391 protein-coding genes and 1 pseudogene (2 of these 392 only partly in view) are annotated in these 461,373 nt (G+C 71.2%); 175 read left to right on the top strand and 217 right to left on the bottom strand.

Going from position 1 to position 461,373, the window contains the following annotated elements; all coding sequences use genetic code 11:
- From OG917_RS23100 to OG917_RS23085, 4 genes are all read right to left on the bottom strand, one after another.
- Nucleotides 1-655, bottom strand: the 5' portion of a protein-coding gene (locus OG917_RS23100) for an AIM24 family protein (protein WP_328319524.1). Its footprint begins 101 nt before the window's first position; 655 of the gene's 756 nt are visible here — the first part of the coding sequence; its start codon is at nucleotides 653-655; the stop codon falls past the left edge of the window.
- 16 nt (nucleotides 656-671) lie between these two features.
- A complete protein-coding gene (locus tag OG917_RS23095; RefSeq protein ID WP_328319523.1) occupies nucleotides 672-1,352 on the bottom strand; it encodes an AIM24 family protein in 681 nt (226 codons plus the stop codon).
- An 11-nt stretch (nucleotides 1,353-1,363) separates the two neighbouring features.
- A complete protein-coding gene (locus OG917_RS23090) occupies nucleotides 1,364-3,028 on the bottom strand; it encodes a TerD family protein (protein WP_328319522.1) in 1,665 nt (554 codons plus the stop codon).
- Between the two features lie 203 nt (nucleotides 3,029-3,231).
- Nucleotides 3,232-3,828, bottom strand: a complete 597-nt coding sequence (locus tag OG917_RS23085; protein ID WP_328319521.1) for a M48 metallopeptidase family protein — start codon at nucleotides 3,826-3,828, stop codon at nucleotides 3,232-3,234.
- Nucleotides 3,829-4,025: 197 nt separating this feature from the next.
- On the opposite strand from OG917_RS23085, the gene OG917_RS23080 reads away from it, so the two are divergent.
- Together OG917_RS23080 and OG917_RS23075 are read left to right on the top strand one after the other, a co-directional pair.
- Nucleotides 4,026-5,168, top strand: coding sequence for a TOMM precursor leader peptide-binding protein (locus OG917_RS23080; RefSeq protein ID WP_328319520.1), 1,143 nt, complete (start codon nucleotides 4,026-4,028; stop codon nucleotides 5,166-5,168).
- A gap of 41 nt (nucleotides 5,169-5,209) precedes the next feature.
- A complete protein-coding gene (locus tag OG917_RS23075; RefSeq protein WP_328319519.1) occupies nucleotides 5,210-6,802 on the top strand; it encodes an ABC1 kinase family protein in 1,593 nt (530 codons plus the stop codon).
- 222 nt (nucleotides 6,803-7,024) lie between these two features.
- Here the strand turns inward: OG917_RS23075 and OG917_RS23070 are convergent, their stop codons facing one another.
- The 4 genes from OG917_RS23070 to OG917_RS23055 form a co-directional block, all read right to left on the bottom strand.
- Entirely contained in the window at nucleotides 7,025-7,354 is a 330-nt protein-coding gene (locus tag OG917_RS23070; RefSeq protein WP_328319518.1) for a hypothetical protein, read from the bottom strand.
- Nucleotides 7,351-7,719 carry a WhiB family transcriptional regulator gene (locus OG917_RS23065; protein WP_328319517.1) on the bottom strand — a complete coding sequence of 123 codons (369 nt, stop codon included), beginning with the start codon at nucleotides 7,717-7,719 and terminating at the stop codon, nucleotides 7,351-7,353. Before OG917_RS23065 ends, OG917_RS23070 begins: the two co-directional genes overlap by 4 nt.
- Nucleotides 7,720-7,850: 131 nt before the next feature.
- A complete protein-coding gene (locus OG917_RS23060) occupies nucleotides 7,851-8,129 on the bottom strand; it encodes a hypothetical protein (RefSeq protein ID WP_328322094.1) in 279 nt (92 codons plus the stop codon).
- Between the two features lie 198 nt (nucleotides 8,130-8,327).
- Entirely contained in the window at nucleotides 8,328-10,505 is a 2,178-nt protein-coding gene (locus OG917_RS23055; protein ID WP_328319516.1) for an ATP-dependent DNA helicase UvrD2, read from the bottom strand.
- A gap of 364 nt (nucleotides 10,506-10,869) precedes the next feature.
- On the opposite strand from OG917_RS23055, the gene OG917_RS23050 reads away from it, so the two are divergent.
- Nucleotides 10,870-11,109, top strand: a complete 240-nt coding sequence (locus OG917_RS23050) for a mycoredoxin (protein ID WP_328319515.1) — start codon at nucleotides 10,870-10,872, stop codon at nucleotides 11,107-11,109.
- Nucleotides 11,110-11,350: 241 nt separating this feature from the next.
- Here OG917_RS23050 and nudC read toward each other — a convergent pair whose 3' ends face one another.
- From nudC to OG917_RS23025, 5 genes are all read right to left on the bottom strand, one after another.
- Nucleotides 11,351-12,256 carry an NAD(+) diphosphatase gene (gene nudC, locus OG917_RS23045; RefSeq protein WP_328322092.1) on the bottom strand — a complete coding sequence of 302 codons (906 nt, stop codon included), beginning with the start codon at nucleotides 12,254-12,256 and terminating at the stop codon, nucleotides 11,351-11,353.
- Nucleotides 12,257-12,395: 139 nt separating this feature from the next.
- Complete coding sequence (locus tag OG917_RS23040) at nucleotides 12,396-13,787, bottom strand: dipeptidase (protein WP_328319514.1); 1,392 nt, start codon at nucleotides 13,785-13,787, stop codon at nucleotides 12,396-12,398.
- A gap of 10 nt (nucleotides 13,788-13,797) precedes the next feature.
- The gene (locus OG917_RS23035) at nucleotides 13,798-17,223 is read right to left on the bottom strand and encodes an ATP-dependent DNA helicase (protein ID WP_328319513.1); all 3,426 of its coding nucleotides are present in this window, start codon (nucleotides 17,221-17,223) and stop codon (nucleotides 13,798-13,800) included.
- Nucleotides 17,224-17,402: 179 nt separating this feature from the next.
- Nucleotides 17,403-20,753: an ATP-dependent helicase gene (locus OG917_RS23030; RefSeq protein WP_328319512.1), complete on the bottom strand. Its 3,351-nt coding sequence runs from the start codon at nucleotides 20,751-20,753 to the stop codon at nucleotides 17,403-17,405.
- Nucleotides 20,754-20,948: 195 nt separating this feature from the next.
- A complete protein-coding gene (locus OG917_RS23025; RefSeq protein WP_328319510.1) occupies nucleotides 20,949-21,308 on the bottom strand; it encodes an MGMT family protein in 360 nt (119 codons plus the stop codon).
- A 269-nt stretch (nucleotides 21,309-21,577) separates the two neighbouring features.
- Here OG917_RS23025 and OG917_RS23020 point away from each other — a divergent pair, with 269 nt between their 5' ends.
- Nucleotides 21,578-24,319: a lysylphosphatidylglycerol synthase transmembrane domain-containing protein gene (locus OG917_RS23020; RefSeq protein WP_328319509.1), complete on the top strand. Its 2,742-nt coding sequence runs from the start codon at nucleotides 21,578-21,580 to the stop codon at nucleotides 24,317-24,319.
- Nucleotides 24,320-24,359: 40 nt separating this feature from the next.
- On the opposite strand, the gene OG917_RS23015 is transcribed toward OG917_RS23020, so the two are convergent.
- The 14 genes from OG917_RS23015 to OG917_RS22950 form a co-directional block, all read right to left on the bottom strand.
- Nucleotides 24,360-24,866, bottom strand: coding sequence for a hypothetical protein (locus OG917_RS23015; protein ID WP_328319508.1), 507 nt, complete (start codon nucleotides 24,864-24,866; stop codon nucleotides 24,360-24,362).
- A 193-nt stretch (nucleotides 24,867-25,059) separates the two neighbouring features.
- Nucleotides 25,060-26,184: a PP2C family protein-serine/threonine phosphatase gene (locus tag OG917_RS23010; RefSeq protein WP_328319507.1), complete on the bottom strand. Its 1,125-nt coding sequence runs from the start codon at nucleotides 26,182-26,184 to the stop codon at nucleotides 25,060-25,062.
- A 177-nt stretch (nucleotides 26,185-26,361) separates the two neighbouring features.
- Complete coding sequence (gene moeZ / locus OG917_RS23005; protein WP_328319506.1) at nucleotides 26,362-27,540, bottom strand: adenylyltransferase/sulfurtransferase MoeZ; 1,179 nt, start codon at nucleotides 27,538-27,540, stop codon at nucleotides 26,362-26,364.
- A 62-nt stretch (nucleotides 27,541-27,602) separates the two neighbouring features.
- Nucleotides 27,603-28,367 carry a spherulation-specific family 4 protein gene (locus OG917_RS23000; RefSeq protein ID WP_328319505.1) on the bottom strand — a complete coding sequence of 255 codons (765 nt, stop codon included), beginning with the start codon at nucleotides 28,365-28,367 and terminating at the stop codon, nucleotides 27,603-27,605.
- A complete protein-coding gene (locus tag OG917_RS22995) occupies nucleotides 28,355-29,317 on the bottom strand; it encodes an NAD-dependent epimerase/dehydratase family protein (protein WP_328319504.1) in 963 nt (320 codons plus the stop codon). The genes OG917_RS23000 and OG917_RS22995 overlap by 13 nt, the downstream gene beginning before the upstream one ends.
- A gap of 153 nt (nucleotides 29,318-29,470) precedes the next feature.
- Nucleotides 29,471-30,619 (bottom strand): hypothetical protein, encoded by a 1,149-nt coding sequence (locus OG917_RS22990; protein WP_328319503.1) that lies wholly within the window; start codon nucleotides 30,617-30,619, stop codon nucleotides 29,471-29,473.
- Nucleotides 30,620-31,151: 532 nt separating this feature from the next.
- The gene (locus tag OG917_RS22985) at nucleotides 31,152-32,843 is read right to left on the bottom strand and encodes a DUF3492 domain-containing protein (RefSeq protein ID WP_328319502.1); all 1,692 of its coding nucleotides are present in this window, start codon (nucleotides 32,841-32,843) and stop codon (nucleotides 31,152-31,154) included.
- 199 nt (nucleotides 32,844-33,042) lie between these two features.
- Nucleotides 33,043-34,671 (bottom strand): ABC transporter ATP-binding protein, encoded by a 1,629-nt coding sequence (locus OG917_RS22980; RefSeq protein ID WP_328319501.1) that lies wholly within the window; start codon nucleotides 34,669-34,671, stop codon nucleotides 33,043-33,045.
- Entirely contained in the window at nucleotides 34,668-35,657 is a 990-nt protein-coding gene (locus OG917_RS22975) for an ABC transporter permease (protein WP_328322090.1), read from the bottom strand. The genes OG917_RS22980 and OG917_RS22975 overlap by 4 nt, the downstream gene beginning before the upstream one ends.
- Before the next feature lie 2 nt (nucleotides 35,658-35,659).
- A complete protein-coding gene (locus tag OG917_RS22970; RefSeq protein ID WP_328319500.1) occupies nucleotides 35,660-36,652 on the bottom strand; it encodes an ABC transporter permease in 993 nt (330 codons plus the stop codon).
- Nucleotides 36,653-36,654: 2 nt separating this feature from the next.
- Nucleotides 36,655-38,388 carry an ABC transporter substrate-binding protein gene (locus OG917_RS22965; protein ID WP_328319499.1) on the bottom strand — a complete coding sequence of 578 codons (1,734 nt, stop codon included), beginning with the start codon at nucleotides 38,386-38,388 and terminating at the stop codon, nucleotides 36,655-36,657.
- A gap of 159 nt (nucleotides 38,389-38,547) precedes the next feature.
- Nucleotides 38,548-38,643 carry an Ms4533A family Cys-rich leader peptide gene (locus OG917_RS22960; RefSeq protein WP_328319498.1) on the bottom strand — a complete coding sequence of 32 codons (96 nt, stop codon included), beginning with the start codon at nucleotides 38,641-38,643 and terminating at the stop codon, nucleotides 38,548-38,550.
- Nucleotides 38,644-38,710: 67 nt separating this feature from the next.
- On the bottom strand, nucleotides 38,711-40,117 hold the full coding sequence (locus tag OG917_RS22955) for a DUF3152 domain-containing protein (protein WP_328319497.1): 1,407 nt from the start codon (nucleotides 40,115-40,117) through the stop codon (nucleotides 38,711-38,713).
- Nucleotides 40,118-40,178: 61 nt separating this feature from the next.
- Entirely contained in the window at nucleotides 40,179-41,153 is a 975-nt protein-coding gene (locus tag OG917_RS22950) for an alpha/beta fold hydrolase (RefSeq protein ID WP_328319496.1), read from the bottom strand.
- 111 nt (nucleotides 41,154-41,264) lie between these two features.
- Here OG917_RS22950 and OG917_RS22945 point away from each other — a divergent pair, with 111 nt between their 5' ends.
- From OG917_RS22945 to OG917_RS22930, 4 genes are all read left to right on the top strand, one after another.
- Complete coding sequence (locus tag OG917_RS22945; protein WP_328319495.1) at nucleotides 41,265-41,525, top strand: hypothetical protein; 261 nt, start codon at nucleotides 41,265-41,267, stop codon at nucleotides 41,523-41,525.
- 140 nt (nucleotides 41,526-41,665) lie between these two features.
- Nucleotides 41,666-42,307, top strand: coding sequence for a TetR/AcrR family transcriptional regulator (locus tag OG917_RS22940; RefSeq protein WP_328319494.1), 642 nt, complete (start codon nucleotides 41,666-41,668; stop codon nucleotides 42,305-42,307).
- Nucleotides 42,308-42,434: 127 nt separating this feature from the next.
- Nucleotides 42,435-42,662: a DUF3107 domain-containing protein gene (locus OG917_RS22935; protein ID WP_266853361.1), complete on the top strand. Its 228-nt coding sequence runs from the start codon at nucleotides 42,435-42,437 to the stop codon at nucleotides 42,660-42,662.
- A 195-nt stretch (nucleotides 42,663-42,857) separates the two neighbouring features.
- A complete protein-coding gene (locus OG917_RS22930) occupies nucleotides 42,858-43,124 on the top strand; it encodes a hypothetical protein (protein WP_328319493.1) in 267 nt (88 codons plus the stop codon).
- 90 nt (nucleotides 43,125-43,214) lie between these two features.
- Here OG917_RS22930 and OG917_RS22925 read toward each other — a convergent pair whose 3' ends face one another.
- Nucleotides 43,215-43,940 (bottom strand): ferritin-like fold-containing protein, encoded by a 726-nt coding sequence (locus OG917_RS22925; RefSeq protein ID WP_328319492.1) that lies wholly within the window; start codon nucleotides 43,938-43,940, stop codon nucleotides 43,215-43,217.
- Nucleotides 43,941-44,483: 543 nt separating this feature from the next.
- Between OG917_RS22925 and OG917_RS22920 the strand changes: the two genes are divergently transcribed.
- Nucleotides 44,484-46,226, top strand: coding sequence for a DEAD/DEAH box helicase (locus OG917_RS22920; protein ID WP_328319491.1), 1,743 nt, complete (start codon nucleotides 44,484-44,486; stop codon nucleotides 46,224-46,226).
- Between the two features lie 123 nt (nucleotides 46,227-46,349).
- On the top strand, nucleotides 46,350-47,213 hold the full coding sequence (locus OG917_RS22915) for an alpha/beta fold hydrolase (RefSeq protein WP_328319490.1): 864 nt from the start codon (nucleotides 46,350-46,352) through the stop codon (nucleotides 47,211-47,213).
- A gap of 125 nt (nucleotides 47,214-47,338) precedes the next feature.
- Here OG917_RS22915 and OG917_RS22910 read toward each other — a convergent pair whose 3' ends face one another.
- Complete coding sequence (locus tag OG917_RS22910) at nucleotides 47,339-48,226, bottom strand: NYN domain-containing protein (protein ID WP_328319489.1); 888 nt, start codon at nucleotides 48,224-48,226, stop codon at nucleotides 47,339-47,341.
- A gap of 260 nt (nucleotides 48,227-48,486) precedes the next feature.
- Between OG917_RS22910 and OG917_RS22905 the strand changes: the two genes are divergently transcribed.
- The gene (locus OG917_RS22905; protein ID WP_328319488.1) at nucleotides 48,487-48,639 is read left to right on the top strand and encodes a hypothetical protein; all 153 of its coding nucleotides are present in this window, start codon (nucleotides 48,487-48,489) and stop codon (nucleotides 48,637-48,639) included.
- Nucleotides 48,640-48,721: 82 nt separating this feature from the next.
- On the opposite strand, the gene OG917_RS22900 is transcribed toward OG917_RS22905, so the two are convergent.
- The 3 genes from OG917_RS22900 to OG917_RS22890 all read right to left on the bottom strand — a co-directional run bounded on the left by OG917_RS22900 (nucleotide 48,722) and on the right by OG917_RS22890 (nucleotide 51,177).
- A complete protein-coding gene (locus tag OG917_RS22900) occupies nucleotides 48,722-49,327 on the bottom strand; it encodes a MarC family protein (protein ID WP_328319487.1) in 606 nt (201 codons plus the stop codon).
- A 202-nt stretch (nucleotides 49,328-49,529) separates the two neighbouring features.
- Nucleotides 49,530-50,411: a PHP domain-containing protein gene (locus OG917_RS22895; RefSeq protein ID WP_328319486.1), complete on the bottom strand. Its 882-nt coding sequence runs from the start codon at nucleotides 50,409-50,411 to the stop codon at nucleotides 49,530-49,532.
- A 130-nt stretch (nucleotides 50,412-50,541) separates the two neighbouring features.
- Nucleotides 50,542-51,177 (bottom strand): DUF6758 family protein, encoded by a 636-nt coding sequence (locus OG917_RS22890; protein WP_328319485.1) that lies wholly within the window; start codon nucleotides 51,175-51,177, stop codon nucleotides 50,542-50,544.
- 184 nt (nucleotides 51,178-51,361) lie between these two features.
- Here OG917_RS22890 and OG917_RS22885 point away from each other — a divergent pair, with 184 nt between their 5' ends.
- Entirely contained in the window at nucleotides 51,362-52,594 is a 1,233-nt protein-coding gene (locus OG917_RS22885; RefSeq protein WP_328319484.1) for an MFS transporter, read from the top strand.
- A 36-nt stretch (nucleotides 52,595-52,630) separates the two neighbouring features.
- On the opposite strand, the gene OG917_RS22880 is transcribed toward OG917_RS22885, so the two are convergent.
- A complete protein-coding gene (locus OG917_RS22880) occupies nucleotides 52,631-53,224 on the bottom strand; it encodes a suppressor of fused domain protein (protein ID WP_328319483.1) in 594 nt (197 codons plus the stop codon).
- A 434-nt stretch (nucleotides 53,225-53,658) separates the two neighbouring features.
- On the opposite strand from OG917_RS22880, the gene OG917_RS22875 reads away from it, so the two are divergent.
- On the top strand, nucleotides 53,659-54,774 hold the full coding sequence (locus OG917_RS22875; RefSeq protein WP_328319482.1) for a magnesium and cobalt transport protein CorA: 1,116 nt from the start codon (nucleotides 53,659-53,661) through the stop codon (nucleotides 54,772-54,774).
- A gap of 56 nt (nucleotides 54,775-54,830) precedes the next feature.
- Nucleotides 54,831-55,340: a hypothetical protein gene (locus OG917_RS22870; protein WP_328319481.1), complete on the top strand. Its 510-nt coding sequence runs from the start codon at nucleotides 54,831-54,833 to the stop codon at nucleotides 55,338-55,340.
- Between the two features lie 18 nt (nucleotides 55,341-55,358).
- Here the strand turns inward: OG917_RS22870 and OG917_RS22865 are convergent, their stop codons facing one another.
- Nucleotides 55,359-56,099 (bottom strand): hypothetical protein, encoded by a 741-nt coding sequence (locus OG917_RS22865; RefSeq protein ID WP_328319480.1) that lies wholly within the window; start codon nucleotides 56,097-56,099, stop codon nucleotides 55,359-55,361.
- Nucleotides 56,100-56,295: 196 nt separating this feature from the next.
- Here OG917_RS22865 and OG917_RS22860 point away from each other — a divergent pair, with 196 nt between their 5' ends.
- From OG917_RS22860 to OG917_RS22850, 3 genes are read left to right on the top strand one after another with little or no spacing between them, the layout of a single operon-like run.
- Nucleotides 56,296-57,651 carry a magnesium transporter MgtE N-terminal domain-containing protein gene (locus OG917_RS22860; protein WP_328319479.1) on the top strand — a complete coding sequence of 452 codons (1,356 nt, stop codon included), beginning with the start codon at nucleotides 56,296-56,298 and terminating at the stop codon, nucleotides 57,649-57,651.
- Nucleotides 57,641-58,159, top strand: a complete 519-nt coding sequence (locus OG917_RS22855) for a DUF1003 domain-containing protein (RefSeq protein WP_328319478.1) — start codon at nucleotides 57,641-57,643, stop codon at nucleotides 58,157-58,159. Before OG917_RS22860 ends, OG917_RS22855 begins: the two co-directional genes overlap by 11 nt.
- A 43-nt stretch (nucleotides 58,160-58,202) precedes the next feature.
- Nucleotides 58,203-59,336 (top strand): Mrp/NBP35 family ATP-binding protein, encoded by a 1,134-nt coding sequence (locus tag OG917_RS22850; protein WP_328319477.1) that lies wholly within the window; start codon nucleotides 58,203-58,205, stop codon nucleotides 59,334-59,336.
- Nucleotides 59,337-59,453: 117 nt separating this feature from the next.
- On the opposite strand, the gene OG917_RS22845 is transcribed toward OG917_RS22850, so the two are convergent.
- The 5 genes from OG917_RS22845 to sigE form a co-directional block, all read right to left on the bottom strand.
- Nucleotides 59,454-60,065: a hypothetical protein gene (locus tag OG917_RS22845; RefSeq protein WP_328319476.1), complete on the bottom strand. Its 612-nt coding sequence runs from the start codon at nucleotides 60,063-60,065 to the stop codon at nucleotides 59,454-59,456.
- An 82-nt stretch (nucleotides 60,066-60,147) separates the two neighbouring features.
- Nucleotides 60,148-60,645: a sec-independent translocase gene (locus OG917_RS22840; RefSeq protein ID WP_328319475.1), complete on the bottom strand. Its 498-nt coding sequence runs from the start codon at nucleotides 60,643-60,645 to the stop codon at nucleotides 60,148-60,150.
- 102 nt (nucleotides 60,646-60,747) lie between these two features.
- The gene (locus tag OG917_RS22835; protein WP_443059007.1) at nucleotides 60,748-62,091 is read right to left on the bottom strand and encodes a trypsin-like peptidase domain-containing protein; all 1,344 of its coding nucleotides are present in this window, start codon (nucleotides 62,089-62,091) and stop codon (nucleotides 60,748-60,750) included.
- A gap of 652 nt (nucleotides 62,092-62,743) precedes the next feature.
- Nucleotides 62,744-63,676 carry a zf-HC2 domain-containing protein gene (locus OG917_RS22830; RefSeq protein WP_328319473.1) on the bottom strand — a complete coding sequence of 311 codons (933 nt, stop codon included), beginning with the start codon at nucleotides 63,674-63,676 and terminating at the stop codon, nucleotides 62,744-62,746.
- On the bottom strand, nucleotides 63,673-64,446 hold the full coding sequence (gene sigE, locus OG917_RS22825; protein ID WP_328319472.1) for an RNA polymerase sigma factor SigE: 774 nt from the start codon (nucleotides 64,444-64,446) through the stop codon (nucleotides 63,673-63,675). The genes OG917_RS22830 and sigE overlap by 4 nt, the downstream gene beginning before the upstream one ends.
- Before the next feature lie 127 nt (nucleotides 64,447-64,573).
- Between sigE and OG917_RS22820 the strand changes: the two genes are divergently transcribed.
- Nucleotides 64,574-65,239: an O-methyltransferase gene (locus OG917_RS22820; RefSeq protein WP_328319471.1), complete on the top strand. Its 666-nt coding sequence runs from the start codon at nucleotides 64,574-64,576 to the stop codon at nucleotides 65,237-65,239.
- Nucleotides 65,240-65,306: 67 nt separating this feature from the next.
- On the opposite strand, the gene OG917_RS22815 is transcribed toward OG917_RS22820, so the two are convergent.
- Nucleotides 65,307-65,474 carry a DUF3117 domain-containing protein gene (locus OG917_RS22815; protein ID WP_003966491.1) on the bottom strand — a complete coding sequence of 56 codons (168 nt, stop codon included), beginning with the start codon at nucleotides 65,472-65,474 and terminating at the stop codon, nucleotides 65,307-65,309.
- Nucleotides 65,475-65,791: 317 nt separating this feature from the next.
- On the opposite strand from OG917_RS22815, the gene OG917_RS22810 reads away from it, so the two are divergent.
- A complete protein-coding gene (locus tag OG917_RS22810; RefSeq protein WP_328319470.1) occupies nucleotides 65,792-66,592 on the top strand; it encodes an enoyl-CoA hydratase/isomerase family protein in 801 nt (266 codons plus the stop codon).
- Nucleotides 66,593-66,607: 15 nt separating this feature from the next.
- Here OG917_RS22810 and OG917_RS22805 read toward each other — a convergent pair whose 3' ends face one another.
- Complete coding sequence (locus OG917_RS22805) at nucleotides 66,608-67,201, bottom strand: DNA-3-methyladenine glycosylase I (protein ID WP_328319469.1); 594 nt, start codon at nucleotides 67,199-67,201, stop codon at nucleotides 66,608-66,610.
- Nucleotides 67,198-67,527, bottom strand: a complete 330-nt coding sequence (locus OG917_RS22800; RefSeq protein WP_328319468.1) for a DivIVA domain-containing protein — start codon at nucleotides 67,525-67,527, stop codon at nucleotides 67,198-67,200. Before OG917_RS22800 ends, OG917_RS22805 begins: the two co-directional genes overlap by 4 nt.
- Nucleotides 67,528-67,802: 275 nt before the next feature.
- Between OG917_RS22800 and folP the strand changes: the two genes are divergently transcribed.
- Nucleotides 67,803-68,663 carry a dihydropteroate synthase gene (folP, locus tag OG917_RS22795; protein ID WP_328319467.1) on the top strand — a complete coding sequence of 287 codons (861 nt, stop codon included), beginning with the start codon at nucleotides 67,803-67,805 and terminating at the stop codon, nucleotides 68,661-68,663.
- A 93-nt stretch (nucleotides 68,664-68,756) separates the two neighbouring features.
- Here the strand turns inward: folP and OG917_RS22790 are convergent, their stop codons facing one another.
- Both OG917_RS22790 and dapE read right to left on the bottom strand, forming a co-directional pair.
- Nucleotides 68,757-69,512: a TIGR00730 family Rossman fold protein gene (locus tag OG917_RS22790; protein WP_328319466.1), complete on the bottom strand. Its 756-nt coding sequence runs from the start codon at nucleotides 69,510-69,512 to the stop codon at nucleotides 68,757-68,759.
- Nucleotides 69,513-69,577: 65 nt separating this feature from the next.
- Nucleotides 69,578-70,657 (bottom strand): succinyl-diaminopimelate desuccinylase, encoded by a 1,080-nt coding sequence (gene dapE / locus OG917_RS22785; RefSeq protein WP_328319465.1) that lies wholly within the window; start codon nucleotides 70,655-70,657, stop codon nucleotides 69,578-69,580.
- 39 nt (nucleotides 70,658-70,696) lie between these two features.
- Here dapE and OG917_RS22780 point away from each other — a divergent pair, with 39 nt between their 5' ends.
- Together OG917_RS22780 and OG917_RS22775 are read left to right on the top strand one after the other, a co-directional pair.
- Nucleotides 70,697-71,635 (top strand): heavy metal transporter, encoded by a 939-nt coding sequence (locus OG917_RS22780; RefSeq protein WP_328319464.1) that lies wholly within the window; start codon nucleotides 70,697-70,699, stop codon nucleotides 71,633-71,635.
- 310 nt (nucleotides 71,636-71,945) lie between these two features.
- Complete coding sequence (locus OG917_RS22775) at nucleotides 71,946-72,362, top strand: ATP-binding protein (RefSeq protein WP_328319463.1); 417 nt, start codon at nucleotides 71,946-71,948, stop codon at nucleotides 72,360-72,362.
- A 144-nt stretch (nucleotides 72,363-72,506) separates the two neighbouring features.
- Here OG917_RS22775 and dapC read toward each other — a convergent pair whose 3' ends face one another.
- A complete protein-coding gene (gene dapC, locus OG917_RS22770; protein ID WP_328319462.1) occupies nucleotides 72,507-73,607 on the bottom strand; it encodes a succinyldiaminopimelate transaminase in 1,101 nt (366 codons plus the stop codon).
- 150 nt (nucleotides 73,608-73,757) lie between these two features.
- Nucleotides 73,758-74,078: a ferredoxin gene (gene fdxA / locus OG917_RS22765; RefSeq protein ID WP_164267011.1), complete on the bottom strand. Its 321-nt coding sequence runs from the start codon at nucleotides 74,076-74,078 to the stop codon at nucleotides 73,758-73,760.
- Between the two features lie 113 nt (nucleotides 74,079-74,191).
- Here fdxA and OG917_RS22760 point away from each other — a divergent pair, with 113 nt between their 5' ends.
- Together OG917_RS22760 and OG917_RS22755 are read left to right on the top strand one after the other, a co-directional pair.
- Nucleotides 74,192-75,211, top strand: a complete 1,020-nt coding sequence (locus OG917_RS22760; protein WP_328319461.1) for a GNAT family N-acetyltransferase — start codon at nucleotides 74,192-74,194, stop codon at nucleotides 75,209-75,211.
- A 17-nt stretch (nucleotides 75,212-75,228) separates the two neighbouring features.
- Nucleotides 75,229-76,071 carry a transglutaminase-like domain-containing protein gene (locus OG917_RS22755; RefSeq protein ID WP_328319460.1) on the top strand — a complete coding sequence of 281 codons (843 nt, stop codon included), beginning with the start codon at nucleotides 75,229-75,231 and terminating at the stop codon, nucleotides 76,069-76,071.
- 36 nt (nucleotides 76,072-76,107) lie between these two features.
- Here OG917_RS22755 and OG917_RS22750 read toward each other — a convergent pair whose 3' ends face one another.
- Nucleotides 76,108-76,908: a helix-turn-helix transcriptional regulator gene (locus tag OG917_RS22750; protein WP_328319459.1), complete on the bottom strand. Its 801-nt coding sequence runs from the start codon at nucleotides 76,906-76,908 to the stop codon at nucleotides 76,108-76,110.
- 49 nt (nucleotides 76,909-76,957) lie between these two features.
- Between OG917_RS22750 and OG917_RS22745 the strand changes: the two genes are divergently transcribed.
- Nucleotides 76,958-77,425 (top strand): DUF2000 domain-containing protein, encoded by a 468-nt coding sequence (locus tag OG917_RS22745; RefSeq protein ID WP_328319458.1) that lies wholly within the window; start codon nucleotides 76,958-76,960, stop codon nucleotides 77,423-77,425.
- Between the two features lie 50 nt (nucleotides 77,426-77,475).
- Here OG917_RS22745 and OG917_RS22740 read toward each other — a convergent pair whose 3' ends face one another.
- The 8 genes from OG917_RS22740 to OG917_RS22705 form a co-directional block, all read right to left on the bottom strand.
- A complete protein-coding gene (locus OG917_RS22740) occupies nucleotides 77,476-78,081 on the bottom strand; it encodes a response regulator transcription factor (protein WP_328319457.1) in 606 nt (201 codons plus the stop codon).
- Nucleotides 78,078-79,241 carry a sensor histidine kinase gene (locus OG917_RS22735; RefSeq protein WP_328319456.1) on the bottom strand — a complete coding sequence of 388 codons (1,164 nt, stop codon included), beginning with the start codon at nucleotides 79,239-79,241 and terminating at the stop codon, nucleotides 78,078-78,080. The genes OG917_RS22740 and OG917_RS22735 overlap by 4 nt, the downstream gene beginning before the upstream one ends.
- Nucleotides 79,238-79,978, bottom strand: coding sequence for an ABC transporter permease (locus OG917_RS22730; protein ID WP_328319455.1), 741 nt, complete (start codon nucleotides 79,976-79,978; stop codon nucleotides 79,238-79,240). The genes OG917_RS22735 and OG917_RS22730 overlap by 4 nt, the downstream gene beginning before the upstream one ends.
- Entirely contained in the window at nucleotides 79,975-80,898 is a 924-nt protein-coding gene (locus OG917_RS22725; RefSeq protein ID WP_328319454.1) for an ABC transporter ATP-binding protein, read from the bottom strand. Before OG917_RS22725 ends, OG917_RS22730 begins: the two co-directional genes overlap by 4 nt.
- Before the next feature lie 154 nt (nucleotides 80,899-81,052).
- A complete protein-coding gene (locus OG917_RS22720) occupies nucleotides 81,053-83,023 on the bottom strand; it encodes a hypothetical protein (protein ID WP_328319453.1) in 1,971 nt (656 codons plus the stop codon).
- A 165-nt stretch (nucleotides 83,024-83,188) separates the two neighbouring features.
- Complete coding sequence (locus OG917_RS22715) at nucleotides 83,189-83,596, bottom strand: DUF6113 family protein (protein ID WP_328319452.1); 408 nt, start codon at nucleotides 83,594-83,596, stop codon at nucleotides 83,189-83,191.
- Nucleotides 83,593-84,489, bottom strand: coding sequence for an N-acetyl-1-D-myo-inositol-2-amino-2-deoxy-alpha-D-glucopyranoside deacetylase (mshB, locus tag OG917_RS22710; RefSeq protein ID WP_328319451.1), 897 nt, complete (start codon nucleotides 84,487-84,489; stop codon nucleotides 83,593-83,595). The genes OG917_RS22715 and mshB overlap by 4 nt, the downstream gene beginning before the upstream one ends.
- Before the next feature lie 58 nt (nucleotides 84,490-84,547).
- A complete protein-coding gene (locus OG917_RS22705) occupies nucleotides 84,548-84,742 on the bottom strand; it encodes a hypothetical protein (protein WP_328319450.1) in 195 nt (64 codons plus the stop codon).
- 214 nt (nucleotides 84,743-84,956) lie between these two features.
- On the opposite strand from OG917_RS22705, the gene OG917_RS22700 reads away from it, so the two are divergent.
- Both OG917_RS22700 and OG917_RS22695 read left to right on the top strand, forming a co-directional pair.
- Nucleotides 84,957-87,095, top strand: coding sequence for a S9 family peptidase (locus OG917_RS22700; protein WP_328319449.1), 2,139 nt, complete (start codon nucleotides 84,957-84,959; stop codon nucleotides 87,093-87,095).
- A gap of 448 nt (nucleotides 87,096-87,543) precedes the next feature.
- Entirely contained in the window at nucleotides 87,544-88,695 is a 1,152-nt protein-coding gene (locus OG917_RS22695) for an ABC transporter ATP-binding protein (RefSeq protein ID WP_328319448.1), read from the top strand.
- Between the two features lie 6 nt (nucleotides 88,696-88,701).
- Here the strand turns inward: OG917_RS22695 and OG917_RS22690 are convergent, their stop codons facing one another.
- The 5 genes from OG917_RS22690 to OG917_RS22670 form a co-directional block, all read right to left on the bottom strand.
- The gene (locus tag OG917_RS22690) at nucleotides 88,702-90,009 is read right to left on the bottom strand and encodes an ABC transporter ATP-binding protein (RefSeq protein WP_328319447.1); all 1,308 of its coding nucleotides are present in this window, start codon (nucleotides 90,007-90,009) and stop codon (nucleotides 88,702-88,704) included.
- Complete coding sequence (locus tag OG917_RS22685; protein WP_328319446.1) at nucleotides 89,999-90,976, bottom strand: ABC transporter ATP-binding protein; 978 nt, start codon at nucleotides 90,974-90,976, stop codon at nucleotides 89,999-90,001. Before OG917_RS22685 ends, OG917_RS22690 begins: the two co-directional genes overlap by 11 nt.
- A 12-nt stretch (nucleotides 90,977-90,988) precedes the next feature.
- A complete protein-coding gene (locus OG917_RS22680) occupies nucleotides 90,989-91,963 on the bottom strand; it encodes an ABC transporter permease (RefSeq protein ID WP_328319445.1) in 975 nt (324 codons plus the stop codon).
- On the bottom strand, nucleotides 91,956-92,879 hold the full coding sequence (locus OG917_RS22675) for an ABC transporter permease (protein WP_328319444.1): 924 nt from the start codon (nucleotides 92,877-92,879) through the stop codon (nucleotides 91,956-91,958). Before OG917_RS22675 ends, OG917_RS22680 begins: the two co-directional genes overlap by 8 nt.
- A gap of 76 nt (nucleotides 92,880-92,955) precedes the next feature.
- The gene (locus OG917_RS22670; RefSeq protein ID WP_328319443.1) at nucleotides 92,956-94,587 is read right to left on the bottom strand and encodes a peptide ABC transporter substrate-binding protein; all 1,632 of its coding nucleotides are present in this window, start codon (nucleotides 94,585-94,587) and stop codon (nucleotides 92,956-92,958) included.
- A 368-nt stretch (nucleotides 94,588-94,955) separates the two neighbouring features.
- Between OG917_RS22670 and OG917_RS22665 the strand changes: the two genes are divergently transcribed.
- The 8 genes from OG917_RS22665 to OG917_RS22630 all read left to right on the top strand — a co-directional run bounded on the left by OG917_RS22665 (nucleotide 94,956) and on the right by OG917_RS22630 (nucleotide 106,228).
- Nucleotides 94,956-95,990: an ABC transporter permease gene (locus OG917_RS22665; RefSeq protein ID WP_328319442.1), complete on the top strand. Its 1,035-nt coding sequence runs from the start codon at nucleotides 94,956-94,958 to the stop codon at nucleotides 95,988-95,990.
- Between the two features lie 81 nt (nucleotides 95,991-96,071).
- Nucleotides 96,072-97,841 carry an ABC transporter substrate-binding protein gene (locus OG917_RS22660; RefSeq protein ID WP_328319441.1) on the top strand — a complete coding sequence of 590 codons (1,770 nt, stop codon included), beginning with the start codon at nucleotides 96,072-96,074 and terminating at the stop codon, nucleotides 97,839-97,841.
- Between the two features lie 108 nt (nucleotides 97,842-97,949).
- Nucleotides 97,950-98,930, top strand: coding sequence for an ABC transporter permease (locus OG917_RS22655; protein ID WP_328319440.1), 981 nt, complete (start codon nucleotides 97,950-97,952; stop codon nucleotides 98,928-98,930).
- Between the two features lie 60 nt (nucleotides 98,931-98,990).
- The gene (locus OG917_RS22650) at nucleotides 98,991-100,028 is read left to right on the top strand and encodes an ABC transporter ATP-binding protein (protein ID WP_328319439.1); all 1,038 of its coding nucleotides are present in this window, start codon (nucleotides 98,991-98,993) and stop codon (nucleotides 100,026-100,028) included.
- Nucleotides 100,029-100,054: 26 nt separating this feature from the next.
- On the top strand, nucleotides 100,055-101,074 hold the full coding sequence (locus OG917_RS22645; protein WP_328319438.1) for an ABC transporter ATP-binding protein: 1,020 nt from the start codon (nucleotides 100,055-100,057) through the stop codon (nucleotides 101,072-101,074).
- A 443-nt stretch (nucleotides 101,075-101,517) separates the two neighbouring features.
- Complete coding sequence (locus OG917_RS22640; RefSeq protein ID WP_328319437.1) at nucleotides 101,518-103,353, top strand: M3 family metallopeptidase; 1,836 nt, start codon at nucleotides 101,518-101,520, stop codon at nucleotides 103,351-103,353.
- A gap of 208 nt (nucleotides 103,354-103,561) precedes the next feature.
- Nucleotides 103,562-104,710, top strand: coding sequence for a ThiF family adenylyltransferase (locus tag OG917_RS22635; protein ID WP_328319436.1), 1,149 nt, complete (start codon nucleotides 103,562-103,564; stop codon nucleotides 104,708-104,710).
- A gap of 252 nt (nucleotides 104,711-104,962) precedes the next feature.
- Nucleotides 104,963-106,228 (top strand): MFS transporter, encoded by a 1,266-nt coding sequence (locus tag OG917_RS22630; protein ID WP_328319435.1) that lies wholly within the window; start codon nucleotides 104,963-104,965, stop codon nucleotides 106,226-106,228.
- On the opposite strand, the gene OG917_RS22625 is transcribed toward OG917_RS22630, so the two are convergent.
- Nucleotides 106,126-106,653 carry a phosphotransferase-like protein gene (locus tag OG917_RS22625; RefSeq protein ID WP_328319434.1) on the bottom strand — a complete coding sequence of 176 codons (528 nt, stop codon included), beginning with the start codon at nucleotides 106,651-106,653 and terminating at the stop codon, nucleotides 106,126-106,128. The genes OG917_RS22630 and OG917_RS22625 overlap by 103 nt on opposite strands.
- 28 nt (nucleotides 106,654-106,681) lie before the next feature.
- Here OG917_RS22625 and OG917_RS22620 point away from each other — a divergent pair, with 28 nt between their 5' ends.
- The gene (locus tag OG917_RS22620; RefSeq protein ID WP_328319433.1) at nucleotides 106,682-107,143 is read left to right on the top strand and encodes a GNAT family N-acetyltransferase; all 462 of its coding nucleotides are present in this window, start codon (nucleotides 106,682-106,684) and stop codon (nucleotides 107,141-107,143) included.
- A gap of 69 nt (nucleotides 107,144-107,212) precedes the next feature.
- On the top strand, nucleotides 107,213-107,797 hold the full coding sequence (locus OG917_RS22615; protein WP_328319432.1) for a Uma2 family endonuclease: 585 nt from the start codon (nucleotides 107,213-107,215) through the stop codon (nucleotides 107,795-107,797).
- Between the two features lie 113 nt (nucleotides 107,798-107,910).
- Here the strand turns inward: OG917_RS22615 and typA are convergent, their stop codons facing one another.
- Nucleotides 107,911-109,782, bottom strand: coding sequence for a translational GTPase TypA (gene typA / locus OG917_RS22610; RefSeq protein WP_328319431.1), 1,872 nt, complete (start codon nucleotides 109,780-109,782; stop codon nucleotides 107,911-107,913).
- A gap of 337 nt (nucleotides 109,783-110,119) precedes the next feature.
- A complete protein-coding gene (locus OG917_RS22605) occupies nucleotides 110,120-112,300 on the bottom strand; it encodes an ABC transporter family substrate-binding protein (RefSeq protein ID WP_328319430.1) in 2,181 nt (726 codons plus the stop codon).
- A gap of 319 nt (nucleotides 112,301-112,619) precedes the next feature.
- On the opposite strand from OG917_RS22605, the gene OG917_RS22600 reads away from it, so the two are divergent.
- The 4 genes from OG917_RS22600 to OG917_RS22585 are packed head-to-tail and all read left to right on the top strand — an operon-like array spanning nucleotide 112,620 to nucleotide 116,562.
- Nucleotides 112,620-112,934 carry a hypothetical protein gene (locus OG917_RS22600; RefSeq protein WP_328319429.1) on the top strand — a complete coding sequence of 105 codons (315 nt, stop codon included), beginning with the start codon at nucleotides 112,620-112,622 and terminating at the stop codon, nucleotides 112,932-112,934.
- Between the two features lie 18 nt (nucleotides 112,935-112,952).
- Nucleotides 112,953-113,777: a hypothetical protein gene (locus OG917_RS22595; protein WP_328319428.1), complete on the top strand. Its 825-nt coding sequence runs from the start codon at nucleotides 112,953-112,955 to the stop codon at nucleotides 113,775-113,777.
- A 14-nt stretch (nucleotides 113,778-113,791) separates the two neighbouring features.
- Nucleotides 113,792-115,795, top strand: coding sequence for a fumarate reductase/succinate dehydrogenase flavoprotein subunit (locus OG917_RS22590; protein ID WP_328319427.1), 2,004 nt, complete (start codon nucleotides 113,792-113,794; stop codon nucleotides 115,793-115,795).
- Nucleotides 115,792-116,562, top strand: a complete 771-nt coding sequence (locus tag OG917_RS22585) for a succinate dehydrogenase/fumarate reductase iron-sulfur subunit (protein ID WP_328319426.1) — start codon at nucleotides 115,792-115,794, stop codon at nucleotides 116,560-116,562. Before OG917_RS22590 ends, OG917_RS22585 begins: the two co-directional genes overlap by 4 nt.
- Nucleotides 116,563-116,643: 81 nt before the next feature.
- Here the strand turns inward: OG917_RS22585 and OG917_RS22580 are convergent, their stop codons facing one another.
- Complete coding sequence (locus tag OG917_RS22580) at nucleotides 116,644-117,666, bottom strand: hypothetical protein (protein ID WP_328319425.1); 1,023 nt, start codon at nucleotides 117,664-117,666, stop codon at nucleotides 116,644-116,646.
- 165 nt (nucleotides 117,667-117,831) lie between these two features.
- On the opposite strand from OG917_RS22580, the gene OG917_RS22575 reads away from it, so the two are divergent.
- On the top strand, nucleotides 117,832-119,448 hold the full coding sequence (locus tag OG917_RS22575) for a TPM domain-containing protein (RefSeq protein WP_328319424.1): 1,617 nt from the start codon (nucleotides 117,832-117,834) through the stop codon (nucleotides 119,446-119,448).
- A 42-nt stretch (nucleotides 119,449-119,490) separates the two neighbouring features.
- Here the strand turns inward: OG917_RS22575 and OG917_RS22570 are convergent, their stop codons facing one another.
- From OG917_RS22570 to OG917_RS22535, 8 genes are all read right to left on the bottom strand, one after another.
- Entirely contained in the window at nucleotides 119,491-122,004 is a 2,514-nt protein-coding gene (locus tag OG917_RS22570; protein ID WP_328319423.1) for a SpoIIE family protein phosphatase, read from the bottom strand.
- Nucleotides 122,005-122,159: 155 nt separating this feature from the next.
- A complete protein-coding gene (locus OG917_RS22565; RefSeq protein ID WP_328319422.1) occupies nucleotides 122,160-122,564 on the bottom strand; it encodes an ATP-binding protein in 405 nt (134 codons plus the stop codon).
- A 356-nt stretch (nucleotides 122,565-122,920) separates the two neighbouring features.
- Complete coding sequence (locus tag OG917_RS22560) at nucleotides 122,921-123,325, bottom strand: (deoxy)nucleoside triphosphate pyrophosphohydrolase (RefSeq protein ID WP_328319421.1); 405 nt, start codon at nucleotides 123,323-123,325, stop codon at nucleotides 122,921-122,923.
- Between the two features lie 55 nt (nucleotides 123,326-123,380).
- On the bottom strand, nucleotides 123,381-123,563 hold the full coding sequence (locus tag OG917_RS22555) for an SPOR domain-containing protein (protein ID WP_328319420.1): 183 nt from the start codon (nucleotides 123,561-123,563) through the stop codon (nucleotides 123,381-123,383).
- Nucleotides 123,564-123,916: 353 nt separating this feature from the next.
- Complete coding sequence (locus OG917_RS22550) at nucleotides 123,917-124,669, bottom strand: GntR family transcriptional regulator (protein ID WP_328319419.1); 753 nt, start codon at nucleotides 124,667-124,669, stop codon at nucleotides 123,917-123,919.
- 325 nt (nucleotides 124,670-124,994) lie between these two features.
- Nucleotides 124,995-125,546, bottom strand: a complete 552-nt coding sequence (locus OG917_RS22545) for an isochorismatase family protein (RefSeq protein WP_328319418.1) — start codon at nucleotides 125,544-125,546, stop codon at nucleotides 124,995-124,997.
- Between the two features lie 8 nt (nucleotides 125,547-125,554).
- Nucleotides 125,555-127,027, bottom strand: a complete 1,473-nt coding sequence (locus OG917_RS22540) for an MFS transporter (protein WP_443059006.1) — start codon at nucleotides 127,025-127,027, stop codon at nucleotides 125,555-125,557.
- On the bottom strand, nucleotides 127,024-127,467 hold the full coding sequence (locus OG917_RS22535; protein ID WP_328319416.1) for a MarR family winged helix-turn-helix transcriptional regulator: 444 nt from the start codon (nucleotides 127,465-127,467) through the stop codon (nucleotides 127,024-127,026). Before OG917_RS22535 ends, OG917_RS22540 begins: the two co-directional genes overlap by 4 nt.
- Nucleotides 127,468-127,597: 130 nt before the next feature.
- Between OG917_RS22535 and OG917_RS22530 the strand changes: the two genes are divergently transcribed.
- Both OG917_RS22530 and OG917_RS22525 read left to right on the top strand, forming a co-directional pair.
- Nucleotides 127,598-127,930, top strand: a complete 333-nt coding sequence (locus tag OG917_RS22530; protein WP_328319415.1) for a YkvA family protein — start codon at nucleotides 127,598-127,600, stop codon at nucleotides 127,928-127,930.
- 107 nt (nucleotides 127,931-128,037) lie between these two features.
- A complete protein-coding gene (locus OG917_RS22525; protein WP_328319414.1) occupies nucleotides 128,038-128,610 on the top strand; it encodes a DinB family protein in 573 nt (190 codons plus the stop codon).
- A 72-nt stretch (nucleotides 128,611-128,682) separates the two neighbouring features.
- Here OG917_RS22525 and OG917_RS22520 read toward each other — a convergent pair whose 3' ends face one another.
- Together OG917_RS22520 and OG917_RS22515 are read right to left on the bottom strand one after the other, a co-directional pair.
- Nucleotides 128,683-129,339, bottom strand: a complete 657-nt coding sequence (locus tag OG917_RS22520; protein ID WP_328319413.1) for a response regulator transcription factor — start codon at nucleotides 129,337-129,339, stop codon at nucleotides 128,683-128,685.
- Nucleotides 129,336-130,478 (bottom strand): sensor histidine kinase, encoded by a 1,143-nt coding sequence (locus OG917_RS22515; protein WP_328319412.1) that lies wholly within the window; start codon nucleotides 130,476-130,478, stop codon nucleotides 129,336-129,338. The genes OG917_RS22520 and OG917_RS22515 overlap by 4 nt, the downstream gene beginning before the upstream one ends.
- A 439-nt stretch (nucleotides 130,479-130,917) precedes the next feature.
- On the opposite strand from OG917_RS22515, the gene OG917_RS22510 reads away from it, so the two are divergent.
- The 3 genes from OG917_RS22510 to OG917_RS22500 all read left to right on the top strand — a co-directional run bounded on the left by OG917_RS22510 (nucleotide 130,918) and on the right by OG917_RS22500 (nucleotide 133,736).
- Nucleotides 130,918-131,889, top strand: coding sequence for an ABC transporter ATP-binding protein (locus OG917_RS22510; protein WP_328322088.1), 972 nt, complete (start codon nucleotides 130,918-130,920; stop codon nucleotides 131,887-131,889).
- Nucleotides 131,886-132,914 (top strand): ABC transporter permease subunit, encoded by a 1,029-nt coding sequence (locus OG917_RS22505; protein WP_328319411.1) that lies wholly within the window; start codon nucleotides 131,886-131,888, stop codon nucleotides 132,912-132,914. The genes OG917_RS22510 and OG917_RS22505 overlap by 4 nt, the downstream gene beginning before the upstream one ends.
- A gap of 678 nt (nucleotides 132,915-133,592) precedes the next feature.
- Nucleotides 133,593-133,736: a DUF6408 family protein gene (locus OG917_RS22500; RefSeq protein WP_328319410.1), complete on the top strand. Its 144-nt coding sequence runs from the start codon at nucleotides 133,593-133,595 to the stop codon at nucleotides 133,734-133,736.
- A 75-nt stretch (nucleotides 133,737-133,811) separates the two neighbouring features.
- Here OG917_RS22500 and OG917_RS22495 read toward each other — a convergent pair whose 3' ends face one another.
- From OG917_RS22495 to ychF, 3 genes are all read right to left on the bottom strand, one after another.
- Nucleotides 133,812-135,920: a DUF2075 domain-containing protein gene (locus OG917_RS22495; RefSeq protein WP_328322086.1), complete on the bottom strand. Its 2,109-nt coding sequence runs from the start codon at nucleotides 135,918-135,920 to the stop codon at nucleotides 133,812-133,814.
- 194 nt (nucleotides 135,921-136,114) lie between these two features.
- Entirely contained in the window at nucleotides 136,115-138,001 is a 1,887-nt protein-coding gene (locus OG917_RS22490) for a DUF2075 domain-containing protein (RefSeq protein WP_328319409.1), read from the bottom strand.
- A 500-nt stretch (nucleotides 138,002-138,501) separates the two neighbouring features.
- A complete protein-coding gene (gene ychF / locus OG917_RS22485) occupies nucleotides 138,502-139,590 on the bottom strand; it encodes a redox-regulated ATPase YchF (RefSeq protein WP_328319408.1) in 1,089 nt (362 codons plus the stop codon).
- A gap of 233 nt (nucleotides 139,591-139,823) precedes the next feature.
- On the opposite strand from ychF, the gene OG917_RS22480 reads away from it, so the two are divergent.
- Nucleotides 139,824-140,288 (top strand): DUF6542 domain-containing protein, encoded by a 465-nt coding sequence (locus OG917_RS22480; protein WP_443059097.1) that lies wholly within the window; start codon nucleotides 139,824-139,826, stop codon nucleotides 140,286-140,288.
- A gap of 90 nt (nucleotides 140,289-140,378) precedes the next feature.
- On the opposite strand, the gene ppgK is transcribed toward OG917_RS22480, so the two are convergent.
- Nucleotides 140,379-141,116, bottom strand: coding sequence for a polyphosphate--glucose phosphotransferase (gene ppgK / locus OG917_RS22475; protein ID WP_328319407.1), 738 nt, complete (start codon nucleotides 141,114-141,116; stop codon nucleotides 140,379-140,381).
- A 130-nt stretch (nucleotides 141,117-141,246) separates the two neighbouring features.
- Complete coding sequence (locus tag OG917_RS22470; protein WP_443059005.1) at nucleotides 141,247-142,287, bottom strand: 4-hydroxy-3-methylbut-2-enyl diphosphate reductase; 1,041 nt, start codon at nucleotides 142,285-142,287, stop codon at nucleotides 141,247-141,249.
- Nucleotides 142,288-142,340: 53 nt separating this feature from the next.
- On the opposite strand from OG917_RS22470, the gene OG917_RS22465 reads away from it, so the two are divergent.
- The 4 genes from OG917_RS22465 (at nucleotide 142,341) to OG917_RS22450 (ending at nucleotide 146,221) form a co-directional block, all read left to right on the top strand.
- Nucleotides 142,341-143,717, top strand: coding sequence for an APC family permease (locus tag OG917_RS22465; protein ID WP_328319405.1), 1,377 nt, complete (start codon nucleotides 142,341-142,343; stop codon nucleotides 143,715-143,717).
- 100 nt (nucleotides 143,718-143,817) lie between these two features.
- The gene (gene xseA, locus OG917_RS22460) at nucleotides 143,818-145,047 is read left to right on the top strand and encodes an exodeoxyribonuclease VII large subunit (RefSeq protein ID WP_328319404.1); all 1,230 of its coding nucleotides are present in this window, start codon (nucleotides 143,818-143,820) and stop codon (nucleotides 145,045-145,047) included.
- Nucleotides 145,048-145,177: 130 nt separating this feature from the next.
- Nucleotides 145,178-145,432, top strand: a complete 255-nt coding sequence (locus OG917_RS22455; protein WP_328322082.1) for an exodeoxyribonuclease VII small subunit — start codon at nucleotides 145,178-145,180, stop codon at nucleotides 145,430-145,432.
- A 198-nt stretch (nucleotides 145,433-145,630) separates the two neighbouring features.
- Complete coding sequence (locus OG917_RS22450) at nucleotides 145,631-146,221, top strand: malonic semialdehyde reductase (protein WP_328319403.1); 591 nt, start codon at nucleotides 145,631-145,633, stop codon at nucleotides 146,219-146,221.
- Nucleotides 146,222-146,323: 102 nt separating this feature from the next.
- Here OG917_RS22450 and OG917_RS22445 read toward each other — a convergent pair whose 3' ends face one another.
- A complete protein-coding gene (locus OG917_RS22445) occupies nucleotides 146,324-146,905 on the bottom strand; it encodes a DUF4245 domain-containing protein (protein ID WP_328319402.1) in 582 nt (193 codons plus the stop codon).
- Nucleotides 146,906-147,031: 126 nt separating this feature from the next.
- Here OG917_RS22445 and glpX point away from each other — a divergent pair, with 126 nt between their 5' ends.
- On the top strand, nucleotides 147,032-148,063 hold the full coding sequence (glpX, locus tag OG917_RS22440; RefSeq protein ID WP_328319401.1) for a class II fructose-bisphosphatase: 1,032 nt from the start codon (nucleotides 147,032-147,034) through the stop codon (nucleotides 148,061-148,063).
- A 149-nt stretch (nucleotides 148,064-148,212) separates the two neighbouring features.
- Here glpX and OG917_RS22435 read toward each other — a convergent pair whose 3' ends face one another.
- Nucleotides 148,213-148,581: a WhiB family transcriptional regulator gene (locus OG917_RS22435; protein ID WP_328319400.1), complete on the bottom strand. Its 369-nt coding sequence runs from the start codon at nucleotides 148,579-148,581 to the stop codon at nucleotides 148,213-148,215.
- A 120-nt stretch (nucleotides 148,582-148,701) separates the two neighbouring features.
- Nucleotides 148,702-149,373 (bottom strand): DUF1707 SHOCT-like domain-containing protein, encoded by a 672-nt coding sequence (locus tag OG917_RS22430; protein ID WP_328319399.1) that lies wholly within the window; start codon nucleotides 149,371-149,373, stop codon nucleotides 148,702-148,704.
- 228 nt (nucleotides 149,374-149,601) lie between these two features.
- Here OG917_RS22430 and OG917_RS22425 point away from each other — a divergent pair, with 228 nt between their 5' ends.
- The 4 genes from OG917_RS22425 to OG917_RS22410 all read left to right on the top strand — a co-directional run bounded on the left by OG917_RS22425 (nucleotide 149,602) and on the right by OG917_RS22410 (nucleotide 155,528).
- Nucleotides 149,602-151,266, top strand: a complete 1,665-nt coding sequence (locus OG917_RS22425) for a fumarate hydratase (RefSeq protein WP_328319398.1) — start codon at nucleotides 149,602-149,604, stop codon at nucleotides 151,264-151,266.
- Nucleotides 151,267-151,377: 111 nt separating this feature from the next.
- Complete coding sequence (locus tag OG917_RS22420; RefSeq protein WP_328319397.1) at nucleotides 151,378-152,766, top strand: class II fumarate hydratase; 1,389 nt, start codon at nucleotides 151,378-151,380, stop codon at nucleotides 152,764-152,766.
- Nucleotides 152,767-152,845: 79 nt separating this feature from the next.
- Nucleotides 152,846-153,511 (top strand): cytidylyl-2-hydroxypropylphosphonate hydrolase, encoded by a 666-nt coding sequence (gene fomD / locus OG917_RS22415; protein ID WP_328319396.1) that lies wholly within the window; start codon nucleotides 152,846-152,848, stop codon nucleotides 153,509-153,511.
- Nucleotides 153,512-153,698: 187 nt separating this feature from the next.
- Complete coding sequence (locus OG917_RS22410; protein WP_328319395.1) at nucleotides 153,699-155,528, top strand: SpoIIE family protein phosphatase; 1,830 nt, start codon at nucleotides 153,699-153,701, stop codon at nucleotides 155,526-155,528.
- A gap of 57 nt (nucleotides 155,529-155,585) precedes the next feature.
- Here the strand turns inward: OG917_RS22410 and OG917_RS22405 are convergent, their stop codons facing one another.
- Entirely contained in the window at nucleotides 155,586-157,958 is a 2,373-nt protein-coding gene (locus tag OG917_RS22405) for a transglycosylase domain-containing protein (RefSeq protein WP_328319394.1), read from the bottom strand.
- 278 nt (nucleotides 157,959-158,236) lie between these two features.
- Between OG917_RS22405 and OG917_RS22400 the strand changes: the two genes are divergently transcribed.
- The 5 genes from OG917_RS22400 to OG917_RS22380 are packed head-to-tail and all read left to right on the top strand — an operon-like array spanning nucleotide 158,237 to nucleotide 164,772.
- Nucleotides 158,237-158,929 (top strand): ABC transporter ATP-binding protein, encoded by a 693-nt coding sequence (locus OG917_RS22400; RefSeq protein ID WP_328319393.1) that lies wholly within the window; start codon nucleotides 158,237-158,239, stop codon nucleotides 158,927-158,929.
- Nucleotides 158,926-161,250, top strand: a complete 2,325-nt coding sequence (locus OG917_RS22395; RefSeq protein ID WP_328319392.1) for an FtsX-like permease family protein — start codon at nucleotides 158,926-158,928, stop codon at nucleotides 161,248-161,250. The genes OG917_RS22400 and OG917_RS22395 overlap by 4 nt, the downstream gene beginning before the upstream one ends.
- A 14-nt stretch (nucleotides 161,251-161,264) precedes the next feature.
- Nucleotides 161,265-161,789 carry a PadR family transcriptional regulator gene (locus tag OG917_RS22390; RefSeq protein ID WP_328319391.1) on the top strand — a complete coding sequence of 175 codons (525 nt, stop codon included), beginning with the start codon at nucleotides 161,265-161,267 and terminating at the stop codon, nucleotides 161,787-161,789.
- Nucleotides 161,786-162,472: an ABC transporter ATP-binding protein gene (locus OG917_RS22385; protein WP_328319390.1), complete on the top strand. Its 687-nt coding sequence runs from the start codon at nucleotides 161,786-161,788 to the stop codon at nucleotides 162,470-162,472. Before OG917_RS22390 ends, OG917_RS22385 begins: the two co-directional genes overlap by 4 nt.
- The gene (locus OG917_RS22380) at nucleotides 162,469-164,772 is read left to right on the top strand and encodes an FtsX-like permease family protein (RefSeq protein ID WP_328319389.1); all 2,304 of its coding nucleotides are present in this window, start codon (nucleotides 162,469-162,471) and stop codon (nucleotides 164,770-164,772) included. The genes OG917_RS22385 and OG917_RS22380 overlap by 4 nt, the downstream gene beginning before the upstream one ends.
- Nucleotides 164,773-164,840: 68 nt before the next feature.
- Here the strand turns inward: OG917_RS22380 and OG917_RS22375 are convergent, their stop codons facing one another.
- Nucleotides 164,841-165,749, bottom strand: coding sequence for a hydrogen peroxide-inducible genes activator (locus OG917_RS22375; protein WP_328319388.1), 909 nt, complete (start codon nucleotides 165,747-165,749; stop codon nucleotides 164,841-164,843).
- 180 nt (nucleotides 165,750-165,929) lie between these two features.
- Between OG917_RS22375 and OG917_RS22370 the strand changes: the two genes are divergently transcribed.
- On the top strand, nucleotides 165,930-166,484 hold the full coding sequence (locus tag OG917_RS22370) for a peroxiredoxin (protein WP_328319387.1): 555 nt from the start codon (nucleotides 165,930-165,932) through the stop codon (nucleotides 166,482-166,484).
- A gap of 12 nt (nucleotides 166,485-166,496) precedes the next feature.
- Nucleotides 166,497-167,030, top strand: coding sequence for an alkyl hydroperoxide reductase (locus OG917_RS22365; RefSeq protein WP_328319386.1), 534 nt, complete (start codon nucleotides 166,497-166,499; stop codon nucleotides 167,028-167,030).
- A gap of 193 nt (nucleotides 167,031-167,223) precedes the next feature.
- Here OG917_RS22365 and OG917_RS22360 read toward each other — a convergent pair whose 3' ends face one another.
- The 4 genes from OG917_RS22360 to OG917_RS22345 all read right to left on the bottom strand — a co-directional run bounded on the left by OG917_RS22360 (nucleotide 167,224) and on the right by OG917_RS22345 (nucleotide 172,396).
- Nucleotides 167,224-168,636 carry an AI-2E family transporter gene (locus tag OG917_RS22360; protein WP_328319385.1) on the bottom strand — a complete coding sequence of 471 codons (1,413 nt, stop codon included), beginning with the start codon at nucleotides 168,634-168,636 and terminating at the stop codon, nucleotides 167,224-167,226.
- A 109-nt stretch (nucleotides 168,637-168,745) separates the two neighbouring features.
- A complete protein-coding gene (locus OG917_RS22355; RefSeq protein ID WP_328319384.1) occupies nucleotides 168,746-169,456 on the bottom strand; it encodes a transglycosylase SLT domain-containing protein in 711 nt (236 codons plus the stop codon).
- Between the two features lie 408 nt (nucleotides 169,457-169,864).
- The gene (locus tag OG917_RS22350) at nucleotides 169,865-171,187 is read right to left on the bottom strand and encodes a PhoH family protein (RefSeq protein ID WP_328319383.1); all 1,323 of its coding nucleotides are present in this window, start codon (nucleotides 171,185-171,187) and stop codon (nucleotides 169,865-169,867) included.
- Nucleotides 171,188-171,634: 447 nt separating this feature from the next.
- A complete protein-coding gene (locus OG917_RS22345; protein ID WP_327295574.1) occupies nucleotides 171,635-172,396 on the bottom strand; it encodes an isoprenyl transferase in 762 nt (253 codons plus the stop codon).
- Between the two features lie 202 nt (nucleotides 172,397-172,598).
- Between OG917_RS22345 and mgrA the strand changes: the two genes are divergently transcribed.
- On the top strand, nucleotides 172,599-173,636 hold the full coding sequence (gene mgrA / locus OG917_RS22340) for an L-glyceraldehyde 3-phosphate reductase (protein WP_328319382.1): 1,038 nt from the start codon (nucleotides 172,599-172,601) through the stop codon (nucleotides 173,634-173,636).
- A 135-nt stretch (nucleotides 173,637-173,771) separates the two neighbouring features.
- Here mgrA and OG917_RS22335 read toward each other — a convergent pair whose 3' ends face one another.
- From OG917_RS22335 to OG917_RS22325, 3 genes are all read right to left on the bottom strand, one after another.
- Entirely contained in the window at nucleotides 173,772-174,491 is a 720-nt protein-coding gene (locus OG917_RS22335; RefSeq protein ID WP_328319381.1) for an A24 family peptidase, read from the bottom strand.
- A gap of 62 nt (nucleotides 174,492-174,553) precedes the next feature.
- On the bottom strand, nucleotides 174,554-175,324 hold the full coding sequence (locus OG917_RS22330; protein ID WP_328319380.1) for a class I SAM-dependent methyltransferase: 771 nt from the start codon (nucleotides 175,322-175,324) through the stop codon (nucleotides 174,554-174,556).
- An 85-nt stretch (nucleotides 175,325-175,409) separates the two neighbouring features.
- Nucleotides 175,410-175,799, bottom strand: a complete 390-nt coding sequence (locus tag OG917_RS22325; RefSeq protein WP_328319379.1) for an STAS domain-containing protein — start codon at nucleotides 175,797-175,799, stop codon at nucleotides 175,410-175,412.
- Between the two features lie 498 nt (nucleotides 175,800-176,297).
- Between OG917_RS22325 and OG917_RS22320 the strand changes: the two genes are divergently transcribed.
- Nucleotides 176,298-176,675 carry a VOC family protein gene (locus OG917_RS22320; RefSeq protein WP_328322080.1) on the top strand — a complete coding sequence of 126 codons (378 nt, stop codon included), beginning with the start codon at nucleotides 176,298-176,300 and terminating at the stop codon, nucleotides 176,673-176,675.
- A 72-nt stretch (nucleotides 176,676-176,747) separates the two neighbouring features.
- Here OG917_RS22320 and OG917_RS22315 read toward each other — a convergent pair whose 3' ends face one another.
- On the bottom strand, nucleotides 176,748-177,683 hold the full coding sequence (locus OG917_RS22315; protein ID WP_328319378.1) for an MBL fold metallo-hydrolase: 936 nt from the start codon (nucleotides 177,681-177,683) through the stop codon (nucleotides 176,748-176,750).
- 252 nt (nucleotides 177,684-177,935) lie between these two features.
- On the opposite strand from OG917_RS22315, the gene OG917_RS22310 reads away from it, so the two are divergent.
- Nucleotides 177,936-178,496, top strand: coding sequence for a TetR/AcrR family transcriptional regulator (locus OG917_RS22310; protein ID WP_328319377.1), 561 nt, complete (start codon nucleotides 177,936-177,938; stop codon nucleotides 178,494-178,496).
- Nucleotides 178,497-178,539: 43 nt separating this feature from the next.
- On the opposite strand, the gene OG917_RS22305 is transcribed toward OG917_RS22310, so the two are convergent.
- Nucleotides 178,540-179,118 (bottom strand): TetR/AcrR family transcriptional regulator, encoded by a 579-nt coding sequence (locus OG917_RS22305; RefSeq protein WP_328319376.1) that lies wholly within the window; start codon nucleotides 179,116-179,118, stop codon nucleotides 178,540-178,542.
- Between the two features lie 110 nt (nucleotides 179,119-179,228).
- On the opposite strand from OG917_RS22305, the gene OG917_RS22300 reads away from it, so the two are divergent.
- Nucleotides 179,229-180,239, top strand: a complete 1,011-nt coding sequence (locus OG917_RS22300; protein ID WP_328319375.1) for an NADP-dependent oxidoreductase — start codon at nucleotides 179,229-179,231, stop codon at nucleotides 180,237-180,239.
- Between the two features lie 186 nt (nucleotides 180,240-180,425).
- Here the strand turns inward: OG917_RS22300 and OG917_RS22295 are convergent, their stop codons facing one another.
- Entirely contained in the window at nucleotides 180,426-181,664 is a 1,239-nt protein-coding gene (locus OG917_RS22295) for a cytochrome P450 (RefSeq protein WP_328319374.1), read from the bottom strand.
- 259 nt (nucleotides 181,665-181,923) lie between these two features.
- On the opposite strand from OG917_RS22295, the gene OG917_RS22290 reads away from it, so the two are divergent.
- From OG917_RS22290 to OG917_RS22280, 3 genes are all read left to right on the top strand, one after another.
- On the top strand, nucleotides 181,924-185,220 hold the full coding sequence (locus OG917_RS22290; RefSeq protein WP_328319373.1) for a right-handed parallel beta-helix repeat-containing protein: 3,297 nt from the start codon (nucleotides 181,924-181,926) through the stop codon (nucleotides 185,218-185,220).
- Between the two features lie 151 nt (nucleotides 185,221-185,371).
- Nucleotides 185,372-186,586: a S8 family serine peptidase gene (locus tag OG917_RS22285; RefSeq protein WP_328319372.1), complete on the top strand. Its 1,215-nt coding sequence runs from the start codon at nucleotides 185,372-185,374 to the stop codon at nucleotides 186,584-186,586.
- Nucleotides 186,587-186,830: 244 nt separating this feature from the next.
- Nucleotides 186,831-187,241 (top strand): DUF3592 domain-containing protein, encoded by a 411-nt coding sequence (locus OG917_RS22280; RefSeq protein ID WP_328319371.1) that lies wholly within the window; start codon nucleotides 186,831-186,833, stop codon nucleotides 187,239-187,241.
- 196 nt (nucleotides 187,242-187,437) lie between these two features.
- On the opposite strand, the gene OG917_RS22275 is transcribed toward OG917_RS22280, so the two are convergent.
- Nucleotides 187,438-188,016 carry a dihydrofolate reductase family protein gene (locus OG917_RS22275; RefSeq protein ID WP_328319370.1) on the bottom strand — a complete coding sequence of 193 codons (579 nt, stop codon included), beginning with the start codon at nucleotides 188,014-188,016 and terminating at the stop codon, nucleotides 187,438-187,440.
- A 160-nt stretch (nucleotides 188,017-188,176) separates the two neighbouring features.
- Entirely contained in the window at nucleotides 188,177-192,205 is a 4,029-nt protein-coding gene (gene eccCa, locus OG917_RS22270) for a type VII secretion protein EccCa (RefSeq protein WP_328319369.1), read from the bottom strand.
- 217 nt (nucleotides 192,206-192,422) lie between these two features.
- Between eccCa and eccD the strand changes: the two genes are divergently transcribed.
- The 10 genes from eccD (at nucleotide 192,423) to OG917_RS22220 (ending at nucleotide 224,722) form a co-directional block, all read left to right on the top strand.
- Nucleotides 192,423-193,811, top strand: a complete 1,389-nt coding sequence (eccD, locus tag OG917_RS22265) for a type VII secretion integral membrane protein EccD (RefSeq protein WP_328319368.1) — start codon at nucleotides 192,423-192,425, stop codon at nucleotides 193,809-193,811.
- 52 nt (nucleotides 193,812-193,863) lie between these two features.
- Nucleotides 193,864-195,369 carry a type VII secretion protein EccB gene (eccB, locus tag OG917_RS22260; protein ID WP_328319367.1) on the top strand — a complete coding sequence of 502 codons (1,506 nt, stop codon included), beginning with the start codon at nucleotides 193,864-193,866 and terminating at the stop codon, nucleotides 195,367-195,369.
- A 119-nt stretch (nucleotides 195,370-195,488) separates the two neighbouring features.
- Nucleotides 195,489-195,836, top strand: coding sequence for a hypothetical protein (locus OG917_RS22255; RefSeq protein ID WP_328319366.1), 348 nt, complete (start codon nucleotides 195,489-195,491; stop codon nucleotides 195,834-195,836).
- A gap of 68 nt (nucleotides 195,837-195,904) precedes the next feature.
- Complete coding sequence (locus OG917_RS22250; protein ID WP_266853682.1) at nucleotides 195,905-196,189, top strand: WXG100 family type VII secretion target; 285 nt, start codon at nucleotides 195,905-195,907, stop codon at nucleotides 196,187-196,189.
- A 2-nt stretch (nucleotides 196,190-196,191) separates the two neighbouring features.
- Nucleotides 196,192-196,620, top strand: a complete 429-nt coding sequence (locus OG917_RS22245) for a hypothetical protein (protein ID WP_328319365.1) — start codon at nucleotides 196,192-196,194, stop codon at nucleotides 196,618-196,620.
- Between the two features lie 117 nt (nucleotides 196,621-196,737).
- Nucleotides 196,738-198,780, top strand: a complete 2,043-nt coding sequence (locus tag OG917_RS22240; RefSeq protein ID WP_328319364.1) for a hypothetical protein — start codon at nucleotides 196,738-196,740, stop codon at nucleotides 198,778-198,780.
- Nucleotides 198,780-199,241 (top strand): YbaB/EbfC family nucleoid-associated protein, encoded by a 462-nt coding sequence (locus OG917_RS22235; protein WP_328319363.1) that lies wholly within the window; start codon nucleotides 198,780-198,782, stop codon nucleotides 199,239-199,241. The genes OG917_RS22240 and OG917_RS22235 overlap by 1 nt, the downstream gene beginning before the upstream one ends.
- Nucleotides 199,234-199,560 carry a hypothetical protein gene (locus OG917_RS22230; RefSeq protein ID WP_328319362.1) on the top strand — a complete coding sequence of 109 codons (327 nt, stop codon included), beginning with the start codon at nucleotides 199,234-199,236 and terminating at the stop codon, nucleotides 199,558-199,560. The genes OG917_RS22235 and OG917_RS22230 overlap by 8 nt, the downstream gene beginning before the upstream one ends.
- 13 nt (nucleotides 199,561-199,573) lie before the next feature.
- Nucleotides 199,574-223,081: an EndoU domain-containing protein gene (locus OG917_RS22225; RefSeq protein ID WP_328319361.1), complete on the top strand. Its 23,508-nt coding sequence runs from the start codon at nucleotides 199,574-199,576 to the stop codon at nucleotides 223,079-223,081.
- Between the two features lie 90 nt (nucleotides 223,082-223,171).
- Nucleotides 223,172-224,722: a hypothetical protein gene (locus tag OG917_RS22220; RefSeq protein WP_328319360.1), complete on the top strand. Its 1,551-nt coding sequence runs from the start codon at nucleotides 223,172-223,174 to the stop codon at nucleotides 224,720-224,722.
- 19 nt (nucleotides 224,723-224,741) lie between these two features.
- Here OG917_RS22220 and OG917_RS22215 read toward each other — a convergent pair whose 3' ends face one another.
- The 12 genes from OG917_RS22215 to OG917_RS22160 form a co-directional block, all read right to left on the bottom strand.
- On the bottom strand, nucleotides 224,742-225,614 hold the full coding sequence (locus tag OG917_RS22215; RefSeq protein WP_328319359.1) for a DMT family transporter: 873 nt from the start codon (nucleotides 225,612-225,614) through the stop codon (nucleotides 224,742-224,744).
- Between the two features lie 303 nt (nucleotides 225,615-225,917).
- Nucleotides 225,918-226,556 carry an OmpA family protein gene (locus tag OG917_RS22210; RefSeq protein WP_328319358.1) on the bottom strand — a complete coding sequence of 213 codons (639 nt, stop codon included), beginning with the start codon at nucleotides 226,554-226,556 and terminating at the stop codon, nucleotides 225,918-225,920.
- Nucleotides 226,557-226,559: 3 nt separating this feature from the next.
- Complete coding sequence (locus OG917_RS22205) at nucleotides 226,560-227,105, bottom strand: hypothetical protein (RefSeq protein WP_328319357.1); 546 nt, start codon at nucleotides 227,103-227,105, stop codon at nucleotides 226,560-226,562.
- 58 nt (nucleotides 227,106-227,163) lie between these two features.
- On the bottom strand, nucleotides 227,164-227,769 hold the full coding sequence (locus OG917_RS22200) for a pilus assembly protein TadG-related protein (protein WP_328319356.1): 606 nt from the start codon (nucleotides 227,767-227,769) through the stop codon (nucleotides 227,164-227,166).
- Complete coding sequence (locus OG917_RS22195; RefSeq protein ID WP_328319355.1) at nucleotides 227,766-227,996, bottom strand: hypothetical protein; 231 nt, start codon at nucleotides 227,994-227,996, stop codon at nucleotides 227,766-227,768. Before OG917_RS22195 ends, OG917_RS22200 begins: the two co-directional genes overlap by 4 nt.
- 357 nt (nucleotides 227,997-228,353) lie before the next feature.
- On the bottom strand, nucleotides 228,354-229,244 hold the full coding sequence (locus OG917_RS22190) for a DUF5936 domain-containing protein (RefSeq protein ID WP_328319354.1): 891 nt from the start codon (nucleotides 229,242-229,244) through the stop codon (nucleotides 228,354-228,356).
- Between the two features lie 18 nt (nucleotides 229,245-229,262).
- Nucleotides 229,263-230,201, bottom strand: a complete 939-nt coding sequence (locus OG917_RS22185; protein ID WP_328319353.1) for a type II secretion system F family protein — start codon at nucleotides 230,199-230,201, stop codon at nucleotides 229,263-229,265.
- Between the two features lie 9 nt (nucleotides 230,202-230,210).
- Nucleotides 230,211-231,548 (bottom strand): CpaF family protein, encoded by a 1,338-nt coding sequence (locus OG917_RS22180; RefSeq protein ID WP_328319352.1) that lies wholly within the window; start codon nucleotides 231,546-231,548, stop codon nucleotides 230,211-230,213.
- On the bottom strand, nucleotides 231,545-231,982 hold the full coding sequence (locus OG917_RS22175; protein WP_328319351.1) for a TadE/TadG family type IV pilus assembly protein: 438 nt from the start codon (nucleotides 231,980-231,982) through the stop codon (nucleotides 231,545-231,547). Before OG917_RS22175 ends, OG917_RS22180 begins: the two co-directional genes overlap by 4 nt.
- Nucleotides 231,979-233,589, bottom strand: coding sequence for an AAA family ATPase (locus OG917_RS22170; RefSeq protein WP_328319350.1), 1,611 nt, complete (start codon nucleotides 233,587-233,589; stop codon nucleotides 231,979-231,981). The genes OG917_RS22175 and OG917_RS22170 overlap by 4 nt, the downstream gene beginning before the upstream one ends.
- 7 nt (nucleotides 233,590-233,596) lie before the next feature.
- Entirely contained in the window at nucleotides 233,597-234,310 is a 714-nt protein-coding gene (cpaB, locus tag OG917_RS22165) for a Flp pilus assembly protein CpaB (protein WP_328319349.1), read from the bottom strand.
- Entirely contained in the window at nucleotides 234,307-235,164 is an 858-nt protein-coding gene (locus tag OG917_RS22160; protein ID WP_328319348.1) for a hypothetical protein, read from the bottom strand. Before OG917_RS22160 ends, cpaB begins: the two co-directional genes overlap by 4 nt.
- Before the next feature lie 268 nt (nucleotides 235,165-235,432).
- Between OG917_RS22160 and OG917_RS22155 the strand changes: the two genes are divergently transcribed.
- Nucleotides 235,433-236,470, top strand: coding sequence for a chitinase (locus tag OG917_RS22155; RefSeq protein ID WP_328319347.1), 1,038 nt, complete (start codon nucleotides 235,433-235,435; stop codon nucleotides 236,468-236,470).
- A gap of 132 nt (nucleotides 236,471-236,602) precedes the next feature.
- Here OG917_RS22155 and OG917_RS22150 read toward each other — a convergent pair whose 3' ends face one another.
- The gene (locus tag OG917_RS22150; protein WP_328319346.1) at nucleotides 236,603-237,430 is read right to left on the bottom strand and encodes a S1 family peptidase; all 828 of its coding nucleotides are present in this window, start codon (nucleotides 237,428-237,430) and stop codon (nucleotides 236,603-236,605) included.
- Nucleotides 237,431-237,881: 451 nt separating this feature from the next.
- On the opposite strand from OG917_RS22150, the gene OG917_RS22145 reads away from it, so the two are divergent.
- The 4 genes from OG917_RS22145 to OG917_RS22130 all read left to right on the top strand — a co-directional run bounded on the left by OG917_RS22145 (nucleotide 237,882) and on the right by OG917_RS22130 (nucleotide 244,093).
- Entirely contained in the window at nucleotides 237,882-238,109 is a 228-nt protein-coding gene (locus OG917_RS22145) for a type A2 lantipeptide (RefSeq protein ID WP_328319345.1), read from the top strand.
- An 86-nt stretch (nucleotides 238,110-238,195) separates the two neighbouring features.
- Nucleotides 238,196-239,002, top strand: coding sequence for an HlyD family efflux transporter periplasmic adaptor subunit (locus OG917_RS22140; protein ID WP_328319344.1), 807 nt, complete (start codon nucleotides 238,196-238,198; stop codon nucleotides 239,000-239,002).
- Nucleotides 238,999-241,239: an NHLP family bacteriocin export ABC transporter peptidase/permease/ATPase subunit gene (locus OG917_RS22135; protein WP_328319343.1), complete on the top strand. Its 2,241-nt coding sequence runs from the start codon at nucleotides 238,999-239,001 to the stop codon at nucleotides 241,237-241,239. The genes OG917_RS22140 and OG917_RS22135 overlap by 4 nt, the downstream gene beginning before the upstream one ends.
- A 1-nt stretch (nucleotide 241,240) precedes the next feature.
- Nucleotides 241,241-244,093, top strand: coding sequence for an NHLP bacteriocin export ABC transporter permease/ATPase subunit (locus OG917_RS22130; RefSeq protein ID WP_328319342.1), 2,853 nt, complete (start codon nucleotides 241,241-241,243; stop codon nucleotides 244,091-244,093).
- A 245-nt stretch (nucleotides 244,094-244,338) separates the two neighbouring features.
- Here the strand turns inward: OG917_RS22130 and OG917_RS22125 are convergent, their stop codons facing one another.
- From OG917_RS22125 to OG917_RS22110, 4 genes are all read right to left on the bottom strand, one after another.
- A complete protein-coding gene (locus OG917_RS22125; protein WP_328319341.1) occupies nucleotides 244,339-245,808 on the bottom strand; it encodes a GntP family permease in 1,470 nt (489 codons plus the stop codon).
- A gap of 138 nt (nucleotides 245,809-245,946) precedes the next feature.
- The gene (locus OG917_RS22120; protein WP_266853723.1) at nucleotides 245,947-246,357 is read right to left on the bottom strand and encodes a RidA family protein; all 411 of its coding nucleotides are present in this window, start codon (nucleotides 246,355-246,357) and stop codon (nucleotides 245,947-245,949) included.
- Nucleotides 246,354-247,148 carry an IclR family transcriptional regulator gene (locus OG917_RS22115; protein ID WP_328319340.1) on the bottom strand — a complete coding sequence of 265 codons (795 nt, stop codon included), beginning with the start codon at nucleotides 247,146-247,148 and terminating at the stop codon, nucleotides 246,354-246,356. The genes OG917_RS22120 and OG917_RS22115 overlap by 4 nt, the downstream gene beginning before the upstream one ends.
- Nucleotides 247,145-248,212 (bottom strand): sugar kinase, encoded by a 1,068-nt coding sequence (locus OG917_RS22110; protein ID WP_328319339.1) that lies wholly within the window; start codon nucleotides 248,210-248,212, stop codon nucleotides 247,145-247,147. The genes OG917_RS22115 and OG917_RS22110 overlap by 4 nt, the downstream gene beginning before the upstream one ends.
- A 134-nt stretch (nucleotides 248,213-248,346) precedes the next feature.
- Between OG917_RS22110 and OG917_RS22105 the strand changes: the two genes are divergently transcribed.
- From OG917_RS22105 to OG917_RS22090, 4 genes are all read left to right on the top strand, one after another.
- A complete protein-coding gene (locus OG917_RS22105) occupies nucleotides 248,347-249,642 on the top strand; it encodes an amino acid deaminase (RefSeq protein WP_328319338.1) in 1,296 nt (431 codons plus the stop codon).
- Nucleotides 249,643-249,698: 56 nt separating this feature from the next.
- Nucleotides 249,699-251,303, top strand: a complete 1,605-nt coding sequence (locus OG917_RS22100; RefSeq protein WP_328319337.1) for an N-acyl-D-amino-acid deacylase family protein — start codon at nucleotides 249,699-249,701, stop codon at nucleotides 251,301-251,303.
- 149 nt (nucleotides 251,304-251,452) lie between these two features.
- Nucleotides 251,453-252,664 (top strand): pyridoxal phosphate-dependent aminotransferase, encoded by a 1,212-nt coding sequence (locus OG917_RS22095; RefSeq protein ID WP_328319336.1) that lies wholly within the window; start codon nucleotides 251,453-251,455, stop codon nucleotides 252,662-252,664.
- Nucleotides 252,665-252,802: 138 nt separating this feature from the next.
- Nucleotides 252,803-253,189 (top strand): SCO4983 family protein, encoded by a 387-nt coding sequence (locus tag OG917_RS22090; protein WP_328319335.1) that lies wholly within the window; start codon nucleotides 252,803-252,805, stop codon nucleotides 253,187-253,189.
- Nucleotides 253,190-253,543: 354 nt separating this feature from the next.
- On the opposite strand, the gene OG917_RS22085 is transcribed toward OG917_RS22090, so the two are convergent.
- Nucleotides 253,544-255,376, bottom strand: coding sequence for a phosphoenolpyruvate carboxykinase (GTP) (locus tag OG917_RS22085; RefSeq protein ID WP_328319334.1), 1,833 nt, complete (start codon nucleotides 255,374-255,376; stop codon nucleotides 253,544-253,546).
- Between the two features lie 230 nt (nucleotides 255,377-255,606).
- On the opposite strand from OG917_RS22085, the gene trhA reads away from it, so the two are divergent.
- The gene (trhA, locus tag OG917_RS22080) at nucleotides 255,607-256,275 is read left to right on the top strand and encodes a PAQR family membrane homeostasis protein TrhA (RefSeq protein WP_328319333.1); all 669 of its coding nucleotides are present in this window, start codon (nucleotides 255,607-255,609) and stop codon (nucleotides 256,273-256,275) included.
- A 67-nt stretch (nucleotides 256,276-256,342) separates the two neighbouring features.
- On the opposite strand, the gene OG917_RS22075 is transcribed toward trhA, so the two are convergent.
- Complete coding sequence (locus OG917_RS22075) at nucleotides 256,343-258,367, bottom strand: thioredoxin domain-containing protein (RefSeq protein ID WP_328319332.1); 2,025 nt, start codon at nucleotides 258,365-258,367, stop codon at nucleotides 256,343-256,345.
- Nucleotides 258,368-258,592: 225 nt separating this feature from the next.
- Here OG917_RS22075 and OG917_RS22070 point away from each other — a divergent pair, with 225 nt between their 5' ends.
- Both OG917_RS22070 and OG917_RS22065 read left to right on the top strand, forming a co-directional pair.
- A complete protein-coding gene (locus OG917_RS22070; protein WP_328319331.1) occupies nucleotides 258,593-259,159 on the top strand; it encodes a Uma2 family endonuclease in 567 nt (188 codons plus the stop codon).
- A 272-nt stretch (nucleotides 259,160-259,431) separates the two neighbouring features.
- Nucleotides 259,432-262,641 carry a tetratricopeptide repeat protein gene (locus tag OG917_RS22065; RefSeq protein WP_328319330.1) on the top strand — a complete coding sequence of 1,070 codons (3,210 nt, stop codon included), beginning with the start codon at nucleotides 259,432-259,434 and terminating at the stop codon, nucleotides 262,639-262,641.
- Nucleotides 262,642-262,819: 178 nt separating this feature from the next.
- Here OG917_RS22065 and OG917_RS22060 read toward each other — a convergent pair whose 3' ends face one another.
- Both OG917_RS22060 and mca read right to left on the bottom strand, forming a co-directional pair.
- Entirely contained in the window at nucleotides 262,820-263,047 is a 228-nt protein-coding gene (locus tag OG917_RS22060) for a hypothetical protein (RefSeq protein WP_328319329.1), read from the bottom strand.
- A 2-nt stretch (nucleotides 263,048-263,049) separates the two neighbouring features.
- On the bottom strand, nucleotides 263,050-263,931 hold the full coding sequence (gene mca, locus OG917_RS22055; protein WP_328319328.1) for a mycothiol conjugate amidase Mca: 882 nt from the start codon (nucleotides 263,929-263,931) through the stop codon (nucleotides 263,050-263,052).
- A 97-nt stretch (nucleotides 263,932-264,028) separates the two neighbouring features.
- Between mca and OG917_RS22050 the strand changes: the two genes are divergently transcribed.
- Both OG917_RS22050 and greA read left to right on the top strand, forming a co-directional pair.
- Nucleotides 264,029-264,433: a DUF4307 domain-containing protein gene (locus tag OG917_RS22050; RefSeq protein ID WP_328319327.1), complete on the top strand. Its 405-nt coding sequence runs from the start codon at nucleotides 264,029-264,031 to the stop codon at nucleotides 264,431-264,433.
- 209 nt (nucleotides 264,434-264,642) lie between these two features.
- Nucleotides 264,643-265,140 (top strand): transcription elongation factor GreA, encoded by a 498-nt coding sequence (greA, locus tag OG917_RS22045; RefSeq protein ID WP_328319326.1) that lies wholly within the window; start codon nucleotides 264,643-264,645, stop codon nucleotides 265,138-265,140.
- A 101-nt stretch (nucleotides 265,141-265,241) separates the two neighbouring features.
- Here the strand turns inward: greA and OG917_RS22040 are convergent, their stop codons facing one another.
- From OG917_RS22040 to ilvA, 3 genes are all read right to left on the bottom strand, one after another.
- Nucleotides 265,242-266,096, bottom strand: coding sequence for an ABC transporter permease (locus tag OG917_RS22040; RefSeq protein WP_328319325.1), 855 nt, complete (start codon nucleotides 266,094-266,096; stop codon nucleotides 265,242-265,244).
- Complete coding sequence (locus OG917_RS22035; protein WP_328319324.1) at nucleotides 266,093-267,142, bottom strand: ATP-binding cassette domain-containing protein; 1,050 nt, start codon at nucleotides 267,140-267,142, stop codon at nucleotides 266,093-266,095. Before OG917_RS22035 ends, OG917_RS22040 begins: the two co-directional genes overlap by 4 nt.
- A gap of 224 nt (nucleotides 267,143-267,366) precedes the next feature.
- Entirely contained in the window at nucleotides 267,367-268,596 is a 1,230-nt protein-coding gene (gene ilvA, locus OG917_RS22030; protein WP_328319323.1) for a threonine ammonia-lyase, read from the bottom strand.
- A 168-nt stretch (nucleotides 268,597-268,764) separates the two neighbouring features.
- On the opposite strand from ilvA, the gene OG917_RS22025 reads away from it, so the two are divergent.
- Genes OG917_RS22025 through OG917_RS22015 form a run of 3 tightly spaced genes read left to right on the top strand, consistent with a single transcriptional unit; the run spans nucleotide 268,765 to nucleotide 270,084 of the window.
- Nucleotides 268,765-269,268, top strand: a complete 504-nt coding sequence (locus OG917_RS22025) for a MarR family winged helix-turn-helix transcriptional regulator (protein ID WP_328319322.1) — start codon at nucleotides 268,765-268,767, stop codon at nucleotides 269,266-269,268.
- Between the two features lie 43 nt (nucleotides 269,269-269,311).
- On the top strand, nucleotides 269,312-269,836 hold the full coding sequence (locus OG917_RS22020) for a sigma factor-like helix-turn-helix DNA-binding protein (protein ID WP_328319321.1): 525 nt from the start codon (nucleotides 269,312-269,314) through the stop codon (nucleotides 269,834-269,836).
- The gene (locus OG917_RS22015) at nucleotides 269,833-270,084 is read left to right on the top strand and encodes a hypothetical protein (protein ID WP_328319320.1); all 252 of its coding nucleotides are present in this window, start codon (nucleotides 269,833-269,835) and stop codon (nucleotides 270,082-270,084) included. The genes OG917_RS22020 and OG917_RS22015 overlap by 4 nt, the downstream gene beginning before the upstream one ends.
- 103 nt (nucleotides 270,085-270,187) lie before the next feature.
- Here OG917_RS22015 and OG917_RS22010 read toward each other — a convergent pair whose 3' ends face one another.
- Nucleotides 270,188-271,345: a cystathionine gamma-synthase gene (locus OG917_RS22010; protein ID WP_328319319.1), complete on the bottom strand. Its 1,158-nt coding sequence runs from the start codon at nucleotides 271,343-271,345 to the stop codon at nucleotides 270,188-270,190.
- 51 nt (nucleotides 271,346-271,396) lie between these two features.
- Here OG917_RS22010 and OG917_RS22005 point away from each other — a divergent pair, with 51 nt between their 5' ends.
- The 3 genes from OG917_RS22005 to msrA all read left to right on the top strand — a co-directional run bounded on the left by OG917_RS22005 (nucleotide 271,397) and on the right by msrA (nucleotide 273,542).
- Entirely contained in the window at nucleotides 271,397-272,509 is a 1,113-nt protein-coding gene (locus OG917_RS22005; protein ID WP_328319318.1) for a hypothetical protein, read from the top strand.
- Nucleotides 272,510-272,701: 192 nt separating this feature from the next.
- Complete coding sequence (locus OG917_RS22000) at nucleotides 272,702-272,824, top strand: hypothetical protein (protein ID WP_328319317.1); 123 nt, start codon at nucleotides 272,702-272,704, stop codon at nucleotides 272,822-272,824.
- A gap of 55 nt (nucleotides 272,825-272,879) precedes the next feature.
- The gene (msrA, locus tag OG917_RS21995; RefSeq protein WP_328319316.1) at nucleotides 272,880-273,542 is read left to right on the top strand and encodes a peptide-methionine (S)-S-oxide reductase MsrA; all 663 of its coding nucleotides are present in this window, start codon (nucleotides 272,880-272,882) and stop codon (nucleotides 273,540-273,542) included.
- 46 nt (nucleotides 273,543-273,588) lie between these two features.
- Here the strand turns inward: msrA and dnaN are convergent, their stop codons facing one another.
- The gene (dnaN, locus tag OG917_RS21990) at nucleotides 273,589-274,704 is read right to left on the bottom strand and encodes a DNA polymerase III subunit beta (RefSeq protein WP_328319315.1); all 1,116 of its coding nucleotides are present in this window, start codon (nucleotides 274,702-274,704) and stop codon (nucleotides 273,589-273,591) included.
- 304 nt (nucleotides 274,705-275,008) lie between these two features.
- Between dnaN and OG917_RS21985 the strand changes: the two genes are divergently transcribed.
- Both OG917_RS21985 and OG917_RS21980 read left to right on the top strand, forming a co-directional pair.
- Nucleotides 275,009-276,196 carry a L,D-transpeptidase gene (locus tag OG917_RS21985; protein WP_328319314.1) on the top strand — a complete coding sequence of 396 codons (1,188 nt, stop codon included), beginning with the start codon at nucleotides 275,009-275,011 and terminating at the stop codon, nucleotides 276,194-276,196.
- Nucleotides 276,197-276,393: 197 nt separating this feature from the next.
- Nucleotides 276,394-277,887: a hypothetical protein gene (locus OG917_RS21980; protein WP_443059004.1), complete on the top strand. Its 1,494-nt coding sequence runs from the start codon at nucleotides 276,394-276,396 to the stop codon at nucleotides 277,885-277,887.
- Here OG917_RS21980 and OG917_RS21975 read toward each other — a convergent pair.
- Nucleotides 277,866-278,243, bottom strand: a complete 378-nt coding sequence (locus tag OG917_RS21975) for a DUF1330 domain-containing protein (protein WP_328319313.1) — start codon at nucleotides 278,241-278,243, stop codon at nucleotides 277,866-277,868. The genes OG917_RS21980 and OG917_RS21975 overlap by 22 nt on opposite strands.
- A gap of 163 nt (nucleotides 278,244-278,406) precedes the next feature.
- A complete protein-coding gene (locus OG917_RS21970; RefSeq protein ID WP_328319312.1) occupies nucleotides 278,407-279,453 on the bottom strand; it encodes an NAD(P)-dependent alcohol dehydrogenase in 1,047 nt (348 codons plus the stop codon).
- A gap of 157 nt (nucleotides 279,454-279,610) precedes the next feature.
- Here OG917_RS21970 and OG917_RS21965 point away from each other — a divergent pair, with 157 nt between their 5' ends.
- Nucleotides 279,611-280,471 (top strand): helix-turn-helix domain-containing protein, encoded by an 861-nt coding sequence (locus OG917_RS21965; RefSeq protein ID WP_328319311.1) that lies wholly within the window; start codon nucleotides 279,611-279,613, stop codon nucleotides 280,469-280,471.
- A 123-nt stretch (nucleotides 280,472-280,594) separates the two neighbouring features.
- On the opposite strand, the gene OG917_RS21960 is transcribed toward OG917_RS21965, so the two are convergent.
- The 4 genes from OG917_RS21960 to OG917_RS21945 form a co-directional block, all read right to left on the bottom strand.
- On the bottom strand, nucleotides 280,595-281,278 hold the full coding sequence (locus OG917_RS21960) for an ABC transporter ATP-binding protein (RefSeq protein ID WP_328319310.1): 684 nt from the start codon (nucleotides 281,276-281,278) through the stop codon (nucleotides 280,595-280,597).
- A 77-nt stretch (nucleotides 281,279-281,355) separates the two neighbouring features.
- A complete protein-coding gene (locus OG917_RS21955) occupies nucleotides 281,356-282,834 on the bottom strand; it encodes an ABC transporter permease (protein ID WP_328319309.1) in 1,479 nt (492 codons plus the stop codon).
- Between the two features lie 192 nt (nucleotides 282,835-283,026).
- The gene (locus tag OG917_RS21950) at nucleotides 283,027-284,280 is read right to left on the bottom strand and encodes a L,D-transpeptidase (protein WP_328319308.1); all 1,254 of its coding nucleotides are present in this window, start codon (nucleotides 284,278-284,280) and stop codon (nucleotides 283,027-283,029) included.
- Nucleotides 284,281-284,520: 240 nt separating this feature from the next.
- The gene (locus OG917_RS21945) at nucleotides 284,521-284,877 is read right to left on the bottom strand and encodes a hypothetical protein (RefSeq protein ID WP_328319307.1); all 357 of its coding nucleotides are present in this window, start codon (nucleotides 284,875-284,877) and stop codon (nucleotides 284,521-284,523) included.
- Between the two features lie 112 nt (nucleotides 284,878-284,989).
- On the opposite strand from OG917_RS21945, the gene OG917_RS21940 reads away from it, so the two are divergent.
- Complete coding sequence (locus OG917_RS21940; RefSeq protein WP_328319306.1) at nucleotides 284,990-285,247, top strand: hypothetical protein; 258 nt, start codon at nucleotides 284,990-284,992, stop codon at nucleotides 285,245-285,247.
- A gap of 16 nt (nucleotides 285,248-285,263) precedes the next feature.
- On the opposite strand, the gene hutH is transcribed toward OG917_RS21940, so the two are convergent.
- The 5 genes from hutH to OG917_RS21915 all read right to left on the bottom strand — a co-directional run bounded on the left by hutH (nucleotide 285,264) and on the right by OG917_RS21915 (nucleotide 291,236).
- On the bottom strand, nucleotides 285,264-286,832 hold the full coding sequence (gene hutH, locus OG917_RS21935) for a histidine ammonia-lyase (RefSeq protein ID WP_328322076.1): 1,569 nt from the start codon (nucleotides 286,830-286,832) through the stop codon (nucleotides 285,264-285,266).
- A gap of 64 nt (nucleotides 286,833-286,896) precedes the next feature.
- The gene (locus OG917_RS21930) at nucleotides 286,897-288,039 is read right to left on the bottom strand and encodes a GGDEF domain-containing protein (RefSeq protein WP_328319305.1); all 1,143 of its coding nucleotides are present in this window, start codon (nucleotides 288,037-288,039) and stop codon (nucleotides 286,897-286,899) included.
- 90 nt (nucleotides 288,040-288,129) lie between these two features.
- Nucleotides 288,130-288,954, bottom strand: coding sequence for an enoyl-CoA hydratase/isomerase family protein (locus OG917_RS21925; protein WP_328319304.1), 825 nt, complete (start codon nucleotides 288,952-288,954; stop codon nucleotides 288,130-288,132).
- A gap of 103 nt (nucleotides 288,955-289,057) precedes the next feature.
- Entirely contained in the window at nucleotides 289,058-290,203 is a 1,146-nt protein-coding gene (locus tag OG917_RS21920) for an adenylate/guanylate cyclase domain-containing protein (protein WP_328319303.1), read from the bottom strand.
- A gap of 142 nt (nucleotides 290,204-290,345) precedes the next feature.
- On the bottom strand, nucleotides 290,346-291,236 hold the full coding sequence (locus tag OG917_RS21915) for a biotin--[acetyl-CoA-carboxylase] ligase (RefSeq protein ID WP_328319302.1): 891 nt from the start codon (nucleotides 291,234-291,236) through the stop codon (nucleotides 290,346-290,348).
- A 119-nt stretch (nucleotides 291,237-291,355) separates the two neighbouring features.
- Here OG917_RS21915 and OG917_RS21910 point away from each other — a divergent pair, with 119 nt between their 5' ends.
- The 3 genes from OG917_RS21910 to OG917_RS21900 all read left to right on the top strand — a co-directional run bounded on the left by OG917_RS21910 (nucleotide 291,356) and on the right by OG917_RS21900 (nucleotide 293,648).
- Nucleotides 291,356-292,939, top strand: coding sequence for an acyl-CoA carboxylase subunit beta (locus OG917_RS21910; RefSeq protein WP_328319301.1), 1,584 nt, complete (start codon nucleotides 291,356-291,358; stop codon nucleotides 292,937-292,939).
- A gap of 38 nt (nucleotides 292,940-292,977) precedes the next feature.
- A complete protein-coding gene (locus OG917_RS21905) occupies nucleotides 292,978-293,184 on the top strand; it encodes an acyl-CoA carboxylase subunit epsilon (protein WP_328319300.1) in 207 nt (68 codons plus the stop codon).
- 116 nt (nucleotides 293,185-293,300) lie between these two features.
- A complete protein-coding gene (locus OG917_RS21900; RefSeq protein WP_328319299.1) occupies nucleotides 293,301-293,648 on the top strand; it encodes a VOC family protein in 348 nt (115 codons plus the stop codon).
- 15 nt (nucleotides 293,649-293,663) lie between these two features.
- On the opposite strand, the gene OG917_RS21895 is transcribed toward OG917_RS21900, so the two are convergent.
- Nucleotides 293,664-295,076: an amidohydrolase family protein gene (locus OG917_RS21895; protein ID WP_328319298.1), complete on the bottom strand. Its 1,413-nt coding sequence runs from the start codon at nucleotides 295,074-295,076 to the stop codon at nucleotides 293,664-293,666.
- A 153-nt stretch (nucleotides 295,077-295,229) separates the two neighbouring features.
- On the opposite strand from OG917_RS21895, the gene mmpB reads away from it, so the two are divergent.
- Both mmpB and OG917_RS21885 read left to right on the top strand, forming a co-directional pair.
- Nucleotides 295,230-295,358: a morphogenic membrane protein MmpB gene (mmpB, locus tag OG917_RS21890; RefSeq protein WP_328319297.1), complete on the top strand. Its 129-nt coding sequence runs from the start codon at nucleotides 295,230-295,232 to the stop codon at nucleotides 295,356-295,358.
- A 61-nt stretch (nucleotides 295,359-295,419) separates the two neighbouring features.
- Entirely contained in the window at nucleotides 295,420-296,022 is a 603-nt protein-coding gene (locus OG917_RS21885) for a nucleoside triphosphate pyrophosphatase (protein WP_328319296.1), read from the top strand.
- A gap of 82 nt (nucleotides 296,023-296,104) precedes the next feature.
- Here the strand turns inward: OG917_RS21885 and OG917_RS21880 are convergent, their stop codons facing one another.
- Together OG917_RS21880 and OG917_RS21875 are read right to left on the bottom strand one after the other, a co-directional pair.
- On the bottom strand, nucleotides 296,105-297,355 hold the full coding sequence (locus OG917_RS21880) for a carboxylesterase family protein (protein WP_328319295.1): 1,251 nt from the start codon (nucleotides 297,353-297,355) through the stop codon (nucleotides 296,105-296,107).
- A gap of 84 nt (nucleotides 297,356-297,439) precedes the next feature.
- Entirely contained in the window at nucleotides 297,440-297,874 is a 435-nt protein-coding gene (locus OG917_RS21875) for a hypothetical protein (protein WP_328319294.1), read from the bottom strand.
- 465 nt (nucleotides 297,875-298,339) lie between these two features.
- On the opposite strand from OG917_RS21875, the gene OG917_RS21870 reads away from it, so the two are divergent.
- A complete protein-coding gene (locus tag OG917_RS21870; protein ID WP_328319293.1) occupies nucleotides 298,340-300,091 on the top strand; it encodes an acetyl/propionyl/methylcrotonyl-CoA carboxylase subunit alpha in 1,752 nt (583 codons plus the stop codon).
- A 179-nt stretch (nucleotides 300,092-300,270) separates the two neighbouring features.
- Here the strand turns inward: OG917_RS21870 and OG917_RS21865 are convergent, their stop codons facing one another.
- Complete coding sequence (locus OG917_RS21865; protein WP_328319292.1) at nucleotides 300,271-301,239, bottom strand: DeoR/GlpR family DNA-binding transcription regulator; 969 nt, start codon at nucleotides 301,237-301,239, stop codon at nucleotides 300,271-300,273.
- A gap of 171 nt (nucleotides 301,240-301,410) precedes the next feature.
- Nucleotides 301,411-302,850, bottom strand: a complete 1,440-nt coding sequence (locus OG917_RS21860; RefSeq protein ID WP_328319291.1) for an NAD(P)H-quinone dehydrogenase — start codon at nucleotides 302,848-302,850, stop codon at nucleotides 301,411-301,413.
- A 225-nt stretch (nucleotides 302,851-303,075) separates the two neighbouring features.
- Between OG917_RS21860 and OG917_RS21855 the strand changes: the two genes are divergently transcribed.
- From OG917_RS21855 to OG917_RS21845, 3 genes are all read left to right on the top strand, one after another.
- Nucleotides 303,076-303,513: a gamma-glutamylcyclotransferase gene (locus OG917_RS21855; RefSeq protein WP_266853853.1), complete on the top strand. Its 438-nt coding sequence runs from the start codon at nucleotides 303,076-303,078 to the stop codon at nucleotides 303,511-303,513.
- Nucleotides 303,514-303,648: 135 nt separating this feature from the next.
- Nucleotides 303,649-304,479: a purine-nucleoside phosphorylase gene (locus OG917_RS21850; protein ID WP_328319290.1), complete on the top strand. Its 831-nt coding sequence runs from the start codon at nucleotides 303,649-303,651 to the stop codon at nucleotides 304,477-304,479.
- 165 nt (nucleotides 304,480-304,644) lie between these two features.
- Nucleotides 304,645-306,303, top strand: a complete 1,659-nt coding sequence (locus OG917_RS21845; protein ID WP_328319289.1) for a phospho-sugar mutase — start codon at nucleotides 304,645-304,647, stop codon at nucleotides 306,301-306,303.
- 92 nt (nucleotides 306,304-306,395) lie between these two features.
- On the opposite strand, the gene OG917_RS21840 is transcribed toward OG917_RS21845, so the two are convergent.
- Genes OG917_RS21840 through OG917_RS21830 form a run of 3 tightly spaced genes read right to left on the bottom strand, consistent with a single transcriptional unit; the run spans nucleotide 306,396 to nucleotide 307,701 of the window.
- Nucleotides 306,396-306,605 (bottom strand): DUF397 domain-containing protein, encoded by a 210-nt coding sequence (locus tag OG917_RS21840; RefSeq protein ID WP_328319288.1) that lies wholly within the window; start codon nucleotides 306,603-306,605, stop codon nucleotides 306,396-306,398.
- Nucleotides 306,606-306,664: 59 nt separating this feature from the next.
- A complete protein-coding gene (locus OG917_RS21835) occupies nucleotides 306,665-306,874 on the bottom strand; it encodes a DUF397 domain-containing protein (RefSeq protein WP_328319287.1) in 210 nt (69 codons plus the stop codon).
- Nucleotides 306,871-307,701, bottom strand: coding sequence for a helix-turn-helix domain-containing protein (locus OG917_RS21830; RefSeq protein ID WP_328319286.1), 831 nt, complete (start codon nucleotides 307,699-307,701; stop codon nucleotides 306,871-306,873). The genes OG917_RS21835 and OG917_RS21830 overlap by 4 nt, the downstream gene beginning before the upstream one ends.
- Nucleotides 307,702-307,804: 103 nt before the next feature.
- On the opposite strand from OG917_RS21830, the gene OG917_RS21825 reads away from it, so the two are divergent.
- Together OG917_RS21825 and OG917_RS21820 are read left to right on the top strand one after the other, a co-directional pair.
- Nucleotides 307,805-308,068 (top strand): hypothetical protein, encoded by a 264-nt coding sequence (locus tag OG917_RS21825; protein WP_328319285.1) that lies wholly within the window; start codon nucleotides 307,805-307,807, stop codon nucleotides 308,066-308,068.
- Between the two features lie 169 nt (nucleotides 308,069-308,237).
- Nucleotides 308,238-308,543 carry a hypothetical protein gene (locus OG917_RS21820; RefSeq protein WP_328319284.1) on the top strand — a complete coding sequence of 102 codons (306 nt, stop codon included), beginning with the start codon at nucleotides 308,238-308,240 and terminating at the stop codon, nucleotides 308,541-308,543.
- 207 nt (nucleotides 308,544-308,750) lie between these two features.
- Here OG917_RS21820 and OG917_RS21815 read toward each other — a convergent pair whose 3' ends face one another.
- Nucleotides 308,751-309,656: a carbon-nitrogen hydrolase family protein gene (locus tag OG917_RS21815; protein ID WP_328319283.1), complete on the bottom strand. Its 906-nt coding sequence runs from the start codon at nucleotides 309,654-309,656 to the stop codon at nucleotides 308,751-308,753.
- Between the two features lie 304 nt (nucleotides 309,657-309,960).
- Nucleotides 309,961-310,368, bottom strand: a complete 408-nt coding sequence (locus OG917_RS21810; protein ID WP_328319282.1) for a winged helix-turn-helix transcriptional regulator — start codon at nucleotides 310,366-310,368, stop codon at nucleotides 309,961-309,963.
- A gap of 196 nt (nucleotides 310,369-310,564) precedes the next feature.
- Here OG917_RS21810 and OG917_RS21805 point away from each other — a divergent pair, with 196 nt between their 5' ends.
- Nucleotides 310,565-311,308, top strand: a complete 744-nt coding sequence (locus tag OG917_RS21805) for an alpha/beta hydrolase (protein ID WP_328319281.1) — start codon at nucleotides 310,565-310,567, stop codon at nucleotides 311,306-311,308.
- 125 nt (nucleotides 311,309-311,433) lie between these two features.
- Here OG917_RS21805 and OG917_RS21800 read toward each other — a convergent pair whose 3' ends face one another.
- Both OG917_RS21800 and OG917_RS21795 read right to left on the bottom strand, forming a co-directional pair.
- Complete coding sequence (locus OG917_RS21800; RefSeq protein ID WP_328319280.1) at nucleotides 311,434-312,960, bottom strand: hypothetical protein; 1,527 nt, start codon at nucleotides 312,958-312,960, stop codon at nucleotides 311,434-311,436.
- Between the two features lie 300 nt (nucleotides 312,961-313,260).
- On the bottom strand, nucleotides 313,261-314,544 hold the full coding sequence (locus OG917_RS21795) for a M20 family metallopeptidase (RefSeq protein WP_328319279.1): 1,284 nt from the start codon (nucleotides 314,542-314,544) through the stop codon (nucleotides 313,261-313,263).
- A 205-nt stretch (nucleotides 314,545-314,749) separates the two neighbouring features.
- Here OG917_RS21795 and OG917_RS21790 point away from each other — a divergent pair, with 205 nt between their 5' ends.
- The 4 genes from OG917_RS21790 to OG917_RS21775 all read left to right on the top strand — a co-directional run bounded on the left by OG917_RS21790 (nucleotide 314,750) and on the right by OG917_RS21775 (nucleotide 318,968).
- Entirely contained in the window at nucleotides 314,750-315,397 is a 648-nt protein-coding gene (locus OG917_RS21790) for a PH domain-containing protein (protein ID WP_328319278.1), read from the top strand.
- A 183-nt stretch (nucleotides 315,398-315,580) separates the two neighbouring features.
- Complete coding sequence (gene deoC / locus OG917_RS21785) at nucleotides 315,581-316,603, top strand: deoxyribose-phosphate aldolase (RefSeq protein WP_328322074.1); 1,023 nt, start codon at nucleotides 315,581-315,583, stop codon at nucleotides 316,601-316,603.
- A 5-nt stretch (nucleotides 316,604-316,608) separates the two neighbouring features.
- Complete coding sequence (locus OG917_RS21780; RefSeq protein WP_328319277.1) at nucleotides 316,609-318,072, top strand: aldehyde dehydrogenase family protein; 1,464 nt, start codon at nucleotides 316,609-316,611, stop codon at nucleotides 318,070-318,072.
- Entirely contained in the window at nucleotides 318,072-318,968 is an 897-nt protein-coding gene (locus OG917_RS21775; protein ID WP_328319276.1) for an aldehyde dehydrogenase family protein, read from the top strand. The genes OG917_RS21780 and OG917_RS21775 overlap by 1 nt, the downstream gene beginning before the upstream one ends.
- Nucleotides 318,969-319,103: 135 nt before the next feature.
- Here the strand turns inward: OG917_RS21775 and OG917_RS21770 are convergent, their stop codons facing one another.
- Entirely contained in the window at nucleotides 319,104-319,484 is a 381-nt protein-coding gene (locus tag OG917_RS21770) for a hypothetical protein (protein ID WP_328319275.1), read from the bottom strand.
- A 131-nt stretch (nucleotides 319,485-319,615) separates the two neighbouring features.
- Between OG917_RS21770 and OG917_RS21765 the strand changes: the two genes are divergently transcribed.
- Nucleotides 319,616-320,263, top strand: a complete 648-nt coding sequence (locus OG917_RS21765) for a uridine kinase family protein (RefSeq protein WP_328319274.1) — start codon at nucleotides 319,616-319,618, stop codon at nucleotides 320,261-320,263.
- A gap of 37 nt (nucleotides 320,264-320,300) precedes the next feature.
- On the opposite strand, the gene OG917_RS21760 is transcribed toward OG917_RS21765, so the two are convergent.
- Nucleotides 320,301-321,161 carry an SAM-dependent methyltransferase gene (locus OG917_RS21760; protein ID WP_328319272.1) on the bottom strand — a complete coding sequence of 287 codons (861 nt, stop codon included), beginning with the start codon at nucleotides 321,159-321,161 and terminating at the stop codon, nucleotides 320,301-320,303.
- Between the two features lie 45 nt (nucleotides 321,162-321,206).
- Nucleotides 321,207-321,842: an ATP-binding protein gene (locus tag OG917_RS21755; RefSeq protein WP_328319271.1), complete on the bottom strand. Its 636-nt coding sequence runs from the start codon at nucleotides 321,840-321,842 to the stop codon at nucleotides 321,207-321,209.
- Nucleotides 321,843-322,033: 191 nt separating this feature from the next.
- Here OG917_RS21755 and OG917_RS21750 point away from each other — a divergent pair, with 191 nt between their 5' ends.
- Both OG917_RS21750 and OG917_RS21745 read left to right on the top strand, forming a co-directional pair.
- On the top strand, nucleotides 322,034-322,270 hold the full coding sequence (locus OG917_RS21750) for a DUF397 domain-containing protein (RefSeq protein ID WP_328319270.1): 237 nt from the start codon (nucleotides 322,034-322,036) through the stop codon (nucleotides 322,268-322,270).
- A gap of 101 nt (nucleotides 322,271-322,371) precedes the next feature.
- The gene (locus tag OG917_RS21745; RefSeq protein WP_328319269.1) at nucleotides 322,372-323,292 is read left to right on the top strand and encodes a DUF5753 domain-containing protein; all 921 of its coding nucleotides are present in this window, start codon (nucleotides 322,372-322,374) and stop codon (nucleotides 323,290-323,292) included.
- A 180-nt stretch (nucleotides 323,293-323,472) separates the two neighbouring features.
- On the opposite strand, the gene OG917_RS21740 is transcribed toward OG917_RS21745, so the two are convergent.
- On the bottom strand, nucleotides 323,473-324,231 hold the full coding sequence (locus OG917_RS21740) for a SigE family RNA polymerase sigma factor (protein WP_328319268.1): 759 nt from the start codon (nucleotides 324,229-324,231) through the stop codon (nucleotides 323,473-323,475).
- Between the two features lie 282 nt (nucleotides 324,232-324,513).
- Here OG917_RS21740 and afsQ1 point away from each other — a divergent pair, with 282 nt between their 5' ends.
- Genes afsQ1 through OG917_RS21725 form a run of 3 tightly spaced genes read left to right on the top strand, consistent with a single transcriptional unit; the run spans nucleotide 324,514 to nucleotide 327,286 of the window.
- Nucleotides 324,514-325,191 (top strand): two-component system response regulator AfsQ1, encoded by a 678-nt coding sequence (gene afsQ1 / locus OG917_RS21735; protein WP_266853934.1) that lies wholly within the window; start codon nucleotides 324,514-324,516, stop codon nucleotides 325,189-325,191.
- Complete coding sequence (locus OG917_RS21730) at nucleotides 325,188-326,684, top strand: HAMP domain-containing sensor histidine kinase (protein WP_328319267.1); 1,497 nt, start codon at nucleotides 325,188-325,190, stop codon at nucleotides 326,682-326,684. Before afsQ1 ends, OG917_RS21730 begins: the two co-directional genes overlap by 4 nt.
- On the top strand, nucleotides 326,681-327,286 hold the full coding sequence (locus OG917_RS21725; protein ID WP_328319266.1) for a hypothetical protein: 606 nt from the start codon (nucleotides 326,681-326,683) through the stop codon (nucleotides 327,284-327,286). The genes OG917_RS21730 and OG917_RS21725 overlap by 4 nt, the downstream gene beginning before the upstream one ends.
- Nucleotides 327,287-327,500: 214 nt before the next feature.
- Here the strand turns inward: OG917_RS21725 and OG917_RS21720 are convergent, their stop codons facing one another.
- Nucleotides 327,501-328,604, bottom strand: a complete 1,104-nt coding sequence (locus OG917_RS21720; protein ID WP_328319265.1) for a CU044_5270 family protein — start codon at nucleotides 328,602-328,604, stop codon at nucleotides 327,501-327,503.
- The gene (locus tag OG917_RS21715; RefSeq protein WP_328319264.1) at nucleotides 328,601-329,242 is read right to left on the bottom strand and encodes an RNA polymerase sigma factor; all 642 of its coding nucleotides are present in this window, start codon (nucleotides 329,240-329,242) and stop codon (nucleotides 328,601-328,603) included. Before OG917_RS21715 ends, OG917_RS21720 begins: the two co-directional genes overlap by 4 nt.
- 260 nt (nucleotides 329,243-329,502) lie before the next feature.
- Between OG917_RS21715 and OG917_RS21710 the strand changes: the two genes are divergently transcribed.
- Nucleotides 329,503-330,051, top strand: coding sequence for a VanZ family protein (locus OG917_RS21710; RefSeq protein WP_328319263.1), 549 nt, complete (start codon nucleotides 329,503-329,505; stop codon nucleotides 330,049-330,051).
- A 90-nt stretch (nucleotides 330,052-330,141) separates the two neighbouring features.
- The gene (locus OG917_RS21705; protein ID WP_328319262.1) at nucleotides 330,142-330,342 is read left to right on the top strand and encodes a PspC domain-containing protein; all 201 of its coding nucleotides are present in this window, start codon (nucleotides 330,142-330,144) and stop codon (nucleotides 330,340-330,342) included.
- Nucleotides 330,343-330,477: 135 nt separating this feature from the next.
- Here the strand turns inward: OG917_RS21705 and OG917_RS21700 are convergent, their stop codons facing one another.
- Nucleotides 330,478-330,807 carry an ATP-binding protein gene (locus tag OG917_RS21700; protein ID WP_328319261.1) on the bottom strand — a complete coding sequence of 110 codons (330 nt, stop codon included), beginning with the start codon at nucleotides 330,805-330,807 and terminating at the stop codon, nucleotides 330,478-330,480.
- 128 nt (nucleotides 330,808-330,935) lie between these two features.
- Complete coding sequence (locus OG917_RS21695) at nucleotides 330,936-332,090, bottom strand: adenosine deaminase (protein WP_328319260.1); 1,155 nt, start codon at nucleotides 332,088-332,090, stop codon at nucleotides 330,936-330,938.
- A 103-nt stretch (nucleotides 332,091-332,193) separates the two neighbouring features.
- Between OG917_RS21695 and OG917_RS21690 the strand changes: the two genes are divergently transcribed.
- Nucleotides 332,194-332,955, top strand: a complete 762-nt coding sequence (locus OG917_RS21690) for an alpha/beta hydrolase (RefSeq protein ID WP_328319259.1) — start codon at nucleotides 332,194-332,196, stop codon at nucleotides 332,953-332,955.
- 36 nt (nucleotides 332,956-332,991) lie between these two features.
- On the opposite strand, the gene OG917_RS21685 is transcribed toward OG917_RS21690, so the two are convergent.
- Complete coding sequence (locus OG917_RS21685) at nucleotides 332,992-333,945, bottom strand: LysR family transcriptional regulator (protein WP_328319258.1); 954 nt, start codon at nucleotides 333,943-333,945, stop codon at nucleotides 332,992-332,994.
- Between the two features lie 63 nt (nucleotides 333,946-334,008).
- Between OG917_RS21685 and OG917_RS21680 the strand changes: the two genes are divergently transcribed.
- Complete coding sequence (locus OG917_RS21680) at nucleotides 334,009-335,280, top strand: MFS transporter (protein ID WP_328319257.1); 1,272 nt, start codon at nucleotides 334,009-334,011, stop codon at nucleotides 335,278-335,280.
- 127 nt (nucleotides 335,281-335,407) lie between these two features.
- Complete coding sequence (locus OG917_RS21675) at nucleotides 335,408-336,385, top strand: sigma-70 family RNA polymerase sigma factor (protein ID WP_328319256.1); 978 nt, start codon at nucleotides 335,408-335,410, stop codon at nucleotides 336,383-336,385.
- 51 nt (nucleotides 336,386-336,436) lie between these two features.
- Here the strand turns inward: OG917_RS21675 and OG917_RS21670 are convergent, their stop codons facing one another.
- The 13 genes from OG917_RS21670 to OG917_RS21610 form a co-directional block, all read right to left on the bottom strand.
- Nucleotides 336,437-336,763: an STAS domain-containing protein gene (locus tag OG917_RS21670; protein ID WP_328319255.1), complete on the bottom strand. Its 327-nt coding sequence runs from the start codon at nucleotides 336,761-336,763 to the stop codon at nucleotides 336,437-336,439.
- 80 nt (nucleotides 336,764-336,843) lie between these two features.
- Nucleotides 336,844-338,121: a thymidine phosphorylase gene (locus OG917_RS21665; protein WP_328319254.1), complete on the bottom strand. Its 1,278-nt coding sequence runs from the start codon at nucleotides 338,119-338,121 to the stop codon at nucleotides 336,844-336,846.
- Between the two features lie 119 nt (nucleotides 338,122-338,240).
- Complete coding sequence (locus OG917_RS21660) at nucleotides 338,241-338,630, bottom strand: cytidine deaminase (protein ID WP_328319253.1); 390 nt, start codon at nucleotides 338,628-338,630, stop codon at nucleotides 338,241-338,243.
- Nucleotides 338,627-339,916 (bottom strand): ABC transporter permease, encoded by a 1,290-nt coding sequence (locus OG917_RS21655; protein WP_328319252.1) that lies wholly within the window; start codon nucleotides 339,914-339,916, stop codon nucleotides 338,627-338,629. The genes OG917_RS21660 and OG917_RS21655 overlap by 4 nt, the downstream gene beginning before the upstream one ends.
- Nucleotides 339,913-341,043, bottom strand: coding sequence for an ABC transporter permease (locus tag OG917_RS21650; RefSeq protein WP_328319251.1), 1,131 nt, complete (start codon nucleotides 341,041-341,043; stop codon nucleotides 339,913-339,915). Before OG917_RS21650 ends, OG917_RS21655 begins: the two co-directional genes overlap by 4 nt.
- Nucleotides 341,040-342,683 carry an ABC transporter ATP-binding protein gene (locus OG917_RS21645; protein ID WP_443059096.1) on the bottom strand — a complete coding sequence of 548 codons (1,644 nt, stop codon included), beginning with the start codon at nucleotides 342,681-342,683 and terminating at the stop codon, nucleotides 341,040-341,042. The genes OG917_RS21650 and OG917_RS21645 overlap by 4 nt, the downstream gene beginning before the upstream one ends.
- A 219-nt stretch (nucleotides 342,684-342,902) precedes the next feature.
- On the bottom strand, nucleotides 342,903-343,961 hold the full coding sequence (locus tag OG917_RS21640) for a BMP family lipoprotein (RefSeq protein WP_328319250.1): 1,059 nt from the start codon (nucleotides 343,959-343,961) through the stop codon (nucleotides 342,903-342,905).
- 152 nt (nucleotides 343,962-344,113) lie between these two features.
- Nucleotides 344,114-345,592 carry an amidohydrolase gene (locus OG917_RS21635; RefSeq protein WP_443059003.1) on the bottom strand — a complete coding sequence of 493 codons (1,479 nt, stop codon included), beginning with the start codon at nucleotides 345,590-345,592 and terminating at the stop codon, nucleotides 344,114-344,116.
- A gap of 138 nt (nucleotides 345,593-345,730) precedes the next feature.
- Nucleotides 345,731-347,560, bottom strand: coding sequence for a LamG domain-containing protein (locus OG917_RS21630; protein WP_328319249.1), 1,830 nt, complete (start codon nucleotides 347,558-347,560; stop codon nucleotides 345,731-345,733).
- A 256-nt stretch (nucleotides 347,561-347,816) separates the two neighbouring features.
- Complete coding sequence (locus OG917_RS21625; protein ID WP_328319248.1) at nucleotides 347,817-348,851, bottom strand: hypothetical protein; 1,035 nt, start codon at nucleotides 348,849-348,851, stop codon at nucleotides 347,817-347,819.
- Between the two features lie 31 nt (nucleotides 348,852-348,882).
- Nucleotides 348,883-349,806 (bottom strand): N-acetylneuraminate synthase family protein, encoded by a 924-nt coding sequence (locus tag OG917_RS21620; protein WP_328319247.1) that lies wholly within the window; start codon nucleotides 349,804-349,806, stop codon nucleotides 348,883-348,885.
- 11 nt (nucleotides 349,807-349,817) lie between these two features.
- Nucleotides 349,818-351,110 carry an acylneuraminate cytidylyltransferase gene (locus OG917_RS21615; RefSeq protein ID WP_328319246.1) on the bottom strand — a complete coding sequence of 431 codons (1,293 nt, stop codon included), beginning with the start codon at nucleotides 351,108-351,110 and terminating at the stop codon, nucleotides 349,818-349,820.
- Nucleotides 351,110-352,462, bottom strand: coding sequence for a DUF6716 putative glycosyltransferase (locus OG917_RS21610; protein WP_443059002.1), 1,353 nt, complete (start codon nucleotides 352,460-352,462; stop codon nucleotides 351,110-351,112). The genes OG917_RS21615 and OG917_RS21610 overlap by 1 nt, the downstream gene beginning before the upstream one ends.
- 148 nt (nucleotides 352,463-352,610) lie before the next feature.
- Between OG917_RS21610 and OG917_RS21605 the strand changes: the two genes are divergently transcribed.
- The 3 genes from OG917_RS21605 to OG917_RS21595 are packed head-to-tail and all read left to right on the top strand — an operon-like array spanning nucleotide 352,611 to nucleotide 356,211.
- Complete coding sequence (locus OG917_RS21605) at nucleotides 352,611-353,594, top strand: glycosyltransferase family 2 protein (protein WP_328319244.1); 984 nt, start codon at nucleotides 352,611-352,613, stop codon at nucleotides 353,592-353,594.
- Entirely contained in the window at nucleotides 353,591-354,937 is a 1,347-nt protein-coding gene (locus OG917_RS21600; protein WP_328319243.1) for an alpha-2,8-polysialyltransferase family protein, read from the top strand. The genes OG917_RS21605 and OG917_RS21600 overlap by 4 nt, the downstream gene beginning before the upstream one ends.
- Complete coding sequence (locus OG917_RS21595) at nucleotides 354,934-356,211, top strand: acyltransferase family protein (RefSeq protein ID WP_328319242.1); 1,278 nt, start codon at nucleotides 354,934-354,936, stop codon at nucleotides 356,209-356,211. The genes OG917_RS21600 and OG917_RS21595 overlap by 4 nt, the downstream gene beginning before the upstream one ends.
- A 79-nt stretch (nucleotides 356,212-356,290) precedes the next feature.
- Here OG917_RS21595 and OG917_RS21590 read toward each other — a convergent pair whose 3' ends face one another.
- Entirely contained in the window at nucleotides 356,291-356,938 is a 648-nt protein-coding gene (locus tag OG917_RS21590; protein ID WP_328319241.1) for a TetR/AcrR family transcriptional regulator C-terminal domain-containing protein, read from the bottom strand.
- A gap of 38 nt (nucleotides 356,939-356,976) precedes the next feature.
- Between OG917_RS21590 and OG917_RS21585 the strand changes: the two genes are divergently transcribed.
- Nucleotides 356,977-358,401 carry an FAD-dependent monooxygenase gene (locus OG917_RS21585; RefSeq protein ID WP_328319240.1) on the top strand — a complete coding sequence of 475 codons (1,425 nt, stop codon included), beginning with the start codon at nucleotides 356,977-356,979 and terminating at the stop codon, nucleotides 358,399-358,401.
- On the opposite strand, the gene leuE is transcribed toward OG917_RS21585, so the two are convergent.
- Complete coding sequence (leuE, locus tag OG917_RS21580) at nucleotides 358,388-359,047, bottom strand: leucine efflux protein LeuE (RefSeq protein WP_328319239.1); 660 nt, start codon at nucleotides 359,045-359,047, stop codon at nucleotides 358,388-358,390. The genes OG917_RS21585 and leuE overlap by 14 nt on opposite strands.
- A gap of 197 nt (nucleotides 359,048-359,244) precedes the next feature.
- Between leuE and OG917_RS21575 the strand changes: the two genes are divergently transcribed.
- Entirely contained in the window at nucleotides 359,245-360,135 is an 891-nt protein-coding gene (locus OG917_RS21575) for a L,D-transpeptidase family protein (RefSeq protein WP_328319238.1), read from the top strand.
- 216 nt (nucleotides 360,136-360,351) lie between these two features.
- Here OG917_RS21575 and OG917_RS21570 read toward each other — a convergent pair whose 3' ends face one another.
- The 4 genes from OG917_RS21570 to OG917_RS21555 all read right to left on the bottom strand — a co-directional run bounded on the left by OG917_RS21570 (nucleotide 360,352) and on the right by OG917_RS21555 (nucleotide 364,050).
- Entirely contained in the window at nucleotides 360,352-361,335 is a 984-nt protein-coding gene (locus OG917_RS21570) for a hypothetical protein (RefSeq protein WP_328319237.1), read from the bottom strand.
- Nucleotides 361,335-361,994, bottom strand: a complete 660-nt coding sequence (locus OG917_RS21565; protein ID WP_328319236.1) for an RNA polymerase sigma factor — start codon at nucleotides 361,992-361,994, stop codon at nucleotides 361,335-361,337. Before OG917_RS21565 ends, OG917_RS21570 begins: the two co-directional genes overlap by 1 nt.
- A 505-nt stretch (nucleotides 361,995-362,499) precedes the next feature.
- Nucleotides 362,500-363,408: a PDR/VanB family oxidoreductase gene (locus OG917_RS21560; protein WP_328319235.1), complete on the bottom strand. Its 909-nt coding sequence runs from the start codon at nucleotides 363,406-363,408 to the stop codon at nucleotides 362,500-362,502.
- A 12-nt stretch (nucleotides 363,409-363,420) separates the two neighbouring features.
- Nucleotides 363,421-364,050: an MSMEG_1061 family FMN-dependent PPOX-type flavoprotein gene (locus OG917_RS21555; RefSeq protein ID WP_328319234.1), complete on the bottom strand. Its 630-nt coding sequence runs from the start codon at nucleotides 364,048-364,050 to the stop codon at nucleotides 363,421-363,423.
- Nucleotides 364,051-364,216: 166 nt separating this feature from the next.
- Here OG917_RS21555 and OG917_RS21550 point away from each other — a divergent pair, with 166 nt between their 5' ends.
- Nucleotides 364,217-364,834 (top strand): TetR/AcrR family transcriptional regulator, encoded by a 618-nt coding sequence (locus tag OG917_RS21550; RefSeq protein ID WP_328319233.1) that lies wholly within the window; start codon nucleotides 364,217-364,219, stop codon nucleotides 364,832-364,834.
- Nucleotides 364,835-365,256: 422 nt separating this feature from the next.
- On the opposite strand, the gene OG917_RS21545 is transcribed toward OG917_RS21550, so the two are convergent.
- Together OG917_RS21545 and OG917_RS21540 are read right to left on the bottom strand one after the other, a co-directional pair.
- Complete coding sequence (locus OG917_RS21545; protein WP_328319232.1) at nucleotides 365,257-365,907, bottom strand: hypothetical protein; 651 nt, start codon at nucleotides 365,905-365,907, stop codon at nucleotides 365,257-365,259.
- 381 nt (nucleotides 365,908-366,288) lie between these two features.
- Nucleotides 366,289-366,759: a lamin tail domain-containing protein gene (locus OG917_RS21540; RefSeq protein WP_443059001.1), complete on the bottom strand. Its 471-nt coding sequence runs from the start codon at nucleotides 366,757-366,759 to the stop codon at nucleotides 366,289-366,291.
- A gap of 385 nt (nucleotides 366,760-367,144) precedes the next feature.
- Here OG917_RS21540 and OG917_RS21535 point away from each other — a divergent pair, with 385 nt between their 5' ends.
- Together OG917_RS21535 and OG917_RS21530 are read left to right on the top strand one after the other, a co-directional pair.
- Entirely contained in the window at nucleotides 367,145-367,837 is a 693-nt protein-coding gene (locus OG917_RS21535; protein ID WP_328319230.1) for a TNT domain-containing protein, read from the top strand.
- 7 nt (nucleotides 367,838-367,844) lie between these two features.
- Nucleotides 367,845-368,081, top strand: a complete 237-nt coding sequence (locus OG917_RS21530) for a hypothetical protein (protein WP_328319229.1) — start codon at nucleotides 367,845-367,847, stop codon at nucleotides 368,079-368,081.
- Nucleotides 368,082-368,156: 75 nt separating this feature from the next.
- Here the strand turns inward: OG917_RS21530 and OG917_RS21525 are convergent, their stop codons facing one another.
- From OG917_RS21525 to OG917_RS21515, 3 genes are all read right to left on the bottom strand, one after another.
- The gene (locus tag OG917_RS21525; protein ID WP_328319228.1) at nucleotides 368,157-368,411 is read right to left on the bottom strand and encodes a hypothetical protein; all 255 of its coding nucleotides are present in this window, start codon (nucleotides 368,409-368,411) and stop codon (nucleotides 368,157-368,159) included.
- 174 nt (nucleotides 368,412-368,585) lie between these two features.
- Nucleotides 368,586-369,239 carry a hypothetical protein gene (locus OG917_RS21520; protein ID WP_328319227.1) on the bottom strand — a complete coding sequence of 218 codons (654 nt, stop codon included), beginning with the start codon at nucleotides 369,237-369,239 and terminating at the stop codon, nucleotides 368,586-368,588.
- A gap of 281 nt (nucleotides 369,240-369,520) precedes the next feature.
- Nucleotides 369,521-371,122 (bottom strand): beta-N-acetylhexosaminidase, encoded by a 1,602-nt coding sequence (locus OG917_RS21515; protein ID WP_328319226.1) that lies wholly within the window; start codon nucleotides 371,120-371,122, stop codon nucleotides 369,521-369,523.
- A gap of 231 nt (nucleotides 371,123-371,353) precedes the next feature.
- Between OG917_RS21515 and OG917_RS21510 the strand changes: the two genes are divergently transcribed.
- From OG917_RS21510 to OG917_RS21470, 9 genes are all read left to right on the top strand, one after another.
- Entirely contained in the window at nucleotides 371,354-371,920 is a 567-nt protein-coding gene (locus tag OG917_RS21510; RefSeq protein WP_443059095.1) for a 2-oxo-4-hydroxy-4-carboxy-5-ureidoimidazoline decarboxylase, read from the top strand.
- A 167-nt stretch (nucleotides 371,921-372,087) separates the two neighbouring features.
- Nucleotides 372,088-372,468, top strand: a complete 381-nt coding sequence (sdhC, locus tag OG917_RS21505) for a succinate dehydrogenase, cytochrome b556 subunit (RefSeq protein WP_164258559.1) — start codon at nucleotides 372,088-372,090, stop codon at nucleotides 372,466-372,468.
- Nucleotides 372,469-372,475: 7 nt separating this feature from the next.
- Nucleotides 372,476-372,952 (top strand): succinate dehydrogenase hydrophobic membrane anchor subunit, encoded by a 477-nt coding sequence (locus OG917_RS21500; RefSeq protein WP_328319224.1) that lies wholly within the window; start codon nucleotides 372,476-372,478, stop codon nucleotides 372,950-372,952.
- A 26-nt stretch (nucleotides 372,953-372,978) separates the two neighbouring features.
- Nucleotides 372,979-374,733 carry a succinate dehydrogenase flavoprotein subunit gene (sdhA, locus tag OG917_RS21495; RefSeq protein WP_328319223.1) on the top strand — a complete coding sequence of 585 codons (1,755 nt, stop codon included), beginning with the start codon at nucleotides 372,979-372,981 and terminating at the stop codon, nucleotides 374,731-374,733.
- Nucleotides 374,733-375,509, top strand: a complete 777-nt coding sequence (locus OG917_RS21490) for a succinate dehydrogenase iron-sulfur subunit (protein ID WP_328319222.1) — start codon at nucleotides 374,733-374,735, stop codon at nucleotides 375,507-375,509. The genes sdhA and OG917_RS21490 overlap by 1 nt, the downstream gene beginning before the upstream one ends.
- A 116-nt stretch (nucleotides 375,510-375,625) precedes the next feature.
- Entirely contained in the window at nucleotides 375,626-376,153 is a 528-nt protein-coding gene (locus tag OG917_RS21485; protein WP_328319221.1) for a hypothetical protein, read from the top strand.
- A gap of 217 nt (nucleotides 376,154-376,370) precedes the next feature.
- Entirely contained in the window at nucleotides 376,371-376,778 is a 408-nt protein-coding gene (locus tag OG917_RS21480; protein WP_328319220.1) for a hypothetical protein, read from the top strand.
- A 5-nt stretch (nucleotides 376,779-376,783) separates the two neighbouring features.
- The gene (locus OG917_RS21475; RefSeq protein ID WP_328319219.1) at nucleotides 376,784-377,197 is read left to right on the top strand and encodes a thiol-disulfide oxidoreductase DCC family protein; all 414 of its coding nucleotides are present in this window, start codon (nucleotides 376,784-376,786) and stop codon (nucleotides 377,195-377,197) included.
- Nucleotides 377,198-377,208: 11 nt separating this feature from the next.
- Nucleotides 377,209-377,913, top strand: a complete 705-nt coding sequence (locus tag OG917_RS21470) for a TetR/AcrR family transcriptional regulator (RefSeq protein ID WP_328319218.1) — start codon at nucleotides 377,209-377,211, stop codon at nucleotides 377,911-377,913.
- Nucleotides 377,914-377,940: 27 nt separating this feature from the next.
- On the opposite strand, the gene OG917_RS21465 is transcribed toward OG917_RS21470, so the two are convergent.
- Entirely contained in the window at nucleotides 377,941-379,497 is a 1,557-nt protein-coding gene (locus OG917_RS21465; protein ID WP_328319217.1) for an ABC transporter substrate-binding protein, read from the bottom strand.
- 285 nt (nucleotides 379,498-379,782) lie between these two features.
- Here OG917_RS21465 and OG917_RS21460 point away from each other — a divergent pair, with 285 nt between their 5' ends.
- Nucleotides 379,783-380,079, top strand: a complete 297-nt coding sequence (locus OG917_RS21460) for an SCO4848 family membrane protein (protein WP_328319216.1) — start codon at nucleotides 379,783-379,785, stop codon at nucleotides 380,077-380,079.
- 105 nt (nucleotides 380,080-380,184) lie between these two features.
- Nucleotides 380,185-381,504 (top strand): D-alanyl-D-alanine carboxypeptidase family protein, encoded by a 1,320-nt coding sequence (locus OG917_RS21455; RefSeq protein WP_328319215.1) that lies wholly within the window; start codon nucleotides 380,185-380,187, stop codon nucleotides 381,502-381,504.
- Here OG917_RS21455 and OG917_RS21450 read toward each other — a convergent pair.
- The 5 genes from OG917_RS21450 to OG917_RS21430 form a co-directional block, all read right to left on the bottom strand.
- Nucleotides 381,407-382,366: a YihY/virulence factor BrkB family protein gene (locus tag OG917_RS21450; protein ID WP_328319214.1), complete on the bottom strand. Its 960-nt coding sequence runs from the start codon at nucleotides 382,364-382,366 to the stop codon at nucleotides 381,407-381,409. The two genes, OG917_RS21455 and OG917_RS21450, sit on opposite strands and share 98 nt — an antisense overlap.
- Nucleotides 382,354-382,776, bottom strand: coding sequence for a GtrA family protein (locus OG917_RS21445; RefSeq protein WP_328319213.1), 423 nt, complete (start codon nucleotides 382,774-382,776; stop codon nucleotides 382,354-382,356). Before OG917_RS21445 ends, OG917_RS21450 begins: the two co-directional genes overlap by 13 nt.
- Nucleotides 382,777-382,828: 52 nt before the next feature.
- On the bottom strand, nucleotides 382,829-383,836 hold the full coding sequence (locus OG917_RS21440) for a decaprenyl-phosphate phosphoribosyltransferase (RefSeq protein ID WP_328319212.1): 1,008 nt from the start codon (nucleotides 383,834-383,836) through the stop codon (nucleotides 382,829-382,831).
- Entirely contained in the window at nucleotides 383,820-384,305 is a 486-nt protein-coding gene (locus OG917_RS21435) for a phosphatase PAP2 family protein (protein WP_328322069.1), read from the bottom strand. The genes OG917_RS21440 and OG917_RS21435 overlap by 17 nt, the downstream gene beginning before the upstream one ends.
- 179 nt (nucleotides 384,306-384,484) lie before the next feature.
- Complete coding sequence (locus tag OG917_RS21430) at nucleotides 384,485-384,616, bottom strand: hypothetical protein (protein ID WP_328319211.1); 132 nt, start codon at nucleotides 384,614-384,616, stop codon at nucleotides 384,485-384,487.
- On the opposite strand from OG917_RS21430, the gene OG917_RS21425 reads away from it, so the two are divergent.
- Together OG917_RS21425 and OG917_RS21420 are read left to right on the top strand one after the other, a co-directional pair.
- Entirely contained in the window at nucleotides 384,615-385,961 is a 1,347-nt protein-coding gene (locus OG917_RS21425; RefSeq protein ID WP_328319210.1) for an FAD-binding oxidoreductase, read from the top strand. The two genes, OG917_RS21430 and OG917_RS21425, sit on opposite strands and share 2 nt — an antisense overlap.
- A 151-nt stretch (nucleotides 385,962-386,112) precedes the next feature.
- A complete protein-coding gene (locus tag OG917_RS21420) occupies nucleotides 386,113-386,868 on the top strand; it encodes a decaprenylphospho-beta-D-erythro-pentofuranosid-2-ulose 2-reductase (RefSeq protein WP_328319209.1) in 756 nt (251 codons plus the stop codon).
- Nucleotides 386,869-386,883: 15 nt separating this feature from the next.
- Here OG917_RS21420 and OG917_RS21415 read toward each other — a convergent pair whose 3' ends face one another.
- Nucleotides 386,884-387,471 carry a 2'-5' RNA ligase family protein gene (locus OG917_RS21415; RefSeq protein ID WP_328319208.1) on the bottom strand — a complete coding sequence of 196 codons (588 nt, stop codon included), beginning with the start codon at nucleotides 387,469-387,471 and terminating at the stop codon, nucleotides 386,884-386,886.
- 109 nt (nucleotides 387,472-387,580) lie between these two features.
- On the bottom strand, nucleotides 387,581-388,594 hold the full coding sequence (gene trpS, locus OG917_RS21410) for a tryptophan--tRNA ligase (RefSeq protein ID WP_328319207.1): 1,014 nt from the start codon (nucleotides 388,592-388,594) through the stop codon (nucleotides 387,581-387,583).
- Nucleotides 388,595-388,688: 94 nt separating this feature from the next.
- Here trpS and OG917_RS21405 point away from each other — a divergent pair, with 94 nt between their 5' ends.
- Nucleotides 388,689-389,354, top strand: a complete 666-nt coding sequence (locus tag OG917_RS21405; protein WP_328319206.1) for an RNA polymerase sigma factor — start codon at nucleotides 388,689-388,691, stop codon at nucleotides 389,352-389,354.
- Nucleotides 389,355-390,134: 780 nt separating this feature from the next.
- The gene (rocD, locus tag OG917_RS21400; protein ID WP_328319205.1) at nucleotides 390,135-391,340 is read left to right on the top strand and encodes an ornithine--oxo-acid transaminase; all 1,206 of its coding nucleotides are present in this window, start codon (nucleotides 390,135-390,137) and stop codon (nucleotides 391,338-391,340) included.
- Between the two features lie 125 nt (nucleotides 391,341-391,465).
- Here the strand turns inward: rocD and OG917_RS21395 are convergent, their stop codons facing one another.
- Together OG917_RS21395 and OG917_RS21390 are read right to left on the bottom strand one after the other, a co-directional pair.
- Entirely contained in the window at nucleotides 391,466-392,713 is a 1,248-nt protein-coding gene (locus OG917_RS21395) for a glutathionylspermidine synthase family protein (protein ID WP_328319204.1), read from the bottom strand.
- 46 nt (nucleotides 392,714-392,759) lie between these two features.
- Nucleotides 392,760-393,053, bottom strand: coding sequence for a hypothetical protein (locus tag OG917_RS21390; protein ID WP_328319203.1), 294 nt, complete (start codon nucleotides 393,051-393,053; stop codon nucleotides 392,760-392,762).
- 128 nt (nucleotides 393,054-393,181) lie between these two features.
- On the opposite strand from OG917_RS21390, the gene OG917_RS21385 reads away from it, so the two are divergent.
- Nucleotides 393,182-394,009, top strand: coding sequence for a hypothetical protein (locus OG917_RS21385; protein ID WP_328322067.1), 828 nt, complete (start codon nucleotides 393,182-393,184; stop codon nucleotides 394,007-394,009).
- 105 nt (nucleotides 394,010-394,114) lie between these two features.
- Here OG917_RS21385 and pdxR read toward each other — a convergent pair whose 3' ends face one another.
- A complete protein-coding gene (pdxR, locus tag OG917_RS21380) occupies nucleotides 394,115-395,506 on the bottom strand; it encodes a MocR-like pyridoxine biosynthesis transcription factor PdxR (protein WP_328319202.1) in 1,392 nt (463 codons plus the stop codon).
- Nucleotides 395,507-395,657: 151 nt separating this feature from the next.
- Between pdxR and OG917_RS21375 the strand changes: the two genes are divergently transcribed.
- Entirely contained in the window at nucleotides 395,658-396,197 is a 540-nt protein-coding gene (locus tag OG917_RS21375) for a carboxymuconolactone decarboxylase family protein (RefSeq protein ID WP_328319201.1), read from the top strand.
- A 108-nt stretch (nucleotides 396,198-396,305) separates the two neighbouring features.
- Complete coding sequence (locus OG917_RS21370; protein ID WP_328319200.1) at nucleotides 396,306-397,022, top strand: isocitrate lyase/PEP mutase family protein; 717 nt, start codon at nucleotides 396,306-396,308, stop codon at nucleotides 397,020-397,022.
- A 262-nt stretch (nucleotides 397,023-397,284) separates the two neighbouring features.
- On the opposite strand, the gene OG917_RS21365 is transcribed toward OG917_RS21370, so the two are convergent.
- From OG917_RS21365 to OG917_RS21355, 3 genes are all read right to left on the bottom strand, one after another.
- Nucleotides 397,285-398,274 (bottom strand): malate dehydrogenase, encoded by a 990-nt coding sequence (locus OG917_RS21365; RefSeq protein WP_328319199.1) that lies wholly within the window; start codon nucleotides 398,272-398,274, stop codon nucleotides 397,285-397,287.
- Between the two features lie 578 nt (nucleotides 398,275-398,852).
- Complete coding sequence (locus OG917_RS21360) at nucleotides 398,853-399,779, bottom strand: DUF3017 domain-containing protein (RefSeq protein ID WP_328319198.1); 927 nt, start codon at nucleotides 399,777-399,779, stop codon at nucleotides 398,853-398,855.
- Complete coding sequence (locus OG917_RS21355) at nucleotides 399,769-400,623, bottom strand: bifunctional methylenetetrahydrofolate dehydrogenase/methenyltetrahydrofolate cyclohydrolase (protein ID WP_328319197.1); 855 nt, start codon at nucleotides 400,621-400,623, stop codon at nucleotides 399,769-399,771. Before OG917_RS21355 ends, OG917_RS21360 begins: the two co-directional genes overlap by 11 nt.
- 210 nt (nucleotides 400,624-400,833) lie before the next feature.
- Between OG917_RS21355 and OG917_RS21350 the strand changes: the two genes are divergently transcribed.
- Nucleotides 400,834-401,457 carry an RDD family protein gene (locus OG917_RS21350; protein WP_328319196.1) on the top strand — a complete coding sequence of 208 codons (624 nt, stop codon included), beginning with the start codon at nucleotides 400,834-400,836 and terminating at the stop codon, nucleotides 401,455-401,457.
- A 209-nt stretch (nucleotides 401,458-401,666) separates the two neighbouring features.
- Here the strand turns inward: OG917_RS21350 and purH are convergent, their stop codons facing one another.
- The gene (purH, locus tag OG917_RS21345) at nucleotides 401,667-403,295 is read right to left on the bottom strand and encodes a bifunctional phosphoribosylaminoimidazolecarboxamide formyltransferase/IMP cyclohydrolase (RefSeq protein ID WP_328319195.1); all 1,629 of its coding nucleotides are present in this window, start codon (nucleotides 403,293-403,295) and stop codon (nucleotides 401,667-401,669) included.
- Nucleotides 403,207-403,905, bottom strand: coding sequence for a phosphoribosylglycinamide formyltransferase (gene purN / locus OG917_RS21340; RefSeq protein ID WP_328319194.1), 699 nt, complete (start codon nucleotides 403,903-403,905; stop codon nucleotides 403,207-403,209). The genes purH and purN overlap by 89 nt, the downstream gene beginning before the upstream one ends.
- Before the next feature lie 157 nt (nucleotides 403,906-404,062).
- On the opposite strand from purN, the gene OG917_RS21335 reads away from it, so the two are divergent.
- Complete coding sequence (locus OG917_RS21335; RefSeq protein WP_328319193.1) at nucleotides 404,063-405,025, top strand: hypothetical protein; 963 nt, start codon at nucleotides 404,063-404,065, stop codon at nucleotides 405,023-405,025.
- Nucleotides 405,026-405,035: 10 nt separating this feature from the next.
- Here the strand turns inward: OG917_RS21335 and OG917_RS21330 are convergent, their stop codons facing one another.
- Nucleotides 405,036-407,042 (bottom strand): cell division protein PerM, encoded by a 2,007-nt coding sequence (locus OG917_RS21330; RefSeq protein ID WP_328319192.1) that lies wholly within the window; start codon nucleotides 407,040-407,042, stop codon nucleotides 405,036-405,038.
- Between the two features lie 117 nt (nucleotides 407,043-407,159).
- Here OG917_RS21330 and OG917_RS21325 point away from each other — a divergent pair.
- Nucleotides 407,160-407,318, top strand: a pseudogene (locus tag OG917_RS21325) (helix-turn-helix domain-containing protein); the annotation flags it as partial.
- Between the two features lie 474 nt (nucleotides 407,319-407,792).
- Nucleotides 407,793-408,635 carry a hypothetical protein gene (locus OG917_RS21320; protein ID WP_328322315.1) on the top strand — a complete coding sequence of 281 codons (843 nt, stop codon included), beginning with the start codon at nucleotides 407,793-407,795 and terminating at the stop codon, nucleotides 408,633-408,635.
- A 117-nt stretch (nucleotides 408,636-408,752) separates the two neighbouring features.
- Here OG917_RS21320 and sucD read toward each other — a convergent pair whose 3' ends face one another.
- The 5 genes from sucD to OG917_RS21295 form a co-directional block, all read right to left on the bottom strand.
- Nucleotides 408,753-409,640, bottom strand: a complete 888-nt coding sequence (gene sucD, locus OG917_RS21315; protein WP_328319191.1) for a succinate--CoA ligase subunit alpha — start codon at nucleotides 409,638-409,640, stop codon at nucleotides 408,753-408,755.
- Nucleotides 409,641-409,661: 21 nt separating this feature from the next.
- Nucleotides 409,662-410,843, bottom strand: coding sequence for an ADP-forming succinate--CoA ligase subunit beta (gene sucC / locus OG917_RS21310; RefSeq protein ID WP_328319190.1), 1,182 nt, complete (start codon nucleotides 410,841-410,843; stop codon nucleotides 409,662-409,664).
- Between the two features lie 631 nt (nucleotides 410,844-411,474).
- Nucleotides 411,475-412,662, bottom strand: coding sequence for a VWA domain-containing protein (locus OG917_RS21305; protein WP_328319189.1), 1,188 nt, complete (start codon nucleotides 412,660-412,662; stop codon nucleotides 411,475-411,477).
- Nucleotides 412,659-415,361: a DUF5682 family protein gene (locus OG917_RS21300; protein ID WP_443059000.1), complete on the bottom strand. Its 2,703-nt coding sequence runs from the start codon at nucleotides 415,359-415,361 to the stop codon at nucleotides 412,659-412,661. Before OG917_RS21300 ends, OG917_RS21305 begins: the two co-directional genes overlap by 4 nt.
- Complete coding sequence (locus tag OG917_RS21295; RefSeq protein ID WP_328319188.1) at nucleotides 415,358-416,461, bottom strand: ATP-binding protein; 1,104 nt, start codon at nucleotides 416,459-416,461, stop codon at nucleotides 415,358-415,360. The genes OG917_RS21300 and OG917_RS21295 overlap by 4 nt, the downstream gene beginning before the upstream one ends.
- A 117-nt stretch (nucleotides 416,462-416,578) precedes the next feature.
- Here OG917_RS21295 and OG917_RS21290 point away from each other — a divergent pair, with 117 nt between their 5' ends.
- Both OG917_RS21290 and OG917_RS21285 read left to right on the top strand, forming a co-directional pair.
- A complete protein-coding gene (locus OG917_RS21290) occupies nucleotides 416,579-417,958 on the top strand; it encodes an SWIM zinc finger family protein (protein ID WP_328319187.1) in 1,380 nt (459 codons plus the stop codon).
- 389 nt (nucleotides 417,959-418,347) lie between these two features.
- Nucleotides 418,348-419,967 carry a DUF5691 domain-containing protein gene (locus tag OG917_RS21285; protein WP_328319186.1) on the top strand — a complete coding sequence of 540 codons (1,620 nt, stop codon included), beginning with the start codon at nucleotides 418,348-418,350 and terminating at the stop codon, nucleotides 419,965-419,967.
- A gap of 569 nt (nucleotides 419,968-420,536) precedes the next feature.
- Here OG917_RS21285 and OG917_RS21280 read toward each other — a convergent pair.
- A complete protein-coding gene (locus OG917_RS21280; RefSeq protein WP_328319185.1) occupies nucleotides 420,537-420,950 on the bottom strand; it encodes a cobalamin B12-binding domain-containing protein in 414 nt (137 codons plus the stop codon).
- A 351-nt stretch (nucleotides 420,951-421,301) separates the two neighbouring features.
- Between OG917_RS21280 and OG917_RS21275 the strand changes: the two genes are divergently transcribed.
- Entirely contained in the window at nucleotides 421,302-422,318 is a 1,017-nt protein-coding gene (locus OG917_RS21275) for an esterase/lipase family protein (protein WP_328322063.1), read from the top strand.
- 266 nt (nucleotides 422,319-422,584) lie between these two features.
- Nucleotides 422,585-424,207 carry a M23 family metallopeptidase gene (locus tag OG917_RS21270; protein ID WP_328319184.1) on the top strand — a complete coding sequence of 541 codons (1,623 nt, stop codon included), beginning with the start codon at nucleotides 422,585-422,587 and terminating at the stop codon, nucleotides 424,205-424,207.
- Between the two features lie 236 nt (nucleotides 424,208-424,443).
- Here OG917_RS21270 and pcrA read toward each other — a convergent pair whose 3' ends face one another.
- The gene (pcrA, locus tag OG917_RS21265; RefSeq protein ID WP_328319183.1) at nucleotides 424,444-426,954 is read right to left on the bottom strand and encodes a DNA helicase PcrA; all 2,511 of its coding nucleotides are present in this window, start codon (nucleotides 426,952-426,954) and stop codon (nucleotides 424,444-424,446) included.
- A 464-nt stretch (nucleotides 426,955-427,418) separates the two neighbouring features.
- On the opposite strand from pcrA, the gene OG917_RS21260 reads away from it, so the two are divergent.
- On the top strand, nucleotides 427,419-428,576 hold the full coding sequence (locus OG917_RS21260) for a C40 family peptidase (RefSeq protein WP_328319182.1): 1,158 nt from the start codon (nucleotides 427,419-427,421) through the stop codon (nucleotides 428,574-428,576).
- A gap of 663 nt (nucleotides 428,577-429,239) precedes the next feature.
- Nucleotides 429,240-430,730, top strand: coding sequence for a UDP-N-acetylmuramoyl-L-alanyl-D-glutamate--2,6-diaminopimelate ligase (locus tag OG917_RS21255; RefSeq protein ID WP_328319181.1), 1,491 nt, complete (start codon nucleotides 429,240-429,242; stop codon nucleotides 430,728-430,730).
- 160 nt (nucleotides 430,731-430,890) lie between these two features.
- Here OG917_RS21255 and OG917_RS21250 read toward each other — a convergent pair whose 3' ends face one another.
- The gene (locus OG917_RS21250) at nucleotides 430,891-431,244 is read right to left on the bottom strand and encodes a hypothetical protein (protein WP_328319180.1); all 354 of its coding nucleotides are present in this window, start codon (nucleotides 431,242-431,244) and stop codon (nucleotides 430,891-430,893) included.
- 520 nt (nucleotides 431,245-431,764) lie between these two features.
- Between OG917_RS21250 and OG917_RS21245 the strand changes: the two genes are divergently transcribed.
- Nucleotides 431,765-432,826, top strand: coding sequence for a C40 family peptidase (locus OG917_RS21245; protein WP_328319179.1), 1,062 nt, complete (start codon nucleotides 431,765-431,767; stop codon nucleotides 432,824-432,826).
- Here OG917_RS21245 and OG917_RS21240 read toward each other — a convergent pair.
- Nucleotides 432,781-433,956, bottom strand: coding sequence for an alpha/beta hydrolase (locus tag OG917_RS21240; protein WP_328319178.1), 1,176 nt, complete (start codon nucleotides 433,954-433,956; stop codon nucleotides 432,781-432,783). The genes OG917_RS21245 and OG917_RS21240 overlap by 46 nt on opposite strands.
- Nucleotides 433,957-434,246: 290 nt before the next feature.
- On the opposite strand from OG917_RS21240, the gene OG917_RS21235 reads away from it, so the two are divergent.
- Together OG917_RS21235 and OG917_RS21230 are read left to right on the top strand one after the other, a co-directional pair.
- Nucleotides 434,247-435,224, top strand: coding sequence for an SPFH domain-containing protein (locus tag OG917_RS21235; protein WP_443058999.1), 978 nt, complete (start codon nucleotides 434,247-434,249; stop codon nucleotides 435,222-435,224).
- Between the two features lie 29 nt (nucleotides 435,225-435,253).
- The gene (locus OG917_RS21230; protein ID WP_443058998.1) at nucleotides 435,254-435,523 is read left to right on the top strand and encodes a hypothetical protein; all 270 of its coding nucleotides are present in this window, start codon (nucleotides 435,254-435,256) and stop codon (nucleotides 435,521-435,523) included.
- Between the two features lie 156 nt (nucleotides 435,524-435,679).
- Here the strand turns inward: OG917_RS21230 and OG917_RS21225 are convergent, their stop codons facing one another.
- Together OG917_RS21225 and OG917_RS21220 are read right to left on the bottom strand one after the other, a co-directional pair.
- The gene (locus OG917_RS21225; protein WP_328319177.1) at nucleotides 435,680-436,432 is read right to left on the bottom strand and encodes a response regulator transcription factor; all 753 of its coding nucleotides are present in this window, start codon (nucleotides 436,430-436,432) and stop codon (nucleotides 435,680-435,682) included.
- Nucleotides 436,429-437,715: a PspC domain-containing protein gene (locus OG917_RS21220; protein WP_328319176.1), complete on the bottom strand. Its 1,287-nt coding sequence runs from the start codon at nucleotides 437,713-437,715 to the stop codon at nucleotides 436,429-436,431. The genes OG917_RS21225 and OG917_RS21220 overlap by 4 nt, the downstream gene beginning before the upstream one ends.
- A 130-nt stretch (nucleotides 437,716-437,845) precedes the next feature.
- Here OG917_RS21220 and OG917_RS21215 point away from each other — a divergent pair, with 130 nt between their 5' ends.
- Together OG917_RS21215 and OG917_RS21210 are read left to right on the top strand one after the other, a co-directional pair.
- On the top strand, nucleotides 437,846-439,138 hold the full coding sequence (locus OG917_RS21215; protein ID WP_328319175.1) for a PspC domain-containing protein: 1,293 nt from the start codon (nucleotides 437,846-437,848) through the stop codon (nucleotides 439,136-439,138).
- Nucleotides 439,128-439,514, top strand: a complete 387-nt coding sequence (locus OG917_RS21210) for a hypothetical protein (protein WP_328319174.1) — start codon at nucleotides 439,128-439,130, stop codon at nucleotides 439,512-439,514. The genes OG917_RS21215 and OG917_RS21210 overlap by 11 nt, the downstream gene beginning before the upstream one ends.
- Here OG917_RS21210 and OG917_RS21205 read toward each other — a convergent pair.
- The 4 genes from OG917_RS21205 to guaA form a co-directional block, all read right to left on the bottom strand.
- Nucleotides 439,424-439,951, bottom strand: a complete 528-nt coding sequence (locus OG917_RS21205; protein WP_328319173.1) for a DoxX family protein — start codon at nucleotides 439,949-439,951, stop codon at nucleotides 439,424-439,426. The two genes, OG917_RS21210 and OG917_RS21205, sit on opposite strands and share 91 nt — an antisense overlap.
- A 161-nt stretch (nucleotides 439,952-440,112) precedes the next feature.
- Nucleotides 440,113-441,396 (bottom strand): hypothetical protein, encoded by a 1,284-nt coding sequence (locus tag OG917_RS21200; RefSeq protein ID WP_328319172.1) that lies wholly within the window; start codon nucleotides 441,394-441,396, stop codon nucleotides 440,113-440,115.
- A gap of 190 nt (nucleotides 441,397-441,586) precedes the next feature.
- Nucleotides 441,587-442,327, bottom strand: coding sequence for a class II aldolase/adducin family protein (locus tag OG917_RS21195; protein ID WP_443059094.1), 741 nt, complete (start codon nucleotides 442,325-442,327; stop codon nucleotides 441,587-441,589).
- A 264-nt stretch (nucleotides 442,328-442,591) separates the two neighbouring features.
- Complete coding sequence (gene guaA, locus OG917_RS21190; protein ID WP_328319170.1) at nucleotides 442,592-444,166, bottom strand: glutamine-hydrolyzing GMP synthase; 1,575 nt, start codon at nucleotides 444,164-444,166, stop codon at nucleotides 442,592-442,594.
- 284 nt (nucleotides 444,167-444,450) lie between these two features.
- Here guaA and OG917_RS21185 point away from each other — a divergent pair, with 284 nt between their 5' ends.
- Nucleotides 444,451-444,774, top strand: coding sequence for a chorismate mutase (locus OG917_RS21185; RefSeq protein ID WP_328319169.1), 324 nt, complete (start codon nucleotides 444,451-444,453; stop codon nucleotides 444,772-444,774).
- Between the two features lie 746 nt (nucleotides 444,775-445,520).
- On the opposite strand, the gene OG917_RS21180 is transcribed toward OG917_RS21185, so the two are convergent.
- From OG917_RS21180 to OG917_RS21150, 7 genes are all read right to left on the bottom strand, one after another.
- Complete coding sequence (locus OG917_RS21180; RefSeq protein WP_328319168.1) at nucleotides 445,521-447,461, bottom strand: GMC family oxidoreductase; 1,941 nt, start codon at nucleotides 447,459-447,461, stop codon at nucleotides 445,521-445,523.
- A gap of 40 nt (nucleotides 447,462-447,501) precedes the next feature.
- Nucleotides 447,502-449,124: a succinic semialdehyde dehydrogenase gene (locus tag OG917_RS21175; protein WP_328319166.1), complete on the bottom strand. Its 1,623-nt coding sequence runs from the start codon at nucleotides 449,122-449,124 to the stop codon at nucleotides 447,502-447,504.
- 214 nt (nucleotides 449,125-449,338) lie between these two features.
- On the bottom strand, nucleotides 449,339-451,279 hold the full coding sequence (locus OG917_RS21170) for a protein kinase domain-containing protein (protein WP_328319164.1): 1,941 nt from the start codon (nucleotides 451,277-451,279) through the stop codon (nucleotides 449,339-449,341).
- Between the two features lie 309 nt (nucleotides 451,280-451,588).
- Nucleotides 451,589-453,241 carry a serine/threonine-protein kinase gene (locus OG917_RS21165; protein WP_328319163.1) on the bottom strand — a complete coding sequence of 551 codons (1,653 nt, stop codon included), beginning with the start codon at nucleotides 453,239-453,241 and terminating at the stop codon, nucleotides 451,589-451,591.
- Between the two features lie 106 nt (nucleotides 453,242-453,347).
- On the bottom strand, nucleotides 453,348-456,257 hold the full coding sequence (locus OG917_RS21160; protein WP_328319162.1) for a protein kinase: 2,910 nt from the start codon (nucleotides 456,255-456,257) through the stop codon (nucleotides 453,348-453,350).
- Between the two features lie 123 nt (nucleotides 456,258-456,380).
- Nucleotides 456,381-458,303: a serine/threonine-protein kinase gene (locus OG917_RS21155; RefSeq protein ID WP_328319161.1), complete on the bottom strand. Its 1,923-nt coding sequence runs from the start codon at nucleotides 458,301-458,303 to the stop codon at nucleotides 456,381-456,383.
- Between the two features lie 651 nt (nucleotides 458,304-458,954).
- Nucleotides 458,955-460,664 (bottom strand): glycerol-3-phosphate dehydrogenase/oxidase, encoded by a 1,710-nt coding sequence (locus tag OG917_RS21150; protein WP_328319160.1) that lies wholly within the window; start codon nucleotides 460,662-460,664, stop codon nucleotides 458,955-458,957.
- A gap of 217 nt (nucleotides 460,665-460,881) precedes the next feature.
- Here OG917_RS21150 and OG917_RS21145 point away from each other — a divergent pair, with 217 nt between their 5' ends.
- Nucleotides 460,882-461,373: the 5' end (the start) of a nucleotide sugar dehydrogenase gene (locus OG917_RS21145; protein ID WP_328319159.1), read on the top strand. Its footprint extends 762 nt past the window's final position; the window shows 492 of its 1,254 coding nt (coding positions 1-492); the start codon lies at nucleotides 460,882-460,884; the stop codon falls past the right edge of the window.

Below are 461,373 nucleotides of genomic sequence, written 5' to 3'. Positions count from 1 at the left end.
TGACCTCACTGGGCTGGACGAGCGCGAAGCCCTGTCCGAGGAAGCTGAGCTCCCAGCCCTCACCGGTGCTGCCGCGCCGTCGCCTGACCCCCGACGAGTGGGTCTGCGCCTGCATCTGCACCCGCAGACCCGAGGACCAGGCGACCACCGCGTCCGCGTCGGCGTTGATGTACTTGTCCGGCGTGACCTGCATCATCAGTGGCTGCCCGGAGGTCATCAGCGCGACCCTGCCCCGGCCGGTGATGTTGAGCTGGTACTTGCCCGATCCCGAGATGCCGTACTGGCTGTCGACCGCGACGACCGTGTGGTTCAGGCTGGAGTCCATCGCCAGGACGTAGGCGCTGTCCACCGAAAGCCCGTCCTGGTCGACGTCCACCAGATGCACATGCTGTGCCAGGTTGGCGAAGTAGACCGTGCCCTGCCCGTGGCAGCGCATCAGGTCCAGCCCCTCCCCCGTGTACGCACGGGCGCGCTGCTGCTGGCCGGACCGGTACTCGCCGTCGAACTCGATCAGGCCCTGGTACGCGACCATGGCCCCCTTGCGGGCGAGCACGTCGTCGTGCCCGGTCAGCGCGACCCGCAGCAACTGCGGGTTCTGTACCGTGTACCGGTCCTGGGTCTGCTGTTCCGTATAGCTGAAAAGCGGGCTCTGCATGGTGTTCTGGCTCCCCTCAGTTCCGGATCCGCAGGCGGTCGGTACTGTCCTCACTCGGCTGTACGACGACGATGCCCTGTCCGGAGAAGGCCATCTGGTACGCCTCCCCGCTGCCCCGCCCGATCAGCGAGCCCGCCTTGAAGCTGCGCTTGCCCTTCACCTTGAGGTTCGGGGACCAGGCGACGAGGGCGTCCGGGTCGACGTACGTCTCGTCCTCGCCCCTCCCGCAGTCGACGACGAGCGGAGTGCCGCGCGAGGTGATGGCGACCCAGCCGGTGCCGGACACCTGGATGTTCCACAGCCCCTGGCCGGCGAACTTCGCCATGCCCTTCACCCGCTCGACCCCCCAGGTGAGGCTTGCGTCGAGAGCGAGCAGATTGGTTCCGTTCACCGACAGCGCGTCGTTGTCGAGGTTGATGACCACGACGTCCGCCCCGTAGTCGGCGAGGTAGAGCAGGCCGTCGCCCGAGCACTTCATGAGCGGAGCACCCTCGCCGGTGATCCAGTCGCGGGCGATCTGGCGGACGGCGGGCGGATTGGGCTCGTACTGGACGAATCCCTCGTACGCGACCATCGATCCGGTCCGTGCGAGCAGGTCCTGGCCCGTCTGCATGGCGACCTTCAGCATCTTGCTGCCGTGGTTCTCCATGCGGGCGGTGACGGGGGTCGGGGCGTAGCCCGCGAGCTGCTGGTTCATGACGGGCTCCCTCAGACCTCGTACGGCTGGACGATGATGAAGTTCCCGGGGGCGCCCCGGAACTGGAGGTTGACGCTCTCGCCGCTGTCGCCCGCGTAGGCGTTCTGCCGCAGCCGTACCTGGCTGGAGACGATCACCTGCGAGGCGGACGACCAGGCCACGACCGCGTTGCAGTCCGCGAAGGTGGTCGGGGTGACCGGCAGGACCACCGGCACTCCGTGCGTCTTGACGACGACGGTGCCCGTGCCCTGGAACTGCATGGTGAACAGGGCTCCGCCGGGGATGCCGTGCCCCTCGATCCTGCGGACCTCGTACTGCAGGGTCTCGTCGAAGGCGAGCACGTTCTCCGCGGAGACACAGATGCCGTCGCCCTGGAGCTCGATGGGGTGCAGATGGGCGCTGTTCTCCGCGAAGAAGATCTGACCGCGGCCGGTGCAGCGCATCAGCTGCATCTCCTGGCCGGTCGCGTGGCCCACGATCCGTCCCGCGAAACCGGCTCCCTTGTAGCTGAAGTCGACCTTGCCCTGGTACATCACCATGCTGCCCTGCCGGGCGAGGACCGGGGTGTCACTGACAGTCAGATCGGCCCGCACCAGATACTTGTTCTGCGAGGTCCAGCGCAGGCCGGTGTCCGTTTCGCGGTACTTCTGGAAGGCGGCCTGCAACCCGGGGCCCGCGAGCGTCGGCTGCGGCCCGCCGTGGGGCGCCGGCTGTCCGAACGGGGCAGGCTGCCCCGGGGGCGGCTGCTGTCCGTAGGGCCCCGGCTGTCCCGGCGCGGCGCCGTAGGGGGCCGGAGCCCCCGGCGGCTGGGCCTGGCCCGGGAACTGGCCCGAGTACGGCGGTTGCTGCTGCTGCGGAAGCTGGGGCGGCTGGGCGTACGGAGCGGGGGCGGGCGGCGGGGTGGCGCCTGCCTGCGGATGGATCGGCGCCGCCATGGTGGGCGCGGAGTGCAGGGGCGGCGGAGCGGGCGACGGCAGCGGGGGCGGGGTCGCCCCTGCCGAGGGTGCGGGAGGCGGGGCCTGGGGTGACGGAGACGCGGCGGCAGGCGCGCCGAAGGACGGGGCGGGGCCGGGAGCGGGGGCGGGCGGCGCGAAAGCGGGGGCACCGAAGGCGGGCGGCGCGGACTGCTGCGCCGCTGCGGGCTCCTCCTCCGCGACTTCACCGCCGAAGTTCCTCAGCAGTGCGTCCAGGCCTCCGTCGAAGCCCTGGCCGACGGCGGCGAACCGCCAGACGTCCTTCAGATAGAAGTCGCCCAGCATGACGGCGCGCTCCGTGGTGAACTCGGAGCCGGTGAAGGCATATCTGACGACCTCCTCGCCACCGGCGACGATCCGGATGTAGCCCGGCCCGATCTGCGACATCTGGCCGGCGCCGTCGAGTGTCGCGGTGAACGAGAGCTTCTGGACGGCCGCGGGGATCCGGTCGAGCGTGACCCGGAAGGATTCGGTGTCACCGGCCTGCGCGCCGAGGAGCTGGATCGACTCCTCGGGCGACTTCGGCTGGTTGAAGAAGATGAAATAGCGGTCGTCCGAGAGCTGTTCGCCGGCGTCGAGTCCGAAGCAGCTGATGTCGAAGGTCAGCCCGGCGCCCGCGATCTGCACACCCACGTACAGATCCGTGCCTGCTGTCAGGTCACTGATCCTGGCCTTGTGGCCGCGTTGGAATTGCCTGGCCATACGTAACGACCGTCCCCCATCCCGAATGTGATTCCGTCGCGCCAGGCTAGCGGCTGGGACCGACATCCGGCCAAGCCGGGACGGACCCGGTACGCAGCCGGTACAGAGCAGGCAGGTCCCCCGCCGGCGGACGGGGCTGAGCGGGGGCGCGGCGGAACGGGGCGGGGGGCCCCGCGTGGCGGGTGCCGGGAGCACCGGCGCTCTCACTCACCGCGGGCTGCGGGGAGATGCGGCAGCCGCTCGGCGGCCACTACTCCTTCGAGATACCCACGGGCCCGTTCGGTGCGCGGATACGCGTCCAGGAGCCGCCAGAAGCGCGGCCCGTGCCCGGGCACCAGGAGGTGGGCGAGCTCGTGGAGCAGCACGTAGTCGACGACGTACTCCGGCATGCCCTGGAGGCGGTGCGAGAGGCGGATGGAGCCTTCCGCGGGGGTGCAGGAGCCCCACCGGGTGTTCTGGTTGGTCACCCAGCGCACCGAGTCGGGGCGGGCCCGGCCGGAGAAGTACTGCTCGGACAGGCGCGCCGCCCGGTCGGAAAGCCCGGCGTCACCGAGGACCCGCTTGCTCTCCTGCGCCGCGAGCTTGTCGAGCATCACGGTCACCCAGCGCCGCTCCTCCGCCTCCGACATCCGGGCGGGGATGAGCACGATGGTCCGGTCGCCCTCGCGGTACGCGGAGACCGTCCGGTTCCGCCGGGCACTCCTGCGGACCTCGACCGGGCTCGTCACCGGGGCGCGGGGCGGCTGGCTCTTCGCGCTGCGCGGTGGATTTCCGGCGGTGTGCAGAGGGTCGGCGGACACGTCTCGACGTTACCCGCTGTCAGTGCGGGAAGTCCCGCGCCCAGGGCGGTGGAACCTTGATCACTTCCACAGAGTGCAGCATTCGAAGTATCAGTACACCGGCCCTGTGGATAACTTTCCGCACCCTCCGTGACCTCAGGGCATTCTGGCAACAGAGCCGCCGGGACAGTCCGGCGGACCGTGGACGGGGGCATGCGATGCATCCGATGGTGAAGCCCGCGCTGCGGCGCGCATGGCGGGACCGGCAGTCCGTGCAGTTCGGGGTGACGCCCGCGCAGGCCGTGGTACTCGGCCCGGTGGACCCGGCCACCGGCTGCCTCCTCGGGCTGCTGGACGGCACCCGCGGGATGGAGCTGCTGCGGGAGGAGGCACAGGCCATGCACCTGCCGGAAGGACAGGTGGAGAAGCTGGTCGCCCGGCTGTCGAAAGCGGGCCTGATCGACGATGCGACAGCCGGGGGCGCGGCGGTCGATGCGTTACGGAGCCGGCCCGGCACGCTGGACCGCCTCCGTCCCGACCTGGCCTCTCTCTCACTGCTCCATCCGGAGCCGGGCGGCGGCACGGTCCGCCTCGCCGCCCGGCGGGCCATAAGGGTCCAGGTGCGCGGCGCGGGCCGGGTCGGGGCCACCGTGGCCGCGCTCCTCTCGGCCTCCGGGGTGGGCCTGGTGGAAGTGCTCGACGGCGGCTCCGTCACTCCCTGGGATGTGGCACCGGGCGGCCTTCCGGCCGAGACCATCGGGGAGCGCCGCGACTCAGCCGTGCGTCAGCTGGTCCGGCGCGTGGCGCCCGGCCCGCCGCCGCGTGCCTCCACTGCCGCTCCGGACGGCGGCGTCGGGCCGGGGCTCTCCCTGATCGTCGTCGCACCGCGTGACGGGTTCGATGCCTATGTGCCCGATCCGGTCCTCTCCTCGGAGTGGATCACGTCGGGTACGCCTCATCTCTATACGGGTGTCCTCGAAGGGACTGGGGTGGTCGGGCCGCTCGTCCTGCCGGGCGGGACGGCATGCTCGGGCTGCCTGGCGCTGCGGCGGGCCGAGCGGGATCCGGGCTGGCCCCGGATGGTGGCCCAGTGGCGCTCGGGCAGGCGCGGCTCCGCCCCGGCCTGCGATCTCGGCCTGGCCACAGCGGTGGCCGGGCTGGCAGCCGCACACGCCCTGACTTTTCTCGACGGTGAGCTGCCGGCGTCCACGGGCTCGCGGTGGGAGGCGTCCCTGCCGCTGCTCGACTGGCGTTCGGCCCGGATCACACCCCACCCCGACTGTCCCTGTGGCGCGGGTGGGCACACTGAAGGGGAGCGCGCCTCGGGGGCCGGGGCTCCGCACGACACAATGGCCGGGTAACCGCCGTACGCTCCACGGCAGTCTGGGATTTGGAGGGGCGCATGTCTGATCTTCCCCGGAAAGCGGTCACACGTACCGCCAAGCTGGCGGCACTCCCCATCGGTTTCGCCGGCCGCGCCACCTGGGGCCTGGGCAAGCGGATCGGCGGCAGATCAGCGGAGATCGTGGCGCGCGAGGTGCAGCAGCGGACGGCCGAACAGCTGTTCAAGGTCCTCGGTGAGCTGAAGGGCGGGGCCATGAAGATGGGCCAGGCCCTCTCGGTCTTCGAGTCCGCGCTGCCCGAGGAGGTCGCGGGGCCCTACCGGGCAGCACTGACCAAGCTCCAGGAGTCAGCTCCGCCCATGCCGGTACAGACCGTGCACTCGGTGCTGGAGTCCCAGCTGGGGGCGGAGTGGCGGGAGCTGTTCACCGAGTTCGACGACAAGCCGTCCGCCGCGGCGTCCATCGGCCAGGTGCACCGCGCGGTGTGGCACGACGGGCGCCGGGTGGCGGTGAAGGTCCAGTACCCGGGGGCCGGTGAAGCGCTGCTGTCGGACCTGACACAGCTGAGCCGGTTCGCGCGGCTGCTCGGACCGCTGATCCCCGGCATGGACATCAAGCCGCTCATCGCAGAGCTGCGTGACCGGGTGTCGGAGGAGCTGGACTACGAGCTGGAGGCGGAGGCGCAGCGGGACCACGCGGCGGAGTTCGCCGGGGATCCCGACGTGGTGATCCCCGACGTGGTGCACCAGAGCGACCAGGTCCTGGTGACCGAGTGGATCGACGGCATCCCGCTGGCCGAAGTGATCGCGGACGGCACCGAGGAGCAGCGGGACCGGGCCGGGCAGCTGCTCGCCCGGTTCCTGTTCTCGGGCCCGGCGCGCACGGGGCTGCTGCACGCCGATCCGCATCCGGGTAATTTCCGGCTGCTGCCCGCCGAGGCGCTCGGCGCGCCGGAGGGGGCAGCCGGCGAAGAGGCTGCGGTGGACGGAGCGACCGGGGTGCTGGACGGAGCGACCGCGCAGGACACGACCACCGGAGAGACATGCGGGGAGGGCGACGCGGGAGCACCAGCGGCGCAGTGGCGGCTGGGGGTGCTCGACTTCGGGACGGTGGACCGGCTGCCGGGCGGGTTCCCCGACACCATCGGCCACTCGCTGCGGATGACCATCGAGGGCGAGGCCGGCGCCGTCTACGAGATGCTCTGTGACGAGGGATTCGTCAAGGATTCCATCGACCTCGATCCGGAGGCGGTGCTGGAGTACCTGCTCCCCATCATCGAACCGGTGCAGGCAGATGAGTTCACGTTCAGCCGTCGGTGGATGCGGTCGCAAGCGGCCAGGATCGCCGATCCTCGCTCCCCCGCTCACCAGTTGGGCAAGCAGCTCAATCTGCCGCCGTCCTATCTGCTGATCCACCGGGTGACGCTGAGCACCATCGGGGTGCTCTGCCAGCTGGGCGCGACCGTGCGGCTCCGGGACGAACTCGAAGCGTGGATGCCGGGCTTCCTCCCGGTGGAATCCGCAGAAGCCCTGGCGAGCGTGGAGGGCGAAGCTCCACAGGAATACGCGGAGGACGTGGCCGAAGAGGCCAGGGACGAGTTCGCGGAGGACGCCGTGGAGCCGGAGTTCCCCACCGCCGAGGCGCGCGCCTGACGGGACGGCATCATCTGCTCCGGACATGCCCGGGGGCCGGTCATGCCGACCGGCCCCCGCTGTCGTCCGCGCCTTCAGCGCATCCTCTTCGGTACTGCACTTCTGTACCGCACTTCTGTACCGCACTTCGGTACCGCACTTCGGAACCGCACCTTGGTACTGCTCACTGTTACTGCTTCACAGCTACTGCTCTGTCACTTCATCACCGCTGTGGGCGGGTTGTTACTGCATGACTGCCATGGCCAGTGCGCGGCGGGCTCGCAACGACACGCGCTCGGCGCGGCGTTGCATGCGACGGGCGGTCATCAGGCGCAGAGCCTGACGCTCCACGTCGGCCTCCCTGCGGCGCTCGTGCATATGAGCACGAGCCATGGCTTCTGGGATGAGTTGCATCTCGCGGGTCCTGTTCTGGCGCGAGGCGGTCGCGCCGGTGGTGGTGACGACTGGTGTTGCGGAGCCGGACGGCTCACTGGTGGAAGAGGTCATCGGGTCCTGCTTCTGGGGATCGTGCTTGCGGGGGCGGTCAATCGTTCCGGGGCCGATGAGTTTCATGCCGCGACCGGGTTCTTGCGCGGACGGCCACGCGGCCGCTTGCGGGCGACGACGACGCCCTGCACGAAGAGCTCGCCACCCCAGACGCCCCACGGCTCGCGACGCTCCTTGGCCCCGGCGAGGCAGGCCTCGACCAGGGGGCAGGTGCGGCAGAGCGACTTGGCGTACTCGACATCGGCCGGGGTCTCGGCGAAGAAGACCTCAGGGTCGTAGGCGCGGCAGGGAACCGGTACGCCGAGGTTCTCGATGGCGTCGTCGAGAACGGTCAGTGCGGTGAGCGGGAACACGGTGGGGTCCTCCGGGGCATCAGGGGGCGAAAGCGTCTGTGAGGGCGGTACGGACGGGGCGTGCGCTTCGATTTGCACGGTGATTTCGTTCCTCGTCTGGTCGTTCCGGTCTGTTTGACCGAAGGTCGTCTGGTGGCCCAGTACAAACAAAAGGGCCGCGGATCCCGGGTGGGGTTCCGCGGCCCTGAAGGCGCCTGCCTGATGTCGAATCAGACTGGATCACTCCAGGGTTCGAGCCCACGGAAGGCCCACATCGTGTGATGCTGCGTTGCCTGCGTCCCGAACTCGGCACCGGCTGCCGCAAACGCATAGGACGGCATCCCCGCGATTGCTACTGCTGCTTCCGGTGCCTGGGTCGGTCGCTCATTACGGTCCCGAATGGGAAGGCTCGCCAGGGAGGCAGGGCTGACGGCAGAGATGCCGGACAGACCGGTTCCACGGAGAGAAGAGCCGAGCAGGCAGGTGACGACGACCGAGCGGTCGGTCATTTTGGTCTTCGCGATGGTTGCCACTGGTCTCGCCTCCTCTCGGCGTCTCGGGGAGCGGAAGCCCGGAGGCTTCGTCCCATCCGTATGTGGGTGAAGTACAGCACGGAACCAGGGCTTCAGAGAAGTCGCTGTTCCCGTGGTTAAGAACCTAAGGGGGTTCCAGGGGCGGGCGCAAACTATTTTTTCGACGAGTTTCGGTCAGTCTTCCCCGGCATCGCCCGCAAGCTCCTGGCCTGCACAGATCTTCAGGACATCGGCACCGAACCGGGTGATCTTCCGGGCGGGGACACCGGCGATCCGGGTCAGCTCGGTCTCGCTGGACGGCACGGCCTCCGCGATGGCCATCAGGGTCTTGTCGGTGAACACACAGAAAGCGGGCTGCCCGGTCTCCGCCGCCTGGACCGAGCGCCACTCGTGCAGCCGCTCGTAGAGCGCCTCGTCCATGTCGGACGGACACTCCTCGCAGCGCATCAGCTTCATCTCGCCACCGTCGGTCAGCGTCTTGCCGCAGACCCGGCAGCGCACCGGCCCCCGGTGCTTGCGGCGGGCCGCAGCTCCCCGCTCGATTCCCCCCGCGCCCCCTGCGGCGCCACGCGGTCCGGTCTCCGCAGTTCCCGGGCGCAGCCCGCTGAGGAAGCGGCTGGGGCGCCTGGACGCCCTGCCGCCGGGGGACCGCGACAGCGCCCAGGAGAACGTGAGGTGCAACCGGGCCCTGGTGACACCCACGTAGAGCAGCCGGCGCTCCTCCTCCACCTGCTCATCGGTCTTGGCGTAGGTGATCGGCATCATGCCCTCGGTCAGCCCGACCAGGAACACCGCGTCCCACTCCAGCCCCTTCGCCGAGTGCAGCGAAGCCAGGGTGACGCCCTGGATGGTCGGGGCGTGCTGAGCGGCTGCCCGCTCGTCCAGCTCGGCGACGAGGTCCGAGAGGGTCGCCCCCTCCCTGGCCCCGGCGAAGTCCTCGGCGAGACGCACCAGCGCGGCCAGCGACTCCCACCGGTCCCGGACCGCGCCCGATCCTGCGGGGGCATCCGCCTTCCACCCCTTGGTGCCGAGCACCGCCCGCACCTGGGAGGGCAGATCCACCGCGTCGTCGAGCAGCGAGTCGTTGCCCCCCGCCCGGGCTGCTCCGCGCAGGGCGACTCCGGCCTCCCGCACCTCGGGCCGTTCGAAGAACCGCTCCGCGCCGCGCAGCTGGTAGGGCACCCCCGCGTCGGCGAGCGCCTGTTCATAGACCTCGGACTGGGCGTTGATCCGGTAGAGCACGGCGATCTCCGACGCGGGGACACCCGCGGCGATCAGGTCACGGATCCGGCGGGCGGTGCCCTCCGCCTCGGTGGGCTCGTCGCCGTACTCCCGGTAGACGGGCTCGGGCCCCGGGTCACGCTGCGAGATCAGCTCAAGACGGTGCTCGGCGGCCCGGCCCCGGGCCTGGGCCAGCAGCCCGTTGGCCAGGTGGACGACCTGCGGGGTCGAGCGGTAGTCCCGGACCAGTTTCACCACCGTGGCCTGCGGATGGCGGACCCGGAAGTTGAGCAGATGGTCGGGGGTGGCGCCGGTGAAGGAGTAGATCGTCTGGCTGGCGTCGCCCACCACGCAGAGATCCTCCCGGTCCCCCACCCACAGTTCGAGGAGCCGCTGCTGGAGCGGGCTGACGTCCTGGTACTCGTCGACCACGAAGTGCTGGTACTGGCTGCGGATCCGGTCGGCGATGTCGTGCCGGTCCTGGAGGATGCCGACCGTCAGCAGCAGCACGTCCTCGAAGTCGATCACCCCGCGATCGCGCTTGAGCTGCTCGTACATCGCGTAGATCTGGGAGATCTCGGCCGGGCCCCTGGGGGCCTCGCGGGAGGACTTGGCGATGGCTGCCGGGTAGTCGGCGGGCACGGTCTGGGTGACCTTGGACCACTCGATCTCGCCGGTCACGTCCCGCAGCTCGTTGCGGTCGAGCCGGACACCGCAGCGCGCCGCGGCCTCGGCGACCAGCTGGACCTTCCGCTCGACCAGCCGGGGCACCTCACCGCCGACCGCCTTGGGCCAGAAGAACTGGAGCTGGCGCAGCGCCGCCGAGTGGAACGTACGCGCCTGGACCCCGCCGGCGCCGAGCTGCCGCAGCCTGCCGCGCATCTCGCCGGCCGCGCGGTTGGTGAAGGTGACGGCGAGCACCGTGGAGGGCTGCAGGATCCCGGCGCGCACCCCGTAGGCGATGCGGTGGGTGAGGGCGCGGGTCTTGCCCGTACCGGCGCCGGCCAGCACACACACCGGCCCGTGCAGGGCGGTCGCGACCTCGCGCTGCTCGGGGTCGAGCCCGTCGAGCACCGCGTCGGCGGAGTCCGGAACCTGCGGGAAGAGAGAGGCGTGCGTTGCTGCTGTCACCCCGCCATGCTGCCAGGTCCCACGAGACGGGTGCGCCCGTTGTCCACAGGGACCGCCCCGCGGTCATACCGGCACCGACCTGCCGTGCGCGGATCCGCCGAGCGCGGATCTACGGACGCGGGCCTGCGAGTCCGGCAGGCCCGGCGGCCACCGCGTACCCCCTCGCACGGCAACCCGCACTCCTGCCGCGGGCCCCAGCCCGGGGCCCGGGGCCCGGGCTGGGGCCCGGGACGGGAATGGCCGCCAGGTCACGTACGTTCTACGGCATGTGACTTCCCGGGGCCGGGCCCCGGGGATCCCCATGTATCGGATGAAGCAGCACAGAAGGCTGCGGGCGACGCAGCAGCAGAGGAGCGCGAGAGACATGCCGGGCACTGTGACGATGTACAGCACCACGTGGTGCGGCTACTGCCGTCGGCTGAAGGGCCAGATGGACCGCGAGGGCATCGCGTACACCGAGGTGAACATCGAGCACGACCCCGAGTCCGCCGCCTTCGTGGAGAAGGCGAACGGTGGCAACCAGACCGTTCCCACCGTGCTCTTCCCCGACGGTTCGACGCTGACCAACCCCTCGCTGGCGCAGGTCAAGCAGAAGATCGCCTAGTTCCGCCGGGGCCGGGGCGCCGGGCGCACATTCGTCGCGCCGCAGGCAGCCGGAGGGCCCCGGCCGACGCGGACACCGGACCTCCGGTGCGGTGCAGCCCCCAGAGCTGCACCGCACCGGGGGTCTTCGTGCGCCGGGCGTGCGGCGCGGCGGATTCCGCAGCGCCGCCCCCGGATCGCACGAGGGCCGGTGAGCCCCCGGACGGCGGCCCGGGCGCTGGTCAGGCGGCCCGGGCCGCCGGTCAGGCCAGCGGCTTCGGCAGCGGCTTGCCGTACCAGAGTTCGACCAGCCGGGCCGCGATGGAGATGCCCGCAGGGGGCAGCACCTCCCCGGACTCTATGGCCGAGCGCAGGTCGTCACGCGAGAACCAGCGGGCCTCGCTGATCTCCTCGCCGTCCACGGTGATCTCCGAGGACGTGGCCTGCGCCATGAAGCCGAGCATCAGGCTGGACGGGAAGGGCCAGGGCTGGCTCGCGACGTACTGCACCGTGCCGACCGTGACGCCCGCCTCCTCGAAGACCTCGCGCGCCACAGCGGCCTCGATGGACTCGCCGGGCTCGACGAAACCGGCGAGCGTGGAGAACCGGCCCTCGGGCCAGTGCACCTGCCGGCCGAGCAGCGCCCGGTCGTGCTCGTCGGTGACGAGCATGATCACCGCGGGGTCGGTACGCGGGTAGTGCTCGGCCCCGCACGCCTGGCAGCGCCTGATGTGACCGGCGGCGGCGATGACGGTGCGCTCGCCGCAGCGGGAACAGAAGCGGTGCAGCCGCTGCCAGTTCTCCAGCGCCACCGCGTGCACCAGCAGTCCGGCGTCGAGCGGCGAGAGCAGCAGCCCCGCCTCACGCAGGCCGGCCGGCCGGGCCGACTGGTCCATCCGGCCGGGGAGGGTGTCCTTCTGGAGCGCGAAGTAGCGCACCCCGTCCGTGTCCGTGCCGAGGAAGTAGCGGTGCTCCTCGGTGAGGGGAGCCTCGAACGACGGGGTCTTGACGAGCTCCGTACGGCCGTCGGGCGTCTCGTCGATCAGCGCCTGGCCTCCGGAGACCACGAACACCCGGGTCGTCGGGTGACTCCAGGCCGCCGCGAGCCACGCCTCGTCGAGGCGGTGATGGGCGGCCCTGTCGATGCCGTTCGGGGCCGTCAGGCCGATGGGCCGGTGCGGATCGGTGGACGTCTGGTCCTCGGTGGCCGCGCCGCCGGTGGCGCGGCCTTCGGTGGCATTGCTGAGATTGCTCACAGGTGCTTCCAACTCCCCCTCATGGACTGGGTGGTTCCGTTCAGCGTTCTCGTCACAGGGAGGCGGCCAGGTCGCCCCACAGGTAGGCGGTGGTCTCCACGCCCTTGAACAGCAGGTCCAGCTCGACCTTCTCGTTCGGCGCGTGCCAGCCGTCGGACGGTACCGAGATGCCCAGGAAGAGCACAGGGGCGCCGAGGACGTCCTGGAGATCGGCGGCCGGGCCCGAGCCGCCCTCCCGGGTGAAGCGGATCTTCTCGCCGAACGCCCGGCCCATGGCGCGTACGACCGACTGGAGCGCCGGGTGGTCCAGCGGGGTCAGACACGGCCGGGTCCCGGCGCCGAAGGTGACGACCTGGCGGATCCCGGGCTCCGCCCGCTCGGCGGCCCACTCGGTGACCAGCTTCTCGATGCGGACCGGGTCCTGCCCGGCGACCAGCCGGAACGAGAGCTTCACCATCGCCGACGAGGGCACGACCGTCTTGCCGCCGGCGCCCTGGTAGCCGCCGCCGATGCCGTTGACCTCGGCGGTCGGGCGCGCCCAGATCCGCTCCAGCGTCGTGTGGCCCTGCTCGCCGGCCGCCGCGCGGGACTTGGCGGTACGCAGCCACTCGTCCTCGTCGAAGGGCAGCTCGGCGAAGAGGTCGCGCTCGGCGTCGGTGAGCTCCGCGACCCCGTCGTAGAAACCGGGTACGGCGACACGCCCCCGGTCGTCGTGCAGAGCGGCGACCAGCCGGGCCGCCGCGGTGGCCGGGTTCGGGACCGCGCCGCCGAACGAGCCCGAGTGGATGTCCTGACCGGGGCCCGCGAAGGTGATCTCGCACTCGGCGAGGCCGCGCATCCCGGTGCAGACGGTCGGGGTGGTCTCGGACCACATACCGGTGTCGGAGACGATCACCACATCGGCGGCGAAGCGCCCGGCGTGCTGCTCGACCAGGTCCCTGAAGTGCGGGGAGCCGGACTCCTCCTCGCCCTCGATCAGGAGCTTGAGGTTGACGGCGGGGGCGGTGCGGCCGGTGGCGGCGAGGTGCGCGCGGACACCGAGTGTGTGGAAGAACACCTGGCCCTTGTCGTCGGCTGCGCCCCTGCCGTACATCCGGCCGTCCCTGACGACCGGCTCGAAGGGGTCGGTCCGCCAGCCGTCCTCGACCGCCGCGGGCTGGACGTCGTGGTGCCCGTAGACGAGGACGGTCGGCGCTTGCGGGTCGCCGGACGGCCACTCGGCGAAGACCGCGGGGGCGCCGGGCGTATCGAGGATCTCGGTGACCGGGAAGCCGGTCCCCCTGAGTGTGGCGGCCAGCCAGTCGGCGCTGCGGCGTACATCGGCTGCGTGCTCCGGCTGCGCGGAGACGGAAGGAATGCGCAGCCAGTCGGCGAGGTCTTCGAGGAAGGACTCGCGGTGCTGGTCCATGTACGTGCGGACGGCGCTGTCCGGGGTGTCGCTCATGCCATCGAGCCTAACCGGCCGGTCGCGGTGGCTCGTCCGGTGCGTCCCCCAGCAGGATCCGCTCAAGACCGGTCCGGTCCGGCAGGGGTGTGGGACGGATCACTTCCCCCGTCCGTACGTAGAGGAACGCCGCGGTGACCGAGGTGAGCGGGATGTGGTGCTGCTCTGCCCAGGCCAGCCGGTAGACCGCCAGTTGGAGCGGGTCGGCGGTGTGGGCGCGGTGGGTCTTCCAGTCGACGATGTCGTAGGTGTCGCGGGAGGTGCGGTAGACGGCGTCCATCCGTCCGCGGATCACCCGGCCCGCGAGGGTGAGCGTGAACGGGGCCTCGACCCGGTAGGGCGTGCGCCCCGCGTACGGGGTGCGCTCGAAGGCCGCCTTCAGTTCGGCCAGATCGCGCTCGTCGGCGATCTCAGGTTCGTCGTCGTCACCGCCCGGCAGCTCGTCGGGGCCGAGCATGGGCAGCGGCAGCTCCTCGAAGCGTGACTCGACCCAGGCGTGGAAGCGGGTGCCGCGGCGGGCCGCCGGCTGCGGGGGGCGCGGCATCGGGCGGGCCAGCTCACGCGCGAACGCGTCGGGGTCCTCGGCGAGGCGCAGCAGCTGCGTGGCGGTGAGGGTGAGCGGCACGGGGACGTCGCGCACGGTGCGCCGGGCGCGGAGCAGCTCGGCCGTGAGCGCGTCCAGGTCGCGGTCCCATGAGGTGAGGGTGCGGGCGTCCTCGGGGGTGAGCGGGGTCCGGGCGTGGGGCACGGGGGCGGGAGCGCCGGGCGGCGCGGGGGCGTCGCACGGTGCCGTGGCCGCGGGGTGCTCCTCCGGCCCCGGGTCCGCCGTCGCGGGGCGGGCCTGGCCGCCGGGGCCGTTCAGCTCGGCCAGGACGAGGCCGGCCGCTGCCCTGCGGCGGGCCAGGGAGGTCTCGTCCAGCGGCAGGGGCCAGGCGTGGTCGGCCGCGCCGTCCCGCAGGGCCGGGTTCTCCTCGTCCTCCTCCGGGGCGTCGGCCCAGACCTCCGTCTCGCCGTACCCCGCAGCGCAGTGCTCCTGCAGCGCGAGCAGGAAGCCGGAGGGGCCGCGCGGGCGTTTCTGGCTCGGACCCCACCAGTGGGCCGAGCCGAGCAGCAGGGAGCGCGGGCGGGTGAAGGTGACGTAGCCGAGGCGGAGCTCCTCCGTGTGCTGGTGGGACTTCATCGCCGCCTTGAATCCGGCGAGCCCCTTCGCGTCCCACGCCCCGACCGCGGGGAGCGTCGCCGCGTCGCCGCGCAGCTCGTGCGGCAGGACCTTCGGCTGCGCCGTCCAGGACTCCCGGGACTGCTCGCTCGGGAAGTGCCTGGCCACCAGGCCGGGGACGGCGACCACATCCCATTCGAGCCCCTTGGACTTGTGCGCGGTGAGGACCTTCACGGTGTTCTCACCGCCGGGCAGGGCGTTGTCCAGGCCCTTCTCGTACTGGGCGGCCGTCCGCAGGAAGGCGAGGAAGGCCAGCAGGCTCGCCTCGCCGTCCAGCGAGGCGAAGCCCGCCGCGACGTCCAGGAACTGCGAGAGGGTCTCGCGCCGGCGGGCTGCCAGGGCGTGCGGGGAGGCCGACAGCTCGACCTCCAGGCCCGTCGTGGCGAGCACCCGGTGCAGGACGTCCATGAGGGGGTCGGCCAGCGAGCGCCGCAGATCGCGCAGTTCGGCGGCGAGGCGGGCGAACCTCACCCGGGCATCGGCGGAGAAGGCGAGCCCGTCGTCCGGCCCGTCCCCGGGGCCCGCTCCGGTGCCCCCGCCGCCCGCCAGGAACGTGTCCAGCGCGTCGGCGAGCGAGACCACCTCGGCCGGGTCGACGCCCTCGACGGCCTCGGCGAGCCGCTGGTCCGGGTCGGTGGCCCCCTCGCCCGACGCCCCGCCGTACCGCACCAGCAGCCGCGCCCTGCGGCCCAGCAGCGCCAGGTCACGCGGGCCGATCCGCCAGCGCGGCCCGGTCAGCAGCCGGACCAGCGAGGCGTTGGCCCCCGGGTCCTGGAGCACCTCGCAGACGGCGACCAGATCGGCGACCTCGGGGAGGTGCAGCAGCCCGGAGAGGCCGACCACCTCGACCGGCACGTCCCGCGCCACCAGCGCGCCCTGGATCTCCGCGAAGTCACCGGCGGTGCGGCAGAGCACCGCGATCTCGCCCGGGTCCTTGCCGGTGCGCACCAGATGCGCGATCGAGTCGGCCAGCCAGCCGATCTCCTCCTCGTGCGTACGGAGCAGGGCGCACCGCACCATGCCGTCCCGCTCGGCCCCCGGCGCGGGCCGCAGCGCCTCGACACCGGCGTGCATCGCGCGCAGCGGCTCCGCCAGGCCGTTGGCCAGATCGAGGAGGCGACCGCCGCTGCGCCGGTTCTCGCTCAGCGAGAAACGCGTGGCGGGGCGCCCGTCGGCGTACGGGAAGTGCTCGGGGAAGTCGTCCAGGTTGGCGACGGACGCGCCTCGCCAGCCGTAGATCGCCTGGCAGGGGTCGCCCACTGCGGTCACCGGGTGGCCGCTGCCACCCCCGAAGAGGCCGGAGAGCAGCAGCCGCTGGGCAACGGATGTGTCCTGGTACTCGTCGAGGAGGACCACCCGGAACTCGTCCCGCAGGATGGTGCCCACCTCGGGCCGGGTCAGCGCGAGCTCGGCGGAGAGCGCGATCTGGTCGCCGAAGTCCAGCAGGTCGCGGCTGCGCTTGGCCGCGCGGTAGCGGCTCACCAGGTCGAGCAGTTCACGGCGGGCCCCGGCCGCCTCCGGGACCTTGCGCAGTTCGGCGTTGGAGAGCCTGGCGCCCTCCAGCGTGGCCAGCAGCCCGGTGTCGTAGGCGTGCAGCGCCTCCGGGGTGACCAGATGCTCGGCCAGCTCGCCGTCCAGCGCGAGCAGGTCGCTCACCAGGGAGGAGAAGGACTTCGTCAGGGCCGGATAGGGGCCGGGTGCCTCCTTGAGCACGCGTGCGGCCAGCTGGTAGCGGGTGGCGTCGGCGAGGAGCCTGGAGGTCGGCTCCAGGCCTATCCGCAGTCCGTGGTCGGTCAGCAGCTGCCCGGCGAAGGCGTGGTACGTCGAGATCCGGGGCTCGCCGGGTGAGTAGTAGGGGTCGGCGCTGTCCGCCGGCACCGAGGGGTGGCGGCCGGCCGGGCCCTGCGGACGGTGCGGGGCGCCGACGGCGTCCGGGTCGGTCACCCCGGCGCGCACCAGCGCCTTGCGGACCCGCTCGGCCAGCTCGCCCGCCGCCTTGTTGGTGAAGGTCAGCCCGAGCACCTGCTCCGGCGCGACCTGCCCGGTACCGACCAGCCAGACCACCCGCGCCGCCATCACGGTGGTCTTCCCCGAACCGGCTCCGGCCACGATGACCTGCGGGGCGGGCGGCGCCGTGATGCAGGCCGTCTGCTCCGGGGTGAAGGGGATGCCGAGGAGCTCCTTGAGCTCCTCGGGGCCGGTGATGCGTGGGGTCACCTCAGAAAGGCTAACGGGGCCCTGTGACATTCACGCCGGACATTCCCGCCGGACGTTCCGGCCGGACGTTCCCGCCGGACGTTCCCCGCCGGACGTTCCCGCCGGGAGCGCACGCGTACGGCCGTCGTACCGCCCGTCCTGCGACTGTGCTCCGGCTCCCGCCGGCTCCCGCACGGCCGTCACTCGACGATGTGGCGCCCCTCGGGCAGGGCGCTGCAGGAGGCGCGGAACGCGCAGTGGGTGCAGTGACTGCCGGTCGTCGGGGTGAAGCGCTCGTCCAGCACCTTTCCCGCGGCGGTGGCCAGCAGGTCGCCGACCCACTCCCCCGCGAGCGGTTCCTGTGTCTGGACCTTGGGCAGGGCGTCGCCGCCCTCCTTCACGGCGGCGGCCTGCCGCAGCTGGACCAGTTCGGCGCCGCCCGCCCCGGGGCGCAGGCCGCCGAAGACCTCGTCCACCGCGCCCTCGCGGACCGCGAGCTGGTACACGGCGAGCTGCGGATGGCGGGCCACCTCGTCCCTCGTGGGCGCCTGCTTCCCGGTCTTGAAGTCGACGACGTACGCCCGGCCTTCGGCGTCCCGCTCGACCCGGTCCATGGAACCCCTGATCCGGACCTGGTACTCACCGGCCTCCAGGGTCACGTCGAAGGGGTGCTCGGTGGCGGCCGGGGTCCGGCCTGCCCGGTCCATGACGTGCCAGCGCAGGAAGCGTTCCAGTGCGGCGCGCGCGTTCTCCTTCTCCTGGCCGGACTTCCAGGGGGCGTCGAAGGCCAGTGAGCTCCAGACGGTGTCGAGCCGTTCCATCAGGACGGCCAGATCTGCGGGGGTCCGCCCGGACGCGACCTCGTCCGCGAGGACGTGCACGACATTGCCGAAGCCCTGGGCCGCGGTGGCGGGTGCGTCCGCCTTCACCTCACGGCCCAGGAACCACTGGAGCGAGCAGGTACGGGCGAGCTGGTCCAGCGCGCTCCCGGAGAGCGCGACCGGCCGGCCGGGGTCGCGCACCGGGTCCGCCGCGTGGGTCGGCTCGTACAGCCCCCACCAGCGGTACGGGTGCGCGGCGGGCACCAGGGGCTGGTCCTCCTCGTCCACGAGCGCCGCCAGCCGGGCGAGCCGGTGGGCGGCGGCCTCGCGGAGCTCAGGGGAGGCCTTCGGGTCGACGGTCGTGGCGCGCAGTTCGGCGACCAGCGGGGCGACGGCGAGGGGGCGCCGCGGGCGGCCCGTGACGTCCTTCGGCTCCACACCGAGCTCGGTGAGGAAGCGCGACGGCTGGTCCCCGTCGTCCGCGGGTGCCTTCACCGCAGTCACGACGAGACGGTCGCGGGCGCGGGTGGCCGCGACGTAGAAGAGCCTGCGCTCCTCGGCGAGGAGCGCGCCGGGGGTGAGCGGTTCGGCGAGACCGTCGCGCCCGATCCGGTCCGCCTCCAGCAGGGAGCCGCGCCGTCTGAGGTCGGGCCACAGCCCTTCCTGGACCCCGGCCACGACGACCAGGCCCCACTCCAGGCCCTTGGCACGGTGGGCGGTCATGAGCTGGACCGCCTCGGGGCGCACGGTCCGCCTCGACAGGGTGTCGGCGGCGATGTCCTGGGCGTCGACCTCTTCGAGGAAGTTCAGCGCGCCGCGCCCGCCGGTGCGCTCCTCGGCGCGGGCCGCGGTGTCGAACAGCGCGCAGACGGCGTCGAGATCACGGTCGGCGTTCCGTCCGGCGGCCCCGCCGCGCAGGGTGGCGCGCTCCAGCCGCCGGGGCCAGCCGGTGCCGCTCCAGAGCTCCCAGAGCGCCTGCTCGGCGGTGCCGCCGTTCTCCAGGAGCGCGCGGGTCCGGCTCAGGAGCTTGCCCAGCTGCTGGGCGCCCCTGGCGTATGCGGGGTCGTGCGCGATCAGCCGGCCGGGCTCGGCCAGGGCGCGGGCGAGCAGTTCGCCGGAGGGCGCGGGCAGCCGGTTCCCGCCGGCCCGCTCCTCCTCGCGCAGGGCGCGGCCCAGCCTGCGCAGGTCGGCGGCGTCCATGCCGCCGAGCGGTGAGGCGAGGAGCGCGAGGGCCGTCTCGGTGGGCAGCGCCGCGGGGCTCCCGGCTGCCGCCGCCCCGTCGCCGCCGGGCTCGCCTGCCCCACCGGGCTCCGCCCCCGGTCCTGCCAGCGCCGCCTCCGCCACCGCCCGCAACGCCGTCAGCAGCGGGGTGACCGCGGGTTCGTGGCGCAGCGGCAGGTCGTCGCCCGCGATGTCGAGCGGCACCCCGGCGGAGGTCAGCGCGCGGCGCACCGCCGGGATGGAGCGGCCGCCCGCACGGACCAGGACCGCCATGTCGTTCCACGGCACGCCCTCCTCCAGATGGGCCCGGCGCAGAATGTCCGCGATGTTGTCCAGCTCGGTGCCGGCCGTCGGATAGGTGTACGCCTCGACGCGGCCCCCGGCCCGTACCGCCGAGAGCTCCCGGTGCGCACGGACCTTCGCGGCGGGGAGCCGGGGCAGCGGCATGCGCTGGGTCAGCAGCCGGGTCGCCGTCAGCAGACCCGCGGCGGAGCGGCGTGAGGTGGTCAGCACCTCGACGGGGGCCGGACGTCCGCCGGTACGGGGGAACGCGTCGGGGAACTCCAGGATGCCGTTGACGTCGGCGCCGCGGAACGCGTAGATCGACTGGTCCGGGTCGCCGAACGCGACCAGGGTCCGCCCGCCGCCGGCCAGCGCCTGCAACAGCCGGACCTGTGCCGGGTCGGTGTCCTGGTACTCGTCGACGAAGACCGCGTCGTAGCCGGGACGGCCCCGCTCGGCGAGTGGCACCGCGCGCTGCACGAGTTCCGCGTAGTCGATGACCCCCTGCGCGTCGAGGACGTCCAGGTACTCGGCGAGGAATCCGGCGGCGGCCCGCCAGTCGGGGCGGCCCGTGCGGTCCGCGAAGGCGGCCAGCGTCTCAGGGCCGAGCCCCAGCTCCCGGCTGCGGGCGAGGACCGCGCGCACCTCGTCGGCGAAGCCACGCGTCGTCAGACAGGCCCGCAGCTCGTCGGGCCAGCCGATCCGGCCGAGATCGAGCTGTCCCGCCAGCAGCTCCCGCACCGCGACGTCCTGCTCCGGCCCGGACAGCAGCCGCAGCGGTTCGGCGAAGAGGTCGGCGTCCTGATGGGCGCGGACCAGGGCGTAGCAGAAGGAGTGGAAGGTGGTCGCCTGCGGGCCGTAGGTGCCGGTCATGGATCCGGTGCCCCGCCCGCCGGAGTGGGTGACACGGGCGCCGGGCCCGGCGCCCTGGATCCGTACGGCCATCCTGTCGCGCAGTTCGACGGCGGCCCGGCGGCTGAAGGTGAGGACGAGAATCCGTTCGGGGTCCGTCCCGTCGGCGATGCGCCGGGCCACCGCCTCGACCAGCGTGGTGGATTTGCCCGTACCCGGTCCGGCCAGGACCAGCAGCGGCCCGGCGCGGTGGTCGGCCACGGCGTGCTGCCGTGCGTCCAGTACGGGTGGACCGACCGCGCCCGGCGGGGTGCGCACCAGCCGGTACGCGCCCGGGGCCCGTGGCCGTACCCGGTGGGAAGTGGAGGTGCTCACGTGGATCGCCGGTCCTGGAAGGGTGCGTGGATGTGCGGTCGGGAGGGGCGGTACGGAGTGGGTGCCGCCGCACCCGCGGTGCCCCGACGACGCTACGCCGTCGCGCGGGGTGCCCGGGACGGCAGGGGCCGGGGCCCGGTGTGTACTCCGTACGGGTCCCGGACCACCCGGCAGAGGGCCGAATGGCGGAAGCTGTCAGACATGAGACACCTCGCCGCCGTCCCACCGCGCCCGCCGCATGTCCAGGCGCGGCAGATGGCCGTCCTCCTCCCGGGCGGCCCGCGAGGCGTCGCGCAGGGGGGTGGCCTCCGCGCGGTAGTGCTCCAGCGCCCGCAACTCGTGACCCGCGAGCAGCGCGCCGTCCGAGCGCACCACACGCCACCACGGTGCGCTCCCGCCGTAGAGGGCCATCACCCGGCCCACCTGGCGCGGGCCGCCCTCACCCAGCCATTCGGCGATGTCCCCGTACGTCATGACGCGGCCGGGCGGGATCAGCTCCGCGACGTCCAGCACCCGTTCCGCGTACTCCGGCAGCTCAGCAGTCACCCGGTCCATCCTGCACCACACCGCCGACAGCGCGCCGGGCCCGCCGCAGAACGGGCCATTTTCCGCAAAGGGGCCCTGATGCCCGCCCCCGCCGCCCGGACATGCCACCATCGTCCGGGCGGTGGCCCGGAGGGGCAGCGCCGGGACGCTCCGCCCGCGGGCCCAGCACCCCGAGGTGGAGCGCAGTGATACGAGACCAGAAGGAACCGACGGAGGGGCCAGGCGTGCAGGAGCCACCGGGGGCATCGGACGCCCCCGACTCCGAAGGTCCTTCCGGCGTGCCGGAAACGGACCAGGACCACGGAGCCGGTCCACGGGACGGTGCGCCGGGGCCCGCTCACGCCACGGAGGCCGGAGCGGACAGCGGCGAGCCGGACACCGGCCCGGGGGAGCCTGGCGACGGTACGGCACCCGGCACCGGGGCCCACCCCGAGTGCGCGGGGGCGTCGCCCATCGACCGGGTCTCCGGGGACGAGCCGCTCCTGGCCGCCCGGGTGCACCGCCCGTCCGATCTGCTGCGCCTGCTGACCGGCATCCTGGCCATCGCGCTGGTCCTGGGCATCGCCGCCTTCGCCCACGGCACGACCTCAGGACTCGCCGAGGACATCCACAACGGCACCGTCGAGACACCCGACCTGCTCCTCAAGCTCGCCGGGCTCTTCTCGTCCATCGCCATACTGATCCTGCCGGTCGCCTTCGCGATCGAACGGCTGGTCAAACGGGACGGACTGCGCATCGCGGACGGCGTGCTCGCGGCGGTCCTCGCCCACGGCGCGGCGCTCGCCACGGACCTCTGGGTCGCCAAGGCCGCACCCAAGTCGATCACCGAGGCGCTCACCCAGTCCCTCACCGACGGCACACTCACCGACCCCGTGCACGGCTATCTCGCCCCCGTCATCGCCTATATGACGGCCGTGGGCATGGCCCGCAGGCCCCGCTGGCGGGTGGCGCTCTGGGTGGTACTGCTGGTCAACTCCTTCGCCGTGCTGGTCGGGCGGCAGACCACCCCCTTCTCGATCATCGTGACGATCCTGCTGGGCTGGACCGTCGCCTACGGCACGCTGTACGCGGTCGGCTCGCCCAACGTCCGCCCCACCGGCCGGCAGCTGCTCGCCGGGCTGCGGCACGTCGGCTTCAACCCGGTCAGCGCGATGCGCGCCGAGGACATCCCCGACTCCGCCGAACAGGGCGACCGGGGCCGCCGCTACTTCGTCACACTGGAGGACGGGGCGCCGCTCGATGTCACCGTCGTCGACCGGGAACAGCAGGCACAGGGCTTCTTCTACCGGGTGTGGCGCCGCCTGACCCTGCGCTCCATCTCCACCGGCCGCTCCATCCAGTCGCTGCGCCAGGCCCTGGAGCAGGAGGCCCTCCTGGCGTACGCGGCCATCGCGGCGGGGGCCAACGCGCCGAAGCTGATCGCCACGTCCGAGCTGGGCCCCGACGCCGTGATGCTCGTGTACGAGCACACCGGCGGGCGCTCCCTCGACTCGCTGCCCGACGAGGAGATCACCGACGAACTGATGCGGAGCGCCTGGCGGCAGATGCAGGCCCTGCAGTCCCGGCGCATCGCGCATCGCAGGCTCGTCGGGGACGCGATCCTGATCGACAGGTCGGGCCGGGTGATCCTGACCGATCTGCGCGGCGGCGAGATCGCGGCGAGCGACATCGTGCTGCGCATGGACATCGCCCAGCTGCTCACCACGCTGGGGCTGCGGGCCGGGGCGGAGCGCTCGGTGGCGTCCGCCGTCGCGGTCATCGGCCCCGACAAGGTGGCGGACAGCCTGCCGCTGCTCCAGCCGCTGGCGCTGAGCCGGTCGACCCGCGCGACCCTGCGCCAGCTGGCGCGCGAGCGGGCGCAGCGCGAGCGCGAAGCCGTGATCGAGGCATCGGAGACGGCGAAGCGGGCCAAGTCCGGGGCCGACGCGGCGCCGGGCGACAGCCGCAAGGCGGCCCGCGCCGAGAAGAAGGCCGAGAAGGAGGCCATCGACGACGCACTGGACGGCGCGCGCGAGGAGGACCTGCTCTCGCAGATCCGCCACCAGGTGCTGCTGATCCGGCCGCAGGCGCACGCCGAACCGGTACGGCTGGAACGCGTCAAGCTGCGCACCCTGTTCACGGTCATCGCCGGCTCCATCGCCGCGTACTTCCTGCTGTCGCAGCTCGCGAACATCCCGTACCACCAGCTGCTCACCAGCACACACTGGGGCTGGGTCGCCCTGGCCGTGCTGTTCTCGGCGGTGAGTTACGTGGCGGCGGCGATGAGCCTGCTCGGCTTCGTGCCGGAGAAGGTGCCGTTCCTGCGGGCGGTGTCCGCACAGGTCGCCGGGTCCTTCGTGAAGCTGGTGGCCCCGGCGGCGGTCGGCGGAGTGGCGCTCAACACCCGGTTCCTGCAGCGTGCGGGCGTGCGCCCGGGGCTCGCGGTGGCCAGCGTCGGGGCCTCGCAGCTCTTCGGGCTCGCCAGCCACATCCTGCTGCTGATGGTCTTCGGCTATGTGACGGGCACCGAGCAGACCCCGTCGCTCACACCGTCCCGCACGGTGATCGCCGGACTGCTGACGGCCGCGGTGCTCGCCCTGGTGGTGACGGCGGTCCCGTTCCTGCGCAAGTTCGTCGTCACGCGGGTGCGTTCGCTGTTCGCCGGGGTGGTGCCGCGCATGCTCGACGTACTCCAGCAGCCCCGCAAGCTGCTCACCGGTATCGGCGGGATGCTGCTGCTGACCGGCACGTTCGTGATGTGCCTCGATGCATCGATCCGGGCCTTCGGCGGCGGCTCGACCATCAGCTACGCGAGTATCGCGGTGGTCTTCCTGACCGCGAACGCGGTGGGCTCCGCCGTGCCGACGCCCGGTGGTGTCGGGGCCGTCGAGACGGCCCTGACCGGTGCGCTGATCATCGCGCGCGTCGACCCGGGGACCGCGGCTGCCGCCGTCCTGCTCTTCCGGCTGCTGACGTTCTGGCTTCCGGTGCTGCCCGGCTGGCTCTGCTTCAACTACCTGACGCGCAGGGGGGCGCTCTAGGCGTACCGCGCTGTCCGCGGGGCGCCCCGCGCCCGGAGCCTCAGAGGCCCCGGGCGCGGCTCCGCTCCAGCGTCCGCAGGATCAGCCACTGGTCGCCCCAGGCCATCGCGGTACCCAGTACGGCCATCACCACACCGATCACGACGCTGCCCAGGGCCGCCCCCACCGCGAACCCGGCGAACCCCAGCGCCCCGCGGACCGCGAACCGCAGGGCGACCAGGCCGACCGCCAGCAGCCGGGTGCGCTTGTTCTTCCAGAGCGCCCGCATGAAGCGCATCCGGGTCCGCAGGACCGTGAGCGAGAGCGTCAGGTTCAGCAGGGCGACGACCGGGATCAGCCAGTAGGCGACCGGGTAGGCCCGTGCGATGTCGAAGACCCCCGCGAAGGTGCCGGCGATCGGGAAGTACCAGCCGGGCAGCGGGGTGATCTCCACCGGCCGGCCGGCCGCGGCCGGTACGGCGCCCCGTACCGCGCCGGGTGCTGCGTCCCGCTCCGCGATCTGCTCCGTGGCCTGCGCCGCGATCTGCTCGGTGCTCACTGCGGTCATTTCGGTTCCCCCTGAGGCTTCGTTTCCGACACCAGAACCCTCTCGCGCCGGACACACCCCGCGGCAGAGCGAACCGTCCGCACTCCGGCAGGACAAATGTCCCGCCGATACCGGGCTCCAGGGCCGGACAGCCCCCCGCCCGAGCCCTCCAGACCCGGCCGGGCCGGACCGTCCCCGAACGGGTAAGGCCTGCTCAGCGGGTGGTGATCACCATGATCGCCGCATCGTCCTGGAGCCGCCCGCCGACATGACGGTGGAGGTCCTGCTCGATCTCCCGTACCAGGGCGGCCGGTTCCAGCGCGGTCCAGTTCTCCAGCCGCCGCGCCAGCGGGTAGAACTCCCCGCGCCGGTCGCGGGCCTCCGTGACCCCGTCCGTGAACAGCAACAGCCGGACCCCGTACGGCAGTCCCGTCTCCACCACGGGGCGCGCGCGCTCCTCATCGGGGACCAGGAAGCCCAGCCCCAGCGGCAGTCCGGCCTCGCCCAGCCCGATCTGCCGCGGCCCCGCCCCGGAGACGGCGAAGGGCTCCAGGTGGCCGCAGTTCACCAGCCGCATCCGCTCCCCGGCCGGGTCGAACTCCACGAGCAGCGCGGTGACATGGCGCGGTTCCTGGCCGATGGTCTCGGCGTACTCGTTGTAGCGGTCCAGTATGTTCTCCATGCGGCGGGCCAGGTCCGCGAGGCCTGGTTCCTCGTACCCCGCCACCCGGAAGGCGCTGAGCACAGCAGCGCCCGCGTTGATGGCGTCGAGCCCCTTACCCCGTACATCGGCGACGAGCACCCGGGTCCCGAACGGCGACTCGATCAGCTCGTAGAGATCGCCGCCCACCCGGGCGTACTCATCCGCGGCGAGGTAGACCCCGCACGCCTCGAAGTCCTTGGTGCGCAGCGGGAACGGCCGCAGCAGCGCGAGCTGGACGGCTTCGGCGGCGCTGCGGGTCTGTTCCAGGAGGGACTGCCGCTGGGAGCCGAGCCGCGCGATGAGCAGCGCCAGCATCCCGACCGTCCAGGTCGCGGCCAGGACGACCGCCATCTGGCCCGGGTCCCGCTCGTGGGGTGCGAAGAGCGGGTACGAGACGGCGATGCAGATACCGGCGAGGGTGGCCAGGGCGGCAGTGGTCAGGACGCTCAGCACGAGGGCCCCCACGAGCGGGACCAGGCTCGCGAAGAGCACCACCCGCAGGTCACCGGGGGTGAAGGACTCCACGCCGACGATCACGGCGAGCACGGCCAGCAGGAACGCGAGGAACACGGCGCGCTCCCTGCGCGTGGTGTTCCGCTCCATGAGCACACGCGAGAGGCTGCGGGCGAGCGGCATGGAGAGATCCCATCTGGCGTATATGCGGCTTTTGTCTCCCTCTGCCACAGTAGCGCCGTCCCGGCGACAGCACAGCGGCGTCCCCGCGGTCGCTGTGCGCACCGCAGGAGCGCACAGCGGAGGGGCGGCCCGCACCTTCCGGTGCGGGCCGCCCCTCCGACGCTGTACCGGACCGGTCTAGTAGACCGGCTTCTCGGGCTCGATCTGGTTGACCCAGCCGATCACGCCGCCGCCGACGTGGACGGCGTCCGCGAAGCCCGCGGACTTCAGCACGGCCAGTACCTCGGCCGAGCGGACGCCCGTCTTGCAGTGCAGGACGATCTTCTTGTCCTGCGGGAGGTCCGCCAGGGCGGTGCCCATGATGAACTCGTTCTTCGGGATCAGCTTCGCGCCCGGGATGGAGACGATCTCGTACTCGTTCGGCTCGCGGACGTCGATGATCTCGATCTTCTCGTCGGTGTCGATCCACTCCTTGAGCTGCTTGGGAGTGATCGTCGAGCCGGCCGCCGCCTCCTGGGCCTCCTCGGACACGACGCCGCAGAAGGCCTCGTAGTCGATGAGCTCGGTGACGGTCGGGTTCTCGCCGCAGACCGCGCAGTCGGGGTCCTTGCGGACCTTGACCTGGCGGTACTGCATCTCCAGGGCGTCGTAGATCATCAGACGGCCGACCAGCGGGTCACCGATGCCGGCGAGCAGCTTGATCGCCTCGTTGACCTGGATGGAGCCGATCGACGCGCAGAGCACACCCAGCACGCCGCCCTCGGCGCAGGAGGGGACCATGCCGGGGGGCGGCGGCTCCGGGTAGAGGCAGCGGTAGCAGGGGCCGTGCTCGGACCAGAAGACCGAAGCCTGTCCGTCGAAGCGGTAGATGGAGCCCCACACGTACGGCTTGTTGAGCAGGACGCACGCGTCGTTGACCAGGTAGCGGGTGGCGAAGTTGTCCGTGCCGTCCACGATCAGGTCGTACTGGGCGAAGATGTCCATCACGTTCTCGGCTTCGAGCCGCTCCTCGTGAAGGACCACGTTCACCAGGGGGTTGATCCCGAGGACCGTGTCCTTGGCCGACTGGGCCTTGGAACGGCCGATGTCGGCCTGGCTGTGGATGATCTGGCGCTGCAGATTCGACTCGTCGACCTCGTCGAACTCCACAATGCCCAGCGTGCCCACCCCGGCCGCGGCCAGGTACATGAGGGCGGGCGAACCGAGGCCGCCCGCACCCACGGCGAGCACCTTGGCGTTCTTCAGCCGCTTCTGCCCGTCCATCCCGACATCGGGGATGATCAGGTGGCGGGAGTACCTGCGGACCTCATCGACGGTGAGTTCAGCAGCTGGCTCGACCAGGGGTGGCAGCGACACGGGGACTCCGTTGGTCGGTATCTACGTACGATGGTTCTTCCGTAACACTGCCACGCCCCTCCTCATTCCGAGACACCAGGTCCGATCCGCGAGACGATTTCGTCCCAGTAACCGGGCAGCGCCTCGAACGGCGCGTTCTCGTCGGGCCCTCCGGCGCTCCCGGCGTCGGTGCGTTCGGTCCGGTCGGTGAAGAAGATCGTGCCCGCCCCCTGCCAGCGGGCGATCCGGACGGCCTCCTCCAGATGCGTGCGCGGCACGCCGTGCACGAAGTGGGCGAACCGCGACGGGTCGTGGTCGGCGGTCCACTCCGCCACCTGCGACCAGCGGTAGTCCGTCCAGGGACCGCTGAACGTCACCAACTGGTCGGCGGTCTCGGCGTATCCGGGGTACGGATGGACGCCGTGTCCGAGCACGAGACGGCCGCCCGGTCCCGCCACGGTCCGGAGGGCGCCGGTGATCCGCCGGGTCTCGGGCAGATCGGGGCGGCCCACCGGGGCCCGGTCGAGGAAGAAGCCCTCGGTGCGGTACCAGTCGGTGAAACGGTGGGCCTCCGCGATCAGCTCCCCGAACGGGCGGGTGCCGTGGGCCATGTCGAGGTGGCCGAGCACGCGCGTCCCGGCGTTCCTGAGCCGGCCCGCCGCTGCCAGGCAGTGCGGGTCGGGCCGGGCACCGGGGCCGTTGGCCACATTGAGGACGACCCAGTGCAACGGCGTCCCCGGGCGGGCCAGTTCCGCCCACTCCACCGGCGCGACGAGCGGGTGCGCGTACCCCGGCACGCCGAAGCCCAGCTCGGCCGAGAGGGTCGCGGCCGGGGTCAGATGCGGCATGCCGCCTCCATCCAGATGTCGGCGAGCGACTCCTCCAGATTGATCCGCGGGCGCCAGCCGAGGCGGTCGCGGGCGGTGCGCACGTCCGCCTGCTGCCAGCCGCCGCAGCCGTCGGGGTACGGCGAAGGGGCCGCCAGGTGGTCCATGACCGGCTCGGACGGGCGCGGCGCGACCAGTCCGGAGTGGCGGTGCTGGGGCAGGTCCAGCTCGTGGAGCGTGCCGCCGAACCCGGCGACCCTCGCCAGCACGGCAGCGGCGTCGCGCAGCTTCACCGCGTGCCCCGTGCCGATGTTGACGATGCCCTGGGCCGCCGAGAGCGAGGCCGCGTGGACGGCGCGCGCCACGTCCCGTACGTCGACGAAGTCGCGCTGCACGCCGAGCCCGGAGAGCTTCAGCTCCTTGTCCCCCGCCTGCATCGCCCGGCGCATCGCCTCGGCGAGCCGGCCCAGCGGGGAGCCCGCCGGGGTGCCGGGGCCGACCGGGGAGAAGACCCGCAGGACGATCGCGTCCAGGCCCGAGTTGAGCACCAGTTCGCTGGCGGCCAGTTTGGAGACCCCGTACGGGCCACCGGGGCGCGGGACGGCGTCCTCCGCGGTGGACGAGCCCGGCTGGCTCGGCCCGTACTCGGCGGCGCAGCCCAGCTGCACCATGCGCGCGTTGCAGGTGCTGCGGCGCAGGGCCTCGCAGACGGAGGCGACGGCGACGGTGTTGTGGCGGGTCAGATCACGGGCGCCGCCGCGGGTGGCACCGGCGCAGTTGATGACGACCCCGGGGTGGACGGCGTCCAGGAAGCGGGTGAGCGCTCCCGGGCTGCCGCTGGCGAGGTCGAAGCGGACGTCGGCGTCGTCGCCGCGCCCGAGAGCCGTGAGGTGCACGGCCGGGTCGGCGAGCAGGCGGTCGGCCACATAGCGGCCGAGGTATCCGTTGGCTCCGAGCAGCAGCACCCTCATCGCGCGGCCGCCTCTCGGTACCGACGGGTCGGTGCTGGAGGTTCGGGGCTCATTTTTCGTTCTCCTTCTGCGGTGTTACCGGGTGGTCGGCCCGCGGCGTCGGCTCCGCGGGAGTCTTGGGGGGGGCGGGCCGGCCGGTGGCCGGGCGCCGCGTCAGGTGTGCGCCGACGCGCGGGACAGTGCGGCGGTGGCGTGCACCAGCAGAGCGAGCGCCACCGCCCCGCAGAGGACCGCGGGTACGGCCGTCGCGCCCAGGGCGTCGACGGGCGCGGCGAGGAAGCCGCAGCCGGGGAGCCGGCCCGCGAGGACGGACGCCAGCGCGAGGACCTCTCCCGCGCAGGCCGTGGCGAGCGCGGTGGCCGCACCGTCCGGGAGCCCGTGGGTGGTGAGCAGCCGGGAGAGCAGGAGCAGCACGGCGAGGGCTGCGGCGCCGGGGGTGAAGCCGGGGACGAGCAGCAGAGCGGCGGGCGCGGCCGCGTACAGCAGGGTGACGAGGACGACGAGCGGCCTGGTGTGCGCCGCGAACTCGGCGGTCCCGCGGCTGGTCGCCAGCTTCCGCCCGGTCAGCCCGGCGAAGAGCCGGGCGCACCAGGCCGCCGGGGCCACGGCCGCGGCGAGCCCGGTCAGCGCGGTACCGGAGAGGGGCCACGGGCCGTCGGGGCCGCCCCGCAGTACCTGGTCGAGGAGCCCGTCGCCGCAGAGCGCGTAGCCGATCAGCCAGCACACGTACAGGCGCGCGGCGGGCACGGTGCGCCCCCTGGCGCGCAGCGGGCCGCGTCGCAGAGTGAGGGCGAGAGCCAGCCCGGTGAGGGCGGTCCCGGCCGCCACGGCCGCGAACCGGGCGCCGCCGTGGGTCAGCCCGGCCCCGGCGGCCGTCGCGACGGCGCAGGCGCCGGGCAGGAGTCCGTCGAAGGGCGCGCGCCGCACGGCGGCCGGCGGACCGGCCGCTTCCGTGCCGTCGGCCTCCGCGCCACGCGGGACCCGGGCGTACAGCTCGTCGGCGAGCGAGAAGACGTCCCGGTGCCTGAACCGGGCGGCGGTCCGGTCGGTGATCCCGTGCGCCTCCAGTCCTGCGGCGATCTCCAGCGGGTCGACGGCCCGCCCGCACAGCTCGCGGTGGCGGTGCATCAGCGCGCGTACGGGGTCGGCCGGGCCCCGCGCGCCCTTGCGTACGGGCGTCCCGGCCGGTCCGGCTGCGGCTTCCGTGAGCACGGCTTCGGAGCGGTCGTCCCACGCACCGGCCCCGGCGGGCGGGTGCGGCCCGTCGAGCGGCTGGGGCTCGGTGGTGCGAGGCGTGCTCATACGGCGACCTCTCGGCGCTTGCGGGTGAGTGGGGGCCGCGGACGGCATACGGCGACAGGGGCCGGGCACCGCGGCCGGGTCCGGAAGCGCAGCGGGGCAACGGCACCGGGGGTCCGGCGGGCGCGGGGGCCCGGGACCGGCCTGCGGCAGGGCCGGGCGGCGGGAGCAGGACCGGGGGGCTCGCCTGGTCCCGGACATGTGCCGGAAGCGCGGCCGGGAACAGGAGCGGCGGCCGAACCGGCATCAGGGGGTGGGTCCAGGGCCGGCCGTGAGCCCGGGCGTACGGGGGAGGCCGCTCCGGCGGGGCGCGCTCCGGAAGCCGGGCCGGGGCCGGCCGGTACGTCGCAGGACGGGCCGGGAGCGGGGCGTGCGCCGGGGTGGCGCCCGGGGCGGCCGGCCGGGTGTGCCGGCGGGCGGAGCGGGGCCGTTGCCCTCCGGAGTGCTCCGGCGTACGCCCCTGCGCGGGCCCTGCCGCCCCCCGCACCGTCCGGGCTCCGCCGGGGCGCGGTTATCGACGCCGTCAGGCGGCTGCTCATCGGCTGCCCTCCCCCATCGCGCCCACCGGGCCGGCGGACGGTGCCACCGGGACGGGGACGGGCGAGACCGTGTCCGGCGCGGGCTCCGCCCAGCTCGGGGTGCGGATGGTGCCGCCCCCTGCGGCCCAGTTCCCCGGGACGTGCGACTCCGCCGGGTGGGCGAAGGGACGGGGCACGCCAGTGTCGTGCTCCGGCGCCCGCCGCACCGGACAGTGCGAGATCAGGTCGAGGTAAATGCCGTGAAATGCCGTGAGGTTCTGTTCCACCGTGAACAGTTCGAGCGCCCGCGCACGCGCCGCCGCGCCCAGCCGCTCCCGGCGCACCGGGTCACGCAACAGCACGATGCAGGCGTCGGCCAGGGCCCGGGGATTGCGCGGCGGCACCACGAGTCCGGTCCCGCCGATGACCTCGACGACGGCCCCGACGTCCGTGGAGACGGTCGCCCGGCCGCAGAACATCGCTTCCACCAGGCTCACCGGGAACCCTTCCACCACGCTGGAGAGCACGACGACCGCGCCCCCCGCGTAGGCGTCGGCGAGTCCGGGGGTCTCCGGGCCGCCGATCTCCTCGAAGACCACGGGGTTGGAGCCGACGGCGTGCGCGCCGGCCGCCTCGTCGGGGAAGAGCTGGGCGGCCAGCGCCCGGCAGTGTGCGAGATAGGCGGCCCCGTCGGGGCCTTCGGCCGGGGCTCCGACGATCCGCAGGACCGCGCCCGGTTCCTCCTTGCGCACCTCGGCGAAGGCGTGCAGCAGCGAGATCAGGTCCTTGGCCGGTTCGACGCGCCCGACCCAGACCAGGGTGGCCGGGTCGCCCGCGTCCGCGCCGTCCCCCACTGCGGCGAAGCGCGCGGCCTCCATGCCGGGGTAGACCGTCCGCAGCCGGGCGGGGTCGGCGCCGCACTTCTCCTGCCAGCGGCGGGCGTGCGTGTTGCCGGGGGTGATCACCGCCGCCTGTCCGTACACCTCGGCGGCGAGTGCGCGGTGGAAGCCCGCGAGCAGCGCCCGTACCGGCGCACTCCGGTCGCCGCCCGTGAGGAAGTGCGAGCGGAGCTGGACCCCGTACTCGGTGACCAGCAGCGGCACCCCGAAAAAGTGTTTGGCCAGCAGCCCGGGGAGCGCCGCGGTCCCGCCCGACGTGGCGTGGCAGAGGTCCACGGCGCCCAGGGCGTCCTCGGTGTACCAGTCGAGGGAGAGCGGGCGCAGCTCGCGTTCGAGGAGCTCGGCGAAGGCCAGGTGGTCGGGGACCCCGGCCGCCTGGACGGTGCGGCCGGCGCCGGGTGCGCGGGAGGCGGACTCCAGGACGCGTACGGCGGTCTCGGAGCGGAGCGCCCCGGGCAGGCCGCCGCGCTCGCGGGCCAGCTCGGCGAGGCCGTGGAGGCCGGCCGTGAAGCCGGTGCCCGCGCCGCAGACGGCGGCCGCCAGCTCGCTGAAGTGGGCGGCGAAACGGCGCCGGTCGCGGCGCCCGTAGGACCGGCCGCCCGCCGTCGGGGTCCAGAGCGGCGCCGTGCGCACGCGCCGCACCTGCGCCGGGAGATCCACCCGCCCGGCGGCCTCCTGATGCGCGCTGCGGCTCAGGGCGTAGACATCGAACTCGTGCGGCGCGAGTCCGCGCACCAGCCGGTCGCACCAGAGCCGCGACTCGCCTGTCGCATACGGATAACCACCGTCCGTAAGCAGTCCTGTCCGCATGAGCACACCCCCGGTCTCCCTTCAGGCAGCCGCCGTTGGTGACGGCGACTCGCAGCGGGACGACCGTAAGCGGACAGAGAGGTGGCGCGATGGACGGTTGTCCATCGCGCCACCAGAAGGGGTGAACCGTCGTAACTTTCTCGCACCGGTCGCGTTCCGTGGCGCTACGGTGCCTCTCGGTCACTCGGGGTCAGGGCTGTCAGACCACCGCGAGCTCCGTACGGGCGGCCCTGCGCGCCGCGGCGAGCACCGGGTCGAGCGTGGGGACCGCGGCCAGCAGCTGCTTGGTGTAGGGATCCTGCGGGGCGCCGTAGACGGTGTCCGCGTCGCCCTCCTCGACGATCCGGCCGTGCCGCATCACAGCGACCCGGTCGCTGACCTGCCGTACCACCGCGAGGTCGTGTGCGACGAAGACCAGGGCGAGGCCCAGTTCCCGCTGCAACTCGGCCAGCAGGGCGGTGACCTGGGCCTGGGTCGTCACGTCGAGCGCGGAGACCGCCTCGTCACAGACGATGAGCTCCGGCTCGGCGGCGAGGGCCCGCGCGATCCCGACCCGCTGGCGCTGACCGCCGCTGAACTCGTGCGGATAGCGGTCGTACTGGGCCGCGTCCAGGCCGACCCTGTCCAGCAGGTCGCGGACCCGGTCCCGGATCAGGGACTCGTCCCGGTCGCCGCGCGCCCGCAGCGGGTCGGCGACCGACTCCCCCACGGAGCGGCGGGGGTTGAGCGAGGACACCGGGTCCTGGAAGACCATCTGTACCCGGTCGACGCGGTGCAGCCGCCCCGACGTGGGCTCCAGCAGACCGACGAGCATCCGCCCCAGGGTGGTCTTGCCGCTGCCGCTCTCACCGACGATGCCCAGGGTCTCTCCGGGGCGGACGGCGAGGGACACCCCGTCGACCGCCGCGAGCGCCGAGCGCCCCCGGCCGAACACCCGCCGGACGTCGACGGCTTCGACCAGCGGGGCGGCCTCTCGGGTGGCCGGGCCCCGGCCACCGTTCGCCCGCTGCCCGCCACCGTCCGCCCTGTCGCGTACGGCACCCGGCCGTACCGCCTCCACCCTCGGCACCGCGGCGAGAAGTGCCCGGGTGTACGGCTCGCGCGGTGACGCGAGCACGTCGGCCACCGGTCCGCGCTCCACCGCGCGCCCGTCCTTCATCACCAGCACCTCGTCGACCGACTCGGCGGCCACACCCACGTCATGGGTGACAAGCAGCAGTCCCATCCCGGTCTCGTGCCGCAGCCCGTGCAGCAGGTCGAGGATCTGCGCCTGGACGGTGACGTCCAGCGCCGTCGTCGGCTCGTCCGCGATCAGCAGCCGGGGCTCGCACGCGAGCGCCATCGCGATCAGCGCCCGCTGGCGCATCCCGCCGCTGAACTCGTGCGGCCGGGCCCTGGACCGCCGGGCAGCGTCCGGGATTCCCACCCGGTCGAGCACGTCGACCGCCCGCGCCCGGGCGGCCCGGCGGGATGCCTTCGCATGGACCCGGTACACCTCGGCGATCTGGTCGCCGATCGCGTAGTACGGGTCCAGCGAGGAGAGCGGGTCCTGGAAGACCATCGCGGCCTTCCCGCCGCGCAGCGCGCGCAGTTCCGGATCGGACGCGTTCTGCACGTCCACCCCGGCGACCGTCACGGAGCCGGTGACCCGGGCGCCGCTCCCCCGGTGCAGCCCCAGCAGGGCGTACGCGGACGCGCTCTTGCCCGAGCCGGACTCACCGACGACACCGAGTGCGCCGCCCGCCTCCAGCGTGAACGACAGGCCGTCCACGGCCTGTACGGATCCGTCGAAGGTGACCGCGAGATCCCTGACGTCGACGAGACTCATGACAGGACCACCCGTCGGTCGGCCACCGCGTACAGCACGTCCGCTGCGGCATTGGCGAGCACCACGAAGAAACCGGTCACGAGGACCATGCCGACCACCACCGGCAGGTCGACCACGTCGACCGCATGGACGAGTTCGCGTCCGAGGCCCGGGAGGCCGAAGAGCGACTCGGTCAGCACGGCGCCGCCGAACATCGAGCCGAAGTCATTCGCGTTGAGCGCGATGATGGGGGCCACCGCCCCGCGCAGCGCGTGCCGTCCGATGATCCGGCGCTCGCTGACGCCGTACGCGCGGAAGGTCCGCACATGGTCGTCGGCCAGTGTCTCCAGCATCGAGGCCCTGGTCAGACGGGCGTACTTGGCGGACTCGATCAGCGCGAGCGAGAGCCAGGGCAGCAGCAGGTTCCACGCCCACTGCTGCGGGTCGTCGGAGAACGGTACGTACTCCGGGTACGGCAGCCAGCCCAGCGTCCCGCACACCACGATCATCAGCACCAGGCCGATGACGAAGACGGGTGTCGCGTTCCCGGCCAGGGTGATACCGGTGAGCACCCGCTCGGTGGGGCGTCCGCGCCGCCAGGCGGAGAGGACACCCGTGCCGACCCCGAGGATCAGCCACATCACCATCGCGCCGAGCGCGAGCGAGGCGGTGACCGGCAGCTTGGTGAGGATCAGCTGGGTGACCTGCTGGTCGGTGCGGTACGAGAGGCCGAGGCAGGGGGCCTTGCAGTGCAGCACCGAGGTGCCGGTGGAGAAGTCCCGCCCGGCGAAGATGCCCTGGAGGAAGTGCCCGTACTGCACGTACAGGGGGTCGCCGAGCCGCAGTTGCTCGCTGACCTGGTGCACCTGGACCGGGGAGCAGCGCGGACCGCAGGTGATCTGGGCGACGTTGCCCGGGGCGACGTAGAACACCGCGTAGATGATCATGGAGATCGCGAGGAGGGTGACGGCTGCGCCGACGAGGCGCCGCAACAGGAAGCCGGTCATATTCATGCCGCCGCCCCCTTCTCGCGCCTGCGTCCGGTACCGATGCGCAGCCGGGACGCGGCGCGCGGGTCGAGCGCGGTCCGTACGCCGTCGCCGAACACCGTCAGCGAGAAGACGGTGAGGAAGAGCATCCCGGCGGGGAGCAGCAGGTACTGCGGCGCGGCCTGGTACCAGACATCGGCCGATGTGAGCATCTGCCCCCAGGACGGGGTGGGCGGCTTGACGCCGACGCCGAGGAAGGACAGCGCGGCCTCGGCCGAGATGTTGGACGGGAAGAGCAGTGCGGCATACGTGATGACCGGCGCGGCCAGCGACGGCAGCAGCTCACGGCGGGCGATCTGCCACTGGTTCCAGCCGCTGAGCCGGGCCGCCGCGACATGGTCGAGCGATTTGAGGCTCAGCGTCGCGGCCCGGACGATCTTCGCCGTACCGCCCCAGCCGATGAGGCCGATGACGAGCGCGACCAGCACGGGGCGCGGGAAGGTGTCGGGAACGATGGCCAGCAGGGCCAGCGAGAGCACCATCAGCGGCATCGCCACGACGACGTCGGTGATCCGGCTGAGAACGTTGTCGACGAGCTTGTTGCCGAGCCCGGCTGCGACTCCGAAAGCGACCCCGAGCAGCACCTGTACGAGGGTCGCGGCGAACGCCACGGAGAGCGAGATCCGCGCTCCGTAGACCAGCCGGGCGAAGAGGTCGCGCCCGGTCTGCGGTTCGATGCCCAGCCAGTGATCGGCGCTGATGCCGCCGAGGGAGCCGGTGGGGACGCCGCCGCGCGCCGAGTCGATGAGGCCGGGGTGGTAGACGTTGGGGTCCTGGCCCTCCAGGGCGGTGAGCAGGGGCGCGGCGAGGGCGACCAGGACGAGCAGGGCGACGACGAGCGCCGCGGCGGTGGTGGCGCGCTGTCCGCGCAGCCGCCGCCAGAACTGACGGGCCCCGGAGGCGGGGACCGCGGCTGCGGTCCCCGCTCCATCGGCCGACAAGGCTTCTGACATGGTTACTTGACCGCTACCTGCGAGATGTCGAGCACACCGGTCCAGTCGCTGATCACGACGTTCTTGATGTCCTGGCCGTACAGCCGCTTGTAGACCGGGTGGAAGAGCGGCACGGTCAGCGCCTGCGCGCCGATCTTCTTGTCGAGGGCGCCCCAGCGGCGGGCCGCGGCGTTCAGGTCGGTCAGCTTGTTGATCGCGTCGATCTCCTTGTTGACCGAAGGGTCGTTCAGGAAGCCGGTGTTGAAGTTGGCACCGTCCCTGACGATCTGGCGGCCGTCGAAGATCGGGGCGAGGAAGGGGCCGCCGGAGGGCCAGTCGGCACCCCAGTGGGCGAGGAAGAGACCGGGCTCGGTCTTCGCGTTCTTGGTCTTGTCCTTGTAGTCGTTGTCCTCCAGGCCCCGGAGCTTGACGGTGATGCCCGCCTTCTTCAGGGACTCCTGGAGGGCGGTGGCGATCTCCGGGCTGGTCTCGAAGTCCCTGGCGTTGGAGTGCGTCAGGGTGACGGTCAGACCCTTGGCGTAGCCGGCCTGCTTCAGCAGCGCCTTCGCCTTGGCCGGGTTGCCGGTGGCCCCCGCCGGGAAGTCGTCGTACGGCGTGTAGCCGAAGGACTTCTGGTTGGGCAGGTAGGTGGTGGCGGGCTCGGCGAGCGCGGAACCGCCGGCCGCGTTGATCACCGAGGAGCGGTCCACCGCGTAGGAGACGGCCTGACGCACCTTCGGGTTGTCGAAAGGCTTCACCTTCGGGTTGAAGGCGATGTAGTTCGTGTAGCCGAAGTGGCCGGTGCCGACGCGCGCGGCGAGCTTCTTGTCGCCGGTGACCTTCGCCAGTTCGGCCGGGCCGAGGTTGGTGTCGGTGGTGACGGCGGCGGCGTCCGGGCCCTGGGAACTGGCCAGCCGCTGGTTGATGACCGAGGAGTCGAGTCCGGAGCGGACATCGATGGTGTCGGGGTACGCCTTGCGTTCGCTGTCGGTCTTCGCCGACCAGTGGGGGTTGCGCGCGAGCGTGATCCGCTCACCGTCGTTCTCGTTCTTGACGACCTTGTACGGGCCCGACGAGAGCGGGTGCTCCTCGTACTTGGTGCCGGTGTCCTTGGCCTTCGGCACGGGGGTCGTCTGCGTCTGGGTCGCCAGGTAGGGGAACTCACCCTCGGGCTTGTTCAGATGGAAGACGATCGTGCGGGCGTCGGGCGTCACGATGGAGTCGAGGCCCTTGCCCTTCTTGCCGTCGGCTCCCGCCTTGTACGGGCCCTGGTACTGGGCCCCGCCTATGAGCCAGTCGCGCAGATAGGGCGCCCCGCCGGACAGTTCGGCGGCGAAGGACCGCTCGATGCCGTACTTGATGTCACCGGACGTGATGGGGGTGCCGTCCTCGTACCGCAGGCCCTTCTTCAGGGTGTACGTCCAGACGGTGGCGTTCTTGCTGGGTCTGCCGAGGTCGGTCGCGAGGTCGGGGACGACCTTCGCTCCGGCGGCCCCGTTCGCGCGGTGGCGGGTGGTGAGCGTACGGAAGACCAGCGACGGGACGTTGCCGCCGCCCGACGTGTAGAGCCGCGCGGGGTCGAAGTCCGTCTGGGGCTGGCTGTTGAGGACGGTGAGCCTGCCGCCCTTCGCGGGCTTGCCGTGGGCTCCGGACGTGGCGCTGCCGCTGTCCTTGGGCCCGGCGCAGGCGGCAGCGCCCAGGGCCAGGACCAGACTCGCGGCCGCCACGGACGCTGTGCGTGGGGACAGATGACGCATCGGAAAGGCACCTCTCGGGTGTGCTGAACGCGGAATGTGAACGGATCCGCACAGGCAGCAGCACCGGAGGAGACCGGAGAAAGAGAAATGCCGCGCCCGCGGGAGGAAGAAGCCCGGGCGCGGCAGGGGAAAGGCCGACACACGCCGGGGCAGGCGGTGTCAGCGACAGAGAATGTCGGCGACGCAGTGCTCGGTCACGCCGAACAGCACCAGCTCAAGAGCGGTGCGTTCGGGAGACTCGGAGCAGTGCGGCATGCCGAGAAATATGAACGACCCACCGGGCGATGTCAACGCAGATGGACGAGAGGACGAGACGGCGGTCTCAGCTGGTGGGATACACCCAGGGGTTGGCCCTGCACTTGATCCCGTCGATGTCCAGCGACTTGGTCTGCTGCTGCATGACCGGCGCGAGCGCGCCGGGGGTACGGCAGCTCACGTGGTTGTGCCCGAGCCGGTGGCCGACTTCGTGGTTGATCAGCATCTGCCGGTACGGATAGATCTTGCTGTCCCCGTAGGTCTTCGAGCCCTGGGCCCAGCGATAGGCATTGATCATCACGCGGTCGGTCGCCGCCGAATCGCAGGAGACATTCTCTTCGAGGGTTTCAAGACCGGATTTGGCGCACCATTTCGCGGTGGTGACAGGACTTGCCAGCGTAATCACGAAATCAGGGTGCCCGGTCGAAACGCGCTCGAATGTCCTGGCCCCGTTGTGGGCCCAACTCCGCTTGTCGTTCAGGGTCTTCTGGACGGCATCGGCGAACAGCGTGCCGTCGAGCCCCATTCCCTTCTCGATATCCACCCGGTAGCGGTATTTACGTCCCTGGCCCGGCGCCTTCGCCGATCCCGGGACCACCGAGAAATCACCCGACGCGGCGAGTTTCGGGGCGAGCGGATACAGCGTGGACATCTTCTTCGCGTACGTCAGGGGGACCGGGGCGGCCTTCGGGGTCACCCGGGTGTTGCCGCGCGAGGCGGGTCCTTCGCCGGTCTCGCGCTTGAGTGCCTCCGCCGTCCGGGATTCGCCGTGGCTGCTGCCTCCTCCGGCGACCTGTCCCGCGACCACGACGGCCAGCACGGTGGTCACCGCGGCGGCGGCGATCCCGGCGAAGGCACGGCCCTTGCCGCCGTTGCCCTTCTCCTTGTCCTCACCCCCGGGTCCGTCCGCGCCCTCCGGTCCGTCTGCGGCGTCCCGGGCAACCGGGCTGTCCTGGCCGGTTCCCGAGCCGCCGGCCGCGGCACTTCCGGCCCTGTCACTGCCGCCGGTTCCGGCGGGTTCCGGGGTGGCTGTGGGGCGCGGGGCCCGTGCGGTACCCGCCGCGCCCGTCGTCGCGGGACCGGTCCGGGACGCCGCGGTGTCCGTCCCGCCCGCGGTCGCGGTGACGGTGGCGGCGCCGTGCGCGGCAGCGCCGGGGCGGCCGGTCCCCGGGCGCGGCGCGGGAAGGTCCGCGAAGGCCTCGACGAAGTCCTTGCGGGGGCCGGATGCGTGGCGATCGCGCTGCGCGCCCTGCCAGGCCCCGTACCGCTCGGGCGCAGGTCCGCCCTCCTCGGGCTGCTGGGGATGGCCGCCGCGGACCCCGGGCGGCGCCGACTCCGCCGGGGCTCTTCTGCGGCGTCCGGTCCCCGACCCGGCCTGAGCCGGGGCGGGGACACCTGCCCCGTCACCCGCGGTGTCGCCGGAGGTGTCTTCCGCGCTCCCAGGCACATCGTCCCTGCGGCTGTGACGTCCCACTCCCCGGATCAGCTCCCACTGCTCTTGTCGCCATCGCTGTGCTTGTCGTCGCTGTGCTTGTTCAGCGCTGCTTCACGTCGTCGCCGGAGTTGTCGTCCAGCAACTCCCGGAAGGCGGTCGCGACCAGCTCCGGGTACTCCATCATCGCCACGTGCCCGGCGTCGGGCAGCGTCAGCAGCCGGGAACCGCGGAACGCGGCAGCCGCCTTGCGGGCCATACGGTACGAGACGAGCTGGTCCCGGACTCCGTACACCAGCAGCGTAGGCGCCAGCACCCGCTGCGCCTGACGCCACAGTCCCTGCTGCCCGCCGAGCGTGTAGGCATCGACGATTCCGCGCGCCGACCGGATCATCGCGTCCCAGAAGTACGGCAGCTCCATGCGCCGCCGCATCTCCTCCACCGCGTTGCGCACGCCCTCCTCGCTGACGCGCGACGGGTCGCCGTAGCAGAGTCCGAGCATGCCCCGGGTACGCATCTCGGGCGTCCAGTCCTTGGTGAGCCGCTGGAAGAGCCCGGCGACACCGGGGACCGCGAGGAGCGCCGTGGGTGCGGCCGTGCGCTGGACGCGCAGGTCGGGCAGGGCGGGCGAGATCAGGGTGAGGGTACGCACCAGGTCGGGGCGGAGAGCGGCGACGCGGGTGGTGACCGCGCCTCCCAGCGAGTTGCCGAGCAGGTGGACCGGGCCCCGCTCGCTCGCGTCGAGCATCCGGATCACCGCGCGGGCGTGCCCGGTGACCGAGTAGTTCCCGTCGTCCGGCGGCGGTGAGTCGCCGAAACCGGGGAGGTCGACCGCCTCGCAGTCCACGATGTCCTCGACGAGGGGCATCAGCGCCGACCAGTTCTGCGAGGACCCGCCGAGCCCGTGCACGAAGAGCGCGGGCGGCAGCCCGGCACGCGCCGGGGGCCGCGAGCGCACGGTCAGCGTCAGTCCCGGGAGCGTGACGGTCCGCAGCTCCTCCCCGGCCGCGACTCGTACGGCGCTCGCTCCTGTGGCCGGGGCGGCGGCCACGATTCCCGGCAGCTCGGTCGAAGACATAAGGCGATGTTACGAGACGATCACGCGGGCATCCGTGTGTTCGCTGTCACAGAGACATCGCGCTCACGGCCGCGTGCTCCTACCCTCGGTAGAGAGGGAAGGGGAGCGACCATGCCGACCGAACCCAGCGACAGCCCGGCTCCGCGGCCTCCCGGCGCCGCGGCCCGCGATTCCCAGGGCCCCGGGGAGGCCGGACCGGATGCGGACGCTCCGTCCGTGGAGGCCGATCCCGCCGACCGCGCTGAGCAGCGCCGGGACCTGACGCCTCAGGAGGACGACCCGCTGACCGGCATCGATCCCTCCACGGCGGACGAGGCGGACGCCAGCGAGCAGGCACGGGTGGTCCCCGCGGACGAGGACGACTACCGCTGACAGCGCTTCCCCCGGCGTCCGGTCCGTGAAATTCTGCGTCCGCACCACACACAGCCGGGTTACCCAAAAGTACGATGGCAGGCAGCGACGCACCTGCGTGTGCTTGTTCAACTGAGCTTGTTCAATCATTGGGAGGCGGCGTGACAGCCATCGAGCAGACCGAGGCAGCGCGTCCGCGGGGTACGCGGCTGCCGCGCCGCGCACGACGGAATCAGCTGCTGGGCGCCGCCCAGGAAGTGTTTGTCGCACAGGGTTACCACGCGGCGGCGATGGACGACATCGCCGAGCGCGCCGGGGTCAGCAAGCCCGTGCTCTACCAGCACTTCCCGGGCAAGCTCGACCTCTACCTGGCCCTGCTGGACCAGCACTGCGAGTCACTGCTCCAGGCGGTCCGTACGGCGCTGGCCTCGACCACGGACAACAAGCTGCGCGTGGCGGCGACGATGGACGCCTACTTCGCCTATGTGCAGGACGAGGGCGGCGCGTTCCGCCTGGTCTTCGAGTCCGACCTGACGAACGAGCCCGCCGTGCGCGAGCGCGTCGACCGGGTCTCGCTCCAGTGCGCCGAGGCGATCTCGGACGTCATCGCGGGCGACACCGGACTCTCCAAGGACGAGTCGATGCTGCTGGCCGTGGGTCTCGGCGGGGTCTCCCAGGTGGTGGCCCGCTACTGGCTCTCCAGCGAGTCCGGCATCCCGCGCGACACCGCGGTACAGCTGCTCACGTCGCTGGCCTGGCGCGGTATCGCGGGCTTCCCGCTGCACGGCAGCGACCAGAGCTGACCGGACCGGGGCCCTGTTCGCTGCGGGCGTGCGGTGCTGACGTCCTGCGGGGCTCCCGGCCCGGCTAATGTGTGCTGCGTACGGCGCGGCTGACCGCGCACCGCACGACCGTCGGAGGGACATAACCGTGGAGGTCAAGATCGGGGTTCAGCACGCACCCCGGGAGATCGTTCTGGAGAGCGGGCAGTCCGCCGAGGAGGTCGAGCGCTCGGTTGCCGACGCGCTGGCCGGCAAGGCGCAGCTGCTCAGCCTCACGGACGACAAGGGCCGCAAGGTTCTCGTGCCTGCCGACCGCATCGCCTACGTGGAGCTCGGTGAGCCCGCGACCCGCAGGGTCGGCTTCGGCGCTCTGTAGGCGGCGCTCCGCAGGGGCAGTACAGCAGGACGAACGACGGGAACGGCCCGGCGGTCAACACGACCGCCGGGCCGTTCCCGTGCGTGTGGCCGGGCGGCGCCAAGGATTGCGTTCCGCGGTCACCGGGTAAGACCGGAATCAGTAAAGGATCAGCTTTTCCACAGGTGATTCACAGCGGCGCGCGGAAGGGAAAACATGCTCTGGGAAGCCCTCGCATCTGTACTGCTCGGCCTGGCGCTGGCCTGGTACGCGGCACGGAAGCTCCCCACTCGTCTGCCGTCACGGCAGGTCGTCCTGGTCACCGGCCCGACCGGCGCCCTCTTCGGCGCCTTCCTCACCCGCTCGGCGCTCGGCCCGGTCCACGCCCCGGTGATCCTGCTGGGCGCGGTGGTGATCGGTGCCGTGGTGCTCTCGCTGCTGCTGCGGCCTGTCCACCGGATCCGGCGGTCGGCGGCGGTGTAGCCCGCCGCGCCCACCGTGTCCGCCCCGCCCTGCGGGACGCCCGGAAGGGCGGGGCGCAGGGCCGCCCCGGGGTCCGCGTGATGCGCTCCGTTACGCGGCGAGCCCCAGGGCCGCCATCCGCTTGGTGTGCGCCTCCGTGATCCGGCTGAACATCCGGCCGACCTCCGCGAGGTCGAAGCCGTCGGCGACGCCGCCCACCAGCATGGTCGAGAGCGCGTCACGGTCCGCCACCACCCGCTGGGCCTGGCTCAGGGCCTCGCCCATCAGGCGTCGCGCCCACAGCGCCAGCCGTCCGCCCACCCGGGGCTCCGCCTCGATCGCCGCGCGGACCTTCTCGACGGCGAAGTTGCCGTGGCCCGTGTCGTCGAGCACGCCGAGCACCAGCTCGCGGGTGTCGGTATCCAGGCGGGCCGCCACCTCGCGGTAGAAGTCGCTCGCGATCGAGTCGCCGACGTACGCCTTGACCAGCCCCTCCAGCCAGTCCGACGGCGCGGTCTGGCGGTGGAAGTCGTCCAGTGCCTGGGCGAAGGGCTCCATGGAGGCCGTGGGCTCCACGTCGATCGCGGCCAGCCGGTCGGACAACCGCTCGAAGTGGGAGAACTCGGCGGACGCCATCTTCGCCAGCGCCGCCTTGTCACCGAGCGTCGGCGCGAGCTTGGCGTCCTCCGCGAGGCGCTCGAAGGCGGCCAGCTCGCCGTACGCGAGTGCGCCGAGCAGGTCCACCACCGCGGCGTGGTACCTCGGGTCGGCCGACGCCGTGTCCCAGTTCTGCGCGGCGATACCGGTCTGTTCCTTGGCGGTGTCAGGCGTCTGCATGGACCGCACAATAGCGCTCCGCCCGCCGGGGACGAATTGCCGAGCGGGACCCGGCGGGACGGGTGCGCACGCCGGTGCGCCCCTGGTGAGAACGGGATTGATACCGGGCGTGGGCCGTGCGGCAGGGGCGGAAACCGGGTGCGGAAAAGGCGGGTGGGGACGCCTGTGACCACTGTGGCCTTGGTCTCCTGATGAATTCACCCAACGCACCTGCGCGATTTGGGGGTACAGTGGTAATGCGCCTGCCGAATGTTCAGCATGTTCGGCGGGTCATCCGAATGAGGATGCCCGGTCGGTGGCCCGATCGGCTCCACCTGACCGCCCTCACCGTTCAGACGTGAGGGGCCCCCTCAGCGGCACGAGCGCTTGAGCGAAGGCAGTGGTCCCGCGCCAGTCGGCACGGTACGACCCCCTTGTTCGCCTCGGTCCGCGTCTCACAGAAGAGGCAGCACCCTGACTACGTTCCGAGACCTCGGCATTCTTTCCGAGACCGCCGAAGCCCTTGAGGCTGTCGGCATCACGTCCCCCTTCCCCATCCAGGAGATGACGCTCCCCGTGGCGCTCTCCGGCTCCGACGTCATCGGCCAGGCCAAGACCGGCACCGGCAAGACGCTCGGTTTCGGACTCCCGCTCCTGGAGCGCGTCACCGTCCCCGCGGACGTCGAGGCGGGCCGGGCCAAGCCCGACAAGCTGACCGACGCCCCCCAGGCGCTCGTCGTCGTACCCACCCGCGAGCTGTGCCAGCAGGTCACCAACGACCTGCAGACCGCCGGCAAGGTCCGTAACGTCCGCGTGCTCGCCATCTACGGCGGCCGGGCGTACGAGCCCCAGGTCGAGGCGCTGAAGAAGGGCGTCGACATCATCGTCGGCACCCCGGGCCGGCTGCTCGACCTGGCGGGCCAGAAGAAGCTCAACCTCGGCCACGTCCGCGCCCTCGTCCTGGACGAGGCCGACGAGATGCTGGACCTCGGCTTCCTCCCCGACGTCGAGCGCATCATGAGCATGCTGCCGGCGAAGCGCCAGACGATGCTGTTCTCGGCGACCATGCCCGGCGCGGTCATCGGGCTGGCCCGGCGCTACATGTCGCAGCCCACCCACATCCGCGCGACCTCGCCGGACGGCGAGGGCCAGACGGTCGCGAACATCACCCAGCACATCTTCCGCGCCCACTCCATGGACAAGCCCGAGCTCGTCTCGCGCATCCTCCAGGCGGACGGCCGGGGCCTGGCGATGATCTTCTGCCGTACGAAGCGGACGGCGGCCGACATCGCCGAGCAGCTCGCGACCCGCGGCTTCTCATCGGGCGCGGTCCACGGCGACCTGGGCCAGGGCGCCCGGGAGCAGGCGCTGCGCGCCTTCCGCAACGGCAAGATCGACGTTCTCGTCTGCACCGATGTCGCGGCCCGCGGTATCGACGTCGACGATGTGACGCACGTCATCAACTACCAGTCCCCCGAGGACGAGAAGACGTATCTGCACCGCATCGGCCGCACCGGCCGCGCGGGCAAGTCGGGTACCGCGATCACTCTGGTCGACTGGGACGACATCCCCCGCTGGAAGCTGATCAACAAGGCGCTGGACCTGCCGTTCGACGAGCCGGAGGAGACCTACTCCACCTCGGCTCACCTCTACGAGCTGCTGTCCATCCCCACCGGCACGAAGGGCGTCCTGCCGCGCGCGGACCGTACGCGCGCCGGGCTCGGTGCCGAAGCGGTCGAGGACCTGGGCGAGACCGGTGGCCGCGGCCGCAAGGCGTCCGTGCCCGCGCCCGCGGTGAAGGAGGAGCGCCCCCCGCGTACGCCCCGCCAGCGCCGGCGCACCCGTAACGGCGCACCGCTGTCCGACGAGCCGGGCGCCGCACCCGCCACGGAGGCCGTGGCCGCGCAGTCCGCTCCCGCCGCCCAGGCCGACATCGCCGACGAGGCGCGCGCACCGCGTCGCCGCCGTCGTACGAGGTCTACCGGCACGGACACCCAGACCGCGGTGGCCGAGGCAGCGGTGGTGGCTCCGGCCGCACCGGTCGCCGAGGCCGAGGCCCCTGCCGAGGCCAGGCCGAAGCGCACCCGGACCCGCACCGCCAAGGCCACGGCGAAGCCGGCCGAGGCCGATGCTCCGGCAGCGGTGATCTCGGAGGCCCCTGCCGAGGCCAAGCCGAAGCGGACCCGGACCCGTGCCGCCAAGCCGGCCGAGACCGAGGTGGCAGTGGCGGTGGCACCGGAGACAGCCGAGGCGAAGCCGCGGCGCCGCCGCACGAGGACGCCGAAGGCGGCACAGCCCGAGAGCTGAGTCCCGCGCCGGTGGCCCGGACCCTGTGACAGGGTCCGGGCCACCGGCATGTCCGGGCCCCCGCCCCTCTCTCCCGCCTCCCTCCCCGCCCGCCGCGGTGACCGGCCGCGCTAGCCTCATGGCATGAGCAGGCCTCTCACCTTCGCGCCACCCCCCGGCACTCACTCCGCCCCCCTGCGGACCTCCCGCGGCACGTTCGCCTCCCTGGTGGCCCCCGCCGCCGGGCCCGCAGCCCGGGGGCCCAGGCCCACGGCCCTCCTGCTCCCGGGATTCACCGGGAGCAAGGAGGACTTCATCTCCCTGCTCCAGCCGCTCGCGGCGGCGGGCTACCGCGTGGTGGCCGTCGACGGGCGCGGGCAGTACGAGACCCCTGGCCCCGACAGTCAAGAGGCTTACGCACAAGGCGAGTTGGCCTGCGATGTGCTGGCCCAGGCCGCAGCGGTCGGCGGCCCCGTCCATCTGGTCGGACACTCGCTGGGCGGCCACATCGCCCGTGCGGCCGTGCTGCGCGACCCCACGCCCTTCGCATCGCTGACGCTCGTCTCGTCCGGCCCCGCCGAAGTCGACTCCGTCCAGCAACAGAAGATCGAACTGCTCAGCAACGCGCTCACCAGGCTCGGGATGGAGCAGGTGTGGGAGGCGATGCGCGCGATGGGTCAGCCGCAGGACGCCGGGGCGGATGACGAACCGGCCCTGCGCCGACGCTGGTTGATGCACAGCGCCGCTCAGCTCATCGCCACCGGGCGGCAGTTGATGACCGAGCGGGACCGGGTGGACGAGCTCGCCGCCCTTCCGCTCGCCCTGCACGTGGTGTCCGGCGAGCGGGACGATGCCTGGCCGGTGCCGCTGCTGGACGAGATGGCCGTACGGCTCGGCGCGCTGCGGAGTGTCGTCGCGGGCGCCGAGCACTCCCCCAACACCGACCGGCCGGAGCGGACCGCCGAGGTACTGACCGGCTTCTGGGACGTGCAGGCGTCACAGGGCTGAGCCCCCCCCCGGGGCGCCCCGTCATCGCGCCGTGACGTCCGGTCGCAGGCCGGTCGCGTCGCAGAGCGGTGGGTCGCACAGCCGCCCCCGGCCGCACCGTGGCGTCCGGCTGCCGCTCCGACCGGTCAGTACTGCGACTGCAGGTGGTTCCAGAACCCGTCGCGCAGGGCCCGCCGCAGGTCGCCGTGGCCGCGCAGCGACCGCTGGAGCAGCCGTTCCGCCTCGACCAGCAGGTCCTGGTCCACCGGGCCCGGCAGATAGGGGCGCCCCGGCAGCAGCTCGGCAAGGGTCTGGCGGCCGCGTTCGGAGAGCCAGGTCGCCGCGATCTGGGCACCGACGAAGCGGACGTCCTCGCGGGACGGCAGCGGGGTCCCCTCCTCGTACACCGTCACCGGGCGGCGCCCGACATACGGCTTCCAGAACTCCAGATCGAAGGTCCGCTGGCTGTCGACCTCCCAGAGCAGGGGCTCGGCCTGGTTGCGCCCCTCCCCCGCCTCGATGCCCCAGAGGTGGACCCGCGCCCCGTACCCCTGGGCGGCCTCCACGGCGGAGACCAGGTCCTCGTCCCCTCCGACCAGCGCGGCGTCGCTGATCGCGCGGTGCCTGGCGAGCGATTCCAGATCCGTGCGGATCAGGGAGTCGACGCCCTTCTGCTGGTTGTTGGCGTTCAGGTTGCCGAGACGCACCTTGACGTCCGGCAGCTCCGCGATGGACTGCTGCTCGGGGGTGTGGATACGGCGCCGCGCGCCGTCGTACCAGTACACGCGGAGCAGCCTGCTGTCGGCGAAGATCGTCCGCGCCTTGTCGATGAACGCGTCGATCAGGCCCTCCGCGTCCAGGTCGAACGATCTGCGGTCCTCGTTGCCGGTGACCAGCAGGCCCGCGGCGGCGTACACATATCCGGCATCGACAAAGATCGCGTGCGTGGAGGGTGTCTTCGACACCTCTGCGAGCACACGCTGGAGGAGCGCGTTGGTGCGCTCCAGCTGGGCGCTGACTTCTGGATCGTTCATACGGGGCTCATTGTCTGTGGCTTCACGGAGGGAGCACAACCTGCGGCCCGACCCATCGGTCGTTAGGCTCGCGAAAATTTTCTTTAGCGTAGGGAATGTTTGCTGGGGGCAACTCGTTATCCCCTACGGAACGTGTTGCTGCTACGTCACGCAATCACCTCTTAACGGACGGGCAACCGTCCGGACTCAGCGCGGGACGAGACTGTGAGAGCCCGCACCAGTAGTTCTCCTAGCAGGAGGATCAGACGAAGGGAGAAGCCTTGCGCTTCGAAATCATGCGACTCGATGACGTCGATGGCTCCGCCATGGACAGCACCGTCGTAGACGCCGCCTCCGTCAACCGGATCGTGCAGCAGGCCGCCGCAATCGGCCAGCGCATCTACATCCGGCCGGCCGACACCTCGGCCTCGTAACACCGGAAGATTTTCCAGAGGAAGCGCCCCCGTGCAGACGCACGGGGGCGCTGTGCGTGCGGCCGCCCCGCGAACGGCGTCCTCACCCGGCCCTGATGACCTGGGTGACGCCGTTGATGATCTGCTGCACCGCGATGGCCGACAGCATCATCCCGGCGAGCCGGGTCACCAGCACCACACCACCGTCCTTGATCACCCGGATGATCAGCAGCGAGTACCGCATGGTCACCCAGAGCACCACGTGCATGGCGACGATCGCGGCCCACACGGACACCTGCTGGGCTGCGGTGGACGCGTGCTGCACCGCCAGGATCACCGAGACGATCGCACCGGGGCCCGCCAGCAGCGGCATGCCCAGCGGCACGAGGGCCACGTTGACGTCCTTCGTCTGCGTCGGCTCGTCGGTCTTGCCGGTGAGCAGGTCCAGCGCGATGAGCAGCAGGAGCAGCCCGCCAGCGATCATCAGCGCCGGTACGGAGACATGCAGATAGTCGAGGATCTGCTGGCCCAGCAGCCCGAAGACGGTGATCACCCCGAGGGCCACCGCCACCGCCTGGCCGGCCATCCGGCGCTGGACCTTGGCGGGGCGGCCCGCGGTGAGGGCGAGGAAGATCGGAGTGATCCCAGGGGGGTCCATGATCACGAAAAGCGTGACAAAGAGGGATCCGAAATTGGCGACGTCGAACACAGTGAGGGCCTTGCTTGCGTGGGGAGGGTGAGCGGGGACGGTGGTACCGGAGCGTGGACGCGGACCGGTACCGGAAGATGACACCGCGGACCGCCGCAGGAAAGCGGCACACCGGAAGTGTCGGTACGGGGGGTGCGGGGCAGCGCGGAGGCGGCCGGTCCCGCGGACCGTCGGGCTCCGCCGGGGCGGCGCCGTGACGGGACTAGGCCGGGGCTCCGCCGGCGCCCGGCACCGGGAACGCCCCGGTCGCACGCCGGGTGATCTCGCCGTAGACCTCGGGATGCGTCGTACACGCGCCGAGTTCCACGGATTTCCGGCTGCCGTGGTAGTCGCTGGAGCCCGTGACCAGCAGCCCCAGGTCGGCGGCGAGTCCCCGCAGTCCGGCGCGGGTGGGCTCGTCGTGGTCCATGTGGTCGACCTCGATGCCGTCGAGGCCGCAGGCGGCCAGGTCCGCGATGGCGGACTCGGGCACCACCCTGCCCCGCTTGACGGCTCGCGGGTGGGCGAGGACGGTGACGCCGCCGGCCTGCTTGACCAGCCGGATCGCGGTGACGGGGTCGAGTTCGTGCTTCTCTGCGTAAGCGCGCCCGCCGTCGGCCAGCCACTCGGAGGTGAAGGCGTCGGACACCGTCTCGACCACCCCCAGCTCGACCAGGGCGGTGGCGATGTGCGGGCGGCCCAGCGAAGCGTCCCCGGCGATGCGTGCCACCTGCTCCCAGGTGATCGGCACACCCAGCCCCTGGAGCCTGCTGACCATGGCGCGGGCGCGCGGCACCCGGTCGTCGCGCACGAGTTCGCGCTCGCGCAGGAATTCCGGCTCGGCGGCGTCGAAGAGGTACGCGAGCATGTGCAGCCCGACGCCGTCGGACCGGTTTCCGGCATCGAGCCGGCAGGAGAGTTCGGCTCCGGTGACCAGGGTCAGTCCCGCCGGCAGTGCGGCGGCGGCCTCCGCGTGGCCACGGGTCGAGTCGTGGTCGGTGAGCGCGACGGCATCGAGACCGGCAGCGGCGGCGTTGCGCATCAGCTCGGCCGGGGTGTCCGTACCGTCCGAGGCCGTGGAGTGGGTGTGCAGATCGATGCGCACGACGCGAAACTCCGGAGCTCGGGGACGTAAGGCGGTCCGTCCACCAGGGGACGTTCAAGAGTAACCGGCGTACGGAGCTCTCCCGGCCCGGGCGGATCCCGGCCCGGGCCGCGCCCGGCGAACGGGCCCGTCAGTCCAGGAGCCGCGGGGAGAGCGCCCCGCAGGGCAGCAGCTCCACCTCGGCGCCCACCTCGCGGAGGTCCGTCAGCACCAGCTCGTCGTACATCAGCAGCCCCGACTGCTCCGGCCAGAGGATCGCCCACAGCCACAGCCCGCACGCCTCCCCCGCGAAGACCGCACGGTCGTCGGGAGACTCGACGCGCCAGAGTGGGGTGGGGCGGCCCGCGGCGAGGACCTTGGCCTGCGGGGGCTTCCCGACGTCGATGTACGAGGCCGGGTCGGGACCCTCGACACCGGCGTAGCGCGCACCGAGTCCGACGCCCAGCTCCTCGGCCACCAGCAGCAGCTCCCCCGGGCCTTCGAGCGGGCCGGGGCCTGAGCAGGCGACGGCGGTGGCGCGCCCGCCGCTGCGCTCGTCACCCGCGCTCACCACGCCCGTGAAGAGCCAGCCGATGGGCAGTGGCCACGGCATCCAGACAGGTACCCGCGCACGGTGGGCGACCACCTCCAGCGCTTCGACGCCCGGCGGTGTCGCAGGCTGCAGCGGATGGACCACGCCGTGCGCGTCGCACTGCCACGCGTCGGCGAAGAGGCCGGGTGCCCTGACCCGGCCGCCGCACTTCGGGCAACTGGGTTCGCCCCTCATGTTCTCAACGGTCCTCCCCGCCCGGCACCACGTCAAGGACGGTCACCCGTCCGCTGCGCATGCGTGCGAAAAACTAGATGCATGTTGCACTTATTAGCCGGGCTAATTTATTGTGTGTATAACACAACGATCTGGCGCGGTGCTCCGGCCGCCGCCACGGTCCAACCGAGAGTGAGGGCGTCCCATGCGAGGAGAGGATCCGTTCGACGAAGGGGCCGGGAGCATCCTGCGCCAGCCCAAGGCCGTCTGGGCCACGGCGGGAGCGTCGGTGGTGGCCTTCATGGGGATCGGGCTCGTGGACCCGATCCTGCCGTCCATCGCCAAGGGGCTGCAGGCGTCGCCGAGCCAGGTGTCGCTGCTCTTCACCTCCTACTTCCTGATCACCGCGGTCGCGATGCTGGTCACCGGCTGGGTGTCCAGCCGGATCGGGGGCAAGAAGACCCTGCTGGCCGGTCTCGCCCTGGTCGTCGTCTTCGCGGCCCTCTCGGGCACCTCGGGCTCCGTCGGCGAGCTCGTCGGCTTCCGGGCCGGATGGGGGCTGGGCAACGCGCTCTTCGTCTCCACCGCGCTCGCCGTCATCGTCGGCGCGGCGGCGGGCGGCAGCGCGGCCGCGATCCTGCTGTACGAATCGGCGCTCGGCCTGGGGATGGCCTGCGGGCCGCTGGTCGGCGCCCTGCTCGGCAACGCCAGCTGGCGTTACCCGTTCTTCGGCACCGCGGCCCTGATGGCCATCGGCTTCATCTGCATCGCGTTCCTTCTCAGGGAACAGCCCAAGCCGGCCAGGAAGACCTCACTGCTCGACCCCGTCAGGGCGCTCGGGCACGGCGGGCTCGCCTCCGTGGCGGGGTCGGCCTTCTTCTACAACTACGCGTTCTTCACGGTCCTGGCCTTCACGCCGTTCGTACTGAACATGACGCCGTACAAGTCGGGCGCGGTCTTCTTCGGCTGGGGCCTGCTGCTCGCGGTGTTCTCCGTACTCGTGGCACCCCGGCTGCAGAAGCGCTTCGGCACCCTCAAGGTACTGGGCGCCTCCCTGGTGCTGCTCGCCGCCGACCTGGTGGTCCTCGGCTACGGCAGCCACACGACCGCCATCGTCTGCACGATCCTGTCCGGCGCCTTCATCGGCCTCAACAACACCGTCTACACGGAGCTTGCCCTCGGCGTATCGGACGCGCCGCGCCCCGTGGCCAGCGCGGGCTACAACTTCGTCCGCTGGTTCGCGGCGGCCGCCGCGCCCTTCCTCGCACCGCACATCGAGGGCTGGACCGACATCCACATCCCGTTCGTGGTGGCCGCGGTCGCCGCGGTGCTCGGTGCGGTGGTCGTGTGGGTACGGCGCAGGGCGCTGACGCACGAGGCGCAGGAGCTGGAACCGGCGCACGCTACCGAGGACGGCGTGTCCGCCTTCGTGAACTGAACGGCCCCCGGGCGGGTCCCGGCTCACCCGGCCGGGTCAGTCCAGCGGGACGGACCTGCGCAGCGGATCGCGCAGGTCCGTCCCGCGTGCCAGCCAGCGCTCCTGCAGCTCACCGGCCCCGTGCACGCGTTTCCACGCGGCCTCGTTGTCCGTCATCGGCAGCAGCGGCAGGAAGCGGACCGGGTCCAGCGGCGCGTCGAGCTCCACGTCCTCGACCAGCCCGCCGGGCTCGGCGACCAGCACCGAGCTGAACGGCGCGCCGCTCCAGAGCGGTTCACCGAGGTCGAGCGAGGCGCCGGGAGCCACGACGACCCCCTCCACCTGCGGCGAAGCGGCGAGGACGGCGAGCGGTCGCAGCACCTTGTCGGTGTCGGCGCGTCCGGACCGCACCGAGAGGACCAGCTCCGCACGCGGCCCCTGCACCGGGTCGGCGAGCGCGGCCGTGGGGTCGGACATGGGGTGCGCGGACATCCCCAGGGTGGCGTAGCGCACCACGGCCGGATCCCCGGCGTCCACGAAGCGCAGCACCTCGATCCGGTCCGTGCCGAGGAACGTCACAGCCGCGCGGGCGTCCGGTTCGCCCAGCGCTGAGCGCAGCCGGGCTTCGACCAGAGCGAGAACATCTGCCATGCGCCCGAGCATAGAGCGCGTATCGAACAGGCAAAGTGGGGGCTTGACGCTTCAGCCGGCTGATAGTCTTGGCCGCTGGTCAGGGCAGCATCACTGTCCCCTACGGGGGACCGGCCGGAGGAGGTGGGACTGCGATGGATCGAGATCCGAGTCGACCGTGCAGTACAAGCCGCTCTTCCGCGCGTTTTACGCGTTCTCTGTGACCCGAGACCCTGCATACCCGGCCGTCACGCCGGGAAACCTTCTGAGTCTCATGGCATTTCGCACGCCGGAAGAGCACCTCGCTTCTGTCTGATCCGTGTCTGTAGCGAACGCCGTCCCCGCAACGCCGCGGTTCCGCCCGCTTTGCGGACGTATGAGAGTGACGCCTCGATACGCCCCCATTCCGGGCAGTACCACGCCAGCCGACGGCCCCTCCGTGAAGGAGCCCCGCCATGTCGATGATCCGTGACCTGCGCGCAGCGGTCCGACCCTCCCTGCGCAAGAGCAGCTCCACGCACAGCAATTACGATCCGACCCGCGACCCCTCGGCCAGCAGCGCCGTCGTGGACTGCGCGGTCTACCGGGACGGCGTTCGTGAATCGGGCAAGCAATGCCTGACGCCGCGTGAGGCGCTCCAGCGCGCCCACGAGACCGGCGGTTTCACCTGGATCGGGCTCCACGAACCGACGGAGGAGGAGTTCTCCGGGATCGCGGCCGAGTTCGGGCTGCACCCGCTCGCGGTCGAGGACGCGGTGCACGCGCACCAGCGGCCGAAGCTGGAGCGGTACGACGACACCCTCTTCACCGTGTTCAAGACCATCCACTACGTCGAACACGCCGAACTCACCTCCACCAGCGAGGTCGTCGAGACCGGCGAGGTGATGTGCTTCACCGGACGGGACTTCGTCATCACCGTCCGGCACGGCGGCCAGGGCTCGCTGCGCGCGCTGCGCCACCGGCTCCAGGAGGACACCGAGCTGCTCGCCAAGGGCCCGTCGGCCGTTCTGCACGCCATCGCCGACCAGGTGGTCGACGGCTATCTGGCGGTCGCGTCCGCCGTGCAGGACGACATCGACGAGGTGGAGATCGACGTCTTCTCCGCGCCGGCCAAGGGGACTTCACGGGGCACCGACGCCGGGCGCATCTACCAGCTGAAGCGGGAGGTGCTGGAGTTCAAGCGGGCGGTCTCGCCGCTGCTGCGCCCGATGCAGCAGCTCAGTGAGCGGCCGATGCGGCTGGTCGACCCGGACATCCAGAAGTACTTCCGCGACGTCGCCGACCACCTGGCCCGGGTCCAGGAGCAGGTCGTCGGCTTCGACGACCTGCTGAACTCGATCCTCCAGGCCAACCTGGCCCAGGCGACGGTCGCGCAGAACGAGGACATGCGCAAGATCACCGCGTGGGCGGCCATCATCGCCGTACCGACCATGATCACCGGCGTCTACGGCATGAACTTCGAGCACATGCCCGAGCTCCACTGGCGGTACGGCTACCCCATGGTGATGGTGGGGATCCTGGCCCTGTGTGTCGGCATCCACCGCACCCTGAAGCGGAACGGCTGGCTCTGAGGGAGCCCGCCACCGGGGGGGCGGGACGGCAGGCGCCCTGCGCCTACCCTGGGGCCATGACACAGACCTTCCTTGAGCGCGCCCTCGTCGAGGAGGCCACCAAGAAGTCCGGCCTCATCTGGGTGCGGGGCTCCGGGCCGGCACGGGCCCTCTGGCACGTCTGGCACGACGGCGCCGCACTGCTCGTCGGGGACGGCCCCGGCGAGCAGCCGCTGCCGGGGCTGGCCGACGGAGCACCGGCGGAGGTCACCGTGCGCAGCAAGGACAAGGGCGGCCGGCTCGTCGCCTGGAGCGCGGTGACGGCGGAGCTCGCGCCCCGTTCGCAGGCGTGGGAGGCGGCCGTCGCGGAGCTCAGGGGCAAGCGGCTGAACTCCCCGGACGGCGAGGCCATGGTGGAGCGCTGGGCACGGGAGTGCCGGGTGGTGCGGCTCGTTCCCGGCGGTACGCAGACGGGGCTGCCGGACGGTTCGCTGGCCGCCGCGCCCCTGCCGACACCGGCGACGACCCGTCAGGAGATCCCGGCGGGCCTGCCGAAGCTGCTGTTCAAGCGCAAACGCCGCCGCTGACGGGCGCCCGGTCCGCCCTCACGACGCGGGCAGCTCGTGCCCGTAGTCCACGGTGTCGCCCTTGCCCGGCGCCACCAGCGTCACCTCGCTGTTCCACTGCGTCAGCTGGAGCGTGCCCGCGCCGCCCGCCCGCTCGAACCGCAGCGGATAAGGGGTGCCCTTCAGCGACACGTCGAGCGTGCCGCCCTGCCCGCCCCCGCCGGTGACCTGGATCGCCGGGAGGCCGCCCACCTTGGTCCTGTCGCCCTTCTCCAGCGAGCCGTGCAGCCCCAGCAGCCCGCCGAGCAGCGCGTGCATGTCGGTGAACCCGCGGAACTGGCCGTACGCCGGGTCGCTCTTGGGCACCTTGACGTACTTGTCGTCGAGCGCCTGCGCGGCACCGGCCCCGTTCTTGCCGCCGGTCTGCTTCCAGAAGCCCGCCCCGGCCTTCACATAGAGCGCGTCGCCGATGCGCAGCAGCGCGAACGTGCTGCGCTTCGAGGTGACGGATCCGGTGCCGCCGTCCGCGTTGAGCCGCATGTCCAGCTGGTAGGAGCCGCCCTTGCCGATCAGTGTGCCGGAGAGCGATACCGCCTTGGCTGCGCCGGCGGCGGTGCGCGCCTTCGTCTCGATCTGCCCGGCGGAGAGCTTGCCCACGCCGTTGGTCCCCGCGTCCGGGTCGCCGCCCGAGCAGGCCGCGAGCGGCACCGCCAGGGCGGCGCACAGCACGCCTGCGAGTCCTGCCCTGCGGGCCCGGGCGGCCGGGGGGAATACAGCCACGTACGGTCTGCCTCTCGTGCGAGTGTCCTCAAACAGGAGACCGCAGCGTACCCGGGACTCCCGCGGGAACGGACAGAGAGCCATCCGGACCCACTGCCGGGGCGGCGCCGAACGGTACGGGCTAACGTGAAGCCCGCACAGAACTCCGCGACGGCATGAACCGGCGCCGCACGGAGCGTACGAGGAGGAGGCGCGGATGGCGGCAGGCGTCCCCCGGATCTTCGTCTCGCACCTCGCCGGTGTCTCGGTCTTCGACCCGAACGGCGACCAGGTGGGCCGCGTACGCGACCTCGTCGCGATGCTGCGCGTCGGCACCCGTCCGCCGAGGCTGCTCGGGCTGGTCGTCGAGGTGGTCGGCCGCCGCCGGATCTTCCTGCCCATGACCCGGGTCACCGGCATCGAGTCGGGCCAGGTCATCACCACCGGCGTGGTCAATGTGCGCCGCTTCGAACAGCGCCCCACCGAACGGCTGGTCCTGGGCGAGCTGCTCGACCGGCGGGTGCTGCTGACCGGGACGGACGAGCAGGTGACCGTCCTCGACGTGTCCGTGCAGCAGCTTCCGGCCCGCCGGGACTGGGAGATCGACAAGGTCTTCGTCCGGAAGGGGAAGGGCGGCGCGCTGCGGCGCAAGGGCGAGACGCTGACCGTCGAGTGGTCGGGGGTCACCGGGTTCTCCCTGGAGGAGGAGGGGCAGGGCGCGGAGAGCCTCGTCGCCACCTTCGAGGAGCTGCGCCCGGCCGACCTCGCCAATGTGATGCACCATCTGTCGCCCAAGCGCCGCGCGGAGGTGGCCGCGGCCCTCGACGACGACCGGCTCGCCGACGTGCTGGAGGAGCTGCCCGAGGACGACCAGGTGGAGATCCTCGGCAAGCTCCAGGAGGAGCGCGCGGCGGACGTCCTGGAGGCGATGGACCCGGACGACGCTGCCGACCTGCTGAGCGAGCTGCCCGAGGAGGACAAGGAGCGGCTGCTGGCGCTGATGCGGCCGGACGACGCGGCCGACGTACGGCGGCTGCTCGCCTACGAGGAGCGGACCGCGGGCGGTCTGATGACGACCGAGCCGATCGTGCTGCGCCCGGACGCGACGATCGCCGACGCGCTGGCCCGCGTACGGAAGGAGGACCTCTCCCCCGCCCTGGCCGCGCAGGTGTACGTGTGCCGGCCGCCGGACGAGACACCGACCGGGAAGTACCTGGGCGCGGTGCACTTCCAGCGGCTGCTGCGCGATCCGCCGTTCACCCTGGTCGGCGCGATCGTCGACAGCGACCTCCCGCCGCTGCCGCCGCAGGCCACGCTGCCGGCGCTGACCAGCTACCTCGCCGCCTACAACCTGCTCGCGGCGCCCGTCGTGGACGCGGGCGGCTCACTGCTCGGCGTGGTCACCGTCGACGACGTGCTCGACCACCTGCTGCCGAGCGACTGGCGCGAGACCGACTTCCACCAGGACCCCAGCATGACCGGCGACGGGCAGCCCGACGACGACAGGCCCGGCGAGGACGACGGCCGCCCCGGCCCGGACGACAGCCCGGCGGAGGCCGCCGATGAGCGCTGAACAGACCTCACGGGGCCGTCTCGACCAGCCGCTCGCACCGAAGCGCCGCTGGCTGCCCGAGTACGACCCGGAATCCTTCGGCCGGACGTCGGAGCGGGTCGCGCGCTTCCTGGGAACCGGACGGTTCATCGTCTGGATGACGGTCGTCATCGTCATCTGGGTAGTGTGGAACACCTGGGCGCCGCACGCGCTGCGCTTCGACCCGTTCCCCTTCATCTTCCTGACCCTGGTGCTCTCGCTCCAGGCGTCGTACGCGGCCCCGCTGATCCTCCTCGCGCAGAACCGCCAGGACGACAGGGACCGGGTCAATCTGGAGCAGGACCGCCACCAGAACGAACGCTCCATCGCCGATACCGAGTACCTCACCCGGGAGATCGCCGCGCTCCGGATGGGCCTGGGCGAGGTCGCCACCCGTGACTGGATCCGGTCGGAACTCCAGGACCTCGTGAAGGACATGGCGGAGCAGCGTCAGGTATTCCCGCGGGAAAGTGACGAAGCCGACCACTGACCGCTCTTTCCCGGGGCCACTGTGGGCGCCGTACCATCGACGCATGGCTATGGAAGACGCGGTGCGTGAAGCACTGGCGACAGTGAACGACCCCGAGATCCACCGTCCGATCACCGAACTCGGCATGGTCAAATCGGTCGACATCGGAGCGGACGGGGCGGTCGCTGTCACGGTCTACCTCACCGTCTCCGGCTGCCCGATGCGCGAGACCATCACCACCAACGTGACCGACGCGGTCGCCCGGGTCGAAGGCGTCACCGCCGTCAGCGTCGAACTGGACGTGATGAGCGACGAGCAGCGCAAGGAGCTCGCGGACTCACTGCGGGGCGGCACCGCGGAGCGTGAGGTCCCCTTCGCCAAGCCCGGCTCGCTGACCCGCGTGTACGCGGTCGCCTCCGGCAAGGGTGGCGTCGGAAAGTCCTCGGTCACGGTCAACCTGGCCGCCGCCCTCGCATCCGACGGCCTGAAGGTGGGCGTGGTCGACGCGGACATCTACGGGCACAGTGTGCCGCGGATGCTCGGCGCGTACGGCAAGCCCACCCAGGTCGAGAACATGATCATGCCGCCGTCGGCGAACGGCGTGAAGGTCATCTCGATCGGCATGTTCACCCCGGGCAACGCGCCTGTGGTGTGGCGCGGCCCGATGCTGCACCGCGCACTCCAGCAGTTCCTGGCGGACGTCTACTGGGGCGATCTCGATGTGCTCCTCCTCGACCTGCCGCCGGGCACCGGCGACATCGCGATCTCGGTGGCGCAGCTCGTACCGAACGCCGAGATCCTGGTGGTGACCACTCCGCAGCAGGCCGCGGCCGAGGTGGCCGAGCGGGCCGGCTCCATCGCGGTGCAGACCCACCAGAAGATCGTCGGCGTCGTCGAGAACATGTCGGGGCTGCCCTGCCCGCACTGCGACGAGATGGTCGACGTCTTCGGCACGGGCGGCGGGCAGCGGGTGGCCGAGGGCCTGACGAAGACCACCGGTGCGACCGTCCCGGTACTGGGCTCCATCCCGATCGACGTCCGGCTGCGCGAGGGCGGCGACGAGGGCAAGCCCGTCGTGCTGACGGACCCGGACTCCCCTGCGGGCACCGCCCTGCGCGCCATCGCCGACAAGCTGAGCAGCCGTCAGCGCGGTCTTGCGGGCATGTCGCTCGGGGTCACCCCGCGCAACAAGTTCTAGTCAGGACGGGCCCGGGGGCGGTCCGCTGCGGCGGCCGCCCCCGGGTCTTTCGCTGTCGTGGTGTGCTGCTGTGCCGGCGGGCAGCGGCCCCGGCGTGCGGGGTCCCGCCGCCGCGCGTCACACGTACGCGGTGATGTCCTTGGCCACGGCGAAGCCCAGGCCGTAGGCGCTCATCCCGCGGCCGTACGCCCCCAGGTGCACCCCGGCCTCGGTGGCCCCGGCCAGCACCCAGCCGAACTCCGTCTCACGGTAGGAGAACGCGGTCGGGGTGCCGTCCACCGGCAGCGTCAGCTCCGCCCACTCCGCACCGGACAGGTCGTCGGCCAGCTCGAACGCGGCCTCGGTCTGCTGGTCGAGCCAGTCGTCGCGGAGCGAGTGGTCCAGCTGCGCGGGCCAGGTGCAGGCCAGCAGGCCGGAGGCGGCCAGCCAGGCCACGGAGGAGACCGAGGTGGCCTCCAGCACGCCGGTACCGTCTCCGCTGCGCCGCACCGGGCTGGACGCGATGGTCACCACGGCGGCGAAGTGTTCCCTCTCCGGTCGTGCGTCCGGTCTGACAGCAGGCTCGTCACCATGGCCCAGGGAGCCGTACTGGACCGTGCCGTCCGCTGCTACGCCCACCTGCATCAGCCGCCGCGGGCCGGTGAACGCCTCGTCCAGTCCGTACCAGGAAAACGGCGCCCTCAGATAGTCGTCGACCGTGTGGGTCCCTGTCCGACTCGTCGTCTCCATGTGCCGGCCGCCTCCTCGATCCTCAGCGTCCGAAGCGGCCCACCCCCACGGGCGCCCTCACTGCCGGACAGATGGAGAATACTCAGGTGGCGTCGGCGTCGAACGGCGGACGCTCTTCGGTGTCGACCGTCACACTCTTCTTCTGCAGGTCAGGGCCGCTCTTCTTCAGCAGGTCCGGGCCTGTCGATGAGCCATTGGCGCTACCCGGGGCGATCTCCGCCGCGGCCTCGGTGTCGTCGTCGGCGGCGCTCGACCTGCCGTTCACCACATCGGTGATGTCGGCGATCTCCTTCTTCAGGTCGAAGCTGCTGCGGATCTCCTTGAGCCCGAGCTCATCGCTGCCGTCCATGAGCTGCTTGCGCACGAACGTCTTCGGGTTGAGGTCCTCGAACTCGAAGTCCTTGAACTCGGGGCCGAGTTCGGTGCGGATGTCCTCCTTGGCGCTCTCGGAGAACTCGCGGATCTTCCGGATCGTGCGGGTGACGTCCTGGATGACCTTCGGCAGCTTGTCCGGGCCGAAGACAATCACGGCGAGCACCACGAGCGTCACGATCTCGAGGGGGCCTACGTCATTGAACACTTTTGCTCCTGGTGTTCTCCGCGGCCCGCAGGTCGGGGTGTGGTCCGGGCCCCGACCACGGTACCCGGCGAAGATGCCCGGACGGTACCTTCCACCGACCATTCATCTGCCGTCGGCCGATCCAAGAGTCAAGGTCACAGCCCGGTCCCGGCCGTCACGGCGGACGGTGAGAGCGAGGCTCCCGCCCGGCCGGCGGGCGCGGATCCTGATGATCAGCTCCTGGGCGCTGTGGACCGGTACACCGTCCACACCTGTGACGATGTCCCCCGGTTCGATGCCCGCGCCGGCCCCCGCACCCCCCGGTTCGACCGCCGGGCCGCCGTCGTTCGCCTCGGCCGCGACCCGGGCCCCGTCACCGGTGAACCCCATGTCGAGTGTGACACCGATCACGGGATGGGCGGCCCTGCCGTTGTTGATGAGCTCCTCGGCGACCCGCTTCGCCTGATTGATGGGGATCGCGAACCCCAGCCCGATCGAACCGCCCTGGCCGCCCTCGGCGTCAGAACTGCCGTCGGCGGCGCGGATGGCGCTGTTGACGCCGATCACCCGGGCCTTGCTGTCGACCAGCGGTCCGCCCGAATTGCCCGGATTGATGGGGGCGTCGGTCTGCAGTGCGTCGACATAGCTGACGTCGCCGCCGTCGTTCTTCCCGCCGCTCGACGTGATCGGGCGGTCCTTGGCGCTGATGATGCCCGAGGTCACCGTGTCGGGGAGGTCGAAGGGGGCACCGATGGCCACCACCGGGTCCCCCACCTGGACGTTGTCGGAGTTGCCCAGGGGCAGCGGGGTGAGGCCGGAGACCCGGCCGACCTTGACCACGGCCAGGTCGTAGCCCTTGTCCTGGCCGACGACCCGCGCTTTGGCGCTCTGTCCGCTGCTGAATGTGACGGTGATGTCGCCCGCGGCGCCGGCCGGTTCGATCACGTGGTTGTTGGTGAGGATGCGTCCCTCACCGTCGAGGACGAACCCGGTGCCGGTGTCCGCCTCGTCGCCTCCCCTGACATGCAGCGTGACCACGCCGGGCAGCGCACTCGCCGCGATCCCCGCCACGCTGCCCGGCGCGCGGACGGGGCTCTCCCGGCCGGCCTGCGGGAGCCTGACCTCCGAGAACGAGCCGTTGAGCTCCAGATACGCGCCCGCACCACCGCCGAGAACACCGGTGACCAGCCTGAGCAGCACCAGGGCGACGACCCCGCCGCGGCGGCGCTCCTTCTCCCTGACGGTGGTCGCGGGCGGGGGCGGCGGCCCCCACGGGTCGTGGCGCAGCCACTGCGAGGACTGCTGGAGCGGCCGGTACGCGGGCTGCTGGTGCGGGGTGTGCTGGTGCGGTGCGTGCTGGTGCCCGTGTGGCGAATGCTGGTGCTGGTGCGGCTGGTGCAGTGGGGAGTTCTGCTGCGGCACCTGCGGCGGTTGTGGCTGCTGCGGCGGGAGGGGTTGGTGGTGCATCTGCGGTATGTGCGGTGGGTGGTGCCGCGGTGGGTGCGCGGTATCCGTGACGGCCGGCGGGAGGTGAGTGCCCCCGGGCGGAGTGGGAACGGGCCGCTGGACGGGCGGGGCCGGGGCCCAGGGGCCCGGACCGCCGTAGGGCGGGGTGCCGTAGGGGTCGGGGTCGTGCAGGGCCCGCGCGCGACCGGCAGGGGCCTCGCTCCGTACGGGGTCGGATGGGGCGCCGCCCGCCGGGCTCTGGCTCTCCGCGGACGCCGGGGCCCCGGGCGCGGGCAGCGGCCCGGCCTCCGGCGCGGTCCGGAGCTGCGGCAGCGGCTCACGCAGGGGCGATGGGGCTCCGGCTGTGTGCCCGGACAGTGCCGCGGCGGGAGCCCCGACGGCCGGGGCGGACGGCTGCGGAAGCGCCGAGCCCGGCGCCGGTTCCGGCTGCGGCTGCGGCTGCGGCTGCTGTACCGGCCCGGGATGCTCTTGCCCGGCCGCGGGACTGCTCCACCCTCTGGCGTCCGGCCCGGTGGGCTTCCCGTCGTCCATGCTCTCCCCGCACCTGCCCCGCTCCGCGTGCCCGTGGCGGGCAGCCTTTCAGGGATTGAACCAGGTTTCCAGGGGAGCCGAGCTCCTGCGGCGTCCCTCGGGACCGGGCGCGGAGACCCGCTCAGTGCCGGGCGGGGGCCGGCAGGCCCGAGCGGCCGGGAGCGGCGAGCGGGACCGGCGCATCGGAGGCCGCCGGGCTCGGCCGCGCGGGCCCCGACGGCGGGGTGGCGGCCATGGGGGGACGGACCGCGGACAGCGAGGAGACAGCGACCAGCGGCGTCGTGAGCGAATACAGCGACTGCCGGGCCGGGCGGGGATCGGGCGCGGGCGTCGCATGCCGCGCGGCGAAGGCGGTGGGCAGGACCGGGGTCTGCTTGCGGTCGTTCAGCGGAGCGGTGTCTCCGGTACGGCGACGGTGTCCGTCCGCCCTGGCGCCGAGCGGGTCGGTGGCGCTCATCGGTGTCACGTTGTGGGGCGGGCCGTCGGTGTGGGACGGGAATTCGCCCCCGCCGTCGAGCGGCAGCGTGCCCCCCAGCGCGATGGCAGCCAGTGAGACGGCGCTGGCCGCGGCGAACGCGAACCTCCGGCCGCGCCAGGCCGAACGCTCCTGATCGCTCCGGCCCACGGGGTGGATCCGGAATCCGCCGGCCGGGCCGCCGTCCGGGATCGCCGCGGCGCCGGGCCCTGCGGGCACATAGCCGAAGGCGTCCATGCGGGGGTCGGCCGCACGCCCGCCGGACGGGCGGACGGACGGGAAGAACTCGTCGGCGAAGCGGTCGCCGAGAGGTCCGCGCCGCCCCGGGTCGCCGCCGCCCGGTCCGCCCGGCAGGCCCTGGAGACGGGCGAGCAGCCCCTCGGAGGGGGGCGGGGGCGCGGTCTCGGCGAAGACACTTTTCAGCCGGCGCTGCGCATCCGCCTCGGTCTTGCACTTCGCACAGGTGGCCAGGTGCGCGAGCACCCGCTCGCGGGCGTCGTCCTTCAGCTCACCGTCGACCAGTGCGGCGAGTCGGTCCCCGAGGTGCTGCTCGGCCGGGGTCGGACTGGTTCCACTCACGCGGTGCCATCCTCTCCGTCCATGCCGGTTGCCACCCCGGCCAGCGCGCGCTGCTCGGCGCGACGGGCCTCGGGCGAACGGTGCTTGAGAGCCTTGCGCAGGTGGGAGCGGCCACGGTGGATCCGGCTGCGCACGGTGCCGAGCTTGACGCCGAGCGTCGCGGCGATCTCCTCGTACGAGAGCCCCTCGATGTCGCAGAGGACCACGGCCGCACGGAACTCCGGGGCGAGGGTGTCCAGCGCCTGCTGGACGTCCGCGTCGAAGTGCGTGTCGTGGAAGACCTGTTGCGGCGACGGCTCACGGCTCGGCAGCCGCTCGGCCGCGTCGTCCCCGAGCGCGTCGAAGCGGATCCGCTGCTTGCGGCGGACCATGTCGAGGAAGAGGTTGGTGGTGATGCGGTGCAGCCAGCCCTCGAAGGTGCCCGGCGTGTACGTCGACAACGAGCGGAAGACGCGGACGAAGACTTCCTGAGTGAGGTCCTCGGCGTCGTGCTGGTTGCCTGTCAGGCGGTAGGCGAGGCGGTAGACCCGGCCGCTGTGCGTGCTGACGATCTCCTCCCACGAGGGCGGAGTCCAAGTCTGCGCGTCCGCGTCTGAGGCGAAGGTCGCGGTCTGTACGGAGTCAGCAGCGCTGGAGCTGTCAGCAATGTCGGTCACGGATTTCGGCTCACCCGCCGACCTGAGAAAGCGCCGCAGCACTCCTCCCCGATCCACAGGCGCAGCCGCACCTCCCCTGTCGGCTCTGGTGGTGTCCAGTGGAGCCCCTACCATAGCCACCTCGCCCGTTAGCTCCGGATAAGACTGATTGCCGGATTCCTCGTACATCCGCATCCCCCCTGCACTCCTACAACGCCCGGTCCCATCTGCGGGTTCCCGGACGCAGCGGATACAGTCACGAGTGCGCCAACTACGGGGACAGGAGAGGGCCATTACCGCCAACCGGCAGACGAGCTGGGCCTTCGCCAACGCTTTTGTCGCCGAGGACGAAGCCCTGCGCTGGGCCCGCGACCGGGCCCGCGACTCAGGCCTGCCCTCGGTCTCGCCCGGCACCGGTGCGGCGCTGCGGCTGCTCGCCGCCACGACGGGCGCCAAGGCCGTGGCCGAAATCGGTACGGGCACCGGCGTATCAGGCATCTACCTGCTCCAGGGCATGCGGCCGGACGGCGTGCTGACCACCGTCGACCCGGAGCCAGAGCGCCAGGGCTTCGCCCGTCAGGCGTTCCGCTCGGCCGGGTTCGCGGCGAACCGGTCGCGCTTCATTCCCGGCCGGGCCCTCGACGTACTGCCGCGTCTCGCGGACGGCGGGTACGACCTCGTCTTCTGCGACGGCGACCGGCTGGAGTCGCTGGACGTACTCGCCGAATCGTTGCGTCTGCTGCGCCCCGGCGGCCTTGTCTGCTTCGAGGGCGTCTTCGCCGACGGCCGTACCGTCGACTCCGCCGCCCAGCCCGCCGAGGTGCTGCACCTGCGCGACCTGTTGCGCACGGTCCGCGAGAGTCAGGAACTGCTGCCCTCGCTCCTGCCGGTCGGCGACGGGCTCCTCTGCGCCGTACGCCTGGGCTGAGGCACGCGGAAACACCACTGCCCCGGCCGGAGCCGGGGCAGTGGAGAGAACATTGGGGGCGTCCGCCTCAGCCGACGACCTTCTTCAGCGCGTCGCCGAGTGCATCGGCCTCGTCCGGAGTCAGCTCGACAACAAGTCGTCCGCCGCCTTCGAGCGGAACGCGCATGACGATGCCCCGCCCCTCCTTGGTCACCTCGAGCGGGCCGTCGCCCGTCCGCGGCTTCATGGCCGCCATGCTCGTTCCCCTTCCTGAAACCAGCTCATCGCAGCCGACAACCCAGGTGTCACCGGCATCGAACATATTGCTTCCCAGCCATTATCCCGCATCCCAGGACCCGATGACCAACATCGGTCTGCATCGCTTGCGCAACGCGCTTCCTCAAAACCACTCAATTCGGCGCTCCCCCTGCGATACTGCGCCGCCTCGTCCACCATTCTCGGCCGGCATCGTTTGACGCAGGTCACATGTTCGCCGCCGATGATCTCCGGCATGCTGAGCTGCGGACGACGAACCAGCACTTTCAGCAGCCGACATCCAGCAGTGGAGGACCCATGGCGGACACCGTGCTCTACGAGGTCACCGACGGACTCGCGACGGTCACGATCAACCGTCCCGACTCCATGAACGCGATGAACACCGAGGCGAAGGCCGCCCTGCGCGACGCCGTGCAGGCAGCTGCGGCGGACCCTGCGGTCCGGGCCGTACTGCTCACCGCCACCGGGCGCGCCTTCTGCGTCGGGCAGGATCTCAAGGAGCACATCTCCTCGCTGACCGCCGACCGGGACGCGGGCACCGGGCGCACCATGTCGACCGTGCAGGAGCACTACAACCCCATCGTGCGGGCGCTCACGGAGATGCCGAAGCCGGTCGTGGCCGGGGTCAACGGCGTCGCCGCGGGGGCGGGTCTCGGCTTCGCGCTCGCCGCCGACTACCGGGTCGTGGCCGACACCGCGAAATTCACCACGTCGTTCGCGGGTGTCGCGCTCACCGCGGACTCGGGTGTCTCCTGGACGCTGCCGCGGCTGATCGGCCGGAGCCGCGCCGCCGATCTGCTGCTGTTCCCGCGCTCCTTCGGCGCTCAGGAGGCGTACGACCTGGGCATCGCCAACAAGCTGGTGCCGGCGGCCGATCTGGCGTCGGAGGCGCTGGCGGTGGCCCGCGCGCTCGCCGAAGGGCCCACCGTCGCGTACGCGGCGATCAAGGAGTCCCTCGCCTACGGGGCGGGCCACCCGCTCCGTGAGGCGCTGGAGAAGGAGGACGAACTCCAGACGCGTGCGGGTGCTTCGGAGGACCACCTGATCGCGGTGGAGGCCTTCGTGGGCAAGACGAAGCCGCGCTACCTGGGGCGCTGAGCGCCGCCGGCGGGGTCAGTCGCCGGCCGGTGCCCGCCTGGCGAAACAGTCCGCCAGGTGGTCGTCGACCAGGCCGCACGCCTGCATCAGGGCGTAGGCCGTGGTCGGGCCGACGAAGCGCAGCCCGCGCTTCTTGAGCGCCGCGGCCAGCGCGGTGGACTCCGGTGTCACCGCGGGGATGTCCGCGGTGGCGCGGGGCGCCGGCCGGGTGGCGGGGTCGGGGGCGTACGACCAGATCAGCGCGTCGAGTCCGCCCGGCTCCCAGTCCGCGAGCGTTCTGGCGTTGGCGAGGGTCGCGTCGATCTTGGCGCGGTTGCGGATGATGCCGGGGTCGGCGAGCAGCCGGTCCCGGTCGCCCCCGGTGAAGGCGGCCACCTCGGCGATACGGAACCCCGCGAAGGCCCGGCGGAACCCCTCGCGGCGGCGCAGGATCGTGATCCAGGAGAGCCCCGACTGGAACGCCTCAAGACAGAGCCGCTCGTAGAGCGCGTCGTCGCCGTGGACCGGGCGGCCCCACTCGGTGTCGTGGTAGCCGACGTAGTCCTCGGTGGACACCCCCCACGGACAGCGCAGCCTCCCGTCGGCTCCGGGGACGGCGTCCGGACTCATCGTCGCGGGTCCTCGTCGTCGACAGCCGCGGCCCGCGCACCCGCGAGCGCCGCTTCCAGCTCCGCGATCCGCGCGTCGCGCTCGGCCAGTTCCGCCCCGAGCCTGCCCAGCACGTCGTCCACGTCGGCCATCCGGTAGCCGCGCACCACCATGGGCAGCCGCAGCGCCTCGATGTCAGCACGGCCGACCGGCCGGGCGGCGGGCAGCGGATCGACGGGCAGTTCGGGGGACGCGTCGGACAGTACGGTGCCGTCGCTGCCACCGATCACCGCGAGAGTGACCGCGGCGACCACCACGACCATCGCGATCAGCAAGAACCAGAACACGAGTGGGCCTCTCCCCGGATAGCGGAACCGTGCGGGTCCGATCGTGCCATGCGCGCCGGGCCGCTAGGGTCTTCCGTCCGGACCGGGCCGGATCAAGGGAGCGGGCTCCGGTGCGTGCGGCTGCGGGGCGTGCGGCTGCGGGGCGGAGGACCGGGGCGGAGCGTCGCCGGCCGGCGACGACGCCGCGGATGTGCGTGCCGGGCCCCGCGCCCGGCATGATCCAGAGGGAAGACCCCGGGGTCGCAGGCGACTCGGCGGGCGAGAGGAGCAAGTGGATGCTGCGGTTGGGACGGCGCGAGTTCGACGCGCACGAACCGGTGATCATGGCGATCGTCAACCGGACCCCGGACTCGTTCTACGACCAGGGGGCGACCTTCCGTGACGAACCCGCGCTCTCCCGCGTGGAGGAGGCGGTGTCCGAAGGGGCGGCCATCATCGACATCGGCGGGGTCAAGGCGGGCCCCGGCGAAGAGGTCACGGCTGCGGAGGAGGCACGGCGCACCGTCGGCTTCGTCGCCGAGGTGCGAAGGCGCCACCCCGATGTGGTGATCAGCGTCGACACCTGGCGCCATGACGTCGGTGCTGCGGTGTGCGAGGCGGGCGCGGATCTGCTGAACGACGCATGGGGCGGGGTGGATCCCGAACTGGCCGCGGTCGCCGCCCGGTTCGGCGCGGGCCTGGTCTGTACGCACGCGGGCGGCGCCGAACCGCGGACCCGGCCGCACCGGGTCACGTACGACGACGTCATGGACGACATCCTGCGGGTGACGGTCGGTCTCGCGGAACGGGCGGTCGCGCTGGGCGTGCGGCCCGACGGCATCATGATCGATCCCGGCCACGACTTCGGGAAGAACACCCGGCACTCGCTGGAGGCCACCCGCAGGCTGGGCGAGATGACCGCGACGGGATGGCCGGTCCTGGTCTCCCTGTCCAACAAGGACTTCGTGGGCGAGACCCTCGACAAGCCGGTCAGGGAACGGCTGCTCGGGACCCTGGCCACGACCGCGGTCTCGGCGTGGCTGGGGGCACAGGTGTACCGGGTGCACGAAGTGGCCGAGACCCGGCAGGTGCTGGACATGGTGGCTACGATCGCGGGCCACCGGGCGCCGGCGGTCGCCCGGCGGGGACTGGCCTAGGGCCCTTCTGCCGGACAGGACCCGGAAGCACGCCGGAGGGGCTCATCGAGAAGCCCCTCCGGCGCCGGCCGGGCCCGCGGGCCGGGAAGCTCCCTAGATCCCGGTCTCCTTGGTCACCAGGGCCACTGCCTCGTCCACGTCGTCCGTGACGTGGAACAGCAGCAGATCGTGCTCCGACGCCTTCCCCTGCGCCACCACCGTCCCGCGCAGCCAGTCCACCAGGCCGCCCCAGTACTCCGTGCCGAAGAGCACGATCGGGAACCGTGTCACCTTCCGGGTCTGGACCAGGGTCAGCGCCTCGAACAGCTCGTCCAGGGTGCCGAGCCCGCCCGGCAGGACCACGAAGCCCTGCGCGTACTTCACGAACATCGTCTTGCGGACGAAGAAGTAGCGGAAGTTCACTCCGATGTCGACATGCGGGTTGAGGCCCTGCTCGAAGGGCAGCTCGATCCCGAGCCCGACCGACACGCCGTCGGCCTCCCTCGCGCCCTTGTTCGCCGCCTCCATCGCGCCGGGTCCGCCGCCGGTGATCACCGCGAAGCCCGCCTCGACCAACGCGCGGCCGATCCGTACCCCCGCCTCGTACTCCGGCGCGCCCGGGGCCGTGCGGGCCGAGCCGAAGACGCTGATCGCGCTGGGCAGTTCGGCCAGGGCGCCGAAGCCCTCCACGAACTCCGACTGGATGCGCATGACCCGCCAGGGGTCGGTGTGCAGCCAGTCCGCTGAGCCCTTCTCCGTGGTGTCGAGCAGCCGCTGGTCGGTGGTGCCGGACTGGACCTGGTCCCGGCGGCGCACCACCGGGCCGAGGCGCTGCTCCTCCGGCGCCGGTGCTCCCTCAGGGTTGCCCATGTTGTGCTCCCTCCGCTGTACGTGTCCCGACAGACTAGGTCGGCACATGTGACGAATGGGGAAATTCAGGCCGTCAGCCAGGAGCGGAGTCGCTCCTCGGCCCGGGAGATCATCGCGATGTCGACGCGCTCGTCGCGCTTGTGCGCGAGCAGCGGGTTGCCCGGGCCGTAGTTCACCGCGGGCACACCGAGCGCACTGAAGCGCGACACGTCCGTCCAGCCGAACTTCGGCCTGGCCACGCCGCCGACCGCCGCCATGAAGGCCGCCGCCGCCGGGTGCGAGAGGCCGGGCAGCGCGCCGCCGGTGTGGTCGTCGACGATGAACTCGTCGATGTCGCACCCGGCGAAGAACTCCTTGACGTACGCCAGCGCCTGCTCCTCGCTGCGGTCGGGCGCGTAGCGGAAATTGACCACCACGGTGCACGCGTCGGGGATGACGTTGTTGGCCACGCCGCCCTCGATCCGTACGGCGTTGAGGCCCTCGTGGAACTCCAGGCCGTCGATCACCGGCCTGCGCGGCTCGTACGCGGCCAGCTTCGCCAGGATCGGGGCGGCGGAGTGGATCGCGTTGGACCCCATCCAGCTGCGCGCCGAATGGGAGCGCTCGCCCTTGGTGCGCAGGATCACCCGGAGCGTGCCCTGGCAGCCGCCCTCGACCTCGGTGTCCGACGACTCCAGCAGGACGGCGAAGTCCGCGGCCAGCCAGTCGGGGTGGGCCTCGGCCACGAGCTTGAGGCCGTTGAGGTCGGCGGCGACCTCTTCGTTGTCGTAGAAGACGAACGTGAGGTCGCGGTTGGGCTCCGGCACGGTGGCGGCGATCCGCAGCTGCACGGCCACGCCCGACTTCATGTCACAGCTCCCGCAGCCCCACAGCACGCCGTCCTCGTCGAGCCGCGACGGGACGTTGTCCGCGATCGGCACCGTGTCGAGGTGCCCGGCCAGCACGACCCGCTCGGCACGGCCGAGGTGCGTCCGGGCGACGACGTTGTTGCCGAACCGGTCGACGGTCAGGTGCGGCAGGGCCCTCAGGGCCTCCTCGACCGCGTCGGCGAGGGGCTTCTCGGTGCCGCTCACGGAGGGGAAGTCGACCAGCTGCGCGGTCAGGGCCGGGGCGTCGAGTGTGAGGTCAAGCGGGGTCTCTGACATGGCTCAGACCCTAACCCGGGCTCCAGTACGGTGTGCCCTGTGTCCCAGCCCACTGCCGCGCCACGCCGCGGCCGTCTCGTCCGGACCGTGGCCGCCCTCGCCGTACTCCTGGCGGTCGCGGGCTATGTCCTGGTGCAGTACCTCAGCGGAGGCAGCAGCGGTCCGCGGTGCACGGCGCGGTCGAGCGCCGGGGCCGGCTTCCGGCTGAGCCCCGAGCAGGCCGTCAACGCGGCGACGATCACCGCCGTGGGAACGTCTCGCGGTATGCCGGAGCGCGCGGTGACCATCGCGCTGGCGACCGCACTCCAGGAGTCGGAGCTGCGCAATCTCGACCACGGCGACCGGGACTCGCTCGGCCTCTTCCAGCAGCGGCCCTCGCAGGGCTGGGGCACGGCCGGGCAGGTCATGGATCCGGTCTACGCGGCCGGGAAGTTCTACGAGCACCTCGAAAAGGTCCCCGACTACACCCGGCTGCCGCTGACGGTCGCCGCCCAGCGGGTCCAGCGCAGCGCCTTCCCGCAGGCGTACGCGAAGCACGAGACGGACGCCACGCTGCTGTCGGCCGCGCTGACCGGACGGGCACCCGCCTCGTTCTCCTGCGCGGCGACCAGGAGCAGCGTGGCGGGCAGGCCGGCCGCGGTGCGCGCGGCGCTGACACGGGCCTTCGGGTCCGGGGTGCTGTCCGGCACGAAGTCGGCGCAGCCTTCGGAGGTCCGGCTGCCGGTCCGCACGACAACGGCGCGGGCGGCCGGCGCGCGCGGCACGGGGTCCGTGCGGCAGCGCGGCTGGGAGCTGGCTCACTGGGCGGTGGCCAACTCTGCGGCACTCCACATCCGGCGGGTCAGCTACGCGGGCCGGGAGTGGACCGCGGGGACGAACCAGGCACCGTGGCGCACATCGGACGCCGGACGGAGCAGCCCGACAGGGCGGAGCGCGAGCCAGGACGCGGCCGAGGTCCGCATCAGCGTCACGAAATAGCCCCGGAAGCGGCCCGTACAGACACTCGGCCCCTCACTCGGAAGCGGCTCCGTCGCCCGCTCCCGAGGGCCTCGCGCACCCCTTCCGCCCAGCCGCACCCTCGCTCCGCGGACCTCAAGGGCCCCAAGGGGAGTGACGGTTCAGCAGGCGCTCACACGGACCACCGTTTGTCCGTTTTTATCCGAACCCGATAATGCGACACATTGCAGACTCTTTACCTTGGTGCACCGCAACTTCCCCCTCCCCCCAAGCGGTTGTCACACCGTCCGGTCGCCGGACAGTCAACGTCCCCTCCCGCTCAAGGAGCACCATGTCCCTCTCCCTGACCCGTCGGATCGCCCGTACCGCGCTGCTGATCGCGGCGGGTGCGGCCCCCGTGGTCGGTGCGGCCGGCGTCGCAAGCGCCGCGGAACTCCCGCAGGCACCGAACCTGGGCGGCGTGACCGCCCTCGACGGCGCCGGCCTGGGCAACTCCGTCGACAGTGCGGCCCGGACGACCACCGGCATGGCCGGTGACACCGGCAGCAAGGCCGTCAAGAAGACCGTCCCCGCCGCGGGCAAGGCGGTCGGCGCCGTCGGCAAGACCGCCGCTCCGGCCGCCCAGAAGGCCGCCGGCGAGACCGCCGGCAGCGCGGGCACCCTCATCGGCGGCACCGCGGCGGGCGCCGGCGGCGCCCTGCCGACCGCGGGCAAGCTGCCGGTGGGCGGCCTGCCGCTCGGCCGCTAGGTCTCCGGCGGCCACCGGCCGACCGGTCCCGGTTCGGCCGGCCACGGCCGCCGGGTACCGCGAAGGGCCCCAGGGAGTTCGCGCTCCCCGGGGCCCTTCGCGTGCGTGCCGTGCGGACCGCCCCTCGACGGGGCGGCCCGGGTCCTACTTCTCGCCGAGCCGCTTCACCGCGGCGGCCACCCGCTCGTCGGTCGCCGTCAGCGCCACCCGGACGAACCGCTCGCCCGCCGTCCCGTAGAAGTCACCGGGCGCCACCAGGATGCCCAGCTCCGCGAGGTGGCCCACGGTCTCCCAGCACCGCTCGTCGCGGGTCGCCCACAGGTAGAGGCTGGCCTCGCTGTGCTCGATCCGGAAGCCGTGCGCCTCCAGTGCGGCCCGCAGTGCGCTCCGCCGGGCCAGGTACCGCTCCCGCTGCTCCGCCACGTGCGCGTCGTCGCCGAGCGCCGCGGCCATCGCGGCCTGAACGGGCGCGGCCGTCATCATCCCGCCGTGCTTGCGGATCTGCAGCAGCTCGCCCAGCACTGCGGCGTCGCCCGCGAGGAACGCGGCGCGGTACCCGGCCAGGTTGGAGCGCTTGGAGAGCGAGTGGACGGCGATCAGACCCTCGTACGTGCCGCCGCAGACATCCGGGTGGAGCACGGAGACCGGCTCGGCCTCCCAGCCCAGCTCGAAGTAGCACTCGTCGCTCGCGATCAGGACGTCGTGCTCCCGGGCCCAGGCGACGATCCGCGCCAGTTCCCCGCCGCCGATGACCCGGCCGGTGGGGTTGGACGGCGAGTTGAGCCAGAGCAGCCTTAGCCCCTCGGGATCAAGCTCCGTCGGGTCGTCGTAGACGACCGGCTCCGCGCCGCAGAGCCGCGCGCCCACCTCGTACGTCGGGTAGGCGAGCCGGGGGTACGCCACCCGGTCACCCGCCCCCAGGCCGAGCTGCGTGGGCAGCCAGGCCACCAGTTCCTTGGAGCCGACCACCGGCAGCACGTTGGTGTGCGCGACCTCGCGCGCCCCGAGCCTGCGCTCGCACCAGCCGCTGATCGCGTCACGCAGCGCGGTCGTCCCCCACACCGTCGGATACCCGGGTGAGTCGGCCGCGGCGACGAGCGCCTCACGGACGAGCGCGGGGACCGAGTCGACCGGTGTGCCGACGGAGAGGTCGACGATGCCGTCCGGATGGGCGGCTGCGGTCGCCTTGTACGGCTCCAGCTTGTCCCAGGGGAAGGCGGGGAGACGCGATGAGAGTGCGGACACGGGCTTCACTTTCTCGTACGTACGGGGTGGCGCGGGCGCGGACCGCGCGGTCATGGGCTGCGACGGGCCCGGCCCTCGCGGGCCGGACACCGGGAAATGCCGCAGCCCCGTACGGCGAAGAGTGCCGTACGGGACCGGGTCGCTACGGGATCAGCCGTTCTGCGGAGGCAGCGCCGCGATGAAGGGATGGTCGCGCTCGATCAGGCCGAGCTTGGAGGCGCCACCGGGCGAGCCGAGCTCGTCGAAGTATTCGACGTTCGCCTTGTAGTAGTCCTTCCACTCCTCCGGGGTGTCGTCCTCGTAGAAGATCGCCTCCACCGGACAGACCGGCTCACAGGCACCACAGTCGACGCATTCGTCCGGGTGGATGTACAAGGACCGGGAGCCCTCGTAGATGCAGTCGACGGGGCACTCCTCGATGCACGCCTTGTCCTTGACGTCGACACAAGGCTGCGCGATGACGTAAGTCACGCTGTCGTTCCTCCTCGGTAGGGCTGCTCTGCGCGGGAGCGCGGCGTCGTCGATGCCCGCACCTAGTATCTCCGTTCCTGGGCGCGATCCGAACAGGAGGGGCGGAGAGAGCTGTGGAATTCACCACCGGCGGACGGCTTGAGGTCCGAATTACACCTGTTGACGTGGGCAAACGGGTATCAGTCAGGCAGCTGACCAACGAGGCTGCGCCCGGTGCGAAGTTCACCGACACGGTGGGTGTTCTCACATCATGGGACGCGGGTGTGCTGTCCATCACACAGCGGTCGGGCGTGTCGGTGCGGATCCCGGAATCGGCGCTCGTCGCGGGCAAGACCGTCCCCGCGACGCCCGCACGCAGGCGGGGTCCTTCGGCGACCTTCCCCGAACTGGCGCGGGCGATGGCGCGCGCCTGGCAGCCGGTGGAGAGCGAGCAGCTCGGCGACTGGCGGCTGAGGGCCGCCGCCGGTTTCACCCGGCGCGCCAACTCCGTGCTGCCGCTCGGCGATCCGGGCCGCCCGCTGGACGCGGCCCTGGAGCGGGTGCACGCCTGGTACGCGGAGCGCGGCCTGCCGGCGTACGTCCAGGTCGCCACCGGGAGCGAGGGCACCCAGGAGGTCCTGGCCGCCGGTCTGGAGCAGCGCGGCTGGACCCGCGAGGTGAGCGCGCTGGTACTGACCGGGGCGCTGGCCCCGCTCGGCGACCCGGCCCGCCCGCTGGAGGACACGGTCTCCCGGGTGACGCTCTCCCGCTCCTGCGACGCCCCCTGGCTGGCCCGCTACCAGCGCTTCAGCACCCCGGACCCGGCCGTCCTGCGTGTACTGGGCAGCGGCCCCTCGACCTGGTTCGCGTCGGTCGGCGGCCCGGGCGGGGTGCCCTCCGCGATCGGCCGGTGCGTGACCGACGGCCGGTGGGCGGGTTTCATGGCGGTGGAGGTGGACCCGGCGGCCCGCCGTCAGGGGCTGGCGAGCGCGGTCATGACCGCGCTGGCCCGCCGGGCGCTCGACGAGGGCGCCTCGGCGGCCTGGCTCCAGGTCGAGGAGGACAACGCCGCGGCCCGTGCCCTCTACGACGGCCTGGGCTTCCGGACCCACCACCGGTACCACCACTACCGGCAGCACATTCCCACGGCATAGGCGGGCAGGGGATCCATATGGACGAGCAATCCACCGACTGGCGCAGGCAGTTCGCCGAGGAGGCCCGCGCCGGGCGGCCCGATCTCGCGCTGCTGTGCCTGCTGGTGGGCACGGAGGCCGATCCCGCACTCGGCCAGGACGGCATCGACGCGGCCCAGATCGAACTGGACCGGCTGGCGGGGGCGCTGCCCTTCGGGGTGACCGGGGCGGACGCCTGGGCCGGCGCACTCGGCGAACTCCTCGGCGCGCGCAGCGGATTCAAGGGGGGCGAGGCCGACTACCAGCGGCTGGAGTCCTCCCTGCTGCACGAGGTGCTGCGGCGCGGGCGCGGGCTGCCGATCCTGCTCTCGGTGGTGTGGATCGAGGTGGCACGGCGGGCCGGCGCCCCGGTGTACGGGGTGGCGCTGCCGGGCCACTTCGTGGTCGGCTTCGGCGATCCCTCGGGCCGCCCGGAGGATCAGGTGCTCGCCGATCCGTTCGCGGGCGGACGGCTGCTCACCGGCGATGACGCGGGCGCGCTGGTCGCCGGCGCGACGGGTGCGCCCTTCGACCCGGCGATGCTCGCCCCCGCCGGCCCGCTGGAGATCGTCCTGCGGATCCTGAACAACATCCGGGCCTGGGCCGCGGCCCGCCCGGAGCGTACGGACGTCCAGCTCTGGGCGGTCGAACTCTCCCTGCTGCTGCCCTCGCACCCGGCGCGGCTGCGCTACGAGCACGCCGAACTCCTCGTCGAGCGGGGCGACTTCATGCGCGGAGCGGTGGAGATGGAGGAGTACGCCGAGGTGGTGGCCGCGGTCGAGCCGGGCACTGCCGAGACCATCCGCGGCCGGGCGAGGTCGGCGCGCGCGATGCTCAACTGACCGGCCGGGGCCGTGGTCCCGGGGCGCGGACGGCGCTCACCGTCCGGCGCGGGCGTACCTCCCCGGCGCTACGCCCACGACACGCTTGAAGTGCCGGGTCAGATGGGACTGGTCGTAGAAACCGGTGGCCACCGCCACCTCGCCCGGCTGCTGTCCTTCGAGCAGCAGGCCACGGGCCCGGTCCACCCGGCGGGACGTCAGATACTGGTGCGGGGTGATCCCGAAGGCTGCGCTGAACGCCCGCACCAGATGGGCGGGGTGGGCGTGCACCTGTGCGGCGGCCTCCCGCAGTGTCACCCCCTGCACCAGCCGCTCGTCGAGCAGCTCCCGCAGGCGCTCCGCGACGGGCCGGGCGGACCCCTCCGGCCGGCCGCCGGCAGCGCCCGGCCGCAGATGCCCGCGCAGCCGCTCGCTGATGAGAGCCAGCCGGCTCTCCGCCTCCAGCTCGTCACCCCGGCAGCCCAGCGCCGTGTGCAGCTGTCCGACGCGGCTGCGCAGCACCGGGTCGACCAGATCGGGGCGGTCGACGGCGGCGCCGATGTACCCGGCGTCCAGCTGGGTCATGTCCAGGTAGAGGACCCGTTTGCGGAAACCGTGCGGAGTGGCGGGTGAGCCGTTGTGGGGCACCTGCGGGGGCAGCAGCGAGACGGTGTCGTGCGGGGTGCCGTGTTCGTGGCGGTCGAGGTCGTACCGCACGGCCCCGTCGTCGACGATCAGCAGGGTCCACGCGTCATGGACGTGCATCGGGTAGGAGTGCTCGGTGAAGTGGGCATGGAAAACCTCGACGACACCCGCTACGGGCGGGCGCCATGCGGAGACCTCCGGCCGGGACACCATGCAAAGAACGTACAAGACCGCGCGGCGGCCCACGCGGCAGTCTCGGGGCATGAGAACCGAGACTGCCCCCGCCGCCGTCGCCGACAGCTCCACCGCCGGCGCGCCGGTCCGCTTCGACACCAAGATCGCCGTGCTGCTCCACGAGGACCTGGAGACCTGGCAGCGGCTGAACGTGACCGCCTTCCTGGTCAGCGGGCTGGGCCCGACGCTGCCCGAGGTGATCGGCGAGCCGTACGCCGACGCCGACGACACCGCCTATCTGCCGATGTTCCGGCAGCCCGTACTGGTCTTCGAGGGCACCAGCGAGACGCTGACCGCCGCGCACTCCCGTGTCCTGTCCCGCGCGCTCCCCCGGGCCGTCTTCACCCGGGAGCTGTTCGGTACGGGCAACGACCGCGACAACCGGGCCGCGGTCCGGGCGGTCGGGCGCGACCGGCTCGACCTGGTGGGGCTGGCGGTCTACGGACCGCGCAACGCGGTGGACAAGGTACTCAAGGGCGCACGGATGCATCCCTGAGGGGCAGCGGTCCTTCCCTGGCCCCGGGGCAGGGAAGGACATCCGGACCGCTAGAGCCAGCCCTTCTCACGGGCGATCCGCACGGCCTCGGCGCGGTTGCGGGCCGCCAGCTTCTGGATCGCCGTGGAGAGGTAATTGCGGACGGTGCCCTGCGAGAGGTGCAGCGCCGCCGCCACTTCCGCGTTGGTCGAGCCATCCGCCGCCGCGCGCAGCACGTCGCGCTCGCGGTCCGTCAGCGGATTCGCGCCGTCGGAGAGTGCGGCGGCGGCCAGGGTGGGGTCGATGACCCGTTCTCCCCCGAGGACCCTGCGCACCGCGGTGGCCAGCTGGGACGCGGGGGCGTCCTTGACCAGGAAGGCGTGGGCGCCCGACTCCATGGCACCGCGCAGATAGCCGGGGCGGCCGAAGGTGGTCAGGACGACGACCTTCAGCGCGGGCAGTTCGCGGTGGAGCTGGGCCGCCGCTTCGATGCCGGTCATGCCCGGCATCTCGATGTCGAGCAGCGCGACGTCCACGGCGTGGGCCCGGGCGGCGGCCAGGACCTCGTCGCCGCGGGCCACCTGGGCCACGACCTCGAAATCCGGCTCAAGGCCGAGCAGCGCGGCAAGGGCCTCACGGACCATGGCCTGGTCCTCGGCGAGCAGGAGCCTGATCATGCACCGGATCCTATGGGGACGCGGACGGTCAGGGTGAAGCCGGGACCGGCCTGCGTATCGAGCGTGCCGCCGGCCTTGGCGAGGCGCTCCGCCAGTCCGGTCAGTCCGTTGCCGTGCGGGCCGGGGGCGGCGTTCCTGCCGTCGTCGCGCACCACGAGTTCGAGGCGGCGGCCGTCCAGGGTCTGACGGGAGGCGAGCGCGACCGTGCAGTGCCGGGCCCCGCTGTGGCGTACGACGTTGGTGATGCCCTCGCGCAGCGCCCAGGCCAGTACGGCCTCCTGGTCCTCGTCCAGTCCGCCGGCCCCGCACCCCTCCGGTACCTCGGCGGGCACATCCGCCACGATGCCCGCCGCCGCGAGGGCGGTGCGGGCGCCCGCCAGCTCGCCGGGCAGGGTCGGGCGCCGGTAGCCGGTGACCGCTTCCCGTACGTCCGTCAGCGCCTGTCTGCTGACCCGCTCGATATCCGCGACCTGCGCGGCCGCCGGGCCGGGCTGGTCCGGGAGCATGCGGCCCGCCAGCTCCGATTTGAGGGTGATCAGCGACAGGGAGTGGCCGAGGAGGTCGTGCAGGTCGCGGGCCATCCGCAGCCGCTCCTCGTTGGCGGCGAGCTGGGCGACCGTGGCGCGGGCCTCCCTCAGCTCGACCGTCGTACGGATCAGCTGCCGCACACCGGTCATCGCGAATCCGCCGAGCAGGGCCGGGATGAGCAGTGGCCCGGCGAGCCCGACCGGATCGTCGGCGCGGAGCGCGAGGAGGCACATCAGCGCTGTGGCCCCGAGGATCCCCCAGGTCGCACGGCGAAGCGGCAGGACCGCGCCGCAGTTCACGGCCACGTACACGAAGAGGACGAGCCAGGGGGAGCCAAGAGTGAGGTTGAGCCCGACGGCGAGGACGCCGAGGACGACCAGGGTGGTGTGGATCACGCGTGGCGAGAGCGAGCGGCTGGTGTTCCGGAAAACCATGACGAGGTACAAACCGACGAAGACGGTCAGCCCGGTCCAGCCGAGCGCCTGCCCGGCGGGCGAGTAGCGCCCGTCGAGCAGTGCGTTGAGCGGAGTGCTCAAGAAGATCAGCCAGATGCCGATCCAGAGCATCTTCCTGGCCGCTTCCCGGGTGTTCTCCGGTACTTTCCCGATACCGACCACGCGTTCCTGGTTCACGCCTTCAGTGTGTCCTTCCGGTAGAGCCAGGCGGCGCCGCCCGTGAAGATCAGGAAGTAGACGAAGAGGATGGCCACGTCCTTGATGTGCGGTGCGCTGCCCACCTCGATGGCCTGGCCGAGGCCGGCGTACGCGTGGGTCGGCAGCCACTCCGCGACATTCTGCAGCCACTGCGGGAAGACCGTCGTGGGCAGCCAGAGGCCGCCGAGGATGGAGAGCCCGAAGTAGATGATCATCGTGATCGGCCGGACCGCGTCACCGCTCGTGATGTACCCGATGGCGACACCGAGCGCCGCGAAGACCAGGCTCCCGGCCCAGATGACGCCGGTCAGCGCGAGCCACTGCCACGCGTCGAACCGTACGTTCTTGGCGAGGGCCGCCACGACGAAGACCACCACGATGCACGGCAGGGTGACCACGGCCGCGCTGGCGATCTTCGCGAGGACATAGCCGCGGCCCGGCAGCGAGGTGAGGCGCAGCTGGCGCACCCAGCCCTTCTCCCGCTCCTTGGCGATGCGCTCGCTGTTGCCCATGAGGACGGCGGTCAGCGCGCCGAAGGAGGCCATCGCGACCACGTAGAAGTTCTGGAGGGTGAGGTCGGTGCCGCCCACCTTGTCCGACGAGGACGCCCCGCTCGAAATGATCAGGTAGAGCATCGAGGGGTAGAGGATCGAGAAGAACATGAACTTCTTGTTCCGCAGCGTCCGGGTGATTTCGAGCTTGACCAGGGTCCTCATGCTGCTTTGGCCTCCTCGGCCTCGGTGATGGCGACGAAGGCCTGTTCCAGGCCGAGGCCCGCGACTTCGAGGTTGCGGGGGTAGAGACCGAGTCCGTACAGCGCGTGGACGGTGGCGTCCGCGTCGGACGACTGGATACGGACCGTGCGGCCGGAGACGTCGAAGGCCGTCAGGCTCGGGAGCCCGCGCAGCGCGACCTCGTCGATGGCGCCCTCCAGGTCGAAGGCGATACGCCGGGCGCCGGCCTTGGCCTTGATCTCGGACGCGGTCCCGTCGGCGAGCAGCCGGCCCTTGTGGAGGACCAGGACGCGGTCGGCGATGGCGTCCGCCTCCTCCAGGTAGTGCGTGGCGAAGAGGACCGTACGGCCCTGGTCGGCCTGCTCACGCATGGTGGCCCAGAAGGCCTGCCGGGCCGACACGTCCATGCCGGTGGTGGGCTCGTCGAGGACGATCAGGTCGTTGTCCCCGGCTGTCGCCAGTGCGAAGCGGACGCGCTGCTCCTGGCCTCCGGAGAGCTTGTTGACCATGCGGTCGGCGATCTGGGTGATGCCCGCGCGGTCGAGCACGTCGGCGACCGGGCGCGGGTGGCGGTGCAGATCGCAGGCCAGCTGGACCAGCTCGCGGACCTTGACCTCCTCCATCAGGCCGCCGCTCTGCAGCATCGCACCGACGCGGCCGTCCCTGATGGCCTGTTCGGGGGTGGTGCCGAAGACCCGGACGGTGCCCGAGTCGGGCTTGCGCAGTCCGAGCAGGAGGTCGAGCGTCGACGACTTGCCCGCCCCGTTGGGACCGAGCAGCGCGACGGTCTCGCCGGGATGCAGGTCGAGGGTCAGGCCGGCCACGGCGCGCACCTCGCCGTACGTCTTGTTCACGTTCTCGAAGCTCGCCACGGTGGTGGGCGGTGCTGTCGTCTTCGTCATGGGAACAGCCTCGCTCAGTGGGGATACCCGGCGGCAGAGCCGCCTGTCGTGAGTCGGCGATGACAGATGTCATACCCCCGGCCGTGACACGGCCCCCGCCGGAGGACCGGCGGGGGCCGTGAGGAGGCGACTGCGCTCGCGGGTGCGGCCGCGGTCAGCTCGGGTCGAGGCTGATCGTGGCGACGCGCTCCGCCGGGGTCTTGCCGAGCAGCGCGGACTGCATGGCCTGCGCGACATCGGTGGCCGAGACCGGGTGCTTCTGCCCGTCGCCCTTGGTGATCATGACGCCGTCGAAGACGCCCTCCAGGAGCTGGGTGATCGCCGTCCGGTTGTAGACCGGTTCGAGCCGTCCGCTGACGGGCTTCATGGAGAGGATCTTGGGCAGCGACCTCTCCGGTCCGAACTGGATCTGCTTGTTGCCCGCCTTGATCGTGATCAGCCCGGACATCGCGGGCTGCGCGAAGTCCTTCATGGCCCGGTCGATCTCGGCCTGCGTGATGGTCGGCTGCCTGGCCACGACCGGGAGTTGCACGGTGTGCGGCTTCCCGGTCTGGACCTGCGCGCGGAACGCGTCCCGGACAGCGACCATCGACTTGTTGACGTCCAGGGCCTTGCCCGCCTTGCCCGGTGCGGGAACGGCCTTGCCGGGCTCGAACTTGACCGTGCCGTCGGACGCGGAGCCGGAGACGCCCGCCAGATCGGTGAGCGCGACGCCGAGCTTCTCCTCGTCGGTCGGCAGGATCGGCTCGACCTGGCGCCGGCCGCCGAAGAGCGAACCGATCACCGAGACGGGGTTGTAGTCACTGCCCGCCGCCTGCCGCACGGTGGCCTGGGTCTCCAGGCTGAGTCCGGCCGTCGCGGGCCTGAGCTCGGTCCTGCGGCCGTCGACACTCAGCTGGATCGGGGCGTTGACCCGGTTGCCGAGCGCACTGTCCAGCTTGTTGACGGCCTCGTCCCGGGTGCCGCCGCCGATGTCGACACCGAGCACGGTGGTGCCCTTGGGGACATCGGAGTGGTTCATCAGCAGCCCGGCGCCGTACGCCACACCGGCGAGCACGACGACGCCGACACCGATGAGTCCCAGCTTCGAGCGGCCCTTCTTCACCGGTGCCGCCGGGCGGACCGGGGCGGGGCCCGGGGCCGGGACCACGGCGGGGTTCGGGGACGGGCTGAACGGCGATGAGCCGTCGGAGAACTGCGGCGGGCCGCCGGGGCCGTCCGTGCCGGGGCCCGCGGCGCCGCCGGGGCCCGGCGGGAACGGGGCGCGGCGATCGGACGGCGCCACCGGGACGCCGCTGCTGAGCGTGGAACCCGAGACGTTCCCGCCGGCCGGCGGGACCCCCTGGCCGCCGGGGCCGGGGCCGAATCCGGGTACCTGCTGCTGCGGTGTCAGTACGGCGGTGTCGTCCGACATCGGCGTCGCGGCGCCGCCGGAAGCGGACGGGCCGTCACCGAGCGGAGGCGTCAGCGGGCTGGTGCCGGTGACGGGACCCGTGGTCGGTCCCGAGGGGCCTGCGAGCCCGGCCGGGCCGGGCGGCCCGAGCGAACCGAGGGCCCCGGGAGGGCCGGAGGGGGCGGACGTACCGGCGGCGCCGGGCCCGGCGCCGCCCCGCGGTTCGGAGAAGTAGGGCAGGTCGGCGCGGGGCCCGCCGCCGTCCTGCGCCCCGGGCCCGCGCGGGGCCGGAGCGGACGGCGTGGCGGAACCCGGCGCGTCGGGCGCGGACTGCACCGGTGGCTGGGCGGGGCCTGCGGGCTTGCGCGGCGCGAACCAGTCACTGGTGGGACGCTCGGCCGGCGGAGCCTCGGCCTCCGGCTCCGGATCGGGCTCGGGCGGCAGCGACATGGCCGCGGTGCGCTCCTGGTCGGCGCCGCGGTCGATGGGCTCACTCTCGCCCATGGGCGTCCGCATGACGACCGGCGGAATCGGCCGCGAGCCGGGGATGTTGATCCGGATACGCGTCGTCAGCGTGGTCTCGGTCCTGGGCTCGTCCGGCTGCGGCTCGGCGGCCGGCGCTGCGGCCTCCTCCGGAGACTGGCGGGTTCCGTACGGCGGCGTGCCTGAGGGGTACGCGGCCCCGCCACGACCCTGGGGACCGGTGGACGAACTGTCAGTTTCACGACTCAAGGCAGGTTCTCCCGGTTGGCTCCGCCGCCCGTTCTTACTTGTGCGGGAGGTTCGGCGGCGCGCACCACCATACTGGCCACGGCGCGATGACACCCCCCACCCACTGGAATGTGTGGTTCCGACCGCCCTCGCAACGGCGTCCCGTTCACTGGGCGAAGCGGCACATCACTTGCCAGGTCGGGCGGAATCCGGCCCCGGCTGCGGCACTTTGCGCACGGTGGCACAGATCACAGCGGCCACCATTCCGCCCAGCAGGAAGACGTACGAGCCCGTCCCTGCGCCGAAGACGAAGTCGCCCTCCGGGCGGGTGGCGGTCAGCAGCATGACGGCGACCAGCCATCCGACGGCGGGGGCGCCGACCCCGACCGCGGTACCGGTCGCCACCCGGCCGCCGTAGAAGACGGCCGCGGTGCCCAGCAGGGCGATGACCAGTCCGCCGGGGAACCAGCCGGCCTGGACGAGGGCGCCCGCGAGCCCGGCCAGCGCGCCGAGCACGACGAGCCCGAAGTAGGCAGCGACGCGGCGGGGGTTCAGCGGCGCCGCGATGCCCGTGGGCCCCTGGTTCGCACTCACAGGGCCGCTCCGGCGATCCCCGCGAAGAGGTCGGTCTCCCGCTCGCCATCCGGCGCCCCCGGTGTGCCCCGCACCAGTTGGTAGTACTCCCGCGTGAAGAGCGGCTGGCCCAGGTCGTTGGAGAGGGCGAAGAACGGTCCTTCCACGGCGATCTGACTCGCGTGCGCACGCATCGCGGCCGTCTTGGCCGCCGCGTGGGCCGCGCCGTCGATCTCCGCCGTGACGAGCGTGTCGTCCACGACGCCCGGCACGTCCCCGACGTCCGCGATCCCGGGGAAACCGGCGCCGGCCGCGCGCAGCCGGGCGAAGCCCTCATCGGCCGCCGAGCGCGGCACCCGGTTCCAGTAGATCTTCGCGATCCGGTGCGGCGCACCGCACTCCGGCCGGAACGCGGGCTCGTCCGCGAGCTCGGCGGCGCGCATCGCGACGCGGTGCGCCTGGATGTGGTCGGGGTGGCCGTAGCCGCCGTGGGTGTCGTAGGTCACCAGCACCTGCGGCCTTACGGTGCGGATCACCTCGACGAGGTGGGCCGCCGCCTCGTCCACGGGCGTGTTCCAGAAGGCGCCCTCGCGGTGGTTCTGCGGGGCGCCCATCATCCCGGAGTCCCGGAATCGGCCGGGGCCGCCGAGGAAGCGGTGGTCCGTGACGCCCAGCTCCCGCATCGCGTCGGCCAGTTCACCGGCGCGGTGGGCGCCGAGGACGTCCTCGCGGTCCGCTGCCAGATGAGCGAGGCCGGGCGGAATGATCTCGCCCTCCTCGCCGAGGGTGCAGGTCACCAGGGTGACGTGGGCGCCGTCGGCCGCGTACGCGGCCATGGTGGCGCCGTTGTTGATCGACTCGTCGTCGGGGTGCGCGTGCACCAGGAGCAGGCGCCGGTCGGGTAGGTCCGTCATGGGAACAGCCTACGAGTCGCCCCCGCTTCCAGGGGCGCCCGTCCTTCTGTCCGTCGGCTCAGAACTTGATGCCGCCGATCATCCCGGCCACATTGGTCGTGAGCGAGTGGATGGTGGGCGCCACGGACGAGCTGGCCAGGTAGAAGCCCAGGAGCGCGCAGACCATCGCGTGCCCCGCTTTGAGCCCCGACTTCCTGACCATGAGCACGACGATGATCGTCAGCAGCACCACCGCCGAGATCGAGAGCGCCATGACGGTTCACCTCCACTTGCGTACGGTCCAGGGGCATGCCGCGACTGCCGGTAGCGTCACACCCACCTAGCGCTACGGATCATAACTATCCGGGGCCGTGCATGATCGATGCACGGCAGCACGAGGGGCGCATGGACGTACGCCCCCGGCAGAACCGGTCGGCACATGCCCGCCGTCGGGGAGGGTCCGGCGGGCCTCCTCTAGGTTCAGTCGCATGACATCGAACGAACACTCCTTTCCGCGCCGGTTCGCCAGAACCCAGCGCTTCACCCTCGGCGCCCCGCGCGCCTTCACGGTGTCGCCCGACGGCGACCGGGTCGCCTACCTGCGCTCCCCCACCGGCACGGACCGGGCGAACCGGCTCTGGGTGCTCGACCTCGGCCAGGGCGCACAGGAGCGCGTCGCCGCGGATCCCGGTGTGCTGCTCGGCGGGGCCGATGAGCAGCTCTCGGCCGGCGAGCGCGCCCGCCGCGAGCGGAGCAGGGAGGGCTCGGCCGGCATCGTCGGATACGCGGTGGACGGCGCGGCCGAGCTGGCCGTATTCGCCCTGTCCGGACGGCTGTTCACGGCCGGGCTGCGGACCCCGGGGACCCGGGAGATCCGGGTCCCCGGGCCCGTCATCGACCCCAGGCCGTCCCCCGACGGCAGCCGCATCGCCTATGTGACCGGGGGCGCGCTGCGCGTCGTGGGGGCGGACGGGGAGGGCGACAGGGCGCTCGCCGAGCCGGAGGACGCGCACGTCACGTACGGACTCGCCGAGTTCGTCGCTGCCGAGGAGATGGGGCGCTCGCGCGGTTTCTGGTGGTCACCCGACTCCCGGACCCTGCTGGTGGCGCGGGCCGACGACAGCGCCGTACAGCGCTGGTGGATCGCCGATCCCGCCCGCCCGGAGCAGGAGCCCGCACAGGTCGGGTACCCGGCGGCCGGTACGCCCAACGCCGACGTCGGACTCTTCCTCCACGCCCTCGACGGCACGCGCACCGAAGTGCTCTGGGACCGGGCCCGCCACCCGTATCTGGCGGCCGTGCACTGGTCGTCCGACGGCGCACCGCTGCTGCTCGTCCAGGCCCGCGACCAGCGCAGCCAGCGGTATCTGGGGGTCGACACGGAGTCCGGTACGACCAGGACCGTCCACGTCGACGAGGATCCGGTGTGGCTCGATCTCTTCCCCGGGGTGCCTGCCTGGGCCCCAGCGGGAGGGCTGGTCAGGATCGCCGACGAGGGGGGCGCACGGGTACTCGCGGTCGGCGACCGGCTGCTCACAGGACCGGAGTTGCACGTACGGGCGGTGCTGGACATCTCGGTTGACGACGTGCTGGTCTCCGCGTCGGCGGGCGAGGCCGCAGCCGCCCCCGAGACCGGCGAGATCCATGTCTACCGGGTCAATGAGCTGGGGGTCGAGCGCCTGTCGGAGGGGCCCGGCGTCCACTCGGCGGTGCGCTCGGGCGGCGTCACTGTGCTGCTGTCGGCCCGTACCGAGCAGCCGGGCACGGAGGTCCGGGTGCTCCGGGGCGGCAAGGAGGTGGCCACCGTCACCTCCTGCGCGGAGAAGCCGGGCCTCACCCCCCGCGTGCAGTTCGCTGAGGGGGGCGCACGAAAAATTCCGTGCGCCGTCCTGCTCCCCGGTGGCTACCGCGAATCGGACGGGGCGCTCCCCGTACTCCTCGACCCGTACGGCGGCCCGCACGGCCAGCGGGTGGTCGCCGCGCACAACGCGCACCTCACGTCACAGTGGTTCGCGGACCAGGGCTTCGCTGTGGTCGTCGCGGACGGCCGCGGGACCCCGGGCCGCTCGCCCGCGTGGGAGAAGGCCATCAAGGACGACTTCACCCTCACACTGGACGACCAGGTCGACGCCCTGCACGGCCTGGCGGCCCAGGGCTTCCCGCTGGACCTCGACCGGGTCGCCATCCGCGGCTGGTCGTACGGCGGTTATCTGGCCGCGCTCGCGGTGCTGCGCCGCCCCGATGTGTTCCACGCGGGTGTCGCCGGCGCCCCCGTCGCCGACTGGCGGCTGTACGACACGCACTACACCGAGCGCTATCTCGGCGATCCGGCAGAGCGTCCCGGGGTGTACGCGGCGAGCGCGCTCGTCACCGACGACGGTCTCTCGGCGCCGGAGGACCCGGCAAGGCCGCTGATGGTCATCCACGGCCTGGCGGACGACAACGTGGTCGCGGCCCACACCCTGCGGCTCTCGTCGGCCCTGCTCGCAGCGGGGCGCCCGCACGAGGTACTGCCGCTCTCCGGGGTGACCCACATGACGCCGCAGGAACAGGTGGCGGAGAACCTGCTCCTGCTCCAGGTGGACTTCATCAAGCGGTCCCTGGCCGCGCCGCGGCAGACCGGCTGAGGTCCGGGGCCGCACCGGACGGTGCGGACACGACCGGCCGGGGTGACATGTCACCCCGGCCGGTCCACGGCACCCGCACGGTCCGCACGCTCTCCAGACTGACGGTTCCGCATATCGGTGGTACGACAGCGGGGTTGCCACCGTGTTAAGGAATTCGATGGGGTTTTTTCGGGCTTTGTCGCCCGGACCCGCGGGACGTCAAGCACGTGCGCACGTCGGTCTGCACAACCTTCGCCCAAGAAGCGCGGGCGCCGCGTCCCTTCCGCCGCCAGGCACTTGACGCGCGTCGGCGCACCGGGCCACGCTCCGCTCAGCCGCGCTGGGCCCGCACACGGCGGGCAGAGTGATGACGAACCCATCTCACGCCGCCGGAAGGGGAGTTGACGGAAGGATCCACGGCGGGCCGACCGGTCGGGGCCAGGACACCACACCTAGGAAGCGATACGACATGGCGCACGAGGTCACCATTCCCGCTCCCCGCGACAAGGCACCCCGTCAGGGTGAGGTACTGCTCTCCGCCGAGGGGCTGACGAAGCACTTCCCCATCATGGGCGGGTTCCCCTTCAAGCGCAGGATCGGCGCCGTCCAGGCCGTCGACGGCGTGGACCTCTCGCTGCACGTGGGCGAGAGCTTCGGCCTGGTGGGCGAGTCCGGCTGCGGCAAGTCCACCACCGGACGGCTGCTGACCAGGCTGCTCGAACCGTCGGGCGGCCGGCTCGTCTACCGCGGCCAGGACATCACCCACGCGGGCCGCCGTCAGCTGGCGCCGATCCGCCCCGAGATCCAGATGATCTTCCAGGACCCGTACTCGTCACTCAACCCCCGCCAGACCGTCGGCAAGATCATCAGCGGCCCGATGGAGATCAACGGGATCCGCCCCAACGGCGGGCGGGAGCACCGCGTCCGCGAGCTCCTGGAGATCGTGGGGCTCAACCCGGAGCACTACAACCGCTTCCCGCACGAGTTCTCCGGCGGCCAGCGCCAGCGCATCGGCGTCGCCCGCGCCCTCGCCCTGGAACCGAAACTCATCGTGGCCGACGAGCCGGTCTCCGCCCTCGACGTCTCCATCCAGGCCCAGGTCGTCAACCTCCTCCAGGAACTCCAGCGCGAACTGGACATCGCGTTCCTCTTCATCGCCCACGACCTGGCAGTCGTCCGGCACTTCTCGCACCGCGTCGCCGTCATGTACCTCGGCAAGATCGTCGAGGTGGGCGACCGGGACTCCATCTACCAGCTGCCGCGCCACCCCTACACGCACGCCCTGCTCTCGGCGGTCCCGGAGGCGGCGCTGGTCAGCGACGAGGAGCGGGCGGCCCACGAACGCATCCGGCTCGCGGGCGACGTACCGTCCCCGATCTCACCGCCCTCGGGCTGCCGCTTCCGTACCCGCTGCTGGAAGGCGCAGGACAAGTGCGCGGCCGAGGAGCCCCCGCTGGTACGGGCCGGCGGCAGCCGGGAGGGCCACCTGACGGCCTGCCACTTCCCCGAGGACCCGACGACCGAACGCCAGGCCGAGATCATCCTCGACCCGGCGCTGCGGGAACTGGAGTCGGGCCAGGACGGGCAGGCCGGGCCCGGGGCGCAGGACGGCGGCGCCTAGGCCCGCTCAGGCCGTGTCCTTACCGGTGGGCCCGGCGGGCGTCGCTCCGGTGGACGGGCCTGCGGGCGTCGCACCGGAGGGACCGGGCGTACCGCCGGAAGGGCCCGGTGTCCCGGACGGACCCGCGGGGCCCCCCGAAGGTCCCGCCGGGGGCTCCGCAGGGCCGTCGGGGCCGCCCGCGCTGTCCGGCACGACCTGCTTCTCCTCGGCGAAGTGGCAGGCCGAGTCGTGGTGCGCCGCCCCGTCCGAGGTCCGGAACACCGCGGGTACCGCCAGTGCGGGAACCTCCTGCGCGCACCGCTCCTGCGCCTTCCAGCAGCGGGTGCGGAAACGGCAGCCGGAGGGCGGGTTGGCGGGCGACGGCACATCCCCGGCCAGGATGATCCGCTCGCGCCGGTCCCGCGCCTCGGGGTCGGGGACCGGCACGGCGGACAGCAGCGCCTGGGTGTACGGGTGGGTGGGGTGCTCGTAGATCTCGGCGTCCGAGCCGACCTCGACGATGCGCCCCAGGTACATCACGCCGACGCGGTTGGAGATGTGCCGGACGATCGACAGGTCATGGGCGATGAAGACGTACGCCAGGTCGAACTCCTTCTGGAGCCGCCCCAGCAGGTTGATGACCTGCGCCTGCACGGACACGTCGAGTGCGGAGACCGGCTCGTCCGCCACGATGATCTCGGGGTTGAGTGCGAGGCCGCGCGCGATGCCGATGCGCTGGCGCTGGCCACCGGAGAACTGGTGCGGATAGCGGTTGATGTACTCGGGGTTGAGCCCCACGACGTCCAGCAGGTCCTGGACCTTCCGCCGCCGGTTGCCCTTGGGCGCGACTTCGGGGTGGATCTCGTAGGGCTCCCCGATGATGTCGCCGACCGTCATCCGGGGGTTGAGCGAGGTGTAGGGGTCCTGGAAGACCATCTGGATGTTGCGGCGTACGGCCTTGAGCGCGCGCCCGGACATCCTGGTGATGTCCTCTCCCTTGTACCGGATCGAACCGGACGTGGGGGCCTCCAGGTTGACCAGCATCCTGGCCACCGTGGACTTGCCGCAGCCGGACTCGCCCACGATGCCGAGGGTCTCGCCCTGGCTGAGCGCGAAGGACACCCCGTCGACGGCCTTGACCGCGCCCACCTGCTTCTTGAACAGGATCCCCTGGGTGAGCGGGTAGTGCTTGACCAGGTCGCGGACTTCGAGGATGGGCTCCTTGTCGTGGAAGGCCATCTCCGCGTGCGACTTCTCCATCAGGTCGCGTTCGGCCTCGGCCTTCTCCCGTACCTGGTCACGTGCCGCGTCGCGCCGCGAGTGGTCAGCGTGCATTGAGCGTCTCCTTCCAGAAGTGGCAGGCGCTCCGGCGCTCCGGGGTCACTTCGTACAGGGGCGGTACGTCGGTGCGGCACACCTCCTGGGCCAGCGGGCAGCGGGGGTTGAAGGCGCAGCCGGGCGGGATGTGCAGCAGGTTCGGGGGCAGGCCCTTGATCGCGTAGAGCTCCTGCCCCTTCTGGTCGAGGCGCGGGATCGACTCCAGGAGGCCCTTGGTGTAGGGGTGGGCCGGGGCCTTGTAGATCGGGTGGACCGGCGACGTCTCGACGATCCGGCCCGCGTACATCACCGCGATCTTGTCCGCGACGTCCGCCACCACCCCCAGGTCGTGGGTGATCAGGATCAGCCCCATGTTGAACTCCCGCTGGAGTTCGGCGAGCAGGTCCATCACCTGGGCCTGGACGGTCACGTCGAGGGCGGTGGTCGGCTCGTCGGCGATGATCAGGTCCGGCTCCAGGGCCAGCGCCATGGCGATCATGATGCGCTGGCGCATACCGCCGGAGAACTGGTGCGGATACTGGCCGACCCGCTCCTTGGCCGCCGGGATCCGCACCGTGTCCATCAGCTCGATGGCCTTGGCCTTGGCGTCCTTGCGGGACATGCCCTTGTGGACGGTGAACATCTCGCCGAGCTGCGCCCCCACGCTGAGCACCGGGTTGAGCGAGGAGAGGGCGTCCTGGAAGATCATCGCCATCTTGGCGCCCCTGATCTTCCGCCGCTCCTCCTCCTTGAGCTTCAGCAGGTCCTGCCCCTGGAAGAGGATCTCGCCGCCCGCGATCCGGCCGGGCGGCACATCGAGGATGCCCATGATGGCCTGGGCGGTCACCGATTTACCGGACCCCGACTCACCGAGGACGGCGAGCGTCTCGCCGGAGTCCACCGTGTAGTCGACACCGTTCACCGCCTTCGCGACCCCGTCGCGGGTGTGGAACTCCACGTGCAGATCGCGTACTTCGAGCAGCATGGTCCGGACTCCTCAGCGCAGCTTGGGGTCGAGGGCGTCGCGCACCGCGTCGCCGAGCATGATGAAGGCGAGCACCGTGATCGCCAGGGCAGCGGCCGGCCAGAGCAGCATGTGCGGGGCGTTGCGGATGTACGGGGATGCGGCGGAGATGTCGATGCCCCAGGAGACGGTGGGGGGCTTCAGGCCGACGCCCAGGAACGAGAGTGTCGCCTCCAGCGAGATGTACGTACCGAGCGCGATGGTCGCCACGACGATCACCGGGGCGACCGCGTTCGGCGCGATGTGGCGCAGCAGCATGCGGGAGTTGGAGGCGCCGAGGGCCCGCGCGGCCTGGACGTAGTCGTTCTGTTTGGCCGTGATGACGGAGCCGCGGGCGATCCGCGCGATCTGCGGCCAGCCGAGCAGCACCATGAAGCCGATCACCGGCCAGACGGTGCTGCTGGTGACCACGGAGAGCAGGACCAGACCGCCGAGGACGACCGGGATCCCGAAGAAGATGTCGGTGATCCTGGAGAGGATCGCGTCGCCCGCCCCGCCGAAGAAGCCGGCCAGGCCGCCCAGGATGCTCCCGATGAGGGCCACTCCGACGGTCGCGCACACACCGACCGTCACGGACTGCCGGGCGCCGTAGACCGTACGGGTGTAGACGTCGCAGCCCTGTCCGGTGAAGCCGAAGGGGTGTCCGGGCTGGGAGCCCTCCTGGGCCTTGTCCAGGTTGCAGGCCAGCGGGTTCTGGGTGGCGATGAGCTGGGGCCAGATCGAGATCACCACGAGGAAGATGATGATCAGGCCCGAGATGATGAAGATCGGGTTGCGGCGCAGGTCGCGCCAGGCGTCGGACCAGAGGCTGCGGGCCGGCTCATCGGGGCCGGGCCCGCCGGCGTCCTGCTGGTTCTCCAGCGACACGCCCTCGCCCATGGCCAGGTCGGTGGGTCCGCCGGCGCCGGCGGCGGAGATGGCTTCGTCGGAATTCTGCGGCTCAGGCATACCGGATCCTCGGGTCGAGAACGGCGTAGAGGAGGTCGACGATGAGGTTCGCCACCAGGAAGACGATGACGAGGACGGTGACGAAGCCGACGACGGTCTGGCTGTTCTGGCGGACGATGCCCTGGTAGAGCTGGTAGCCGACGCCGTGGATATTGAAGATCCGCTCGGTGACGATGGCACCGCCCATCAGGGCCCCGATGTCGGTCCCGATGAAGGTGACGACGGGGATCAGCGAGTTGCGCAGCAGATGCCGGACGATGATGCGGTGCCTGGGGAGTCCCTTGGCGGTGGCGGTCCGCACGTAGTCGGCGCGCCGGTTCTCCGCGATCGAGGTCCGGGTCAGCCGGGTGACGTACGCGAGCGACACGGATGCGAGCACCAGGCCCGGCAGGATCAGCTCGTCGAACGGGGCCTCGGGTGAGACGGCCGGTTCGATGAGCCCCCATTTCACCCCGAACAGCAGCTGGGCCAGCAGACCCGTGACGAAGGTCGGCACCGAGATGACGAGCAGGGTGAGCAGCAGGACCGTCGAGTCGACCGGATGTCCGCGCTTGAGGCCGGTGATCACTCCGAAGGCGATACCGATGATCACTTCGAAGATGATGGCGACGATGGTCAGCCTGATCGTGACGGGGAACGCGCTGCCCATCAGGTCGGTGACCTTCTCACCGTTGAACGCCGTACCGAAGTCTCCGGTGAAGACGTTGCCCATGTACGTCAGGTACTGCTGCCACACGGGCTTGTCGAGGCCGAACTCGGTGCGCAGCTGGGCGGCCGTCGCCGGGTCGCAGGCGCGGTCGCCGCAGAGTCCGGCGACCGGGTCGCCCATCACGTTCACCATCAGGAAGATCAACAGCGTCGCGCCGATGAAGACCGGGATCATCTGCAGCAGACGCCTGATCACATAACGTCCCATGAGGGGCTCCGGGGGTCGTCGTACGGGGAAGCCGTGCGGCCCGGCGCGCTCGCGCCGGGCCGTGCTCCCTCAGGCGTCAGTGGACCTTGATCTCGTTGTAGACCGGCACGCTGAACGGGTTCAGGGCGACGTTCGAGACGCGGTCCGAGTAACCGGCGCTGCCGTTCTGGTACCAGAGCGGAATGGCGCCCATGTTGTCCCTGAGCACCCCCTCGGCGTCCTGGAACTTCTTGACGGCGGTCGCCGTGTCGGTCTCCGCGTTGGCCTGGTTGATGAGCTTGTCGAAGGACTTGTTGGTCCAGTGGCCGTCGTTGGACGAGGCGTCGGTGTAGTACAGCGGCTGCAGGAAGTTCTGGATGAGCGGGTAGTCCATCTGCCACCCCGCCCGGAACGGGCCCGTCATCTTCTTCGCCGTGATCTGGTTCCTGAAGTCGGCGAACGTACCGATCGGGTTGCCGACACACGCCTTGTCGTTCCCGAGGGTGTTGTTGATGTTGTTGCAGATGGCGTCGATCCACTCCTTGTGCGAGCCGGTGTCCGCGTTGTACGAGATCTTCAGCTGGCCACCGGGAATGCCGCCGCCCTGCTGGATCAGCTTCTTCGCCTCGGCGGGCTTGTACTCGCAGGAGGCACCGCACAGCCCGGCCTTGTACCCGCCTGCGGCGCCGAGGACCGGGGAGGTCCAGTCGGTGGCCGGGGTCCTGGTGTTCTGGAAGATCGTCTTGGTGATCTGCGGCCGGTTGATCGCCATGGAAAGGCCGATCCGCACCTTCTTGGCACCCGCGGTGTTCCACTCGGGCCGGTAGAAGGGGAACGCGAGTGTCTGGATGATGCCGGCGGGGGTGTTGATGTAGCGCCCGCTCAGGTCGGACTTCACGTTCTTGAGCTGCGCGGCGGGGACGTCGTCGACCAGGTCGAGGTTGCCCGCGGTCAGGTCCGTGTAGGCGGTGTTGTTGTCCGTGTAGACCTTGAGGTCGACGCCGCCGTTCTGCGCCTTGTCGGGGCCCGGGTACTTGGCCCACTTGCGCAAGCTCATCTTCGAGCCCTTGGTGTACGACTGCACGGTGTACGGACCGTTACCGATCGGCTTGGAGAGCCACGCGGAGTGGTTCTTGTAGAACGCCGTGGGCAGCGGGGCGAAGGCCGGGTACCCCAGGGTGTCCGGGAACGTGGAGAACTTCTGGTTCAGCTTCACCGTGAAGGTGGTGTCGTCGACGACCTTCAGCCCGGAGAGCGTGGTGGCCTTGGCGCTGCCGGAGTCCGGGTGCGCCTTGTCGTAGCCGTCGATGTAGCCGAAGAAGTAGGCGTCCTTCTGGTTGTGCTTCAGGCTCGCGCCGTAGTTCCAGGCGTCGACGTACGACTTGGCGGTGATCTTCTCGCCGTTGCTGAACGTCCAGCCCTTCTTGATCGTGATCTTGAAGTTGACCGAGTCGCTGGTCTCGATCTTGGACGCCATCATGTTCTTCGCCTTGCCGGTCTTCGGGTCGTACTTCTTGAGACCCCGGAAGATCATGTCGAGGACCTTGCCGCCCTGGACCTCGTTGGTGTTCGCCGGCTCCAGCGGGTTCTGCGGATCACCCCAGGACGAGCTGAGTACTCCGTTCGCTCCGCCACTTCCGCCGCTGCTTCCTCCGCCGCCGCAGGCCGTCGCCGCGAGGGCGACGGCGACCGCGCATGCGGCCCACTTGGCGTGTGTGGCTCCGCGCATGGAGTGCCTCCTCTAGGTCCTAAATCATACTTAGGGCCCAATATCACTGGATAACACAACCAATGCACCTTCTCTGCGGCCGTCTGTGTCCATCCGTCACCAGAAACGCCCGGATGCCCCGCATAACGAAATGGACACACCTTTGACCGGACGCAGCTGTCCGAGACCGTACGATTTGCGGTTTTCATAAAATCTGCGTCTACCTAGAAGACATCTTTTCTTCTTCAAGACTTGGTCAAAAACCTAAAGACCAGGTGTGGAGTTGCTACGCGCATTGACCGCTGTCAACTCGATTGATTGGGTCCGTTCCAACCCCTTAGCTCCTCCTGCCCGGAGGATGCCGCTTTCCGTACGGGGACAGGAGTTCGATGACCACGCCATCCCCGGCCCCCCTCGTTCCGGTGGACACCACTTCCATCGACATCGTGGAGGAGTCCCGGCAGCCCGACAGCCCGAACAAGGGCGCCGACGCCCGGAGCCCGAGCCAGCTGGCTTGGCGGCGATTCAAGCGCGACAGGACAGGCGTCGTGTCCGCCTGCATCGTCGTGTTCTTCTTCGTGATAGCCATCGGCGCGCCGCTGATCGCGAAGCTGTACGGGAAGAACCCGTACGAGACGTACGGCCAGGACACCCCCGGGCTGCTCAACAGCTTCGCCTATCCGATCAAGCCCAACGGCGGCATCAGCAGCGACTTCTGGTTCGGCCTTGAGCCGCAGCTTGGCCGGGACGTCTTCACGTTCCTCCTCTACGGCATCCGGACCTCACTGCTGATCGCGTCCGCGATCACGATCCTTCTGACCGTGGTGGGTGTGGTCATCGGTGTGACAGCCGGTTACCTGGGCGGCAAGACGGACTACTTCATCGGCCGGCTCATCGACATCCTCCTGTCGTTCCCGTCGACGCTGTTCTTCATCGCCTTCATGCCGGTGGTCTACGGGCTCTTCGTCGGCCCGGACGACGACATCCCGACCTCGCTGCGGGCGATCTCGCTGATCCTCGTCCTCGCGGGCTTCGGCTGGGCCTCACTGGCCCGCCTGCTCCGCGGACAGGTGCTGGCACTGCGTGAGCGGGAGTTCGTCGAAGCAGCCAAGGTGACCGGCGCATCCCCTGCCCGGATCATCTTCAAGGAACTGCTTCCGAACCTCTGGACGCCGATCCTCATCCAGTCCACGCTTGCGCTGCCCGCCATGGTGACGGCCGAGGCCGGTCTCGCCTTCCTCGGTGTCGGCATGATCGACCCCACGCCGGACTGGGGCGTCATGATCGCGCGTGGTTCGTCGTTCTACACGGACGACATCACGTTCATGCTCTTCCCCGGCATCTCCATGGTCATCTTCGTGCTCGCCTTCAATCTGCTCGGCGACTCGGTACGCGACGCGCTCGACCCCAAGTCGAAGCGCTGACACCACCGCTCCAGCAGCCCGGCCGCTGTGGTCCGGCCTGTCGCACCTGCCTCGTCCACCGATCCCAAGGACCGATACGCCATGTCTTTCTCCCGTAGAAACTTCCTGATCGCCACCGGAGTTGCGGCCGCGAGCTCCACCGTTCTCAGCGCGTGCAGCAGCGGCGGCGGTGGCGGTGACACCGGCAGTGGCGGCAAGGACGCCCCGAACGTCAGCAAGGGCAAGGCCGACACGATCGAGGTCGGCACCAAGGCGGACTCCACCGGCCCCGCCCCCGAGGTCCCCGGCGCGGCCAAGGGCGGCACGATCTGGACGATGGACCAGCTCGACTGCGACCACCTGGACCCGGCACAGATCTGGTCGAGCTACGAGGGCTGGATCACCCCGCTCTTCATGCGTGGCCTGGTGGGCTACAAGGTCGCCGACAACGGCAAGACCACCCTCGTGGGCGACCTCGCCACCGACGCCGGCACGATGAAGGACGGCGGCAAGACCTGGTCCTTCACGCTGAAGGACGGCGGAAAGTGGGAGGACGGCTCCGACGTCACGATCGACGACGTCAAGCACACCTTCGAGCGCCTCTTCGCCAGCTTCATCACCTACGGCCCGCGCTACCCCCAGCAGTGGCTGGTGGGCGGCAAGGGCTACAAGGGCCCCTACGGTGGCAAGCACCTGGACTCCATCGAGACCAGCGGCAAGACCGTCACCTTCCACCTCAGCGAAGCCCGCACCGACTTCAACTTCACGCTCGGTATGCGCGCCTTCTCCCTGGTGCCGAAGAAGCACGACACCAAGGAGGACTACGACAAGAAGCCGTTCTCCTGTGGTCCGTACAAGATCGACAGCCGCCAGCCCGGCAAGTCGATGACGATCTCGCGCAACGCCCACTGGGACCCCAAGACGGACCCGATCCGCAACGCGTACCCGGACAAGTGGCAGCTTCAGTTCGGCTTCCAGCTGCTCGCGTCGACGGACCGCTACATAGCCGACCAGGGCAACGACCAGCACACCGTGTCGATGTTCAACGAGATCGCCCCCGAGCGCATCCAGAAGGTCCTCGGCGACGCCCAGCTCAAGAAGCGCGTCCTGACGCACCTCGACACGGCGACGTACTACTACGCCATCAACACGACGCGGATCACGGACGTCAAGGTCCGCCAGGCGCTCAACTACGCGTGGCCGTCGCAGCAGTGCCAGCTGATCCGCGGTGGCGTCTCGAACTCCGAGATCGCGACCACGATCATCAGCCCGCTCACCCCGGGTCACACGGACTTCGACCTCTACGGCAAGCGGAAGAAGCCGAGCGGCGACCCGGTCAAGGCCAAGGCCCTCCTGAAGGAGGCCGGCAAGGTCGGCCAGAAGGTCGTCATCGCCTTCCAGCAGTCCGACAACGCCGTGAAGCAGGCTGTCGCGATCAAGAACGCCCTCACCAAGGCGGGCTTCACCCCGGTGACCAAGCAGGTCGACAAGACGACCTTCTACACCCAGATCGCCCAGATCGACAACACCTATGACATGTTCGCTGCCGGCTGGTCCGCCGACTGGCCGGGCGGCTACACCGCGCTCCAGCCGACCTTCGACGGCCGCGTGATCGCCAACGGCGCGTCGAACTGGCCGCAGCTGAACAACGCCAGCGTCAACAAGGCCATCGACGCGGCGGCCCTGATCGCGGACCCGGACAAGGCCAACGCCGCCTGGGGTGCGATCGACCGTCAGATCATGGAACTGGCCGCCGTCGTCCCGGACTACTGGCCGATCCGCAACTGGCTGCACGGCTCCAAGGTCGGCGGGCTCGTCTACGACGCCGGCGCGACCGGTATCGCGATCTGCAAGCTCTACACCACGGCGTAGCACGTCGTCCGGGGGAGGGCGGCCCGACCGGCCGCCCTCCCCCGACCCCGGCCCTCCCCCGCTCCCTACACCTCGGCGACGGCGCCCCACCCGGAAAGTCACGACCCCATGCTTCGATTTCTTCTCCGCCGCGTGACCGGCGCTATCGTCATCCTGCTGATCATCAGCGCCATCACCTTCTACCTCTTCTACGCGATCCCCCGTGACCCGGCACGCCTGGCCTGCGGCAAGACCTGCACGCCCGAGCTGCTCAAGCAGATCCGGCTGAACCTCGGCATAGCCGACCCGATGCCGGTGCAGTTCTGGCACTGGCTGGTCGGCATCTTCGCTGGCCGTGACTACGGCAACTACGGCCACTGCCCGGCCCCCTGCCTCGGTTACTCCTTCACCAACCGCCAGCCCGTCCTCGGCACGATCCTTGACCGGATGCCGCTGACGATCTCGCTGGCGCTCGGTTCGGCCTTCTTCTTCCTGGTCATCGGCATCGGCGCGGGCATGATCGCCGCCGTCAAGCAGGGCAAGGCGCTCGACAAGATCGCCAGCTCCGTATCGCTGCTGGGCTCCTCACTGCAGATCTACTTCGTCGGCTACATCGCGATGTTCATCCTGGTCCAGCAGATGGGGCTGCTCGACCAGCCGTCGTACACACCGCTGACCGAGAACCCGGTCAAGTGGGCGTCCGGACTGCTGCTGCCGTGGCTGGTGCTCTCCATCATCTTCACGGCGAACTACACCCGTATGACCCGCTCGCAGCTGGTCGAACAGCTCACCGAGGACTACGTCCGCACGGCGCGCGCCAAGGGGCTCTCCCGGGCCTCGGTCTTCTTCCGCTTCGCCTGGCGCGGGGCCATGGGGCCGATCGTCACCATCTTCGGTATCGACCTGGGCACGCTGATCGGCGGCGCGATCATCACCGAGCAGGTCTTCAGCATTCAGGGGATCGGCCGGCTCGCGCTGCAGTCCGTCGACACGAGCGATCTGCCCATGCTCCTGGGCGTCACCATCGTGGCAGCCGCGGCGATCGTCTTCTTCAACATCTTCGTGGACGCCATCTACGGCCTCATCGACCCGCGGATCCGTCTCGCCTGACCCGCTCCCTCCCTCTCCCGCCCCACCCCCGATCCCCGCAACACTTCCTGGAGCGTCCTCGTGACGAGCACCGATCAGCAGCCCTTCCTCTCTGTCAGGGACCTACAGGTCCACTTCTCGACCGAGGACGGCACAGTCAAGGCCGTCGACGGCCTCTCCTTCGACGTGGAGAAGGGCAAGACGCTCGGCATCGTCGGCGAGTCCGGCTCCGGCAAGTCCGTCACCAACCTGACGATCCTGGGCCTGCACGACCGGGACCGCACCCAGATCAACGGCGAGATCGTGCTCGACGGCAAGGAGCTGCTCGGCGCCAGTGAGCGGGAGCTGGAGCGACTGCGCGGCAACAAGATGGCGATGATCTTCCAGGACGCCCTGGCCTCGCTGTCGCCGTTCCACACCGTCGGCCGGCAGATCAGCGAGACCTACCGCAAGCACACGGGCGCCTCGAAGCAGGAGGCCCGCAAGCGCGCGATCGAGATGCTCACCCGGGTCGGCATCCCGCAGCCGGACCTGCGGGTCGACGACTACCCGCACCAGTTCTCCGGCGGTATGCGCCAGCGCGCGATGATCGCGATGGCGCTGGTCTGCGACCCCGAGCTGCTGATCGCTGACGAGCCGACGACCGCGCTGGACGTCACCGTCCAGGCGCAGATCATGGACCTCCTCAAGGACCTCCAGCAGGAGTTCGGCACGGCCATCGTCTTCATCACCCACGACCTCGGCGTGATCGCCGACATCGCGGACGACGTGCTCGTGATGTACGGCGGCCGCTGCGTGGAGCGGGGAACCAAGCGCCAGGTGCTCCGGGCGCCCCAGCACCCGTACACCTGGGGGCTGCTCGGCTCGATGCCGAGCCTGAAGGGTCCGGTCGACGTCCCGCTGATGCCGATCCCGGGCTCCCCGCCCAGCCTGCTCAACCCCCCGACGGGCTGCCGCTTCCACCCCCGGTGCACCTTCAAGGACCAGGTCGCGGGCGATGCCTGCTCCACAGACCGGCCGCCTCTCGAACTCGCCGCCGGGCGCGGTTCCGCCTGCCACCTCACCCCAGTCCAGAAGAAGGACATCTTCGCCGACCAGATCCAGCCCCGGCTGAGCTGACCGAGAGCCAAAGGGAAAGAACGCACATGACCACCGACACCCCCCTGCTCGAAGTCACCGGCCTGACGAAGTACTTCCCGGTGATGGGCGGGTTCCCGTTCAAGCGCAAGGTCGCGGATGTCCAGGCCGTCGACGGCCTCGACTTCGCCGTCAACCAGGGCGAGTCGCTCGGCCTGGTGGGCGAGTCCGGCTGCGGCAAGTCCACCACCGGACGTCTGATAACCCGGCTGATGGAGCCCACGGCCGGCAAGATCACGTACCAGGGCCAGGACATCACGCACGCCTCCCGCAAGGAACTGGCGCCGGTCCGCTCCGAGATCCAGATGATCTTCCAGGACCCGTACTCGTCGCTCAACCCCCGTCAGACCGTCGGCAAGATCGTCGGTGGCCCGATGGAGGTCAACAACATCAATCCCAAGGGTGGCCGGGAGCACCGCATCCGCGAGCTCCTGGAGATCGTGGGGCTCAACCCGGAGCACTACAACCGCTTCCCGCACGAGTTCTCCGGCGGCCAGCGCCAGCGCATCGGCGTCGCCCGCGCCCTCGCCCTGGAACCCAAGCTCATCGTCGCCGACGAGCCGGTCTCCGCCCTCGACGTCTCCATCCAGGCCCAGGTCGTCAACCTCCTGCAGAAGCTGCAGAAGGACATGGGGATCTCGTTCCTCTTCATCGCCCACGACCTGGCGATCGTCCGGCACTTCTCGCACCGCGTCGCCGTCATGTACCTCGGCAAGATCGTCGAGATAGCCGACCGCGAGACGCTGTACAGCGCTCCGCGCCACCCCTACACCCGGGCACTCCTCTCCGCCGTCCCGGAGGCCACAGTCCCCGACGAGGGCACGGAGAGGGAGGACAACCGCATCCGGCTGGTCGGTGACGTCCCGTCGCCGCTGAACCCGCCGAGCGGCTGCCGGTTCCGTACGCGCTGCTGGAAGGCCACCGAGAAGTGCGCCACCGACGAGCCGCCGCTCGTCCAGCTGACCGACAGCAAGCCGGGCCACCTCACGGCATGCCACTTCCCGGAGGAGTCCCCGGCCGCGGCCTGAACCGCTCGGCCCGGGGCAGCACCCGGACGCCCTCGCACGATCCCCATGACAGCGCCCCGCACCCTCGTGCGGGGCGCTGTCCCGTTCCCTGGCACCGCCGCTGCCCGGCCCGCCGCCGGCTCCCCCGCCCCACGCCCTGCGACCGCGCGGCGGTGCCGAGCGCTCCGGTGCGGGGCTACGTTCCGCAGCCGGATTACGGATATCAGGGATATTGTCCGGCCGAGTCGTGACACTCGGTGAGAGCGGAATCTGCGCCGCCATGACGGGTCCAAGCCTTTCCGAGGCAGGCACTTGACGCCCGAACAATGCCCTGCCTATTGTCCTCCTGCCGCCGGTTTAAATGTGAGACCGGTCGTGCGGAGATCCTTCAAGTCGCTCTCTTTGTTTTCTGTTCTCGGCAATCTGTTGACGGCCAGCACGGATGGGCTTTGAAAGGAGGATCGATGTCAACGCACGGCAGAAAGCATCTCACCCGGAATTTACCGGCTGATTCCCCCGCACCGCGCTGGGACGTCGCCTCCCTCTTCCCCGATCCGCAGTCCGCAGAAGTGCACGCGTCACTGGACGAGGCGCTCGGCGAAGCGGAGAAGATCGCGGCCGACCACACCGGCACCCTGGCCGGCCTGGACGCACGGTCCTTACAGACCGCCATCCAGCGGTACGAGCAGTGCATCGCACGGATCCAGGAAGCCTCCTGCTACGGCGAGCTCCTGCGGTCGGACGCCACACTGCGCCCCGGGGCCGTCGCGCTGCTGTCCCGTTGCGACCGGGCATGGGCCGGGCTGGCTTCGGCCCTCGCCTTCTTCGAAACAGAGCTGGGCACCCGGGGAGCCGGGCGGCCGGGTGAGCTGGGGCCCTACGCGAACTTCGTCGGCAAGGTACGGGCAGGAGCCACCGGGAACCTCCCTGACGTGCAGGAATCGATACTGGCGCGGCTGCTCCCGACGGGCGGAGGAGGCTGGGAACGGCTGTCCCAGCAGCTGCTGGGTGACATCTCCGTCGAACTGGACGGTGCTTCGCTCAGCATCGCCGAGACGGTCCCCCGCCTCTACGAGGACGACCGCGACGCCCGGAGGGCGACCCACGCCGCCATCGGATCCGCTCTCACCGGCCAGGCTGAGCTGCGCGCCTTCGCCCTGTCGATGACGGTGGCGGACAGCGAGGCCCGGGCCGCCGTCCGGGGCACCGACTGGCTGCGTGAGCGGCGCCTGTTCGACCAGGTGTCCGCCACCGAGCTCGACGGACTGCTCGCAGCGTCGGACGAATGCCTTCCGCTTATCCACTCCTATTACACGCTGAAGCAGGAAATCCTGGGAGTGGACGACTTCGCCGACTACGACAGGTACGCACCTCTCGCCCCAGCCGCACCAGAAATAACATGGGCGACAGCCGTACACCGGTCGATATCGGTGATGGAATCCATATCACCGGTGGCGGCCGAGCTCTCCCGCACTCTGTTCGACAGCGGCAGGATCGATGCGGAGCCCCGCCCCGGAAAAGCAAGGAGCGCATTCACCCAGGCCATTCCGGGGCAGCTCCCCTGCATTTCCATGAATTTCCGCGGAAAGCCCAGGGACGTACTGACGCTCGTCCACGAGACCGGGCACGCCGTCTATCTGCAACTGGCCGCGGACCAGCCCTACCTGGCAGCCACCCCGGCCCCCGTCATGGCCGAAACCTTCGCCCTGTTCTGCGAAGGGCTCGCCGTACGGCAGCTGCTGGCCGGCGCCGCGGACCCCGCGGTGCGCCTGCAGTGGCTGGGGCGGTGGCTGGAGGACCAGATGGTCGCGATCGGCCGGCAGGCGGCGCTGCACCGGTTCGAGGTGGCCCTGCACGACCGGGCGCGCGGTGGGGAGACCCTCGACGCGGAGTCCATCGGCGAGGTGTGGACGGAGGGGCAGCACCGGCTCTACGGTCCCGCTGTACGGCTGACGGACGGGTACCGCCTGTGGTGGAGCTATCTCGACTCGCTCTTCACCGCGCCCGGTTCGAACTACGCCTACGTGTACGGCCAGTTGTCCGCGCTCACCCTGCTGCGCCACTTCGAAGCCGATCCGCGGGGCACCGGCGCACGGCTGACGACGATGCTGCGGCTGGGCGACACCCGGAAGCCGGCGGAGCTGCTGACCCTGGCCACCGGTGACCCTGGCCGTACCTGGCACGACGCGGTCGAGCAGCTGAGGCTCTCGCTGGCCGAGCTGCGCGCGCTCACAGACTTCCGCTCCCCGCACCTCGCGGGCAGCGGGAAATCCACGCCCTTGGGGGGCCGAAGGAGGTGATCCCTATGTCCGTTGCCATGACGACCCGTAAGGCCAGCATCGCCGGCCAGGCGAACGAGGGCTGAGCCCTCACGTGAGAGGCACCTGACCTCTCGCTGTCTACGACTCCGCGGGTGGGCGCGCCAATCGCCCACCCGCGGAGGTCCCTTGGGGCGGCCCGGTCATCCGGCCCCCGCCCGCGCATCAGTATCGCGGAAGGAAGACGACGATGCCCCCCGCCGAGACACGCAGGCCCCAGCTCAAGCACACCTCGCCCACCTTCGGCTCGGGTGACACGGTCTTCATCGGCGGCTACGGCGAGGTGACCGAGATCGCCGACCCGACCGGAGCCATCCGCCGCCTGCTGGAGCTGCTGGACGGCACCCGGACCACCGGTGAGGTGCATCAGGCACTGAGCGCCGACTTCCCCGAAGTCACCCGCCAGGACGTCGAAGAGGCCGTGGTCCAGTTCGACGAGGCGCAGTTCCTGCTGGACGCGCAGCAGACATCGGACGGCGTCCTCGAAGCGCATGAACTGAAGCGCTGGGAACGCAACATCAACTTCTTCGGTTCGTTCGCCCGGATGGACGACAACAAGTACGAGCAGCAGCGCAAGCTCCGCGACTGCCGGGTCACCCTCCTCGGCCTGGGCGGCCTCGGTTCCCACATCCTGCTGGACATGGCCGCGATGGGGATCGGGCATGTGCGGGCCGTGGAGTTCGACCGGGTGGAACTGTCCAACCTCAACCGGCAGATCCTGTACCGGGAGGACGACATCGGGCAGCAGAAGCTGCACCTGGCGGTCGAGCGGGTGCAGCAGTTCAACCCGCACATCGATATCGAGGCGGTCGACCTGAAGATCGGCTCCGTCGACGACGTCCTGCGCGTACTGGACGGGGCGGACGTGGTCATCTCCGTCGCCGACCGGCCCAAGATGGAGATCGCGAACTGGGTGAACGAAGCCTGTGTGCGCGCCGGGGTGCCGCTGATCACCGGCGGCCTCGAAACCCAGCGAGCCGTGTACTACACCATGCTGCCCGGCCTGACCGGCTGCATCGAGTGCTGGCGGCGCCAGACCTTCGCGTCCGACGAGATCGCCGCCCAGCTGCTCGACGAGAAGCGGGAGCGGCAGATCGGAGGGGACAACGCGGCGTTCTGTCCCCTGGTCACGATGACCACCGGGTTCCTGATCGGCGAACTGACCAGGCTGGTCACGGGCATTGCCCCGCCGGTCGCGGCGGGGCGGCTGATGGAGCTGCGGTTCGCGGACTACGCCATGGGCGAGAGCGAGCGCTGGGAGCGGCAGAGCGACTGCCCGGTGTGCGGCACCGTGACCGCGGCCGGCGCACCGGTGGCCGGCCTGGCCGTGTCCGGCTGATCAGGACGCGGGCGGCCCTCCCCTGCCCCGCCACACGCGCCGCCCCGGCCGGGCGGCGCGCTGTTCCGGCCAACCTGGCGGTCCGGCCGGGCCCGGCGTCCGAACACCGCCTGCCGGTGCCCGGAAAAATATAGAGTGTCGCCGGGCCCTCGCCCCCAGCGACCGCAGGCGGGGCCCGGCCTCCCTGCCCAGACCTGGCTCGATCCCCTGCGCACCGGCGCCGATTCGTCACGGACTTCTGGAGAAGCGCCTGTGGGACGTCGTTACTACACCTTGCTGACTGCCTACATCACGTCCTCGCTGGGCAACTGGCTGTACCGGCTGGCGCTGCCTCTCCTGGTGCTCAAACTCACCGGCTCGGCGCTCAGTACGGGCGCGGTCTACGCGATCGAGTACATCCCCTTCCTGCTGCTGTCCCTGCCCGGCGGGGTGTTCGCCGATCGCTTCGACCGCCGCAGGATGCTCATCTTCGGTGACCTCACCGCGGCCGTCATCGCCACCGGACTCGCCCTGGTCGTCTCGGCAGGCAGCCACGCGCTGTGGCCCATCTACCTCACCGCGTTCCTGCTTGCCTGCGTGGAGCCGGTCTACCACCCGGCCTTCCAGAGCTTCCTGCCGGAGATCGTGCCGGCCGACCGGCTCGGGCCGGCCAACAGCTGGATGCAGTCCGGCGACAACATCATGAGCATGATCGGTCCCGCCGCCGCGGGCGGACTGGTGATGTTCCTCGGCTACGAGACCACCATCTACGTCAACGCCGCGACGTTCATCATCTCGGCCGCCGCCATCCTGCTGATCCGGCACACCGCGGCCGAGGGCGAGCGGCGGCCTCACCGGAAAGCCACCTTCGGCCAGGACATCCGGGTGGCCCTGAGTTACGTGTTCCGGCGCAACAAGGTACTCGCCGCCGGTTCGCTGATGTTCACCGGAACCAACTTCGCGATCTGGCTGATCCAGGCGAACTTCCTCTTCTACCTGACCACTTACCGCCACCTCGGCCCGCAGGTCATCGGGGTGGTGCTGGCGGCCCAGGGGGTCGGCGCGGTGCTCGGGGCCGCGGTCGCGGGCCGCCTGGTGCAGAAGTTCCCGCCCGGCCGGATCCTGATCACCACCACGGCCCTGGCCGGCCTGGCCACGCTGCTGCTGATCCCGCTGCGCAGCCCCTTCGCCATCGGGGTTGTCTGGGGCCTGCTGTACGCGCTGGGCTCCATCAACCCGGTGGCCTGGTTCACCCTGCGCCAGAAGATCGTTCCGCGGGAGCTGCTCGGCCGGGTGGTCGCCACCACCCGCATGCTGGCCTTCGCCTCCATCCCGGTCTCCGCCCTCCTGGCGGGCGCCCTGGAGTCCGCGTTCCACAACATGTATCTGATCATCGCCGTCGGCGCGGTGCTCCGGCTGGTCATCGCCGGCGTCGCCTACCTCTCCCCGCTGCGCACCCCGGTCGAGGGCGTGATCGAAGCCGACGACGCGGCCCCCCGGTCGGCAGCGGGGGCGGCGGGCGCGGAGCAGGCCTCCTGAGGAGCGCAGTGGCATGACGGGTCAGGGACGGACGGCCTCCGCCGCCACGTGTGCGGCGCGTCCGGGGGCGTCAGCCGGCTCTGGCTGAACACGTGGTCCACCCCGATGTTGCCGCCTCGGGCCGCCATGCCCGCCGCGGCCCGGTGGAAGCCCCGGCAGGTGCTGTCGATGACGTCCTGGAACTGGTGCGGCAGGATCTCCCGCTTCGAGCGCATCGCGTGGAGGGCGTCCGCCGGGAGGTGGAAGTACCGGTCGTCCGGAATGCGCAGCGGCTCGGCCGCGATGCTCGACTTGCCCGAACTGGACCTGCCGTTCGGGAAGATGACCGTTCCGCCCGGTGGCCGACCGGGGTACGCGGGGCCGCGGCCCGCGGTGGATCGGGTGCCGGGAACCATGCGCTCGGCCAGCAGGGCTGGCTCCGGCACCGCAAGACAGATGTGTTTCGATGCTGCGATGACTGCTCACGTACGCCTCCGCCGGGACTCCGACCTGGATGCCTGCGTCCGGATCCTCGCCGATGTGCACGCCGGGGACGCCTATCCCCTCCACTGGCCCGCCGACCCCGCCGCCTGGCTCACGCCGGACGGCCTGCTCGGTGCCTGGGTGGCCGAACTCGACGGCGCGGTGGCCGGACACGCCGTGCTGTCCCCGGGTGAGCGGGAGGGCACCTGCGAGGTGAACCGGCTGTACGTGTCCCCGGCTGTGCGCGGCCACCGCATCGGTGAACTGCTGCTGGGCCGTGTCACCGGTGCGGCGAGGGAATCGGGGCTGCGCCCGCTCCTGGACGTGGTCACCACCAACGCGGCGGCGGTCGCGCTCTACGAGCGGCTGGGCTGGATACGGACGGCCACCTTGCACGCGTACTGGACCCCGGACCCGGCGGTGATGATGCACCAGTACCGGGGGCCTGCCTGACGCGGGACCCGGCCGGAGCGGCGCCCGGAGCCGCAGATGCCAGGACACCGCTCTCGCTACCCTTCGCGTATGGACTACGCGAAGATGCGCGCGATCGCCGAGGACCTCACTGCCTACGCCGAGCACCTTGAGGGATCCTGGAATGTCGAGATCGGTCCCAGCGGGCCGTTTCTCGCCATGATGAGCCCCTCGAAGCGCCACGAGGGGACGGTGCACCGCATCCGGAACCAGCTCAATCAGCAGCTCCCCGCCACTCGTCCCGGCTACGTCTGCGCCAACGGCCCGGAGATCGAGCACCCCGAGATCGGCCGCATGCGGCGCCCCGACGCCCTCGTCATCCCCGAGGAGGCGCTCGACGAACCTGGCCTCGCCGTCGACGCCACCCAGGTCCTGGCCGTCGTCGAGATCGTCTCCCCCTCGAACCCGGAGAACGACTACGGCGAGAAGCTCGCCGAGTACCCGGCCATGGGGATCGGGCTCTACATGATCGTCGACCCTCGCACCGGAACCATCGAGGTCCACTCCGAGCCGTGCAAGGACCGCTACCGGCAGAAGGCCCCGTACATCTTCGGCGACACGGTGGCGCTCGGCCCCTGGACCGTCGAGACCGGCGGTTTCCTCCGGTACGGGAAGCCCGGTGACCAGGTGCGCTGAGGGGCTGCACGGCGTCGCGCGAGACCGGGGTGAACGAACGCCCGGCCCCCCACCACAGTCGTGGTGGGGGGCCGGGCGGGGTCCGGGGCCCGGAGCGGTCCCGGGGCGGGGCGTCAGCGCTTGGCGCGCGAGGCGCTGCGGCCGCGCTCCTTCTGGTCCAGGACGACCTTGCGGATACGCACGGTCTCCGGGGTCACCTCGATGCACTCGTCGTCGCGGCAGAACTCCAGCGACTGCTCCAGCGACAGCTTCCTGGCCGGCACCACGTTCTCCGTGGTGTCCGCGGAGGCCGCACGCATGTTGGTGAGCTTCTTCTCCTTGGTGATGTTCACGTCCATGTCGTCGGCGCGCGAGTTCTCACCGATGATCATGCCCTCGTAGACCTCCGTGGTGGCCTCCGTGAAGATGACACCGCGCTCCTGGAGGTTGACCATCGCGAACGGCGTCACGACGCCCGCGCGGTCCGCGACGAGCGAACCGTTGTGGCGGGTCCGCAGGTCACCGAACCACGGCTCGTGGCCCTCGAAGATCGAGTGTGCGATGCCGGTGCCACGGGTCTGCGTGAGGAACTCCGTACGGAAGCCGATCAGCCCGCGGGACGGGACGATCCACTCCATGCGGACCCAGCCCGAACCGTGGTTCGTCATCGTCTCCATACGGCCCTTGCGGGTCGCCATCAGCTGGGTGATGGCGCCGAGGTGCTCCTCGGGCGAGTCGATCGTCATACGCTCGATCGGCTCGTGCGTCTTGCCGTCGATCTGCTTGGTGACGACCTCGGGCTTGCCGACGGTCAGCTCGAAGCCCTCGCGGCGCATCTGCTCGACGAGGATGGCGAGCGCCAGCTCACCACGGCCCTGGACCTCCCAGGCGTCGGGGCGCTCGGTGTCCAGGACGCGGAGCGAGACGTTACCGACCAGCTCGCGGTCCAGACGGTCCTTGATCTGCCGGGCGGTGACCTTGTGGCCCTTGCCGCCCTTGCCGACCAGCGGCGAGGTGTTCGCACCGATAGTCATCGAGATGGCCGGCTCGTCGACCGTGATCAGCGGCAGCGCGATCGGGTTCTCGGGGTCGGCCAGGGTCTCGCCGATCATGATGTCCGGGATACCGGCGATGGCGCAGATGTCGCCGGGGCCTGCCTTCTCGGCGGGCTTGCGGGTGAGCGCCTCGGTCATCAGCAGCTCGGTGATGCGGACGTTGGACATCGTGCCGTCGCGCTTGATCCACGCGACGGTCTGGCCCTTGCGCAGCTCGCCCTGCTCGACACGGCAGAGCGCGATACGGCCGAGGAAGTTGTCCGCGTCGAGGTTGGTGACGTGCGCCTGGAGCGGGGCGTCCTCGTCGTACTCCGGCGCCGGGACGCTGGAGAGGATCGTGGAGAAGAACGGCTCCAGGTTGTCGCTGTCCTGCGGGACGGTGCCGTCCGCGGGCTTGGTCAGCGAGGCGACGCCGTCACGGGCGCACGCGTAGACGATCGGGAACTCGATCTGGTCCTCGTCGGCGTCCAGGTCGAGGAAGAGGTCGTACGTCTCGTTGACGATCTCGTCGATCCGGGAGTCCGGGCGGTCCGTCTTGTTCACGCAGAGGATGACCGGCAGCTTGGCGTCCAGGGCCTTGCGGAGCACGAAGCGGGTCTGGGGCAGCGGCCCCTCGGAGGCGTCGACGAGGAGAACGACCGCGTCCACCATCGAGAGACCGCGCTCGACCTCACCGCCGAAGTCGGCGTGGCCGGGGGTGTCGATGATGTTGATCGTGATGACGTCGCCGCCATCCTTGGGGTGGTACTTCACGGCCGTGTTCTTGGCCAGGATCGTGATGCCCTTCTCACGCTCCAGGTCGTTCGAGTCCATCATGCGGTCGTCGAGGTGCTCGGCGGCGTGCGCGGCGAAGGCGCCGGCCTGCTTGAGCATGGCGTCGACCAGGGTGGTCTTGCCGTGGTCGACGTGGGCGACGATGGCTACGTTACGGATGTCGTGGCGCGTGGGCATGGGTGGCTTGCGCTTCTCTCAGCTCGTGGGATGCGGCGTCTGTCCTGGTACGCCCGCCGGGCGGACGCGCCACGGCCAGTCCCATGGTACGGGGCCTGCGCACCCGGGGCTTCCCGGGCGACGGTTACCGGCGCCCGGCCCTTGCCTGCCAAGGGTTCTGCGGGGGCGGCCCGGGGCCTGCCTGCGGCCGGCGGCGCGAGAAACCAGCTTGCCCGCCGACAGGGCCGGCGGGCAAGTGAGGGATCGGGCCGCGCCCGGGGTCAGGCCCCGGGGGCACGGCTGCGACCTGCGGTTCTGCGCTGGTACCGCGGAGCTGAGGAATCGTCCCGAAAGCTGCTCAGGACCTCTTGGCGGACTTCAGGAAGCCGATGTCCTGGTAGACGGGGGCCGCGAAACCGAAGGCCCCGGCGTTCGCGACGCCGCGCTTGGCAGCGACGAGTTCGGGGCGCTGATACAGCGGAATCGATCCTGCGGTGGCCCAGATATGGGCGTCGGCCTGCTTCACCAGGTCCCGTGCGGTCTTCTCGTTCAGCTCGCCGGACGCGCGGTCGAAGAGCTGGTCGATGCGCTCGGTGCCGACCCGGGTGTAGTTCTGGTCGACCATGAGCGAGCCGTCGGACGCGACGCCCGGCTTGGCGTAGATCGGCCGGGCGTCGGTGGCCGGGTAGGCGGTGGCAGGCCAGGAGTAGACGGCCAGGTCGTAGTCGCCGGAGGCGATGTGGTCCTTGAAGTACCCGGCGCTGTCGACCTTGCTGATCACCGTGCGGATCCCCACCGCGTCCAGCTCCTGGGTGATCTTGGTGCCGACGCTGTTGATCACTTCCGAGCCCGGGCCCGATGGCAGCACGAAGCGCAGGGTCAGCGCCTTGCCGTTCTTGCCCAGCGCGGCGGCGGGTGCGGCGGCAGCGGGAGCCGCGGTGCCCCGGGGGGCGTATGCCCCGGCGACCTGGTGCTTCTCCTCGCCGGACGCGGCGCCGGACTTCGAGTCGTCCTGGGAGGCCGCGGACGACCCCGTGGCGCTGGGCCGTGCCGACCCGCCGGGCTGCGCGGATTCCTGGGGCCTGCCCGACGCGCCCGGCCTGCCGGACTCCGACGGGGAGCCCGATGCCTCGGGCTTGCTCCCCGCCTTGGTGCCCTGGCCGGTCTCGCGGGCGCCCTGGGCCGTCCAGCCCGCGTCGGCGAGCAGCGCCTGGGCCTGGTGCGGGTCGTGGCCGCCGATGGCGCCGCTGCCGTCCGCGTAGTCCTCCTGGCCCGCCAGCGCGAGATGGCTCCCGGGCGGCAGGGCGGGCAGCCCGAGCGGCTTCAGGACGTCGGACGCGATCTCCTTGCGGTCCAGGGCCCTGGCGACCGCCCGGCGCACCCGCTCGTCGGCGAGCGGGCCCGAGCTGCCGTTCATGGCCAGCTGGGTGAAGGCGGGCTCCAGGGACTTGCGGACCACGTAACGGTGCAGGCCCGCCTGCTGCCGTGCGTACTCAGCGCGGTCCTTGCGGGTCTGCTCGGCGGCCCGGCTGGCGTTCTCCTGTGCCTCGGGTCCGTCCGCGCCGTGCGCCGCCGCCCAGTTCAGCAGGGCGTCGGCGGGCTGGACCTCGCTGCCGGGGCCATGGGTCAGCGGCTGCCCGTTGCTCCCGTCCTTGCCGGCGAGCGTGATCCGCCCGGCGGCCGGTCCGTCGATGTCGGCCAGGTCGAGGGAGCCGGCGGTCAGCGCCGCGGTGCGCTCCTCGGCCGGTACGGCGGTCAGGACGAGCGAGTCGAGCTTGGCCTGCCGGCCCCACCAGTGCGGGTTGCGGACCAGCTTGACCTGCTTGGCGTCCGCGTCCACGCTCTTGATGCTGAACGGCCCCGCCGTCGCCGCGAGCGTCTTGCGCGCCCCGTCGTTGAAGGTGTCCGGAGTGCTCATGACCTCCTTCGGGTACAGCGGGGTGAAGAGTGAACGCCAGTCCGCGTAGGGCTTGTTGAAGGTGACCTGTACCTCCAGGTCGTCCTTCCCCTTCTCGATCTTCTCGATCCGGTCGTACCCGGCGTTGCGTGCGGTCCAGAACCCCGAGTCCCTGCCGCTGAGCGCCCGCCACTGGGCCACGAAGTCGGGCGCGCCGATCTCCCGGCCGTTGCTCCAGACCGCCTTCTGGTTGATCCGGTAGCGGACCACCTGCTTCGGCTCCTGCTTGATGACCTTGGCCGACTCCAGGTAGTCGGCGTTGAGCTTCGGCCGCCCCGAGCGGTCGAGCGTGAACAGCGCGGGCAGCACGGCGCCCGCGACCCGTGAGGTGGACGCGTCGGCGTCGGCCTGGAAGGTGTTCAGGGTGGCGGGCATCGCGTCGACCGCCCAGCGCAGGGTGCCGCCGTCGGCGATCCGGGACCGCGACGCCGTCGCGATGTCGGGGGCCGCCGTCTTCGCGCTGCTGCTGTGGTCGTCACTCGAACCGCACCCGGCCAGCACGGGCAGCGCGAGAACACCGGTGGCGAGGAGCGCGACGCTGCGACGCTTCGCTCTCCCGTGTGGGACGCCGACGTGGGACATGGCTGATACCTCCGGGGCCGACCCTGCCCACCCCAGCGGGGAATGAGCCGAATCTTCAGGTTTGGTGGCATTTCATGTTGATCACACCTATGACCCCTTCACTGAAGGGGAGGCCCCGCCCCGTCCGCGGGAGACACGGCGGAGCGCCTCCCGAACCCCACCCGTGCGGCGCAACGGGGGCACCCAGGGGAGTGCGCTGCCGGGCCGCGCCCCCGGCCCGGGCGGATTCGCCCGTATCCCTTCACAAGTGCGATGTGACGCGCGACACTCTCCGACGCGCGATCGTTTGCCGTCCGCACCGGCGGAAGTGAGGCACGTCATGCCCCTGCAAGACGATGTGATGGCCGCTCAGCGCTGTCTCGACGAGCTGGACCGCTCGCTGGGCCTGCTGGAACAGCGGCTCGGCAGCCGACTGGAGATCCGCCGGGTCCGCACGGACGCGGGCCACCTGCGCGAGAGCCTCGCCCTGCTGCGTGAGGCCGTACCGGCCGCGTACTCCGCGGCAGGCCCTGATCTGGTCAGCATCTCCGACGCCCCGTACGACACCGCGCTCTGGTCCTCCGCCGCGTCCTCCGCGGCCGACGACTACGTGGACGACGAAGGGATCGGCGCCCGCGACCGGCACGCCCCCTGATCCAGGATGGAGACCCCGTTGGCAACAGGCACGGAACCCCGGCCCCGTCCCGGCACGGGCGTGCACCATCCCTCGCGTGCCGCCATCGCCGCCCGCCACCTGCGGACCGACCGCTGGTGGCTCTCCCCGGCGGCGACCGCAGCCGGACTGCTCGCCTTCGTCGCGTACTCGACCTGGCGGGCCTTCGCGAACACCGACTACTACACGGCGCCCTACGTCTCGCCCTTCTACTCCCCCTGCCTGGCCGAGAAGTGCGTACCCATGCGGCACGGGCCGAACTGGGAGCTCTTCGGAAGCTGGTGGGGCATCTCCCCCGCCGTCCTGATCCTGGTCTTCCCGCTGGGCTTCCGGCTGACCTGCTACTACTACCGCAAGGCGTACTACCGGGGCTTCTGGGCGTCCCCGCCGGCCTGCGCGGTCGCGGAACCGCACCGGACGTACAGCGGCGAGACCCGCTTCCCGCTGATCATGCAGAACATCCACCGGTACTTCTTCTACGCGGCCGTGGTCATCGCCGGGATCCTGACGTACGACACGGTGCTGACCTTCCGCGACGAGCGGTACCACTGGGGCCACATGGGCCTCGGCTCGGTGGTCTTCCTGGTCAACACCGCGCTGATCTGGGCGTACACCGCCTCCTGTCACTCCTGCCGGCACATCGTGGGCGGCCGGCTGAAGCACTTCTCCCGGCACCCTGTGCGGTACCGGATCTGGGGCTGGGTCAGTGCGCTGAACGCCCGTCACATGCAGCTCGCCTGGGCTTCGCTGGTCAGCATCGCGGTCGCCGACTTCTACGTCTGGCTGGTCGCTTCCGGTGTCTTCGACGATCCGAGGTTCTTCTAGATGAGGTTTTCCGGATGACGACTCAGCTCGACCGGCAGCAGTGGGACGTCGTGATCGTGGGAGCGGGCGGCGCCGGGCTGCGTGCCGCGATCGCCGCCCGGGAACAGGGCGCCAGGACCGCTGTGATCTGCAAGTCGCTCTTCGGCAAGGCGCACACGGTCATGGCCGAGGGCGGGATCGCGGCCTCCATGGGCAATGTGAACACGGGCGACAACTGGCAGGTGCACTTCCGCGACACCCTGCGCGGCGGCAAGTTCCTCAACCAGTGGCGGATGGCCGAACTGCACGCCCAGGAGGCGCCCGACCGGGTCTGGGAGCTGGAGACCTGGGGCGCCCTCTTCGACCGCACGCCCGAGGGGAAGATCTCCCAGCGCAACTTCGGCGGCCACGAGTACCCGCGCCTCGCCCATGTCGGCGACCGGACGGGCCTGGAACTGATCCGCACCCTCCAGCAGAAGATCGTCTCGCTCCAGCAGGAGGACGAACGCGAGTGCGGCGACCCCGAGGCGCGGTTGAAGGTCTTCCAGGAGTGCACGGTCACCCGGATCCTCACCTCGGCGCCGGACGGCGGCTCCACGGCCGCGACCGACGGGGGCCCCGCCGCGGGAAACCGGGTCGCCGGCGCCTTCTGCTACCAGCGCGAGTCCGGCCGGTTCTTCGTCCTGGAGGCTCCCAGCGTGGTCCTCGCCACCGGAGGCATCGGCAAGTCCTTCAAGGTCACCTCGAACTCCTGGGAGTACACGGGCGACGGCCACGCCCTGGCGCTGCTCGCGGGCGCGCCCCTGCTGAACATGGAGTTCGTGCAGTTCCACCCGACCGGGATGATCTGGCCGCCCTCGGTGAAGGGGCTCCTGGTCACCGAGTCGGTGCGCGGCGACGGCGGGGTGCTGCGCAACAGCGAGGGCAGGCGGTTCATGTTCGACTACATCCCGGATGTCTTCAAGGAGAAGTACGCGGAGTCGGAGGAGGAGGGCGACCGCTGGTACGAGGACCCGGACAGCAACCGCCGTCCGCCCGAGCTGCTGCCGCGCGACGAGGTGGCCCGGGCCATCAACGCGGAGGTCAAGGCGGGCCGTGGATCGCCGCACGGCGGGGTCTACCTCGACGTGTCGACGCGGATGCCCGCCGAGGTCATCAAGCGCCGGCTGCCCTCCATGTACCACCAGTTCAGGGAGCTCGCGGACGTCGACATCACCGCGGAGGCGATGGAGGTCGGCCCGACCTGCCACTACGTGATGGGCGGGATCGCGGTCGACTCGGAGACCGCGGCGGCCACCGGGGTGCCCGGGCTCTACGCGGCCGGCGAGGTCGCGGGCGGGATGCACGGATCCAACAGGCTGGGCGGCAACTCCCTCTCCGACCTGCTGGTCTTCGGCCGCCGCGCCGGGCTCCACGCGGCGCGGCACTCGGCGTCGCTCCCCGTACGGCCGCAGATCGACGACGCCCGGATCGACGCGGCGGCGGCCGAGGCGCTGCGGCCCTTCAGCGCCGAGAGCCCCGGAGCCGGGGACGGGGACGGGGACGGGCAGCAGGCGGCGGAGAACCCGTACACCCTCCACCAGGAGCTCCAGCAGACCATGAACGACCTGGTCGGCATCATCCGCCGCGAGGGGGAGATGGAGCAGGCCCTGGAGAAGCTCGCGGCGCTGCGGGTACGGGCCCGGCGGGCCGGGGTCGAGGGGCACCGGCAGTTCAACCCGGGCTGGCACCTCGCGCTCGACCTGCGGAACATGCTGCTGGTCAGCGAGTGTGTCGCCCGCGCCGCGCTGGAGCGTACCGAGAGCCGGGGCGGGCACACCCGCGAGGACTGGCCCGCCATGGACCGCGCCTGGCGCGGGATCAATCTGCTGTGCCGGCTGGCCGGCCCCACCGCGGGCGATCCGTCCGCCGCGGAGCCGGACACGGGCCGGATCTCGCTCGTCCGCAAGCAGACCGTGCCGATCCGTCAGGACCTGCTCGCCCTCTTCGAGCGGGAAGAGCTGGTCAAGTACCTCGCCGATGAGGAGTTGGACGAGTGAGTTCGTACGAAGCACGCTTCAGGGTCTGGCGCGGGGACGCGGACGGCGGCGAGCTGCGCGACTTCACCGTCGGGGTGAACGACGGCGAAGTGGTCCTCGACATCATCCACCGCATCCAGGCGACCCAGGCATCCGATCTGGCGGTGCGCTGGAACTGCAAGGCGGGCAAGTGCGGTTCGTGCAGCGCCGAGGTCAACGGCCGGCCCCGGCTCATGTGCATGACGCGGATGTCCGTCTTCGCGCGGACGGACACGGTCACGGTGACTCCGCTGCGGGCCTTCCCCGTCGTCCGGGACCTGGTGACCGACGTGTCCTTCAACTACGCGAAGGCCCGCGAGGTGCCCGCCTTCGTACCGCCGGAGGGGGTGGAACCGGGCGAGTACCGGATGCAGCAGGTGGACGTGGAACGCTCGCAGGAGTTCCGCAAGTGCATCGAGTGCTTCCTCTGCCAGGACACCTGCCATGTGGTGCGCGACCACGAGGAGAACAAGGCGGCCTTCGCGGGTCCGCGCTTCCTGATGCGGGTCGCGGAACTGGACATGCATCCGCTGGACGCCGCCGCCGAGGCAGGACTCGACCGGAAGCGGACCGCACAGGAGGAGCACGGCCTGGGCTACTGCAACATCACCAAGTGCTGCACGGACGTCTGCCCGGAGGGCATCAAGATCACCGACAACGCCCTGATCCCCCTGAAGGAGCGGGCCGTGGACCGGAAGTACGACCCGCTGGTCTGGCTGGGCAGCCGGATAGGCCGCCGCCGGGCGTAGCCGGGGCCGCCCCGGCCGGGAGCCGGCGGTCCTGACGCCGGCGGCTCCCGCCTTCCCCGTGGCGGCAGGGGCCCGGCCCGCTCAGGTCCGGCCCGGGCTCCAGCCCTTGCGATACGCCGTCCAGTCCGACTCCGTCGCGGCGAAATCGACGTACAGGGCGACGCCGAAGTGCTCCCGGCCCCGGTCCTGCCGGCCGAGCCCGAGCCGGACCCCGCGCACGGCCGCGGCGACCGTCTCTGCGGACGCGATGTGGCCGGGCTTCGTCTCGTGGTAGAAGGGCAGCCCCATCAGCAAGTCGGTCGATTCCGGCGTGACTTCGAGGGCGAGCGTGGTCTGCTCGGCGACATAGCCGCCGTACAGGCTCTGGAGCGGAAGCCCGGTGTCGTAGGACATCACGGCGATCTGGTCCACCTCGCGGGCGACCTCACCGAAGAACTTCTGCGACCAGTACTTGGGGTGCCCGCTCAGCGCGCCGGCGACGCTGTGCGCGGCGGGCAGCGGGTCTATCTGGTGGGAGGCCACGGACAGCAGGACGCCACGGTCCCTGGTGAGTTCGCGCAGGCTGCCGAGGAGCGCCAGATAGTCGCGGTCGCCCGAGTGCAGCGGCTCCAGGTCGAAGTGCGTCCCTTCGAACCCCGCGTCGATGACTCCGCGCGCGGAGGTGACGATCGCGTCTCGGGTCGCGGCGCGGGTGAGGTCGAGGCCCTCCGGGGTCTCGGTGTCCAGCTGGTCGCCGAGCCAGGCCTGGACGCGTACGCCGGGCAGCGCGCGGTGCACGGAGTCGATGAGCCACTTCGCCCCGGCGTAGCGGGCGTGCGGCAGTGTGCCGTCGTGTTCGAGCGGCCCCGCGTGCACATAGAGGTCCCGCAGACCGGTCCCCCGCAGCCGGGCCGCGAGTGCGGCCACATCGGCGTCCTTCTTCCGGCCGTCGACCCAGGCGTGGCCGAGCCAGATGGCGTCACGGCCACGGGTGCGGGTGCCGTCCCGGTAGTCGCCGGCGTAGTCGGCACGCAGGACGATGCCCGCGGTCAGCGCGGGCACGAGGAGGAGCACGGCCACACCGAGCGCGGCCCGCTTCAGCCAGGTGCGCAGCGGTCCTCGCACGTCCCCGCCGTGCGGTGCGACCCGGGCCCGCCGGCCGGCCACCGCGCGCCGTATGCGGATACTCCAGCGTCTTACCTGCACGTATGCCCCCCACGAGCTCGTCCGGTAGGCCCCACAGCGTAGCTGCGGTCGCGGGGTGCCCGGGGCGGTCATACGCTCCCCCATGTGACGCCGCACGAGCCATCCGCACGGCCGCACACCGCCGTCCTCGCCGCTCTCGCCGCCGTGCTCTGCACGGTGTGCCTGCTGGTGAGCCCGGTGCCGGCCGCGCGCGCGGCCGGGCAGGCGGGCGCGCTCGAAGCTCCGGGCCAGGACGGCAGAAAAGTCGACATGGGCAACGGCGCACTGCTGGTGCCGCTCGCGCTGGTGGTCGTGGTCGGCGGCCTGGCGATCTACGCGTACACCCGCAGAAGGCGTCGCGCCGAGACCAGGACCACCCCCGCGGCCGGCGCGCAGCAGCAGGGCTGGAGCGGCCCGGTCACCGAGGGGGTCCCGTCGGCGCGGCTCACCGCGGAGGCCGGGAAGCTGCTCGCCCGGACGGATGACGCGCTCCTGACGAGTGCCGAGGAACTCGGTATCGCCACGGCCCGGTTCGGGGAGGAGGCGGTGCAGCCGTTCACGGCGGCTCTGGCGTATGCCAGGAGTGAGCTGGCCACGGCGTTCCGGCTCCGCCAGCGGCTCGACGACGCCTCCCCCCTCGACGGTTCGCGCCCCGAGGAGGAGGGGGCAGGGCGGCAGATGCTGGAGGAGATCGTCGCGCGGTGCACGGAGGCCGGGCGGCGCCTCGACGAGGAGTCGGACGGCTTCGACCGGCTGCGCGATCTGGAGCGGACCGCCCCCCAGGAGCTGGCGGCTGCGGAGACGGCCTTCCGGGTGGCCGCGGGGCGCACCGGAGCCGCCGAGTCCACGCTCGCGGTCCTGCGGGAGCGGTATGCGCCTTCGGCGTCCGCCGCGGTATCAGGCAACGTCGAGCAGGCCAAGGACCGGCTGCTCTTCGCGACCGACGGTCTGAACCGGGCCAGGCAGGCGGCGGACGCCGGGGAGAACTCCCTGGCCGCGGTGCACGTACGGGCCGCGGAGAGCGCCGTCGGGCAGGCGGCCGTCCTGCTCGACGCGGTCGACCGGCGGGCCCGCGAGGTCGCCGAGGCCGAGGTGCGACTGACCGGTGCGCTCACCGGGACCGAGGCGGATCTGGCGGAGGCCCGCGGGCTGCCGGGCGCCACCGCCGCCGGGGCCGGCCTCCAGGGCCGGATCGCGCACGCGGAGACGGTGACGGCCGGCGTACGTCAGGAGCAGCGGACGGGCCCGTACGACCCGGTCGACGCGCTGCGCCGGGTAGGCGAGGCGGACGCGCCCCTGGACAGGGCGCCGGCGGGCGGCGCGCCAGGGGCGGGCCCCCGCAGGGCCGCCGAACTCCTCGAAGCGGCCACCCTGACGGCGCGCTCCACGACCGGGGCGGCCGCCGACTACATCACGACCCACCGCGGCGCGGTCGGCAGCCGGGCCCGCACCCGGCTGGCGGAGGCCCAGCGTCACCTGGAGCGGTCCGGCGCCCTGGCCGGCAGCGAGGCCCGGCGCGCCCTGGCCGCGGCCCAGCAGGCCGACTCGCTGGCCGGGCAGGCCCAGTACCTCGCCGAACAGGACGTACGCGGCTACGGGAAGCAGCGCGCAGGGGAGCCCGCGAGCGGCGCGGTCCTCGGCGGGATCCTCATCGGCGCCGGAGGCGCGCCTGCCCGTTTCGGCGGCGGCGCCACCCGCGGGCGGATGGGCGGCGCCCGCTGAGCCCGCGCCCCGGCGGGCACCACGCCGATGACCTGTCGCGCCTCAGTACATGCTGAGCAGCTGTTCCACGCTCAGCTCCGGCGCCGGAGCTCCGTCCGGCAGGGCGAGTTCGAACCAGACCGTCTTCCCGCGCGGGGTCCTGCGGGAGCCCCAGGCCGCGCTCAGCATGCCGACGAGCTGGAGCCCGCGACCGCCCTCGTCCGTGTCACGGGCGCGGCGGCGGCGGGGCTGGACGAGGCCCGCGTCCCAGACCTCGCAGACCAGGGTCCGGTCGCGCAGCAGCCGGAGCCTGATCTCCCCCTCCCCGTACCGCAGGGCATTGGTGACCAGCTCACTGACCAGGAGTTCGGTCGTGTCCACCAGGTCGTCGAGACCCCAGCCGACCAGCCGTTCACGGGCCAGCTCGCGGGCCCGGCCCACCGAGCGCGGCTCGCGGGGCAGTCGCCAGTCACCGACCGCGTCGGACGGCAGGCCCTGGATACGGGCCATCAACAGCGCGATGTCGTCCTCGCCGTGCTGCGTGTCCAGCGTGTTGAGCACGTGGTCACAGACGTCCTCAAGCGGTCGCTCCGAGTGGGTGAGGGCATCACGGAACGCGCTCAGGCCCTCGTCCAGCGGGTGCTCGCGGGACTCGACCAGGCCGTCGGTGTAGAGCGCGAGGAGCGCGCCCTCCGGGATCTCCACCTCGACCTCCTCGAACGGTTCGCCGCCGACGCCCAGCGGCATGCCGGGCGGTACGTCGAGCAGCAGCGCCTGTTCGCCCGGTTCGACCAGCACGGGCGGCAGATGCCCGGCGTTGGCGAAGGTGCAGCGCCGGGTCACCGGGTCGTACACCGCGTAGACGCAGGTCGCCAGATAGACCTCGGAGAGGTCGGCGTCCCGGGTCTTGTGCGCGGCGCGCGAGGCCTGCTGGGTACCGCTGGGGCTGCCGAGCCCGCGGGCGATCTCGTCCAGCGCTTCGAGCACTTCGGCGGGCTCCAGGTCCAGCAGCGCCAGCGTCCGCACGGCGGTGCGGAGTTCACCCATCGCGACGGCGGCCCGCAGCCCGTGACCCATGACGTCGCCCACGACCAGCGCCGTGCGGTGTCCGGGAAGCTCGATGACGTCGAACCAGTCGCCGCCGACCTCGCTCGCCGTGTTGCCGGGCAGGTAGCGGCAGGCGATGTCGAGCCCGGCCGCCTCCGGGTCGCCGGGCGGCAGCAGCGAACGCTGCAGTATCAGGGCCCGTTCGTGTTCGCGCCGGTAGAGCCGGGCGTTGTCCATACAGACCGCGGCGCGTGCGGCCAGCTCCACGGCGAGCGAGCGGTCGCGCTCCCCGAAGGGTTCGCTCCCCTTCGTACGGGAGAACTGCACGAGCCCGACCACCGTGTCGTGGGCGACCATCGGTACGGCGAGGGTGGACTGGACGTGGCTCCCCGGGGAACCGGGCACGGAGCGCACCTTGCCGGTGCGCAGGGCGTTCGCGCACGGCGAATGGAAGGTGTACCGGTGGACGGCGCCGAGCGACGGCCCGCCGTCCGGGCCCTTCGGCAGGGCATCGGAGACGGCGCTTGCATAGGCGACCCGGCGCAGCTCCGCACTGCCGTCGGCGCTGCCCCTGGGGGACTCGTCACCGGCGAGCAGCCCCTGGTACAGGTCGACCGATGCCAGGTCGCAGAAGCCGGGTACGGCCACATCGAGGAGTTCGCGGGCGGTGGTCTCCAGATCGAGCGAGTTCCCTATCCTGGCGCCTGCCTCGTTGAGCAGGGCGAGGTTGCGGCGGGCGTTGGCCGCCTCACGGGCCGCGACATGACGGCGCGTGACATCGGTCCCGAGTCCGGCGACGCCGATGGGGGCACCCGCCCCGCTGTGCACGCGGTAGAGGTTGACGGACCAGTGCCGGTGGTCGGAGCCGCCCGGTGCGGAGCCGATCAGCTGGAGGTCGGTGACCGGGCGCCCGGTCTCCAGGACCCGCTTGAGCGCCGAGGTCATCCGGTCCGCCTCGGCACGGGGCAGATAGTCGTGGACCGTACGGCCCCGGTGCTCCGCCACTTCGTCCCCGAAGAGCTCCGCGAACCGCTTGTTGACCCGCCGCACCGTGAGGTCCGTGCCGAACAGCAGAAAGCCGAAGGGAGATTGGCCGAATATGGCCTGCGAGGAGGCGAGGTCGGTTTCGATGTGCCGCAGCACCCGCACGTCGACGACGATGCAGACAGCGGCCCGTTTGCCGTCCGCCGTCACGGTGGGCATCACATACAGCTCGGCGAGACCCTGCGTCTCGGGCCGGTCGGGCATCCGGAAGGGGACCAGACCGGTCCACTCCTTGCCGTCGAGGATCTCGGCGACCGTGCCATGCCCTCTGCCCCGGACCTCTACGGGCAGGAAGACCTCGACCGGGTCCACGCCCACGGCATCGCGCGCGTCCACACCGAACAGCTCTTCGGCCCGCTTGCTCCACTGCTCCACCAGGCCGTCCGTCCCGATCGAGAACGAGGCAACCCTGATGTAGTCATAGATCGAACCGGGCGGACTGCTCTGCCATACGACATCGCCCGTCGCACCGGATATATCGCTCACGCGACCGTCCCCTCCAGCTCACCACGCACCGAACCGACCAAGGTGGCACCCGCAGTATTCAGCACTACGGTCCCAACCGGCACGGCGTTCACGATCACAGCACGGTCTCAGTCACTTTCGGACACTCCGACTGCGATCGACATACCACCCTTCTCCTAACCAGGCTGGGCGAGCTCGAACCACACCGTCTTGCCCGATCTGCTGCGAGCCGTCCCCCAACGCTGCGCCGAGCAGGCCACGAGCTGCAGTCCCCGACCCCCCTCGTCGTCAGGACCGGCCTCCCTCTCGCGGGGCGGATCCGGAAGCGGATCGGAAACTTCCACCCGCAGCGTGGCTTGATCCAGTCGCGCGATCCTGACTCCGATCGGCCCGGACGCATGCCGCATGGAGTTGGTCACCAGCTCACTCACGAGCAGGGTGGCGACGTCACCGAACGTGCCGTCGAGTTCCCAGCTGCGCAGGGTGTCCTGGACCGCCCGGCGCGCGACACGTACGGCATCGGGCTCGGCGGGGAACGTCCATTCCGCGCACCCGCCCTCGATGTCGATCAAGCCGATCACTTCCCCAGGCCGACCATGGACATGCGTTCTGACGAATAGGTGCTAACCAGCACATACCCTGTATTCAGTGCGGATACCGACTGCGCCGTGCCCTATGACCCACAGGGGCACGAACGGCGCAACCCGGCGACCCCGGACGGGTGCGAACCGGCGTGCACCCACCCCAGCGGGCACAGGCGGACCCCGGGCGGGCACGGGCGGGCACGGCTGGGCACCGGGGGCGCAGGGTGAAGGGGCGGATCCGGGGCGCGAGTCGCGAATACACCGCGGGGCCGCGCCCGGCGGCGTGAGGCGAGGTGACGCCCGGAGGGGCCGGAGCCGTCAGGAAGGGACGGCCGGCCGGCGGGGCGCCTGCGTCATCCGTGCGTTCCCGCTCTCAGGCGGCGTGCCGCCTCGGCCACCGCGGGGCGGTCCTGGGCCAGCCAGTCGACGGTGTCGATCTCGTCAGGACCGAGCCAGCGCAGCTCGTCGTGGTCCTCCAGCGGACGCGCCTCGCCCGAGGTCAGCCGCGCGGTCCACACGTGCAGGACGAGCCCGCGTCCGAGCGGCCACTCGCCGGGGATCCGCTCCAGCGGCTCGGCCTCGACGCCCAGTTCCTCGCGCAGCTCGCGCACCAGCGCCTGCTCGGCACTCTCCCCCGGCTCCAGCTTCCCGCCGGGCAGCTCCCAGCGTCCCGCGAGCTCGGGCGGCGCGCTGCGGCGCGCGGCCAGCAGCCGCCCCCGGTCGTACAACGCTCCACCCACGACGACACGATCAGCCATGGTGCGAGCCTACCGACGCACCGCGAGGCCGCCGCAGACGGCCGCCACGGGGGCGCTACTGCACACTCTGGCCGATGCGTTCGATCCAGTACATCTGCCGGTGCCCGCGGGCACCGAGGGTGTCGGCGGTCTTCTGCGCCTCGTCCCTCGTCGCGTACCTTCCGACGCGATAGCGATTGCCGTTGTCGTCCTCACGTATCACCTGCCACGAGAGCGTGGCGCTCGCGCTGTCCGTCATCACATGCCCCCGTCGCACGCCGGCGCGGAGGCCGACTCTGATCCCCAGGAAACCGCAGTCCGCATATGCCCGAGCGTACGCCTGACCCTTACTGAGCGAATGCGTGTTTTCACAAAGAGGTACGCATCAAGCCACTCTGCAATTTTCATTGAGGACTGTACGGAGCACCAGGCCCCCACCCGGAGAACACTCGATCGGGCGGGGTCGGCAGCAGACAGAGCGTCAGACCCCCGCCCGGAGAACACTCGACCGGGCGGGGGTCTGCAGGAACAAGGGCAGGGCTGTGCCGACTCGCGCTCAGCGAGCGGCTTCCACCCCGGCGGCCGGCCGGAGGCAGCGTCCGGCCGGGCGGGTCACTTCACCGGCAGGTGGTACGCGATGCGGTAGCGGTCGGCCGGGACGACGATGTCGGCCGTCTCCACGGCCCGCCCGGACGCGTAGTACGTACGGGAGATGGTCACCACCACATGACCGGGCACCCCGCCGAGCGCGAGCAGCTCCTCGGCCAGACCGGGCCGGGCGCCGACCTCCTCGACGACGTTGTCCACGACGACGTCGATCGCGGCCATCCGCTCGACGACTCCGCAGCCCCCGAGCGGGCCTTCCTCGGGGAGCATGACCGGCGTCCGGCCGGTGACCGCCAGCGGCTCCCAGGAGGTCGACAGCATCATCGTCTCGCCCGCGTCGCGGTAGACGTACCGCGTGCGCATCACCCGCTCGCCCGGGGCGATGCCGAGCCGCGGCGCGATGTCGGCGTCCGCGGCCTCCTGCTCGCTGCTCGACTCCCAGGCGCCCTGCACGCTCTCGTCGGCCTGCTCCTGACGGAACGGCGTCGCCCCGTCGGGCATCCGGTAGCCGGAGCGGGCGATCCGGCGCGGTGCGAGGCGCTCCCTGACATACGTCCCCGACCCGGAGCGGCCCTCGACGAGCCCCTCGGCCATCAGCACTTTGCGCGCTTCGAGGGCGACCGTGTCGGAGACCCCGTACTCCTCACGGATGCGGGCCTGGGAGGGCAGTCGCGTGTGCGGTGGCAGCGAGCCGTCGGTGATCTTCTGCCGAAGATCACTCGCGACGCGCAGATAGGCCGGCTGCTCACCGAAAGTCACTGGCCACTCCCCCATGCAGGTTGACAGACCGCAACAGCGTGACAACCGTGGGTTGTTGACCGCAAGCAGGGGCCAGAGTTTCACCCGAAGTGATGAAATACAGCCGCACCACCTTCCCTCCTGCGTGAAGGCCGCCAGGAAGGGTCGCGCCGCGCCCAGGGTCAGGCGACGGCCATCGAACTCCCCCTTCAGCGGCCTGACTTGGAAGGACATGAAAGTGGCGCACCGCGCACCGGCCTCCCGGGCAGAGCCGGGGCGCCGGCTCCCCGGCCCGGGCTTCCGCACCGGGACGCGAACGGCAGTGCGCCACACCCGCCGGGCGGGATCAGCCCAGCAGCTTGATGACCGCCTCGGTCGTGTCCGTCTCGCCGAGACGCGGGAAGATCCGCTCGACGGCGTTGCGGTGGGCCTCCCCGTCCATGTCGGTGACGGCGTCGGTGGCGACGGTGACGTGGTAGCCGTGCTCCTGCGCCGAACGGGCCGTCGACTCGACGCCGATGGCGGTGGCGATCCCGGCCAGGACGACCTGGGTGACACCGAGACGGCGCAGCTGCATGTCCAGGTCGGTGCCGTGGAACGCCCCCCAGGTCTGCTTGGTGACGACGATGTCACTGCTCTGCTGGTTCAGCTCGGGCACCAGGTCGGCCCAGTCCGCCGGAGGCGTGCCCCCCTGCGCGGGGGACTCGTTCCGCCCGGGCGCACCGCCCGTGACCCGTACGAGGACGACCGGCAGCTCGTGCGCGCGGAAGGCGGCGGCCAGCTCCGCGGCGCGCCCGACGATCTCGGCGGCGGGGTGGACGGTCGGCAGGCCGACGATGCCCTTCTGGAGGTCGATGAGGACCAGCGCGGTCCTGGTGTCGAGGGTGGTGGCTGTCATGGTGTGGCTCACTTTCGGTTACGGGCACGAAGCGCCCGGTCGGAGACGGTCAGTGCGACGAGCAGCAGACCGAGGACAACGGAGACGGCGGCCATCAGATGGATTCCGCCGTCGCTCGCCCGCTGCCCGTAGGCGAGGGCGATGAGGCTGGAGGCCGTGATGGCGCCGAGGTACTGGGCGGTCCGCTGGAGTCCGGCGGCGGATCCGATGGCGTCGGCCGGCGCGTGCTGGTAGACGGCGGCCTGGTTGCTGGTGCCGATCAGCCCCTGCGGGATTCCGAAGCAGGCCCCGGTGAGGAGCAGCAGGGCGACCGGGGTGGCCCCGGTGGCGAGGAGCAGCAGGGCGCTGCCCGCCGTGACCAGGACGGCGGCCGTGATCAGTGGCGCGCGGATGCCCTTCGTACGGGCTCCGAGCAGTGAACACACCAGTGCGGCCACCGACATGGGCAGCATGAGCAGACCGGTGTGCAGGGAGGAGAAGCCGCGGCCCTCCTCCAGCCACTGGGTGAAGCCGTACATCACGCAGTAGATGACGAGATAGCTCAGGCCGTGCCGCAGATAGGTGCGGGCGAGCGCGTGGTTGCGGCCGAGCATCCGCAGGTCTATGAAGGGGCTCGGGCACCGCAGCTGCCACCAGGTGAGGACGGCGGCGAGCACCGCGACGGGGCCGAGCAGCCACCACGCCGGGTGGGCCAGGTCGAGAAGGAAGAAGACCAGGGCGGTCAGGGTTCCGGTGAAGAGCAGGATGCCGAGCGGGTCGAGTCCGGCCGGTTCGCGCGCCTCGCCCGTGCCTCCTGCCCCGTCCGCGCGCCGGACACTGTCGGCCGGGATCCACCACAGGGCGCAGACGAACGCGACGAACGCGAGCGGCACGTTGACGGCGAAGATCGCCCGCCAGCCCCAGGTCGCGACGAGCAGCCCGCCGAGGGTGGGACCGACGGCCGCGCTGCCGAGCGCGGCGAAGGAGAGGCGGCCCAGCACCGTGCGGGGTGTGGGCCGGCCGAGCCTGCGTGACTCGGAGCGCAGTACGGCCATGGCCGCGGGATAGGCGGCGGACGTGCCGACCCCGAGGAGCAGCCGGGAGGCGATCAGCCAGCCGAAGCCGGGCGCCACCGCACCGACGAGCCCGGAGGCTGCCACGACGGCGAGCCCGGCGAGGAAGACCCGGCGCGGGCCGATGGAGTCGGCGAGCCTGCCGAGGACGGGCTGGGCAACGGCGCTGGCCAGGTACAGCACGGAGACCAGCCAGACCGTGCTGGAGGCACCGATCCCGAAGTGATGGCCGATCGACACCAGGGCAGTGGAGATCATGGTGGTGTTGAGCGGATTGAGCAGCGAGCCCAGCAACAGGGGCGCGGTGAGACGGCCCCCGAACCCGGCATCGGGTGCGGGCTCCGCGGACCGGCGGGGAGCAGGCACGGCGCTCGCAGCGGTCGCAATATCCCTGTCCGTACCCTGACCCGTCCGGCCGGGCCCCGTCACCGCTGCACCAGCCGTTCGAGCAGTGCGACAGCGTCGGTGAGCGTGCGCCGCTCCGCCGTGTCCAGCTCCTCGCCGATGGCCAGCGCGAGCCAGCCTTCCTTGTCGGCTCGTACGCCTTCGAGCGTGCGCAGGCCGAGGGCAGTGAGCGACATGACGGACTGCCGTCCGTCCGTCGGGTCGGGGGCGCGCTCCACCAGGTCGCGGGCTTCGAGCGCGGAGACGGTCAGCCGCATCGACTGCGGTCTGACCAGCTCGGCGCGGGCCAGCGCGGCGGTGGTCATCGGGCCCTCCCGGTCCAGCAGGGAGAGCGCGGACCGCTGCGAGTGCGTCAGCTCAAGACCGGGCGACGTCCTGCGCAGCCGCCGCGCCACATGTCCGAGAACGACCGCGAGCTCGGCGGCGATCTGCTCGGGGCTGGGTTCGTGGGAGGAGGTGGCCATGGGCCCACCGTAAGAGGTAGACAGGCAGCCTTGCAAGTTTCCCTGTCCAACTACTTCGCTCCCCCACCGGGGGCACGGCGGGGCGACCGGCGTCAGCGTGGCGTCCGGGCCACCGGGTACCCGTACAGGCATGGACCTCCACTCGAAAACGCTGCTGGTCGTCATCGCGCTCGCGATCCTGGCGACGCTGGTGGTCACGGTCGTCCTCGCCGTACGCCTCTTCCGCGCGCGCCGCTTCCTGCGCGACGCGGGCATCCCCCTCCAGAACAAGCTGGCCTTCTGGGGCGCGCTGATCTACACCATCAGCCCCGTGGACCTGCTCCCCGATCCGGTCTACCTGGACGACATCGGCGTACTGCTGTTCGCGCTGCACTCGCTGGAACGGGCAGCGCGCCGGGGAGTGGCCGGGAAGCCCGGACGCACGGCGGAGACGTTCGGTGCGACGGGGCCGCCGGCCCGGTGAACCGCCCCTCGCCGCCCCCGTCTCCGGGGGTATAGGACAGCGCCCGGCCGCTATGACTCCTACGGTGGTCCCGGACCGACGGAGCAGGAAGACGGGAAGGCAGAACCATGACCACCAACGAGACGACCGGCAGCGGGACGACCAGCAGCGGCCTGCCGGGAGCGGCGGCCGTCACCGGTGAGCGGGCCGAGTGGCTGGAGTTGCTCGCCAAGCACCGGCAGTCCCTGCGCTTCACCACTCGCGACCTCACCGACGAGCAGGCCGGGTCACGGACCACCGCGAGCGAACTCTGCCTGGGCGGTCTGATCAAGCATGTCTCCGACGTCGAGCACGGCTGGGCCGACTTCATCGTGAACGGCCCTTCGGCGATGCCGGACTTCACGGCCATGACCGAGGCCGACTGGACCCGCCGCGCCGACGGGTTCCGGCTGCTGCCCGGCGAGACGCTGGCCGGCGTGCTGGCCGGCTACGCCGAAGTGGCCCGCAGGACCGACGAGCTGGTTGCCACCCTGCCCGACCTGGCCGTCACCCGTCCGCTGCCGAAAGCACCGTGGTTCGAGCCCGGTGCGCAGTGGTCGGCCCGCCGGGTACTGATGCACATCGTCGCCGAGACCGCCCAGCACGCCGGCCACGCCGACATCATCCGCGAGACCCTGGACGGGGCCAAGAGCATGGGGTGACGGCGGTACGGTCCGGGTGCTCCGGCCGGCGCGGTACCCGGGCCCGCCCCGGCGCCACCGCTCGTACGGCGCTCAGCCCCGTCCGTCGACGAGCCCGGACTCCCAGGCCCAGGCGGCGATCTCCACACGGTTGCGGGCCGACAGTTTGGCCTGCACGTTGCCGAGATGCGTCTTCACGGTGCCTACGGAGATGGACAGTTCGGCGGCGATCTCGGCATTGGTCAGCCCCCGGGCCACCAGGCGCACCAGGCCCTTCTCCCTTGCGGAGAGCGCGCTGTGCGGCTCCCGGGGAGCGGGCACGGCGCTGTTCAGGCGCCGCAGCAACCGGACGGTGATGGCCGGGCTCACCAGCGCTTCGCCGGAGGCGGCTGCCCTGATGGCCTCGACCAGCAGGGCAGGGCCGGAATCCTTGATCAGGAACCCGGATGCGCCTTCGCTCAGGGCGCGCTGGACGTACTCGTCGTCGTCGAAGGTGGTCACCACGACGACCTTCGGCGGATCCACCGTGCCGGGGCGCGTCAGCCTGCGCAGGGCCTCCAGCCCGTCCATGCGGGGCATGCGGATGTCCATCAGCACCACGTCGGGCCGGTGACGTCCGGCCAGCTCCACGGCATGCACCCCGTCCGTGGCCTCCGCGACCACCTCGATGTCGTCCTCGGCGGCGAGGATCATCGCGAACCCGGCACGGACCATGGCCTGGTCGTCGGCGATCAGTACCCGGATCGTCATGCGGCCACCGCCCCTGCCGAGGACACCGGGAGCGTCGCCTCGACGCGCCAGCCGCCACCCGTCACCGGCCCCGCCTGGACGCTTCCGCCGATCAGGCCCACCCGTTCGGACAGGCCCTTCAGCCCGAAACCGCTGCCGGAGACCGGGCGGGGGCGCCCGTCGTCGCTGACCCGTACGGTCAGCCGGTCTCCCGAGCGGTCCACGCACACCAGTACTTCGGTGCAGCCATGGGCGTGTTTGCGTATGTTGGTGAGGGCCTCCATGACCACCCGGTGGGCTGTGGTGGCCACCTCAACCGGCAGGTCGTCGAAGGTACCCGCCACGTCGAGCCGGGCCCGGGCACCGCCGACGGCCGAGAACTCCTCGACGAGCGACCGCACTTCACCGACGCCGGCCAGCGGCGTCAGAGCCACTTCCCCGTCGGCGTCGCGCAACATCCCCACCATGTGCCGCATGGAGGTCAGTGCCTCCGATCCCGCCTGTTCGATCCGCTGCAGAGCGGGCGGCAGCAGTTCGGGGCGCCGGCCGGCGATCGCCTGGGCCCCCTGTGCCTGTACGACGATGCCGGTCACGTGGTGGGCGACGAAATCGTGCAGGTCCCTGGCGAACTCCGTCCGCTGCTCCAGCCGGAGGGCTGCCGCCTGCCGCCGCCGGTCCATCAGCAGCAGGCGCATCCCGAGGCCGATGCCCAGCGCAGTGACCGCCGCCAGGGCGAAGAGCAGCGCCATGATGGTGGTGGACTGCCGCACCGAGACCGACACCGGCCGCAGCACGACCGCCATGCCGAGCAGCGGAAGGGCGAGCATCGCCCACGACGGCTTTCCCCGCCGGGCGACGAGCAGCAGGAGCCACACGAGCGCCGCCGGCTCGGCGAATCCCAGCGACTGCGAGCTGCCCACCATCTCCAGGTGTATCCAGACGGAGAGACCGAGCGACCCGACCGCGCACACACTGGCGGCCACCGGCAGCGCCCGGCTGTCGAGCCGGGGTGAGACGACGGCGACAGCGACGATCAGCAGGGCGCCGATCAGCTTGGCCGGCCCGCGGTAGTGGATCCAGTAGAGGCCGCCCGCCGAGTCGAGCACGACGAGGCCGATCAGACACCCGGCGAGCAGCATCCACGCCGTGACGGACAGCACCTGCGAACGCCCCGTGTCCCTTGCGCCCCTGGGAGCTTCGTTCGCCGCCTGCACCATCTCTCGCACCGTCCTTCCGGCGGACCGGCCGAAAGTAGGAGCCGGTCGCGCATGATCTGCCTTTCGCCCGATCCGCCGCGAGTCCCCGCGGAGGAGAGTCGTGGTCACCGGGCGGCGTTCGCCGTTCATCACTCAGGGACCACGTCATGATCACGGCCGGTATCACCTTAGTGGGGAGCCCCGGAGGAGCCGGATCCCCACGTCAGCCGGGTCCCTGGTGACCGCCGCACGGACCGCCCGCGCGGACCGCCCGCACAGCCGCTTCCCGGGCACTGCCCGGCGCCCCACAGCCGGCCGTTCCACCACACGGCCGCCCTCCCCACACGCACAGGAGCCACACATGGACCACAGGGACCACAGGGACCACAGGGACCACTCGGAGATGCGGCACAGCAGCGGGTCGGGGTTCGCACCCCCCGCCGGAGCATCGGCGATCGAGGCCCATGGGCTCGGCAAGAGGTACCGGCGCGGCTGGGCCCTGCGGGACGTTTCCTTCCGGCTGCCGACCGGCCGGGTATGCGGCCTCGTCGGTCCCAACGGCGCCGGCAAGAGCACGCTGATGGGTCTGGCCACCCACATGATCCGGCCCACGAACGGCGCCCTGCGGGTGTTCGGCGCGGCCCCGGGGTCGACGGAGGCGGTCCTGCGGACCGCGTTCCTCACCCAGGAGAAGCCGCTGTTCCGGCGCTTCACCGTGGCGGAGACCCTGCGTCTCGGCCACGAGCTGAACCCCCGCTGGGACCAGGAGGTCGCCGAGGGCATCGTCCACGCGGGCCAAGTGCCGCTGAAAGCGAAGATCGGCACACTCTCCGGCGGCCAGCGCACCCGCGTCGCCTTCGCCCTGGCCTTCGGGAAGCGCCCTGATCTGCTGATCCTCGACGAGCCGATGTCCGATCTGGACCCGCTGGTCCGCCGCGAGCTCATGGCCACCCTGACGACGGAGGCCGCCGAACACGGCACGACGGTGCTGGTCTCGTCGCACATGCTCGCCGAGCTGGAGTACATCTGCGACTACCTCCTCGTCATCGCGAACGGCGGCCTGCGTCTCGCGGGCGAGGTGGACGAACTGCGCTCCGCACACGCCCTGTTCGCACCCCAGGGGGACGGGTCGCTCCCCGACCTCACACCGCACCGGGTCATCGACCCGCGCAGCGGCGAGGGCCGGCCGGGCGCCCTGGTGCGCCTCGGCGGACCGGTCGAGTACGGCGGCCGGGCCGAGCCGCCCACCCTGGAGGAACTTCTGCTCGCCTATCTGCGCTCACCCGATGCACCACCGCTGATCGCCCCCAGCGCCAGGGCCGGCGACATCCACGACATCATCACCCACGACCGGACGAAGGCTGTGACCGCATGACCACGCTCACTCGTGACCCGGTCCGCCCGGCACCCCGGGGACGCGCGCGGAGCGGGCGGATCCCCCGGCTCGGCGGTCCGGCCTGGCTCGTCCGGCGCCAGCACCGCGCGGCGTTCTGGACCCTCATCGCCCTGACCATCCTCTGCGTGATCGCCATGGTCATTCTGCGCGGGCAGATGATGGACTACCTGGACACCCTGGGCTCATCCCAGCGGAAGTCCGGCAGCCTGCCGGCGGACTTCGAGAAGTACTCCGACCGCCTGGCCTCCTTCGGGGGGTACCTGGGCTATCTCCCTGTGCTGGCCGGGGTCTTTCTCGGCGCCCCGCTGATCGCGGGCGACCTGGAAACCGGCACCGCCAAGCTGGTGACCTCACAATCCGTCAGCCGGCTGCGGTGGCTCACCACGAAGCTCGCCATTCCCGCCGCCCTGCTGGTCCTGTCAGCCGCGGTGCTCGCCGCCGTGTTCAGCTGGTGGTGGCATCCGGTCAAGACCCTCACCGGTCAGCTGGAATGGACCAGCGGCACCTTCTTCGATGTCACAGGCATCATGCCGGTGGCCTACGCCCTGCTCACGTTCTCCGTGGGCGCGGCGGTCGGCATGCTCCTGCGCCGCACGCTGGTGTCGATGGTGGTCACCCTCGGCATCGTGGTGGCGATCGGGGTCGTCTGGGACCGGTTCCGGCTGGACCTGGGGCACATCCTGTCGGTCAGCACCGACAAGGGCGTCGGCCCCGGTGCCAGGCTCCCGAAGCTGCCCGCCGGAGCGATCCAGCAGGGACAGGGCACCTACTTCCTCACCAGCTCGGGGGGCCGCCTGGACTGGACCACCTGCCTCGGCACGTCGGACGACTCCAAGGCGCACACGGCCTGCCTGGAGTCCAAGCACGTCATCGGATGGTCGATGGACTACCTCCCCATCTCCCAGATGCACACGATGCAGTGGCTCGGAGCAGGCATCATGCTCACCGTCACGGCCGCCATCGCCGCCTTCGTCATCCTCTGGGGCCGCAAGCGCCTCCTGTGACGGGAGGGGCGAGGCCGGGGCCGTGCGCGTGGGAAGCGGGGCGGCGGGCGTTCCTGAGGTTGCCGGGGCCGGGGGGGGTGCGGGGGCCGGTAACCGTAGCCGGTTGTCACTCATGGTCACGGCTTCGAATCACCTCCACCCCAAGCGGGTGCATGCGCACGCGGTGGGCCGCACGGTCCTGGGGTCCCCAGCAGAGCCGGGGCTCTTCAGAGCGCCGTGAGCGCCGGCCTCAGGACGTCGCGGCCGGTGCTGCGGCTACGGCAGAGAGCGTCCGGCCGGGAGGTAGGTGAGCATCGACGGCAGCGGGGTGCCGCCAACGAGCCACGCCGACGTCATCCCGTCAGTGGTGCGGAGGCCGTCCCAGGCAACGTGGAGGATCACGGCGGCCATGGGGAGGCCCTCCCAAGGCCGACGGTCAGGCGGCGGCCGTCGAAGCCGAGGGGGTCGATCATCCTGCTTGCGGGAAAGCCCACCTGGGTTGCTCTCAAGCTGTAACTCCATTCGGTTGCAGGGTCGTTGGCCCGGCGAAAAGGCGTTCCCAGTGAGATAGGATTTTGCCGCTGCGCACCTTCCCGGAGGGTACGAGGCGGAGTCCACGGTCCAGTCCGCTGGCTGTGAGTGACGAATGGGGCGGATGCCCGGTAGGGCGATCCGGTCCTACCATTCCGAACTCACATCATGGAGTGGGCCTTTATGGAGCCGGTCGAGTACAAGCCTGCGCGTCGTCCCTGGATCCGCGAGATCCTGGCCGGCGTTGCCGCGAGCGTGATCTCCAACCTCGTGTGGGAGACACTGGCGGTGGCAGCGCGCCACCTCATCTGAGGCAGGCAAGTGGCGGGCCCGGCGAGCCCGCCACTCTTCAACCCTTCCCGGCTTCAGCCCTACGGCGAGGATCCTTCAGAAGAGCAGTTCCTGCCCGGGAGAGGTGGCGTTCCCCTTCCTCTTCGGACTGGGGAGATGTGGTATCCGAGCCTCGGCGGGGAGATTTTCCCACGTGGGCCGCAGGCCGTGTATCTGCACGTCACCCACACAGCTCTTGAGGTACGCCTGCGTCTCCTCATCCGTGGAGTACAGCACCGTCGCCCGGCTCGCCCTGGTCATGAGCACGTGGTATGCGTGCCGAACACACCGCGCGAACTCCTCCGCTTTCTCTTCTTCGCTTCCCGTCCCCTCACGGAGCTTCATGTCGAACGAACCAGGCACTCTGACACGCTTGACCCCACTTTCCGTATCCTCACGCCACTGCCCTTTGCGGTAGACCCAACGGTCGTCGCGTCTCACCATGTCTTCGCCAAGGATCACCCCGCACCAGTCCCACTCAAGGCCCTGAGCCGTGTAGACGCAGCCGACCTGGTTGATGCCGTACGGGTGCACTGCCCATTTCGTGGACGGCGGCACCGCTCCGTTCTCGCGGAAGGAGTCGCCCTTGGCGTTCCACGGTCGGTGCCAGTCACCGATCCGCACGTCCGCCTCCAGACGTGCGGACTTCCCCTGTCCCACCGGCTCGGTCCACGGCCAGCAGAAGCCGGCCACCATGCGAGCAGTCGCTCCTGCCGCCGCCTCCGCCCTGATGATGTACTCGAGTTGCTCCGGACTGTCCGCGACCTCGACATGCATCAAACCGTCGGGGGTCCACTCGGTGGATCCTTCCTCGATGTCGAGGACAGCCCGCACCCAGCGGATGTAGGCGTCACTGCCACCACAACGCCATTCCTCCCTGAGCCCATAGCGGAGTGGAGTGATTCCCCGCGCTCTTGCGGCTTCCTCGATCAGGCTCACCGTTCCGACTTCCTTGGGTCGCACGGACTGGCTCTCGTCGAGAAAGAACACAGTGAGGTAGGAGGAATCGAGCAGGTCGTCCACTTGGGGCTGCTTGCCCGACTTCTCCTCCCGCTGGTACATGTCGATGGTTCGCTCTCTCAAACGATGCGCCTCGTCGCAGATGAGGACGTCCAAGGGAGGGTCCGGAGGGGTCACGAAGGAACTGAAGTAGGCGAACCTCTCCCTGAACTCCTTGTCGGTGTAGCCCACCTGCTCTTGGAGCGCTCCGTTGAACGCACGGCTGCCGCTGGCGTATTTCACCGTGCGCCCGGCTGTCTCGAATTCGGCCCTGAGCTGCAGACCCACTGCACTCTTTCCGGTACCCGCACCACCCGTCACGATGAACACGGCTCGTCCGTCGTCCGACGGCGGAGCGGACTGATCGGGATCGCCGAGAACCAGGGCGGCTCGTTCCAGAACGCTCGCCGCCACCTTCTTCTGCTGACCGCGCAAAGTGAACACCGTGTCCTCTCCGCGAGATCTGATCATCGCGTCCAGAAGCGGCGTGTTGCGCAGGTTCATGAACCGCAGGAGCTGCTCGGCCTCGGAGTCCGCGCCGTCTTCCGCGAAATGCCGTCGCAGGTCCGCAAGGAGCAGGTCGCGGCTGTCGCGGGTGTACACACGCTCATACGCTCCGGTCGGCGCCAGCGTATCGAGCAACGGTCGAACCGAATCGTCGGTGGCATTGTGCAGATACGCGAACCCGCCGCATTCGACGGTGATGCCACGCAGTGGTCCCTGGGGCCCGGTGAACAGTTGGTATGTGTTCCTGAGTTGCAACGCAGGGTGCTTCTTGGGGCTTTTGTATCCCGGTACATTCACGAGCTTCGCGGTGGCGGATTCCACCTGCGTCACCATCGACCAACGCTTCAACTCGACGAGTTGGTACGACGGCAGACGCGTCTCCGGATGTCGGCCCACGAGCACGACGTCGATGAGGGGCGTCTCCCCCTTCTTCGGTCCGTCGACCGTCGCCGCGCACTCGACGACCATCTCAACGTTGCCCCGCTCCGCCTCAACGAGGTCTTCCGCCAACTCGACCAGGCTCTCGGCCCATGCCTTCCGTTCTGTATCGGACACGTCGCGCCCTCGGAAGTGCTGGTATCTGGCGACGAGATGCGGCACCATCCGCCGTCGCGAGTTGAGAGTGAGCAGGTCCTGCGCGGACAGCCTCAACAGGAGCATGGACACGAGGTGGTTCCCCCAGGGCACGAGTGACTCGTGCGGGTGGGGGCGTGTCCTCGCGTAGAGGAAGCCCGTCGGGCCGCAATTGGTAGGAGTGATCTTAGGGAGCGCGGCGGCCCACGCGAACTCCGCCCGCCCACTCGTGGCGCGGCAACGGCAAGTTGGCGAAAGAGTCGTTGATTCAGGCCGGTCGATTACGCCGTGACAGCCGGGCGCGGCCTGGCGCCCACCAGCTCTCTCAGTCTCTCTTGCGTCTCCCGGTCCGTGGAGTAGACGACCGTGCCGACCATTCCGCGGGTCAGCAGCACCTTGTACGTGTTGCGGATCAGGCGGTCCACATCGGCGTCAGGTGTCGAGCGCTTGAACACTGGGTCCTTGGACGCCGTACGGTCCGTCACCCATCGGTCGCCGCGCCACACCAGGTCGGGGCCAATGATGACGCCGGACCAGTCGTACTCGAAACCCTGGGCGGTGTAAACGCAACCGATCTGCCCGAAGCCCGCCGGGTCGGTGGCCCACAGGGCGGACGGCGGTGCACCGGAGACAGAGCGGTCGCCGCGCAGGTTCCAGGGACGCGCCCAGGCGCCGATCCTCACGTCTGTCGGAAGGGGCTGTCCCGGCTTGGGTTCCGGGGACCACTGCCAACAGTAGCCAGCTGACATACGAGCGCTGTAGCGCTGGCCGCGGCAGCCGTCCAGGAAGCTCTCCATCTCCTCCGGGCTGTCGGCCAACAGGAGTTTCATACGGTCGTCCGGGTCCCACGCCACGGGGCCGCCGGATTCCAGCCCCAGAAGCCGCACCACCCAGCGCAGGTATACATCGCTCCCGCCGCAGCGAAACTGGCTTTCCAGCTTTACGACCGGACAGTTCAGCCCCCTGCGTGCTGCCGCGGCTCGAATGTCTTCCACCGTGCCCGTCTCGCCCGGACGCACGACTTGGTGCTCGTCCAGCAGAAAGACGGGCACCTTCGCCACGTCTATCAGTTCGTCGATCTGTTGCTTACCGGTTCGGCGTGCGGCCGGCGTGTACCGGTTGGCGGATGTCTCACGGATGCGGTGGGCCTCATCGCAGACCAGTACGTCGAGGCTGTTCTTCTCCGTCGTCATGAAGCTGTTGAAGTATTTGAAGAGATCCTGAACTTCGCGCTTCCTGGCACCCGCGACCTTGCGCATCGTCTTGGTGAAGGACTGGGATCCGGTCGCGTGCAGAGCCGGGATGCCTCGCCGGTACAACTCGCCGAGCAGGGAGAGCGCGATGACGCTCTTACCGGTGCCAGGGCCACCGGTGATGACCACGACCTCCTTGTGGTCGGACCGCTGGGCCTTGCGTACCGCGTTGAGGACCTTGCGGTAGGCGACCTGCTGTTCGTCGAGGAGCACGAACTGCTCCCTCTCACGGACTTCCTGTGCCGCGACCGCCATCAGCTGCTTCGAGGGAACCGTCTTGGCCGCGAGCAACGCGTCGGCGGCTGCGGCGCCCGGATACTCAGGGCTGAGCCGGGCACGAACGTAGTCGATGAAGCCACCGCGGGTGTCGCCCGCGAACAACTGTCCCCACTGTTCGGACTCGATCTCGCGCAGTGCAGCCACATCGAACTCGTGAGCGTTGTGCAGGAGAGCCACTCCCCCGACCCTCTCCGGGTGGCCGGCGATAGCGCCATTGAAGTTGACGAGGTACTCGCAGTAGCGGCGCACCTGCTCGATGGGGTTGAGGACCGGCTGAGTGTAGGAAGGGACGTGGCAGAGGAGCGGGTCGTCCTCGTCCGGGACTACATCGCTCCACTGCTTGAGCTCCACCACGACGTAAGAGGGGTCGCCCGTGCGTGGGTGGACGCCGGCGAGAACCGCGTCGGCTCGCTTGCTGTTCATGGGGAGCGCGTACTCGAGCATGACCTCCACGTCACCGAGTCCCGCGTCATTGAGCGCGGCGGTCAGGGCGGGGATGCTCCGCTCCCAGGACCGTGCCTCCGAGGAGGTGGGCTGGTAGCCGTGCCTGTGGGCGAATTGCTCTGTGAGGTGGAAATAGAGCGAACTATCGAGCGCCATAGTGGCGACCGTTTTCGCGGAAGCGCGGAACAACAAGGACTTCCCCCGGGCAGCACGAAATAGATCGTGCGGGTGGGGGCATGTCCTTCGAGACTCCACAGGGTGGAGCGGAAGCCCGTCGGGCCGCGTTGACGAACTACTGAGGGTACCTGGCGGTATTGACTGTCGTACCGGTGGTCGCATCGGCGGCAGCACGCGTGGCGCTTGAGACCCAGACTCTTCTACGGGTACCCGACCATGAGTCCGCAAGCCCACTTCGGGTGGACGCTCCATGTCGAGCGAGTGCCCACCCCACATCGTCACGCACCAGCACGGCCAGAACGCACCCCGGGCGGTTTCCATCCAGGGGCCCCGGAACTGCCGGAACGTTGAACGGTAGCCGAGTCGGGCTCAACGCCGGGTTGTGTCCCAGCACCATCAGCCCATCCACGTCCCAGCACCATCCCAGCACGGGAAAAACCAAGGGCCCGACCCCGAAGAGTCGGACCCTCTCCGACCTGCATGTTTGCCAGATCAGCGACGTGGTGATTCAGCCACTACACGTTGAAGCGGAACTCCACCACATCCCCGTCCTGCATCACGTACTCCTTGCCTTCCATCCGGGCCTTGCCCTTGGCGCGGGCCTCGGCGACCGAGCCCGTCTCGACCAGGTCCGCGAAGGAGATGACCTCGGCCTTGATGAAGCCCTTCTGGAAGTCCGTGTGGATCACACCGGCCGCCTCGGGGGCCGTGGCGCCCTTCTTGATCGTCCAGGCGCGGGACTCCTTCGGGCCTGCCGTCAGGTAGGTCTGGAGGCCCAGGGTCGCGAAGCCGACGCGGCCCAGGGTGGCCAGGCCCGGCTCCTCCTGGCCCATCGACTGGAGCAGTTCCAGCGCCTCCGCGTCGTCCAGCTCGATCAGCTCGGACTCGATCTTGGCGTTGAGGAAGATCGCCTCGGCGGGGGCGACCAGGGCGCGCTGCTCGTTCTTGAAGTCCTCGTCGACCAGCTCGTCCTCGTCGACGTTGAAGACGTAGAGGAAGGGCTTGGTCGTGAGCAGGTGCAGCTCGTGGAGGAGGCGGCCCTTCTCGGTGCCGGCCGTGATGCCCGCAGCGAAGAGCGTGGTGCCCGCTTCGAGGAGCTTCTGGGCCTCCTCGACCGCCGCCAGCACCGCGACCTTCTCCTTCTGGAGACGGGACTCCTTCTGGAGGCGCGGCACCGCCTTCTCCACCGACTGGAGGTCGGCGAGGATCAGCTCGGTGTTGATCGTCTCGATGTCGTCCTTGGGCGAGACCTTGCCGTCGACATGGACGACGTTCTCGTCCTTGAAGGCCCGGATGACCTGGCAGATCGCGTCGGACTCCCGGATGTTGGCCAGGAACTTGTTGCCCAGGCCCTCGCCCTCGCTCGCGCCCCGGACGATGCCCGCGATGTCGACGAAGTCGACGGTCGCCGGGATGACCTTCTGCGAGGCGAAGACCTCGGCGAGGACGGCCAGACGGCTGTCCGGGACACCGACGACGCCGACATTCGGCTCGATGGTGGCGAACGGGTAGTTGGCCGCCAGCACGTCGTTCTTGGTCAGGGCGTTGAACAGGGTCGACTTGCCGACATTCGGCAGACCGACGATTCCGATCGTGAGCGACACGTTGGCGACTTCCCGTAGCGAGAGCTGATGTACCGGCCCGGGGGTGGGCCGATCCCCCAGTTTACGGGCGTGTCGTACGGGCCCCGGCGCCCCGTCGCGTCGAACTGATCGCCAAGCTCGCCCAAAGCGCGTGTCCAACGACGGATTCCTCCCGCCTTGCGACCTACTTTGGTCACGTGGAGCAGCGACCCAGGATTCGTACGACTCAGGCCGACGGTCCTTCCGAGAGCAGCATCGCGGCGCCCGCGCCGGCGACCGTCTACCGGGCGGCCCCGGTCCGCGGCGCCCGCCCGGCGCCCCCGGTGGCCATCGCTCTGCGCCGGTTCCCCAACCCCCGGCTGACCGGTCTCGGCGGGGGGATCTTCAGCGCCGCGGTGATGTTCCTGGTGGGCTGTGTGGACGAGCTGCTGTTCGACGGCGGGCCGCTCATATACGGGCTGCTGTTCCTGCCGGTCGCCGCACTCACCGCGCTCTGGGTGCGCCCTGCCGACCTGGTCACCGCGCCCATCAGCGTGCCGATCTCGTTCGCCTTCGGCTCCCTGCCCATCGCCGGGGGCAGCGGTGGGGCGGGTGGCCGCATCGTGGCCATGGTCACGACGCTCGCGCTGAACGCCGGCTGGCTGTACGGGGGGACCCTCGTGGCCGGGGTGATCGCCACCGTACGGAAGATCCGGGTGATCCGGCGCCGCTACCGCTGACCGGGCGGCTCCCGGTCAGCGGCCGGGCGGCTCCCCGTCAGCGGCCTGGCGGCTCCCGGTTGAGCGCCCGGCCCCGGCTCCCGGTGGCTCTCAGCGGCTGGAGGCCGCCATCGCCGCGCCGACGATGCCTGCGTTGTTCTGCAGCTGGGCGGGGACGATCTCGGCCCGGACCCCCTCGATCAGCGGCAGGAACTTGTCCGCCTTACGGCTCACGCCGCCCCCGATGATGAACAGCTCGGGCGAGAACAGCATCTCCACGTGCTCCAGGTACTTCTGTACCCGGTGTGCCCAGTGGTGCCAGCTCAGGTCCTCGTCCTCCTTCGCCTTGGTCGAGGCGCGCGTCTCCGCGTCGTGGCCGTGCAGTTCGAGATGGCCCAGCTCGGTGTTGGGGACCAGATTCCCGTTGCGGAAGACCGCCGAGCCGATTCCCGTGCCGAAGGTCAGCAGGATGACCGTGCCCTTGCGGTCGCGGCCCGCTCCGAAGGTCATCTCCGCGAAGCCGGCGGCGTCGGCGTCGTTCAGCACGGTCACCGGGAGGCCGATTCTGCCGCCGATGAGCTGGGCCGCGTCCACACCGACCCAGCTCTTGTCGACGTTGGCCGCGGTACGGACCGTGCCGTCGGTGACCACGCCGGGGAAGGTGATCCCCACCGTGCCCGTCCAGTCGAAGTTCTTGACGACGTCGGCGACCCCGTCGGCCACACCGTCGGGCGTGGCCGGATGCGGGGTCAGCACTTTGTGGCGCTCCTGCGCCAGGTCTCCGCGGTCCAGGTCAACGGGAGCGCCCTTGATCCCGGATCCGCCGATGTCCACACCGAAGATCTGCATGACCCCACGTTACGGCGTGGAGCCCTCCGTCACGTGCCGGAACGGCTTCCGGGTCGCGGGCCCGTACCGCCGGAGCGGTCCGGGCCCCAGGACCGGGCCTGCGGGGCCCGCGGGCCGGTCCCCGCGCCGGCTACTTGCCCGACAGGTCGGCTGCCTCGGCGCGCAGGTCGCGGCGGAGCTCCTTGGGGAGCGAGAACGTGATCGACTCCTCGGCCGCCTTCACGATCTCCACGTCGCCGAAGCCCCGGGCGGCGAGCCACTCCAGTACGCCGTCGACCAGGATCTCCGGGACGGAGGCGCCGGAGGTCACGCCGACCGTGGTCACGCCCTCCAGCCAGCTCTCGTCCAGCTCGTCGGCGAAGTCCACCAGGTGGGAGGCGCGGGCGCCGGCGCCGAGGGCGACCTCGACAAGTCGTACCGAGTTGGACGAGTTCTTGGAGCCGACCACGATGACCAGGTCGGCGTCCGCGCCCATCTGCTTCACCGCGGTCTGGCGGTTCTGCGTGGCGTAGCAGATGTCGTCGCTGGGCGGCGAGATCAGCTGCGGGAACTTCTCCTTGAGCGCGTCGACCGTCTCCATCGTCTCGTCCACGGAGAGCGTGGTCTGCGAGAGCCAGACGACCTTGGACTCGTCGCGCACCGTGACGTTGGCGACGTCCTCGGGGCCGTCGACGAGCGTGATGTTGTCGGGGGCCTCACCGCTCGTGCCGACGACTTCCTCGTGACCCTCGTGGCCGATCAGCAGGATGTCGTAGTCGTCGTTCGCGAAGCGGACGGCTTCCTTGTGGACCTTCGTCACCAGGGGGCAGGTGGCGTCGATGGTGGCGAGGCTGCGCTGGGCGGCCTCGTCGTGGACGACGGGGGCGACGCCGTGTGCGGAGAACACGACGATGGAGCCCTCCGGGACCTCCTGCGTCTCGTCGACGAAGACGGCGCCCTTCTTCTCCAGCGTCTGCACGACGTACTTGTTGTGGACGATCTCCTTGCGGACGTAGACCGGCGCGCCGTACTGCTCAAGGGCTTTCTCGACGGCGATCACGGCGCGGTCCACACCCGCGCAGTACCCGCGCGGGGCGGCCAGCAGGACACGGCGGGCGGCGCCGCCGCGCGCGGCGTCCCCGGTCGGGGCGGCTGCGGGTGACGGGCTGGGCGTAGCAGTCATGCGGTCCATCGTAAGGCCGTGTCCTCCGGGCCGGGGTCTGCACATGTGGGAAGACTGAGGCCATGACACCTGACGAGACGGCTGCGGACAGTGGCGGGAAGAAGACGCCGGGACTACGACGGAACCTCGGGTTCCGGGATCTGGTCGTCTACGGGCTCCTCTTCATCGCGCCGATGGCACCGGTCGGGATCTTCGGCACCCTCGACGCCAAGTCGCACGGGGCCGTCGCGCTCGTCTACATCGCGGCGACGATCGCGATGGCCTTCACCGCGTTCAGTTACGCCCAGATGGTGCGGGTCGTCCCGCTCGCGGGATCGGTCTTCGCGTATGCCCGCAAGGGGCTCGGCCCGGGGCCCGGGTTCATCGCCGGGTGGATGGCGATGCTCGACTATCTGCTGATCCCGGCCGTCGCCTACCTCTTCTCGGGGATCGCGATGAACTCGCTGGTGCCTTCGGTCTCCCGGTGGGTGTGGACCGCCATCGCGGTGGTGGTGACGACCGGGCTGAACCTGTGGGGCGTACGGGCAGCGGCCCGGGTCGGCTTCGCGGTGCTCTCGCTGGAGATCGCGGCGCTGGCGGTGTTCGTGGTGGCCGCGATCGTGGTGCTGGTCCGGGACGGCGCGCACCGCGGCTGGCTGTCCCCCTTCACCGGTGACGGCGGCTTCTCGGCCACGGCGGTGCTCGGGGCGGTGTCGGTGGCGGTGCTGTCCTATCTGGGCTTCGACGCGATCGCCTCGTTCGCCGAAGAGGTCACAGGGGGGTCCGCGAAGGTCGCCAGGGCGGTCCTGTTCTGCCTGGTGCTCGCGGGCGTCCTCTTCATCGTGCAGTCGTATCTGGCGGCGGTCCTGGAGCCGATGTCGTCGGCCCAGCTGGCCGCGAACCCCGTCGCGCAGGGCTCTGCCTTCTACGACACGGTGGACTCCTCGGTCGGCAGCTGGCTGCACGACCTGGTCGCGGTGAGCAAGGCGATCGGGGCGGCCTTCGCCGCCCTCGCGGGCCAGGCGGCGGCGGGCCGGCTGCTCTTCGCGATGGGCCGCGACCGGCGGCTGCCGCATGTCCTCTCCAAGGTGGACGGCAGGTCCGGGGTGCCGCGGACCGCGGTGCTGCTGGCGGCCGTCGTGACGCTGATCGCCGCGGTGTGGGCGGCCCGGCGCGACGACGGCCTCGACCGGCTGGTCTCGGTGGTCGACATCGGCGCGCTGACCGCCTTCCTGCTGCTGCACGCGTCGGTGGTCGGCTGGTTCGCGGTACGGAAGGCGGAGGGGCCGCCGGTCTGGTGGCGCCATGTGCTGATGCCGCTGCTGGGCGCGGCGGTGACGGTCGCGGTGATCGTGGAGGCGACGAGCGCCGCCCAGTGGGTCGGGCTGATCTGGCTGGTGGCCGGGCTCGTGGTGTACGGGGTGCAGCGGAGCCGCCGCCGCACCGGGAGCGAGGTCTGACGGGACGCACCGCCGTTCCGCGGGCAGGCCGGACGGGGGCGGCTGCGGGGCGGATGCGCGGGGCGGCCGCACTGTCGGTGGCACCGCTTAACCTGCGTACATGGCTCTGAATACGAGTGCGGACGCGCCGCTGCCCGTCGGCGAGGTGTCACGGCTCATCGGGGGGTGGATCGACCGCCTCGGCGCCGTGTGGGTCGAGGGGCAGATCACCCAGCTCTCGCGCCGGCCGGGGGCGGGGGTGGTCTTCCTGACGCTGCGCGATCCGTCGTACGACATCTCGGTCGCCGTGACGTGCTTCCGGCAGGTCTTCGACGCGGTGGCCGATGTGGTGGCGGAAGGCGCGCGGGTGGTGGTCCACGCGAAGCCCGAGTGGTACGCGCCGCGCGGTCAGCTGTCGCTGCGGGCTGTGGAGATCAAGCCGGTCGGGATCGGTGAACTTCTGGCCCGTCTTGAGCAGTTGAAGCGGACTCTCGCGGCCGAAGGGCTCTTCGCGGCGGACCGCAAGAAGCCCGTTCCTTTCCTGCCGCGGCTGATCGGCCTGGTGACCGGCCGGGCGAGCGCGGCGGAGCGGGACGTCCTGGAGAACGCGCGGCGGCGCTGGCCCGCCGTCCGGTTCGAGGTGCGGAACGTGGCGGTGCAGGGCGTGCACGCGGTGCCGCAGGTCGTCGAGGCCGTGCAGGAGCTGGACCGGCTGCCGGAGGTCGACGTGATCATCGTGGCGCGGGGCGGGGGCAGCGTGGAGGACCTGCTGCCCTTCTCGGACGAACAGCTGATCCGGGCGGTTGCAGGATGCGGGACCCCGGTGGTGTCGGCGATCGGGCACGAGCCGGACTCACCCCTGCTCGACCTGGTGGCCGATGTCCGGGCGTCCACACCGACCGACGCGGCCAAGAAGTCCGTACCGGACGTCGGGGAGGAGCTGGAGCGCGTACGGCTGCTGCGCGACCGCTCCCTGCGGACCTTGCAGGGGCTGCTCGACCGGGAGCAGCGCGGGCTGGCCGCCGCGCTCGGGAGGCCTTCGATGGAGCGTCCGCAGCGGATGGTCGAGGAGCGCGAGGAGGTCGTCGACGCACTCGTGGAGCGCAGCCGGCGGACACTGCGGCACCTGCTGGACCGCGCGGACTCGGAGCTCTCCCATACCCGCGCCCGTGTCGTCGCGCTCTCCCCTGCGGCGACGCTGGACCGGGGGTACGCGGTGCTCCAGCGGGAGAACGGAACGGTGGTGCGCGCTCCCGGCGAGGTCGCGGACGGGGAGCAGCTGCGGGCCCGGGTCGCCGGGGGCGAGCTGGGCGTGACGGTGACGCCGGAGGCCGGCAAGCCCGAGGGGTGAGCGCCGGGGACCGGTTCCGGCGCGGACCGGCGTGGACGGGATCAGCAGGAACAGCGGGATCGGCCGGATCAGCGGGATCAGCGGGATCAGCGGGATCAGCGGGATCAGCGGGATCAGCAAGGACGAGATCATGGTGGATGAGACCAGGGTGGATGAGATGGCACAGGCGAAGACGGATGGCGCTGCTCTCGGATACGAGCAGGCCCGCGACGAGCTGATCGACGTCGTACGGCGGCTGGAGACCGGGGGGACGACCCTGGAGGAGTCCCTGGCACTGTGGGAGCGCGGGGAGGAACTGGCCAAGGTGTGCCGCGGCTGGCTGGAAGGCGCGCGGGCCCGGCTGGACGCGGCGCTGGCCGAGGGCACGGAGCCGAGCGAGGACTGAGGGGCCCGCCGCGGTCCGCCACCGGCCCGCCGGTCCCTCGGGCGCACCCCGGTCCGCAACCGGGCGGTCCCGGCCCGGGCGCAGCGCGCCCTGCTGTGAGGCCGGTCACGTCGATCCAGATTTAGTTGAAACTTAATACATCTTGGCCGTACAGTCGGAGCATCCCTTGATCCACCGCTTGTCCGGAAGGTACGAAAGATGTCGCTCGTTCTCGACCCCGCCGCCCAGGACCTCCTCTTCCGCGAGGCCCGCACCGCGAACACCTTCACCGACGAGCCGGTGACCGAGGAGCAGGTGCAGGCGATCTACGACCTGGTCAAGTACGGTCCGACCGCCTTCAACCAGTCGCCGCTGCGCATCACCCTGGTCCGCTCCCCCGAGGCCCGTGAGCGCCTGGTGCAGCACATGGCCGAGGGCAACCGCCCGAAGACCGCCGCCGCCCCGCTGGTCGCGATCCTCTCCGCGGACAACGAGTTCCACGAGGAGCTCCCGCAGCTGTTCCCGCACTTCCCGCAGGCCAAGGACGCGTTCTTCTCGGAGCGCCCGGCCCGCGAGCAGGCCGCCCTCCTCAACGGCACCCTGCAGGCCGGTTACTTCATCGTCGGCGTGCGCGCCGCCGGTCTGGCCGCGGGCCCGATGACGGGCTTCGACTTCGCCGGTGTCCAGAAGGAGTTCCTGGACGACGACCACACCCCGCTGATGATCGTCAACATCGGCAAGCCGGGCGAGGACGCCTGGTTCCCGCGCTCCCCGCGCCTGTCGCTCGACGAGGTCATCACCACCGTCTGAGCCGTACGCCCGGCAACGGGAAGAGGCCGCCGCACCCGAGGGTGCGGCGGCCTCTTCCCGTTGCCGGCTCGTCGCGCACGAAGCCGCGACCGGCCGGAGACGTCAGGACTTCCCCGAGCCGGCCGGCTTCCCGGCGCCCGGTGTCTTCTCCCCGGCGTCCTGCGGCTTCCCTGCCTTGAGCGCCGCCGCCATCTGCGCCAGCTGCCCGTAGGGCGCCGTGCCGGTCACCGCCGTCGTCGAGCCCTTCTCCCGGCGCACCAGCGCGTTGTACTTGGAGCCCTTCCAGCGCTGCCAGGTCTCGCCGCCCACCTGCTGGGTGTGCGGCGTCTTCGACGCGTCCTGGCTCACGGTCGTGACGAACCTGTCCGACGGGCCGGTCCCCTGCTCCACCGCGACGTACTGCCCCTCCGGGTCCAGGAACCCCAGGTGCCACGCGTTGCCGCTGTCCTGCGTGTACGAGACCGAGGTCGCCTTCCACCCCTTCGGGAGACCGACGGGCGCCTGGACCGGATACGGCGCCGCACGCTGCGCCGTGAGCTGCTCCACCCGGTAGTCGACCGTCTTCACCGGCTCCGAGGTGCCACCGTGCGGAACGAATACGTAGATGACCGCGACGGCGGCGCCGATGACCACCATCGACTGCATCATTCCGCGCACTGTCTGCTTGCTTCGCGTACCTGCCACGCAGCCATGGTCTCAGGTCGCCCCGTTGCTCATGCGTGGGCCCCGGTGCTCATTTTATCGACCGGACGATAGAATCGAACGAACCCTCTACATACGGCCGTCGTCGTATCAGAAAGGTGCGTGCCGATGACCGAGCATCATCTCCCTTCTCAGCTGGAGGTCTCGCCCGAGGCCCCCGACCGCAACCTCGCCCTGGAGCTCGTGCGGGTCACCGAGGCCGCCGCGATGGCAGCCGGCCGTTGGGTCGGGCGCGGTGACAAGATCGGCGCGGACGGCGCAGCGGTCAACGCGATGCGTACGCTCGTCTCCACCGTCTCGATGAACGGCGTCGTCGTCATCGGCGAGGGCGAGAAGGACGAAGCCCCGATGCTCTTCAACGGGGAGCACATCGGCGACGGGACCGGCGCCGAGGTCGACATCGCCGTCGACCCGATCGACGGGACCACGCTCAACGCCAAGGGCATGCCCAATGCCATCGCCGTACTGGCCGCGGCCGACCGCGGTTCGATGTTCGACCCGTCCGCGGTCTTCTACATGGACAAGCTGGTCACCGGCCCCGAGGCCGCCGACTTCGTCGACATCAACGCTCCCGTTTCGGTCAACATCCGCCGGGTCGCCAAGGCGAAGCACTCCTCGCCCGAGGACGTGACGGTGGTCATCCTCGACCGTCCGCGCCACGAAGGCATCGTCAAGGAGATCCGGGAGACCGGCGCCCGGATCAAGTTCATCTCGGACGGCGACGTCGCCGGATCGATCATGGCCGTACGGGAGGGGACCGGTGTCGACCTGCTGATGGGCATCGGCGGTACGCCCGAGGGCATCATCAGCGCCTGCGCGATCAAGTGCCTCGGCGGCACGATCCAGGGCAAGCTCTGGCCCAAGGACGACGCCGAGCGGCAGCGTGCCATCGACGCCGGCCACGACCTGGACCGGGTGCTCTCCACGACCGACCTGGTCAGCGGTGACAACGTGTTCTTCGTGGCCACCGGCATCACCGACGGCGAGCTGCTGCGCGGAGTGCGCTACCGGGCCGAGACGGCGACGACCCAGTCGCTGGTCATGCGCTCCAAGTCGGGCACGATCCGTCAGATCGACTCGACGCACCGGCTGTCGAAGCTGCGCGCGTACAGCACGGTGGACTTCGACCGGGCCAAGTAGGCCGGGCAGGATCTGCCGGACGTCACGCAGGACGAGACGTCATGCAGGAAGGGGCGCCCCCCGTGTGCGGCCGGGGGCGCCCCTTCCGTATGCCGGTGCACATGATGCCCGCTCACGGGCCCGCGCAACGGCGCCCCGGAAGGCGCCGGTCAGCCGGCCTGTGCCATGGGGTCCTGGGCCGTGCTCCTGAGCTCCACGTCCCTGCGCCTGCGCCGGGCGAGGACGACCCGGCGCTCGGCGGCCGTCAGCCCGCCCCAGACCCCGTACGGCTCGGGTTGTATGAGTGCGTGCTCGCGGCATTCCACGAGCACCGGGCAGCGGGCGCAGACCCGCTTCGCCGCTTCTTCCCTGGCGAGCCGGGCGGCTGTCGGTTCCTTGGACGGCGCGAAGAAGAGCCCCGCCTCGTCGCGGCGGCACACCGCCTCCGAATGCCAGGGCCCTGCCTGATCCTCCCGTGCCGGGACACGCTGCTGGGGCACGGCAGCGACCTGCAAGGACTGATGCGGCGGATGCAGCACGGTCTACTCCTGACGACGGCTTCGCGAGCGAGAGACGATGCTGCAGTCCCTACCCGCTGTGCGCACGCCTATGCACTGAGTTCCGGCCTCCGCCAGGTGGCCGAAGTCACCCCGGGCCGGTTATCCGAGGTGCTTGCGCAGCCGCTTGTCGACCAGGCCCCGCAGGTCGGCCACCAGCTTGCCCCGCTTGGGCTTGGCCTCGATATTGCCGAAGACCGAGTAGCCGTTCACCACCACGACCGGGGCCTCCGGGTTCTCCGCTTCGAGGGTGTCGACCTCGAAGTTGCCGAAGATCCCGGTGCCGCTGCCGCGCAGCGTGACGTTCTCCGGGACGGTGACCTCGACGTTGCCGAAGATCGCGGTGGCGTTGATGACGGTCGTCCGCTGCTCGAACAGTGCCTCGGTGAGATCGATCTCGATGTTGCCGAAGAGCGAGAAGGCATTGGTCCTGCGGCCGATGCGCCAGCGGCCCCGCCGGGTGGAGCTGGAGAAGACAGCCACCAGGTTCTCCGCGGTGACCGCGGTCTCCGGCTCGCCCGCGGACGCGTAGGCCGCGGTGCCGGGGTCCGGCCGGCCGCCGTTGTGGGCGGTCGGCAGGTCCTGCACCAGCGGCTCCAGCTCGGCGAGGGTCTTCGCGCGGTAGACCGACTCGATCCGCTCGGAGTGCTCTTCGGCGTCCAGGCGACCCTCGGCCAGGGCGTCCCTGAGGATGTCCGCGATCCGGTCGCGGTCGGCGTCGGATGCGCGGATGCCGACGGGCCGCGTCTGCTGGGGCTGCTTTTCGAGGTCCACCGGCCCAGCGTACCCAAACGCGATAGATCGCGACTAGTGCACGGGGCCCCCGACTCGGAGCCGGCCGCCGCGGGCCCGGCCCGGCCGGCCCCCTCCTGCCGGGGCACGGCCCCCGGCAGGAGAGGTGAGTCCTACCTCACCGCCACGGGCCCCGCCGGTGGTTCTACGCTGGGGAACGCTGTGCCGATGGAGGCCAGCCCGCGTCTGCCCGAGTGAGGAATGGCCGTCATGCCAGAGTTTGCGTACTCCGATCTGCTTCCCGTGGGAGCGGACACCACGCCGTACCGGCTGGTGACCGCCGAGGGGGTCTCCACCTTCGAAGCCGACGGGCGTACGTTCCTCAAGGTCGAGCCCGAGGCGCTGCGCACGCTCGCCGCCACCGCCATGCATGACATCTCGCACTATCTGCGGCCGGCCCACCTCACCCAGCTGCGCAAGATCATCGACGACCCCGAGGCCTCGTCCAACGACAAGTTCGTCGCGCTCGACCTGCTGAAGAACGCCAACATCGCGGCTGCCGGCGTCCTCCCCATGTGTCAGGACACCGGTACCGCGATCGTCATGGGCAAGCGCGGCCAGAACGTGCTGACCGCGGGCGGCGACGAGGAGGCCCTGTCCCACGGCATCTTCGACGCGTACACCGAACTCAACCTGCGGTACTCGCAGATGGCTCCGCTCACCATGTGGGAGGAGAAGAACACCGGCTCGAACCTGCCCGCGCAGATCGAGCTGTACGCCACCGACGGCGACGCGTACAAGTTCCTCTTCATGGCCAAGGGCGGCGGCTCCGCCAACAAGTCGTTCCTCTACCAGGAGACCAAGGCCGTCCTCAACGAGGCGTCCATGATGACGTTCCTGGAGGAGAAGATCCGTTCGCTGGGGACGGCCGCCTGCCCGCCGTACCACCTGGCGATCACGGTGGGCGGCACGTCGGCCGAGTTCGCGCTGAAGACCGCCAAGTACGCGTCCGCGCACTACCTGGACGAGCTGCCCACCGAGGGCTCGCCGACCGGGCACGGCTTCCGCGACACGGAGCTGGAGCAGAAGGTCTTCGAGCTGACGCAGAAGATCGGCATCGGCGCGCAGTTCGGCGGGAAGTACTTCTGCCACGACGTCCGCGTCGTCCGGCTGCCCCGGCACGGCGCCTCGCTTCCCGTCGCCATCGCCGTCTCCTGCTCGGCCGACCGGCAGGCGGTCGCGAAGATCACCGCCGAGGGCGTCTTCCTGGAGCAGCTGGAGACCGACCCGGCGCGCTTCCTGCCCGACACCACGGACGAGCACCTGGAGGACGGCGACGTCGTATCCGTCGACCTGAACCGGCCGATGGACGACATCCTCGCCGAGCTGACCAAGTTCCCGGTCAAGACCCGGCTCTCGCTGACCGGCCCGCTGGTCGTGGCGCGCGACATCGCGCACGCCAAGATCAAGGAGCGGCTGGACGCGGGCGAGGCGATGCCGCAGTACCTGAAGGACCACCCGGTCTACTACGCGGGCCCCGCCAAGACACCCGAGGGGTACGCGTCCGGCTCGTTCGGCCCGACGACAGCAGGCCGGATGGACTCGTACGTGGCGCAGTTCCAGGCAGCCGGCGGCTCGAAGGTGATGCTCGCCAAGGGCAACCGCTCGCAGCAGGTCACCGACGCGTGCGGCAGCCACGGCGGCTTCTACCTGGGCTCGATCGGCGGCCCGGCCGCCCGGCTCGCCCAGGACTGCATCAAGAAGGTCGAGGTCCTGGAGTACGAGGAGCTCGGCATGGAAGCCGTGTGGAAGATCGAGGTCGAGGACTTCCCCGCGTTCATCGTGGTCGACGACAAGGGCAACGACTTCTTCCGCGCGCCCGCCGAGTCCCCCACCATCCTCAGCATCCCGGTCCGCGCCCCCGGCCAGGCGTAGGGCCCCTCACCCCTGGCGCCGTCCGGACGGGACGGCCCCAGGGGTGATCTTCTGTCCGGGGCAGGGAACACCCTCCTGTCAGACGTTGCTGTCCGATGTGGAGGTACGACGATGACTGAGCAGTACCGGATCGAGCACGACTCCATGGGCGAGGTACGGGTCCCCGCCGAAGCGAAGTGGCGTGCCCAGACACAGCGGGCCGTGGAGAACTTCCCGGTCTCGGGCCAGACCCTGGAACGGGCCCACATCGAGGCGCTGGCCCGGATCAAGGCCGCGGCCGCGAAGGTCAACGCGGGACTGGGGGTCATCGACGCGGATCTCGCGCAGGCGGTCCAGGACGCGGCGGCCGAGGTCGCCGACGGGCGGTGGGACGACGAGTTCCCGGTGGACGTCTTCCAGACCGGGTCCGGCACGTCGTCCAACATGAACATGAACGAGGTGCTGGCCACCCTCGCCGGTGAGCGGCTGGGGCGCCCGGTGCACCCCAACGACCATGTGAACGCCTCGCAGTCGTCCAACGACGTCTTCCCCTCGTCGATCCACATCGCGGCGACCGCGGCCGTCACCCGCGACCTGATCCCGGCGCTCGACCACCTGGCCGGGGCGCTGGAGCGCAAGGCCGCCGAGTTCTCGGATGTGGTCAAGTCCGGGCGTACGCACCTGATGGACGCCACGCCGGTGACGCTGGGCCAGGAGTTCGGCGGATACGCGGCGCAGATCCGGTACGGCGTGGAGCGGCTCAACTCCTCGCTGCCGCGCCTCGCCGAGCTGCCGCTGGGCGGTACGGCTGTGGGCACCGGCATCAACACCCCGCCCGGCTTCTCCGCCGCCGTCATCGCCGAGGTGGCCGCGGCGACGGGGCTGCCGCTCACCGAGGCACGCAACCACTTCGAGGCCCAGAGCGCGCGCGACGGGATCGTCGAGACCTCCGGCCAGCTGCGCACGATCGGAGCCGGTCTGACGAAGATCTCCAACGATCTGCGCTGGATGGCGTCCGGCCCGCGCACCGGTCTCGCCGAGATCTCGCTGCCCGACCTGCAGCCCGGCTCGTCCATCATGCCGGGCAAGGTCAACCCGGTGATCCCGGAGGCGGTTCTCATGGTCGCCGCGCAGGTCACGGGGAACGACGCGACGGTCGCCGCGGCCGGGGCCGCGGGCAACTTCGAGCTGAACGTGATGCTGCCGGTCATCGCGAAGAACGTCCTGGAGTCGGTCCGGCTGCTGGCCAACGTCTCGCGGCTGCTGGCGGACCGCACGGTCGACGGCATCACCGCGCACGCCGAACGCGCCCGGGAGTACGCGGAGTCCTCGCCGTCGGTCGTCACCCCGCTGAACAAGTACATCGGGTACGAGGAGGCCGCGAAGGTCGCCAAGCGGGCGGTCGCCGAACGCCGGACGATCCGCGAGGTCGTGCTGGACGAGGGGTATGTGGAGCGGGGCGATCTGACGGCGGAGCAGCTGGACGACGCGCTGGACGTGCTGAGCATGACGCGGCCGTGACGGCGCCCTTCACCCGGTGACCCGGCACACGATGACCCGCATCGCTGCGCCGCACGGCCCGTACTCCTAAGATCTCCGCATGACAGGTGCAGGAGGAACACACCACTGGAGGCCCGGGGACCACATCCTCTGGCGCTACCGCAGCAACGCGTCCGACCGCCTGCACATCTGCCGCCCGGTGACCGTCGTACAGGACACGGACGACCTGCTCGCGGTCTGGCTGGCGCCCGGTACCGAGTGCATGAAACCGGCACTCGCCGACGGGACACCCGTGCACCGGGAACCGCTCGCCACCCGGTACACCAAGCCGCGCACCGTCGTGCGTGACCGCTGGTGGGGCATGGGGGTGCTGAAACTGGCACGGCCCCGCGAGCCCTGGTCCGTGTGGCTGTGGTGGGACCGCGGATGGCGCTTCAAGAGCTGGTACGTGAATCTGGAGGAACCGCACCTCCGGTGGGCGGGCGGCATCGACTCCGAGGATCACTTCCTGGACATCTCGGTGCTGCCCGACCGCAGTTGGCAGTGGCTGGACGAGGACGAGTTCGCCCAGGCCCAGCAGGTCGGCCTGATGGACGCGGGGCAGGCGGAACGCGTGCGGCAGGCGGGCAGGGCGGCGGTCGACCTGATCGAGGCCTGGGGACCGCCGTTCACCGACGGGTGGGAGGAGTGGCGGCCCGACCCGGAGTGGACCGTGCCCGTCCTGCCGGACGACTGGGACCGCACGCCCGCGTACGTGCCGTCGTGAGACCCTTGATGCGCCCCCGGGGATCAAACGTAGGATCGTCCTCCGCAAGACTGCGCCCTACAACGATCCCAAGCAGCAGTTGAACTGACCGAATGTCACTACAGGGGGGTGCAGCCATGACAGCGGGTATACGACCCCTCGAAGCGGTTGCATCGCACACCTGCCTCGGACGGACGGAATCCCTCGCGTGACGGAGCACACCACCTCCCACGAAGGCCGGCAGCCCACCGCTGCCCGGCCGCACGAACCCACTCGCCCCCGGCAGCAGAACGCCGACGTGGCGGCCGCGGGGGCCATCCCCGCTCCCCCGCCCGCACCGGCGGTCTCGCCCGGACGCAGCGAGGGCGACAGACTCCGGTTCGTGGGAGCTGCCACCCGGCGTATTGCCCGGGGCATAGACCTCGACGAGATCGTGCTCGGCCTCTGCCGGGCGACCGTGCCGACGTTCTCCGACGCGATACTCGTCTTCCTCCGCGATCCACTGCCGGTGGGCGACGAGCGGCCGGTGGTCCCGTTCGTCCTGCGGCTGCGCCGGACCGACCGGCTGCGTTTAGTGGACGAGGAGGACTCGGACGAAGCGCCCGAACCGCTCGCCTCCCAGCTCTGCGAGGTGGCCTCGGGCGGCGCACTCGCCGAAGTGCTCCGGGGCGTGCGCCCCGTCTTCGGGGACTCGGCTGCGGCCCGCGCCGCCCTGCCCGAGCTGCTCGGCCCGGACAGGACCGTGCCCAACGGGCACCGCACGATCCTCGCCCCGCTGCGGGGCAGGCGCCGGGTGATCGGCGCCGCCGTGTTCGTCCGCCGCCCCGACCGGCCCGCGTTCGAGCCCAACGATCTGCTGGTCGCCGCGCAGCTGGCCACCCACACCGCGCTCGGTATCGACAAGGCCGTGCTGTACGGGCGCGAGGCGTACATCGCCGACGAGCTCCAGCGCACCATGCTGCCCGACTCGCTGCCGCAGCCGACCGGCGTCAAGCTGGCCTCCCGCTATCTGCCCGCGGCCGAGACCGCGCGCGTGGGCGGCGACTGGTACGACGCGATCCCGCTGCCCGGCAGCCGGGTCGCGCTGGTAGTGGGCGATGTGATGGGGCACTCCATGACGTCGGCCGCGATCATGGGCCAGCTCAGGACGACGGCCCAGACGCTGGCGCAGCTGGATCTGCCGCCGGCCGAGGTCCTGCACCATCTGGACGAGCAGGCCCAGCGGCTGGGATCGGACCGGATGGCGACCTGCCTCTACGCCGTGTACGACCCGGTCGCGCACCGGATCACCATCGCCAACGCCGGCCATCCGCCGCCCGTCCTGCTGCATCTGGGCGGCCGGGCGGAGGTCCTGCGGGTCCCGCCGGGCGCCCCGATCGGGGTCGGCGGCGTCGACTTCGAGGCGGTCGAGCTGGACGCGCCCGCGGGCGCCACTCTGCTGCTCTACACGGACGGGCTGGTCGAGTCCCGGCTGCGGGACGTCTGGACCGGTATCGAGCAGCTGCGGGAGCGGCTCGCCACCACCGCCGAGCTGACGGGCCCGGATCATTCGCCGCCCCTTGAGGCGCTCTGCGACGACGTGCTCGACATGCTGGGCCCCGGCGACCGGGACGACGACATCGCGCTCCTCGCCGCCCGTTTCGACGGGATCGCGCCGAGCGACGTCGCGTACTGGTTCCTGGACCCGGAGGAGCAGGCGCCGGGCCGCGCCCGGCGGCTGGTGCGCAGAGCGCTGGAACGCTGGGGCCTGGAGGAGATGTCGGACGCGGTGGAGCTGCTGGTCAGTGAGGTCGTGACCAATGCCGTGCGGTACGCGGAGCGGCCGGTGACACTGCGGCTGCTGCGCACCGACGTACTGCGCTGCGAGGTCGGCGACGACTCCCCGCAGCTGCCGCGCCAGCGCCGGGCCCGCGACACCGACGAGGGCGGCCGGGGTCTGTTCCTGGTGAACCGGCTGACCCGGCGGTGGGGGGCGACCAGGCTCTCCACCGGCAAGGTGGTCTGGTTCGAGGTCCAGGTCCCGGTGGCGCCCGCGTAGTACCGCGGTAGCGAGAAGGAGCGGGACCGGCAGGGCCGGTCCCGCTCCTTCGCTGTGTCAGTCCTGCCGGTCGTTCAGCGGCCCGTTGGAGGTGCCGTTGTTCGCGCCGGTCGAGGTGCCGGCGTTCGTACCGCCGCCGTTCGTGGGGTTTCCGTCGCCCCCGCCGGTCGAGGTGCCGGCGTTCGTGCCGCCGCCGTTCGTGGGGTTTCCGTCGCCCCCGCCGGTCGACGTGCCGGCGTTCGTACCGCCCCCTGTGCTGGTAGCGCCTGCGCCACCCGGCCCGCTGTGGCTCGGGTCCGGGCTGCCCGGCTGGGACGGCGGCGGGGACGGCGGCGGGGGCGCCGACGAGGTGGACGGCGGCGGGGTCGAGGGCGGCGGAGGCGGGGTCGACGACGGCGGCGGGGTCGTCGCGACCCCGGCGCCCTGGTCGGTGTCCAGTTCGAACTTGCTCGGCGTCATGTCGAGTCCGAAGGTGTACGCCGCCCATATCTCGGCCGGGAAGCCACCACCGTTGACCCGGGTGCCGCTGCCGGCCGCGCCGCTGATGGTGACCTGGGCGCCCTGGTGGACCTTCTTGCCGTCCTCGACGCGCGGCTTGGCCGCCTCACCGAACAGGCCGACCGATGTCACCAGGTTCGGGGTGTAGCCGGTGAACCAGGCGGACTTGTTGTTGTCCGAGGTACCGGTCTTGCCCGCCACCTGTTGCGCCTTGTTCTTGACCACGGTGCCGGTTCCCTGGTCGACCACACCGGTCAGTACCGACGTGACCGCGTCCGCCGTCTGCGGGCTGACCACCTGGCCGCCGATCGCCTTCTGCGGCTTGAACGGCTCACGCGCCGGGTGCGTGGCCGCCTTCACGATGGTCGGGGTGACCTTCTTGCCGTGGTTGTCGAAGGTCGCGTAGATCCCGGCCATCTCCATCGGGCTCGCACCGTAGGAACCGAGCGTCATCGCGGGCACCGGCTGCGCGTTCTTCATGGAGCTCATACCGAGGTCCAGGCCGAGCTTGCGGACCTTGTCGAGTCCGACGTCCACACCCATCTGGGCGAACACCGAGTTGACCGAGTTGTTCATGGCGGTCTGGACGGTGACCTGGCCGTAGCTCTGGTTGTCCTCGTTGGGCGGTGCGAAGCCGACCTTGTTGCCGTTGCTGTCCACCACCGGCCGCCTGCTGTCACCGTCGTAGATGGTGTTCGCCTGGATCGGCAGGCCCTGCTGCGTCTTGGCGCCGGACTCCAGGGCGGCCGCCAGGATCAGCGGCTTGAAGGTGGAGGCGGGCTGGTAGTCGACGCGCTTGGCGTTGCTGTACTCGTGCTTGAGGTAGTCCTGGCCGCCGTAGAGCGCCTCGACCGCGCCGGTGTGCGGGTTGACCGAGACGGCGCCGGCCTGGATGTCCGCGTCGACCACCCGCGACTTGGGACGCAGCTTGCTGGTCAGCTGGTCCTTGAGCGTGCTCTCCAGCTGGGCCTGCTTCTTCGGGTCGATGTTGAGCGTGACCGTCCAGCCGCCGGCGTCGATCAGCGCCTCGGAGATGCCCTGCGCCTCCAGCTCCTGGTTGGCGGCCTTGACCAGATATCCGGTCTCGCCCTTCAGTCCGCTGTCGGGCCTGGGCTTGTGCGGCACCGGGAACTTCTGCTCGGCACGCTTGGAGGTGTCGAGCCAGTTCTTCTCGACCATGTTGTTCAGGGTGTACGCCCAGCGGGCCTTCACCAGCCGCTTGCCCTCGTCGGTCGCGGAGGACCAGTCGTACTGGCTCGGGGCCTGGAGCAGGGAGGCGAGGTACGCGCCCTGGCTCACGTTCAGCTTCTTGGCGTCGATCCCGTAGTACGCCTGGGACGCGGCCTGGATACCGAAGGCGCCCCGGCCGTAGTAGCTGGTGTTGATGTACCCGGCGAGGATCTCGTCCTTGGAGAACTTCCGGTCGATCTTGAGGGAGACCACCAGCTCCTTGAGCTTGCGGGTCACCGTCTGGTCGGAGCTGAGGTAGTAGTTCTTGACGTACTGCTGGGTGATCGTCGAACCACCCTGCTTCCGGCCCTGGACGGTGTTGTAGAGCCCGCGGGCGGTGCCCTTGAAGTCGACGCCGTGGTCCTGGTAGAAGGTCTTGTTCTCGGCGGCGACGAAGGTGTGCTGGACTTCCAGGGGTATGTCGGAGAGTTCGACCTTCTCCCGGTTCACCTTGCCCGTCCGGGCGATCACCTTGCCGTTGCTGAGCTTGTAGACGTTGCTCTGGAGCTCCGCGTCCGCGTTTGCCGTGGGCACCGGCACGTACATGTAGAACACGACGAACGCGCCCATCACCAGCAGGCAGAACACGAAGAAGCTGCCCAGCAGCTTCTTCCAGGTGAAGAACCTGCGTATCCCGCTCTTCGTGGATTTGCCCCGGCGCGCACCGCGCTGCCGGGCCCGTCGATCGTCCGCACGGCCCATCGCTCTGTGACTCCGCCTTCTTCTCACCCAGACCAGCTGTCGAAAGCTAACACCGCTTCCTGAGCACCTTTGGACAGGGAGTGCCCCGGAGGGCCCTTTCCGCACGTGACAATCAGCACCTGTGTCATAGGGAACCGACGAGCAGGAGGCCCACAAGGTTGCCACGACGGGACGATCTCCCTTGTGAAACAACGAGAATGCCCTGGATTGTCATGCTTCCTGGGCACCGCTCTCATCGGTATACACCGTGGGTATACCTGGTGTGTATAGTGCGGGTCATGCCCTCTCAGCCTCCGCTGCTCAGCGCGACAGACCTGCACAAGGCCTACGGCCCGACGCTCGCCCTCGACGGCGCGGACTTCACCATCGATCCGGGCGAGATCGTCGCGGTGATGGGCCCCTCCGGCTCCGGCAAGTCGACGCTGCTGCACTGCCTGGCCGGCATCGTGAGTCCCGACGCGGGCACCATCAGGTACGCGGAGCACGACCTCACCGCCATGAACGACATGGGCCGCAGCGCGCTGCGCCGTACGGAGTTCGGCTTCGTCTTCCAGTTCGGCCAGCTCGTCCCCGAGCTGACCTGCGTACAGAACGTGGCGCTGCCGCTGCGGCTGAACGGCACGAAGCGCAAGGAGGCCGAACGCAGGGCCCTGGAGTGGATGGAGCGCCTGGAGGTCGCCGGCCTCGGGCACAAACGCCCCGGCGAGGTCTCCGGCGGACAGGGACAGCGCGTCGCCGTCGCACGGTCGCTGGTGACCGGCCCCCGCGTCCTCTTCGCCGACGAGCCGACCGGCGCACTCGACTCACTCAACGGCGAGCGCGTCATGGAACTCTTCACCGAGGCCGCCCGCTCCACCAACGCCGCCGTCGTCCTCGTCACCCACGAAGCACGCGTCGCCGCCTACTCCGACCGCGAAGTCGTCGTACGCGACGGCAAGTCCCGCGACCGCTTCGCGCAGTACGCCGCATGAGCCGGCTCGACGACCTCGCCCTGGGTGTCCGGTTCGCGGTGACCGGCGGCCGGGAGACCTGGGTGCGCACCACCCTCACCGCCGTCGGCGTCGCGCTCGGGGTGGCCCTGCTGCTCGCCGCCTCCTCGCTGCCCGGAGCGGTGAGCACCCAGTCGGCGCGCGGGCAGGCCCGCGCCTTCTCCGAGGCGGGGCATCCGGCCCCGCGCAGCGATACGACGCTGCTGTACGGGCACGCCGAGAGCGAGTTCCGGGGCGAGGCCCTGGACGGCTATCTGCTCCGCCCCGACGGGAAGCACCCGATCGTGCCGCCCGGTATCGCCGCAGTCCCCGCCCCGGGCACGATGGTGGTCTCGCCCGCGCTGAAGGACCTGCTGGACTCGGGCGGCGGCAAGCTGCTCCGCGAGCGCCTCCCGTACCGGATCACCGGCACCATCGGCCAGGCCGGGCTGAGCGATCCGGGCGAGCTGTACTACTACGCGGGCAGCTCCACCCTCACCCGGCACACCGGCGCCCACCGGATCGCGCACTTCGGCGGGGGGCCGCTGAGCCCGCCGCTCTCCTCACCGCTCGTCGTGCTCACCATCCTGGGCTGCGTCGTCCTGCTCGCTCCGGTGGCGATCTTCATCGCCACCGCGGTCCGCTTCGGCGGCGACCGCCGCGACCGCCGGCTCGCCTCACTGCGACTTGTCGGTGCGGACGTCCGGATGACCCGGCGGATCGCGGCCGGTGAGGCGTTCGCCGGATCGGCTCTGGGGACGCTGCTGGGCTGGGTGTTCTTCCTGGTGGGCCGGGAGTTCGCCGGCGGCGTCCGGCTCTGGAAGATGTCCGCCTTCCCCTCCGACCTCGCCCCGATGCCCGCCCTGGCCACGCTGATCTCCGCCGCCGTGCCCATCTCGGCCATCCTCGTCACCCTGTTCGCGATGCGGTCCGTCACGGTCGAACCGCTCGGCGTCGCCCGGCAGGGTCCCACCCGCCGGCGCCGCTTCTGGTGGCGTCCGGTGACGCCGGTCGCCGGAATCGCCCTCCTGCTGCACACGGGCCGGGTCACCGGCAGGACCGGTTACGTCGATCCGTACCCCATCGCGATCGGCGCGATCCTGGTGCTGGCCGGGCTGACCACACTGCTGCCCTGGGTCGTCGAGGCGGTGGTCGCCCGGCTGAAGGGCGGCCCCGTCCCGTTCCAGCTCGCCACCCGCCGACTCCAGCTGAGCAGCGGGTCGGCGGCGCGCGCGGTCAGTGGCCTCACGGTCGCCGTGGCCGGCGCGGTCGCGCTCCACATGTACTTCGCCGGGCTGGGCGACGACTTCACGAGGACCACGAACCAGGACCCGAAGCGCGCCCAGATGCACATCGACGCGAGCTATCCCAGCACGGAACGGGCTCAGCAGATGATCCGCGCCTTCCAGGGCACCAAGGGTGTCCGGGCCGTCATCGGCACCATCGAGTCCTACGCCGACAAGCCCGGCGGCGACCCCGACCCGGACGCGATGGGGCCCTGGCCCACCACCATGATCACCATGGGCGACTGCCCGACCCTGCGCGAACTGGCCCACCTGCCGTCCTGCGCGGACGGCGACACCTTCGTCGCCCACGTCGAGGGGCAGAAGGAGATGAACGCCTGGGTGGACAAGACCGTCCGGCCCGGGGGCAAGCTCAACGTCGGCCGGGACGACAAGCCCGTGCTGTGGACGCTCCCGGAGGACTCACCCACGGTCATGGCCCGCCCCGACCCGATGGGCGAGAAGCGCAACGGCATCCTCGTCACCCCGTCCGCCATCAGCGCGGCCCGGCTGCCGGAGGCCGAGACCCGCGCCCTGGTGAAGGTCGACGGCTCGGTGCCCGACGCCTCCGAGTACGTACGGAACACCGCGGCCCGCATCGACCCGGTCATGCGGGTGTGGGACCTCACGGTGGCCGAACGCGACCAGCAGTACGCGAGCGTCAAGAACGGTCTGCTCGCGGGCGCCGTCGCGACCATGGCGCTGATCGCCGCCTCCATGCTTGTGTCACAGGTGGAGCAGTTGCGCGAGCGCAGGAGACTGCTGTCGGTCCTGGTGGCCTTCGGCACCCGCCGTCCCACCCTGGGCTGGTCGGTGCTCTGGCAGACCGCGGTCCCCGTGGTCCTCGGCCTGGCACTCGCCGTCGCGGGCGGCCTCGCGCTCGGCGCCGCGCTGCTCCGGCTGGTCGGCAAGTCCGTCACGGACTGGTGGGGTTTCGTGCCCCTGGCCGGCGCCGGAGGTGCGCTGATCCTGCTCGTGACCCTTCTCAGCCTTCCTCCGCTGTGGCGCATGATGCGCCCCGACGGCCTCCGTACCGAATAAGAAAGGCCCTCCCTGTGTCCATCGGCCACACTCTGCTCGGCATCCTGGAGTCGGGGCCGCGCCATGGTTACGACCTCAAGCGCGCCTTCGACGAGAAGTTCGGCCACGACCGGCCGCTGCACTACGGGCAGGTCTACTCGACCATGTCCCGGCTCCTGAAGAACGGCCTCGTCGAGGTCGACGCGATGGAGGCAGGAGGCGGTCCCGAGCGCAAGCGGTACGCGATCACCGACGCGGGCATCAGCGACGTCGACCAGTGGCTCGCCACACCCGAGAAGCCCGAGCCGTACCTCCAGTCGACGCTCTACACCAAGGTCGTCCTCGCGCTGCTCACCGGCCGCCCCGCAGCCGATCTGCTGGACACCCAGCGTGCGGAGCATCTGCGGCTGATGCGCATCCTCACGGACCGCAAGCGCCGCGGGGACCTCGCCGACCAGCTGATCTGCGACCACGCCCTGTTCCACCTCGAAGCCGACCTGCGCTGGCTCGAACTGACCGCGGCCCGCCTCGACCAGCTCGCCAAGGAGGTCGGCCCATGACACCCGCCGGTTCGCTGCTGTACGCCGACGACCTGCACAAGGCGTACGGTCCGACCACCGCGCTCGACGGCGCCGCGTTCTCCGTCCACGCGGGCGAAGTGGTCGCGATCATGGGGCCTTCGGGCTCCGGCAAGTCGACGCTGCTGCACTGCCTCGCCGGTATCGTCCGCCCCGACTCGGGCTCCATCACGTACCAGGGGCAGGAGCTGTCCGCGCTGCCGGACGCCGCGCGGAGCGCTCTGCGCCGTACGGAGTTCGGCTTCGTCTTCCAGTTCGGCCAGCTCGTCCCCGAGCTGACCTGCACCGAGAACGTGGCGCTTCCGCTGCGGCTGAACGGGACCAAGCGCAAGGAGGCCGAGCGCAGGGCCCTGGAGTGGATGGAGCGCCTGGAGGTCGCCGGCCTCGGGCACAAACGCCCCGGCGAGGTCTCCGGCGGACAGGGCCAGCGCGTCGCCGTGGCACGGTCGCTGGTGACCGGCCCGCGCGTGCTCTTCGCCGACGAGCCGACCGGCGCGCTCGACTCACTCAACGGCGAGCGCGTCATGGAACTCTTGACGCAGGCCGCCCGCTCCACCAACGCCGCCGTCGTCCTCGTCACCCACGAAGCACGCGTCGCCGCCTACTCCGACCGCGAAGTCGTCGTACGCGACGGCAAGTCCCGCGATCTGGAGCACCTGGTATGAGCTGGACCCAAGACCTCACGATGGGCATGAAGTTCGCTGTCGGCGGGGGCCGCGAGGGCTGGACCCGGACACTGCTGACCGCGGTCGGCGTCGGCCTCGGTGTGGCGCTGCTGCTGATCACCACCGCGATACCGAGCGCGCTCGCCGCCCGGGACGCGCGGGAGGACAACCGCAACGACTTCGGCGCGACGATGATCGACAAGCCGGGCGACAACACGATGCTGCTGGGTGTCGTGGACACCGTGTACAAGAGCGTCGACGTCCGCGGCCGGCTGGTCCGCGGCGAGGGCCCGAAAGCGCCGATACCGCCCGGCACGTCCGCGCTGCCCGGCGACGGCGAGATGCTGGCGTCGCCGGCGCTGCGCAGGCTGCTGGCGTCGGACAAGGGCGCACTGCTGCGTGAGCGCCTCCCGTACCGGATCACCGGCACCATCGCCGACGCCGGTCTGACCGGTCCGAACGAACTGGCCTACTACGCGGGCGACAACCACCTCACCCTGGACGAGGCCGGCAACGTGCGGCGCATCACGTCCTTCGCGCATCTGCCGCCCCGCGAGGCCATGGACCCGGTCCTGAGACTGCTCGTCGTCATCATCTTCGTGGTACTGCTGATGCCGGTGGGCGTCTTCATCGCGGCGGCCGTGCGCTTCGGCAGCGACAGCAGGGACCGCAGGCTGGCCGCGCTGCGGCTGGTCGGTACGGATTCCCGGATGACCCGCCGTATCGCGGCCGGCGAGGCGCTGGCGGGCTCGTTGCTCGGGGTGCTCTTCGGCGCGGGTTTCTTCCTGCTCGGCCGGGCGTTCGCCGGCGACATCGACGTGGCGGGGATCAACCTCTTCCCCGCCGACCTGGACCCGAGTGCGGCGCTGGCCGTACTGGTCGCACTCGCGGTGCCCGCGGCGGCCATCGCGGTCACCCTGCTCGCCATGCGCGGTGTCGTCATCGAGCCGCTCGGTGTCGTCCGCACCTCGGTCCCGCGCCGCCGCCGGGTCTGGTGGCGGGTGCTCCCGCCGGTCGCCGGACTCGCCCTGCTGGTGCCGATGCTGGGCAAGGGCCGCGACTCCGGCCACTTCAACAGCACGCTGGTGATCGGCGGCAGCGTGCTGCTGCTGGTCGGTGTCACGGCGCTGCTGCCCTGGCTGATCGAAGCCGTGGTGAACCGTCTGGGCGGCGGCAGCACCGCCTGGCAACTGGCCGTCCGCAGGCTCCAGATGACCAGCGGCACCGCAGCCCGGCTCGTCAACGGCATCGCCGTCGCGGTCGCCGGCGCCATCGCGCTCCAGATGCTGTTCGCGGGGATCGACGGCGACTACAGCAAGGAGACCGGGGCCGACACCTCACGTGCCCAGATGGTCGTCCGGAGCGACTTCACGAAGACCAGGACGGTCGAAGCGCTGCGCTCCACGCACGGGGTGCGGAAGGTGCTCACGTTCGGCCGGGCCACCGCCGGGGGGACGAAGAACGCCGAGGAGACCAGCGACATGTACACCGGCGACTGCGCGTCGCTGCGGGTCCTGGCCACGCTGCCGTCCTGCGCGAACGGCGACGTGTTCATCGCCACCGGCGGGTGGGACGACAACCTCACGAAGATCGCCGGGCCCGGCAAACGGCTGTTCATCAAACCGCCCTTCGGCGACCGGAACGACCGCACCCTCACCTGGACCGTCCCGGCCGGGACCCGCACGGTGCAGGTCCTGGCCGACCCGGCCGGCGTCCCCGCATCGGGGGGCATCCTGCTCACACCGGGGGCCCTCCCCGCGCTGCGGCACCTTGCCCTGGTCAACACGGACTACATCTCGCTCGACCCTTCGGAGCCGGACGCCGTCGACCTGGTCCGTAACAGTGCGGCGAAGGTCACTCCGCTGACCTCGGTCGACGCCCTGCACGAGACACGCGAGGACAACCGCTTCGCGAGCGTCCGCAAGGGCCTGTACATCGGCGCCGCCGCGGTGCTCCTGCTGATCGGCGCGAGCCTGCTCGTCTCGGTCCTGGAGCAGCTGCGCGACCGCCGGAAGCTGCTGGCCGCCCTGACGGCCTTCGGCACCCGGCGCTCGACGATGAGCTGGTCGGTGCTCTGGCAGACGGCAGTCCCGGTCGTCCTGGGTCTGCTGCTCGCCACGGTGGTGGGCCTCGGGCTCGGCTCGGTCCTGCTCGACATGGTCGGCCACTCGGTCTCGGTCGACTGGACCGCGGTCGCGGCGATGGCCGGTATCGGCGGCGGCGTGGTCGTCCTCGTCACACTGCTGAGCCTGCCGCCGCTGTGGCGGCTGATGCGGCCGGAGGGGCTGCGTACGGAGTAGCCGGAGGCCTCGGGGTGCGGTCGCGGGGGCTGCGGGGACGGTTCGGCCGCACGGGTGCGGCACCGCCCTCAGGCCAGCCAGACCGGCAGCGGCCGCACCCCTTCCCGCAGCGCCGCGGCGAACGCGGTGAACTCCTCCTGGCGCGCCGCCCCGGCCCGCATCGCCAGCGCGATCCGCCGCATCGGCGCGGGCTCCGAGAAGTACGCCGTGGCCAGCTGGTCGTTGCGCCCGGTCTCCACACGGACCGCCGTACGCGGCAGCAGTGTCACCCCGAGCCCGCCCGCCACCAGCTGGACCAGCGTGGAGAGCCCGGCGGCCGTGGTCGTCACCGGTACCCCGTCGGCGCGCCCCGCCTCCCGGCAGATGTCCAGCGTCTGGTCCCGCAGGCAGTGCCCCTCGTCGAGCAGCAGCAGGTCGAGCTCCCGCAGGGCGTCCCTGGGGATGTCGGTGCGCCCGGCGAGCCAGTGCTCGCGCGGGGTCACCAGGACGAACTCCTCGTCGAACAGGGGCAGCTCGACCACCCCCGGCATACCGAGCGGGACCGCGAGCAGCAGCAGGTCCAGCCTCCCGGCGGTCAGCCCGTCGAGCAGTGAGGACGTCTGCTCCTCGTGCACCTGGAGATCGAGGTCCGGGTACTCGCGGTGGACGAGTCGCAGGACCGTGGGCAGCAGATACGGGGCGACGGTGGGTATCACGCCGAGTCTGAGCACCCCCGTGAAGGGCGCCCGTACGGCGTCGGCCTCGTCCATCAGCTCGCCGACCGCCTCCAGTACCGCCCTGGCCCGCACGGCGAGCCGCTCGCCTGCGGGCGAGAGGAGCACCTTGCGGGTGGTCCGCTCCAGAAGCTGTACGCCGAGGGTCTCCTCCAGCGCCGAGACGGCGCCCGACAGGGCGGGCTGGCTCACCCCGATCGCGGCCGCCGCGTCCCGGAAGTGCAGATGTTCCGCCACGGCCGCGAAGGCCCGCAGTTGAGCCACCGTGGGCTGTTTCCCCTTATGGCCCGTTCCCCCCGTATATATCTGGCTACTGATAGGCACCTCCGATCACGGCTACCAAGTCTAGCTATTTCTGTGATCAATGGATCCTGTGTCAGTCTGTAACCCGTCCAACCCCCAGGAACGCCCCAAAAGGGAATTCCTCCGCTGCAAGGAGAGTACGTGCTCACTGTCGGTGACCAGTTCCCCCAGTTCGACCTGACTGCATGTGTGTCGCTGGAGAGCGGCAACGAGTTCGCGCAGATCGACCACAAGACCTACGAGGGCAAGTGGAAGATCGTCTTCGCGTGGCCCAAGGACTTCACCTTCGTGTGCCCGACCGAGATCGCCGCCTTCGGCAAGCTGAACGAGGAGTTCGCCGACCGTGACGCCCAGGTTCTCGGCTTCTCCGGTGACTCCGAGTTCGTGCACCACGCCTGGCGCAAGGACCACCCGGACCTCACCGACCTGCCTTTCCCGATGATGGCCGACTCGAAGCACGAGCTCATGCGTGACCTCGGCATCGAGGGCGAGGACGGCTTCGCACAGCGCGCCGTCTTCATCGTCGACCAGAACAACGAGATCCAGTTCACGATGGTGACCGCCGGTTCCGTGGGCCGTAACCCCAAGGAGGTCCTGCGGGTCCTCGACGCCCTGCAGACCGACGAGCTGTGCCCCTGCAACTGGACCAAGGGCGAGAACACCCTGGACCCGGTCGCGCTCCTCTCGGGCGAGTGAGCTGATTCCACGATGTCACTCGACGAACTGAAGTCCGCCGTACCGGACTACGCCAAGGACCTGAAGCTGAACCTCGGTTCGGTGATCGGCAACAGCGACCTGCCGAAGCAGCAGCTGTGGGGCACCGTCCTGGCCTGTGCCATCGCGTCGCGCTCGCCGCGGGTGCTGCGCGAGCTGGAGCCGGAGGCCAAGGCCAACCTCTCGGCCGAGGCGTACACCGCGGCCCGGTCGGCCGCTGCCGTCATGGCGATGAACAACGTCTTCTACCGGACCCGGCACCTGCTGTCGGACCCCGAGTACGGGACGCTGCGCGCGGGTCTGCGGATGAACGTGATCGGCAACCCCGGCGTGGAGAAGGCCGACTTCGAGCTCTGGTCGCTCGCCGTCTCCGCGATCAACGGCTGCGGGCAGTGCCTCGACTCGCACGAGCAGGTGCTCCGCAAGGCGGGCGTGGACCGCGAGACCATCCAGGAGGCGTTCAAGATCGCGTCCGTCCTGCAGGCGGTCGGCGTGACGCTCGACGCCGAGGCCGTACTGGCCCAGTAGCGGCAACAGCGGAACGAACCCCGGTGACGTGCGGAAACGCGCATCACCGGGGTTCTCTGCGCTCACCACGCCCCGGCGGACAGGACGCGCACCGGACAGTCCGGCGGCGGCCCGTGCCGATACGCCCGGCATCAGCGTGGACAGCACCCCGCTGCCCGCCCGGCCCGGCCGGCTCGCCTCTCCGGCCGGGACATCACTCGGCGGTTCCGGTCCCGAGCAGCGGGCCTCCGGTCTCCGGCGCCGCCGTGGGCTCCCGCGGCGCGGCCGGGTCCGTCTCCTGCTGCCCCGGACCGCCTGCTGCGGCCGGCGGCTCGTCCTGCCTGCGGGGTGCGGCCTTGATGGCGCTCTCCGCGCTGTACGCACGGAGGTAGCCGACGACCTTGTTCGTCACGGCCACCAGCGGCACCGCCACCACGGCTCCCCCGATTCCGGCGATCATGCCGCCCGCGGCCACCGAGAGGACCACCGCCAGCGGATGGACCCGCACCGCCCTGCCGAGGATGAACGGCTGGAGCACATGGCCCTCGATCTGCTGGACGGCGAGAACCACGATCAGCACCATCAGCGCGGTGAACGGGCCCTGGGTCACCAGCGCGACGACCACCGCGAGCGCGCCCGAGATCACCGCGCCCACCAGCGGGATGAACGCGAACAGGAAGATGAAGACGGCCAGCGGCACGGCCAGCGGCACATCGAGGAAGAAGAGCCCGAGTCCGATGAAGATCGCGTCGATCATCGCGACGATCACCGTGCCGCGCACATAGGCGGTCAGCGTCGCCCAGGCACGCGGTCCGGCGCCCGCGACGCCCGGACGGGCCTGCGCCGGGACGAGTTTGAGCGTCCACTGCCAGATGCGCGCCCCGTCGTACAGCAGGAAGAGGGTCGAGAACATCGCCAGCAGCATCCCGGTGAGGAACTCCACCATGACCGTGACGCCCTGGAGGCCGGCCGACGTGATCTCGTTCGTGTTGGTGCCGACGGTGTCGCTGAGGTTCTTGGCGATCTCGTTGATCTGTTTGTCCGTCACATGGAACGGACTGTGCAGCAGCCAGCGCCTCAGCTCCTGGATGCCCTCCTGGACCCGGCTGGAGACGGTGTCCAGATTCTCCATCACCTGCCAGACCACGAACCAGCCGACCAGCCCCATGATGACGAAGCCGAGGATCGCGGTCAGCGCTGTCGCCAGCCCCCGTGGCAGACCGGCACGCCGGAGCCTGGCGACCGTCGGCTGGAGGAGCGCGGTGACGAGGAGCGCGGCGACGAAGGCCAGGACGACCAGCTGGATGGCGCTGATGACCCGCATCAGCACCCAGAGGGTCCCCGCGAGGACCAGGAGCCGCCAGCCCGCCTCGGCGGCGACCCGCATCCCCCACGGCACGGCAGCCACCGGATCGGGACGGGCCGCGACGGCCGGCGCGTAGTCCGGGGGCGGCGGGACCTGCCCCGTCACCGGATGGCCGTCGGCCCCTCCGGCGCCGTACGCGGCGGTTCCGGGCCCGGAGGCCTCGCCTTCGGCTTCGTCCGCCGAACGGCGTTCTTCCAACTTTTCACCCAGGTGAGTGAGTTCGGAACCCACACGTTCCAGCCAGTCCGGCAGTTTCGACATGCTGTTCCTCTTCCCCCGACCGCGCGCCTCATCCGGAGCCGGCCGTACATGCGTGGAGCCCCCTGCCGAAGGACGGCGGGGGGCTCCACTGAGCTGAGCGGCGAGCGCTCTAATACCAGCTGTTGGCCTGCCAGAACGACCACGCACCACAGGGGCTCTGGTAGCGGCTGTTCATGTAATTCAGGCCCCACTTTATCTGCGTGGCCGGATTGGTCTGCCAGTCGGCACCCGCGGACGCCATCTTCGAGCCGGGGAGAGCCTGCACGAGACCGTACGCACCGGAACCGGCGTTGACCGCCTTGTAGTTCCAGCCGGACTCGTGGCTCACGATGTTGCTGAAGCACTGGAACTGGTCGGACGGCATCATCTGCCGTGCCATGGCCTGGACCTGCGCGGCCGAGTAGGAGCCCTGCGAGGAGAAGCTGCTCGCGTCACGAACGGAAGAACGGCTGGCAGCCTGCTTCTTCTCCTCGTCCCGCTTCTTCGCGGCTTCCTTCGCCTTGGCAACCGCCTCGTCGGCAGCTTCCTTCTTGGTCTTGGCGTCCTTGGCGGCCTGGATGCGGGCCGATTCCTCCGCGGACTTCTTCGCTGCCGCGTCGGCCTGCACCGCCTGGGTGTCTGCCTGCTCCGTCAGCGACGCTACCTGGGCCTGCTGGCCGTCAGGAATGTCCGCGAGGGTAGTCGTGTCCGCGGCGGAGGCTGCATCGATGTTGTCGCCTGCGGGCAACGTGCTGCCCGATGCGACGCCGACAACTGCTCCTACGGTGGTGACCGCAGTGGCTGACGCCACCGCGAATCCCCGGACCGAAATCCGGCTCACACGGTTTTCCTTCCAGCAGCGACCGCTCGTGACCTCGCGGACGCAATCGTGCCCCTGGCTCGGTCCTCCCTGGCGTACAGGTCACGGGAGGCGCTGACCCGGTGGGCAACTCCCTTACGGAAGTGCCGCGTGGTACTCGGGCGGCATGCGGCGGCAAGTGTTGAGTTGTGTGGTGCTGCACCCCTAGGGGTGCACGTGTGCCGCATGCGGGGCCTGACGGAAGCAAGACTCTGCCCGACGCCGACGCTACAAGGCAAACGTCGACCGAGTGGGAAAGCTCACACCCCGTTTGGCGCACGAGTTTTCTGGAGATTGCTGCGCAACGGAGAGCCGCCCGGCTAGGCTCCTGCGCCTTGCCGGGCGGCTCCAACTCGCCGGTATCTTACGGGCGAGTGTCTGGCAATACCCCTAGAGCTGTCCGTCCTCCAGCATTTCGGTCACCAGTGCGGCGATCTGGGACCGCTCGGACCGGGTGAGATTGACGTGCGCGAAGAGCGGATGCCCCTTCAGCTTCTCGACGACGGCGACCACTCCGTCGTACCGGCCCACCCGCAGGTTGTCCCGCTGGGCGACATCGTGGGTCAGCACGACCCGCGAGTTCGAGCCGATCCTGGAGAGCACCGTCAGCAGGACGTTCCGCTCCAGGGACTGCGCCTCGTCGACGATGACGAACGCGTCATGCAGTGAGCGGCCCCGGATATGAGTGAGCGGCAGGACTTCGAGCATGCCCCGTCCGACCACTTCCTCGATCACTTCCCGGCTCGTCACCGAGGAGAGGGTGTCGAAGACCGCCTGCGCCCAGGGCCCCATCTTCTCGGACTCCGAGCCGGGCAGATAGCCGAGCTCCTGGCCGCCGACCGCGTAGAGCGGACGGAAGACCATCACCTTCTGGTGCTGTCTGCGCTCCAGGACCGCCTCAAGCCCCGCGCAGAGCGCCAGCGCGGACTTCCCCGTCCCGGCCCTGCCGCCCATCGAGACGATGCCGATGTCCGGATCGAGGAGCAGATCGAGCGCGATGCGCTGCTCGGCGCTGCGGCCGTGCAGCCCGAAGGCCTCGCGGTCGCCGCGTACGAGCCTCACATTGCCCTCGGCGGTGATCCGGCCCAGCGCCTTGCCGCGCTCGGACTGGAGCACCAGGCCCGTGTGGACGGGCAGATCGGCCGCCTCCGGTACGTACAGGGTGTCCTCCGTGAAGAGGAGGTCCACCTGGTCGGGCGTGAGGGTCAGCTCGCTCATACCCGTGTATCCGGAGTCCGTGATCGCCAGTTCGGCGCGGTACTCCTCGGCGAGGAGCCCCACGGACGAGGCCTTGATGCGCAGCGGCAGGTCCTTGGACACGACGGTGACGTCGAAGCCCTCTGCCTGGAGGTTGCGCGCGACCGCGAGGATGCGTGAGTCGTTGTCCCCGAGCCGGTAGCCGGCCGGGAGCACCCCGGGGTCCGAGTGGTTGAGTTCGACGCGGAGTGTCCCGCCCAGGTCCCCCATGGGAAGGGGGGCGTCGAGACGTCCGTACCTCACCCGGAAATCGTCCAGCAGGCGCAGTGCCTGCCGGGCGAAGTAGCCGAGTTCCGGATGGTGCCTCTTGGCCTCCAGTTCCGTGACCACGACGATCGGGAGCACCACTTCGTGCTCGTCGAACCGGGTCATGGCGTTGGGATCGGCCAGCAGGACGCTGGTGTCAAGAACGTAAGTGCGCCTGTCGGGCATGCGGCGCTTAGTGCTGGTCACCACGGAAGGACGTACCCCCTTTGGACACAAGCCTGAGGTCGGGGTGCGACGGCGTCGCGGGCTGCTGGGACCGGGGCGGGCCTCCACCAGCGCGGAAGCCGGACCCGGCCCTCCACGTCGCCCGCGCTCACCGCACGGTCGTCCTGGTGCAAAGGGCCTCCCGGGCGAGCGGACCGGGCCGCTCACTGAGATACGACATCCGTGGACCGGACGTCGACCTGCAAGGGGTATTCCCGCGAACGCCCGCCGCCATGCCATGGCGTACGACCGGTTCCTGCCAGTGGCGGTCCGGGCGGGGAGGTTTTCACCCGCCCGTCACCCGTGGCTGACCGGCGCGACGTCCGTGCGCCACCGGGAATCCACTCCGGAAGAACGGATAGTTCAGGCCATCACCCGAAAGGGTGCACAGCGGGCATGCACAGCGGGGCCGGGGAGCGGGCCGGGAGGGGCTCAGGCGCCGTAGCGCCGGTGGCGGGCCGCGTAGTCGCGCAGCGCCCGCAGGAAGTCGACCTTGCGGAAGGCGGGCCAGAAGACTTCGCAGAAGTAATACTCGGAGTGGGCGCTCTGCCAGAGCATGAACCCGGAGAGCCGCTGCTCCCCGCTCGTGCGGATCACCAGGTCCGGGTCGGGCTGGCCGCGCGTGTAGAGGTGCTCCGAGATGCGCTCGACGTCGACCGTCTCGGCCAGCTCCTCGAAGGACGTGCCCTTCTCGGCGTGCTCCAGCAGGAGCGAGCGGACCGCGTCGGCGATCTCCTGGCGCCCGCCGTAGCCGACCGCGACATTGACCAGTATCCCGGTGTTGCCCGTGGTCGCCTCTTCGGCTTCCTTGAGGACGGCCTGGGTGTGCCCGGGGAGCAGATCGAGGGCACCGACGTGGTGGACCCGCCAGCGCCCGTCCGCCGCGAGACCCCTGACCGTGTCCTCGATGATGCCGAAGAGAGCGGTGAGCTCCTCCTGCGGACGGTCGAAGTTGTCCGTGGACAGCAGCCAGAGCGTGGCGACCTCGACCTCGGTCTCCGCGCACCAGCCGAGGAATTCGGTGATCTTGTCGGCCCCGGCCTTGTGGCCCTGCGCCGCGGTGCCTCCGGACGCCTTGGCCCAGCGCCGGTTGCCGTCCAGGATGAGTCCGATGTGCTTGGGCACCTGGTCGTGGTCGAGGCGGCCTTCCACCCGACGTGCGTAGAGCCCGTACACCAGGTCGCGCAAGTTCACTGCGATTCACCTCGCGATGTCGTGCCGGACGGCCTGCCCGACGTGCTTTTCCGGCTGGAGGTCCCGGAAGGCGTCCCCCGGGACGGCACAGCACTGAGTCCAGACCTCCGTGCGGTGGCGATCGCCCGAGCCGCCACAGTACTGCGCAGGGGTCATGACAGCCCAACCCGGCCTGTCACAAGTCCGTGATAAGGAAGGGCGTGTGACTGATTCTCTTCGTTATTTCGCCGCTGATGACCGATACGACTCCATGGAGTACCGGCGAAGCGGCCGCAGTGGCCTGAAACTCCCCGCCATCTCGCTCGGCCTGTGGCACAACTTCGGCGACGACTGCACGCTCGGCTCACAGCGCGCGATCCTCCGCCGCGCCTTCGACACCGGCGTCACGCACTTCGACCTGGCGAACAACTACGGCCCGCCGGCCGGCTCCGCCGAGCTCAACTTCGGAAAGCTCTTCGCCCAGGATTTCGCCCCTTACCGGGATGAGCTGGTCATCTCCACCAAGGCCGGTTACCTGATGCACCCGGGACCGTACGGCGAGTGGGGCTCGCGCAAGTATCTGCTGTCGTCGCTGGACGCCTCCCTCACGCGGATGGGTCTCGACCACGTCGACATCTTCTACTCCCACCGCTTCGACCCGCAGACCCCTCTTGAGGAGACGATGGGCGCGCTGGCCTCCGCCGTGCAGCAGGGCAAGGCGCTGTACGTCGGTGTCTCCTCGTACAACAGCGAGCAGACGGCGCAGGCGGCCCGCATCCTCAAGGAGATGGGTGTCCCCGCGCTCATCCACCAGCCCTCGTACTCCATGATCAACCGCTGGACCGAGGACGACGGGCTGCTCGACACCCTGGAGACGGCCGGGATGGGCTGCATCTCCTTCGTGCCGCTCGCGCAGGGCCTGCTCACGGGCAAGTACCTGAAGGGCATCCCGGAGGGCTCGCGTGCCACTCAGGGCAAGTCGCTCGACCCGCAGCTGCTCTCGGACGAGGTGGTACGCCGCCTCAACGGGCTCAACGAGATCGCGAAGCGGCGCGGGCAGTCCCTGGCGCAGCTGGCACTCAACTGGGTGCTGCGCGATCCGCGTATGACGTCCGCGCTCATCGGCGCCTCCAGCGTGAAGCAGCTGGACGAGAACGTGGCCGCGCTGGCCGCCGCCCCGCTCTCCGCCGAGGAGTTGACGGAGATCGACTCGTTCGCCGTCGACACCGCGGGCACCAACATCTGGGCCGGCCGGAGCTGACCGCAGGAAGCGGCGCGGGACAGAAAAAACGGGCCGGTCCGTGGGGGGGGATACGGACCGGCCCGAGGGGGGGTTTCCACCATAACCCTTCGTAAGTGGTGTTGGCTGCACGCCGTGCGCCACGGCACCCCGGCATTACGCTCCGAAGCCGCCGAGCAGCAGACCGGTGAGCGCACCCGCCACCATGAAGGGCCCGAAGGGCATCGCGTTCTTGCGTCCCGCACGTCCCCGCAGGATCAGACCGACGCCGTACACCGCGCCGTAGACGAACCCGGCGAACGCGCCGAGCAGCAGGACCCCCCAGCCGTACCAGCCGAGGGCCACACCGAGACCGGCCGCGAGTTTGACGTCGCCGAAGCCCATGCCGTTCGGGTTGATGAGGAAGAGCACGAAGTAGCCACCGCCGAGGGCGAGTCCGCCGAGCAGCGCGGCCGTCCAGGACCCCCGCGCCCCGGGCAGCAGCGCCACGGCTCCGAGCAGGACCGCGGTCACCGCGGCGATGGGCAGGGTCAGGACATCGGGCAGCCGCTGCACGGCGCGGTCCACCAGGGCCAGCAGGACAAGTGCGGGCGCGAGCAGCACCCAGACGGCAAGCTCGGGGACGGGCCCGGCCGCCGCGGCGAGCGCGGCGCAGCACAGCGCGGTCACCGTCGCGGTCACCGGTGTGCTGGGCCCGTACCAGCAGCCGTCCCCGCGCGCCGGGCCGAGCCAGCCCGCGATGGGCTGCCCGGACGGGGCCGTGTCGTGCCACGGGGTCCCGGGGGCCACCGCGAGCCGGTAGGCGGGGCGCGGCAGCAGCGTCCCCACGGCGGCGCCGAAGCAGGCGGCGAGTACGACGATCAGCGCGGCAGACACCCGGCGAGTCTAGACCGGCCTGACGGGCGCGGGAGGGGCGTCGCCGGGGCCCCGCCCGGCCGTCACGGGCGGGCCCGCGCGGGCTTGCGGGCTTCGATCAGGAAGCGCGTCGTGTGCGCAAGGAACGGGCCCTCGGCCTCGATCTGCTCATGGAGGGCGCGGAGCTGCGGGAGGTACGCCCCGGTGGTGAAGCCCGGCACCATCCAGACCACCTTGCGCAGGAAGTAGACGACGGCGCCGATGTCGCGGAACTCGGTGCGCAGGCGCTCCAGCCGCAGATCGACGACCTCGAGTCCCGCCGCCAGCGCCGCGGTGCGCGCGGCCTCCGGATCGCGTCCCTTGCGTGCCTCGGGCTGCGGGCCGAGGAAGTACTCGACGAGCTCGAAGACACTGGCCGGCCCGACCTCCTGGGAGAAGTACGTACCGCCGGGCGCCAGCACCCGGGCGATCTCCTGCCAGTGCGCCTTCACCGGGTGGCGGCTCACCACCAGGTCGAAGGCACCGTCGGCGAAGGGCAGCGGCGGCTCGTCCGGGTCGGCCACCACCGCGGCCCCCAGCGGGTGCAGCAGGGCGGTGGCCTTGGCGACGTTCGGCGGCCAGGCCTCGGTGGCGACCGTCAGCTGCGGCAGCTTCGCCACCCCGGCCAGCACCTCGCCGCCCCCGGTCTGGATGTCGAGGGCGGCCGAGGCCCGGCCCATCCGCTCCCCCATCGCCCGCGCGTACCCCCAGGAGGGGCGCTCCTCGGTGGCGCGCCCGTCCAGCCAGGAGAAGTCCCAGCCGTCGACGGATACGGAATCGGCCTCGGCCACCAGCTCTTCAAAGGTCCTGGACATGGGAACCGAGTCTGGCAGGCCCGGCAGCGGGCCTGCCAGCGCATTTCGGTGCGTCCGGGGGGGGCGGGTCGCGTATGGGGCGGCCTCAGGCCGAGATCTCCGCCACCGTGGGGCTGCTCGGGAAGTAGCCGGACAGACCGGTCACCCGCAGCATCCGCAGATGCAGGGCGCGGGTGCAGACCAGATCGATGGAGCCGCCGCGGTCGAGCGCCCGCCGTCTGGCGCGGCAGAGCAGACCCAGCGCGGCGCAGTCGATGAAGGTCGCGGGGCGCAGGTCGACGATCACCCGGGCACCCTGCGGCGCGGTGGCCGCGTCGGTGCACTCGCGGATGCGGCCGGCCGCCAGGAGATCGATCTCGCCGCGCAGCTCGACCACGGTGAAACAGCCGGCGGTGTAACTGCGTACACCCGTGCCGGCCGGGGTCTCCGGCTCGCGGGGCTCCGCGTGTTCCTGCTTCTCTTCTCTCGCATCCATGACGGACCCCCGCTCGGTCTCGGTGACATCGGTTCGCTCGGCGGCAACGGGCCGGTCGGCGAGGGCCGGGGCGATGTGACACACCTTAGGAAGGCCCGGAGTGCAGAAACGTGCATGCTTGCCGTGATTCACCTGGCCGGGTGAAGCAGCCGGTGAACCGCTCCTCGCCGGAGCCGAGTTGTCCGCACGGCACCGGGTGCACCCGTGACAGACCGGCGAGGCGCCGTAGCTGTCGTCGTGCGCCCGCCGGGGATTACGGGACAGCCCTTAGGCTCGTCCGCACGGCATCGCGCGCCGGTCACCGGCCGGGTGAGGCGTGGAGGCAGCCCCTGAGATGCCCGATGGAGGCATTCCACCGTGTCGGAGAAAGCGCGGGACCCCGAGTCGGCAGCAGAAGAAGGAACAGCGGGCACGGAGAAGTCGGCGGTCGGGGCGGCGGTACCGCATCCAGCATCACAGCCCGGGACGGATTCGGCATCCCGGACGTTCCCCGTCGAGCTGAACCACACCATCGTCCCCGCCCGCGACAACCGGGAGTCGGCCGACTTCCTGGCCACCGTTCTCGGCCTGCGGACCGGCGCCGAGTGGGGCCCGTTCGTCCCGGTCGAGCTGAGCAACGGCGTGACCCTGGACTTCGCGTCCGTACCGCCGGGCTCCCCGCTCCCCCTGCAGCACTACGCCTTCCTGGTCCCCGAGGATGCCTTCGACGGGATCTTCGCCAGGATGCGCGCCACCGGCACGGAGTTCTACGCGGACCCGCACCGGAAGCAGCCCGGTGAGATCAACCATCTGCACGGTGGCCGTGGCGTCTACTTCATGGATCCCTCGGGGCACGCCATGGAAGTGATCACCCAGCCGTACGGCACCCCGGGCTGATCCAGGCCTCCGGTGGCCCGGCCCGCGGGCCGGGCGAGGTCCGGGGCCGCGGATGCGGCGCCGGACCTCCGTTCAGCCGCGGGCCGTCGCGCCCGCGGGTGCGACCGGCGCCAGCCGGTACGCATCGCCCTCGCGCCGCACATGACCGGCGGTCGGTGGCGGGAAGTGGCTGCCGAGCAGCAGGGTCGGGGTGCCGGCCAGCGAGTCGAGCATCCGGTGCCGGGTCCTGGCGGCGATTCCGGGGGCGATGTCCACGCAGCTGCAGAGTTCCGGATGCCCTATCTGGACCGGATGGTGGACGCTGTCGCCGCTGATGAGCGCCCTCTCGCCCCGGCTTCGCAGCTCCACCGTCACCTGGCCCGGAGTATGGCCGGGGCTGGGCAGCAGGCGGACGCCCGGGGCGATGTCCGTGCCCCCGTCCGCGATGTCGACGAGGTCGAGGAGACCCGCGTCCCGGACGGGGTGCACCGAGTCCCGGAACATCTGCTGCCGCGCCTCCTCCATCTCGACGCCTGCCCAGTAGTCCCATTCGGCTCGCGCGGTGAGATAGCGCGCGTGAGGAAAGGTGGGAACCCAACTGCCGCCTTCGGAGCGCGTGTTCCAGCCCACGTGGTCGGCGTGGAGGTGGGTCATGATGACGATGTCCACCGTCTCCGGTGCGAAGCCTGCCGCCGTCAGCCGCGCTTCGTAGTCGCTGTTCAGGTTGTGCCAGGCGGGGTTGGCGCGCCGCTTCCCGTTCCCGATGCCCGTGTCGACGAGGATCCGCAGCCCGTCCACCTCGACCGCGAAACTGTGGCTCGCCAGCCGGAGGACGCCCGCTTCGTCGGCGAAGTCCGGGCGCAGCCACGGGGTCCGGGACACGACGTCCGCGGTCGCCCCTGGCAGCAGCCAGGGGCCGGTCGCGGCAGGGAGGGCCGTCTCGTCGATACGCAGCACCGCGCGGTCGCCCACGGACCAGGTCGGGGGCTGCGCGGTGGCGGCGGCACGGGGATGCGAGGTTTCGGACACGGAGATCTTCCCTTGGGTGAAGTAAAAGCAACTGCTTTGCTTTAAGGCACCGTAGACCCTGAGGTCATCTAAAGCAAACGATTCGCTTTTAGCGCGGTCATTGGCCATGCCCTGGTTCCCGGGGCGAAAGCCCCCCGGCACACCGGGCACCTGCCGCCCGCCGGGCAGGCAAGGAGGGAGGGAGGGAGGGAGGGAGGGAGGGAGGGAGGGAGGGAGGGCTAGAAGCAACGTATTCGCATTAAGGTGGAGCGTATGAGCCCCAAGCCCATGACGCGCCCGGGCGGACGCAGTGCCCGTGTGCAGGAGTCCGTTCATGCCGCGGTCCGCGAACTCGTCGGCGAGACGGGCCGCGAAGCGATGACCATCCCCCTGGTGGCCGCCCGGGCCGGTGTGACCCCCTCCACGATCTACCGCCGCTGGGGCGACCTGCAGGAACTCCTGTCCGACGTCGCGGTCGAACGGCTCAGGCCGGAGACCGACCCCGTCGATCTCGGCAGCCTGCGGGCCGACCTCGACGCGTGGGCGGAGCAGTTCCTCGACGAGATGGCCTCCCCGCCCGGGCGTGCGTACATCAGGGATGCGCTCCTCGGCGATCCGGGCGGCGCCAACGCCGGCCGGTGCTCCGCCTACGCCGCGGAACAGATCGACGCCGTACTGAACCGTGCGACGCGGCGCGGAGAGGCCGCGCCCGACACGGAACGGGTGATCGACCGGGTCGTGGCGCCGATGATGTACCGCATCCTCTTCCGCCCCGGCCCACTGGACGCCGCGTACGCGCGCGAACTCGTGAGCAACGCCCTCGACCGGCCCTGACGGCGCACACCGCGCCGGAACCACCGCGCAGGACCGGCCGGGGTCACGGCGCTCCGCCCTCGGTATCACCGCTCCCCGCGCCGGCCAGGATCGCGCTCGCGACCACGTCGAAGAGGTGGTCGGCGCGGGGTGCGAGCGAGGGCTGGTCGCCGAGCCACGCGAGCGCCGCGATCAGCGCGAAGAGGTCGGTGCCGTCAATATCGCGCCGCGCCGCGCCTGCGGCCTGGGCACGGGTGAGGAGCCGCGCGCCGGCTGCGCGCAGGGTGACGCACGAGGCGTGGAGTGCGGATTCGGGTTCCTCGATGGCGGCGGCCATCAGCACGGTCACGCCCCGGTACTCGGTGGTCCAGGCGACACAGTCGCGCACCCACGTCACGAGAGCGTCCTTGGGCGAGTTCGACCCTTCGAGCTCGCCCGCCTCCGCCGTCAGTTCGTCGAAGCTCGTGCGGAGCAGGGCGTCGAGCAGTGCCTCGCGGGTCGGGAAGTGGCGCAACAGCGTCGCGAGTCCGACGTCGGCCCTGCGTGCGATGTCGCGCAGGGACACATCGACGCCTTGCTCGGCGAGGGCGGTGCCCGCTACGGAGAGCAGGTGGTCGCGGTTCTTCCTGGCATCGGCCCGCATCTGTCCCCTTGACTATCCGGATCAGTGGTCCATATATTCGGATCAGCGATCCGGATATATGGAGCGCTGATCCAGATAAGTCTATCCCGCAGTGCGGGAAGGAGAGCACGATGCCGGCAGACACGATGAGAGCGGTCAGGCTCCATGAGCACGGCGGACCTGAAGTCCTGCGCTGCGACGAGGTGCCGGTTCCCGAGCCGGGGCCGGGTGAGGTGCTCGTCCGCGTTCACGCGGTCGGCGTCAACCCGCCGGACTGGTACCTGCGCGACGGTATGTCCAACCTGCCTCCCGAGACGAGGCCGGCGTTCAGCCTGCCCGTGATTCCCGGGACGGACCTGTCGGGCGTCGTCGAGGCCGTCGCCGCCGATGTGGACGGCCTCGCCGCAGGTGACGAGGTCTTCGGTCTCCTCCGCTTCCCCAGCTTTGACGGCAACACCTACGCCGAGTACGTGGTCGCGCCCGCCGCGGACCTCGCACGCAAGCCGGCCCGTATCAGTCACGTGCACGCGGCGGGCGCGCCCATGGCCGGGCTCACCGCGTGGCAGTTCCTGATCGAGCTCGGACACGACCACCCCTCCCCCTTCCAGGCGGCGCGGCATCGCCCGGTGCCACTCGGCTCCGGCACGACGGTGCTCATCAACGGCGCCGCAGGCGGCGTGGGGCACTTCGCGGTGCAGCTGGCGAAATGGAAGGGCGCCCATGTCATCGCGGTGGCGTCGGGTGCGCACGAATCGTTCCTCAGGGAGCTCGGCGCCGACGAGTTCATCGACTACACCCAGAGCCGTCCCGAAGAACTCGTACGGGGCGCCGACCTCGTCCTCGACACCGTCGGCGGCCCGCGCAGCAGCCGCTTCCTGCCCGTACTCAGGCGCGGCGGCTCCCTGTTCCCCGTGTTCTTCGGCGCATTCGACGAAGCGGAGACGGCGAGGCTGGGCGTCACGGTCACCGGCACCCAGGTCCGCTCGAACGGCGCGCAACTCGCTGAACTGGGGCGCCTGCTCGACACGGGCACGGTCCGCACCGCGGTCGACAGTACGTTCGCACTCGCGGACGCCCGGGCAGCGCACGAACGCGCCGCCCGGGGGCACATCCAGGGCAAGATCGTGCTCACCGTCCCTTAGGCGGGCCGTCACGGCGCCGAAACGGAGCGCCCGGGGTGCGTCCGGCGTGAGCGGTCGGGCGTAAGGCGGCGCGCCGTCACGTCCTCCGTCATCCCGGCGCGCACCGGATGGCCGTGTACTGGCTGTCCGTCGGCCCGGCCCGCACCCGTCCGTTCGTACCCGGACCGCATGCGCCCCGAGCGCGGTTCAGCGGCCGAAGCGGACCCGTACCTCCCGCGGCCCCCGGGTGAACACCCCCTGCTCGACCGGCGGCACACCGTCCGCGAGCCGCATGTCCGGCATGGCGTCCAGGAGTTGGCCGACACCGGTCGCCACCTCGGCCCTGGCAAGCAGCGCACCCACGCAGAAGTGCCGGCCCAGCGCGAAGGCCAGGTGGTCGGCTGCCGCCGAGAAGGCGGTGGCCGACGACAGGTCGGTGCGGAAGATGTCGAACCTGTCGGGGTCCTCGTACCGCTCACCGTCGCGGTTGGCCGAGCCGATCAGACAGGTCACCGTGGCCCCCGCCGGGACCGTGCCACCGCTGAGAGTGACCTCATCGGCGGTCTGCCGCATGATCATGTGGACGGGCGGGGTGAAGCGCAGGGTCTCCGCGAAGGCCCGGTCGATGAGGGTGCGGTCGGCCCGTACGGCTTCGAACTGCTCCGGGTGGGAGAGCAGGTTGGCGAAGATGCTCGCGATGGCTTTGTCGGTGGTCTCACCGCCGGCCGCGAGCAGCAGGCTGCAGAAGGCCTTGATGTCCTCGTCGCTCATCCGTACCCCGTCGACCTCGGCCGCACAGAGCGTGGAGAGCAGGTCGTCGCCCGGGTGCTCCCTGCGGTGCTGGATGACCGGGATCATGTACGCGGCGAACTCCCGGCGCGTACGCTCCCCCGCCGCCGCGATCCCGGGGTCCCCTGCCAGATTGCCGAGGAACGCGATCACCGAGGTGTACCAGCCGTGGAACCGGGCGTGGTCGGCCTTGTCCAGGCCCAGCATGTCGGCGATGACATCGACCGGGAAGCGGGTGGCGAACCCCTCCACGAGGTCCACGGTCCCCGACGAGGTGCCAGGAGCGGCCCCGCCGAGCAGGCCGCCGATCAGCTCGCGGGCGTTGCGCTCGATGACCGGCAGGAACTTCTGCTCCAGATCGCTGCCGCGGAAGGCCGGGGCGACCAGGGCCCGGCGGACCGCGTGTTCGCGCCCGCTGAGCTGGAGGATCGTCCGGCCGTGCACCGGTTCGATCTGCCAGTCGTAGTTGTCGGTGGTGAAGGCCCCCTCGCGGTCCTTGAAGACCCGCTCCACGTCCTCGTACCGCGAGACGACGTAGCTCTGCATGGCCTCGTGCCGGAACAGCGGGACCGACTCGCGCAGGGCGCGGTAGACGGGGTACGGGTTCGCCGCGAACTCGGGCGAGAGGATGTCCGGGATGTCCTGGGCGGTGGCCATGGCACTCCTCGTGTGGCGGGGCTCCGGAACCGTGACAGCGTGTGCCGACACGGTAGTTGAACCGCCGGGCTCCGGCCGCCCGGCGGCGAACACCGTGCCGGTGATGCCGCCCCGAGCTGCGCCGCCGCGTGCGCACCGGCCGCCGCGGTCAGGCCGGGCGGGGTGCCTGCCGGGGATCACGCCACCCGGCCGCTTGGCATGATGGGCTCCGGTCGGGCGGCTGGCGGCCGACCGGAGTACCGAGCACGAGGGAGCCCCTGTGGCGCGCCATCTGATCGTCGTGGACCCGGCAGGCGCGGGCGACCACCGCACCATCGGCGAGGCGCTGAACGCGGCGCGCGGCGGATCGGTGATCAGCGTCAGGGCGGGACGGTACGAGGAAAACCTGGTCGTCACGAAGCTGGTCACCGTGGTGGCCCACGAGCCGGGCGCCGTCGTCGAGATCTCGCCCCGTGACGGCAGCGCCGTGCAGGTGCTGGCCGAGGCGGTGAAGCTCTCGGGGCTGCGGCTGGTCGCGGGCGGGGGCGGCGACGGCGACGAGCCGGTCGTGGACGTACCGCGCGGTCAGGCCGCCCTGGAGGAGTGCGAGGTGACCGGCAACTCCTGGACCGCCCTGCTCGCCCGCGACGAGGGCTCGCTGGCCATCCGCGACACCACGGTGAGCAATCCCGCGGGTGCGGGGATCGTCGACCTGTCGTCGCGTACCAGCGTGGTCGAGCACTGCGTACTGGAGCGGCTGGGCAGTTCGGGGATCGTGCTGGGCGAGGACGCGGCCACGGAGGTGCGCGGCTGCACGGTCCGGGACGCCGGGGGCAACGGTGTGCTGGCCAACGGCCGGGCACGCGGCTCGTTCACCGACGTCACCGTGGAGCGGACGGTGAAACCCGGTATCGCCGTGGAGGAGAACGCAGCCACCCGGTTCACCGATGTGCGGGCCGTCGACTGCGTGATCGGCTTCCATATATCGACGGCCGCGCAGACCGTGCTGACCGACTGCGCGGCCACCGGGTCCACCACCCACGGCGTCACCCTGTCCGGCGCCACCGACCCCGAGCTGATCCGGCTGCGCGTGGACCGGCCCGGCGGCCACGGCATCGCGGTCACGGGACGCTCGCGCGGCACGTTCACCGACGCCCGTGTCACCGGGGCCCGTTCGGCCGGGGTGCTCGTCCAGGACGGTTCGTCCACGGTGCTGATCCGTACCGAGGTGGCCGGCGGAGCCGCGGACGGCATCCTGCTCACCGGCTCCGGCACCGCCCGGCTGGACCGGGTATCGGTCACCGGCGCGGCCGGGCACGGGATCGTCGTCGCGGACGGCGCGGACCCGGTGCTGCGCCGGGTCGAGGTGACGGACACCGGCGGGCACGGCATCGACGTACGGGACGGGGCCCGCGGGAAGGGCGAGGCCTGCACGGTGACGTCCGCGGGCGGCAGCGGTATCCGCGCCGATGCCGCCCGCCCCTCCTTCCAGGGCACGGCCGTACGCTCCGCGGCGCGGGCCGGGATCACGGTCCTGGCGGGCGGCGACGTCACGCTGGTCGACTGCGAGATCGAGGCGTCCGGCACCGACGGGATCGAGCTGGACGGCGCCGGAGCCGGGATCACGGCCGTACGGGTCCGGGTGCGCGGTTCGGGACGGCACGGGGTGAACCTCGGGGCGGAGGCGAGCGCCGAGCTGACGGAGTGCCTGTTCGCCGCGGGCGGCGGGGACGGGCTGCGGACCGTCAGCGCGCTGCGCGTGCGGGCCGCCGGGTGTGCGGTCACCGGGAACAAGGGAGCGGGCGTACGCCGCGGGTCCACCGCGGGCGAGCTGGTACTCGACCGGCTGACCAGTGAGGAGAACGGCGAGCCCGACATCACCGGCGCGGGCGGCGGCCCGGCGGGCGCCCCCGGCGACGCGCGGGGCCCGCTGGCCAGGCTGGACGAGCTGGTCGGGCTGGGCGCCGTGAAGGAACAGGTCGCCACCCTGGTCAACCTCAACCGGCTGGCCGAACGCCGCAGGGAGGCGGGGCTCCCCGTCCCGGCCACCGCCCGCCACCTGGTCTTCGCGGGCCCGCCCGGCACCGGCAAGACCAGCGTCGCGCGGCTGTACGGAAGCATCCTCGCGGCCCTCGGCGTCCTGCGCTCCGGCCATCTGGTCGAGGTGGCCCGCGCGGATCTGGTGGCAAAGGTGGTCGGCGGTACCGCCATCAAGACCACGGAGGTCTTCGAACAGGCTCTGGGCGGCGTGCTGTTCATCGACGAGGCGTACGCGCTGACCCAGGGCGGCTCATCGGGCGGCGGCGCCGACTTCGGGCGGGAGGCGGTCGACACGCTGGTCAAGCTGATGGAGGACCACCGGGACGACGTCGTGGTCATCGCGGCCGGCTACTCCTCCGAGATGCACACCTTCCTGGCCTCCAACCCGGGCCTCGCCTCCCGTTTCAACCGTACGGTCGAATTCGAGAACTACACGGTCCCCGAGCTGATCACCATCGTCCGGCTGCTCTGTGAGCAGAACCGGTACACGCTGGGCGACGAGACCGAGCGGGCGCTGGCCGTGCGCTTCGAGCGGATGCACAAGGACGCCTCGTTCGGCAACGCCCGCGCGGCCCGCAAGGTCTTCGAGGAGCTGATCGACCGGCAGGCCCTGCGGCTCGCGGGGATGCCGGAGGTCTCCGAGGACGACCTCACCACGCTGCTCCCCTCGGACGTGGGCGAGCAGGCGGCGGCGGCCATCGGCGCCGGCGGGAGCGGGCCCGCCGACACCGGCAGGCTCGACGCGATCATGGCGGAGCTGGCGTCGCTGGTGGGTCTCGACGACGCCAAGTCGCAGGTGCAGGATCTGGTCAATCTGCTGGCGACGGCCCGCCGGCGCCGGGCGGCCGGGCTGCCCGCCCCCTCGGTCGGCCACCACCTGGTCTTCGCCGGACCGCCCGGCACCGGCAAGACGTCCGTGGCCCGGCTGTACGGGGAACTCCTGGGCGCCCTGGGGGTGTTGCCGCGCGGTCAGCTGGTGGAGGTGGCGCGGGCGGACCTGGTGGGCCGCTTTGTGGGGCACACGGCCCAGCTCACCCAGGAGGTCTTCGCGCGGGCCCGCGGCGGTGTGCTCTTCGTGGACGAGGCGTACGCGCTGACCCCGGAGGGCGGCTCCGGCTCGGACTTCGGCCAGGAGGCCGTCGACACCCTGGTGAAACTGATGGAGGACCACCGCGACGACACCGCGGTGGTGGTCGCCGGATACGAGCGCGAGATGGACCGCTTCCTCGGCTCCAACCCCGGTCTCGGCTCGCGCTTCTCGCGACGGGTGACGTTCGGCGCGTACTCGGCGGACCATCTGGTGGAGATCGTGCGGCGCCAGTGCGACCGGGACGGGTACGACTGCGCGCCGGAGACGGTGGTACGGCTGAGGCGGCACTTCGAAGAGGTGCCGCGCGACGAGCACTTCGGCAACGCGAGGTTCGCGCGGAAGGTGCTGGAGTCGATGATGACGCGGCAGGCGGGGCGGCTGAGCCGCGATCCGGGCGCGGGGGCGGCGGAGCTGCGGATGCTGCTGCCGGAGGACCTGGTGGTGTGAGTGCCCGGTGGGTGAGTGCGTGGTGGGTGAGTGTCCGGGGTCCGAGCCGGTGGTGCGACGCGCTCCCGGCGTCGCGGCCGGCGGGGACGGGCGGACGGACGGCTGGATGCGGGACCGGGTCCGCTCGGCCCGGGTCGATAGGATCATGCGCATGCCGCCCCGCACCGTACAACTCCCGGTCGCAGCTGCCCTCATCGCGCTCCTCGGGGGCGCGGCCACCGTCGCGGGATCCGCGGTGCCCGCTGCCGCCGACGACTCCCCGACTCTCCCCGCCGTCTCGTCCGCACCGCCGGCGGCAGGCGGCTGTGTCCGGCCGTCGAAGAAGCACTCCGACCTGACTCCCTGGCCGCAGCGGTACATCGCGCCCTCCCGGGCCTGGCCCTCCGCGCGCGGCGCCGGGGTGACCGTCGCCGTGGTCGACACCGGGGTCGATGCCGACGGGGCGCCCGCGCTGGCGGGGCGGGTGACCGCCGGGCCCGATGTCGTGTCGGGCGGGACCGCGGGCAAGGACTGCATCGGGCACGGCACCTTCGTGGCGGGGATCGTCGCGGCCGGGCGGAAGTCCGGCGTCGGGTTCGCAGGGGTCGCGCCCGACGCGCGGATCCTGGCGGTCCGGGTGACCGGAGCCGACGGGTCGGCGACCGCCGACAAGGTGGCCGCCGGAATCCGGGCAGCGGTGGCGGGCGGGGCCCGGGTGGTGGATGTGCCGCTCGCGCTGAACCGCGGCAGCGCCTCACTCACCTCGGCCGTACGGGATGCGGTGCGGCAGGAAGCACTGGTCGTGGCCCCGGCGTACGGGCTGAGCAACTCGTCCGGGGACGCGGCCCCGGCCGCATATCCGGCAGCGCTGCCCGGCGTACTGGCCGTCGCCGGGCTCGCTCCCGGGGGTGGTCCCGACCAGAAGGCCGCGCCCGCGACGGCCCCCGGCATCGCGGCCCCCGGCACCAGCCTCATGAGCATCGGCCCGGGTGGAAGCGGGCACTTCAGCGGCAGCGGCGCCGACCTGGCGACCGGTTTCGTGGCGGGTACGGCCGCACTGGTGGACAGTTACCGTCCCGGCCTGACCGCCCAGCAGCTCACGGACCGGCTGACGTCGACGGCCTACCCGGGGGCGGCGGGCACCCGGCCTCTGACGGGCGCCGGGACGGTCGACCCGGCGGGCGCGGTGACAGCCGTACTGCCCACGTCGGCGCCCCGCACCGCTCGCCCCGAACCCGCACCGCAGCTCGCGGCCGGCACCGGGCACAGCGCCCACGCCGGCGCGTTCGCGGTGGCCGGTGGCGCGGCGGGGCTCGTCGCGCTGACGGCGTTCCTCGCGGTGGTGCTCCCGCGCGCACGGCGCCGGGGCTGGCGCGCGGGGGTCTGACCCCGGGGCGGCAGGGCTCCAGTGCCTCATCGGTCAACGTGGGAGGTTCGCAGGTTCGCACGTGTCGAGTGCGCTGACGGGGCTACGCCGGATCGCGCTGACGGCACCTCATAGCAGGGGCCCTGCACCAGTCACAGAGTGATGGGGAACCATGAGTTCCGGTCCCGCGTCCGAACGTGGCAAGGGAACGGAGCGGCCCCGGGCCGCTCCGGGTGGAACGCAGCCGAGAGGGAGATGAGAGTTCATGGGTCCAGAACAGGGGTCGATATCCGTCATGGCGTTCGGCTTGCTCTTCGGGGCCGTGGGCGGCGCGAACCTGTTCAAGGCGCGTTGGCTGCGACGCCACGGAGCGCGGGCATACGGCACCGTCGTCCGGCTGGCCAGGACCTCCGGTGAAGGCGGATCGAGCTACCACCCGGTGGTGCAGTACCAGACCGCCAGCGGTCAGGTGATGGAGGTCAGGTCCTCGCAAGGGAAGAGCCGGCGGAGCAGCGTTCGCGCCGGCACGCCTGTCACCGTCCACTACGACCCGGCCAAGCCGCAGCGGATGGCCATCGACGGCCACTCCGGCGGCGGTGGCATGGTCGCCTTCTGTGTCTTCGGAACCGTGTTCTTCCTGATAGGCGCGCGGGTGCTGTTGTCGACGGTGGCGTGACAGAGCATCCCGTGTCCGGCAGTTGATCCCGCGAGCCGGCTCCGCGCTGTGGGGCGGACGAGGATGCCGCCCACGCCGACACGGTCCGGCCGCTCGATGGCGAAGGCGGTCGCGGAGGCCCCGCGCGCCTGGGCAGGTCGTTTCACCGACAGTTCAGTACGGCCCCCGTCGTGACGTCGGCTCCGCGCCCGCTGCGTCAGACATGCAGGGTGGGGCGGTAGGTGAGCTCCTGGATATGGCTGTCGAGCGTTCGGGACTCGATCAGTTCCAGGTCGAAGTCGGCCGCACCCCGGAAGATCGGATTCTGTCCGGTCCGGCCGGTGACCACAGGGAAGAGGGTCACCTGTACGCGGTCGACCAGACCGGCGGCCATCAGCGCCCGGTTCATCGACAGGCTGCCGTGCGAGCGCAGCGGTACCCCGGACTCCTCCTTGAGCCGGGCGACGACGTCGACGGCGTCGCCGGGCACGACGGTCACGTCCGGCCAGTCGAGGGGGCCTTCCAGAGTGCTCGACACCACCGTTGCGGGCAGGCTCCTCATCCGTGTCACCCAGGGGTCACGTACGTCCGACTCCTCGCTGCTCGCGGCCAGCAGCTGTGCGAACGCCCGGTAGGTGTTGGCCCCGAGGACCATCCGCTGCTCCTCGGCGTACAGGGCGAGGCGATGGGCCAGAAGCTCGGGGCCCTGCTTGCCCCAGTAGCCGCTCCACCCGCTGCTCGCGGTGCCGAAGCCGTCGAGGCTGGAGAAGACGTCGAAGGTGTAGGCGGCGGTCATGATGCGCTCCTCAGGTGCGGCTGATCGCGTGGTGGGGTGCCGAGGTTAGGGGCGCGGCGCCGCGCCTGCCGGTAGACCCGCAGGGCCGTTCGGATCGCGGCCCGCGGACTCCCGAGTCAGCGCCCCCTACCTCGGGCCCCACCTCGGCATCCCGCTCCGCCTACTCCCCCGCTTCCCGCTCCGCCCGCTCGTCGCGCAGCGCCGTCTGTACCTGCACCGTGCTGCGGCGCGTGATGTAGAGACCCCGGCCGGGCGGAAGCAGCCTCGGCTTGGTGCCGGTGATGATCTGCCCCTCGGTGGGCGGGCAGGACAGCTGGAGCACCGGTGTGTTGGCCTCGACGAGACGGCGCAGCAGCTGGTCGGTCATCATCGAGCGGGACGCACCGTTGGCGCTGCGGGCCACGATGACGTGCAGCCCCACCTCGGTGCCCTGTGCCAGATACGGCAGCAGCGGGGTGAACGGGTCAGGTCCGCCGCTGCCGATCAGCTCGTAGTCGTCGATGACGACGAACAGCCGCGGCCCCTTCCACCAGTCGCGCTTCGCCAGCCGCTCCGGTGCGATGTCCGGGCCCGGCACCCGGTCGGCCATGGCGCGGGCGGAGCCGCTGACCATCTCCTGGAGCTGGGCCGGGCCGACGGCGTACCCGAGACGGTAGGGCTCCGGTACGGCTCCGGCCAGGCGGCGGCGGTAGTCGGTGACCATGACCCGGGCCTCGCCGGGGCCGTACCGCCGGGTGACTGCTTCGCAGACCATCGCGAGCAGGTTGGTCTTGCCGGACTCGGCGTCGCCGACCACGACCAGGTGCGGGTTCTCCTCGAAGTCGTGGCGGAAGGTGTCCAGCTGGACGTCCCGCAGGCCGATCGGGACGCGCAGGTCACCGTCCGGTTCGGGCAGTTCGGACGCGGGCAGGGTGAGCGGCAGCATCCGTACGGGCGGTGCCTTGGGCCCGTCCCAGGCGGCGGCCGTCTCGCGGACCAGGGCGTCCACGCCGTCCGAGAGGGTGTCGACCGAGGGGTCTCCGTCGATACGGGGCAGCGCGGCCAGGAAGTGCAGCCGCTCGTCGGTGAGCCCCCGGCCGGGGATCTTCGGCACGGTCGCGGCGGCCCGCATGTTGATCGCGGAGTCGACCGGGTCACCGAGCCGCAGTTCGAAGCGGGTCCCGAGCTGGTCGCGCAGGGCGCTGCCGATCTCGCCCCAGCGGGTGGCGGCGATGATCAGGTGGACGCCGAAGTTGAGCCCGCGGGAAGCGATGAGGGTGAAGGTCGGCACCAGGTCCATGAAGTCCTGGCGGATCGTGCTCCAGCCGTCGACGACGAGGAAGACGTCACCGTAGGCATCGTCGGCGAACTCACCGGCCGCACGCCTGCGCCGGAAGTCGGCCATGGAGCCCAGGCCGTGATCGGCGAACTGCCGCTCACGGCGGGCGATCAGCGCGGTGATCTCGGCGACGGTGCGGAGCAGCCGCTCCGGGTCGAGACGGCCGGTGACCCCGCCGACGTGCGGGAGTCCGGAGAGCGCGGAGAGCCCGCCGCCTCCCAGGTCGAGGCAGTAGAACTGCACCTCGCGCGGGGTGTGGGTGCGGGCGACGGCGGTGATGAGCGTACGGACGAGGGTGCTCTTGCCGCTCTGCGGGCCACCCGCGATGCCGACGTGCCCGCCCGCACCGGAGAGGTCGGCGGTCAGCTCGTCGCGCCGCTGGTCGAACGGCCGGTCCACGATACCGACCGGCACGGTGAGCGGTCGGCGCGCTTCGGGCGATCCGGGCGGGGGCAGCAGCAGATCGAGCGTGGGCGGTTCGGCGAGCGGGGGCAGCCACACCTGGTGGGCGAGCGGGCCCGACTCCTCCAGGCGCTCGACGGCGATGGTGAGCAGGCTGGCGGTGGCCTCATCGGCCGGAGCCGTCTCGGCGGGCGTGCCTTCCGGCTCGACGAGTTCACTCTTCGGCAGTTGCCTCGGCGGAACCCAGCCGGCCTGGAACGGCACGACCTGTCCGGCGACGACCGCCTGGCGTGCCGCGGGGCGGACGACCCGGTAGGGCCCGGAGACGAAGGCGGCCTTGAACCGGGTGAGCGTGCCGACGTCGTTCTTCAGCAGGCCGCTGCCCGGCTGCGGCGGCAGCTCGTAGGCGTCCGGGACACCGAGCACGCCGCGGCTCTCCATCGCGGAGAACGTCCGCAGCCCCACCCGGTAGGAGAGATGGGACTCCAGCTGGTGGATGCGGCCCTCGTCCAGGCGCTGCGATGCCAGCAGCAGATGCACCCCGAGGCTGCGGCCGAGCCGCCCGATCATGACGAACAGGTCGAGGAAGTCGCGGTGGGCGGCGAGGAGTTCACTGAACTCGTCGACGACGACGAAGAGCGTGGGCAGCGGTGCGAGATCGGCGCCGCCTTCGCGGGCCTTCTCGTACTCGAGGAGCGAGGCGTAGTTGCCCGCCTTGCGCAGGAGTTCCTGGCGGCGCATCAGTTCACCGTGCAGGGCGTCCCGCATACGGTCCACGAGCGCCACCTCGTCGGCGAGGTTGGTGATGACGGCGGAGGTGTGCGGCAGCCGGTCGAGACCGAGGAAGGTCGCGCCGCCCTTGAAGTCGACGAGTACGAAGTTGAGCGTCTCTGACGAGTGGGTGAGCGCGAGGCCGAGCACCAGGGTGCGCAGCAGCTCCGACTTGCCCGATCCGGTGGCGCCGATGAGCATCCCGTGCGGGCCCATGCCGCCCTGCGCCGACTCCTTGATGTCCAGGAACACCTGGCTGCCGTCGGCGGCGAGACCGACGGGGACACGCAGCCGGTCGCCGGACGCACGCCGTTCGTGCAGCCGGGTGAGGTCGGCGGAGTGCAGATCGTGGATGCCGAGCAGACCGGTCAGCTCCATGTCCTCCTGGAGCGGCTGCTCGGAGCGGGCGGTGGCGCCCAGCCGGTACGGGGCCACGGCCGCGGCCAGTGCCCGCGCGGCACGCGGGCCGAGGGTCTCGGGGCGGCCCACGGACGTCTCAGCGGTCTTGCCGTCCGGGTCGGTGGTGACCATCGAGAGGTCGTCGGGGGTGACGCGGAAGCGCAGTGTGCCGCGCGCGGAGGCCCCGTCGAGGGCCCCGCGTACGTCGAGGACCAGGGCGTTGCGGTAGCCGGGCCCGGCTATTCGCGCGCCGGCGGGGACCGCGGCGGTGTCCAGGACGATGACGGTGTACGGCTCGTCGCGGCTCGGTTCGGCGCCCGGCTCGAACGCCGGGCGCCCGCCGAACTCCTCACCCAGCAGCGGCTCCAGCTCGGAGACGGCTTCGGCGACGAGGCGGGAGGTGCCCGCGCCGTCGGTGTCGGACGGGTGCTGCGCGTGCGGCAGCCACTTCACCCACTCCCAGTCAGGGATCGCGCCGCCGTCGGCGACGACCACGACGGCGAGATCCTCCGGGGCGTGCAGCACGGCGAGCTGTCCGACCATGGCGCGTGCGACTCCGCGGGCGGTCTCCAGATTGCGCCCGGCCGTCGCGGCGCCCTCCGCGCCATGGGGTCCGGTCTCCTCCCCGGCCTTGCTGCCGGACAGCAGGATCACCCGGGCGAAGGAGCGCATCCGGACCGCGATCGGCTGCCCCGGCACCGTCGAGTACGCCCGGATGAAGCGGCGCAGCGCGTGTGCGCAGAGCGGTTCGAGGTCTTCGACGGGCTTGGTGGAGAGCGGATTGAGGGTGAGCGCGAGCTGACGGGTGCCGGTGGCGACCCTGATCTCGGCGAAGTCCTCATGAGTGGTGCGGCGCTCCCAGAGCCGCCCGCCGCGCACCAGCGAGGCGAGCGAACCGGGCTCGGGGTGGTGCCAGGCATCGGCACGCCGCTGCTCGTCGATGGCCTTGCGGATACGGCGGCGGCTGGTGGCCAGGTAGCGCAGATAGTCGCGCCGTTCGCCGCGCAGCCGCCGTTTGCGGTCTCCGGCCGCGCGGATGAACTGACTGATGAGCATGCCGACCGCGGACAGCAGCATCATCCCGATGGCGACCCACATCAGGATGCCGCTGCTCTCGCCGGGCCTGATGAAGATCAGTACCATGCCGAGCGAGCTCAGCGCCATGGGCAGATAGGTGATGACGCCGCTCATGGCGCTCTGGGACTCGGGCAGCGCGGGTGGTTCCTGGAGGGTCAGCTCGCCCTGCGGCAGCTGCGGGCCCGGCCGGCGCGGGGGGCGCCTGAACGTGACGGTGCTCAAGAGGGCAGGGCCTTCCTGGTCCAAGGAGACAGAGTTGAATTACCTGTGGGTTAACGGGCGGACAGAAACAGTTGTCCGTTGTGCCGCAGGAGAATTCCATCAACCACCCACCATTGACAGCCAGGCAGTTGAGCCGATGATCGGTTCGAACTCACGATAGTGTTCGCCCCGTTCCCGGGTCGACCCGCACCCCCGGACGGGAGAGAATCGAAACGCCGTGAGCGACACCACCGTCGGATTGTGCCGAATAGCCGTAAGAGCGCCTGAAAATTCCTATGAGTTGGGCGTACCGGTCGACGTACCGCTGGCCGACCTCATCCCCGTTCTCGTCGAGTACGCCGGCGGGGAGCTGCACGAGCAGGGCGCCGCCGATGGCGGCTGGACCCTCCAGCGGCTGGGCGCCGCACCCCTGGACGAGGAAGGGACCCCGCAGTCGCTGGAGTTGCGCGACGGCGAGACGCTGTACCTGCGGGCCCGTCACGAGACCCTTCCCGAAGTCGGCTTCGACGATCTGGTCGACGGAATCGGCGAGACGCTCCGGGCCCGGCCCGACACCTGGCGTCCCGCGCTGACCAGACGGCTGCTGATCGGTCTTGCCGTGGCCGGTCTGACGGCGGCTCTGTTCACCGTCGCGCTGCCCGGCCCCACCGGCTGGCGGGCCGCCGCTGCCGCCGTACTCGCCGTACTGCTGCTCGCCGGGGCCACAGCCGCGTCGCGCGCTGTCGGGGACGCGGGGGCAGGCGCCGCTCTCGGACTGATGGCCGTGCCCCATCTGGCGCTGGCCGGGGCGCTGTTGCCGACCGCCGGGCACGGCGAGTCCGTGTTCGGTCCGCGGCTGCTGGCAGGCGGCGCGGCGGCGGCCGGCGCCGCGGTCCTCGCGCTGGCCGCGGTCGGCGCGTTCGCCCCGCTGTTCCTGGGGGCCTTCACCGTCGCCCTGTTCGCTGCGGTCGGCGGCATCGTCTGCGCGGGCGGTGTGCCGTTGTCGCACGCCGCCGGCTATCTCGCGGTGGGCGCGGTCGCCACCGGAAGCTTCGTACCGGGTCTGGCCTTCCGCCTGGCCGGGCTGCGGCTGCCACCACTGCCGTCCAGCGCCGACGAACTCCAGGAGGGCATCGAGCCCTTCGAGGCCGAGCGGGTCCGGGTGCGCGCCCGGTCCGCCGACGACTACGCCACCGGCTGCTCCGCCGCGCTCGGGCTGATCCTCGCGGGCTGTGTGACGGCGCTGCTCACCGGGCCCGAATCCGACGGCTGGCCCGCGCCGGTCCTCGCGGTGGCGCTCGGCCTCCTGCTGCTGCTGCACACCCGGACCGTCGGCGGTGCCTGGCAGCGTCTGGTCATGGCGGTGCCCGGGGCCTACGCCCTGGTACTCGCGGCCTGCACGGACGCGGTCGGTACCGGCCTGCCGGGGCGGCTTGAGGTCACCGGCATCCTGACGGCCGCAGCGGCGGTCACGGTGATCGCCGCCTGGACCGTGCCCGGCCGCAGGCTGGTGCCGTACTGGGGGCGCGCGGCCGACATGCTGCACAGCCTGACGGCGCTCGTGCTGCTGCCGCTCGCAATGCTGCTGGCCGGGGTGTTCGGCACGCTGCGCGGCATCTGGGGCTGACGGTCCCGCTCACGATCAGCACACTGAGGAAGCAGAGCAGTGAGGAACCCCCATGCAGTCCAGGCGTGACCAGGTCCAGGCCCATTTGTTCGTCATGGGCCGCCTCTCCTCCGGTATGCAGCGCGCCGAACCGGACGCACCCGACACCCCGACCGCCCGGACCTGGCGCGGCATCATCTGGGGCCTGCTGGCCGCCTGTCTGGCCGCATTGGTCACGACGCTGTACGGCCTGATCTCGCCCGGCGGCGCGACGTCCTGGCGCACCGACGGCGCGCTGGTGGTGGTCAAGGACTCGGGGGCCCGGTACGTCTACATCGGCGGCACGCTGCACCCCGTACTCAACGAGGCGTCGGCGCGGCTGCTGGCCGGGGACAAGCTGTCCGTCCAGCAGGTCGCCGCGGCCTCCCTCGGGGACACTCCGCGAGGCACACCGCTCGGCATCGTGGGTGCGCCCGACGGCCTGCCGAAGGGCGCGCTCGACCGGGGCACCTGGTCGGTCTGCGCGGGCCGCAAGGACACCGGAACCGGAGGCACCAGCACGGTCACCTCCGCGGTGATCGGCGCCGAACCGAGCGGCAACGGGCTGGGCGCCACGGACGGCGTACTGGTGTCGTCACCCAATGGCGGGGTCCAACTCCTCTGGCAGGGGCGACGCTTCGCGGTCGACACCAAGCACGGTGCGGCTGCGGCGCTCGGCTGGGCGGGGACCACCGCCCCGTACCCGGTCGGTGACGCCTTCCTCGCCTCGCTGGTGGCCGGGCCCGACCTGGCGGCCCCCGAGGTGCCGGGCCGTGGCGGGGCGGGTCCGCGGCTGGCGGGTGCGGCGAGCCGGACCGGGCAGCTGTTCACCGGCGACAGCGGCCAGCACTATCTGCTGCGCAAGGACGGGCTCGTACCGCTGACGGACACCCTGCACCGGCTGCTGCTCGGTGATCCGCGCACCCAGGCGCAGGCGTACGGCGGCGACGCGGTGCACGAACGCGCGGTGGGCGCGGCCGACCTGGCCGCCCATCAGGTCCCGGCGTCGGCAGGTGCGGCGCTCGCCGCCGACCTGCCCGCGACCGCACCGCATCCGGTGTCGGCCGCCGCAGGTCAGGACGTGTGCGCCCGGGTCGCTCCCAGCGGCTCCGGGCACACCACGACGGTGGCACTGGTCGACGCCACACAGGTGCCGGGCGGGGCGCCGGACGCCGAACCGGGTGTACGTGCCGGGTGCCTGGCCGCGGACCGGATCTGGGTGCGACCGGGCTCGGGCGCCCTGGTGACGGCCCACTCCACGGCCGGCACCGGTTCCACCCGCTACCTGGTCACTGACGCGGGCGCCGCGTATCCGGTGCCCGGTGACGATGCTCTCAAGCAGCTCGGCTACCCGGTGAGCGAGGCGGTACAGCTGCCCGCTCGGCTGCTGGACCTGCTGCCGACCGGACCGAGTCTCGACCCGCAGGCGCTGGTGCGGGGCGCAATCGTAGGGGCCGGCCGGCCCACTGCGGAAGGTACCGGTAAGGAAAGAGTTGCAGGCACCCCGAATCAATCCGACGAACGATGCATCAACAATTGACGTCAAAGCTCAAGCGAAGATCAAATATCGATCCAGCAGGGTCAGTTGAGCGCTTCTCATGAGTATCGTGACGACACATGTCCGAATCCTGATGTGACCTGATGCGAATGGGGCCGACCATGAGTGATAACGCGCCTGGGCTGTTCAACCGGCAGCAAGTCGACGTCGACAAGGCCCGTACGGCCCTGGAGAACCACGTGGCCACCATGGCCCGTGCGGGTGCCACGGTATCGGCGATCCACGACGACGTACGGATGGCGTACGTCGCCGACTCCTCCAGCATCTTCAGCAGCAAGCTCCAGCAGTGGATGCAGTCGTACAACGACATCAAGGGCAAGGTCGACGCCCTGCACTCCTCGCTGACGGCGGCCGACACCATCCACAACACCAGTGAGATGGACGCCTCCCAGTACGCGAGCGCGTGGGACGGCGGCGGCAACGGCTACTACCAGGCCCTCTCCGGCTGATCCACGGCCAACTCGCGTACCCGCACGGCCTCTTCCCTCTCTCACATCTCCCGAAAGGACGACCGGACATGGCGGACGTCACACTCGAAGTCCAGCGTGCCAACGCGGCCATCGACGACATGGTCAAGGCCAACACGGACATGGTGAACGCGCTCCAGGAACTGCTCAGTCAGCTCGGCCCGCTCAAGGCGTCCTTCTCCGGTCAGACCGCGGCGGTGTACGAGGACTTCCAGAACCAGGCCAACACCGCCATACAGACGATGAACGCCCAGTTCGGCACCGGCCAGCAGGCCCTGAAGGAAATGGTCGACGGCCAGGTCGCGGGTGACAAGCGCGGCTCAGGGATGTTCTGACCATGGCCAAGGACGACGGCGACGACGGGGACACCGGCACCTTCAAGGTGACCGAGGGCTGGCTCAAGGGCGAGGCCCGCACCAGGGTCCTCGGGCTCCAGGGCTGGCTCCAGTCGGGCCCCGACTACGCGACGCTGGGCGAATACGCATCCGAGTCGGGCGTCCACAAGGGACTCCAGTCTGGCTCGGGCACCCTGGGCGCCGACGCGACTCTGCACAAGGTGTTCACTCAGCTCTGCTCAAGCCTCAAGACACAGCTGGACGCCATCGGGGACGGTTTCACCACCCTGTCGATCGACATGGCGACCGTCGACACCATTCTCCAGAACAGCGAGGACGACGCCGCCCTGACGGCGGCGGAGATGAACATGGAGCTGGCGAACGCCCTCAAGGAGTTCGGCGGCGCTCCCACCGCCCCTCCCAGCCCGTAACTCCGGTACGCGGCACCGTCCGACGTCAGCGCCGGGCGGTGCCGGACCGTCCGGCGCCTCCACGGCTCAGCCTCCGCACCGCGCAACCGTCTGCATCACACCCGTAAGGAACCCGCCATGGCCACCCCCCCGAAGCCGGAGGACTCCTTCCCCGACCGGAAGTGGGAGGACGCACTCGCGTTCGTCGCCCCCAAGGACGGGGATCTGGCCAAGGTGACCAACCGCACGGATGTGACCAAGGATCCGTGGTTCAAGACCGATCACGTGGCAGTCTCGGACACCAATGGCGACGCCGGCCCCCCCTCAGGCTATGACTACGGCTGGTCGCAGGGCTGGGCAGCCAGTGGCGGCAGCAGATACACCTACCAGGTCGGGTTCAGCCTGACGCCCGAAGTCGGGGCGAACGGCCCGGACACCGCGCTGTCCAAGTTCATCCACGAACCCTGGGCCATCATCGGGCCGCCGTTGAACACCTTGATCGGCAACTCCTCGACCAGCGTCGGCAGTTTCGACGACGGTGCGATGATGCTGCGCAACGTTCTCAATCACATGGATTTCCTGGAGAACGACATCAAGGCGTGGGTCAAAGACATCAACGTGCCGGACTCCGAGATGCAGGGCACGGCGGCCGGGGCCTTCAAGCGGGTCCTCGTGGCCGTGCAGCAGCAGGTGGCGTACCTCCACCAGGAGGTGGTGAACCGCGGGGACATCCCGGCTCTCATCGACAGTGCGCGGGTCAAGCTCCACGATGCGATGGCCGCGTTGGTCAACGCGGCCGACGCCTTCCGCAACGCCCCGGGCGGCTGGCCCGCCACTCATGTCCACGACGCGTTCTTCAACGCCATGGCCGGCGCGAAACTCACGTTCGGCTCGGACAGGGGTTCCGTCTCTCTCGACGTACCAGGACTCGGAGATCCGACGAAGCCGGAATTCTGGTCCACGCTGGAGCAGCAGTCGAAGGACGCCTGGCTGAAGGGGGTGGCGGATGTGCTGGACATCGTCGCCAAGCCCCAGATGGGCTACGTGCAAACCGCCTACCAGGCCGCAATCGACGTGATCCCGGCGGCTGCCCTCACCAAGCCGCCGTACCGCGATCTCAACGCACCGAAGCCGCCGGGCGACGACACCGACTCCGGTGACAAAAAGCCCCCAGGCGACGACACCGACACCGGCGACAAACCACCCGGCGACGACACCGACACCGGCGACGAACCACCCGGCGACGACACCGACACCGGCGACAAGCCGCCGGGGTCGGGCATCACCGGGCCGCCGAAGACCGAATCCGACGTCCCGCCCCCGCCGCCGCAGTCGAAGACGACCGGCCCCCCGCAGACCAGCGAGGGTGACGGCGCCGGCAACACGCTGCTCGACAAGAACAACCAGTCGATCAAGGACTCGAAGGGCAACGAAACCCAGATCCCGCCCGGGTCCCACATCAACAAGGACGGCACGATCACCGGGCCCGACGGCAAACTGCTGTTGGGCGCCGACAAGAAGCCCCTCATGGCTCCGCCGAACTCCCACATCGGCCCCAGCACGTCGATCGGCAACAGCAGCGGCAACAGCAGGACCGGCCAGCAGCAGCTGAAGGAGCAGCAGGAGCTGGCCGAGAAGCAGATCAAGCAGCAGAAGGTCAACCAGCAGCAGCAGCTGAAGGACCAGCAGGAACTGCAGGAGAAGCAGCTCAAGCAGCGGAAGGCGCAGGAGGCCCAGGAGGTCGAGCAGGAGAAGGCCTACCAGAAGGCCCTCTCCCAGATTCGCGGTGGCGCACGTACCGAGACCAGCGGCAACGGGTACGGGTACAAGACCGGAGGCGGCGGCAAGAACAAACTGAACCTGGAGGAGCTGCCGCCCCGGGTCAACGAGCGGCTCCCCAACGGCCGGAGCATCGGCGACCCCAAGACCTCGGTCTCGGAGCGCGTCCGGACCCGCACCTCGGCCGACGAGCCCAGTCTGGCCGCGGAGGAGTCCGCGGTCAGGCAGTCCTCCGCGATGAACCGCACGTCGTCCAACGGACAGCCGATGATGCCTCCCATGGGTGGCGGAGGCGGCGGCGGGGGCGGCGGCGAGCGGGACCGTGAGCGCCGCACCTGGCTGGCAGAGGACGAAGAGACCTGGGGCACCTCCCAGGCAGCAGCACCGGGAGTGATCGGCTGATGGGTAACGGATTCCAGGAACAGCTCGACGAGATGATGGGAAAGCTCGCCGAGCACCGCGATTCCCTCCTCGCGACCCAGCGGGAGCTGGCCAAGTACACGGTCACCGTGCAGTCGAAGGACCGGATGCTGACAGTCGTCGTGGGCGCCCAGGGCGACGTGCGGGAGATCAAGTTCCATACGGACGCGTACCGCGACATGGCGCCCGCCGAGTTGGGCGCGGCGTTGGTCGAGGTCATCGGCAAGGCCAGGGAGCAGGCCGGGCAGAAGGTCCGCGAGACCATGTCGCCGTTCCAGGGAGCGGGCGCCGCCATGCGCAAGTCGATGACGGGCGGCAGCGAGTTCGACGACCTGATGGGTCCGTTGCGGGAGATGTGGCCGGGCCCCGGGGGTCCGGGCGGCACACCGGGCGCCGGGCGGAACGGCACGGGCAAGGGGAAGGGGGGTGCCTCGGATGGCTGAGAAGATCACCACCATCGACCAGCTCAAGCAGCAGTTCGCCCAGTACCCGCAGATCGGGGAGCTGATCAAGCAGATCGGCGACTACCTGGCCCAGATCGACCAGATCAATATCGATGGCGGCGGCAAGGACGACGAGATCGCCAAGCAGTACCACGAGACCATCGACCCCGGTATGAAACACCTGCACGACCTGCTGACCCTGCTCAAGACCCTGGTCGAGCAGGTCGGGTACTCGGGATCCGACGTGATGGCCCTGTTCGACCGGGTGGAGGACGAAGCCAAGTCACTCGCGACCAGTTGGTCGAACGACTCCAAGTGATGAGAACCCACGGATGCTGACGCCCTCCCCCGCGATCGAGTGGATCATGCATGCCCTCACGGGCATGGAGTGGCCCCAGGCCAACGAGGACGAGCTCCGCGACGCAGCGGACCTCTACGACTCCGTGGGCAACGACTACAAGCAGCTCGACGACCAGCTCGTACAGCTGCTCCAGAGCATCCGGCAGAACTTCGAGGGCGACGCGGCCACCGCGTTCCTCAATCTGGGCCAGGTCATCGCGGGCGGCGACAACTCGTTCCTCGACGCGGCGGCGGAGCAGTCCCAGCAAATGGCGAAGATCGCCCGGGACACCGCGAACCAGGCCGAGTACACGAAATGGATGATGCTCGCCCAGCTCATCGAGCTGCTGGCCGAGTTCATGTACGCCATGGCGTTCTCGTGGGTGCCCGGCTTCGGTGAGGCACTGCTGGAGGGGCTGAGCTGGCGCACGCTCTTCACCCGGGTGTTCCTCAAGATGCTGATCAAGGAGCTGCTCAAGAGGATCGCCCAGCACGTCGCCCTCGGGGTCGGCATGGGCTTCGCGATGGACCGCATCATCCAGCTGGTCCAGATCCGCGAGGGCAACCGGGACGAGTTCGACAACAAGCTGCTGCTGGACGCGGTCAAGTTCGGCGCGATCCAGGGCCTGGTCACCGGGCCGCTCAGCCTGCTCGCCCCGGGGATCGGCAAGTGGCTGGGCAACAAGCTCGGCAAGGGTCTGTCGAAGCTCCTCACCACGGAGCTGACGACGCTCTTCAAGACCCTGGAGAAGGTCGGGGGCAAGGGCGGAGCCAGTGACCTGGCCAAGAACGTGGCCAAGCTGCTGAGCGACCACGACCTCAGCCTCACCAAGGGCTTCACCAAGCTCGGTGGGAAGGAGGGCGCCAAGGCCACGGCCGACAACTTCATCAAGAACATGGGCAAGGAGTTCGCCAAGTCCCCCATCAACGGGCTGACGAAGGAGGAGTCCCGTCAGATCGGCAAGACCTGGGCCAAGACCGTCACGGAGCACTGGTCGGGCCCGGCCAAGGGAGCGGCGGAAGCACTCAGCAAGGAACTCACCAAGGAACTGGGCAGCACGCTCGACAAGAACGCGCTGAAGGTGCTCGCCCACGACATGCCCCAGACCCTGATGCACATGGGTTTCCAGGGCAACAAGCGCTTCCGGCTGGGCATGGTCGGCAGTGGGCTGCTCGTCGAGTCCATAGGCCAGAACCTCGGTGAGGGTTTCTACAACCTGATCTACCAGGGCGGCTTCTCCACGTCGTGGGACACCTTCGTCGCGGGCATGCTGACCGGCGGACTGAGTCACGGCGGACACGTCTATCTCGTCCACCCCGTCGTGCATGCCATGTCCCACCACTTCGACACATCGGGACTCGACGGCGGGTTCGACAAGGGCCTGGACAAGAACTTCGACCTGGACCTGCCCAAGGGCCTGGACAAGAACCTGGACGGGCAGCTGGACGATCACCTCGACTATCTCGATGTGAGCGACACGGAGTCGCTGTACAGCCACAGCGACACCGACTCGCTGTACAGCAACACCACCGACGACACGTCCCATGACTCGGTGACGCCGGTGACACCTGTGTCGACGAGCTCCTCGAACACGACGGTGCACACGGGCAGCCACTCGAACGACGTTCAGCACACGAACGACACTCAGCACACGCATACTTCGGACTCCCGCAACGAGTCCGAGGCCCCCGTGACGCCGGTCGCCCCCGTCTCGCAGGTGGCACCGGTCACGTCCGCGCCCCACGCCAACACGGCATCGACCACCTCGCCGAACCCGTCGTCCACACCCTCGTCATCGCCCCACCTCCCCAGTGCGGCGCCCCCGCCCCGCCGTCCGAACCAGTCCCCCCTTCTGCCGGGCAACGGCGAAGGGAGCAGCAGTATCGAGCTGAAGCCCCTGCCGCGCCCGACTTCGTCCCAGACCACTGCCACCGACTTCAACTCGTCGCTCACGCCGAACAACGAATCGGTCACGGCCCCGGAGCCGACCGCGAACAACGTCACGGAGACGGTGACCGAGACGGTCGATGTCAACGAGACGGTTGACGAGACGGTCTCGGAGACGCCCCCTCCGAGGCCGCTGTCCCCCACCAACACCGTCTCCACCGAGCACCAGGACAACTCGGCACTCGACACGGATCAGCTCCAGAACAACCAGCACACGGATCAGCAGAACAACAACCTGGCCGACAACCAGATCACCGAACAGAACAACCAGCAGGTCAATCAGCAGAACAACGAAGAAAGCCCGGCCGGCGGCCCCGAGCACGACGACAGCCTGACGCCCCCCACCCCCGCGAACAGGCCCGGAGAGACCACCGCGGGCTCCCCCCGTCCTCCGCTCTGGCAGCATGACGTGAGTCAGTACGTCAAGCCGAACGCCGTGAACCCCCGCCCCGCTGAGCATCCGCTCCCCACCGGCTCCACCGCAGGCCACAGCAGCACCAAGCTGCTTCAGCCGGGCGGCAGGAGCATCGGCCGCACGCTCCACGACAAACTCAACGCCGCGCTCGACCTCAAGCGCACCGGCGACCGGGCCGATGAATCCGTGATCAAGGAGATCGACGACGAACTGGCCCGGCACCCGGGCTCGTTCCTCGGCGACGGCCGCCGGTTCGTCGTCAAGCACAGCGTCCCCTTCCTCGGGACGAGTCTCACCAAGGCGAAGCGGACCGTGATGACCGTCACGGCCGTCCCGTACGCCGACAAGTGGACCCACCACCCGGACTCCGACGCCCGCGACCCGCACAAGCTGGACACCTCCCAGCAGCTCCAGCAGCAGACCGGTACGAACACCGGCACGTCCCGGGGCACCGGTCTCCAGCTGGGACTCGCCGCCGGGGCGCTGCCCTCCGACGCCCGGATGCTGTTCGACCTCCGCGGGAGCGCAAGCCACAACCAGAAGCATGTGATCGGCAGCCACGACCAGCGTTCGTTCCAGCGTGAGACGCGTACGACGGGCGGCAGCGAGTCCTTCCACCAGGACGTCTACTACAAGGTCGAGTTCCACCCGGAGGAGCGGATCGACGCCTTCGGAACGGGCGTCAGGAACGGCATGACGACCCGGGTCTCCAAGGAGTCCGCCGTGTCCAAGGAGTCGGAGCTGCGCGTACCGCGCAACTTCACCCCGCCGCCCGGCGCGCGCCCCGGCTCGCCGAGCACCGAGGGCTTCGGGCCGGTGAAGTCGGTCTTCGACTGGGCGGTCCAGAAGCTCGACGCCAGGCCCGGCGGGTACAAGCACAAGCAGCTCAGCGACTACTTCAGCTCGGACCACTTCCACAGCAGGTCCGACGAGATCGCCCGCGGACCGCTGGCACCACTCGACGTGCGCAGGCGCAACGGCCAGTCCGCAGGCACCTTCCAGGTGGGCAAGGCGATATCCGGCGAGCACCATCTGATCGAGGTCGTGGGCGACGCCGAGATGCGCATCACGGATGCCATCACCGTGAAGAACGAGGTCCTGGTCCAGGACAACCGGCGTTACGTGGTGGCCTTCTTCGGCGGTTCGCGGTTCGCCATCCCGACCGATCAGGCGCCGCACATCTTCATGCAGCTCGGGCTGACCCTGCACTACAGCCACGACTCCAGCGAGGTCTCGCTCCAGGGCGGCAACGTGGGCCGCAAGATCACCGGGCGGGTGAAGGGCAGCGACACGGCCCTCTACCTCCAGGAGCTCCAGGTCCCCGTCACCTTCGAGGGCGAGACGCACACCCTCGACACCTGGAGTCTCGTACGGCTGCCGGTGCGCGAGGCGCGCGAGCGGGCGGGCTGGGACCCCGACACGCATACCCGTCCCGAGGGGAGCGAGCCGCCGCTGCCCGCGCACTGGCGCAACGGCGACTACGACCTGACGCACACCAGGGCCACCGACCTCGTCATCGACAACGCTCACGCCACGGACCCGACGTCCCCGAACGTACTCGTCGACCGGGTACTCGACTGGATCAACCGGACGCACGGCGACTCGGTGCTGGTCGCCCCGCGTCCGGACGGGAACAGCGCCGATCCACGCGGCCAACTGACGAAGTTCCTGCAGGCCATCAGCGGTGAACGGAGCCGGGCGCAGGCCAACACCCGCATCATCATGGCCAAGTTCGACGAACGTAACCTGGCGACGACGCTCAACGAACTCGCCCACGACGGGCTGTCCGTCAAGCTGTTCGGCCGCAACCTCACCAAGGAAAACCTTTTCTCGCTGAACCTGAAGGCCGAGCTCGACCGGCCGGTCTACCAGGGCACCGACCGTGACCGGATGACCCGCCAGAACAACAACGCCGGTGAGCGCGTGGGCAACGCCCACAGCACCACGCACACCTTCGGGGCCCAGGCGGGCGGCACTGTCGAACTGCGCTCGAACGAGACGTTCCGTAAGGGCACGCCGGACCATATCGGCGTGCTGGGGGCCAGGGCGGGCGCGAGCCGCCAGCACACCCGGAGCAACGGCACCGTGTTCACCGCCGGCCGCGAGGACGTGACGGCCTCCCCGGCCGGGGTGCACTCCTTCTCGGCGACCGGCCGGTTCACGGCCGAGCTGGTGGGTGTGCACCAGTGGCACGCGACGTACCGGGCCCTCACACTCGGCCGAGCGGGGCGCAAGATCCACGAGCCGGTCACCGTGGGCGGCCCCGGGGCCACGCTCGGGGACTTCAGCGTGATGCTCCATCTGTCGGAGCAGTACATGCCGAAGGTCGACCCGCATGCGGAGGGCGCGGCCAACCCGTACGCCGTCGAACACGCGACCACCACCAGGGAGCTGACGCAGGACGAGACCGAGGACCTGTGGGCGCCGTCGGCGTGGCAGCGCGAGGACACGCTCAAGAACATCCCGGTGATCACCCAGTACGTGCCGACGGACCTTCACATCCAGGAGGCGGGGCCGCTGGTCGCGAACCGGGCGACCCGCGGTGAGTGGTCGCTGACGACCGAGGGGACCAGCCAGCACCAGCGGATGAAGAACGCCCTCGGCTCGATGGCGCTGACCGCCGACTCCGACCAGGTGTTCTCCCCGACGGGCAAGCAGCTCAACGACGTACGCGCCCCCGGATTCCTGTACGGCGCGACAGGCGACATCCGTCTCGTCGGACGGCGTGGGAACCCGACCGCCGTGGGCGGCCCCGTCGACCTCAAGCCGGAGCTGAACAACAGCCTGGACCTGGCGGTGTCGGGAGGGGACGGCAAGGGCTGGGTGCTGTCGTTCGACCTGAACGCCGGGCACTTCCCCGCGCAGCACACGAGCGTGCCCACCACGACGCGTTACGGCTTCGGTGCCACTCCGTACTCGCGCTCCAGCATGACCTCGACGGGCGGCGGCCGGACCAACAGCCGGTCCGTCAACATCGTCCCGGAGAACGGTCAGTGGGTGCCGGTCACTGCGAACGCCGAGTACCGGGTCGAGATGTCCGCCGACAAGCTCGGCGCCCTCACGCCGTTCCGCTCCAAGCTGCCCGCGTGGACCGGGCAGCTGGTGGACAAGGCGAATGGCTGGCGCGGACTGGTCTCCGAACAGGCGGCCCACGCGCTGAACCTGTTCAACACCGGAATCGCGCAGGTGCCCAGGCTCGCCGCAGGGGCCGGCGCCTGGTCGCACTCCTCGTGGTTCAAGGAGAGCCCGCTCGGGGTCGTCCCGGTGTCGGCGCCGAGCGGTCCGGACGCGAACCGTGCGCAGTTCATGCGGAGCCTGCGCAATCTGCGGTTCACCCGCAACAGCCTGGAGTCCATCAGGACACTGCTGTCCGAACGGCACGGGCAGGCCATGGTCGAGTCCGGTATTCCGCAGCAGTACCGGGGCCGTGCGCCCTGGCGCGGTTTCACCGAGAGTCTCCCTATCGGGGGCAGGGAATACCGGGTGACGGTGAAGCAGGTCCCCGGCGCGCGGAGCGTCGAGGACTTCGGCTTCGGCGATGTGGAGAGCGGTCAGTCGGTCACCACCAGCAACACCGATTCGCGGGGCGTCACCCGCTCCCGCGGCCTTTCCGCGAACATCACCGAACGCATCACCGGGCCGAACGGTTCGTCGGGCGGCCCGCTGGGGAACTCCAGCGGCTCGACGGGAACGAGCGGCGGCCACAGCGGCTCGGAGTCGGACACCGTGGCACAGGTGACGGTCATCCCCGGCCCGCTCGCCACCGTCTCCACCTCGTACGACGTCGTGGTCACCGTCCTGGACAACAAGGGCGATGTCGTACTGGAACACACCTGGCCCGCGGGCAGCGCGAGGAGCCAGGAGCCGCTGGCGCTGCTCAAGCCGGGCGGGGAGACCGAGGGCGATGTGTACACACCGCCGCCCGCCTCCGTGGACGTGTGGCAGTCGGCCAACGCGACGCCTGACAGGATCAGCCGGCACCTCGCCCAGCACGTGTCCGGCGACAACCGCCCCGCCGGGCTGGTCCCCGGCAACGGGGTGCACTTCACACGGGTACTCGGCTCGGAGAATGTCGAGGCTCTGGCCCACATCACCCTGGCGAAGGCCCAGACCCCGCACCTCAACGGCGGTCACGCGGGCAAGGGCCCGGAGACCCACGGGGTGCTCACCGGTGACCAGCTGGTCCGGGCCCGCGCCAAGGCCGCGAACGTCAAGCTGCTGTCGCCCGGCAAGGGCGGCGGCGACACCCTGACCGCCGGCACCAACGAGCTGTCCCTGACCGGTTCGCTCATCGACGGTTCGGCACTCGGCGAGAACGGCTACCAGCCCCTCGGTCTGGTCGACGACACCCTCATCGGCGGCTCCACCGGCTCCCTCCAGCTCCACCCCGCCTTCGACCTGTCGGGGGCCAAACTGCTCGCGACGGCCGATGTGCGGATGGAGTTCGCCACCGGCACCGGTGAGAGCTTCGACGTGGGTGAGGGGCAGGTCCACGGCAAGAACGGCGGGCTGGGCGGTGACGCCATCGGGGCCGACTCGCACAACACGACCTACCAGATCACCCCGGTCATCGCGCCGGGCGCCGGCTCGTCGGAGGAGTTCAAGTTCAACGAGGCGACCGCCGCCAAGATCAACATGAAGCCGGACACCGGGCGGGCCTTCCTCTTCTCCGTACCCACGAAGTGGCTGGCCGTCGCCGGGGTGCACCGCCACTTCAAGGACAGCTCGTTCGGCCAGGTGGCCACCCGCGGGCTGACCTGGGAAGGCTACGACCCGCCGGGCCTCCAGGCCGGTGAGACGGACACCGATGTGCTCGCCTGGATCCGCGAGGACGTGGCCCGGGATCTGGGGCTCATCACCGACCAGAACCACCCCGCGGCGCTGTCCAGCCAGTGGGACGACGTGGCCAAGGGGTGGAAGACCTGGAAGGCCAACCACGACGCGTACTGGAGCACCTACCGCCCGCTGACCGACCTGGCCTTCGTGGTGCAGGACGCGCAGCACCGGCTGGACGTGGCGACCACCCCCGAGGCCCGGCAAGCGGCCCAGCAGGCGCTGGACACGGCGAACGCCGAACTGAACGCGGCACGGGAGACGGTCCGGCCGAAGCTGGAGTCGCTGGGGCAGAAGCTGCGGGACGCGGGCGAGCACTACCGCAATCTGCGGTCGGCCGCCGACGCCCTCAACGACTGGCACCGGCTCCCGGAGAACGAGCGCACCGGCACGGCGCCCGAGTCGCTGGCGTACGACGCGACCGTGGAGCACGACCACGGTGTGGAGAAGCCCGAACACGACGCCGAGTACGAGGAGTTCACGAACGACGCGGGTGACGTCACCAGCCTGAGGAACGTGGTGTCCGGGGAGATCCACGAGGTCGGCCCGGCCACGAAGGACGGCAACGGCTTCTTCCACCACCTGGCCGCACACCTGGTACGGATCGATCCGGACCTGCTGACCACGCAGGGCATCACCGTCCCGAAGGGCCACGACCTCACCGATACGGTGAACGAGCTGCGCACGCTGTTCGGCGAGAACCTCCGCGAGGACAGGGACAGTCCCGACCCCCTGGCGGACTACATCCACCCGGACCTCACCGACACGTTCGAGCCCGGCGAGATCCGCGCGGCCGGGCTGGACAGCCTGCTGGACAGGTCCACCCCGCAGGGCCGGGAGTACACCGAGGGCAAGTGGATTCCGCACTCGGCGGGCCGCCCGACCGAGAACCACCGTGCGGTACTGACCCCGGAGCAGCGGACCTCGCTCGCCGCGTCGCAGACGACGCGGCCCGCCAACGAGGAGTCCGCTGCCAAGGACAGCGCGGGTGACCTGTATCCGCCGCTGGCTGCCCGGCTGTTCGGGGTCCCGGTGACGGTGATGGTGGGCGGCAGACGCCATACGTTCATGCCCAACGGGAGCGAGGCGACGGGCAACCCGGGCAACCGCGGCGTCGAACTGCTGCTGAAGGACGGCCACTACCGCTATGTGGACCAGACCCAGGACCTGAGGCCGCCGCAGGACCCGCCGTCCGACGACGACTCGCTCTCCGACAGCGACTCGGTCTCCGACGACGACTCGGTCTCCGACGGCGGGTCCGACCTCGAACCCGTGCCGGGTACGCCCCGCCCGGTGGTCAAGGTGCCGGACGACGGCTATTCGCAGCTCACTTCGCTGCTGGTCAGCGCGCCCTCGGCAGTCGCTCCTAAGCTCCCCCACCTCGGTCGGAAACTGCGGAACCTGGTCGGCTCCCCGGACGAGCTGCGCGCCACTGCCTCGGCCGCGTCCGGCGTCGAGCACCACCAGGACCTGCACACCCTGGTGCTCGGCATGAAGGAGGCGGTGCACGCCCATGTGGTGGAGCTGGGCGCCCGCGGGCTCGCCATGCGGATGCCCCACCTCGTCCCGCAGTTCACCCAGGGCAACCGACGTGCCATGTACCGGGCCGCGAACCTCATGTTCAAGGAGGTGAAGACGGCCGTCGCCGCGTGGGAACACAGCGGGGACTCCCCCTGGTCCCAGAGCTTCCTGCCGCTGCTGGCCGATACCTTCGGCGTGGACCTCACCGTGCACACCGCGCCGTCCGGCGGTAACCCCGGCGGGTCGGACCGGTTCCGGCCCCCGCCCGGGGGTGGTGCACCGCTCTCCGTACACCTTCAGCAGAACGGCTCGCACTTCGACGGGACGACGGAGCCGACCGCCCGTCCGCGGACCGAATCGTTCCGTGTCCCGGGCGCCTCGCCTCACGCTCCGCTCCACACGCGGCACACCGGCCCGCTGGAGGCCCCGGCACCCGTTCCCCCGCACAAGCCTGCCGCCACACCCACGCTCACCGCCGACCACTCCGTCGTCGAAATCCCCCCGCACCGCTCGGCCACGGCCCCCCAACCGGTCGCCGACGTGAGTTCGCTGGGCACGGCCGAGATCCTGCCGCCCAGTGACCGGACCATGGACGAGGGCGGGGCCGCCGCGTCCGTCTGGGAGCGCGGGTTCGCCGTGGAGCGCACCCTGCTCAGCGACGGCAGTGTGCGCTCCGACGTCACGGTGCGCATCCATCTGGACGTGCAGCCGGGTGCCAACGCGAACCACGTGGCGAACGCCAAAGCAATGGCGAAGCGCGGCGTCGACACGTACTACAACGACCCGAACCACCGTCTCCCGAACGGTGATCTGCTCCAGGTGAAGCTGGAGTTCGTCTTCGATCCCGCAGACGCGCACCGAAAGGTGAAGCTGCACCCGGACCCGGACGGCACGGGCCGCGACAACAGCGCCACCTGGTACGTCTCGGAGGGCGGGGCGGGCTCGATCGACAAGTCGTACGTCATCGCGCACGAGACCGGCCACCTCCTCGGCTTCCAGGACCAGTACCGCGAGGCCAAGCAGGGCCGCCCGTTCCGGCCGGTGTACGACGACCACTCGCTGATGTCCGGTTACGGCATCGACGCATCGGGACGCGTGCAGTTCGACATGGACCACATGACGTCCGACCACACCCTCTCGCCGTCGCTGCGGATCATGCCGCGAGATCTGCTGCTGCTCTCCACAGCCGTGGACGCCGCCTGGTCACACACTCCGGGCGCGGGCGCGGGCCCGCACGACAAGGCCAGGGCGCACATCCCGCTCGACGTACGCGAACGAGTGCTGCGCGGCAATGCCGGCACCGGCGCCAACGGTCTGCTCGCCCCACGCGGCCCGTCCGGACGCTTCCGCCCCGAAGCCACCGGACCGCTGAACCCCAACGGCACCTACCGGGCGGGCAAACGCCCCGACGGCACCGTCCAGACGATGTTCCCGGACCACTGGAGCCCCGACGAAGTCCTCCACGCGACCCGCCAGGTGTACCTCGACCATGTCAGGACCGGCAGCCTGAGGACGGACACCGAACGCTCAGGCCGCCAGACCTTCGACGGTGTCTACCAGGGCGTACGCATCAAGGGCACCGCCGACACCACCGGCACCATCCTCGACTTCGCACCCCACGCCGACCAGAACGGCCTTCAGCCGCCCACCCACCTCGAACCGCCACCGCCCCGCAAGCCCACCGACGAGCCCGCGTTCAGCGACGCCTCCATGCGCTTCATGCTGCGCGGCGACGTCCCGACGCTGACCGGGGTGCAGTACGCGCACAGCGAGGACCGGCGCGAGCTGGCCCAGACGGACCGCGGAATCATCTTCGAGAAGCTGACGGACCCCGATTTCAACGGCGTGCGCCGGGCCGAGGTGTGGTTCCGGAACCCGCCGGCGGGACCCGGGCCGAAGACTCTGAAGGCCGGCGACGGCGACTCGCCCGACGGGGTCGGCCAGGACGGCTGGGGCACCAATCCGCGGATGCTGTTCCCCGAGGAGTGGACCCCCGGTGATCTGCGCGAGGCCGTACGGGACGCGCACAACAACGCCCTGGCCAACGGCCTCTTCGAAGTACTGCCCGACGGCGGCTACCTGTGGGAGGGCTCGGCGGGCGGCGTCCGGATGCAGGGGGTCGTGAAGGACGGCGAGCACCGCTGGTTCCGTCCGGCCCGCTTCCAGCCGCACCCGGAGTGGGACGCGCACGACATCGCGGCGACCACCTCCGAGACCCCGATGACGTTCACCAGGGCGTCCGGCGGAATTGCCGAATTCCGTGCGTCGCACGTGGTGTTCACCAACGGCGACCGCGGGCTGAACCTCACCCGGGTCGTCCGGTATTCGAGGGGCATGGACCCGGGGGCCCTCACCGAACTGCGCGAGAAGCTGTCCGGCGTACAGGATCACATCGACGACACCTACAACTCCGGGGAAGAGAGCAAGGAGAACGGCCGGCTCCCCAAGACCCGGTTCACCGTGGAGCTCCGGCCGACGAGCAGGAACAACCCGTCGGAGGACGGCGCCGACATCGGAACGCTGTCCCTGCACAGCGCCGAAGACGCCGCGGCCCGGTTGCTGGGCTTCGACGTGGACCCGGACGCGGGCCGCCAGGACCTCGTACGCCAGGTCCTCGAACACCGCCGCCCGACGCCCCGGTCCACCCACTCCTGGAATCCCCCGAACCAGCAGCAGGGCGGGACACCGAGCCCGCTGCTCACAGCGGACGTCGAAGCCGCGCTGCGCCGCAACACGCACGCCGGGCTCTTCGACGAACCCGGTGTACTGGAACTGCTGGCCGCCCGCCGGTCCCAGGACCACGCCCCGCACGTCACCAAGGAATCGACCGAGGCAGCGCTCGCCGCCCTTACCGAGGACGAATTCGCGCCCGGCTACACCCGGACCCCGGACGACCGGCTCCCGGACGGTTGGACCCCGGACCGACTGCGACTGGCCGCACTGCGGGCAGCCCGCAGCAGCGCACCACGCACCCCCGACCCGCACCAGCCGGGCGCACTCACCCTCGTCACCACGCCCGAACCGGGCGTACAGCTCACCACCCGTGTCAGCAGCACCTCGCTGGTCGTCCTCGGCGCCGAGATCGTCAGGGTGCCGCAGCCGGCAGCCCAGGCCGGGCACCCGCAGGCCCCGGCCCCTCAGCCGGGCAACCACGCCCCGGTCGACCCGAACAGCGACGTCACGCCGGTCAACCCGGTCCATCTGGCCGCCATATCAGGGGCGTTGGGATTGCACCCCACATATCTGCGCAGCGTTCTGCCCGTACTGCACCAGTCCGCCACGCCGAGCGAGGCGCTGCACACCCTGCAGAAGCTGGCGACGCGGCTCGACGCGGGACCGCAGCTCGGCGAGTTCGTCCGGAGGATGTCGGAACTCGGGGTCTCCGCCGACGACTGGTGGGACCTGTCGACCTTCCAGCACAGCCAGGGCGAGAGCATGCGCAGCCTGCTGGGCCCGGACCTGCAGCAGAGCCGGCAGCGCATCGACGAGTGGCAGCGCACCGAGATGGTGGACACCGACGCCGTCACCGACGCCACCGCCCACGAGCTGGGCGTACATCCGCTCGCTCTCACCCGGCTCGCCGGCGCCCTGCGGCTGTACTCCCCTTCGGACATCACCCGGCTGAACATGGACGCCGACTTCTGGCAGCGCCCCGCCACCCCCGAGGAACTGGCGCTGGAGTATCTGGCCGGGCACCGCACGGAGATCGAGGAGCTCCGCGCCGAGATCGACCGGGAGCGGTTCGACGAGATCGCCGACGACCTCCTCGGCGAGGACCGTAACGAGACCGGCGATCCCGATTTCGACTACCACGGCTTCCTGCACTGGAGCAGGATGTCTCTCGAAGGTCTGCGGCACTTCACGACAGCCGAGCTGGACTTCCTGATGGGCAACTGGTCGGCGGTCAGGGACATCGTGCCGCCCCCGCCCGGCTTCGATCTCGCTGACCACCGGAGCGAGCTGTACGAGGTGGAGCACCAGCGCAACATGGCCGGGTTCGCGGTCATCAGGGCGAACCGGGCCCAGGACCCGGTGGCGCTCAGCAGTGCGCAGGAACGCCTGGCTCAGCTGGACCCCTACGTCACGGACCACCGCGCCGAGAGGGAGCAGCGGCTCGCCCAGCTGTGGTCCGAGAACCCCATGACCCCCGCCACTCCGGGCGCGCAGACCCCTTCCTCCCACCAGGCGACGCCGACGCACACGGTCTTCGACGAGGACATCGTGATGGGCGAGGCCGGCCGGATGGACTGGGACGGGGACATCGTGATGACCCCGAGCCCGCACCGGCCCCACCCGTCCCCGCACCTCACCACCCTGCACGAGACCACTGAACCCGTCCACGCCCCGGCACCCGGCGTCGACTACTCCGTCGCCGAGATCCCCCCGCGCCCCTCCGCCTCGGTCCCCCGCCCCGAAAGGTCGCTGGGCACGGCCGAGATCGAGCGGCCCAGTATGCGGACCATGGCGAAGGGCGGGGCCGCCGCGTCCGTCTGGGAGCGCGGGTTCGCCGTCGAACGCACCAGGCTGAGCGATGGCAGTGTGCGCTCCGACATCACGGTCCGTATCCATCTGGACCTCCAGACCGGTGCCAACGAGAAGCACGTCGCGAACGCCAAGGACATGGCGAAGCGCGGCATCGACACGTACTACAACGCCCCGAAACACCGTCTCCCCAACGGGGATCTCCTGCATGTGGAGCTGGAGTTCGTCGACAACCCCGCGCAGGCACACCGCAAGGTGGCGCTGCATCCGGACCCGGACGGCACGGGCCGCGACAACAGCGCCACCTGGTACGTCTCGGAGGGCGGGGCGGGCTCAGCCGACAAGTCACACGTCATCGCGCACGAGACCGGCCATCTCCTCGGCTTCCAGGACCAGTACCGCGAGGCCAGGACAGGCCGTCCGCTCCGGCCGGTGCACGACGACCACTCGCTGATGTCCGGATACAGCATCGACGGCGCGGGACTCATCCAGTTCAGCATGGACCACGGGATCCACCCCGCCCACCCCCTCTCGCCGACGCTGCGGATCGTGCCGCGGGACCTGCTGCTGCTCTCCACCGCGATCGACACCGCCTGGTCACACGCCACCGGCGTGGGCGCGGGCCCGCTCGACAAGGCCAGGGCACACATCCCGCTCGACGTACGGGACCGGGTCCTGCGCGGCAACGCCACCACCGGCGCAACCGGCCTCCTCGCCCCGCGCGGCCCCTCGGGACGCGTACGCCCTGAGCCCACCGCACCACGCAACCCCAACGGCACCTACCGGGCGGGCAAACGGCCCGACGGCAGCGATCAGACGATGTTCCCCGACCACTGGAGCCCCGAAGAGGTCCTGCACGCCACCCGCCAGGTCTACCTCGACCACGTCAGGACCAACAGCCTGACCACCGACCGCGAACGCCCGAACCGCCATACCTTCGACGGCGTCTACCAGGGCGTACGCATCAAGGGCACCGCCGGCACCACCGGCACCATCCTCGACTTCGCACCCCACCCCGACCAGAGCGGGCTGCTGCCCCCCACCCACCTCCAACCGCCACCGCCCCGCAAGCCCACCGACGACCCAGCGTTCGGGGACGTCGCCACGCGCTTCCTGACCTACGGCTCCACCTCCGGCAGAACCGGCGTCCACTACACGCTGCCCGGCCCGAACGGGGCCCTCGCGCAGCGCAAGCACGGCGTCTTCATCGAACCGCTGTGGCCCGCGCACCCGAACGGCACCCAGTGGGCCACCGTCTGGTTCGAGGACCCGAACCTGCGGGGGCGGACGGTGCAGGCACACGACAACGGCGCCCCGCCGCCGCCCGCGTTGCATCGCGGTGACCGGGAGAACGACGCCATGGTCGGCGCCGACGGCGAGGTGGCCACCGCCCATCTGCTCTTCCCCTCCGACTGGTCGACGTACCAGCTCCTGGACTCGATCGTCGCGGCCCACCGCAACGCGCGCGGCAACGGTTCGTGGGTGGAGGTGCCGGAGGGCGGCTACCTCTGGGAGGGCGTGCACGACGGCGTAAGGATGCACGGACACGTCCGCGACGGCGAACACCTGTGGGTCCGGCCCTCGACGGACCAACCACCGTCCCCGGACCACTCGCCGAAGGTGTTCGCGGTCACCGCCCCGGTGGATTTCGAGATGCCCGGACCTGGCAACACACCGGCACCGTTCCGTGTCCAGCGGGTGATCCACCTGGACGGCTCCCTGGGGATGCGCATCACCCGGGTGCTGTCGCATCCGGCGCTGTCCCCGGAGCAGAGCAACGAACTGGCCGGGCCGCTGCGCGAGGTACAGCTGCAAGTGGGCGTCGAACTCAACCGGCCCGACCCACTCGCACACCGCGAACTGAGCCTGATCACCTTTGACGTGGAGCTGTCGCCGACGGACGACCCGGCGATGACCGGGTACGGCGCGGAGCTGTCGAACATCGTGACGGACTTCCTCAATCCGAACATGGTGCAGGACCTGATGGTGCTGGACCTCAACGACCAGCAGGCCATGAATGCCTTCCTGCGCGAGGCCGCCGACCGGCTGCCGCCGGTGTCGGAGCTACCGGCCGGCTGGCAGGGCCCGCAGGGGCAGCCGCACCACGAGCAGGGCCCGGCCTGGACGTCGGACGTGACGACCTCGGTCCGCCGCAACACCCTGGCCGGGCTGCTCGACGAGCCCGGAGTCAAGGCGTTGTTGGCGCAGCACCGAGGCCAGGAACCGCCCAGCCCGCTCACGAACACAGACACCAACACCACCGACACGAGCGCAGGCACACACACCGTCGGCGCGGACGCGGGTGCAGGCACACACACCGACCGCATGGCCGCGGTGGCCGACGCCCTCGGACTGCGACCCTCCGACCTCACCAGCATCGAGAGCGCCCTGAAGGGCTCCACCCTCATCCGCCCGGCCCTCGACGCACTCGACCAGCTGGCGGCCCGACTGGATGCCGGGCCCACAGGCCCCTTCGTCAAGCGGATGACAGAACTCAGGGTGCCGCTCTCCGAGTGGTGGGACTTCTCCTCGTATCTGCACACCAAGAGGGCCTCGATGTCCGACATGGTCGCCCTGGACCGGACATGGGTCCAGCCGGTGCTCGACGACTCACGCGCCCATCCAGTGCCGGACGTCCCGGCCGGGACGTCGGCCCAGGCGCACGCGCTGGGCGTGCATCCGCGCTATCTCACGCGGTTGGCCGACGCCCTCGGAGTAGGCACGGAGGACGTCGCCCTCCTGGGCAAGCGCAAGCCTTTCTGGCAGCAACCCCTGTCACCCGAGACCCTGGGACAGAAGCTCCGAGCCGAACTCGACAGCGAGCGCGAAAAGCGGGAGGACGCCCGCCTCGCCCGTGACCGCAGACGCTTCGACGACGCCGCCGACGAGCTGCTGGACAGCCGATCCACCCGCACCGAGGAGGAGTTCCGCTCCTTCATGCACTGGTCCACGGTCGCGCACCTGGGCCTGGACGTCCTCCCGGATCAGCGACTGCGAGAGTTGGTGGGGCACTGGCGTCTGGAAACGAATGACGGCACCGACCCGGTGCCCGCGGACTTCGACCCGCGCAAGGCGGGGAAGCCCCAGGCCGAGCTGCTCCATATGGTGGCACTCGCCCACCGGTCGGGACCGCTGTCCCAGACCCTGGAAAAGGCCCTGGCCAGGCGCGACGCGGACATCAAGGCCCAGTTGACGCTGCTGGACCTGTGGCACGAGGGGGACGTGCATCAGGAGGACGGCCCGCCCGTGACACTGCCCACGGCCCCGAACCCCGCCCCGTCGTCCTCCGCTCAGCAGCACGCCTCGCAGAACGTCCCGCTCCGCACGCCGCACGCCGGCCCGCACAGGGCCCCGGCACCCACGCCCACACCCGCCGCCGTCCACCCCGTCACCGATGTCCCCACGGCCCCCGTCGCCCCGGCCCCCATCGCCGAGATCCCCCCGCACCCCTCCGCCTCGGTCCCCCGCCCACCGGTCACCGACGTCCGTTCGCTGGGTACGGCCGAGGTACTCCCGCCCCGTGACCGGGTCATGGACCTGGGCGGGGCCGCCGCGTCCGTCTGGGAGCGCGGGTTCTCCGTCGAGCGCACCGAGCTCAGCGACGGCAGTGTGCGCTCCGACATCACGGTCCGCATCCATCTGGACCGCCGGCCCGGTGCAAACGAGAACCACGTCGCGAACGCCAAGGACATGGCGAAGCGCGGCATCGACACGTACTACAACGCCCCGAAGCACCGTCTCCCGAACGGGGATCTGCTGCGGGTGAAGGTGGAGTTCGTCGACACTCCCGCACAGGCGCACCACACGGTGGAGCTGCACCCGGACCCGGACGGGGACGGCCGCGACAACAGTGGCACCTGGTACGTCTCCGAGACCGGGAAGGGCGCGGAGGACAAGTCGTACGTCATCGCGCACGAGACCGGCCACCTCCTCGGCTTCCAGGACCAGTACCGCGAGGCCAAGGCGGGCATCCCGCTCCGACCGGTGCACGACGACCACTCGCTGATGTCCGGTCCCGACATGGACGAGTCGGGGCTCATCCGGTTCGACATGAACCTGCCTCCCTTCGATCGGCTCTCGCCGAACCTCCGGGTCGTGCCGCGGGACCTGCTGATGCTCTCCACAGCGGTCGACGCCGCCTGGGCACACACCCCCGGCGTGGGCGCGGGCCCGCACGACAAGGCCAGGGCACACATCCCGCTCGACGTACGGGACCGGGTCCTGCGCGGCAATCCCAGCAGCGGCGCCGCCGGCCTCCTCGCCCCGCGCGGCCCCGCCGGACGGTTCCGCCCCGAAGCGACCGGGCCGCGCAACCCCAACGGCACCTACCGGGCGGGCGAACGGCCCGACGGCAGCGACCGGACGATGTTCCCCGACCACTGGAGCCCCGAAGAGGTCCTGCACGCCACCCGCCAGGTCTACCTCGGCCACCTCCGCAAAGGCACCCCGACCACCGACACCGAACGCTCAGGCCGCCGGACCTTCGACGGCGTCTACCAAGGCGTACGCATCAAGGGCACCGCCGATGCCATCGGCACCATCATCGACTTCGCACCCCACCCCGACCAGAACGGCCTTCAGCCGCCCACCCACCTCCAACCGCCACCACCCCGCAAGCCCACCGACGAGCCCGCGATCGGGGACGTCGCACTGCGCTTCCTGACCTACGGCTCCACCTCCAGCAGAACCGGCGTCCACTACACGCTGCCGGAGGAGGCCGGGACCTTCGCGCAGCGCCATCACGGCGTCCACATCGAACCGCTGTGGCCCGCACACCCGAACGGCATCCAGTGGGCCACGGTCCTGTTCAAGGACCCGAACCTGCGGGGGCGGACGGCGCAGGCCGTCGCCATGGGCTCCCCGCCGCCTCTCGAATGGCAGCTCGGCGACCGGGAGAACGGGCCCGTGTTCAACCCCGACGGCATGACCGCCGCCGGTCAGCTTCTCTTCCCCCACCACTGGTCGCTGCCCACGCTCCGGGACGCGATAGCCGGAGCCCACCGCACCGCGCGCAAGGCCGGTTCGTGGGTGGAGGTCCCGGAGGGCGGATACCTGTGGGAGGGCGTGCACGACGGCGTAAGGATGCACGGACACGTCCGCGACGGCGAACACCTGTGGGTCCGGCCCTCGACGGACCAACCACTGATCTCGGCCATGTCCGCCAAGGTGCTCGCGGTCACCGATCCCCTGCGGATCTCCTTGAAGACACCGGACGGCACGCCGCTGCCGTTCCACGTCCAGCGGGTGATCCACGAGGACGGCACCCTGGGGCTCCACATCACCCGGGTCCTGGAGCGTCCCCCGCTGGCCGACGAGTTCCACGCATACCTGCAGAACGAGATGCTGCCTGACCTGCGGGAGCAGCTGGCCGCCGACTTCAATCGGCTCTCCCCGTACAGACACCGCGAACTGGGCCTGGTCACCTTCGGCATAGAACTGTCACCGACCGAAGACCCGGCGATGGAACTCGGGGACGACTCCGAGCTGGTCAAGATCGCACAGAACGACGGGGACCTGAGCTCCCTCCTTTCGGACCTGATGACGGCCGACTCCATCGACGAAGCGGGCATGGACGCCCTCCTGCAAAGCGTCCGAGGCATGCTGCCGCCGCTGTCAGAGCGGCCGGCCGACTGGCAGGGCCCGCAGGGGCAGCCGCAGCACGAGCAGAACCCGGTCCTGAAATCGGTCTGGGAGTCGGACGTGACGACTTCCGTGCACCGCAACACCCCGGCCGGGATACTCGACGAGCCCGGCGTACGGGCGCTGCTGGCCCAATCCCGAAGCCAGGAACCGTCCAGCCCGCTCACGAACGCCGGCACGGACACGGTCGTCAGCCCCCATCGCCTGGCGGCAGCGGCCGGGGTCCTCACACTGCGGCCCTCCGACCTCACCAGCATCACGGCCGCCCTGCAGGGGTCCACCCCCCTCCACACGGCCCTCGGCTCACTCGACCAGTTGGCCGCCCGACTGGGCCTCGGGAATTCCACGCGCCGGCTCGTGAAGCAGATGTCGGAAGTGGGTGTGCCGCTCTCCGAGTGGTCGCACTTCTCGTCGTATCTGCACACCAAGGGGCACACGCTGTCCAGGGTGGCCTCCATGGATCCGGCCAGGGCCAAGAAGCTGTACGCAGACTCGCGCGCCCAACCGATGCAGCGGATTTCGGACGACACACGCTTCTTCGCCTACACCCTGGGCATGCACCCGGCCTATCTGCAACGGTTGGCCGACGCCCTCCACGTGCATCCGTCGGATGTCCTCAATCTGGGCGAGTACGAGACCTTCCGGCAGCAGCCCCACGCCCCTGAGGCCCTGGCGCGGAACTTCGGGCTGGACAACCACCAGAGGCTGGAAGCGGCCCGCTTCGCCCGCAGCCACACACGGTTCAAGACGGTCGCCGACGAACTGCCGGGCAGCGACCCCGACCTCGTATACGCGAGGTTCCGCTCCTTCATGCACTGGTCCGGGGTCGCCGGCGAGGGACTGCACATCTTCACCGATCAGCGCCTGCGGGAGTTGGTGGAGCACTGGCGGGTGGAGACGAGTGACGGCACCACCCACGTGCCCGAGGACTACGACCCGTTCGAGGAACGCGAGCAGTACGCCGATCTGCTCCATGTGGCCGACACGTCGGGGCCCCTGCCGGACCCGGCACGGGAGGAGGCCCTGGACACCTACGAGCGGCACATCCAGGCCCGGCTGACCCAGCTGGACGAGCAGTACCCGGGGGGCGTGTCCCAGGGCGACGGGCCGCCCGCAACACCGTCCACGGCCCTGCCCGCGACTCAGCAGTCCGCGACCCCGCACCCGCGCCCGCACCTCCAGTCACCGCCCACCGTCCTCCCGCAGAGCCCCGCGAACCCCCCGCAGTCCTCTGCCGCCCCGCATACCTCTGCCGCTCCACAGACCCCCGCCCCCATCGCCGGTTCCACTCCGGGCAGCGTCGAGATCCCCCGGCCCACCGCCGCCTTCAGGAACAGCGCGGGCTACACAGGACCCATCTGGATGCGCCAGTTCAGCGCCCGGCGCATCGAGCTGCCGAGCGGCGTCACCCGAGCCGAAATCACCGTACGCATCCATCTGGACGCCAGGGACGGTGTCACCCCTGAGGACATCGGAGCCACCAAGGACGTCACCGCCCGCAGCCTCACCAAGTACTTCAACGCGCCGCGCCACCGTCTTCCGAACGGTGATCTGCTGGTGGTGAAGGCCGAGTTCACCGACGACCCGGCCCAGGCGCACCACACCGTCGTGCTGCACCCCGACCCCAGCGGCAACGGCCCGGACGACGCAGGCAACTGGTACGTCTCCGCGCAGTCCATCGAGTCCAAGCCGCACATGCCGGCCCACGAGATCGGCCATCTGATGGGCCTGTGGGACTACTACCGGCGCCACACCCCGGGGCTCGCCCACTGGCCGGTCTACGACGAGCACGCGCTGATGGGCGGCAACTACGCCGACCCGCTCTTCGGCCGGATCTCGGTCGACAACCACTTCCCGCGCCCGATGACGTTGTCGCCGCATCTGCGTGTCATGCCCCGCGACCTGCTGGTGCTGGGCACCGCGATCAAGTCGGCGATGCCGCACGCGCCGTGGGGCACCGCCGACATCCCGCTCGACGTACGGGAACGCGTCCTGCGCGGCAACCCCCGCACCGGCGCCCCCGGCCTCCTCGCCCCACAAGGCGCCACGGACCGGCCCCGCCCCACCCCCACCACAGAACGCAACCCGAACGGCACCTACCAGGCAGGCACCCACCCCGACGGCAGCACACGAACCATGTTCCCCGACCACTGGACCCTCGAAGAGGCGCTCTACGCCACCCGGCAGGTCTACCTCCGCCAGCAGAGCACCGGCGGCCTCGTGCCCACCACGGAAACCCCCGGGATCGAGCCGGGAAGCTACCACTTCGACGGCTACTACCAGGGTGTACGGATCAAGGGCACTGCCGACCTGACCGGCACGATCACGGACTTCGCGCCACACTCCGACCAGGCCGACATCGTGCCGCCCGACCATCTCGTCATGCCGGCCCCGGCCAGCAACGAGCCCGCGATCGGGGAAGGCACGCTGCGCTTCGTGACGTACGGCTCCACCCACGACAGGACCGGCGTCCACTACGCGCTGCCCGGCCCGGACGGGGCCGCCGCGCAGCGTGGCCAGGGCGTCCAGATCGACACACTGTGGAGCGCCCACCCGAACGGCACCCAGTGGGCCACGGTCTGGTTCAAGGACCCGAATCTGCGTGGTCGCACGGCGCACGCGGTCGCCAACGGTGCCGCGCTCCCGCGCCCCTTGAAGCTCGGCGACGCGGAGAACGGGACCGCGCTCGGCGCGGACGGCACGGGGATCACCGCCCATCTGCTGTTCCCCTCCGACTGGTCGCCGCGCAAGCTCTGGACCGCGATGGTCATGGCTCACCGCAACGCGCTCGACACCGGTTCGCTGGTACAGGTCCCGGAGGGCGGATATCTGTGGGAGGGCGTGCACGACGGCGTGCGGATGCACGGACACGTCCGCGACGGCGAACAGCTGTGGGTCAGGCCCTCCACCCACCAGCCGCCGGTCCCGCACAGCTCGCCCGGGATACTCGCGGTCACCGCTCCCCTGCAGGTCGGCGCGGCCAAACCCGATGGCTCGACGGCGCTGTTCCACATCCAGCGGGTGATCCACCAGGACGGCAACCTGGGGATGCGCGTCACCAGGGTCCTGCCGCATCCGCCGATGCTTGAGGAACGGCAGACCGAGCTGACCGAGCACCTGCTGCCTGAGGTACGGAAGCAGCTGGCCGCCGGCTTCAACCGGCTCAGCCCGCAAGGACACCGGGAACTGAGTCAGGTCACCTTCGACGTGGAGCTTTCACTGACGGACGACCCGACGATGGTCGCGTTCAGCCCCGAACTGATGAACATCCTGATCGGCTCCTCGGACACGAGCATCCTGAAGGACCTGACCCTGCTCGACCCCACCGACCAGCCGGGCCTGGACACCTTCCTGCACCACGTGGTCAACCTGCTGCCGCCGGTACCGCGGAAACCGGCCGGCTGGCAGCGCCCGCAGGGGCTGCCGCACCACACACGGCGCTCGGTGTGGGAGTCGGACGTGGTGACTTCGCTGCACCGCAACACCCCGGCCGGAATACTCGAAGAGCCCGGCGTGAAGGGGCTGTTGGAGCAGCACCGAAGCAGCCAGGACATGTCCGGCCCGCTCACCGAAGCGGACGCGGACGGGAAGACAACAGCGAAGGCGAGCACGAGCACAGACACAGAAGCAGGCGCAGGAGCAGGCGCAGGAGCAGGCGCCGGCCGTATGGCCGCGGCGGCGAAGGAGCTCGGCATACCCTCCTCCGCTCTCGCGAGCATCAAGGTCGCCCTGCGGGGCTCCGCCCTCCTGGGCCCGACCCTCACCGAACTCGACCAGCTGGCCGCCCGCATGGAGGCCTGGAAGCACTCCACGGGCGCGCTCGTCCGGCGGATGACGGAACTCGGTGCGCCGCTCCCCGGGTGGTGGGACTTCTCGTCGTACCTGCACTCCAAGCAGCTGACGATGAACGACATGCTCGACATGGATCTGCCCCAGGCCTGGAAGCTGTACAAGGATTCGTTCGCCAACCCGCTGCCGCGCATCCCGTACGGGACGGCGGACCAGGCCTACGCACTGGGCGTGCACCCGGCCTATCTGCAACGGCTGGCGGACGCCCTCCAGGTGGACCCGGCGGACATCGCCGAACTGGGCGAGGACAAGTTCCGCTGGCAGCAGCCCCTCTCACCCGAGGCCGTGGCGCTGGACTACCGGATCAGCCAGCAGCAGAAGGTGGCGGATCTCCACTTCACCCGCGACCACGCACGGTTCGACAAGGTCGCCGACGGACTCCTCGGCAGCGACCCCACCGTCACGGAGCAGCGGTTCCGCTCCTTCATGCACTGGTCCACGGTCTCGGACGTGGGGCTGCACATCTTCACGGACGAGCGCCTGCAGGAGCTGGCCGAGCACTGGCGTGAGGACACGGAGGACGGCACCGACCCGGTCCCCGAGGACTTCGACCCTCGCATGGAACGGGAAAAGCATGCCGCTCTCCTCCATGAGGTCGACCTCGCCGAGCAGTCGGGACACCTGTCCAAGGAACTGACGGAGACGCTGAACAAGTACAAGCGGTACATCCGGACCAAGACGGAGCTGCTGGACCTCTGGTACGAGGGGGGCGTGGCCAAGAACGCCGTCCCGGGGGGCGTGGCCGAGGACGACGGCCCGCCCGTGACACTGTCCACGGACATCTTCGCCGCGCTGTCCGGCGCGGGCGACTGACACGCACCACTGCCGTACACGGCTGACGTACACCGAACGATGCACATGAGCAGTAAGAGCAGTACGAGAAGCAGGAGAGGCGAGGTGGCCATGGCGAGCACGGAACCCGAGTCGAACAGCGAGGTGTCCGCTGCTGCGGACACGTCCGAGGAGGCGGCGGCGCCGGGAAAGGGTACGCAGACCGGGACGGAGAAGGTGACGGAATCCGGCGGGGGTTCGCCGAAGGATGTCCCGACGCTCGCCGGTGGCGTGATCGGTGCGGAGGTGCCCGCGGCCACCCGCGTGACGGAGAGCAAGGCAACGACGCTCGAATCGGCTCCCGAGGCAGTGGCCGCCGCGAAGGCCGAGCCACAGAAGGCCGAGAAGGCCCAGAAGCCCGAACCGGCCTCGGGACCTTCTCCGGAACCGCCTTCGGATACCACGGCGACCCCCGCAACCGAACCGGAAACCACGGCCACCCCCGCCCGCGCCACCGCGACCGCGACCCCGGCCTCGACCGCCGCAGCCTCAACGTCCCATGGGATACCGGCACTCACCGCCGTACTGGGCAGCCTCACCCGGAGCCGTACGCGCACCCGTACCTCTTCCGATGCCACCGCCGCTGTGAGCGCAGCAGGCGGGAACGGCCCCGGAGGAACCGGTACGGAGGAGGGCCCGGCACCCGGCAAGGTCTCCCGGCCGATGGTCGCGGCGGCCGCGATCGGGGGCGTGGTGCTGCTGTCCCTCCCCTTCGTCGTCGCATCGGCCACCGGTGGCGACGGCCCGAAGCACACCACCAAGAACGCGGCGGCCGGTTACACCGACCCGGGGCAGGGATCCGACGGATACGTTCCCGGTGCGGATGCCACCAACGGCGCGTCGAGGTCCGGGGGTTCGAAGAAGAAGGAGGGTTCGGCGCGCGACGCGGGAGCGCCGCCGATCACCGAGGCCGCGTCGGCGGACAGCGCGAGCGGCCCCGGGGAGAAGCCTGCCGACGGCAAGAAGGGCGACGGCAGGACGGGCGACGGCGCGAAGGGCGACGGCAAGGACTCCGCGTCCGACAAGGGGAAGGACGACGAGACGTCGGGCTCCTCATCCGACGGCGGTGGCGCCACCTCGCACCGGTCTGCCACCAATTCGGCCGCGGTCTTCTCCGCGGTCGGCGGCCCGCACTGCTCCAGCAGCTCCGTCACGTACGCCGAACGCGGTGCGTACACCGACGACCAGGACGGGTGGACCACCCACGACGGCTCGTACGCGTCGGGCGGCTGCACGGGCCGCTACCGTTCGATGCCGATGTCCGGGAGCAGTTCGAAGGATTCCGGCAACAGCGTCATCTGGGTCTTCCGCACCGGCAAGGTGACGTCGGGGAGCTGCAAGGTCAGCGTCTACATCCCGGACGACAGCGTGGCCCGCCATGTGGGCGGACAGCCCTCGTACTACACCGTCCACAACGGCACGGACGGGAACGCCACCCTGCTGGGCCGCTTCACCATCACGCAGGTGAGCCACCGCGGGCAGTGGGTCGGCGCCTCCACGTACAAGATCACCGGGGGGCTGCTGACGGTCAAGCTCCACGACCGCGGGGACGACTGGAGCAGCTCCTCCCGGGACAACGCCCACCATGCGGTGTCGGCGGTGCGGGTGGAGTGCACGGCATGACGCCCACCGGTCCGGCCGTTCATGTCACCCTGGACGGCGGGCCGGTGGTGCCGGAGGCCAGCGGGGAGCGTGCCAACTCGACGCAGCCGAGGGCGACCAGGCCGAGTGCGCCCAGCTCTGGCACCAGCCACCAGCCGGTCCGCAGGGTCTCGCCGAACAGGGTCACGCCGTACAGGATGCTGATGAGCGCGTCGCCGAGTGTGAGCATGGGCTGGACCGCGACCAGGGTGCCCGCCTGGAGGGCGTTCTGCAGCAGGAAGAGCGCGCCCACACCCGCCGCGGCCGTGCCGTAGAGCTGCCAGGCCGTGAACAGTTCGATCCAGCCGCCGGAATCGCTGAGCCGTGCCACCGCGTCCTTCATGAGCGCGGCGGTGAGCGCGTATCCACAGGCGGCGGCCAGCCCGAGGAGCGCGCCCCGGGAGTTGCCGCGGGTCTTGAGCGCCGCACCGATCAGCACCGCCTCGAAGATCCCGGTGAGGACGAGCGCCGGGATCCACTCCAGTCCGCCGACGGTCTCGCCACCGCCGCCGGGGGCCGCACTGGCCATGCCGAGGGCGAGGCCCAGGGTGACGGCGGCCACCCCGTACCAGACCCCGCGGTGCAGCCGTACGTGCAGGAGGTGGCCGGCGAGCAGCAGGGTCGCGGGCAGTTCGATGACGAAGATCGGCTGCACCACGGCGATCGGCCCGGTGGCCAGCGCCACGGCCTGGCAGACGGCCGCGACGATCACCAGACCGATCCCGGCCAGCCACACCCGCTGGCGGACCAGATGGGTGAAGAGGGACGCGTGCATCGCCTCGGTGTCGGGCACCTTCGCGGCGGCGCGGCGCTGGAACACGGAGGCGGCGCCGTTGCTGAGCGCGGTGAGCACGGCGAAGAGGACACTGATCACCCGTCCATGATGAAGGCCGGGATTTACGAAACGGGGATCTCCCCTGTTCGGCCGCGCCGCCGGCGGTTCTGGTGCCGCTCCCGCGCGGTTGCCGGGCGCGGGGGCCGGCCCCACCCCCGTAGGCGCCGGACCCCCGTGCGACCCGGGTCGTACCACCCCGATCGCACGCCCCGGATCTCACGCCCGGATCGCACGCCCGGAAGGGGCTCGCGACAGAGTGCCCGCACGCCAGTACTCCTGGCAACCGAATTCGGACCGCCGCACCTCTCGATCGGGCCTCCGTCGCTGACGGGGCCGAGCCGCCTACGAGGTGGCGCCGGATCCGGGTTTCTCGCCACGGGGGAAGGAGATCTCGACGCGGCGGTTCTTCGTACGGCCTTCCTCGGTGGCGTTCGAGGCGATCGGGTAGTCCTCGCTGTACCCCCGGATGTCGAACGTGACGTCGGAGCCGAGCGACTTGGCCAGCTCCTGCTGCACGGAGTCGGCACGCCGCTTGGAGAGGACCTTGCCGTGCTCGTACGACCCGAGGTCGTCGGTGAAGCCGAAGACGCGCACCTTGGTGGCGTGCTGGGCCAGCGCCTCGTCGGCGATGGCCTTGATACGCGCCCGGGCCTCGGGATTGAGCGTGGGGCTGTCCCGGGCGAAGAGGACTTCGGCCTGGAGCGCGAACGTCACATCGGCGTTGGTGTCCTCACGGCGCTCCTCGCCGCCGAGGTCCTCGACGACGGACTTGATGTCGATGACGTGGGAGGCCGCGAGCGTGGCACCGTCACCGAGCCGCAGCCCGGGGGCGGCCGGGTCGATCGTGGGCGGCGGCGAGGACGTCGTACTGTCCGGGGGCGCGCTGGGGGTGGGGCCGGTGGCGTGCGCCCCGGTAGCGGAGAGCCCGGTGATGAGGAGAGCGGCGGCGAGGGCGGCCGCGTGGCGGCGGGGTCGTCTCATCGGTCACTGCCCGTCGGAGATGTCGATGGTGGCGGGGGGCATGTCGCCGATCTGGAACTCCACGGACTTGGTACTGGCGGGCGGGGCGGGGAACTGGGCGTAGAAGGCACGCTCCTCGCTCGCCTGGAAAGCCCCGACGAACTTGGTGCAGAGGCAACGACCACTTGTGTCCCGCAGGATGAGGTACTTCTTCTTCGCTGTCTGGTCGACCAAAGAAGCACCGGCCATCGACGCCGAGTTCCCCGCCAGCTCGCTCTCGTCTCCGGCCCAGGACGTGGGAGTCCAGATCTTGCCGCTGCCGTTCGTCACCTTGCCGCTGACCGTGACGAAGCCACCGGAGTCGCGGACAGCCGACGTCACGGTGAGCGCGATCCCGTCATCGCCCTTCACATCGGCCAGTACTTTGTCGCCGGACGGGGCCGGGGACTGCTGATCTTTCCCCTCGCCCCCCGTGGCCTTCGCCGTGGGCGACGACGCACTCGTCTTCTCCTTGCCGCTGTCCCCTCCACAACCCGTCACAGTGAGAGCCAGACCTGCCGCGATCGCCACGGCGCTCAATGTCCCGCGGGCTTTCAAGGTGCGCCGCATGCTCATCCGCCACTCATCCTCACTCCGCCAGGTGTACGGCGAACAGGTCCTTCGCCCGGGGCAGTTCAATGTCCTGGAGCTTCTTCGGATCGATGTTCCAATGCTGACCGCCGTCGCAGTCGAACTTGATCAGCTTCGAGTCGTCCGACGGCATGACCGTGCACCGTGGCTCGATCATCGCGACGGCGTGCGCTTGGGCATGCCTGCTCTCCGTGCCCGGGATGACGGACTTCCCCACGGTGAACCGGGTGGTGACGCTCGCCTCAAAAGCCGGGAGCCCTCGGACGGTGGTCGGTGTGAGCCCGTCGAGGGTGGCATCGTTGGCGCCCGCGAGCTGTGCTGCTGCGGCATCCCCCGTACCGGGAACCGCGTGGTCCCCTGACAGCCAGGCCGCCCAGTCGCCGTCTCCGCCGAGCGCGCCCGTCAGCCCGTCGGCCATCTGGTCTCGCACCTCCTGTGCTGCTGCCAGGGCCGCGGCATCAGCTGCGGACTGAGCCCCGTTCCGGGCGACAGCGGCCTGAGCGAAGGCGAAGTAGGCGAAGGCCAGGAAGAGCAGGCCGCCCACCACCACTACGTAGATCAGGATCGTCTGCCCCTGGTCGGCCCGGAAGGGGTGCCCGGTCACTTTCCCCCGGTGATGGAGGCCACGGCGTTGCTGATCGCACTCGAAATGATCCCCTGCAACCCCAGCCCCCGCACCGCCACCACAATCAGCGCCACGATCACCAGCAGCCCGCCGTACTCCACGATGCTCGCGCCGCTGTCCCCCGCCCCCCTGCGCATCCGGGAGACCACCGTGTCGCGCCAGGTGCCGAGTGCCAGATACGCCTTGAGCGTGATGTCCTTCGCCATGCTCTGCCCCTTCGGGAACGTACGACTCCGTCTCTGCGGCAGGGCTGCCGTACGCGGCGCCCCGCCTCCCCTCACCGCGCAAGGATTCGGCCATGCCGGCCGGGCTCCCGCGCGGACGTTCCCAGCCATATCGCGTGCGCTCCACGGCTGTCGGTGCTGGTTCGGGTGGAGCTGCGCACGTGCCGGAGACGGTGCGGTGCATGACCTCCGCCTCCCTCGGCCTCGGCCCGAAGTCATATCCCTGGGGAGAGAGTGGCACAAAGGGTTGCGGCCTCGAAGCAGCTGACAGAAAGTGGCCGGATCCCACCCCCGGCCCCCCTCTCGCTGTCGTCAACGGCTTCGCCATCCCTGCCACCGTCAGTTCCCGAAGAGCGAACCGAAGTCGGTGGTGGAGCCCAGGAACATGTTCGTCACGATCAGGATGAGCGTGGCCGGGACCATGGTGATCAGCGTGACCACGGTGGCCTGCGGGATTGCCTTCGCGGCCCGGCGGCGGGAGTTCTGTGCGTCGGTGCGCCGCATGTCGTTGGCGATCTGGATGAGCGTCTCCGCGATCGGCGCGCCCAGCTCCTCGCCCTGCTGGAGCGCGCTGACGAACTGCGAGACCTGCTCGGACTCGTTGCGCCTGCGCAGTTCGTCGAACGCCTGGCGGCGGCTGACTCCCATATCCATCTGGCGCAGTGTGATGCGCAGTTCGTCCGCCCAGGGGCCCTCGTACTTCTCGGCGACCCGCTCCAGCGCCTGCCGGAACCCGAGGCCCGCGCTGACGACCACGGCCAGCACGTCGAGGAAGTCGGGCAGGGTCCGCTCGATGATGTCCTTGCGCTTGCGGACGGCCTGCCAGATCGTCGCGTCGGCAGCGAACGCCCCGTAGGCGAAGGCGAAGACGGCGAAGATCCAGCTGCCGTTGGTGAGCAGGGCGAGCCCCGCGAGGCCGCCGAAGATGCCGTACACCGCGCGCCGGGCGGCGTACCGGTCGACGGTCAGCCCCCCGGGGTTGCCCGCCGCGTCGATCCTGCGGCGCTTCCTCTCCACCGCCCGGGGCCCCATCGCCCTGAGCACGGCGGGCGCGAACCGCATCCCCGCACGGTCGACCGCCGCCTCGGCGCCGCCCACCCGGCTGGCGCCCACTTCGAGCGCGACGGCGAGATCGCTGGGGATCTTCACATCGGAGCGGTACATCCGGACGCCCTGGAAGATCCCGGCGACGGCCGCACCGAGCAGGAGAGCGAGCAGCAGTCCCATCATGGCTGTCGTCCCGTCCCCTCAGACTTCGATCTTGCCGAGGCGCCGCATGCCGATGAACCCGACGGCGTACAGGCCGAGCGCGACGAGCACGGCTGCCTGGCCGAGCGGGTGGCCGGTCATCCGGCCCAGTGAGCCCGAGTCCATCGAGTTGAGCATGATCATGGCGCCGAGCCCGAGCAGCGGCAGCGTGTACGCGGTGGCGTTGACCTCGGAGAGCATCGTGACGACCTCGCGCCGGGTCTCCTTGCGCTCCTCCAGGGTCTCGGTGAGGTTGCGCAGGCTGCCGACGACCGTGCCGCCCGCGCGGTTGGAGAGGACCAGGGTGGTGACGAGCACGACCAGTTCCCGGGAGGGCAGCCGGGCGGCCAGCTCGCCCAGGGTCTCGTCGATCGACCTGCCGAGCGCCAGCTGGGCGGTGACGGTGGCCAGCTCCTCGCCCGCCGGGGCCTCCAGCTCCTCCGCCGCCATGCCCAGCGCGGTACGGAGAGCGAGCCCGGCGGCGGTCGCGTTGGCCAGGATCCGGGACAGCTCGGGGAGCTGGTTGATGAATGCCTCGATGCGCTTCTGGCGCTGCCAGTTGAGGAAGGTGTTGCCCGCCCAGAGGGCGACGATGCCGGCGACCGGGCCGAAGAACGGGGCGAGCGCCGCGGAGGCGATCAGCCACAGCGCTGCGACCCCGCCGAGGACGTACCCGGTGAACTCGCCCGGTGTGAGATCCAGCCCGGTTGCGGCGAGGCGCAGTTGGAGCCGTCTGCCGTAGGCGGTCCCGCGGAGCTTGCGGTCGACCCCGCCGAAGCGGCGGACCCGGAGCCCCGCGGGGTGCGGCCCGCTGTACGAGAGCCGGTCGACCAGAGCTTCGCGCTGGGCCCTTCCCGCGGCGTAGACATGGATACCGGCGACGGCGAGCACACCGCAGAGCAGCGTGCCGCCGATCGCCAGCAGAGCGGTGTTGGTCATGGTGCTGCCCTACCTCGCCTCTCTCGTGTTGAGCGGGTCGACGGCTTCCACCACGCCGAACGCGGGTGGCAGCGCCTCGTTCGCGAGGTACAGCCGCTCGGCGATCCTGCGCGGCAGCGGCAGGTGCTCGAACCGGCCGTGCACGACCCGGTCGGAGTCCATCGGCTGTGCACGGAACCGGGAGACCGTCGCGATCTGGAACCGCTCGCGCCCGTGGCTGACGAGGAGCGCCAGCTCGCTGACCTTGCGGGAGCCGTCGGCGTGCCGGGTGAGCTGGACGATGACGTCGACCGCGCTGTTGATCTGGTCGCGGAGCGCCTCGAAGGGGATCTCCACCTCGGACATGGAGCCCAGGGTCTGCAGCCTCATCAGGGCGTCCTCCGCGCTGTTGGAGTGCACGGTGGCGAGGGACCCGTCGTGACCGGTCGACATCGCCTGGAGCATGTCGAGCGTCTCGCCTCCGCGCACCTCACCGACGATGATCCGGTCGGGCCGCATCCGCAGCGAGTTGCGGACGAGGTCGCGGATGGTGATCTGGCCGTTCCCCTCGACGTTGGCCGGCCGGGTCTCCAGCCGGACGACGTGTGCCTGCTGGAGCTGGAGTTCCGCCGCGTCCTCGACGGTGATGATGCGTTCGTGGTCCGGGATGAGGCCGGACAGCGCGTTGAGGAGCGTGGTCTTCCCGGAGCCGGTGCCGCCGGAGACGATCACGTTGAAGCGGGCCCGGACGAAGGCGGAGAGCAGCAGCAGCATCTGCTCGTCCAGCGTGCCGAGTGCGATGAGCTCCTGGAGACGGTACGCCCGGGGGAAGCGGCGGATCGTGAGGGTGGGGCCGGTCAGCGAGAGCGGCGGGATGATGACGTTGACGCGCTCGCCGGACGGGAGGCGCGCGTCGACCATCGGATTGGACTCGTCGACCCGGCGGTTGACGGTCGACACGATGCGCTCGATGGTCTGCATCAGCTGCTCGGTCGAGGCGAAGCGCATCGGGAGCTGCTCGACGCGTCCGGCCCGCTCCACGAAGATCGAGTCGGGGCCGTTGACCATGATCTCGGTGATGGAGGCGTCTTCGAGCAGCGGTTCCAGGACGCCGAGGCCGAGCGCTTCGTCGACGACCCTGCGGATCAGCTGGGAGCGCTCGGCGGTGGAGAGCACCGGGCCCTCGCGGCTGATGATGTGGCCGAGGACCCGCTCCAGTCTGGCGCGCCGGTCGGCGGCGGCCAGCGAGGACATCTCCGCGAGGTCGATCTCCTCCAGGAGCTTGGCCCGGTAGACGGCGACCTGGTGGCCGTCCTCCCGGCCGCCGCCGTGCTCCTCGGGGGCGGCGATGCGGGACCGCAGGCTCATGGTGCCTCACCTTCGGCTGTGGTGTCGTTCGGCATCGCGACGGTGCGGTGGACCGGGCCGAAGAGGTGGAAGCCCGGCAGGACGGAGGGGACGGAGATGGTGGCGGTCGCGCGTACGGTGTCGCCGCCGCCGACCGAGACGGTGGTGTCGCCCTGGAGCCAGCCGGACACGGCGTCCTGTCCTGCGGCGGCGCCGGTCCCGGCCTCCAGGGCTTCGGTACGGGCGGCGGCGCGGGCCGCCGTGCCTGCCTGGCCTGCGGTGTAGCCGACGATGCCGAGCTGGATGGCGGCCATGCCGATGAAGAGCAGGATCGGGAGCATGCCGGTGAATTCGAGGATGGCCGTGCCGCGGTCGTCGCGGCGGAGGCGGGCGCGGAGACGGGCGCGGGCGCGCGGCAGAGCCCCGCGGGCGGTACGCCGTGCGGCCGCCCTCATCCCCCGTCCCCCTCCAGCGCGGCCCCCGCGCTCCCGTCCACCGGCCAGGGGAAGTTCCCTGCCCCCGGGAAGAGCACCGGGGTGCGCAGATGGACGGTGGCCTTCATCAGGTCGCCCGACGGGGCGCAGTCGACGCTCGCTGCCCCGCGCCAGTTGGCCGGCAGCCGTTTCAGGCCCGCCTCCTGGCAGCCCGCCGTCGTACCGTCCACCGCGTACGAGGCCGTGGCCGTCCGCGCCGCCTCGTCCGCCGCGTTGCCCGCGAGGGAGAACGTGTACCCCCACAGCACGCACTGCCACATCGCCACCAGGACGAAGGCGATCAGCGGGGCCATCCCGGCGAACTCGACCAGCACGGCGCCGCGGTCGCCCTCCGGGCGGCTGCCCCGGCCGCGGAGCCGCCCGCCCCGGCCGCCCCGCCCGTGCGAGGCCGACGCGGGGGCCTTCACCAGACCGAGCTCCCCGGCCAGGCCCCAGAGGGCCTGTTTGACGGTGGAACGGCTGTCGAGGTCCTGCATACGGCCCGCGTCCACGACCGCCTGGAGCTCTTTGAACCCGGCCGGGATCGCGGCACGGGCAGCCTTCGTACCGGTGATGCGCTCGACCAGGGGCGGCTGGATCTCCGCGCCCCGGGTGGCCCGGTTGACGACGGTGACCGTCTCCTCCGCCTTGCGTACCTGGAGCCGGTCCCACATCCGCACCATCCGCTTGGCGGCCCGGACGGCCACCACGTCGGGGGTGACCAGGAGCAGGGCGTGGTCGGCCATTTCGACGGCGGCGGCGTTGGCGCCGGTCAGCTGGGTGCCGCAGTCCACGACCACGATCTCGTACCGGTTGCGCAGGGCGCTGATCGCCTGCCGGGCGACCCGGTCGGTGACCTCCTCGCCGCGCTCGCCCTCGCCGGGTGCCAGCAGCAGTCCGAGGCCGGTGGGGTGGGCGTATACCGCGTCCTGGATGACCCGTGGGGAGATGTCGGCGATGCCCGCCAGGTCGGCGATGGAGCGGCGGAACTGCACGTCGAGATAGGAGGCGACGTCACCGGACTGGAGGTCGAGGTCGACCAGGGCGACGGACCGGCCGGACGCCTGGGCGGCCAGGGCCAGTTGCACCGCGGTGACGGTGGCGCCGACCCCGCCCTTGGCGCCGGTGACCGTGACGACCGTGCCGACGGGCCCGGCGGCCGGATCGGGCCCGCCGCCCAGGTGGCGGCGGACGCCGGTGGACCAGGAGGCCGCGTTCTGCACCCGGGCCGCCAGCTCCTCGTAGCCGAGGGGCAGTCCGATGAGGCCGCGCGCGCCCGCGTCCATCGCCGATGTGTACAGGAGCGGGCTGATGTCCGCGGTGATGAGGACGACGCCGACCGCGGGGAAGCGCAGCGCCACCTCCCTGATCAGCTCCAGCGCCGGGGCCGGGCCGGTCCGTTCGTGGACCAGGACGACCTCGGGCAGCTCGTCGAGCGATTCGGCTGCCAGCCGGGCGAGCAGGTCGAGCAGTGAGGTCGAGTCGGCGACCGGCGGGAAGGGTTCCGCGTCCGGGAGCTGGCTGAGCAGGGTGATCACCGCGCGCGCCGCGTCCGGGTCGCCGGCCACGGGCAGGATGCGAGTCGTCATCTGTCCCTCACTTGTCGCCGTCGAGGGTGTAGGTGCGGTCGCGCTGCGGGACGGTCGTGCTGCTGCCTGCGGCGACGAGCGCCAGCCGGACATGTGTCGCGAAGGACTCCGCGTACGCGACCCGCTGCGCGTCGAGCGTCTTCAGGGCGAAGGTGATCGGGACGGCGTCGGTGGCCTGCCGGGAGCGGTCGCTCTCGCTCTGGTCCGGGTCGAGGGCGGTGAGCTTGCCGACATCCACGACGCGCGCGCCGGAGACGATGACCTTGGAGGTGTCGGGGACGCTTTTGTCGTCGCCCTTGAACGTCGCGTAGATGTTGACACTGGAGCCCGGCGTGATCTTGCCGGCCACCCCGGTGGAGGCGTCGATCATGATGGCGATCTCCTGTTCGCCCGGGCCGAGTTCGGGATGCCGCACGATCATGTCGCTCTGCAGCAGTGAGCCCTTCCGCAGCTGGGTGACGGCGATCTTGCCGCGCACCTGGGCCAGATCGGTCACCGCGTTGGCGGAGAGCCACCGCCGGGGCATCCGCGTCTCCTCGAAGTCGCCCGCGGTGAGCTGTTCGTACGGGGCTATGTCGCTCCGGACGCGGTACGCGGTGACCTCGGGGCCGACTTTCGTGTTCACGTCGCGGATGACCGAGAGCACGCCGATGATCGCGGCGACGGCGCAGACGGCCGACAGGATCAGCAGGACGACGCCGCGGCGCTGGCGGGAGTTCACTGGGCGGGCAACCTCTCGAGCTGGGCGTGCGGATCGGCGAACGGTGCGGAGCAGAAGCCGCAGCGGTCTCCTATGAGTTCGAGCCCGCACCAGCGGCACGGCTCGCGGCGTACGGAGGAGACCAGCTGGTGGAGGACGGAGACGTCGGAGATGGCGGCGGCGAACTCCACCAGCCGGGGCGTGGCCCACCAGCCGGGCGAGTCGGCGGGCAGCGCGGTCTCCAGCACGCCCTGGACCTGCCAGGCCGGGGCGAGCACCGACGAGACCCAGTCGGACTGGAGCTGCCCCCGGGCGACGAGCAGCCGCGTCGCGAACGCCGGCCCTTCGAGCAGGCCCGGCTCGGCGCCCGTCACCTTGGCCAGCTGTGGCGCGGGTGAGGCCAGGACGGCGAACTGGGTGCCCGGCATCCAGGACTTGGCGTGTGCGGTCAGGGAGACCGGTACGTGGTCGAGCCTGGTGACCGTCGGGAGCAGCGCTCCCGCGTAGATGTAGTGGGCGAGCAGCCGTCCCGCCGATGCCAGCACCCCGGGGCTGAAGTCGCAGACGGAGAGCTGGCGCAGCTGCCGGGCGAGTACGGCGACTCCGAGCGGCGGAAGACCGACGGGCAGCAGGGCGATACGGTCGCTCTCCAGTACCGAGCGGACGGCGTGCAGCCGCTGGACGTACGGCGCGGGCAGCGCCGCGGCGTAGGGCACGACGACGTATCCGTGCTGCTCCAGGAGGGCGTGGAGCTCCGCGATGGAGGCCTCGAACGGCTGCGCGGAGGGGGGCTGGAGCACAGCGGCGAGGGGTGTGTGCCGGTCGGAAGGCGGCAGCACGAGATCGCCGCTGGTGACAGCTATGGCGGTCGGCACGTCGTGGTCCCCCGTTCACAGCGGGTTGCTCCTGCACCAGCACTGTATCCAGGGGACCCGCCGGAAGAGCCACAACTGCCCAAGATTCATTGGATCTTGGACTGTGTGCGGCGCGGCCCGTCAGGCGGAGAAACCGTGGAGAACACGGCTCCTTCGCGCCGGATCCCTTGACAATGCAATTGGTCTGGACCAGCTTGGGGGCACTCGGCGGTGGCCACCGTTCCGCATTTTCGCTCCGCTTCTCAGCACCCCCACCTGGAGGCCGTTCGTGACATCCGGATCTTCCACCCGCGCCTGGCTCGGCGCGGCCGTGGCCGCCCTCGCCGCCGCTGCACTCTCCCTCACCGGAACGACGGCCCAGGCCGCGGACGGCACGGCCACCGCGCACAGGTCCGCCGCGGCGGCGCCGGCGATCACGGCGGCGCCGCCCGCCCACGCGGTCACGGGTTACTGGCAGAACTTCAACAACGGCGCCACCGTCCAGAAGCTCAGCGCCGTACCGGCGGACTACGACATCATCGCGGTCGCCTTCGCCGACACCGGGAGCTCGCCGGGCGCCGTCACCTTCAACCTGGACTCCGCGGGGCTCGGCGGCTACACCGCCGACCAGTTCAAGGCCGACATCAAGGCCAAGCAGGCAGCGGGCAAGTCCGTCGTCATCTCCATCGGCGGCCAGAACGGCACGGTCTCGGTGAGCGACTCGGCATCGGCGGGCAACTTCGCCGACTCCGTCTACGCGCTGATGCAGGAGTACGGCTTCAACGGCGTCGACATCGACCTGGAGAACGGCCTCAACTCCACCTATATGTCACAGGCACTCAAGTCCCTGGCGGCGAAGGCCGGTTCGGGCCTGGTGGTCACCATGGCCCCGCAGACCATCGACATGCAGTCGACGTCGAACGAGTACTTCAAGACGGCGCTCGCGGTCAAGGACATCCTGACCGTCGTCAACATGCAGTACTACAACAGCGGTTCCATGCTCGGCTGCGACGGCAAGGTCTACTCCCAGGGCTCGGTGGACTTCCTCACCGCGCTCGCCTGCATCCAGCTGGAGGGCGGCCTCGACCCCTCACAGGTCGGCATCGGCGTCCCCGCATCGTCCAGTGCCGCGGGCAGCGGCTACGTCTCGCCGAGCGTCGTCAACAACGCGCTGGACTGCCTCACCAAGGGAAGCAACTGCGGTTCCTTCAAGCCCTCGAAGACCTACCCGGGGCTGCGCGGCGCGATGACCTGGTCCACCAACTGGGACGCCACGTCGGGCAACGCCTGGTCCGGGGCGGTCGGGCCGCACGTCCACAGCCTGTAGCACCCGCCGCACCCAGCACGGCAGCGCCGCCGCTCCCCCGGCGGCGCTGCCGCTGCGCGCAGGGGACGGCATCCGCCGCGGCGGGCGTCCGCCGGAGGACCGGCGGACGCCGTCACACGTGCGGCCCGAGCGCTACGGCTTGGGCAGGGCGCAGCCCGTGCGGCTCAGATCGATCTTGCTGCCCGCGCCGACGCACGGCACGATCCCGTACGTCTCCTCGGCGTAGTTGATGCCCTGGTGGACGGTGACATTGCCCTGCTCGTCCACCTCGCACGGGTTGTTCTCCGTGCAGCGCTCGCCGTCCTCGTTGCCCGTGTTGTTCACCGCGACGACCTTGCCGGTCGCGGTGTCGACCACCGGCGATCCCGAGGTCCCGCCGATGGTGTCGCAGGCGGAGGTGTAGCGGAGCGAGTCCTTCCAGGTCCAGTCGCCCTCCTTGAGGCGGTAGACGAATCCGTCCGTGTTGCAGCTGTAGATCTTCTTCCAGTACCCGGAGACCACACTGATCGCGGCCCCCTGCGCGGGGTGCGCCGCGTCGAGCGTGAGCGCCGCGATCTTGTACTTGCTCTGTATCTGCGCGTACGTGGAGGTGAGCTGGTAGAGCGTGATGTCCGTGTCGGTCATCGTCGAGTAGGCGACCTTGCTCGCCTTGAGGGTGGCGACCGAACTGCCGGCCGCGTTGAGCAGCGAGAAGGAGCGGGTGGACGGCTGGTCGGTGATGACCTGACCGGGGGCCGGGAAGCCGGTCTCCAGGCAGTGGCCGTTGGAGAGCACCAGCGCGGGATCGCCCGGCTGGGAGTCCGGCACGCGGACGACGGAGCCGGAACAGTTGCTCAGCGCCACCGTTCCCGCGAAGTCGGCGGCCTTGGCCGCGGGGTGGCCGCCGGCCGCCACCGCGGGTGCCGCTGCCGCGCCCGTCAGGAAAAGGGCGAGCAGTGCGCCGACGAGAGGCTTCTTCATGTGGGGGGTCCCCTCTGTGACCGAAGTTCTTCCGGTTTGACATGCGCATTCTTAACGCAAGAGGGGCTGCCGGGGAAGGGCACCTCGTGGGACCCCGGCCGCCCCACGAGCACCGTCAGTAAACCTGCACACCGAATGCGCAGCCCGGTCACGGCGTCCCGAGAACAGGCACGAACCGCATAACCGCCCTTGGTCATAAATGCGGGAGTGTCCATTTTGCTGAAATTCACAGCACGCCCTGCAATGCGGACCTGTATATCCGGTGAAGGCGCTGTCCCGGCCCGGTGAACGGGCCTGCACTCGGCCGCAATTCCTTGGCCGCACAGCCCCTGACCGGGGGCCTTCCGAGTGGAAGCGGGAGGCGCCGTCGTGCTTTGATCCTCCGCACCGCGGGAGTCGCTCCATTTGTTCCCGCTCGCTCGTATTACCAAGAGAAGGGCCCGCTCACATCATGAACACCTCTCCCCAGGTCGAGACCCTCGAAATCTCCGACGCCGACCTCGACAATGTCTCGGGCGGCCTCATCGGCGGCCTCGCCGACAACGTGACCGGCACGGTCGACTCCATCGCCCCGGTCTCCGGCGTCGTCGCCGGCGTCACCGGCACGGCCGCGGGCCTGACCGGCGTCAACCTCGGCGCCGTCACCGGCACCGTCACCGGCCTCACCGCCGGCGCCTGAGTCACGGCTCCACACGGGCCCCGGAACCACTCCCCGGTTCCGGGGCCCGTCGGCGCTCCCGTGCTCGCAACGTAAGGGAAGAACCCGTGCAGTTCCGCCAACAGGCCCTGTCCAAGCTGCAGTCGCCGGAGGAACTCGACCTTCCCGTGCGTCTCGCCAGGCCGCAGGGCCTGCTCGCCCTGGTGGTGACCATCGCCGTGATGGCCGCCGCATCCGTGTGGGCGGTGACCGGGTCGGTGTCGTCGACGCTGCGCGTGCCCGGCATCCTGACGCACGCGCAGGGCAGTTACGTCCTCCAGAGCCCCGTCACCGGGCAGGTCACGGGTGTGCTCGCCAAGGAGGGGCAGCGCCTGACCGCAGGGGCGCCGGTCCTCAGAGTCCGTACGGCGCAGGGCGACCGGCTCGTCCGCACCATCGACGCGGGCCGCGTCACCACGCTCTCCGCCGGGACCGGCGCGGTCGTCACCACCGGCGCCGACGTCGCCACCGTGGAGAAGACCCGCAGCGCCGGGGACCCCCTGCTCGCGATGGTGTACGTCCCTGCGAACAGCGCGGGGACCGTGCCGGTCGGCGCGGACGTCGATCTCACCGTCCAGTCGGCTCCCGCACAGCAGTACGGGGTGCTGCGGGGACGCGTCCAGGCGGTGGGGCGCGGCGCGCAGACCAGCCGGCAGGTCGCCGGCTTCCTCGGCGACAAGGAACTGGCCCGGCAGTTCACGGAGAGCGGCCCCGCGGTCGCGGTGCTCGTGAAACTGACCGCTTCGTCCTCCACCAAGTCGGGTTACCTGTGGTCGTCCGCGGGCGGACCGCCGTACCGGCTCGACTCCATGACCCCGGCCTCCGGCGCCGTACACCTCGCCGGACAGCGCCCGATCGATTGGCTGCTTCCGTGAGCTCCTCCCCCGCCGCCCAGCAGAAGCTGCCGCCGGCCGGCCACGGCCGCCGCAGGGCGCGCCCCGCACCCGGGCCCCGGCGCCGTCGCGGAACGGTCCGGACCCCCACCGTCCTCCAGATGGAGGCCGTCGAGTGCGGCGCCGCCTCCCTCGCCATGGTCCTCGCCCACCACGGCCGTCACGTCCCCCTCGAAGAGCTCCGCATCGCCTGCGGCGTCTCGCGCGACGGCTCACGGGCCAGCAACCTCCTGAAGGCGGCGCGCCGTTACGGCATGACCGCCAGGGGCATGCAGATGGAGCCGGCCGCCCTCGCCGAGGTCGAGGCGCCCGCCATCCTCTTCTGGGAGTTCAACCACTACGTCGTCTACGACGGCATGGGCCGCCGCTTCGGGCGGCGCGGTGTGCACATCAACGACCCGGACAAGGGCCGCAGGTTCGTGCCCGCCGAGGACTTCGACACCAGCTTCACCGGCGTCGTCCTCGTCCTCGAACCGGGCGGCGACTTCCGCGGTGGCGGGCGCAGGCCGGGCGTCCTGGGTGCACTGCCCGCACGGCTCCGCGGCACCACGGGCACCATGCTCGCCGCGCTCGTCGCCAGTCTGCTCCTGGTCGCGACCGGGGCGGCGCTGCCCGCGCTCAGCCGTACGTACATCGACATGTTCCTGATCGGCGACCAGACCTCGCTCCTCGGCGCGCTGTTCGCCTCGATGGCCACGATGGTGGGGCTCACCGCCGTCCTCACCTGGCTCCAGCAGGCGAACCTGCTGCGCGGGCGCATCATCTCGTCCACGCTCAGCAGCGCGCGCTTCCTCGGCCATCTGCTGCGGCTCCCCGTGACGTTCTTCGCGCAGCGCAGCCCGGCCGACCTGGTGCAGCGGCTCCAGTCGAACGACGCGGTCGCCGAGACCCTCGCGCGTGACCTGACCGCCGCAGGCGTCGACGGCGTGGTGGTGCTGCTCTACGCGGCACTGCTGTGGACGTACGACCCGCAGCTGACGCTCGTCGGCGTCGGCGTCGCGCTCGGCAACGTCGTCGCGATGCGGATCGTGATCCGGCTGCGCGCCACACGCACGCAGAAGCTGCGCGCGGACACCGCCCGGCTCACCAACACCTCGTACACGGGCCTTCAGCTGATCGAGACGATGAAGGCCACGGGTGGCGAGAACGGCTACTTCCGGCGCTGGGCCGGGCAGCACGCCACCACGCTGGAGGAGCAGCAGCGTCTCGGGGTGCCGAGCGCGTGGCTGGGCGTCGTGGCACCGACCCTGGCGACGCTGAACAGCGCACTGATCCTGTGGATCGGCGGTCTGCGCGCGGTCGACGGACATCTGTCGGTGGGGCTTCTCGTGGCGTTCCAGGCACTCGTCGTCCGCTTCACCGCGCCGATCACCCGCCTCAACGGCGTCGCGGGCCGCATCCAGGACTTCGCCGCCGACGTGACCCGCCTGAAGGACGTCGAGAGCTTCCCCGCGGACTCCCTGTACGCCCGTTCCGGGACGGCCACCAGCACGCGGCGCCTGAAGGGGCACGTCACACTGGACGACATCACGTTCGGCTACAGCCCGCTCGACACACCCCTCCTGACGGGCTTCTCGCTGGCCGTGGGGCCGGGGCAGCAGGTCGCCCTCGTAGGCGGCTCGGGAAGCGGCAAGTCGACGGTGTCGCGCCTGATATCGGGTCTGTACAGCCCGTGGGAGGGCACGATCCGGATCGACGGGCAGCGCCTCGACGACATCCCGCGGGGCGCGCTGACGGCGTCCGTGTCCTTCGTCGACCAGGACGTGTTCCTGTTCGAGGGCACGGTCCGCGACAACATCACCCTGTGGGACCCCTCGATCCCGGACGAGGCGGTCGTCGACGCGCTCAAGGACGCGGCGCTGTACGACGTCGTGGCGCGCAGGCCCGGCGGCGTCCAGGGCCGCGTCGAGCAGGACGGACGGAACTTCTCCGGCGGCCAGCGCCAGCGGCTCGAAATCGCGCGGGCCCTGGTCCGGCGGCCGAGCATCCTCGTGCTCGACGAGGTGACCAGCGCCCTGGACGCCGAGACCGAGCACACCATCATCGACAATCTGCGCCGCCGCGGCTGCGCCTGCGTGGTGATCGCCCACCGCCTCAGCACGGTCCGCGACAGCGACGAGATCGTGGTCCTGGACCACGGCCGGATCGTGGAGCGCGGCCGCCACGAGGAACTGGTCGCCGCCGGAGGGCCGTACGCGGAACTGGTCAGGGAGCACTGACGTGACGTACACACACCAGGAGAACGCCGCGGGCGACCAGGTGACCTCAGCGCTCGGCGCCCTGGGCGTGCCGGTGGACTGCACCGGCCTGCGCAGCCTCCCGCTCGGCGGGCCCCAGGTCCTGTGGCTCGTCGTCGCCGGCGCACTCGACCTGTTCGCGGTGGACGCCGTCGCGCAGGGACACTGGCACTTCCTGGGGCGGCTCAAGGCGGGGACGCTGCTCCTCGGTCCGGTCGACGGCCCCCAGCACACCCTCGTGGGACGGCCGCTCCGGGGCTGCGTGCTGCGCCGCATCGCACTGCGGGAACTGCAGCGCCCCGAAGGCGACGGCTCGTGGGCGTACGGCCAGGAGTACCTCAGCCAGTACGACACCCAGGACTCGGCCCTGAGCCTGCTGGAGCACGCCTTCGCACTGGGCGTGGGCCGCAGCCAGCAGGTGCTGTTCGAGGCTCCGCTCGACGGCAGGACCGCCGGTGACGACTCCGTGGGCGACGACGACGTCCTGTGGCTGCCGGTCATGCCGGGCAGCGTGCAGTACGGGGCGTCGTACAGCGCGGACGCGGCGGGCGACCTGCTGGTCGACGGGGCGATGTGGCAGCGCATGGTCAATCAGCAGTTCCGGCTGCTCTCGGCCCTCGACCGGTGGATCGAACGCCTGGAGAGCGCGCACGAGACCCGTACGGCGGCGGGTATCAAGGCGGGCGAGACCGTCCGCGAGAACGCCGACCGGACCTTGATCGCTTCCATGGGCCACCAGGGAAGGAGGGGTGCGCGGCGCACGCCTTCCGCGAGCGGGGACGACGCCACGTACGCCGCGTGCGAGCTGGTCGCCGAAGCGGCCGGGATCGTGCTGACCGAGCGCGCGCGGATCGGCGCAGTGAGCGAGCGGACCGACCCGGTCGAACAGATCGCGGTCGCCTCACGGATCCGGAGCAGGGCCGTCCGTCTCGACGGCCGCTGGTGGCGCGAGAACACCGGCCCCCTGGTGGGTCACCGGGCCGCGTCAGGCGCCCCGGTCGCGCTCCTGTGGCGGCGCGGCGCGTACGAGGCGGTCCATCCCTCCAGCGGACGGCGCGCCCGGATAGGCGAGGAGAACGCCGACGACTTCGAACCGCGGGCCGTGATGCTGTACCGGCCACTGCCCGACCGGCCGCTCGGCCCGCTGCGGCTGCTCCGGTTCAGTGCCCGCGGCACCCGCGGCGACTTGCGGAACCTGCTCGGCGCCGGCCTGGTGACCGTCGCGATCGGCGCCCTGGTGCCGGTCGCCACCGGGCGGGTACTCGGCGCGTACGTGCCGGACGGCGAGACGGATCTGATCGTCCAGGTGTCCCTCGCGGTGATGGTGACGAGCATCGTGTCGGCGGCTTTCATGCTGTTGCAGAACCTGACGGTCCTGCGATTGGAGGGCCGGATCGAAGGTGCTCTCCAACCGGCCGTGTGGGACCGGCTGCTGCGGCTCCCGACGCGCTTCTTCGCCACCCGCTCCACCGGCGAGCTGGCCAGTGCCGCGATGGGCATCAGCTCGATCCGCCGGCTCCTGTCGGGGGTGGGGCCGCTGGTGGTGCAGGCGGGCACGGTCGGCGTGATGAACCTCGTCCTGCTGCTCTGCTACAGCGTGCCCCTCGCCCTGACCGCCCTCGGCATGCTGGCGGTCATCGCGGCCGTCTTCCTCACCCTCGGGCTGTGGGAGCTGCGTTGGCAGCGGCGCCTCGTGGTGCTCGGCAACAAGCTCAACAACCAGGCGTTCCAGACACTGCGCGGCCTGCCGAAGCTGCGCGTCGCGGGAGCGGAGAGCTTCGCTTACGCCGCGTGGGCCGCGGAGTTCGCGCGCAGCCGGGAGCTCCAGCGGCGCGCGGGACGCGTCAAGAACCTGACCACGGTCCTCAACTCCGTCTACCTGCCGCTGTGTTCGCTGGTGATGTTCATGCTGCTTGCGGGTCCGGCGCGGGGCAGCATGTCGGCGGGCGACTTCCTCACGTTCAGCACGGCGGTGACGATGCTGCTCACCTCGGTCACTCAGCTCACCGGCGCGACGCTCTCGGCGGCGGCGGTACTCCCGATGTTCGAGCAGATCAAGCCGGTCCTCGACGAGGCGCCCGAAGTGCGCGCCGCCAGCACCCAGCCGGGTGTCCTGACGGGTGAGATCGAGGCGCGCGGGGTGTCCTTCCGGTACACGGACGACGGTCCGCTCGTCCTCGACGACGTGTCGCTGTCCGTCCGGCCGGGTGAGTTCGTGGCGGTCGTCGGCCCGAGCGGCTGCGGCAAGTCGACGCTCCTGCGTCTCCTCATCGGTTTCGACCGGCCGGTCGCGGGCGGTGTCCTGTACGACGGTCAGGATCTCACGGCGCTCGACCAGGCGGCGGTGCGCCGGCAGTGCGGGGTCGTGCTGCAGAACGCGCAGCCGCTGACCGGTTCGGTCCTGGACTGCATCTGCGGTGCGGAGGTGTTCACGCAGGAGGAGGCGTGGGAGGCGGCGGCGATGGCGGGTCTCGCCGAGGACATCAAGCGGATGCCGATGGGGCTGCACACACTGATCGCCGGTGGCGGCGCGATCTCGGGCGGCCAGCGCCAGCGCCTCATGATCGCGCAGGCGCTGATCCGGCGCCCCCGCGTCCTGTTCTTCGACGAGGCGACGAGCGCACTCGACAACGAGACCCAGCGCACTGTCATCGAGAGCACGCGCGCGCTGAACGCGACCCGGATCGTCATCGCGCACCGCCTGTCGACGGTCATGGACGCGGACCGGGTCGTCGTCATGGCGGACGGCCGCATCGTCCAGCAGGGCCCGCCGGACCGGCTGCTCGCGGAGACGGGCGGCCACCTGCACGAGCTGGTGCGGCGCCAGATGGCATAGCGGCTTCCGTGAGCGTGGCGTGACCTCGGAGGTTCGCGACCTCGCGGCCTGCCGGGATGCCTTGCCCGTCGGAACTGAACATCGGTGTCCTGCCCGTCCGGGGCCTCGCGGAGTCTCCCGGGCCTCGCGGAGTTCAGGTCCTGCCGGCGCGCCGTATCCGGCGGCGCCCGGTGCCGCCCCGTACGCACCGCGACCGGGGGGCGGGGCCCGCAGGCCCCGCCCCCCGGTCTTCGGAAACCGCAGCCCTAGATCACCAGGCTGAGCAGCGCCGCGACCACGAAGCCCGCGACCGACAGGACGGATTCCAGCACCGTCCAGGACTTCAGCGTGTCCCGTTCCGAGATGCCGAAGTACTTGGAGACCATCCAGAAGCCGCCGTCGTTCACATGCGACGCGAAGATCGAACCGGCCGAGATGGCCATGATGATCAGCGCGAGGTGGGGCTGCGACAGGTGCTGACCGTCGACCAGCGGCAGGACGATGCCCGCCGTGGTCACGATCGCCACGGTCGCGCTGCCCTGGGCCACCCGCAGCACCAGCGATATCAGGTAGGCGAGCACGATGACCGGCAGACCCACGTCGTTGAAGGTCTTGGCCAGCGCGCCCGCGATACCGCTGCCGCTGAGGACCGCGCCGAAGATACCGCCGGCGCCCACCACGAGGAGGATGTTGCCGACCGGCTTGAGCGAGGCGGTCGAGACGGCCTCCAGGGACTTGCGCGACCAGCCGCGCCGGATCCCCAGCAGGTAGTACGAGAGGAAGAGCGCGATCGTCAGGGCGACGAAGGGGTGCCCGAAGAACTCCAGGACCGAGCGGAGGGTCGAGGGGTCCAGCGCGATGGAGGAGAACGTCGCCAGCAGGATGAGGACCAGCGGGGTCCCGATGATCGCCAGGACCGTGCCCAGCGGGACCGGCTTCTCCTGCGGCTTGACGCCCTGCGCCTGCTGCTCGGCGGTGACCGCCGCCTTGGCCTCCTCGGCGGCCTCGACCATGTCCTGCGGCACCGGCACGAACAGGCGCTTGCCGATCCACGCGGCGTACACCCAGGCCGCCAGCACGGCGGGGATGCCGCAGGCCGCGCCGATCACGATGATCCAGCCGAGCGAGACGTGGAAGAGGGCTGCGGCGGCGACCGGGCCCGGGTGCGGCGGCAGGAACGCGTGGGTCATCGAGAGACCCGCGAGCAGCGGCATCGCGTACAGGATGATGGACTTGCCGGACCGCTTGGCGGCCGCGTAGACGATCGGCGCGAGGACGAAGATGCCGACGTCGAAGAAGACCGGGATGCCGAAGATGAGGCCGGTGAGCCCCATCGCGAGCGGGGCGCGCTTCTCGCCGAAGAGGTTCAGCAGCCGGGAGCTCAGCACCTCGGCGCCGCCCGAGACCTCAAGGATCGATCCGAGCATCGTGCCCAGGCCGATGATGATCGCGATGTGCCCGAGGATGCCGCCCATGCCCGACTCGATCATCGAGACGGACGACGACTTCTGGACCGTGCCGAAGAGTTCGGTGACCGAGAGACCGGCACCGAGGCCGACGGCTATGGAGACGCCGAGCAGGGCGACGAACGGTTGCAGCCTGACCTTGATGATCAGGAAGAGCAGGAGGGCGATGCCCAGGACGGCGACGGTCAGCAGACCGGTGGTACCCCCGACGATGGCGAGGAGACCGCCGGTGTGGGGTGGCGCTGCGGGTGTCTCAGCGGCGAAGTACATGGGGGAACTCCGTTGTTACCTCGGGGACTTCAGGGCAGGGGGACATCGGCACCCGGGGGTGCGGCGGGGCAGGGTGGAGCGCGGCACGGCGCCCCGGGAGGGGGGAGGGGCGCCGTGCCGTGGTGCGGTACGGCGGTCTCAGCCGAGTACGGCGAGCGCGTCGATCTCGATGAGCAGGCCGGGCGGCAGGCCGACGTAGACCGTCGTACGGGCCGAGGCGGGCTGGGTGAGGCCCTGCTCCTCGAAGTACGCGTTGTAGATCTCGTTCAGCTCGGCGAAGTGTGCGACGTCCGTGAGGTAGACGCGCATCATCATCACGTCGTCCCAGGTCGCCCCGCCCTCCTCCAGGATCGCCTTGACGTTGGCGAAGGTCTGGAGGGTCTGCTCGCGCAGGGTCGGGCCCGCCGGCGTGGGCGCCTGGCCCTCGACGGCCGGCAGGAAGCCGACCTGGCCGGCGACCTGGAGGATGTTGCCCTTGCGGACGCCGTGCGAGAACTTCGCGGGCGGCGTGGTGTGGGTTGCGGGGGTGAGAGCGGTCTTCTCGGTCATGCCCTTGCTTCCTTCGGGGGGTGGTGCGGGGGGACGGACTTCGCCTGTGGTGCGGTGCCCGCGTACTCGCCGCTGATGGCGTCGGCCGTGCGGCGCACCAGCGGGAGCAGGGTGAGGAGTTCCTCTGCGGTCACGACCACGTTGGGGGCCGACATCGACATGGCGGCGACAACACGGCCGTCCACGCCCCGGATGGGGGCTCCGACGCAGTTGATGGACTCCTCGTGGCCACCGAGGTCGGTGGCCCAGCCCTGTTCGCGCACCGTGGTCAGCTCCTTGAGGAAGGCGCCGGCGTTCGGTGTCGAACGGGCCGTGTAGGTGGGGTAGTCGAGCCGCTCGGCGACGGCGCGCCGCTCCGGCTCCGGGAGGTCGGCGAGCAGCAGTTTGGCGACGGCCGCCACGGTGATCGCGACGGGCCTGCCGATCCGCGAGTACATCCGGACCGGGTAACGGCTCTCGACCTTGTCGATGTACAGGACCTCGTTCTCCTCGTACACCGCGAGGTGCACGGTGTGCCCGCACTCCTCGTTGAGCCTGGCCAGATGCGGGTGGGCGATCTCCCGCACGTCCAGGTTCTCGACGGCCTCCTGGGCGAGGGCGAAGAGCCGGGTGCCCAGGCGGTAGCGCTGGTCCTGCTGGCGGTAGACGAGCCCGTGCTCGTGGAGGGTACGCAGCAGCCGCAGCGCGGTCGACTTGTGGACACCGAGGCTCTCCGAGACCTGGCCGAGGTCGGCGGGCCCGCGGGCGAGCAGCGGCAGGATGGACAGCGCGCGGTCGACGGTCTGGCTCATGGCGTACATACCTCCTCGTCGGCGCCGGTCGCATCGGACACGTCCTCGGTCCAGCCGGGGCCGAACCGAAGTGTGCCCCAGGCGGTGTCGTCGAGGGCGGCGAGGCGGTCGGCCAGGGCCCGCGAGGGCGGGGCGGCCAGGTCGCCGTGGACGGTGAGGGCGGCGGCGGCCATCAGATGACCGTGCCGTACGCGGTCCCGGAGCGGGAGGCCGCGGAGGGTGCCGGAGAGAAACCCGGCGGCGAAGGCGTCGCCCGCGCCGACCGGCGCCACCACGTCGACGCGCAGGGCCGGGACGGTGGTGACGGCTCCGAGGGCGTCCTCGGGGCCGGCGAAGACCGTGGCCCCGGCGGAGCCCCGCTTCACGACCAGTACGGCCGGCTCCGGCAGCGCCGCCCGGATGGCGGCCGCGCCCTGGACCCCCCAGGCCGCCTCCGCCTCGTCCTCGCCGACGAAGACCACGTCAGCCCCGCGCGCCAGCTCCAGCAGCACCCGCGGCCCGGCCCCTTCGGCAGCGCTCCACAGCCCGGGGCGGAAGTTGACGTCGAAGGAGACCAGCGGGCGGCCCGGCGCGGGCGCGGTCAGCTCGCGCATCAGGGCCAGGCAGCCAGGGGAGAGGGCAGCCGTGATCCCGGAGAGGTGGAGCACCTGCCCGGACCAGAGGGCCGCGTGGTCCAGCACACCGGGCGCCATCGCGCTCGCGGCGGAGCCGGCCCGGTAGTAGACGACCTCGTGGTGGTCGGCGTCACGGTCGTCGGCGGTACGGAAGTAGACACCGGTGGGGCGGTGCGGGTCGCGCTGGACGGCCGAGGTGTCGACCCCGTACGCCGCGACGGCACCGGCCAGGTGGTCGCCGAAACCGTCGGCACCGACCCTGCTGATCCAGCGCGCGGAGTGCCCTGCGGCGGCCAGCGCGCACGCCACATTGGACTCGGCGCCGCCGATGCCGCGGTCGAAGGAGGGGACGTCGGCGAGGCGGCCGGGCCGGGAGGGCAGGAACGTGACCATGGACTCGCCGAGACAGACGACGTCCACTGGGGGCGCTGGGGGGTGCTGCGCGGTCACGATCGGTCTCGCTCCTCGGTGGTGGGCGGCCGGGGGCTTCGTTGACCCGGCGATGGCTCGGATGTTAGACAGCGGTGAGCGATATGCGCAATGAGCGTTGCACATGATGCAACGCGAAATCTCTGGGAGGTTCCATGGCGGGCGCGGCAGGTACGACGGGCGCGGCGGACGCACGCGAGACCATCGGTGCGGAAGTGGTGGACCACCGCTTCAAGGGGCTGCCGCCCGGCGCCGAGGGGCAGACGGTCGCCGCGCTGGCCGCCGACCGCAGGAACCTCTTCACCGGCGGGTTCACCACCCCCGTACTCGCGCTCTCGGCCGAGTCGGTCGAGCACAACCTCGCCCTCATGGAGACGTACTCCACACGGCACGGCCTCGCCTTCGCCCCGCACGGCAAGACCTCGATGGCCCCGCAGCTCTTCGACCGGCAGGCCGAGCACGGCGCGTGGGGCATCACCCTCGCCGTACCCCACCAGGTCCGGGTCGCCCGCGCCTTCGGCGTGCAGCGGATCTTCGTCGCCAACGAGATCGTGGACGCCCCCGCACTGCGGTGGATCGCCGCCGAACTCGCCGCCGACCCCGGCTTCCGCTTCCTCTGTTACGTCGACTCCGTCCGCGGTGTCGAGCTCATGGACGAGGCGCTGCGCGGCTCGGCCCGCCCGGTCGACGTGGTGGTCGAGCTGGGTGCGGGCGACGGCGCCCGCACCGGCGTGCGGACCGAGGCCCAGTGCGCGGCCGTCGCCGACGCGGTGGCCGCGACGGACACGCTGCGCCTGGTGGGCGTCGCCGGATACGAGGGCGAGGTGCCCGACGCCGACGGCGAGCGGGTCCGCGCCTGGCTTCGCCGGCTGGTCCGGCTGGCCGCCGACTTCGACCGGGCGGGCCGCTTCGCGGGCCTCGACGAGATCGTGCTGAGTGCGGGCGGCAGCGCCTGGTTCGACGCGGTGGCCGATGTCTTCGCCGAGGTCCCCGCCCTCTCCTCCCCCGTACTGAAACTGCTGCGCTCCGGCGCCTACGTCTCGCACGACGACGGCCACTACAAGCACCTGACGCCCTTCAACCGGGTGCCGTCCGAGGGTGCGCTCCAGCCGGCCTTCCGGCTCTGGGCGCAGGTCGTCTCGCGGCCCACCGCGGAGCAGGCGTTCGTCAACGCGGGCAAGCGGGACGCGGCGTACGACATCGACCTGCCGCAGGCGCAGGCCGTCCGCGACGCGCGCACCGGCGAGGTCCGCCCCGCCACCGGCGTCACGCTCACCGGCCTCTCCGACCAGCACGGCTGGCTGCGCACCACCGAAGAGGCGCGGCTGGAGGTCGGCGACTGGGTCGGCCTCGGGCTCTCGCACCCGTGCACCTCGTTCGACAAGTGGCAGCTGATCCCGCTCGTCGAGGCGGACGGCACCGTGACGGACTACATCCGTACGTACTTCTGAGCGGCCACCGGGCAGCGAGCCGGGCAGCGGAGCAACAGGGCAAGGGAGCAGGACTCATGGATCTCGTCATCCGCGGCGTGAGGGTGGTGGACGGCAGCGGGCACGCCTCGTACCGCGCCGACGTCGCCGTCGACGGCGGCCGCATCACCTCCATCGTCCGCGAGGGGGCCGGCCAACGGCCCGGCGCAACAAGGGTGGTGGAGGCGGACGGGCTCGCCCTCGCGCCCGGCTTCATCGACATGCACGCCCACTCCGACCTGGCGCTGCTGCGCGACCCCGGCCACGAGGCGAAGGCAGCCCAGGGCGTGACCCTGGAGGTGCTCGGCCAGGACGGCCTGTCGTACGCACCGGTCGACGACCGCACCCTCGCCGAGGTCCGCCGGGCCATCACCGGGTGGAACGGCGACGGTTCGGACATCGACTTCGACTGGCGCACCGTCGGCGGCTATCTCGACCGGCTCGACCGGGGCATCGCGGTGAACGCGGCGTATCTGATCCCGCAGGGCACCCTGCGGATGTACGCGATGGGCTGGGACGACCGGCCGGCCACCCCGGCCGAGACCGAGCGGATGAAGCAACTGGTCGCCGAGGGCATGGAACAGGGCGCCGTCGGCATGTCGTCGGGGCTCACCTACACGCCGGGGATGTACGCGGACGACGCGGAACTCACCGAACTGTGCCGGGTGGTGGCCTCGTACGGCGGCTACTACTGCCCGCACCACCGCAGTTACGGCGCGGGCGCGCTCCAGGCGTACCAGGAGATGGTCGGCCTCACCCGGGCGGCGGGCTGCGCGCTCCATCTCGCCCACGCCACGATGAACTTCGGCGTGAACAAGGGGAAGGCACCGGAGCTGCTGGCCCTCCTCGACAGGGCACTGGACGACGGTGCGGACATCTCTCTCGACACCTACCCGTACACGCCGGGCTGCACGACACTCGTCGCCATGCTCCCCAGCTGGGCGAGCGAGGGCGGACCCGACGCGATCATGGAGCGGCTGCGGGACGAGGAGACGTCCCGGAAGATCCGCCAGGTCATGGAGGTCGAGGGCGCCGACGGGTGCCACGGCGTGCCCATCGAGTGGGACGCCATCGAGATCTCCGGAGTGTCCGACCCCGCTCTCGGCGGCTACGTCGGCCGCACGGTCGCGGCGAGTGCGCGCGAGCGCGGCGAGGAGCCGTGGGTGACCGCGCGGCGGCTGCTGATCGAGGACGGGCTCGGTTCGACGATCCTCCAGCACGTCGGGCACGAGGACAACGTCCGGCAGATCATGCGCCACCGGGTGCACACCTCCGGCAGCGACGGAATCCTCCAGGGCACCAAGCCGCACCCGCGGGCGTACGGCACCTTCCCGCAGTATCTGGGCCGGTACGTACGGGAGCTGGGCGTGCTGTCGCTGGAGGAGTGCGTGGCGCACCTCACCTCGCGCCCGGCGGCCCGGCTGCGGCTGCCGGACCGCGGTCTCGTCCGTGAGGGCTACCGCGCCGACCTGGTGCTCTTCGATCCGGAGACGGTCGCGGCCGGTTCCACCTTCGAGGACCCTCGCACCCTGCCCACCGGTATCCCGCACGTCCTGATCGACGGCCGTTTCGTGATCGAGGACGGCAGGCGCACGGATGTGCTCGCGGGCCGCTCCGTCCGGCGCACCCCCCGGCGGGCCTGAGGGACCTCCGGCCGCCTCCGGCCCGCCCCACCGGCCGCGGCCCGTCCTGCACTCCCCCGGCAGGACGGGCCGCTCTGCTGCCGCCCGCCCTCCCCCCTGTGGGGGAAAACACCAGGCCGTCGTGGTTGTGCCGCCGTAAGGTTGCGGACATGCAGGTGACCCAGTCAACGAAGCTCGCCAACGTCTGTTACGAAATCCGTGGCCCGGTGCTCGACGAGGCAATGCGGCTGGAAGCAGCAGGTCACCGCATTCTCAAGCTCAACACAGGCAATCCGGCCGCCTTCGGTTTCGAGTGCCCCCCGGAAATCCTGGAGGACATGCTCCGCAACCTCGGTGACGCACACGGCTACGGCGACGCCAAGGGGCTGCTCTCCGCGCGCCGTGCGGTGATGCAGCACTACCAGACCAAGGGCATCGAGCTGGGCGTGGAGGACATCTACCTCGGCAACGGCGTGTCCGAGCTGATCCAGATGTCGATGCAGGCGCTGCTCGACGACGGCGACGAGGTGCTCGTACCCGCCCCGGACTACCCGCTGTGGACCGCCTCGGTCTCGCTGGCGGGCGGCACCGCCGTGCACTACCGCTGCGACGAGCAGGCCGACTGGATGCCGGACCTCGCCGATATGGAGCGGAAGATCACCGACCGCACCAAGGCGATCGTGATCATCAACCCGAACAACCCGACGGGCGCGGTCTACGACGACGAGCTGCTGCGCGGCATCGCGGACATCGCCCGCCGGCACTCCCTGATCATCTGCTCGGACGAGATCTACGACCGGATCCTCTACGACGGCGCGACCCACACGCCGACGGCCGCCATCGCCCCCGATGTGATGGTCCTGACCTTCAACGGCCTCTCCAAGAACTACCGGGTGGCCGGGTTCCGCTCCGGGTGGATGGCCGTGTGCGGCCCGAAGGCGCACGCCTCCTCGTACATCGAGGGTCTGACGATCCTGGCGAACATGCGGCTCTGCGCCAATATGCCCTCACAGCACGCGGTGGCCACCGCGCTCGGCGGGCGGCAGTCGATCGAGGACCTGGTGCTGCCGGGCGGGCGCATCCTGGAACAGCGCGACACGGCGTACGAGCTGCTGACGCAGATCCCCGGGGTGACCTGCGTGAAGCCCAAGGGGGCGCTGTATCTCTTCCCGCGCCTGGACCCGAAGGTCTACCCGGTGAAGGACGACCGCCGGATGGTGCTCGACCTGCTGCGCGCCGAGAAGATCATGGTGGTGCACGGCACCGGCTTCAACTGGCCGGAGCCCGACCACTTCCGCATCGTGACCCTGCCCACGACGAAGGAGCTGGAGGACGCGGTGACGCGGATCGGGAGCTTCCTGGACGGCTACACGCAGCGGTGACCCGCGCGGGGGCGGCGCGCTCGCCCGCGGCGACGGCCTCCGCGTGAGCAGCCATCACTCACGACCTGGCTCAACTTTAGACAGAATCTAATATAGGACGCTAGGATGGAGTCCTGCCCGCGAGGAGGAGGCCATCCCATGTACGAACCGATCCGCACCAAGTCGGTCCACACGATGGCCGAGGAGTCCGCGGAGGGCGGCTACCCCCGGCGCTCTCGCGACGAGGAGCTGGACATCCAGCTCGCGGGTCACCTGGCGGCGCTCCTCGCCGTGACGGACGAGCTCGGCCTGGCGGCCGAGGGCGACCGCATCGCGGCGCAGATCGCCCGGTTGCGCGGCACACCGCCGACCCGGCACGCCGGCCTCAGCAACGCCGCCCCGGACGCCCTGCACGAGCGGGCCCACCACCTCGCGGGCCGCGCCCTCCTGGTGGCGGCCTCACGCGCGGACACGGCGGCGGCGATCCTCTCGGCGGAGCGGATGGACGCCCATCTGGCAGCACGGCACCTCGCCGGCGCCCACTGATCGGCCCCGGTTCGCGGGCCGTGGAGGCGCGCGGACCGGGTGCCACCCACCTCCCGGGGGCCCTTGCGACGACGGACGCGGTCAAGGCCTTCGGTGTTCCGCGATCGGACAGGCGTTGATCACCCGGGCGAGTCCGGTCCGCGAGGACCCAGGGCCGTCCGCATGCTCACCTTGAATCCGCGCAGACCGGAACGCGAGGGTCTGACAGCAGAAAGCCCGGCCCCCGGAACCAGATCTGGTTCCGGGGGCCGGGCCGTACGCGGCGGGCCGGGATGACCCCACAGGTCAGGGCGGATGTCGGGTGGACCCGCCGCGTGGCTTTCGGTCCGGCTCCCGGGGGGGAGCCGCCGGGGATCAGCCCAGGCGCTTCACCAGCGACCGGTACTCGTCCCACAGCTCCTTCGGCGCGTGGTCGCCGAACGTGTTGAGGTGCTCGGGGATCAGCGCCGCCTCCTCGCGCCAGACCTCCTTGTCGACCGTCAGCAGGAAGTCCAGGTCGGCCTCGGGCAGGTCAAGTCCCTTGGTGTCCAGGGCACCCTTGGCCGGCAGCACGCCGATGGGCGTCTCGACGCCTTCGCCCGTCCCTTCGAGGCGCTCGACGATCCACTTCAGGACGCGGCTGTTCTCGCCGAATCCGGGCCAGACGAACGTGCCCGCCTCGTTCTTGCGGAACCAGTTGACGTAGTAGATCTTCGGGAGCTTCGCGGGGTCCTTGTCGGCACCGACCTTGACCCAGTGGCCCATGTAGTCGCCCATGTTGTAACCACAGAACGGCAGCATGGCGAAGGGGTCGCGGCGCAGCTCGCCGACCTTGCCCTCGGCGGCAGCCGTCTTCTCGGACGCGACGTTCGCACCGAGGAAGACACCGTGGTTCCAGTCGAAGGACTCGGTGACCAGCGGCACCGCCGATGCGCGGCGGCCACCGAAGAGGATCGCCGAGATCGGCACGCCCCGGGGGTCCTCCCACTCGGGTGCGATGATCGGGCACTGCCCGGCCGGGGTGGTGAAGCGGGCGTTGGGGTGGGCGGCGGGGGTACCGGACTCGGGCGTCCAGTCGTTGCCCTTCCAGTCCGTGAGGTGCGCGGGAGTCTCCTCGGTCATGCCCTCCCACCAGACGTCGCCGTCGTCGGTCAGCGCGACGTTGGTGAAGACGGAGTTGCCCCACAGCGTCTTCATGGCATTGGCGTTGGTCCGCTCACCCGTGCCGGGCGCGACACCGAAGAAACCGGCTTCCGGGTTGATCGCATACAGCTGGCCGTCCTCGCCGAAGCGCATCCAGGCGATGTCGTCGCCGATGGTCTCGACGGTCCAGCCGGAGATGGTCGGCTCCAGCATCGCCAGGTTGGTCTTGCCGCAGGCAGAGGGGAATGCGGCCGCGACGTACTTGGACTCTCCGCGCGGCGGGGTCAGCTTCAGTACGAGCATGTGCTCGGCCAGCCAGCCCTCGTCCCGCGCCATCACCGATGCGATGCGCAGCGCGTAGCACTTCTTGCCGAGCAGGGCGTTGCCGCCGTACCCGGAGCCGTACGACCAGATCTCCCGGTCCTCGGGGAAGTGCGAGATGTACTTGGTGGAGTTGCACGGCCACGGGACGTCGGCCTCGCCTTCGGCGAGCGGGGCGCCCAGCGTGTGGACGGCCTTCACGAAGAAGCCGTCGGAGCCGAGCTCGTCCAGCACGTCCTGGCCCATGCGCGTCATCGTGCGCATCGAGACGGCGACGTACGCGGAGTCGGTGATCTCCACACCGATCGCGGAGAGCGGCGAGCCGACCGGGCCCATGCAGAACGGCACCACGTACATCGTGCGGCCGCGCATCGAGCCGCGGAAGACACCGCCCTGGCCGCCGGAGCCCGTGAAGATCTCACGCATCTCCGCCGGCGCCTTCCAGCGGTTCGTCGGGCCCGCGTCCTCCTCCTTGACCGAGCAGATGAACGTACGGTCCTCGACACGCGCGACGTCCGACGGGTCGGACGCGGCGTAGTAGGAGTTCGGGCGCTTGACCGGGTCGAGTTTCGTGAAGGTCCCCTTGGCCACGAGCTCACCGCACAGGCGCTCGTACTCGGCTTCGGATCCGTCACACCAGACCACACTGTCCGGTTGGGTCAGCTCGGCGATCTCGTTCACCCACGAGACCAGTTCCTGGTGCTGGGTCGGGAGGACAGCGGGAGCCGCGATGTCGCGCGCCACGATTGCTCCAATGCACGTTTGTGAGGGTTTGAGGGTTTTGCCCCTTGGGGGCTACGGCCCGGATGCTTCGTAGCCGCTCATCCGGTGCCGCTCGCACTCATCTGATGATCCGCGTTGTCCGCCCATCTGTCCAGGGGGTCTCTCACGTGAGCGTCGCCACTCGGGCGGCCGTCCCCGGTCAGGCCCGCTGCGGACCGCGGAACCTACGGGTACGTAGGTAGCATCGGCATATGACTTCCGCCGTCCCAGAAGCGAGCGCGCTCCATCCGACGCCGGTGAAACCGCGGCTGCGCGGCTGGCTGCACGCCGGCATGTTCCCGGCCGTGCTCGTCGCGGGACTGGCGCTCGTCGCCCTCGCCGACTCCACCCGCGCCCGCGTCGCCTGCGCGATCTACATCCTCACGGCCTGCATGCTCTTCGGAGTGAGCGCCGTCTACCACCGCGGCACCTGGGGCCGCACGGGCGAAGCCGTGCTGCGCAGGCTCGACCACGCGAACATCTTCCTGATCATCGCGGGCACCTACACACCGCTGACGCTGCTCCTGCTGCCCGGCTCGACCGCGGCCCCGCTGCTCTGGGCGGTCTGGGGAGCAGCACTCGCCGGGATCGCCTTCCGGGTCTTCTGGGTCGGCGCGCCACGCTGGCTCTACACGCCCTGCTACATCGCGCTGGGCTGGGCCGCGGTCTTCTTCCTGCCCGACTTCATGCGGGCGGGCGGCGTGGCCGTCCTCGTCTGCGTCATCGTCGGCGGACTGCTCTACAGCGCGGGCGGCGTGATCTACGCGCTCAAGCGCCCCGACCCGTCACCGCGCTGGTTCGGCTTCCACGAGGTGTTCCACTCACTGACCCTGGCCGCTTTCATCGCGCAGTACGTGGCGATCTCGCTGGTCGCCTACTGACGGCCCGCATCCGGACACGGCTGTGGCCGGGCCCCGCTCCGCGGCGGGTCCCGGCCACAGCTGCCGGTCAGGACAGGTCCGGCTCCGCTCCGCCCAACTGCCCTGCCAGGACGGCCGGGTCCGTCGTCGGCGCGCTGCACGTGAAGTTCCGGCAGACATACGCGGCGGCGCGCCCGCCGACCAGCGGCCGGTCCCGCAGCAGCGGGAACTCGTCACCGCCGCTCTCCCCCACCGCGACCACGGCGCCCGGCGCGGCGGCCAGCAGCGCGGCGCGGTGCAGGGCCGCCGTACCGGCGTCGCCCGCGGGTCCCACGACCGCCACTTCACGCGGCCCGTCGATGGCCGCCTCCGCCACCGCGAGCCCCCAGCCGATGAAGCGCGGCGCCCGCGGACCGAGCGCCTTCACCACACCGAGCGCCCGTTCGGCGGCGGTGCGATGGGCCTCGGACCCGGTGTGCGCGGCGTACGAGAGCAGCGCTCCGGCAGCGGCGGTCCACCCCGAAGGCGTCGCGGTGTCCGTCGGGTCCTGGGGGCGGCGGATCAGCGGTTCGGCGTCGTGCGCGGTGTCGTAGAGCGTGCCGTCCTCACCGGTGAACTGGTCCAGGACGAGGTCGAGCAGGAACCCGGCGAACTCCAGCCAGACCCCTTCCCCGGTGACCCCGGCCAGCGCGAGGAACCCCTCCGCGACATCGGCGTAGTCCTCCAGGACACCCGAGCTGGCACCGGCCCGGCCGTCCCTGGACGTACGGGAGAGCCGGGCGCCGTCGTCCATGTGCAGCCGCACCAGCAGATCGGCGGCCTCGGTCGCGCGCTCGACCAGGTCGGGGCGGTCGAAGTAGGCGCCGGTCTCGGCCAGGGCCGCGATGGCCAGGCCGTTCCACGCCGCGACGACCTTGTCGTCCCGGCCGGGCCGGGGCCGCAGGCTCCGCGCGGTGAGCAGCCGCTCGCGCAGACCGGCGGGGACGTCGTCGCCCGGCAGCTGGAGGACGGATGCGCCCTCCTCGAACGTGCCCTCCTCGGTCACCCCGTACAGCCGCGCCGCCCGCTCGCCGTCCTCATCGCCCAGCACCTCACGCAGCTGGGCCGGGGTCCAGACGTAGTAGGCACCCTCGACGTGCCGGCCGTGCCCGTCATCGCTGTCGGCGTCCAGCGCCGAGGCGAACCCGCCCTCGGGGGTGCGCAGTTCACCGGCGATGAAGTCGGCGGTCTCCAGGGCCACCCGGCGTGCCAGATCCGACCCGGTGGCCCGCCAGAGCCGCGCGTACACCCGGCAGAGCAGGGCGTTGTCATAGAGCATCTTCTCGAAGTGCGGAACGACCCACTCGCGGTCCACGGAGTAACGCGCGAACCCGCCGCCGAGCTGGTCGTACATCCCGCCCCGTGCCATCGCCCCACAGGTGTCGACAGCCATCTGGAGCGCACCGTCCGAGCCGGTACGGGCGTGGTGGCGCAGCAGGAACTCGATGGCCATGGACGGCGGGAACTTGGGCGCACCGCCGAACCCGGCGTTCTTCGCGTCGAACTCACGGGTCAGCGCGAGCAGGGCCCGCGCGAGGTCCTCCGCACCGGGCGGCCCGGCCTGCTCCTGGGCGAGGGAGCGGCCCGCCAGATCGTCCACCACCTTGGCGGCGACCTCGTCCACCTCACCGCGCCGGTCGGTCCAGGCGGCCGTGACCCCTTCGAGCACCTGCGGGAAGGAGGGCATGCCGTGCCGGGGCTCGGGCGGGAAGTACGTACCGAAGTAGAAGGGCCGGGCAGCGGCGTCGAGGAACACGGTCATGGGCCAGCCGCCCTGCCCGGTGGCGGCCTGGACGGCCTCCATGTAGACGGCGTCGATGTCCGGACGCTCCTCCCGGTCGACCTTGACCGGGACGAAGTGCTCGTTGAGGTAGGCCGCGGTCGGCTCGTCCTCGAAGGACTCGTGCGCCATGACATGGCACCAGTGGCACGCGGAATAGCCGACCGACAGCAGGACGGGCACGTCGCGGCGCCGCGCTTCCTCGAATGCCTCCGGCCCCCAGGGCCACCAGTCGACCGGATTATCAGCGTGCTGAAGCAGATAAGGCGAGGTCACACCAGCCAACCGGTTCATACACCCCAGCCTCTCACAGCGCCTGGCGTGACCGGCGAAACCCTCACGAGCCCGTCCCGCCCCGCTGCGTTGCACGGGTGAGCCGTCACGCGGCCGGCTCCTCCCCCTCGGAGTCGGCGTCGGACTCGTCCCGGCGTCCCCCGAGTCGGGCGGCCCGGCACCTCGGAACAGTAGGCTGAGCACTGCAGCGCCGGTACTGCCGAGGCTTCGCGAAGGAGGTACACCATGACCGCCGAGAAGGTGGCGCCCGCGTGGATGCATACGCAGATCAGCGCGGAGCAGTACGACTCCTGGTCCGATGAGCAGTGTGCCGGCATCGAGATCGTGGACGGGATGGTCGTCGTGAGCCCGAGCGCCTCGAAGCGGCGCAACCGGCTGGCGCGGATCCTGGCCAATGCCCTGGATACCGCCGCCGGCCCGGACTGGAACGCCGACACGGACTTCGACGTACGCCTGCAGGACGTGCCTCTCACCAACCGGCGTCCGGACGTCACTGTGTACCGGGCCGACACCATCGACCTCACACCCACCCGTCCAGAGCACGTTCTCCTGGTGGTCGAGGTCGTTTCGCCGGGCTCGGAAACCACCGACCGGATCGTGAAGGTGGACCAGTACGCCAGAGCCGGGATCTCCTTCTACTGGCGCATCGAACAGGCCGCCACCGGCGTTCCGATCGTCTACACCTACGTTCTCGACCCTGCCACCAGGGCTTACCGGGAAGGCGAGGTGTTCACCGGCGTGATCAAGGCCGCTGCGCCCTTCTCCGCCACCGTGGACCTGGGATCCGTCTGACGGCCATCCGGACCGGAGCTGCAACCCCTCGTCGGCTGCGCCGATCACGCGGCTCAGCGCGGAGCAGTACGACTCCTGGTCCGATGAGCAGTGTGCCGGGTGGGCGAGGTGTTCACCGGCGCGATCGAGGCCGCAGCGCCCTTCTCCGCCGCCATCGGTCCGGGGGCCGTCCGGCGGCGCAGTGAAGACGGGGAAGTCCACCGAGCTCGCCTTCGGCCGCCCCGCGCAGGACACTTGCCTTCCGAACGGAGTATCCCGGAGGGGGAATGCACATGCGGGACGGCCATCGGGCTGAGGCAGAGCGGCTGTTGGTGCGCGCCGTGGAGGAAGAGGTGCGCACGGCGGGCGGCCGGGCCGATGCGGGGACGCTGCTCGCGCGCGGACGCGGGGCGCTCGATTCGCTGGCCGCGAGCGCCGCCGACGAGTACACCGCCTACACCCGCGCACTCGACGCGGCGCAGGCCGAGCAGCATCCGCTCTCCGCGCACTTCAACCGCGCGTCCCTTGCAACGCCCGCGCTGGTCACGGTGGTTGCCGCCATCGCCGCGTGCGGCGCCGACCTCGCCCTCGGGGCGGGCGGCTCCACCGCGGTCGGCACGGGTGTGGTCGTCGCCGTCGCCGGGGCCGCCACCACCGTCGCCCGGGTGACCGCGGCGCACTGGCCCGCCGCGCACCGCAGAGCCGGGGCCCAGGGGCAGCCGGGCGGGACCGAGCAGCTGCGTCTCCAGTGGCTGACGGCCCTGGAGGTGCGTGGCATCCGTCCGTACCTGGACCAGCAGCGGATGCTCGCCGTGCCGCAGAAGAAGACGAAGAGCCCGGTGCCGCCGCAGCTGCGGGGCGCCGACAAGAGCGCTGCCGCGCGCAGGCGCTCCACCCTCGACCAGTCGTTCGGCCAGCTGCCCCAGCCGGACGGGCCGTTCGCGGGACGGCGTCAGGAGATGGCGCAGATCGCCCAGTGGGTGCACGCGGCCCGTGCCTCCACCGAGACCCGTCCGACAGTCGTGGTGCTGCACGGCGCCCCCGGTTCGGGCCGCACCACGCTCGCCGTACGGGCGGCGCATCAGCTCAGGGACCAGTTCCGCGGCGCGTGCGTGGTCGATCTGCGCGGCGCGACCCGGGACGAGCCGCCCCTGCCGACCAGGGACGCGCTGCTCCATCTGCTGAACCGGCTCGGTGCGCCGCGCGACCAGCTGCTCTTCCGTGAACGCTCTTCCCCCGAACAGCAGTTGAAGCGACTGAGCGAGCTGTATCAGCAGCATCTGAGTGGGCTTGCCGTGACCGTCGTACTGGACGACGCGTCGGATCCCGCGCAGGTGCGAGCGCTCGTACCGGAGCGCTCGGACAGCCTGGTGGTGGTGACCTCGGGTGCCCCGCTCGACCTGCCGGCCGATCTGCGCGCCTGGGTGCACCAGCTGCCCGTGGAGGCGCTGGACGCGGCGGGTGCGGAGGAGTTGCTGCGGGAGACCGCCGAGGAGCCGGAGAGCCCGTACGACGCGGAATCGACCGACCGGGTCGCCGAGTTGTGCGGCGGGCTCCCGCTCGCGCTGCGGGTGGCCGGCTCCTCGCTCGGCCGGCGCTCGACGCGTGAACTCGCGGCGCACCTCGGCGCGTACGAGCAGCTCGACCCGGTCCAGCGCGCCCTGGCGCTGCGCTACAGCGACCAGCCGGAGCAGGCCCGGCGGCTGCTGCGGCGGCTGGCGCTGGCCGGGCGCGCCAGTCTGGGCGCCGCCGCAGCAGCGGCGCTGCTGGGCGCCGGCGATCAGGAGGCGCGGCGGCTGCTGACCCTGCTGTCGCGGGCCGGCCTGATCGACCACGTGCGCGGCAGCCGCTACCGGCTGCACGACACGGTACGGGCGTTCGCGCAGGCCAGGCTGGAGGACGAGGAGCAGCCGCAGGAGCGCACGGCGGCTCAGGAGCGGCTGATCCAGAGCTACGCGGAGCTCGCGGACGCCGTGATCCGGCTGGTGGACGGCAAACTGTCCACCCGGGCCGGGCAGTTCGGCCCGCACGGATTCCCGTCGCTGGACGCGGCGCTGCGCTGGCTGGACGAGGAGTCGAGCTTCATCACCTCCGCGCTGCGTCAGGCGGAGGGTGTGGACCAGGACGTGGTGCTGCATCTGCTGGGTGCGCTCTGTGACTACTGCCTGCTGCGGGGCGACCTCTACCGGCTGGGTGAGATCAGCGAGTTGTCGCAGGCGGTGGGGCAGGGGCTGCTCGCAAGGTCCGTGCAGTGGCGTACCGGGATCGCGGCCCGCCAGCTCGGTGAACTCGACAAGGCGCGGACGACCCTCACATCGGTCGTCGACCTCTACCACGAGGCACAGCAGAGCGCGGGTGAGGCGCTGGCGCTCTGCTCACTCGGTATCACCCTGCACCACCAGGGCAATCTGACCGAGGCGGCGGCGCGGCTGCGGGAGGCCGCCGCGCTGCAGTCGGCGCCGGAGCTTGCTGCGGACCGGGCCTGGTCGCTGCACGCGCTGGCGGCGGTGGAGCGGGACCGGGCGAATCTGCCGGAGGCGCTGACGCTGCTCTCGACGGCGCTCACCCTGCACCAGGAGAGCGACTCGCTGCACGGTGAGGCGTGGACGCACTTCCAGCTGGGCCAGCTCTGTCTGCTGCTGGGTGATGTGGTGCGGGCGGACGAGGAACTGCGGACGGCGCTCGACGCGTACGGGCGGACCAGGGACGGGCGGGGCGAGGCCTGGGCGATGACCCAGCTCGCGCGGGCCAGGCTGGTCGACGGTGACGTGCCGGTGGCGGTGGACCAGCTGCGCCAGGCGCTCACCCGCCACCGGGACAACGAGGACGCGCGGGGCGAGGCGTGGACGCTCTACTACCTGGGGCAGGCCCTGGAGGAGCGTGGCGACCGTGACGAGGCGGTACGGGAGCTGGAGCGGGCCCGGACGATGTTCTCGCGGATGCGGGACGTGTACGGCCTCGCCTGCGCCCGTCACCACTCGGGCCGGGTCACCCGTGACCAGCGCGCGGCGCAGACCGGCAACCTCCGCAACAGCGGCTTCGCCCGTCAGCTGCTGGTCGACGCGCGGGCGGACTACCGCCGGATCGGTGTGGCGCACGGCGAGGCGTGGTCCTGTCTTGAGCTGGCCCTGATCGACGCGGGCAATGGCCGCGCGGCCCAGGCGCTGGGGCTCTGCGACGAGGCGGCGGAGCTCTTCGCGGGCTACGGCGACGCGCGCGGCGGCGACTGGGCCGGGTTCCTGCGCTGCACGCTGCTGCCGTACGCGTCGCCCGGCGGTTCCGAGGTGGGGACCGCGGTGGCGGCGGAGGAGCTGTCCCGGCTGATGCGCGCGGGGCACCCGGCCCGCGACCCGGGCCTGGCCGACTGTGCGCAGGCGTACGCCCTGGTCCTGGAGCGGGGTGTGTCACTGGACGACGGCTGGCAGGCGTGGCTGCTCGGCATGGTGCCGGGCCGGAGCGCCCGCGAGATCATGGGCGTGCCGGTGACGGCGTCCCTGCGGTAGTACGCCAGGGCGGCGCGGCGGCGGGCGGCAGGAGCGTGCTCCGGCCGTACGCGCGCGCGATCGCCGGACAGGCGCCGTCGCGGCCTGTCCGGCGTTCGGGGCCGGTCCCGGAGAGGGCCGGTCCTGGGTTGCCCGGGCGGGCAGGGGTGAAGGCCGCCGGGGCGGGCCCCGGGCGGCCTCAGCCCTGCTTGCCCTCGGTGCCCGTGGTCCGTACCGGCTCCGCCTGCGGGTCCGGGGCCTCCTTGAAGGCCACCCTGCCCATGTGCCGGCTCATCGACTTCATCAGCAGCCACACCCCCACGGCCAGGGCCGCGAAGACGATGAAGCCGAGAAGCCCGGGAGTCACCTTGTTGTCGTCGACCTCGGCCAGAGGGACGAGGTGCGTCAATGCCTGGCTAGCGCTCATAACTAGGCATTGTCCCGGATGCCCGCAAAGAGGTCGTCCTCGGGGAGGGATGTCGGCACGAGGGACTTCGCGAGCTCGTACTCCTCCGTCGGCCAGACCTCCTGCTGGATCTTCATCGGGACGTGGAACCAGCCGCCGTCGGGGTCGATCTGGGTGGCGTGCGCGATCAGCGCCCTGTCCCGGATCTCGAAGAAGTCCGCGCAGGGAACGTGCGTGGTGAGGGTGCGCTCGGCACGCTGGAACGTCTTCCAGCGCTCCAGCCACTCCCCGTACGGGGACTCCAGGCCGCGGGCCAGCAGCGCCTCGTGCAGGGCAACGGTGCGCGGCTTGTTGAAGCCCTGGTTGTAGTAGAGCTTCTGCGGCTGGAAGGCGGGCCCGAACTCGGCCTCGGGGAACTTCTCGGTGTCCGCTGCCGCCTCGAACGCCACCATCGAGATCTGGTGGGTCATGATGTGGTCGGGGTGCGGGTAGCCGCCGTTCTCGTCGTACGTGGTGATGACCTGCGGCCGGAACTCCCGGATCAGCCGGACGAGCCGCCCGGCGGCCACGTCGACATCCTCCAGCGCGAAGCAGCCTTCGGGCAGCGGGGGCAGCGGGTCGCCCTCGGGCAGGCCCGAGTCGACGAAGCCCAGCCAGGCCTGGCCGACCCCGAGGATCTCGCGGGCCTCGTCCATCTCCCGCTTGCGGACCTCGTGAATGTTCTCCTCGATGTAGGCGTCACCCTGGAGTTTGGGATTGAGGATGGAGCCGCGCTCGCCTCCGGTGCAGGTCACGACCAGCACGTCCACCCCCTCGGACACGTACTTGGCCATGGTCGCCGCACCCTTGCTCGACTCGTCGTCGGGGTGGGCGTGGACGGCCATCAGGCGAAGCTGCTCAGTCAAGACAGGATCCTCAGTGATTCGTCGCAATCGGCGGCTTCTATAGTGACCGACTGAGGGGACGGAAAATTCCGGGATCCCCTGCTCTGGAGGAACGATCATGACGGCGGTTGGCGAACAGCTTCCCGAGGACCGCTACGGGCGCTCCGCGGACCAGCGCGCGGACCGCAGGCTGAAGGTCATCGGAGCGGTGCTCGGCGCCGTGGTGATCGGGGTCGTCGGATGGTTCGGTTACGAGTCCGTGGGCGGCAAGTCCATCAGCGGTGAGGTCATCGCCTGGGACATCGCGTCGGACCACGCGGTCGATGTCCATCTGGAGGTCCGCAAGGACGCCGGGCTCCACGGCACCTGCACGCTGCGCCTGCGGGCCACCGACGGTGACGAGGTCGGCCGCAAGGACGCCAGGTTCGACCAGGACAAGAAGCGGATCGACCAGGTCGTGTCCGTACGGACCACGTCCAGGGCCACCAGCGTCGAGCTCGTCGGCTGCCAGACCGGATCCTGACGCGGCCGGATCCTGACGGCGGCCGGATCCTGACGGCGGCCGGGGGCGGGCACGGCGCGCCGCCGCGGGTCCGCGGGTGGACCTCCCGTCGCTTCGGTCCTCCCCCTTCGGCTCCGGAATTGTTAGGCTCGTGGTTTCGCCCGCCCCTGAAGGCACATCCTTCTGGGTAGGGCGATGCTTTGTATTTCCGGTACCTACGAGGAGCACCAGTGACCCAGACCAGCGAAAACGTCACCTGGCTGACCCAGGAGGCGTACAACCAGCTGAAGGCTGAGCTGGAGTATCTGTCGGGTCCCGCACGCTCGGAGATCGTCACCAAGATCGCGGCGGCCCGCGAGGAGGGCGACCTGCGCGAGAACGGCGGGTACCACGCGGCCAAGGAGGAGCAGGGGAAGCAGGAGCTGCGCGTACGCCAGCTGACCCAGCTGCTCGAACACGCGAAGGTCGGCGAGGCGCCCGCAGCCACCGGCGAGGCGGCTCCCGGCATGGTCGTGACCATCGCCTTCGACGGCGACGAGGACGACACCCTGACGTTCCTGCTCGCCTCCCGCGAGTACGCGAGCTCGGAGTTCGAGACGTACTCCCCCCAGTCGCCGCTGGGCACTGGTGTGATCGGCAAGCGGGTCGGCGAGAACGCCGAGTACGAACTGCCGAACGGCAAGACGGCGGCGGTGAAGATCCTCAAGGCCGAGCCGTTCCAGGGCTGACCGCCCAGGGACCGCCCCGGATGTGTACCGCATGAACCCCCGGCCGCACGGCGGCCGGGGGTTCGGTCATGGGTGCGCGGGCACGGCCCCGCCGGCCCGGGTCAGGCCGCCGCGGACCGGTACTTGCGGACCGCCAGGGTCCGGAAGAGCGCGAAGATGACCAGCGACCAGAGCAGCGAGGCCCAGACGGGGTGCTGCATGGGCCAGGCGTCCGACGGGGACACGCCCGGGTTGCCGAAGAGGACCCGGCAGGCCTGGACGGTCGCGCTGAAGGGGTTCCACTCCGCGATCGGCTGGAGCCAGCCCGCCATGGTGGCCGTCGGCACGAACGCGTTCGAGATGAACGTCACAGGGAAGAGCCAGACGAGCCCGCCCGACGTGGCCGCCTCCGGTGTGCGGACCGTCAGGCCGATGAGCGCACCGATCCAGGAGAACGCGTAGCCGAGCAGGAGCAGCAGCCCGAAGCCGCCGAGCACCTTTCCGATGTTCTCGTGGGTGCGCCAGCCGACCAGCAGGGCCACGGCCGCGAGCACCACCAGCGTGAGCGCCGTCTGTACCAGGTCGGCGATGGTCCGTCCGGTGAGCACCGCGCCCCGGGCCATCGGCAGCGAGCGGAAGCGGTCGATGAGGCCCTTGTGCATGTCGTCGGCGATACCGGCGCCCGCACCGGCCGTGGCGAACGTCACGGTCTGGGCGAAGATGCCCGCCATCAGGAACTCGCGGTACTGCCCGGCGTTCGTGGAGCCGTTGACGACCAGGGCGCCGCCGAACACGTAGCTGAACAGCACCACGAACATGATCGGCTGGATCAGCCCGAAGATCACGATCTCCGGGATCCGGGTCATCCGGATCAGATTCCGCTTCGCGACGACCAGGGAGTCGGTGACCGACTGGACGATCCCGCCGCGCGGCCGCGGGGCGAGTGGCTGGGGTGCGGCGTTCGTCATGGCGCTCATTCGCCGGCCTCCTCTGAGCTCTTGGGTGCGCCGGCTTCCCGGCTGCCGGCGGGGCTGCTGCCTCCGCCGCTTCCGCGGCCGGGCCCGGGCTCGGCCGCGTCCTGCGCCTCGGCCACGTGGCCGGTGAGCGAGAGGAACACATCGTCGAGCGTGGGACGGCGCAGCCCGATGTCGTCGATCTCGACGCCCCGGGCGTCCAGGTCTCTGATGACCTCGGCGAGCAGCTTGGCACCGCCGGTGACCGGGACCGTCAGCTTGCGGGTGTGCTCCGCGATGGCGACCTCTCCCTTGCCCAGGGCCGTCAGCACCTCCCTGGCGGGGCCGATCTGGTCGGGCTGGTGGACGACGACCTCGACGCGCTCGCCGCCGGTGCGGGCCTTGAGCTGGTCGGACGTACCGCGGGCGATGACCTTGCCGTGGTCGATGACGCAGATGTCGTGGGCCAGGTGGTCGGCCTCTTCGAGGTACTGGGTGGTGAGCAGCAGGGTCGTGCCCCCTGACACCAGCTCCTGGATGACCTCCCAGAGCTGCTGCCGGTTCCGGGGGTCGAGCCCGGTGGTCGGCTCGTCCATGAACATCACGGGCGGCGACACCACGAGGGCGGCGGCGAGGTCGAGCCGTCTGCGCATGCCGCCGGAGTAGGTCTTGGCGGGGCGGTCGGCCGCGTCGCTGAGATGGAAGCGGTCGAGCAGCGCGCTCGCACGGCGCTTCGCGTCGCGTGCCGACATCTGGTAGAGCTGCCCGACCATCTGGAGGTTCTCCCGGCCGGTGAGGTACTCGTCGACGGCCGCGAACTGCCCGGAGAGCCCGATCGACCTGCGCACCTCGGTGGGGTGTTTGAGTACGTCGACTCCTGCGACGACCGCCCGCCCGCTGTCGGGCTGAAGCAGGGTCGTCAGGACCCGGACGGCCGTCGTCTTGCCCGCGCCGTTGGGCCCGAGCAGGCCGAGGACCGTGCCTTCCGGCACGTCCAGATCCACGCCGTCCAGTGCTCGTACGTCGCCGAAGGTCTTCACCAGACCTTCGGCGTAAATGGCGCCAGGCATATCGGCTCCCCCAGTTTTCATTTTTGGGTCGGGTACGGATGTGGTTCATTTACGGACACATAGTAAATTTCACACAGCCGTGCCGCCCTTCAGGCGGGCGGCGCAGGGCACACCGTATCGCGATGTATCGCGTCTCGGCGGGGATTTCCCCGATTCCCTGATTCCCCGGCGGACGGTCCTGTACGGACCCCCGGCAGCCGGCCCCCACCGGCTGCCCGTCCGGCTCACCCGATCACGGTGTACCCGGCTGTCCGCAGCGCGTCGCCGACCTCGGTGCGGTGCTCGGGCCCCTTCGTCTCCAGATGCAGCTCCACCTCCACCTCGGTCAGCCCGAGCCGGGGATCCGTCCGCACATGACTGACGTCGAGCACATTGGCGTCGGCCACCGAGAGCACACCCAGCAGCGTCGCGAGCGCGCCGGGGCGGTCGGTCAGCCGGAGCCGCAGCGACTGGAAGCGCCCCGCGGCCGCCATCCCGTGCGTGAGGATGCGCTGCATCAGCAGCGGGTCGACATTGCCCCCCGACAGCACCGCGACCACCGGACCCTCGAACGAGCCGGGGTCGCTCAGAAGCGCCGCGACCGGGCTGGCCCCGGCGGGCTCCACGACCATCTTGGCCCGCTCCAGACAGAGCAGCAGCGCACTGGAGAGCTCGTCCTCGGAGACCGTGCGGACCTCGTCCACCAGCTCCCTGACGATGCCGAACGGCACATCTCCCGGGCGGCCCACCTTGATGCCGTCGGCCATCGTCGGGCGCGCCTCGATCGCCACCGGACGGCCCGCGGCCAGCGAGGGCGGGTACGCGGCGGCGTTCGCCGCCTGCACACCGATCACCTTCACGTCGGGGCGCAGCGCCTTCACCGCGACCGCGATGCCCGCGGCCAGCCCGCCGCCGCCGATCCCCACGACGATCGTCCGCACCTCCGGACACTGCTCCAGGATCTCCAGCCCCACCGTGCCCTGCCCCGCGATGATGTCGGCGTGGTCGAAGGGGTGGATGAAGACGGCGCCCGTCTCCAGCGCGTACTCCTGCGCGGCCGCGAGCGTCTCGTCGACCACCTGGCCGTGCAGCCGCACCTCGGCGCCGTACTCCCGGGTCGCCGCGACCTTCGGCAGCGGCGCCCCCAGCGGCATGAAGACGGTGGAGCGCACCCCGAGGAGTGACGAGGCCAGCGCGACGCCCTGCGCGTGGTTGCCTGCGCTGGCCGCGACGACCCCCGCGGCCCGCTCCTCGGGGGACAGCCCGGCGATCCGTACATAGGCACCGCGCAGCTTGAACGAACCGGTCCGCTGGAGGTTCTCGCACTTGAAGCGGACCGGCGACCCGACGAGACGCGAGAGGTACCTGCTGCCCTCGATGGGAGTCGCCCGTGACACTCCGGAGAGCATCTTCTGCGCTCCGAGGACATCGTCAAGGATCAGCGGCGGCAGGGGGTGTGACGTACCGAAGCTCATGGTGCCAAGTCTCGCAGCTCGGCCGCGGCCCGGCCGCCCGAGCCCGGCGGCGGGCAACGGCCGGACCGTCATGTTGGCAACGGTTGACGCAGCGCCGGTACGGCTGCGCCCCGGGCCGCGTACTCTGTCCCCCACTGTCCGCCCATCGCACGAAGAGAGCCCCCGGCCATGCCCCTTTCTCAGGACATGACTTCCGATCTTGACCCCGGTTTCCTCGATGCCCTCCAGCACCAGGTGGCCCTCTTCGCCCGCCGTGCCGAGCAGACCCGGCTGGGAGGTGTCGGACAGGTGCGCAACTCGATGGACCGCGCCGCCTACCTGCTGCTCAACCGGCTCGACCGGGAAGGCCCGATGGGGGTGAAGGCGCTGGCCGCAGGGATGGGCATCGACTCATCGACCGTGACCCGGCAGGTCGCCCCGCTCGTCGACACCGGGCTGGTCAAGCGCACCTCGCACCCCGAGGACGGCCGAGCCGTCGTCCTTCAGCTCTCCCCGCGCGGCCAGGCCCGCCTGGAAGAGGTGCGTTCCTCGCGGCGCGAGCTGATGGCCCAGGTCACCGAGGGCTGGACGCAGGAGGACCGCGAATCCTTCTGCACGCTGCTGACCCGCTTCAACTCGGCGCTCTCCCACCGCGCGACAGGCCCCCAGGAACCCGGTGTGCCGACCTCTTGACCGAGGGCGACAGCCTGCTCTCAGATGAGGGCAGGGAGGCACTGTGGGGGAACGGGCAGCAGCACGCGAACGCCGCCGCGACGAGGAGTTCGAGTCCTTCGTCGCGGGTGCGGCCGGACGGCTGCTGCATGCCGCCGTACTGCTGACCGCCGAACCGGCCGCCGTCGCGCCCCGGGCGCAGCGGCTGCTGCTGGCCGCGCTCGCCCGCACCTACGCGCACTGGGACCGGCTGCGCGGCGACGACCCGTACGAGCACACCCGTCAGGAGCTCGCCACCCGCTTCGCCCGCACCGCCTGGCGCCACCACCGGCCGTCATGGCACCGGCCGGGCCGGGCCGGGGGCGGGGCCCCCTCCGCTCCGGCGGGCGGCGTACTGGAGCGGCTGCCCCCGCAGGAGCGCCTCGTCCTGGTGCTGCGGCTGTACGAAGGGATCGCCGATGAGCAGGTGGCGGCTGCCCTCGGCCTGCCTGCGGAACGGGTCCGCACACTCTGCGGCCACGCGACGGCCACCCTGCGCAGCGCCCCGCGGGAGCCCGCGCCCCGGCTGCCCCGGGCAGCGGCGCCATGAGCCTGCCCGACCACAAGGAGGAGATGGTCCGGCGGATGCTGGCGGGACCGCACCCGCCGGTCCCCGCCGACCTGGCGCTCCGTGCGGCGGCACGCGGCACACGGCTGCGGCGCCGCCGCAGGGCGGGCCGCAGGCTGGCCTGGCTGCTGCTGGCGGCAGTGCTCGCCTGCTGCGTCGTCTGGGCGTCGCTGGCCCATCCGTGGGCGGTCCCCCCGGCCCGTACGACCCCGCCGGTGGAGGGCTACTGAGCCGAGCCGGCGGGCATCCCACGCGTGGGATGCCCGCCGGGGACCCGGGACGGCACGGCACCGGAGACCCGGCCGCCCCGTCCCGGACCCCGGGAGCCATGCGTCAGCCCAGCGCCTGCTGCAGATCGGCGAGCAGGTCGTCGGCCGACTCGATGCCCACCGAGAGCCGCACCAGATCTCCCGGAACCTCCAGCGCCGACCCGGCGACCGACGCGTGCGTCATGCGCCCCGGGTGCTCGATCAGCGACTCCACCCCACCGAGCGACTCGCCCAGCGTGAACAGCTTCGCCCGGTCGCAGACCGCGACCGCGGCCTCCTCGCCGCCCCGGACCCGGAACGACACCATCCCGCCGAACGACCGCATCTGCTTGGCGGCGATCTCGTGACCGGGGTGGTCGGGCAGCCCCGGGTAGAGAATGCTGGTGACCTCCGGGTGCCGGGTCAGCATCTCCGCGATCCGCGTGGCGTTCTCGCTGTGCCGGTCCATCCGCACGGCGAGCGTCTTGATCCCGCGCAGCACCAGCCAGGCGTCGAACGGCCCGCACACCGCGCCCATCGCGTTCTGGTGGTACGCCAACTCCTCGCCGAGCTCGTCGGAGTTGACGATCAGCGCACCGCCGACCACGTCCGAGTGCCCGCCCATGTACTTGGTCATCGAGTGCACGACGACGTCCGCACCGAGCTCCAGCGGCTGCTGGAGGTAGGGGCTCGCGAAGGTGTTGTCGACGACGAGCTTCACGCCCGCCGTGCGAGCGACATCGGCGACCGCCGTGATGTCGGTGATCCCCAGGAGCGGGTTGGAGGGGGTCTCCACCCAGATCACCTTGGTACGGGGGGTGATGGCGGCCCGTACCGCCGCCGGGTCCGTGGTGTCGGCGACCGACCACTCCACGCCCCACCGGGACACGACCTTCGCGAAGAGCCGGAAGGTGCCGCCGTACGCGTCGTTCGGGATGACCACGTGGTCCCCCGGCGACAGCAGCGTACGGAGCAGGCAGTCCTCGGCCGCGAGACCGGAGGCGAAGGCGAGCCCGCGACGGCCGCCCTCAAGGGCCGCCAGGTTCTCCTCCAGCGCGGTACGGGTCGGGTTGCCGCTGCGGCTGTACTCGTAGCCGCCGCGCAGCCCGCCCACGCCGTCCTGCTTGAACGTGGAGACCTGGTAGATCGGGGGTACCACGGCGCCCGTCAGGGGGTCCGCGGTATTGCCGGCGTGAATGGCGAGGGTCTCGAAACTCTGGTGCACGCTGTGGTCGTCACTCATGGAAACCGAGCGTAGTGGTCAGATGTCGCTCGTGTCTGGTTCGCTGGACTCATGGAGATTCTCTGGTTCCTGCTCGCGGTGTGCATGCTCGCGGCAGTGCTCGGCCCGTACCTGCTGCGCAGCCGCGGCGGCATCCGGCAGGTGCTGCCCGGTTCCCCGGACGCCGCGGACCCCGATGACTACGGGTTCCTGCGCCAGGAGGAGCTGGACGTACGGCTGCCGGGCCCCGACGAGGATCTGCTGGACGTCCTGGAGGTCGTGCAGCACACCCAGGACTGGCGCCCCGCGGCCCGGCTCCTCGCGGCCACGCCACCGTCGGGCGAGGTGCGCTGGCAGCGGGTGCAGGCCTTCGCCGGAGCGGCCTCGCTGGAGCTGGCGCGGCGTCCCGGCGCAGGTGGCGCCTGGCTGCGCAACTGGCGCTCCGAGTCTCCCGGGGACGCCGGCGCGGCCCAGGTGCACGCCGAGTTCCTCGTGCAGCAGGCGTGGCGCTCGAAGGCCCCCGGGGACGCGGAGGCGGACGACTTCCGGATCCTCCTGGAGGAGGCGCGCACGGTCTGCGGCGAAGCGGCGCTGCTCGCCCCGGGCGACCCCGTGCCGTACATCGTGGAGCTCGCCGTCGGCCGCGGACTCGCCTACCCCGAAGCTCAGTTCGAGCAGCTGTGGGCCAAGATCATCGACCGTGCTCCCGAACACATGGGGGCGCATCTGGCCGCGCTGCACTACTGGTGCGAGAAGTGGCACGGAACCCGCGACCGGGCCGACGAGTTCGCGCACGCGGCGGCGGCCCGGGCACCCCGCGGCTCACTGCTCGCCGCGCTTCCGCTCTTCGCCGTGTACGAGCACCTGCCCGAGGTGACCCTGGTGCGCGGCTTCTACCGGAGCGCGGTCGTCAGCAGGGCGGTGGAGGGAGCGATGCACGCGGTGCACCAGGCCCGCGCCGACGATCCGGTGCTCGCGCACGTACGGCACCTGCTGGTGCTCTTCCTGGTCCGCTCCGAGCGCTGGTCGGAGGCGATGAACCAGCTGGTCCACATCGACGGCCACGTGGGGGCGGTCCCGTGGACGCTCCAGCAGGACCCGGCCGCCGACTACGCGGTGTACCGGGCGCTGGCGGTGGCGGGGTACGAGGCGAACGGCGGCAGTCCGGCCACCCTCCCCCGCTGAGCAAGTGCTGTCCCGCGATCCCTGCTGGATGTATCCGGGCGTTCCGGCAGCGCGGCGAGGTGCCCTGACCGTCGTCGTACGCCCGCCCGGGGTCAGTCGTGCGCCCGCCAGGGATCACGGGGCAGCCCTTAGGCTGGCGCACACCGCACCGCGCCCCCGCAGGCGGGACCCGAAGAGGAACGAGCACGCCCGATGACACGCCTCATACCGCTGGTCATGATCGGCTTCGGCGTCTACTTCTGGCTGCGGTCCAGGAAGAAGACGGCCGCGTGGCTGGAGCGCGGGACGGCCCCCGAGGACCGCCAGGAATCCTGACCGGGGGTCCGGCGTTGCACAGGTTGCACCCATACTCCCCGAGGAGCCGCAGCCGATGTTCCTGAACCGCACCCCCCAGCTCCCCACTCCGGACCAGGCCCTGAAGGGCCGCGCCACCCCGGAATTCGAGCTGCCCGCCCTCCACACGGTCCTGGGCAACCCGCTGGCCGGCCCGTACCCCGCCCATCTGGAGACCGCCGACTTCGCCCTGGGCTGCTTCTGGGGCGCCGAGCGCATCTTCTGGCAGACGGAGGGTGTCTGGACGACGCTCGCCGGCTACCAGGGCGGCTCGACGGCCAATCCGGCGTACGAGGAGGTCTGCTCGGGCCTGACCGGCCACACCGAGGCAGTGCGGGTGGTCTTCGACCCGGAGATCGTCCCGTACACGACCCTGCTCAAGATCTTCTGGGAGTCCCACAACCCGACCCAGGGCTTCCGCCAGGGCAACGACGTGGGCACCCAGTACCGCTCGGCGATCTACACCCACTCGCCCGCGCAGGCGGCTGCCGCGACCGCGTCCCGCGACGCGTACCAGCAGGTCCTGACGGGCTCGGGATACGGCACGATCAGCACGGAGATCCAGCCTGCCGAGGGTCGCGACTTCTACGCCGCGGAGCCGTACCACCAGCAATATCTCGACAAGAACCCGGCGGGGTACTGCGGGATCGGCGGGACGGGCGTGAGCTGCCCGATCGGTGTGGCCAGGGCGGACGGCTGACCGTCCCCCCGCGGGCACCGGACGGTGCCCGCGGCCGGCCCGGGGCTCATACCAGCGGCTTCAGCGACATCAGCAAGTGCCGGTGGGCCGGGTCTGGTTCGGCGTCCGGGGCGGTCAGACCGGTGAGCAGCGCGCGCCGGCCGGGGCCGAGCAGGTCGAAGCGGACCGAGAGACCGCTGATGGCGCTCAGCGCGTCCTTCAGATAGGCCGGGTTGAAGGCGACCGTGACCGCTTCGGCGTGGTCCAGCCGGGCGGGCAGGCGCTGTGACGCCACGTCGTCCGCGTATCCCGCGTGCAGGTGGACCGCCCCGGACGAGAAGTCCAGCCGTACGGGGCTGCCGCCTTCGGCGACCACCGCGACACGGCCGACCGCCTCCAGCAGGGACGCGCGGTCCGTCACCGCGACGGCCTGGCCCTCCATCGTGAACAGCTTCTCGTGGCCCGGCAGCCGGCCGTCCAGCAGGCGCACGGTCGTACGCGTCCGGGCGGTGCCGAAGCCGACCGAGCCATTCCCCAGTGCCACCCCGACCGTGCCCGTACGGCCGAGGGAGCGGGCGACGTCCGCGAGGCGGCGGGCCGGGATCACCACATCGGCCGGGGCGGCGCCGGACTCCGCTTCCCAGCCGAGGCTGCGCACCGCGAAGCGGTAGCGGTCGGTGGCGGCCAGCGTCATCGTGTCGCCCTCCAGGCACATCCTGATCCCGGTCAGCACCGGGAGGGCGTCGTCGCGTCCCGCGGCCACCGCGACATGTGCGACCGCGTCGGCGAAGTCGCCCTCGTCCACCGTGCCGCGCCGCTCCGGGAGGACGGGCAGGGGCGGGTGGTCGTCGAGCGGCAGCAGCGAGAGCCCGAAGCGGGCCCCGGCGCCCGCCACCGTGAAGCGGGACCCCTCGATCGCGCACTCGACCGGGCCTGCGGGCAGCACCCGGCAGATATCGAGCAGTCTGCGCCCCGCGACGAGGGCCTGGCCCGGCCGTACGGTGTCCACCGGCACGTCGGTCCAGGAGGATGTCTCGTCGCCGAGGCCGCAGACGCGCAGGGTGGAGCCGTCCGCCGTCAGGAGCAGTCCGCCCAGGACGGGCACCGGCGACCTGGCGGGGAGCGCCCGGGCCACCTGGGCCACGGTCTCGGTGAAGGTGCTGCGGTCGGTGCGGAACTCCATGCGGGGCGCCTTCCCTGTCGGCCTGCCGGGCGGGGTCCGGGCCCTTGTCCGCCCGGGGATCCGTGACCGTACCGGCAGCCACTGACAGTCCCGTCCCGCTGTCCCGTCCGGCCGCCCGCCGCTGGGCCGCACCCCCCGGTAAGCGCAACCGGAGGTGTCACTCCCGCATCTGCTGGCGCAGACTGCAGACAGAACGCTGACAGAACGCGCCAAGGCCGGGCAATTCACCCGGCCCTTCCTCGTCGCAGTGGAGGCGGGAGCCTTGATACCGATCAGCCGTCCTCGGATCCGATGGGCCGTCCTCGTGGCCCTGCTCACCGCCGGAGCGCTGGCGCTCGCCGCCTGCTCCGCAGGGTCCGGCGGTGGCAGTGGTACGAAGTCCCCGGTCCCCACCAGTACGAGTACACCCCGGGCCAGGCTCGACACCACGCCAGGGGACGGGGCCAAGAACGTCGGCATCAACACCGGGGACATCCGGGCGTCCGTGGAGAACGGCACCCTCACCTCGGTCACGCTGACGAACCAGAACAACGGCCGGGCCGTGCCCGGCGCGATGGCCGCGTCCAAGGCCTCCTGGCGGCCGGGTAAGGGCCTCGAACGCGGGACGCCCTACGTGCTCACCGCGAAGGCCAAGGACCCGGGCGGCAAGACCCTCGCGAAGATCTCGCACTTCACCACCGTCGCCGAGGGCAATTCGGTGATCGCCTTCTTCACCCCCGAGCCCAGCACCACCGTCGGGGTCGGCATGGAGGTCTCCTTCAACCTCGACAAGCCGGTGAAGAACGAGAAGGCCGTCGAATCGGCCGTCACCATCACGTCGAGCGGCGGCGAGCATGCCGTGGGCCACTGGTTCAACCCCCAGCGGCTGGACTTCCGGCCGAAGGAGTACTGGACGCCCGGTTCGGTCGTGAAGGTGCGGCTGAAGCTGGCGGGTGTCCAGGTCTCCCCCGGGGTGTACGGGGTCCAGGACAAGACGTTCTCGTTCACCGTCGGGCGCTCGCAGATCTCCACCGTGGACGCGGCCAAGCAGTCGATGACCGTGGTGCGGGACGGCAGCCCGCTCAAGACCGTGCCGGTCTCCAGCGGCTCCCCGGCGCACGGCACGTACAACGGCACGATGGTGATCTCGGAGAAGTACCAGCAGACCAAGATGGACAGCACGACGGTCGGGCTGGGCAGCGAGTACAACATCCCCGATGTGCCGCACGCGCAGCGGCTGACCCGCTCGGGCACCTTCATCCACGGGAACTACTGGGCAGCGCCCAGCACGTTCGGCTCGCAGGCCACCAGCCACGGGTGCATCGGGATGCGGGACGCGCAGGGTGGCACGGACAAGTCCACCCCGGCCGGCTGGTTCTACACCAACTCGCTGATCGGCGACGTGGTCATCGTGAAGAACTCCGCGGGCGGCGGCAAGGTCGCCCCGGACAACGGCATCAACGGCTGGAACCTCCCCTGGGCGGAGTGGACGGCCGGGAGCGCGCTGCAGTGAAGTGCCCCGGGGGGCGGGCGCCGTCCGGCGTCCGCCCCCCGGGCGGCAGCCGGTACACCTAGTGTTCCCCTGTGGGGATCACTGAGAGCGTGCGGCCGCGTGCCGGGGGAACCGTTCGGCCGGAACAGCGCAACCCCGGCCGGTGGCACGGGCGATGGGGCGGGCTGCCGGGCCCCGGGCGGTGGACCGTACCGCTCGTGGCCACCGGTTGCGTGCTTCCGCTGTACGCGGTGTGGGCGGTGGCGCTGGCCACCGGTGGCGGCGATCTGGCCGCCCAGTTCGCCTGGGCGGGCTTCGCCTCGCGGCACCCCGCGTCGGCGTACAACCTCTTCTGGTACGGCGGCACGCACACCGCCAACTACAGCCTGCTGACGCCGTACCTGATGGCCTGGTTCGGTGCGCGGACCGTCTCGGTGCTGGCCGGGCTCGGCGGGACCTGGGTCCTCTCGCTCATCGTCGTACGCAGCGGTGTGCGGTGGCCCGCGGCCCCCGCGCTGCTCGGAGCCCTGGCGCTCTGGTGCAATGTCGCGTCCGGGCGGACCACCTTCGCGGTAGGTGTGGCCGCCGGTCTGCTCGCCGTGCTCCGGATGGAGCGCCGGGTGGCCGGGCCGGTGTGCGCCGCGATCACGACGATGGCGAGCCCCGTCGCCGGTCTCTTCCTGGTGGTGCTCGCCGGCGCCCAGCTGCTGGACCGGCGGTGGCGCACGGCGCTGGGGCTCGCCCTGCCGCCGTTCGCCGTGGTGGCCGTGACGACGCTGGCCTTCCCGTTCCAGGGCGAGCAGCCGATGGCGGCAGGGAAGCTGTGGATGCCGCTGGCCGTGTGCGCGGCACTGGGCATCGCCGCCCGGCACCGGCTCGTCCGGTACAGCGCGCTGGTGTACGGCGCCGGTGTCGTCCTGACGTATCTGATCCCCTCGCCCATCGGCACGAACGTGGAGCGGCTCGTCGGTCTGGCCGGTCCTGTCGTGCTGCTGGCCGCGGCGCTGGCGGAGCGGACCGCGGTGCGGCGGGCCGTGCTGGCCGCCGCACTCTGCCTCAACTGCTACTGGCTCGTGGACAAGACCGTCGACGATCTCCGGGTCTCCACGACGGTGCCCGCCTGGGCGTCGGACACCCGGGGCGTCGTCACCGCGCTGCGGGGGCTGCGCGCCGACCGCACCCGGGTCGAGGTGGTGCCCGCGCGCAACCACCGCGAGGCCACTCTGCTGGCCCCGCACGTGAACATGGCCCGGGGCTGGAACCGCCAGCTCGATGTGGAGCGGGGGCGGCTCTTCTACGACGGGTCGCTGACCGCGGCCACGTACCGGGCCTGGCTGGACCGGTTCGCGGTCGGCTATGTGGTGCTGCACGACGGCCGTCCCGACGGCCCGGCGGAGGGCGAGGCCGCTCTCGTACGGTCGGGGCCGCACTGGCTGCAGCCGGTCTGGCGCGACGCGCACTGGCGGATCTACCGGGTCCGGGGCGCGAAGCCGCTGGTGGAGGCCCCCGCGAGCGTCGTACGCGGGGGCGATGCGCGGCTGGTGGTGCATATGCCCCGGCCGGGGACGGTGACGGTGCGGATCGCGTACTCGCCCTGGCTGCGGGCGAGCGGCGGCGGGTCGGTGCACCCGCGCGGCCCGTGGACCGGGCTGACCGTGAAACGGGCGGGCGACTACCGGCTCGGCTCCGGCTACCGCGCGCTGGTCGGCTGAGCGGCTGCCGGGTGAGCGGCTGCGGCCCGGTAGGCGGCGGCCGTCGTGGCGGCGTCGTACCCGGGGGCCACGCCCTCCACGAGCACCACGTCGCCCGGGATGTGGTCCGTGCGCAGCGGCAGCAGCTCCTGGTAGGCCGGGGAGTCGTACCAGGCGCGGGCCTCCTCGATGCCCGGGAAGCCGATGATCACCGGCGCTCCGGGCCAGGTGCCCTCGCGGACCTCCACATCGGCCCCGTGGACGAGGAAGCGCCCGCCGAACGGGTCGAGGGTCGTCTGGATCGTCTCGATGTAGACGAAGACGTCCTCGGCGAGCTGGTCGGCGGGGCGCAGAAGGGCGAGAGCGTACGCGGGCATGGCGGCCTCCTCGGCAGGATCGTGCGGGGCGTACCGCCCCGGTGGGCGGTGCGCTCTGTGCCCGATCCTGCCGGGGAGGCCGCTGGGCGTCGATTACCCCGGAGGTAGGGGCAGCGGCCGGCCGGAGGCCCGGAGGGCGGCAGGCCGCTGCCCCTGTGGTGCGTCAGATCGTCGCGGTGTCGATCACGAAGCGGTAGCGCACGTCACTGCTGAGCACGCGCTCGTAGGCCTCGTTGATCCGGTCGGCCGCGATGACCTCGATCTCCGCGCCGAGGCCGTGCTCGGCGCAGAAGTCGAGCATCTCCTGGGTCTCGCGGATACCGCCGATGCCGGAGCCCGCGAGGGTCTTGCGGCCGCCGATGACCGAGAACAGGTTGAGCGAGACGGGCTCCTCGGGGGCGCCGACGTTGATCATGGCACCGTCCGTCTTGAGCAGGCTCAGGTACGAGTCGAGCGGGAGCGGCGCGGAGACCGTCGAGACGATCAGGTCCAGGGTGCCGCGGAGCTCGTCGAAGGTCTTCGGGTCGCTGGTGGCGTAGTAGTGGTCGGCGCCCAGCTTCAGCCCGTCCTCCTGCTTGCGCAGCGACTGGCTCAGGACGGTGACCTCCGCGCCCATCGCGTGCGCGATCTTGACGCCCATGTGACCGAGGCCGCCAAGGCCGACGATGGCGACCTTCTTGCCGGGGCCCGCGTTCCAGTGGGCGAGCGGGGAGTACGTGGTGATGCCGGCGCAGAGCAGCGGCGCGGCCACGTCCAGCCCGATGCCGTCCGGAATACGCAGGGTGTAGTTCTCGTCGACGACGACGTGCGTGGAGTAGCCGCCGTAGGTGGGCTCACCCTGCTTGTCGAGGGCGTTGTACGTGCCGGTGTTGCCCTGGGAGCAGTACTGCTCCAGCCCGGCCTTGCAGTTGTCGCACTCCCGGCAGGAGTCGACCATGCAGCCGACGCCGACCCGGTCGCCGACGGCGAACTTGGTGACCCCGGAGCCGACCTCTGCGACGATTCCCGCGATCTCGTGGCCGGGGACCATCGGGAAGATGCCCTCGCCCCAGCCGTCGCGGGCCTGGTGGATGTCGGAGTGGCAGATACCGGCGAACTTGATGTCGATCAGTACGTCGTGCTCGCCGACCGGCCGGCGCGGCACGGTGGTGCGCTCCAGCGGGGCCTTGGGTGCGGGGGCGGCGTACGCGGCGACGGTGGTGACAGTCATCCGGAAGTGTTCTCCTCAGAAATGGGGTGGTCCCTCCAGCCTGCCTGATGGTTTCGCTTTCATACATGTCCTGCCGTCTCCCTGCTGTGCCTACGCCCACTGTGCGTACCACTGGCAGGGACAGGATGGTTCGCGTACGACCACGGATACTGGGTGCATGGACCAGCGTGCCGAACTCAGTGAATTCCTCCGCTCCCGCCGGGCCCGCCTCCAGCCCGCGGACGTGGGCCTTCCCGACCTGGGCAGGCACCGCAGGGTGCCCGGCCTGCGGCGCGAGGAGCTGGCGCAGCTCGCCGGGGTGTCCGTGGCGTACTACACACGGCTCGAACAGGGTCATGGCAGCAATGTCTCCGGCGAGGTCCTCGATTCGGTGGCCCGGGCGCTGCGGCTCTCGGACGCGGAGTCCGCGCATCTGACGCATCTCGCGGGGCCGAAGCCGAAGAAGAAGCGGGCAGCCGCGGCCAGGCCTCAGCGGATGCGGGCCGAGCTCCAGCATCTGATGGACGCGATGGACGGGGTGCCGTCGTACGTCCTGGGGCGGCGGATGGACATCCTCGGCTCGAACCGGCTGGCGCGGGCGCTGTTCGGTGACTTCACCGCGCTGCCCGCCGAGGAGCGCAACATGGCGCGGATCGTCTTCCTCGACCCGAACTCCCGTGATCTGTATGCCGAGTGGGAGTGTGTGGCCGCCGAGATGGTGAGCGCGCTCCGGCTCTTCGCGGGCTGCTTCCCCGACGATCCGCAACTGTCCGCGCTGGTGGGTGAGCTGTCGGTGAAGAGCGACGAGTTCCGGGTGCTGTGGGCGGCGCACACCGTGCGGGACAAGGGGCACTGCGTGAAGCGGCTGCACCATCCGCTGGTGGGTGCGCTGACGCTGTCGTACGAGACGCTGAATCTGCCGGGCGACCAGGACCAGAGCCTGATCACCTACCACGCCGAGCCGGGTTCGGACGCGGTGGAGACGCTGCGGCTGCTGGCGTCCTGGGGTGCGGACGAGGCACCGCACTTCAGCCGGTAGCCCCGCGCCGCGCCCCAGCCGGCGGGGCGCGGGGCCGGTGCGGCGCGGGGGCCCTGCCCTGCCCCTCCCGCCACGGCCCTGTGCGGCAGCCCTCCGTACGGCCGCACAGGGAGAGCCGCGGTACTAGGCCGCCGCGTTCTCGGTGATGGTGACCCGGCCCTTGCGGATGGTCGCGAGGCGGGGGGCCCGCCGGGCGAGCGCGGTGTCGTGGGTGACCATGATGAAGGTCAGCCCGTGCTCCTTCCAGAGCATTTCGAGTACCTCCATGATCTCGTCCCGCATGCCCTCGTCGAGGTTGCCCGTCGGCTCGTCGGCGAGCAGCACCTTGGGATTCTTGACCAGTGCCCGGGCGATGGCGACGCGCTGCTGCTGGCCTCCGGACATCTCGGACGGGAGGTGGCCGAAGCGCTCGGCGAGGCCGACGGAGTCCAGCGCGTCGGCGGCCCTCCCGCGGCGTTCGGACGCCCTGAGGCCGAGCGGGACGAGCGCGGTCTCGACGTTCTCCTGGGCGGTGAGCGTCGGAATCAGGTTGAAGGACTGGAAGACGAAGCCGATGTTCTGGGCACGCACCGTGGTGAGCTTGGCCTCGCTGAGCTTTCCGAGGTCGACGCCGTCGAGTACGACGCTGCCCTCGGTGGGCCGGTCGAGCGCGCCGAGCATCTGGAGGAGAGTGGACTTGCCGCCGCCGGTGGGGCCCTGGATGACCAGCCGGCCGCCGCCCTCGATGGTCAGATCGACTCCTGCGAGGGCGTCGATGGTTTTCTTGCCGCGCTGGTAGCGCTTGGTGACTCCGCTGAGTTCGTACATGGGACGGGTCTCAACTCCTGCTGTACGGGAGGGTGAAGAGGGAAGGCGCGGGATGGGGCCGCAGTGGCCCGGGGGCGCTACTCGACGCGGCGCAGGGCGTCCGCGGGGCGCAGCCGGGACGCGCGCCAGCCGCCGAAGCCGCCCGCGATGAGACCGCCGGCCACGGCAAGGGCCACCGCGAGGCCGATGGTGGAGACCGAGACGGGTGCGGTGAGCGCGATGTCGAGCGCCTTCGACGCGGCCTGCCTGCCACCGCCGAAGCCGCCCCGCATGCCGCCGCCGAAGCCGCCGCCACCGCCACCGCCGAAGCCACCGCCGGACGAGCCGACCGACGCCGACAGGGTCGGGCTGATGGCGGTCACGAGGTACGCGCCGCCCAGTCCCAGCGCGATCCCGATGACACCGCCGAGCAGCCCGTTGACCAGCGCCTCTCCGACGACCTGGCGGGTGACGCGACCGCTCTTCCAGCCGAGCGCCTTCAGCGTGCCGAACTCCCGTACCCGGCGGCTGACGGCCGACGAGGTGAGCAGGCCCGCCACCAGGAAGGCGGCGATCAGGACCGCGACCGACAGCCATCTGCCGACGTTGGTGGCCAGGCCGGACGCGGTGGAGAGGGAGCCGGACACGGTGTCCGCGAGGTCGGCCGAGGTGGTGACCGTGGTACCGGAGACGTTCTTCTGGATGGTCGACTTGACGCCGGAGATCTGCTGCGAGTCGGTGGCCTTCACGTACACCGTGGTGACCTTGTCCTTGGCCCCGGCCAGCGTCTGCGCCTGCTTCAGCGGCAGATACAGGTTGGCTGCGGCGTCCCCGCTGTCGGGGGTGGCGACGCCCACGATCTTGTAGGCGACCGACTTGACGGTCACGGTGGAGCCGGTCCTGAGCTTCTTCTTCTTCGCGTACGAGGCGTCCACGACGGCGACCTTGGCATCGGTCTCCGCACTGGTGAAGGTGCGTCCCGAGGTGATCTTCGAGGAGGTCAGCGGGCCGAGGCCGAGGTGGGCCACGTCCGTGCCGTACACGGTGTACGAGTCCACGTCGAAGTTGGCGCCGCCGCCCTGGACCGCGCCCTGAGGGGCTCCCCCGCCGCGGCCCCCGCGGCCGGTGGCGGCGCCGCCCGGGCGCTGCTTGTACTCGCCGCGCTTGAACTGCCCGTCGACCTTGAGCACGTTGAGGCTCAGCCCGCCGACGGCGCTGGAGACCCCGCTCTGCGCGCCCACCTTGGTCACGGTCGCCGCCGGCAGGGTCTGGAAGCCCTGCACCATCACCCGGTCGCTGCTCTGCTTCGAGTCGTCGCCGCTGCCCTTCGCGCCGAACTGGAACTTGGGCCGTGCGTTGCCTCCGGTGGTGCCGGCCGGCGCCTCGGCCTTCGTGACCGTCATATCCGTACCGAGGCCGTAGAGGGACTGCAGGACCTTGTCCTGGGCCCGGCCCATCCCTGCGGAGACCGAACTGACGACGATGACCAGCGCAATACCGAGGGCGAGCCCCGAGGCGACGACGAGCGCCGCCTTTCTGCGTCGGCGCAGCTCGCGCCGGAGATAGGTGAAGAACATGCGGCGAAAGTAGGGCGCGCCCGTGATGGCGGGATAAGGCCGGCGTGAGAGCGGGATGAGAAGGGGCCGGCGAGGTGGCGGGGCCCGCGGAGCGCGGGGAGAGCGCCGGAGAACGCGTCGGCGGCCCGTCCACGGGGGACGGGCCGCCGGCGTGCGGGGTGGCGGGGGGGGGCGGGCTCGCGCCCGGTCCGGTCAGGCGGCCGAACCGGCCTTCCACGCGGACCAGTTCAGGTTCCAGCCGTTGAGGCCGTTGTCCGGCTGGACCGTCTTGTCGTGGGAGTTCTTCACCACGACCACGTCACCGATGAGCGAGTGGTTGTAGAACCACGCGGCCGAGGTGTTCGGGTCGTTGGCGCCCTTGGTGTCGGAGAGCCCGACACAGCCGTGGCTGGTGTTCGAGTTCCCGAAGAGCGACTTGGCGCCCCAGTAGTTGCCGTGGATGAAGGTGCCGGAGCTGGACAGCCGCATGGCGTGCGGGACGTCCTTGATGTCGTACTCGCCCTTGCCGTCGGCGTTGGTGAAGCCGACGGTGGAGCCGTCCATCCGGGTCTGCTTGTACTTCTCCGAGATCACCATCTGGCCGTTGTACGTGGTGTGCTCGGGGGAGCCGGCCGAGATCGGGATGGTCTTGACCGTCCTGCCGTCCTGCATGACCTTCATCGTGTGCGCCGCGGCGTCCACGACGGAGACCTGGTTGCGGCCGATCTTGAAGCTGACGGTCTTGTCCTGGACGCCGGTGACGCCACTGGCGCCCTCGACTCCGTCCAGGGCCAGCTTCATCGTGACGGTCGAGCCTTCCTTCCAGTACTGGTCGGGGCGGAGGTCCAGGCGGGTGGGGCTGAACCAGTGGCCGACGACCTCCTGACCGCTGCTCGACGTCACCTTGACGGCGTCCTCGACGGCCTTCTTGTTGGTGATCGGCTTGTCGAAGTTGATCGAGACCGGCATACCGACGCCGACGGTCGACCCGTCCTCGGGCGTGAAGTTGCCGATGAAGCTGTGGGAGGGCGAGACCGTCGTGAACGACGAGTTCTCGTGCGCCTGACGGCCCTTGGTGTCCTCGGCCGTGACAGCGATCTTGTACGTGGTCGAGCGTTCCAGCGGGGCGTCCGGCTTCCAGCTGGCACCGTCGGCCGAGATCGTGCCCTTGACCGCCGTGCCCGTGGTGCTGGTCATCGCGACCTGGGTCAGCTTGCCCGAGCTGACGGAGACCTTGGCGTCCTTGTTGATGCCCGCGTTGTCGGCACCGCTCTTGGGCGTGATCGCTATTCGGGCGTCCGAGGTGTCCTTGGCCGCGGCCTCGTCGACCGCGCTCTGCGAGGACTTCTTCGCGCTGTCCGAGCCGCCGGCCTTGCTGTCGCCACCACTGCAGGCCGACAGCACCAGTACGCCGCCGAGCAGAGCGGACGCAGCCATCAGGCTCTTGCGCCGCCTACTTTCCGTCATCACACGCTTCTCCATCGTTGCCGAATACCCCGAAAATCCCCGAGCAGGTCACCTTGGCGCCGTGACCGTGTGCCCGCACTGCTCTTTAAGAACATCTGCACCGATGTGTCGGTTCCACATCTGCGGAAAATGTGTGGAACAACACGTGCGGCTCCGGAAGCCTTCCGGCCTCCCGGAGTGCGGCGCCGCACTCCGGGATCCCGTCCCGCTCCCCCGTGGACGCCTTGTCGCGCAACGGAGTTACGGGGTCACTCCCGTCTCCACGTCCGGCTCATCTTCCTCGTCCAGGTCCCATTCCAGCGAATCGGGGTCGTAGTCGATTCGTTCGCTCGACCACCCGGCCTGGACGAGCTCCACCCCCGGCACCTCGCCGAGCAGGTCGAGCGGGTCCACCAGGTGGGCGACCGCTTCTGCAGCGTCTTCCCTGACGGCCCTCTCGGCATGCGTACGGTCCTCACCCAGCATGCCGGGCTGCACTCCCTCCGCGTCGTCCGCGATCCGTTCGAGCGCGGCCTCGCAGAGCCCGGAGGCGTCGTGCACCTCCAGCACCAATTCCACCTTGAGCCGTACATAGCGGGATGTTTCTTCGTTGGTCATGCGACGGAGCGTAAGGCTCCTGACGCCCCTGGCTTTCCTGCGACCCGCTGCTTTCACTAGCATCGGCGCCCAGGAGCGCCAATTCAGGTTTGCAGCAAGGGAGATCGATCCTGTGTCAGCCCGCCGGCCCCTGTTGACCGCCGCGTCGGCCGGAGCGCTGCTCTGTGCCCTGTGGTTCGTCCCGTCGGCACACATCACCGGCGGTCAGCGGCCCGGCACCCCCGGCCACCCCGGGCAGCGGCACGCGGCCGCCCTCCCGGCCGCGGCCGGGAGGGCGGACACCACGCAGTACGTGGTCGGCGGATCACTGTTCCTGGGGCTCGGAGCAGCCTCGGTCGTCTGCGCGGGCCGCCGGATCCACACCGGCTGACCGCGGGGCGGGCGCCTCAGTCCAGCGCACCCGTCACCGTCTCCGCGGCCCTGACCAGGCCCCCGTCCCTGACGAAGGCATCGGCGGCGGCAAGGTCGGGAGCGAGGAACCGGTCCGGCCCCGGGCCCTCGACACCCGCCCGGCGCACGGCCTCGATCACCGCGCTGCTGGCGGGGGCCGGCGTCAGGCCCTCGCGCAGCTCGATGGCGCGAGTGGCCGCGTACAGCTCGATCGCGACGATCCGGGTGAGGTTGTCGACGGCGGTCCGCAGCTTGCGCGCCGCCGACCAGCCCATCGAGACGTGGTCCTCCTGCATCGCGGAGGACGGGATCGAGTCGGTGGACGCCGGGACGGCGAGCCGCTTCATCTCGCTCACCAGGGCGGCCTGGGTGTACTGGGCGATCATCAGGCCCGAGTCGACGCCCGCGTCGCCCGCGAGGAAGGGCGGCAGCCCGTGCGAGCGGTTCTTGTCGAGCAGCCGGTCGGTGCGGCGCTCCGCGATGGAGCCCAGGTCCGCCGCGGCGATCGCCAGGAAGTCGAGGACGTACGCGACGGGGGCGCCGTGGAAGTTGCCGTTGGACTCCACCCGGCCTCCCCCGGATCCTTCGGACTGGGAGGTGTCCCCAAGGAGCACCACGGGGTTGTCCACGGCCGCCGCGAGCTCGCGCCCGGCGACCGTACGGGCGTGCGCCAGCGTGTCGCGGCCCGCGCCGGCGACCTGCGGGGCACAGCGCACCGAGTAGGCGTCCTGGACGCGGGGGGCGTCGTCCTGGTGGTGGCCGGTGAGGCCGGAGCCCGCGAGGACCTTCATCATGTTGGCGGCGGCCACACCCTGGCCCGGGTGCGGGCGGATCGCGTGCAGCTCGGCGGCGAGCACCCTGTCCGTGCCGAGCAGCGCCTCCAGCGACAGGGCCGCGGTGATGTCGGCGGACGTGTAGAGCTTCTGCAGGTCGTCGAGGGCCATGACGAGCATGCCGAGCATGCCGTCGGTGCCGTTGAGGAGGGCGAGGCCCTCCTTCTCGCGCAGCTCGACGGGGGTGATCCCGGCGGCTGCGAGCAGCTCGGCGGCCGGGCGCACGGCCCCGTCGGGGCCTTCCGCGTCACCCTCGCCGATGAGGGTGAGCGCGCAGTGCGAGAGCGGGGCGAGGTCCCCGGAGCAGCCGAGCGAGCCGTACTCGTGCACCACGGGGGTGATGCCGGCGTTGAGGATGTCCGCCATGGTCTGCGCGACCTCGGGCCGCACCCCGGTGTGCCCGGAGCAGACCGTCTTGAGCCGCAGGAACATCAGCGCCCTGACGACCTCGCGCTCCACCCGCGGGCCCATGCCCGCGGCGTGCGAGCGCACGATGTTGCGCTGGAGCTGCGCGCGCAGGTCCGGGCTGATGTGCCGGGAGGCGAGCGCGCCGAAGCCGGTGGAGACGCCGTACACCGGCTCGGGCTTGGCGGCCAGCGCGTCCACGATCTCGCGGGCGGCGGCGAGGGCGGTGAGAGCCTCGGGCGAGAGCTCGATCCGGGCGTTGCCGCGGGCCACTGCGAGGACATCCCCGGCGGTGGTGCCGGAGGTTCCCACGACGACTGTATGCATATCCATATTCAGAAGCGTACGTACTGAATCCTGAACTGTCACCATCGATGGAGGGGTGGACCCCTTACCCGCCCGGGCCGGCCCGCTTGCCCCGCAGGCGCCGCCGGTCACCGGTGTGCGACGGCGTGTCCGCGAGCCGCATCACCGTGCGGTCCCGCCCCGCCACCACCGGCTGCGCCGACCTGGCGGCCTTCGCCCGGTACTGGGCGGCGTCGGCCAGCCGGAACAGCCGGCGGGCGGACTTCAGCGGCCCGATCGGATCCCCGGTGGACGCGACACCGCACGCCACCCCGTCCCCCAGCTCCAGTTCGGCCGCCCGCGTGCAGAGGTCGTCGGCGACCGCGATCACCTCGTCCGCCGACGGGCCCACCGAGAGCAGACAGAACTCGTCACCGCCGAGCCGCGCGGCCAGCGCTCCTGGCAGCACCGCACCGCAGACGGAGAGGACCGAGCCGAAGCGTTCGAGGAGACGGTCGCCGACCTCGTGGCCGTGGGTGTCGTTGACCCGCTTGAGACCGTTGAGGTCGCAGACCATCAGGCTGACGACCGTCCCGTCGGCCACGAACCGCTCGACCGCCGCATCGAGCCCGATGTCGACAGCGCGCCGGTTCGCGAGCCCGGTCAGCGGGTCGGTGAAGGCGAGTTTCCTGACCTCCTCAAGCCGTTCGGTCTGCGCGAGCCCGGCCGCCACCACCGCGGCGAGCACCGTCGCGAAGTCCGCGTCGGCCCGGTCGAAGACCGGCGTCCCCACCGGCCTGGCCACATACAGCTCGCCCCAGGCCCGCCCGCTCAGCACTATCGGCGCGACCACGCAGCTGCCGCGCCCCCGCCTGCGCAGCGCGGCCACCCGCTGGTGGCAGTAGCCCGCCGATGGCCCGGCGGGTCCGTCGGCCGTCTCGACCCAGGCATTGGGCTCGCCGCCGCTCGCCCACCGCTCGTGCAGGAATTCGGCGATCTCCGGGAAGTGGTTCACCGGGTAGGTCTCGGCGTCCGGGAATTCCGCCTCGTCCTCGGCCCGCTCCCCCACGTTGGCGAGCACCTTGAGCCGGCCCAGCTCCCGCTCCCAGACCGAGAGCGCGGCGAAACTGCCGCCCAGCGCCTCGCACGCACCGAGCGTGGCCGCCCGCCAGGACCCACGCACGCTGTGCGCCGACGCCATGGCCTGCGCCAGCGTCACCACGGCTCGCAGCCGCACATCGTCACCCATTGCATCAGCTTAGGGACGATGTGCGGCTTTTGAGCAGTTATACGTTACGGACGGTGACAACGGGGCGTAAGGGTGTGCCCGTGCAGGCCCTCACTCGCCCGGCCACTGGGGCTTCCGCTTCTCGTTGAACGCCGCCACTCCCTCCGCCCGGTCCCCGGAGAAGGCCACCGACCGCCAGGCCGCGTCCTCGACCTCAAGGCCCGCCCGCAGGTCGAGCCCGTGCCCCAGCCGCAGCGCCCGCTTGGCCGCCCGCAACCCCACCGGCGAGTTCGCCGCGATACGGCCCGCCAGCTCCAGCGCCCCGGTCCTGGCGTCGTCGGCCACGATGTCCACCAGGCCCAGCTCCCGCGCCTCGGCGGTCTCCACCCGCCGGGCGGTGAACACCAGCTCGGCCGCGCGGGCCGCGCCGACCCGGCGCGGCAGCAGCTGGGTGCCCCCGCCGCCGGGGATCACCCCGACCGACACCTCGGGCAGCCCCACGACGGCCGTCGCGTCGGCGACGATCAGATCGCAGGCCAGCGCCAGCTCGAACCCGCCGCCCAGCGCGAACCCGTGCACGGCGGCCACGGTGGGCATCGGCAGCTCCAGGACACCGGTGTAAGCGGCGCGCGCCGTGGGACGCTGGCGCACCAGCTCCGCGTCCGTGAGGGAGTTGCGCTCCTTGAGGTCGGCGCCCACGCAGAAGGCCCTGTCGTGGGTGGAGGTCAGCACGACGGTACGCGCCGACGGGTCCGCCGCCAGCGCCTCGCAGGCCGCCGCGAGCGAGCGCGCCATCTCCGTCGACACCGCGTTCATCGCCTTGGGCCGGTCCAGGACCAGCTCGGCGACATGGCCGTGGCGGCGTACGACGACGTACTCGCCGAACCGCCGGCCGTCCGCCCCGCCCGTTCCGGTATCTGAGATCTCTGAGGTCATCCGCGCACGATAGCCAGCGCGGAGAGCGGGCGTCAGCCCCCCGGCGGCGCCCGCCCGGTGCGGCGTACTCAGCCGCGTGACGCGGAGCCCGCCCCGCCCGGCGTCACGTCGTGCGGCGGGTGAGCAGCCACGGTTCGACCACGCCGAGCCCGCGCACCGGCCGCTGCCACATCGGCTGGAGGGCGAAGCGGTAGGCCGGCGGCTCCTCGCCGCTCTTCTCCGCGCGCTCGGTCTCGGCCGCCGCCTCCGACTCGGAGACCGGGGCGTCGCCGTGGCGCCCCAGCTCCTCGGCGAGCGCGCCGTCCACCAGGACCGTGTCCTTCGGAGCTATCGAGGTCAGCCGGGAGGCCAGGTTGACCGTCGTGCCGAACACGTCCCCCATCCGGGTCGTGACGGTGCCGAAGGCGATACCGACCCGGAGCTCCGGCATGGTGTCGTCGTTGCTCATGGTCTCGATGAGCCGCAGCGCGATCTCGGCCGCGGTCCCCGCGTCGTCCGCCGCGTACAGCACCTCGTCCCCGAGGGTCTTGATGAGCCGGCCGCCGTGCGCGGCCACCAGGTCGGCGCAGGTCGTCTCGAAGGCCTCGACCAGCTCGCCGAGCTCCTCCTCCTCCAGGCGCCGGGTCAGCCGGGTGAAACCGACGAGGTCGGCGAAGCCCACCGCGAGCCTGCGGTCGACCATCTCCTCGTCGTCCGCCGCCTGCACGACCCGCCCGGTGGCGGCCGCCAGCTGGCGGCGCCACACATAGCGCAGGAACTCCTCCAGCTCCGGGAGCAACAGCTCCACCAGCGGATACGTGACCTCCGTGCGGGTCATTCCCGGCTCGGGAGGCTCGGTGAGGCCGGCCAGGAAGGAGTCGATCTGCCACTCGGCGAGGCGCGCGGTGGTCTGCCCGGTGGACCGCGCGACCTGCACGGCCATCGGCTCGCTCAGCAGCCCTGCCTCGACGAGACCGGCGAGACGGCGGAGCGCCAGCACGTCCGCCTCGGTGAGCGCCTTGGCCTGGCCGATGTCGGGGAAGCCCATCGCCCGCCAGAAGCGGGAGGCGAGCTCCATCGAGACACCGGCCGTGCGGGCGGCCTGGAAGGGGGTGTAGCGGCGGTCCGCGCCGAGGATCAGCTGTTCGAGACGGATCGCGAGCGGATCGTTGGTCGGCTCCGCGGTGTGATCGACCTCATGGTGGGGGGTGCGGTACGGAGAGAAAGGGGGCTCCTCGTCCGCACCCGACGAGATGTCGTCGACGGTCACCTGCCGCCTCCTGCCCATTCCCTGCGCACTGCCCTGCCGATCTGGCCGACGCTCCGTGCTGCTCTGCCGCGGATCGCCTCAACCATACGGCAGGTGTGCCGTAGCTCACGTGCCTGTCGCGGTCCGGCCGGTCCCGGGTGTCTCAGACCGGCCGCAGATGCACGATGTCACCCGCGCCGACCGGCTGCACCCCGTCCGCCGTGGCCAGCACCAGCCGGCCGTCGCCGTCGACCGCGACGGCCTCCCCGGTCAGGGACGTGTCGCCGGGCAGCTCGGCGCGGACCGTACGCCCCAGGGTCGAGCAGCCCGCCGCGTACGCCTCCTGGAGCCGGGATGCGGCCGGATCGCCGTCCGCGGCGCGCCACTCCACGTACCACTGCTCCAGCGAGCGCAGCACGGCCCGCAGCAGCGGGTCCCGGTCGGTGGTGGCCGCGCCCGCGAGGGCCAGCGAGCCCGCGGTGGGGACCGGCAGTTCCTCCGCGCGGAGCGAGACGTTGACACCGACGCCGACCACGACGGCGCCGTCCGCGGTGCGTTCGGCGAGGATGCCGCCCGCCTTGCGCTCGGCGCCGGACGCCGCCTCCCCCGTACGAAGCGCGCCGGAGTCCCCGGGGACCGTGACGAGCAGGTCGTTGGGCCACTTCAGCGAGGTGTCGACACCGGCCGACCTGGAGAGCCCGGCGGCCACGGCGACCCCGGTGAGCAGCGGCAGCCACCCCCAGCGTTCGGCCGGGACGCGCGGGCCCGGCCGCAGGAGTACGGAGAAGAAGATCCCGGAGCGCGCGGGCGCCGACCAGGTGCGGTCCAGCCGCCCGCGGCCCGCGGTCTGCTCCTCGGCGACCAGCACCGCGCCCTCGCCGAGTCCGGCGGCCCGCCCCGCGAGGTCGGAGTTGGTGGATCCGGTGGTCGTGACCACGTCGAGGGAGGTCCACAGGGACTCCGGCCGCACCAGCGCGCGGCGCAGCGCCGAGGCGTTCAGCGGCGGGCGTTCCAGATCCGACCAGCGGTTCCCGGGTACATCGGATGACGTCATGCAACCCACAGTAGGTGTGGCCAACGACGCACTGCCGAGGCGCACCAGCGCCGATACGCTACGTGCCAGTAGCCGAACCGCCCTGTCACACGTCTGAGCACCCAGGGAGCCGCATCCCGATGTCCGAGCCGGATGAGATCAACGTCCACACCACCGCGGGCAAGCTCGCGGATCTCCAGCACCGCATCGAAGAGGCGACACACGCCGGTTCGGCGCGCGCGGTGGAGAAGCAGCATGCCAAGGGCAAGCTGACAGCCCGCGAGCGGGTGGAACTGCTGCTCGACGAGGGGTCGTTCACGGAGCTGGACGAGTTCGCCCGGCACCGCTCGACCAACTTCGGCATCGAGAAGAACCGCCCGTACGGCGACGGCGTCGTGACCGGTTACGGCACGGTCGACGGCCGCCCGGTCTGTGTCTACTCGCAGGACTTCACCATCTTCGGCGGCTCGCTCGGCGAGGTGTACGGCGAGAAGATCGTCAAGGTCATGGACTTCGCCATGAAGACCGGCTGCCCGGTCATCGGGATCAACGACGGCGGTGGCGCCCGTATCCAGGAGGGCGTGGCCGCGCTCGGCCTGTTCGCCGAGATCTTCCGCCGCAACGTCCACGCTTCGGGCGTGATCCCGCAGATCAGCCTGATCGTCGGCCCGTGCGCGGGCGGCGCCGTGTACTCGCCCGCCATCACCGACTTCACGGTGATGGTCGACCAGACCTCGCACATGTTCATCACGGGGCCCGACGTCATCAAGACCGTCACCGGTGAGGACGTCGGCTTCGAGGAGCTGGGCGGCGCTCGTACGCACAACACGACCTCCGGTGTGGCGCACCACATGGCGGGCGACGAGAAGGACGCGATCGAGTACGTCAAGTCGCTGCTCTCGTACCTCCCTTCGAACAACCTCTCCGACCCGCCGGCCTTCCCCGAGGAGGCGGACCTGGAGACCTCGGACGTGGACCGGGAGCTGGACACGCTCATCCCGGACTCCGCGAACCAGCCGTACGACATGCACACGGCGATCGAGCATGTGCTGGACGACGGTGAGTTCCTGGAGACGCAGGGGCTGTTCGCTCCGAACATCGTGACCGGTTTCGGCAGGGTCGAGGGCCATCCCGTCGGGATCGTCGCCAACCAGCCCATGCAGTTCGCGGGCTGTCTGGACATCAACGCGTCGGAGAAGGCGGCCCGCTTCGTCCGCACCTGCGACGCGTTCAACGTCCCGGTCATCACCTTCGTGGACGTACCGGGCTTCCTGCCGGGCGTCGACCAGGAGTACGGCGGCATCATCCGGCGGGGCGCCAAGCTGATCTACGCCTACGCGGAGGCCACCGTCCCGCTCATCACGGTCATCACCCGCAAGGCGTTCGGCGGGGCGTACGACGTGATGGGCTCCAAGCACCTGGGCGCCGACCTCAATCTCGCCTGGCCCACCGCGCAGATCGCGGTGATGGGCGCGCAGGGCGCGGTGAACATCCTGCACCGGCGCACCATCGCGGCCGCCGAGAACGCCGAGGAGACCCGCGCCGAGCTGATCTCCGAGTACGAGGACACCCTGCTCAACCCGTACGTGGCAGCCGAACGCGGCTATGTCGACGCGGTGATCATGCCGTCCGAGACGCGTCGGCACATCGTGCGGGGGCTGCGCCAGCTGCGTACGAAGCGGGAGACCCTGCCGCCCAAGAAGCACGGCAACATCCCGCTCTAGGTCCTGTCCGGACGCTACCCACTCAGAAGGGCTCGACGATGATCAAGGTCGTACGGGGAAACCCGACCCCGGAGGAGCTGGCCGCCGCGGTGGCGGTGGTCCAGGCGCGCGCCGCGGCGGCGGCGTCCGAGCCGTCCGGGGCGCCACTGCCGCGCGAGGAGTGGTCCGATCCGGCGCGCATCGCCCGCCACCGAATGCAGCAGCCGGGACCGCGGGCGTGGGCGCGCACCTTCTGGCCGGGGTAGCCGGGGGGACTCACCGGCGCCACCGGTGAGTCCGCGCCGCGGCGGGAGTCCTTCCTGGTGTCATGCACTCCGGCCGCCTCAGCGGCCGGAGTGTCCCACCGCGAAAGGAACCCGTCATGGCCTTCACCCGCGTACTCGCGGTCGCTCCGGTGACCGACATCGGGACATCGGTGACCTGGTACGAACGGCTGTTCGGCCGACCGGCCGACACCAGGCCGATGGAGTCCCTGGCCGACTGGCATGTCTCCGCATCGGGCTGGATCCAGGTCTTCGTCTCGCCCGAACACGCGGGAAAGGCGCTGCTCAACCTGGCGGTCGACGATCTGGACGCCGCGCTGGCGGAGCTGGCGGACCGCGGTCTGACGGCGGGCGAGGTCAGCCCCGGCGGGCAGCGGGCCAGGTTCGCCGCCCTCCACGACCCCGACGGGAACCGGGTCACTCTGATCGAGAACCCGGTCTCCTGACGGGCCGGACGCGGGTCAGGCGGCCCGTACGTGCGCCGCGGCCCGCTCCGCGGCGCGCACCACCCGCTCGGTGTCCACGTTCACCAGCTCGCCGCCCGACTTCCGCAGAAAGCCGTCGACGAAGATCTCGGTGACGTTCGGGGGCTGGCCGTTGAGCACGATCTGGCTGATCCAGTCGAAGCGCGGGGCGAAGTTGAGGGTGCCGGGGTCGATAACCAGGACGTCGGCGCGCTTGCCCGGCGTCAGCGACCCGATCCGGTCCGCCATCCCGATGCACTCCGCGCCGCCCAGCGTGGCCAGCCGCAGCACGGCCGGGATGGTCGGATGGACCCCGGCGTCCTGGTGGAGCGCCCGCTGGAGCCCGACGGCCGCCTTCATCACGTTGAACATGTCGGAGGTGTCGTTGGTGCCGCCGTCGTGTCCGAGCCCGGCCTGGACACCGTGCCGGTGCAGCGCGGGCAGCGGCATGATGCCGGAGGCCAGCCGCATGTTGCTGAGCGGGCAGTGCGCCACCCGTACGTCGTGGTCCCCGGCCAGCGCGATCTCGTCGTCGGTGAGATGGATCGCGTGGTTCATCAGCAGGCCGGGCCCGAAGGCGCCAACCTCGCGCAGGGCCCGGATCTGCTCGTCCTTGCGGTCGGACCTGTTCTCCAGCACATGGGAGTTGATCATCAGGCCGAGGTCGCGGGAGACCTCGTGCAGCAGCCGCAGGTCCTTGATGCCGGACATGCCCGCGTGGACCGCCACCTGGGCGGAGGCCAGCGGCAGCGGATCCAGGAAGTCCTTCTTGACCTGCGGTACGAGGTGGCGGTCGGCGCCGCTCTGGGTCATCGCGTAGACGAAGCGCAGCCCGGAGTCGTGCAGCGCGCGGATGTACCGCTCACTGGTCTCGTACGGGATCGGGTGCACCCAGTCGACGACGGTGGTGACACCGGTCTGCAGGGCGTCGAGGGCCGCGAGGTGGACGAAGCCGTACATGTCCTGGGCGTCGATCTTCGGCAGGACGGTCCGGTTGCACGCCGCAAGCCAGCCGGTGACGTCCTGGTCGGAGCAGCCGCCGCGGATGCTCGACTGCCAGAGGTGGTTGTGGATGTCGACGAAGCCGGGCAGGACCAGCTTGCCGGTGGCGTCCACCACCCGCGCGCCGCGCGGCACGTCGAGGCCCTTGCCGACAGCCGCGATCCCGCCGTCCCGCAGCAGCACATCGGCGCCGCCCTCCAGGGTGCCTAGCACGCCCTCGCCGACGCCGGGGTCCATCGTGAGGACGAGGTCGGCGCCGCGCAGCACCGTGGTCCGCCGCTCCCCCGGACGCTCGCCGTGACCGGGGGGCCTTTCGCGGGCCGCGGCCGGTAATCCGGCTGCCGCAGCCAGGGGAACACTGCCCAGACCTGCGAGAACGTCACGGCGGCTCATTTTCGGAAAGTTCATTCCGTTTTTATACCGCGGTCACGGCGTGGCGCGGCAAGGCGGCTTCCAGCCAACTGACGCGCCGTCACATCATGTGGAGGAGTCCGACTCGTCCGGGCAGCTGAGTACCCGTACTCAGGCGCCGGACCTCCCTCCGGCCGCACCATCGAGCGCATGCTGTGGTCCGACCCGGAGAACAAACCGCCCAAGGAACTGCGAGACGCCCAGGCGATGCTGCGCCGTGCCGGTCTGATCCTCGCCGGGGCGATGGTTCTCGTGATGGTGGTCCTGAGCCTGCGCTGAGCCGCGGGCCCCCGGGCCGGCCGCCCCGGGGGGCGGTCGTACGCGGTCATACGATGGGCCCATGACTGCTCAGCGCCGACTCGTTCTCGGCTCCGCATCGCCCGCCCGCCTCGGACTGCTCCGCAACGCCGGGCTCGACCCCGAGGTGATCGTCAGCGGAGTGGACGAGGACGCGCTCAGCGCGCCCACGCCCGCCGGACTCGCTCTCGTCCTGGCCGAGGCCAAGGCCACCTCCGTCGCCGCCCGGGACACGGCGGCCGGCGCCCTGGTGATCGGCTGCGACTCCGTGCTGGAGCTGGACGGCCGGGCGCTCGGCAAGCCCGCGGACGCCGAGGAGGCCACCGCGCGCTGGATGTCCATGCGCGGTCGCGCGGGTGTGCTGCAGACCGGCCACTGCGTCATCGACACCACGACCGGCCGCCGCGCCTCGGCCACCGCCTCCACCACGGTCCGCTTCGGCGAACCGTCGGACGCCGAGGTCGCCGCGTATGTCGCGAGCGGCGAACCGCTCCATGTCGCGGGGGCGTTCACCCTCGACGGCCGCTCCGCCCCGTTCGTCGACTCCATCGAGGGCGACCACGGCAATGTCATCGGCCTGTCGCTGCCGCTGCTGCGCAGGCTGCTGGCCGAACTGGACGTGTCCCTCACCGACCTCTGGGTCTGAACGGCGCCCGCGGGCCAGGTCCCGGGCGTCTGAACGGCGCCCGGGAGCCAGGTCCCGGGGCTGCGGGTCGGGGCCAGCCGGGTCAGGTCAGGTGCGGTCGGGCCGGCGGGACGGGCCCGGCCGAGCAGCTCAGCTGCCGGGGCGCAGCGCCGGGGATCCCGGTCCGTACGAAGCCGAGCCAGGTGGCGCGCAGTGCGGCGCCGAGCGCGTCGACCTCCTCCCACGGTGCGCTGCCCAGCATCGGCGCGCCTTCCCAGGCGGCCCTGCCACCCAGCAGCAGCGGCAGTTCGAGGCAGTGCGTCGCCCCGAGCGCCGAGCCCGCCGGGCGCCAGTCGAGACGGTAGGCGTGCACGCGGGCACCGGCCTGTTCGAGCGCGCCGCCCAGCTCAGCGAGCGGGGCGGCGTACATCCGCGCGGTGAGCTCCGCCGGATCCCCTTCCTGGCCGGGGAAGGACGTCATGTCGTCGGCGTTCCACCCGTACAGCACGTCGAGCCCGCGGACGTTCCTCCCGGGGGCCGCACCGGCGAGCACACCCTCCACGGGGCTGAACGGAGGCTCCATGGCACTGCCCGACCTGAGCAGATGGGCCACCGCCGTCTCCCGCTGCGCGTCCAGCAGCTCCGCGTGGTCCGCGTCCGCCGGGGACTTGCCCCGGGCCGCGAGGTGACCGGCGAAGACCCGGCCGAGCGCGCCGGCGTCCGCCCGGGAGCGCCCGGTGAGCGAGAGAGGGGCGCTCTGCATGATCACGCGGTGGAAGAGCCCCCGCGCCTCGTCCATCTCCATGAGCAGCCGGATCGAGATCCCGCCCGCCGACTGGCCGAAGACGGTGACGCGGCCGGGATCCCCGCCGTACCCGGCGATGTGGTCCCGCACCCACCGGAGCGCTTCGAGCTGGTCGTACAGACCGAGGTTCCCCTCGCTGACCCCGTCGAGGCAGAGGTAACCCAGCGCACCGAGGCGGTAGTTGACCGCGACGACCACCACATCGCCCTGTGCGGCGAGCGCGCCCCCGTCGTACCAGTCCAGGATCCCGGCGCCGCTGCTGAACCCGCCGCCGTGCAGCCAGACCATCACCGGGCGGGCCCCGCCGTCCGCGGCCGGGGTGGTGACGGTCAGATGCAGGCAGTCCTCGCCCTGGGGGAGGTCGTCGCGGGGCGGGCCCATCACCGCGTCGAGCCGGGAGGCCGGCTGCGGGCAGATCTCGCCGGTGGACGGGCGGGTGTCCCCCGCCGCCACCGCGCGCGGCCGTCCGAAGCGCTCGGCCCGCGCATAGCGGATGGGGCCCGTACGGACCGGCTCGGTCCCGGTCGTCCGCGCGCCGCGGTCCGTCATCCCGTACCTCCTGCGATCGGTCACCGGCCGGACGCCGGGGGACCCGCCGCCCCAGTCTCCGCCAGGAGCGCTGCTGACCGGACGTCAGGCCGCCGCGGGGGCGCCGTCGGCCGTCCGGGGCTCCGGGCGGGTCCTGTCGTACGCCACGAGAGTCAGGACGATCAGTCCGAGCACCACGACCATCGCCACGAAGGCCGGCCAGCCGACCAGGCCAAGGGTGAGCGCGCCCAGGACGCCGTGCACCACCGCGCAGGTGATCAGCAGGATCCGGCCGAAGCGGCCGGGCGCGTGGTCCGTGAGCGCGGCACGCAGCGGGAAGAACGCACAGAGCAGCAGATAGGCGCCGAAGACACCCCCGGCCACCCAGGAGCCGGTGCTTATCGCGCTCGGGTCGAGGCCCGCCAGGGACATGTTCTGGTTGTCGGCGACCTTACCGAGTATCAGATTCACGAAGGCGATCCCGAAGGCCTCCAGGACGAGGACGATCGCAGCCACCAAGGCCACCGGCCTGCGCGCCATGAGCCACCCCCAGTCCGAATACCCCAAGTGCGGTGCCGTCCGGCCCCGTCGGCCGGTCCATCACCGCTTGTTACCGCAAGTACGTGCGATACCGCGCAGGCTACTCATGGGTACTCGCCGGGACAAGGGGTCTGGAGGGACGGCAAAGAATCTTCCGTCCCTTCGTAGGGACTCAACAAAGAAACGCGAGCCGCAGCGGTCCCGACCGACAGAGACCTAAGCCACATGGCGGGGCTACTGTGGGTTCCGGAAACCCTCCGTACCGTGGTGTGACAAGGGAATTCGCGGCACCGCCGATGCTCGCGTCACACCGTGTGTGGGGAAGCTCACCCATGGGGGCAGGTCGAAACACGGTGTCGGCAGTCCCTAAACTCAGCATGTTTCAGCGAACTCTTCGGCACGATGACCTGCCGAGTAACCCGGCTCGGGTGCGAGCGGGGAAAACACAGCAAGGAGGGAGCCATCGTGCACAAGGTGCTCATCGCCAACCGTGGCGAGATCGCTGTCCGCGTCGCACGGGCCTGCCGGGATGCCGGAATCACGAGCGTAGCCGTCTACGCCGAGCCGGACCGGGACGCACTGCACGTACGCGCGGCCGACGAGGCCTTCGCCCTGGGCGGTGACACCCCGGCTGCCAGCTACCTGGACATGGGCAAGGTCCTCCAGGCAGCGAAGGATTCGGGCGCCGACGCCATCCACCCCGGATACGGCTTCCTCTCCGAGAACGCCGAATTCGCCCAGGCCGTCCTCGACGCCGGGCTCACCTGGATCGGCCCGCCGCCGCAGGCCATCCGCGACCTGGGCGACAAGGTCGCCGCCCGGCACATCGCGCAGCGCGCGGGCGCCCCCCTCGTCGCCGGCACCCCCGACCCCGTCGAGGGCTCCGCCGAGGTCGTGGCGTTCGCCGAGCAGAACGGCCTGCCGGTCGCCATCAAGGCCGCCTTCGGTGGCGGCGGTCGCGGCCTGAAGGTCGCGCGCACCCTCGAAGAGATCCCCGAGCTCTACGACTCCGCGGTCCGCGAGGCCGTCGCCGCCTTCGGCCGCGGCGAGTGCTTCGTCGAGCGCTACCTCGACAAGCCCCGGCACGTCGAGACGCAGTGCCTGGCCGACCAGCACGGCAACGTCGTGGTCGTCTCCACCCGCGACTGCTCCCTCCAGCGCCGCCACCAGAAGCTGGTCGAGGAGGCTCCCGCCCCCTTCCTGAGCGAGAAGCAGAACGCCGAGCTGTACGCGGCGTCCAAGGCCATCCTCAAGGAGGCCGGTTACGTCGGCGCGGGAACGGTCGAGTTCCTGGTGGGCGTCGACGGCACGATCTCCTTCCTGGAGGTCAACACCCGCCTCCAGGTGGAGCACCCGGTCACCGAAGAGGTGTCCGGCATCGACCTGGTCCGCGAGATGTTCCGCATCGCCGACGGTGAGGAGCTCGGCTACGGCGACCCGCAGTTGCGGGGTCACTCCTTCGAGTTCCGTATCAACGGCGAGGACCCGGGCCGCGGCTTCCTTCCCGCACCCGGCACCGTCACCACCTTCGCGGCGCCGACCGGCCCCGGTGTCCGCCTCGACGCGGGCGTCGAATCGGGCTCGGTCATCGGCCCCGCGTGGGACTCGCTGCTCGCCAAGCTGATCGTCACCGGCGCCACCCGCGAGCAGGCGCTGCAGCGTGCCGCCCGCGCGCTGGACGAGTTCACCGTGGAGGGCATGGCCACCGCCATCCCGTTCCACCGCGCGGTCGTCGCCGATCCCGCCTTCACGGACTCCCCCTTCCGGGTGCACACCCGGTGGATCGAGACCGAGTTCGTCAACGAGATTCCCGCCTTCGCCGCCGCGTCCGACACGGACGAGGACGAGGCAGGACGCGAGACGATCGTCGTCGAGGTCGGCGGCAAGCGCCTTGAGGTCTCGCTGCCGTCCTCGCTGGGGATGACCCTGGCCCGTACCGGTCTGGCCGCGGGCGCCAAGCCCAAGCGCCGGGCGGCGAAGAAGTCCGGCTCCGCCGCGTCGGGCGACTCGCTCGCGTCCCCGATGCAGGGCACGATCGTCAAGGTCGCGGTCGAGGAGGGCCAGGAGGTCAAGGAGGGCGATCTCATCGTCGTCCTGGAGGCGATGAAGATGGAGCAGCCGCTCAACGCGCACCGCTCCGGCACCATCAAGGGCCTCACCGCCGAGGTCGGCGCCTCCCTCTCGTCGGGCGCCATGATCTGCGAGATCAAGGACTGATGGTGCCGGACCCGGGGCCGCCGCGGCGGCCCCGGGTCCGGCCCGTCACCGACCTGCGTGAGCCCCCGTCCGGACAACACCGGGCGGGGGCTCGTCGCGTGGCAAGGCGGGACCGGGAAGGCTCCGGGTGTACGGCCCCGCGGGATTGTTGTTCACACGGCGGAGGGGTGGGACAGGAGTCAGCGGCGTCGCATGTCGGCCACCCGCGCCTGCTGTTGCTGCTCGGCGAGCGAGACCGCGCTGCGCAACGGCTGCGGCCCCGGCCCGCCCGGATGCGTACGCCGCTGTCCGGGGAGCGGCATGTCCCTGCGCGGCGGACGAGCCGCGGAAGGGCTCTCCCCGCCCGCTCCGGAGACCGGGCCGCCGCCCTGCCCGGCCACCGTGATCTGCACACCCTGATCGGCCAGCGCCTGCAACTCCGTTGCCGCGCGGTCGTCCTGTGGCGGTGGCTCGTCGGTGACCAGCCGGGTGATCACATCCGTCGGCACCGTCTGGAACATGGTGTCGGTGCCCAGCTTGGTGTGGTCGGCGAGGACCACCACCTCGGCGGCGGCCTGCACCAGAGCCCGGTCGACGCTCGCCGAGAGCATGTTGGAGGTGGAGAGACCGCGCTCGGCGGTCAGTCCGCTGCCCGAGAGGAAGGCACGGGAGACCCGCAGCCCCTGGAGGGACTGCTCGGCACCGCTGCCCACCAGGGCGTAGTTGGAACCGCGCAGCGTGCCGCCGGTCATGACGACCTCGACCCGGTTGGCATGCGCCAACGCCTGGGCCACCAGAAGCGAGTTGGTGACCACGGTCAGGCCGGGGACGCGGGCCAGCCGGCGGGCCAGCTCCTGGGTGGTCGTCCCCGCACCGACCACGATGGCTTCGCCCTCCTCGACGAGCCCCGCGGCGAGATCGGCGATGGCCGTCTTCTCCGCAGTCGCGAGATGGGATTTCTGCGGGAAGCCGGACTCTCGCGTAAAACCACCCGGCAGTACCGCACCGCCATGGCGGCGGTCGAGGAGTCCTTCCGCCTCCAGCGCCCGCACGTCCCGCCGTACGGTCACTTCGGAGGTCTGGACGACACGGGCGAGCTCCCGGAGCGACACAGCCCCGTTGGCGCGCACCATTTCAAGGATCAATTGGCGACGTTCAGCAGCGAACACGAAACAGACAGTAACCTGACCGGCCGATAGTTCTCAGCACTTTGCGCCGAAAAACAGAAGTTGCGCACAGGTGGGGGCAGCAGGTGGTATATGGGGCGCAGTTGGCGCTTGCCGGTACGCAGGACGGGCCCGCGGAGCTGGTCCGCGGGCCCGTCCCCCAGGTCGGGCGGGTCAGCCCTCGCCGGCCGTCTTCCGTGTGTGCAGCTGCCGCGCCACTTCGGCGATCGAGCCGGAGAGCGACGGGTACACCGTGAAGGCGTTCGCGATCTGCTCGACCGTGAGGTTGTTGTCGACCGCGATCGAGATCGGGTGGATCAGCTCGCTGGCCCGGGGAGCCACGACCACTCCCCCGACCACGATGCCGGTACCCGGACGACAGAAGATCTTGACGAAGCCGTCCCTGATCCCCTGCATCTTGGCGCGCGGGTTGCGCAGCAGCGGGAGCTTGACGGCGCGCGCCTCGATCTTGCCCGAGTCGACGTCGGCCTGGCTGTAACCGACCGTGGCGATCTCCGGGTCGGTGAAGACGTTGGAGGAGACCGTCTTGAGGTTCAGCGGCTGCACCGCGTCACCGAGGAAGTGGTACATCGCGATCCGGCCCTGCATGGCGGCGACCGAGGCGAGAGCGAAGATCCCGGTGACGTCACCGGCCGCGTAGACGCCGGGGGCGCTCGTGCGGGAGACCTTGTCGGTCCAGATGTGGCCCGACTCCCTGAGCCGGACCCCGGCCTCGTCCAGGCCCATGCCCGCGCTGTTGGGGATCGCGCCGACCGCCATCAGGCAGTGCGTGCCGGAGATGACCCGGCCGTCGGCCAGCGTGACCTCGACCCGGTCGCCCACCCTCTTGGCGGAGGCGGCGCGCGAGCGGGCCATCACGTTCATGCCCCGGCGGCGGAAGACGTCCTCCAGGACGGCGGCCGCGTCCGGGTCCTCGCCGGGGAGCACGCGGTCCCGGCTGGAGACCAGCGTGACCCGCGAGCCGAGCGCCTGGTAGGCGCCCGCGAACTCGGCACCGGTGACGCCGGAGCCGACCACGATGAGCTCTTCGGGGAGCTCGTCCAGGTCGTACACCTGCGTCCAGTTCAGGATGCGCTCGCCGTCCGGCTGCGCGTCCGGGATCTCCCGGGGGTGGCCGCCGGTCGCCAGCAGCACGGCGTCGGCCGTCAGCATCTCCTCGGTGCCGTCGGCCGCTGTGACGGCCACCTGGCGGGAGCCGTCCATCGCCTGCTGCCCGACGAGCCGGCCACGCCCGCGCATCACCCGGGCGCCGGCCCTGGTGACCGATGCGGTGATGTCGTGCGACTGGGCGAGCGCGAGGCGCTTCACCCGCCGGTTCACCTTGCCGAGGTCCACGCCGACCACCCGGGCCGCCTGTTCCAGCGGCGGGGTGTCGTCGGCGACGATGATGCCCAACTCCTCGTACGAAGAGTCGAAGGTCGTCATCACCTCGGCCGTGGCGATCAGAGTCTTGGAGGGCACGCAGTCGGTGAGCACGGATGCCCCGCCGAGACCGTCGCAGTCGACGACGGTCACCTCCGCGCCGAGCTGGGCGCCCACCAGTGCGGCCTCATATCCGCCTGGTCCGCCGCCGATGATCACGATCCGGGTCACGAAAAATCCGCCTCGCGTTGTCACCCCGGCCGCACTGCCGCCCCGGCCGGGGGTCCGGGGGGTGCCCCCGGGGAATGCAGTACGTGCTTCATTGTCCCGCACTCTCCGGGATGCTTCACCCCCGGGGCACCCCCGGCTTCCCGGGGACGGCGCGGCGGCCCTTCCACCCGCCCGCCGGGGCCGGGCGACCCGGCCCCGAAATGCCACTGTCGTACCCTCGACACCATGTCGCTCTACGCCGCGTACGCCGGCAACCTCGACGCGCGGCTGATGAGTCGCCGCGCCCCGCACTCCCCCCTGCGCGGCACCGGCTGGCTCAACGGCTGGCGGCTGACCTTCGGCGGGGAGCAGATGGGCTGGGAGGGCGCGCTCGCCACGCTGGTGGAGGCCCCGCGCTCGCAGGTCTTCGTCGCCGTGTACGACATCGCGCCGATGGACCAGGACTCGATGGACCGCTGGGAGGGCGTCGGCCTCGACATATACCGGCGGATGCGCGTCCGCGTGGACACCCTGGAGGGCGAGGAGCCCGCCTGGATCTACGTACTGAACGGGTACGAGGGCGGACTGCCGTCGGCGCGCTACCTGGGCGAGCTGGCCGACGCGGCCGAGTCCGCGGGAGCTCCGCACGACTATGTGATGGAGCTGCGCAAGCGCCCCTGCTGAGGCCGGCGGGAGGGGCCGCGCTGCCGGGCGGACGGCCCGTTCCGGGGCGTTCGTCGGAAACGACAAGACAACGATCCGAAGTCCGTCGGCCAAGACATCTACGCGCGTAGGCCCAGAACGGTTACCCTCTTCGGCGTGAACGCTTCAGTTAACCCGGACATCCAGGGCGCCGCCGAGAACCCCATCGTCGCCGCCGACGCCGCCGCCACGCGCCTGCGCGAACTCACCGGCGCCGACACCCATGACGTAGCCCTCGTGATGGGCTCCGGCTGGGCACCGGCAGTCGACGCGCTGGGTACGCCCGTGGCCGACTTCGCCGTGACCGAACTGCCCGGGTTCCCGCCGCCCGCCGTCGAGGGCCACGGCGGACGCGTCCGCTCGTACGCCGTCGGCGGCAAGCGCGCGCTGGTCTTCCTCGGCCGCACCCACTACTACGAGGGCCGCGGCGTCGCCGCCGTCTCGCACGGGGTGCGCACCGCCGTCGCGGCAGGCTGCAAGACCATCGTCCTGACCAACGGCTGCGGCGGCCTGCGCCCCGGCATGCGGCCCGGCCAGCCGGTCCTGATCAGCGACCACCTCAATCTGACGGCCACCTCGCCGATCATCGGCGCGAACTTCGTCGACCTCACCGATCTGTACTCGCCGCGGCTGCGCGCGCTCTGCAAGGAGATCGACAGCACGCTGGAAGAGGGCGTGTACGTCCAGTTCCCCGGCCCGCACTACGAGACGCCCGCCGAGATCAACATGGTCCGGGTGCTCGGCGGCGACCTGGTCGGTATGTCCACGGTGCTCGAAGCCATCGCCGCGCGCGAGGCAGGCGCCGAGGTGCTCGGCATCTCGCTGGTCACGAACCTGGCGGCCGGGCTGAGCGGCGAGCCGCTCAACCACGAAGAGGTCCTGCAGGCCGGACGCGACTCGGCCGCGCGGATGGGAGAGCTGCTCTCGAAGGTCCTGGAGCGGATCTGACGCGCCGGCCGGGGCTCAGGGGCCAAGGCCCCGGCCCCGGCCACCGTCCCCGGGCGGCCGGGAGGGAGAAGCCCACAGCGGGGCAGCCACCCGCCCGGCGCCGGCCACCGCACCGCTCCAGCCACACCACTCCACGCGCCCGCCGCCCGAGAAAGGCCCACCACCGTGCAGCAGGACCTGATCACCCGCGCCAAGACCTGGCAGGCGGAGGACCCCGACAGCGACACCGGTGAGGAGCTCGCGCACCTCATCGACGCCGCGACGGACGGCACCGGCGGAGCCGCCACCGCCATGGCCGAGCTGGCCGACCGCTTCAGCGGCACGCTCCAGTTCGGTACGGCCGGCCTGCGCGGAGAGCTCGGCGCGGGTCCGATGAGGATGAACCGGGCCGTCGTCATACGCGCCGCGGCCGGCCTCGCCGCGTACCTCAAGGCGCAGGGCCAGGCCGGCGGCCTGGTCGTCGTCGGGTACGACGCGCGCTACAAGTCCGCGGACTTCGCCAGGGACACCGCGGCCGTGATGACCGGCGCCGGTCTGCGCGCGGCCGTGCTGCCGCGCCCGCTGCCCACCCCGGTCCTCGCCTTCGCCATCCGCCACCTCGGCGCGGTCGCGGGCGTGGAGGTCACCGCGAGCCACAACCCGCCGCGTGACAACGGCTACAAGGTCTATCTCGGCGACGGCTCGCAGATCGTGCCCCCCGCGGACACGGGGATCGCGGCGCAGATCGCCGCGGTGCGGAGCCTGCGCGACGTACCGCGGCCGGAGAGCGGCTGGGAGATCCTCGGCGAGGAGGTCCTGGAGGCCTATCTGGCCCGTACGGACGCCGTACTGACCCCCGGGTCCCCCCGCACCGCGCGCACCGTCCACACGGCGCTGCACGGCGTCGGCACGGAGACCCTGCTCGCCGCCTTCGCCAGGGCGGGCTTCCCCGAGCCGGTCCTCGTCGCTGAGCAGGCCGAGCCCGACCCGGCGTTCCCGACGGTCGCCTTCCCCAACCCGGAGGAGCCGGGCGCGATGGACCTGTCCTTCGCGACCGCCCGCCGCACCGCCCCCGACCTCGTCATCGCCAACGACCCCGACGCGGACCGCTGCGCGGTGGCCGTCCCGCACGAGGGTGACTGGCGGATGCTGCGCGGCGACGAACTGGGCGCGCTGCTCGCCGCGCACCTGGTACGCCGCGGGGTGACCGGCACCTTCGCCGAGTCGATCGTGTCGTCGTCACTGCTCGGCCGGATCGCCGGGGCGGCGTCCCTCCCGTACGAGGAGACGCTGACCGGCTTCAAGTGGATCGCCCGCGTCGAGGGTCTGCGGTACGGGTACGAGGAGGCGCTCGGCTACTGCGTCGACCCCGACGGCGTACGCGACAAGGACGGCATCACGGCGGCCCTGCTCGTCGCCGAACTGGCCTCGGTACTGAAGGCCGAGGGCCGCACCCTGACGGATCTGCTCGACGAGCTGGCCGTCCGGCACGGACTGCACGCCACGGACCAGCTCTCGGTGCGCGTCGATGACCTTTCGGTGATCGCGAACGCCATGCGGCGGCTGCGCGAACAGCCCCCGGCGGAGCTCGCCGGCCTCAAGGTCATGAGCGCCGAGGACCTGTCCGAGGGCTCGGAGCAGCTCCCGCCCACGGACGGCCTGCGCTACCGGCTGGAGGGCGCCCGGGTCATCGTCCGCCCGAGCGGTACCGAGCCGAAGATCAAGTGCTACCTGGAGGTGGTCCTGCCGGTGGCCGCCATCGGGGACGTCCCGGCGGCCAGGACCCGGGCGGACCAGATCCTGACGGCGATCAAGGCGGACCTGTCGCGGGCGGCGGGGCTGTAACCACGCCATCCGGGGTGCGGGCCCGCGAGGCCCGCACCCCGGGCAACGGTGGCCGGCTCGCGACCCGGGGCCGGCCGGCCCGCGCCGGCCGCTCAGACGGCGCTGAACCCTCCGGCCTTGACACACGCCACGAAGCAGGCGAACGAAGCAGCGGTGACGTCCAGGACAGGTCCGGCCTGGTTCTTGGAGTCACGGACGGGAACCACGCCGCGCGAGGCGACCAGGTTGGTGGCGACCTCGACGCACTGGCCGCCGTTGTTGCTGTACGAGGACGTGAACCAGCGGGGGGAGTCGGTCGTCATGGGGTGCCCTCTCGTACCTGTTCGATCATGGACACGGATGCCGTCTGCATGGCGTGCCGTCAGACGGACCCGGAGTCTTCGGCCTTGACACCCGCCACGAAGGAAGCGAACGCACCGGCGGAGACGTCCAGGACGGGACCGCCCGGGTTCTTGGAGTCACGGACAGGGACCACACCGCGCGAGTCGATCAGGTCGCCGGCGACCTCGACGCACTGGCCGCCGTTGGCGCTGTAGGAGGACTTGAACCAGTGGAGCGAATCGGTTGTCACAGAATGCCCTTTCTCACCTGACTGATCATGACCACGGACTCGGTCTGTGAGAGCGCCTCAGCCTGTAGCTGATGGTAGGCCGTGAAAAGCGGCCGAACCAAGCGTGTATCCCGCTCCAAACGGCCGGAGTGCGCGGACTCCGCATAGACCATGCAGGACCCGTCGGGCAGGGTGACCAGCGTGACCGGGGTATAGAAGGAGCGGCGTTCGCCCAGTTCATAGGTGGCCACCTGCACAACGGTGTTGGGCATATCCGCGATTTCCAAGAGGTGGCCCAGCTGACCTGCCAGGACTCGGGGCCCGCCCACCCGTTGCCTGATGCAGCTCTCATCCAGCAGGACGTAGATCTGCGGTGGCGGGGTCCGCTCGATCGACTGCTGTCGTCGGGCCAGCAGGGCGAGGCGTTCGTCTGCCTGCTGCTCCGTGATCGCGCCGCGTCGCACGGCACCCGTGGTGATGGCTGCGGCGTACTCCAACGTCTGGAGCAGCCCCGGGATGATCCCCAACTCGAACAGGCGGATCTCTAATGCCTTGCCCTCGAATCCGACGAATTCCGGGAAGCCGTCGAGTATCGCGGAGTCGCGGACGGCTGCCCCCTGTCGGACGAGCGCTTCCCCGGTGCCCAGCGCCTTGTCCGCGCTCGCAGTGAACTTGGAAGTTGGATTTCGAGCCCCAGTTTCGACCCCCGAAATATGCGACGGCGAGTACCCCGTGCGGTCTGCCAAATCGTCTTGGGTCCAGCCTTGCTCCTCTCTCAGCCTGCGGAGACGGTCACCAAACGCAGCCCGCGGCCCCCGCTCTGGGTCAAGTTCCTTGCGGTTGGGCACACTTCACCGAACTTTCTTTCAACTAGTCGGAGCTTGAAGGTCTCTTGAGAGTAGGCCACGCTGGGCCACCTTGGTAGTCGAACGACTACGGAGAGGAGTGGCGATGCCTGAAGAGATCAACTCCCCCGATGGGCAGGGGCCTTCGCACATCCCAGCTCTCGGCGCCCTCGTGGTCGACACGGGGCACGGCAACCGCACCGGGGAGTTCCGGGGGCTCGCCGGACCGTACTGGTCACTGCGGCCGGTCAGCGGCGGCCCCGAATGGGAGGCAGCCCCCGAGCACGTGCGGACCCCGACCAGCGCAGAACGGCTGACCGCGGAGAACGCACGGATCAACGCCCGGAGCCGCAGGGGGCCCGCATGGTGATGCCCGCCGGGACCCCTCCGCGCGGCCGGTCCGATCCCGAACCCTGCCTGAGATGCCAGGAGTTAGGCCTCGCCGAAGCCGTCGCCAGGGCCGAGCACGACGCAAGCAGGGAAACCGACTGCCGTGTGCTGCGCAAGCGACACCAACAGGCCGAACACGGAGGGCAGCCGTGACGCTCTCGCTGATCCGGCTCGTCTTCGCCGCAGGGGTCGTGCAGGCCCTCTTGCGGCGGCGCTTCCCCCGCATCATGCGCCTGCGCACGCTCACTCCACAACGGCCCGAGCTGCCAGCCCTGTTCGCCGAACTGCAACGGATAGAGACGGACCTGGCGTACCGCACGCGGTTCTTCGCCGGGCTGAACGCTGCGCTCGCCGAACGGAACGCGGAACGCATGGCAGAGCTGGAATCCCTCCGAACGGCCGTAGATCACCTCCGGAACCTGGTCCACTCCGGCAACGGCGAGCGCACCACTTGAGTAACAGCTCTTCCTGCTCCATCCTCCTTCTGAAAAAAACCAGTTGATTGGCAGAGGGGCAGACGGAACACGGGCAGCCCTGATGCCTCAGGCTCTGAGGCGGCCGGTCACGACCACCGACAGCAATCCGCCCCCCACCTCGGAATGCGAGGGGTTCGCGGCGGGAGGCATCCGCTGCCCGCGAACCCCTCGCATTCCGCTTCTGTTCTAGAAGGCCGCGGTCCGGTCTTCGCTGCGGGGGTCGGTCACCTGGTGCCCGGTGTAGACGCCCGCGCGCGACTCACGACGCCAGGGACGCGCGTGGGCCACGGATTCGGCGGCGGCCTCGGAACTGTCGTCGAGGTTCACGACGGCTACGGACGGCGAGCCGTCCGCGGGGCACCGCTCAAACCAGTCGCCGTTGGGCGCGATGACGCCGGACGGTGCGGTGGCGCTGTGCTCTGCGGGCACCGAGAAGCTGACCCAGTAGCTGTTGACCGCAGCGTGGCCTTGGGCTTGGGCGGCGGCGTTCCCCGGGGAGACACCGGTCGTGGAGAACAGGACGCAGTCGACGTCCAGCCTCTCGTATTCGGCGAACAACTCCGGGTAGTGGATCTCCATGCCCAGCAGGCAGCCGAAGCGCACACCGTCGATGTCGAAGGTCACCGGTGAGACGCCCGGCGAGTACATGTACGACACCTTCGTGTTCGACAGCAGGCGCTCGTCGTAGCGCGTGACGACCTCGCCGCGATCGGAGACGACGTAGAGGCTGTTGTGCGGGCGGTTCGACCCGGTCAAACGGTGCACCGAGGCGATCACTGTCCACAGCCGCAACTCCCGTGCCAACCCGGCGATCGCGGTCAGCTCTGCTTGCAGAACCGGCCACTGGCACCGGTCCCAGTCCGCCGGGCCGACCAGGTCCGGGCCGTCGGCGGACATGACGAGCTTGTGGGGAGAACAGATCGCGCCTTCCGGGAAGTGCACGATCCTCGCGCCCCGAGTGCTCGCCTCGTGCATCAGCGCGCGGACCTGGCGGCCGCTCTCCCGCAGTGCGTCAACATCGCGGGGGTCCTCGCGAACAGGCGTCTGCGCGACGGCGAGCCGCACGCTCTGGGGGTTCGTTGCTTCCGACATGACGTCTCCAGATGGAGTCGGACGGAAGTGCCGGAGGGCAGACGTGTAGGACTCACCGGTCCTGGCGGCGCGGGCGCGCACCTGGCGCTTGAAGTTCCTGCGGGCTGTCATCGCGGCCTTCCACGCCTTGAGCGACGGCTCCCCCAGCGACCTCGCCCGAGGCGGTCGGGCTGCGACAGCGACCTGAGACGCTAATCCCTTTGCCCCCCATGGGAGACCGTGCTGGGGACGGTCGCGGGAGGTTCGGCGTAGGCCACGCAATCCGTCATTTTGCCGCCGCCCACCAGCTCCGTCAACCGTCCCGCTACGAGGCCACCGGCGGATCCGTGCGGGCGGCACGGGCATCGTAGGCGGCGCGGGCGTCGTCGATACGGGCGAGGTGCGCGACGCTCCATTCGAGCAGGGGTGCGGTGGCCTCGCGCAGGGTGAAGCCCATCTCGGTGAGCTCGTAGCTGACATGCGGCGGCATCACGTTGTGAACGGTGCGGGTGAGGATTCCGTCGCGCTCCAGGCTGCGCAGCGTCACGGTGAGCATGCGCTGGCTGATCCCGTCGATGGCCCTTTTCAGCTCGGTGAAACGCCGCGGTCCGTCCCGGAGGTTGCGCACGACAAGCAGCGACCACTTGTCCCCGACGATGCCGAGTACCACCCGGGTCCGGCACGCGTCGCCGGACTCCGCCGCAGGCCGCTGGTCGCCGTGTGGCGCGCCCATGGTTACCTCCAGAGAACCGGGGCACCGAAAAGTGCCTTATTGCCTGCGGTGCACTGTCTGCACCAGCATGCACTCAGTACTCAAAGAGTACCGGGGCACGAAAGATAACCGCCTGGGCCGCGGACCGGCGGCAACCTGCGCGTGACCGTGACCTCCTGGTCGTGCTGTTACTTCTGCGAAGGAAGACTGATCCCTCATGTCCACATTCCTGCTGGTACACGGCGCTTGGCACACCGGACAGTGCTGGGAGCGGGTGGTGCCGCTGCTGGAGGCTGCCGGGCACCGGGTGTTCGCGCCGTCCCTGACCGGCTACGGCGACAAGGCGCACCTGCTCGGTCCTGAGGTGGGGCTCGATACGCACGTCGACGACGTGGTCGGGCTGGTCACCGAGAAGGGCCTCCGCGATGTCGTACTCGTCGGCCACAGCTACGCGGGGCTGGTGATCTCCTCCGCGGCCCACCGGATTCCGGAACGCATCGGGCACCTGGTCCACCTCGACGCGATGGTCCCGGAGGACGGCGAGTCCGCTGTCGACGTCCAGCCCGTCACACAACAGCTGATCGAGATGGCCGAGAACTCCGGAAGCGGCTGGCGCGTGCCACCCATGCCCGAACAACCCGCCCCCTTCGGCCTGTTCGGCGTCACGGACCCGGCGGACGTCGCCTGGTTGCGCGGGATGCTCTCGGACCAGCCGGTGCGCTGCCTGCAACAGCCGGTGCGACTGGACAACCCGGCCGCGAACGCGATCCCGCGCACGCACATCCACAATGTCGGGGCCACACCTGCGGGCATCACCCGCCGCCCCGTCCCCCCGGTCCAGCCAAACGGCACCGCCGCTCAGGTCTGGGAGCTGCCGACCGGCCACGACTGCATGATCACCATGCCGCGCGAACTCAGTGAACTGCTTCTCAAGCTCTCCCGAGCCCGAGCCCGAGCCTGAGCCTGGGCCTGCCCGCCCGCGGTGCCCGGCCGCCGCCAGCCTGCCGGCGCAGCGCGAGAGCTTCCTCGGACGAGGCCGGCGACGAGAGCCGTCCAGCACGCCGGGGACCGCCGACGGGACAGTCCTCAGCTCGACGCGAGCTGGTTGGAGATCTCCTTCTGCCACTTCTCGGCGTCGGCCGGCTCGTTCAGGGACTGCGCCCACTCCTCCGGCGTCATGCGCAGGTTCGCGGGGCCTGCCTTCAGCGCGACGAGCAGTTCGCGGGCCGAGGCGCGCAGCACCGGCGAGGTCCTCTGACCGGCCGGGACCGCCGGGCCTGCGGCAAGACCGTAGAGGCTGCGCGCCATGGCATCGCGCTTGCTGTGTTCGGCCTTCTTCCAGAACTTCAGCGCTTCCTTGAGGGCGTCGGGGCGCGAGGCGGGCTCGGCGAGGGCCGGGCCGCCCTCCTCCGCCTCCGGGGCCCAGCGCTCGGGGTGGCGGGCGCCCTCGTAGCGCTTCTGGCCGGCGCGTCCGGCCTTGTACGCGGTGACCGACAACAGCAGCCCCGCCGCTGTCGCGGCCAGGCCCCAGCCGACCGGGTTGCTCGCCAGCGCGCCGGTGGCGGCCGCTGCGATCGTCACCGCGCCGCCGGCCGACCTGGCACCGTCTCCGACCGCGCCGACCCCCTGCTTCCAGAGCTTGTTGCGCTGCTTCGCCTGGGCGTAGTCCCGGGTGGTGTTGAGGACGTTGGTGTCCTGCGCCTTCTTCACGTCCCCCGCCGCCTTCTCGATGGTCGAGAAGGCGTTACTGGCACGGTCCAGGGCGGCGCCCAGACGGTCCGAGAGGCCGTCCCCGTCGCCGTCGTGGGCACGCTCCAACTCGACGTAGGCCTGTGCGAGCGCCCAGTGGCTCTCCACCTCCGCCTCGCGGAGGCGGGTGAGCTCGCGGTCGTCCACCGGCGAGGGCACATCGATCTTCTTGACGGCCCGGTGCTTCTGCGTCGTCAGCCCGAACCGGCGCGCCGCCCGGACGCTCTTGGCGCCCGCGACGACGCCGATCACCCCGCCCCCGGCCTCAGCGACACCCGCTGCCGTCACGACGGCCTCCGCGTGCAGGGAGTTCTTGGCGACACCGATGACGTCGGAGCTGAACGTCGCCAGGTTCTGGATACCGTCGAGCACCTTGGAGGGGAACTTCTTGCGCGGGGCGTGGGAGGAGGGACCCGCCGGGTTCTCCTTGGACTCCTTGTACGCCTTGCGCGCGTCGATGACGTTGTTGACCGCCGTGACCCCGTCGGTGACGCCCATCTCGGCGGCGGCCACGGCGGAGGAGACGCCGACCTGCTCCGACAGGTGCGTGTCGGAGGTCTGCGACGCCTTCCAGTTCATCTCCGCGTCTGCCGGGACCAGACCGCGCAGGACGAGGGTGTCGAGGACGTCGAGGTGCTTGTTGGCCCGCTCCAGCGCGGCGGCGATCCTCTCCCGGATGTTCAGCCCGGTACGCGACTTCGCCTTCGGTTTGTCCGTCGCTTCACCCGACGCCTTCGGTTCACCCGACGCCTTCGGCTTGCCCGTCGCTTCACCCGACGCCTTCGCCTCGCTGTCCTCCGCGAGACGCTGGACGACGGCGGACGCGGCTCTGTTTCCGGCGAGCGCCTGTATCGACCCCATCATCGGTCCGACACCATGGAGGTGCGGCGCTCCGGCCAGGCTCTCCGCGCCGCGTGAGACAGGCCGGGGCCGCGAAACGGCCGGCTGCCGCGTACGGCTGCCGAAAGCAGTGTTACCCACCGGGATCCTCCGTGCTCGTTCTGACACCGGGTGCGTGGCAAGTCGGGGCATCCGGCGGGGCCTTGCTTTCCTCACAGTATTGACTGTCCTCGGACCCTCGCGGAAGGTTTCCTCGTCCCGCATCGGTTCCGTGCACCGGTTCGTGCCCGTCGTGACCGCCGCTCGTGCCCTGCCGGTACCCCGTCAGCCGTCCTTGCCCGACGCACCCGGGCCCAGCCACTCCAGCGCCGCGACCGTCAGCGCGGTCACCCCCGTGTCCAGGGTCGGCTGCATCACCGGGGCGAACTGCGGGCTGTGGTTGACCGGGATGTCCTCCGCCACCGTGTTGTCCCTGACCGCCTTCGCGAACTTCTCCGGGTCGGCGCCGCCGAAGCCCCAGTACGCGAACGGCACATCGAAGGCGCCCGGGATCAGGCTGAAGTCCTCGCTGGCCGTCTGGAGTTCGATCGTGCCCGCGTCGTCGCCGAAGTGCGCAGTGAAGGCCTTCGCCAGCCGCTCCGCGACATCCCCGTCGTTCACCGTGGCCGGGAACGAGGTGATGTGCTCGATGTCCGGCTCCTTCGGCGCGTTGGACGCGGTCGCCTCCGCACGGACACAGCGCTCGATCGCGTCCAGTACCTGGCGGCGGGTCGTCTCGTCGTACGTGCGGACGTTCAGCAGGATGACGGCGCTGCCGGGGATGACGTTCGGGCTCGCACCCGCCTGGATGCTGCCGACCGTCAGCACGGCGGGCGTGGTGGCGGCCAGTTCCCGGGAGACGACCGTCTGGAGCCGCACCACGCACAGCGCCGCGAGCACCACCGGGTCGACGGCGAACTGCGGCATGGAGCCGTGGCCGCCGCGCCCGTACAGCGTGATGCGCAGACTGTCGGCCGCCGCCAGGAACGACCCGGGGCGCACCCCCACATAGCCCGCCGGATAGGGCAGGACGTGCTGGGCGAGGGCCACGTCGGGGCGGGGGATCCGGTCGGTGAGACCGTCGTCGACCATCGCGTCGGCGCCGTCGCCGTTCTCCTCCGAGGGCTGGAACAGCACGGTCAGCGTGCCCTGCCAGGCGTGCGGCGACGCGGCCATCAGCCGGGCGAAGCCGAGCATGCAGGTGACATGGGTGTCGTGACCGCAGGCGTGCATCACCGGCAGTTCCACCCCGTCCGCGTCCTTGGTGGTCACCGTCGACGCGTACGGCAGCCCGGTGTCCTCCTTCACCGGCAGCGCGTCCATGTCAGCGCGCAGCAGCACGGTGGGCCCCTCACCGTTGGCCAGGACGCCGGCCACACCGGTACCGCCGATTCCGTCGGTCACCCGGTACCCCCAGTCCCGCAGCCGCCCGGCGACCCGTGACGCGGTCCTGTGCTCGGCCAGCCCCAGCTCGGGATGGGCGTGCAGGTCACGGTAGAAGTCCTCAAGATCATCGCGGATGCCGTCCAGACCACCGAGGACGGCATCGGAGGCGGAAGTGCTGGTCATGGGGGTCCTTCCCGGGCGAGGGAGGGCATGGACCGGGCCGGTCCTGCACTCTCACCATCGTGGCCAGCTCCGGCCGGGCTGTCATCCGCACCTCGCCGCCGAGCCCGTGAGCGAGGGGTGCGCGGAGCACGGGAGGGGCCCCGGGGCCCGGCACCGGCCGCCCTGGCGCCCGCCCCCGGCCGGCCCGTCAGGCAGAATCGGGGGCATGACCCCTGAGCACCCCACGCCTGAGCCCCCCGGCCCGGTCTACGCCGACCGTGTCTACCGGTCCCTCGCCGGGATCGCGGGTGGCGTGCTGCTGCTCGCCCTGGCTGTCTGGCTGGGCATCGACGCCCTCGTCAACGGCCACGGCAACACCCCCTGGCTGGCCCTCGCCGGGCTGCTCTTCGTGATCCCGCTGGTGACCGCCTTCACGCTGCGGCCCGCCGTGTACGCCAGTGCCGACCGGCTCAAGATCCGCAACCCGTTCCGTTCGATCACGCTCCCCTGGGCGTGCGTCGACGACTTCCGTGCCGCGTACTCCACGGAGGTCTTCGCGGGCAGCCGCAAGTACCAGCTCTGGGCCGTCCCCGTGTCGCTGCGCCGCCGCAAGAGGGCCAATGTCCAGCAGATGCGGGCGTCCATGCCGGGTGCCGAGCGCCGCCAGAACCGCAATCCGTTCGCCCAGGGCGCCGATGCCGACCAGGGCCGCGCCCCCTCCGACCAGACGGTCATCGAGCTGCGTCAGCTCGCGGAGACCGGCAAGGACCGGCCGGCCGCGCAGGGCCCTCCCGAGATCCGCTGGGCGTACGAGCTCATGGCCCCGTGTGTGGCCGGCGCCGTCCTGCTCGCCGTACTGCTGGCCGTGGGCTGACCGGGGCCGGCCTGGGGGCCGGGGCAGACCGCCCCGGCCCGGTCCGCGCATCCGGCCGCGCGGACCGGCGACGACCGGCGAGTGAGCCGTGCCCCGGCCGGACCTGCGGGCCCTCCCGCCGAGCCGGTCCGTCCCTCCCCCTGTACAGGTCGCTACGCGCGTAGATATGCTCCTCTGGTGACCATGCCCACCACCGCCCCCTCCCCCGGCGCCCCGAGCGAAGGACAAGCCTCCCGCCAGGGAGACGCCTCCTCCGCCACCGGTTTCGCCGACGTGACCACGTCCGACAGCGCGCTGCGCCGCTTCCTGCACGGGCTGCCCGGCGTCGACGCCGTCGGCCTCGAAGCGCGCGCCGCCGCCCTCGGCACCCGTTCGATCAAGACCACGGCGAAGGCGTACGCCATCGACCTGGCCATCTCGATGATCGACCTGACGACGCTCGAAGGCGCCGACACCCCGGGCAAGGTCCGGGCGCTCGCCGCCAAGGCCGTCCACCCCGACCCCACCGACCGCACGGCCCCGATGACGGCCGCCGTCTGTGTGTACCCGGACATGGCCGCCACCGCGAAGGCCGCGCTGAACGGCGCGGACGTGAAGGTCGCCTCCGTCGCCACCGCCTTCCCGGCGGGCCGCGCCGCGCTGCCGGTGAAGCTCGCCGACGTGCGGGACGCCGTGGCGGCAGGGGCCGACGAGATCGACATGGTGATCGACCGGGGCGCCTTCCTCTCCGGCCGCTACCTCTCGGTGTTCGAGGAGATCCAGGCCGTCAAGGCGGAGTGCGTCAGGGCCGACCGGACAGCCGCCCGGCTGAAGGTCATCTTCGAGACCGGTGAGCTGTCGACGTACGACAACATCCGCCGCGCCTCCTGGATCGGCATGATGGCGGGCGCGGACTTCATCAAGACGTCGACCGGCAAGGTCGCGGTCAACGCCACCCCCGCCAATACCCTGCTGATGCTGGAGGCGGTCCGCGACTTCCGCGCACAGACCGGCGTCCAGGTCGGCGTGAAGCCCGCGGGCGGGATCCGCTCCACCAAGGACGCGATCAAGTTCCTGGTACTGGTCAACGAGACCGCGGGAGCCGACTGGCTGGACAGCCACTGGTTCCGCTTCGGCGCCTCCAGCCTGCTGAACGACCTGCTGATGCAGCGCCAGAAGCTCAGCACCGGCCGCTACTCCGGTCCCGACTACGTGACGGTGGACTGATCACCATGGCTCTCTCATCCGCATTCGAGTACGCGCCGGCCCCCGAGTCGCGCTCCGTCGTCGACATCGCCCCGTCGTACGGGCTCTTCATCGACGGCGAGTTCACCGAGGCGGCGGACGGCAAGGTCTTCAAGACCGTCAGCCCGTCCACCGAGGAGGTCCTGTCGGAGGTCGCCCGCGCGGGCACCGCCGACGTGGACCGCGCCGTGCAGGCGGCCCGCAAGGCGTTCACCACGTGGTCGGTGCTGCCCGGCTCCGAGCGCGCCAAGTACCTCTTCCGTATCGCCCGGATCATCCAGGAGCGCTCGCGCGAGCTGGCCGTCCTGGAGACCCTGGACAACGGCAAGCCGATCAAGGAGACGCGCGACGCGGACCTCCCGCTGGTCGCCGCGCACTTCTTCTACTACGCGGGCTGGGCCGACAAGCTCGACCACGCCGGGTTCGGAGCGAACCCCAGGCCGCTGGGCGTGGCGGGCCAGGTCATCCCCTGGAACTTCCCGCTGCTGATGCTCGCCTGGAAGATCGCCCCGGCCCTCGCCACCGGCAACACCGTGGTGCTCAAGCCCGCCGAGACGACCCCGCTGAGCGCCCTGTTCTTCGCGGACATCTGCCGCCAGGCGGGCCTGCCGAAGGGCGTCGTCAACATCCTTCCCGGTTACGGGGACGCGGGAGCCGCGCTGGTCGGGCACCCGGACGTCGACAAGGTCGCCTTCACCGGCTCCACCGCCGTCGGCAAGGCCATCGCCCGCTCCGTCGCGGGTACGGAGAAGAAGGTCACCCTGGAGCTGGGCGGCAAGGGCGCGAACATCGTCTTCGACGACGCGCCCGTCGACCAGGCCGTGGAGGGCATCGTCACCGGCATCTTCTTCAACCAGGGGCAGGTCTGCTGCGCGGGCTCGCGCCTGCTGGTCCAGGAGTCGGTGCAGGAGGAGGTGCTGGACGCCCTGAAGCGGCGGCTCTCCACGCTGCGCCTCGGTGACCCGCTCGACAAGAACACCGACATCGGTGCGATCAACTCGGCCGAGCAGCTCGCGCGCATCCAGAAGCTCGTGGAGACGGGCGAGGCGGAGGGCGCGGAGCGCTGGTCGCCCGCGTGCGAACTCCCTTCGTCCGGTTACTGGTTCGCCCCGACGCTCTTCACCGGGGTCACCCAGGCCCACACCGTCGCGCGGGACGAGATCTTCGGCCCGGTCCTCTCCGTGCTGTCGTTCCGTACGCCCGACGAGGCCGTCGCCAAGGCCAACAACACGCAGTACGGCCTGTCCGCCGGCATCTGGACGGAGAAGGGCTCGCGCATCCTCGCGGTCGCGAGCAAGCTCCGGGCCGGTGTGGTGTGGGCCAACACATTCAACAAGTTCGACCCGACCTCGCCCTTCGGCGGCTACAAGGAATCGGGCTACGGCCGCGAGGGCGGCCGGCACGGCCTGGAGGCGTACCTCGCCCCGTCGAGCCCGGAGGGCAAGCGCTGATGAGCACCGAGCAGCAGAACCGGCTGAGCGTCTTCAAGACCTACAAGCTGTACGTCGGGGGCAAGTTCCCCCGTTCCGAAAGCGGGCGCGTGTACGAGGTGACCGACTCCAAGGGCAACTGGCTGGCCAACGCCCCGCAGTCCTCCCGCAAGGACGCGCGCGACGCGGTCGTCGCCGCCCGCAAGGCGTTCGGCGGCTGGTCGGGCGCGACCGCGTACAACAGGGGCCAGGTCCTCTACCGCGTCGCCGAGATGCTGGAGGGCCGCCGGGACCAGTTCGTACGCGAGGTGGCGGACGCCGACGGCATCTCCAAGTCCAAGGCGGGCGCCGTGGTGGACGCGGCGGTCGACCGCTGGGTCTGGTACGCGGGCTGGACCGACAAGATCGGCCAGATCGTGGGCGGGGCGAACCCGGTCGCGGGCCCGTTCTTCAACCTGTCGACCCCGGAGCCGACCGGAGTGGTGGTGGTCGTCGCCCCGCAGGAGTCGTCGTTCCTGGGCCTCGTCTCGGTCGTCGCCCCGGTCATCGCGACCGGGAACACCGCGGTCGTCATCGCCGCCGAGAGCTCACCGCTGCCCGCGCTCTCGCTCGGCGAGGTGCTCGCGACGTCGGATCTGCCGGGCGGAGTGGTCAATGTGCTGTCCGGCAGGACAGCGGAGATCGCCGCGCCGCTCGCCGCCCACCAGGACGTCAACGCCATCGACCTGACGGGCGCGGACACCGCGCTGGCCCGCGATCTGGAGATCGCCGCCGCGGACAATCTGAAGCGGGTCCTGCGTCCACAGGCTGTGGACTTCACGGCCGCCCCCGGCACGGACCGGCTGACGGCCTTCCTGGAGACCAAGACGGTCTGGCATCCGACCGGCGCCCTGGGCGTCTCGGGCTCCTCCTACTGAGCCCCCGGCCCCTCTTGCGGAGCCGGCAGAGCCGGTACGGGAACGACCGCACGAAGGCCCCCGGCCGCCGCTGCACTCCGGTGCCGGCGGCGGCCGGGGGCCTTTCCCGTACCGGGACCCGGCCCGGCCGGCCGGTCACCTGCCGGGCAGCAGGTCCTTGAGCGCGCCGCCGCTGGTCAGCGGGGAGGTCAGCAGGGCCGTCGAGACGGGCTTGAAGTCGGCGATCTGGGTGCCGACGGCGTTGTCCAGCGGGTCGACGCCGGTCTTGGCCAGCGGGTCGAGCTGGAGGGCGGCGACCGGCGCCGTGGCGTGACCGACCGCCCCGGTCAGGACCTGGACAGGCGAGGGGCCGAGACTGCCCAGCACCGCCGTGGGCCCGGCGGTGCCGGTGGCCGCGGGTGTGGCGGCCTGTGCGACCGCACCACCCATCCCGAGGGCCGCGCCGGTCACGGAGACGGCGATGCCGATACGGAGCAGGGAGTTCCGCCGCGGTGGGTGCGCTGCATGTGCTGCCATGAGATTCCTGACTCGCAGAGTAATCGGATGCGCACCCAGCGTAGTTCCTGAGGGGTGTCCGCTCCAACGACCGCCGGGAACCTCACTCCTGGGAGTAGCACGGACCGCTCGATGCGGGAGAATGTTCTTCCGTGAGTTCCTCCCAGTCCATACAGACCCGCGTCGTCCTGCTCGCGGGCCCCTCCGGATCCGGCAAGTCGTCCCTCGCGGAGCGTTCGGGCCTGCCCTTGCTGCGCCTTGACGACTTCTACAAGGAGGGCGACGATCCGACCCTTCCGCAGGTCCCCGGCAGCGCGGACATCGACTGGGACTCCCCCGCGTCGTGGGACGCGGACGCGGCGGTCGGCGCGATCCAGGAGCTGTGCCGCACGGGCCGGACGACCGTGCCCGTGTACGACCTCTCCGCCAGCGCCCGCGTCGACCGGGAAGCGCTCGACATCGGCCCGGCGCCCGTCTTCGTCGCCGAGGGCATCTTCGCCGCCGACATCGTGCGGCGGTGCCAGGAGCTCGGCCTGCTGGCGGACGCGCTCTGCCTGCGCGGGCGGCCCTCCACCACCTTCCGGCGGCGGCTGATGCGCGACCTGCGCGAGGGGCGGAAGTCCGTGCCGTTCCTGCTGCGGCGGGGGTGGCGGCTGATGCGGGCCGAGCGGGGAATCGTGGCGCGGCAGTCGGCGCTGGGGGCCTGTCCGTGCGACAAGCAGGAGGCGCTGGCCCGCCTGGCGGCGGCCGGGGCCCCCTCCATGAGCGCGGGGCCCGTCGGTACCGTCCGGCCTGTCTGAGTCCTGCCCCTGGCGGGGCGTCGGCCCGTCCCGCCGGTCAGCTGTCCTTGACCGCGACGCCGGCCCAGACCGGCGCCGTGTACTCGTCGGTGTTCGTGTCGGCGCTGCCGACCTCCACCACCACCGGTTCGGGGCGCCAGCGGTTCGGGGGGACGATTCCCGGTTCGACCAGCGTCAGGCCGTCGAAGAACCGGGCCACCTGGTCCTTGGTGCGGGCCTTCAGCTGCGAGCCCGAGGCCTTGAAGTCCGATTCCAGGCCGCCGGAGCCGTCCTGGTCCAGATCACGTGCGAGGTGGGTGATCACCAGACAGCTCCCCGGCGCCAGTTCCCCGACCAGCCGGCGGACGACCGCGTACGGGTCGGCGTCGACCGGCAGCCAGTGGAGCAGCAGACACATGCTCAGCGCCACCGGACGGCTCAGGTCGAGCGTGTCGTGCAGCACTCCGGCGGCCAGAACCCCGTCCGGGTCGGCGGCGTCGGCCTCGATGTACGCCGTCCGCCCCTCGGGGTGGCCGATGTGCAGTGCGCGTGAATGCGCCAGCACGATCGGGTCGTTGTCCACGTAGACCACGCGGCTGTCCGGGGCCACGCCCTGCGCGATCTCGTGCACATTGGGCGACGTCGGTATGCCGGTGCCTATGTCCAGGAACTGCCGGATACCGGCATCGGCCGCCAGGTACCGGGTCGCCCGGTGGATGAACGAACGGTTGGCCAGGGCGGTCAGCCGCGCCGACGGCACGTTGGCGACCACCTGTTCGGCCATGGCCCGGTCCGACGGGTAGTTGGTCTTGCCGCCCAGCAGGACGTCGTAGACCCGGGCCGCGTGCGGACGGTCCGTCTTCAGGTCGACCGGCTCCCGCACGTCTCCCTGCGTCATCCACTCCTGCGCATCGCCCATCGGGTCTCCAGCCTTTCGCACGTTTGGATCAACTCCCGTACGACCTTAGACCGTTCGCCCCCGGGCAGGCCGGCGCAGGGCGACCGGCCCCATCACGGGCCCCGCCCACCGGGCCGCCGCCGGATACTCCCCGGCCGGCGGGATGTCGTGACCGTCGGAGCCGGCCGGACAGGAGACCGCGGCCCAGACCGCCTTGCCATCGGTGCCGGGAGTGGTCCAGCCCCATGCCTCACTGAGGCAGTCGATGATGTGCAGACCCCGGCCGGACTGGGCCAGGAAGTCCGGCTCCCTGAGCCGCGGGGCGGCGGAGCTCGGGTCGCAGACCGCGAAGAGAACGGTCCCGCGGCGCCGCAGCAGTCCGAGCCAGACGTCCTGGCCGTGGCCGGTCCGGGCCGGGAGGGCGCCGAGCCCGTACCGCAGGGCGTTGCTGAGGAGTTCGGAGACGATCAGCGCCGCGTTGTCGACGAGCGGGCTCAACGACCAGGAGCGCAGCAGGGATCCGGTGAACCGGCGTCCTTCGCCCACCGCCTGGCCGCAGGCCGGCAGGGCGCGGGCCGTGAAGCCGGCGGACGCGGCCTCCGCCTCCTCGTGCCGGAAGGCGTCGCGCGACGCCTGCCCCAGCAGTCGGTGAACGGTGGGCCCGGGTAAGGCACCTGATGAACCGGTCGAGCGGGATGTCATCGCGATCTCCGAGGAGCAGCCAGACGTCACGTGGGGGTGATCGGCGCCCACTATCCCCCTCCGGAGGATGGTGCCGCAACTGCATCTGCAATTACAGTTCCGGCTGACGCAATTGCCACGGCAAGTGCAGATGCAATTGCATATGCATGAGGCCTGGTCAGACGTGCGCACCACGACGAGGAGTGGTCACCATGCGGCAGATAGAAAACGGGACACGATCCGATCTGATCGACAACGCAAACTGGACAAAGAGCCGCCACAGTGCGCCGGGAGGCAACTGCGTGGAGGTCGCCGCTCTCCCCGACGGCAGCATCGCGCTGCGCAACTCCCGTCACCCGCAGGGGCCCGCGCTCGTCTACACGCGTGCGGAGATCGCCGCGTTCGTCGCCGGCGCCAAGGACGGCGAGTTCGACGCACTGTCCACCTGAGGCCTTGGGTGGCGGTGGACGCCGGGCTGCTGTACGCGGCCCGGTGCCGGATGGAACACTGGCACTCCTCGTGTACGTCCAGTCGCCCTACGGGAGTTGGCATGACCGCCATACAGCGGCCGAGCAGTGAACAGCTTTCGATAAGGCGGTACCTGGACCACCAGCACATCGGCCCGACCGCCCTGCGCATCCTGCTCGGGGCGCGGCTGCGCCGCCTCCGGCAGGAACGCGAGGTCTCTCGCGTGGACGCGGGGCGGGCCATCCGCGCGTCGGACGCCAAGATCACCCGGCTCGAACGCGGCCAGGTCGGCTTCAAACAGCGCGATGTCATCGATCTGCTGACCCTCTACCGGGTACTGGACGAGCCGTCCCGGGCCGACTACCTGGAGATGACCCGGCAGGCCAACCTGCCGGGGTGGTGGCACCGGTACAGCGACGTACTGGAGAGCTGGTTCGAGCTGCACGTCGGCCTGGAAGAGGCCGCTTCGCTCATCCGCACCTACGAGGTGCAGTTCCTCCCCGGCCTGCTCCAGACACCCGAGTACGCCCGGGTCGTCACCCGCCTCGGATACCCGAGCGCCCCGGAGTCCAAGGTGAACCGGCTGGTCGACCTGCGGATGGAGCGGCAGAAGCTGCTCACCCGCCCGCAGGCGCCCACGCTGTGGGCGGTGGTGGACGAGGCCGTCCTGCGCCGCCCCTTCGGCGGGGCCGAGGTGGTGCGCGGGCAGCTGGAACACCTCATCGAAGCGGCCGAACTGCCCAACGTCACCCTGCAGATAGCCCCGTTCAGCGTGGGCGCCATGGCGGCGGCGGGCACCCCCATCACCATCCTTCGGTTCAGCGAACCGGACCTCCCCGACAAGGTCTACCTGGAGCAGCTGACCGGGGCGGTCTACCTGGACAAGCAGGAGGAGATCGACCAGTACTCCCTGATCATGGACCGCCTGGTCACCGAGGCGGATCCGCCGCAGGACGCCCGCCCGTTCCTGAAGGAGCTCCTCGACCGGACGTACCGGGCCTAGGCGTATCCGTAGCCCGGCCCTGGCGGTGAGGACGAGGCGGGCCGTGACCCGCCAGGACAGCGGAGCAGGGCCGGACAGGCCCCCCCGGCCCGTCCGGCCCTGCTCCTCTTCCCCCGTGTCCCCCGGGCCCCCGCCCCGTGACACCCGCCGTCTCCCCCGGAACGGCGGCCCCCCGATCCCTCAGGCGACGAGCTCGCCGAAGGACTCCTGCTCGTCACGGCCGAAGCTGAGGACGTCGTCCTCACGCAGCCGGCGCAGCGAGCGCCAGATGCTGGACTTCACCGTGCCGACACTGATGTCGAGAATCTCCGCGATCTCGGGATCCGTACGGCCCTCGTAGTACCGCAGCACCAGCATGGTGCGCTGCGTCTCGGGCAGCCCGGCCAGCGCCTGCCAGAGCACCGCGCGCAGCTCCGTGCCGCGCATCGCGTCCGTGTCGCCCGCCGTCTCCGGGAGCTGCTCGGTCGGGTACTCGCTGAGCTTGCGCCGGCGCCATGCGCTGATGTGCAGGTTGGTCATGGTGCGGCGCAGATACCCGCCGACCGCCGCCTTGTCGCTGATCCGGTCCCAGGCTCGGTACGTCGAGAAGAGCGCGCTCTGGAGCAGGTCCTCGGCCTCGAAGCGGTCGCCGGTCAGGTGGTAGGCGGTGGCGTACAGGGAGGCGCGGCGCTCCTGCACGTAGGCGGTGAACTCCGCCTCCGACGCGGAGGACCGCTCCCCCGCGGTCTCCCCGTACGCCACCGCCTGGCGCGGTACGGCCGCCTTCGCGACCGCCGCCGGTGCGTCGACGACCGTCATGTACGACGGGTGCTGACGCCCGGTGCCACGAGAGCACCCCCGCCCTCCCGCGGCACCGGACTTCTCGGTGTTCCGTGCTGACACCACGTCGTGGAGCCGCGTGATTACTGCGCCGGAGTTGTTGCTGTGCAGTGAGTTCATCTCGCGCCCCCTGTCGTGGAGTCGTGCTTCGGTCTGTTGATGAAGAGCTTGCCTCCGCAGTTTCATCGGGTTGTCTGTCGACTGTCACAGGCGCGTCACAAGGCCTGTGGCGGGAGGTGACCTGAGTGACACCGGAGGTGACGGAGGCGGCGCCCCCGGGGGCACGCGACAGCCTCCACGGTGCTTCCTCCGCCGTAACGGGGGCCTCCACACAGGGTGACGGGAGCCCCGTAACCCCTCCGGAGGTCGAACTCCCCTGTCCCATGGGCCAGAATGACCTCCGTGCCCTTCCTGTTGCTGATCGAGGACGACGACGCCATCCGTACGGCTCTTGAGCTGTCTCTGTCACGCCAGGGGCACCGGGTGGCCACAGCCGCCACCGGCGAGGACGGTCTCCAGCTGCTGCGCGAACAGCGCCCCGACCTGATCGTGCTGGATGTGATGCTGCCCGGAATCGACGGTTTCGAGGTGTGCCGCCGGATCAGACGCACCGACCAGCTGCCGATCATCCTGCTGACCGCGCGCAACGACGACATCGACGTGGTGGTCGGACTCGAATCCGGCGCCGACGACTACGTGGTCAAGCCGGTACAGGGACGGGTCCTCGACGCCCGTATCCGGGCCGTGCTGCGCCGCGGGGAGCGCGAGTCGACCGACTCCGCCGCCTTCGGGAGCCTGGTCATCGACCGTTCGGCGATGACCGTGACCAAGAACGGCGAGGATCTCCAGCTCACCCCGACCGAGCTCCGCCTGCTGCTCGAACTGAGCCGCAGGCCCGGGCAGGCGCTCTCCCGCCAGCAGCTGCTGCGTCTGGTCTGGGAGCACGACTACCTCGGTGACTCACGGCTTGTCGACGCCTGTGTGCAGCGGCTGCGCGCGAAGGTCGAGGACGTGCCGTCCTCGCCCACCCTGATCCGCACGGTGCGCGGAGTCGGTTACCGGCTGGACACGCCTCAGTGAATCGCCGGTTCCTCCACGGGCTGCGTCTGACGAGCCTGCGGCTGCGCCTCGTCGTCGTCTTCGCCCTGGTCGCGCTCACCGCCGCCGTCTCCGCGTCCGGCATCGCGTACTGGCTCAACCGCGAGGCGGTACTGACCCGTACGCAGGATTCCGCGCTCAAGGACTTCCGGCAGGAGATGCAGAACCGGGCGGCGTCGCTGCCCTTGCAGCCGACGCAGAACGAGCTCCAGACCGCCGCGGTGCGGATGGCCGGGTCGAGCAACCCCGGATACAGCGTGCTGCTGGTCGGCGAGCGGGCGAAGGGCAAGCCCGTCATCGGCTACTCCGACCTGGACGCGTTCACGCTCGCCGACGTACCGCGGCAGCTGCGGGACGCCGTGGCCAAACAGCAGAAGGTCGGCACGGACGACCACTCGACCTACCACCTCTTCTGGCAGCGCGTCACCCTGCGCGGGACGCCGTACCTGGTGAGCGGCGCGAAGATCGTCGGAGGGGGGCCCACCGGCTACATGCTCACCTCGCTCGACCAGGAGCGGCAGGACCTCAGCTCCCTCGCCTGGTCGCTGGCCATCGCCACCGGACTGGCGCTGATCGGCTCGGCGCTGCTCGCGCAGGCCGCCGCGACAACGGTGCTCAAACCCGTGCAGCGGCTCGGCGACGCGGCCCGGCGCCTCGGTGAGGGCAAGCTCGACACCCGGCTCAGGGTCTCGGGCACGGACGAGCTGGCCGAGCTGTCCAGGACGTTCAACAAGACGGCCGAGGCGCTGGAGCAGAAGGTCAGCAACATGAGCGAGCGGGAGGAGGCGAGCCGCCGCTTCGTCGCCGACATGTCGCACGAGCTGCGGACGCCGCTCACCGCGATCACCGCGGTCTCGGAGGTCCTGGAGGAGGAGGCGGACAGCCTCGACCCCATGATCGCGCCCGCCGTGCAACTGGTGGTGAGCGAGACCCGCAGGCTGAACACCCTGGTGGAGAATCTGATGGAGGTCACCCGCTTCGACGCGGGTACGGCGAGGCTGGTGCTCGACACTGTGGACATCGCCGACCAGATCACCGCGTGCATCGACGCGCGCGCCTGGCTCGACGCCGTTGAGCTGGACGCGGACCGCGGCATCATGGTGCGCCTCGACCCCCGCCGCCTCGACGTGATCCTGGCGAATCTGATCGGGAACGCGCTGAAGCACGGTGGTTCGCCGGTCCGGGTCACCGTGCGGATCGAGGGCGAGGAGCTGGTCGTCGCGGTGCAGGACCACGGCCCCGGCATCCCCGCCGAGGTCCTCCCGCACGTCTTCGACCGGTTCTACAAGGCGAGCGCCTCCCGGCCGCGCTCCGAGGGCAGCGGCCTCGGGCTCTCCATCGCGATGGAGAACGCACACATCCACGGCGGGGACATCACCGCCTTCAACACCGAAGACGGCGCGGTGTTCGAGCTGCGGCTGCCACGCGATCCGGCGGATCCGGACCAGGACGGTCAGGAAGGCGGCAGCGCATGAGGGCGGGGAAGCACGCGGCGGCGCTGATGGGCCTGGCCACGCTCTGCGCCCTGACGGCCGGGTGCGGCATCAGGAACACCTCGGTCCCGGTGGACGCCGGCGCCGCGCCGTCACGGGTGCCGTGCGACCTGCCCGCGGACGGCGGGGTGGGCCAGGCGCCCCAGGGCATCCCGGTGCGGGTCTATCTGATCTGCGGGAGCCGGCTGGTCCCCGTCGACCGCACGGTGCAGATAGCGGAGGGCCGCACGCTCTCCGACGGCCTGCGGGTCGCGGAGAAGCTCCTCGACGAGCTGCGGGAGAAGCCCAGCCGCCCCGAGCAGGAGGCCGGTTTCAGCACCGACGTCCAGGACCCCGTCTCCGTGGGCCCAGGCCGCAAGGGCGACCCCGCGGGAGCGCTGCGGCTGAGCCGCGACCCGGCGGACCTCCCGGCGAACGCCCTGGCGCAGATCGTCTGCACGTACGCGGAGAGCGCGGCGGCGGAGACCGACGGCTCGGTGGTGCTCGGCGGCCCGGGCGGGGACCCGCCGCGCGCCTACTCCTGCACCCAGCAGCTGAAGACCCGGCCCGACACCGACCCGGAGCTGGGGGACGTGCGCCGCTAGGGCCGGCTCCACCGGTCTCCCGCGCGATCCGTCAGCCGCACACCGCCCGGTTCCGCCGGCGGAGGCCGGGGGCAGCACCGTCGCGCTCCGGCACCGCACGGAGCCGGCCGCTGCCCGGCGGCGCGGCAGGCGGGAGGGAGGCGGGGCCGCTCGCCCCCGCCTCCTTCCCGCCCTTCGGCCGGCGGCGCCGCCGGCCGGGTCGTGCGCCGGTGGGTCAGCCTGCGGCGGAGGTGTCACCGTCCTTCTCCGGCACCATGCCGTGCTGGTCGACGATGCCGCTCCGGAGGTTGGCGACGGACCCGGTCAGGACGTCCGCCTTACCGGGCTTCTTGTCCGCGGTGGTGTAGAAGAGCGACCCGAGCAGCGTCAGGCTGTGCTTGTCGAAGATCCACACGTCGCGGGTCGATGAGGAGTCGTCGTCGCGGGTGATGCCGATGCCGTGGCGGCCGGCCGTGTCCACCGCGTCGGGAACCTCCCGCACACCGGGAATCTCGGCCATGGCGCGGTAGAAGGCCGCGGCGTTCTCGGCAGGCATGAGGTTGCCGCTCAGCATGTCTCCGATCATCTCGAAGACCGCCTGGTCCTTGGACTCGTGCTCGCCCGCCCCGCTGTGCGAGGCCAGCAGCTTCAGAAGCGCTTTTGGGTCGGTCGGCAGGGACGCCAGCCACCGGTAGGTGGGCCGGCGGAACCCGGGGGCCTCCGCTCCGCTGCTGTCCGAACCATCGGGGGCCGAGGTCTCGATCGGGATGTCCTCACCGGACATCGAGGCGTCCTTGCCGGTGTCGCGCATCCAGCCGACGACAGTGACGGGCGCCGGGTCCTGCGCCATCCACCGCTCGCTCTTGTGGGGCCTGCCCAGCTTCACCGGGCCGTCGAGGGTCCCCATGTTCTCCTGCACGAGGCTGCGCACGTAGACGAACTGACTGTCCTTGACCGGTGTGACGTCGGTCTTCAGGGAGGCGTCGGCGATCCGGTGGAGCGCGGTGACGGCGTGCGGCGCGCTCTGCGCCGGGGAGGCAGGGGCGCCTCCGGCTCCGCCGGTCAGGGTGAGGGCCAGGATTCCGGCCAGGGCCAGCGAGGCGGCCGGCACGAGCACGGCGGGCCGCAGCAGCCTGCGCCGGAGCGGTGGGGCGAGCGGCGCGGTGGCCCGCGGGGCGGTGGCGTCGCGGTCGTGGTCGATGTGCTGCATCAGGAGGTCCTTGTGGTGGAGGTGACGCCCGGCGGGCAGGTCGAACTCCACGGGCCGCGGCAGCAGTCGGGCCAGTTCCTCCACGTCGTCCGGCCGAGGGCCGGGACGGGACGGATGGGCGGCGTTCATGAGTTCTCCTCCCGTAGGGGCAGGGCCGCGAAAGCGGCTTCACTTCTTCCCTCTCCGCGGCCCTTCCGCGGTTCCCGGCGTTCCTGCTGTTCTTCGCTGAGCCTGCCGAGCCGGGCGCGGGCACGCGAGAGGCGCGACCGTACGGTGCCCACCGGCACCCCGAGCGCCTCGGCGGCCTGCGCGTAGTCCAGCCCCGCCCACACGCACAGGGCGAGCACCTCCCGTTCGTGGCGGCGCAGTCCGCTCAGCGCGGCGTGGACCGCTGCCAGCCGGCGTGAGTCGTCGAGGCGGCCGACCGCCTCCTCCGCGAAGTCGGGCACCGGGGGCGGGGGCGGCCGGTGGGCCAGGAAGACGAGGCGCCGCCGCAGGCCGCGGTTGGCGTTGTACGCCTTGTGCGTCGCGATCCCCAGCAGCCAGGGCGCGAGCGAACCGCCCTCGGGTTCCAGCCGCTCCCGGTGGGACCAAGCGGCCAGGAAGGTCTCGGACATCACCTCCTCCGCGGTCGACCAGTTGCCGGTCAGCCGCAGGGCGTGGTTGTAGACCACCGGCGCGTGTTCCTCGTAGAGATCGGCGAACGCCTGGCGGTCTCCCGCCCGGATGCGCGCACGCAAGCCGTCTCCGTCGTCTGTGTCCCTCATACTCGTTGTCTCTCCGCGACCCCGCAGGGGTTCCTGTGGCGTGCCTCACGTCGCCCCGCCGGGGCGGTGGGGCGGTCCGGCCGCGCACGCGAAGGCGCGTGGAAGACCCCACGGTATTGCGCCGGGTTCCCGGACCGGGCAGTGCGTCCCCGGGGGCGGGTGTGCCGTGCGGGCCTGGTGGGGATCGAGTGGGGATCCGGTGACGCCACCGTGACAAAGTCGGCGGAACCGATCCCACCGGTACCCGCGTCCTGTGAGGTGTGCGTCAAGGTTCGGGCAGTCGCTCCGTCATCCGTTTCCGCGTCGTGGGGGTCGTCCTCCTCGTCGCGCATCTTCTGATGGTCGGCTGGCTGACCCTGCGCCCGCTGGACGTGATGTGGGTGACCGCATCGAACTTCACGCCGCTCGCCGGGATCAGGGCGGATCTCGCCCTGGGCGCGGCGGAGGCGGTCCGCCGGATCGGCGAGGGACTGCTGCTGCTCGCCCCGCTGGGTGTCCTGCTGCCGCTGGCCGGCGGCAGGCTGCGGGTGTCGCCCTGGGCGTCACTGGCCCGTACGGTCGCCGCGGGCGCCATGATCTCGCTGGCCATCGAACTGCTGCAGACCGGGGTTCCCGGTCAGGTGGTCGACGTGGACTCGCTGCTGCTGAACACGGCGGGCGTCGCGCTGGCGCACGTGGTCGTGGTGCCTGCCGTGCGGCACCGGCTGCGGCGCGGACCCGTGGAGCGCAGGGGACGGGCCGCCGTTCTTGCGGACGAGGCCCGTCAGGGGGCTACCCCGACGATTCCCAGGGTCGGGGTCGCCCCGTAGAGCGATGCTCCGCTCCCCGTTCCGCGCCATCATGGAAGAAGAGGGAGCGCGATCGAGCCGCTCCCACGACGCTTCGCGAAGGAGCCCCACATGTCCGCACTTGCCCGCCCCCGTGAAGGCCGTGTCCTCGGCGGAGTGTGCGCAGCGCTGGCTCGGCGCTTCGGCACCTCTTCGACCACCATGCGCGTGATCTTCGTCGTCTCCTGCCTGCTGCCGGGGCCGCAGTTCCTGCTGTATATCGCGCTGTGGATCCTGCTGCCGGGCGAGAAGTCGCCGTCGGCCGCCTGGTAGGCCCGGCCACCGCCACCCGCGCACGCACGGACGGGGCGCACACCCCTGGGGAGGGATGTGCGCCCCGTCCGTGCGTGGACCGGCTCGCGTCGCCCGCTCGCGTGGCGGCTCCGCGCGGCCGGAGTCAGCCCGAGGTCACTGGCCGAGACCGTTCACCGCGTCCGTCACGGCCCCGGTGGGCAGACCGCCGAGGAGGCCCTTGTTGCCCTGCGCCGAGTGGCCGCCGCCGAGCGCCCGCTTGGTGCCACCGAGCGCGTGCTGCCCGGACTGCACGGAGTTCCCCTTGCCGGCCGGGATCTTCGACGTGACGGCGTTCAGCGGGAGCGTGCTGGTGACCGTACCCAGCGTCCCCGTCACGTCCGGCGTGACCGGGGCGGCGACCGCTGATGCGGAACCGGCGGCGGCCGCGGCGAAAGCGGCACCGAGAACGGCGACACCGAGGGTCTTGGCAGCAGACTGCTTCATGAGGAAAACGTCCTTGCGAGGGGAGGGGGAATGGAGCGGCTCCGCAAGCTAGCCAGCCCGCCCCGCCTCCCGCAAACGCGGTGCGGCAGCCGGAAACCCGGCTTCCGGCCACCCGTTCGACGGTAAGGTCAGCGCGCCTCAGCCGCGGAACCACTGGTCACAGCGGTCTGACGGAAGAGCCACTCGGCCTTGAGCTCCGCGTATCCGGGCTTGATGACCTCGTTGATCATGGCGAGGCGTTCATCGAAAGGAATGAATGCGGATTTCATCGCATTGACTGTGAACCACTGCATGTCGTCGAGCGTGTAGCCGAACGCGTCGACCAGGTGCTCGAATTCACGGGTCATCGTGGTCCCCGACATCAGCCGGTTGTCCGTGTTGACCGTGGTCCGGAAGTGCAGCTTCCGCAGCAGCCCGATGGGGTGCCCGGCGTACGAGTCGGCCGCGCCGGTCTGCAGGTTCGACGTGGGGCACATCTCCAGCGGGATCCGCTTGTCCCGCACGTACGAGGCGAGGCGCCCCAGCTTCACGGTGCCGTCGTCGGCGACCTCGATGTCGTCGATGATCCGCACCCCGTGCCCGAGCCGGTCGGCGCCGCACCACTGGAGCGCCTGCCAGATGGACGGCAGTCCGAAGGCCTCACCGGCGTGGATGGTGAAGTGGTTGTTCTCGCGCTTCAGATACTCGAAGGCATCCAGGTGCCGGGTGGGAGGGAACCCCGCCTCGGCTCCCGCGATGTCGAAGCCGACGACGCCCAGGTCCCGGTAGCGGTTGGCGAGTTCGGCGATCTCCAGGGCCCGGGCCGCGTGCCGCATCGCGGTGAGCAGGGCGCCCACACGGATCCGGTCGCCGTTCGCCCTGGCCAGCCGCTCGCCCTCGCGGAACCCCTCGTTCACCGCCTCCACGACCTCTTCGAGGGTGAGGCCGCCCTCCAGGTGCTGCTCGGGCGCGTACCGGATCTCGGCGTACACGACGCCGTCCCTGGCGAGGTCCTCGGCGCACTCGGCGGCGACACGCACCAGCGCCTCGCGCGTCTGCATGACGGCGCAGGTGTGCGCGAAGGTCTCCAGATAGCGCTCCAGCGAACCGGAGTCGGCCGCTTCGCGGAACCAGACGCCCAGCTTGTCCGCGTCGGTCTCGGGGAGCGCCGTGTACCCGGCCGCCCGGGCGAGCTCGATGATCGTGCCGGGGCGCAGACCACCGTCGAGGTGGTCGTGGAGCAGCACCTTCGGGGCGCGGCCGATCTGGTCCGTGGTGAGTGATTGCGTGGTCTGGCTCGTCATCTGGGCACTTTAGCCCCTACGCGCGTAGAACGCTCCCCGTCGATATGTAACAGTGACCGTTCGGAAGGGTGGAGTACACCTCCGCTTCTGAGACTGTTCCGTTATGGCACAGCAAGCACCAGCCCTGCCGGAGGCCAGGCTGGGACGGGCAGTTGGGGCAGGCGGGACACAGTCCGCGGTCAGCGGTGTGGTCCTGCTGCTCCCCGACGGCGACCCGGTCTCCAGGCGCCGCTCCTCCCCCCTGTCCTACGCGTCCCTGCGCCCGCCGGCCCGCAGACTGGCCCACGCGGGCCGGGACGACGGGCTCGCGGCCCACGTCGTGCGCTACCGCTTCCGCGGCTGGAACGGCTCGGACGCGCACCTCGCCGAGGACGCCTCCTGGGCGGTGGACGAGGCGGTGCGGCGGTACGGCGACGTCCCGGTCTGCCTGGCGGGCCACGGTATGGGCGGCCGCGCCGCGCTGCACGCAGCGGGCCACTCCGCCGTGACCTCGGTCCTGGCCGTCGCCCCCTGGCTGCCCGACGACGACATGGCCGCCGAGCCGGAGCCGGTGAAGCAGCTGGTGGGCCGCCAGGTCCTCATCGTGCACGGCACCACGGACGCCCGCTCCGACCCCGAACTCTCCTACCGGCTGGCGGAACGCGCCAAGAAGACCAACCGCGACACCTGCCGCTTCGAGGTGCACTCCGACGGGCACACGCTGCGTCAGCACAGGTCCGAAGTGGTGGCGCTGGCCTCGGACTTCGTACGCGGCGCGCTGTTCTCGCACGCGTACGCGAGGCCGGTGGTGGACGCGTTCGCGGCGCCGCCGCCGCTGGGTCTGCGGATGCCGCTGGCCGCCGGGTTCGGCCGGACGCTCCAGTAGCGGACCGGCGGCGGGGGCGGCCGGGCGTACCTGTGGCTACTCGGGCAGCAGCCGTCCCCGCCGCTCCAGCAGGAACTGCTTGAACGCGGCCACCGGAGCCGTGTCCGGGTGCCCGTCCAGCCAGGCCACCCCGATCTCCCGCACCGCCCGGGGCGCGGTCACCGCCAGCTCCACCACCCCCGGCCGGGCCACTGCGGGCGGCGGCAGCAGCGCGACCCCGAGCCCGGCCGCGACGAGCCCGCGGAGCGTCTCCGCCTCCTCGCCCTCGAAGGCGATCCGGGGCGTGAACCCGGCCTCGGCGCACAGGTCGTCGGTGATGCGGCGCAGCCCGAAGCCGGGCTCCAGCGTCACGAAGGCCTCGTCGGCGGCCTCGGCCAGCCTGACCCTCTTACGGGTGGCGAGCCGGTGGTCGTCCGGCACCACGAGCCGCAGCCGCTGCTCGTCGAGACGCCGGGCGACCAGGTCGGGCGCGTCCGGTACCGGGGAGGTGAGGCAGAGGTCGAGCTCCCCCGCGCGCAGCCGTCTGATCATCGCCTCGCCGTAGTTCTGGACGAGCTGGAACCGCACCCCGGGGTGGCCGGCCCGGAAGGCACGGATCAGGCCGGGCACCGTCTCGGGGCCCAGGGTGTGCAGGAATCCGAAGGTGATCCGGCCGGACGCGGGGTCGGCGTCCGCCCGTACGGAGTCCGCGGCCCTCTCGACCTCGGTGAGCGCCCGCTCGGCGGCCGGGAGGAACGTCCGGCCCGCGGGGGTCAGCGAGACGGTGCGGCCCCTGCGGGCGAACAGCGCGACCCCCAGGTCCGCTTCGAGCCGGACCATGGCGCGCGAGAGCGTGGACTGCGGCACGGACAACTCGTGGGCGGCCCGGGTCACATGCTCGTGGCGCGCGACCGCCTCGAAGTAAGCGAGCCGGGGCGCGAGGAGGAGCCGGATGTCTTCTGTGTCACTACTGGGTGACAGCCGCGGCTGTGAACTGTGCTGATGCGCCATGGGAATGATTATGGCGAGTCTGTGCATTGGACGCATTAAAGGCTCCCGGCCTACGTTCGGGTCATGCCTCCTGCCAGTACCGGGGCACTCACCACCGTGAGTGCCTCCGCCGCGCCGTCGTCCCAGCCCCAACAGCTCGCACCCGGGCACCCCGGCTACCGCCGTATGAGCTTCGCTCTCTTCTCCGCGGGCATGGCGGCATTCGCCCTCCTCTACTCGACCCAGGCGCTGCTGCCCGCGATCAGCTCAGGACTCGGCGCCACGGCAGGGCAGGCCAGCTGGACGGTCTCGGCGGCGACCGGCGGGCTGGCCCTGTTCGTGCTGCCGCTCAGCGCGCTGTCCGAGCGGTTCGGGCGGCGGACGATGATGACCGCGTCCCTCTCGGTCGCCGTGGCCATCGGCCTGCTGGTGCCGTGCGCGCCGGATGTGAGGGTGCTGATCGTGCTGCGCGCGGTGCAGGGGGCCGCGCTCGCCGGGCTCCCCGCGTCCGCGATGGCCTATCTCGCCGAGGAGGTACGGCCCCGGGCGCTGGTCGCCGCGATCGGGCTGTTCGTCGCCGGGAACTCCATCGGAGGCATGAGCGGGCGCATCCTGGCCGGCTGGGTCGCCCAGGCCTGGGGCTGGCGGGCGGCGCTCGGCGCGCTCGGGCTGATGTCCGTCGTCTGCGCGGTCGTCTTCCGGCTCATGCTCCCCCGGGCCCGGAACTTCACCGCGGTCCCGCTCGACCCGCGCGCCCTGGGCCGCACCGTCACCGCCCACCTCCGCGACCCGCTGCTGCGCAGGCTGTACGCGATCGGCGCGCTCTTCATGACGGTCTTCGGCGCGGTGTACACGGTCATCGGCTACCGGCTCGTGGACGCACCGTTCGACCTGCCGCAAGGGCTGGTCGGCTCGGTCTTCGTGGTCTATCTCGTCGGCACGGTCTCCTCCGCGACGGCCGGCCGGCTCGTCGGCCGGCTGGGCCGCAGGGGCGCCCTCGGTCTCGCGGTGTCGACGACCGCGGCGGGGCTGCTGCTGTCGCTCTCCGACACGCTCGCCGCTGTGCTGCTCGGCCTCGTCCTGATCACCGCCGGCTTCTTCGCCGGGCACGCCGTCGCGTCCTCGTCGGTGAGCCGTACGGCGAAGAAGGGCCGGGCCCAGGCATCGGCGCTCTACCAGTCCGCCTACTACCTGGGCAGCAGCGCGGGCGGCGCGCTGGGCGCCGCCGCCTTCCACGCCGGCGGCTGGGCGGGCACGGTGGCGCTGGGACTGCTCGCGGTGCTCGGCGTCGCCGCGGTCACGCTGTACGGGTCGTACAGCGCGCGGGCCGCGCGGCGCGCGCCGGCGCACACCTGATCCCCCCCCCGGGTCCCCCGGGAAACCGGAAAAGTTGCCCGGTGAGCCGATCCGCATGCCGTTGTCGGTGGCCCCCTGTAGTTTCGGAATCGCTGGTGCGACCGGGAATCAAGCAGGGGGCATCCCTATGAGCGACCTCGCGACAACGGACCTCGACGCGCGCCTGGAGGCGCACAGGACGGAGCTGGCCGGTTACTGCTACCGGATGCTCGGTTCTGCCTTCGAGGCGGAGGATGCCGTCCAGGACACGCTGGTCCGCGCCTGGCGGAGCTTCGACCGGTTCGAGGGCCGCTCCTCGCTGCGCTCCTGGCTCTACCGGATCGCGACCAACGTCTGCCTGGACATGCTGAACGCGGGCAACAAGCGGGCCCGCCCGGTGGATCTGACCGATGCCACCCCGGTGGCCAGGGCCGTCCTCACCGCGCAGCCGGAGGCGGCCTGGCTGGAGCCGGTGCCGGACGGCCGGGTGCTGCCGTCCCTGGCGGACCCGGCGGAGAAGGCGGTCGAGCGGGAGACGATCCGGCTCGCTTTTGTCGCCGCGCTCCAGCATCTGCCCCCCAAACAGCGGGCGGTGCTGATCCTCCGCGAGGTGCTGGCCTGGAGGGCGAGCGAGGTCGCCGAGCTGCTGGAGACCACGGTCGCCTCGGTCAACAGCGCGCTGCAGCGGGCCCGTTCGACCCTCGCCGAGTGCGCACCCGCCGCGACCGACGCGGCAGACCCGCTGGACGAGGAGCAGCAGAAGCTGCTCGCCCGCTATGTGGCGGCCTTCGAGGGGTACGACATGGAGGCGCTGACCGCACTCCTCCATGAGGACGCCACGCTCTCCATGCCGCCCTACGACCTGTGGCTGCGCGGTCACGACGACATCGTCGGCTGGATGCTGGGCGTCGGCTCGGTCTGCCGGGGCTCGCGCCTCGTGGCGACCGTGGCCAACGGCACCCCCGCCTTCGCCCATTACCACCCGAGCGAGTCGGGGAAGGGGTTCGACCCCTGGGCGCTCATGGTCATCGAGATCACGGACGGCCGGGTCGCCGGGATCACCTCGTTCCTGGACACCGCGCGCTGGTTCCCGCTCTTCGGTCTGCCGGAGCGCCTGGAGGAGTAGCACCCGCGCCCCTGCGAGGAGCGGCCGTGGAGCAGCTGTGCGGGCGGCGGGCTACGGGGGCCCGGCGAGGCCGGTCAGCGTCAGGAGCTCGGTCAGTGCGGGCGCCGCGTTGCGCAGCCGTATCCGGCAGCCGTGCCGCAGAGCGGTGAGCCGGAGCCCGGCCACCGCCTCCACGGCGGCCAGCCCGGGGCGGACGAGCCCGCCCACGTCGCAGTCGACGGCGGCGGGCACGCCGGCCGCCCCTGCCCCGTGCAGCAGCTGCCGCAGCTCCTCGCACAGGCGCGGGACATCGGCCCGGGTGACCGGGCCGGTGATGACAAGGACGGGCGGCTCGGTGACATCCACACCAGGGAGACCGGCGCCGCGCCCGGAACTCATCGCCGCGCCGTATCCGGCCGCGGCAGCGGGCTCCGGAGGCCCGCAGGACGGGCGGCCTCCGGAGCTGTCGCACGCGACCGTCAGGCGATGCGGTCCAGGACGATCGGGCTCGCGGTGAACGCGGTGCCCGCCGGGGCGATGTCGTAGGCATCGGGCAGCGAGTCCAGCGCGTACGCGAACTTCTCGGGGGTGTCCGTGTGCAGGGTCAGCAGCGGCTGGCCCTCGGTCACCGTGTCGCCGGGCTTGGCGTGCAGCTCGACGCCCGCGCCCGCCTGCACCGGGTCCTCCTTGCGGGCACGGCCCGCGCCGAGACGCCAGGCGGCGACCCCGATGTCGTACGCGTCGAGCCGGGTCAGCACCCCGCTCGACGGCGCGGTGACGACGTGCTGCTCGCGGGCGACCGGAAGCTTCGCGTCCGGGTCACCGCCCTGGGCTGCGATCATCCGGCGCCAGTGGTCCATCGCGGAGCCGTCGGCGAGCGCCTTCGCCGGATCGGCGTCGGGCAGCCCGGCCGCGGCCAGCATCTCGCGGGCGAGCGCGAGGGTCAGCTCCACGACGTCCGCGGGGCCGCCGCCCGCCAGGACCTCGACGGACTCGCGGACTTCGAGGGCGTTGCCCGCGGTCAGGCCGAGCGGGGTCGCCATGTCGGTGAGCAGCGCGACCGTGCGGACGCCGTGGTCGGTGCCGAGACCGACCATCGTCGACGCCAGCTCACGGGCGTCGGCCAGGTTCTTCATGAAGGCGCCGGAGCCGACCTTCACATCCAGGACGAGCGAGCCGGTGCCCTCGGCGATCTTCTTGGACATGATCGAGGAGGCGATCAGCGGGATCGCCTCGACGGTGCCGGTGACATCGCGCAGCGCGTACAGCTTCTTGTCCGCGGGCGCGAGACCGTCGCCCGCGGCGCAGATGACCGCGCCGACCGAGTCCAGGACATCCATCATCTCGGTGTTGGAGAGCAGCGCCCGCCAGCCGGGGACGGACTCCAGCTTGTCGAGCGTGCCGCCGGTGTGGCCGAGCCCGCGGCCGGACAGCTGCGGTACGGCGGCGCCGCAGGCGGCGACCAGCGGGGCGAGCGGCAGGGTGATCTTGTCGCCCACGCCACCGGTGGAGTGCTTGTCGGCGGTCGGCCGGGACAGCGCCGAGAAGTCCATCCGCTCACCGGAGTTGATCATCGCGGCGGTCCAGCGGGCGATCTCGGTGCGGTTCATGCCGTTGAGCAGGATCGCCATCGCCAGCGCCGACATCTGCTCGTCGGCGACCGTGCCGCGGGTGTACGCGTCGATCACCCAGTCGATCTGCTCGGGGCTCAGCTCGCCCCGGTCCCGCTTGGTGCGGATGACAGAGATGACGTCCATGGAGTTGGCGTTCCTTCCGGCAGGGGGTGTGTGTCGGTGTGCGTAACGCGCGACTCTACGCGCATAGAGAGAGGGGCGGTCAGCGGCCCTTCCACCACGGTGGAAGGGCCGCTGACGCGTCAGTTCAGATGCTGCGGACCGAAGGCCTGCGGCAGCATCGCGGAGAGCGGGAGCACTCCGTCGGGGGTTTCGAGCAGCAGCTCGTCCCCGCCGAACTCGTACAGCAGCTGGCGGCAGCGCCCGCACGGCACCAGGACCGCGCCCGCGCCGTCGACGCAGGTGAAGTGGGTCAGCCTGCCGCCACCGGTGGCCTGGAGCTGGGAGACCAGCCCGCACTCGGCGCACAGCCCGATGCCGTACGAGGCGTTCTCGACATTGCAGCCGACCACCGTGCGCCCGTCGTCCACCAGGGCCGCGACACCGACGGGATACTTCGAGTACGGGGCGTACGCGTGGGACATCGCGCCCCGCGCGGCCTCCCGCAGAACGTCCCAGTCGACCTGTGTCACTTGCCCTGGCCCTTCCGGTAGCGCATGCCGTCCGCCTTGGGCATCCGCAGCCGCTGCGCGGAGAGCGAGAGCACCAGCAGGGTCACCACGTACGGGGTGGCGCCCACGAAGTCGGACGGGACGTCGTCGGTCAACAGGTACCAGACCAGGATGAGGACGGCCATGACCGCGCTGATCGCGCCCTGGAGCACCGACTTGCGGTAGAGCTTCCACACCGCGAGCAGCACCAGCAGCACCACGATGAGCAGCAGAAGCGCGTGGACGGTCTCGCCGCCGTTGCGCAGCTGGAGCGCGTCGGAGAACCCGAACAGGCCCGCGCCCATGGCGAGTCCGCCGGGACGCCAGTTACCGAAGATCATCGCGGCGAGACCGATGTAACCGCGGCCGCCGGTCTGGTTCTCCAGGTAGATGTGCGTGGGGACCATCGCGAGGAAGGCACCGCCGAGCCCGGCCAGACCGCCGGAGACCGCCACCGCCGCGTACTTGTACGTGTAGACGTTGACGCCCAGCGACTCGGCCGCGATCGGGTTCTCGCCGCAGGAGCGCAGCCGGAGGCCGAACGCGGTCTTCCAGAGCACCCACCAGGTGCCGATGAAGAGCAGCACCGCGATGATCGTCAGCACGGAGACGTCCGTGACCAGGCCGCCGAGGATGCCGGCCAGGTCGGAGACGAAGAACCAGTGGTGCTTCTCGATCGACGACAGCCCGTTCGAGAGGCCGGGGACCGTGAAGTCGGGCAGCGAGTCGACCGGCGGTGACTGCTTCGGGTTGCCGCCCGCGGCCGCCGCGGCGCCGTGGTTGAAGAAGATCTTCGCGAGGTACTGGGTGATCCCCAGCGCGAGCAGGTTGACCGCCACACCGGAGACGATGTGGTCGACGCCGAAGGTGATGGTGACGATCCCGTGGATCAGCCCGCCGAGCATGCCGAAGGTGATTCCGGCGAGTATCCCGAACCAGGGGCTGGACTGCCAGCCGATCCAGCCGGCCCCGAAGGTGCCGAGGATCATCATGCCTTCGAGACCGATGTTGACGACACCGGCCCGCTCCGACCAGAGACCGGCGAGACCGGCGAGACCGATCGGTACGGCGAGCCCGAGCGAGGCGCTGATCTGGCCCTCGGAGGTCAGCTGGTCGGCGCCGGTGATGATCCGGACCAGGGACAGCAGGATCAGCGCGCCCGCGATGATCAGCAGGATCTTCGGGAGTGAGGACCCGGAACGGCCGGACTTGGCGTTCGCCGCCCGGGGAGCCGCTGGCGGCGGAGTCGTGGTCATGGTCGCGGTCATGCCGTCACCTCCTGCTGGTTCGAGTGGGCGGCGGCCTGCGCGGCGATCTCGGCACCGACCTTCTGCTGCTGGCGCTTGAGTCCGTAGCGGCGCACGACCTCGTAGGCGATGACGACGCACAGGACGATGACGCCCTGGATCACGCCGAGGATCTCCTTGTCGTACCCCTTGAACTCAAGGTGGTTGGTGGTGCGCTCCAGGAAGCCCCAGAGCAGTGCGCCGAGGGCGATGCCGACCGGGTGGTTGCGGCCCAGGAGCGCGATGGCGATGCCGGTGAAGCCGACGCCCAGCGGGAAGTCGTTGCTGTACATGTGGCTGTCGTTGAGCAGGGTCGGCATGCCGATCAGCCCGGCCATCGCCCCCGAGATGATCATGCTGGTGGCGACCATCTTCTTGACGCTGACACCGCTGGCGGAGGCGGCGGACTCGGACTGCCCGACGGCCCGCAGGTCGAACCCGAAGCGGGTGCGGCCCAGCACGAACCAGTACGCCACACCGGCCAGTGCCGCGATGAAGATGAATCCCCAGAGCATCCCGGCGGGGCCGGTGTCGATGGAGAAGAACCAGGAGGACTCCGGCAGCGGCTTGGTGGAGACCAGAGTGCCCGAGTCATCGAGCTGGCCGAGCCGGCCCGGCTGCATCAGATAGGCGATGACCGCGGTGGCGATCGAGTTCAGCATGATCGTCGAGATGACCTCGCTGACACCGCGTGTCACCTTCAGTACGCCCGCGATCCCGGCCCACATCGCACCGACCAGCATGGCCGTGACGATCATCAGCGGGATCTGGACGGCACCGGGCAGTGTCAGTGCGCCGCCGACGACCGCGGCGAAGAAGGCAGCCATCCGGTACTGGCCGTCGACGCCGATGTTGAACAGATTCATCCGGAAGCCGACGGCCACCGCGATACCGGCGAGGTAGTACGTCGTCGCCTTGTTGAGGATGTAGATCTGGCTGTCGCTGGCCGAACCGTACGTCAGCATGTCGCTGAACGCGGCGAACGGGTCCTTGCCGGTGGCGAGGATGACCAGCGTGGTGACGACGAGGGCCGCCACCACGGCGAGCAGCGGGGCCGCTATCGCGAGGAGCAGCCGCTCCCGGTCGATGCGCGCGGTGTACTTCTTCATCGGTCCTCTCCCCCAGCTTCGCCGCCGGCGGTGTCCGGGGTCTCCAGGGCCTTCCGCGGCTCCGGGATCCCCGGGGTCTTCGCGGGGCCCACGGTCCTGGGGCCCGCCGTCCCGTCCGGAGCGGCGTCCTCGCCGTGCTCCAGGTGGCCGGTCGCGGCCCCGGTCATCGCGGAGCCGAGCTCCTCGGGGGTGATCGTGGCGGGGTCCGCGTCGGCGACGAGCCGGCCGCGGTACATCACCCGCAGGGTGTCTGACAGACCGATCAGCTCGTCCAGGTCGGCGGAGATCAGCAGGACTGCGAGCCCTTCACGGCGGGCCTCCTTGATCTGGTCCCAGATCTGCGCCTGCGCGCCGACGTCCACACCCCGGGTGGGGTGTGCGGCGATCAGCAGCTTGGGCCGGTGGCTCATCTCACGGCCGACGATCAGCTTCTGCTGGTTGCCGCCGGAGAGGGATGCCGCGGTGACGTCGATGCCGGGCGTGCGCACGTCGTACTCGGCGACGATCCGCTCGGTGTCGGCACGGGCCGCCTTGGCGTCGATCAGCCCGTAACGGGAGTTGGGCCGCTCGGTGACATGGCCGAGGATCCTGTTCTCCCAGAGCGGCGCCTCAAGGAGCAGGCCGTGCCGGTGGCGGTCCTCGGGGATGTAGCCGACACCGCTCTCCCGCCGCTTGCGGGTGGGCTCGTGCGAGATGTCGGAGGTGTCGAGCGTGATGACACCGCCGTCCGGGTCCCGCATGCCCATGATCGCTTCGACGAGCTCGGCCTGGCCGTTGCCCTCCACCCCCGCGATACCGAGGACTTCGCCCTGGTGGATCGTGAAGGAGATCCCGGAGAGGACCTCCCTTACGAGTCCGTCGGAGTCGACCGCGGTGAGCCGCAGGTCGTCGAGGGTGAGCATCGGCGCGTCGGTGACCGTCGACTCGCGCGTCTCGGGCGAGGGCAGCTCGCTGCCGACCATCAGCTCGGCCAGCTGCTTCGACGTGGTGGTCGCCGGGTCGGCGGTGCCCACGGTCGTGCCGCGCCGGATGACGGTGATCTCGTCGGCGACGGAGAGCACCTCCCCGAGCTTGTGGGAGATGAAGATGACCGTCAGGCCCTCGGACTTGAGCTCGCGGAGGTTGTCGAAGAGCGCGTCGACCTCCTGCGGGACCAGGACCGCGGTCGGCTCGTCGAGGATGAGCGTGCGGGCGCCGCGGTAGAGGACCTTGAGGATCTCCACGCGCTGACGGTCGGCGACACCGAGGTTCTCGACCAGGACGTCCGGGCGGACCTTCAGGCCGTACGCGTCCGAGATCTCCTGGATCTTGGCGCGTGCCCGGGTGCCGATCCCGTACAGCTTCTCGCCGCCGAGGACCACGTTCTCCAGGACCGTGAGGTTGTCCGCGAGCATGAAGTGCTGGTGCACCATGCCGATACCGCGGGCGATGGCGTCGGCGGGGCTGGAGAAGACTGCCTGGTCGCCGTCGACGGCGATGGTGCCCTCGTCCGGCTTCTGCATGCCGTAGAGGATCTTCATCAGGGTCGACTTGCCGGCACCGTTCTCACCGCACAGCGCGTGCACGGTGCCCTTGCGGACGGTGATGTCGATGTCGCGGTTGGCGACGACACCGGGGAAGCGTTTGGTGATGCCGCGCAGTTCGACGGCGGGAGGGCTGGACGCGTTGATGGCGCACTCTCCTCGGAGAAGGAGCGGTGGAGGCTCCTCGGAGAAGGAGCGGCGGAGGGGCCCCGGCACGGGCGGGGGCGATGCGGTGACGCTAGCGCGTCAACTACGCGCTACACGCGTAGAGTTGACACATTGTTATGGGCCCGGCGAAGGGATGGCACCCCCGCCGGGCCCACGGGACACGGCAGGTCAGGGAGTGGTCTTGACCTTGACCGCACCATCGGCGATCTTCTTCTTCGCGGCGTCGAGCTGCGGCTCGATGTCACCGATGAAGCCACCGCTGGTGGACAGCGAGACGCCGCCCTTGGCGAGCGAGTAGGTGGTGGTGCCGGTGACGGGCTTGCCGTCGTGCACCGACTTGACCAGGTCGTACACGCCGATGTCGACGTTCTTGACGACCGAGGTCAGGATCGACGACTTGTACTTCGCCAGCGACGGGATCTTGTACTGGTCCGAGTCGACGCCGATCGCCCAGGCGCCCTTCTTGCCGTTGACGGCCTCGATCGCGCCGTTACCGGACGAACCGGCCGCCGAGAAGACCACGTCCGCGCCCTTGTCGAGCATGCCCTGCGCGGCTTCCTTGCCCTTGTCGGGGCTGGCGAAGCCGGAGGTGTCCGAGCCGTGGCTCAGGTACTGCCGGTCGATCTTGATCTTCTTGTCGGTGTCCTGGACACCCTGGACGTAACCCGCCTCGAACTTCTTGATCAGCGGGATGTCCACACCACCGATGAAGCCGACGTGCTTCGTCTTGGTCTTCAGCGCCGCGGTTACGCCGGCGAGGTAGGAGCTCTGCTCCTCCGTGAAGACGATGTTGTCGATGTTCTTCGCGTCGACCGCGGCGTCCACGAGGCCGAAGGTGACCTTCGGGTACTTCGCGGCGACCTTCTTCATCGACGGCGCGTAGGAGTAGCCGATGCCGACGATCGGGTTGTAGCCCGCGTCGGCCAGGTCGGTGAGCCGCTGCTCGCGGTCCGCCTCGGTGTCGCTGGTCTTCGCGGTCAGCTCCTTGACGCTGCCGCCGAACTCCTTCTTCGCCTTGTCCATGCCGCGGGCGGCGGAGTCGTTGAAGGAGTGGTCGCCGCGGCCGCCGACGTCGTACGCGACACCGACCTTGACGCCCTTGGAGGAGCCGGACGACGAGGAGCTGGAGTTGTCCTCCTGCGTCGACGTGCTGCCACAGGCGGAGACGGAGAGAGCGAGGGCCGCGGTGGCTATGCCAGACGCAGCGATCTTGGTTACCCGGCGCAAGAGGAGGTCCCTTCAAACCAAACCCGAAGCGCCTCTTCCGGCGCTGGTTTTCGCGAGGATCGTAACGCGCGTAGATGTCAGGTAAAGGCCTGTTCGGAACCTGTTATCGGATCGACGCGAACGGGGTCGTGCCACTCCGGTGACATGTCCGCCTACGGACGATGACCATCCAGCAGCGCGGCAGCCGTGAACAGCTCCACGCCCGCCTCGATCGACGCCTCGTCGGGGTCGAAGTCCCCCCGGTGCAGGTCACCTCGGGCGCTGTCGCCCGGGGTGCGCACACCGAGCCTGGCCATCGCGCCGGGCACCTGCTCCAGATACCAGGAGAAGTCCTCGCCGCCGAGGCTCTGCTCGGTGTCCTCGACCGCGTACGCCCCGCGGCGCGCGGTCATGGCGTCCCGCAGCAGCTCGGCGACCTCACCGTCATTGACGACGGGCGGCACCCCGCGTACGTAGTTGATCACCGACTTCGCCCGGTGCAGGTCGGCCACCTCGGCGATGGCGGCGTGCACCAGGTCGGGAGCGGACCGCCAGGCCTCCAGGTCGAGGCAGCGCACGGTGCCGGAGAGTTCGGCGTGCTCAGGGATGACATTGCAGGCATGGCCGGCCTCGATCCGCCCCCAGGTCACGGCGAGCCCCGCCCGGGCGTCGATCCGCCGGGCCAGCAGCGCCGGGACCTCGGAGGCGACCTTGGCGGCGGCGGTCACGAGGTCGGTGGTGAGGTGGGGGCGCGCGGTGTGCCCGCCGGGCCCGTCCAGGCTGACTTCGAGCCGGTCGCAGGCGGAGGTGATGGGCCCGGTCCGCAGCCCGATCCGCCCGGCGTCGACCTTGGGGTCGCAGTGCACGGCGACGATCCGGCCGACGCCTTCGAGCACGCCGGACTCGATGGCGTCCGGGGCGCCGCCCGGGAGCACCTCCTCGGCGGGCTGGAAGATCAGCCGCACGGGGTTCGGCAGCCGGCCCTCCCGGTGCAGCCGGGCGAGCACCAGGCCGGCGCCGAGCACGACGGTGGTGTGCACGTCGTGCCCGCAGGCGTGCGCCATGCCGGGCACGGTGGAGCGGTACTCGCAGTCGGCCTTGGTGTCCGGGATGGGGAGCGCGTCGATGTCGGCGCGCAGGGCGAGCATGGGGCGGGGGGCGGGGGCCGCGGCGTGAGCGGCCGTGCCGGCACCGACCGTGATGGGCACTCCGGTGAAGCCGTCCGGGGTGCTGAGTCCGTCAGGGGTGCCGAGGCCGTCAGCGGTGCCGAGGCCGTCAGCGGTGCCGAGGCCGTCAGCGGTGCCGAGGCCGTCAGGGGTGTCGAAGCCTTCGGGGATGTCGATGCCGATGTCGCAGACGAGCCCGGTCCCGGTGTTGAGCACGCGGGGTGCGAGTCCGGCCAGTTCCAGCCGCGCCTTGAGGGCGGCGGTGGTACGGAACTCCTGGTTGCCGAGTTCCGGGTGGCGGTGCAGATCACGGCGGAAGGCGATCAGCTCGGCGCGGAGGTCGTCGGGCAGCGCACCGGGCAGAGCCGCGTCCACGGCCCCGGGGCGGCCGGGGGCTCCGGCGCTCTCACCCTCACGGGCATCACGGGCGCCGTCGGGGTCACCGGGCTGATCGGCATCGGACTCACGGGACTTCAACTGGTTCACCCGTTCAAGGTTAGGCCCCTTCACTACTCAACTAACCATCGATCAACAAAAGTTCAGCCGCTTAGGCGAAAGAATCTTGGGGTGAGGGGCTTGGGGCGGGCTGTGGCTGGGTACAGCCCGCCCCTGCGCTGCCGTCCTCTACAACGGGACCGGGACCTCGTTCAGGTAGAGCTGGTTGATGTCGGGCGCACCGACCAGTCCGGTCCAGACCCGTACGCCGTCCACCAGGCCCGCCGCCGCATCGCCGTATCCGCCGCCGGGCAGGCGCCCCCGGCCGACCGAGAAGTCCCCGGTGGCCTGCCACGGGGAGTCGAAGGTGACCCCGTCGTTCTGGCGGACGCCGTTCACGTACAGCTGCAGCTGACGGTGTGCGCTGTCATAGGTGCCCGTGATCATCGTCCAGGCACCCCTCGGGTCCACCAGCCGCGCCGACTCGATGCTCACCGGGTCGGTCACCGTGGTGGCACCGGCGGTGTCCTTGCTGGTGCGTCCGAACACCCACATCCCCTGCGACAAGCCGGATGCCTGGGTGTACCAGAGACCCCAGGAGTCGCGGCTGGTGCCGCCCTGCCCGGCGATCCGCATCGTGTGGGACTTGCTCGTGTCGCTCAGTGCCGCCGGGTCGAGCCTCACCCACGCGGCGATCGTGAAGTCACCCTGCGCGTCGACCAGCGGACCGTGCGCCGTGGCGTACCCCTTCGCGCCGTCGAGGGAGAGAACGCCGCCCTTGCCGCCGTCGTTGTCGGTCGCGAACGAGGATCCGGAGGACAGGGTCGCGGGGTGGCCGTAGCCGGACGAGTCGGCGCCGGTGGTACCGGAGGGCTCGTCCAGCTCCCAGTCGGCAGCGAGAGCGGGGCGCGGCTGACCGGTCTCCGGGTCGTCCTCGGCCTCCAGGCCGGCGATCTCGTCCGGCCCGAGCGCCCTGGCCCAGGTCCGGATCTCGTCGAGCTGTCCCGGGAAGTAGTCGGTGAACGCGCCGCCGTACTGTCCGCGGCCGATCTGCAGGCCGCCGCCGGCCTTCCACGGTGTGGTGACGGCGACCGGCTGCCCCTGCGGGGCGCCGTTGACGTACAGCTGGATGGTGCGGGCGCTCGCGTCGTACACACCCGTCAGGTGCGTCCAGACCCCGGTCGCCGGCGTCGCGGTCGAGACGGAGCGGACAAGGGTGGGCGTGGCGGAGTCCGAGGCGGACCGGTTGAACACCCATGCCTTGTAGGAGGCCGAGTAGTACAGCGCGAACGCCGACCCATGCACACCCGCCTGGGCCGCGACGACGGCGTTGTGCGAGGTGCCGGTCAGACGGGCCCAGCCGGAGACGGTGAACGACGCGGAGGTGTCGGGGCCGGCCCCGGCGACCGTGGCGTACCCCTTGGTCCCGTCCGTGGTCAGCGCCTTGCCGAGCCGTGCCTGGCCGGACCATCCCGCCCCGCCCATGAGCGCGGCGGGATGCGCACCGGCGCTGTCCGCCGCCGTGGCGCCGCTTCCCTCGTCGAAGGACCAGTTGCCGGTCTGCGGGGCGCCCTGCGCCACGGAGAAGTCGTAGGCCCTGGAGGGCGACGTGTGCCCGGCCGCGTCCCATGCGGCCACCTCCAGCACGTTCACACCCAGCTGGTCCGGTGTCAGAGTGAGCGCGGTGCTGGTGGTTCCGGCCGGGACCGTTCTGGTCTGCTGCCGGGAGCCGTTGAGCGTGTAGGTCAGTTTCACGATGTCGGCGGACGTGGTCGTGACGGTGAACACGCCGGGTACGCCGATGCCCCCGTGCGAGGCGCAGCTGCCCTGTCCGCATTCCGGGTAGTCGGTGGATGTGACCGACGGGGCGTCCAGGGCCAGCGCGGCCCGGGCCCGCCCTGCGGAATGGGATGCGTGTGTCGCGCTCCCGGTGCCGGCCAGCGCCGGTGACGCGGCGAAGCCGGTCGCGGCCTGTGCCAGGAGGGCCGCGCCCACCAGCCACGCCGCGCGTGTCCGCACGGACCTCCGTCTGCCACTACCCCTGGATTGCCTCACAGCCCCGCCCCATTCCCGTACGCCAAACCAGTTGGCCCCCACAGCTATCGCTTATGGATCTTGACAGGAGGAGGGAGGCAACGGGGCAAGGTGTTCGTCAAGAGGAGGCCATGTAAAGGTCATTCACTGTTCCGTCGCTCGAACACCACAGGTACTCGAACACCACAGGCACCTGCGGTCGGTGTGTCCGGGCTGCCCGCGTCCACGCACGTCGTCGTGCTCACACCCCCGGCGCCAGCCGCTGCACATCGCGCGCCGTCCCCGTCACCCCCGCCAGGAACCCCTGCGCCCGGGGCGACGCCATCTCCGTGAGCCACGCGGGGTCGATGTCGCAGACCGCCACCCGTACCTCCGTGCCCGCCAGGGCGAGCGGCAGGGTGTGGACCACCGTGGACGGGAAGCTCACGATCGTGCGGCCGATGGGTCCGCGGCGGGCGATCAGCTCCAGCGGGAGGTCGGGGCGGACGATCTCCAGGCCCGTCTCCGCGTGCAGGCGGTGCAGCTTCTCGGTCGACTCGCGGCGGTGGGCGAAGTACCGCGTCACCCGGTGGGCGCGGGCGAGGCCTGCCACCGCCTCGATGTAGCGGTCCTGGTCCACCACCCCCGTCTCCACGAGCGAGGTGCCCACCAGGTCCGAGGTGCGGGTGATCCTCGGCGGGCCGAAGCGGGCGCGCGTCCAGGCGAACTCGTTGGCCGTGACGGTCAGGCCGGGGGGTGCGTCCGCCACCGGCATCGAGCTGAAGACCTCGACGGTGCGGCGGCCGGACGGGGTGAGGCGGCGGCGGGCCGCCGACGCCATGGGGGCGAAGAGCAGGTCGCGTGCGCCGCGCCGGCCGCGTCGGTGCCAGCGCACCAGGGGCTCCTTGGCGGCGAGTTGGGCGATGAACTCCATGGTGGCGGTGCCGTCGTCCACCACCGTCAGGTCCCGGGCACCGCTCAGGGCGAGGAGCAGCTGCACATACCGCGAGAAGGGGTCGCCGATGACGATCCGGCCTGCCCTGCGCAGCAGGGGTGTCAGCCCGCCGATGGTGTGGAACGGCGCCGCCACGCCGCCACGCGCCTCCTCCCAGCGCACCGTCATCCCCTCGCCCCGGGCCAGTTCGGCCATCCGGCGCAGCTGGCCGCGGGACATGGGATCGAGTGGTGAGAGGACGACCACGGTCAGGTCCGCGGTCGCCGGGTGGGCCCACTCCAGCAGGTTGAGCAGCTGGACGGGGCTCTCCACGAAGGCGAGCGTGGCGGGGGCGCTCTTCACAGTGGCGGTTCTCCGGTCTCGGGCGCTCGCCTCAGACGGACGCGGGCTCGCGGTCCGCGCCCTCGGCGACGACGCCCGCCACCCGGCGCAGCTTCTTCATCGGGGCCAGCTCCGACTCGTAGACCTTCTTGACGCCGTCACCGAGCGACGCCTCGATGGTGCGGATGTCGCGCACCAGGCGCTGCAGGCCCTGCGGCTCGACGGACGCCGCCTGGTCGGAGCCCCACATGGCGCGGTCCAGGGTGATGTGGCGCTCGACGAAGGCCGCGCCGAGCGCGACGGCGGCGAGGGTGGTCTGGAGGCCGGTCTCGTGGCCGCTGTAGCCGATCGGGACGTTCGGGTACTCGCCCTGGAGGGTGTTGATGACGCGGAGGTTCAGCTCGTCGGCCTTGGCCGGGTAGGTCGAAGTGGCGTGGCAGAGAAGGATGTTGTCGCTGCCGAGCACCTCCACGGCGTGGCGGATCTGCCTCGGGGTCGACATGCCGGTGGAGAGGATCACCGTGCGGCCGGTGGCGCGCAGCGCGCGCAGCAGCTCGTCGTCGGTGAGCGAGGCGGACGCGACCTTGTGCGCCGGTACGTCGAACTTCTCCAGGAACGCGACGGCCTCGGTGTCCCACGGGGACGCGAACCAGTCGATGCCGCGCTCGGCGCAGTGCTCGCTGATCGCCCGGTACTCGTCCTCGCCGAACTCGACGCGGTGCCGGTAGTCGATGTACGTCATCCGGCCCCAGGGGGTGTCGCGCTCGATGTCCCACTGGTCGCGCGGGGTGCAGATCTCCGGCGTGCGCTTCTGGAACTTGACCGCGTCGCAGCCGGCTTCGGCGGCGATGTCGATCAGTGCCAGGGCGTTGTCCAGCTCACCGTTGTGGTTGATGCCGATCTCGCCGGTGATGTAGACGGGGTGGCCGGGGCCCGCGGTCTTGGTGCCGAGGGTGCGGAGACGGGTGGTGCTCATGAGGGGGTTCCTTACTTGTTGAGGGTGGGGCCCAGGAGCCAGGCGGCGATCTCGCGGATCGCTCCTTCGCCGCCGGGGGTGGTGGTGACCGCGCGTGCGGCGCCGCGTACGGCGTCATGGGCCTGGGCGACCGCGACGGGCCACCCGACGAGGCCGAAGCACGGCAGGTCGTTCACGTCGTTGCCGACGTAGAGCACGCGCTCGGGCGCGACACCCTGTTCTTCGCACCACTGCTTCAGTGCGAGGTCCTTGCGGTCGATGCCGTGCAGCACGGGCACCCGCAGCTTTCGGGCGCGCGCAGCGACGACCGGGTTCTGTTCCGTGGAGAGGATCAGGAGCTTGAGGTCCGTGGAGTCGCGGAGCGCCGCGATCCCGAGGCCGTCGCCGCGGTGGACGGCGACGATCTCGCGGCCGTCGGCGTCGATGAGGACGCGGTCGTCGGTCTGGGTGCCGTCGAAGTCCAGGACGACGGCGTCGACGTCGTCACGGCCCGGCAATGTACGGACGTCCAGGAGGGGCGCGAGGGCTCGGGCCCGCGCCAGGTCGTGCGGGTCGTCGATCTCCAGGACACGGGCCGGGTCGGTACGGACCAGGGCGGTCTCGCCGAAGAAGCGGTGCCGGGCGGCCCGGAACCCCCCGGCGTTCATCGCGTAGGCCGCGCCGGTCTCCAGGTAGTCCTGCGGGCGGTCCTGGCGGCGGGGGCGGAAGGCCTTGTCGTGGTTGACGCCGAGGGAGTCCGCGCCGCTGCCGTCGGCGCGCTGTTCCTCGCGCCAGACGAAGCCGTGCGTGGGGGCGACGGTGAGCGCGGTGTCGGCGCCGCCTCCGGCGACCGCTGCCGCCACTCCGTCGATCTCCTCGCTGGTGAGGAAGGGGCTGGTGCACTGCACGAGCAGCACGACATCCGTCCCGGGGTACGCGTCCAGCGCGTGCAGTACGGCGGCCTCACTGGTCGCCGTGTCCCCGGCGATCTCGGCGGGGCGCAGCACCACATCGGCGCCGGCCTCGCGCGCCGCCGTCGCGATCCGCTCGTCGTCCGTCGACACGGCGACATCGGTGATGTGCCGGGCACCCCGGCAGGCCCGGACGGCGCGGGCGACGAGCGGTACGCCGCCGACCGCTTCCAGGTTCTTCGCGGGGACGCCCTTCGACCCCCCGCGTGCCGGGATCACGGCCAGGATCCTGGGGGGCCGGGCGGGCGCTGCGGGCGGTACGGACCCGGGGGCTCCGGCCGGCGCTCCGACGGGCCCCGCCGATCCGGTCGTCCCGGCGGTTTCGGCCGCCGGCTCGGCGGCTTCGGTGGGCATCACAGTTCTCCCATACGGCGGATGACGGGGGCGACGCGCTGGACGCCGTGGCGGTAGGCACCGCGCGCCACGTCCCGTACGGCGTCGCGGACCACGCGCCGTACGGCGCCGGTCTCTGCGGCCGGGGCGGCGTCCAGGCGGTAGCGGGCGAGGATGCCGGGCAGATAGCCGGGCGCGGTGGTGAGGGTGTAGTAGGGCGTGATCGGCGGGAGCCGGGGGTCGAGGAGCAGCCGGGCGACCCGTTCGCGTACGGCGTCGAAAGCCGTGTCGTACGCGCCGCCCCCTGATGAGGGACCGCCTGCCGCGACCCCCTGGCGGGCCAGCCAGGCGGGGTCGGCCCGCGGGCGGAGTCCTGAGTCGAGCTGGTCCCAGGAGGCGAGGCAGCCGGAGCCGAGGAAGTGGTGGTTGCCGAGGGCCTCGCGGATCCCGAGGTCGGTGAGGACCGCGGTGGGGATGCGGCGGTGCAGGGATTCGAGGGCGGCCGTCGAGGAGACGGTGACCAGGAGGTCCGTGCGGTCCAGCACCTCGCCCATGTGGCCGTACACCAGGCGGAAGTTGCCGGGCAGGCCGCCGGGGAGCCTCTCGGCCAGCCTCTGGTAGGGCAGTTCCTCGATGTGCGTGGTGTGCTCGCCGGGCTTGGACCGGAGCTTGAGGAGCACCTCGCGGCCGGGGTGCAGCCGGGCGTGCTCGACCAGGCGGCGCAACAGGTAGTGACGGCCCTCACGGGAGGCGGGGACCGAGGGCTGGGCCGCGAAGACAACGGTCTTGACCGTGTCGCCGGTGTACGGGGCGCCGCCGAGGAAGGGCAGCGCGGCCCCGGTCACGACGGACGCGTCGGCGCCCACCCCCTCGTACACCGCGCGGAAGCGCTCCGCGTCGTGCAGGGAGTTGGCGAGGACGACGTCGGCGCCGTGCCGCAGCAACAGCCCGTCGGCCAGCTTCTCGTAGACCACGCCGACATAGCCCGTGACGACGACGGGCCGCCGTGCGGGAGCGGTGAGCGCGGCGAGTCCGTGCAGCATCGCCTGGACGGCGCCGCCGACGAGCGCGAGCACGATCACGTCGTAGCCGTCCCGCTCGACGGCCCGGAGGAATTCCGCCCCCGTGACCTCCTGGACGGCTGCCTCTTCCACCCCGGCCCCGACTTCGGCGAGCTGGCGCGGGGTGGGGGTGGCCCGGCCGCGGAGCAGGAAGCCGCTGAGCCGGGTGTCTCCCACGGAGAGACGGCGTGCGGTGAGCGCGCCCCATTTCCAACGGGTGTCGGAATCGGCGATCACGGCAACGCGGAGAACATCGCTGGTACTTGCTGGCACAACGACGAAGGTAGAAAGGCATTCGGTTCGGCGGCCCAACTCAGCCGCAACAAAGGGTTAACAGCGGACCGACAGAGAGGTATACCGGGGCCGGCGCGGCCCGGTTCACGGTTCCGCCATATTCAGTTCACCTGTCATCCCACCGGGCTTCAGGGCGAATGCCGGGGAACCTCCTAGCGTCACGCAGGTGGTCAAGCTCTCCGTCATCGTGCCGTTCTACAACGTGCAGACATACGCACCCGACACACTCAGAAGCCTCCGCGCCAACGCACGCGAGGACTTCGAGTTCCTGCTCGTCGACGACTGTTCGACGGACGGGACCCCGGAGATCCTCGAACGTGCGGAACGCGAGCTTCCCGGGGCCGTGCTGCTGAGACACCGGGAGAACGGAGGACTCGCCACCGCCCGCAATACCGGGCTCTCCGCGGCGAACGGCGAATACATCACCTTCCTGGACGGCGACGACTGGCTCGCACCCGGTTACTACGAGCGGCTGCTGGCCGGTATGGAGACGCTGGGCTGCGACTTCGTCCGCACCGACCACGTCCAGTGCACCGGCAGCGCGCGTACGGTCCACCGGGTCCCGTACGGCAGGCGGGACGAGGTGACAGCGCCGCGTGACGTGATCCTGCCCGCCGACCGCTCCACCCCGGTCGACTACGCGTACGCCTGGGCCGGCATGTACCACCGCAGGCTGCTGGACCGCGGGCTGCTGCACTTCACCCACGGACTGCGCACCGCCGAGGACCGCCCGTGGATCTGGCGGCTGCACAGGGAAGCCGAATCATTCGCGGTCGTCGGACTCCTCGGAATGTTCTACCGGCGCGGTGTCGCGTCGTCACTCACGCAAATCGGCGACGTACGCCAGCTCGATTTCATCCGCGCTTTCGACCAGGTAATCGACGATACGTCGAAGGACCGTGAAGCAGACCTTCTGCTTCCCAAGGCCGTACGCACCTACTGCGCCATTATTTCTCACCACTTGGGCTCCATCGAAAGGTTCGAACCAGCTGTGGCACGTAAATTGCGGACGCTCAGCGCGGCCGCGCTGAAACGGTTGCCGCAGGATCTGCTGAGCGACGCGCTCGACTCGATGGACACCGCGCGCGCCTCACGGCTGCGCCGGCTGCGCCGCCGCCCGGCCCCGCTGACGACGGAGGCCGCCGCGTGACGTCGCCCGCTGGTACGGCCCCCGCCCGTACGACGCAGATCTTCTACGCCTCCACGCTGTACGGGGCGGCCACGCTCGCCGCCGCCCTCGACAGTGACTGCTTCGCCCCGGCCGGCCGGCGGCTGCTGCTCGTCAGCAACAACGCGGCGATCCCGGAGACCGCGCCCGCGCTGGACGCGATGCCCGGCTTCGAGCGGCTGCGCGAGCGGTTCGACGGAGTGCTCTCCTGGAACACCACCATCGCCCCGCTGCACCCCGGCGGCTGGTCCCCGCGCCCCGACGACATCCCCCTGTGGGAGCGGCAGTTGCGGCTGCTCTGGGATCTCGGCGACGACCGCATCGAGCTGGCGGTCGAGTCCGTGCAGGTCAACCCGGCGCAGGCGCTCGCGCTGCTCTTCCAGGACGCGCCGGTCACGGTGTACGCGGACGGGCTGATGTCGTACGGCCCGACCCGCAACAAGATCGACCCGCTCATCGGCACCCGGATCCGGCGGCTGCTCCACCTGGATCTGGTGCCCGGGCTGAAGCCGCTGCTGCTCGCCGAGTTCGGGGTCGAGCCGGAGATCGTGCCGGATGCCGCCTTCCGCCGGGTCCTGAGCGAGGTGGCCGGGGCCGCGACGGGGGTGCCCGAGTGCACCGAGCCCCCGGCACTGCTGCTCGGCCAGTACCTCTCGGCCCTGGAGATCCTCACCCCGCAGCAGGAGGAGGAGCTGCACGTACGGATGCTGCGCGGGGCGGTGGCCCGCGGTCACCGCACGGTCGTCTTCAAACCGCACCCGACGGCGCCCGCCCGCTGGTCGCGGCTGCTGGAGCGGGAGGCGGAGCGGCTGGGCGCCGAACTGACCGTGGTGGAGGAGCCGTTGCTCGCCGAGACGCTGTACGAGCGGATGCGCCCGGCGCTTGTGGTCGGCTGCTTCTCCACCGCGCTGCTGACGGCGAGCGCCTTCTACGGGATCCCGGTCGCCCGCACCGGTACGGAGCTGCTGCTCGACCGGCTGGCCCCGTACCAGAACAGCAACCGCGTCCCGGTCACCGTCGTCGACGCGCTGCTGCCCGGTCTGGAGGATGCCGGGGTGGCGCCCGCCGACGACCTGCCGGGGCTCGTCGCCGCCGTCGGGTTCGCGATGCAGCCGCAGCTCCGCCCGGACCTGCGCCCGGCGGCCGAGGCCTATCTGAGCCGTCATCTGGATGCGCACACCTGGCGGTACTTCAAGCGGCGCAGGCTGACGGTGCTGGGGCTGCCGGGGGCGCTCCCCGCCCAGCTCGCCTTCATTCCGCGCAACGCGGCGGTGCGGCGGGTGGCCAGGCGGGCCCGTTCCCTCAAGAGAGTGGCCCTGGGATGACCGCGACACCGGCCGTCACTCCTGCCACCTCCGTCACTCCTGCCGGGCCGACCGCAGCAGCGGTCGCGGACGCACCCGGGTCAGGCGACGCACCGGGTCCGATACCCGGCGCCCCGGCGGCGGACGGGCCGATACCGGAGCCGGTACGGGAGCCGGTACCGGGGCCGCCCGCCCCGGCTGCGGGCGTCCGGCCGGTCCGCGCGGGCGGGCGGCTGCGGGCGCTCGACGGGCTGCGGCTGGTCGCCGCCCTGATGGTCGCCGCGTACCACTACGGCGGCCGGGACGGCGACATCGCGCGGGCCTGGGGCGGGTCGCCCCGCCACCAGTTCCCGACGCTCTCCGCGTGGTTCGCCTACGGCTGCCTGGGTGTGCAGATCTTCTTCGTGATCAGCGGCTTCGTGATCTGCATGAGCGGCTGGGGCCGGCCGCTGCGCTCCTTCTTCGCCTCCCGGGTCTCCCGGCTCTACCCGGCGTACTGGGCGGCGATCGTGATCGTCACCGCGGTGTTCGCCCTCCCCTGGGTCGCGTACCGGACGGTCTCGCCCAGTGACGCGCTGGTGAACCTCACCATGCTCCAGCAGCCCGTCGGCGCCGAGCGGGTGCTCGGCGTCTGCTGGACCCTCTGGGCCGAGCTGCGCTTCTACGCCCTCTTCGCCCTCTTCGTGGTACTGCCGGGTGCCAACCGGCAGCGTGTGCTGATCTTCTGCGGGGTGTGGACGCTGGCCGCCGCGATCACCGACGCGGTGCACCAGCCGATGCTGAGCACGGTCCTGATGCCGGAGTACGCACCGTTCTTCACCGGCGGGATCGGTCTCTACCTCCTGCACCGCGACCGGCGTGACGTCATCGCCTGGGGTGTGGTCGGCGTGAGCTGGGCGATCGGCCAGCACTACGCGGTCGCGGGTCTGTGGCACCGGGCCGACCCGGCGTTCTTCTCCTACCGGCACACCGCGGTGATCATCGCCGTGGTGACCCTGGGGTTCGTCCTGGTGGGCGCGGTGGCTCTCGGCTTCTTCCGCTGGGCCGACTGGCGCTGGCTGACCGTGGCCGGGGCGCTGACCTACCCCTTCTACCTGGTGCACGAGCATCTGGGCTGGGTGGTGGTGGCCGTGCTCCACCGCGAGCTGGGCATCCCCGCGTACGGAACACTCGCCCTGACCGTCGCGCTGATGCTCGGGCTTGCGTGGCTGCTCAACCGCTGCGTCGAGGACCGGCTGACGCCGCTGCTGCGCAGCGCCCTGTCCAGGAGCATCACCTCGCCCCGGAGCCGGTGACGGCCCGGAAGGGGGCCACCCGGGGCGGGGCCGCGCCGTGCCGGGGCGTGCCGCTGCCGCCGCAGACCGAGCGGGCCCGTCACGCCTCGCGTGGCCGGTAGGCGGCCTCGATCCCCGCGACGATCAGCCGCAGCCCTTCTTCGAAGCGCTGGTCGTAGTCGGTGAAGATCTCCCAGCCGGCGGCCGCCGTGAGCGGATATCCGGCGAGCCGCTCGGCACGCTCCGCCACCCCGTATCCGGCACGGCGCTCGTCCGGCATCGGCTGGACGCCCTGTTCCTCGATGACGAAGCCCACCGTGTAGGAGTACGCGGTGGTGGCTGCCCTGACCGCCTGCGCCAAGCCGAATCCGCGTGAGGTCATCTCGCGCAGATGCTCCTCCATCGACTGCGCGTGGTCGGTACCGGTGAACCGGGCGCCGCTGTAGACCCGGGCGCCGTCGCGGTGGCGCAGCAGCATGGCGCGCAGGGCGCGGTTGTTGAGCAACAGGCCGTCCTGCCAGCTCCGGCCGGGTTCCGCGGGTTCCAGGGCGACCATCCGCCGGTACATCACCGTCGCCATCTCGTCGAGCAGTGCCTGCTTGTCCTTGAAATGCCAGTAGAGCGCGGGCGCCTTGACGTCCAGTTCCCTGGCGATGGCACGCAGCGACAGGCCGTCCAGCCCGACCTCGTTCAGCAGCCGCAGTGCGGTCTCGGCGACGCGCGCCCGGTCGATCTTCGTTGTTCCCACCTTGACAATTTAACAGCGTTAAGCGCACTCTCTGGACCATGGAACTTAACAGCGTTAAGGAAACCGTCACGGATACCGATGTCCTGATCGCCGGCGCGGGCCCCGCCGGGCTCGCGCTCGCCGTCGACCTGGCCAGGCGCGGGGTGCGTTCGGCCGTGGTCGAGAAGGCGGACCGGCTCTTCCCCGGCTCCCGGGGCAAGGGCCTCCAGCCACGCACCCTGGAGGTCTTCGACGACCTCGGCGTCATCGACGCGGTACTGGAGTCGAGCGGGCCCGCCCCGGTCCAGATGATCTGGAAGGACGGTGAACGGCAGGGCGAGCACCACATGTTCGACCCGGTCGCGCCGTCCCCGGCGGCCCCGTACGCGGGTACGCCGCGCCTCCTGCCGCAGTGGCGGACCCAGGAGATCCTTTACGCACGCCTCACCGAGCTGGGCGGCGACGTCTCCTTCGGCAACGCCCTGACCTCCCTCACCCAGGACGCCTCCGGGGTCACCGCGGTGCTCTCCACCGGCGCCACGGTCCGCGCGGCGTACGCGGTCGCAGCCGACGGCGGCCGCAGCACGGTCCGCGCCGCGCTCTCCATCCCGATGACCGGCGAGACCGTCGACCCCGCGTCCATGCTGGTCGCCGATGTACGGATCCCGTCGCTCGACCGGCTGAACTGGCATGTCTTCCCGGTCGAGGCGGGCTTCCTGATGCTCTGCCCGCTGCCAGGAACCGAGGAGTTCCAGCTGGCCGCGCGCTTCCCTGACGGGGAACGCCCCGACCTCTCCCCCGGTGGCGTGCGCGCGCTGATCGCCGCCCGTACACATCTCGCCGCCGACGATGTCACCGAGGTCCTGTGGGCGTCGGACTTCCGGCCGCGCGCGGCGCTTGCCGACCGGTTCCGCGCGGGCCGGGTCTTCCTGGTGGGCGACGCCGCCCATGTCCACTCGCCCGCCGGCGGCCAGGGTCTCAACACCAGCATCCAGGATGCCTACAACCTGGGGTGGAAGCTCGGCCGGGTACTGCGCGGCGGAGCCCACGGGTCCCTGCTCGACTCGTACGAGGAGGAGCGGCTGCCCAACGCGGCCGAGATGCTGGGCCTCTCGACCCGGGTGCACCGCGGCGAGCAGCGGCGCGGCGCCGCCACCCAGCAACTGGGCATCGGCTACCGCGGCGGGCCGCTCTCCCAGGGGGCCGCGGGCGCGCTGCAGGCAGGCGACCGCGCACCCGGCGGACCACTCGGACCGCGGGAGGGCGGGTCGCTCTTCGACGCCTTCCGCGGCCCGCACTTCACCCTGCTCGCCGTGGGCACCGACGCCGCACTCCCGGCGCTCGATCCCGGCACGGTGCACGTCCACCGGCTCGACACCTGCGAGCCGTACGGCAAGGGGCTCTTCCTCGTCCGGCCGGACGGGTACATCGGCTGGGCCGGTGACGACGCCACCGGGCTGGCCGGCTACCTCACACGCTGCTGAGCGAGAGCTTCACCGCGAAGCCCAGGAAGAGCGCGCCCGCCGCCGTCGTCACCCCGGCCGACAGACGGCGGCGGCGGCGGAAGGCGGCGGCGAGGCGGGTGCCGCCGAATATCAGCAGGGTGAGGTAGAGGAAGCTCGCCACCTGGGCCAGGCCGCCCAGGACCACGAAGGACAGCGCCGGGTAGGCGTAGTGCGGGTCGACGAACTGCACGAAGAAAGAGATGAAGAAGAGGATGGCCTTCGGGTTGAACAGGCTGACCACCAGCGCCCTGCGGTAGGGCCGCTCCAGGGCGGCCTGCTGCTCGCCGGTGGTCTCCGCCGCCTGGCCGCCGCGCTCGCCGCGGTCCCGCCAGAGGGCGCGCGCCGTGCGGACCATCCCGAACGCGAGATAGGTGAGATAGCCGGCGCCCGCGTACTTCACCAGGCCGAAGAGCAGCGGATTGGCCTGGAGCAGCGAGGCCACCCCAGCGGCGGAGAGCGTCATCAGCACGGTGTCCCCGCAGAACACCCCGGCGGCCGCCGTATAGCCGGTACGCACACCGCGCCTGGCCGCGACCGAGAGCACATACAGCGAGTTGGGGCCCGGCAGCAGAATGATCAGCACCAGGCCGGCGAGGTAGGTAGGGAGATCCGTGACACCGAGCATGGACCGAGTCTCGCACGCGGGTACGACAGCCAGGGAGTGACCCTCAGCACCTCGGAACCGTGGCTCACCGCGCCCCGGCTCATGGGCTTCGCCTGGCCCCGGGAGGGGCATCACTCCGGGGCGGGAGACAGCGGGAGACAGCGGGAGACAGCGGGAGACACGGACAGAGAAGCGAGAAGAGAAGAAGAGGGGGAAGGATGCGGAAGATCCTGAGGTGTGTCGCCGCCGCGGCGGTCGCCGTGGCGGCGGGCTGTTCGGTACAGACCACCGGGGCGCACACGGCGGGCGACGCGAAGGCGGGCGGGGGCACGGCGGCCGGCAACGCGACGCCCCGGGCACCGGCGAGCACCCCGGCCCCGGCCCCGGCGCACCGGCCGGCGGCGGCCACCGCACGTCCGTCCGCGGCGAGGAAACCGGCGGGACCGGCCGGGCCGCGGCACGCGGCGGCGCCGGGCAGGACCCTGATGGCGCGCGGAGCCACGGGCAAGCAGGTCCGTGAACTCCAGGCGCGGCTGCGGCAGATCGCCTGGTTCGGGTCCTCGCCCACCGGGACGTACGGTCCGGTGACCGCCGCCGCGGTCAGCGGGTTCCAGGGCAAGCGGGGTCTGGCCAGGACCGGCACGACGGACACGGTCACCTGGCAGCGGCTGCTCGCCATGACGCGGACCCCGACCCGCGACGAGCTGAACGGAACGGCGGGCGGGCACTCCGCGGGCAAGCTCGACCCGCGCTGCCTCACGGGCCGGGTGCTCTGCATCAGCAAGACGAGCCGCACCCTGCGCTGGGTCAATGACGGCAAGGTGCTGTCCACGATGGATGTGCGCTTCGGCTCGCAGTACACGCCGACGCGCGAGGGCACCTTCCACATCGACTTCAAGAGCCTGCACCACGTGTCGACGATCTACCACACGGCGATGCCGTACGCGATGTTCTTCAGCGGCGGCCAGGCGGTGCACTACTCGTCGGACTTCGCGGCCCGCGGGTACAGCGGCGCATCGCACGGCTGCGTCAACGTCCGGGACAAGGCGAGGATCGCCGCGCTCTTCGGCCAGGCACGCACCGGGGACAAGGTCGTCGTGTACCGGTGAGCAGGCGGCGGGCCGGATTGGGGGCGCGGGTGGGTCCGGGGGAACGAAACCCACCCGCGCCGGTTGCGCGGAGCCGAAGGTACGGGGGGAACCCCGGCTCACGCGCGGCCGATGACCAGTCGGCTCACTCTCTACTGCGCCGGGCCGCCCGAAAGTGTCACACCTGCGGGCCGGGCGCCCTGGCCGGCCGCCCCGGCGGAGCGGATCCGGCCCCCGTCACCTGTTCTCCCGGCGTGCCGCGGCGTTCCGGGCGGCGGCTGAGGTGGACGCGGAGGACGCCGGTGAACCGAGCTTCGGGGAGGGCGAGGCGCCGGCCGGGCGCGACGGGACGGGGGAGGCAGGAGAGAGAGGGGCCTGGGGTGTGAAGGAGACATGGTGGTCGCCGGAGCCCCCGGCGCCCAGCACCCGGCCGCAGAACTTCTGGACGTTCTGCGCGCCACCGGCCTTCGACTCCAGGCTCCGTCTGCGCTCTCCGCCGACCCGGCCCGCACGGTAGTCGCGGCAGACCGCGGCCAGCTTGCGGTACAGGCCCGTTGTCGAGCGGTCGTGGTCCCCGGAAGGCGACGGCGTGCCCTGGCGCCCGGCGCCGGACTCCTGCCCGGTGGCCGCGCCGGGCCGCCCGTCCGGCCGTCCCGCTCCGCTGTCCCCTGGGCCCGTGGAGCCCCCGTCCCCGGAGCCCGCCTGCGGGGTGCGGGGGGTGGGCTCCCCGGTGCCGGGGGTACTGCTGTCCGGCCGCGGCGAGGCGCTGCCGGCCGTCGCCGGGGAGCTCCCGGAGAGGAGCGGACGCGGTGTCGCGGCGGAGGACACGGACGAGGCGGGCATCGGTTCGCTGCGGCCGAAGGGCGAGGGCAGCATGCCGGCGCCCGCGGCCACCGCCACCCCGCTCAGCGCGCAGCCCGCGACCACGGCGGCGATACTGAACCGCACCGGGCGGCCCCAGCGTGCCGCGGCCGGGGGCCGCACCGGCCCGGCCGGACCGGCAGCGCCGTCCCTGGCCAGCCGGAAAGCCTCCAACGCGGCTTTCTCACCGGGGAGTTCACCGATGTCGGAGGGCGCAGCCGACCGGGCGGCGCCGTCCAGCGCGGCACGCAGCCGTGCGGCCTGGGCCCGCGCGTGATCATCGACGGCGCCGACGGGGCCACCGCGCAGCAATCGCTCCGCCGTGTCCTTGTCAAGCCATTCGCACCGCTCGTCGGCCATCACATGTCCTTCTGCGTCCACGGACGCGAATGCGTCACACCGACCGCGGCTCCCGCCTCCTCGTGTGGGGAGCGCTGCGTGGGTACGGCGTCGAGCCCGTGCGGGCCCGCATCGGGGCCGAGCAGTTCGGCGAGCTTCTTCAGTCCGCGGTGCGCGGCGGTCCGCACCGCGCCGGGCCGCTTGCCGAGCGCCTTTGCGGCGCTCTTCGCGTCGAGCCCGACGACGACCCGCAGCACCACCGCTTCGGCCTGGTCCTGTGGGAGCTGGGCGATGAACCGCATCGTGCGGCCGGTGGCCAGGGCCTCGATGGCCTCTCCCGCGGTGTCCGATTCGCCCGCCTCCGCGGCCAGTTCGGACTCGTCGCCGCCGCCCGCGGGGCGCCTGCCCCGCATCCGTATGTGATCGAGCGCGCGGTTGCGCGCTATCCGGGCCGCCCAGCCGCGGAACCGGTCGGCGTCGCCGCTGAACCGCTGGAGGTCGCGGGCGATCTGCAGCCATGCCTCGGAGGTGACGTCCTCCGCGTCCGGATCGCCGACCAGCGTCCGTACATATCCGAGCAGCCTCGGGTGCACCGCGCGGTACACAGTACGGAAGGCGTCCTCGTCCCCGTCCTGCGCCGCGAGCACTGCGGTGGTCAGCTCCGCGTCGTCCCCCAGCACTTCCTCAACCTGTCCTGCTGCACCGCTCCCCCGCTGTGCAGCTGGTCGCCACTGCCGCGCTGCTGTGCGCAATCCGTCACGCTACGGCCTGAGCCCGGCCCACGTCCACGACTTGTACGACCAGCGACACCGCGCTGACTCTGCGCGGTGTGACAGAAAACGCACGTCCGGCGCTGAGAGAGGTACGGGGCCGTCACGCGGTTCCCGCCGACGGCGACCGGGGCCTCTCCTGTGGGGGGTGGCGGCCCCGGTCGCCGTCGGGTTTCCCACGGCCTGGCCTGCCGCCGGCTCTTCCTCTGCCGCGGCACTCCCCGTACCCGGGCACACCTGTCGGCGCCGGGCCTGCGGACGATGCGCGCCGCCGTCGTCATCGTTCACGTACAGAATTTCGTCGTCCTTCACGTACGGAAGCAGAGGGCCCGCACAGTCGCACCGTCCGCGTGGTGTCCGGATATCCCCAGGGACGAAAGCCCGGCGGTCGGGCCAACGGCCCCAAGGAGCCGTCCTACAGGTCCAGAACCAGGCGTGGCGAAATCGAGCGGGACACACACGGGTACATCCGGCTCCCGGGTGCGCCGATGTCGTCGCGGTGTTCGGGCTCGCCGTCCAGGACGGTGAGTTCGCAGCTGCCGCAGACACCTTCGCGGCAGCCGGACGGGACCGGCCGGCCGGCGTGGTTCAGCGCGTCCAGCAACGACTTCCCGGCATCGACCTGGACTGTCTGCCCACTTCGGGCGCACACCGCTTCGAACGCCGTGTCCGGTGCGAATTTCCGCGCGGTGGGCCGGAACCTCTCGGCGTGCAGCTGCCCGGCGGGAAACACCTCCTCGACCGCGGCGAGCATGGCGGCGGGGCCACAGCAGTAGGTCAGTGCGCGGGGCCCCAGACCGGCTGCCATCGCTGCGAAGTCCGGCCTGCCGTGTTCCTCGGTCGCAACGATGGTCACCTTGTCGCCGTATGCGGCGCGCAGCTCGTCGGCGAACGGCATGGAGGCGCGGGATCGGCCCACGTACACCAGTGTCGCCTCGGCGCCCCCCTCGGTCGCGGAGCGCAGCATCGGCCGGATGGGCGTGATGCCGATTCCGCCGGCCACGAAGAGGTACTCCGGCGCGGGTTCCAGGGGGAAGTGGTTGCGTGGCAGGGAGACTTCGAGCGTCCGACCGGGCTTCAGGAAACGGTGGACGTACTCCGAGCCGCCCCGGCTGAGCTGTTCGAAGCGGACCGCGATGCGATACCGGTCGCGTTCCGCGGGGTCACCGCACAACGAGTACTGCCGTGTCAGCCAGTTCGGCAGGGTGAGGTCGATGTGCGCTCCCGGCCGCCACGGCGCCAGGGGCCCGGCGGCACCGCGCAGGGCCACCGCGACCACGCCGTCGGCGATCTCTTCGATCCGGTCGATAATCGTCTGCTGCATGGAAATCCCCCGTCAGTACAGCTCGCGGTAGCCGGCTTCGAGCCCCGCTTCGAGCATCACCGGATCGATGTCGACGCCGAAGTGGGCAGCCGCGACCTCACCCACCGACGGAAGCTCGTCGGCCAGCGCCTGGCTCGCGGGATCCCACAGCCGGGACCGGATCAGTGCGCGACCACAGTGGAAGTACGCCTCGGCCACCTCGACCACGATGGCCAGGACAGGTTCGCGCGCCTCGGTCTGCATCCGGGCGAGCACATCGGGCTCGTCGGTGGGATAGCCGCGCCCATTGACCCGCAACGTTTCCCGGGCGCCGGGGATCAGGAAGAGCAGCCCGACCCCGTCGCGCTCGGCGAGGTTGGTGAAGGAATCGGCGATCTTGTTGCCGGGGCGGTCGGGGATGGCGAGGGTGTGCTCGTCGAGCACCTTCACGAAGCCCGGGTAGTCGCCGCGGGGCGAGCAGTCCAGGTGTCCGTCCGCACTGGAGGTGGCCAGCGACAGGAACGGGGAATGCGCGATGAAGCGGCGGGAGAAGGCGTCGATGTGGTCCTGCTTCTTCTCCTTGAGCATCGCCTCGGGCTCGCCCAGCCGGGCACGGACCTCGGCTGGTGCCACACGGCGCGGCCGGACGCGGGTAAGCGTCATAACGGACTCCTTTCGGATTCGTCCTGGGTGGAATGCACGGGGACGCGCGGGGACGCGCAGTCGGCGCGGCGGGAGAAACTTCGCTCAGCCGCAGGTCATGGCAGTATTATGAGCAATCATTCAGTTCACGCGCTACTCGCTTTGGCGCCGCTTCGGAAGGGGTGTCATGACGTCGGGGAAACAACGGCTTCAGCCACGTAAAGAGCCACTCCAGGCCCGCGCCGAGCTCACCCGGCAGCGCATCCTCACCGCGGCTGCTCACGTTTTCGCCGAGCACGGCTACGCCGCGGGCACCACCAACCGGATCGCCGAACAGGCCAGGGTCTCGATCGGTTCGCTGTACCAGTACTACCCGAACAAGGACGCGATCCTGGCCGAACTGGTGACCCGGCACCTCGACGCCGGCGCCGCGGCCATGAGCCGCCGCCGCAGCGGCGCCCTGCCGGAGTCACTGGAAGCGATCATCCGCCTGTTCGTGCACACGTCGATCGAGAACCACCTGGAGGATCCGCACCTGCTGCGCGTCATGATGGAACAACCACCGCTGTCGGCCGCCCTGCTGGAGAAGGTCGCCCGGTTCCAGGAGGCGGACGTCGCGTACGTCCGGGAGCTGTTCGAGCGCCATCCGGAGGTCCGGGTGGCCGACACCGCGATGGCGGCACGGGTCGCGGTGTCGGCGATCGAGTTCATCGTGCACCCGCTCGTCGCCGAGCCGGGCCCGGTCGACGCCACCAGGCTGGAGAACGAACTCGTGGCGATGCTGACCCGCTATTTGCGGGGCTGAGCAAGACGAAGGCGACCGGTGTCCCACCGTCGGTCGGGCGCTTCACACGGGACTGCCCGCTCCTGGGGTGACGGCTCGCCGGTCCCTCCGGCTCCCGGCCCTGTCGCCGCTACGGACGTCAGCGTGACGGCGGCCCGGTCATGGGTATCGGCGGGGCGTCAAGGACCGGGCTGAACCTTCGGCGACAACGCTCAAGGCCCGATGACACGGAACAGTTGGGCGCAGCAGCCGCCGATCACCCGACCGCGCGGCGGACCGGCGGGGAAGGGCATCGCGAGGGTGCCCGTGCCGGGCGCCCGGGGCGACAGCGCCGGCCCGGGTACTCGCGGCGCAGAACGCTACTGCGCACGCGCGGGTGCGAGAACGCTACTGCGCACGCGCGGGTGCGAGAACGCTACTGCGCACGCGCGGGTGCGAGAACGCTACTGCGCACGCGCGGGTGTGAGAACGCTCCGGCCTGCCTCCGATCGCCCTGCCCGCGGCAACGCCAGGAGACGGTGGATGCCGGGCTGCTCCTGCCGCGTGTCCTGGAGCACGGTGGTGGCGAGCTGGCGCAGGGCGTCCGCGTGTGCGGTGAGGACGTCGTGGGTCTGGGAGTCCTCCGGGTCGGTGAGCAGCAGACGGGCCGCCGTGTTGGCGGCCAGCAACCGTGGTTTCTGGGCTTCCCGGTGGGACGGAGGGAGGTACCGCCAGGCGGTGTTGGCGATCGTGACGAGCCGCCAGGTGGGGGACGAGGAGGGCTCCGCCTCGTAGAAGCGCAGGGCGTGGCGGCTGACCAGCCAGTACGACAGCGCCAGCGAGGCGCCGGCCAGGGTGTCGAACGACACCCACACGTACAGGAGCCGGCGACGGCCGGTCACCTCATCGGCCAGCCAGGCGAGGCCGGCGCCGCCCGCGCCGAACAGAGCGAGGGCGGCGAGGGAGAAGAGCAGCACCGCCGGGAAGAGGCCAATGCAATTCTCGCTCTCCAGGCGGGTCAGCCCCTTCCAGTGCGGGGCAAGATACCTGGCATACCGCGCAGTTCGGGGGGCGGGCTCGATGATGGCGATACGTCTCGCCCAGCTTACAGCCATGGCAATTCCACTCCACGAGTTCGGCACATTTGGATATCCGAGGGAACGAGCGGAGCGTGCGGGAGACTCTGTCTCTGCGGTGAAATATCGTTCCGCCGCACTAATTTTCACCAAATGGCCGGGCGCACCCGGGGGCTCATTCAGCCTTACGCCGAGGAATCGGCGCAGAATATCCGAGGCAGCCGTTCCGGAGAGCGGTGGCGGAATGGAAAATCCAAAATAGCGCAAGCAGGAAACGTCCTCCGCCCCGGCGGCGGCAGAGCCGGATGTTCCGCGCGGGGGCGGCTGCCCCGACCGCCCTCCGGGGCCGGGGCCGCGGCAGCACACAGCAGTGCGCCGCGAGCGGGCCCACTCGCGGCGCACCTGATGTCACCTCAGCCGTCAGTGGTGACGGTGCCCCAGCCGCTCGGTGTCCACGACACGGCCGCGCGCGTCGCGCAGGGTCGCCGTGTCGACGCGGTCCCAGATCGGGGCGCGGCGGTTCTGGTAGACGTCGTTCCAGGTGTCACGGCCGTGTCCGGTGTGCACCTTGACCGACTTGTGAGCTCCGAGCCGCAGGGCGCGGAAGCGGTAGGAGTGGTGCTGCGCGTCGGTCAGCGTCCATCCCCGCAGCTCGACCGCCCGGCGGGAGTTGTTGGTGACCGTGATCCACTCGGCGTCCGCCCGGTTGCCGGCGTGGTGCCCGCGGCCGGGGACGGCGACGTGGTGGACGGTGCCCACCTCCACGGCCGAGCGCACGGGGCGCGGGGCCGGGCGGTGGTCGGCGGCCGCTGCCGGGAAGGCGGCGGCCAGCAGGGCCCCGGAGGCCAGTACAGCTGCGGCGAAACGGGAACCTGAAGACAAAGACGACATGGAACCCCCAGATCAGGGCATGCGCGCGCCGGTCGGCCCGCGCATGGTGCAGATGGACTTCCGGCTCTGTGCCGGACAACCCACACTCTGGACCGAACCAGTTCCGATGTCCGGAGAACCTTCGCGACTTTACCGAAAGCGGACAAAACACACACCGTCAGATCATCCGGCGTATACGCCCCCGCGCATCCGGCCCGGGGTGCACTCCCCCGCCCCGTCCGACCCACGGCCCACACCCGGCACTCGGGCCTTGACGCCGGCGCCGCCACCCGCACCGGCACCCGCACGGTGACCAACTCCCCCATCCCGCCCCGCAGACGGTAATCAGTCCGCTACGGTGCGTGATACGGCCCGAGCCGGGCCTCGGCAGACAAGGGGACCCTGAGTGAAGCGCATCCGTATCGTGCTCGCCGCACTGACCATCACCGCGGCGACAGCGGCGGCCCCGGCCGCCGCGAGCACCGCTCCGCAGCCGCACACGGACCGGGCGGCCGCCCCAGGGCCGCAGCCCGCCCCCTGCTCGGGCGAGTTCCGGGCGGACGCCAGGCTCGGCCCGCAGTGGCTGCCGTCGAAGCACGAGAAGCCGGTGGGCCCGCTCCTCAAGGGGTATCAGCGGACCGGAAAGCTGTCGCCCGAGGACTTCCTGAAGAAGTACTGGGAGGGACCCGCGGACTCGGGCAGCTGGAAGTACCCGCCGAACGACGGCTTCAAGGAGGTCAACGGGCAGGTGGAGAAGGAGCCCGAGAAGCTGCGCACCGGTGAGCGTCTGGACCGCTTCGGCTCCGAGTACGGCTCCTACCTGGCGCCCGCGGGCGATGCGTACGCGAAACGCGCGCTGCCCCCGCAGAGCCTGACCACCCGGGACGCCGCGGTGCCCTGCGACTACCACGTCTACAAGGTCGCCAAGCCGTTCTGGGTGTGGCAGGGCGGGATCGCCCCGTGGTTCGAGCAGCCGGGGAACGGTCAGCAGATCAAGCTCGACCCCGTCTTCCTGAACCCGGGCGATGGCCAGCGGCTGAATGTGAAATGGCTGCTCGACCACCACTACCTCGCCCAGGCCGCCGCGGCCGCCGAGTAGCGCGCCCATGGACCGCCGCGAACTGCGTTCCGCGCTGCGCGACGCCGGAGTGCCCGACGGCTACTACCGGATCGAGGGGGTCCATGAGCCGGTCCCCACCCCCACCGACTTCCTCTATCTGAAGCGGACCGAGGACGGCGGGGCGTGGGAGACCGGTGCGTTCGAGCGTGGCCTCTCCGAGGTCATCGGCCGGTACGACGCCGAATCCGACGCCTGCGCGCACCTGCTGAGGCTGCTCGCCTGACAGCGGTCCGCCCCGGACCGGGGCGGACCTGGGCGGACCTGGGCGGACGGTGCCGGGCGGTGCCGGGCGGTGCGGCTACTGGTCCCCCACGTCCCGGCGGTTCGACAGGGCAGACTCAGCGAGGGACGAGAGCCCCTCCACATAGACGGTGCCGTCCGGCGCGTCCCGCACGACCAGCCAGCCGCGCGTCCCCAGACTCCGCACCTGCCGCCGCACCCCGTCGCCCAGTTCGGCCGCGAGGTCGTCCTCGCGGGGCGTGCTGCCTGCGTGCAGATGCTCGCGGATCCGGAGGAGCAGCGCCTCTTCCTCCGCCGTGATGTTGAAGTCCATCCCTGGACGCTACGGGGCGCCGTCCGCCGCCGCCTGCGGAGTACCGAAGACCGCCCAGTACCCACCCGGTCCCCACCCCGGGTCCGCACCCCGCCGCACGGAAGAAGCCCGCGGCGCAGGCCCGGCGTCGCGGGCCCCCGCCCGGATCCCGCCCGGCCCCGGACCGGGTACGGATCAGGCCGGCCCGCCGGGTGCGGCCGGCACCCGGGCGACGCCCGGCACGGTCGGCAGCTTGGGCAGGCCCGGCAGGTTCGCGGCCGGGAGTCCGCCGCCGAGCACGACCGCGACGACCGCGTTCACCTCCGCGGTGACCACGCCCTGCGCCGCCGTTGCGACCTGGGCGGGGGTCCCGGCCGTGCTCGCCCTGACGAGCGTGTCGACCTTCGACTGGAGGTCGGCCGCCGCCCGGGCCTTGAGCGCGGCGCCCGGGTCGGGCGCCGCGGGCGTGCCGGACACCCCGGTCGCACCGCCGGGGATCCCGGGCGCCGCGGGCGCCCCGGGGGTGCCTTCGGTGACCTTCGACAGCGCGTCCCTGACCGGGCCGGCCAGCTTGGCGGCCTCCGCTGCGGAGAGCTTGCCGCCCGGGGCCTTCAGTACGGCGTCGAGAAGAACCGTCACAGGCGACAGGACACCGCCGGCGTCCCCCAGCAGCTTCGCCTGGCCCGCGAGCCTGCCGGCGCCCGGCACCGGCGCCGGCGGAGCGGTCGCGGTACGGGGCACGGGAGAGTCGCCGGCCGTCGCGCAGGCCGCCGGACCCGCTATGCCGAGGGTGAGGGCGCCGCAGACTGCGGACGAGACGAGGAGACCGGCCTTCGGGGGCATGCGCATGGAAAGCGTTCCTTTCGGATGTGCGGGAAGTACTCAACGCCACCGTGCGAACGGCTGAACACACCGCGCAATCGCTACGTCACCGAACGTCAGCGGGCCGGGTCTGGGAAACCTGCCCCGACCTGCGTGTATACGGCCTTCCGGGGGGCCGGGCGGATACATCCGTTAGGGGGTCGCCCGCACCGGCGGCGGGCGTGCGGACCGGACACGCGGACGGGCCGCGGCCCACGGGACGGATCCCGTGGGCCGCGGCCGCCCCTGCCGGGCATCCGGCAGCCCGGTCAGCCCACTTTCGCGGCCAGCGCGGAGAACTGCTGCCACGTCAGCTTCGGCTTGTCAGGGCTCCACAGCTTCTGGGCCGTCGCGGCCAGCGGCATGCGGATACCCGCGGCGACCTGCGCCGGGGTCTGGGCGTTCGGGAAGTCGCCCCAGACTGCGAAGCCGCCGCCCACGATGAGGTGCGCGTACTTGGCCGGGACCGCCGAGGTCCCGCGCACCACCCGCGGGGTCCAGTGCTCGTAGATCCGCTTGCCCGTCGGGTAGGTGAAGTCGTTGGGCTGGCCGAGCACGTAGTACAGGTACTCGTCGTTGAGGTTGACCACCTGGCGCCCCGCGCTCAGATACTCCTCGGGCGGCCGGGCCCCGAACTCCTTGCCCGTCCAGTACTCCACCTGGATATCCTTGGCGGCCTTCGCCACGCCGCCGCGGAAGAACCCGTCGTTCCACGCCTGCGGCGTCCTGCCCGCCTTGCTGATGACCGCGGCCCGGTCGTTCAGCCAGGCCACCGCGAGGTCCTGGACCGTGCCCTTCGCGCCGTACTTCTTCCGCGCGAGGGCGGCCAGTTGCGGGAACGACGCCTCCGGGCTCTTCACCGTCAGGGCCTGGTACTCGTCACCGCCGACGTTCCAGTACGGGCCGGGGAAGAGCTTCATGTACTCACGCTGCAGCGAGTCGACGATCTGCGCGGCCTTCGGATTCGACACGTCGACCGCGCCCTTGACGGGGGTGCCGTCCGCCGTCTTCAGCTGGAGGTCCGGGTGCGCCCTGATGACCGCGCCCAGGTGCCCGGGCGAGTCGATCTCGGGGACGACCGTGATGTGCAGGCTGGAGGCGAGCGAGACGATCTTGTGGACCTGCGCGAGGGTGAGGTGGTCGTCGGAGACCACCTCGGGGTGCGACGTGGAGGCGATACGGAAGCCCTGGTCGTCCGAGAAGTGCAGCCCCAGTTGGTTCAGCTTGAGGTCACCCATCTCGTGCAGCCGGTCCTCGATCCAGCCGGCGTCGAACGGCTTGCGGGCGATGTCCAGGTTGAACCGCCGCTGCGCGGTCGCCGGCTTGTCGTGCACGACCCCCTCGGGCACCTTCCCGTCGGCCTTCACCGACTGCTTGAGGGTGCGGGTGCCGTAGAAGACCCCGGCCTCGTCGGGACCGGTGATCCTGACCCTGCTGTCGCGGGCGCTGAGGGTGTACGACTCGCGCGGGGCCTTCTTGTCCGGCTTCAGAGCGAGCTCGATATCGCCCGCGCGGGCCGTGCCGCCGTACGCGTAGCCGATCCTCAGTTCGCGCGAGAGGAGTCTGCCCTCGTCGGTGAGGCCCTTGCACCCCTTGTCCACCAGGACCCGGGAGCCCTTCTCCGGGCGCCAGCCGGGACCGCGCGCCGGGCCGTGCTCACGGACCGAAGGGACGGCACGGGGTGCGGGCGAGAGCGGGTAGTTCTTCGACGCCGACGGATCGGACGAGGGGGCGGTCACCGCCGAGCCGCGGCCCGCGGGGCCGCTTCCGCCGTACGTGTCGTCGTCCGGCCAGACCGTGACGGCGAGCGCGACGGCGGCGACCGTGGCGGTCAGGCCCACGGCGAGAACCGGGGCGTTGAGTCTTTTCATCAGTCCGAAACCTCCCGTGCACGGCTGGGCGAGGGTGAAAGCGAGGGTGAAATGCCAGCCAATTCGTCCATCACGCGCCTTGAAACTCTCCCTTCCGGGTGAAAATCGCGCATCCGTCGGACACTCGACTCTCCACATCGATAGCGTTGCGGCTCATTCACCGCCGTCATCCGACCTCCAGTCGTGTTCGAGGAGCTCACGCTGTCCAGCGAGTCCCACGCCGGCCCTCCGATGCGACCGCCGTCACTCCACCACAGAACGGACGTCCCGGCACGCCCAGCCATACCGGCACAGAACCGCGGCCCTTCCGCACTCCACCGGTTCAACTCCGCCCCCGCCGGGACCGCCGAGAGCGTCCTGCTCGGCTGCTGCGCCAGCCCCCACTGGGCCCGGAGACTGGCCGCCCACCGCCCCTACCCCGATCTGACCGCCCTGCTCGCGGCCTGCGACGAGGCGAGCTACGACCTGTCTCCGGCCGAGCTCTCCCACGCGCTGGCGGGCGAACCGGGGTCCGGGCTGCCGCACAGCCGGGCACCGCGGGCCGCGCACACCGCCCTGAGCGCCGCGCACGCCGCGTACGAGAGCCGCTTCGGCCACGCCTTCGTCATCTGCCTCGACGAGGTCCGCCCGTCCGACCACCTCGACCAGGTACTTTCCGGCATCCACTCCCGGCTCTCGCACGAGCCGGACGAGGAGCGGTCGGTGGCCGCCGACGAGCTGCGCCGACTCGCCCGGGGGCGAATCGCCCGTCTTGTGGCGGATCCGGGCCATGCCGGTAGCCCGTCCGTGGCTGTTTGATTGCCTGTTTGATCACACCGGAACCCCCCGCGCGGAGGAACCGACAAGTCGTCGCTACGATGGCCAGGGCCGGTGGACCGTACCCGGCCGGGCCAGACCGACACAGCTCCTCTCACCGGGCGAGCTGGCGGCATGACCCCCGTCCCCCGCTCCCGGAGGGTTTTTCCGTGCCGGCTGGAACGCTGTACCGCGGCCGGGAAGGTATGTGGTCCTGGGTGGCTCATCGAGTCACCGGCGTCCTCATCTTCTTCTTCCTGTTCGTACACGTCCTGGACACTGCTCTCGTCCGTATTTCTCCCGAGGACTACGACAAGGTCATCGCTACTTACAAGACGCCGATCGTGGGCGTCCTTGAGTACGGCCTTGTCGCAGCGATCCTCTTCCACGCTCTGAACGGCCTGCGCATCATCGCCGTGGACTTCTGGTCCAAGGGCCCGCGCCACCAGAAGCAGATGCTGTGGTCTGTCGTGGGCATCTGGGTCCTGCTGATGATCGGGGCCATCTACCCCGTGCTCGGCCACGCCGCACGCGAACTGTTCGGGAGCTGAGGACTGAATGTCTGCTGAGACCTCTTCCGCTGTCGGCCCCGTCGAGGGCGTCTCCCTCTTCGACGCCGACCACCCCGCGCCGCTCATCGAGGCCCCGCGCCAGCGCACCAAGAAGACGCCGAAGACCACACGCGGCAACTTCGAGATGTACGCCTGGCTCTTCATGCGCCTCTCCGGGATCGTCCTGGTCGTCCTGGTCCTCGGTCACCTGCTGATCCAGCTGGTGCTCGACGGCGGTGTGACCAAGATCGGCTTCGCCTTCGTGGCGGGCCGCTGGGCCTCGCCGTTCTGGCAGGGCTGGGACCTGCTGATGCTGTGGCTGGCGATGCTTCACGGCGCCAACGGCCTCCGTACCGTCATCAATGACTACGCGGAGCGCGTCGGCACCCGCCTGTGGCTCAAGGGCCTGCTGTACACCGCCACGGTGTTCACCATCCTGCTGGGCACGCTGGTGATCTTCACCTTCGACCCGAACATCTCCTAGAAGCCCGGGACCGAGGCGCTTTCATCATGAAGATCCACAAGTACGACACCGTCATCGTCGGCGCCGGCGGCGCCGGCATGCGCGCGGCCATCGAGTCGACGAAGCGCAGCCGCACCGCCGTGCTGACGAAGCTCTACCCGACCCGCTCCCACACCGGTGCCGCCCAGGGCGGCATGGCCGCGGCCCTCGCCAACGTCGAGGAGGACAACTGGGAGTGGCACACCTTCGACACGATCAAGGGCGGCGACTACCTGGTCGACCAGGACGCCGCCGAGATCCTGGCGAAGGAGGCCATCGACGCGGTCCTCGACCTGGAGAAGATGGGCCTGCCGTTCAACCGGACGCCCGCCGGGGAGATCGACCAGCGCCGCTTCGGCGGCCACTCGCGCAACCACGGTGAGGCCCCGGTCCGCCGTGCGTGCTACGCCGCCGACCGCACCGGCCACATGATCCTCCAGACCCTCTACCAGAACTGCGTCAAGGAGGGTGTGGAGTTCTTCAACGAGTTCTACGTCCTGGACCAGCTGCTGGTCGAGGTGGACGGCGTCAAGACCTCCGCGGGCGTCGTGGCCTACGAGCTGGCGACCGGCGAGATCCACGTCTTCCAGGCGAAGTCCGTGATCTACGCGTCCGGCGGCACCGGCAAGTTCTTCAAGGTCACGTCGAACGCGCACACCCTGACCGGTGACGGCCAGGCCGCCTGCTACCGCCGCGGCCTGCCCCTGGAGGACATGGAGTTCTTCCAGTTCCACCCGACGGGCATCTGGCGCATGGGCATCCTGCTGACGGAGGGCGCCCGCGGTGAGGGCGGCATCCTCCGCAACAAGGACGGCGAGCGCTTCATGGAGAAGTACGCGCCGGTCATGAAGGACCTCGCGTCCCGTGACGTCGTGTCCCGCTCCATCTACACGGAGATCCGGGAGGGCCGCGGCTGCGGACCCGCCGGCGACCACGTGTACCTCGACCTGACGCACCTCCCGCCGGAGCAGCTCGACGCCAAGCTCCCGGACATCACGGAGTTCGCGCGGACGTACCTGGGCATCGAGCCGTACACCGACCCGATCCCGATCCAGCCCACCGCGCACTACGCGATGGGCGGCATCCCGACCAACGTCCAGGGTGAGGTCCTCGCGGACAACACCACGGTCGTGCCCGGCCTGTACGCCGCCGGCGAGGTCGCCTGCGTCTCGGTGCACGGTGCCAACCGCCTGGGCACCAACTCGCTGCTCGACATCAACGTCTTCGGGCGCAGGTCGGGCATCGCAGCCGCGGAGTACGCCGCGAAGCACGAGTACGCCGAGCTTCCCGAGAACCCGGCCGCGCTGGTCGAGGCCCAGGTCGAGCGGTTGCGCGACGCCACCGGCACCGAGCGGGTCTCCGTGCTGCGCCTGGAGCTCCAGGAGTGCATGGACGCCAACGTGATGGTGTTCCGTACCGAGCAGACGATCAAGACGGCCGTCGAGAAGATCGCCGAGCTGCGTGAGCGGTATCTGAACGTGTCGGTCCAGGACAAGGGCCGGCGGTTCAACACCGACCTCCTCGAAGCGATCGAGCTGGGCAACCTGCTGGACCTCGCCGAGGTCATGGCAACGTCCGCTCTGGCGAGGAAGGAGTCCCGCGGTGGTCACTACCGTGAGGACTTCCCGACCCGCGACGACGTCAACTTCATGCGCCACACCATGGCGTACCGCGAGGTGGGCGACGACGGCTCCGAGTCGATCCGGCTCGACTACAAGCCGGTCGTCCAGACCCGCTACCAGCCGATGGAGCGTAAGTACTGATGGCTACCCCGACCATGGACAAGGCCGAATCGGCCGGCAAGCCGGAGGCCGGCTTCGCCGACAGCCCCTTCATCACGGCCACCTTCCGGATCCGCCGGTTCAACCCGGAGGTCTCGGACGAGGCGCAGTGGCAGGACTTCGAGGTCGAGATCGACCCGAAGGAGCGTGTGCTCGACGCCCTCCACAAGATCAAGTGGGAGCTCGACGGCACGCTGACCTTCCGGCGCTCCTGCGCGCACGGGGTCTGCGGCTCGGACGCGATGCGGATCAACGGCAAGAACAGGCTCGCCTGCAAGACGCTGATCAAGGACATCAACCCGGCGAAGCCGATCCAGATCGAGGCCATCAAGGGCCTCACGGTCCTCAAGGACCTCGTCGTCGACATGGACCCGTTCTTCCAGGCGTACCGCGACGTGATGCCCTTCCTCATCACCAACGGCAACGAGCCGACACGTGAGCGTCTGCAGTCCGCCGAGGACCGCGAGCGCTTCGACGACACCACGAAGTGCATCCTGTGCGCCGCGTGCACGTCGTCGTGCCCGGTGTTCTGGAACGACGGCCAGTACTTCGGCCCGGCCGCGATCGTCAACGCGCACCGCTTCATCTTCGACTCGCGTGACGAGGCCGGCGAGCAGCGCCTGGAGATCCTCAACGACAAGGACGGCGTGTGGCGTTGCCGCACCACGTTCAACTGCACGGACGCCTGCCCGCGCGGTATCGAGGTCACGAAGGCCATCCAGGAAGTGAAGCGCGCTCTCATCACCCGCCGCTTCTGACCCTTCCGGTCACCTCCACGAGGGCCCCGTCTCCCGGCTTCCGGGCGGCGGGGCCCTCGGGCTTTCCGCTGTGCCAGGATTCCTCTGTCGTACAGGGGAGAGAGACGGGGACCGGGATGAGTGACCAGAATCCTTACGCGCCGGACGGCGGCTACGAGTGGGGCCCGCAGCAGCCCGCCCCTCCCCCGCCGGGCTATGGCTACCCCGGCTCCGCCCCGGGGTACGGCTACCCGGCGCCGGGCCCCGGCTACGGCTACCCGCCGCAGCAGCCGGGCTTCGCCGCGCCTGCCGCGGGCGGCGCGGCGCTGGTGTCGATCGGTGACATCACCGTCGTCCAGGACGGCGTCATCACCCCGGCGGGCACGCTGCCGCTGCGGGGCGCCGTCTGGAGCGCGACGGACATGTCCCGTACCGAGGAGCGGATCCCGCCGGTCGCCATCGTGCTGGCGATCCTCTTCGCACTGCTCTGCCTGATCGGCCTCCTCTTCCTGCTGATGAAGGAGAGGAAGACGACCGGGTTCATCCAGGTGACCGTGGTCAGCGGTGGCCGGCACCATGCCACCATGATCCCGGCCACCGGGCCCCAGACGTTCCCGCACGTGATGGGGCAGCTCAACTACGTGCGTTCACTGAGCGCCCTGTAGGGCGCGCGCCGGGCCCGTACGGCCCCGCGGACCACTCCGTACCACCCAGAGGCCGCCCGGCCCGCCCCGGGCGGCCTCTGCCATGTCCTGCCCCGCGGCCGGGAGTTGGGTCGCGTCCTTCCGAACCGAAGCGGCACACCCTTGTGTTGAACATGTTCAAAAGAAGGTCTACAGTCCAGGACATCAGCTTTTGAACGCGTTCAAAGGAGGGTGGGGCATGGACCTCACAGTTGTCACGTACGTCATCTACCTGGTGATCAGCGTCGCGCTGACCGTCTGGGTGGCCCGGACACTCAGCCACCACGGGCGGGTCTTCCTCGCCGATGTCCTGAAGGGGGACGAGAAGCTCGCCGAAGCCGTCAACCACCTTCTGGTGGTGGGGTTCTACCTGGTGAACCTGGGATTCGTGGCCCTGTACCTCCAGGACGGCAGCACCGTCACCGACGCCCGGGGCATCTTCGACGCGCTGTCGACGAAGCTCGGCGTGGTGCTGCTCGTCCTCGGCGGAATGCACCTCGGCAACGTCTACGCACTCAACAAGTTCCGCCGGCGCGGCATCATGGAGCGCGAGCAGACGCCGCCGGTGCCGCCGCAGGGCTGGCTCACGCCGGGCGCCGGGGCCTGACGGCGATGACCCACCCAGGCCTCCGCTCCGGTGGCATCGCCGTCCGGAGACTCACCGTGCTGTACGACGCGCAGTGCCCGCTCTGTGTCCACCTGCGGCACTGGCTGCGCGGTCAGCGCCAGCTCGTCCCGCTCGACCTGGTGCCCGCCGCGTCGGCGGAGGCCAGGGAGCGATACCCCGGGCTCGACCACCACAGCACCCTGCGGGAGATCACGGTGATCGGCGACCGGGGACAGGTCTACCGGGGGCCCGCCGCGTGGGTCGTCTGCCTGTGGGCGCTCGCCGCCCACCGGCCCAAGGCCCACTGGCTGGCCACCCCGGCGGGCGCGCCCTTCGTCAGGGTCGCGGTGCTCACCGCCGCCAAGTACCGCGATGCCACAGCGCCGCCCTGCGGCGAGCGGTGCGCGGCCCCCGGTTAGGCTCGGGCACCGTGACTGATGCGAAGCCTCCCAAGAGCGAGCAGACCCGGACGCTCATCCTCGAAACCGCGCTCCGGCTCTTCCAGGAGCGCGGTTACGACAAGACGACGATGCGGGTCATCGCGCGGGAGGCGGGTGTGTCCGTCGGGAACGCGTACTACTACTTCTCCGGCAAGGAACACCTGATCCAGGGGTTCTACGACCGCATCGGCGCGGAACACCGGGCTGCGGTGCGGGACGTACTCGATCACGAGACGGATCTGGAGACACGGCTCACCGGGGTGCTGACGGCCTGGCTCGATGTCGCCGCGCCGTACCACGAGTTCGCCGCCCAGTTCTTCAAGAACGCGGCCGACCCGGAGAGCCCGCTGAGCCCCTTCTCGGCCGAGTCGGAGTCCGCCCGCGAGCTGGCCATCTCCATCCACCGGGAAGTACTCACCGGCGCCAGGGCGAAGATCCCCGGCGATCTGGCCGGCGTACTGCCGGAGTTGATGTGGCTCTCCCAGATGGGGCTGGTCCTGTACTGGGTCTTCGACCGGTCCCCGGAGCGCGAGCGGAGCAGACGGCTCGCCGCACGCGGGGCGCGGCTCACCGCCCGGGGCATCGCACTGGCCCGTTTCCGGGTGCTGCGCCCGCTCGTCCACGAGGTGCACGAGCTGTTCACCGACTTCCTGCCCGGCATGGCCGAGACGGCGACGGCCCGCAAGCGGTCCTGACCGGCGGGGCGCAGTCCCGGCCGGGGGCTACAGCCAGCCGAGTTCCCAGATGCGCCAGACACCCGTCCCGTCGGACAGGTACTGCCCGCCCGACACGTCGTCGCTGGAGAGCACGTAGTCCTTGCGCTGCCAGAGCGGGATCAGCGGCACGTCGTCCGCCACGTCGTCCTGCAGCGCCTTGAAGTCGTCGGAGGTACGGCCGCGGTCGGTGTACTGCTGGGTGCGGCCGATCAGCCTGTCGACGTCCTTGCTGCTGTAGCCGTTGAAGAGGCTGTTGCCGGTGCCGACGAGCGGCTGCGCGTAGTTGTCGGCGTCCGGGTAGTCGGCGAGCCAGCCGACCGCGTACGCGTCGTACTTGCCGAGCCGGTAGTTGTCCTGGAACTTCGTCCAGTCGGTCATCCCGACGAGCTTGACCTTGAAGAGGCCGCCCTTCTCCAGCTGCTTCTTCAGCAGCCGGGCCTCGTCGTCGGTGACGCTCGTGCTGGAGTACGCGTAGCTGAAGGTCACCGGGGTCTGCACGCCGGCCTGCTGGATCAGCTGCCTGGCCGCCGCCACGTCGACCTTCGGATAGGCGTCGAAGAAGGCGGTGGTGTGGCCGGTGAAGCCCTGCGGGATCAGCGAGTAGAGCGGTTCGACCGTGCCGCTGTAGACGTCCTCGGACAGCTGGGCCCGGTCGACGAGGTCGGCCGCCGCCCGGCGCACCTTGGTGTCGGCGAGCGCCGAGTTCTTGCGGACGTTGAAGACCAGGTTGCGGATCTCGCTGCCGGTGGCCTCGTTGACATGGGCGTCCGGGTCGCTGGGCGAGAGCTTCGCCAGTGTCGCGGGGGTCATCACGCGGTGCGCGACGTCGATGTCCTTGTGCTTCCACGCGGCGTCGAGCTGGGCGGGCTGCTTGAAGTAGCGGATCTCGACCGGGACGCCGGGCTTCTTGATGAGGCCCTTGTAGTTCGGGTTCGGCTCAAGGCGTGCGCTGACGCCGCTCCTGTACGACTTCAGCACGTACGGCCCGGAGCCGACGACCGTGCTGCCCGCGCGGCCCTTCTTCGCCGGGTACGCGGTGTGATCGACAATGGCGCCGCCGCCCGTCGCGATCTTCGAGGCGAAGGTGGCGTCACGGGACTTGAGATGGAAGATGACCTTGTTGCCCGACACGTCGACGCTCTTGAGCGTGGGGTACAGCGGCGCGGGGCCGTTCCCGTCCTTCATGTGCAGGACGCGGTTGAAGGAGAAGGCCGCGTCCTGAGCGGTGACCTTGTGGCCGTTCGAGAAGGTCAGGCCGTCCCGCATGGTGCAGCTGAAGGTGCGCAGCGCGTCATCGGTGAACTCGCAGCTGCTCGCCGCGTCCGGTACCGGGGTGGAGGAACCGACGTTGAACGACATCAGCGACTGGAAGAGGGAGCTGTAGAGCGCCCACGAACCGGCGTCGTACGCCTTGGCCGGGTCCAGGGACGAGACCACGTCGGTGGTTCCGATGACGATCGGGGTCGTCTTCCCGCCGTCGTCGGGCAGGAGCTGCCAGGCGCCGATACCGGCACACGCCAGTACGACGCATATGGCCAGAATCCGCATGCGGATCGAACGCATTGTGCTGTTCTCCTCAACCCACCCAGTGGACGCGCGGATCGTCGCACGTCAGACCCAAGTCGGCGCTAACCCAACCACACGAAATTCACAACTGGAAGAGAAAATCTTCACGGTGGCCAAGTTGTTAGGCAACCTTCATGAAGGTCCGCGGACCGTCCCCGGCCGGCCCGTCCGGGCGCCTGGACGTGCCTCGCGGGACGGGACGTACCCCCCTGGTCCGGCGCCGCAGGGCCGGATCACATACTGGGAGGAACGCCCCCCCACCGGCCCGAAGGACGACACCCCATGAAGCTCAGCCGTACCGCATCCTGGTTCCTCGCAGCGTTCGGCGTGTGGTCGTGGGTGGTCTGGGTGACCTTCGCGAAGAACCTCTTCGCGGACGCGAGCGGCCTCGCGTTCGACGACGGCAAGCCCACCGCCTATCTGTGGATCCACCTGGCGCTCGCCATCGTCTCGTTCGTCCTGGGCACCGTCATCGGCGGGATCGGCCTCCGGGGCGTCCGGGCCCACCGCCGCGCCGCCGCCGGTGCCACCACCCCCGGCGCCACCGCGCCCGAGACCACATCGGCCGCTGCCGAGTAGGGGCCGGCGCCGCTCTCCCCACCCGGCGGGCGGGTCCCGGCCGCCCGGTCCTGCGGGCGACCCCGCGGTGTCGGTCCGCCGTGGCCTGCCTGTACTTTCACCTCCGTGCCTGCCGTTGAGAAGACCGTGAAAAAGACCGTACTGACGGTCGTCGCCGCCGCGTTGCTGCCCGCCCTCTGCGCAGGGCCCGCGGCGGCCGCGACCACGGCGGGCCCGCATCCGTCGCCCTCGGACTCCTCCGGCTCGCCGGAGTCCTCCGCGCCCGCGAAGGCCGCGCGCTCCAGGATCGGCGGCGCCCGTCTGGCCCGCACCGCCACCCAGGTCCAGCTCGGCCCCGGCGCACCGGTGCTGCCGAAGGACCTCTCCGGGGAGTCCTGGATCGTCGCGGACGCCGAGTCCGGTGACGTCCTCGCCTCGCACGACGCGCACCGGCGGCTGGCCCCGGCTTCGACGCTCAAGATGCTGTTCGCCGACACGCTGCTGCCGCGGTTCCCGGCGGCCGGGACCCACAAGGTGCTGCCGTCCGACCTCGCGGGCATGGGCGAGGGCAGCAGCCTGGTCGGCATAAAGGAGAACCTCACCTACACGGTCCGTGACCTGTGGCTGGGGGTCTTCCTGCGCTCCGGCAACGACGCGGTGCACGTGCTGGCCGCGATGAACCACGGGGTGCCGCAGACCGTCCGTGACATGCAGGCGCACGCCGAGGACCTCCAGGCACTGGACACCCATGTGGTGTCGCCGGACGGCTACGACGCCCCGGGCCAGGTCTCCAGCGCGTACGACCTGACGCTCTTCGCCCGAAGCGGCCTGCAGAAGAAGGACTTCCGCACGTACTGCTCGACGGCGACCGCGCAGTTCCCCGGCATGACGAAGAAGGGCAAGAAGCGCGAGACCTTCGGCATCCAGAACACCAACCGCCTGCTGACCGGGGCCGACGGCGTCACCCAGTACAAGGGCATCGCGGGTGTGAAGAACGGCAACACCACCCATGCCGGGGCCACCTACACCGCCGTGGCCGAGCGGAACGGCCATGTGCTCCTCGTGACCGTCATGAAGCCCTCGTCCACCGAGAGCCAGGCCGTCTACAAGGAGGCGGCGCGGCTGCTCGACTGGGGTTTCGCCTCGGAGGGCAAGGTCACACCGGTCGGCGAGCTGGTCGCTCCGGGCAGCTCGGCCGCGGGGCGGTCCGGCGGGGCCGCCACGGGCGGCGGAGCGGCACAGGACGGCAAGGGCGGCGCCCGGGGCGCCGGCAGCGGGAAAGCGTCCGCACCGGCCGCCGCCGCACCGGGGAAGGGCGGCTCCAGCGGGGTGGGCACCGCCCTGGCCATCAGCGCAGGGGTGTTGCTCCTGTTGGCGGCAGGGGTGTTCCTGGTGAACCGGCGCTGGCCGCTGCCGGATCTGGTACGACGTTTTCCACGTCGCTGATCTCCTCCTCGTCGACGTGGCCGGTCGCCGTCCAGGCCGCGCAGTAGAGGAGCAGCTTGACCGTGAAGCTGATCCAGAGCAGCAGCGCGACGGGGACGCCGAAGGCGCCGTACATGCTCTTCGACGCGACCCCCCGCATATAACCGCTGAGCAGCAGCTTGAGCAGTTCGAAGCCGAGGGCGCCGACCAGGCCCGCGGTGATCAGCCTGCGCCGGGGCGGCTCCACCCCGGGCAGCAGCGTCAGTACGTAGAGCAGCACCAGGAAGTCGGCGAGGACGGCCAGCGCGAACGCCACGCCCTGGAGGAGCGCGCTGCCCCAGCCGGTGTCCGTGATGCCGATCTGCTGGGCCGTCCGGCTGACCGCGCTCGAACCGACGGCGGACGCGCCGAACGAGACGAGCACGGCGCCGCCCGTCCCGAGCAGGATCCCGCCGTCCTTGAGCTTGCGGACGAGGGCGTTCCCCTCGTCCGCGTTGTCGAGTTCCCACACCGCGCGCAAGCAGTCCCGCATCGAGCCGACCCAGCCGATACCGGTGAGGAGCAGCGCCGCTCCGGCGACGACTCCGACGGTGCCCGCGTTCTCCACCAGCGTGTTGAGGTCGAGCTGGTCCGAGATGCCGGGCACCTGCTGGGCGAGCGAGTGTTGCAGGGAGTGCAGCCGGGAGGGGGTGAGCAGGGCCGCGCCGATCGCCGCACCCACGGTGATCAGCGGGAAAAGTGCCAGGAAGCTGACAAAGGTGATCGCGGCCGCGAGCCTCGTCCAGTGGACCCGGTCGAGGGTCTCGTACGAGCGCCAGGCGTGCGTACGCATCAGTCGGCCGGCCCAGGGGCCGATCACGGGGAGCTTCGTCAGCCAGTCCATGGGGTGCGCCTACCCTCCCCGGCGAACACCAGCGTCCTCGTCCCCCAGAAGCGCAGACAGGTGGCGAATGCCATGCCGACGCCCGCTCCGGAGAGGGTGTCGGCGCGCGGGGACGTCAGCCCGAGGCAGTAGTGCGACACGACCAGGCAGAGCAGCTGGACGGCAGCGCCCGCGATGTTCACGCCGAAGAAGACGGTGTACTCGCGCCAGCCGACCCGCCGTCCCCGGTAGGTGCCGAAGGCGTTGCCGAGGTAGGCGACCGTGCAGCCGGCCAGGAAGGACACCGCCTTGGCGGTGACCGGGTCCCATCCGGCGCCGCTCCGCAGCCAGACGAAGAGGCCGAGGTCCGCCGCGTACGCGCAGGCTCCGGCGAGCGCGAAGCCCGCGATCTCACGGCGGCTGATGGTCACGGCTCGTCCCTCACCTGTCGCCTCCCGTGTGTCATGCCTGCCCCACCGGCCTTCACAGGTGTGCGGCGGCGAGGCCGTACATGGCGATCCAGGCGACGCCGATCACGGCGAGCGCGCGGTCGCGCAGGATGACGTCCTCCGGGGCGCCGGCGGAGCCGCGGTCGGCGAAGACCGCGTACCGCAGGATGGACAGGATGAAGGGGACCATCGACAGCTGGCGCCAGGGCAGCAGTCCGGCGCCGGGCGGTCCGCTGCTCTCCATGGCCCAGAGACAGTAGGCGAGGACGGCGACTCCGGCCGCCAGCTGCCAGACGAAGCGCAGGTATCCGGTGGTGTACTCGGAGAGCAGCGCGCGGGTCCGGCCGTCGCCCTCCATCTGGACGGCCTCGGAGTAGCGCTTGGCGGCGACCATGAAGAGCGCGCCGAATCCGGCAGTGATCAGGAACCAGCGCGAGAGCGGGATACCCAGTGCCACCCCGCCGATCATCGCGCGCATCAGGAAGCCGGTGGTCACCACGGTCAGATCGACGACCAGGACGTGCTTCAGGCTGACGCAGTAGGCGAGTTGCATGACGATGTACGCGGAGAGCAGCGCGGCTGTCATGTCGTTGCAGAGGACGGCGGCGGTGGCGGTCGTCGCCACGGCGAGCAGGGCCCCCGCGGTGTAGGCGACCGGGACGGGTACCTGCCCCGCGGCCACCGGGCGCCGGCACTTGACCGGGTGGGCACGGTCGGCCTCGGCGTCCCGGGCGTCGTTGACCAGATACACGGCGGACGATGCCGCGGTGAACAGCACGAATATGAGACCGAGTTGTACCACGGCGCCGCGCGAGAGCGGCTCACCCGCGGCGGCGGGCGCTGAGACCACGAGAATGTTCTTGATCCACTGCCGGGGCCGGGCCGTTCTGAGCAGTCCGAGCGGCAGCCCGAGCGCCCCGCCCCCGCCCCCGTCGCCGGGGACGGCCTGCGGCGGGGGTCTCGGGGGCCCCTGGGTGACGGCGCCGCGCTCGGGCAGCGGGGGGAGCTGGGTGATCGGGGAGACGTCAGAGAGGTCGGACATGCGCGCCTCGCATCCATTTCGTGCCGAGCCCGGCGGTGACTCCGCCGAGCAGGGCGCCTGCGGCGACATCGGTCGGGTAGTGCACGCCGACGACCAGCCGTGAGACACACATCGCGGCGGCGAGCGGCGGGACGAGACGGTGGCCGGCCGGGCGCAGTGCGCCGAAGGCCACAGCAGCCGCCACCGCTGACGAGGCGTGCGAGCTGGGGAAGGAGTGCCGCCCCGCCGTGCGTACGAGGGGCAGCAGGGCGAGCCGGGGGCGGGGGCGGCGCACCACCCGTTTGACGGCCATGCTCGCGAGATGGGCCGAGCCGATCAGCGCGGTTGCCCGCAGCCAGGCGGTCCGCCGCTCACGGTCGGCGACAGCGCCGGCGAGCCCGGCGGCGAGCCAGAGCGCACCGTGTTCACCGCTGAGGGAGAGGGCGCGCGCGGCGCCGCCCACCCGTGGGTCCGTACCGCAGTCGCGCATCACCGACAGAAGACGGTGATCGTTCGCTATGGACCGCACTGCCTCACCCCTCTCCGCTCTTTTCCGCACGGCCCTCGCCACGGCGGGAAGGCTCTTATATGACATTGCCCGATAATCACGGCCATACTGGTTGACACTCCCTCAATCACCCATTTCCCCGCGTATCTGGGCGATACGGTCTACTCCATGTCTGCTGAAACCAGCCCGTCCGTGCGCGGCGCCACCCCCGCGAGCACGGTGGCCCCCGCGAGTCCGGTGCGCTCCGCGAGTCCGGTGCGCACCGCGAGTCCGGTGCGCACCCTGCGCGCCATGAGTTCCGTGGGCTCGGTGACGGGCTGGGGCCGCACCGCGCCGACGACCTCGCTGGTGGTCCGCCCGCATACGTACGAGGAGGCGGCGGCAGCGGTGCTCGGGGGCGGGGCCCGCGGCTCGATCCCCCGCGGGCTCGGCCGCGCGTACGGCGACGCCGCGCAGAACGCCGGCGGCGCCGTGCTCGACATGACCGGGCTCGACCGGATCCACTCCGTGGACGCCGACGCGGGAATCGTGGTCTGCGACGCGGGGGTGAGCCTCCACCGGCTGATGGAGGTGCTGCTGCCGCTGGGCTGGTTCGTGCCGGTGACCCCCGGAACCAGATACGTCACCGTCGGCGGCGCGATCGGCGCCGACATCCACGGCAAGAACCACCACGTGTCGGGCTCCTTCGCCCGCCATGTGCGCTCGCTGGAGCTGCTGACGGCGGACGGCACCGTCCACACGACCGTCCCCGGCACGGTGCTCTTCGACGCGACCGCCGGAGGCATGGGGCTGACCGGCGCCATCCTCGCCGCGACGATCCAGCTCCTGCCGGTGCGGACGTCCCTGATGTCGGTCGACACCGAGCGGGCCACGGACCTCGACGACCTGATGGCGCGCCTCACGGCCACCGACGACCGCTACCGCTACTCCGTGGCCTGGATCGACCTGCTGGCGCGGGGCGCCGCCACCGGACGCTCGGTCCTCACCCGCGGCGACCACGCCCCACCGGACGCACTCCCGGCCCGGCTGCGGCGAGCGCCGCTGGCCTTCCGCCCGGCCACGCTCCCCGCACCACCGCCCTTCTTCCCGGAGGGGCTGCTGGGCCGCGGCTCCGTCTCCCTCTTCAACGAACTCTGGTACCGCAGGGCCCCGCGGCTGCGGACCGGTCAGATCCAGCGGCTCGCCACCTTCTTCCACCCGCTCGACGGGGTGCCCCACTGGAACCGGATCTACGGGCGGAGCGGCTTCGTCCAGTACCAGTTCGCCGTCGGGTACGGACAGGAGGAGACCCTGCGCCGGATCGTCGGGCGCATCGCGCGGCGCGGCTGCCCCTCCTTCCTGGCCGTGCTGAAGCGCTTCGGCGAGGCGGACCCCGGCTGGCTCTCCTTCCCGGTACCGGGGTGGACGCTCGCCCTGGACATCCCGGCGAACCTCGGCGGACTCGGGGCGTTCCTCGACTCGCTGGACGAGGAGGTGGCGGCGGCGGGCGGCCGTGTCTACCTCGCGAAGGACTCCCGGCTGCGGCCCGATGTACTGGCCGCGATGTACCCGAGGCTGGCCGACTTCCGGGCACTGCGCGCCGAACTGGACCCGGGGTCGGTGTTCACATCGGACCTGTCCCGGCGCCTCGGCCTCTGACCTGGGGCGCGGACGCCGCCACGGATCCTCTGCCCCGCCCGCAGTACCGCCCGCCCCGGCCCGGATCCCTGCGGATCCCGGTCCGGCCCCGGCCTTCGACCCGCAACCCCCGACCCCCGACCTTCGACCTTCGACCTTCGAGGAAGCAGCCATGAAAGACGCTTTCGGTGCCCCCCAGTCCCTGCTGATCCTCGGCGGAACATCCGAGATCGCGCTGGCCACGGCCCGCCGCCTGATCACCCGCCGTACGAGGACGGTCTGGCTGGCCGGACGCCCCTCCCCCGCGCTCGACGCGGCCGCCGCCCACCTGCGGACCCTCGGGGCGGAGGTCCGTACCGCCGCCTTCGACGCCCTGGACCCCGACTCCCATGAGGTCGCGCTGGGCAAGGTGTTCGCGGAGGGCGACATCGACATGGTGCTGCTGGCCTTCGGCCTGCTGGGCGATCAGGCCCACGACGAGAGCGCCCCGCTCTCCGCGGTCCGGGTCGCGCAGACCAACTACACCGGGGCGGTGTCGGCCGGCCTGATCTGTGCCAAGGCGCTCCAGGGGCAGGGCCACGGTTCGCTGGTGGTGCTCTCCTCGGTGGCGGGCGAACGCGCCCGCAGGGCCAACTTCATCTACGGGTCGAGCAAGGCCGGTCTCGACGCCTTCGCACAGGGACTCGGCGACGCGCTGCACGGAACCGGCGTCCACGTGATGGTGGTGCGCCCCGGCTTCGTGCGCTCGAAGATGACGGCGGGGCTGGACGAGGCCCCGCTGGCGACCACGCCGGAGGCGGTGGCGCTGGCCATCGAGACCGGCCTGCGCCGCAGGTCCGAGACCGTCTGGGTGCCGGGCACCCTGCGGGTGGTGATGGCGGCGCTGCGGCACGTCCCGAGGCCGCTGTTCAGGCGGCTGCCGGTCTGAGACAGCCGGCCGGAGCTACGGGAAGGACGGCGCGGCGGGCGCTTCCCGCGACATGCTCGGCCCGGGGACGACGCCGCCCCCGCCGCCGAACGCGTACTCGCGGAGCTTGCGCCACACGCCGTCCGGCCCCTGCTCGTACAGCGCGAAGGAGCCACAGGTCCAGGTCGCCTCGAAGGAGGCGAGCGCCTGGTACGCCCGGTCCATCTCCTCGTCCGAGATGGCGTGCGCGACCGTCACATGCGGGTGGTAGGGGAACTGGAGCTCGCGCACCAGTGGTCCGGAGGCGTCCCTGATCTGCTGCTGGAGCCAGGAACAGGCCGAACCGCCCGTCACCACCTGCACGAAGACGACCGGTGAGAGCGGCCGGAACGTCCCCGTCCCGTACAGCCGCATCGGGAAGGCCCGGTTCGCCGCGGCGACCGAGGCGAGATGGGCCTCGATCGCGGGCAGCGCCGCGGAGTCGGCCTCCGTGGGCGGGACGAGAGTGACGTGGGTCGGGATGCCGTGCGCGGCAGAGTCCCCGAAGCCCGCGCGCTGCTCCTGGAGCAGGCTGCCGTACGGCTCCGGGACCGCGATCGAAACGCCGAGCGTTACGGTCCCCACGTCGTTCTCCTCCGCTGTCGGTGCTTCCTGATACGTGCCGGACAATTATGCGAGCAGTCTGGCGGGCCCTCCGCCTCCGTGGCCAGAGTCCAAGGTCACAGCCGCCGCGTCAGTGCTTGGCAGGCAGGAGCCCCAGCCGTTCGTAGGCCTGGGCCAGAGTCTCGGCGGCGACCGTACGGGCCTTCTCGGCGCCCTTGGCGAGGACGGAGTCCAGCGTCTCCGGGTCGTCCAGGTACTCCTGGGTGCGCGCCCTGAACGGTGTGACGAAGTCGGCGACGATCTCGGCGAGATCGGTCTTGAGCGCGCCGTACATCTTGCCCTCGTACTGTCGCTCCAGGTCGGCGATGCTGGTGCCGGTGAGCGTCGAGTTGATGGTCAGCAGATTCGACACGCCGGGCTTCGCCACCGGGTCGTAGCGGATCACCGTGTCGGTGTCGGTCACCGCGCTCTTGACCTTCTTCACCGAGACCTTCGGCTCGTCGAGCAGACTGATCAGGCCCTTGGGCGAGGCCGCCGACTTGCTCATCTTGGCCGACGGGTCCTGGAGGTCGTAGATCTTCGCCGTCTCCTTGAGGATGTACGGCTCCGGAACGGTGAAGGTCGCACCGAACCGTGTGTTGAAACGGTCCGCGAGGTCCCGGGTCAGCTCGATGTGCTGGCGCTGGTCCTCGCCGACGGGGACCTGGTTGGCCTGGTAGAGCAGGATGTCGGCGACCTGGAGGATCGGGTACGTGAAGAGGCCGACGGTGGCCCGGTCGGCACCCTGCTTCGCGGACTTGTCCTTGAACTGGGTCATCCGGGAGGCCTCGCCGAAGCCGGCCAGGCAGTTCATGACCCAGCCGAGCTGTGCGTGCTCGGGCACGTGGCTCTGCACGAAGAGGGTGCAGCGCTCGGGGTCGATCCCGGCCGCGAGGAGCTGCGCCGCGGCGAGCCGGGTGTTGGCCCGCAGCTCGGCCGGGTCCTGCGGCACCGTGATCGCGTGCAGGTCGACGACCATGTAGTACGCGTCGTGCGACTCCTGCAGGGCTACCCACTGGCGCACGGCGCCGAGGTAGTTGCCGAGGTGGAACGAGCCTGACGTGGGCTGGATCCCGGAGAGCACCCGGGGACGGTCTGAGGCCATGTACAGCATTCTCTCAGGTGCGGAACCGATCTCCGTCGCGCGGTGTATGAAAGATGTGAGAACGCGGGAGGGGAGCCACGCCGCCGTTGCCGGCATGGCCACATACGAGACCACGGCCGCCGGTGCGGGAGAGGCCGCAGTGATCGCGCGCGTCCGGGCAGGAGACGCCGGGGCGTACGCGGAGCTGGTGCGGGCGTACACCGGTATCGCGCTGCGCGCGGCGGCTGCGTTCGGGGCCGGCGGGGACGCGGAGGATGTCGTGCAGACGGCCTTCTTCAAGGCCTACCGGGCACTGGGCCGCTTCGAGCCGGGCGCGTCGTTCCGGCCCTGGCTGCTGCGGATCGTGCTGAACGAGACGCGGAACGCACTGCGCTCGGCCGGCCGGCGCAGGTGCGCGACGCGCCGTGAGGCCGCTCTGACGGAGGCGGAGCCACTGATACCGGAGTCGGCGGATCCTGCGGTGGCCGCCCTGCGGGAGGAGCGCCGGGCGCTGCTGCTGGCTGCGCTGGACCGGCTGAGCACCGAGCAGCGGCTCGTGGTGACGTACCGCTATCTGCTGGAGATGGACGAAGCGGAGACGGCGGAGGCTCTGGGCTGGCCGCGCGGCACGGTGAAGTCCCGGCTGAACCGGGCCTTGAAGAAGCTGAGCAGACTGCTGCCGCCACCGGACGGCAGCCCGGACCTCACCGGCCTCACAGCCCCGCATCAGGGGCGGGCGCTGATGAAGGACGACAAGCGAGGGGCACGGTGTGCGGGGTGACGCGAGACATGCGCGGCAAGGGTGAGGGCGGCGGTGACGGGCGGCGTGGCCCGGACGGTTCGGATGGTCCGGACCGTTCGGATCGTCCGGACAGGTCGGATCGTCCGGACTCACGGCTCCTGGCGGAGCTGCGGGCCCTGGGCCGGACGCTCGACGGAGCGGGCCGGGAAGGAGCAGGCGCGGGCGGAACGGGCGGGAAGGGAGCGAGCAGGGGCGGAGCGAGCGGGGAGGGAGCGGAGGGGCGCGGCCCGGACGGGCCGTGGCCGGGCGAGTCGATGGCCGAGCGGGTCCTGGCGCGGATCGTGGCCGACGCGGCGTCCGCTCCCCCCGGCGATCCGGCACCGCTTCCGGAGAGGGGCCGGTTCGACCGGGTCCGGGCCTGGGCGCTCGGCCGGCTCGACTGGTGCGAAGGCCCCGGGGCCACGGGGGCCGACGGGATCGACGTGGGGTATGCCCCGGCACCGCACGACCACCCGGCGCGACCCTCCAGAAGGTTTCTTCCTGGCCGCCGCGGCTCACGATAGGAAAGAGCACCCGATGGCGCACCCACCGCAGGACCCGCGCCCGTACGGCCCTTACGCCGTACGCCCCCTCCGCAGCCGAGCCGTACGCCGACCGCCCCGTGAGCCGCAAGCCCCATGACTCGCCGGCCCCGTGAATCGCAAGCCCCTACGCCGCAGCCACGTACACCGCAGGCCCGAACACCGACGCCGACGGCCACGAATGCCGGGAGCAAGCCCCGCACCCCGTAGGACCGCACCCCGTAAGAACGGAGAACCCGTGTCAGTTACGGAAACATCGATCGCCTCTGCCGAAGCGCACAGCGCGCACAACTACCACCCGCTGCCCGTCGTCGTCGCGTCTGCGGACGGCGCGTGGATGACCGACGTGGAGGGCCGCCGCTACCTCGACATGCTCGCCGGCTACTCGGCACTCAACTTCGGCCATGGCAACCGCCGGTTGATCGATGCCGCCAAGGCCCAGCTGGAGCGGGTCACCCTCACCTCCCGGGCCTTCCACCACGACCGGTTCGCCGACTTCTCCACTCAGCTGGCCGAGCTGTGCGGCATGGAGATGGTGCTGCCGATGAACACCGGGGCCGAGGCGGTGGAGACGGCGGTGAAGACCGCCCGCAAGTGGGGCTATCAGGTCAAGGGCGTACCGGCAGGACAGGCCAAGATCGTCGTCGCCGAGAACAACTTCCACGGCCGGACGACCACGATCGTCAGTTTCTCGACGGACGCCGAGGCCCGGGCGGACTTCGGCCCGTACACCCCCGGCTTCGAGATCGTCCCGTACGGGGATCTGGCCGCCCTCGAAGCCGCGGTGGACGCCAACACCGTTGCCGTGCTGCTCGAACCCATCCAGGGCGAGGCCGGGGTGCTGGTGCCGCCGTCCGGCTATCTGCCCGCCGTGCGGGAGCTGACCCGCGACCGGGACGTTCTGTTCATCGCCGACGAGATCCAGTCCGGTCTCGGCAGGACCGGGAAGACGTTCGCCTGCGAGCACGAGGGCGTCGTGCCGGACATGTACATCCTGGGCAAGGCGCTCGGCGGCGGGGTGGTGCCGGTGTCGGCGGTCGTCTCGTCGGCGTCCGTGCTGGGTGTCTTCCGGCCCGGGGAGCACGGCTCCACCTTCGGCGGAAACCCGCTGGCGTGCGCCGTCGCCCTGGAGGTCATCGCGATGCTGCGGACCGGCGAGTTCCAGCAGCGGGCGTCCGAGCTGGGGGATCACCTCCACCGTGAACTGGGACTGCTGGTGGGCACCGGCGCGGTGGAGGCCGTGCGCGGACGCGGACTGTGGGCGGGGGTGGACATCGCCCCGGCCCACGGCACCGGCCGGGAGATCTCCGAGAAGCTGATGGATCTCGGAGTGCTGGTGAAGGACACTCATGGGTCCACCATCCGGATCGCCCCGCCTCTGGTGATCAGTAAGGAGGACCTCGACTGGGGGCTGGCCCAGCTCCGCAGCGTGCTGAACGTCTGAGGCGGGGCCGGCCCGGGCCACCCGCGGTACGGGTGGCCCGGGCGGAGGGGCCAGGACGGAAGGGCCAGGGCGGAAGGGCCTGTGCGGTGGGGCCCAGGGCGGAGGCGGGCCCCCGGCCGCCGGGCTTACAGAATGACGTGGGGCAGAAATCGGGCGTACTCGTCCGTCACCGGCCCCGCCGACTCCCGGATACCGAGCCCCGCGGCCTCGTCCTCGACGACCCAAGCGCCCAGCACCACACGGTTGCCGTCGAAGTCGGGCAGCGGGGCCAGCTCCTGGTAGCAACAGGCCTCGTCGGTCCGGACGCCGCCGGCCACGGCTCCGGCCGGGAGGCCGCCAGCCGCACCAGCACCAGCACCAGCACCAGCACCAGCACCAGCACCAGGCTCGTGGATCACGACCCCCGCACCCTCACGGCCGAGCAGGGGCTTGGAGACATACCCCTTGGCCAGAGCGAGTTCGCGCGGTCCGTCCAGATAGGCGGGCAGCAGATTCGGGTGTCCGGGGTACAGCTCCCAGACCACCGCGAGCAGCGCCTTGTTGGAGAGCAGCATCTTCCAGGCCGGCTCGATCCAGCAGGTCGAACCGGTGGAACCGCCGTTGTCGAGCGTGTCCAGGACCTGCGGTCCGAAGCTGTCCGTCGTCAGCCACTCCCAGGGGTAGAGCTTGAAGCAGCTGCGTATGAAACGCATCCGTTCGTCGACGAACCGCCCGGACAGCGGGTCCCAGCCGATCCGTTCCACCGAGAGCGCCTCGGTATCGATCCCGGCCTGCTGGGCGGTCTCCCGGAGGTAGGCGGCCGTCATCAGGTCCTCGCCCAGTTCGTCGGCCTCGGAGTGCACGAAGTGCAGCGGTCCCGGCGGCAGCAGCGGTGCCTGGCGTTTCCAGGCGGCCACCAGCCGTTCGTGCAGCGAGTTCCACTGGTCGGCGCCGGGAAAGCGGTCCTCCATCCAGAACCACTGCGGGCTGGCGGCCTCCACCAGCGAGGTAGGGGTGTCGGCGTTGTACTCCAGCATTTTCGCGGGCCCGTCGCCGTCGTACCGGAGGTCGAACCGCGCGTACACGGAGGGCAGTTCGTCCCGCCGGTGCCAGGACTCACCGACCAGCCTGGCCAGCCGGGGATCGGTGATGCCCAGCTCCGCGAAGCGGTCGTGGTCGACGATATGGGCGGCCGCCGCCAGGCACATCGCGTGCAGTTCTTCGACCACCTCCTCCAGCGCCTCGACCTCGGGCAGGGAGAACGAGTAGTACGCGCTCTCGTCCCAGTACGGGCGCAGGGAGTCGTCGGGATAGCGGGTCAGCGGATAGACCAGACCCTGCTCCTCGACCATCTGCTGCCAGCCGGGGCGTGGTTCGATGGTGTGCCGCTGCATGGTGTCCGCCTGTTCCCGTACGTCTGCTGTTCCGGCCCGGTCCGGCTCAGCCGCCGCTGGAGTGGTGTCCGCCGCCGCCCGAGTGGGACCCGCCGCCGAAGCCGCCGCGGTGCACCGAGGGCTTGCTGAAGCTTCCGCCCGAGACCTTGCCGTGCTTGGACGAGCCGCCGTAGTAGTACGTGCCCCGGCCGTTGCCGTTGCTGCACTCGTACTTCGGCAGCTGCTTGTGCGTCTTCGGATCGACGCACCGCTTGTCCACATCGGACCCGCAGGCGGTGAGCGTCACCGCCAGCATCCCCATCCCACCGAGCACCACAGCGCCCGACCTCATCTTGCGCATGCGCCGACCTCCCCCGTCGTACGAACTCTTCCGTTAATTCTGTCGGTGTACAGACTAGATGTCATGGCTCCGGACGGCCGGTACTGGCCCCTCCTCCGCCCAACTAGAGTCCTTTCGTGCTCCTTGGAATGATCTGCGCCCTCGGTTCAGCGGTCTGCTTCGGCACGGCCTCCGTGCTCCAGGCCGCCGCGGCCCGCGCCTCCGCGCCGGGAACCGGCTCCGGTGTGGACGCTGCGCTGCTCCTGCGCGCGCTGCACCAGTGGCGCTACATCGCGGGTCTCGGCCTCGACGGGCTCGGTTTCGTACTCCAGATCATCGCCCTGCGGACCCTGCCGATCTACGCGGTCGGCGCCGCGCTCGCCGCGAGTCTCGCGGTCACCGCCGTGGTGGCGTCCCGGATCCTCGGCGTCCGGCTCTCCGGTACCGAGTGGGGGGCGGTGGCGGTCGTCTGCGCGGGCCTCGGGATGCTCGGCCTCGCCTCCGGAGCCGAGGGCCACACAGCCGGAACGTCCTCGCTGCGCTGGACGATGCTCGGGGTCGCGCTCGCGGTTCTCCTCGTCGGCGCCGTGGCCGGCCGCCTCAAGGGCCGGGCGCGGGCCCTGGTGCTCGGGCTCGGGTCCGGGGTGGGCTTCGGGGTGGTCGAAGTGGCGGTGCGCCTCATCGACTCGGTCGACTTCACCAACCCTGCGCTGTACGCGCTGCTGGTGGGCGGCGGTTCAGCCTTCCTGCTGCTCACCTCGGCGCTGCAGCGCGGCTCGGTGACCACGGCCACTGCGGGCATGGTGCTCGGCGAGACGATCGGCCCCGCGCTGGTCGGTGTGGTCTGGCTGGGAGACCGTACGCGGGAGGGTCTCGCCCCGCTGGCGGTGGCCGGCTTCGCGGTGGCCGTGGCGGGAGCGCTCGCGCTGGCACGGTTCGGTGAGGCCCCGGCGGCGCCGGCCCCGGCCGAGACCTGAAGCGGGGACCTGCCTCCCGAAGCCCAGGGGCCGGCAGCCCGGTGGGTGCGCGCCCCCGGGGCATCGTGCGATCAGCGAGCATGACCACGCCTCAAGGACGACGCCTCAAGGAAGCACCCGGCACAGCGCGTCCAGCGCCCCTGTCCACGCGCTGTCCGGCGGTGTCCCGTACCCGACCACCAGCATGTCCCGCCCGTCCCGCACCCCCGTGTGCCTGAACTGCGCCCCGCCGTCCAGGGCGAGGCCCTGCCAGGCCGCCGCCTGGACGACCGACTGCTCGGTGCCCGGGGGCAGTTCGAGTACGGCGTGCAACCCGGCAGCGATCCCGGACACCCTGATGTCCGGTGCCCGTTCGGCCAGTGCCTCCACCAGCTGGTCGCGCCGTCGCCGGTAGCGCAGCCGCATGGAACGGACATGCCGGTCGTAGGCGCCGGAGGCGATGAACTCCGCCAGCGTCAGCTGCTCCAGTGAGCTGGACATCCAGTCGGAGGGCCCCTTCGCCTCCAGGACCTGCCCCACCATCTCCCCGGGCAGCACCAGCCAGCCGAGCCGCAGTCCGGGCGCGATGGACTTGCTGGCCGTTCCGCAGTAGACGACCCGACCGGGGTCCAGCCCCTGGAGCGCCCCGACTGGCTGGCGGTCGTAGCGGAACTCTCCGTCGTAGTCGTCCTCCAGGACCACCCCGCCCGTGGTCCTGGCCCAGTCGACGGCGGCCGTGCGCCGGTCCGGGTGGAGCGGCACACCCATCGGGAACTGGTGCGCCGGGGTCATCAGAACCGCTCCCTCACTCCCCAGTTCGTCCGTGCGCGAACCGTGCTCGTCCACGGAGAGGGCCCGGGTGCGCAGCCCGGCGTCGGCCAGCAGGTTCCAGTGCAGGTCGAGGCCGTACGACTCGACGGCCACCTCACGTACCCGTCTCCCCCGCAGTACCTTCCCCAGCAGCATCAGCCCGTGGGCGAACCCGGCACAGATCACGATGCGGTCCGGGTCCGCGTGGACGCCCCGTGCCCGTGCCAGATAGTCCGCCAGGACGGTTCGCAGCTCGGTGCGGCCCCGCGGGTCCCCATAACCGAACGCGTCGTGGGGCGCGGCGGTCAGCGCCCTCCTCGACGCCCTGAGCCACTCCGTGCGTGGGAAGGATGCCAGGTCGGGCGAGCCTGGCCGGAGGCTGTACGCGGGGCCGGTCCGCCGCGGGCGGCGGACCGCCGCCGGTTCGGGCTCCCCCCGCGCTACGGACCGCGGGGCCACCCGGGTCCCCGAACCCTGCCGGGCGGTCAGCCACCCCTCGGCCACCAGTTCGGCGTAGGCGTCCGCGACCGTGTTACGGGCCACGCCGAGATCGACGGCGAGCGTGCGCGAGGACGGCAGCCTGGTCCCCGGCGCGAGCCGCCCGGTGCGGGCGGCCTGGCGCAGCGCGTCCGCGAGACCGGCGCGGAGCCCCGGGCCGGTGAGTTCCAGATGCAGGTCGACACCGAAAGTGGCCCAGGAATCCGTCACAGAAATGGACCATACCCCTGCGCCATAGGCCACGTAGCGTCGTAGGTACAAGACGAAATACCGTGAACGGTTCGAAAAGATGCACATCGGTGCGAACCACATCGGACCATCACGCGCCATCGCGGACCAGAGCCTGAGGAGCAGCACAGCCATGACGGACACTGCAGCCACCACGAACAGCGCGACCGGCGCGGACCCGGCACCGGAGTACCTCCCCGAGCACACGCCCCGCCTCGACATGACCAAGCTCGCCCCCGAGGTCTACAAGGCCATGGTCAGCCTGGACGCGGCGGCCCGGCGGGGCGTCGATCCGACACTGCTCGAACTGGTGAAGATCCGCGCATCGCAGATCAACCACTGCGCCTTCTGCCTGGACATGCATTCGAAGGATGCTCTCGCGGCAGGCGAATCGATCGAGCGGATCGTGCAGCTGAGCGGCTGGGAGGAGTCGAAGCACTTCTACACCGCGAAGGAGATCGCGGCGATCGAGCTGACCGAGGCGATCACGGTCCTGACCGACGGCTTCGTGCCCGACGAGGTCTACGCGCGCGCGGCCGGGCACTTCGACGAGAGCGAGCTGGCCCACCTCATCGCGGCGATCACGGTGATCAACTCCTGGAACCGCTTCGCCGTATCCACCCGCATGGTCCCCGGCCACTACACGCCGAGCTCCGTCGCCCACCGCCACTGACCCGGCCCGGCCCGGCGGCATCCGCGCCCGCCCGGCGCGGCCCGCCCACCCGCCACCGCCGGAGCCGTCAGAAGAGCCGCCCCCGCCAACGCCACCGAAGGACCTCGCATGACGGACTTCCGCAGCCTCCATCTGGACCGGCCCCCCGGCGACCCCCTGGTACTCCCCGGTCCCTGGGACGCGGCCAGCGCACGCGCCTTCGCCGAAGCCGGATTCCCGGCGCTCGCCACCCCGAGTGCCGGGGTGGCGGCCGCACTCGGCTACGCGGACGGCGAGACCCCGGCCGACGAGATGTTCGCCGCGATCAGCCGGATCGTCCGGGCTGTCGAGGGCTTCGGGGTGGCCGTTTCCGCGGACATCGAGGCCGGGTACGGCCTGCCGCCGGAGGAACTCGCCGAGCGACTGCTCGGCACCGGCGCGGTCGGCTGCAATCTGGAGGACTCGTCCGGCGAAGGGCTCGGCGACGCGCAGCAGAACGCGGACCGGCTGGCGGCGTTCCGTGCGGCGGCAGGCGGCGGACTCTTCATCAACGCCCGCGTGGACACCTACATCCGTGGCGTGTCCGACCCGGCGCAGACCATCGACCGCGCCCTGCGCTACGTGGCCGCGGGCGCCGACTGCGTCTACCCGATCATGGCGCCCCCGGACCAGCTGCCCGGCCTGGCATCCGGCATCGGGGCACCGCTCAATGCCCTCTTCCTCCCGGACGGCCCCTCACCGCGAGAGCTGGGGGGCCTGGGGGCCACCCGCATCACGTTCGGCCCCGGACTGCTCCGGCAGTCGATGGAGCGGCTGCGCCGGGACGCGAAGGTACTGATGGCCTGAGGAGCCCACCCCACGGCCCGCCGACCGGGCCGGCCGGCCGATGAGCCGGGGCGCCCCTCAGCACACAGCACGCGGCACGCAGCACCCGAGAACGCAGCACCGGAGAACGCGGGAACGCCCCCGGCGGCCATATGGCTGCCGGGGGCGTTCCCACTAGCGGTAGATCAGAAAAGCGTCAGAGCAGTAAAGCGGCTGAGCGGCTGAGCGGCTGAGCGGGAGAACCGAAGAACCGACTTCTGGCGCGCCCCCACCCGGCTCAGGCTCAGATCAGGCCGAGCTCACGGACCGCGTCGCGCTCCTCGGAGAGCTCCTTGACCGACGCGTCGATGCGCGCACGCGAGAAGTCGTTGATCTCCAGACCCTGGACGATCTCGTAGCGGCCGCCCTTCGTGGTGACCGGGAAGGACGAGATGAGGCCCTCGGGGACACCGTAGGAGCCGTCCGACGGGATACCCATCGAGGTCCAGTCGCCGTCCGCCGTGCCGTTGACCCAGGTGTGGACGTGGTCGATGGCGGCGTTCGCGGCCGAGGCGGCCGAGGACGCGCCACGCGCCTCGATGATCGCCGCACCGCGCTTGGCGACGGTCGGGATGAAGGTGTCGGCCAGCCACTTCTCGTCGTTGATGGCTTCGGCGGCGTTCTTGCCGGCCACCTCGGCGTGGAAGATGTCCGGGTACTGCGTGGCGGAGTGGTTGCCCCAGATCGTGAGACGGCGGATCTCCGAGACCGGAACACCGGTCTTCTGCGAGAGCTGCGAGATCGCACGGTTGTGGTCGAGGCGGGTCATCGCGGTGAAGCGGTCGGCCGGTACGTCCGGGGCCGAGGCCTGCGCGATGAGCGCGTTGGTGTTGGCCGGGTTGCCGACGACGAGGACCTTGATGTCGTCCGCGGCGTTGTCGTTGATGGCCTTGCCCTGCGGGCCGAAGATGCCACCGTTGGCCGCGAGCAGGTCACCGCGCTCCATGCCCTTGGTACGCGGGCGGGCGCCGACCAGGAGCGCGACATTGGCTCCGTCGAAGGCGACGTTCGGGTCGTCGGTGATCTCGATGCCCTGAAGCAGCGGGAAGGCGCAGTCGTCGAGCTCCATCGCGGTGCCCTCGGCGGCCTTCAGGCCCTGCGGGATCTCCAGGAGACGCAGCTTGACCGGCACGTCCGAGCCGAGCAGGTGGCCGGAGGCGATGCGGAAGAGCAGCGCGTAGCCGATCTGGCCGGCCGCGCCGGTGACGGTGACATTCACAGGAGTGCGGGTCATGGCGTTCTCCGTAAGACAGCTGGCGGTGGGGGTCCCTGCCCCTGGTGCGGGAAATCTCGGAGGCTCACACCGTGAACTGAATCTTGATGTGAAGAGACTTCCGACGTCAGGCTATCGGACCCCGCGCACGCCCGGCTCCCGCCCCCGTGTGGCACGCCGCACACCGGGCCCGTACGCCCGGCGCAGGGGCGTGCGTTGACCTTGTGGACCCCGGCGGTACGGGCTGACCGGTGCCGGCTGACCGGAAGGGGCTGAGCAGCCCGGCGGACATACGCGCGGAGCTGTCGCCTGCAGCGGCGGCGGCCGTCCGCGCCAGGGGGGGGGAGCGCAGACGGCCACCGCCGGGTGCAAGCACCCGTGGGGGGATAGCATCCGCTTGCCCCGGGAATCGGGGGTCACTCCCCCCGATTCATTTTTATTTTTTGGTGGCCTCCGGCGGGCGCACCTGGGCCACCGTCCCGGGGCCGGCCCCGCCCCAACGCCGCTCCGCACGCGGCGAGTCCGGCCCCGGCCTCCCAGCGGCAGCAGAGCGCCCGGCGTCAGGCGTCAGGCGTCAGGCGTCAGGCGTCGGCAACGCGTCACCGGACGGTGAAACGCATCAGCCCCTCCAGGAACGGCAGTTTCAGCCACGGATCGGGCTGCACCATCAGGGCGAGCAGCGTGATCAGGAAGCCCAGCACTCCGTACGTCACCATGTCGGTGAAGCGCGAGCGCACGGCGAGCATCCCCACGGAACGCACCCACCAGCGCATCACGGCGCCGCCCAGCAGCGCGATGCCGACCAGCAGCAGTCCTACCCGGGTCACGTCGAAGGCAACGAGCAGCAGCCCCACGCCGATCGTCACGAGCACGGCGAGCAGAGGCCATTGCCTGGCCGGCGCGGGCGCGTCACCGGACGCCGCCCGGCCGCCGCCCTCGGGGCGGGCGGTGTCGCGCGTGATGGAGGGGAAGCGCCGGGTGGTCCTGACCGGTTCCCCGTCCGGGCCCGGCGCACTGACCGGGTCCTCCCCCTCGGGGGGAGCGGGCTCGGCCCCGGTGGCACCGGACCCCGCCGGATCGGGGTCGGCCGGATCGGAGCCCGGGGATGCGGGGCCCGGCGACTCGGGGTCGGCGGGCCCTGCGTCAGCAGACCCGGCACCCTCCGATTCGGCGTCACCGTGCCCGGCGTCAGCGGCTGCTGCCCCGGCCTCCCCGGCCCCGGCGCCCGCTGCCGTAGCACCCGTGCGTCCGGCACCGTCGCTCCCGGCACCGTCGCTCCCGGCGCCCTCAGCAGCAGCACCTGCGGCTCCGGCGCCCTGGACTTCGGCGTCCCCGGCTGCGCTGCTCTCCTTACCGGTGCCCTCAGCACCGGTGCTCTCAGCACCGGAGCTCTGAGTGCCGGTGCCCTCCGGTTCGGTCTCCCCGGCGCCCGCGCCGGCGCCCCTGCCCGGCTTCGCGCTCCTGTGCCGCGCGCCCGGTCGGCCGAAGTCCTCGGGCCCCGTCCGTGCGGCCGCGTCAGCCGACACTGCGCTCCGCCGCCTCCACGACGTTCACCAGCAGCTGCGCACGAGTCATCGGCCCCACACCGCCCGGGTTCGGGGAGATCCAGCCCGCCACTTCCGCGACACCGGGGTGCACGTCCCCGGCGATCTTGCCGTTCTCGTCCCGGCTGACGCCGACGTCGAGTACCGCGGCCCCCGGCCTGACGTCCTCGGGCTTGATGATGTGGCGGACACCTGCGGCGGAGACGATGATGTCCGCCTGCCTGAGCAGCCCGGAGAGGTCACGGGTGCCGGTGTGGCACTGGGTGACGGTCGCGTTCTCGGACCTGCGGGTCAGCAGCAGCGGGATCGAACGGCCGACGGTGATACCGCGACCGACCACCACGACATGCGCGCCGTTGATCTCGACACCGTGGTGTCGGAGCAGCTGGATGATGCCGTACGGGGTGCAGGGCAGCGGGCCCTCCTCGTTCAGCACCAGCTTGCCGAGGCTCGTGGGGTGCAGTCCGTCGGCGTCCTTGGCCGGATCCATCAGCCCCAGGACGCGGTTGGTGTCGATGCCCTTGGGGAGCGGCAACTGAACGATGTACCCGGTGCACTCGGGGTTCTCGTTGAGCTCCCGGACGACCGCCTCGATGTCCTCCTGCGTTGCGGTGTCGGGGAGTTCGCGCTGGATGGACCCGATGCCGACCTCGGCGCAGTCGCGGTGCTTGCCGTTGACGTACCACCGGCTGCCGGGGTCGTCGCCGACGAGCAGCGTGCCGAGACCGGGGGCCACTCCCTTCTCCTTGAGGGCCGCCACGCGGACGGTCAGATCGGACTTGATCGCGGCCGCGGTGGCCTTGCCATCGAGAATCTGGGCTGTCATACGAGCCATTCTTTCAGGGGGCGGCATGATCGCCCAAGTTGCACTTGCACAACACCTACGCACTGCGACTGGACAACTTACGCGCCATTGAGAAGCATGTGGTGCGCAGTACCGCGGCAGTGTCGGGGGGCAGACCGCTCAGACGTTTCTCTCACCAATCCTCCGCTCGAACCGCGCCGTCCCCGCATGAATCAACGGAGGAAACCAGCCATGAGCTTCGGCGAACCGAACCCCAACAACCCCTATGGACCGCCGCAGGGCCAGCCGCAGGGCCAGCCCCAGCAGCCTCCGCAGCCGGGGTACGGCTACCCGCAGCAGGCTCCGCAAGGCGTGCCGCAGCAGCCCGGCTACGGCTACCCGCAGGCCCCGCCGGTCCAGCAGCCCTACGGTGGCGGCTACCCGCAGCAGCCCGGTTACGGCGGCCAGCCCCCGCAGTTCGCGGGCTGGTGGAGCCGGTTCGCCGCCCTCCTGCTCGACAGCCTGGTGATCGGCATCCCGTACGCCATCATCGTCGGCATCGGCAGTGGAATAGGGGGCGGAGCAGGCTCCGCCATCGCCGTGATCGGCATCCTGATCGGTATCGGGCTCGGGCTCTTCAAGCTCTACAAGGAGGGCACGACGGGCCAGTTCATCGGCAAGAAGGCCCTCGGTATCAGCCTGCTGCGCGAGGCCGACGGCCAGACCCTGGGCTTCGGCATGGCGTTCGTCCGCTACCTCGCCCACTTCGTGGACAGCATCGCCTGCTACCTGGGCTGGCTGTGGCCCGCCTGGGACTCCAAGAAGCAGACGTTCGCGGACAAGATCTGCTCGACCGTGGTCGTCAAGGTCGGCTGACCCGCTCCCCGCTGGGCCCCGAGGGCCGCAACCCCGCACGTATCGCGCGGAGTTGCGGCCCTCGCCCGTATCCGGTGCCGCCGGCGGCATCGCATGCCGCCGCCCGCACCCGGTTCCGGCCGTGCCCCCGGTCCGTACCGATGGCTCGGGCCGGACCGGACGAGGCACGGACCGGTGGGGTCCCGCGGAGCCCCACATCGCCCGGGGGCTCAGTGGAAGAAGTGCCGCGTACCCGTGAAGTACATCGTCACGCCCGCCTTCTCGGCAGCCTCCACGACGAGTTCGTCGCGGACCGAACCGCCCGGCTGCACCACGGCCCTGACCCCGGCGTTCGCCAGGATCTCGAAGCCGTCGGGGAACGGGAAGAAGGCGTCCGACGCGGCGTACGCCCCCCGCGCCCGCTCCTCCCCCGCGCGCTCGACGGCGAGCTTCGCGGAGTCGACCCGGTTGACCTGGCCCATCCCCACGCCGACGGACGCGCCGTCCTTGGCGAGCAGGATCGCGTTGGACTTCACCGCACGGCAGGCCTTCCAGGCGAACGACAGCTCGGCCAGCTCCGCCGCGCCGAGCGCGTCGCCGGACGCCAGCGTCCAGTGCGCCGGGTCGTCCCCTTCGGCCTGGAGCCGGTCGGCGGCCTGGAGCAGCGCGCCGCCGTCGATCTGCTTGACCTCGACCGCTGCCGCCGGGGCGTCGGGACAGCGCAGCACCCGGATGTTCTTCTTCCGGGCCAGCACGTCGACCGCACCGTCCTCGTACGCAGGGGCGACGACGACCTCGGTGAAGATGGGGGCGATCTGCTCGGCGAGTTCCACGGTGACCGGGCGGTTGACCGCGATCACACCGCCGTACGCGGAGACCGGGTCGCAGGCGTGCGCCTTGCGGTGCGCCTCCGCCAGGTCGCCGGCGATCGCGATGCCGCACGGGTTGGCGTGCTTGATGATCGCCACACACGGCTCGGCGTGGTCGTACGCGGCCCGGCGCGCGGCGTCGGTGTCCGTGTAGTTGTTGTAGGACATCTCCTTGCCGTGCAGCTGCTCGGCCTGGGCGAGACCGCCCGTACCCGAGACGTACAGCGCGGCACCCTGGTGCGGGTTCTCGCCGTAGCGCAGGACGTTCCCACGCTCGTACGTCGCGCCCAGGAACTCGGGGAAGCCGCTGTCGTCCGCCGCCGCGTAACCTTCGGCGAACCAGCCGGCGACCGCCACGTCGTACGCAGCGGTGTGCCGGAACGCCTCGGCAGCGAGCCGCTTGCGCGCCGTCAGGTCGAAGCCACCGCCGCTGACGGCGGTGAGGACGTCCGCGTACCGCGCGGGGCTGGTGACGACGGCGACCGACGGGTGGTTCTTGGCCGCGGCCCTGACCATCGAGGGGCCGCCGATGTCGATCTGCTCGACGCACTCGTCGGGCGTCGCCCCGGACGCGACGGTCTCGGTGAAGGGGTAGAGGTTCACCACGACCAGGTCGAAGGGCTCCACCTCCAGCTCGGCGAGCTGCCTGCGGTGGTCCTCCAGGCGCAGATCGGCGAGGATCCCGGCGTGCACCCGGGGGTGCAGCGTCTTGACCCGCCCGTCGAGGCACTCCGGGAAACCGGTGAGCTCCTCGACCTTGGTGACCGGCATACCGGCGGCGGCGATCTTCGCCGCGGTGGATCCGGTGGAGACGAGCGTGACGCCCGCCTCGTGCAGCCCGCGGGCCAGCTCCTCCAGACCCGACTTGTCGTAGACGCTGATGAGCGCGCGCCGGATGGGCTTAACGGTGTCCGTGTTCTCGGTGTGCACCGACCTGAACCTTTCGTCCCTCAATGCGGTAGCCGTTACGGGACAGGCGCCCCACGACATCGACGAGCAGCTTCCGCTCGACTTCCTTGATGCGCTCGTGAAGAGCGCTTTCGTCGTCCTGCTCCCGGATCTCGACCACGCCCTGCGCGATGATCGGTCCGGTGTCGACGCCGTCGTCGACGAAGTGGACGGTGCAGCCGGTGACCCTGGCCCCGTAGGCGAGCGCGTCGCGCACTCCGTGGGCGCCGGGGAAGGCGGGCAGCAGCGCCGGGTGCGTATTGACGAACCGGCCGCCGAAGGCCGCGAGGAACCGCTTCCCCACGATCTTCATGAAACCGGCCGACACGACCAGGTCGGGTGCGTACGCGGCGGTGGCCTCGGCCAGCGCCGCATCCCACGCGTCACGGTCCGCGTGATCCTTCACCTTGCAGACGAAGGTCGGCAGCCCCGCACTGCGGGCGCGGTCCAGCCCGGCGATGCCGTCGCGGTCAGCGCCGACCGCGACGATTTCGGCGCCATAGGCGCGATCACCGGCGATTGCGTCGAGCAGGGCCTGCAGATTGGTCCCGGAACCGGAGACCAGCACGACCAGGCGGGCAGGAGAGGACGGGGAGGCCACGGCGGGGCCCTTTCTGGATACGACTTGTGCGGTCGTACGAATAGAGCGCATCCCCCGATACGGGGAACTCTACGAACGCGCCGACCGTCGGCAACGATACCGGCACACCGAAAGGCCCCCACGGGACGGGGGCACGGCCGAGAGGTAGCGTCTGGGGACAGGACCTGTCTCCCGGGCAGGAACCGATCGAGGGGAAGACGTTCACCAGATGCAGGACCGACGCCACCGCGCGACTCTCCGCACCCCGCTCTCCGGGCAGGGTTCACTGCTGCTGCGGGAACGCCGGCCCTCTTCGACGGAGCCGGACGACGACAACCCGTTCGCGGCGCCGCCCGCGGACCGGCCTGAGCAGCCGTGGCGGCCCCGGCAGCCGCAGCGCCCGGCGGGCAGTGACGACGACGGTGACGGGGAGAGCGGCGGGAGCGGCGACGACTCGTCCGGATCGCCCTCGTCCCACGGCCGGGGCAGCCAGTGGAGCCCGGTCCAGCCGGGCCGCCACGACGGCAGGTTCGGCGGCGGCCCCCAGCGGCCTGCGGGCGGCCCGAACGATCCGGGGAACGGCCGGAACGGCGGCCAGGGCGGCTCCGGCCCGAGCCTGCGCTGGGATCCGAAGGACCCCGCTCAGCGCAGGGCGCGCTATGCGCTGCTCGCCGGAATGTGGGCGTTCTTCTTCGCTCTCTTCAACCTGCCGGAGATCGGTCTCCTCCTCGGCGCCCTCGCGGTGTACTGGGGCGTCAGCGCCCTGCGCGCCAAGCCGCAGTCACAGTCACAGTCACAGTCACAGTCACCAACGCAGTCTCAGACGCAGCCCGGCAGCAGGGACGCCGACGGACCTCGGACGGAGACGCAGCCCCCGGTCGCCCCGACCGACGGTCCCCCGCCGGGCCCGGGTGTGCCGCCGGCGCCGACGGCGCCGCCCGCTCCCGGCCCCTACGCCGGGTCGTACGCCGGTGCGCCGGCCGGTGCGTCCAAGCAGCAGATCACCGCCGCGGTGAGTGGTCTGGTGACCGCCGGGCTCGCGCTGGTGATCGTGGTCCTGACGTTCTCGGCGCAGCTCGCGTACCGGGACTACTACACGTGCGTGAACGACGCGCTGACGAAGCAGGGCCAGATCGCCTGCAACAAGAAGTTGCCGCACTCACTCGTGCCGGTTCTCGGCACGAAGGAGTAGGGCGACCGTCTCAGTCCTCGTCGGCGTAGGGCATCGGCGGCCATTCACCGGTCTCCGGTTTGTCCGTGCTCCTGCGGTCCGTGCTGTCCGTGCCCCCGTCCGGGCCCCTGTTCGTGCCCCTGTCCGGGGCAGGCCCCGCGTCCGTGTCCGCCTCGCGGCCGGCAGCTGCTTCGGGCGCCATGGCGGACGCGGAGTCCGAATCGGCCACAACAGGTTCCGCTGGGGTGGCAGGCGCCGGGATCTGCCCGTCCTCACCCGGGACGACCGCGGCGGGGCTGCGGGAGACATCGGTACCCGCTTCGGCTTGGCCGGCCTCCTGGGCACCTCCGGCGGCGCCGGCCCCCGCCTCCGCCCCCGCCTTGTCCCGGGACGGAGGCGGCGGGGGAAGCGGGGGCGAAACGATGGAATCCGGCCACTCCGACCACTCGGCTGACCCGGTGTCCGCGATGTCCGCCCCCCTGTCCTGTGCGTCCGTGAGGGGGAATTTCGCCAGCAGCCTCCCGGGGAACGACCGCAGGGCAGCCCACCGCCCCGCCCCGGCTCCACCGTGGTCCGACCCCGCCCCCCAGCCGTCCGACCGCTCGTCCGCCCCTCCGTGTGCCCCGCTGTGCACCTCCGGCCCGCCTGCGGCCGGGGCATCCGCCAGGACTGCCACCTCCACGGCAAGGGGTTTCACGACAACCGGGACCTCCACCGGTACCGCAGCCACGACGGCCGGCCCGGCCTCGGCAGCCCGGTGGCTCCGCAGCACCCACCAGCGGCGGATCAGCGCCACCGGCAGCCCCGTGGTCACGGTCCAGGCCAGCCCGGCCACACTCGTCTGCCACCACACCGGGCCGAACGACGTCAGCCTTCCGGTACCGAGCGGTCCGCCGGACAGCGCAGCGGCTGCGGCCATCACCGCCGCGCAGACGACCGCTGCCGACAGTGCCGTGAGCGCGGTTCCGCCGAGGGTCTCGGGCCGCTCGTTCTCCCGTACCCGTGTCGCGAAACAGCCGAGCAGCAATCCAGCGGTCAGCGGCACACCCGCCACTGCCCAGTTCAGCGGCGAACCGCTTCCCGGTCCCGGCAGGGCCGCCAGCAGCGGGAAGTACGGAAGCGCCGCATTGCCGGTCACCAGCAGCGGCGTCACCGCGGCACCGGCGCCCAGGGTGAAGCCGGGGCCGAGGGCGTACGAAGCGCCCCACACTGCCGCGTTCGGTACCAGCGCGGCCGCCAGCAACAGGACTGTGAACCGCCCCGACATGGAGCCGGTCAGCCGCAGAAACGACTCCTGCGCGGCGCCTCCGTGCCACACCAGCGAACCGCCGACCAGCAGCGCGCCTCCACCGGCCAGCACAGCGGCGCCGGCGGCACCGGCCCGGAGCGCGGTCGGCACCCGGGGGGATCTCACGGCACGCCATACGCCGGCGGGGAGCGCCGCTCTGCTGGAAGCCACCATGCGCCCCCAGCCGCTGAACGGCTCGCGCGGGAAGTCGCGCGCCCGCCACACACCGACCCCTGCCGCAGCACCGGCGGTGAGCGGCAGGTGCCACAGCGCGCTCACCGGTGCGACGGACATCGGCCCGCCCGCCGCGTACAGCGCCGCAACGGCGGCCACCAGCAGGTAGCCGCTGGTCACCGCGCACAGGGCGCCGAGCGGTGAAGGACCTGGGCGCCCGTTCGCAGGGTCGAACGCAGCCCGCGCGGCCCGCTGGACCAGCCAGACCGGCAGCACGACCAGCAGCATCGGCACCACGCCCAGCGGGGCAGCAACGCCGGATGCGGTCTCGTGTCTGGTCAGCTCCGCCCCATGGGCCAGCAGCCACAGCGCTGCGGTGACATGCAGCGCGCCGCCAGGCCCGCTGTCGGGGTAGGGGGAGCTGATCCACAGCAGCATCACCAGCACGGTGAGCGAGCCGAGTCCGAGCGCCGCCGCGAGCCCGCCTCGCAGCACACAGTCGGCCAGCACTGCGGATCGGCTCCGCACGGGGGCGAGCGACGGGCTGCGGTCGGTCATCAGGGTCACGCGGGCCATGCTGCCAACGACACGCGCTTTCACCGCGTAACAGCCAAAGACCGGTCGTGTCACCCAATATACGTTTATGCACCTTTCGGACCGTCTCCCCGCCGTGAGCAGCGCTGGGGGCACCTCATGACGGAACTGCCAGCGCCGGAGGAACGGCGCCGACTGCGCGAGGCGAAGTCGCTGAGCGCCGGCAAGATCGCCGCCTCGATCGGTGTCACACGGGCGACCGTCCGGTCCTGGGAGTCCGGACGTTCGAACCCGAAGGGCCCCAACCGCGAGGCGTACGCGAAGCTGCTGTCAGCCACGACGACCGCGGAGGCGGAAGCAGGGGCGGCGGCGAAAACGGAGGCGGACGACCGGTGCGCGAAGACGCCTGCGTCCGGCGGCCGGGGGGCAGCAGACCACGATCCCGAAGCCACACGGACCCCGCAGGAACCGAACAACTCACAGGACGCGCTGACCACTGAGATCCGGGGACTGTCACTGAACCCTGAGGTCCTGGTCGTCCCAGAAGTCCCGGGGAGACCGGACGCTCCTGAGGCACCGGACGTTACTCAGGCAGCGGACGCTCCGGGGACACCGGACGTTGCTCAGGCACCGGATGCTCTGGGAGCACCGGACGTTCCGGGGGTGCCGGACATTCCGGGGGTGCCGAAAGCTCCAGGGGCACCCGCCGTTCCGGGAGCGGCAAAAGGTCCGGGAGCACCGAGGGGCCCGGGAGCGGCCCAGCACGCGCAGGTCCCGCGGACCCCGGAAGCCGTGGACGTCCCGGAGGCCGCACAGGCCACTGCGGAACTGCCCGGGCCCACTGCCACCGAGGCCTTCGACAGGCTCTACGCGCAGGTCGCGTCCGGCCTCGTGCACCAGACGTACCTCCTCACCGGCCGGCACCGCCTCGCCCGGGAGTCGGTCGAGCGCGCGTTCCACCTGGCCTGGCAGCAGTGGCCGGAGGTCGCGACGGACCGCGACCCGGCGGGCTGGGTACGGGCCGCGGCGTACGAGTACGCGCTGTCGCCCTGGCCCCGGCTGAGCCGCAGACCCAGGCGCTCCGACCGCAGGAACACAGATCCCGCACAGGCACCGCTGCGGGACGCCGTACTCAGCCTGCCGCCTGCCTACCGGCGCACCCTGCTGCTCTACGACGGCCTCGGTCTGGACCTCCCCGACACCGCGGCCGAGACGGAGGCGAGCACACCCGCTGCCGCGAACCGGCTGCTGTACGCCCGCGCCGCCGTTGCCCGCGCGCTGCCCGACCTGGAAGAACCCGAGCACCTCCGGGCACAGCTGGAGCCCCTCACCCTGACGGGCCCGGAAGCCATCCTCCCGGAGCCCCGCACCGTGCGGTCGGGGAGTGAGCGCCGGACCCGGTTCTGGACACGGCTCACCATCGGCAGCGTCGTCCTGCTCACAGCCCTCACGGCGTTCACCCTGGTCACCGCGCCCACCCACTACGCGCGGCCGACCGGCCCCCCGCACCGCGTGGGCGGCGTACCGCCACGCGGCGGCCCGCAGCAGCTGACCGCCGAGGACAGAAAGCTGCACCGGAGACTTCAGGCAGTCCCGGCGAACGGCCCGGAACGCCTGGTGCCGCAACTGCGCTGACGGCCGGGCCAGTTCCGGAACACCCGCCCGAAAACACAGAAGCGGGCCCGCCCCTCCTGGAACCAGGAGGAACGGGCCCGCTCCGCAGTGCTGGGACTACCCGGAATACCGGATCCGCTACGCGCCGGCGAGGATCGCCCGGGCCAGCTTGGCCGTCTCGGTCGGCGTCTTGCCGACCTTGACGCCCGCGGCCTCAAGCGCTTCCTTCTTCGCCTGGGCGGTGCCGGAGGAGCCGGAGACGATGGCGCCGGCGTGGCCCATGGTCTTGCCCTCGGGCGCCGTGAAGCCCGCGACATAGCCGACGACCGGCTTCGTCACGTTCTTCGCGATGTAGTCGGCCGCACGCTCCTCGGCGTCGCCGCCGATCTCACCGATCATCACGATGAGGTCGGTCTCCGGGTCCGCCTCGAACGCCGCGAGGGCGTCGATGTGCGTCGTACCGATGACCGGGTCGCCACCGATGCCGACGGCCGACGAGAAGCCGAGGTCACGGAGCTCGTACATCATCTGGTACGTCAGCGTGCCGGACTTCGAGACCAGGCCGATGCGGCCCGGCTTCGTGATGTCGCCCGGGATGATGCCGGCGTTGGACTGACCGGGGGTGATCAGGCCGGGGCAGTTCGGACCGATGATCCGGGTCTTGTTGCCCTTCGAGCCGGCGTACGCCCAGAAGGCGGCGGAGTCGTGCACCGCGATGCCCTCGGTGATGACGACGGCGAGGGGGATCTCGGCGTCGATCGCCTCGACGACGGCGGCCTTGGAGAAGGCCGGCGGCACGAAGAGGACGGACACGTTCGCGCCCGTCTTCTCCATGGCCTCCTTGACGGAGCCGAAGACCGGGACGTCCTTGCCGTCGAAGTCGACGGACGTGCCGGCCTTGCGCGGGTTCACGCCGCCGACGATGTCGGTGCCGTCGGCCAGCATGAGCCTGGTGTGCTTCATGCCCGTGGCACCGGTCATGCCCTGGACGATGACCTTGCTGTCCTTGGTGAGGAAGATAGCCATGGTGTTTGGAGTCCCTCTTCCTTACTTCGCAGCTGCGGCGAGCTCGGCGGCCTTGTCGGCCGCGCCGTCCATGGTGTCCACGCGCTGTACGAGCGGGTGGTTGGCGTCGGAGAGGATCTTGCGACCCAGCTCCGCGTTGTTGCCGTCGAGACGGACAACGAGGGGCTTGGTGACTTCCTCGCCCTTCGACTTGAGCAGCTCCAGGGCCTGGATGATGCCGTTGGCGACCTCGTCGCAGGCGGTGATGCCACCGAAGACGTTGACGAACACGGACTTGACGTCCGGGTCGCCGAGGATGATCTCCAGGCCGTTCGCCATGACCTCGGCGGAGGCGCCGCCACCGATGTCGAGGAAGTTGGCGGGCTTCACGTTGCTGTGGTTCTCACCGGCGTACGCGACGACGTCCAGGGTCGACATGACCAGGCCGGCGCCGTTGCCGATGATGCCGACCTCGCCCTCCAGCTTGACGTAGTTGAGGTTCTTGGCCTTGGCAGCAGCCTCGAGCGGGTTGGCTGCGGCCTTGTCCTCAAGAGCCTCGTGGCCGGGCTGACGGAAGTCGGCGTTCTCGTCGAGCGAGACCTTTCCGTCCAGGGCCAGGATCCGGCCGTCCTTGGTCTTCACCAGCGGGTTGACCTCGACGAGGAGGGCGTCCTCGGCAACGAAGGTGTCCCACAGGGTCACCATGGCCTCGGCGACACCCTCGGCCACGTCGGCCGGGAACTTCGCCTGGGCCACGATCTCGCGGGCCTTGACGATGTCCACGCCATCGACGGCGTTGACCGGGACCTTCGCGAGAGCCTCGGGGGTCTTCTCCGCGACCTCCTCGATCTCCATGCCGCCCTGCACCGAGGCCATGGCCAGGAAGGTGCGGTTGGTGCGGTCGAGGAGGTACGAGACGTAGTACTCCGCCTCGATCTCCGGGGACAGCTCGGCGATCATCACCTTGTGGACCGTGTGGCCCTTGATGTCCATGCCGAGGATGTCCGTCGCGCGAGCGACGGCCTCGTCCGGGGTCGCGGCCAGCTTCACGCCGCCGGCCTTCCCGCGGCCGCCGACCTTCACCTGAGCCTTGACGACGGACTTGCCGCCCATGCTCTCAGTGGCCTTGCGCGCCGCCTCAGGCGTGTCGATGACTTCACCGGCCAGCACCGGTACACCGTGCTTGGCGAAGAGGTCCCTCGCCTGGTACTCGAACAGGTCCACGCGCGTCCGTCTCCCTTTGCTTTAAATCGTCGTCGCAGTAGTGATCGCGGTTACTTGTCTGCGTGGGCGTGCCGCGAAGGGCAACGTGACTGCGCTGTCACTAGGGAGGCGTAGACGGTGTCCGAGTACGCGGCATGTCCGTCTCGCAGGTTATCCCCGTGGGTGCCGGGACCCTAAATCGCAGATCGCACCTACGCGGTGATTACGGTCACAGCTCACCCGCCCGGCAGGGGCGGCCCCCAGCCCGGGGGAACCGCCCCGCGCACTGCGCCGACGCGCTCAGAGAGCGTTCAGGGAACGCTCGGAAGAGCGCTCAGGAGAGCGACGCAGCACGGGTGGGAAGCGCGTCCGCCACATCGCCGGGGTGACCGATGCCACAGCCGCCGGCGGGGCTCCGGAAGCACCGTGTCCACCAACGGCCGGACGTACCCGGCGGGACCCGGCTGGACGCGGCTGGACGCGGCGGGACGCGGCTGGACGCGGCGCTTCCGGAGCACCGGCGCGGCCGGCGGTCTCGCTGGGGTCGCCACCCTGCCCGTGCGGACGGGATGGCGCTCTCCACCGACGGCGGCGGCCTCGGCGCCTGCACGAACATCGCCGCACGAGCGTCAGGGAGTCGCGCAGCCCCCTGTCATCGATGCGTCGCCATGTCCGTTGCTTCGGCCGTGTCCGCCGCGCCCCCCATCGGCAACGGCCTCTTCTCTATCGCCGCAGATATGACGTCCGGGAAGAGATCCGGCGTACAGGCGAAGGCGGGCGTCCCCAGCGCGGCCAGGGCGGCTGCGTGGTCGTGGTCGTACGCGGGCGCCCCCTCGTCGGACAGCGCGAGCAGCGTGACGAACTGGGTGCCCGACGCCTTCATCGCGGCGACGCGCTTCAGCATCTCGTCCCGTATCCCGCCCTCGTAGAGGTCGCTGATCAGCACGACGACCGTGTCGGCGGGGCGGCTGATCTGTGACTGGCAGTACGCCAGCGCCCGGTTGATGTCGGTACCACCGCCGAGTTGTGTGCCGAACAGGACATCGACCGGATCGTCGAGCTGGTCCGTGAGATCGACAACTGCCGTGTCGAAGACGACGAGCCGGGTGGAGAGAGAACGCATCGACGCGAGCACCGCGCCGAACACGGACGCGTAGACCACCGATGCGGCCATCGACCCCGACTGGTCGATGCAGAGTATGACGTCCTTCTTCACCGACTGGGCGGCGTGACCGTATCCGACGAGCCGCTCCGGTACGACCGTGCCGTACTCCGGCAGGTAGTTCTTCAGGTTGGCCCGGATGGTCCGGTCCCAGTCGATGTCCCGGTGACGCGGCCTGTTGATCCTCGCCGCCCGGTCCAGCGCTCCGGTGACGGTCGCCCGCGTCCTCGTGGCGAGCTGCTTCTCCAGCTCGTCGACCACCTTGCGGACCACCGCGCGGGCCGTCTCCCTGGTCGTCTCTGGCATCGCCTTGTTGAGCGAGAGCAGCGCCCCGACCAGGTGCACGTCCGCCTCGACCGCTTCCAGCAACTCCGGCTCCAGCAACAGCGCCGACAGACCGATCCGGTCGATGGCATCGCGCTGCATCACCTGGACGACGGAGGTGGGGAAGTACGTACGGATGTCGCCCAGCCAGCGAGCCACGGACGGCGCGGACGCACCCAGCCCGGCCGAGCGCTCACCGCCGCGCCCTCCACTCTTCCTTGCGCTTCCGTACAGCGCACCGAGTACGCCGTCGATCGCGGCGTCCCTGCCTTCCAGCGCGACGCCGCTGCTCTCTGCCGCGTCGCTCCCGAGGACGAGCCGCCAGCGTCGCAGCCGTTCATCCACCGCGTTCATCCACCCACCCCCATCAGATCGTTGACGCCCGGGCCCCTGGGGGCCTCGCCCCCGGCGTCACGGCGCGCATGGCCGTGCCCACCACGTCCCCCGCTGTTCCCGTCCTCCGTATCCACTCGGCCGTCACCCGGCCCCGCTGTCCCGAGCAGCAGCCGCAACACCGGCAGAACACCGTCAGCACGCTCCGCGTCGAGACCGGCCCCGAACCCGGGCGGGGACTCCCCTCCCCGGCCGGGGAGCCCGCCGGGGGCGCCTGTGCCATCCGCCCCACCTGCCATACCGGTCCTGGCGCCCCCTCCGGTGCCGGGTCCGCGCCTGACGAGCTCGCCGAGCGTGCGGCGCGCCCCCGGCTCGTATGCCGAGAACGTGCGGCGCAGCAACGGCAGTACGCCGGTGAACGCCTCCGCCGGCACACCCGTCAGCCAGGCATCGACCAGCCCGAGCAACCGCTCGTCGTGCACCAGGAGCGTCCCCGCCGCGGGGGCGCCGCCGACGAACCCCTCGATCCAGGCAGCCGCGTCGGCAGGCAGCGCTCCGGGAGACAGGGCGAGGCCCATGAGCCGTGCGGCCTCGTCCTCGGCGAGCCGGCCGTCGTCGAGCAGCAGCCGGGCGGCCCGCCCGCGTATCTGGCCGGCTACGGAGTCCCGTCCGGACAGCTTGCGCAGCACGTCGCTCCATCGCTCACGGAGCCCCGCTGCGTCCGGCAGCAGCCCGACCGCGGTGTGGACCCCATCGACATGGCTCCGCATCTCGTGAGCGCCGTCGGCGTCCAGCCCCGAACAGGCCGGCGGCAGGCCGATGCAGACCCGCTCGGCCAGGCCCACTGCCACCGCTCCCAGCGCTGCCGTGCCGGTGGACCGCACGTCTCCGTAACGCAGCGAGCGGGCCAGCGCCGGAAGGGCTCCGGCGAGGTGGCCGACGTCCGTGTCGAGGGCGGCGCGGTCGGCGAGGACGCGCATCACTACCGGGAGCGCATCCGGCAGTTCAGCCAGCAGGCACTGCTCAGCGAGGGCGGTGACATCGGCGAGCGCGGTCGCGGAGGCGGCCTGGGACTCGGCTCTGGCGGTGGCGGCGGTGAGTACGGTCGTCCCCCACATCCCTGCCTCGGCGACCCTCAGGGACAAGTCCGGCTCCCAGCGCAGCCGCCATCCCTCCCGGAACGTGCCTGTACTCGCACGGCCCGGGCCCGGTTCGCCCCAGGCGATTCCGAGCAGACGCAATCGGTGCAGCAGACTCGACCGGGCGGAATCGTTCTCCTTGCGCAGGTCGAGGTCCAGGTCCCGCTCCACGGCCTCCGGTTTGAGCCGAAGCGTGCGCTGGGCACGGGTCAGATCGCGTTGGAGCGGCACAGCGGGCGCGGCGTCCGGGACCCCGCCGAGCACATCGCCGATGACGAGCCGGTCCTGGACGAGCATGAGCGGCACTTCGGAGCCTTCGCACATCACCGCCCGCACGGCATCGGTCGTCTCCGTCAGTCCGGGCAGTGGGCGTCCGCGCAGGGCGGCGAGGGTCGACGCGAGCCGCACCGCTTCGATGACATGGGCGGAGGAGACCATCCGGTCCTCGTCCCTCAGCAGCCGCGCGACCTTGGTCATCCACCGCTCGACGGGGCGGTCGTCCGCGCTGAACAGGTGCCCGTACCAACCGGGCGACTCGATACCGGCCCCGTAACCGCTGTGCCGGGCAAGCCTCCGGTAGGTCCAGGGCACCCAGGTCATCTCGGCCTTCACCTTGGGCAACCCCTTGAGCAGGGCGCGATCGGCCGCGACGGTGGTCCTCTCGGAGAGCGCGGGAACATGCCAGGCGCCGCAGACGACCGCCACCTGGCCGGCCGTCTCCTTCCGTGCCGTGCGAAGGTGCATGCGCATGCAGGCCTCTCGGACCCGGTCCCGGGGGAAACCGGCATCCCCGTATGTCTCGCGCAGGGCTCCCATGGCCTCGGCGAGCGCGGCGAACGGGGCGAGAGGGTCCCGTCCGAGGGGGTCCCGCCCCTGGCCGGATCCGCAGGCTCCGCGGTGTTCGACAACGTCCTCCCACCACCGCTCGGCGTCGTCGTACCCGGCGGTTTCGGCCAGGACACCGATGGGGTCGACCCGAACCGCAGCAGCCGCACCGCTTCGACCGGTTCCCCTGCTGTCCGAGTCGCCGCCACCTTCGGACTCGGCGTCCGCCGTCTTCCCCTCCCCCTGCTCCTTCCCCTGCTCCTTCCCCTGCTCCTGCTCCTGCTCCTGCCCGGCTGCATGCGATTCCTCGTCCCTCATCGCAAGTGAGTGCGCCGCGGGAAGATCGATGAACCGGACCGGAACTCCGCGACGCTGTGCCCAGCGGATCGCCACCCACTCCGGAGAGAACTCCGCCAACGGCCAGAACGCAGCACGCCCCGGATCGCCCACCACGTGGGCGAGCAGCGCGACCGGCGGCCTCATCTCCGCGTCCTGGGCGAGCGGCAGCAGAGCGTCACCCTCGGGCGGACCCTCGATCAGCACAACGGCGGGCTCTGCCTCGTCCAGCGCGGCCAGCACCGCTCGGGCCGAGCCAGGTCCGTGGTGCCGCACGCCGAGCAGCAGAGGCTCAGCCGGCGCGGACCGCGCCGGCGACACGGCCGACCGGGCCCGCGCCGAAGGGAGGTCCTGCGGGGAGGCGGCGGGCTGCTGCACCGAAGGGGTTCCGGCTACGGAATCAAGAGCGAGGCCGGTCATACCGAAACCTCCCGGCAGGCGCGGTAGAAGTCCTTCCAGCCCTCCCGCTCCCGTACCACCGTCTCCAGATACTCCTGCCAGACCGCCCGGTCGGCCGCCGGATCACGGACGACCGCACTCAGCAGGCCGGCAGCGACATCGGCCGACCGGAGCACCCCGTCGCCGAAGTGCGCCGCGAGAGCCAGCCCATGGGTGACGACGGAGATCGCCTCGGCCGTGGAGAGCGTGCCCGAAGGGGACTTCACCTTGGTCCGCCCGTCTGTGGTGACTCCGCCGCGCAGCTCACGGAAGACGGTCACCACCCGGCGGATCTCGTCCATTCCCTCGGGTGCGGTGGGAAGATCGAGCGAGAGACCGAGCTGATCCACACGCCGGGAGACGATCTCGACCTCCGCATCGGCGGTGGAAGGGAGCGGAAGGACGACGGTGTTGAAACGCCGCCGCAACGCGCTGGACAGCTCATTGACCCCGCGGTCACGGTCGTTGGCAGTGGCGATCAGATTGAACCCACGGACCGCCTGAGTCTCCTGGCCCAACTCCGGGATGGGCAGCGTCTTCTCGGACAGGATCGTGATCAGAGTGTCCTGCACATCGGCGGGGATCCGGGTGAGCTCCTCGACGCGCGCAGTCATCCCGTCCGCCATCGCCCGCATGACGGGGCTGGGAACCAGCGCATCGCGGCTCGGCCCGTGCGCCAGCAACTGCGCGTAGTTCCAGCCGTATCTGATGGCCTCCTCAGGTGTCCCCGCCGTGCCCTGGACAAGCAGGGTGGAGTCACCGCTCACTGCCGCCGCGAGGTGCTCGGACACCCAGGTCTTGGCCGTGCCGGGCACGCCGAGGAGCAACAGCGCGCGGTCGGTCGCGAGCGTGGTGACGGCCACTTCGACGATGCGCCGCGGGCCCACGTATTTGGGCGTGATCACCGTGCCGTCGGACAGCGTGCCGCCTTGGAGATAGGTAGCCACGGCCCACGGGGAGAGCTTCCAGCGCTCAGGACGCGGACGGTCGTCCGCGGCGGCGAGTGCGTGCAGTTCGTGTGCGAATGCATCCTCGGCGTGCGGCCGCAGAACCTCTGCACCGGAGTTTTCGGACGTGGTCATGGATCCCCCTCCAGATCGTCGACCGGATGTGGTTCCCACCGTGCACCATGGCACTGACAATCGGACGTCCTCGCAGCTCAGGGCGGATTGTCAGTGGCAGCACCTACCTTCGGAGACATGAATCAGCAGGGGGTTCGACACGGGGTGCGCTGGTCTGCGGACCAAGTGCTGGCACTGGCTCCTGACGCCGCGTCACGCAAGGCCGGGAGCAGGCTGGGCGGTTCGTCAGGGTCGTGGTCGGAAGCAGGGTGGGCAGGTGGATCGGGCGCGGTGTGGGGGCTGTGCCGAGGGAGCGGTGCCAAGCCGTACAGGACGATCGTCGACACAGCGGGCGTGGCGTACAAGTGCAGTTGTCCGAGCCGGAAGTTCCCGTGCAAGCACGCGCTGGGTCTGTTGCTGCTCTGGGCCGCCGCGGACGGCTTGGTGGAGGACGCGGAGACCCCTCCGGCGTGGGCCCGCGAGTGGCTCGATGGGCGCAGAGCGGCCCGGACCGGGGCCCGTTCCGCGGGTGCGTCGAGTCCCGGGCCTGGGAAGCAGGCGGATCCGGAGGCGGCCAGGCGGCGGGCGCAGCGCCGGGCCGAGCGGGTCACCGCGGGCGCCACGGAGCTGGAGCAGCGTCTCGACGATCTCCTGCGGAGCGGCCTGGCGGGGGCCGAGCAGTCCGGGTACGCCCTGTGGGACGAGGCAGCAGCCCGCATGGTCGACGCCCAGGCTCCAGGACTGGCGTCCCGTGTCAGGGAGTTGGGGGCCGTTCCGGGATCCGGGCGGGGCTGGCCGGGGCGGCTGCTGGAGGAGTGCGCGATGCTGCATCTGCTGGATCGTGCCTGGCTCGGGCGTGACCAGCTGCCGGAAGCGCTGGCGACGACCGTACGCACCCGAGTCGGACTGCCCGTGACGGCCGAGGGGCCGCCCGTCCGGGATCAGTGGCTGGTGCTCTCCCAGCAGGACTCCACCGAAGGGAAACTCACCACCCGCCGCATCTGGCTGTACGGAGACCGGTCGGGGCGCACCGCCCAACTGGTGGACTTCGGTGCGGCGGGCCGGGCGCCGGCTCTGGCTCTTCCCGTGGGCAGGACGCTGGATGCGGAACTGGTCCCGTATCCCGGTGCCGGTCAGCTGAGGGCCGCACTGGGCGAGCTGTTCGGCCCTGCGGACCGGACGGCCGGCCCACCCGGGGGGATATCGACCGGAGCCGCTCTCCGCGCGTACGGGCTGGCCCTGCGCGAGGACCCCTGGCTGACATGCCGGCCGGCAACTCTGTCGTCGGTCATACCGGTACCCGATACCGGCGGAGGCAGCGGCTGGCAACTGACCGATGCCGGGGGAAGGGCTGCCCTGCCGGTCACCCCGAAGGCGTCGGCCAGGTCCGGGCTGTGGAGGCTAGTGGCGCTCTCGGGTGGCGGCCCGCTCACCGTATTCGGCGAGTGCGGCCATCGAGGATTCACACCCCTCACAGCCTGGACTCCGGGATCAGCCGAAGCCGTGCCGCTGACGTGACCCGGCCGCCCGGGCCCGCCCATCATCCGGCTCGTCCCGGCAAGGTGAGGCACGGCCCGGTCCGCTCGGTTCGCTCGGTTCGCTCGGTCCGGTCCGGTCCGGTCCGCTCGGTCCGCTCGGTCCCCTCGGTCCGGTCCGGTCCGGTCCGGTCCGGTCCGGTCCGGCTAGATCCCACCAGCGTGATCCGGCATGACCAGGACGGGCCTGAGCGCGCTGTTCCGGTGTCACCGGCCCGGCTGTCCGGCGCACTGCCGCCCTTCTGCGGCAGGCCACTTCGGGTCGGGTCCGGGCAATCCGCCGGCTGCCGGCCACATTCACATTCACACCCACGCCCACGCCCACGCCCACACCGACGTTCGCACTGATGCTGAAGCTCGCGGAGGGAACCGATGACCAGTACCGATACCAGCACCTGGGGCAGCATGGGCACCTGGGATGAACTCGTCACCTCGGCCCTGCTCGGAACCGACCGCAGACCGGCACCTCCGGGGGACGTTTCTCTCCTCGACGCCGCGGCGCTGCAGACCGTGCGGCGCAGGGCAGGACTGCGTCCCGCTCCCGCAGTCGCGCCGCCCTCTCCTGCTCCTGACGATCCCCGGCCCGAGCCACCCGGGCCGGCCGGACGAAGACTGGCTCAACTGCTGGCCGACCGTTCCGGTCCACCCGGCTCCGGCGGGCGGCGCGGCGCTGCACCCGATCTCACCGAGCTGCTGCCCCAGTGGCTCGCGGGCGCGCTTCGGCACGGCTACCGCGCTCCGGCATCCCAGTTGGACGCACTGCTCGACGCGGCGCGGGCCCGCACGGATCTGCGGCCGCAGGCGCTCGCTTTCGCCGGAGCGCGTGGACTGTGGCTCGCCCGGCTCAATCCGGACTGGAAGTTCGCGTTGCGCAGTACGTCAGGAGGAGTGGTTCTGCCGGCCCCCGAAGATACCGAGGCAGTCCAAAGGCTCTGGGAGGAAGGTCTGTTCGCCGAGCGGGTGGCTCTCCTCACCGCCGTGCGTGACCATGCACCGGCAGTCGGGATCGAGCTGCTCACCACTACTTGGTCCACGGAGCGCGCCGAGGACCGGCTGATGTTTCTCGACTCCTTGCGTACCAGGCTCGTGGACGGGGACGAGCCCTTCCTGGAAGGGGCCCTGGCCGACCGGAGCCGTAATGTCCGCTCCACTGCGGCGGAGTTGCTCTCGGCACTGCCAGGATCCGCGCTGGCCGGCCGGATGGCCGACCGCGCCATATCGTGCATCAGCCTGGACCTGTCCGAGGACGAGGCACGGATCTCGGTCGAGGCACCCCACGAGTGCGATGCGGCGATGCAGCGCGACGGAGTCTCCGCGGTCCCACCCGCCGGGCGGGGCGAGCGGTCCTGGTGGTTGGGTCAGCTGGTGGAGGCGGCTCCGCTCGGCATCTGGACCACCAGGCTCCGGGGCCTCACGCCCGACCGGATCGTCACTCTGCCCGTGGCGGACGGCTGGGGCGAGGAACTGCACGCCGCCTGGTGCCGGGCCGCGGTAAGGCAGCGGGACACCGCATGGTCTCGGGCTCTGCTCTCGGGTCGCGGCACGACATCCCTCGCCGAGCGAGCCAGGCTGCTGGCCGCACTGCCGGGCAGCGAAAGAGCGGACTGGGTAGCCGGGTTCACCGCTCGGCACGGCTTGTCCGAGGCATTTCAGTTGCTGTCCGTCTGTGACGTCCCCTGGGCCGGAACTCTGGGCAGGTCCGTGGTGGACGCGCTGGAGATCGCGCGGGATGCGGGCAGTTATCCATGGAGCTTCAGCGGGGTCATGGGGCTGGCGGAACGGTGCCTGGACCCAGCGGAAGCTCCACGCCTCGACGTTCTGACCGCGATACCGGACGAAGCGGAGGGGGCGTCGCCAGGGGCGGGGGGCTACTGGTCGGAGGCGTTCCAGCGGTTGGTGTCGACGTTGAGGCTGCGGGCCACGATGGCAGCGGAACTGGAAGAGCCAGAGTCAGAAGAGGAGGCAGGTTCGGTGACGGCTACGGAGCGCTGACGCCGCGGTGCCGGTCAACCACTCTGCGCACCCGCGCACCTGGACCCGCGCACCTGGACCCGCGCACCTGGAAGGAGGGAACCATGCATGGGACGCCGGGAGGTCCGCGGTCGCTCAGCAGGCATCCCGGGTGCCGACCCGCGGCCCGCATCGGCAGGTACGCCCGCACCCGGCAACCTCATGCGGGCTCGCGGGCCTGAGCACGCAACGCCGCAGCGCGCAACCGCACGCGTCCTCCTGGTCTCCCGGTCTCCCGGCTCTCACCCTCCCACCGCGCGGAGATCCGCCGGCGGTGCCGTACCGGGCCGACCACCGATGCACGGCACGACAAGGCACAGCAGGGCAGGGCAGGGAACGACGGGGCACGACAGGGCAGGCACGGCACAGCACGGAATCGGGCCTCCGACTGAGCCGCCGCCCGTCCAGGGGGCTTCGGGCCGACGGATACACCGGATCGACCGATACACCGGCTGGGATACACCGGACGGGATACACCGGACGGACGAGTACACCGGACCGACGGGTAAACCGGACGAACGCCTCCGGGCGCACGGAGTGAGCCGGGGCGGTCAGGCGCCCGCGGGCTGTCGTACGTTCGCGTTGACCCAGTCGACGATCGATGTGGTCGTCGCGCCCGGGGTGAAGATCTCGGCGACACCCAGCTGCTTCAGCGGCGCGATGTCCGCTTCGGGGATGATCCCGCCGCCGAAGACCTTGATGTCTTCCGCGTCGCGCTCCTTCAGCAGCTCCAGCACCTTGGCGAAGAGCGTGTTGTGGGCGCCGGACAGGATGGAGAGGCCGATCGCGTCGGCGTCCTCCTGGATGGCTGTGCCCACGATCTGTTCGGGCGTCTGGTGGAGGCCGGTGTAGATGACCTCCATACCGGCGTCCCGCAGCGCGCGTGCGATGACCTTCGCCCCGCGATCGTGCCCATCGAGGCCCGGCTTGGCGACCACTACGCGGATCGGACCGACCACACCCATCACTGCCTCCATGCACGATGCGAACGAACGTGAACGAACGTTATCCGCAGCATCCCGCAACCAGCCGTTTCACGGCAGCCAGGGAGGGGGAAATCACACATGGGACACAGTCACTATGCGTCGCACCTCGCGCTCGGCCGGAGGTCCGGGCCGGCGGCCGGGATCGGGCCGGCGAGGGTGCCGCGCGACGGGAGCCGCAGGCGAGAGCGCCGCAACACCCGTACCATCGACTTCACGGTGGATGGTACGGAAGCTGACATGTCGGCCATGCCAGCCGAGGACGCTTCCGTGGCACCCATGAGTGCGTACGGGGACAAGGTCGCCCCCTTGCGCGGTTCGGGAGGTCGCCCCATGAAGGTGCTGCCGGAATTCCTCTCACCCCAATGGCTGGTGCACCAGCTCCAGCTCTCCTCCGTACCACTGCGCGCCACGGCCCTCGATCTCGCGATTCTCGCCGGGCATATGCTCCTGTATCCCTCCGGGATCGCCGATGAGCGCCGGGCCGATGTGCCGCTGAGCGCCCAGCCTGGTGCCCCCACAGGCCCGAGGAGCGTTGACGGGCTCACCAGCCCGCCGTCCGGCACCACCCTCCGCAATCCGCAGGGCAACCCTCTCGGCAACCCGAGCAGCCGTGCCCTCGGGAAGCCGCGCGCCGGAGAGTCCTCCGACCAGGATCCCTCCGCCGAAGGCGCGTCCACGCTTGGGCACCTTCCCCCCTCCGACCAGGGGCATCGACCCGTCGTACTCCTGCACGGCTTCGTGGACAACCGCTCCGTCTTCGTCCTGCTGCGCCGCTCTCTTCTGCGACACGGGTGGCAGCACCCCGAGTCGCTCAACTACTCGCTGCTGACCTGCGACATCCGGGCGGCGGCCGAGTTGCTGGGGGACCACATCGAAGAGATCTGCGCCCGTACCGGTCACCGGGACGTCGACATCGTCGGGCACAGTCTCGGCGGCCTGATCGCCCGGTATTACGTACAGCGGCTGAAGGGTGACAAGAGGGTCCACACCCTCGTCACGCTCGGCACGCCGCACGAAGGGACTCAGATCGCGCAGCTGATGAGCGCCCATCCACTCGTACGGCAGATGCTTCCGCGCTCCGATGTGATCGAGGAGTTGCGCGAGCCCGCACCCGGCTGCCGCACGCGCTTCGTGAGTTTCTGGAGCGAACTCGACCGTCTGATGATCCCGGTCGAGGCCGGCTGCATCGAGCACCCCGATCTGATCACGACGAACGTCAAGGTCACCGGCATCGGACACCTCGCGCTGCCGGTTCACCCGGCTGTCGTCGCCGCGATCCGGCAGGCGCTCGAATCGTCCGGTGGATCAGCAACCGGCACCCGGGAAAGCGTCATCTCAGTCGCCTGACCAGCGTGCGGAGAGCGTGCGAAAGAACGAGTGAAAGAAAAGGAGGAACTAACGGTCAAAAGACACCGCAACGTCGAACGCTTCCCGAACGCCCGGCCAAGGCTGTGCACATAGCTCGTCGAAAGTCGGCCGAATGCCCGTTTCTCGCGCGTCCGATACCTGCCGAAGATTGTCGCCGCCGCGTACTGCCGGGTACAGTCGCGCCACTGCTTCCACCGGGGGTGCCCCCGACGCAGGGCCCTGCCGCCGAGGCGAGAGAGACGTTGGTGAACGACCAGCAACCCCACGCCGGGTACGTCGGATACGACGAGTACTCAGGCGGCAGCCCCACCGGTACCTTTGCCGTCGACCCGCTCTTCGGAGATATGTCGGACGGATTCACGCACGGGTCTCACGACACCGACGGAGCAGGACACAGCGGAGAGTACGACGCCTCGCCGTGGGCCACTGGTACCCATTCGGCCCCCGGATATGACACGGCGTACCAGTCGACCGGCCAGTGGGCCGTCCAGCCCCAGCCCCAGCCCCAGAGTTACGGCTATCCGGGGCAGGACGCCGGTCACGGCGCCACCGGTCCGAACACATCCGGCGAGAACGCATCCGGTTACGACACGACCGGGCAATGGGACACCAACGCCTGGAACTCCACTCGTCAGTTCGCGCACGCCGACGCCACACAGCAGTGGCCCGCGCAGCCCGGTGGCGGCAGTCCGTACGACACCGGTACGTACAGCACTGACACGTACAGCACCGGAGCGTTCGACACTGGGACGTTCGAGACCGGAGCGTTCGACACCGGGGCGTTCGGCTCACGTGCCTACGAGACCGGCGCCCACGATGCCACCGCCTGGAACTCACCCGCCGAGGAAGCTCCGCACTCGACGCAGCAGTTCGCCGCCGTCGAACTCGCGGAGGCCGGCGGACCGGGAACCGAGGACAGCACACCGGAACACGCCACAGCAGGACCTGGCGGCACAGGATCCAGTGACACAGGAGCCGGGGGGACGGAAGCCCCGTCGGCGGAATCCGCCGCAGCGCACCACACCGCCGGGTTCAGCACGCCCGAACTCCCGGAGTGGCCGGTCCATACGGCCGTCGCCCCTGTGGACGGGCCCCCTCCCACCTCGCGTCGTTCCCCGAGTGGCCGGGGCGGCCGCCGCCGTACGCCGGCCAAGCGTTCCGCACTGATGACCATCGCTGTCCCCTCCGTCTGTGTGATGGGCGCGGCCGGGGTTGCCGCCGCGACCGTCGGAGGGATCGGGGGAAGCAGCAAGGACAGCGGTACGACGACTCAGGCCGCAGCCGACCCTTCGTCCGTCAAGCCGGTTGCCGCCAACAGCAAGCTGGACAGCCAGCTCGCCGACCTCAGTCATGAGGCCGACGACTTCGCCGACCGCGCCAGCCGTACGCAGGAACGCATTGATCTGAAGCAGCGGCAGGCCACGGCGAAGAAGAAGGCCGACGAGGAGGCCGCGCGCAAGGAGGCGGCCCGGCCGAAGTTCGTCCTGCCGGTGACGCAGAAGGGGCTCAGTGCCTACTTCGGCCAGGCCGGCGTCAACTGGATGTCCGTGCACACCGGTATCGACTTCCCCGTCTCCTACGGAACGCCCGTCATGGCCGCCACCGACGGCACCGTCCGCACGCAGTGGAACAGTGCCTACGGCAACATGGCGATGGTGACCTCGCCCGACGGCACCGAGACCTGGTACTGCCATCTCAGCAGCACCAAGATCCGTTCCGGTTCCGTCAAAGCGGGCGATGTCATCGCGTACTCCGGTAACTCCGGGAACTCGACCGGGCCGCACATGCACTTCGAGGTACGGCCCAACAGCGGCGCGGCGATCGACCCGCTGCCGTGGCTGCGCAGCCACGGCCTCGACCCGACCTGAGAATCCGAGCCGGGAACCCGAGCCGAGAACCCGCTCCGAGGGCTGCCCCGTAATCCCCGGGCGGGCGCACGACTCGAACGGGGTCGGCTCTGTCCCGGGTCGGCCCTGGCCCGGGTCAACCCTGGCCGGGGCCGACCCTGATGCAGGTTCGCACCCGGCCTGAGGTCACAGCCGGATGTCACAGCCGGATGCCGGATGCTCTGCCGGGACCCGCCCCGGAGGGGCCGATGCCCCGCCTACAGCTTCTCGACCGGTGCGTAGCGCAGCAGTAGCTTCTTCGGGCGCTCGTCGCCGAAGTCCACCGTGACCTGGGCATCCGCGCCCGCCCCCGTCACCTGCATCACTGTCCCCAGCCCGAACTGGTCGTGGGTGACCCGGTCCCCCACGTTCAGCGTGATCACCGGCTTGTCGCCGGCCCGTCGCGTCGCGAATCCCGACGCCCTGCCGGAGCCCGCGCGGGAACGCGAGGAGGACAGCGACGAGGAGACCCCCGACGTCGGACCCGCCGGGGCCGCCATGGCACCCAGGCGCTTCCACTCCAGGTGCTGTGCGGGGATCTCTTCGAGGAAGCGTGAGGCGGGGTTGTACGAAGGCTGGCCCCAGGCGCTGCGCAGCGTCGAGCGCGTCAGATAGAGCCGCTCGCGGGCGCGGGTGATCCCCACGTACGCCAGCCGGCGCTCCTCCTCCAACTCCTTGACCTGTCCGAGCGCCCGCATGTGCGGGAAGACGCCGTCCTCCATGCCGGTCAGGAAGACAACGGGGAATTCGAGCCCCTTGGCCGTGTGGAGTGTCATCAGGGTGATGACGCCGGAGCCGTCCTCCTCCTCGTCGGGGATCTGGTCCGAGTCGGCGACCAGGGCCACCTTCTCCAGGAACTCGGCGAGCGTTCCCGTACCCTCCTCGTCGCTGCGGTCCTGCTCGAACTCCAGGGCGACAGCGGCGAGTTCCTGGAGGTTCTCGATCCTGGTCTCGTCCTGAGGGTCGGTGGACGCCTGCAACTCGGCCAGATACCCGGTCCGCTCGAAGACGGCCTCCAGCACCACGGCGGGCCCGGCGCCCGACTCCACGATGGTGCGCAACTCCTCCATCAGGACGTTGAACCGCTTGACCGCGTTGGCCGAGCGGGCCGCCATGCCGTACGCCTCGTCGACCCGGCGCAGCGCCTGCGGGAAGCTGACCTTCTCCCGCTGCGCGAGCGCGTCGATCATCGCCTCGGCGCGGTCGCCGATGCCACGCTTGGGCACGTTGAGGATACGGCGGAGCGGGACGGTGTCCTCGGGGTTGGCCAGGACGCGCAGATAGGCCAGCACATCGCGGACCTCCTTGCGCTCGTAGAACCGGACCCCGCCGACGACCTTGTACGGGAGGCCCACCCGGATGAAGATCTCCTCGAAGACACGGGACTGCGCGTTCGTCCGGTAGAAGATGGCGACGTCGCCTGCCTTCGCGTCGCCCGCGTCGGTCAGCCGGTCGATCTCCTCGGCGACGAACTGCGCCTCGTCGTGCTCGGTGTCCGCGACATAGCCGATGATCTTCGCGCCCTCGCCGGCCTCGGTCCACAGGTTCTTGGCGCGGCGGTTCTCGTTGCGCTCGATCACCGCGTTGGCCGCGGAGAGGATCGTCTGGGTGGAACGGTAGTTCTGCTCCAGGAGGATCGTCGTCGCGTCCGGGTAGTCCTCCTCGAACTGGAGGATGTTACGGATCGTGGCCCCGCGGAACGCGTAGATGGACTGGTCCGCGTCACCGACGACGCACAGCTCGCCGGGGGCCTTGCCCTCACCGGACGGGCCGACCAGCTCGCGCACCAGCGTGTACTGGGCGTGGTTGGTGTCCTGGTACTCGTCGACCAGGACGTGCCGGAAGCGCATCCGGTAGTGCTCGGCCACGTCCGGGAAGGCCTGCAGCAGATGGACCGTCGTCATGATGATGTCGTCGAAGTCCAGCGCGTTGGCCTCGCGCAGACGTGCCTGGTAGAGCGCGTACGCCTCGGCGAGGGTCTTCTCGAATCCTCCCCCAGACTCCGTCTGGGAGGTGCCCCCAGCGGCCTGCCCCGCGAAGGTCTCCTCGTCGATCAGCTCGTTCTTCAGGTTCGAGACCTTGGCGTTGAAGGACTTCGGCGGGAACTTCTTCGGGTCGAGGTCCAGGTCGCGGCAGACCAGGGCCATCAGCCGCTTGGAGTCGGCTGCGTCGTAGATCGAGAACGATGAGGTGAACCCGAGCTTCTTCGACTCGCGGCGCAGGATCCGCACGCACGCGCTGTGGAAGGTCATGACCCACATGGCCTGGGCGCGCGGGCCGACCAGCTCCTCGACGCGCTCCTTCATCTCGCCCGCGGCCTTGTTGGTGAAGGTGATCGCGAGGATCTGACCGGGGTGCACCCCGCGCGATCCGAGCAGGTGCCCGATCCGGTGGGTCAGCACCCGGGTCTTGCCCGACCCGGCACCGGCCACGATGAGCAGCGGCGAACCGGCGTGGACGACGGCGGCGCGCTGCTCGGTGTTCAGCCCTTCGAGCAGCGCGGCGGGATCCACCGCGGGGCGCGGGGCGCCGTCGCGGTAGTACCCGTCGTGCCGGGACGGGGCCCCTCCCGAGGTGGGCCACGCACCGGCGAAGAGGTCGTGCGGGACCTCCTCCGGCGGGTGGCTCCCTCCGGCGTGGCCGCCGGCGGAGTCCTCGGCGGGCGGCGGGGGCTCTTCCTCCGGGGGCTGGAGGTTCGCCAGGAAGCTGTCGTCAAAGAGGCTGCTCATCGTCCACCGAGTCTAGGCCGAGCCAGTGACAGTCCGGGGCCGTACGTCCGGCCGGTGCCCCGGCCACCCCCGCCCCCCGGCTACCCCCGCCCCCGGCCACCCCCGGCCGCCCCGCTCCCTACAGGCCCCCCGGGCCCCGCACCGGCCCACCGCCCGATGCCGGAGGCTCTCTCCTCTCCCCCTCCCCTCACATCGCCCGGCGCCGTCCCTCCACGATCGCGTGACGCAAGGTCACGGAATGCGACCGCTCGGACAGGACCAGCCGGTGCACGCGGCGGCAAGGTCACGGAAATGTATCGGGCATATCGAACATCAGTCTTCCCACCCGTCACAGGAGTTGGCTATCTTGCTCGCTCAGGACCGCACGTACCCCCCTCGGCGAACCCCGCCGGAGCGAGTGGTCCGCGCCGAGTCCGTACCGCACCGCCGCCCCGGCAGGCGGTCCACGGAAGGAATTGCCCGTCTTGGCAACGCACCGCAAGCCGCGTTCCCGCGTACGCGGTACCGCCCCCGCCGTCGCCATCACGACCGCGGCCCTCGCGTCGGTCTCGCTGTTCGCCCAGAGTGCCGGCGCGGCGCCGCGGCCCGCGGCGAAGCCGAAGCCGAGCATCGAAGAGGTGCAGAGGCAGGTCGACGGGCTCTACCAGCAGGCCGGAACCGCCACCCAGCGCTACAACCAGGCCGAGGAGGCCACGGCCGGGCAGCGCAGGACGGTCGACACCCTCCTCGACCAGGTCGCCGACCGCACCGAGAAGCTGAACGACTCCCGCCGCGCGCTCGGCAACTACGCCGCCGCCCAGTACCGCGAGGGCACGCTCTCCACCACGGCCACCCTGCTCCTCGCCGACGACCCCCAGTCGTACTTCGACCAGGACCAGCTGCTGAAGCGGCTCGGCGACCGCCAGGAGAAGGCCGTCGCCGACTACCGGACCCAGCAGCGTTCGGCAGCCAGGAAGCGCGGCGAGGCGGCCCGCAGCCTGGAGAGCCTGAGCGAGTCGCAGGAGGCTCTGAGGGCGAACAAGCAGTCCGTCCAGTCGAAGCTCAGCGAGGCGCGGCAGGTGCTCTCGAAGCTGACGGCCGAGGACAGGGCACGGCTCGCGGCGCTGGAGAAGAAGAAGGAGACCGAGGCCAGGCGCAAGGCCGCGAAGCTGGCCCGGGAGCAGGCCGCTGCGGAGAAGAAGCGCGAGGCCGCGGGCAGCACCGGCAAGGGCTCCGGCTCCACCACGGGCTCAGGCACCGGCAGCGGCTCCGGCTCCGGCACCGGCACGACGTCGGGCAAGGCCGCCGAGGCCCTCGCCTTCGCCCGCGCCCAGATCGGCAAGCCGTACGTCTGGGGCGCCACCGGGCCCAGCTCCTACGACTGTTCGGGCCTCACCCAGGCGGCCTGGAAGGCTGCGGGCGTAAACCTCCCGCGGACCACCTGGGACCAGGTGAAGACCGGCACCCGGGTCGCGACGAAGGACCTGCGCCCCGGCGATCTGGTCTTCTTCTACGACGACATCAGCCACGTCGGGATGTACATCGGCGACGGGATGATGATCCACGCCCCCAAGCCGGGGGCCTTCGTGCGCGAGGAGTCCATCTACTACATGCCGATCTACGGCAGCGTGCGGCCCGCCTGACACCGGGCGCCGGCCCCCACCCGGCACCGGACACCGGGCCGCCACCGCGCACCTCGCACCGCACACCGCCACCGGAGCACCCGTCCGCACAGCGGACCCACGGACCAGCGTGGGGGCGGGGCGGACCCACGGACCAGCAGGGCAGGGCGGGCCCACGGCCGCTCCGCTCCCGGACGGCCGGGCGTCGCGGGGCGCGTACACTGCCGGTATGGGACACATACATGCGGTGACGGAGAGCCTGGTCCAGGCCCCGCGCTCGCTGGGTCCCGAGGCGCCCCGGGCGCGCTGCCGTGCGCTGCACGGTCACGGCTAGCAACCTGTCCGACCGGCGCCCGCGTCCGGTCCACTCCCTGTTGACGACGCGCCCGCCGCTTACGACTCCGGGCGACCCCTGTCGCACCCCGGCCCTCTTCTGAGCGCCGCGGCGAACTCCCCCGGCGCGCCCGCGCCGTACGCCCCGCACCGCACCGCACCGCACCGCCACCACCGTGTGCACCTGCCGCGGCAGCCCGCACCACACCGCCGTGAGCACCTGCGGCGACAACAGTTCCCCCCACCGCACATCCCGCACCCCCCGCTACCCCCGTGGCCCGCGCCTCCGGCGTACCGCCTGCGTCGCTTCCCGCGACCGCCGGCGGGCGGGCCGCACCCGAGAGGACCCCTGTGAAGTTGAGCGAGTTGCTGGCCGGGCACGACCACGAAGTACTGCTGGGCGATCCGGGAACGAGGGTCACAGCGGGAGCGTGCTTCGACGCCCACCGGGTCTCGCCGGGTTCGCTCTTCATCGCGGTCCCCGGGCACCGCGAGGGCGGCCCGGGAGCAGTCGGTTCCGCGCTGGCCCGCGGCGCCGTGGCAGTGCTCGTGGAGGAGCCCGCACCGGGTCTTCCCGCCGCGGTGTGGCCCTCGGCCGGGGGTGCCTGCGTCGTACGGGTGGCCGACACCCGTAAGGCCGCCGCGCTGATCACCTCGCGCTACCACGGAGAACCGGGCCGGTCGATGGACATGGTGGCGGTCACCGGCACCAACGGCAAGACGTCCGTCTCGTACATGGTCGAGTCCGTGCTGCGGATCGCCGAGGGCGCGAAGGTGGGCGTGATCGGGACGGGCGGCAACCGGATCGGTGACGAGGTGATCCCGATGCCGCGCTCGGTGCTGACCACCCCCGAGGCGCCGGACTTCCAGTACCTGCTGGGGCACATGCGTGACCGTGAGGTCGCCACCGTGGTCCTGGAGGCCACATCGATGGGCCTGCTCAACCACCGGGTCGACCATGCCTTCATCGACGTGGGCATCTTCACCAATCTCACCCAGGACCACCTGGACGACCACGGCACGATGGAGCACTACCGGGACGCCAAGCTCCGGCTCTTCGACGGGCTCTGCCGGCGCGCGGTGGTCAACGCGGACGACCCGGTCGGCGCGCTGATCCCGGCGATGATGCCGGGTCTCGTCCGTACGTACGCCCTGGACGCCGAGGCCGACTACCGGGCGACCGACCTGGACATGGACGCCTTCGGCACGCGGTTCACGCTCCACCACGACGGGCGCAAGTATCCGGCCGCGATCCCCGTGCCCGGCAGGTTCTCGGTCTCCAACGCGCTGGCCACGCTCGCCGCCTGCCACCTCCTGGGCCACGACCTGAACGGCCTGGTGGCGGCGCTGGACCGGATGCCCCCGGTCCCCGGGCGTCTGGAGCGGTTCGAGGCTCCGCACGGCGCGTCCGTCATCGTGGACTACGCGCACTCGCCCGACTCCCTGGAGAAGGTGCTCACCGCGGTGCGGGACTTCGCCACGGCCCGCGTGATCACCGTCTTCGGCTGCGGCGGCGACCGGGACGTCACCAAGCGGGCGCTGATGGGAGAGATCGCCGGGGCCCACTCCGACCTGTGTGTCCTCACATCGGACAACCCCCGCGACGAGGACCCCGAGGCGATCATGGACCAGGTCGCGCCGGGGCTGACGGGCACCGGCACCCCGTTCGAGCGGATCGCCGACCGCCGCGACGCCATCGCCTTCGCCCTGTCCGCCGCGGGCCCGGCCGACATCGTGCTGGTCGCGGGGAAGGGCAGCGAGCCGTACCAGATCGTCGGCGACCGGCTGATCCCGTTCAGCGACATGGCCACGGTGCGCGAACTGTCCGCCGCACAGCAGTAGGCCGGCCGACCAGGAGTGGGCGGGCCCCGGCCGTCAGCACCCAGGGGCGGGACCCGTGCCGCGGCCGGCCGTACGGGACCGGCTCACGGCCCGACACAGGACCGAGGCGCGGGCACCGGCCGTACGGGCGGTGCTGGCGGGCCCCCTTACGGCCGCCCGCTCAGGTCCAGAGCACCGCGATGAAGATGTTGACGACCGTCAGGCCGCCGACCGCGCCGAAGAGGCCCTTGTCGATCCGCTCGTCGTCCCGCTTCACATAGACGAGCCCCAGGATCACCACCAGGATCGCCAGCTTGATCCCGATCTTGACGGTGTTGATGGTGTTCCCGTCGGCCTGGTTCAGGCCGACCAGCGCCACCCCTGTCACCAGCATCGTCAGCGCGCCGTGCAGCATCGCGGGGCCGAACCGGGCCTCGCCGGTGCGCATCGCCTTCATCTGCGTCAGGAAGCCGCCGAGCAGTGCGGCGATACCGATGATGTGCAGGCCGACGAAGGCATTGATGAGTACGTCCATGGGATTCGACCTTAGCCACCGCCTCCCGGGCGGTTGCGACCGGTCCCGGCCCCCCGTCCCGGCAGGCAGCCGCCACGGAGAGGCCCGGCGCAGCCGCCGCGGAGAGGCCCGGCGCGGCTGCCGCGGAGAGGCCCGGCGCAGCCGCCGCGGAGAGGCCCGGCGCGGCTGCCGCGGAGAGGCCCGGCGCGGCTGCCGCAGGGACGTCCGGCGCGGCAGCAGGACCGGGTGGCACCGCCCAGGACCTCGACACAATCGACCCCATACGGTCAACAGCAGTCAGTGAAGGCCAGATTTGACCACTATGTCCCATCAGGTCTCGTTCCCATAACCCCAGGTTTAGCGTTCTTGCTCAGGTGACCGGCTCCCCACCGCCGCCCGCGACCGGACGGCCGCCGGTCATCACCGCCGAGAGATCCGGCGGCGGACCCGCTCCCCCTGTGCGGGCCCGCCGCCGGGCGCGTATCCGCTCCCGCTCCCCCGCGGATACGGCAAGGACGTACGGAAGGACGTGGACGCCCTCGTGGCCGCTCACCGAAAACCCAGGCAACGCCCGCTCACCGGCCCCGCGGCCCGGACCGCCGCGACACTCGCCCTCGCCGGGGCCGCATCCGCCACGGCGTTCCAGGGCGTCGGCAACGCGGCGCCGCGCCTCACCCCCGCTCAGGTCAGAGCCCAGGTCGACGCGTTGTACCGGGAGGCGGAGACCGCCACCGAGAAGTACGACGGGGCGAAGGAGAGGACCGCGGCATCGGAGAAGTCACTGCGCTCCCTGCGCGATCAGGCCGCCCGCAGGACGGAGCAGCTCAACACCGCGCGCTCCGCGCTCGGTTCGACGGCATCGGCCCAGTACCGCAACGGATCCATCGACCCGTCCCTGCAGGTGTTCCTCTCCTCCGCCCCGGCGCGGTACCTGGACCGGGCCGCCTACGTGGAGCGGGCCGGCGACCAGCAGGCCGCGCGGGTCGCCGGGGTGCGCCGGCAGATGGGGCAGCTCGCCCAGCTGCGTTCCGAGGCGGACTCCGCCCTCAGCGGGCTGCGGACGCAGCAGGCCGGCCTGAAGAAGCAGAAGACCACCGTGCAGAGCAAGATCCGCGCGGCCGAGGCACTGCTCTCCCGGCTGTCGGCCCCCGAGCGCTCGCGGTACGAGGCCCGGGGCGACGGCAGGTCCGCCGCCCCACAGGCCGCCACCCGCTCAGCGGTACGCGGCCCGGTCGCCGCCCCGGGCTCCCGCGCGGCGCGGGCGGTCGCGTTCGCCTACAGCGCGCTCGGCAAGCCGTACGCCTGGGGGGCCACCGGGCCCTCGTCCTTCGACTGCTCCGGCCTCACCCAGGCCGCGTACCGCTCGGCGGGGATCTCGCTCCCGCGCACCACGTACACCCAGATCAACTCCGGGCAGCGGGTGAGCCGTTCCGAGCTGGCCCCCGGCGACCTGGTGTTCTTCTTCTCCGGCATCAGCCACGTCGGCATCTATGTGGGCGAGGGGCGGATGATCCACGCCCCGCACCCCGGCGCCCCGGTCCGGCTCGCGCCGATCGGTCAGATGCCCTTCGCGGGCGCGACCCGGCCGGTGTCGGGCACCTGAGCGACGGGCGCGCCGGCCCTGACCCCCGGCCTGAACTGCGCGCTCAGCCAGGTGAAGACATCAGGCACCTGCTTGCGCCAGACGGCCAGACTGTGCCCGCCCGTCACCGGGATGACCTGCACCGACGTCGGTGGTTTGGCCGCGGCGCGCAGGGCCAGGCCGTCCCGGAACCCGTCGCGCGGCGCACCGGAGAGGAACAGCGAGACGCGCGGCGGGGTCTTGGCATGGCGCAGGATCCACAGCGGATTGTTCCTGCGCCGCAGCACCGGGTCCTTGGCCGTGATGGAGGCGCGCTCGGCCGCGGGATCGTTGTAGCCGGAGAGCCCGGCCGCGGCGCGGTACCGGTCGGGGTGCGCCAGCGCCAGCTTGACCGCACAGTGCGCACCCGCCGAGTATCCGGCGACCGCCCATCCGGCCGCTCCGCGCTTCGCCCGGAAGGTGTCGTTCACCATCGTCGGCACATCGACGCTCAGCCAGGTGTCCGCGTTGATCAGTCCGTTCACGTTGGCACAGCCGGTGTCCTGGCTGCCCAGCAGTGAGGTGCGCGGCGACACCAGGATGAACGGGGTGATCCGCCCCTCCTCCATCAACGGCGCCAGCTGCCGTTCCGCGCCGAGGCTGGAGAACCACGCCTTCGCCGTCCCGGGGAAGCCGGAGAGCAACTCGACCACCGGGAAGGAGTGGTGGCGGAAAGCCGGTTCGTCGTACTCGGGCGGCAGCCAGACGTACACCTCGCCGCGCACCCCCGACACCTGCCCGGTGAGTGTGGTGCTGCGCACCCCGTGACCCATGCGCGGATCGTTCACCGGCTTGAAGGCGGCCCGCTGGTGCGGCTCGGAGGCGAGCTGGCGCCCGCCGAGACCGTCGGCGCCGAGATCGGGCGCGGCGACCACGTGGTTGCCGGTGCCGAGCAGGTCGGCCCAGCTGTCGTAGAGGCCGTTGCTGTTGTTCACCGCGACGAAGACGACCAGCACCGCGGTCGCCTGCGCGAACAGCACCATCACCAGCCGAGCCGCACCGCGCACGGCCGCAGGACCGGCGACGCGTCCCCACAGCAGCAGGGGCAGCAGCACCGCGACGCCCATCATGGCGATCGCGGTCAGGAAGAACGGGGTTCCCGTCAAGCTCATCACGTGGGGAAAGATGCCCTATTGGAACAGGGGGTTACCTGTTTTGCACCCTTTTTACGTCGTCACGTACGGCGATGACGCCACACGTACGGTATATGCCCGTTCCCTGTGCGGCCCTGGCCGACTCTGCCCATACCTGCCCATACGCGTACACGCCCCGCCCGTCGGGCGGCGGTTGGCCCGCGAGGAGGGCGTCACGGGCGGAGCACCACCCTTGCCCATCCGTGGAGACGCGGCTAAATTAGATATCACTTTGATGCACTCTGGTTAGCAAAACGAGGGAGAACACCATGACGGGAACACCCGGGCAGGACCCCACGCCCACCGACAGGCCGGCCACGACGACCGCAGCCGGGCTGGAGGCGGACGCCCCCGAGATGCCGACGCCGCATGTGTACGAGACCCAGGCCCACGGCATCGCGGGCGGTTTCGCCCTGCTGCTCACTCTGCTCGGCGCGGCCGTGGGGCTCGGTCTGCTCATCGGCGGCGGGGTCGCCGGCAGTGGACTGGGCGCGGCCCTGGTCATCGTGGGCATCGTGGTACTGGTGGTCTCCCTGTTCTGCATGACCGGCGTGAAGATGGTCGCCCCGGGCGAGGCCCGCGTCATCCAGCTCTTCGGGCGGTATGTGGGCACGATCCGCCAGGACGGGCTCCGCTGGGTGAATCCGCTGACCAGCTCGCGGAAGATCTCCACCCGGGTGCGGAACAACGAGACGTCGGTCCTGAAGGTCAACGACGCCTACGGCAACCCGATCGAGCTCGCCGCTGTCGTGGTGTGGAAGGTCGAGGACACCGCACAGGCGCTGTTCGAGGTGGACGACTACCGCAAGTTCATCGCGACCCAGACCGAGTCGGCCGTCCGTCATATCGCCATCGAGTACCCGTACGACGCACACGACGAGAACGCGCTCTCCCTGCGCGGCAACGCCGACGAGATCACCGAGAAGCTCTCGCTCGAACTGACCGCACGCGTGCAGGCCGCCGGGGTCCGGATCATCGAGTCCCGGTTCAGCCACCTCGCGTACGCCCCGGAGATCGCCTCGGCGATGCTCCAGCGCCAGCAGGCCGGCGCGGTCGTCGCGGCCCGCCAGCAGATCGTCGAGGGCGCGGTCGGTATGGTCGAGCAGGCCCTGGTCCGGATCAGCGAACAGGGCATCGTGGAGCTGGACGAGGAGCGGAAGGCCGCCATGGTCAGCAATCTGATGGTGGTGCTGTGCGGCGACCGCGCCGTCCAGCCGGTCCTGAACACCGGCTCTCTCTACCAGTGAGCGGGGAGGGGCCAGTGGAGGAGGGGCCAGTGAGCGACGAGAGCGCCGGCACCCCGGCCCCCTCCGGCCGGCCACCGCGGGCGGCCAGGGCACGCAAGCAGGTGCTGCTGCGGCTGGACCCGTCCGTGCACGACGCCCTGGCGCGCTGGGCGGCCGACGAACTCCGCAGCGCCAACGCCCAGATCGAGTTCCTGCTGCGCAAGGCCCTCTCCGACGCCGGACGGCTGCCGCGCGACGCGGGCGCCCTCCCCCGCCGCGGCAGGCCACCGGGCCCGGGCCGCGGCGACGGGACCGGCTGACGGGTCCGGCTCACGGGCGCCCGGCCGGTGGTCCGCATCGGTGCCCCCGGCCGGCCCTGTCGCTGACGAGCCGGCCGGGGGCGTCGACGCGGCGCCGGCCGATCAGCCGGTCCTGCGCCGCCGTCCCTCCGCCGTCTCGCCTCCGTCCCGCCGCCGTCAGACCAGCCGGCGGGCCGTCGCCCAGCGGGTGAGCTCGTGACGGTTCGAGAGCTGGAGTTTGCGCAGCACGGCCGAGACGTGCGACTCGACCGTCTTCACCGAGATGAAGAGCTGCTTGGCGATCTCCTTGTACGCGTAACCGCGCGCGATGAGGCGCAGCACCTCCCGCTCACGCTGCGTCAGCCGGTCCATGTCCTCGTCCACCGGCGGTGCGTCGGTGGAAGCGAAGGCGTCGAGGACGAACCCCGCGAGGCGGGGGGAGAAGACCGCGTCACCGTCCTGCACCCGGAAGATCGAGTCGACCAGGTCGGTGCCGGTGATCGTCTTGGTGACGTATCCGCGGGCGCCGCCCCTGATGACACCGATCACGTCCTCCGCCGCGTCCGAAACGGACAGGGCGAGGAAGCGGACCGGGTGCTCCGCGTGGGACATCAGCGCGGCCGAGCGGCGCAGCACCTCGACGCCGCCACCGCCCGGCAGATGGACATCGAGGAGGACGACCTCGGGGCGGGTGGCCTTGATGACGGTGACCGCCTGGTCGACGTCGGCCGCTTCACCGACGACCTCGACACCCGTCGACTCGGTACGGCCGATCTCCGCCTGCACCCCCGTGCGGAACATCCGGTGGTCGTCCACGAGGACGACCCTCACCCTCCGGGCCTCCCCGGGCAGTGCGCTGTCCGCGTCCCCCTGGGCCCGGTCGGCCCCGGTACGGTCGGTGGGCTCGGTACGGTCGGTGGGCTCGGTCATGCTCGCTCCATCTCCAGTTCCACTACGGTGCCGCCGTCGGGAGCGGAACGCAGGCTTGCCGTACCGCCGTTGCGCTGCATACGGCCAATGATCGATTCTCTTACGCCCATACGGTCGCCGGGCACCGCGTCGAGGTCGAAGCCGGGCCCCCGGTCCCGTACCGACACGAAGACCGTACGGCCTTCGACCTCCGCGTACACCTGTACCGCCCCGCCCTCGCCACCGTACTTGGCCGCGTTGACCATGGCCTCGCGTGCCGCCTGCATCAGGGCCGACAGCCTCTCGTCCAGGGGGCAGTCGCCGACGACCACCACCTCCAGCGGCACCCCGTGCTTGTCCTCCACCTCGGCTGCGGACTGCTTGACCGCATCGGCGACGGTCTCGGGCTCGTCGTCCTTGTCCTTGCCTGTGCCCTCGGGCCGGTAGAGCCAGGCGCGCAGTTCGCGCTCCTGCGCGCGGGCCAGTCTGCGGACCTCGCCCGGCTCCTCCGCGTTGCGCTGGATCAGGGTGAGGGTGTGCAGCACCGAATCGTGTACATGGGCGGCGACCTCCGCGCGCTCCTGGGCGCGGATGCGCATCAGCCGCTCCTGGGAGAGGTCCTGGGTCATCCGGACGAGCCAGGGGCCCGCCAGCAGCGCTATGCCGGCGACGACGGCGAGCGCGGCGGTCAGGACATTGCCGAGCTGCGCCGCCGAGCCCCGGATCACCAGGAACGCCGCCAGCCCCACACCGACCAGCACGACCCCTGCCAGAGCGCGGCCGAGCGGGAGCAGTCTGCTGCTGCGGCCGACCTCGGACCAGTGGGCGCGGCGCGCGTTGTCGGCCTGGCGCCAGACGAGGACCACACCGGCGCCGATGAGCAGCACGGGCCAGATGTACGGGCTGGCGTCGCCGCCGATGTCCACGTTCCCGATGAAGACGGCAACCCCGACGATCAGCGCGATGAGGGCGACGATCTGGCCCCGGTCGGGCCTGCGCAGCCGGCGGCGGCCGTCCGGGGATTCGTCGGGGGGCGGCTGCGTGGCGTGCCGCTCGACCCCGCCCGCGCCGAGCGGCACGACGAACCAGAACGCGGCGTACAGCAGCGCCCCCAGCCCCTCCAGTGCGAAGAGCACGATGAAAGCGGCCCGCACCCAGGAGACGGGCACCCCGAGGTGTCCGGCGAGCCCGCGGGCGACGCCGCCCAGCATCCGCCCTTCGGCGCTGCGGTACAGCTTGCGCGGCGCGGGGCCGTCCGGGGCTTCGGGGGCGGCGCCCGCGGAGCGGGGCGGGGCGGCTGGCATGGTTCGATCGTCACATGGCCGGGCCTCCGCGGGCATCAGGGAAAACCCCCTGGTTCCGGGGTACGAAATCAGGGATCGGCCAGGGTCGCGGCGGTCCCCGGCCGCGGCGGGCGGCCGTCACCATGGGGGTATGACAACCCTGCCGCCGCTGAGCGAGCCGCGACCGCACCTGCGGCGCCACCGGAGCAACAAGGTGGTGGCCGGGGTCTGCGGGGGGCTCGGCCGGCACTTCGACCTGGACCCGGTCGTCTTCCGGGTGGTGCTCGGTGTGCTGGCGGTGACCGGCGGCGTGGGACTGATCTTCTACGGTTTCGCCTGGCTGCTGCTCCAGCTGGACGGCGAGGACGAGAACGAGGGGCGCAGGCTGCTCACCGGGCGGGTCGAGGGCGCTTCCATGGCCGCGGTGCTCTGTGCGCTGATCGGCTGCGGGCTCTTCCTGTCGATGCTGCACTACGTGACGGTGCTGGTCTTCGCGGCCCTGTTGTCGCTGGCGACCGCAGGTTCCGCGGTCTGGTCCGAGCGCCGCAGGCTCACCGGCCCCGAGACCCCGGAACCGGCCGGCGCGCAGCGGGTGCCCGGGCAGAAACCGGCCGGGCAGAAGGTGCCGGACGCGCCACCGGAGACGCAGGCGCCGCCGACGCCGGGCGGGCCTTCCTGGTGGCGGGACCCGATCATCAAGGACGGCACCACAGGCCCCATCGGTTCCGGGTATCTCTGGGGCCCCTCGGACACCACACCGGATCCGCCGCCGTCCCGGAGGTCGCCCTGGGCGGCGGCCCCCGCGTCGAGCCGGGGGCCGCGCGCTGTCGGCGGCCGGCTCTTCCTGGTCGCACTGGTCGCGGCCGGACTCGGCACGGGCCTCACCTGGCACAGCCTCCCGGTCGGCACGAGTCTGCAGACCGGACTCGCCTGCGCGCTCGCCGTCTTCGGACTCGGCCTGCTGCTCAGCTCGTTCATCGGCAGGACCGGGTCCGGCACGCTCGTCCTGGTGGTGCTCACGACGGCGCTGCTGGCCGGCGCGAGCGCCCTGCCGAAGACCGTCACCCCGGACTGGATGCGCAGGCAGTGGCAGCCGGCCTCGGTATCGGCCGTGCATCCCCGCTACCAGGTCGGCACGGGCTCCGGGACGCTGGACCTCCGGGGGCTGCGCGTACCGGCGGGGACGACCGTCCGTACACAGGTGGAGGTCGGCGCCGGGCGGGTGTCGGTCGTCGTGCCGAAGAATGTGACCGTACGGCTCAGGGCCGAGGTGGGGCTCGGCGACGTCCGGTTGCCCGGTGAGAACCAGAACGACATCGACATCTCACCCGCCCGGGACAGGCGGGTGACCCTCGCCCCGCAGGGCGGTGGGAGGCCCGGAGGCACGGTCGACCTGCATCTGGAGGTCGGCCTGGGACAGGCGGAGGTGACCCGTGCACGGTGACGGAGCAGGACTGGGCGGAGCGGCGGCCCCCGGAGCGGGCCCCGGGGGCGGGGACGGAGGCGCCCGGCTCTCCGGACCGCGGCCGGGAGAGCCGAAGTCCGGGCGGCCGGGCCGGGAGTTCCGGCACGAGTTCCGGCCGGGAAAGGCCGTCGCCGGGCTGGTGCTGCTGGGCATCGCGGCCGTCTATCTCGGTGACGCGGGCGGCCTCTGGCGAACGCCCCCGGTGGCCGCGCTGCCGCTGCTCGCCGCCGGGCTGGTGCTGGCGGGGATCGCCAGCACGGTCGGTTACGGCATCCGCCGCCGGGCGGCCAGAAGGGCGTCCGCCGAGAACAGCGGCGACCCCGCGAGCAGGAGCGGCAGCCAGGCCATGAGGTAGGCGAGGTCGTTGCCGTAGTAGTACGGCGTGGCCTGCCAGCTCACGGTCAGCCAGAGGGTCAGCGAGATCAGGGCGCCGCCGAGCGCGGCGACGCGGCCGTACAGCCCCAGCAGGGTGCCGACGCCGACGGCGATCTCACCGATGGCGATCGCGTAGCCGAAGCCGGACGGGCTCTTCAGGGCCAGGTCCACGAGGGCCGGGACGGCCGCGGAGCCGCGTACGGAGTGCATGAGCTCACCGAGGGAACCGGCGCCTGTCGCGTGCAGGAAGGCGGAGTCGGTGAGCTTGTCGATACCGGCGTACAGGAAGGTGATGCCGAGGAAGATCCGCAGCGGCAGCAGCGAGTACCGCCCGGCGGTCTCCTTCCAGCCGCCGTTCCGGCTGCGGACGCTGCCGCCTATCCCGATGGGTGTGCCCGTCCGGTATCCCTGAAACATCGCCTGGCCCTGCCTTCCGATTGCCCCGTAGCGCGTGCCGGTGCGGCGGGCGCAGTCATGATTTTGCGCGGCCGCAGGACCGCGCCGCGAACGGGGTGCCCCACCGGGGCTGCGGGACGCCTCGTCCCCATGTCGGGGCGTCGGCCGGAAAGAGTCCCGGTCTAGTCCGTCACGTCGATCTCGCAGGCCGCCGTCTCCACCCCGGCCGCCGTCACGACGCGCACCTCCACCCGGCCCGGCTCGACCTCCACCGGCACGGGCACCGTCAGCACCGTGTCCGACGGGTTGGCGAAACCGCCCGGCACCGGGACCAGGGGCACATGGACGTGGACGGTGCCGATCCGGACCATCAGCCGCGCCAGCCGGTCCGGGGTCCGCGCCCCGGGCGGCACGAATCCCGCACCGCGGATCTCGATGTCGTCGCCCGTACGGATCGGGGCGTCCAGGTCGCCCGCCTCCCGCGACCTGACCACGGAGAGCACCACGGGCCGGCCGCCCTCCGCGTACTTGCCGGCGAAGTACGTCGCGGCCGAGACCACGACCAGGAGTGCCAGCCCCCACGGGAGGTCGGGCAGCTGACCGGGGCGGCGGGCCAGGCGGACCGCGGCGAACAGCACGGCGGCCGAGCTGACCAGGACGTACTGCACATCCGCGAAACTGCCGCGCCCCGAATCGTCCGTGAGGAGGTCCGAGGCGCGCGGGCGGTCGGCGCGTACCTTCTGGAGCTTCTGCGCCAGCACCCGCAGCGCGACCACGCGCCGCACCACCACCGCGATGGCGCAGACCAGCGCGAGCACCGTCACCAGGCCCGCGCCCCTGGCCAGTTCGAGTCCGGAGATCAGGTCGTCGCGCCTGCCGTGGCCGGAGGCGCCGGCGAGCTGCAGCGCGAGCACCAGGACGGCGAAGACGACGAGCAGCACCCACACCCCCGCGACCGCCCGGGAAGTGGAGAGCCGGTTGTCCTCGCCGATCACCGGGGCCAGCAGCCCCCCGCGCGCCCGGTGGGTGCGGGCCGCGCCGGTCAGCAGTACGGCGGTCAGCACAGCGGCGATCAGCCCGGCGGTACGGGCGGTGCTCCAGCCCGCACCGATCGCGGTCGCGGTCTCGGTGAGCACGAGCGCCACCACGCTCCCCCACACGACCAGCAGGGTGCGCACCCAGACCTGCTGGAACCAGGCCTCGCCTGCCTCCCGGGCGCGTTCGGCCACCGCCTGCGCCGATTCCGTCAGTTCGTCGGAGACCCACTGGCGCGACGCCCCGGTCGAGTGGGCGACCCCGGCGGGCAGGCCCTCACCGGCCGCCAGCCCGTCGCGCCTGGCGAGGAAGGCGGCAACGGCGCGCCGGTGCCCCTCGCGTGCGCCGTGCGGGCAGTCCGGGCATGTGCACCCGCCGCCGTGCGCCCCGGCGTGCGGGCCTTCGCCCTGTCTTGCTTCCTGTACCGCCACGCAGAACGCCGCCCTTTTTCCGCCCCGTGAACTTCCCTGCACACCTTGAACTTCCTTGCAGTCCATGGGAATTGTGCCGCACCGATGGATGCGCGACGGCAGCAGGCCGGAACAGGCAGGGTGATTGACGGGGCGTCAGATTGACGGTTGGGCTCGGGGAGCGCCTGGGGAGCAGGCATGCAGGACCGTTTCACGCCCCCGCGCCGGGACCTGTTCCGCTGATCTGCCTCCACAGGGGCTGGTAGTTGATCCAGGCCACCAGGTCGCTGCCCAGCTGCTCACGGGTGGTGACCGCGTTCCTGTGGTCGATCAGCACGGGCTTGCCCGCGGCCCGCGCGGCGAGCTGGACCTGGCAGGAGCGCTCCATGGTGAGGAACCACCAGGCAGCCGCGTCGACCGAGTCGCCAACCGTCAGCAGCCCGTGGTTGCGGAGGATGACCGCCTTGCGGTCGCCGAGCGCGGCAGCGATCATGCGCCCCTCCTCCTCGTCCACGACGACACCGGTGTAGGAGTCGTAGAGGGCGTGGTCCTCGTAGAACGCACAGGCCTCCTGCGTGATGGGCTCCAGGAGCTCGCCCAGCGCGGAGAGCGCCCGCCCGTGCAGCGAGTGGCTGTGCGCGACCGCCACGACGGCGGGCCTGGCACGGTGCACCTGGGCGTGCACGGCGAACGCGGCCTGGTTGACGTGGTGGCGGCCCTCGACGACCTGCCCGTCGCCGTTGACCAGGATCAGATCGCGCGCCCCCAGCTCCGCCAGCGGCGCCCCGAAGGGGTTCACCCAGAAGCAGTCGGCGTACCCCGGGTCGCGTGCGGTGATGTGGCCCGAGACGCCGTCCTCGTAGCCGTACTGCCCGAAGAGCCGCAGCGCCCCCGCGAGCCTCGCCTTGCGGTCCTCGCGTTCCTCCGTGAGCGTCCGGTGGACGGGCGGCATCGCGAACCGCAGCTGATCGACCGGTACGGGCTCGGGCGCCGGGGCAGGCGCGGCGGCCGGGCCGGGGGCGTGGAGCGGACCGGTGGCGGAGGGCGGCAGCGGGGCCGGTATCTCAGTCATGGCCGGAAGCTACCGCGCGTTACCGCAGGTGAAAAGAGATATGCACCGACGGACGGGTGGGCCGGCGAGAGCGCCGCCGCACCGGGTGTCCGGTACGGCGGCGCTCGTCGGCCGCGGGGATGCCGGCCGGGCCGGGCAGCCGGGCTACTCCCACTCGATGGTGCCCGGGGGCTTGCTCGTCACATCGAGCACCACCCGGTTCACCTCGGCCACCTCATTGGTGATGCGGGTCGAGATCTTCCCCAGCACCTCGTACGGCAGCCGCGTCCAGTCCGCCGTCATGGCGTCCTCGGACGAGACGGGCCGGAGCACGATCGGGTGGCCGTAGGTGCGGCCGTCGCCCTGGACACCGACCGACCGCACGTCCGCGAGCAGCACCACGGGGCACTGCCAGATCTCCCGGTCGAGACCGGCCGCCGTGAGTTCCTCGCGGGCGATGGCGTCGGCCTCGCGCAGCAGGTCGAGCCGCTCCTTGGTGACCTCACCGACGATACGGATACCGAGGCCGGGGCCGGGGAACGGCTGGCGCTGGACGATCTCTTCCGGCAGGCCGAGCTCCTGGCCGACCATCCGGACCTCGTCCTTGAAGAGCTGACGCAAGGGCTCGACCAGCTCGAACTCGATGTCGTCGGGGAGGCCGCCCACGTTGTGGTGGGACTTGATGTTGGCGGTGCCGGTGCCGCCGCCGGACTCCACGACGTCCGGGTACAGCGTGCCCTGCACCAGGAACGCGACGTCCTCGCCCGCGTCGGCGATGATCTCGGCCTGGGCCTGCTCGAAGACCCGGATGAACTCCCGGCCGATGATCTTGCGCTTCTGCTCCGGGTCGGAGACGCCCTTGAGCGCGTTCAGGAAGCGGTCCTCGGCGTCGACGACCTTGAGCTGGACGCCCGTGGCGGCGACGAAGTCCTTCTCCACCTGCTCCGTCTCACCCTGGCGCATCAGCCCGTGGTCGACGTACACGCAGGTCAGCTGGGAACCGATGGCCTTCTGCACGAGCGCCGCCGCGACAGCGGAGTCGACGCCGCCGGAGAGCCCGCAGATGGCGCGCTTGGTGCCGACCTGCTCGCGGATCAGCGCGACCTGCTCGTCGACGACGTTCGTGGTGGTCCACGCCGGGTCGATGCCCGCGCCCCGGTAGAGGAAGTGCTCAAGTACCTGCTGTCCGTAGGTGGAGTGCATCACCTCGGGGTGGTACTGGACCCCGTACAGCTTCTTCTCGTCGTTCTCGAAGGCCGCGACCGGCACGACGTCCGTGGACGCGGTGACCGTGAAGCCCTCGGGAGCGGCCGAGCAGGCGTCGCCGTGCGACATCCACACCGGCTGCTCGGCCGGGGTGCCCTCGAAGAGGGTGGAGGCGGACTTGGAGACGGTGAGACCGGTGCGGCCGTACTCCCGGGCGCCGTTGTCGTCGACCGTGCCACCGAGGGTGGTCGCCATGAGCTGGAAGCCGTAGCACATACCGAAGACCGGCACCCCGGCCTCGAAGAGCGCGCGGTCGACCGAGGGCGCACCCGGCGCGTACACGGACGACGGGCCGCCGGAGAGGATGATCGCCTTCGGGTTCTTCGCCAGCATCTCGGCCACCGGCATGCTGGACGGCACGATCTCGCTGTAGACCCGCGCCTCACGGACGCGACGGGCGATGAGCTGGGCGTACTGGGCGCCGAAGTCGACGACAAGGACGACGTCGGGGGCGGCGGGGGGTGCTGCTGGCACGGGGCGGCCTTCCGGCGGGAAAGGAGGGGGTCTGGTATGTCGATTCTAACGGGGCCGGAGGAACCGGCTTGTCTCTCCCTCCGAAGGCCGTCCATACTGATGGCATGCATCAGCAGCTGACCTTCGTCTTTACCTATGGCACCGGCCCGTCCGGCTGCCATGGTCGTGCTGCTTGATCCACTGACAAGCACTTCCCCAGGCGCCCCGGACCGGCAAGGTCCGGGGCGTCTGTGCATTCCGGACCGTGCCGCTCCGGGGGCCCCGCAACCTCAGGAGCCACCGACATGACCACCGACATCAGCACCGACATCAGCACCGCTTCTTCGGCGGCCACGGCTGCGGGCACCGGCGCGCACAGCGCTGAGGCGGCGGACGTGATCACGGGCGCGCGCGGGCGCATCGACCGTCTCGACGACCGCATCATCGGCCTGATCCAGGAGCGGATGGCGGTCTCGGACGTCATCCAGGACGCCCGGATGTCGTCCGGCGGGCGCCGGGTGAACCTCTCCCGCGAAATGGAGGTCCTGGGCCACTACAGCGAGGCGCTCGGCAAACCGGGCACGGGTCTCGCGATGACCGTGCTCGAACTGTGCCGCGGACGGATCTGAGAGGCCGGGGACAGCCCGTATCTGAGTTCGGGCCCGCTCTCACCCGTACGGCGCGTGACCGGGCCCTGTGGCACTTCGTTGATCCAGGCGTCCGTGTCAGCCAGGGGCGGCCTGTTGCAAAGAGAGAAACCACGCGTGGCTCCGCTGAGGCGTGTGGCGCACTGCACGTGCGTCGTGGGACCACATCTCAGCGTGTGCGACCGGGCGGCAGGGGACAGCGGCCCGGTCCACCCATGGCCGTCGGTTCCGGGGACGCCCGGAGCCGACAGCCCGGTCCCGGCCAGGCCACCAAGTCCTCCGCCCGCATCCCGTACGTCCCCTCCCACGCTCTTCGCGCACCGGGTGGCCACCCGGTTCCCGCCCCCTCTGCGGCGCACACCCCCCGGCGCCGCTGCCCGGCACCGGTGCTGCCCTGACGCCGGTGCCGAAGACCAGGGGCCCGTGGAATCACTTCCACGGGCCCCTGGCTCCGTGCTGTGCCCGGCAGGCCGCGCCGGAGCCCGTCCGCGCGAGCCCTCCGAGACACCTCCTGAACCACCCGTGACGCAGCTCACAGAAGGAATCCCGCGCTCCGGAAGCAACCATTCAGCCGCCCGGCCGGTCATCCATGCGTACCCACCAGTGGCCCCAGCCGTGCGCACACGCAACGCGGCCGGGCCGCCACCGACTCGGGAGGGCTGCACTCGGAGGGGGGTGCAGCCCTCCCGCACGTGTGGGAGGGCCGTCCCGCGCACCGGCCGGCCCGGCTACTTCCGCGGCGCGGCCGGCTCCGCGCCCCCGGCCCGCTTCGGCGGGACCGCTGGCATGCCCAGGAACGGCAGCCTGAGCGCGCCGAAGGCCTCTTCCGGTACGGCCGGGGACTTCGGTTCGACAGCGGCGAGACGCTCGTACGGCTGCCCCTGCGCGGGGCGCGGATCCACGTCGCCCTTGTTGGGCCAGTACGACATGGCCCGCTCCGCCTGCGCGGTGATGGTCAGCGAGGGGTTGACGCCGAGGTTCGCCGAGACCGCCGAGCCGTCGACCACGGAGATGCCCGGATGCCCGTAGAGCCGGTGGTACGCGTCGATCACGCCCTCATCGGCGGACGCGCCGATCGCGCAGCCGCCCAGGAAGTGGGCGGTCAGGGGGGTCCCCATCAGCTCGCCGACGTTCGATCCGGCGAAGCCGTTGATCTCCTCGGCGATCAGCGTCGCCGCCCGGGTGCCCTCGGCGATCTGCTTCGGGTTGGGCGCGCCGCGCCCCTGCCGGGCGGTGAGCAGCCCCTTGCCGATCCCGCCCGGTTTGCGGTACGTCGTCAGGGAGTTGTCCAGCGACTGCATCACCAGGCCGATGATCGTCCGCTCGGACCAGCGCCGGTTGGAGAGCGAACGGGCCGTAAGCCACGGGTGCTTGGCGACATTGCCGAGCCAGCCGAGCACCCGCCGGGAGCCGAAGGGCACCTGGAGGATGGACATCGCGCCCATCGCGTTGGACCCCTTGCCGTACCGCACCGGCTCGATGTGCGTGTCCGCGTCCGGGTGGATCGAGGAGGTGATCGCGACACCCTGCGTGAAGTCGGCCTTCGGTGTGCCGTGCTTCCTGCGGTAGCGCCGGTCCGTGGTCTGTGAGCCCACCAGCGCCTCGGAGTTGGTACGGGTCAGCTCTCCGAGCTTCGGCGAGATGCGCGGCAGCAGCCCCCGGTCCTTCATGGTGTGGAGCAGCGTCTGGGTGCCGTACGTCCCCGCGGCGACCACCACGTGCCGGGCGCGCAGTACCCGCGGCGCCTTCTTGCGGGCGTCCGTCGTGACCGTGGTGACCCGGTATCCGCCCTCGCCGTGCTCCGCTATCGCGGTCACCGAGGTCAGCGGGTGGATGACCGCGCCCGCCTTCTCCGCGAGGTGGAGGTAGTTCTCGTTGAGGGTGTTCTTCGCGCCGTGGCGGCAGCCCGTCATGCACTCGCCGCACTCGGTGCAGGCCTTGCGGGAGGGACCGGCCCCTCCGAAGTAGGGGTCGTCGACTGCGCCGCCCGGCGGGGCCTTCGCCGAGCCGTCCGCGTCCTCGCCGTCGCCGAAGAAGACCCCGACGGGCGCCATGTGGAAGGAGTCCCCCACACCCATCGCATCGGCGGACGCCTTCAGATGGACGTCGGACGGCGTCATCGTCGGGTTGAGCCGCACGCCGAGCATGCGCCGCGCCTGGTCGTAGTACGGCGCGAGCTCGGCCTGCCAGTCGGTGATGGACGCCCACTGCCGGTCCTGGAAGAACGGCGCCGGGGGCACGTACAGGGTGTTGGCGTAGTTGAGGGAGCCACCGCCGACCCCCGCGCCCGCCAGCACCATCACATTGCCGAGGAGGTGTACGCGCTGGATGCCGTAGAGCCCCAGCGCCGGAGCCCAGAGGTAGTTCTTGATGTCCCAGGAGTTCTTGGGGAGCGTGCCCGGGGTGAACCGGCGGCCGGCTTCCAGCACGCCGACCCGGTACCCCTTCTCGGTGAGCCGCAGCGCGGTGACCGAGCCGCCGAAGCCGGAGCCGACCACCAGGACGTCGTAGTCGTACGGCGCTCCGGTGTCCGAGCCGCCGGCCGCACGGGACTCGGCGGGGGTGCCGGGGCTGCCGGGGCTGCCGGGGCTGCTGTGAGCACCGGGCCCGGCGGGGGGACCACCGCCGGCCGCGTCGTCCTCACCGCGGACAGAGTTCTCCTGTGACATGGACTCTCCTCTCAGAAACGGGGCGCGGGCGCGGGGAGGATCAGCGGAGGCGCAGGGCCTTCATCGCCTTGAGGCTGCGGCTCATGAAGGCGGCGTACTTCTCGTCGTCCATGCCGAAGGACGGTGCCATCGGCATCACCCGCTGGTGCGCGACCGTCTGCGCCTCGGTGTACTTGAGGATGCCTTCCGAGCCGTGCCTGCGGCCGAGCCCCGAGTCCTTCATGCCGCCCATCGGGGACTGGACACTGCCGTATGCGGGTGCATACCCCTCGTTGATGTTGACCGTGCCGGTCCGCAGCCGGGCGGCGACGGCGTGGCCGCGGCTGCCGCTGCGGGTCCAGACGCTCGAATTGAGGCCGTAGGGCGTGGCGTTGGCGGTCGCGATGGCCTCGTCCTCATCCGTGAAGCGGTAGATGGAGACCACTGGGCCGAAGGTCTCCTCGGTGCAGACGGCCATCGGGGCCTCGACACCGTCCAGGATGGTCGGCTCGTAGAAGAGCGGGCCGATGTCCGGGCGGTGCACCCCGCCCGCGACCAGCGTGGCGCCCTTCGAGACAGCTTCGTCCACATGCCTGCGGACGGCTTCCAGCTGCCGCTCACCGGCGAGGGATCCCATGTCCGCGCCGTACGCGAGGGAGCTGCCGAGGCGCATCGCCTTCGTGCGGGCGGCGAAGCGCTCCAGGAAGGCGTCGGCGACGGACTCGTGGACGTACAGGCGCTCGATGGAGATGCAGAGCTGACCCGCCGACGAGAAACACGCGCGGACCGCGCCCGCGGCGGCCTTCTCGATGTCCGCGTCCTCCAGCACCAGCATGGCGTTCTTGCCGCCGAGTTCGAGGGAGACGCCGACCAGGCGGTCGGCCGCGCCCCTGGCGACCTCCCGCCCGGTGCGTGTCGAGCCGGTGAAGGAGACGAAGTCGGCGTGGGTCACCAGCTCGGGGCCGATGACCGGGCCCTCTCCGATGACCACCTGGAAGACCTCGGCGGGCAGCCCGGCCTCGATGATCAGGTCACGGGCCCAGAGGGCGGTCAGCGCGGTCTCGGTGTCGGGCTTCATCACCACGGCGTTGCCGGCGGCGAAGGCGGGCAGCGCGTCGCCGATGGACAGTTCGAGAGGGTAGTTCCAGGGCGCGATCTGGCCCACCACACCGCGCGGCTGCCGGACTTCGGTGACCTTGGTGAACGTCGGGATCGCACCGGTGTGGCCCTTGGGCTTGAGGTACGAGGGTGCCTTGCGGCCGTAGTGGCGCGCCGCGACGGCGACGGCCTGCACCTCCTCATGGGCGTGCAGCCTGGCCTTGCCCGTCTCCAGCTGGATGAGGTCGAGGACCTCGGCCTGCCGGGAGAGCACCAGATCGTGGAAGCGCAGCAGGACGGCCGCCCTGGCCCGGGCCGGGGTGGCGGCCCAGGCGGCCTGGGCCGCGCGGGCCCGGGCGAAGGCGGTCGCGACGTCCTCGGGTGTCGACTCGGGCAGGTCGGCCAGCTTCCCGCCGGTGAAGGGGGTGTGGTTGGCAGTCCGTCCGGAACCCACCACGCCCCGGGTCAGCTGAGCGACCACTTCGGGAGTGACCACGTCGGCCGCGGTACGCACACCGGAGGGGGTGGGGGCGATCGGGTTCGTGGCGTGGGAAGCCGTGGCGGTGGAAGCCTGCGAGTCCGTCATGAGGGGAGGCTATGCCCCGGCGGAGAGTTTCGGTACCCATGAGTAATGCCTTTTCACGGACCCTCCATATGCCGCCAGTGATCGCTGGCGGCATAACCCCTGATCAGGCGGGTTAGCGGCCCGGACGGCTTCGCTGTTGTCTGCTGCTCCTGCCTGCCCGGCCTGCTGCTCCGGCCCGGCGGCCACCCGCCCGCCAGGGATGACGGACGGCCCCTCAGTGCGCTGCGAAGGACCCGACAGCCGTGTCGAAGTGCCGTTTCGCCGTGTCGAGCCCGCCGACCGGCGCCGAGACCCAGACGTCGTAGAGGCGGCCGTCCTGCTCCCAGCAGAGGTCGTACGTGTGACGGGCGCCCTCGCGCGTGGAGTAGCCGTTCCAGGTGAACTCCCAGAGCGCCGCGTCATGTCCGTCGTGCGTGGTCGCGGTGACCTCGCTGTCCCGGTACCCGGGATTGGTACGCGGCCCCGCGGCGTCCGACGCGTGCTGCGTCTCCATGGGCCCGCCGCCCGGGCTGTCGTGCACCCGGATGCCGATACGGAAGACCTTGCCCGGCGTCATGTAGTAGACGCGCTTGTCGTCGGTGGAACGGGCGGCGTCGGCCGGAACGGCGAGGGAGAAGCCCCAGGAGTCGTCGGCCGTGCGGTATCCGGCCGGCACTCCGGATGATGCCGGTGACGCCTGGCGGGTCCGTGTCCCCGTGGGGCCGGGGCTGGGCGCTGTCGCGGCGTGCGGCGTCCGCTGCGGGTCACCGCCCGGGGTGGCCGTGGGCCCCGCGGCCGGCGGAGCGCTCGCACTCCGGTGGGCCGCGGACGCCCCGTCCGTGCGGGCGGCTCCCGTGCCGCCGACCGCGTACAGGACGATCCCGGCCCCTGCGGCAGCGGCCACCAGCACGCCCGCGACGAGCACGGCCCCCCGGAGCGCGGGCCGCGCGGAGCCGGCCCGCGGAACAGCGGACGGCACGGGCTGAGCGGCGTGCGGCACGGGCTGAGCGGCGTGCGGCACGGGCGGGGCGGCAGACAGCACAGGCTGAGCGGACTGCGGTACAGGCTGGGCGGCAGACGGCGCAGGCGGGGCGGGCTGCGGTACAGGCTGGGCGGCAGACGGTACAGGCGGGGCGGTCTGCGGTACGGCCGAAGCGGTATCCAGCGCGGACACATCGGCGGCCGGCCGGGGCGGCGCAGCAGCAGCCGGTACGGGCCGTGGTCCCGGCGCGTACGAAGGAACGGCGCCCGGCACCGCGGGGCCCGCTCCGGCAGCCGGGGCGGCACCGGCCCCGGTCCCCTGCCCCGCTCCGGCAGCCGGGACGGCACCGGCCCCGGAAACGGCACAGGTCCCGTGCTCCCCGCCTTCGCCCACGGTCGCCTGCGCGGCCAGGAGTCGCTCCGCCTCGTCGGCTCCCATCCTGCGCGCCGGGTCACGGTCGAGCAGACCCAGGACGACGGGGAGCAGTGGTCCGGCCCCGGCGGGCAGGCGGATCTCGTCGGTGACCACCGCGTGCAGCACCCCGCCCAGCGAATCCCGGTGGAAGGGCGACACCCCGCTCGACACGGCGCACAGCAGCACGCCGAGCGACCAGAGATCGGACGCGGGGCCCGCGTCCGCGCCCTGCATCCGTTCCGGTGAGGTGTATTCGGGGGAACCGATGAAGGCGCCGGTCTCGCTGATCGTGGTCGCCCCGGCAAGCCGCGCGATCCCGAAGTCGGTGAGGACCACCCGTCCGTCGCCTTCCAGCAGGACGTTGGCGGGCTTGATGTCCCGGTGCAGTACGCCCCTGGCGTGCGCGGCCCGGAGCGCGCCCAGCAGCGCCACCCCGATCCGTGCGGCCTCCCGGGGGCCCACCGGCCCCTGCTCGGCAAGGTGGTCGGCCAGCGAACAGCCGACCACCAGCTCCATGACGATGTAGGGGCGTTCGTCGTCCTCGACGACATCGTGGACGACGATCACCTGCGGATGCTTGAGCTGGGCGACCGCGCGCGCCTCGCGCAGCGCGGAGGCCGTGGCCGCCCCGGTCTCCGGGTTCAGCTCCTTGACGGCGACCTCACGTCCGAGCAGCTGATCGGTGGCCCGCCAGACCGTCCCCATGCCTCCCCGGCCGATCCGGGCCCCGAGCAGATAACGACCGGCGATCAGACGGCTGTTGCGCGAATCCTGTGCCATGGGCGCTCCCCCTACGTCCCCCTGGGGCCCATCATGCCGCACGGCCGGCGCGCTACGGGCGTGGACGGGCCATGCGCCACGGGAAGCCCTGCGGTAAGCGGCCCTTGACGGACCGGCATCCCTTCCCGGGGCGTGGTGCGGCGGCGGGGACAGGGACGGCTCATCGGCGGTCCAGTGCGACGGGCACGCCACACCAGTGCCGTACCGGTCGGCCACCCGCCGGCATCCCGTATCGCCCCCGGCATCCCGTATCGCCCGCCCACCGTCCCGTATCGGCCGCACGGCAGCCTCACTGCGGCTCCCCGCAGCTCACTGCGGCGGCTGCCAGTAACGCAGGATCGTGTCGAAACGGCTGCGGTCCCAGTCCTTGGCCGGCCCGCCCATGTAGATCGCGTACTCGGCCTTGCCGTGGTCCACGTTGTACATCTGGTCTATGGCGCGGCGCCGCCCCGTATGCCCCTTGGTCTCGGTCCAGGTGAACTCCCAGAGCGCCGCGTCCTGGTCCCGGAAGTTGTTCACGTGCAGCGTTGTCCGCTGGTAGTCGGGGAGCCTTTTGAGCTGCGGTTCGAGGGCCAGTTCATGCAGGTAGGGGGTGGCGTAGTCGGGGGAGTCGTCGATACTGATGCGGACGAAGTGGATACCGTCGTCCGGCGTGTAGTCGATCTCGTTGGACCCGTCCATCTGACGCTTCCAGCCGTTGGGCAGCACCATGCTGTAGCCCTCGGGCTCATTCACCCGGTGCCAGCCCTTGGGTATCCCGCCGTGCGAGTTCGTCTTCCCTCCGCCTCCAGAGCCCCCGGATCCGGCCGTGGAGCCACCCGCGGAATCCGCGTGCCCGCCTCCGTACTCCATGACACCGAAGCCGACCCCCGCACCGACGACCACGGCGAGGGCCAGGACCAGCGCACCGGTCCGCAGACGGCCGCGTTTCCGCGGGGCGGGCGTGGCCGGGGGCACGGTGCCCCCGGAAGACCGGGCCGGCGCCGGGGCCTGCGTCCGTTCCGGCTGCTCCGGGCCGGACGGGACCGCGGGCGGGGCGACGGGCGAGGTGATCCGGCTCGTGGGCGTGGCGTCCTGGAGCATGCCCTCGGCCACCAGCTGCGTCGGGACGTACGCCTCGGCCTGGCGGGGCCTGCGGCCCTCCATCGCGTCGAGCAGCATGCGCTCCGCCTCGGCGGGGCCGGGCCGTTCGGCGGGGTCCTTGCGCAGCAGCCCGGTGATGACGGAAGTGAGCGGCCCCGCCCGGGTGAGCTTCGGCGGCTCGTCGTTCACGACGGCCTGGAGCGTGGAGATCGGCGACGTGCGGCGGAAGGGAGAACGCTCCTCGACGGCGGTGAAGAGCGTGGCGCCCAGCGACCAGAGGTCGGATGCGGGGCCCGGCGCCTCACCGTAGACGCGCTCCGGTGCGAGGTAGTCGATGGAGCCGACGATCTCGCCGGTCCTGGTGATCTCGGAGTCGCCCTCGATGGCGGCGATACCGAAGTCGGTGATGAGGACCCGGCCGTCGTGAGCGAGCAGGACGTTGCCCGGCTTCACGTCCCGGTGGAGGACCCCCGCCGCGTGCGCGGCGCGCAGCGCTCCCAGCACGTGCAGGCCCACCCGGGCCGCCTCGCGGGGCTCCAGCGCGCCGGACTCCTTGACCGCGTCGGCGAGTGAGGGGCCGTCGATGTACTCCATGACGATCCATGGCCGGTCGTCGAACTCGATGACGTCATGAACGGTGACGACCCCGGGGTGGTTGATACGTGCGGCGGCCCGGGCCTCCTTCTGTGTCCTGGCGTGCAGGACAGCCCGGTCGGCCTCCGACACGTACAGACCTGCCGTCAGTTCCTTGACGGCGACCGTCCGGTGCAGCACCTCGTCATGAGCGCGCCAGACCTTGCCCATACCGCCGCGACCTATGAGTTCGCCCAGCCGATAGCGGCCGGCGAGCACCAAGTCCGCGCTGTGAGTGTGTTCCACGTGCCCCTGTCCGTTCCCTCGACTGCCAGGTTACGGACGGACATTGAGTCGTGGAACCTCGGGGCGGACCGTGATACCGCACTGTGACGGTAATCGCGCAGTCCGATCACTTCACCGTTCGGTAGGTCGCCACGGCCTGTTCGTAGATTTCGGTGACCTTGTCACGCTGCGCTTCGGGGCCGATGACCTGCACGATGTGGTAGCGCCCAGCGATGATCATGGCTACGTTGCGGACGTACACCTCGCGTCCGCTGCTGTCCTGCCAGGTGAACTGCCCTTCGGCCATGGCCTGCTTGCCGACGTCGATACGGCGCAGCCCCGAAGCGGACGACCACGTGGAGTCACGGAACGGTTTGAGTTCCCGCTCCTTGTTGCGCTGGTACGCCATGGGGTCGGCGCCTTCGTCCTTGACCGTGTCCCGGCCCGGAACGACGACGAGTTCGAAGTCGCCGCCGAGATAGCGCACCTGACCGGCGTCGTTGACCGGGCGCCGCTCCCAGTCCTTGTCCACCGCCACCTGGAACCCTTCGGGGTCCTTGCGTACGGCGTAACCGGCAGCCGGGCCGCCGCTGTCGGGCTCGGTGCCCTGCGGCGATCCGGGCTGCTGCGACGTGCCGGGCCCGCCGGACTGCGGGGTGTCGTGCTGCCCGGAGGCGGAACCGGCCGGGACGGGCGCGGGCGCACCGGTCTCGTCCTGCCGGGAGTCGCCGGCCCCCGGCATGAACTTCAGCGCGTAGACGAGGGCGGCGACCAGCACCACCAGGATGACGACGAGCAGCGTCCGGCCGAGAGAGCGCGGCTTCGCGTCCGGCCGGGACTGCCTCCCCTCCGGCGTGGACCGCTCGAAGGGGCCCGCATCCGGCGAGGGCAGGGGCTGCACGGGCTGCCCCTGGCGCGCGGCACCGGCCGGAACCGGCTCTCCACGACGGCCGCCCTTCCGCTGCTGGCGGTGGCGGCCGTGGGCGCCGTCCCCACCGGAGTTGCGGCGGCGCCGCCGCACGAGCTCGCCCCTGCGCCGCACGATCGGCAGCCGGGTGGCGTCGGCCGGGGGCACGGGCACGATGCCCTGGCCCGCGTCGGGCTCCGGCGCCGACCGCACCAGCGAGCGCAGCCAGCCCCGCAGCTCCTCTATGTCCGGCCGCTCCGTGGGATCCTGACGCAGCAGCGACTCGACCACGGGCCGCAGCGGGCCGCACTCCTCCGCGAAGGCGGGCGGCTCGGCACAGACCAGCTGGACGAGTTCGGCGGCGCTCTCCTCCGGATACGGGGCATGGCCCTGCACGGCGCGGAAGAGTAACGCCCCCAGGGCCCAGAGATCGGTCGCGGGCCCGACCGGGGCGGCCAGCTGCCAGTTGCCGTGGACGGGGCCCGCCTGCTCGGGCGCCCAGCGTTCGGTGACCGCCCCCACGACGGTGATACGTGCCTGCCGGGCCCGCTCGGCGGCGAGCGCCGTCTCCGGGCCCCGGCGCGCAGGCGCCGCAGGTCCCGCAGGCGCCCGGTCCCATCCGTCCGGCACATCGACGGCCGCCCGTGGACGGGGGGCGGTCGGTTCGCGGGCCCCCAGGCCGAGGGCCTGGCGCTCGTGCGGCGGCAGGTCGTGGGCCTGCCGGTCGTGGATCTGCCGGTCGTGGGCCTGCCGGTCGTGGGTCTCCCGTTCCTGCGCCGCCCGGTCGTGGGCACCGCGCAGGTCATCGGCGCGCATGCCGTCCCCGGCCCCGGACCGCGGCTGCGCCCCGTGCCAGAACGCGGACGGTTCCTGCTGCTGTTGCTGCTCATGCTGCTGCCTGGAGGGGCTGGGCGCGGGGCGCTGCTCGGGGAGAGCGCCGCCGGCGCTCTCCTGCTCCTCGCCGCTGACGCGTGCCGCAGCCCGGGCACCCGCGCGGTAAGCGGCGATGGCACCGGCCCTGGCAGCGCGGACGTCCCCCGCCGACACGGCATCAGCGCCCCTGGCGCCGGGCGCCCCGGAAGCGGGCCCTGCCGGCTCGTGGCCCGGGGTGTGCACGTCCTCAGCCTGGTCGTACATCCGGCCGCCGGGGTGCCCGCGCCGCTGGTCCGGGGTGTAGCCGGGTGGCAGCGCAGGCCCGGCCGGGAGCGCCTGGGGGCCGGGCGGCGCCTGCTCAGGGATCATCCACCCAGCGGGCTCCCCCGTGCCCCCGCCACCCGGCGGGCCCGCAGCCCACGGCGCGGCCGACCCGTACGGCCCGTCCTGCCTGCCGTGCCCGACCTGTCCGACCTGTCCGACCTGCCCGTGCGGCTCGTAGGGACCTTCCGGGCCGTCCCGCCCGTGGTCTCCCGGCCCGTGGTCTCCCGGCCCGGTCGCGGATCCGGGCGCGGTGTACCCACGCTCTCCGGGTTCCGCCTGCGCGGGCTCGGCCGGCGGCACCGGGTCGTAACCGCACAGTGCCTCCTCCGCCGCGCCGGCCGCCAGACCGGTCAGCACCACACGGCCGTCGTCGCAGACGAGCACCGTACGGGCGGTGATGTTGCGGTGGGTCCAGCCGTGCGCGTGCAGCACACGCAGCGCGGTCAGTACATCGGAGGCGATCTCCGCGGCCCGGTACGGGTTCAGGGGACGTTCGGCGAGCATCGCCGACAGCGGCGTCGCCTCGACCAGTTCGCTCACCACCCAGAGCGAACCACCCTCGGCGAAGACGTCGAAGACCTGGTCCAGCCGGGGGTGGTCGGGTATCTGTGCCGCGGACTGGGCCGCCTCCATGGCCCGCCGCACCGCGGGGTCGGCAGGCCTGCGAGTGGTACGAGCCGACGCACGCCGCACCTCGGCCATTCCGGCGCCGGTGCCGAACCCGGTCTCCGCGCCGAGCCCGGTGCCCGCCCCGGTGTCGCTCCCGTCGAGCATCTCCGCGTCCACGACCTCCGGGAGCGGTACCTGCCTGACGAGGACTTCCTGCCCGCTGTACGTGTCGAACGCCCGGATCTCCGCAGGCTCGAACTCGTCGCCGGGCAGCAGCGGAAGGCGGTAGCGGTCGGCAAGGACCCTGCCCGCGTACTCGTCCACGACGCCTCCCCGGAGCGCGCTGTTCCCTGGTCTCAGGGACCGCATCAACCCGTCAATTTCGGTCGATCAAGGGCCCATTGCGGCTCCGTACGGTCCGCTTCCTCTCACAATACGTGTCCTGGGTCACTTCTTGGGGGCGAACGTCTTGAACGCCGTATTACGCAGCGTGGTGCACTCGTCGCCGTCCCAGTCACTGGCCTTGCAGGTGACCATGATGGAGTAACCGCGCTTGGCGTCCACCTTGAATCCCCGGTTCAGCACCCGGACCCGCCGGCCGTTCTGATCGCGCTCGAAGGACCAGTCGGCGACGGTCGGATAGCCGTTGTATTCGACCTTGTGTATGCCGAGATGCTTGTAGCTGCCGACGCTCGCCGACAGGCCGCCGACCGCCGCCTGCCAGGCGGCAGCCGCGTCATCCTTGGGCGAGCTGTTGAAGTCGATCTGGACGCGCGGGAATCCGCCGCTGGACTTGTTGTAGATCCCGCCGGAACTCACCCCCGCTATGGCTGTGCGGTGGAAGCCCGAGGGCATCGCCATCGTGAAGCGGAACCGATCGTCCGTCACCTTCTTGTACCCGCTGGGCAGCGCGTCACCGGCGGCCGGAGCGGAGGGCTTGTCATCGGCCGAAGGCGATGCGGTCCCGCCGGTCTGTCCCTTGCCCTGATCGCCGTTCTTGCCCTGGTCGCCGCCCGTCCTGCCCTGGTCGCCGGTCTTTCCCTTGTCGTCGTTCTTGCTGTCGCTTCCGGCCGTCGCGCCACGCGAAGCGCTCTTGTCACCCTTGGACTTGCTCTGGTCGCCCGTGTCGCTGCCTCCGCCGAGGGCGAAGGCGAGAACGGTCCCGAGCACCGCGAGTGCCACAACGGCCGCGATTATCACCAGGGTCCGGCGCGGCACGACGTCGGTGAGCGGCGCCCTGACCCGGGCGGGCGGCCCGGCCGGGACGTCGGAAGGCTTGGCCGGAGCCGGCTCGGACCTGGCGTTGCGTACGGAGTTCAGCGCACTGCGCACCCGGTCGGCCGCGGCCGTGTCCCTGGCCTTCTGGGGCTTGGGCGTCCTGACGGGCTTGGGTGTCCTGGCAGGCCTGGGCGCCTTGGCGGGCTTCGCCGGTCTGGAATCCGCCGCGTCCTCGGGGCCTTCGGGCACCGGCGGAAGCGGGACGACCCGCGTCGCGTCCGCCGCGACCGGCTCGGCGACGGGCTCCGCCGCAGGAGCGTGGATCACGTCGTTCAGCAGGCGGCGCGCACCGGCGTCGTCGAGGCGCTGGTCCGGATCCTTGGCGAGCAGACCGTAGATGACCTCCGACAGCGCTCCCGCGTTCTTCGGCGGGTCCACCGGCTCGGTCATCACCGCGGTCAGGGTCGCGATGGCCGACCCCTTGTCGTACGGCGGCACGCCCTCGACGCTCGCGTAGAGCAGCCCGCCCAGTGACCACAGGTCGGCCGGTGGGCCCGGCTTGTGTCCGCGGGCCCGCTCGGGCGAGATGTACGAGGGGGCACCGACCAGCATTCCGGTCGAGGTCACCGACGGGTCGCCCTCGACCTGCGCGATCCCGAAGTCGGTCAGCACGACCCGGCCGTCCTCGGCGATCAGCACGTTGGACGGCTTCACGTCCCGGTGCAGGATGCCCTCACGGTGTGCGAGGCGCAGCACGTCGAGGATCGCGAGACCCACCTCGGCCGCGCGCACGGGCGTGAGGACGCCCTTCTCCCGCACCAGCTCGGCCAGCGAGCAGCCCTCGACGAGCTCCATGACGATCCACGGCCGGTCGTCCTCGTCCACCACGTCGTAGACCGTCACGGCTCCGTTGTTGCGGATCCGGGCAATCGCCTTGGCCTCGCGCAGCGTCCGCGTCACGAGGCGGCGCTTCTCGTCCTCGTCGATGGCCGAGGGAAAGCGCAGCTCCTTCACTGCGACGGTGCGTCCGAGTGTCTCGTCCACAGCCCGCCAGACGGTGCCCATGCCGCCCTTGCCGAGCACACCTCCGAGCCGGTACCGCCCAGCCAGAAGGCGCCCGTTGGTGTCCTTCGCCTGCTCCGCCTCCGACATGCGTCCCCTCTGCGTTCAACCCGCCCTGGCAGAGCGTCCATTGTCTCTCACCCCGGCACCGGTAATGGTGCCGGGTCCGTGGGCGACCATCATGGGCCATGCGGAAGGGATTTCCTGCCACACCGATGTCGCACCTGCCACCCGCCGCCACAGGGACCCCCCGGTACGACTCGCCGGCCTCACCCCGCTCCTGCCCGGAGATGCCCAGGTCACGCGGGTCACGCGGGTCACGCGGGTCACGCGGGTCACGCGGGTCACGCGGGTCACGCGAGGAACATCGGCCCCACAGCCGCACGCCGTCCCCGCCTCCCCCGCCTTCCCCGGGCCTCGCGGCCGGATCCCGCCGCCCACCCCGGCTGCCCGGGCCCGCCCCCGCGTCAAGACCCCGCCACGCCCGGACCCCGGCCCTCGCCCGCACCCGCCATCCCACGGCCGCCCTCCGGCGTACCCGGCTGCCCCGGCCCACCCGGCTGCCCCCGGATCCACCGGGCTGCGCTTCTGCCCCACCGGCCCGAAACAGCCCACGCCGGTGCGGAGTTCCCCGTGCCCCGGCCGGACCTCTGCCGGAGCAGCAGGTCTCAGCCGGGACGGAACGCCTTTGCCGAAGACCCCGGCCTGACGGACCGTCCCGCCCGGCGAGGGTCACCCGGTTCACTCAAGCGGCACGATGTCCGGCGCCCCGAGCCGCGCCGCGTCCGCCGTCAGGTCGTCCGGCTGGCGCTGCGACTCGCGCTCCGCTTCGACCCTCTTCTCGTAGTGCTCGATCTCCGCCTCGATGCGGTTCTTGTCCCAGCCGAGCACGGGGGCCATCAGCCCGGCCGCCTCGCGTGCGCTGCGCGTGCCACGGTCGAACGTCTCGATCGAGATGCGCGTGCGCCGGGTCAGCACATCGTCGAGGTGCCTGGCCCCTTCGTGCGAGGCGGCGTAGACGACCTCCGCCCGCAGGTAGTCGTCCGCCCCGCCCAGCGGCTCGCCCAGCGAGGGGTCCTCGGTGATCAGGTCGAGGACCTCCTGGGTCATCACCCCGAAGCGGTTCAGCAGGTGTTCCACCCGGGCCACATGAAGACCTGTCCGCTTCGCGATGCGCGCCCGGGCGTTCCACAGGGCGTTGTATCCCTCGGCGCCGATCAGCGGCACGTTCTCCGTGACGCACTCGGCGACCCGCTCGTCCAGCGCGTGCACCGCCTCGTCGACCGCGTCCTTGGCCATCACGCGGTAGGTCGTGTACTTGCCGCCCGCGACGACCACGAGCCCAGGCACCGGGTGCGCCACCGTGTGCTCCCGGGAGAGCTTGCTGGTCGCGTCGGACTCTCCTGCCAGCAGGGGCCGCAGACCCGCGTACACCCCCTGCACGTCGTCGCGCGTCAGGGGCACGGCAAGCACCGAATTGACGTGTTCGAGCAGGTAGTCGATGTCGGCGCTGGACGCGGCCGGATGCGCCTTGTCGAGGTCCCAGTCGGTGTCCGTGGTCCCCACGATCCAGTGGCGCCCCCACGGGATCACGAACAGCACCGACTTCTCGGTCCGCAGGATGAGTCCCGTCGTGGAGTGGATCCGGTCCTTCGGCACGACCAGATGGATCCCCTTCGACGCCCGCACATGGAACTGCCCGCGCTCAGCGATCAGCCCCTGGGTGTCGTCGGTCCAGACCCCGGTGGAATTGACCACCTGCTTGGCGCGGACCTCGTACTCCCTGCCGCCCTCGGCATCCTGCACCCGCGCGCCGACGACCCGCTCGCCCTCCCGCAGGAAGCCGGTCACCTTGGCCCGGTTCGCGACCAGCGCGCCGTAGCTCGCGGCTGTCCGCACCAGCGTCGCCACATGGCGCGCGTCGTCCACCTGCGCGTCGTAGTACTGCAAGGCACCGACCAGCGCGTCCTTCTTCAGCGCGGGCGCCAGCCGCAGGGCGTGCTTGCGCGTCAGGTGCCGGTGCAGCGGAAGCCCGCGGCCGTGCCCCGACGAGACCGACATCGCGTCGTACAGCGCGACCCCCGAACCCGCGTACCAGCGCTCCCAGCCCTTGTGCTGCAGCGGGTAGAGGAAGGGCACCGGCTTCACCAGATGGGGGGCGAGCCGCTCCAGGAGCAGCCCGCGCTCCTTCAGCGCCTCCCGCACGAGCGCGAAGTCGAGCATCTCCAGATAGCGCAGGCCACCGTGGATGAGCTTGCTCGACCGGCTCGATGTGCCCGATGCCCAGTCTCTCGCCTCGACCAGACCCGTCGTGAGGCCGCGCGTCGCGGCGTCGAGCGCCGTCCCCGCGCCGACCACGCCGCCCCCCACGACCAGTACGTCCAGTTCACGCTCGGCCATCCCGGCGAGCGCCTGTGCGCGCTCCTCGGGCCCCAGTGTCGCTGTCCTCACTGCTGCCTCCCGTTGATCAGGCCGCCGAAGCGGTGTCCGGTGCACCCTCGATTCTGTCCGCGATCTCTCACTTCAGCCACCGCCTGTGGACAACACACGGACACCCCGGCCCGCCCAATACCGCAAATCGGTCATATTTACTCCTAACCTGACATTGCGCGGTCCACAGGACTTGCGCACTCGTCCCCCTCCGGCTATTGGGAAGGACGGATCACCCATGCCCGCAGATCTCGCCGTCATCGGACTCGGCCACCTCGGCCTGCCGCTCGCTCAGGCAGCCGTCGCGACCGGCCTCGAAACCATCGGTTACGACACCGACCCCCGCCGGCTGCTGCAACTCGCCGCCGGCCACACCCCCGTCGACGGCTCCCTCAGTGCGGCCGACATCCGCCGGATGCTCTCGGGGGGCTTCCGGCCCGTCACCGATCCGGCCGAACTGGGCCGGGTGCGTACAGCGGTCATCTGCGCGCCCACGCCGCTGGGCGAGGACCGGGCACTCGACCTGGCCCCGGTCACCGACGCGACCCGCGCACTCGCCGCCAGACTGCGCCCGCACACCACGGTCATCGTCGAATCGGCCGTCTATCCCGGCACCACGGAGGAAATCCTGCGGCCGCTCCTGGAAGAGGGCTCAGGGCTGCGGGCCGGCCGGGACTTCCACCTCGCGTACTCCCCCAGCCGCCTCGACCCCGGCAACCGGACCCACTCG

Source organism: Streptomyces sp. NBC_00388, assembly GCF_036061255.1.
Lineage (GTDB): Bacteria > Actinomycetota > Actinomycetes > Streptomycetales > Streptomycetaceae > Streptomyces.
Note: the sequence above shows the minus strand (reverse complement) of the source record. Positions and strands in the feature narration are given on the sequence as shown.

Bases quoted from the DNA above. Each gene is read 5' to 3' on its own strand.
- OG917_RS23095 (WP_328319523.1), bottom strand. From the start codon at position 1,352: ATGAACCAGCAGCTCGCGGGCTACGCCCCGACCCCCGTCACCGCCCGC.
- OG917_RS23090 (WP_328319522.1), bottom strand. From the start codon at position 3,028: ATGGCCAGGCAATTCCAACGCGGCCACAAGGCCAGGATCAGTGACCTG.
- OG917_RS23080 (WP_328319520.1), top strand. From the start codon at position 4,026: ATGCATCCGATGGTGAAGCCCGCGCTGCGGCGCGCATGGCGGGACCGG.
- OG917_RS23075 (WP_328319519.1), top strand. From the start codon at position 5,210: ATGTCTGATCTTCCCCGGAAAGCGGTCACACGTACCGCCAAGCTGGCG.
- OG917_RS23070 (WP_328319518.1), bottom strand. From the start codon at position 7,354: ATGAAACTCATCGGCCCCGGAACGATTGACCGCCCCCGCAAGCACGAT.
- OG917_RS23060 (WP_328322094.1), bottom strand. From the start codon at position 8,129: ATGACCGACCGCTCGGTCGTCGTCACCTGCCTGCTCGGCTCTTCTCTC.
- OG917_RS23050 (WP_328319515.1), top strand. From the start codon at position 10,870: ATGCCGGGCACTGTGACGATGTACAGCACCACGTGGTGCGGCTACTGC.
- OG917_RS23040 (WP_328319514.1), bottom strand. From the start codon at position 13,787: ATGAGCGACACCCCGGACAGCGCCGTCCGCACGTACATGGACCAGCAC.
- OG917_RS23025 (WP_328319510.1), bottom strand. From the start codon at position 21,308: ATGGACCGGGTGACTGCTGAGCTGCCGGAGTACGCGGAACGGGTGCTG.
- OG917_RS23015 (WP_328319508.1), bottom strand. From the start codon at position 24,866: ATGACCGCAGTGAGCACCGAGCAGATCGCGGCGCAGGCCACGGAGCAG.
- OG917_RS23010 (WP_328319507.1), bottom strand. From the start codon at position 26,184: ATGCCGCTCGCCCGCAGCCTCTCGCGTGTGCTCATGGAGCGGAACACC.
- OG917_RS23000 (WP_328319505.1), bottom strand. From the start codon at position 28,367: ATGCCGCATCTGACCCCGGCCGCGACCCTCTCGGCCGAGCTGGGCTTC.
- OG917_RS22995 (WP_328319504.1), bottom strand. From the start codon at position 29,317: ATGAGGGTGCTGCTGCTCGGAGCCAACGGATACCTCGGCCGCTATGTG.
- OG917_RS22990 (WP_328319503.1), bottom strand. From the start codon at position 30,619: ATGAGCACGCCTCGCACCACCGAGCCCCAGCCGCTCGACGGGCCGCAC.
- OG917_RS22985 (WP_328319502.1), bottom strand. From the start codon at position 32,843: ATGCGGACAGGACTGCTTACGGACGGTGGTTATCCGTATGCGACAGGC.
- OG917_RS22980 (WP_328319501.1), bottom strand. From the start codon at position 34,671: ATGAGTCTCGTCGACGTCAGGGATCTCGCGGTCACCTTCGACGGATCC.
- OG917_RS22975 (WP_328322090.1), bottom strand. From the start codon at position 35,657: ATGACCGGCTTCCTGTTGCGGCGCCTCGTCGGCGCAGCCGTCACCCTC.
- OG917_RS22970 (WP_328319500.1), bottom strand. From the start codon at position 36,652: ATGTCAGAAGCCTTGTCGGCCGATGGAGCGGGGACCGCAGCCGCGGTC.
- OG917_RS22965 (WP_328319499.1), bottom strand. From the start codon at position 38,388: ATGCGTCATCTGTCCCCACGCACAGCGTCCGTGGCGGCCGCGAGTCTG.
- OG917_RS22960 (WP_328319498.1), bottom strand. From the start codon at position 38,643: ATGCCGCACTGCTCCGAGTCTCCCGAACGCACCGCTCTTGAGCTGGTG.
- OG917_RS22950 (WP_328319496.1), bottom strand. From the start codon at position 41,153: ATGTCTTCGACCGAGCTGCCGGGAATCGTGGCCGCCGCCCCGGCCACA.
- OG917_RS22945 (WP_328319495.1), top strand. From the start codon at position 41,265: ATGCCGACCGAACCCAGCGACAGCCCGGCTCCGCGGCCTCCCGGCGCC.
- OG917_RS22930 (WP_328319493.1), top strand. From the start codon at position 42,858: ATGCTCTGGGAAGCCCTCGCATCTGTACTGCTCGGCCTGGCGCTGGCC.
- OG917_RS22925 (WP_328319492.1), bottom strand. From the start codon at position 43,940: ATGCAGACGCCTGACACCGCCAAGGAACAGACCGGTATCGCCGCGCAG.
- OG917_RS22920 (WP_328319491.1), top strand. From the start codon at position 44,484: ATGACGCTCCCCGTGGCGCTCTCCGGCTCCGACGTCATCGGCCAGGCC.
- OG917_RS22915 (WP_328319490.1), top strand. From the start codon at position 46,350: ATGAGCAGGCCTCTCACCTTCGCGCCACCCCCCGGCACTCACTCCGCC.
- OG917_RS22910 (WP_328319489.1), bottom strand. From the start codon at position 48,226: ATGAACGATCCAGAAGTCAGCGCCCAGCTGGAGCGCACCAACGCGCTC.
- OG917_RS22890 (WP_328319485.1), bottom strand. From the start codon at position 51,177: ATGAGGGGCGAACCCAGTTGCCCGAAGTGCGGCGGCCGGGTCAGGGCA.
- OG917_RS22885 (WP_328319484.1), top strand. From the start codon at position 51,362: ATGCGAGGAGAGGATCCGTTCGACGAAGGGGCCGGGAGCATCCTGCGC.
- OG917_RS22880 (WP_328319483.1), bottom strand. From the start codon at position 53,224: ATGGCAGATGTTCTCGCTCTGGTCGAAGCCCGGCTGCGCTCAGCGCTG.
- OG917_RS22875 (WP_328319482.1), top strand. From the start codon at position 53,659: ATGTCGATGATCCGTGACCTGCGCGCAGCGGTCCGACCCTCCCTGCGC.
- OG917_RS22870 (WP_328319481.1), top strand. From the start codon at position 54,831: ATGACACAGACCTTCCTTGAGCGCGCCCTCGTCGAGGAGGCCACCAAG.
- OG917_RS22860 (WP_328319479.1), top strand. From the start codon at position 56,296: ATGGCGGCAGGCGTCCCCCGGATCTTCGTCTCGCACCTCGCCGGTGTC.
- OG917_RS22855 (WP_328319478.1), top strand. From the start codon at position 57,641: ATGAGCGCTGAACAGACCTCACGGGGCCGTCTCGACCAGCCGCTCGCA.
- OG917_RS22850 (WP_328319477.1), top strand. From the start codon at position 58,203: ATGGCTATGGAAGACGCGGTGCGTGAAGCACTGGCGACAGTGAACGAC.
- OG917_RS22845 (WP_328319476.1), bottom strand. From the start codon at position 60,065: ATGGAGACGACGAGTCGGACAGGGACCCACACGGTCGACGACTATCTG.
- OG917_RS22835 (WP_443059007.1), bottom strand. From the start codon at position 62,091: ATGCACCACCAACCCCTCCCGCCGCAGCAGCCACAACCGCCGCAGGTG.
- sigE (WP_328319472.1), bottom strand. From the start codon at position 64,446: ATGGTAGGGGCTCCACTGGACACCACCAGAGCCGACAGGGGAGGTGCG.
- OG917_RS22815 (WP_003966491.1), bottom strand. From the start codon at position 65,474: ATGGCGGCCATGAAGCCGCGGACGGGCGACGGCCCGCTCGAGGTGACC.
- OG917_RS22810 (WP_328319470.1), top strand. From the start codon at position 65,792: ATGGCGGACACCGTGCTCTACGAGGTCACCGACGGACTCGCGACGGTC.
- OG917_RS22805 (WP_328319469.1), bottom strand. From the start codon at position 67,201: ATGAGTCCGGACGCCGTCCCCGGAGCCGACGGGAGGCTGCGCTGTCCG.
- folP (WP_328319467.1), top strand. From the start codon at position 67,803: ATGCTGCGGTTGGGACGGCGCGAGTTCGACGCGCACGAACCGGTGATC.
- OG917_RS22790 (WP_328319466.1), bottom strand. From the start codon at position 69,512: ATGGGCAACCCTGAGGGAGCACCGGCGCCGGAGGAGCAGCGCCTCGGC.
- dapE (WP_328319465.1), bottom strand. From the start codon at position 70,657: ATGTCAGAGACCCCGCTTGACCTCACACTCGACGCCCCGGCCCTGACC.
- OG917_RS22775 (WP_328319463.1), top strand. From the start codon at position 71,946: ATGTCCCTCTCCCTGACCCGTCGGATCGCCCGTACCGCGCTGCTGATC.
- OG917_RS22755 (WP_328319460.1), top strand. From the start codon at position 75,229: ATGGACGAGCAATCCACCGACTGGCGCAGGCAGTTCGCCGAGGAGGCC.
- OG917_RS22750 (WP_328319459.1), bottom strand. From the start codon at position 76,908: ATGGTGTCCCGGCCGGAGGTCTCCGCATGGCGCCCGCCCGTAGCGGGT.
- OG917_RS22745 (WP_328319458.1), top strand. From the start codon at position 76,958: ATGAGAACCGAGACTGCCCCCGCCGCCGTCGCCGACAGCTCCACCGCC.
- OG917_RS22740 (WP_328319457.1), bottom strand. From the start codon at position 78,081: ATGATCAGGCTCCTGCTCGCCGAGGACCAGGCCATGGTCCGTGAGGCC.
- OG917_RS22730 (WP_328319455.1), bottom strand. From the start codon at position 79,978: ATGAGGACCCTGGTCAAGCTCGAAATCACCCGGACGCTGCGGAACAAG.
- OG917_RS22725 (WP_328319454.1), bottom strand. From the start codon at position 80,898: ATGACGAAGACGACAGCACCGCCCACCACCGTGGCGAGCTTCGAGAAC.
- mshB (WP_328319451.1), bottom strand. From the start codon at position 84,489: ATGACGGACCTACCCGACCGGCGCCTGCTCCTGGTGCACGCGCACCCC.
- OG917_RS22705 (WP_328319450.1), bottom strand. From the start codon at position 84,742: ATGGCGCTCTCGATCTCGGCGGTGGTGCTGCTGACGATCATCGTCGTG.
- OG917_RS22700 (WP_328319449.1), top strand. From the start codon at position 84,957: ATGACATCGAACGAACACTCCTTTCCGCGCCGGTTCGCCAGAACCCAG.
- OG917_RS22695 (WP_328319448.1), top strand. From the start codon at position 87,544: ATGGCGCACGAGGTCACCATTCCCGCTCCCCGCGACAAGGCACCCCGT.
- OG917_RS22690 (WP_328319447.1), bottom strand. From the start codon at position 90,009: ATGCACGCTGACCACTCGCGGCGCGACGCGGCACGTGACCAGGTACGG.
- OG917_RS22685 (WP_328319446.1), bottom strand. From the start codon at position 90,976: ATGCTGCTCGAAGTACGCGATCTGCACGTGGAGTTCCACACCCGCGAC.
- OG917_RS22680 (WP_328319445.1), bottom strand. From the start codon at position 91,963: ATGCCTGAGCCGCAGAATTCCGACGAAGCCATCTCCGCCGCCGGCGCC.
- OG917_RS22675 (WP_328319444.1), bottom strand. From the start codon at position 92,879: ATGGGACGTTATGTGATCAGGCGTCTGCTGCAGATGATCCCGGTCTTC.
- OG917_RS22670 (WP_328319443.1), bottom strand. From the start codon at position 94,587: ATGCGCGGAGCCACACACGCCAAGTGGGCCGCATGCGCGGTCGCCGTC.
- OG917_RS22665 (WP_328319442.1), top strand. From the start codon at position 94,956: ATGACCACGCCATCCCCGGCCCCCCTCGTTCCGGTGGACACCACTTCC.
- OG917_RS22660 (WP_328319441.1), top strand. From the start codon at position 96,072: ATGTCTTTCTCCCGTAGAAACTTCCTGATCGCCACCGGAGTTGCGGCC.
- OG917_RS22655 (WP_328319440.1), top strand. From the start codon at position 97,950: ATGCTTCGATTTCTTCTCCGCCGCGTGACCGGCGCTATCGTCATCCTG.
- OG917_RS22645 (WP_328319438.1), top strand. From the start codon at position 100,055: ATGACCACCGACACCCCCCTGCTCGAAGTCACCGGCCTGACGAAGTAC.
- OG917_RS22640 (WP_328319437.1), top strand. From the start codon at position 101,518: ATGTCAACGCACGGCAGAAAGCATCTCACCCGGAATTTACCGGCTGAT.
- OG917_RS22635 (WP_328319436.1), top strand. From the start codon at position 103,562: ATGCCCCCCGCCGAGACACGCAGGCCCCAGCTCAAGCACACCTCGCCC.
- OG917_RS22620 (WP_328319433.1), top strand. From the start codon at position 106,682: ATGACTGCTCACGTACGCCTCCGCCGGGACTCCGACCTGGATGCCTGC.
- OG917_RS22615 (WP_328319432.1), top strand. From the start codon at position 107,213: ATGGACTACGCGAAGATGCGCGCGATCGCCGAGGACCTCACTGCCTAC.
- typA (WP_328319431.1), bottom strand. From the start codon at position 109,782: ATGCCCACGCGCCACGACATCCGTAACGTAGCCATCGTCGCCCACGTC.
- OG917_RS22605 (WP_328319430.1), bottom strand. From the start codon at position 112,300: ATGTCCCACGTCGGCGTCCCACACGGGAGAGCGAAGCGTCGCAGCGTC.
- OG917_RS22600 (WP_328319429.1), top strand. From the start codon at position 112,620: ATGCCCCTGCAAGACGATGTGATGGCCGCTCAGCGCTGTCTCGACGAG.
- OG917_RS22590 (WP_328319427.1), top strand. From the start codon at position 113,792: ATGACGACTCAGCTCGACCGGCAGCAGTGGGACGTCGTGATCGTGGGA.
- OG917_RS22560 (WP_328319421.1), bottom strand. From the start codon at position 123,325: ATGGCTGATCGTGTCGTCGTGGGTGGAGCGTTGTACGACCGGGGGCGG.
- OG917_RS22555 (WP_328319420.1), bottom strand. From the start codon at position 123,563: ATGACGGACAGCGCGAGCGCCACGCTCTCGTGGCAGGTGATACGTGAG.
- OG917_RS22545 (WP_328319418.1), bottom strand. From the start codon at position 125,546: ATGACAGCCACCACCCTCGACACCAGGACCGCGCTGGTCCTCATCGAC.
- OG917_RS22535 (WP_328319416.1), bottom strand. From the start codon at position 127,467: ATGGCCACCTCCTCCCACGAACCCAGCCCCGAGCAGATCGCCGCCGAG.
- OG917_RS22530 (WP_328319415.1), top strand. From the start codon at position 127,598: ATGGACCTCCACTCGAAAACGCTGCTGGTCGTCATCGCGCTCGCGATC.
- OG917_RS22525 (WP_328319414.1), top strand. From the start codon at position 128,038: ATGACCACCAACGAGACGACCGGCAGCGGGACGACCAGCAGCGGCCTG.
- OG917_RS22520 (WP_328319413.1), bottom strand. From the start codon at position 129,339: ATGACGATCCGGGTACTGATCGCCGACGACCAGGCCATGGTCCGTGCC.
- OG917_RS22510 (WP_328322088.1), top strand. From the start codon at position 130,918: ATGCGGCACAGCAGCGGGTCGGGGTTCGCACCCCCCGCCGGAGCATCG.
- OG917_RS22505 (WP_328319411.1), top strand. From the start codon at position 131,886: ATGACCACGCTCACTCGTGACCCGGTCCGCCCGGCACCCCGGGGACGC.
- OG917_RS22500 (WP_328319410.1), top strand. From the start codon at position 133,593: ATGGAGTGGGCCTTTATGGAGCCGGTCGAGTACAAGCCTGCGCGTCGT.
- OG917_RS22495 (WP_328322086.1), bottom strand. From the start codon at position 135,920: ATGCTCCTGTTGAGGCTGTCCGCGCAGGACCTGCTCACTCTCAACTCG.
- ppgK (WP_328319407.1), bottom strand. From the start codon at position 141,116: ATGCAGATCTTCGGTGTGGACATCGGCGGATCCGGGATCAAGGGCGCT.
- OG917_RS22470 (WP_443059005.1), bottom strand. From the start codon at position 142,287: ATGGACCGCATGACTGCTACGCCCAGCCCGTCACCCGCAGCCGCCCCG.
- OG917_RS22465 (WP_328319405.1), top strand. From the start codon at position 142,341: ATGACACCTGACGAGACGGCTGCGGACAGTGGCGGGAAGAAGACGCCG.
- xseA (WP_328319404.1), top strand. From the start codon at position 143,818: ATGGCTCTGAATACGAGTGCGGACGCGCCGCTGCCCGTCGGCGAGGTG.
- OG917_RS22455 (WP_328322082.1), top strand. From the start codon at position 145,178: ATGGTGGATGAGACCAGGGTGGATGAGATGGCACAGGCGAAGACGGAT.
- OG917_RS22450 (WP_328319403.1), top strand. From the start codon at position 145,631: ATGTCGCTCGTTCTCGACCCCGCCGCCCAGGACCTCCTCTTCCGCGAG.
- glpX (WP_328319401.1), top strand. From the start codon at position 147,032: ATGACCGAGCATCATCTCCCTTCTCAGCTGGAGGTCTCGCCCGAGGCC.
- OG917_RS22425 (WP_328319398.1), top strand. From the start codon at position 149,602: ATGCCAGAGTTTGCGTACTCCGATCTGCTTCCCGTGGGAGCGGACACC.
- OG917_RS22420 (WP_328319397.1), top strand. From the start codon at position 151,378: ATGACTGAGCAGTACCGGATCGAGCACGACTCCATGGGCGAGGTACGG.
- fomD (WP_328319396.1), top strand. From the start codon at position 152,846: ATGACAGGTGCAGGAGGAACACACCACTGGAGGCCCGGGGACCACATC.
- OG917_RS22405 (WP_328319394.1), bottom strand. From the start codon at position 157,958: ATGGGCCGTGCGGACGATCGACGGGCCCGGCAGCGCGGTGCGCGCCGG.
- OG917_RS22400 (WP_328319393.1), top strand. From the start codon at position 158,237: ATGCCCTCTCAGCCTCCGCTGCTCAGCGCGACAGACCTGCACAAGGCC.
- OG917_RS22395 (WP_328319392.1), top strand. From the start codon at position 158,926: ATGAGCCGGCTCGACGACCTCGCCCTGGGTGTCCGGTTCGCGGTGACC.
- OG917_RS22385 (WP_328319390.1), top strand. From the start codon at position 161,786: ATGACACCCGCCGGTTCGCTGCTGTACGCCGACGACCTGCACAAGGCG.
- OG917_RS22380 (WP_328319389.1), top strand. From the start codon at position 162,469: ATGAGCTGGACCCAAGACCTCACGATGGGCATGAAGTTCGCTGTCGGC.
- OG917_RS22365 (WP_328319386.1), top strand. From the start codon at position 166,497: ATGTCACTCGACGAACTGAAGTCCGCCGTACCGGACTACGCCAAGGAC.
- OG917_RS22360 (WP_328319385.1), bottom strand. From the start codon at position 168,636: ATGTCGAAACTGCCGGACTGGCTGGAACGTGTGGGTTCCGAACTCACT.
- OG917_RS22330 (WP_328319380.1), bottom strand. From the start codon at position 175,324: ATGTCCAGGACCTTTGAAGAGCTGGTGGCCGAGGCCGATTCCGTATCC.
- OG917_RS22325 (WP_328319379.1), bottom strand. From the start codon at position 175,799: ATGGATGCGAGAGAAGAGAAGCAGGAACACGCGGAGCCCCGCGAGCCG.
- OG917_RS22310 (WP_328319377.1), top strand. From the start codon at position 177,936: ATGAGCCCCAAGCCCATGACGCGCCCGGGCGGACGCAGTGCCCGTGTG.
- OG917_RS22305 (WP_328319376.1), bottom strand. From the start codon at position 179,118: ATGCGGGCCGATGCCAGGAAGAACCGCGACCACCTGCTCTCCGTAGCG.
- OG917_RS22300 (WP_328319375.1), top strand. From the start codon at position 179,229: ATGCCGGCAGACACGATGAGAGCGGTCAGGCTCCATGAGCACGGCGGA.
- OG917_RS22295 (WP_328319374.1), bottom strand. From the start codon at position 181,664: ATGGCCACCGCCCAGGACATCCCGGACATCCTCTCGCCCGAGTTCGCG.
- OG917_RS22285 (WP_328319372.1), top strand. From the start codon at position 185,372: ATGCCGCCCCGCACCGTACAACTCCCGGTCGCAGCTGCCCTCATCGCG.
- OG917_RS22280 (WP_328319371.1), top strand. From the start codon at position 186,831: ATGGGTCCAGAACAGGGGTCGATATCCGTCATGGCGTTCGGCTTGCTC.
- OG917_RS22275 (WP_328319370.1), bottom strand. From the start codon at position 188,016: ATGACCGCCGCCTACACCTTCGACGTCTTCTCCAGCCTCGACGGCTTC.
- eccB (WP_328319367.1), top strand. From the start codon at position 193,864: ATGCAGTCCAGGCGTGACCAGGTCCAGGCCCATTTGTTCGTCATGGGC.
- OG917_RS22255 (WP_328319366.1), top strand. From the start codon at position 195,489: ATGAGTGATAACGCGCCTGGGCTGTTCAACCGGCAGCAAGTCGACGTC.
- OG917_RS22250 (WP_266853682.1), top strand. From the start codon at position 195,905: ATGGCGGACGTCACACTCGAAGTCCAGCGTGCCAACGCGGCCATCGAC.
- OG917_RS22245 (WP_328319365.1), top strand. From the start codon at position 196,192: ATGGCCAAGGACGACGGCGACGACGGGGACACCGGCACCTTCAAGGTG.
- OG917_RS22240 (WP_328319364.1), top strand. From the start codon at position 196,738: ATGGCCACCCCCCCGAAGCCGGAGGACTCCTTCCCCGACCGGAAGTGG.
- OG917_RS22235 (WP_328319363.1), top strand. From the start codon at position 198,780: ATGGGTAACGGATTCCAGGAACAGCTCGACGAGATGATGGGAAAGCTC.
- OG917_RS22230 (WP_328319362.1), top strand. From the start codon at position 199,234: ATGGCTGAGAAGATCACCACCATCGACCAGCTCAAGCAGCAGTTCGCC.
- OG917_RS22225 (WP_328319361.1), top strand. From the start codon at position 199,574: ATGCTGACGCCCTCCCCCGCGATCGAGTGGATCATGCATGCCCTCACG.
- OG917_RS22220 (WP_328319360.1), top strand. From the start codon at position 223,172: ATGGCGAGCACGGAACCCGAGTCGAACAGCGAGGTGTCCGCTGCTGCG.
- OG917_RS22210 (WP_328319358.1), bottom strand. From the start codon at position 226,556: ATGAGACGACCCCGCCGCCACGCGGCCGCCCTCGCCGCCGCTCTCCTC.
- OG917_RS22195 (WP_328319355.1), bottom strand. From the start codon at position 227,996: ATGGCGAAGGACATCACGCTCAAGGCGTATCTGGCACTCGGCACCTGG.
- OG917_RS22190 (WP_328319354.1), bottom strand. From the start codon at position 229,244: ATGATGGGACTGCTGCTCGCTCTCCTGCTCGGTGCGGCCGTCGCCGGG.
- OG917_RS22185 (WP_328319353.1), bottom strand. From the start codon at position 230,201: ATGACCAACACCGCTCTGCTGGCGATCGGCGGCACGCTGCTCTGCGGT.
- OG917_RS22180 (WP_328319352.1), bottom strand. From the start codon at position 231,548: ATGAGCCTGCGGTCCCGCATCGCCGCCCCCGAGGAGCACGGCGGCGGC.
- OG917_RS22175 (WP_328319351.1), bottom strand. From the start codon at position 231,982: ATGAGGGCGGCCGCACGGCGTACCGCCCGCGGGGCTCTGCCGCGCGCC.
- OG917_RS22170 (WP_328319350.1), bottom strand. From the start codon at position 233,589: ATGACGACTCGCATCCTGCCCGTGGCCGGCGACCCGGACGCGGCGCGC.
- OG917_RS22150 (WP_328319346.1), bottom strand. From the start codon at position 237,430: ATGAAGAAGCCTCTCGTCGGCGCACTGCTCGCCCTTTTCCTGACGGGC.
- OG917_RS22145 (WP_328319345.1), top strand. From the start codon at position 237,882: ATGAACACCTCTCCCCAGGTCGAGACCCTCGAAATCTCCGACGCCGAC.
- OG917_RS22125 (WP_328319341.1), bottom strand. From the start codon at position 245,808: ATGTACTTCGCCGCTGAGACACCCGCAGCGCCACCCCACACCGGCGGT.
- OG917_RS22120 (WP_266853723.1), bottom strand. From the start codon at position 246,357: ATGACCGAGAAGACCGCTCTCACCCCCGCAACCCACACCACGCCGCCC.
- OG917_RS22115 (WP_328319340.1), bottom strand. From the start codon at position 247,148: ATGAGCCAGACCGTCGACCGCGCGCTGTCCATCCTGCCGCTGCTCGCC.
- OG917_RS22105 (WP_328319338.1), top strand. From the start codon at position 248,347: ATGGCGGGCGCGGCAGGTACGACGGGCGCGGCGGACGCACGCGAGACC.
- OG917_RS22100 (WP_328319337.1), top strand. From the start codon at position 249,699: ATGGATCTCGTCATCCGCGGCGTGAGGGTGGTGGACGGCAGCGGGCAC.
- OG917_RS22095 (WP_328319336.1), top strand. From the start codon at position 251,453: ATGCAGGTGACCCAGTCAACGAAGCTCGCCAACGTCTGTTACGAAATC.
- OG917_RS22090 (WP_328319335.1), top strand. From the start codon at position 252,803: ATGTACGAACCGATCCGCACCAAGTCGGTCCACACGATGGCCGAGGAG.
- trhA (WP_328319333.1), top strand. From the start codon at position 255,607: ATGACTTCCGCCGTCCCAGAAGCGAGCGCGCTCCATCCGACGCCGGTG.
- OG917_RS22075 (WP_328319332.1), bottom strand. From the start codon at position 258,367: ATGAACCGGTTGGCTGGTGTGACCTCGCCTTATCTGCTTCAGCACGCT.
- OG917_RS22070 (WP_328319331.1), top strand. From the start codon at position 258,593: ATGACCGCCGAGAAGGTGGCGCCCGCGTGGATGCATACGCAGATCAGC.
- OG917_RS22065 (WP_328319330.1), top strand. From the start codon at position 259,432: ATGCGGGACGGCCATCGGGCTGAGGCAGAGCGGCTGTTGGTGCGCGCC.
- OG917_RS22060 (WP_328319329.1), bottom strand. From the start codon at position 263,047: ATGAGCGCTAGCCAGGCATTGACGCACCTCGTCCCTCTGGCCGAGGTC.
- OG917_RS22050 (WP_328319327.1), top strand. From the start codon at position 264,029: ATGACGGCGGTTGGCGAACAGCTTCCCGAGGACCGCTACGGGCGCTCC.
- OG917_RS22040 (WP_328319325.1), bottom strand. From the start codon at position 266,096: ATGAGCGCCATGACGAACGCCGCACCCCAGCCACTCGCCCCGCGGCCG.
- OG917_RS22035 (WP_328319324.1), bottom strand. From the start codon at position 267,142: ATGCCTGGCGCCATTTACGCCGAAGGTCTGGTGAAGACCTTCGGCGAC.
- ilvA (WP_328319323.1), bottom strand. From the start codon at position 268,596: ATGAGCTTCGGTACGTCACACCCCCTGCCGCCGCTGATCCTTGACGAT.
- OG917_RS22025 (WP_328319322.1), top strand. From the start codon at position 268,765: ATGCCCCTTTCTCAGGACATGACTTCCGATCTTGACCCCGGTTTCCTC.
- OG917_RS22015 (WP_328319320.1), top strand. From the start codon at position 269,833: ATGAGCCTGCCCGACCACAAGGAGGAGATGGTCCGGCGGATGCTGGCG.
- OG917_RS22010 (WP_328319319.1), bottom strand. From the start codon at position 271,345: ATGAGTGACGACCACAGCGTGCACCAGAGTTTCGAGACCCTCGCCATT.
- OG917_RS22005 (WP_328319318.1), top strand. From the start codon at position 271,397: ATGGAGATTCTCTGGTTCCTGCTCGCGGTGTGCATGCTCGCGGCAGTG.
- OG917_RS22000 (WP_328319317.1), top strand. From the start codon at position 272,702: ATGACACGCCTCATACCGCTGGTCATGATCGGCTTCGGCGTCTACTTC.
- msrA (WP_328319316.1), top strand. From the start codon at position 272,880: ATGTTCCTGAACCGCACCCCCCAGCTCCCCACTCCGGACCAGGCCCTG.
- dnaN (WP_328319315.1), bottom strand. From the start codon at position 274,704: ATGGAGTTCCGCACCGACCGCAGCACCTTCACCGAGACCGTGGCCCAG.
- OG917_RS21975 (WP_328319313.1), bottom strand. From the start codon at position 278,243: ATGCCCGCGTACGCTCTCGCCCTTCTGCGCCCCGCCGACCAGCTCGCC.
- OG917_RS21970 (WP_328319312.1), bottom strand. From the start codon at position 279,453: ATGACTGTCACCACCGTCGCCGCGTACGCCGCCCCCGCACCCAAGGCC.
- OG917_RS21965 (WP_328319311.1), top strand. From the start codon at position 279,611: ATGGACCAGCGTGCCGAACTCAGTGAATTCCTCCGCTCCCGCCGGGCC.
- OG917_RS21960 (WP_328319310.1), bottom strand. From the start codon at position 281,278: ATGTACGAACTCAGCGGAGTCACCAAGCGCTACCAGCGCGGCAAGAAA.
- OG917_RS21955 (WP_328319309.1), bottom strand. From the start codon at position 282,834: ATGTTCTTCACCTATCTCCGGCGCGAGCTGCGCCGACGCAGAAAGGCG.
- OG917_RS21950 (WP_328319308.1), bottom strand. From the start codon at position 284,280: ATGACGGAAAGTAGGCGGCGCAAGAGCCTGATGGCTGCGTCCGCTCTG.
- OG917_RS21945 (WP_328319307.1), bottom strand. From the start codon at position 284,877: ATGACCAACGAAGAAACATCCCGCTATGTACGGCTCAAGGTGGAATTG.
- hutH (WP_328322076.1), bottom strand. From the start codon at position 286,832: ATGCATACAGTCGTCGTGGGAACCTCCGGCACCACCGCCGGGGATGTC.
- OG917_RS21930 (WP_328319305.1), bottom strand. From the start codon at position 288,039: ATGGGTGACGATGTGCGGCTGCGAGCCGTGGTGACGCTGGCGCAGGCC.
- OG917_RS21925 (WP_328319304.1), bottom strand. From the start codon at position 288,954: ATGACCTCAGAGATCTCAGATACCGGAACGGGCGGGGCGGACGGCCGG.
- OG917_RS21915 (WP_328319302.1), bottom strand. From the start codon at position 291,236: ATGACGTCATCCGATGTACCCGGGAACCGCTGGTCGGATCTGGAACGC.
- OG917_RS21910 (WP_328319301.1), top strand. From the start codon at position 291,356: ATGTCCGAGCCGGATGAGATCAACGTCCACACCACCGCGGGCAAGCTC.
- OG917_RS21905 (WP_328319300.1), top strand. From the start codon at position 292,978: ATGATCAAGGTCGTACGGGGAAACCCGACCCCGGAGGAGCTGGCCGCC.
- OG917_RS21900 (WP_328319299.1), top strand. From the start codon at position 293,301: ATGGCCTTCACCCGCGTACTCGCGGTCGCTCCGGTGACCGACATCGGG.
- OG917_RS21895 (WP_328319298.1), bottom strand. From the start codon at position 295,076: ATGAACTTTCCGAAAATGAGCCGCCGTGACGTTCTCGCAGGTCTGGGC.
- mmpB (WP_328319297.1), top strand. From the start codon at position 295,230: ATGCTGTGGTCCGACCCGGAGAACAAACCGCCCAAGGAACTGCGAGAC.
- OG917_RS21885 (WP_328319296.1), top strand. From the start codon at position 295,420: ATGACTGCTCAGCGCCGACTCGTTCTCGGCTCCGCATCGCCCGCCCGC.
- OG917_RS21880 (WP_328319295.1), bottom strand. From the start codon at position 297,355: ATGACGGACCGCGGCGCGCGGACGACCGGGACCGAGCCGGTCCGTACG.
- OG917_RS21875 (WP_328319294.1), bottom strand. From the start codon at position 297,874: ATGGCGCGCAGGCCGGTGGCCTTGGTGGCTGCGATCGTCCTCGTCCTG.
- OG917_RS21855 (WP_266853853.1), top strand. From the start codon at position 303,076: ATGTCGCTCTACGCCGCGTACGCCGGCAACCTCGACGCGCGGCTGATG.
- OG917_RS21840 (WP_328319288.1), bottom strand. From the start codon at position 306,605: ATGACGACCGACTCCCCCCGCTGGTTCACGTCCTCGTACAGCAACAAC.
- OG917_RS21825 (WP_328319285.1), top strand. From the start codon at position 307,805: ATGCCTGAAGAGATCAACTCCCCCGATGGGCAGGGGCCTTCGCACATC.
- OG917_RS21815 (WP_328319283.1), bottom strand. From the start codon at position 309,656: ATGTCGGAAGCAACGAACCCCCAGAGCGTGCGGCTCGCCGTCGCGCAG.
- OG917_RS21810 (WP_328319282.1), bottom strand. From the start codon at position 310,368: ATGGGCGCGCCACACGGCGACCAGCGGCCTGCGGCGGAGTCCGGCGAC.
- OG917_RS21805 (WP_328319281.1), top strand. From the start codon at position 310,565: ATGTCCACATTCCTGCTGGTACACGGCGCTTGGCACACCGGACAGTGC.
- OG917_RS21800 (WP_328319280.1), bottom strand. From the start codon at position 312,960: ATGATGGGGTCGATACAGGCGCTCGCCGGAAACAGAGCCGCGTCCGCC.
- OG917_RS21795 (WP_328319279.1), bottom strand. From the start codon at position 314,544: ATGACCAGCACTTCCGCCTCCGATGCCGTCCTCGGTGGTCTGGACGGC.
- OG917_RS21790 (WP_328319278.1), top strand. From the start codon at position 314,750: ATGACCCCTGAGCACCCCACGCCTGAGCCCCCCGGCCCGGTCTACGCC.
- deoC (WP_328322074.1), top strand. From the start codon at position 315,581: ATGCCCACCACCGCCCCCTCCCCCGGCGCCCCGAGCGAAGGACAAGCC.
- OG917_RS21780 (WP_328319277.1), top strand. From the start codon at position 316,609: ATGGCTCTCTCATCCGCATTCGAGTACGCGCCGGCCCCCGAGTCGCGC.
- OG917_RS21775 (WP_328319276.1), top strand. From the start codon at position 318,072: ATGAGCACCGAGCAGCAGAACCGGCTGAGCGTCTTCAAGACCTACAAG.
- OG917_RS21770 (WP_328319275.1), bottom strand. From the start codon at position 319,484: ATGGCAGCACATGCAGCGCACCCACCGCGGCGGAACTCCCTGCTCCGT.
- OG917_RS21760 (WP_328319272.1), bottom strand. From the start codon at position 321,161: ATGGGCGATGCGCAGGAGTGGATGACGCAGGGAGACGTGCGGGAGCCG.
- OG917_RS21755 (WP_328319271.1), bottom strand. From the start codon at position 321,842: ATGACATCCCGCTCGACCGGTTCATCAGGTGCCTTACCCGGGCCCACC.
- OG917_RS21750 (WP_328319270.1), top strand. From the start codon at position 322,034: ATGCGGCAGATAGAAAACGGGACACGATCCGATCTGATCGACAACGCA.
- OG917_RS21745 (WP_328319269.1), top strand. From the start codon at position 322,372: ATGACCGCCATACAGCGGCCGAGCAGTGAACAGCTTTCGATAAGGCGG.
- OG917_RS21740 (WP_328319268.1), bottom strand. From the start codon at position 324,231: ATGAACTCACTGCACAGCAACAACTCCGGCGCAGTAATCACGCGGCTC.
- OG917_RS21725 (WP_328319266.1), top strand. From the start codon at position 326,681: ATGAGGGCGGGGAAGCACGCGGCGGCGCTGATGGGCCTGGCCACGCTC.
- OG917_RS21720 (WP_328319265.1), bottom strand. From the start codon at position 328,604: ATGAACGCCGCCCATCCGTCCCGTCCCGGCCCTCGGCCGGACGACGTG.
- OG917_RS21715 (WP_328319264.1), bottom strand. From the start codon at position 329,242: ATGAGGGACACAGACGACGGAGACGGCTTGCGTGCGCGCATCCGGGCG.
- OG917_RS21705 (WP_328319262.1), top strand. From the start codon at position 330,142: ATGTCCGCACTTGCCCGCCCCCGTGAAGGCCGTGTCCTCGGCGGAGTG.
- OG917_RS21700 (WP_328319261.1), bottom strand. From the start codon at position 330,807: ATGAAGCAGTCTGCTGCCAAGACCCTCGGTGTCGCCGTTCTCGGTGCC.
- OG917_RS21695 (WP_328319260.1), bottom strand. From the start codon at position 332,090: ATGACGAGCCAGACCACGCAATCACTCACCACGGACCAGATCGGCCGC.
- OG917_RS21690 (WP_328319259.1), top strand. From the start codon at position 332,194: ATGGCACAGCAAGCACCAGCCCTGCCGGAGGCCAGGCTGGGACGGGCA.
- OG917_RS21685 (WP_328319258.1), bottom strand. From the start codon at position 333,945: ATGGCGCATCAGCACAGTTCACAGCCGCGGCTGTCACCCAGTAGTGAC.
- OG917_RS21680 (WP_328319257.1), top strand. From the start codon at position 334,009: ATGCCTCCTGCCAGTACCGGGGCACTCACCACCGTGAGTGCCTCCGCC.
- OG917_RS21675 (WP_328319256.1), top strand. From the start codon at position 335,408: ATGAGCGACCTCGCGACAACGGACCTCGACGCGCGCCTGGAGGCGCAC.
- OG917_RS21670 (WP_328319255.1), bottom strand. From the start codon at position 336,763: ATGAGTTCCGGGCGCGGCGCCGGTCTCCCTGGTGTGGATGTCACCGAG.
- OG917_RS21665 (WP_328319254.1), bottom strand. From the start codon at position 338,121: ATGGACGTCATCTCTGTCATCCGCACCAAGCGGGACCGGGGCGAGCTG.
- OG917_RS21655 (WP_328319252.1), bottom strand. From the start codon at position 339,916: ATGACCGCGACCATGACCACGACTCCGCCGCCAGCGGCTCCCCGGGCG.
- OG917_RS21650 (WP_328319251.1), bottom strand. From the start codon at position 341,043: ATGAAGAAGTACACCGCGCGCATCGACCGGGAGCGGCTGCTCCTCGCG.
- OG917_RS21620 (WP_328319247.1), bottom strand. From the start codon at position 349,806: ATGAGCACCACCCGTCTCCGCACCCTCGGCACCAAGACCGCGGGCCCC.
- OG917_RS21615 (WP_328319246.1), bottom strand. From the start codon at position 351,110: ATGCCCACCGAAGCCGCCGAGCCGGCGGCCGAAACCGCCGGGACGACC.
- OG917_RS21595 (WP_328319242.1), top strand. From the start codon at position 354,934: ATGACCGCGACACCGGCCGTCACTCCTGCCACCTCCGTCACTCCTGCC.
- OG917_RS21585 (WP_328319240.1), top strand. From the start codon at position 356,977: ATGGAACTTAACAGCGTTAAGGAAACCGTCACGGATACCGATGTCCTG.
- leuE (WP_328319239.1), bottom strand. From the start codon at position 359,047: ATGCTCGGTGTCACGGATCTCCCTACCTACCTCGCCGGCCTGGTGCTG.
- OG917_RS21575 (WP_328319238.1), top strand. From the start codon at position 359,245: ATGCGGAAGATCCTGAGGTGTGTCGCCGCCGCGGCGGTCGCCGTGGCG.
- OG917_RS21570 (WP_328319237.1), bottom strand. From the start codon at position 361,335: ATGGCCGACGAGCGGTGCGAATGGCTTGACAAGGACACGGCGGAGCGA.
- OG917_RS21560 (WP_328319235.1), bottom strand. From the start codon at position 363,408: ATGCAGCAGACGATTATCGACCGGATCGAAGAGATCGCCGACGGCGTG.
- OG917_RS21555 (WP_328319234.1), bottom strand. From the start codon at position 364,050: ATGACGCTTACCCGCGTCCGGCCGCGCCGTGTGGCACCAGCCGAGGTC.
- OG917_RS21550 (WP_328319233.1), top strand. From the start codon at position 364,217: ATGACGTCGGGGAAACAACGGCTTCAGCCACGTAAAGAGCCACTCCAG.
- OG917_RS21545 (WP_328319232.1), bottom strand. From the start codon at position 365,907: ATGGCTGTAAGCTGGGCGAGACGTATCGCCATCATCGAGCCCGCCCCC.
- OG917_RS21540 (WP_443059001.1), bottom strand. From the start codon at position 366,759: ATGTCGTCTTTGTCTTCAGGTTCCCGTTTCGCCGCAGCTGTACTGGCC.
- OG917_RS21530 (WP_328319229.1), top strand. From the start codon at position 367,845: ATGGACCGCCGCGAACTGCGTTCCGCGCTGCGCGACGCCGGAGTGCCC.
- OG917_RS21525 (WP_328319228.1), bottom strand. From the start codon at position 368,411: ATGGACTTCAACATCACGGCGGAGGAAGAGGCGCTGCTCCTCCGGATC.
- OG917_RS21520 (WP_328319227.1), bottom strand. From the start codon at position 369,239: ATGCGCATGCCCCCGAAGGCCGGTCTCCTCGTCTCGTCCGCAGTCTGC.
- OG917_RS21515 (WP_328319226.1), bottom strand. From the start codon at position 371,122: ATGAAAAGACTCAACGCCCCGGTTCTCGCCGTGGGCCTGACCGCCACG.
- OG917_RS21510 (WP_443059095.1), top strand. From the start codon at position 371,354: ATGCGACCGCCGTCACTCCACCACAGAACGGACGTCCCGGCACGCCCA.
- OG917_RS21500 (WP_328319224.1), top strand. From the start codon at position 372,476: ATGTCTGCTGAGACCTCTTCCGCTGTCGGCCCCGTCGAGGGCGTCTCC.
- sdhA (WP_328319223.1), top strand. From the start codon at position 372,979: ATGAAGATCCACAAGTACGACACCGTCATCGTCGGCGCCGGCGGCGCC.
- OG917_RS21490 (WP_328319222.1), top strand. From the start codon at position 374,733: ATGGCTACCCCGACCATGGACAAGGCCGAATCGGCCGGCAAGCCGGAG.
- OG917_RS21485 (WP_328319221.1), top strand. From the start codon at position 375,626: ATGAGTGACCAGAATCCTTACGCGCCGGACGGCGGCTACGAGTGGGGC.
- OG917_RS21480 (WP_328319220.1), top strand. From the start codon at position 376,371: ATGGACCTCACAGTTGTCACGTACGTCATCTACCTGGTGATCAGCGTC.
- OG917_RS21475 (WP_328319219.1), top strand. From the start codon at position 376,784: ATGACCCACCCAGGCCTCCGCTCCGGTGGCATCGCCGTCCGGAGACTC.
- OG917_RS21465 (WP_328319217.1), bottom strand. From the start codon at position 379,497: ATGCGTTCGATCCGCATGCGGATTCTGGCCATATGCGTCGTACTGGCG.
- OG917_RS21460 (WP_328319216.1), top strand. From the start codon at position 379,783: ATGAAGCTCAGCCGTACCGCATCCTGGTTCCTCGCAGCGTTCGGCGTG.
- OG917_RS21450 (WP_328319214.1), bottom strand. From the start codon at position 382,366: ATGGACTGGCTGACGAAGCTCCCCGTGATCGGCCCCTGGGCCGGCCGA.
- OG917_RS21440 (WP_328319212.1), bottom strand. From the start codon at position 383,836: ATGTCCGACCTCTCTGACGTCTCCCCGATCACCCAGCTCCCCCCGCTG.
- OG917_RS21435 (WP_328322069.1), bottom strand. From the start codon at position 384,305: ATGCGCGACTGCGGTACGGACCCACGGGTGGGCGGCGCCGCGCGCGCC.
- OG917_RS21425 (WP_328319210.1), top strand. From the start codon at position 384,615: ATGAGTTCCGTGGGCTCGGTGACGGGCTGGGGCCGCACCGCGCCGACG.
- OG917_RS21430 (WP_328319211.1), bottom strand. From the start codon at position 384,616: ATGGCGCGCAGGGTGCGCACCGGACTCGCGGTGCGCACCGGACTCGCG.
- OG917_RS21420 (WP_328319209.1), top strand. From the start codon at position 386,113: ATGAAAGACGCTTTCGGTGCCCCCCAGTCCCTGCTGATCCTCGGCGGA.
- trpS (WP_328319207.1), bottom strand. From the start codon at position 388,594: ATGGCCTCAGACCGTCCCCGGGTGCTCTCCGGGATCCAGCCCACGTCA.
- OG917_RS21405 (WP_328319206.1), top strand. From the start codon at position 388,689: ATGGCCACATACGAGACCACGGCCGCCGGTGCGGGAGAGGCCGCAGTG.
- OG917_RS21395 (WP_328319204.1), bottom strand. From the start codon at position 392,713: ATGCAGCGGCACACCATCGAACCACGCCCCGGCTGGCAGCAGATGGTC.
- OG917_RS21390 (WP_328319203.1), bottom strand. From the start codon at position 393,053: ATGCGCAAGATGAGGTCGGGCGCTGTGGTGCTCGGTGGGATGGGGATG.
- OG917_RS21385 (WP_328322067.1), top strand. From the start codon at position 393,182: ATGATCTGCGCCCTCGGTTCAGCGGTCTGCTTCGGCACGGCCTCCGTG.
- OG917_RS21375 (WP_328319201.1), top strand. From the start codon at position 395,658: ATGACGGACACTGCAGCCACCACGAACAGCGCGACCGGCGCGGACCCG.
- OG917_RS21370 (WP_328319200.1), top strand. From the start codon at position 396,306: ATGACGGACTTCCGCAGCCTCCATCTGGACCGGCCCCCCGGCGACCCC.
- OG917_RS21365 (WP_328319199.1), bottom strand. From the start codon at position 398,274: ATGACCCGCACTCCTGTGAATGTCACCGTCACCGGCGCGGCCGGCCAG.
- OG917_RS21355 (WP_328319197.1), bottom strand. From the start codon at position 400,623: ATGACAGCCCAGATTCTCGATGGCAAGGCCACCGCGGCCGCGATCAAG.
- OG917_RS21350 (WP_328319196.1), top strand. From the start codon at position 400,834: ATGAGCTTCGGCGAACCGAACCCCAACAACCCCTATGGACCGCCGCAG.
- purH (WP_328319195.1), bottom strand. From the start codon at position 403,295: ATGTCGTGGGGCGCCTGTCCCGTAACGGCTACCGCATTGAGGGACGAA.
- purN (WP_328319194.1), bottom strand. From the start codon at position 403,905: ATGCGCTCTATTCGTACGACCGCACAAGTCGTATCCAGAAAGGGCCCC.
- OG917_RS21335 (WP_328319193.1), top strand. From the start codon at position 404,063: ATGCAGGACCGACGCCACCGCGCGACTCTCCGCACCCCGCTCTCCGGG.
- OG917_RS21330 (WP_328319192.1), bottom strand. From the start codon at position 407,042: ATGGCCCGCGTGACCCTGATGACCGACCGCAGCCCGTCGCTCGCCCCC.
- sucD (WP_328319191.1), bottom strand. From the start codon at position 409,640: ATGGCTATCTTCCTCACCAAGGACAGCAAGGTCATCGTCCAGGGCATG.
- OG917_RS21305 (WP_328319189.1), bottom strand. From the start codon at position 412,662: ATGAACGCGGTGGATGAACGGCTGCGACGCTGGCGGCTCGTCCTCGGG.
- OG917_RS21300 (WP_443059000.1), bottom strand. From the start codon at position 415,361: ATGACCGGCCTCGCTCTTGATTCCGTAGCCGGAACCCCTTCGGTGCAG.
- OG917_RS21295 (WP_328319188.1), bottom strand. From the start codon at position 416,461: ATGACCACGTCCGAAAACTCCGGTGCAGAGGTTCTGCGGCCGCACGCC.
- OG917_RS21290 (WP_328319187.1), top strand. From the start codon at position 416,579: ATGAATCAGCAGGGGGTTCGACACGGGGTGCGCTGGTCTGCGGACCAA.
- OG917_RS21285 (WP_328319186.1), top strand. From the start codon at position 418,348: ATGACCAGTACCGATACCAGCACCTGGGGCAGCATGGGCACCTGGGAT.
- OG917_RS21280 (WP_328319185.1), bottom strand. From the start codon at position 420,950: ATGGGTGTGGTCGGTCCGATCCGCGTAGTGGTCGCCAAGCCGGGCCTC.
- OG917_RS21275 (WP_328322063.1), top strand. From the start codon at position 421,302: ATGAAGGTGCTGCCGGAATTCCTCTCACCCCAATGGCTGGTGCACCAG.
- pcrA (WP_328319183.1), bottom strand. From the start codon at position 426,954: ATGAGCAGCCTCTTTGACGACAGCTTCCTGGCGAACCTCCAGCCCCCG.
- OG917_RS21250 (WP_328319180.1), bottom strand. From the start codon at position 431,244: ATGGACGTACTCATCAATGCCTTCGTCGGCCTGCACATCATCGGTATC.
- OG917_RS21240 (WP_328319178.1), bottom strand. From the start codon at position 433,956: ATGAGCTTGACGGGAACCCCGTTCTTCCTGACCGCGATCGCCATGATG.
- OG917_RS21235 (WP_443058999.1), top strand. From the start codon at position 434,247: ATGACGGGAACACCCGGGCAGGACCCCACGCCCACCGACAGGCCGGCC.
- OG917_RS21225 (WP_328319177.1), bottom strand. From the start codon at position 436,432: ATGACCGAGCCCACCGACCGTACCGAGCCCACCGACCGTACCGGGGCC.
- OG917_RS21220 (WP_328319176.1), bottom strand. From the start codon at position 437,715: ATGCCAGCCGCCCCGCCCCGCTCCGCGGGCGCCGCCCCCGAAGCCCCG.
- OG917_RS21215 (WP_328319175.1), top strand. From the start codon at position 437,846: ATGACAACCCTGCCGCCGCTGAGCGAGCCGCGACCGCACCTGCGGCGC.
- OG917_RS21205 (WP_328319173.1), bottom strand. From the start codon at position 439,951: ATGTTTCAGGGATACCGGACGGGCACACCCATCGGGATAGGCGGCAGC.
- OG917_RS21195 (WP_443059094.1), bottom strand. From the start codon at position 442,327: ATGCCGCCCGTCCACCGGACGCTCACGGAGGAACGCGAGGACCGCAAG.
- OG917_RS21185 (WP_328319169.1), top strand. From the start codon at position 444,451: ATGACCACCGACATCAGCACCGACATCAGCACCGCTTCTTCGGCGGCC.
- OG917_RS21180 (WP_328319168.1), bottom strand. From the start codon at position 447,461: ATGTCACAGGAGAACTCTGTCCGCGGTGAGGACGACGCGGCCGGCGGT.
- OG917_RS21175 (WP_328319166.1), bottom strand. From the start codon at position 449,124: ATGACGGACTCGCAGGCTTCCACCGCCACGGCTTCCCACGCCACGAAC.
- OG917_RS21170 (WP_328319164.1), bottom strand. From the start codon at position 451,279: ATGGCACAGGATTCGCGCAACAGCCGTCTGATCGCCGGTCGTTATCTG.
- OG917_RS21155 (WP_328319161.1), bottom strand. From the start codon at position 458,303: ATGTCGGAGGCGGAGCAGGCGAAGGACACCAACGGGCGCCTTCTGGCT.